Consider the following 453,187-nt stretch of genomic DNA (forward strand, 5'->3'; position numbering starts at 1 on the left):
GACCCCACACCGCACTAGCCGGAAGACCCCCAGTCACCCGCACCCCCGGTGTCACCAACCTCGCGGTATAGAACAGCTGGCGCTCGCTTGCTCAACCTCCGGCCTCGTATTGGCAGCTCGCTTGCTCGACCTCCGGCCGCGGGCGTTCGTCAACCTCCGTCGGTGGCTCCGACGTACTCGGCGAGGTGCTGGCCGGTGAGGGTGAAGGCGTCGGCGACGAGGTCGGCGGGGGTGCCCTCGAAGACCACCTGGCCGCCGTCGTGGCCGGCGCCGGGCCCGAGGTCGATGATCCAGTCGGCGTGGGCCATGACGGCCTGGTGGTGCTCGATCACGATCACCGACTTGCCGGCGTCCACGAGCCGGTCCAGGAGGCCGAGCAGGTTCTCGACGTCGGCGAGATGGAGGCCGGTGGTCGGCTCGTCGAGCACGTAGACCCCGCCCTTCTCCCCCATCCGGATCGCCAGCTTGAGTCGCTGCCGCTCGCCGCCAGAGAGCGTGTTGAGCGGCTGGCCCAGGCGCAGGTAGCCGAGGCCGACGTCCTCCATCCGACCGAGGATCGCGGCGGCGGCCGGCACCTTCCCCTCGCGCCCGTCGCTGCCGGAGAAGAAGGCATGGGCCTCGGTGACCGGCAGGTCGAGCACCTCGGCGATGTTGAGGCCGCCGAAGGTCAGCTCGAGCACCTCGGCCTGGAAGCGCTTGCCGCCGCACTCGTCGCACACGGTGGCGACGGTCTCCATGAAGCCGAGCTCGGTGTAGATCATCCCGTTGCCGTTGCAGCTCTCGCAGGCGCCCTCGGAGTTGGCGCTGAACAGCGCCGGCTTGACGCCGTTGGCCTTGGCGAAGGCCTTGCGGATCGGCTCGAGCAGGCCGGTGTAGGTCGCGGGGTTGCTGCGCCGCGAGCCCTTGATGCCGCTCTGGTCGATCACCACGACGTCGTCGTGGCCGGCGACCGAGCCGTGGATCAGCGAGCTCTTCCCGGAGCCCGCGACGCCGGTGACGACACACAGGACGCCGAGCGGCACGTCGACGTCGACGTCGCGCAGGTTGTGGCTCGCGGCGCCCCGGATCTCCAGGGCACCGGTGCGCTCGCGGACCTCGTCCTTGAGCCTCGCGCGGTAGCTGAGGTGCCGGCCGGTGAGGGTGTCGGAGGCCTCGAGACCCGCGACGTCGCCCTCGAAGCAGATCTCGCCGCCGCCGGTGCCGGCGCCCGGGCCGAGGTCGACGACGTGGTCGGCGATGCGGATGGTCTCGGGCTTGTGCTCCACCACGAGCACCGTGTTGCCCTTGTCGCGCAGGTCGCCGAGCAGGTTGTTCATCCGGGCGATGTCGTGCGGGTGCAGGCCGACGGTCGGCTCGTCGAAGACGTAGGTGACGTCGGTGAGGGCCGAGCCGAGGTGGCGGATCATCTTGGTGCGCTGGGCCTCGCCGCCCGACAGGGTGCCGGCGGGACGGTCGAGGGAGAGGTAGCCCAGGCCGATCTCGACGAAGGAGTCGAACAGGTGCAGCAGGCTCTTGAGCAGCGGCGCGACCGACTTGTCCTCGATGCCACGGACCCACTCGGCGGCGTCGGTGATCTGCATGGCGCAGACCTCTGCGATGCCCTTGCCGGCCACCTTGGCCGAGCGGGCGGCCTCGTTGAGGCGGGTGCCCTCGCACTCGGGGCAGGGCGCGAACACCGCGGCGCGCTCGACGAAGGCCTTGATGTGGGGCTGGAGGGAGTCGACGTCCTTGCTGAACATCGACTTGCGGATCTTGGGGATCAGGCCCTCGTAGGTGATGTTGATCTTGTCGACCTTCACCTTGCGCGGCTCGGCGTAGAGGAGGTCGGCGCGCTGCTCGTCGGTGGAGTCCTTGATCGGCACGTCGGGAGGCACGACCTCCTTGTAGGGCGCGACCATCCAGCCGTCGGCGGTGTAGCCGGGCACCAGGATCGCGCCCTCGACCAGTGACTTCGACTCGTCGATGATCTCGGCGAAGTCGAGCTCGGAGACGGTGCCGCGGCCCTCGCACTCGGCACACATGCCGCCGAGGTAGACCTCGTTGCGCGCGACCCGCTTCTCGCCGGTCACCGAGGTCATCACGCCGCTGGCCTTGCGGGTGGGCACGTTGAACGCGAACGCCGTCGGCGGCCCGACGAAGGGCTCGCCGATCCGGCTGAACAGCACCCGCAGCATCGCGTTGGCGTCGGTGGCGGTGCCGACCGTCGAGCGGGCATTGGCGCCCATCCGCTCCTGGTCGACGAGGATCGCGGTGGTGATGCCCTCGATGTGGTCGACGTCGGGACGCGCCATCGACGGCATGAACCCCTGCACGAAGGTGCTGTAGGTCTCGTTGATCATCCGCTGCGACTCCGCGGCGATCGTGGCGAAGACCAGCGAGCTCTTCCCGGACCCCGAGACCCCGGTGAACACCGAGAGCCGGCGCTTGGGGATCTCCACGCTGACGTCGCGCAGGTTGTTGACCCGCGCGCCCTCGACGCGGATCAGGTCGTGAGTGTCGGCGGCGTGCTGCTTGCTGGCCATGGCCTCCCTTTCGGGTCGCTCGGTGCGACGCGGGGCACAGCCTACGGATCGAGCCCGACAGGTCACAGCGACTGTTGACGGCGTCGGCACGGTCACTTCTAATGGCAACAGCCGCGAGCGAGGTGATCGGGCGATGGGGCAGGCACCGCAGCGCCGCTGTCGCGCGGCCGCGACCGGAATCGCCGCACTCGCCGCTTCGGTCGCGCTCCTGTCGGCTTGCTCCGGCGAGCCCGATCCTCCAGCCGCCACCCAACAGACCTCGACGACACCGTCTCCAGCGACTCCGACCTCGACGAGTCCGCCGCAGGTCGTGCCGGTCGACGACGCGATCGCCTTCGACTACGAGCGGACCTGCCGGCGCAAGGACCGCGCGCAGAGGTGGTGTCCACTCGGCGACGAGGGGCGGCGGCAGTGGGAGGCGATCGTCGCGGCCTTCGAGCACCACCTCACGCCGACGCGGCTGGTCGGCGGGCCCTCCGACGACGGCCACCGCAACTACAACTTCTCCGCCACGTTCGGGACGCCGTCGGGGCTGGTCGACGGGCCTCAGCTATGGGTCCTCGTCTACGTGCCGGCCCGCCCCGAGCGAACGAAACCCGGCATCGAGCAGATCGGGCAGATCGGGAGGAACCGGGACTACCGCTGGGGCTACGGCCACGTGGCGGTGACCCAGCGGGATGGGACCGTGCTGACGATCCGATTCTGGGGCGGGAGCCCGAACCGACCGGCCCCGGCGGGCACCCTGGACGAGAACGCGCTGTTCGCCCGAGCGGTCCGCACGTTGAAGCACACCGTCACGCCAGCAGCGCCACCACGATGAAGATCACCGGCACGCACCCGATCGTGCTCACGAAGATCGCGTCGCGCGCGAGCAGCTCGGCGCGGCGGTAGCGGTTGGCGATGATGAACACGTTCTGCGCGGTGGGGAGCGAGGCGATCACGGTGACCGCGAGCAGGGCGGCGTCGTCGAGGCCGAGAAGCCGGCCGACCAGGTAGGCCGTGACCGGCTGCACCACCAGCTTCAGGACGACGGCGAGCCCGAGCTCCCCGGGTGGGACGCCGCGGCCGGGCAGCGGACCGAGCCGCAGGCTCACGCCGTAGGCCAGCAGCATCGCCGGCACCGCCATCCCGGCGAGTACCTCCAGTGGCTCGGCGGCCAGCCGGGGCACCTCGATGCCGGCGAGCGCGACCGCCAGTCCGGCGGCGCTGGCCAGCGTGATCGGGTTGCGCACGGGCCGGCTGAGGATCCGGCGGCGCGACGGGCGCTGCTCGCTCACCGCGACGTCGAGGATCGTGAGCGCCAGCGACTGGAGCACGAGCAGCTGGAGCAGCAGGAGCGGTGCGATGAGGGCAGCGTCCCCGAGGACGTAGGCGGCGATCGGGAGGCCGAGGTTGCCGGCGTTCGCATAGGCCGCGCAGAGAGCGGCGATCACGCTCTCGCCGAGGTCCCGGCGGCGCGCGACGGCGATCGCCACCGTGACCGCGCCACTCACCAGCACCGCGGCGGTCAGCGCGATCAGGTTGCCCGAGAACAGCCCGTGGACGTCGCTGTCTTGGAGGACGGTGAACAGCAGCGCCGGGCTGGCCACGAAGAACGCCACCGCCGAGAGGGTGCGCTGGCCGGCGGCGTCGAGGATGCGCAGGTGCGCCAGCACGCTCCCGAACCCGATGAGGACCGCGACGGTGACGAAGCCCAGCACCACCCCTGACACCGGGCGACCCTATCCGCGCCGGCCGGCCCCACCGCCCACGAGGCCCGACTTGACGGGCAAAACCTGAACTTGTCGGCCGGGATATCGCCCGCCAAGTTCAGGTTTCCCCGGTCGACCGGGGAAATCCCGGCCCGGGCTCAGCCCGCCCGCTCCGCCTCGGACCGCAGCACGCACAGCTGGTTCCCCTCGGGATCGGCGAGGGTGACCCAGCCGGTGCCGGGGCCGTACTTGCCGCGGTGGTCGGCGACCTCGGTGGCGCCGAGGGCGAGGATGCGGGCGATCTCCTCGTCGCGGGTGCCCTCGCGGGGGACGACGTCGAAGTGGATCCGCTTGCCCGGCAGCTCGGTGGCCGCGTCGGCCTCCACCTCGATGAACAGCAGCCGATGCCCGGTGTCGGGATCGAGGATCAGGCACTCCTCGTGCCCGGGCTCGTTGGGGTCGCCGGCGAGGTCGACGTAGCCGAGCACCTGCTTCCACCACTCGGAGAGCTCGTAGGCGTTGCGGCAGTCGATGGTCGTGTGCGAGATGAACGAGGTCACCCGTGCGAGCCTTCCACGCGTCGCGAGGTGTCCGCGACCGAGTTGTCGCGCCGGCCCAACCGACTCAGACGCCGTTGGCCTCGATCCAGGCGAGGATCTTCTCCGCCAGCTCGGGACGGCACACGACCAGGTCGGGCAGGTAGACGTCGTCCTGGTTGTAGCGCAGCGGGCTGCCGTCGATGCGGCTGGTGAACAGGCCGGCGGCGCGCGCGACGGCGACCGGGGCGGCGCTGTCCCACTCGTACTGGCCGCCGGCGTGGACGTAGGCGTCGGTGATGTCGCGGGCGACCGAGAGCACCTTGACGCCGGCCGATCCCATCGCGACCAGCTGGGCGTCGAGCTCGGTGGCCAGGCCGTGCACGAACTCCGGCGGGCGGCTGCGAGAGACGGCGATGCGCGGGCTCTCGCTCGTGGCCCGTGGCACCACCGGCGGGTTGGCGGTGTTGAAGGTCTCCCCCAGCGCCGGCTGGGCGACCGCCCCGGCGGTGAGGTCGCCCTCGGAACCGGCGCCGCGCTCCCACAGCGCCACGTGCACGGCCCAGTCGTCGCGCGGCGGCTCGGAGAACTCGCGGGTGCCGTCGAGCGGGTCGACGATCCAGACCCGGTCGGCCTCCAGCCGCGCCTTGTCGTCCTTGCCCTCCTCCGACAGCACGGCATCCCCCGGGCGGTACTGCGCCAGCAGCTCCATGAGCAGCTCGTGCGCGGCACGGTCGCCGGCGTCCTTGAGCTCGCGGCCCTCCAGGCCCTCCTCGCGGACCTCGAGGAGCCGGCGTCCGGCCTCCTCGGCGAGCCAGGCGGCCAGGAGGTGGTCGTCGGCGACGATGTCGGCGGGCGCGGTACGGGGTTCGAAGGTCACCGGGGCAGCCTAGTGGCCTGTCGCCCTACCCGATGACCCACTCACACCCGGTTCGCCGCCTGTGTTGGGTAGGTTCTGCCGTTTCCCCGCGGGGACCCGTGCGCCGCTGATACTTTCCGCGCGTGGTCACCAAGAGCTCGGTTCTCGACCGCGGGCGAGTGCTGTCGCGCGTCGCGATGGGGCGAGCCCTGGACCTGGTCCCGCTGTCGGCCATCCGCGGTGCCCAACGCCGCGGCGTCCTCCGCTCGGTCCTTCGGCACCGCGACCTCTCCGGCATGGGCACCGTCACCGTCCCCGGCCCGCACGGGATCCGGCTGGCCGCCGTCGACTCGCGTCTGGTGCGGCTCCTGTACTGGTACGGCGAGGAGGCGATCGAGGGCCACGAGGTGCACTGGTGGCGCCACTTCTGCACTCACGCGACCGCGATCCTCGAGGTCGGCGCGAACATCGGCTACTACACCGTGCAAGGAGCGCTGGCCGCGCCGACGGTGCCCTACCGCGCCGTCGAGGCCCACCCGACGTCGGCGGCGACGGTGCGCCGCAACCTGGAGCTGAACCGGATCACCAATGTCGACCTCGTCGAGGCGGCCGCGGTCGGGTCCCCGGACATCACCAGTGTCGAGCTGGCCCTCCCTGAGCTCGAGCGGTACGCGACCCCGACCGGCGCGTTCGTCCGTGACGCCACCGAGGGCGTGGAGGCCCGGCGGCCGGCCTCCGGGAGCATCACCGTGCCGGCCGTGCCGGCTACCGAGCTCGCCGACGGCGTCGACCTGGTCAAGCTCGACATCGAGGGCTCCGAGCACCTCGTGCTCGAGCCCATCCTCGACCCACTGGTCGAGCGCCGCGCCACGATCCTCGTCGAGGTGCTGCGCGAGACGCCCAAGCTGCGCGCACTGCTGGCCGGGCTGGCCGAGCGGTCCTACCGCTTCTGGGTCGTCGCCGACGTCACGCTGATGGAGATCGACGCGACCGCGCTCCTGCGCGACGACCTGCTCACCGTGCACGGCAGCCGCGACATCGCGGTGATCCCCGCCGAGCGCGAGGACCTGCTCACCCTCGCCCCCGAGGACTGAGGACGCCGTGCGACTGGCCATGGTGGGCACGCGCGGCGTGCCTGCGCGCTACGGCGGATTCGAGACGGCGGTCGAGGAGATCGGCTCCCGGCTGGCGTCACGCGGTCACGCGGTCACCGTCTACTGTCGCGGCGCCGAGGACCCCACCATGCGTGAGTACCTGGGGATGCGGCTGGTCCACCTGCCCGCGGTGCCCCGGCGCTCCCTGGAGACGCTGAGCCATTCGGCCATCTCGTTGGGTCACGTGGTGGCCCGGCAGCGACCCGACGTCGCGTTCGTGTTCAACTCCGCCAACGCCCCGCTGCTGCCGCTGCTGCGGGCGCGGCGGATCCCCGTCGCGGTGCACGTCGACGGCCTGGAGTGGAAGCGCGGCAAGTGGAGCGGGTCGGGCCAGCAGTACTACCGGCGAGCCGAGTCGATCGCGGTCCGGCTCGGCGACCGGCTGATCTCCGATGCCCAGGGCATCGCCGACTACTACCGCGACGAGTTCGGGATCGAGACCGACGTGATCGCCTACGGCGCGCCGATCCTCGATGACCCTGGTACCGAGCTGCTGGCCTCCCTCGGCCTCGAGCGGCACGGCTACCACCTGGTGGTGGCCCGCTTCGAGCCGGAGAACCACGTCGCCGAGATCCTCGAGGGCTACCACGCCTCCTCGGCGCAGCAGCCCCTCGTCGTCGTCGGGAGCAATCCCTACGAAGGCGCCTACGACACGCGGATCCGGACGCTTGCCGAAGCCGACGAGAGGATCACGCTCACCGGCGGCCTGTGGGACCAGGCGCTCCTCAATGCGCTGTACGCCAACGCGCTCACCTACCTGCACGGTCACTCCGTCGGCGGCACCAATCCCTCCCTGTTGCGTGCCATGGGCGCTGCGGCACCGGTGCTCGCCTACGACGTGAACTTCAACCGCGAGGTGCTCGGCGAGACGGCCGGGTTCTTCACCACGACGGCGGACATCGCCCGCCTCGTGGAGAAGTCCGAGGCCGATGCCGAGGCCACCGTGTCCTCGGGGCAGGCCCTTCGCGAGCGCGCCCGCGAGCGTTACGACTGGGACCGGGTGACCGACGGCTACGAGAGCCTCGCGATCAGGCTGGCGGCGGGCGAGTCGACCCACGGCACCGCGTCGGGCCGAAGGCGCTCGGCCCGTACCGGGGGCGACCGACCCTGAGCCAACCAGCCACGATCGGCTCAGCGGTCGAGCAGCCCGGTGATCTCCGCACGGATCCGAGCCCGGTAGGCCGCCGTGCCGAAGCGCTCCTGGGCCGAACGACGACCGGCCGCGGCGAGCCGGACGGCGAGCGCGGGGTCGTCGAGCACCCGGCCGATCGCCGCGGCCAGCGCGGCGTCGTCCTCGGGCGGGACCACCAGCCCCGTCTCGCCGTCGGTGACGATCTCGGTGAGTCCCTGAACGCCGGCGACGACGACCGGGCGCCCGGCCAGCTGGGCCTCGACCGCGGTGTTGCCGAACGGCTCGAGCCGCGAGGGCACGACGACGACGGCGCCGGCCGCCAGCAGGTCCCAGACCGGGTTGAGATAGCCGTGGAAGACGACGCGACCGCGCAGGTCGTCGGCTGCAGCGCGGGTCCGCAGCTCCTCCTCGAACCACTCGTACCCGGGGAACGCGGTGCCGGCCAGGTCGAGCGCGACGTCGCGGCCCTCGCCGACCAGCCGCGCGAGCGCCGCCACGAGCACGTCGGTCCCCTTGCGGGGCGAGAGTCGACCGACCATCACGATGCGATCGGCCGGCGACCCCTGACCGGACCTCGCCTCGCTGCCTCCAGCCGGCTCGTCGGCCGGCTCGTCGGCCGGCGGGCCGCAGACGCCGTTGTAGACCACCGTCGCGTGGCGCACCGCCCGCGGCAGCGCGTCGGCGAGCGCCCGGCGCGAGGCCAGGCTGTTCACCAGGACCCGGTCCGCGAGCAGCAGCGGCGCGGCCAGGGCGGCCCGCAGCAGCCGGGGTCCGGCATCCTGTGCCTCGTGTACGTGGCAGAGCACCGGCCGTCGGGCGATCCTGGCCGCCACCAACCACAGCGGCACCGTCACGGTGTTGACGTAGACCGCCGCGGCGCGTTCGCGGCGCAGCAGCCGCACCATCGCGGGCAGCCGCCGCAGCATCTGCGCGGCCAGTCCGATCAGCCCGAACGGCGTCAGGGCGCTCTTGCGCAGCACCGGCACCTCGATGGTGCGGATCTCCGCCCCGCGCTCGCGCAGCAGCGGGGTCAGCGGGCCCTCGCCCGGGAGCGTCACCACGACACGGTGCCCGGCGTCGACCAGGGCGCTGACCGACTCCAGCAGCTGCAGGTCCGAGCCGTACACGTCGGGGGTGTGGTGCCCCATCACCACGGTGGATGTCGGTCTGGACATCGCGCTCGCTCCCTCGGCCGGTCGTGGGCCGGGTCCGGCCGTCGCGGCATTGATAGCACGTCGTGGGCGCCGATGGGCCCTCCAGGAGCAGCGCGATGAGGGCCACCGGCGCGCGGACGCCGCCCTCGCCGAGGGACCCCACCCTGGTCAAGCGGTTCCCCCCGAACGACAACGGCGTGCTCGTCTCGATGCGCGACCGGCGCAGCGCGGCGCTGGGCGTCTGCCTCTACACCGCCAGCTCGCCGCGCGCACTGGCGATCCAGCGCGCGGCGTACTGGGCGGTGCGGGCGGCCGGCGCCCGGGTACTGCCCGGATCGAGCAGCCCGCTGGATCTCCCCGGCGACGACGCCACCTGGAGCGAACTGTTGGAGCAGTGGCGCAGCGCCATCGGCCGGGTCGAGCACGTCGCGGTCTACCGTCGCCGGCAGCGGCACCGGGTGGGCCTGACCATGGTGGGGCTCGGTGCTGGGCGGCCACTCGCGGTGCTCAAGGTGCGCGACGAGCCCGCCGGGCTCGAACGCGAGCAGCAGGCGCTCGCCGTCCTGGCCGACCGGTCGCCGTCGACGTTCTCGGCACCCCGGCCGCTGGGCTTGGGTCATGCCGGGGACTGGTGGTGGTCGGCCCAGCAGTGCGTGTTCGAGCGCCCACACACCCCGGTCCTGCGTGCGCCGGAGGGTCTCTTCGAGGAGGTCGGGGCGCTGCTGGAGCCCTTGACGGTGCCGCTGGAGCCGCCCGGCCCGGGCGAGGCACCGGCCCATCATGATCTGACCCCGTGGAACCTGCGCCGCGACCACCGCGGGCGGGTCTGGCTCTTCGACTGGGAGGACTGGCGCACCGCTCCGGCCGGCGCCGACCAGACCTACTTCGCCGCATGCAGCCGCGCCGTCCGGGGCACGCCCCTTCCGGGTCCGCTGGCCCCGGCGGCGGTGGCGCACTACCGGCCGGTCGTCGAGGAGCGGATGCGGCAGGCCGAACCCGGCGACGTCCTCGACGCCGCCATCCTGGCCGCGTTCGACGAGTCCGCCCGATGAGCCGACCGCACTCCAGGGCGAGCCGCCTCGCAGGCGTGGGCCGGCGCGTCGCCGTCGTGGGCGGCGCCGTGGCCGCGCAGCTCTCACAGGCTCTGCTGAGCTTCGGGCTCCAGGCGATCGTGGCTCACACCCTCGGCGCCGGTGGGCTGGGGACCTACGCCCTGATCTACAGCGTGATCGTCACCAGCTCGGCGCTCACCGGGGGCCTGGTCGGTGACTCGCTGACCGTGCTGGACCGGAGCCAGCCGCCGATCCGGGCCGCGCTCCAGCACTGGGCGCTGTCCTCGACGACCGCGGCCAGCGTGCTCACCGCCGCGGCGCTGGTCGGGTTCGGCGTGGTCGATCTCGTCACCGGCGTGATCGTCGCCGCCGCCTCGGCGACATTCCTGCTCGAGGGGCTGCTCCGCAGGATCTTGATGGCAGAGCTGCGCTTCTGGTCGGTGGTCGTCGTCGACGGCGTCAGCCTGGTCGCCTCCCTGGCGACCCTGGGCGTCTGGGCCGCGGCCGCCACTCTCGACCTGGACGCGATGCTGGTCGCCCTGGTCGTCGGCCAGGTGGCCGGCACCCTCGCCGGGCTGCCGCTGCTCTCGGCCGAGGACCGGCGCTGGTCGTGGAGCCGCGCGGACCTGCGCGCGGTGTGGAGCTACGGCAGCCTGCGCGCGGTCCAGCAGACGATCCGGCCTCTGCTGCTCACCCTGGTGCGCGTGCTGGTGATCGTCGAGGCCGGGCGTGAGGCGTTCGGCCGGCTCGAGGCCGCGCGGATCTACGTCGCTCCGGGGATCTTGGTGATCCAGGGCCTGGGCACCTACCTGTTCGCCAGCTACGCCCGTGATCGCACCTCGCCGTTGTCGCGCCTGGTGCGACGGGCCGACCGGACCGCGGTCGCGATGGCGGTCGCCGCGCTCGCCGCTGGGGCACTGGCCTCGGCGCTCGCAGGTCCACTCGGCCCGGTGATCACCGGGTCCTCGTTCTCGATCGACCCGGTCGAGGCGCTGGCGTGGGCGGCGTTCGCGGCCGCGACCGCGGCCAACGCGCCCTATGCCTCGCTGGCCGCGGTGCGGGCGCGCCAGGCCGCGGTGATCCGCAACGCCGTGCTGGTGGCCGTCGCGACCCTCGCGGTCGCCGCCGGGCTGCTCCTCACCGGCGCACCGGTCGTGCTGGCTCCGCTGGTCATCGCCGGCGGGCTCGTCGTGCAGGCGCTGGTGCTGCGCAACCGGATCCTGCCGGGCTCCGAGCAGGCGGCTGCGACGCCATCGGGTACGGCCGCGGACGACGTCGCCGGCCGGTCGGAAGCCGGCCCGTGAGACCGGCGTCGACCAGTGGTTCCGTAGTGCGTCGATGCAGATGACCACTAGGCTAGGGGCCCCGCCGCTCCTGTCCGAGGTCCAATGACGCTGTCCGCCGCCGGCTCGATCGGCTCGTCGCCCGGCCCGTCCACCGGCTCGTCGAGCGAGCCGAGCACCTCCCCCGCCCGCGGCCGGCACCGGCGACTGACGGTGCTCTGGGTGCTGATCCTGCTCAGCGTGCTGCCCTGGCGCCAGGGCGCTTACTTCACCGGCGGGCTGGACCCGGTCGTGGTGGCCAAGTCGATGGTCGGCGTGCTCGCCTTCGCCGCGGCGTGGTTCACGTGGGGCGGTGCGCGCCGGCGCAGCGATCTCGGGATCACCACGCTGGTCCTGGTGGGCGGGTATCTCGCGGTGACGGTGATCGGTGGCTGGGCCGCCGGGGCGCTGGTCGCCTCGGCGATCGTCGCGGCGCGGGTGCTGCTGCTGATGGCCACGGTGATGCTGGTGATGACCTCGCACACCGTGGAGACGACGATGCGGGCCGCACGCAACGCGATCGTCCTCACCGGCGGCGTGATCGCCCTGACCGGCGCCGGGAGCCTGGCCACCGAGGGTCGGCTCCGCGGCGGCGTCCTGCCGCTCAACCCCAACGATCTCGCGATGATGTTCGGCTTCGCCGTCCTGGTGAACGTGTGGCTGCTCCTGGAGCGCCGGGCCACGCGCCTGGACAAGGCGGCGACATTGGTGCTCTTCGTCCTGGTCGCCCTCACCGGCTCACGCACCGGCCTGGTGGCCCTGCTCCTGGCCATCGGCCTGGCCGCGTTGACCTACCGCCGGCGTCCCGGCGGCGTGTTCGTGCTCGCCGCGGTCGCGCTGCCGGCGATGCTCTACCTGGCCGCCTCCTCGGGCATGGCCGCGGCCTACTTCAACCGCGGGGGCGACGCCAGCGTGCTGACGCTGAACTCGCGCACGATCGCCTGGACGGCCGCCTTCGACCAGCCGTACGAGTTCTGGCAGGCCTGGTTCGGCCGTGGCCTGAGCGCGAAGACGGTCGGCGTGTCCGGCACGTTCTGGGACACCCAGGTCCTCGACTCGAGCTGGGTCTCGGCCTATGTCCAAGGCGGCGCGATCGGGCTGGCCCTGCTCGCCCTGTGGTGCGTGCGGAACCTCCTGCGTGCGCTGCGCCTGGGCCATCCGCAACAGGCGCTGGTGCTGCCGGTGGTCGTCTTCGCGCTGATCTACAGCGTTACCGCGAGCGGGCTGATCGACGCCTACGTCCTCTTCCTGCTCATGCTGATGTGCTCGCTGTCGATCGATCTCACCCACGCGCCGGAGCTCGACCCCGGGCGGGCGGAGGGTCGCGGTGCCTGACCGCGGTCAGGTCCTGGTGGTGTGCCGCGCGAACGTGTGCCGCTCTCCCACCCTCGCACTCCTGCTGGGCCGATACCCCGGCCTGGACATCGAGGTTCGTACGGCGGGCTGGCGGGCCGACCCACGGCTCTCTTGGTGCGACCAGATCCGAGCGCTGGTGCCGCCCGGACCTGACGCCGACGATCTGGCCGCCACCCACCGACCGATCCCGTTGAGCCCACACCAGGTGGCCGAGGCAGACCTCGTGCTGGCCGCAGATCGGCGCACCCGTGCGGAGATCGCCCGGATGGCACCGGCCCTGACCGCGCGAACGTTCACCGCGATCGAAGCGGCTCACCTGCTGGCCGCCGTCGCGGCGCAGGCGTCCACCGCGGGGGTGCCCCTGACCGAGATCGCGACGCGACTCGACGACGTCCGCGGCCTGGTCGAGCTCCCCGCCGCTCGGGAGTCGCGCTGGCCGTGGCGCGTCCGGCCCGGCGTCGACCTGCTCGACCCCCACTCGACTGCGCACCGCGTCACCCACCGACAGCTCCTACCTCGGCTGGAACAGGTGGCGGCCTCGCTTGCGGCCGGCCTCGACCATTCCGCCGGACGCTGACCCGACGATTCGCTGACTTGACGATTCGCTAGGGAGAACGCCCTAGTCGCCGCGGCCGCGCCTGTTGCGTCTCTTGTGCAAGGGGTTCGACAGGTGGGAACCCGGAATGTGAACCAGCGCCTTGGCACTCGACGCCGGGCCCTGCCTCGCCTCGCGCCCGTCGGGCCGAGGCGCGGGCTCCCCACGATCGGCCTCGAGCGCCGGCTCCGGCTCGGGCTCGTCGTCCTGGTCAGCACCGGCTGCCCGATCGGCCGCGGGCTGGTCGTCGACGGGCCCAGCCTCGTCGCCATCGCCGTCGTCATTGCCGGCGCCGGCCTCGCTCACCGGACCGGGGCGGCCGTCGCGTTGAGCGGCTGCGGCGCGTAAGCGGTCGTCGGAGACCAGGCGGATCGCGTTCGCGGTGGACACCGCGTCGGCGTCACGAACCTCGTGGTCGCTGAGGACCGGCACGCCGTAGCCGTAGTCGCCGGTGGTCGGCGCGAAGGTGAGGACGGTCCCGACCAACCGGGCGCCGGCGGTGGCGAGCACCTCGATCGAGGAGGCCACCTGGTCGCGCCGCGACCGGCCCGACCGGATCACCAGCAGGGCGCCGTCGGCGGCGTCGGCCAGGACCGCGGCGTCACTGACGTGGATGATCGGCGGAGCGTCGATGATCACGTAGTCGAAGATCTTGCGCAGGTCGACCAGCAGGGACCGCATGTGCTCCGAGCCGAGCAGCGTCGGCGGGTCGGCAGGGATCGTCCCGGCCGGCAGGACGTGGAGCAGGCCGTCGTGCCACGAGGTGAGCGCATCCTTCAGCTCCGCCTCGTCGATGAGGACGTTGGTCAGCCCGACCGCACCCTCGATGCCCAGGTTGGTGGCGATGGTCGGGCGGCGTAGGTCGCCGTCGACCAGACACACCTTGATCCCGGACTGGGCCAGGGCGATGGCCAGGTTCTGGGCGGTGGTGCTCTTGCCCTCCGCGGAGAGCGCCGAGCACACGACCATGGTGCGCGGCGGGTTGTCGACGTGGGAGAACCGCAGGTTGCTGCGCAGGGTCCGGAACGACTCGAGCAGCGGACTGGTCGTGTCGAGGGCGAGGGGTCCGGTGCGTTTGGCGTCGGGGTCGACCGGGACTGCGGCGAGGGGCAGCTGCCCGGTCAGCGCGACGACGTCGTCGGTGGTCCGGACGGTGGTGTCGAGGTGCTCGCGGGCCATCGCGACGGTGACCCCGACCGCCAGTCCGATCAGCAGGCCGAGGGCGAGGTTGATGTTCCGATTCGGCGAGACCGGCGAGTTCGGGGAGGTCGCCGGAGTGGTGAGGGTGACCTGGACCGGGGAGGTACCACCGCTGGGCGGCGTCTCGAGGGTCTCGATCATGTCCGCCAGGTGGGTGCTGACGCTGTTGGCGATCGCCGCGGCCTGGGCCGGCTCGGAGTCCTCGGCCTGCACGGTCAAGATGGTGGTGTCCGGCGGATTGACCAGCGTCACATCCTTGGCCAGGCGCCGCGCGGTGGTGTCGAGACCGAGATCTTCGATGACGGCGTCGAGGATCTCGGGGCTGTCGATGAGCAGGGTGTAGGACTTCACCCGCTGGTTGGCGAACTGGCTGCTCTGGTAGACGGTCGAGGGGTCCTCGGCACTCGGCGTGATCGAGACGAACGACCGCGCCTCAGCCGCGTACCGCTTGGGCAGCGCCTCGGTCACGGCGAGAGCGCCGACCACGAAGATGACCGCCAGCAGCAGGACGCTCACCCACCGCTTGCGCAGCAGTTGGAGGAACCCGAGCAGAGTCACCGGTGTGCCCCCTGAATCAGCCTGGTCGAGGTCGCCCGATGTGGACGACCACAAGTTGCCCCGCTCGCAGCCACGGTGCGAGGCCGATCCGCCGGAGAAGTAAAGGCCTCGATCCGAGCGCCCGAACCTGCCTCGCAGAATACCACCGGGCGGCGGTCGCGGCGGCTCAACGGCCGGCTGGCTCGCGCACGCGCAGGTCGTCGAACTCCGCGCGTGAGGTCGCCCTGGCCGCCCCCGAGGTGGCGACGAGCAGGCCGACCGCGCCGGCCTTCTGCAGCTTGCCCGTGCGATCGGAGGCCGTGACCGACCAGGCACCCGGCTCGCGGCGGGTACTGGACCAGATCTTGGCCCGGATCGTGGTGGTGCCCGAGCCGCTGACCTGCAGCCGGATCCGCAGGGCTTTGGCCTTCCCGACCGGCATCTTCGCGGAGTCGAGCCGGACCGAGCGGGCACCGACGGTGCGGACGAGGTCGATGCGGACGGCCTTCCCGGAGAGGCGGGTCGCGATGACGCGGTAGTCGCCGGCTCCAGGGATGTGGCGGCCGAGGACTCCGACGCTCGTCCCGATCGCGGGCGTGGCCGCCCGGACGCCGGTGTCGGTGCGCGAGCTGCGGACCGCCGAGAGCCGGATCTGGGTCGTGGCGCGACGCGGCAGCCGGACCCGTGCGCGCCCGTCGCCGACCGAGAGCCGGGCCTTGGCGTTGGTGCTGCTCCAGCGGCCGCCGCGCTGGGCCTGGCCCCAGCCGCGACTCACCGCTCGGGTGAAGTCGTCGGAGGCGAGCAGCGCGTCGGTGTGGGTGCCCGGCTCGGTGGTCCCGGTCCCGGTCCCGGTGCCGGGGGGCGTGGTGCCGTCGTCCCCGTCGCCGGTTCCCGAGCCGGTGCCCGAGCCGTCGGTCGCGGTCACGTCGAGGACGCCGAGGGCGCGGGCGCCGGTGCGGACGCCGAGGAGTGCGGCCACCGCAGCCGGCACCGGTGCGCCGATCCGGTCGGCCTGCGCGGCGACGGCCGGGTCGAGCGCTCCGGTCCGGGGGTCGAGGATCGCGGCGCCGAGGTACTCCCGGCCGCCGCGCTCCTGGCCGGTCTGCTCGGTGAACGCGGCCAGCGTGGTGAAGACGGCCGGGTTCCCGGCGCCACGCGACCAGACGACCTCCCAGCTGGGGGCGGTCTTGGAGTTGCGGTGGTAGACGTTGCCGGGGGCGCTGATCCGCATCTGCTCGGCAGACTCCTTGAAGGAGTAGTCCTCGACGCAGAGCAGGCAGTTGCCGCGCGGGTCGGGCATCGTCATCACGTTGTTCGCCACCGTGATGTCCTGGACCTCCCAGGGCATCTCCGGCTGCGGCCACGGCTGCCGCTTGTCGACCATGCTGGCGTTCGGATTGGTGTTGCGGCGGGTGTCCTGCACCAGGTTGACCGGGCGGTCGCTGCCGCTGATCGTGTTGTTCCAGATCTGCACGTCGCTGGTGTTGTTGATCTTCATGCCGAACCGGCGGTTGCCGAGGAGCAGGTTGCCCGCGACGATCGCCTTGGCCGAGAGCTCCAGCGAGATGCCGTGCCCCTGGTTGTTGCTGAACTCGTTGTGCACCAGGTCGATGTCGTAGGTGGACTCGTCGGCCCAGAACCCCGGGCCCCAGTTCGACCGGAAGACCGAGTCGCGGATCGTGATGCCGCGCAGGTGGGTGACCTTCATCCCGCCGGAGACCGGCGCGCTGTTGAACCGCTCGCGGTTGTTGTCCTCGGAGAGCACGTCGCGCAGGTCCAGGCCATCGGCGAAGCGGGCGTGGATGCCGAGCATGCCGCTCTCCCGCACCGTCAGGCCGCGGACGGTGACCCCGGTGGCCAGGATGCTGATGCCGGTGGTGGCCGACTCCTCGATCACGACGTCCTCGAGGACGGCGTCAGGCTTCTCCACGGTGACCATGCCGATCATCGGGACCGAGGTCGCGAAGCGTCGCACCCCGATCCCCCGGACGACGGTGCCTGCCGCCTGGACGTTGAGGGCCCGGGCGAGGTTGGTGGCGCGCACGGTGCGACCGGTGGGGTCGCTGCCGATCACCAGGCGGGCGCCGGCGTCGTCGACGAAGAACGTGCCCGGGACCACCAGGTCGCGCGAGGCGACCTCGCGCAGGAAGCTGCCGTCGACCCAGACCTGGTCGGGGTGGGCGGCCATCGGGTAGTTGGCGCGGTCGACGAAGGTCCAGTCCTCGGTGGTGCCGTCCGCGGCGCCCTGGGTGTAGGTGGGGCTGGAGTCGAATCGGTAGGTCCAGCCGTCGCGGACCCAGTCACCGCCCTCGGCACGCCAGCCGGAGACCGGGATGCTGCCGTCGATCCAGGCCGCCTCGCCGGGGTAGTTCTGCAGGGTCAGCCGCTTGCTGACCACGACGCGCTCGTTGTACTCGCCGGCCCGCAGCACCACGGTGCCGCCGATCGGGGCGATCCACATGGCGCGCGCGATGGTGCGCACCGGCGCCTCCACGGTGCCCGGGGCTCCGTCGCTGCCGGACGGCGAGACGTAGACCGATCCGGCCGGCGCGTCGAAGCGCGCGGTCCCGACCGGTCGGCTGCCGGGCAGGTCGGCGGAGGCGGAGGCCGCGGCGGGCTCCTCGGCGGCGGCGGGGGCGCCGGCGAGCGCGGTCCCGAAGGCCGCGCCGACAAAGGCGAGGATCAGCGTCGCCGACAGCGCAGCGATCCCATGCCTTCTCTTCACATGGAGGAGGTTCGGTCCCGGCGGCGAGGGACTTGAGCCGCGGCGACCCTAGACGACGTGGGTCGTCGACGCGCTCACGACGTCCAGGGGAACCTCTGGTCGAGCAGAGCCTCGAGCTCGCGGTTGGGCGCGGCGAACTCGGACTCCAGCCGGGCCCGGACCTCGGGGGCGAGCGGTGCCCCGGGGGCCTGGTTGCGGATCGCCCCCGTCGTACTGGTGCGCGGCGGTACCCCGAGGAACTCGTCGATGCGACGCAGGACGTCGAGCGGGTCGGCGTAGTAGTCCTCACTGGCCGCCACCAGCACCCGGTCGCGTCCGTACCGTTCGAGCCAGGGCACCAACGCCTCGGCGTACCGGCTCTGCGTGGCGTAGCTCTGCTGCTCCCAGGCGTAGCTGCGGTAGGCCGGATCGGCCAGCAGCCGTTCGCGCTCCCCGGCCAGCCGGTCGGGCTCGGCGGCCAGGGCGGCGACGAAGTCGAGGTCCTCGGCCCCGGCGCGGCGGCGTTCCTTCCAGTGGCTGTAGGTGCGCTCGACCGGATCGCGCAGCAGCGCCACGATCTTCACCTCGGGGAGCATCGCGTGGGCGCGCTCTGCGGCGCACGGGTGGAACAGGTAGTACGGCGAGGCCTCCCCCACCACGCTCGGACCACGGAGTCGTCGCTCGTGGAGCGAACGGGTGACCCGGGTGGGCAGGTAGGAGCGGTACCAGCGCTCGCCCTCGGTGAAGTGGGAGTCGAAGAAGTGGACCCCCTTGGTCGCAATGCTCTTCAGCCCCGGCACCGGGGGCGGGTAGAGCCGCACGTAGGCCGGATGGGCCAGCAGGTCGAAGTAGAGACTGGTGCTGCCACCGCGCTTGGCGCCGATGACCAGGAAGTCGGGATCGGGCCGCAGCCCCGACGTGGCGACGCCGCCCGCGCGCACCACCCGCTTGAGGCCGCCTCGGAGGCGTCGGCCCGTCTGTTGCAGCGCCTGCACCGGCCGAATCTAGCAGAGCAGGACACCCCGACTTTGCGGGTTTGCCGACACTTGCCGTATCTTTCTGGCCGCTCCCTCGCTGTGATGAACCCCACCCCAGGACCGCTCCCCCCAGCGGCGATCACCACCGAGGATCCCCCACGATGCACCCTGCCCATCACGGGCCGGACACTGTCCGACCGAACCCGACCCGATCGGTGGCCGCCCTGGCCACCGCGCTGCTCTGCCTGGGCCTGCTGGCGGCTCCCACGGCGTCCGCCAGCCCACCTGCTCGAGCAGTCAGGCCGGCCGACTCCGGCGGCCACGCGTCCGGCACGCTCTATGTGTCGGTCCGCGGCAACGACCATGCTCGCGGCACCGCCTCCCACCCACTGCGCACCATCGGCGCCGCGGTGAGTTCGGCGCGCCCGGGCCAGCGGATCGTCGTGCGGCCCGGGCGCTACCACGAGTCGGTGGAGATCCCGAGCGACAAGCCCGGCCTCTCCCTGGTCGCGGCGAAGCGCGGCACCGTACTGCTCGACGGCGCGAGCCCGGTCACCGGATTCGTCCGCTCGGGCAGCACGTGGGTGCGCTCCGGCTGGACCACCGAGTTCGACCACAGCCCCACCTACACCTTCGGCGAGCCCGACAGTGCCGCGGAGTACTGGCAGTTCGTCAACCGCAAGCACCCGATGGCCGCCCACCCCGACCAGGTCTGGGTGGACGGACGGCGGTTGCGCCAGGTCGCCGGCCCTGCCCGGGTCCGGGCCGGCACCTTCTACGTCGACGACGGCGGCGACCGGCTGATCGTGGGGAGCGACCCCGGCGGTCACCGGGTCTCCGCCAGCCGACTGATCCGGGCCCTGGAGATCCGGGCCGACCACGTCACGATCGACGGGATCGACGTCTCCCGGTTCGCCCCGTCGGTGCCGCACATGGGGGCGGTCACCGCCGAGGCCGACGGCATCCGGATCCTGCATTCGCGGATCCGCGACAATGCCACCACCGGGCTGCACGTGATGGCCTCCGGGATCGTGCTTCGCGATGTGACGTTGAGCGGCAACGGCATGCTCGGCATGACCTCCAACGGCGCCCGCAACCTGCGCATCGTCGGCCTGCGCGCCGAACGCAACAACCACGAGCGGTTCAACTACTCCCCGGCCGCCGGCGGGGTGAAGCTCACCCGTTCGCGCGGGATCACCGTGACCCGCAGCACCTTCGCACGCAACTTCGGCACCGGCCTGTGGTTCGACGAGTCGGCCTACGACATCTCCGTCAGGCGCTCCCGGTTCGTCGGCAACCGGCACCACGGGCTGCGCTTCGAGATCTCCGGCACCGCGGTGGCCGCGCGCAACGTCGTGGCACGCAACGGCGAGGACGGCATCAACGTCAACAGCAGCGACCGGATCCGTCTGGTTCGCAACCGGATCACCGGCAACACGCGGCCGATCAACATCGTCCAGGACAGCCGCGACGTCGACCCAGCCGGCAGCTGGCGCGACCCGACCCTCCCGCTGACCTGGCGGATCCAGCACATCCAGGTCCGCAACAACCGGCTGACCGGCACCGGCGCGACCGGCTCCTGCCTGTTGTGCGTCGAGGACTACTCCCGTCGCTGGAGCGGACGCGAGCTGCACATCACCGCCGATGCGAACCTCTACCGACGCGGCAGCGACCGCGCATCCGACCTGGTCTACTGGCCCGGCCAGGACGGCAGGACGCTGACCTTCGCCCACCTGGCCGGCTTCCGGTCGAAGACCGGCCAGGAGGACGCGGGTCGCGTCGCGAGGTGAGCCGGGTCAGCCGGTCGGTCCCGCCCACAGATCGGCGTAGCTGACGACGATCGGCGCGTTCGTCGAGGTGCCGCTGAGGTAGGGGGCGAGCGCGATCGCGCCGGGCTGCTGCAGTGCGGCGGTGCTGTCGGCGGCGGTCAGCGTCCACGCGTCCGGCTCGGCGGTCCCGGCGAGCCACACCTTCGCGCGCAGCTGCGTGGGCCCGGTGCCGACGGCCCGGGCGCGAACCTGGAGGTAGTCTCCGACACCGGGTTGCACCCCGGCCAGGACGGTGTTGGCCAGCACGGTCGTGGCGCCTCCGACCCGGCGGATCAGGCTGACGTCGACGCGGCCGTCGGACAACCAGCGCACCTGGGTGGTGTACGCGTCGCCGGAGGGCGTGGTGCGGGTCTCGACGCTGCTGTAGGTGCCGTTCCCCGTGGCGGTCTTGTCGGCGGTGAACCTCACTCGCACCTCTGTGTCGGCGGAGGCGACGTCGGACAGGGTGACCCGCGGCCCGGAGCCGGCGTTGGCCAGCTTGATCGTGCCGGTGCCTCCGGAGACCGCGAAGTTCGTGGCCGTGCCCGTGCGGACCCACGCGCCGCCGGTGTCGGCGGTGCCCCATCCGCCGGTGACCACGCGGTTGAACGTGTCGAGCGCGAACGGCGCGATCACCGGTGCCGCGACGGTGACCTGGCTGGTCGTGGTCGCGGTGGCGCCGCGGTCGTCGGTGACCTTGAGCTGCACGGGGTAGGTGCCGTCCGCGGCATACGTGTGCGTCGGGTTGGCGCCCGTGCCGCTCTCGCCGTCGCCGAAGGTCCAGTCGTAGGAGACCAGCGATCCGTCGGGATCGTTCGAGCCTGCGGCGTCGAAGCTCGCCTGCAGGCCGGCGACCGTGGACGTGAAGGCGGCACTCGGCGCGGCGTTGGCGGCGCGCACCTCGACCGTGCGTGTGGTCGACGAGGTCGCCCCGCTGTTGTCGGTGACGGTGAGCGTGACGGTGTAGCTGCCGGCCGCGGCGTAGGTGTGCGAGGGGGTGGCGCCCGAGCCGGTCGAGCCGTCGCCGAAGTCCCACTGGTAGTCGGCGACGGTGCCGTCGACGTCGTAGGAGGCCGAGGCGTCCACGGTCGCGCTCAGGTCGGTGGTCGCGGTCGAGAAGGCGGCGATCGGCGCGAGGTTGGCGCCTGTCGCGGCCCGGTAGTGGTTGGTGACGTCGGCGGCGGTGAGTGGCCGGTGGTAGATCGAGACGTCGTCGATGCTGCCGCGGAAGTAGTAGCTCGACGGGCGACTCGGCCAGCTGGCCAGGTTGTCGTAGCCCACGCGCCAGTAGCCGGCATAGCCGGTGCGCGGGAACCAGACGTCGGCGCGCTGGGCCACGAGGCTGCCGTCGACGTACAGCTTCATCCCCTCGGTGCGCGACATGGTCGCGACCGCCTGGTGCCACTTGTTGTCGGTGTAGGTGGCGTTGCTCGTGACGACCTGGGCCGACCCGTTGTTGACGCCGAAGACCAGGCGACCGGAGCTGTTGAGGTACAGGTTGCGGTCCTCGGCCGACGACGAGCCCGTAGCCCGATCGCCGAAGCCGACGATCTTGCCACCGGCGCGATCGGTACGGAACCAGGCCTCGATGGAGAACTCCTGGGTCGGGTCGATCTTGGTGCGGGTGGAGGCGTAGCCGCTTAGACCGTTGAAGGTGATCGCGCGATCGGCGTCTCCGGCGATCGCACCTGCGACACCACGGGTCACCGTGCCGGACGTGGTCAACGGGTCGAAGCCGGAGGCGTCGGCGACCGTGCTGCCCGAGTTCTCCGAGAAGCGCCAGTAGTGGGACGGCTGGCTGTCGTAGACCGCGCGGCTGTAGGCGCTCTCGGTGCCGGCGCCGGTTCCGGTCGTGGGCGCGGTGAACGAGGTCCAGGGCGAGTAGGCGATGTTGCCGTCGGGGTCGGTGACCGAGACCCGGTACTGGTAGGTGGTGCCTGGGGTCAGGCCGGAGTCGGTGAAGCCCATCGTGTCCGGAGCCCAGTAGTCGGCGCGCCGCGACTTCTCGTAGCGAAGTCCGGCGCGGGTCAGGACATCGCGGTAGACCCGGTAGGTCAGGGACTCGTTGTCGAGGTCCTCGTTGGTGCGCCAGTTGATCCGCACCCGGCCGGAGCCGGTGGCGACCAGGTTGAGGGAGTTGTCCGCGCCGAAGATCCGCGGCCCCTGGGACTTCGGAGCCAGGGCGCGGCTGGCGAAGCGGACCAGCCCCTGCTGCGGCTTGTTGTTGACCAAGGTGAACTCACCGGCCATCACGACGTAGTCGTCGTTGCCGGTGACCGTCCAAGGCCCCTGCTTGAGCCCGGTGAAGGTGCCGGCGTTGAGGCGCGGGAACCAGGTCAGCAGCTCGGGCGCGGGCTGGCCCTCGAAGTTCTGGTAGCCCAGCCGCTCGCGGGTGACCCGGCGGGTGGCGGCCGCCGAGAAGGAGATCGCGCGCTGGTAGCTGGTCGGGGTGGTCTCGGGAAAGCCGTCGATGTTGCCGCAGTAGTGCGAGTGGCCGGTCCCGTACACGGCGCCTTGGCGCGGGTAGGCGGAGTACATGTCGCCGTGGCAGTCGGCGATCCAGGTGGTGGTGCCACCGTTGAAGGAGGCGGCGAACATGCCCTCGAGGGCGGTGCGGTTGCCCAGCGAGTAGGCGGAGCCGTAGAACCTGTCGCCGTCGCTGATCAGCGAGGTGATGGCGCTGTCGGTGCCGCCGTTGCGGACGATCGAGTTGATGGCGGTCGGCAGGACCGCTCCGGTGGTGGTGTCGACCAGGGCCAGGCTGTTGCCGGGGTTGGTCGAGCCGTTGAGGCTGGTGAAGAAGCCGCCGACGGCGATCTTGGTGGCGTCCGGGCTCAGCGCCAGGGCGCGGACCATCGCGTTTGCCTGCGGCGCCCAGTCCAGAAGTGCACCGTTGGTGGTGAAGGCGGCGAGGTAGCCGCGAGCGTTGGTGCCGACGCTTTGGAAGTTCCCCCCGACGAACACCTTGTCGTTGGTGGCGGCGATCGCGTAGACGTCGTAGTTGATGTTGGTCTGGAAGCCCGGGTCGAGGGTCCGGGTCGCCAGGTTGAAGGCCGCGACCCGGTTGCGGGTCTGGCCGTCGATGCTGGTGAAGGTGCCGCCGACGTAGAGCCTGGTCTTGTCGGGCGAGACCGTGAGCGCGCGGACCTGGCCGTTGAGCTGGGGCGCGAAGTCGGCCAGCAGCTCACCGGTGGTGATGTCGTAGGCGAGCAGGTAGCTGCGGTTGACCTCGGACGTCCCGGCCGCGGCACCCGCCGGACGGGCCTTGGTGAAGTCGCCGCCGACGAAGACCACGTTGCCCACCACCGCCTGGGCCCACGCGACACCGTTGATCTGCGCGGTCGGGAGCGCATCGGCGGTGACGGTGGTCGGGGTCGCGGGATCGCTCGGGTCGGCCGGCGCGGAGTCGGCGGTGGCCGGAGCGAGAGAGAGCAGGCTCAGCCCGGCGACGGCCAGGGCAGCGGCCAGGAGCAGCGCGAGAGGTCCGGATACGCGACGAGCGGATCGTGACGGTAGTGACGTCACCGTGGTTCTCCTTCAGCGGCGGTGGTTCTGACGGTGGGGGGAGGTGTTCCGTCGCCGAGTGGACCGGTCACAGCGTCTCGCTGAAGACGAGTGGTCGATTCCCCCCAGAGCTGACCAGCACGCTGAGCGCAGCATAGTCGGCGGGGACGGCGAACACATAGACAGCGCTGGCCCGGTCACCGGGTGCGAGAACGGCGGGCAGCGGGGTGGACTCGCCGGCGAACAAGGGCGCCGGCGTCTGGTCGGGGCCGTAGGACAACGCCACCACTGCGGCGAGGGTCGCCTCGGCGTCGGTGGCGTTGTCGGCGACCACCTCGACCTGGACCGCGGGGCCCGACACCTCCCCCGGCGCCGCAGCCTCGGCGTCGACGCGGGTGAGCGCGCCGAGCCGGACCCGCACCCCGGGCTGAACCGGGCCTGCCTGGCCCGATCCGACCTCCAGCGGTGGCTGCTGCTCCTCAGGTGGCACCGTCGTCCCGGTGCCCGGGGACGGCGCATCGACCTCGCCGGTGGCGGGGGGCGGCACACTGGCGCCGCCGGACCTGGTGTCGTCGGGAGTCGCGGCGGACGAGGCACCCGACGAGGCACCCGACGGTCCGGGCGAGCCGCCGGACTCCGGCGCGGGATCCTCGGGGTCGGACGAACAGCCGGCGGCCAGCACCGCCAGGACGACGGCCAGCACAGCGGCCCTCGTCGGCGTCCTCGGCGCTCGCTCAGCCACCGGGACGCACCGCGAGCTCGTCGTAGGAGACCACGATGGGCGCATTGGATACGGCGCCGGACAGGTAGGCCGACAGCCCGATGCTGGCCGAGGTCTGCAGGCCGGCACCGGCGTCGGTCGTCGTGGACAGCCACCCGGCCGGCTCCGGGGTTCCCGCCGGCCACAGCTTCACCCGCAGCGTCGTGGGGTTGGTGCCGGTCGCCTGGGCCCGCATGAGCAGCCGTTGGCCGGGGGCGTAGGTCAGGCCGGTCGGCACGGTCGCCAGGATCGAGTCGGTGGTCCCGACCTTGCGCCCCACGAGCACCTGGACCGCGCCGGTGGGCTGGACCCGGGCATCGAAGTGGTAGTTGTCGCCGCCGGCCGTGACGCGCGGCCGGACGATCGCCTGCACCGCGCCGCCGACGGGCAGCTTGTCGAGGCCGATCGAGACGGTGACGTCGGTGCTGGTGGAGTCGACGCCCGACAGCGTCGCCCACGGTCCCGAGGAGGGGGCCAGGCTGATCGTCGCCTGTCCCCCAGCGACGGCGAACCGGGAAGCGGTGCCGGTGCGCACCCAGGTGCCGCCGAGGTCGGCGTCGCCCCAGCCGTTGACGGTGGTCCGCCCGAAGTCGTCGCGGGCGAGGAACTGCACCGGAGCGACCGTGACGGGGTGGCTGACCGCATCGGTGCCACCGAGGTCGTCGGTGACGGTCAGCGTCACGGTGTAGGTGCCGGCCGCGGCGTAGGTGTGTGCGGCGGTGACGCCGGCAGCGGCGGGAGTGCCGTCGCCCCAGTCCCAGGCATAGGAGGCGATCGTGCCGTCAGGGTCCTTGGACGCCGTGGCGTCCACGGCCACCCCGAGGCCGGTGACCTGCTCGGAGAATGCGGCCTGCGGCGCGGTGTTCGTGACGGTGACCGGGTGCGAGACCTGCGCCTGGGCACCGCGATCGTCGGTGACGGTCAGGGTCACCGGATAGGTGCCGTCGGCGGCGTAGGTGTGCTCGGGCGCGACCCCGGTGCCTGTCTGGCCATCGCCGAAGTCCCAGGCGTAGCCGGCGATCGTGCCGTCCGGATCGGCGGACCCGGCGGCGTCCAGGTGCACCGTCCGAGCAGCCGACGTGCTGGTGAATGCGGCGTGGGGCGGCTGGTTCGGAAGGTGGCCGCCGCCGGCCTGGAAGTGCCGGCCGACGGTGGCCGCCGACAGGGCCTTGGGGTAGACCGCTACCTCGTCGATGGTGCCCTGGAAGTAGGTGCGACCGTTCCACGGGGAGTCGCCGCCGACCCGCCAGTACCCGGTGTAGTCCTGGGCGGCGGTCTGCGGGTTCGACCCGACCTGGATGCCGTCGACGTAGAGCCGCATCCCGTCGGCGCCCTGGGTGGCCACCACGTGGTGCCACTGACCGTCGTTATAGGCGTCCGCGGTGGTCGTGGTGTTCGTGGTACCGGTGTAGACGCCGAAGGTGAGCTGACCGGAGTCCTCCATGTAGACGTGCCGGTCGTAGTTGGAGCTGGTCCCGGACTGTCGGTCGCCGAAGCCGATCAGCTTCCCGCCCTGGGTGGTCGTGGTCTTGAACCACAGCTCCTCGGAGTAGGCCCGTGGATTGCTGGTGGTCTGGGTGGAGCCGATGGTGCCGGAGGCGCCGTTGAAGACCGCGGCGGTGTCGGTGGTGCCGGCCAGCGCACCCGGGGCGCCGAGGGTCACCCCGCCGCCGGGGAACACGCCGGGGTTCAGGTTGCCCGACGCGTCGGCGACCGACGTGGCTCCCGGAGCCTCGCCCAGTCGCCAGTAGAGCATCGGCTCATCGCCCACGACCTCGCGGCCGTAGTCGTCGGTCGGGGCTGGCGGGACGTCGAGGGTGCGGCCGCTGTCGGTGAAGTGGCGCTGGATCTGGGTGCGGCTGAGGCTGGTCGGGTAGATCGCGACGTCGTCGATCGCCCCGGCGAGGTAGTTGCTCGACGGTCCGTTCGGCCAGCCGCCGAGGTTGTCGCCGCCGATGCGCCAGCGACCCGAGAAGGGCTGGGCCGATCGGGTGGTCGGGTCGGCGGCGGCCCGCCGGCCGTCGACCCACAGGCTCAGCCCGTCGGCGGCGTCGAGGACCCCGACGACGTGGTGCCACTGTCCGTCGTTGAGGCCCGGACTGCTGGTGACGACGCGGGTGGCGCCGGTCCAGACCCCGAAGACGGCGCGGCCGTCGTTGGTCAGGTACAGATGCCGGTCGTAGCTCCCGCTGTCACCGGAGGCCGCCGAGCCGTAACCCACGATCTTCCCGCCCCGGTTGCTGGTCGTCTTGACCCACGCCTCCACCGTGAGGTTCGCCGTGGTCGTCATCGGCGGGCTCGCCGCGGTGCCGGCGCTGGTGCCGTCGAAGGTGGTGGCACGGTCGGTGGTGCCGCTGATCGCTCCGGCGGTCCCGCGCGACACCCCCGATCCGACGGCGGCGTCGTTGGCCCCGGCCCAGTCGTAGGCGACGGCGCCGGAGGGCTCCCCGAGACGCCAGTAGGCGGTCGCGCCGTCGGCCACCACGTCGTCGGCGTAGGTGCCCGGCGCCTCGCCCGCGGTGATCGTCACCGGAGCGGTCTGCGGGAAGGTGAGCCGGTTGCCGAACGGATCGCTGACCCGGACCTGGTAGCGGTACTGCACCCCCGGCTGGAGGCCCGAGTCGCGGAAGGCCATCATCGGCAGGTTCCAGAACCTCGACTTCGCCTTCGTGGTGTAGACCGGCGTGGCGCCGCCGTTGCGGAACACCTCGTAGGTCAGGTTCTCGTTGTCGATGTCCCACGGCGCCTGCCACGAGACCCGGATCGAGTTGCCGCCGAGCGCGAGGGCGTTGGCGGTGAGCAGTCCGTTCGGGCCGACTCGTGGTCCCTGCTTGTTGGGAGCCAGGTCGGGGGCGGCGAACCGCACCAGTCCCTGTTGGGCCACGCCGTTGACGCGCGGGAACTCTCCGCCCAGGACGACGTAGCGGCTGTCCGCGGAGATCGACCAGGCCGCCTGGGACTGGCCGCTGGCGCTGCCCAGCGCCAGCTCCGGGTACCACTGCAGCATCTCCGGAGCCGGGACGCCGTCGAAGTTCCAGCCGTACTCGTCGGGGCCGTGGTTCTGCCCGACCGGGAAGTTGGTGTAGGCCGAGGCGTGCTGCATGTTCACCCAGCGCGGGTTGGACTCGGGGAACCCGCCGTCGACCGCGTGGCAGTTGTGGACGTGCGAGACGTTGTAGAGCACCTGACCGACCGCGACGGCGTCGTAGGTGTCGCCGTGACAGTCGTTGAGGAAGTTGAGGTTCCCGGTGGCGGCATCGGCGGAGAAGGTGCCCTCGAAGTTGCCGGTCCCGAACGCCCATCCGGAGCCGTAGATGTTGGTGCCGTCGGTGCGCAGGTTGACGATCGCCGACTGGTTGCCGCCATTGCGGATCGTCGTGTTGGCGGCCCAGGGCCGGGGCTCTGCGCTCACGGCGTCGACTGCACCCATCCCGCTGGCCGGGGCGCCGCCCAGGTTGTTGAAGGAGCCGCCGACGACCACGGTGTCCCCTCCGGGCGCGAGCACCATGGTGTCGACGTCGGCGTCGGCGGCGGGGGCCCACGGCAACAGGCTGCCGTTGGTCGCTCGCACTGCGGCCAGGCGGGTGCGCGAGGAGCCGTTGACGTTGAAGAAGCTGCCGCCGATCCACACGGTGTCGTTGCTGGCGGTGATGCCACTGACCCGCGAGGACACGCTCGGCGCGAAGCTGCCGACCAGGCTGCCGTCTGCGGTGTTGAAGGCGGCGAGGTGGCCGCGGGCGATGCCGTCGACGGTGGTGAAGTCACCGCCGACGTAGACCCGTGATCCGTCCGGTGACGCGGTGATGAACTGGCCGACGCCGTTGAGGGTGTGGTTGAACGAGGTGATCCGGTTTCCGGTGCGCACGTCGAAGGCGAAGATGTTGCCCGCGGGCACCTCCCCGGCTCCGCCGACGGCGACCCCGGGCGGGCGCGCCTTGGTGAAGTTCCCAGTGGCATAGACGGTGTTGCCGACCAGCACCTGGTTCCACACGATCCCGTTGACCTGCCAGGTCGGCAGACCGTCGGCCGAGACGGTGGCAGGGCGGCCGGGATCGGGCGTGGTGTCGGCATGGGACGGGGCCGCGGCGAGGGTCACGCCGACCACTGCCGCGGCGAGGCCGGTCCCGACGGCTCCGGCGGTGGTGAGGATCATGGCCAGCACGGCCGAGACCGATCGGCGGGGACGGAGGTCACGCATGCTGGTTCTCCTCGGTTGGGAGTGACTCACGATTCGATGCTTCCGGTGAAGACGGCGGGCATCCGAGACCCGTCGAGGTCGACGTAGAGTCGGATCCGGTCGCGCGCGTCGGCGGGGATCGCGAAGGCGTACTTGGCGGTGCGGGTGGCACCGGGGCGCAGGGTGCCGGCGAGGTCGCCGACCGGGAGGTCGTACGACGGGTCCGCCACGAAGCCGGCTCCGGGGCCGTAGACCGCGGTGACCACCACCGAGCCGAGCTCGAGGGGGGACTCGGAGTCGTTGGCGACCGAGATCCGGAACATGGTGGCCGGGCCGCTCGTGGCGCCGGGGCCGAGCCCGTTCACGTGGCGGTTGGTGTGCCCGAGGATCCGTACCGAGACCCCGTCGGGATACGCGGCGGGCGCGCCGAACTCGGCCCCGGGGGCTCGGAGCAGCTGGTCCCGCGACGTGCGGGCCTCACCGGGTCGCTTCACCGGGCCGATGGCCCGTGGCGCGCGCGGATCGGGCTGGACCGCGGTCCCCTCCGACGTCGTGTCCTGGGAGGGCGTCGCGGAGTCCTGCGCGTCCGGCGGCGGTCCCGCCGACGCGTCGTCGCCGCGTCCGAGCGCCATCCAGAGCCCGGCGACCACGAGCGCCGCGAGGACGAGCGCTGCGACGAGGACCCGGCGACGGCCGGCCGCCCCGCTCTCAGAGAGCATCGGTGTCGAGCCGCTCTTGCCTGGCATCGCGTTCCCCACAACTACCGCTCCGGTCACTCGATCGCATGACCGGAACGGACCAGAAGGTCCCAGCGACGTAGCCGGAGTCTAGGTGCGACCCGGCGCCGCGCCCTAGCCGAGCCGAGGTTGAATCGGTGCTGGTCCAGACCGGTGCCAAAGCTGTCGCCCCCCATCGAACAGTCCCCATGGATCCAGGTCGACCGCCCCGCGGCTGCGCCCCGATGACGGGGCCGCCGTGACGCGGTGCCCGACGACCGTCTGGATCCTCCGAGTCATCCCGGCGACGTCGCACTCAACCTAGACCGGCGCCGAAGCCGATCTCCTACCTGAACTGGGGTAACTGCGTCCGGAGCCCGGCTGGCTCACCGCACGACCTGCGGCGTCAGCTCCCCGGGGTGGGCCTCGACCCACGACTCGACGTCGTCCTCGCGCACCGACTTCCACAGCCCCCGCCCGAGATCGTCGTCGAGGTAGACGACGCTGGCCGCACCCTCGGTGCCGAACCCGCTCACCGGCGCGGTGAGGTAGTCGATGCTGCCGCCGCGCAGCGAGCGCAGGGAGAACAGCAGGTCGCGCATCTGGCCGGTGCTCCACTCCTCGTCGACGCTGAGGTTCTTGGTGAGCACGTCGAGGAGCTCATAGATCGCGGCGGGGTTCTTGCTGCCCGCCCGGTTCAGGGTGCTGGTGGCCAGCGAGCGCAAGAAGGCCTGCTGACGCTGGACGCGATCGAGGTCGCCGCCGGGCAGCCCGTAGCGCTGGCGGGCGTAGAGCAGGGCCTGTTCACCGTCGAGGTGGTGCTCGCCGGCGGTCCAGGTGTAGTCACGGGCGCTGTCGTGGACCGTCTCGGGAATGGTCACCGTGACGCCGCCGAGCGCGTCGGTCAGGGCGGCGAAGCCGGCCCAGTCGACGACGGCGAGATGGTCGATCCGCACGTCGGTGAGCGTCTCGACCGTCTCGACGGCCAGCGCGGGCCCGCCGAGGGAGAAGGCGGCGTTGATCTTGTCGCGCCCGTGCCCGGGGACCTCGACCCAGGAGTCGCGCGGGATGGAGATCACCGAGGCACCACGCCGGTCGGCGTCGATGTGCAGGATCATCATCGTGTCGCTGCGCTGGGCACCGGGCTCCCACTCCGGCGACTCCGCGTTGTCTCCGGTGGTGGCGACCTCGGATCTCCGGTCGGTGCCGATCAGCAGGACGTTGAGCGCCTTCTCGGTGTCGCCGGTGGTGACCCGGGTCGGCCGGTTCTCCAGGCCGGCGAAGACGCCGGGGATCCGGTCGACCTGACCGCCGAGCCGGTGCTGGAGGTAGAGGAACCCTCCGACGCCGGCCACGCCCAGCACGACCACCAGCACCAGGAGCGTGGTGAGGATGCGGCGCGGCCACGACCAGCGCGAGTCGTCCTCGTCGGGCGCCTCGGCGTCGGTCGACCCGTCCGAGAGATGACCCTCGTCGTCGAGGAACGAGTCGTCGCCCTCGGGCTCGCCCATCGCCTGTCCCCCAGTCCCCGCCGGCTCCGGCCGGGTCGCACCGATCGTAATCGAGCGCCGGTGGCGGCGCGCTCAGCTGTTGTAGCGCTGCTGGGTCTTCTCCAGGCCGTCGGTGATCAGGCTCTCGACGGCGTCGGCGGCGGTGTCGACCTGGAAGGCCAGCTCCTTGCGCTCGGCTGCGGAGTAGTTCGACAGCACGAAGTCGGAGACCTCCTGGCGTCCGGGCGGCCGGCCGATCCCGGCGCGGACCCGGTAGAAGTCGCCGGTGCCGAAGGAGGAGCGCAGCGACTTCAGTCCGTTGTGGCCGTTGTCCCCGCCGCCGTTCTTGGTGCGCAGGGTGCCGAAGGGGATGTCGAGCTCGTCGTGGATGACCACGATCCGCTCCGGCGGCACCTTGTAGAAGCTCGCCAGTGCCTTGACCGGGCCGCCGACCTCGTTCATGTAGGAGCGCGGCCGGACCAGCACGACGCGCGGCGTGTCCGGTCCGGGCGGGCCGAGTCGTCCTTCGACGACCTCGGCCCGTCCCGACTTGTGCGCGCGGAACGGGCTGCCGAGCCGGCGCGCCAGCTCGTCGATCACCAGGTAGCCGACGTTGTGCCGGTGCCCCGCATAGCCGGGTCCGGGGTTGCCGAGGCCGACGACGAGCCATACATCGGACATGTCGTCGGCCTCCTCGGGCGCGTGCTTCTGGGGCGCGATCACACGGCCCAGGAACCACCGGAGCCGGGAGAGGATCACTCCTCGTCGGCCGCGGTCTCCTCGGCGGACTCGCCGTCGGCGGACTCGCCCTCGGCCTCGGCGGCCTCCTCGTCGGACTCCTCGCGCTCGATGCCGGCCTCGGCCTCGGCCTCCCCGAGCTCGGCCTCGAGGGCCTCGGCGCTGATCTGCTCGGTGACGTTGACCACCAGGGTCTCCTCGTCGACCAGCAGGGTGGTGCCCGAGGGCAGGGTGAGCTCGGCGGCGGTGATCTGGGTGCCGGCCGGCAGACCCTCGACGGAGACCTCGATGAACTCGGGGATGTTGGTGGCCTCGGCCTCGACCTGGACGGTGGCGTTCTCGGTGACGACCAGGGTGTCGGGGCCGGCCTCGCCGATCACGTGGACCGGGACGTCGACGGTGACCTTCTCGCCCTTGCGGACCGCGACGAAGTCGACGTGCTCGAGCGTGCGGCGGATCGGGTCGACCTGGACCTGCTTGGTGAGCGCGAGCTGGGTGTCGCCGTCGATCTCGAGCTCGAGGAGGGCGTTCGCGCCGCCGTGCTTGAGCGCCATCATCGTGGCGTGGCCCGGCAGGGTGATGTGGACGGGGTCGTTGCCGTGGCCGTAGATGACCGCGGGCACCTTGTGCTCGCGGCGGATCCGGCGCGCGGCGCCCTTGCCGAACTCGGTACGGCTCTCGGCCTTGATCTTCTCGGTCTCGGACATGCTGGCGTCTCCTGCGTGCTAGGTGATCTGGGGCGATCGACTGGTTCGAGGGGCCCCGGGCCGGTGCGGATCCGCTGGCCGCTCGACAGCGCGGCGGACTCGAGGGAGACTCGAGTGCAGCCGGCCCTGTCGATCACGGAGCGGTCCGCTCCCTCGCCGAGGCAACCCGAGAACCCTACGGGACTCCCCCGCTCCGGTCCCAATCGTGCGCGTGCCAGAGTCGGGGTCGTGAGCCTGAGTCTCGAGGAAGCCCGTGTCCGCGCCGCGATCGTCTCCGACGTCGCCTACGACCTCGACCTGGATCTCAGACTGGATCCCACCGATCCCGCGCACGGCGACTACGGCATGCGCGCGAAGGTGAGCTTCCGGGCGGCGGGACCCGAGACCTTCCTCGAGCTCACCGATGCCACGGATCTGGCGGTCGCCCTCGACGGCGTCCCGCTCGAACCCGACTACGACGGACGCCGGCTGTACCTGCACGGGCTGGGCGGCGCCCACGAGGTCGAGATCACCGCACGCGTGCCGCTGGTCACCGACGGCGACGGGATGCACGTCTTCACCGATCCCGCCGACGGCGAGACCTATGTGTCGGCCTACCTAGGAATGGACATCGCCCAGAAGGTGCTCCCCTGCTTCGACCAGAACGACCTCAAGGCCCCCGTGACGCTGACGGTGACGGCCGATCCGGCGTGGACGGTCGTGGCGAACGGCCGGGTCGTCGAGCACGACGCGGCCGCGGGGCGCTGGCGCTTTGCCACCACCCCGCCGCTCCCGCTGCCGATGTTCGTCGTCTGTGCCGGTCCCTGGCACTCCCACCGGTGGGAGCACGCGGGAATCCCGTTCGCCTGGCACGCCCGCGCCTCCCTGGCCGCCGAGCTGGACCGCGACATCGACGAGCTGCGCCGCACGACCGAGGCATGCTTCGACCACTACGCCGAACTGTTCACCGAGCCCATGCCCTTCGACTCCTACGAGCAGGCCTTCGTGCCTGGACAGAACTGGGGAGCACTGGAGACGCCGGGGTGCGTGACGTACCGCGACGAGTACCTGCCCCGCGGCCGGATCACCGACCGGATGCGCACCCAGCGCGCCACCACGATCGCCCACGAGATGGCGCACATGTGGTTCGGCGACCTGGTGACGATGACCTGGTGGGAGGACACCTGGCTCCAGGAGAGCTTCGCCGACTACATGGGCTACCGGGTCGCCGAGGCCGCAGCCGGCTACCCGCACCTGCTGGTGCGCTTCGAGACGATGCGGAAGGTCAACGCCTACCGCGACGACGCCCGCCGCTCCACCCATCCGGTGGCACCCGAGGCCGCCGATGTGCCCGACGTCGACGCTGCGGCCACGAACTTCGACATGATCAGCTACGCCAAGGGCAACGCCGCGCTGCGCCAGCTGGTCACCTGGCTGGGCGACGAGACCTTCCTGGCCGGCGTGAACCGCTACCTGTCCGAGCACGCCTTCGGCAACACGACGCTCGCCGACTTCGTGGCCGCCCTCGACGCCGCCTCCGAGCGGGACGCCGTCGCCTGGGCAGACGCCTGGCTGCGCACCAGCGGCTTCGACACGATCGTGGTGGAGCGGGACGCCGCCGACGTGCCGGTCCTGCGGCGGATCGGCAGCCGCCCGCACCGGTTCCAGGTGGCCGCCTACGACGACCAGCTGGCCCTCCTGGAGACGAGGATGGTCGACCTGGAGTCCGAGCCGGTCGCACTCGAGGGGTGGGAGGGTCGCGTCGTGCTGCCCAACGTGGGCAGCGAGACGTTCGCGCAGATCACCCTCGACGACCGCTCGATGGAGGCGTTCGCGACCGGCCTCGGCGCCCTGGCCGACCCGCTCGCCCGGGCCGTGGTGTGGGGGCAGTGGTTCGACGGCGTCCGCACGCACCGGATCGATCCGCTCACCTACCTCGGCGTGCTCACCCGGCACCTCCCGGCGGAGACCGACCCGATGATCGTCACGTCCGTGGCCAACCGCACCGTCATGTACATCCTTCCCGAGCGGGTGCCCTCCGGCGCGATCGGCGACGCCGTCGACGCACTCGCCGGCGCGTTCGCCGACGGACTGGCCCGCGCGGACACCGACGAGCTGCGGCTCACCTTCGCCGAGGGCCTGGCGGCCACGAGTCGCGACGCCGACCTGCTGGCCGGCTGGCTGGAGGCCGACGGCGTGACCGGCCCGCACGGCGTCCTCGGCTGGTACGCCGGGCTGCGGTGGCGGGTGATCGCCCGGCTCGCCCAGCTCGACGCGATCGACGCCGAGGGGGTCGAGGCCGAGCGCCGGCGCGACGGCACCGTCGACGGCGAGCTCGGGGCGGCCCGCGCGCTGGCGTCGCGCCCCACCCAGGAGGCGAAGGAGGAGGCGTGGGCGGCCGCCGTCGAGCCGGGGGTCTCCAACCGTCGCTTCGGCGCGCTCACCGCGGGCCTGTGGGACGTGGAGCAGGCCGAGCTGCTGGCGCCGTTCGTGGAGCGCTACCTGGAGCAGGCGCCCACCCTGGCCGAGCGCGGCCAGGCGTTCGCGCAGGCGGTGGGTCAGGCGTTCCCGCAGATCCCGCTCACCGCTGCCCAGCTCGAGGCGGTCGCCGCGGCGACCGACGGCCTCACGAACACGATCCTGCGGCGGGACTGGGAGGACGCTCTCGACGACCGGCGGTGACGACCGCCAGGCAGACGATCGCCAAACCGGCGGCTCCGGCCAGCGCCGCCGCTCCCCCGCCGAACGCACCCAGCACGTAGGGCGCGGCGAAGCCCAGATAGGTGAGGGCGTAGAACACCGCGATCGTGGCGCCGCGCTCGTCGGGGGCGGCGATCCGCTCGGTCTCGCGCAGGCCGGAGACGAGGATCATCCCGTAGCCGGCGCCGAGCACCGGACCGGCGGCCAGCAGCATCCAGCGGACGTCGACAGCGATGGTGGCCACGCCGATCAGGCAGCCCGCGGCGGCCAGCACCAGTCCGGCGTCCCCGGCCAGCAGCGGGCGGTGGTCGTCGAGGCGACGAGCGACGCCCTGGATGACGACCCCGGTGCCGAGGGTCAGGCCGGCCAGGATGCCGGCGAAGGCGAGCTCGCCGGGCCCGTGGCCGCCGATCGCGCTGGGCAGGAAGGCGATCGAGATCGCCGCGCAGCCGAACACCCACGGCGCCGCCGGCGCCACGACCAGCAGGAAGCGGCGACCGCGGGTGACCGCGGGCAGGCTGAGCAGCGGCCGCCTGGTCTCGCGCGGACCCGGGTCGACGAGGGTCTCGGGCACCACGCGCACCAAGATGATCGCGAGGACTCCAATCACCACATGGGGCAGGTAGGGCAGCACGAGGGGCGCCGGGGACCACTGCGCCACGAGCCCGGTCACCAGTGGCCCGACGCCGAACCCGGCGGACAGGGCGATCGCGGCCCGGCGCGCCGCCGTCCCCGGAGCCTCGTGGACCGAGAGCTCGGCCACCCAGGCGCTCGCGGCGCTGAACACCACGCCGGAGCAGACCCCCGCGAGCAGCCGGGCCGCGCACAGCCCGAGCGTGGAGTGCGACTCGACCATGAGCAGCAGGCTCGCCACCGGAGAGAGCACGACCGCGGGGACGACCAGCGTGCGGCGTCCCCACCGATCCGAGGCCGCGCCACCGGCGAGCAGCGCCGGCACCAGTCCCGCGGCGTAGACGCCGAACAGGAACGCCCGGGTCTGGGTCGACATCCCGAGCTCGTCGCGGTAGGCGAGCAGCATCGGGGTGAACTGGTTGGCACCCCAGCCGACCACGAACATCGCGAACGCGACCCGCTGCCAGGAGCGGGCGCCGTGCGCGAGGCGGTCGCTCAGGCCTGACCCTCGAACATCGAGGTGACCGACCCGTCCTCGAAGACCTCCCGGATCGCACGTGCCACCAGCGGTGCGATCGAGAGCACGGTGAGCTTGTCGAACTGCCGGTCGGCGGGGATCGGCAGGGTGTTGGTGACCACCACCTCCACCGCAGGCGAGTTCTTGAGCCGGTCGACCGCCGGGTCCGAGAGCAGCGCGTGGGTGGCGGCGATGACGACGCCGGCGGCGCCGTCCTTCATCAGCGCCTCGGCGGCGTTCACGATGGTGCCGCCGGTGTCGATCATGTCGTCGACCAGCACGCACATGCGGCCCTTGACGTCGCCGACGACGCGGTTGGCGACGGTCTCGTTGGGCCGGTCGGTGCGGCGCGACTTGTGGATGAAGGCCAGGGGGGCGCCGCCGAGGCGGGCCGACCAGCGCTCGGCCACCTTGATCCGCCCGGCGTCGGGAGAGACGACGGCCAGCGGCTGGTCGCCGTACTTCTCCTTGACGTAGTCGGTGAGCACCGGCAGCGCCATCAGGTGGTCGACGGGGCCGTCGAAGAAGCCCTGGATCTGGTCGGCGTGGAGGTCGACGGCGATCAGCCGGTCGGCGCCGGCGGTCTTGAACAGGTCGGCGATCAGGCGGGCCGAGATGGGCTCGCGGCCGCGGTGCTTCTTGTCCTGGCGGGCATAGCCGTAGAAGGGCATCACCACGGTGATCCGCTTGGCCGAGGCGCGCTTGAGCGCGTCGACCATGATCAGGTGCTCCATGATCCACTCGTTGATCGGCGCGGTGTGGCTCTGGATGACGAACGCGTCGCAGCCGCGCACCGACTCCTCGTAGCGCACGTAGATCTCGGAGTTGGCGAACTCGTAGGCCGACTGCGGCACCAGCGGGGTGCCGAGGATCTCGCTCACCTGCTCGGCGAGCTCGGGGTGGGCCCTGCCGCTGAAGACCATCAGGTTCTTCTCGGTGGTCTTCTGGATGCCGGTCACGTGCGCTCCTCGGGGGGTCGGAGATCCGTGGGATTCACTGGTCGTCGGAACCGTCGTCGACCGGATCGGATTCTGCCAGGGCCGCCTCGGCGGCCTCGGCCTGGGCGGTACCAGGACGCCGCCGCACGGTCCACCCGACGAGGTTGCGCTGGGGGCCGCTGCTGACCGCCAGGGCGCCCGGCGGCACGTCGCGGCGGACCACGGTCCCGGCGCCGGTGCCCGCGCCGTCACCCACCTCGACCGGCGCGACGAAGGTGTTGTTGCTGGCGGTCTTGGCGTGCCGGCCGATGCGGGTGCGGTGCTTGGCCACGCCGTCATAGTTGGCGAAGATCGTGCCGGCGCCGATGTTGGTGCCCTGGCCGATCTCGGCGTCTCCGACGTAGGACAGGTGCGGCACCTTGGCGCCGTCGCCGATGTCGGCGTTCTTGGTCTCCACGAACCCGCCGATCTTGCCGCCGACGCCGAGCCTGGTGCCGGGGCGCAGGTAGGAGTAGGGCCCGACGTTGGCAGCGTCGCCGATGACCGCGAGCTCGCCGTGGGTGCGCACCATCCGGGCGCCGACGCCGATCTCGCAGTCCTTGAGCGTGGTGTCGGGACCGATGACGGCGTCCTCGCCCACCACGGTGGCACCGAGCAGCTGGGTGCCCGGCAGGATCGTCACGTCGGGGGCGAGCACGACGTCGGCGTCGATCCAGGTGGTGGCGGGGTCCATCACGGTGACGCCGTCGCGCATCCACCGGGTGACGATGCGGCGGTTCAGCTCGCGGCCGAGGTCGGCGAGCTGGACCCGGTCGTTGGCGCCCTCGGTCTGCATCACGTCGTCGATCACCCAGGCGCCGACGGTGAGCCCTGCGTCACGGGCGATCTGGACGGTGTCGGTGAGGTAGTACTCGCCCTTGGCGTTGTCGTTGCCGATCCGGGGCAGGGCGTCGGCGAGGAAGCCGGCCTCGAAGGCGAGGATCCCCGAGTTGATCTCGTGGATCTCGCGCTGATCGACGGTGGCGTCCTTCTCCTCGACGATCGCGACGACGTCGCCGTCGTCGTCGCGGACCACCCGGCCGTACCCGAAGGGGTTGGCGAGCTCGCCGGACAGGATGCTCACCGCCCGCTCGGCGGCCTCGTGCTCGGCCACGAACGCGCGCAGCGAGTCGCCCTCGAGCAGCGGGGTGTCGCCGTAGGCGACCACGACGGTGCCCTCGACCGGACCCGACGTGCTCGCGACCAGTGCCTCGACCGCGACCCGGACCGCGTCCCCGGTGCCGCACTGCTCCTCCTGGACGGCGAGCAGGATGTCGGGCAGGAGCGCCTGGATGTGCGCGCCGACCTGCTCGCGCTGGTGACCCACGACCGCGACGACCCGGCGCGGCTCGGTGGCCTGCACCGCGGCCAGCACGTGGGCGATCATGCTGCGCCCGGCGACCGGGTGGAGCACCTTCATCGTCTTCGACTTCATGCGGGTGCCCCCGCCTGCGGCCAGGACGATCACGGTGAGGTTGCTCGGCACCCCGTCACTGTAGGTCACCGGCTCCCCGGTCGGCGGATCGGCGAGAGCGCCGGGATCGCCCGGATCAGGACTCGCCGGTGGTCCAGATCGGGTCGCGCAGGAGGTTCTCGATCTGCGGCACGGTGAGTGGCGGCAGCTCCGCCGATGCGGGCGAGTTCGGGTACCACTTCTCATCGACGGTGTTAGCGACCGAGCCGCTCACGATCCCGCCGTCCTCGGTGCGCAGCTCGACGGTGTGGTCGCGCAGCTGGCCGCCGGCCTCGCGGGCGTCGGTGGAGATGACGCGGCCCACCACCTCGCCGCCGGCGTCGGTGAGCTCGCGGCACTCGGCGTTGTAGAGGTCGCGCTCGGCCTTCGACCACGCCCAGGCGTAGGCCTCGCAGCGCATGTCGTTCGACCTCTCGCCGGGCGCGCTCAGCCGCAGCTCGATCGTGCCCCGGCCCACGGGGCTGTCGGTGCGCACCACCAGGACGCCGACCTGGTCGGCGAACTCCGGGTATGCGTCCTCGATCGTCATGTCCTCAGGCAGCCGCTCCTCCAGCACGGCGAACATCTGCCTGGCCGTCCGGTTCCACCAGCCGTGGGCCTCACCGGGTGCGGGCTCGCTGTACTGCGGGATGCCGGGCGTCGGCACGCCCGGGTCGCTGGTGGTGGCGCCAGGGACGCTGGCCTGACCCGGGTCGGGACTGGTCGCCCACCCGGTGGTGCCCTCGGGGCTGCCGACCGGGGTCGGGTCGTCGGCTCCGCCCGCGAGCGGCCAGACCACCGCGACCGCCAGGGCCGCGACGCCGAGCGTGCCGCCCGTGGCGGCCAGCCGACGGCGTCGGCGCGCGCGCCGTCCGGCGGTCAGGACGGCGCCGGGCAGGTCGCCGGGGACGGACAACCCGTCCAGGGAGCGACTCATCCGCTCGCGCAGGCTCCCTGCGTTCTCGTCGGACTGGTGGGTGTGTGGGCTCATCACTGGGCTCCGTTCAGGTGCGGGTCGTCGAGCCCGGCGCGCAGCACTCGCAGCGCACGCAGGCTCCGGTTCTTGACGGCGGCCTCGGAGAGACCGAGGGCCTCGGCGGTCTGCACGACGCTGAGGTCCTCCCAATGGCGCAGCACGACCACGGCCCGGTCCAGCGGGGCGAGCTCGCCGAGCGCCTCGAACAGTGCGATCCGGTCGGCGGGGTCCCCTGCGTCGGGGTCGGCCTGATCGAACTGCTCCCCCACCGGCACCTCGCCGCTGCTGCGCCGACGACGTTCGGAGAGGAAGGTCTTGTGCAGGATCCCGTGGCTGTAGGCCACGGGATCCTCGGCCCGGCGGACCTTGGCCCACGAGGCGTAGACCTTCACCAGGGTCGTCTGGACCAGATCCTCCGCATCGGCCCGGCGCAGCGTGAGCATCATCGCGCTGCGGAAGAGTCGATCGGCTCGGGCCGCCATGAACTCGGCGAACTCCGCGTCGTGTCGCGATCTGGATCGCACCGGTCCCCCTGGTGTCGTGGCTAATGGCTCCGTCACCAGACAAGACGCCGCGACCCGCCGAAACGGTCTCACGCGACTTCGTCCGAGTGTGCCGCGGACGAGCGTGGCTCCCCGGGTAGGAGTCGAACCTACGTCGCTAATCCTGATTCAAAGTCAGGCGGGCCCTGCCGGCAGACCAACCGGGGATCGATGAGCGGTAAGCCTAGTCGTCGGGCCGTCACAGGCGCGCGCGGTACTCCTCCAGTGCCCGGCGGACGCCGTCCTCGTCCCGGTCCGCGACCGGGAGCAGAAGCTCGGCCACGACGTCGGTGAGCTCGGCGACACGGCGGTGCAGCTGGCGGTTCTCCTGCACCTCCGCCTCCAGTGCGGCGAGCCGGGCCCGCACACCGACAGGTCGGCGTCGCAGCCGGCGGTAGCGCTCGCGGGCGACGGCGGTGGTGGCGCTCAGGCGGGTCATCAGGGTTCCTCTCGGTGCGACTGGTGCTGTCCGGACGGCCAGGAGACCCGCATCCGCACGACCGCGGGATCCGGCTGGTCCCACAGATCGGTGCCGGGACCACGCTCCTCGTACTCGACGACGCCGCCGTGCCGCTCGATCTCGCGGCGGATCGCGTCGGCGTCGAGTCGGCGGACCAGGCCGGTCGGTGCCGGGTCGGCGAGCGGCCGGTCGGGGTCGGCGGCGCTGAACTCGAGGAACAGGCGGCCCCCGCGACGCCCGGCCATCCGGGCCAACAGCCACAGGTTGGCGCGAGCGGCCTCGCCCAGACAGCCCAACAGCTGCCGGGCACACAGGTCGTGTCGCTCGCGGGCCAGCTCGGCGCCGGTGACCAGGACGGTCCGCAACTCGTCGAGGATCAGGATCCGCACGTCGAGCGGCAGTCCGTCGCGTGCCGCGCGGCGGGCGAGGCGTCCGCGCGCGGCGCGGGAGAAGTCGAAGGCGCGCACCGGGTGCCCGCGCTGGGCGAACCACACGGCGTCGCGGCCGGTCCCGGTGCCGAGGTCGGCGATCGGCGCGTCCTGGCGGACCTGCCCGGCGACCCAGCGCGCGAACGTGGAGCGGCGCCGCGGGACCCGCCGGCGTCCGGCGCCCTGGTGGAACTCGGTCCAGGCCGGCATCGTCGTGCGGAAGCCGCGCAGCCAGCCGTCGAGGCGACGGATGCCCGCTACCGGGTCGGCGTACTTGAACGAGGGGTCGGGCACTCGCCAGCCGGGTCCGTAGACGAAGGCGAGCATCTCCTCAGGACGCGCCGGCGCCGGGAACTCGACGCCGTGCAGGCTCACGGCGGACAGCGGGAGGATGGCCGACTCGGGGAGCCGCCCGCTGCGGTTGCCGAGCTGGTAGAAGACCCCGTCGACGCGGAAGGCCACGAACACGTCGATGTGGCACTGTCTCCCGTCACTGAGCGGGAGCAGCAGCTTGATGTCACCGCCGGACATGCGCAGCAGGGTCCAGCCGCGGTCCCGCATGACCCGCTCGATCCGGTAGGACTCCGAGATCACCTCCGCCGGCGACGCCTGCCCGCTGAGGTAGCACACGTCGGTGTCTGAGTCCTCGGCGATCATCGCGCCGTCGCGGACCGCGCCCAGGAGGGCGCCGTAGTTGAGGTAGGCGGCGACCCCGGCATGCTCCTGGAGGTCGGCGATCGCGCGCCGGGTGCCGGTGAGGATCTCGTCTCGCACGCTCTCGTCGGTGGCGGAGAAGGCGCGGCACAGGTGCCCCACCTTGTCGACGGCAAGCGGCAGTCCCTGCGGGTCGACCACGGCGATGCGGCGGTGGGCGTCGTCGGGGTCGCCGAGGCTCACCTCGGCGTCGAGCAGGACCTTCCTGCCGCCGGGATCGGCGACCTCGATCCGGGTGCTGCCACGCAGGAAGGGCAGCAGGACCCGCGGCCACGGCACGTGCACGCCCCCGCGCGCCGGGCGGCCGTCGCGGATCGGTGCGGTGGCGAAGATGTAGCGGCCGTCGAAGCTCACCACGAGCGCGGCGGCGGAGGTGTCGCGCACGAGCAGGCCGTCGTCGCCGACGTCGACGAGCGGTGGGGCGATCGAGCGGTCGAGCAGCCCGCTCACGAGGCCGACCGGGTGGCCGAGCCGATCGCCGCGCGCAACTGGGTGCTCGAGGTGTGCGCCGTGTAGGGGATGTAGACGACCTCCACGTCCAGCGGCGCCATCCGCGCCTCGAGGTCGATGCCGCGAGGGCTCCCCCGCCAGTCGTCGCCCTTGAACACGCGATGGAAGCCCACCTCGCGCCAGGCATCGGTGCGGTCGAGGGTGGTCTCGGCGTAGGTGGCGTCGACGATGCCGATGCTGTCGACGATCTCGATCCGCTCCTCGAGCGGGACGAAGGGACGGATGCCCTTGACCTGCTCGCACAGCTCGTCGGAGACCACCCCGGCGACCAGGACGTCGCACGCCGCTCGTGCCTGTCGCAGCACGTTGAGGTGCCCGACGTGGAAGAGATCGAACACACCCGGCACGTAGCCCACCCTGGGGCCGGTCGTCATGGCCAACGCTTCACCTTCTTTCTTGAGTTGATTACTCTACTTTATGAGACGGGCGGCGCCGGTACCGCCGCGCGATCCGGCGCGTCCGGCGGTCTAGGCTCACCACGTGGACCTGCCCGTGATGCCACCCGTGCAGCCGATGCTCGCCAAGGCCGTCAAGGGTGTGCCCGACCCGAGCAAGACGGTCGTCGGCGGCATCGCAGGGCTCAGCTTCGAGCCCAAGTGGGACGGCTTCCGCTGCCTGGTCTTCAAGGACGGCGACGAGGTCGAGCTCACCAGCCGCAACACCAAGCCGCTGACCCGCTACTTCCCCGAGCTCGTGACCGCGATCCGCGAACAGCTGCCCGAGCGGTGCGTCCTGGACGGCGAGGTGTTCGTGGCGCTCGACCGGCCCGACGGCGTGCGGCGCCTCGAGTTCGAGGTGCTCCAGGAGCGGATCCACCCCGCGGCGTCCCGGGTCACGATGCTCGCCGAGAAGACACCGGCGAGCTTCGTCGCCTTCGACCTCCTGGCCCTCGGCGACGACTCCTATCTCGATCGCCCCTTCGTCGAGCGGCGCGCTGCGCTCGTCGAGGCGCTCGGCGGGCTCAGCGGCGGCCCCTGCTACCTGACCCGCACCACCGACGACCCCGGCGTCGCCGAGGAGTGGTTCCACCAGTTCGAGGGGGCCGGGCTGGACGGCGTGGTGGCCAAGCCGCTCGGCGCGCCGTACACCGAGGGCGGGCGCACCATGCTCAAGATCAAGCACGAGCGCACCGCCGACGTCGTCGTGGCCGGCTACCGCGAGCACAAGACCAGCACGCCCGAGAAGCCGTTGCTCGGCAGTCTCCTGCTCGGCCTCTACACCGACGACGGGCTGCAGCACGTGGGCGTGAGTGCCAGCTTCACCGCCGCCCGGCGCGCGGAGCTGATCGAGGAGCTCCAGGAGCTGGTCTGCCCCATCGAGGAGCACCCGTGGGGCCGCTGGCAGGAGTTCCTCACCGCGAACCCCGACCGGGTGCCGGGCACCCAGAGTCGTTGGAGCCAGGGCAAGGACCTCTCGTTCACGCCGCTGCGCCCCGAGCGCGTGCTCGAGGTGAAGTACGACGCCATGGAGGGCCGCCGGTTCCGCCACACCGCCCACTTCAAGCGCTGGCGGCCCGACCGGGATCCCGAGTCGTGCGGCTACGACCAGCTCGAGCAGCCGGTGAGCTACGACCTGTCCAGTGTCCTGTCCGGAGGAGAATGAACTATGGCCGATCCCACCTACAACGTGGTCCTGCTGGTCGAGCAGGCCCTCACGCCGCTCGATGCCCGGCAGGTCCGCTCGCTGCACGAAGCACTCGACGAGCCGGTCGTCTACTACGTGCTGCTCCCCCTCGACGACGCCGCCGCGCGCGTGGAGGCCTCGCTGGGCACGCTGTCGGGCAGCGAGCTGCTGGCCGCCCCCGGTGTCCCGATGAACGACATCGACATCGACGCGGTGCGCGAGGAGTGCCGCGAACGCTCCGAGGCCGACCTGACCACCACCGTGACGGTGCTCAAGGAGGCCGGCGCGAACGTGGGCGGCAGCAAGCTGGTCACCGGGTCGCCCATCGACGAGCTGGCCGCGGAGGTCACCAAGGTCGACGCCCGCGAGACGATCGTGCTGACCCGCCCGCACGTGGTCGCCGAGCTGTTCCGCCAGGACTGGGCCTCCAAGGCGCGGCGCAAGCTCGGCGTCCCGGTCCTGCACCTGCTCGAGCACGAGACCTTCGACGAGCAGGCCGCGGGACCCGACGGCATCGGCGGGGCCTGACGGCGTCGGCACTACCCTCGTGCGCGTGAGGTTCCGTCGCCGCTCCGAGGCCAGCCCCGCCGACGACGAGAGGCCCGCGGCGGTCTTCGCGGGGATCCTCGACGGACGTCGTCTGTGGGTGGCGATCGAGTCGGCCTCCCCAGCGCCGTCGGACCGGATCGGCCTGCGCGACCCCGAGACCGGACGCCTCCTCGACGTGCCCGACGACGACCCCGGCGACCAGCCGGGCTACCTCTCCGCGCGCCTCGACCTGGCCGCCCTGCCCGAGCCGCCCCCCGCAGTGCTGGAGGTGGTCGTCGAGTCGTCCGGCGGATTGACGCCGGTCGCGACCCCGCCGCTGCCCCGTCATCGACCGGCACCCACGCCCGACGGCCGGACCAGGTTCCTGCTCGCCCGGGGGGACGACCACTCGCTGCGCGTCCGCAGCGAGCGGGTGGTGCCGGCCGCCACGCTCACCTCGGTACGGTCCGAGCCCGACCCGTCGGGTGGCGAGCAGGTCGCGCTCTGCCTGTCCGGACCCGGCGCGCGACTGCGCCTGGTCACCGACGACGACACCGAGCTGGCGAGCTGGCCGCTCACCGGCGACGTGGTGGCGCTCGGCGAGGACGACCTGGTCGCGCTCGCCTCCACGGCGCCGCAGGTCGCGCGGCTGCTGCTGGACGACCTCCCTGTACGACGGGCCGACAACGACCTCGACGACCCGGCCCGCGCCGTGCCGCTTCCCGCCCTCGGCCGGCTCCGTCTGCGCTGGTCGGGTCTCGGACTGCTCCAGGCGCGGCTCCTCGAGGACCCGGAGACCGCGCGATGAGGATCGGCTACCTGGTCTTCAACATCGACGGCATGGGCGGTACCAGTCGCTCCGCGATCACCCAGGCCAACGCTCTTGCCGGGGCACACGACGTCCGGATCCTCAGCGTCACCCGCACCGCCGAGGAACCGCACTACGCCATCGACCCCCGCATCGACGTCGAGCGACTCGTCGACCTTCGCGACCCCGACCGACCGGCCTACGGCGGACTGTCACCCGACCGCGCGGTCGCTCTGCACCGCCGGGAGTCGGCGTTGGTGCCGGCCAGGTGGGACGCTCAGTTCACCGCACTGTGCGACGTCGCTCTGGAGGAGTCACTCCCGGGCCTCGACGTCGACGTGCTCGTCACCGTGACCCCCGGCCTCCTGGCCGCCGGGGTCGAGCTCACCGCGCCGAAGATCGTCGTCGTGCACCAGGAGCACCGCTCCAGCAGCGCCCGCACCGGCGGCCTGGAACCGCTGCTCGCCTACGCCCCGCGCGCCGACGTCGTGTCGCTGCTGACCCCGGGGCTGGAGGCGTGGCTCGGCGAGCAGCTCGGCGGACTCACGCCGAAGACGGTGGTCGTGCCCAACCCGCTCCCGCTCGGGTTCACCCCCCGCTCCACGCTCGACTCCCAGCTCATCGTGACTGCGGGCAGGCTGGTGCAGGAGAAGCAGTTCGGCCGCCTGCTGGAGTCCTTCGCGCTCGTCGCCGACGACCTTCCCGGATGGCGGCTACGGATCTGCGGCGACGGGCCGCAGCGCGGCGACCTGCTGCGTCAGATCCGCAAGTGGAACCTGTGGGACCGCGTCGAGCTGCCCGGAAGCGTCCCCGACATGACCGCGCAGTGGGCCAAAGCGTCGCTAGTGGCGCTGTCCTCGAAGGCCGAGGGCTATCCGCTGGTCCTCCAGGAGGCGATGGCGGCCGGAGTACCCGCCGTCAGCTTCGACTGCCCCTCCGGGCCCCGCGAGATCATCGACCACGGCGTGAACGGGCTGCTGGTGGCCCCGCAGTCGGTGAACGGCCTGGCCAGCGCCATCCGACGGATCGCCGAGGACGACGGCCTCCGGCGGCGCCTGGGTCAGGGCGCGCTGGAGACCGCCCGCGCCTGGGACCCGGCCCGGATCGCCGACCGCTGGGAGGCGATCTTCACCGACGCGATCACGGCGCGCGCCGGCCGCGGCCGGCTGACCGCCCGGGCCGAGGCAACCCCGACAACGCCCAACACGTCCATCTCCTCGGCGCCGACCCCGGACCTCGGCGGACTCACACCGATCCGCGCTCGGAGCGAGGCGCTCGCCCTTGCGGTGGAGGCGGCCCGATCGGCGTCCGACGCGTGGTTGGTGATGCCCGCCCACGACCGGGCGACGCCCACCGTGATCGTGCCGATGGAGGCGCGGGCGGCGTTCTTCGAGGCACTCGGCCGATCGGACGCGCCCACGTATCTCAGCCTGCGCGACCCCGCCGAGCAGGGCTGGCCGGAGCGACGTGGCCCCGTCACCGAACTTGCCGCCGACCTGCGCCGCGGTCGCACGTCGTCGGCGGTGTTGGAGCCCTGGCCCGAGATCGAGGGTCGGGCCACGGTGATCTCGTCCGGCTGTGGCGTCGAGATCGAGTTCTGGGAGGCGGCACCGGACGGCTCCCTCGTCGCCCCACGCCGCAATCCCTACCTCGACCGGCTGCCCGCCCGGCCCGACACGGTCGAGATCGAGGTCGACGGCGTCCCGGCGCGCACGGTGCCGATGATGGCGGCGCCGACGGCGACGGAGGTGACCTTCCCGATCGACGCCGTCTATACGTGGGTCGACGGCAACGACCCGGCGTGGGAGCAGGCGCGGCGCAGCCGACTCACCGAGGTGACGGGGGTAGGACTGACCCGGGCGTCCAGCGGTCGGGCCCGGTACGTCGACCGCGGCGAGCTGCGCTTCTCGCTGCGCAGCCTGCACCTCTTCGCGCCCTGGGTGCGTCGGATCCACATCGTCACCGCCGGACAGTTGCCGACCTGGCTCGACGCGGACCATCCGCAGATCCAGGTCGTCGACCACCGCGACATCCTGCCGGCCGACGCCCTGCCGACCTTCAACTCACATGCCATCGAGTCGGCGCTCCATCGCATCGATGGGTTGGCCGAGCACTTCGTCTACTTCAACGACGACATGATGCTCGGACGGCCGGTGCGCCCAGAGGCGTTCTTCACCTCCTCCGGGCTGTCGGCGGTCTATCTCTCCAAGCTGGCGATCGGCCTCACCGACTCTCCCGACGCCGCCCCGTTCGTGCGGGCCGCGTGGAACAACCGGGCGCTGCTCGAGGCGGCCTTCGGCGTCGTGACCACCCATCACCTCTCGCACGCGCCGTATCCACACCGCGTGTCCGTGCTGCGCGAACTCGAGGCAAGGTTCCCCGACGCGTTCGCGGCGACGGCCAGGTCGCCGTTCCGAAGCGATAGCGATGTGTCGACTCTGAGCTCGCTGGCCCAGCACTACGGTCTGGTCACGGGCACCGCGTTCGTGGGTGACGCCGAGGCCCATCCGCTGAACTTCATCAACCTCAGCAACAGCGGCGCCGACCGCCTGCTTCGCCGTGCCCTCGACCGGCAGCAGGACTTCCTGTGCCTGGGTGACCATCACGACCACGCGCTCGACGCCGCCGCCCTCGATCGGGCTCTGGACCGCTTCTTCGCCGAGTACTACCCCGTCGCCGGCCCTTGGGAGCTTCCGGGCCGCTAGCCCGAGATCCGGCAGATTGCGGGGGTAGGAGGCCGACCCGGCCCCCGGCGTCAGCGGAACCAGCCGCGTCGCTTGGGCGCGTCCTCCCGCAGACGGCGGACAGTCTCCTCGAGCTCCGCGATCCGCTCCTCCTTCGCGGCCACCCGCTGCTTCAGCTTGCGGCGGGCTGCCGCAACTTGGGAGGTTGCCTCGTCCGAGGCGATCGCGGCCGAGGCGACGTAGAGCTCGTTGTACTCGGCGGCGAGACCGTCGAGGGTGGCCATCGCCGCGGTGTCGTCCGGCTCGGAGACGAGCACGTTGGCGGCCGACCAGGTCCGTTCGGCGAGGTCGCGGAGTGTGTCGGGAACGGTGAGCCCGTCCCAGGCATCGGAGGAGCGGTTGAGGGAGCTGGTCAGGAAGTCGTCGACGGGGTGCGGCGCAGTCAGGTCGCCCGGGTCGACACCGAGCTGCGCGCAGGCGCGGGTCATCGCGGCGCGCCAGTCGCCGATCAGGTCGTAGTACGGCACGAACGCACGTCGGTTCGCGCGAGTCGCCCGCTCGGTGACGAAGACCGAGTTCATCCAGGCGGCGACGTTCGTGGTCTCGCGTTGGAGGCGCGCCTCGTCCGACATCCCGGTGAGGTAGGCCGAGTCGCGCGAACGCACCACCTGGGTGGGGTGCCGGAGCATCGTCAGGCTGATCAGCTCTGCCCCCGTGGCGGCGACGACGCGCTGCCAGAGCGGATAGACCCAGTACGCACGGGTCTCCTTGATCACGACGACGTCGTCGTCGGGACGTCCGGCGAGCTCCTCGGCCAGCCATGACTGGAGCTCGTCCTCTCGCTCGGGCGTGAGGTCGTTCATCGCGATGTCGCCGGCGTGCGGCCGGCTGTCGATCGTCCGGACGGGGATGCCGTTGAGCCAGTACTTGTGGAAGTCGGCCACCCACAGCGGCTCGTAGTAGCCACGGGGGTTGCGCTCGTCGGCCTCGACCTCGGGCTGTGGCACGTGGAAGTCGAACCGCTTCAGGGTGCCCGCCACGCTGCTCGTGCCGCTGCGGCCCGAGCCGGTGACGATGAGGACCTTCTTCACCCGCGCGAGGTTACCGTTCGAGCGCTCGACGCGGCCTCTCGGGCGACACGTTGTCCACAGGCGGAGGTTTCGCGCAGTTCTCCACAGGCTCGGGTCCGGCGCGTGCGTGGTGCCGCGCTGGTTCCTAGGTTCGCGCCATGGCCGCCTCCCCGCCCGCAGTGCTCGCCGAATGGGCCCACGCCCTCGGCGAGCTCGGCGTCCCTGGAGACGACGTCGATGACGCCGCACGCGTCGATCAGCTCCGGTCCCTCGAGGCGCTCAAGGGGGCCGTTGATGCAGCACAGCACCGCGTAGCGCATGCCCTGGACGAGTCGCAACGCGCCGCGCAGCGAGCCGCCGGCGTCCCGGCCCGCCAGGTGGGCGAAGGAATCGCGCTGCAGGTCGCGCTCGCCACCCGACAGAGCCACCAGCGCGCCGCCCGGATGCTCGGGACGGCCCGCGTCCTGTGCACCGAGATGCCGCACACCCTCGATGCCCTGGCCACCGGCCGGATCGACGAATGGCGCGCCATCCTCCTGGTGCGCGAGACGGCATGCCTACGACTCGAGCACCGCCGCCTGATCGATGAGAAGGTGGCTGGCTCGGACGTCGTCGAAACCCTGAGCACCAAACAGGTCGTCGGCAAGGCCCACGAGCTCGCTGCCAGACTGGACAACGCCGGTGTCGCCGAGCGGCAGCGACTCGCCGAGCGGGACCGGCGCGTCACGATCCGTCCCGCCCCGGACACGATGACCTACGTGACGGCGCTGCTGCCGGTGGAGCACGGCGTGGCGATGTACGCCGCCCTCAAGCGCGCCGCCGACACTGCAATCGCCGAGGGCGAGGCCAAGGGCCGCGGCCAGATCATGGCCGACACCATGGTCGAGCTGGTGACCGGCCGCAGCGCGGCGACTCCGCCACCGGTCGAGGTGCACCTGGTGATGACCGACCGGGCGCTCCTGGAGAACAGTGCCGAACCTGCGCACCTCCCCGGATACGGGGTGGTACCCGCTGAGTGGGGGCGCGACCTGGTTGGACGATCGGCCTCTCGAGCCACAGCCTGGGTGCGCCGTCTCTACGTCGCACCCGGGGCTCGCGCCCTCATGGCCATGGACTCCCGCCGGCGCACCGTGCCCGCAGGCCTCGCCACGTTCATCCGCGATCGGGACCAGCTATGCCGCACACCGTGGTGTGGCGCCCCGGTGCGCCACGTCGACCACATCGAGCCGCACCGCGAGAGCGGTACGACGCAAGCCTGGGGCCTGCAGGGACTGTGCGAGCGGTGCAACCACGCGAAGGAGGCGCTGGGCTGGTCGAGCCGTCCGCGGGCCGGGCCCTCACACGTCACCGAGATCACCACGCCTACCGGGCACGTGTACCTCGCGTTCGCGCCACCGCCGCCCGGCGACGTCGCCTGAGGGCGGGGAGCGGATCAACCGTCGATTCGGTTGCCGTCCTCGTCCCAGTGCGCGGCGACCTTCTTGCTGGGCTGGACCCGCGGTGGCTCCCCCGGCATCTTCGGGTAGTCGGGGGGGTAGTTCAGCTCGACCGCGCCCTGCTCCTCCCAGAGGTCGAGCAGCGGTGTCAACGAGTAGGCGACGTCGTCGATGCCTGCCCACGGATCGCCGTCGGCGGCGAGGCGTTCGGGCACGGTGAACAGGTTGAACTCGCGGGGGTCATCGACCTCGGCGAGCTCGGCCCAGGTCATCGGTGTCGACACCGGCGCGCCCGGCTGGGGACGCAGCGAGTACGCCGAGGCGATCGTGCGGTCGCGGTTGTTCTGGTTGAAGTCGACGAAGATCCGCTCACCGCGCTCCTCCTTCCACCACTCGGTGGTCACGCCGTCCTCGCGGCGGGCCAACTCGCGGCCGAACGCGATCGCCGCGTGCCGCACGTCGACGAACTCCCACCGCGGCTCGATCCGCACATAGATATGCACGCCGCGGTTGCCGCTGGTCTTCGGGAATCCGACCAGGCCGAGCTCCCGCAGTAGCTCATCGGCGACGCCGGCGACCCGGACCGCGTCGCGGAACGTGGTGCCAGGTTGCGGGTCGAGGTCGATCCGAAGCTCGTCTGGGCGGTCGACGTCGGCACGCCGCACCGGCCAGGGGTGGAAGGTGAGGGTGCCCATCTGCGCACACCAGACCGGCACGGCGAGCTCCGTCGGACAGATCTCGTCGGCGGTCCGACCGCTGGGAAAGGTGATGCGGACCGTCTCGACGTAGTCCGGCGCACCCTTGGGCACCCGCTTCTGATAGAACGCGTCGGCGTTCTTGTCCTGGGGCCCGGTCGCCAGGCGCATGCCTTCGCGCACTCCGGCGGTCCAGCGCTCGAGGGCGGTGGGGCGGTCCCGCAGCGCACGCATCAGGCCGTCACCCACGCTCACGAAGTACTCGGCGACCATGAGCTTGGTGACCTCGGGCGTGCGGTCGGTGGCTTCATAGATCACCCGGTCCGGGCTCGAGATTCGCACGGCGCGACCGCCGGCATCGACCTCGACGGCTGCGGTCTTCGCCATGTCGAGCACCCTAGTCCGCCGCGTTCTCGACCGGTCGCCCGTACGCTGGACGCATGGCCTACGACGTGGAGAAGACCGACGAGGAGTGGCGCGCCCAACTCTCCCCCGAGGAGTACCAGGTGCTGCGGCAGGCGGGCACCGAGCGCGCCTTCACCGGGGAGTACACCGACACCGAGACCACCGGCGTCTATCGATGCAAGGCCTGCCAGGCCAAGCTGTTCGAGTCGGACACCAAGTTCCATTCCGGATGTGGGTGGCCGAGCTTCTACCAGCCGATCACCGACACCGTCGAGTACCTCGAGGACAACTCCCACGGCATGAAGCGCGTGGAGGTGCGATGCGCCAACTGCGGCTCGCACCTGGGACACGTCTTCCCCGACGGGTACGGCACGCCCACCGGCGACCGCTACTGCATCAACTCCGTCAGCCTCACCCTGGAGCCTGCCGATCAGCAGTAACCGGGTCACTCGTCAGACGGGCACCAGGGCGCTCGTCACGACGACGACGCCGGCGCCATGGTTCGCGTCGAGCGCATCCTGCAGGGTCCCGTCGTCGTAGACGACGTCGATCAGGACATGACCTTCGGCGTCGGCGCTGGCCGACAGTACGCCCGGCACCGTCCGACTCAGCTCCACGGCCAGGTCGTCCAGCTCCGCCTGGGAGTAGTCGCGTGCGGGCGTGGGTAGCGGCGGCGGCTCCTCGGAGGGCGGGTCGTAGAGGGCGGACGAGATCGCGCTCTTCACGGTGAAGCGCTTGCCGTTCCAACTGCCGGTCACCGCGAAGGTGCCCCATCGCGCCTCGCCCTGCTGCTCATACAGGCCGGGTCCATCCCAGTTCCAGCGCCGAACCGGCGGTCCCGAGCACTGCGGTGGGTAGGACTCGAGGACCGCACCCAGGCAGAGCATGGTGCCCTTGGCGGTGCCCATCACCGTCGCGGGCTCCCTGGTACGCACCATGCCGTCGGCGGCCGGAATCTCACTGGGCAACCCGTCCGCTGCCGAGGACGGCGTCTGACTCTGATCCGACGAGCCGCGGTCGACGGCCTCGTCGTTGGGATCGCCGTCCGCACCGCATGCCGTCAGTGCGAGGAGAAGGGCCCCTGCTGCGATCGACTGCCTCATCTGGGTAGGACGACCCCGAGGCTCACCAGGTTCCCGGATCAGGGCAGCCGGTCGAGCAGGTCGGGAACCGTCGTGAGCGAGCCGGTGTAGAACGGGATCTCCTCGCGCACGTGCCGCCGGGCGCGGCTGGCCCGCAGGTCCCGCATCAGGTCCACGATCCGGTACAGGTCATCGGCCTCGAAGGCGAGCATCCACTCGTAGTCGCCCAGCCCGAACGACGCCACCGTGTTGGCGCGCACGTCGGGATATGGCCGCGCCTGCATGCCGTGCTCCTTGAGCATGTCTCGGCGCTCCTCGTCGGGCAGCAGGTACCACTCATAGGACCTGACGAACGGGTAGACGCACACGTGGGCGCGCACCTCCTCGTCATCGAGAAACGCCGGGACGTGGCTCTTGTTGAACTCGGCCGGCCGGTGGATCGCCATCTGCGACCACACCGGCTCGAGACGACGGCCGAAGGCAGTCCGCCGGAACCGGTGGTAGGCCGACTGCAGGTCCTCCGAGCGAGGGGCGTGGGTCCACACCATCACGTCGGCGTCGGCACGCAGCCCGCTCACGTCGTAGACGCCACGTACGACGACGCCGTCCTCGGCCAGGTCGGCGAACAGCTTCTCGACCTCGGCGGCCTCGCCCGCCCTGTCGGCGCCGCCGGACTCGGGCTCACCGAGCAGGTCGGAGAGCCGGAAGACCGACCACATGGTGTAGCGGATCGAGTCGTTGATCTCGCGCAGGCGGGCGGCTTTCGACTGGGTCTCGCTCATGACGCCATTGTGCCGCGTGCGCCCACCACGTCGCGCGCCGCCCGATGGGCCGAGGCGATGCAGGCCGCGATCCCCACCCCGTCGTAGGCGGCGCCGCACACGGCGAGGCCGGGCACCTCGCCGATCGCGTCGCGAATCCGCCGGACGCGGTCGAGGTGGCCCGGACGGTACTGCGGCAGTCCGCCGCCCCACCGTTGCACGTGCGCGTCCAGCGGCGCTGCCGCGAGGCCGACGGCGTCGCGAAGGTCGGCCAGCGACGCGGCGACGAGCTCGTCGTCGGTTCGCTGGAGGGTTCGCTCCTCCCCCACCCGGCCGAGTGAGGTGCGCAGGTGGAGGACGTCGTGGCCGAGTCCCCACTTGGTCGTGGAGAACGTCGAGGCCTTGATCCGGCGGCCGTCGACCGGCGGGACGAGGAATCCGGACGCCTGGGCCACCGCGTCGGGTACCGCGGCGCGGTCGAAGGCCAGGGTCACCACGGCCACCGAGGCGTAGTCGATCGTCGCCACCTCGGCGGCCGCCGCCGGCGCCAATCCGCCGAGCAACCGGGCGGCCGGGGCGGCCGGCACGGCCACGATCACGCCGTCGGCCCGCTCGATCATGGGCGCGGGGCGGGGTCCCGTGACGAGGGTGAATCCCGGTCCGATCTCGCGGACGGTGGTTCCGGTGCGGACGTCGAGGGTGGCCGCCAGCCGTTCGACGAGCACGCCCATGCCGCCTTCGATCCCGGCGAAGACGGGGATCCCGGGGTCGGCGGGGAGCGTGAGAGGACCGTTGCGGAGCGCGAGGAGCTGGGGCGCGGCCGCCTGGGCCGAGATCTCGCGGGCGTGGCCTGCGTACACCCCGCCGAGCAGCGGTTCGACGAGACGGTCGACGACCTCGTCGCCGTACCGGCGCGCCACGAGATCACCGACGGACGGGTCCTCGGGGAGGCTGTCCAGCCCGCCGGGGTCCTGGCGGGCGCGAGAGAGACCCTCCTCCGAGATGATCCCGCTGGCCGCGAGCTGGTCGAGGTCCAACGGTGCGCCCAGCAGGGTGCGCGGGAGCGGCCGCAGCGCGCCGCGGGTCCAGATCCGGGAGGATGAGACCGCCGGATGCACGATCTCCAGTCCGAGCTCGCGGGCCAGGCCGATGCCCTCGGGGCGACGATTCACCATCGCCTCCGCACCGACGTCGACCGCCGCTCCAGCCACCTCGGCCCGGCGGATCTTGCCGCCGACGCGCTCGGCGGCTTCGAGGACGACGACCTCGTACCCCGCCGCTTGCAGGTCGTGGGCAGCGGTCAGGCCCGCGATCCCTGCACCGACGACGACGACCCGCACCCAGCGATGGTCTCAAATGCCGTCCGGCGTCCCGCGCGCGGTCGGCCGCCTCAGGGGCGTCAACCGGAGGAGTCGAGCCTCAGGTGGCCGCACCCGGGGTCGACCACCCGTCCGGTGCGGGCGAACTCGGCCCACACCCGGCGGACCGGCCGACCGGCCTCCTCGACCTCGGCCCAGGTGGCGCCGTCGATGATCGGCGACCCGGCCCAGCCGGCGCGATTCGGGAAGAGCAGCGCCAGATCGACGGTGTGAGCACCGGCCAGGCGGTTGCCGCGCGGCCCCCACGAGAGGGAGTACCTCGCGCCGCGGCCACCCGCCGCGCGATGACGTCGCAGGAACCGGGCGGCGTCGCGCCCGTAGATGCGCCACGACAGCGCCCGCACCAGCGGCTCGACCAGGATCCGACCCACGATCGGGAGGCGCGCCACGCGGTCGACCGCCGGCACCTCGGACACGAAGAAGCTGGTCTCGCGGCTGTTGGTGCCGATGAGGACGTCGACGTCGGGAGCCACGGCCGCCCAGGCCGCGTCCAGATCGTCCTCGGCGGGCACGGGCGCGTGACCGTACTGGACGCCGAACGGCATCGCGGCGCGCAGGCCGAAGGGCCGGGCGCGGTCGTTGACCCGCCGGTAGTGGCCGTTGACCTCCTCCGCGGCGAGATCGTGGGGGATCCCGGCCGCCTCCTCGACCATGGCCGCGGTCATCTCCGCGCGACCGCGGGTGATCCCCAGCGGCGCGCTCTGGACGATGGCCCGACCGAACAGGCCGCGCGCCTCCTCGGCCGCCATCAGGTGCAGGACGGCGTCGGCCCCGGCCGACTCGCCGAACGCGGTGACGTTGTCGGGGTCGCCGCCGAAGGCATGGATGTTGCGCCGCACCCACCGCAGGGCCTCGATCATGTCGAGGAGGCCGAGGTTGGCGGGCCGTTGCGGTGTGCCGCCGAGGAATCCGAACAGGCCGAGCCGGTAGGTCACCGACACCACGATCACCCGCTGCTCGCGCACCAGGGTCGCGGGGTCGTGCACCTCGACGTCGCCGGAGCCGCTGACATACGACCCGCCGTGCACGAAGACCATCACCGGGAGGTCGGAGTCGGCCCCCACGTCGAGGCCCTCCGGCACCGTCACCGACAGCCGCTGGCAGTGCTCGTCGAGCGTGTGACCGCCGAAGCCCGCCGGAAACATCCGATCCAGCAGGGGCGAGCCGACCTGCGGGCAGGCCGGGGACCACGAGGTGGCGTCGATCAGGTCCGCCGGCGGCTCGGCGACCGGCGCCTCGTACCGACCGGCCCGTGCGTAGCGGATGCCGGTGGCTCGCACCACCCCCGCGTCGCGCCAGCCCACGATCTCGCCGGCCGGCGCGGAGAACCGGGGCGGCGCGGTCTCAGTCGCGCGCACCGGCGGACTGCCGCTGGACGGGGTAGGACTGGACGAACTCGGTGAGCCGGGCCAGCTGGTCGGGATCGGTCGAGGGAAGGACGCCGTGGCCGAGGTTGAAGACGTGACCCTTCGCCGCGCTGCCGGCCGCGATCACCTCGGCGGCGCGCGCGGTCATCACCTCGGTGGGCGCGAAGACCAGCGTGGGGTCCAGGTTCCCCTGGACGCCGCGGTCGCCGACGACGCGGATCGCCGCCCCCAGCGGCGTGCGCCAGTCGACGCCGACGACGTCGGCTCCGGCCTCTCCCATCAGCGAGAGCAGGTTCGAGGTGCCGACCCCGAAGTGGATCCGGGGCACCCCGAGCGCGCCGGCGCGCTCGAGCACCCGCGCGGAGTAGGGCATCACGTGCTCGCGGTAGTCCTCCGGCGTCAGGGCGCCGGCCCAGGAGTCGAAGAGCTGGACCGCCGAGGCACCGGCATCGACCTGCACCTCGAGGTAGGCGGCGGCGATCTGGGCGATCTTGGTGAGCAGCGCGTCCCAGACCTCGGGCGCCCCGAACATCATCGCCTTCGTCTTGGCGTGGTCCTTGGACGGGCCGCCCTCGACCAGGTAGGAGGCCACGGTGAACGGTGCGCCCGCGAAGCCGATGAGCGGCGTCCCGCCGAGCTGGCCCACGAGCCCGCGCACGGCCTCGGTGATGAAGGGGACGTGCTCGGCGGTGAGCTCGGGGATGGCCGCGACGTCGTCCAGAGTGCGCACCGGGTTCTCCACCACGGGTCCCACCCCGGGCACGATGTCGAGGTCGACGCCCACCGCCTTGAGGGGAAGGACGATGTCGGAGAAGAAGATGGCCGCGTCGACGCCGTAGCGGCGGACCGGCTGCATGGTGATCTCGACGACGAGCTCGGGTCGCATGCACGACTCGAGCATCGCGACTCCCTCGCGTACCTTGAGGTACTCCGGCAACGAGCGCCCCGCCTGCCGCATGAACCACACCGGCGTGTGCGGCACCGGCTCGCCGCGCACGGCCTTGAGGAAGGCGCTCTCGGCCAGATCGGGATGGTCTTGACGCTGGGAGGGGGCGGACACGGGCCAAGCCTCGCATCCCGCCCCGCGTGTCCGGCGATCGGATGTCGCCGGGCGGACCTACTGTGGCCCTATGGTGGTGCGTCAGGAGTCGAATCTCGCGCCGGCCCGATTCCGGTCCGCGGTCGCGGCGATGCGCGCCGCGCCGCTGCGCCCGGAGGTCTTCTGCGAGGAGATGCCCGCCCCCCAGCGGATCGCCCCCTATGCCTCGGCCCTCTCCGCCGACGTCACGGTCGATGGCACCGACGTCGGCACGGGCCGCCTGATCCTGCTGCACGACCCCGACGGCAACGACGCCTGGGACGGCACCTTCCGCTGCGTGGCCTACTGCCGCGCCGAGGTGGAGCTCGAGCTGGTCGCCGACCCGATGCTGGCCCACGTGGGCTGGTCCTGGCTCACCGACGCCCTCGAGGCCCACGACGCCGCCCACACCGCCGCGTCGGGCACCGTCACCCGGGTGGTCACCGAGAGCTTCGGCACGATGGCCGACGACGGCGGCACCGCCCAGGTCGAGGTGCGCGCCTCCTGGACGCCTCTGGCCGACGAGGCCACCGGCGAGCTCGACATCACCCCGCACGTGGAGGCCTGGGGCGAGCTGCTGTGCGCTGCCGCGGGTCTCGAGCCGGTGCCCGAGGGGGTCGCCGTCCTGCCCAGTCGCCGCGGGCAGCGCGGCAGCCCCGGACGATGAGCGAGACCACCGAGCCGATCGAGCCGGCCGACGTCTCGGAGCCCGAGCCCGCCGAGCTGCTCACGCTCGCCGACGGACTGCCGGAGCTCATCGACACCCAGGCGGCGCTCGAGGAGTACGCCGCCAGGCTGGCTGCCGGCACCGGCCCGGTCGCGATCGACGCCGAGCGCGCCTCGGGCTACCGCTACTCCCAGCGCGCCTACCTCATCCAGCTGCGTCGCGCCGGCAGCGGAACCGGTCTGGTCGACCCCATCGCCTTCGACTCCCTCGCTCCCCTGGTCGAGGCGCTGGAAGGCACCGAGTGGATCCTGCACGCGGCCACCCAGGACCTCCCCTGCCTCACCGAGGTCGGGCTGCATCCCGACGAGCTCTTCGACACCGAGCTCGCCGGTCGACTGCTCGGCTATCCGAAGGTCGGCCTGGCCACGCTCGTCGAGACCCTGCTGGGGTTCCGGATGAAGAAGGAGCACTCGGCGGCCGACTGGTCGACCCGGCCGATGCCCGAGTCGTGGCTGGAGTACGCGGCGCTCGACGTCGAGGTCCTGGTGGAGCTGCGCGACCTCCTCGCCGCCGAGCTGGAGGAGTCCGGCAAGGCCGAGTGGGCGCGCCAGGAGTTCGACGCGCTGCGCAGCTTCACGCCCACCCCCCGCGTCGACGCGTGGCGTCGCACCTCCGGCCTGCACCGAGTCCGCGGACGCCGGGGGCTGGCCGCGGTGAAGGAGCTGTGGGAGACCCGCGACGAGCTCGCCGAGCGCCGCGACGTCACGCCCGGGCGGATCATCCCCGACTCCGCGATCGTCGCGGCGGCGGTCGCGATGCCCACCGACCGGGCCGCCCTGTCCGCGCTCAAGGGCTTCCACGGCCGTGGGGCCGACCGTTACGCCGCGCGCTGGGTGGAGGCCCTGGAACGGGCGGCCTCGCTCGAGGAGGACCAGCTGCCGACGCGGTCACCGCGCGGCGAGGGGCCTCCGGTCGCCCGGGCGTGGGCCGAGAAGGACCCGGTCGCGGCACGCCGGCTGCAGCTGGCCCGCGACGCCATGACCGCGCTGGCCGAGGAGCAGAACCTCCCGGTGGAGAACCTGCTCACCCCCGACGTGCTCCGGCGGACCCTGTGGGCGCCGCCGGCCACCCGCGACCCCGGTGACCTGCTGGACCGCGTCGTCGATCAGCTCTCCGCCCTCGGAGCCCGGCCGTGGCAGATCGCGCTCACCGCGCCGATCATCGTCACCGCGATCCTCGACGCCGACGACCCGGCTCACGACGGCGAGTCGGACGGCTCCGGCTCGTAGTCGGGATCCAACAGCGTCCGCGACAGGTCGTCGATCTCGTTGGTGAGCATCGGCAGGTCGGGATAGGTCCCGTTGAGCATCTCGTCGAGCAGCGGCGCCACGAGCTCCTCGAGCTCGGGACCGTCCTCGATCACCGGCAGCAGGACGACGTCGAGCACGCTGGCGTTGAACACTCCGGCGTGCTCGGGCATCTGGCCGGACTGCAAGAACGCCTCGGAGCGGGCCGCTGTCACGTTGGCCGGCACGATGTTCCCGGCCTCGGTCACGGTCGCGACGCTCTCGTCGGAGATCGCGTGCACCAGGAAGTCGGCGGCCTGCTGGACGTGGTCGCCGGGGCTCAGGCACAGGCCGCTGATGTCGGCGACCGTGGCCGGCGTGCCGAGGCTGGGCATCGGCATCACGTCGAAGTTCAGGCCCTCGATCCGCCGCAGCTCGGGGGTGAGGGAGCGGTAGCCCTCGATCATGCCGAGCTTGCCGCGCTCGAACCACTCCTGCGGTGAGGCCTCGGCGAGCTGCTCGGGGGTGAGGGTGATCGGCGAGCGCAGCAGCTCCAAGGTGGTGGTCAGCGCACCGGTGGTGGAGCTCGAGGAGAGGGCCAGAGACGTCGGCTTCGCGTCGTCGTCGAAGAGCTGGCCCCCACCGGAATACAGGAAGGGCGCCAGGCTGCGCAGCCGGGGCTCGACGCTGACGCCCTTGGTGGCACCGCGGCGGCGTGCCGCGAACTCGGCTGCCGCCCGGAACTCCTCGAAGGTCCACCCCTTGAGGCGATCGTCGGGGGCAGGCAGGCCCCGCTCGCGCATCCGGTCGAAGTCGATCAGGTCGGTGTTGTAGTAGATGACCATCGGCGAGACGGAGTACGGCATGCACTGCAGGTCGTCGTCGGAGGAGAACGCCTCGATCCCGGTCTGGGCGTAACCGTCGCCGTAGCTGATGTCCCGTGCTTCGAGCAGGTCGAACAGCGGTGCGTTCTGCCCGTCCGCCACGATGCCGGCGAGCTCTCGCCGGGTGGTCAGGAAGATGTCGGGCGGACTCTCGCCGTTGTCCAGGGAGGCGGCCAGCGAGGCGCTGTCGGGCCACGACTTCAGCTCGACCTCGGTGCTCTCCGCCGCGGCGTTGTAGGTGTCGACGACCCGCTGGTAGGCGGCGACCTCCTCCTGGGACCCGAAGACGCCGAACGTGAGCTGCACCTGGCCGGCCGGAGGCTCGTCGTCGTCCTGCTGGTCGCAGGCGGCGGTCAGCGAGAGCGCCAGGACCCCCACCAGGGCGAGCACGAGTCGACGGCTGCGTCGTCGTCGCATCAGGCTCCTCGAGATTCGGTGGGTCGGATCACCCTACCGAGGCAGGTGACGAGCACGCCGGACCGGGAGCGCCTCACGGCGCGTGGCCGCTCGTAGCGGCTTATGTTGGGACCCGGGGCTGCCGCAGCCCGGCGTGCTCGACTGAGCAACTCTACGCGCCGCTCCGGCATTCCCCCAGATCAGTGGTTCCCCAGACGACCGTCGAGCTCGAGGTGGGCCGCGGCTTCGAGCTGGTCGGCCAACACCGCGATCCGGCGGGTCTCGGCGTCGCCGGCCTCTCCCAGTGCGGCCCGGCCGGTCGCGATCACCCTGCCGAACGCCGCCGCGCGCAGCAGGACGTCGGCGAACTCGCTGCCGGCGATCCCGCGCAGGACGTCGTCGATCATGGCGCGCAGCTCGTCGGGGCCCGGCGGGTCGGCGACCCCGGCGACCACCTCGGCCACCTCGGCCCGGCCGCGGCCGGCGTCGAACTCGCGGGCGACGCGCAGCGGGTCGGCGTGCACCCACGACCGCAGCAGGTACAGGCGCCACAGGCAGCCGGCGAGGGAGTCCGCCGGAGACCCGGCCCAGACCTCTGCCACGGTCTCGATGCCCTCCGCGTCGGCGAGGTGGAGCAGCCGCTCGGTGACGGCGGCGTCGTCGGTCTCCCGGGCGCCGCGCACGAGCAGGGTCGCGGCGCGGTCGGCCGCCTCGCTCACCAGGGCCGGGTCGGCGCCGCCCTCGAACTCCTCGAAGTAGCCAGACCACCGCGCCAGCGGCCGCTGGTGGGCGCGGCGCGAGGGGCCTGGTTCGGATTCGGGCACCCCACCAGCCTACGCAGGCTCCACGCTCAGCCCAGCACCTTACGGATCCGCTGGTCGCTCACCGGGCCGTCGGTGCCGAGTTGCTGGGCCCACAGCGAGACCCGCCACTCCTCCAGCATCCAGCGCACCTGTCGCAGTCGCGCCTCGGGCGGCCGTCCCTCGGGCAGTGCGGCCACCCGGTGCAGGTAGGCCTCCTGCAGCGGGGTGACCTGGTCGAGGTGCTGCCGGTCGCGCACGACGCCGCCGCCCTCGTCCAGCCGCGTCCGGCGCAGCTGGAGGGCGCGGAGGTAGGTCGGGTAGCGGCGCAACCGCGAGGCGCCGGCCTCCCCGACGAAACCGGGGCCCACCAGCCGGCCGAGCTGGGCCTTCATGTCGGCCAGCGCCGGCAGCTGCGTCATGTCGGCCCGACCGCTGAGCGCCTTGTCGGCCTCGCGCCAGCCGTCGAGCACGCCGATGACGTCGCCCACGGTGGCGCGGACCGCCGCCTCGTGGTCGGGCGCCGCCGCGGCGAGGAGTGCGTTGAATGCCGCCTCGTCGCGCACCGGCGCACGCGCGTCGACGAGATCGGCGAGCACCGCGGTGCGCACGTCGGCGAGCAGGTCCGCGACGCTCGGATATGGCGAGCCGGCCAGGCCGAGCTTCTCGAGGTTGGTCAGCCCGCCGAGGACCTGCGCCGTCGGATCGGGCAGGGCCAGCGCGAGCAGCCGCCGGACACCGAGCCGGTGCCGCGCCTCGGCCTCCTCCGCCGAGCCGACCACGACCAGCCCGACCGTCTCCCCCTCGTCGACCAGGGCCGGGTGCGCGGTGACCTCATGGCCGGCCCGTCGCTCGGTGATCGCCTCCTCGACGGCGCCGAAGACCCACTCGGTCGCGCCGGTGCGGGCCAGCCCGCTGTCGTGGGCCACCTCGTCGAGCGCCGCGGCGAACTGCGGGCGCAGCGGGGCCTTGAGCGCCTCGAGGTCCTTGCCGCGGGCCTGCTCGGCGCCGGCGTCGTCGACGACGCGATAGGTCGGGCGCAGATGCTCGGCGACCTTGGTCCAGTCCCACGCATCGCGCGGGACGGCGACGCCGGTGGTCGCGCGCACCCAGCGTTCGAGCGCGTCGAGGAGCGGCTCCTCCCCCGCCGGCACCTCGGCGAGGAAGCGCCGGGCACGGTCGGGCGCGGGCACCAGCGAGACGCGGAGGTTCTTCGGCAGACTGCGGATCAGCGCGGTGACCAACTCTTCACGCAGGCCCGGCACGTTCCAGGAGAAGTCGTCGGCCTCCACCCGGTTGAGCGTGGCCACCGGCACCTCGATGGTGAGGCCGTCGTCGGCGGCTCCGGGCTCGAAGTGGTAGCTGATGGGGAAGGTCAGGCCGCTCCCCTCACCGGCCGCGCTCTGGCTGAGCCATGCGGTCGGGAAGTCGGCCTCGCGGACGGCGTCCGCGGTGTCGTGGGTGAGCATGTCGAGGTCGAAGGTGAGCAGCTCGGGCCGGCGCTGCCGCTCGCGCTTCCACCACGAGTCGAAGTGGGCGCCGCTGACGACGTCGGCCCCGACCCGGGCGTCGTAGAAGTCGAACAGGGTGTGTTCGTCGACGACGATGTCGCGGCGCCGCGCTCGGTGCTCGAGCTCGGTGGCCTCCTCCAGCAGCTCGCGGTTGCGGGTGAAGAACCGCTGCCGGGTCGACCACTCGCCGTAGACCAGGGCGTGCCGGATGAACAGCTCGCGTGCGACGGCGGGGTCGATGGAGCCGTACTGCACGAGTCGGTCGGCGACCAGCGGCACGCCGTAGAGCGTGACCCGTTCGTGGGCCATGACGGCCGCGCGCTTCTTCGACCAGTGCGGCTCGGAGTAGGTGCGCTTGACCAGGTGCGCGCCGAGCCGCTCGGCCCACTCCGGCTGGATCGCGGCGTTCTGCCGGGCCCACAGCCGTCCGGTCTCCACCAGCTCGCCGGCCATCAGGAACGGGGGGTTGCGGCGGGCGAGGCCGCTGCCGGGGAAGATCGCGAACCGGGCGCCCCGGGCGCCGAGGTACTCCCGCATCGGACGTCGCCCGGTCGGCTTCGCGCCGCGGTCGGGCTCGCGCTCCTCGAGCAGCCCGATGTGGCTGAGCAGGCCCGACAGCAGGGCCTGGTGGATGCCGTCGGCGTCGGGCACGTCGGCGGGCTGACCGAGGTGGAGGCCCATCTCCTTGCACACCCGGCGCAGCTGGGACTCGAAGTCCTGCCACTCGCGCACCCGCAGGTAGTTGAGGTACTCCCGCTTGCACATCCGGCGGAAGGCGCTGCTGCTGAGCTCGCGCTGCTGGGCTCTCAGATAGCGCCACAGCTCGAGCCAGCCGAGGAAGTCCGAGCCCTCGACCTTGAACCGGGCATGCTGCTGGTCGGCCTGCGCGCGCTGCTCGGCCGGGCGCTCGCGGGGGTCCTGCAGGCTCAGCGCGGCGACGATCACGATCACCTCGCGCAGGCAGCCGAGGCGCTCGGCCTCCAGGATCATCCGGGCCAGACGGGGGTCGATGGGCAGCCGCGCCAGACGGCGTCCGATCGCGGTCAGGCGGGGGCGGCCGTGCTTGTCGGGGCGACCCAGCGCGCCCAGCTCCTCGAGCAGCTGGACGCCGGCCTGCACGTTGCGGCGGTCGGGGGGCTCCACGAATGGGAACCGGCCCACCTCGCCGAGGCCCAGCGAGGTCATCTGGAGGATCACCGAGGCGAGGTTGGTGCGCAGGATCTCCGGCTCGGTGAACTCCGGGCGCGCCTCGAAGTCCTCCTCGGAGTAGAGCCGGATCGCGATGCCGGGGGCGACCCGGCCGCACCGGCCCGAGCGCTGGTTGGCCGAGGCCTGGCTGATCGGCTCGATCGGGAGGCGCTGCACCTTGGTGCGCACCGAGTACCGCGAGATCCGCGCGACGCCGGTGTCGATGACGTAGCGGATGCCGGGCACGGTCAGCGAGGTCTCGGCGACGTTGGTGGCCAGCACGATCCGGCGTCCGCTGTGCGGGGCGAACACGCGATGCTGCTCGGCGGCCGAGAGGCGGGAGTAGAGCGGCACGATCTCCGCCGACGAGGCGACGGCCCCCGCGAGCGCGTCGGCGGTGTCGCGGATCTCGCGCTCGCCGGGCAGGAACACCAGGATGTCGCCGGGCCCCTCGGCCGACAGCTCGCCGACGGCGGCGACGATGGCCTCGGTCTGGTCGCGGACGATCGGCTCGCCGTCCTCGTCGTCCTCGGGCAGGTCGACCAGCGGGCGGTAGCGAACCTCGACCGGATAGGTCCGGCCCGAGACCTCGACGATCGGCGCCGGCGTGCCGCTCCGGTCCTGGAAGTGCCGGGCGAACCGGTCGACGTCGATCGTCGCGGAGGTGATGATCACCTTCAGGTCGGGTCGCTTGGGCAGCAGCCGCTTGAGGTACCCGAGGAGGAAGTCGATGTTCAGGCTGCGCTCGTGGGCCTCGTCGATGATGATCGTGTCGTACTTGCGCAGCATCCGGTCGCGCTGCAGCTCGGCGAGCAGGATGCCGTCGGTCATCACCTTGACCCGGCTGGCGCGGGTGGTCCGGTCGGTGAAGCGCACCTGGTAGCCCACCGGACTGTCCTGGGCGCCGGCGTCGCCGATCGGCCGCCCCAGCTCGGCGGCGATCCGCTCGGCGACCGACCGGGCGGCGATCCGGCGCGGCTGGGTGTGGCCGATCAGTCCTCCGCGTCCGCCCGGGCCGCGGCCGAGCTCCAGGCAGATCTTCGGCAGCTGGGTGGTCTTGCCCGACCCGGTCTCGCCGGCCACGATCACGACCTGGTGGTCGCGGATGGCCGCGGCGATGTCGTCGCGGCGCTGGCTGACCGGCAGGTCGTCGGGGTAGGTGATGACGAGGTCGGGACCGGTGGGGTCCGGCGAGGAGGCCGATGAGGACGTGGCCGGGGAGGACATGGTGCCGCCATTGTGCCCGGCCCGGTGGATCGTCTGTCGAGCGGTTTCCCCAGCGGCGAGAACGGCGGTTGGGGCATCGTTGCCGTGGGTAGGTCGGCTACCGTCCACTGCGACCGGCGACTGGACCGGCCGGCACGAATGCGAGAGAGGGAACCCCCATGGGCCTGATGGATGCGATCCGCGGCGAGTTCATCGACATCATCGAGTTCCTCGACGACAGTCGCGACACGTTGGTGTGGCGGTTCCCGCGCCATGACAACGAGATCAAGAACGGCGCCAAGCTGATCGTGCGCGAGGGCCAGGTCGCGGTCTTCGTGAGCGAGGGCAAGATCGCCGACGTCTTCGAACCCGGCACCTACACCCTCGAGACCAAGAACCTGCCGATCCTCTCGACCATCCAGGGCTGGAAGTACGGCTTCGACTCGCCGTTCAAGGCGGAGGTCTACTTCGTCGGCACCCGCCAGTACACCGACTTCAAGTGGGGCACCCAGAACCCGGTGACGCTGCGCGACGCCGAGTTCGGCATGGTCCGGCTGCGCGCCTTCGGCACCTACTCGCTGCGCATCGTCGACGGCGGCAAGCTGCTCAAGGAGCTGGTCGGCACCGACCCGCAGTTCCGCACCGAGGAGGTCTCGGAGTACCTGCGGCAGAACATCGTGTCCCAGGTCGGCACGGCCCTGGCCAAGGCGAATGTGCCGATGCTCGACCTGGCGGCCAACCAGCAGGGCATCGCCGACCAGCTCGCGCTCACCCTCTCCGAGCAGCTCGAGCCGATGGGCATCACCATCCCGCGGTTCGTGATCGAGAACATCTCGATGCCCAAGGAGGTGGAGGAGGCCCTCGACAAGCGCACCTCGATGGGCGTGCTCGGGAACCTCGACCAGTACACCCGCTTCCAGACCGCCGAGGCGATCGGCGACGCCGCCAACAACCCCGGCGGCGCCGGTCAGGGCATGGGCCTCGGCATGGGGATGGCCATGGGACAGCAGATGGCGCAGTCGTTCCAGCAGCAGCAACAGCAGCAGCAGGCTCCCGCGCAGCCCGCGGCTGCGCCCGCACCGGCCTCGCCCCCGCCGCTGCCGACGTCGTCCTCGGCGTTCTTCGTGGCCATCGGCGGCCAGCAGGTCGGCCCGCTGGAGCGCGCGGAGCTGCAGGAGAAGATCACCTCCGGCGAGGTGACCCGCGAGACCCTCGCCTGGCGCGACGGGATGGCCAACTGGACGCCGGTCTCGGAGATCGCCGAGATCCGAGCGCTGTTCGGAGCCACGCCCCCGCCGCTGCCTCCGCAGGGCTGAGAGGAGTCACGCGATGTCTGGTGACGGAACGGTTCCGCCGCCGCTGCCCGGCGCCGAGCCCACGCCCCCGCCGCTGCCGGGGAGCACCCCGGCCGGTCCCCCCTCCGGCCCCCCGCCGGTTCCTGCTGCCGCGACCGAGCAGCACGCCGAGCAATCGGAGCCGGGCGAGCAGTCGGGCCAGTCGGGCCAGTCGGATGCCACCCCGGCTCCGGCTCGGCCGGCCGGCCGCGGCGAGCTGAGCGCCGTCTGCCCGAGCTGCGGCGCCCAGATCGCCTATGCCCCCGGCACCAGCACGCTCAAGTGCGGCTCGTGCGGAGCGGTCCAGGAGATCGAGGTCTCCGAGGCCAAGATCCGCGAGCACTCGCTGGATGCCTGGGTGGCCAAGCACGGCGGGGTGCGGGTGGCCAGCCTGGCCGCCGTCGAGCTCGAGTGCGGCAACTGCGGCGCCCGCTCCGAGAGCACCGACCTGGCCTCCCGCTGCCAGTTCTGCAGCGGAGCGCTGGTGGCCGTCGAGGCCCAGGAGGGCCTGGTGACACCCGAAGGGGTCATCCCCTTCCAGGTCGACGGCAAGGGCGCGCGGGAGAACTTCCGCGAGTGGGTCAGCTCGCGTCGCTTCGCGCCCAACTCGCTGAAGAGGGTGGGCTCCACCGAGGGCCTGCGCGGCACCTATCTGCCGTACTGGACCTACGACGCCCGGACCGAGACCGACTACGACGGCCAGCGCGGCGACTACTACTACGTCACCAAGACCCGCCAGGTCTCCGACGGCAAGGGCGGCACCAGGACCGAGACCTACCAGGAGCGTCGCACCAAGTGGCGCCCGGCATCGGGGCACGTCGGTCGCTCCTTCGACGACATCCTCGTGGTCGCCAGCCACCACATCGAGCGCGACAAGCTCGAGAAGATGGGGCCGTGGAACCTCCGCAAGGCGAAGGCCTATCAGCCCGAGTACCTCACCGGCTACTCCGCCGTGCGCTACGACGTCGACCCGCAGACCGGCTCGAACGAGGCGCGCGAACACATGCGCGAGGTGATCACGCGCGACGTCGAGCACGACATCGGCGGCGACGAGCAGCGGATCTCCGACATGGACGTCACCTACTCCAAGGCGATGTTCAAGCTCCTCCTGATGCCGCTGTGGATCGCCAGCTACGTCTACCAGGGCAAGACATACCAGGTGCTGGTCAACGCCAACTCCGGCAAGGTCATCGGCGAGCGCCCCTACAGCGCACTCAAGATCGCCGCGGCCGTGATCGCCGCGATCGTGGTGATCGCGGCGATCGTCGCCCTCGTGATGTACGGCAGGCGATAGCTCAGGACTGCTGATCCGGCGCCGTCGTCGTGCCCGGGGCCTGCGAGGCACCGGGGCCCTGCTCGTCGCCCGGTGGGGTCGCCGGCGGCAGCTCGCCGCCGGGGAACCCACCCGGCGGCGCGCCCCGGAACCGCTCGTCCGGTCCGTTCTGGCCCGATGGCCCGTCCCTGTGCATGCCCATCGGACCGCCGCGTCCCGGCCCGTCGTGCCGTCCGTCACCGGCGGCGACGGCGGCGATCGCCGCACCGCCGACGCCACCGAGGATCAGGCTCGCCACGGCCACCGCGGCCAGGCCTCGGATCCCGAAGGCACGGTCGCGCAGCCGGGTCTTCGGGGACTGCTGGGTCGTCTGGGCCGCGGACTCCGGCTCCCACTCCCCCGTGGGCTGGCCGGTGGACTGGCCGGCGGAGTGGCCCGCGGGCTGGCCGGTGGGCTCGGGTACGTCGACGGCGTCGGGTCGGTTGTTCTCTTCGCTCATGACACCAACCTCGCCGCGGAGGCTGTGCGCAGGCTGTGCGTGAGGCGTGCAGCGGCTACCAGTTGGCGGCGTCGGTGAGACAGAACGGGTGCCCGGCGGGGTCGAGGAGCACCCGCCAGGTCTCGCCGAACTGCGGCTCGGCCAGGGTGGCCCCCAACTCGATCGCCCGGGCCTCGGCGGCCGGGAGGTCCTCACACGCCAGGTCGAAGTGGAACTGCTTGGTGCCCTCGTTCGGCCAGGTCGGCGGCTGGTAGTCGGGCACGAGGCCGAAGCCCAGGATCGAGCCGGCCGGGCCGGCCAGCATCGCGTACTCGTCCTCGACGACCGTGACGTCCCAGCCGAGCAGCTGGGACCAGAACGCGGCCTCGGCGCGGACATCGGCGCAGTCGATCGTCGTCATCTTCAACACGGGCACAGCAGCTGACTCGGTAGCCGGATCACTCATGGCTCCATCCTCCCTAGGATCTGGGCGTGCCGACTAGGAGAAGTGCGACACCGGCGCCCACCTCGACAGGTGCCGGCATCCTGCGCCCCGGCGAGCTGGCACGGCACGCCACGGTCGAGCGGGTGGCCTGCGCTCCCGGGATCGCGCACTGGGTCGAGAACCACTGGGTGCTGCGGTGGGATCTCCCCGACGACGCCGTCTTCTCCAGCCAGACCCTGCCGCACCCGGCCTGCACCCTCAGTCTCGAGCTCGGTCAGCCGCGACGCGGCGTCGGCGCCGACCGCGTGGTCGTCACCGGCGTGGTGACGCGCCGGTTCGACGTCGAGCTGTCGCGCAGTGGCTGGGTGCTCGGAGTGAAGTTCCGGCCCGGCGGCCTGGCCACGCTCGCCGACGTCGACGCCGCGACCCTCGCCGACCGCACCGTCCCGGCCGGCGAGCTGCTGCCGGCCCACGTCGTCGACGTCCTGCGCGACATCCCGGCCGGCACCCCCGTCGCCGCTGCCGCGGAGGCGGCCGACGCCGCCGTCGCGGCGCTGGTCACCGACGCACCCGATGCCGACTACGACCTGGTGCTCGCGGTGGTGGCCGACATGCTCGCCGACCGCTCGCTGCTCCGGGTGAGCGACGTCGTCGAGCGCCACGCGATCCTCCGCCGGCGCTTGGAGCGGCTCTTCGCACGCTACGTCGGAGTGGCGCCCAAGTGGGTGCTCGCCCGGTACCGGATGCACGACGTCGTAGCGGCTCTCGACGACGGCTACGACGGCTCGCTGGCCGACCTCGCCGCCGCCCACGGCTGGTACGACCAGGCGCACTTCGGCCGCGACTTCACCGCCCTGGTGGGCCTGCCACCGAGTCGCTACCGCGCCGAGTCGGCGGCTCGGTGAGCAGACTCACCGGATCCTCACAGGGAACGCACAGGCGGCCCCAGCACAGTGGACTCGTGCCTACCACTCCCCCGGCCCAGCTGACCCGCCCCGACGGGACCCCGGTGCGCGTCCTCGTCGTCGACGACGAGGTGAACATCGCCGAGCTGATCTCGATGGCGCTGCGCTACGAGGGATGGGTGGTCGAGACCGCTCACACCGGCACCAAGGCGGTCGCCGCGGCCAGGACGCTCGCCCCGGACGCCGTCGTGCTCGACATGATGCTGCCCGACTTCGACGGACTCGAGGTCCTGCGGCGGATGCGGGCCAGCCACCCCGACGTCCCGGTGCTCTTCCTCACCGCCCGCGACGCGGTGGAGGACCGGATCGCCGGCCTCACCGCCGGCGGCGACGACTACGTCACCAAGCCCTTCTCGCTGGAGGAGGTCGTCGCGCGGCTGCGGGCGCTGATGCGCCGGGCGGGCGCCCAGCAGGCCGCGACCTCGTCGGTGCTCACCGTCGGCGACCTGACGCTGGACGAGGACAGTCACGAGGTGGTCCGCGCCGGCACCGAGATCACCCTCACCGCCACCGAGTTCGAGCTGCTGCGCTACCTGATGCGCAATCCCAGGCGGGTGCTGAGCAAGGCGCAGATCCTCGACCGGGTGTGGAACTACGACTTCGGTGGCCAGGCCAACGTCGTCGAGCTCTACATCTCCTACCTGCGCAAGAAGGTCGACGCCGGACGCGAGCCGATGATCCACACCATGCGCGGCGCCGGCTACGTCCTCAAGCCGGCGGCCGGCCCGTGAGGCGGCCCACGACGCTGACGGCCCGGTTGGTGCTGGTCGCCGTCACCCTCGTCGTCGTGGTCTCGGTCCTGGCCGGCGCGGCCACCGCCCTCACGATGCGCGCCTACCTGACCCACCAGCTCGACCGGGATCTCGTCTCCGCCGCGGACCGGGCCGGCGGACCGCGCGGCGACGGGCCCGACTTCGGCCATTCCGACGGTCGCGGCCCGGGGGCCTGGGCGGGCCAGGAGATCGGCACGGTCAGTGCGGAGTTCGTCGACGGGCAGGAGTCGCAGGCGCTCGTCCTCGAGGAGCGCTCGGGCGGATTCCTCGCCCAGGTGCGTCCCTCCGATGCCGTCATCACCGTGCTCGGCACGGTCCCCGACGACGGCCGGGTCCGTGGCGTCGACCTGCCCGGTCTGGGCTCGTATCGCGTCGTGGCCTCCACTGCTCCGGACGGCACCGTGGTGGTCACCGGACTGCCGTCGCACGAGGTCGACGAGGCAGTGGAGACGCTGCTGTGGGGCGAGGCCCTCCTGATCGTCCTCGGGGGGGCCCTGGCGGCGGCCGCCGGGTTCTGGCTGGTCCGCCGCCAGCTCCGCCCCCTCACCGAGGTGGCCTCGACCGCGCACAACGTCGCCGCCCTGCCGCTCGACTCCGGCGAGATCGGGGTGACCGAGCGGGTGCCCGCGCACCTGACCGACGAACACACCGAGGTCGGGCAGGTGGGCCTCGCCCTCAACACGCTGCTCGCGCACGTGGAGACCTCGCTGGATGCCCGGCACGCCAGCGAGCAGCGAGTGCGGCAGTTCGTGGCCGATGCCTCCCACGAGCTGCGCACCCCGCTGACCACGATCGCCGGCTACACCGAGCTGGCCCGTCGCCGCCCCGACGACCCCGCGGTGGCAGCCACCGCACTGGCCAAGGTGGAGGACGAGTCGCAGCGGATGACCGCGCTGGTCGAGGACCTGCTGCTCCTGGCGCGGCTCGACTCCGGCCGGCCGTTGGAGCGGGGGCCGGTCGACCTGACCCGGCTGCTGCTCGAGGCCGTGGCCGACGCGCGGGTGGTGGCGCCGCAGCACCGCTGGCGGCTCGAGCTGCCCGAGGAGGCGGTCGAGGTCACCGGCGACGAGCATCGCCTGCACCAGGTGCTGACCAACCTGCTCACCAACGCCCGCAAGTACACCCCCGCCGGCACCACGGTGACGCTCACCGCCCGGCCCGACGGGTTCACCGTCCACGACGACGGACCGGGCTTCCCACCAGAGCTCCTGCCGCATGCCTTCGAGCGCTTCGCCCGAGCCGACGCCGCCCGCCAGCGCGAGGGTGGGGTGGGGCTCGGCCTGGCGCTGGTCGACGCGATCGTGACCGCGCACGGCGGCACGGTGGCGCTCGCCAGCGTCCCGGGCGACACCCGCATCGACGTCCGGCTGGGGTGAGCCCGCGGACGTCGGGACCCGTCCTGCCCCGCCGCCACTCGGCTCGGCTCGGGGCAGGACGGGGGTCAGTGGTGCGTCACGAGATGACGCTCACCTTGCGCGCGTCGTAGTCCTTGCCGTCGACGGTGACCACGATCGGTGCCGCCTGGAGCGGGTCCCAGCCGTCCTGCCACGGACCCGAGACGACGAAGACGGTGATCCCGGGAAGGACGTCGGTGCTGCTCACGGTCGGCGCCTTGCTCGGGCCGCCGTCGAGCGAGACCGTCACGTCGCGCTCACCCGACGCGATGCCGAGCAGACGGTAGCCGGGGTCCTCCGGAGCGCTGATCGAGCGCCGGTCCTCCCCGCCCTGCATCCAGACGCCCTCGTCCTTGCCGACCTCCATCGGGTAGCTGACCTGCATGAGCTGGTCGCCGACCCGGATCGCGTCGGCGACGTAGGTCGTCGGCTGCTTGACGCCGGGGTTCTGCCGACGGGCGGCGTAGATCACCTCGTCGTAGCCGTTCCAGGTGCCGATCTTCACGACCTCACCGAGGATCTCGCCGTCCTCGATGACGACTGCGGCGTTGTCCCCGTTCGGCAGGGGCACGGTCGTCTCCTCCGGCCAGGACGGCTTCGTCGTTGCCGGGTCGGCAGGCGGCGTCGTCGGGTCGGTCGGCGGGCTCGACTGGTCGGTGGCGACCGGCGTGTGCGGGTCGGACTTGGGGTCGTCGCCCGACGTCGCGACGATCGTCGTGGGGATCACGACCGCCAACGCGGCGGCGGCCACCCCGGCACCGATCATCGTGCGGCGCCGGCGCACCAGGCGCTGCCCGCCCGCCCGGAGGGCGGCCAGGTCCGGCGGCGGCACATGGGCGTCGTCGGCCTCGACGAGAGCAAGGAGCTGGCGGTCTTCGGGGGTGTTCATCGGTTGTTCCTCTCGTGGTCGGCGCGCAGCCGAGCCAAGGCACGCGATGCGGTACTGCGGATGGTCCCGGGGGCGACGCCGAGACGTTCGGCGACCTCCTTCTCCGGGGTGTCGAGGTAGTAGCGAAGGACGAGGATCGACCGCTCCCGCGGCGTCAGCGGAGCCAGCAGCTCGACCAGCTCGCTGCGATCCTCGATGTCCGGATCGCTGCGAGTCCCGCGCTCGGGCACCTGCTCGACCGGCACCGGTCGCTTGCGCCGGGTGGAGTCGATGTAGGCGTTGACCAGGGCGCGGTGCACGTAGGCGTAGGCGCCCTCGCGCTGGACGCTCGACCAGCGCGCATAGCTGCGTGTCAGCGCGGTCTGGACCAGGTCCTCCGCGTCGTGGGTGTTGTGCGCCAACAGGTACGCCGCTCGCCGCAGCCGCGGCCAGGCGCCGAGGACGAACTCCTCGAACTCCTGGTCTCGACTGGACCGACTCCCCGATCTCCTGCCCGAACTCATGGTCGACCTCTCGCCTCGTGGCACTCTCTCACCCGATCTCTACGCGGCACCGTCCGGCGAGGTTGAGTGCATCGCGGCCCTGGCCGAGTTTGTTCGAGCAGGAATTGTCTGACAATCTTGGAACAAGCCCTTCCGGGGTGGAACCAGACGAGACGAGGCCGAACGATGAGTGCGTCCCTGACCGAGCAGACCGGTACCGCGCAGACCGGTACCAACGAGGCCGAGGTGACCCGCGCCGAGGCGCGGACCGCGCACAACTACCACCCGCTGCCGGTCGTGGTCGCCCATGCCGAGGGCGCCTGGATGACCGACGTCGACGGACGCCGCTACCTCGACCTGCTCGCCGGCTACTCCGCGCTCAACTTCGGCCACTCCCACCCGGTGCTGGTCGCGGCCGCCCACGAGCAGCTCGACCAGCTCACCCTCACCAGCCGGGCATTCGTGCACGACAGGTTCGCCGACTTCACCGCCAAGCTCGGCGACCTGTGCGGCAAGGAGCTGGTGCTGCCGATGAACACCGGCGCCGAGGCGGTCGAGACCGCCATCAAGGTCATGCGCAAGTGGGGCTACGAGGTCAAGGGCGTCCCCGCCGACAGCGCGGAGATCATCGTGGCCGCCGGCAACTTCCACGGCCGCACCACCACCATCGTCGGCTTCTCCGACGACTCCGATGCCCGCGACGGCTTCGGCCCGTTCACGCCGGGCTTCGTCACCGTCCCCTACGGCGATCTGACCGCCCTCGAGGCCGCGATCACGCCCCACACCGTGGGCGTCCTCATCGAGCCGATCCAGGGCGAGGGCGGCGTGGTGATCCCCCCTGACGGCTACCTGCGCGGCGTCCGCGAGATCACCGCCCGGGAGAACGTGCTCTTCGCCGCCGACGAGATCCAGGCCGGTCTCGGGCGCACCGGCCGCACCTTCGCCTGCGACCACGAGGACGTCGTCCCGGACCTCTACGTGCTCGGCAAGGCGCTCGGCGGCGGGCTCGTCCCGGTCTCGGCGGTGGTGGCCGACGCCAACGTGCTCGGCGTCCTCAAGCCCGGCCAGCACGGCTCGACCTTCGGCGGGAACCCGCTGGCCTGCGCGGTCGGCGCGACCGTGGTCGACCTGCTCGCCACCGGCGACTTCCAGCGCCGCGCCGCCGACCTCGAGGCGCTGCTTCGCGAGCGCCTGGAGGCGATGGTCGGCCACGGCGTCGTCGGCGTGCGCGTACGCGGCCTGTGGGCCGGCGTCGACATCGACCCGGCGGTCGGCACCGGGCGCGAGGTGTGCGAGGCGCTGATGGAGCGCGGCGTGCTGGCCAAGGACACCCACGGGTCCACCATCCGGCTCGCCCCGCCCCTGGTGATCTCCGAGGACGACCTCAACTGGGGGCTGGACCAGTTGGCCGACGTCGTCAGCCGCTGATCTCGAACCGCTGACGCAGTCTCAGCCGACGTACAGGCTGCGTCCATCGTGCGTTCAGCGAGGACGCGGATCGTGGTCGCATGGTCACGATCGTGCGGGACCGGGTGCCGACGACCGCGCAGCCCGACCCGCCGGCCCCCAGGCGCGAGTGGTCGCGCGAGCGCATGGCACTGCTCGTCCTCCTCGGGGGCACCGCGGCGCTCTATCTCGTCGACCTGGGCGCCTCGGGATGGGCGAACCCGTTCTACTCGGCGGCGGTACAGGCCGGGTCGCAGTCGTGGAAGGCGTTCTTGTTCGGCGCCTCGGACGCCGCCGGCTCGATCACCGTCGACAAGCCGCCGCTGGCGCTGTGGCCGATGGTCCTCTCGGTCCGGATCTTCGGTCTCTCTGCGTGGAGCATCCTGATCCCCCAGGCCCTGATGGGGGTCGCCTCGGTGGCGCTCCTGACGGCGTTCGTGCGGCGCGCCACCGGCAATGCGTGGGCGGGGCTGCTCGCCGGACTCGTCCTCGCGCTCACCCCGGTCGCGGTCTTGATGTTCCGGTACAACAACCCCGATGCCCTCCTGACCCTGCTGCTGACCGGCGCCGCGTACGCCGTCCTCCGCTCGCTCGAGGGGTCGGCCCGAGCACTGTGGTGGCTCACCCTCGCTGGCGCCCTTCTCGGTCTGGCCTTCCTGACCAAGACCCTCGAGGTCTTCGTCGTGCTGCCGGCCTTCGCGCTGACCTACGCCTGCTTCGCCGCCGGGACCTGGCGGCGGCGCGTCGCACATCTGCTGGCGGCGTTCGGCGCGATGGCGGTGGCCGGCGGCTGGTGGGTCGCACTGGTCGAGCTGTGGCCGGCCGACTCGCGCCCCTACATCGGCGGCTCCCAGAACAACGACTTCCTCGAGCTCACCTTCGGCTACAACGGCTTCGGCCGGCTCACCGGCGACGAGACCGGGTCGGTGAGCGCCGGCCATGGGTGGGGCGCCACGGGGGTGGTGCGGATGTTCGGCGCCAGGAACGGGGGCGAGGTCTCGTGGTTGCTGGTCGCCGGGCTGATCCTGGGGATCACCGCGCTGTGGCTGGGCGCGCGCACGGTGCGGATCGCGACCTCCGTGATGCTGGGGTGGCTGCTCGGCGCGGCGGTGACGTTCAGCCTGATGGCCGGGATCTACCACGCCTACTACACCGTGGCGATCGCCCCGGCGATCGCCGGCTGCGTGGGCCTGGGCGGGTGGCTGCTGTGGCAGCACCGTAGGACGGCCCGGGCACGGGTCGTCGGCTGGACCGTCCTCGTCGTCACCGTGATCTGGTCGGTCGCGCTGTTGAGCCGCACTCCGGACTGGCTCCCGTGGCTGCGGTGGACGATCCTGGCCGTCGGCGCCGTCGTGGTCGTCCTGGCCGGGTTCGAGATTCGCTCCAAGGTCGCGGGTCTGAGCCTCGCGGGACTGGCCCTCGCCGTCGTCCTCGCCGGACCGACGGCCTACGCCGTGGACACCGCCGCCACACCCCACGGAGGCGCCATCCCCACCTCGGGTCCGATCCCGCAGCGGGGTGCAGGTCCCCCGCTCCCCGCGTTCTCCGGCCTGTTCGGCCACAGCCGCGCAGTCGGCGGGCTGCTGTGGGGGTCCGAGCCGACACCCGCCCTGACGTCGCTTCTGAGGACAGACGCCCAGGACTACACCTGGGTCGCCGCGATCGTCGGGTCCAACTCCGCCGCCGGCTTCCAGCTGGCCACCGGATCGCCGGTCATGGCGATCGGCGGCTTCAACGGGACCGACCCCAGCCCGACGCTCGCGCAGTTCCAGGCCGACGTCGCCGCCCACCGGATCCACTACTTCATCGCCGACGGCGGTGGCTCCCACGCGACCTCCGCCGGCGACCTCGCCAGCCAGCGGGTCGAGATCACCTCGTGGGTCAGGTCCCACTTCTCGCCGACCGTCGTCGACGGTGTGACGCTGTACGACCTCTCCGGAGGTTGAGCACGCGGGACGAGCGAGGAACGAGCTCGACCGGCCCGATACCGTCGCCGGATGAGATCGCTGCGTGGGAAGGTCGTCGTCGTCACCGGAGCAGGGTCCGGCATCGGGCGGGCACTGGCGCTCACCTGCGCGGCCAGAGGCGCGCAGCTCGCGCTCTCCGACGTCGACGAGGCGGGCCTGGCCGAGACCGCCCGGCTGGTCACCGTCACCGGCGCCCCCACCCCTCGTACCGACGCACTCGACGTCGCCGATCGTGCGGCGGTCACCGACTACGCCGAGGCGGTGGTCACCCACTTCGGCCGGGTCAACGTGCTGGTCAACAACGCGGGCGTGTCGCTCACCGGCGACCTGGTCGACCTCGACTACGACGACATCGACTGGATCGTCGGGGTGAACCTGTGGGGCGTCATCCACGGCACCAAGGCGTTCCTCCCCCACCTCATCGCCAGCGGCGAGGGCCACGTGGTGAACCTGTCCTCGCTGTTCGGGCTGATCTCCATGCCGAGCCAGTCGATGTACAACGCCACCAAGTACGCCGTGCGCGGGCTCACCGAGGCGCTGCGCGAGGAGATGCTGGTCGCCGGCCACCCGGTCGGCGTCACCGCTGTGCATCCCGGTGGGATCAAGACCGCGATCGCGCGCAACGGAAGGTTCGCCGACCCCAGCGAACGCGACGAGAGCGTGGAGCGCTTCGACACCACGATGGCCCGGATGACGCCGGAGCGGGCCGCGGAGATCATCGTGCGCGGCATCGAGCGCAACCGTCCCCGGGTGCTGGTCGGCGCCGACGCCCACGCGCTGCACCACCTCGCCAAGTGGACCGGTGCCCGCTACCAGGACGTCGTCGCCCGCGCCGCACGGCGGGCCCGGCCGTGAGCCGACGTCCCGGCGACCGGGTCCGGATGCAGATGACCAAGTGGGGCGAGCGGCCGCACTGGGCGTTCGATGCGCGCTACCTCGGGTCCGACCCGCACGGGGAGTGGGTCGGCATCCCGGCAGGCACCGTGATGGTTCGGCCGGCGGCCCGCTTCGTCACGGTGACCGACCAGGTGACTCTGGTCCCGCCCGACCAGGCGTGGCTGGCGACCTTCCACGCGCCGGGCTGGAAGGTGGCGACCTACGTCGACATGACCACGGTGCCGTACTGGTCGGTCGCCGACGGTGTGGCCGTCTGCCACGCGGTCGACCTGGATCTCGACGTCGTCAAGGCCGCCGACGGCGAGGTGTTCGTCGACGACGAGGACGAGTTCGCCGAGCACCGGGTGCGCTTCGGCTATCCGCCGGAGATCATTTCCCTGGCCACGGAGGCCGCCGCCGCCGTACGTGCGGCGGTGAAGAGGCAGCAGCCTCCTTTCGACGATGACTCTTCTCGGCCGTGGTTCGCAGCGCTCGACTCCCTCGACGCGTCACCATCTTGACCGGACCGACCAGGCGCGGCCCCGAGAGCCGCCCTTCGACCCGTCGCGCCTCGCGGGTGAGCGGCTGGGCGAGGTACTCCCCCAAGATCACGCCGGCGGCGATCGCCAGCGCCACCGAGGCGGCGGCGATGAGCGCGACGAGGCCCTGCGAGGTGTCCTTGCGGGTGCCCTCCCCCAGCAGGGAGAGGCCGCGGTAGATCGAGATACCGGGGAGCATCGGCACCACGGCCGACACCACGACGATCAGCGGGGGCACCCGCAATCGGCGCGCGACCGCGTATCCGACCAGGCCGACGAAGAACGCGGCCGTGGCGACCGACCAGGTGCGGGTGATGCCCGGCTGCTGGATCGAGACCGCGATCGCCATCGCGATCGCCGCCACCACCGCGATCGGGCCGAGCACCCGGCGCGGCGAGTAGGAGGAGTAGGCGAACGCCGAGGCCGCGATCGCGGCGCCGAACGCCGAGAGGCCCAGTCCCTGGATGCCGGTCCGCCCAGGCTCGAGCACCGGGATGCTCACCCCGACCGCCGAGGCCAGGCTCAGCCCGCCGGTGACCCCGGCGATGATGCCGGCGGTGGAGAGCAGGGCCTCGGTGATCCGCGCGCCGGCGGTGATGTAGAAGCCGGTGAGGGCGTCTTGCAGGGCACCCATGAACCCGATGCCCGCCAGCAGCATCACGATGTTCGCGGTGACCATCAACGACACGTCGATGTCGAGATCGGCCGCGGCGGCGGCCACCGCCACCAGCGTCGCCAGTCCGCCGCCGGCCACCTGTTGGTAGAACTGCGGCAGCCGGCGCCGCGCGATCCGGATCTGGAGGCGGTCGATGAGCACCGCCGAGATCGAGGCGAGCAGGGCCACCATCGGATCCCCGCCGAGCTGCATGGCGACGCCGGCGCACATCACCCCCCACCCCGCGGTGACCGCCCAGCGGTGGCGGTCGTGCCCGGTGGAGATGATCTGTCGCAGCTCGGCCCGCGCCGCGGGCAGGTCGAGGTGCCCGGCCACGATGTCGCCGACGAGATGGTCGACCCGGGTGAGGTCCTGGTAGTCGATCGTGCGCCGCACGACCTGCCGGGTGGCGATGACCGCCGGCTCGTCGGGTCCCAGCGGATGGCTGATCGACAGCGAGGTGAAGGTGATGTCGACCGTCGCGTCGCGGGCGCCCAGGCTGCGGGCCACCGACAGGATCGTCGCGCTCACGTCGGCGACGCCCGCGCCGGAGGAGATCAGGACCTCGCCGATCCGCAAGGCGAGGTCGAGGATCGGCGCCAGTGCCCGGGCCGGGCTCTCGCTCTGGTCGTGCTGCTCACCCACCCGAGCATGGTCCCGCAGCGCGACCGCCGATCCCAACCCGCAGGCATTGCGACGTCCCTCACCCTCAGGACCGACGACTGGGCCGATCGGCGAGCCCTTCTCTAGGCTTGACTCGTGCGGATCGACTTCCAGGCGTCGCCGGAGTACACCCTCGGCGTCGAGTGGGAGCTCGCGCTGGTAGATCGCCGCACCCGCGACCTGCGCAACGACGCCTCCCACCTCTTCGCGCGGGCCCGTCCACGGCTCCCCCACCCCGACCGGCTGCACCAGGAGCTGTTGCGCAACACCATCGAGCTGGTCACCGGCGTGTGCCACACCACCGGTGAGGCGATGGGCGAGCTGCGCGCCGCCCTGGAAGGCGTCCTGCCGGCCTGCGACGACCTCGACCTGGACCTGTACGGCGCCGGCACCCATCCCTTCGCCTCCTGGTCCAGCCAGCAGCTCAGCGCGGGTCACCGGTACGAGGAGCTCATCAACCGGACCCAGTGGTGGGGGCGCCAGATGCTGATCTGGGGCGTGCACGTGCACGTCGGGCTGCCCGAGCGGTCGCGGGTGATGCCGGTGCTCTCGGCGCTGCTGCGCTACTTCCCCCACCTCCAGGCGCTCTCGGCGTCCTCGCCGATCTGGGGCGGCGTCGACACCGGCTACGCCTCGAACCGGGCCCTGATGTTCCAGCAGCTGCCGACCGCCGGGCTGCCCTTCCAGTTCTCGACGTGGGAGGAGTTCGAGGGCTTCGCCGCCGACCAGCTCACCACCGGCGTCATCGACGAGCTCTCCGAGATCCGCTGGGACCTGCGGCCCGCGGCACACCTGGGCACGCTCGAGAACCGGGTGTGCGACGGCGTCTCCAGGCTCTCGGACCTGTCGGCGCTCACCGCCCTCATGCACTGCTTGGTCGTCGACCTCGACACCCGTCTCGCCGCCGGTGAGACGCTGCCGACGATGCCGCCCTGGCACGTCCAGGAGAACAAGTGGCGGGCCGCGCGCTACGGCCTCGACGCGATCGTGATCCTCGACGACGAGTGCACCGAGCGGCTGGTCACCGACGACCTCGCCGATGAGCTCGAGCGGCTGGCCCCGACCGCCGAGCGTCTCGGGTGTGCCGAGGATCTGGCGGCCGTCGCCGAGCTGATGGCCGGCGGCGCCTCCTACCAGCGGCAGCGCGCGGTGGCTGCCGCCTCGGACGGCGATCTGGTCGCAGTGGTCGACTCGGTGGTCCGCGAGCTGACCGCGTCGTTGTGATCGCGGCCCCGCATCGACGTCAGCGCGGATAGCCTCCCTCGGGCTCGACCATCTCCAGCCGGACCCCGATCAACCGGACGGGGCGCTTGCGCTCGACCTTGGCGAGCAGCGCCACCACCGCATCGGCGAGGACCACCGGGTCACTGGTCGGCGCCGGCAGCTTGCGACTGCGGTTCACGGTCTGGAAAGCGCGGTCGCGCACCTTGAGCCCGACCCGCCATGCCGGGCGTCCCTCGGCGTCGATGTCGTCGACGACCCGCCCGGTGATCCGCCGCACCTGCGCCTCGATCTGGGCGTCGTCGTCGAGGTCGGCCTGGAAGGTCTCCTCGCGGCCGTGGGCACGCGCGACCCAGGGGGTCGGATCCACCGCACTGGTGTCGACACCCCGCCCGAGCCGGTGGTACCAGGGCCCCATCGTCGGCCCGAGGGCCTCGGCCAGCACCTGCACGTCGGCGGTGGCGAGCTGGGCGACGGTGTCGATGCCGAGCACGGCGAGGCGCCGCTCGATCTTCGTGCCCACGCCCCACAGGGCGCGGGTCGGGCGCTCGCCCATCTCGGCGAACCAGGTGTCGTCGGTGATCGCGTAGACCCCGCGCGGCTTGCCGAAGTCGGTGGCGATCTTGGCCTGGAGCTTGTTGTTGCCCACTCCCACCGAGCAGTGCAGCCGGGTCGCCGCGAGCACCTCGGCGTGGATCTGCCGGGCGAACGCCACCGGATCGCGAGCCACCTGCGCGGCGCCCGGCCGCAGCCCGACGAAGGCCTCGTCCCAGCCGAGCACCTCCACGTCGACCGGGTCGCCGTCCCACCTCAGCGCCTTCAGGGCGTCCATGACCGCGGTGGACTTCGCCTCGTAGACCGGGAAGTCGACCGGCAGGAACACCGCCTCGGGGCACTTCTTGCGTGCGGTGCGCAGCGGCATGCCGGACCGGATGCCGTGGGCTCGCGCCTCGTAGGAGGCGGTGGAGACCACGGCACGCTCCTCAGGATCCCCACGGCCGCCGACCACCACGGGCAGGCCGGCGAGCTCGGGACGGCGCAGGATCTCCACCGCGGCCAGGAACTGGTCGAGATCGACGTGGAGCACCCACCGCGGTGGGCCGCCCACGGCAGCGGTGGCTTCGCCGGACACCCTCCGATCGTCGCAGACCTCGCCGGGGCCTCATCGGTGCGACCGCACCCACGCCAGCGAGCGCTTGAGATCGGCGAGGTCGCGGTACCAGGTGTGCACCTCGGTCCGACAGCGCACCCGCTGCCGCATCGTGTCGTACTCCGAGCACTCGGCGCGCGACTCGGAGTCGGTCGGCGGGAAGTCCTGCGAGCCGTCGGAGTAGGTGATCGTGAAGCCGTTCGCGGCGTCACCCGCGACATCGACGATGACCGGCCGGCCCGCGCTCGCGTGCGCCACGAGACGGTCGTGGCCGGCCAGCGGCGTGGCCGCGACGGCGACCGCCAGACCGCCGGCGAGGCCGAGCGCGATCAGCACGAGCAGCGGCAGGATGAACAGTCTTCCCATGGGTCCCCCAGAGGTCGGCACCGGCTGGCCCGGCGCTGGTCCGAAGGACGCTAGGCGCGGCGGCGGCGTGGTGGTGGCCGCCTCGGAGTGCCTGTGGACAACTGACCGGAGGGTCGGCCTGTGGACAACTCTCCGGCGCGGCGGACTCGGAGAAGGACGCCGGCCCAGTCGCTGCCTGACGGCGCCGGAGCGCGCGGAGCTCTCCGCGTTCAGCCCACGGTCGTGACCGTGACGACGCGGCCGGAGCAACCGGCCGCCAGGGAGCGCATCGCCGTGCGCTCGGCCGAGTCGACGCTCAACCCCCAGCGGATCTTCACCGCGACGAACTCCACCAGGTAGCGGCAGCGCTGGCGCGGGGGCAGCCATTCGGCGACGTCCTGATCGCCCTTGGCGCGATTCTGCGCGGCCGTCACCGCGACGAGGGAGCGGGAGTCGCCCAGATCGTTGGCATAGGCCTGCCGACGCGCCGACGTCCAGGAGCGCGCCCCCGAGTCCCACGCCTCGGCGAGCGGCACCATGTGGTCGATGTCGAGCGCGGACGACGACGTCTGGGAGCCGCCCTCGTAGTAGGAGTACCAACGTCCGCCACTCAGCGAGCAGCCGCTCCCCACGCGTACCGGGTCGTCGGCCTCGGAGATGAGCACCTCGTCGCGGGTGTCGCAGCCGTCGCCATCGGCGTCGATCCAGTGCCGGAACAGGTCCCGGTCGTAGCCGGTGCGCCGCTCGGCGGCCACCGGGATCGAGTCGACCGCCTGCCCCACCGGCGCGGAGTAGCGCTCCGCATGCGCCGGGACCGGATGCGCGAACAGCATCGCCCCGGCCCCGAGGGCGGCTCCGAACAACGACAGCAGACGACGACGCATGGCGTTCTCCCCAAAGCGGAGGTGGCGGGTCGGCTCGACCCTGACTCCCGACCCTGCGCCACCGGCGCAGGACGAGGCAAGCCGTGCGCGACAGGACTAGGGAATCACTGATCAATGTGGGTGGATGCCAGCGTCGGTCGGGTGGTGGCCTGGCAAGGCGCCGGCGCGCAGGCAGACTGGGCGTCTTTCAAGCGTCCGGCAACGCCGCCAGGGTGCCGCCCGGGCGGCGCTGGCGCCGTCCCGGTATTGATCAGTGGTTCCCTAGGGACAACCCTCATCGAGGGAACTGCCCGCCGGCGGCGCGCGGCTCGGCACCTTGTGGTCGGCGTCATGGCAGGCGAGGATCCCCCCGAGGAAAGGGGGCCTCCGTGGCCACGCCGATCGACCCGACCGCTACCGCGTTCCTGCTCGCCGAGAACCGCAACATGCCCATGCACGTCGGCGGTCTCCAGCTGTTCAAGAAGCCCGAGGGGGCCGGGCGCGGCTACGTGCGCGAGCTGTTCGAGGCGATGAGCAGTCCCGAGGAGATCGCGCCGCTCTTCCTCAAGCGTCCCTATCGCTCGCTCCGCACCGGTGGCCAGCTCTTCTGGCGTCCCGACGAGCAGTTCGACATCGAGCACCACGTCCGACACAGCGCGCTGCCCAAGCCGGGGCGGGTGCGCGAACTGCTCGAGCTGTGCTCACGGCTGCACAGCACCCGCCTCGCCTGGGAGCGTCCGTTGTGGGAGGCGCACGTCATCGAGGGCCTGCGCGACGGCCGGGTCGCCATGTACACCAAGACCCATCACGCCCTCCTCGACGGCGTCTCGGCCATGCGGCTGCTGGCCAGCGTGCTGTCCACCGACCCCGACCAGCGCGACATGCCGCCGCCGTGGGGCGCGCGTCCGCGGCGAGGACGCGCCGAGAGCGCAGCCGACAAGGACGCCGCGGAGGTGTCGGTCTCCGCGCTGCGGACCGCTCTCGGTCTCACCGTCGAGGCGGCGGGGCTCCCGACCGCACTGGTCAAGACGATCACCAAGGGGCTGAGGAACCAGACCTCAGCGCTCTCGTTCTACGCCCCTCGCACGATCTTCAACCAGGACATCACCGGCTCGCGCCGCTTCGCCGCGCAGGACTGGCCGGTCGAGCGACTGCGGGCCATCGGGAAGGCCACCGGCACCACCATCAACGACGTCGTGATGGCGATGTGCTCGGGAGCGATGCGCACCTACCTCCAGGAGCTGGACGCGCTTCCCGATGCGCCGCTGGTGGCGATGGTGCCGGTCGGTCTCAACGCCAAGCAGTCCCAGATCGCCTCTGCCGAGGGCGGCAACGCCGTCGGCGCGGTGATGGTGCAGCTGGCCACCGACCTGGCCGACCCGGCGCGCCGGCTCGCGTCGATCCACCGCTCGATGAAGGACGGCAAGGAGGCCTTGTCGTCGATGACGCCGGTGCAGATCCTCGCCATGAGCGCGCTCGGCCAGGCTCCGGCGATCCTCACGCCGCTGCTGCGCATGCAGGGGATCGTGCGTCCCCCGTACAACCTGATCATCAGCAACGTGCCCGGCCCGCGCACCGCGCACTACTGGAACGGCGCGGAGATGCTCGGCACCTACCCGTTGTCGATCCCGATCAATGGCATGGCGCTCAACATCACCTGCACCTCCTACAACGGGCTCATGTGCTTCGGCCTCACCGGCTGCCGCCGCACCGTGCCGCGCCTCCAGCGGATGCTGGCCCACCTCGACGACGAGCTCACGGCACTGGAGCGGGCGGCGGGGGTGTGACGGGGGCGCGCGAGCCGGTCCGCTCGGCCCCGACGCCGGCAGCCACCACGAGCCCGACGCCGAGCACGGCAGGCCATCCGGGTACCTGGTGGAGCGCCACCAGCCCGATCAGCAGCGCGAGTGCGGGTTCGAGCGCCATCAGGGTGCCGAAGGCGGCCGTGGTCAGCTGACGCAGCGCGAGCAGCTCCAACGCGAAGGGGACCACCGGCAGCAGGATCGCCAGGCCGAGGCCGGCGAGCAGGATCTGGGGCGTGAGGCCGGTCAGCACGCCGGGGCCGGCCACGATCGTCGTGGCGACCGCAGCCACCGGGATCGAGACCGCCAGCGCGGTGAAGCCCTCGACCTGGTCCCCGGCGCGCTGGGTGAGCAGGATGTAGGCCGCCCAGCAGCAGGCGGCCCCCAGGGCGAAGGCCACACCGATCGGGTCGGCGCTCCCGCCCCACGGCTCGGTGAGCAGCAGGACGCCGGCGCCCGCGAGCACCGGCCACGCCAGGCGCGCGCCTCGCCCCCGGGCGATCGCGACACCGAGTGGCCCGAGGAACTCCAGGGCGCTGGCGGTGCCGAGGGGCAGCCGGGCCACGGCCTCCATGAAGAGCATCGTCATCGCGCCGGTGACCACGCCGAGCAGCACGCAGGAGCGCAACGCCGCGGCACTGAACTGGATGCGCCGCGGTCGCACGACCGCGAGCAGGATCAGCGCCGCCCAGGCCAGCCGCAACCACGCCGTCGCCTGCGGGCCGATCTGGTCGATGAGACCCACCGCGACCGCCACGCCGAGCTGCACGCACAGCATCGACACCAGGGCCAGCGAGGCGCCGGAGCGGCTCGCCGACCCGGCGACGGCGTCCGGGCTGGTCGTGGAGGCGGGGAGGGGCATGCGCCTACTGTCGGGGCTCGACAACGTTCGCGTCCACGCGAGATTGATGGACATACCGTTCACGATTCATTGACAATGCGGCCATGGACGTCCGCCGCCTCCGCCTGCTGCTGGAGCTCTCGCGACTCGGTTCCATGCGCGCGGTGGCCGACGAGTTCGGCCTGACGACCTCCACCGTCTCCCAGCAGATCGCCGCCCTGGCCCGCGAGGCGGGGACCGCGCTGCTCGAACCCGACGGACGACGGGTGCGGCTCACCGCGGCGGGCCGCCGACTGGCCGACCATGCCGTCGACATCCTGGCCGCCGTCGACGCCGCGCGACACGACCTCGACCCGGACGCAGAGCCGGCCGGCACCGTCCGGGTCGCCGGCTTCGCCAGCGCGATCCGGCGTTCCCTCCTCCCGGCGATCGCCGATCTCGCCGACACCCACCCGGACGTGCGGGTGCGGATCGAGGAGTTCGAGCCCCTGGAGGCCTTCGAGCGCCTCGCGCGCGACGACCTCGATCTCGCGCTGGTCTACGACTACTCCCTCGCACCCGCCGCCTGGCCGGTCGACGTCGAGCCGATGCCGCTCTGGACGGCGGAGTGGGGGCTGGGGGCCCCGGTCGGCGACCCGGCGCTGACCGGCACGGCCGTCGACGTCGTCGCCGCGCACGCCGAGCGGACGTGGATCACCAACTCCCGCAACACCGCGGACGAGGAGGCGGTGCGCGTCCTTGCCTCCATGGCCGGATTCACCCCGCACATCGAGCACCAGGTCGACAGCCTCGAGCTGGTCGAGTCGCTGATCGCGAACGGGCTGGGCGTCGGCCTGCTGCCGGCCGATCGCGATCGCCACCCCGGCGTGCGAGTGGTCCCGCTGACCGATCCGGCGGTGGAGCTTCGCGCCTACGCGGTCACGCGCCCCGGTCGGTCCAGGTGGTCTCCCCTGCGACTCCTGCTCGATCGGCTCCCCCGCGGCTGACTCCATCCGCTTCGGCTTCGCCGCGGCGACCGCCTACCTCCCACAAGGGTCCGAAGACGAGCCAGAGGCCGGCGACGATCCACACCCGCTCGACCCAGCCGATCCAGACGCCTCGGTCGCCGGCGTCGGTCACGAGGGCGAGCAGGCCGACGACGACGGTGGTGATCGCCGCCGCGAGGACGACGCGTGCCCACTCGGTCCACAGCGCCCTCATCCGAGCGGGCGTGCCCTTGGCCGGCTTGGGCGGCGGGGGCGGGCCGCCTGCGAAGCGGTGTGCGAACCGGACGTCGGCCCAGCGGATCAGCGGGTGCCCGAACGCCAGGCTGAAGCCGAGGTAGGCGGCTGCAAGCCCGTGCGCCGTCGTCGGCTCTGCCCCTCGGTGAAGGTCCACTGCCGTGGCGACGAGCAGGATGATGTCGACCAGTGGCACGCAGACGAGCACCGCCGCGCCGAGTCGCGGGCGGCGCAGCGGGTAGCGCAGGGCCAGCCCCAGGCCGAGTACGACCCAGAAGGCGACCTCGCAGGCAGCGATGAGGACGACGATCACGGCAGCTCCGTTGTTGGCACGAGTGTGTCGTCAAAGAAAGTAGCACGGTTGTACTACCATGGCCAGGTGCCCCGCCTCATCGACCACGACGCCCGACGCGCCGAGCTCGCCGAGGCCGTGTGGCGGGTGCTGGCCCGCGACGGCGTCGCGGCGGTCTCGGTGCGCAATGTCGCCGCCGAGGCCGGCGTGTCGGCCGGCTCGTTGCGCCACGTGCTGCCCACCAAGTCGCTGCTGCTGGCCGCGGCGATGGAGCTCGTCGTCGAACGCGCGACCGCGCGCTTCGGCACGCACCCCCGCGACCTGGAGACCCGCGCCGACGCCGTCGCCCTGCTCTCGGAGATGCTCCCGCTCGACGACGAGCGCCGCCTGGAGATGCGTACTCACCTCGCACTCTCGGCCGAGACCGCCAACGACCCCGCCCTGGCCGAGCTGCGCCGCGCACCCGACGACGGCGTCCGCACCGGCTGCCGCGTCGTGCTCGAGCTGGCCCGGGCCCAGGGCCGTCTCCGCCGCGGTCTCGACCTGGACGCCGAGACGCTCCGGCTGCACGTGCTGGTCGACGGCGTCGCCCTCCACCTGCTCGGTGGACTCCTCGACGCCGAGACCGCGCGCACGCTCCTAGAGGAGCACCTCGCCCGACTCTGGGTCCGCTCCGGTCCCCGTTCGTGAGGCGCCGCGGCCGGGCTGGCCGCCGAGGATCCGCTCCGCGACGGCACGGATCCGCGCGCGGGTGATGTCGGCGACGGTGGCGTAGCCGGCATTCGCCGCGTTCGATCCCGGTCGCGTCGGCTCGTCGAGCGTGATCGACAGACAGCTGCGGCGTCCACCGTCGGCGAGGTTGGCCAGGGCGACCGCGTGCGCGGTGGTGCCGCTGCCGGCGAACGGGTCGAGCACGCGGACGTCGTCCGGCATCGTCGCGAGGATCCTGCGGATGAGACCGGTCGGCTTGGGCGACTCGAAGACCGGCCCGATGAGGTCCTTGAGCTCGGCGACGGCGGTGTCGGTGGACCCGATCTCCTCGGAGAGCCAGATCGTCCGGAGCTTCTTGCGCCGCCCCTCGTGCAGCCAGTCGCGCTGGAACACATCGACCCGCTCCCCCGTCCGGCCGCGGATCACCCGGCACTCCAGGTCGTCGGGGCGCTGCTCGATCAGGCTCGGGCTCCAGCGCCACACGGCCGGCGCGCCGTCGCCGAAGACCGGCAGGACCTCGACGGCGTCCGCGAACGGCGTCGTGGCGACCCGGCCCGTGCGCGGGCAGCCCCACACCGAGAAGTGCAGGGTGGGCGCGGTCACCGGGTTGAACTTCTTGTTGGTGTTGCGCAGCGGGAGGTGGCGGAACCGGCGTCCGTCGTCGGTGGTGCGCGGGAAGTCGGCCGGATCGACGGTGTCGCTGGTCGAGGGGTCGAGCACGCAGCGCGCGGCGTCGCGGGCGTAGACGAGCACGTACTCGTGCGAGGTCGCGAACCCGCGGCCGAGCTGACGTCCCTTCGGGTTCAGGTTGACCACCACCTGGGCCAGGAACTGGGCCTCACCGAAGACCTCGTCCATCAGCAGCCGCAGGTGGGCCGCCTCGTTGTCGTCGATCGAGACGAACACGGCACCGGTGCCGGCCAGCACCCGGCGGATCTCGCTCAACCGCGGGCGCATCATCGCCACCCACGCGGCGTGGCGGCCCTGGCGTCGTCCGTCCTCACCGCGGACGTCGTCGGCGTAGGTGAACTCGCTCCCGGTGTTGTAGGGCGGGTCGGCGTAGACCAGATCGATGCTGCCGTCCCCGACGGTGGCGAGGACGTCGAGGTTGTCACCCTCGACGAACCGGTCCCAGCGCACTTCGCTCACCGCGTCATCATGGACGACATGGCGCGGCCCCGGGAGCGAGAGCGGACGATCACGGTCGTGTCGTTGGTGCTCACCCTGATCGCGGTCGGCGCCTACATCACCTTCGGCGACAGCCAGTTCAGCATGCGGGTCCGGTCGATCTTCGGCGTCGACGAGCGGGTGATGCCCGCCGTCGAGGCCGGCGCCACCGGCCCGCACCGGTTCCTCAACACCCAGCCTGGCAGCGACCAGCCCGTCGGGTTCAGCCCCTGCCGCACCATCGACTACGTCGTCAACCCCGAGCAGGCCCCGCGCGGGTGGCGACGCTACGTCGAGGATGCGATCGCGGAGGTGAGCGAGCGCACCGGCCTGCGCTTCGACGACGAGGGCACCACCGAGGACCGCGACTTCGAGCAGCGCATCGACCCGGTCCGCGGACCGAAGCCGGTGCTCATCGGCTGGGCCGACGAGGACGAGGTGGCCGACCTCGCCGACGACGTCGCCGGCCTCGGCGGCCCGACGATGACCGAGCTCGGCGGCCGCCGCGCCTACGTCACCGGCTCGGTCGTGCTCGACAGCGAGACCACCGACCGGCTCGAGCGTCAGCCCCGCGGCTCGGAGCTCCAGGTGGCGCTGCTGCTCCACGAGCTCGGCCATCTGGTCGGCCTCGACCACGTCGATGACCCCGAGCAGCTGATGTATCCCGACGGCATCACCCGCCCCGGCTACGGCCCCGGCGACGTCGAGGGCCTGGCCGCCCTCGGCGCCATCCCCTGCTCCTAGCTCTCCAAGAACGCCGAGTCGGCGCTTGTGCTAAACGTAAGTGCCGACTCGGCGTTCTAGGGTGGGCGGGTGCGTCTTCTCCCCACACGTCACTCCTGCCCCACGCTGGTGCTGGCCGGCCTGCTCGCTCTGGCCGGCCCGGCGGCGCTGTCGACGGCGGGCCCGGGTGCCGCGGCCGATCCCGATCCGCGTGACGGCAGGCGCGCCCAGACCAGCGACGGCGTCCGTGGCGAGCGGGCCCGCGACGTCCCGGACTGGCTGCGCGGCACCGTGCCGCGAGCCGTGCCGACCGAGTGGTGGGTGGCTCCCGGGGTGCGGGTCAGCGAGTGGGACGAGGACTCGGTGCGCGGGCCGGTGCGCGCGCAGCTGATCACCGTCAAGTGGCGCACCCCCGGGCTGGTCGTCGACTACGGGAACGCCGGGCCGGTACGCAGCACCGCGACGGTGCCGCAGATCCTGGGTCGGCGCAGCAACGTCGTCGGCGGCGTGAACGGCGACTTCTTCGACATCTCCGACACCGGCGCCCCGATCGGCGTCGGCGTCGAGCGCACCCGCGGGCTCCTGCACGGCCGGAAGGTCGGCTGGAACTCCGCGTTCGTCATCGCGGGCAACGGCCGCCCCGACATCGGCCGGGTCGAGGTCGTCTCGCGGATCCGGCAGCACCCCGACATCGACATCGCCACCCTCAACGCGCCGAACGTCCCCGAGGACAGCATCGGCCTCTACACCCCCGCATGGGGGAAGGCCGCCGGCACGCGGGTCACCGGCGACAGTCGCCGTGGCGGGGTGCGGGTGGTGCGCATCCAAGGCGGCCGGGTCGTGGGCAAGTCGACCAGGCTGCCGAAGGGCGCGCCGATCAAGGGCCGGATCCTCATCGGCCGCGGCAAGGGCGCCGACGCGCTGCGCGCGCTCAAGCTCGGCAGCCGGGCCACGATCACCTCCACGGTCCGTGGCGTCGCGGGTCCGACCGGCGTCCGCGGACGTCCGCGGGTGGCGATCACCGGCGATGCGTTCTTGATCCGCGACGGCGTCCTCGCCGATCTCGACGACGAGATCCTGCACCCGCGCACGGCGATCGGCATCGACTACGACACCCAGACCCTGCTGATGCTGGTCGTGGACGGGCGCCAGGACTTCAGCCGCGGCTACACGATGCGCGAGCTCGCCGAGGCGATGGCCGAGCTCGGCGCCGACGAGGCGCTCAACCTCGACGGCGGCGGCTCGAGCACCATGGTCGCCCGACGGCCCGGCTCGGGGCTGGTCACCGTCAACGAGCCCTCCGCAGGCTTCGCCCGCCGGGTCGCCAACGTCGTCGAGCTGCGCTACCGCAGGCCCCGCTGACCAGTGAGCCGCTCACCCGACGCCCAGCACGGCCACCGTCGTGACCGGCGCGAAGCACTCCGGGATCGGGTCGGCGACCTTGCCGAGCACCACTGCATACCCGCCGTCGGCGGTGGTCCGGGCCTCGACCGGCGGGACGTCGCAGCCGACCGAGGCGACCGCCACGTAGGTGTGGGCGGCGGTGCGCTGACTGCTCTCGACGGCGGTCCGGATCTGGGCGATGAAGTCGTCTTGGCGCAGCCCGGCGAGGAAGGCGTCGAGGGCGGCGGCGTCACCGACCTCGGTGAACACCTCGCTGGCCCGGCCGCCGGCCGCGGTGGCGTGCAGCACCTCGACCACCGGGTCGGCGGGGCTGGGGGTGTCGGGTCCGGGGTCGGTGATCGGCCCGGTGGGGCGACCGGTGCTCTCGCTCGTCGGGGTCTCGGTCGGTTCGCTGGAGGAGGCCGAGTCGGTGGCGCGGTCTCCCGGACCCGAGGCGTTCTCCTCCCCGCAGGCCGAGACGAGCGCCACCAGCAGCAGCGGCGCGAGCAGGAGTGCGATCCGGCGTCCCATGATGATCGGACGGTACGGCAGGCCAGCGGGTTCCGGGTACGTCCGGCACCCTGTACGCCATGGGATTCACCCGCGCCGAGCTCGAGTCGTTCCGCGACGCCGAGGTACCCGATCTGCTGCCGCCTCCCGGGACGCCGCTGCGGCTGCTCTTCGTGGGCATCAACCCCGGCCTGTGGACCGCGGCCACCCAGACGCACTTCGCGCACCCGGGCAACCGCTTCTACCCGGCCCTGCTGCGCGCCGGCATCATCGAGAAGCCGATCGATCCTGCCGCGGGGATGACCGAGACCGATCGCGCCGCGCTGCGCGACCGGGGCATCGGCATCACCAACCTGGTCCGGCGCGCCACCGCGAAGGCCTCCGAGCTCACCGCGACCGAACTGCGCGAGGGGGGCGCCGCGTTGGAGGCCCTCGTCCGGGATCGCAGGCCGCACGTCGTCGCGGTCGCGGGCATCACCGCCTATCGCACGGCGTTCGGCCGGCCCCGCGCCGTCCTCGGTGAGCAACCCGACGGCTTCGAGGGAGCGCTGCTGTGGGTGGTGCCGAATCCCAGCGGCCTCAACGCGCACGAGACGGTGGAGTCGCTGGCGCTGGCCTACGCGGCACCGGCGCGCGCCGCCGGCGTCATCGAGTAGTCACCGAGTAATCATCAGTAGCCACCGAGTAGTCGGAGACGACCGGCTGCCACCACCGGAGCCCGCGCGACCGCGAGGTCCACCAGAACACCCATGCCGTGGCTGCGATGGTCATCACCAGGTCCACGAGCAGCGCCGGCGTGGAGGAGTCCTCGGCGGTGGCAAGGCTCGGCGCGAGCGGGATCAGGAGGAACAGCGGCAGGTTGTTCACAGCGTGCAGCACGATGGCCACCTCCAGACCGCCGGTCTTCCACACGATCAGGCCCGCGCACACCGCGAACACTCCGACCGAGATCTGGCCCCGCAGGTCGTAGCCGTGGCCGAGCACGAACAGCGGTACCGGAAGCAGGATCCCCCAGGCCGGCGAGCGCAGCCAGGTCCCGAGCAGCCGCTGCGGCACCCCACGGAACAGGTACTCCTCGCCGGCACACTGCAGCGGCACGAGGAGCACGGTGATCGCGATCACCACGACCAGCCGGGTGTCGAGGTGCGGCAGGTGCGCGTCGCTGGGCGGGTCGAGGAGCCACAGCAGGGCGAATCCGATCAGATAGGCCGGCAGCAGCACCCGGGCTGCGCGCATCGCGAGACCCCAGCGGAACCGGCGCTCGACCGAGTGGATCGAACCGCGCGGGCGACCGATCCACCGGGCAGCCAGGACCGCGGCGGGCACCAGGGCGCCGATCAGAGCCAGATTGAGCGCGAGATCGACCGGTTTGGTGAAGTCGTCGAGGTCGTCGGTGAGGGTCGGTACGCCGCAGATCTCGGCGACCGCGAACAGCACCAGCACGAAGACGCCCCACAACACGATCGCCCCCGCGAGCTCGGCCGGCGGGCGCCACCACCGGGCGCGACGTCGGGCGGAGCCGGTGGGATCGGTGAGCGCGACGTACTCCATGCGGTGATAGGGCGTTCCTTGGGTCGACGCGCTGTGGTCGACGGCGGGCAGGGCGGGGGATGAAGTGCTCATGCAGCGATCCCATCGGGTTCCGGTGCCGCCCGGATCGGCCGACGGTCGCCGACTCGGCGACCCGCCTCAGCCGAAAGGTGGAGGCAGCATCCAGTACCCATGGCCGAGCCCGGCGTCGAGCGCGCTCTCTACGATCGAGGCCATGTCCACCGTGCCAGCGCCTCCCGCGCCTCCTGCGGCTCCCGCGTCTGGGAGCGGCCGGCGTGCGATCGCCGCCATGATCGCGACGTCGGCGGCCTGCGTACTCATCGGCGCCGTCGCGATGGGCATCCAGATCGAGGGCTACGAGGAGGTCCTCGGCCCGGACCTGTCCGAGGCCGCCAACTCCTGGCTCGCCGCGGAGCTCATCGTCGGGTTCCCGATCGCCTGCGCGATCGGGCCGCTGCGCCGCGCGCAGGGCTACTGGAACTGGCCGATCATCGCGACCATCGGCTGGTCCAACATGGCCGTGGCCGCGGCCGTCGTCGCGCTCGCCAGGATCGGACGACGCCGCGAGCTGGGCACCGACCTGCTCGCGCTGGCGCTGGTCGGCGCCAGCATGACCTCGGCCGAGCTCCTGCGGCAGCTGGTCGTCCTCGACAACGGGGGCAAGGACCTTCCATTGCTGCCGCTGATGATCGCGCTTGCGGCGCTACCGCTGCTCTGGGGCCGGATGCGCAGCACCCGGGCGGCGCTGGTGGAGTCCCTGCAGGTCCAAGCGGCGACGGCCGAACAGGCCCGCGCCGCGACCGAACGCGGACTCCACGACGAGCTCGCGCGAGTCCGGGAGGACGAGCGGCGCGCGATCGCCCGCGACATGCACGACAGCATCTCCCACCACCTGTCGATCATCGCGATGCACGCGGGTGCGCTGGCTCATCGCAGCGACCTCCCGGCCGAGGAGAGCCGCCAGGCGATGCGCGTCGTGCGCGACTCGGCCGCTGCCGCCAACACCGACCTGCGCTCGGCACTGCTCGCGCTCCGCACGCCGGGCAGCGCGGCGGACACCACGCCGCTGCTGCGCGAGGAGTGGCTGGCCGATCTCCTGGCCGAGAGCGAGTCGCACGACCAGTCGGTCCGGCTGGAATGGGACGGGCTCGACGAGACCGACCTGCACGGGGGCTCGGTGGCCTTGGTGACCTCGCTTCGCCGGATCGTCTCCGAGCTGCTCGTCAACGCCCGCAAGCACGCGCCCGGATGCCCGGTGCAGCTGACCCTGCGCCGCCGAGGTGACGACGTGGAGGTCCACGCCGTCAACGGGCTTCCCGACCACGGACGCGAACCGGCGGATCCGCGAGGCCCGTTGAGCACCGGGCACGGACTGGTCGGCGTCGCCGAGCGGGCCGAGATGCTCGGGGGCCGCTCGTGGCACGGGATCACCACGAGCGCGGCGGGCGTCCCGACCTACGAGGTGAGCGTGGTGGTCCCGTGGCTGTGACAGCAGGCGCGCCGGTCCGGGTCCTCCTCGCCGACGACGAGGCGCTGATGCGCTCCGGCCTTCGACTGATGCTCGGCGGCGAGGACGGCCTCGAGATCGTCGCGGAGGCCGCCGACGGCGCGGAGGCGGTCGAGCTCACGACCCGGCTGCGGCCCGACGTCGTCCTCATGGACATCCGGATGCCCGGCGTGGACGGGCTGGCGGCCACTCGGGCGATCGTCGAGGCCGGCCTCGATGCCCACATCGTGCTGCTCACCGCGTTCGACACCGACACCTACCTGCTGGAGGGACTGCGCGCCGGAGCAGTGTCGTTCCTGCTGAAGGACTCGCGCCCCGACGCCGTGATCGAGGCGGTCCGGCGAGCCGCGGCCGGCCAGTCCGACTTCTCCCCCGCGGTCCTCAAGCGGCTGATCCGGCTCGCCGACGCCCCCGCCACGGGCGAGTCGCGACGGCTGCCGGCGGTCGGTCCGGCCGGACTCACCGCCCGCGAGCGCGACGTCGGCGAGCTGGTCGCCCAGGGCCTGACGAACGCCGAGATCGCCGCGGGACTCGAGGTCAGCCTGGCGACGGTCAAGACCCACCTGGGCAACCTGTTCGACAAGCTGCACGTCACCAACCGGGTGCAGCTCGCGCTGCGCTTCCTGGAGAGGGATCAGACCGGGAACGGCTGATCCTTGCCGAGCACCGTGAGACCGTCCTCGACGACGAAGCCGCGCGCGGCGTCCATCTCGTGGTCGACGCCGACCTGCGCGCCCGGCGGGACGATCACGTTCTTGTCCAAGATGGCATTGCGGACCACCGCGCCCTCGCCGACGTGGACCCCGTTGAGCAGCACCGAGCCCTCGACCCGCGCACCGTCGAGCACCCGCACGTCGGGCGAGAGGACCGAGCGGGTGACGCTGCCGCCACTCACCACCACGCCGGGAGAGAGCACCGCTTCCTCAGTGAACGGCGGCGTGCCAGCGGCACCCTGGACGATCTTCGCCGGCGGCTGCGGACCGTAGGAGGTGTAGATCGGCCAGTCGAAGTTGTAGAGGTTGAAGACGGGGAGCGGCGAGACGACGTCCATGTGGGCGGCGTAGTAGGAGCCGAGGGTCCCGACGTCGCGCCAGTATCCGCGGTCGCGCTCGGTGGCGCCGGGCACCACGTTGTCCTGGTAGTCGTAGACGCCGGCCTGGTCGCGGCGCACGAACGCCGGCACGATGTCGCCGCCCATGTCGTGCTTGGAGCCTGCGGTGGTGGAGTCGCGGGTGACGGCCTCGACCAGCGCGTCGGCGTCGAAGACGTAGTTGCCCATGGAGGCCAGCACCTCGCCGGGGCTGCCGGGCAGGCCGACCGGGTCCTTCGGCTTCTCCAGGAACTCCCGGATCCGCGCCGGGTCCTCGGGCACGACGTCGATGACGCCGAACTGGTCGGCCAGCTCGATCGGCTGACGGATCGCCGCGACCGTGCAGGCCGCGCCGCTCTCGACGTGCTGGTCGACCATCTGGGAGAAGTCCATGCGGTAGACGTGGTCGGCGCCGACGACCACGACGATGTCGGGCTTCTCGTCCTTGATCAGGTTGAGGGACTGGAAGATCGCATCGGCGCTGCCGAGGTACCAGTGCTTGCCGACCCGCTGCTGTGCCGGGACCGGCGCGACGTAGTTGCCCAGCATCGTCGACATCCGCCAGGTCTGGGTGACGTGCCGGTCGAGGCTGTGGGACTTGTACTGGGTGAGCACCACGACCTGGAGGTAGCCGGAGTTCACCACGTTGGAGAGCGCATAGTCGATGAGGCGGTAGATCCCCGCGAACGGGACCGCGGGCTTGGCCCGGTCGGCGGTGAGCGGCATCAGTCGCTTGCCCTCGCCGCCGGCCAGCACGATGGCCAGGACCTTCTTCTTCCGCGCGCTCATGTCGGTCACCGTAACGTCCGATACCCCTCGCGTGGGCGTCCGTCCGGACGTCGTGTGGCGGAAGTCGGACGAAAGGTGGCCAGCGATGGCGACACGCCAGAGCCTCCTGCGCGGTCTCGCGGCCCTGTGCGTGTTCGGGCTGCTCACGATCCCCGCGGCGACGTCGCAGGCCGACCCCTCGACCGGGGCGAGATCCGACACCGCGAGCACGCCGGCAACGACCCAGCGCGACGACGACTTCGTCGGGGCCGGCGGCTACACCTACCCGCGCCCGACCAACGCCGCCAAGGTGTTCCGCTGGGGCACCGAGACCTGGCGCGACGAGTTCGAGAAGGGCACCCTGCGCGCCCAGTGGGCCGTCAACCGGCCTCGCAAGGTCGGGCAGCAGCAGGGTCAGATCACCCTGAACGCCGGACCGCGCACCGGCACCGTCACCGCGACGGCCACCGACACCAGTGCGGCCTACGGGCGCTGGGAGACCCGGGTCCGCGGCAAGCGCTACGACGCCGGCACGCCGTACCACTTCGTGTGGGAGCTGGTGCCGGTCGCCGCCACCGGCTGCGCGAGCAGGAGCGACAAGACGATCGTGATCGCCTCGTGGCAGCAGGACGACACCCAGGCGGTGGGGAGCGTCGGCGTCGACACCGCGACGGCGTTCACCTACGACCGCGACCTCGACCTGCGCATCGGCTACTTCCACACCTTCGCCATCGAGATCGCGCCCGACCACATCTCCTGGTTCGTCGACACCGAGGTCGTGCACACCGAGCGTCGTCCCGAGGCGCTCACCGGCACCGTCTACCGGCCTCGGCTGCGGATGCAGGCGGTGCCGGGCGCCAAGATGGCGCGCTCGCGGATGCAGGCCGACTGGGTGCGCTACTACTCCCTCGCCCGGCCCGGCGCCAAGCCGATCACCGCGCCCGAGATGACGCGGACCGACCTCTCCGGCGTCTGCTCCTGACCGATAGGTTCGATCCATGCGGGTCGACGTGCTGAGCAAGGAGTACCCCCCTTCGATCTACGGCGGCGCCGGGGTCCACGTGGCCGAGCTGGTGCGCGCGCTGCGCGCCATCCCCGGTCTCGACACCCGGGTGCACGCCTTCGGCGGCCCGCGCGAGGAGCCCGGGACGTCGTCGTACCCCGACCTGGCCGAGCTCGCCGGCGCGAACGCGGCGCTGCAGACGCTCGGGGTCGACCTCACGATCGCCGAGGCCTGCGCGGGCACGGACCTGGTGCACTCCCACACCTGGTACACCAACCTCGCCGGGCACCTCGCCGGCCTCCTCAACGACGTCCCGCACATCGTGACCGCGCACTCGCTAGAGCCGCTGCGGCCGTGGAAGGCCGAGCAGCTCGGCGGCGGGTACGCGGTGTCGTCGTGGGCCGAGCGGACGGCCTACGAGGCGGCGTCCGCGGTGATCGCGGTGTCGGCGGCGATGCGCGACGACGTCCTGTCGGCCTATCCGGCGATCGATCCGGCCAAGGTGCAGGTGGTGCACAACGGCATCGACACCGAGTTGTGGCGCCCGATCCATGCGCCGGACCGGGTCCGCGAGCTCGGCGTCGACCCCGACCGCCCGTCGGTGACCTTCGTCGGAAGGATCACCCGGCAGAAGGGCCTGCCGCTGTTCCTGCGCGCCGCGGCGGCGCTGCCGCCCGAGGTGCAGCTGGTCCTTTGCGCCGGCGCTCCCGACACCCCCGAGATCGAGGCGGAGGTCCGCGGCCTGGTCGACGAGCTCGCCCGTACCCGCACCGGAGTCGTCTGGATCCCCGAGATGCTCCCCCGCGCCGACGTCGTCGCGCTGCTCACCGCCGCCACCGTCTTCGCCTGCCCCTCGATCTACGAGCCGCTCGGCATCGTCAACCTCGAGGCGATGGCGTGCGAGACCGCCGTGGTCGCCACCGCCACCGGCGGGATCCCCGAGGTCGTCGTCCCCGGCGAGACCGGGCTGCTGGTGCCCATCGAGCAGGCCGACGACGGGACCGGCACCCCCCTGGACCCCGACCGCTACGTCGCCGACTTCGCCGCAGCCCTCAACGAGCTCGTGAGCGACCCCGAGCGGGCCGCCGCCTACGGGCGGGCCGGGCGCGCGCGGGCCATCGAGTCGTTCAGCTGGGATGCGATCGCCGAGCGCACCGTCGAGGTGTACCGCACGGTGGTGTGAGGGCAGCTGTCAGGGCCTGACGGTGCGGACCAGCGTGCCGTCGAGCTTGGTCGCGATGTAGGCCGACTCGCTGTAGTCGTTGCTGGCATAGGCGCTGATCCGGGCGCCGTCGTCGTCGAAGATGGTCGACTTGCCCTCGATGATCACGTACGTCGAGGTGGGGTCGTCGACGAGTTTCGCGACCCGGCGCAGCAGCTTCCCCAGCAGTGCGGGATCCACGGCGGCCAGGTCGATGCGTTCGTAGTCCGACGTGCTCTTGATGGTGGACTCCTCGAACGAGCCGTCGAGCGAGTCGTAGTGCCAGCCGTCGCTGCGTTGCGTCTTCGCGTCGGCCGGTAGGTCGATCGAGGCGTACTCGGGATAGAGGACGGCCCGGAAGACCTCCGTCGCGCCCGACTGGCCACGCAGCGTGTCCAACAGTGCCGCATAGCCCTCCGGAGAGTGCATGTCGGCGACCGCGGCAGCGCCGTCGTCCTCGCGCGGCTGGCCGCTCCTGCCCGGCACCTCGCCCAACTCGCCCGGCTCACTGGCGGCCGGGTCAGGCGCCGCGAGAGGCTCGCCGGCAGCCTGGCCAGCCTCGCCGCCATCGAGCGCGGAGGTCTCCTCGGCGGGCGGGTCGTCGGGCTGGACCAGCCACACGATCCCGGCGATGCCCAGCGCCAGCGCCGCGACGACCGCGGCGGCGGCGGCCACCAGCGTCCCGGTGCGTCGCCCCGGAGGCCCTGGTGGCGAGGGTGGAGGAGGCGGCCCGGGCCGCTCGACCGGTGGCGTCGGGCGCTGGAGGTGCGGTTGGGTCTCAGCGCCCCCTTGACCGCTGTGCACCTCCGGCTCACGGCCCCACGGGTTCTCACCCCCGTCGTAACGGGGCCAGGTGGGGTCGTCGTCGCTCACGGCCAGAGCGTAGGTGCTCGTGCCGGCTCCGGGAACGCCGTCTCGGGACGGGGCGGAGGTTTCCGGCCCGCGCAGGATCAGCCTGGATCCAGCTCAGGCCTTCTCGACCCAGGCGAAGGGCACGCGCAGCACGGCTCCCCCGGCGCGCAGGTGGTAGCTGGTGCGGCCGACCTTGGCGACCTTCCCGACCCTCCCCTCGTACTCGCCGGGGACGACGATCCGGGCGCGGGCGCCGGGGCGGAGCAGCCGAAGCCGCCGTCCGGAGCGCAGCCGGGCGAGCTCGGCGTCGTAGTTGGGGTGATGCTCGGCCGGGCGGCCGTGATGGGTCCAGGTGAGCAGGTGGGCCAGATCGAAGGTGCGCGAGCACTGCGCACAGGTCATCACGCGTTCGGGGCGGCGGTGCCGGCCGGTGGTGTGCCCCGCCGGACAGCTGCCGAGCCACGGCGTGACCGGGACCGCCGAGTCGGGCGAGACGCAACGCTCGCCACTGCTGCCGATGCGCTGAGCGATCTCGCGCCAGGTGGCGTCGTGACCGTGGCTGGGGCCGGCGAGGGCGTGCGCGATCTCGTGGAGGATCGTGTCGCGGACCTCATCGACGGTGTGCAGCACGGTGAGCGGGGCGCTGAGCCCGAGGACCCGAGGCCCGAACCGGCAGATGCCCGCCCGGCGCTTGGCGCCGTCGAAGGCCACCGTCCACTCGCCGAGGCCGTGATGCTGGAGCAGGTCCTCGGCCATCGCGAAGGCATCGCGCAGGTCCATGGTTCGAAACTAGTCCTCGCCGCGGACAGTTCTGTCGTCACTGCCGGTATCGATGCCGCCCGTGTCGGGCGCTTCGGCCAGACGCTCGTGCAGACGGGCCCGCACCTCGTCCGGCGTCAGCTGGGCGCGACGGCGTTGATCGCGGGCCACGACCACTCCGGTGGCCGCCACGCCGGCCAGGCCGGCCAGCCCCAGCCACTTCCACAACTTCATGCGTCAGACTCCCTCTCCATGAGCTCCCCCACCACGAGCCTCGATCTCGACGAGGCCGTCGAGGTCACCCGCACCGGGGATCTGTGGCTATTTCGCGGCCACTCCGCCGCGGATCACGCTATCCGGGTCCTCACCAACAGTCCGGTCAACCACGTCGGCATGGCGGTGGTGCTCGACGACCTTCCGCCGCTGATGTGGCATGCCGAGCTCGGCAAGGGACTCACCGACGTGTGGACCGGCACCAAGCACCGCGGCGTACAGCTGCACGACCTGCGCGAGGCTGTGGACCAGTGGTGCGGCCGCTATGAGCAGCGGGCCTGGCTACGCCAGTTGCACACCCGGCTCAGCGCCGAGCAGGAGGCCGCGGTCCTGCAGACGATCGCGCGCCTGGACGGGACGCCGTTCCCCTCCACCGCGGCGCTCGCCGGGCGGTGGATCCGCGGGCGGGCCCGGCGTCAGGCAGGCGTCGAGCTCACCTATTGCGCGGAGGTCGTGGCCGCGACCTACCAGGCGATGGGTCTGCTGGACCCCGGGCGTCCCACCAACTACTACGACCCGGGCCGGTTCTGGTCGGGCGACGATCTTGATCTGCTCGCCGGCGCCGCGCTCGGCGACGAGATCGCCGTGCGCACCAGGTAGCCCTCAGCGGTTGCCGGACCGCGCCCCGGCCTTTCCGGCCTTGCCCTTGGCGGGAGCACCGGCCTTGGCCGACTTCTTCGCGCCCACCGAGCTCTTGGCCTTGGTGCCCGGGGCCACCGGGTTGGTGTCGGCAGGAACCTTCGGCGCGACCATGTCGTAGATCCGGTCGGAGATCCAGGTCCGCGGACCGGGGATCACCAGGGCACCGAGCAGGAGGGCGGCCAGGATGCCGCCGAGCACGCGGGGCAGCACCCGGCGGCCGGCGCTCTGGGTACGGCTGGAGGAGCCGATCGGACGCGAGGAGCGGCGCTCGCGGTCGTTGCCGCGGCGGTCCTCCAGGCTCGGCAGGTCCGCGGAGGTCAGTCCGGTCTGGGGCAGCGGGGTCGGCTGCGAGATGGCGGCCGGCGCCGGCGTCGCCGCCGGGAGGACGGCGGTCGCCTGTGCCACCGGCTCGACCTGAGCTTGCTGGGCCTGGACCGGCTGGGCCTGCTGGACCGGCTGGGCCTGCTGGACCGGCTGGGCCTGCGGAGCCTGGGCGGATGCGGCGGACGCTCCCGCCTCGGCCATGAACGACGGCAGCGGCGGCAGCGGACCGAGCTCGATCTCGGGCAGCGGAGGCAGGGTGTCGGCACGCTCGGCGGCCGTCGGCGCGAGGCCGGAGAAGCTCGGGGCCTGGGGCAGCTCGTCGGCCTCGAGCGGCTGCAGGTCGAGCGGCTCGAGGACCAGTGAGCCGGGTGCTACCGGGGTGGTCGTCGGCAGCACCACGGGCTGGCTGACCACGGGCTGGCTCACGGGCTGGCTGACCACGGGCTGGCTCACGACGGGCTGGCTCACGACGGCCTGGCCCACAGGCTGGCTCACGACCGGCGCCGGCGCAACCGGCGGCGCGACTGACGGCGCGACCGGGGCGCTGGCCGCGGGAGCAGCGACGACACCGGGGACCACGACGGCCGGCGTCGCCGCGGCGGGAGTCACCACGGCGGGGGTCACCGCAGCCGGCGCGGCCGCGTCCGGAGCGACGACGGTGGGGGGCGAGACCGCGGGAGCGACGACGGTGGCGACGGCAGGGGTGGCGACCGCCGGGGTGGCGACGGCCGGGGTGGCGACAGCGGGGGTGGCGACCGCCGGCGCCGGCACGGCCGGAGCAACGGCAGCCGCGGGCTGCTGGACGGCCTGCGCCGAGGCGGGCACCTGCTCGGTGACGGCCTGGACCGCCTCGACCGGGGCGGGCTCGATCACTGGTTCGAGCACTGGCTCGACCACGGTCGCCGCCTCCACCGGGGCGGCGACCACGGGGGCGACGACGGGCGCGACCGCGCTGTCCTGGCTCGGCGCCGCGGCGATCAGCCGTGCGCGGACCTGCTCGCGGCGGTCGTCGCCCAGGGAGAGCCCGAAGGTCGACAGGGTGCGGACCACGTCGTCGATGGTCGTGACGACCACGCCGTCCACGACGCTGGGGCTCAGGTTCGCGTTGAGGCAGAGGATCGGGATCGCCGGGGTGCCGACGACGCCGGTGATGGCGCGGGCGGCGTCCTTGACGGCGGTCACGACGTCGTCACGTCGGCGCCCGTTGTGGCGCAGCGACTCCCCGGTGATGCTCGTGCGGCCGCTCCAGGAGATCGTGTCGACGACGAAGACGCCCGCGGGACCGATGACGACGCAGTCGATGAGCTGGTCCGAGCCTCCCGGCCAGGCAAGGTCGTGGTGCACCGACCAGCCGGAACCGAGACCGGCAAGGGCGTCGGCCGTGGCCTGCTGGCCGGCGATCTCACGGCTGCCGCTCCTGTGGTCGAGTCGTCCGCCCCGTTCGCGGGGTCGGGTCACCAAGGCTTCCGTCGACTCAACTGCCATGACTCGGGTATCGGCAGCCGCAGGACCCGGGTTGAGGAAAAGTTGAGGATCGAACCAGCTCGGTGCGTGACGTTTTCGTGGCAGCGGTATCAACCGTGGTCGGGCCGGCCTCTTGTCCAGCAGTCGCGAGCATCCGCTCGCCTACGAACAGGAGCCACCATGACCACACACGCGACCTCCCGAACCAGCCGGCGCCGCCGCCTCACCGCCGGAGGGCTCGGGCTCGCCTGCGGCGTCGCCGCGCTCACCGTCTCCCTCGGCGTGCCCAGCGAGGCCGCCCGACTCATCACCGGGAAGGACGTCAAGAACGGCTCGCTGACCGGGGTCGACATCAAGAACGACTCGCTCACCGGCGCCGACGTCAAGGAGAGCACGCTCAACGGCGTCCTCAAGAGCGGGCAGGTCGCCGCCTATGGCGCCGCCCAGTCGGCGTTCATCAACGACTTCACGACCGGTACCTTCACCCCGATCGTGTCGAAGACCTTCACCGCGCCGACCAACGGCGTCCTCTACATCACCGGCACCGTGTCGTCCGAGGACGACGTCACCATCCCCGGCATCGGCGGCCTGCAGTTCAACCTCAACCTGGACGGCACCCAGCTCAGCAACGGAACCCACGAGTACGCCTACGACGAGAGCAGCGCCGGCAACGGCGGTTCGGGCTCCATGACCGCGGTGGTCCCGGTGACCGCCGGCGGGCACACCGTCGACCTGACCGCACGCAACTTCGGCGGCGGGAGCTTCATCCTCGGCCGCGAGGTCTCGGTGCTGTTCGTGCCGAGCGGTTCGGGCTTCACCCCGCCCGCCAAGCCGGCCGCTCCGAAGAACCACCAGCAGTGACCTGCACTCGGGTCAGTACCCGAGGCTGCGCTGCCGGGCGATGATCCGCACCACGTCGAGCGGATGGTCGCGCCGCCAAGCCCTGAGCCGGGCTCGGTCGTGGCGCCGTTCGGCGGCCGGGGTCGCGCTGCGGTGGTGATGCCACCGCAGGGCGTCCTCGGCATAGGCGACCGCCGCGATCGGCCGCACCTCCCGGATCGCGGCGATCGCCGCCACCGGGTCGAGCCCCTGGGCCAGCAGCACGGCGTAGCCGAGGGACGGGCCGCGGTTGATGCCCATGTGACAGTGCGTGAGCACGACGGCGTCGGGGTCCGCCAGTGCCTCGAGGACCCACTCGACCGCCGCCTCGAACCAGGACGCGGGAACGCGCTGTCCGGCGTCGTCCATGCCGTGCCACAAGTAGTCGACCTGCGGCGCCCGCTGGGCCACGAACTCGCGGTCGTCGGCCTCGACCCGGGCATCGACGAGATGAGTGAGCCCGGCCTCGACCAGCTCGGCGAGCTGGGCCTCGGCGGTCTCGTCGTCGTGGTCGAGGTCTCCCCCGACCAGCAGCCGCGGCGTCACGAACACCGCGTTCGCGCGCACTAGCTCGGGTCGGGTGGACATGGGTCCACTGTGCACCCTGGCACCGACAAACCCCTCCGCGGCGTCGAGCGGCGGTCCCTTCCGTAGGGTTCGAGGTCGACCCCGACCCGAGGAGCAGATCGTGGAGTTCGCCGACCTCCAGGCCGCCGCCCGCGACGTCCGACGACGCTACGCGGAGGCCGAGCGCGAGAGCTATGGCCGCTCCTGGACGACCGAGGAGATCATGCTCGGCTTCCTGGGCGACGTCGGCGACCTGGCCAAGCTCGTGCAGGGGAAAGCCGGGGTGCGTCCCCGCGACGACCTCGACGAGGCGCTGGCCCACGAGCTCGCCGACTGCCTGTGGTGCGTGCTGACCCTGGCTGAGGCCTACGACGTCGATCTGGAGTCGGCGTTCCTCGCCTCGATGCGCTCGCTGGCCGCGCACCTGGAGCGCGACTCGTGAGCTTCGAGCCCGGAGCGAGCATCGAACGTCGCGAGGTCCTCCACGGGGAGCTCTGGCTCACCCACCCGGTCACCGTCGTCGACGACGACGGCGAGCACCTCGCCGTCCGTCTCGACCCGGGCTCGCCGTTCACCTTCCCGCGGCACCCGTTCGGCGTCCATCCCTGGGCGCAGCACCGGGCGTGGGGCGGCTCGATCGTGTTGCAGCTGTACCGCACCGGCGACCTGTACAGCGTGTGGAAGATGTTCGAGGCCGACGGCACGCTACGGCACTGGTACGTGAACTTCGAGGCGCCTGTGGTGCGCGGTCCGGCCCACATCGACACCGACGACTACGGCCTGGACCTCGTCGTCGGCTCGGACGGCCGCCGCAGCTGGAAGGACGTCACCGACCTCCACCACCAACGCACCGAGGGTCGTATCGACGAGCGCACCGTGCTCGACGTGCTCGCCGCCGCGGCCCGAGTCGAGGCCGACCTCGACGCCGGTCGGCTGTGGTGGGAACGCTGGCTGGACTGGACGCCGCGCGCCTGACGTCCTTGCCTCAGCAGCTCACGAGAGCACCGCTGCGCACATGCACGTGGAGCCATCACAGGCTGAGTAACGAGCGAGGCCCGCTGCCCTCCGGCGTGAACCGGAGCGCAGCGGGCCTGTTGCATCTCTGATGCGAATATGGCTCGCTCTCAGCTGCAGCCGCTGGTGCTGCCGCAGCCCTCGCAGACGTAGCAGGAGCCGGCGGGGCGCATCTTGGTGCCGCAGGTCATGCACAGCGGGGAGTCGACGGCGGTGCCGGTGAGCTGCTCGAGGAGCTCGGCGCTGGTGTGGGCGCCGCGGGTGTCGGACTTGGTGCCCTCGACCACGTCGGCGTCCTCGATGTCGTCGGTCTCGGCGTCCTCGAGGTCGGCCTCGACCACCGTGGCAGCGCGCGGGGAGTCGATGAGCTCGGAGGCGTTGCCGGTCTCCTCGGCGGGCAGCTCGTAGGAGCCGGTCTCGAGGTGGCGCTGGCGCTCCTCGGCGGAGTAGATGCCGAGCATCGAGCGTGCGTCGAAGTCGAGGTAGTCCAGCGCGAGGCGACGGAAGACGTAGTCCATGATCGACTGCGCCATCCGGACGTCGGGGTCGTCGGTGAGGCCGGCCGGCTCGAAGCGCAGGTTGGTGAACTTCGAGACGTAGGTCTCCAGCGGGACGCCGTACTGCAGGCCGATCGAGACCGCGATCGAGAAGGCGTCCATCACGCCGGCCAGGGTGGAGCCCTGCTTGCCGAGCTTGAGGAAGACCTCGCCGAGCTCGCCGTCGTCGTGGGCGCCGGAGGTCATGTAGCCCTCGGCGCCGCCGACGGTGAAGGACGTCGTGAGCGACTTGCGCGACTTCGGCAGCCGCTTGCGGGTGGGGGCGTAGACGACCTTCTCCACGACCTTCTCCACGACCTCGGCGGCGCCGTCGCTCGCCTCGGCGTCGGCCTTCTTGGCCTTCGCGTCGGCCAGCGGCTGGCCGACCTTGCAGTTGTCGCGGTAGACCGCGGTGGCCTTGAGGCCGAGCTTCCACGACTGCAGGTAGACGTCCTCGATCTCCTCGACCGTGGCCGTCTCGGGCAGGTTGACCGTCTTGGAGATCGCGCCGGACAGGAACGGCTGGGCGGCCGCCATCATCCGCACGTGGCCCATCGGCTTGAGGGCGCGCGCGCCCATCGCGGTGTCGAAGACCTCGTAGTGCTCGGTGCGCAGGCCGGGGGCGTCGATCACGTGGCCGTGCTCGGCGATGTAGGCGACGATCGCCTCGATCTGCTCGGGCTGGTAGCCGAGCTTCTTCAGGGCCCGCGGGATGGTCTGGTTGACGATCTGCATAGAGCCGCCGCCGACGAGCTTCTTGAACTTCACCAGGGAGAAGTCGGGCTCGATGCCGGTGGTGTCGCAGTCCATCATGAAGCCGATGGTGCCGGTGGGCGCGAGCACGGAGGCCTGCGCGTTGCGGAAGCCGTGCTCGGCACCGAGCCGCTGCACGTCTGCCCAGGCCTGGGTGGCCAGCTTGTGGACCTGGCCGTCGGCGATCGCGAGGGTGCGGATCGTGTCGTTGGCGGCCTGGTGCTTGCGCATCACGCGCTGGTGGGCGTCGGCGTTGCGGGCGTAGCCGGCGTAGGGGCCGACGACCTCGGCGAGCTCGGCCGAGCGCTTGTAGGACTGGCCGGTCATCAGCGAGGTGATCGTGGCCGCCATCGCGCGGCCGCCGTCGGAGTCGTAGCCCAGACCCATCGCCATCAGCAGCGCGCCGAGGTTGGCGTAGCCGATGCCGAGCTGGCGGTAGTTGCGGGTGGTCTCGCCGATCGGCTCGGTCGGGAAGTCGGCGAAGCAGATGGAGATGTCCATCGCGGTGATGATGAACTCCACGGCCTTGGCGAACAACGCGGCGTCGAAGGTGTCATCGTCCTTGAGGAACTTCAGCAGGTTCAACGAGGCCAGGTTGCACGAGGAGTTGTCGAGCGACATGTACTCCGAGCACGGGTTGGACGCGGTGATCCGACCGGTCTCGGGGTTGGTGTGCCAGTCGTTGATCGTGTCGTCGTACTGCAGACCGGGGTCGGCGCAGGCCCAGGCGGCCTCGCTGATCTTGCGGAACAGCTCGCGCGCGTCGACCCGCTCGATCTCCTCGCCGTTCTTGCGGCCGCGCAGGGCGAAGTCGGTGCCGTCCTCGACCGCGCGCATGAACTCATCGGAGACGCGCACGGAGTTGTTGGCGTTCTGGTACTGCACCGAGGTGATGTCGGCGCCGCCGAGGTCCATGTCGAAGCCGGCGTCGCGCAGGGCGCGGATCTTGTCCTCCTCCTTGGCCTTGGTCTCGACGAACTCCACGATGTCGGGGTGGTCGACGTCGAGGACGACCATCTTCGCCGCGCGGCGGGTGGCGCCACCGGACTTGATGGTGCCGGCCGAGGCGTCGGCACCGCGCATGAAGGAGACCGGGCCGGAGGCGGTGCCGCCGGAGGAGAGCAGCTCCTTGGAGGAGCGGATACGCGAGAGGTTGAGGCCGGCCCCGGAGCCGCCCTTGAAGATGAACCCCTCCTCCTTGTACCAGTTGAGGATCGAGTCCATCGAGTCGTCGACGGAGAGGATGAAGCACGCCGAGACCTGCTGCGGCGAGGCGGTGCCGACGTTGAACCACACCGGGGAGTTGAAGGAGAAGTACTGGTTGACCAGCAGCCAGGTGAGCTCGTGCTCGAAGATCTCGGCATCGGCGTCGGTGGCGAAGTAGCCGTGCTCGACGCCCGCGGCGGTGTAGGTCTTCACGATCCGGTCGATCAGCTGACGCAGGCTCTGCTCGCGCTGCTCGGTGCCCAGGGCGCCGCGGAAGTACTTGGTGGTGACGATCGTGGAGGCGTTGAGCGACCACGACGCCGGGAACTCGACACCGCGCTGCTCGAAGACGGTCTCGCCGGTCTTCCAGTTGGTCTGGACGACGTCGCGACGCTCCCAGGTGACCTCGTCGTAGGGGTGGACCCCGGGCGTGCTGAAGACGCGCTCGAGGGTGAGCCCCGTGCGCTCGGTGCCGGCGGGCCCGGTGGTGCCGGTGGTGCCCGTGGCTGCGCCGCTCGCGGTCTCGGTCATAGGGGTCGTCTCCTTCGTCGGTGCCGATTCGGTGCTGTTGATCGGTGCTGTTGATCTTGGTGCTGAGGGGTGCTGCGGGCTGCTTCAAGTCTGGCGCGGACCACCGACATTTCCCGGTCGGCGGTCCGGCGTTCTGGTCGAGTCCGCGCCGGCCGTGCCAGCGCAGCATGCGAGAGGGAGAAGGGTCGAGATGGTGCGCCCGGCAGGCAGCTTCCCCACTACCTGCCGGGCGGTCTGTGGTCAGCCGGTCGGGGCCGGATGAGGGGTGCGACTCGCCGCATCGGCGTGCATCGCCGCGATCTCCTCGATGAAGTCGTCGGCGGACTCGAAGGAGCGGTAGACGCTGGCGAATCGGAGGTAGGCGACCTCGTCGAGGACCTTCAGCGGACCGAGGATCGCCAACCCCACCTCGTGGGCGGGGACCTCTGCGGCTCCGGTGAGCCGGAGGGCGTCCTCGACCTCTTGGCCGAGGCAGGCCAGCTGCGCGTCGGTGACCGGGCGCCCCTTGCAGGCCTTGCGGACACCGGCGACGGCCTTGTCGCGTTGGAACGGCTCGGTCGCGCCCGAGCGCTTGAGGATCGAGAGCTGCATCAGCTCCACGGTGGTGAACCGGCGCTCGCATGAGGAGCACGTACGGCGACGCCGGATCGACGCCCCGTCCTCGGCGACCCGCGAGTCGAGTACCCGGGTGTCAGTGCCGCGGCAGTAGGGGCAGTGCATGGGAACTCCTCTCGGGCACGTCGAAGCGACCCCGCTGGGACCTCGGGACGGTTGTGGAAAACTCGGCTTCTCCTGGGGAGAACACCGCAGGCGATGTGGGTCTTCCGCATCTCGGTGTGAACTAGATGTGGATAACTACATCGTTGTAACTACTAGATGTGGTGTGAACCGTACGCGGGCTGAGCACCGGGCGCAACCTGTCGCGGAACCTTTTCACGGCCGGTCCGGACAGGTCGCCCACCGTCGCACCGAACGCGCAGGTCAGCGGGCCCTAGCCCGCAGCGAGCGGAGGCGAAGAATCGGTCTCGGTCGGCGTGTCGGCGCCCGCGGGCCCGGCGGAACCACTCGTCACGCACAATGTCGGTGTGGCACAGGGAAAGCGGGCGGGCGCGCGGGCGAAACGACGGTTCCGGCCCGCCCTGCTGGCTCTGGCCCTCGGCGTGACCGCCGCATTCGTCGCCTGGGGCTACCTGGTCTATGCCGCGATCGACTTCGGCACCACCGCCCGTGGCGGCGACGACACGGCCTGGTGGTTCCTAGCCCTCGCTGCTGCCGGAGCGGTGGCCTGCCTGTTCGTGGCGCTCATCCTCCTGGCCCGCATCGGCCGTTCGATCGGGCTCATCGCGCCCCACGAGCCCGCCGAGCAACCGACCGGGGACCCGGAGGCATCGGCTCCGCCGCGCGGCCCGGGTGGGCGCCGCGCCGCCCGCTGAGCCGCTGGAGGCGGATTCGGCGATTCGCATCACCCACGCCCGGTTCGGCTCCTAGGCTGGAGGGCCCACCGGCCCGACGACGAGTCGGCGAGCATCCCCTCCGGAGTGAGCGTGGCCAAGCACGAGGTCCAGGTGACGGGGGCCAGCGTGCTCGACGGCCTCTACCGCACCACCTGCGCGTGCTCGTGCGGGTGGACCGGGGAGTCGGAGGAGTCCGCAGAGGCCGGGGCGCTCGCCGCTGCGGCGAGGGTACGGCTCGAGCACCTGGTCGCCGCGCACCCGCGTCAGTCCCCCTCGTCGTTCTTCCGCCCGCGTGCCGCCGCGCGCTACTAGCATCCGCGTTCGATCAGCGCCGCCGCCCAGCGCGAGGGCAGGTGGGTTCGCTTCGCCGGCTGCGCCTGCGGCTGGACGACCGCGGTCGGCGGCCGTTCGGCGGCCGCGACCGCCAAGTCCGCGCGCGCCGAGCATCTGGAGCACGTGAACCTCCAGACCGGACGCAGCCCCTGGCGCGACTACGTGGTGCTCGCCGGCCTGGTACTGCTCGTGGTCGCGGTCGTACTGACCCTCGCCGCGCTCGCCATCAGCGCCGGAGGCGGAGACCCGACCGACCTGGGCTCGATCATCGGCGGGTGACCGAGCAGTCGGAGGTCGAGCAGACGCCGGCAGGCACGGGTGCCGGGCTTTCGTCGTCGCTCGCGGTACAGAACAGTTGGCGCTCGCTTGCTCAACCTCCGGCCGCAGGAACTGCGGCGAAGCCGCCGGAGGTTGAGCAAGCCGGGAGGGCGAGGAACGAGCCCGACCGGCGCAGACGAAACCTCGCGACCGACCTCGAAACGCCGGCAAGGTCGGTCCCGGGCACGTCGGAGGTGCCGAAAAAGAACGAACCGGAGGTGGAGCCGTCTTCCCGCGGCTCCACCTCCGGCCTCTTCCCCGTCCGCGTCCGCCGGGGTCGAAGCGGCGGACGACGTCTGGTTGGCCCGGGCCGCCTCAGCCGGCCGGGACGATCAGCTGCTGACCGGCGTCGAGAGTGACGTCGGGCAGGTCGTTGAGGTCGACGAGATAGCTCATCATCTCGCGGACGTCGTCACCCTCGGCCACGTCGGAGGCGATGCTCCACAGCGTCTCGCCCGGCGCCACGACGACGGTCTCGGTGGCCTGCGGCTCGGCGGTGGCCATGGAGTTGCTCGCGAACACCACGCCGATCGCGAGCAGGACCAGGAACGCCAGCGCGAACAGCACGAGGCGGCCGCGCCGCGTGAGCCGGTAGACCGGCACATACTCCTCGCGGACGTCGGCCCTGTCGAGGGTGTCGAAGGTGTCGAGGGTGGTGCTCATCTGGTGCCTCCTGGGGAAGTGGGTGCGAACCGATGTCTAATGGCGACCACCGACACTCGGGCCGCACGTCGCGGCGGCCAAACCGATGGTTCGATCAGACATTCGATCGAACACCTGAGCGAGACTAGATCAGGTGTTCGAACAATGCAAGGCCTCGCTCGAACACGCGTTCATCCCTCGCCGGTCGTGCACCCTCCGACACGCCGTTCGAACACCTGTTTGAACTCCGCCTCGATCGGTGGCACGCTGGCCGACATGCCTCGCACCCCCAAGAACTCGCCGGACAACCCGTCGAAGGTCGCCGAGCTTCCCGACGGTCCGGCCGACGCCACCGGCCTGACTCCGCGCCAGCAGCGCGTCCTGGCGACCATCAAGGACAGCATCGAGCGGCGCGGCTACCCACCGAGCATGCGCGAGATCGGGGAGTCCGTGGGGCTGCTGAGCACCTCGAGCGTCGCCCACCAGCTGCGCACCCTGGAGCAGAAGGGGTTCATCAAGCGCGACCCCAACCGTCCCCGCGCCCTGGAGGTCTTCCTTCCCGAGGTCATGGCTGCCCGACGTTCGCTCGGCGCGGCGGAGGAGAGCTCGTTCGACGAGACCGGGATCGGCGACGCGGCCACCCCGCCCACCCATGTTCCGCTGCTCGGCCGGATCGCGGCGGGTGGGCCGATCCTCGCCGAGGAGACCTACGACGACGTCTTCCCGCTCCCGCGCCAGCTCGTGGGTGACGGTCAGCTGTTCATGCTCGAGGTCTCGGGCGAGTCGATGATCGAGGCGGCGATCTGCGACGGCGACTACGTCGTGGTCCGCCAGGCACAGACCGCGGAGAACGGCGAGATCGTGGCCGCCCTCCTCGACGGAGAGGCCACGGTCAAGACCCTCCAGCGCAAGGACGGCGAGGTCTGGCTGCTCCCCCACAACCCGGCTTTCGAGCCGATCGACGGCAGTTCGGCGACCATCCTGGGCATCGTCACCGCCGTCCTGCGCAAGGTCTGAGACCTCCGGGGAGGATGCGGGTCCGGCTCGACGGCCGGGCGCGCGGCACGATGTCGGCACCGGGAGTTACGGTGTGGTCTCCCTATCTGATCGGAGCCCTGATGCGCGTGCGCATTCATCCCCTCCCCTTGACCCGGCTACGGGCTGTTCGCGGGCTGGTAGCCCTCGGCGCCGTCGGCGCCCTGGTTCTCGGCATGCTCGCGGCCTTCGCCGGCCCGAGCGCCTCGGCCCGCGTCGCCGATCCCGGCAAGGCGCCCGCCGCCGGCGGCGAGCGCCGGGCAGCGACCGACGCACTGCGCGAGGCGCAGGAGATCCGCACCGACGGCGCGGCCGGCCGCGACGCGACCATGGCGTTGCGCGATCTGTTCGCCACCCGCGACGCGCTCACCGGCGCCGAGCGCGAGGCGGCCGACCGGATCCTGGCCCGTCCCACCAGCCCGGGCGGCGACGGCTACCTCAACTACGGCAACGTCGATGAGGCCCCGCCGGTCTGCAACGCCACCTTGTGCGTCCATTACGTCACCGAAGGCGCCAACGCCTCCACGCCTGCCCAGGTCAACGAGACGCTGACCACGCTGTCCGACGTCCACAACAACTTCATCGCCTCGGGCTACCGCGCGCCGAAGGCCGACGGCAACCGTGGCGGCAACAGCAAGATCGACGTCTACCTCGGCAACATCGGGAACCTCGGCATCTACGGCTACTGCACCTCCGACGACCCGAACAAGAGCACCTCCCGCTACGACCGCTGGGCCTACTGCGCGCTCGACAACGACTTCAGTGCCGAGGAGTTCCCGACCAACACGCCGTTGGAGAACCGCCAGGTCACCGCGGCGCACGAGTACTTTCACGCGATCCAGTTCGCCTACGACGCCTACGAGGACGCCTGGCTGATGGAGGCCACCGCGGCCTGGGTCGAGGACGAGCTCTACGACAACGTCGACGACAACCTGCAGTACCTGCGCACCAGCCAGATGCGCAACCCCGGCATCCCGTTGGACACCTTCAACCCGAGCACCGGCTTCCACTACGGCACCTGGAGCTTCTTCCGGTTCCTCACCGAGAAGTACCGGGGCAAGAAGGGTGTGCTGCCGAAGCTGGTGCTCGACATCTGGAAGAAGGCTGACTCCACGCCAGGTGCGCCCGACATGTACTCCTGGCAGGCCGTCAACGCGGTGCTGAAGAAGAAGAAGACCACCGGCGCAGCGATGCTCGGCGCCTACGCCGTCGCGAACCGCCGTCCGGCCAAGGCCTACGACGAGGGCCGGGCCAACAAGTACCCGACCGCGCCCGCCAAGCGGATCAAGCTGGCCAAGGGCAAGACCCGCGGCCACCAGGCCACGCTCAACCACCTGACCACCCGCACGGTCGTCGTCCAGCCCAAGGGCAAGATGGGCAAGAAGGCCAAGGTCCGCCTGAAGTTCAACCTCAGCCGGAAGGCCACCGGCGCCTACGCGCTGGTCACCACGACGGCCAAGTCCGGCAAGGTCCGCACCGTCCGTGTCAAGCTGAACCGTCAGGGCGACGGAGTTCGCGTCGTGCCGTTCAACAACAAGGTCAAGAAGCTCGAGGTCACCCTCGTCAACGGCAGCGGCCGGTTCAAGTGCTGGCAGCGCACGGGCTTCTCCTGCCAGGGCACGCCGCTCGACAACCGTCTCGTCCAGCGGTTCACCGCCACCGCCCTGCGCCGCTGACCGAGGTCTCGCGCACGGCATCCCGGATGCCCGTCTCACCTCACAGAGGTGGGGCGGGCATCCGCCGCATTTCGGCCCGGTTCAGCCGGCGTCGGCCGCGAGTCGGGCCAGTGCCTTGCGGACGACGGCCGGGTCGGTCGTCGTCCACATGGGCGGCAGGCTCGCCTTGAGGAAGCTGCCGTAGCGGGCAGTCGCCAGTCGAGGGTCGAGGACGGCGACGACGCCGCGGTCGGTGGTGGTGCGGATCAACCGTCCCGCCCCCTGGGCGAGGAGCAGCGCGGCATGGGTGGCCGCCACCTGCATGAACCCGTTGCCGCCGGCCCGGTCGGCGGCCTTCTGCCTGGCGCTCATCAGCGGGTCGTCGGGCCGCGGGAACGGGATCCGGTCGATCAGCACGAGCTGACAGGTGTCGCCCGGGACGTCGAGGCCCTGCCACAGGCTCAGGGTGCCGAACAGGCAGGTGTGCGGATCGCCGACGAACTGGGCGGCCAGCTCGGGCAGCTGCGCCTCACCCTGCGCCAGGGTGGTCAGGTGGGGCAGGCGGGTGCGCACCTCCTCGGCGGCGGCCTCGGCCGCCCGACGGCTGGAGAACAGCCCGAGCGTGCGGCCCTCGGCGGCGTCGACGAGCTCGACGATCTCGTCGAACTGGACCTTGGTCAGCCCGTCGCGCCCCGGGGCGGGCAGGTGGCGGGCGACGTAGAGGATGGCTTGGCGGCCGTAGTCGAACGGGGAGCCTACGTCGAGGCCGACCCACGGCAGCACGTCCTCGGTGCGCTCGGGACCGCTCGCGGCCCGTTCGGAGCGTTCGGTGGGCTTGAGCCCGACGCTGGTGGCGACCGAGGAGAAGTCGCCGCCGAGCATGAGGGTCGCCGAGGTCATCACGACCGTCTTGTCGGTGAGCAGCTTGTCCCTCATCGGCGCCCACACCTCCAGCGGCGCGACGCACAGCCGCGGCGGCATCCGGTCCCCGCCCTCGGTGAGCCAGAGGACGTCGTCGGCGGACCCGGCGGCCATCCGCTCGGCGGTGACGAACACCTCCTGCACCGAGCCCCGCGCCTGGGTGAGGCCGGCGTCGGCGTCGTCACCCGGCTTGGTCTTGGGATAGGCCGACAGACAGGCGCGGGCGGCGTCACGGACCAGTGCGAGCGCGTCGGCGAGGTCCTCGGGCATCGCGTCGAACCGTCCCGGACGCGCCTCGCCCATGGCGTCGCGCAGGGCGTCGGCGGCGTCGGTGAGGTCGTCGGCCTCGGTGCCCTCGACGTGCCGCTGGGAGCGGCGGGCCGCCCGCTCGACGTCGGCGGCACCGAGCTCGTCGGTGGCGGCCTGGGTGACTCGCGCGACGAGCTCGTGCGCCTCGTCGATCACCGCGACGTCGTAGTCGGGGATCATCGGCACGCCTTCGATGGCGTCGATCGCGAGCAGCGAGTGGTTGGTGATGATCAGGTGCGAGCGGTGCGCCTTCTCCCGGGCCAGCTCGGCAAAGCACTCCTGCCCGAACGGACAACGCTGGGCGCCGAGGCAGTCGCGGTGGCCCACGCTGACCTGGCGCCACTCCCGGTCGGTGTGCCGCGGGGCGCTGTCGCGCTCCCCCGAGCCCTTGGACTCCGCCTGCTTCTCGGCCCACTCGCGTAGCTCGAGCACCTTGCTGGCCATCGAGCCCTGCGGGACGTCGACCAGCACGCCCTGGTCGTCGGGCACCCCCTCGCGGATGCGGTGCAGGCAGGCGTAGTTGGACCGGCCCTTGAGCACGGCGTAGGAGGTGTCGAGCCCGGCGACGTCGTCGACGGCTTCGACGAGCCGCGGCAGGTCGCGCTCGACGAGCTGGTGCTGGAGCGCGAGGGTCGCGGTGGCCACCACGACCCGCTTGTCGTGTACAAGTGCGGGCACGAGGTAGGCCAGCGACTTGCCGGTGCCGGTGCCGGCCTGCACGAGTAGGTGGCGCTCGTCGGCGAAGGCCGACGAGACCGCCTCGGCCATGACCACCTGGCCCTCGCGCTCCGCGCCGCCAAGGGCCTCGACCGCCACGCCGAGGACGTCGCGGACGGCAGGCTTCGTGGACACCAGAGCACCCTAACGACGTCGACGGCCCACCCGGCCCACCACCACCGCGCGCCTGTGGACAACCCGCATGACAGCCTGGTGGCGTGTCAGCGATCAGGGTGCGGGACTTCTGGCGCAGCGCCCACGCCGACTCCCACGCGGGCTTCCGGTTCGTCGTCGGCATGTGCGTCTTCTGGTTCGGGCCGCTGCTGTTCGGCGCGATGGGACTGATGACGCGGCCCCAGCGCTGGGCGATCGTGGCGTGGGCGGCCGTGGCGGCGCTCGGCTGGTTGGCGGCATGGGCCGTCATGCTCGGCCGGCACTTCCGGGCCCGTCCGGGCGAGGTCGTCGACCTCACACCGACCGCGCCGCTCCTGCTGCCGGCGGGCCTCATGGTCGGCGGGATCGTCGGCTGCCTGCTGTCGTTCTGAGCCGGTGGCCGGGCTGAGCGAACGGGCCCGCCGGTCAGACGGCGTAGGCGGCCAGCTCGTTCGCGAGGTCCGCGTTCGCCCGGCCTCGGACCCGGGTGCCCTCACCGGTGTGCTCGAGCTCCTCGATCTCCCCGTGCTGGTGCAGCCAGTTGACCAGGTCGCCGCGCTCGTAGGGCAGCAGCACGTCGAACTCGACGCCGGGCCTGGGCAGGTCGGCCTCGATGAGCGCGAGTGCCTCCTCGATCCCCTCGCCGGTGCGGGCGCTGACCACGACCGAGTGCGGCTCGTGCTGACGCAGGCGGGCGAGCACGAGCGGGTCGGCGGCGTCGGCCTTGTTGATGACGACGATCTCGGGGACGTCGGCGGCCTCGATGTCGGCGAGCACCCCGCGCACCGCGGACAGCTGGCCCTCGGGGTCGGGGTGCGACCCGTCGACGACGTGGACGATCAGGTCGGAGTCGGCCACCTCCTCCAGCGTCGAGCGGAACGCCTCGATGAGCTGGTGGGGAAGGTGCCGCACGAAGCCGACGGTGTCGCTCATCGTGTAGACGCGGCCGTCGGCGGTGGTGGTGCGCCGGGTGGTGGGGTCGAGGGTGGCGAACAGTGCGTCCTCGACCAGGACGCCGGCGCCGGTGAGCCGGTTGAGCAGCGAGGACTTGCCGGCGTTGGTGTAGCCGGCGATCGCGACGCTGGGGATCTGGTGGCGGTTGCGGTCGGCCCGCTTGGTGTCGCGGGTGCCCTTCATGTGCTTGAGCTCGCGACGCAGCTTGGCGATCTTGTCGTTGATCCGTCGCCGGTCGGTCTCGATCTTGGTCTCACCGGGGCCGCGACCGCCGATGCCGCCGCCGTCGGCGCCGACCCGGCCACCGGCCTGGCGCGACAGGTTGCCGCCCCAGCCGCGCAGCCGCTGCTTCATGTACTGCAGCTGGGCCAGCTCGACCTGCGCCTGGCCCTCGCGGGACTTGGCGTGCTGGGCGAAGATGTCGAGGATCAGGGCGGTGCGGTCGACGACCTTCACCTTGACCCGGTCCTCGAGGTTGCGCAGCTGGCTGGGCGCGAGCTCGCCGTCGCAGATCACGGTGTCGGCGCCGGTGGCCGCCACGATCTCGGCCAGCCCCTCGACCTTGCCGCGGCCGATGTAGGTGGCCGGGTCCGGCGTCTGACGGCGCTGGTAGATCGCCTCCAGCACCTCCGACCCGGCGGTCTCGGCGAGCAGGGCGAGCTCGGCCATGGAGTTCTCGGCGTCCTCGACGGTGCCGTCGGTCCACACGCCCACGAGCACGACGCGCTCCAGGCGGAGCTGGCGGTACTCGACCTCGGTGATGTCCTCGAGCTCGGTGCGCAGGCTCGCGACGCGCCGCAGCTGGTGGCGCTCGGCGAGCTCCATCGCCCCGACGGTGGGATCGTCCTCGGGGTCGGGCTGGTCGGCGTATCCCGAGACGAAGTCGTCGACGGGGGCTTGGTCGTCGCTCTCGAGCCGGTCGGCGTCGTCCCAGTCGGCGGTCTCGTCGAGCTCGGCGTCGAGGGTGAAGTCAGGTGCGTGGTTCGTCATATGTCCTTCAGCGTAGGTCAGCATCCTCACCCTCACTAACCAATTTCGGGCCCGCTCTCATCCCTGGTGGGGCTCCGGCGTCGGGATAGTCCCGGCCGTTTGGGTCCTTTTCCGGGGGCTCTGGCAACCCGTTCGGCCGGGACTATCGCAAAAGTCCGCAGCAACTCCGAACCCGCACTACTTGCGTATCCGCACTTACTGCGGCAATCTGGAGGGCATGACGAGACAGCGACGCGACTTCGCCGGCGTCTATGCCGCGCTCGACGAGGCGGTCGGGCTGCGGGCCGAGGAGGCGCTCCCCCACCTGCGGATGGCGGCCGAGCGACTGACCGAGCTCATCGACGAGACCATGGCCGCCGCCGTCGTCGAGGGCGGGACCTCGCTGCGGGCGGCCGGCCAGCGCGCCGGGCTCTCCGAGAACGCCGTCGGCCCGCGCCTGGCTCGCACCGCCGCGCTCGCGCCCTACGCCAACGACGAGGGCCGGGTCACCGCCGCGGCCGTCGAACGGGCTCGCTACGACGCCGAGACCGGCACCACTCCTCCGGCGAGGCCGGCCGCAGCACCCCTGCGGTTCAAGGCCCGCCGGCCCACGAAGGGAAGCACCTGATGACCGACCAGACCCTCACCCACGTCTACTTCCTGCTCGACCGCAGCGGGTCGATGCAGTCGATCAAGACCGACACCGAGGGCGGGTTCGCCGCCTTCCTCGACGAGCAGCGCGCGGCGCCGGGCAGCTGCCGGGTCACCCTGGCCCAGTTCGACAACGTCTACGAGGAGGTCTACCGCGACCTCGACGTCGCCGACGTCCCGCCGCTCGCGCTGGTCCCGCGCGGCAGCACCGCGCTGCTCGATGCGATCGGCCGTCTGGTCACCGACGCCGGCGCGCGCCTGGCCGCACTCCCCGAGGACCAGCGCCCCGGCACCGTCATCGTCGCGATCATGACCGACGGCCTGGAGAACGCCAGCCAGGAGTGGACCCACCCGGCGATCAAGGCGCTGGTCGAGCAGCAGTCGAACGACTACGCGTGGCAGTTCATGTACATGGGCGCCGACCAGGACGCCGTCGAGGTCGGCACGTCGCTCGGCGTCTCGGCCGACCACTCCCTCACCTACGGCCGCGGCCGCAGCCGCGAGGCGATGACGAAGAACGGCGAGAAGATCCGCGCGATGCGGGCGGCGCGGATGACCGACGCCTCCGCGCCGCTCCCGGCGTTCACCGCCGAGGAGCGCCGCGACCTGGCCGAGTGAGCGCCCCGACTACTCCCGACTACTTCGGTGGCATCCGGATGCCGCCGTCGAGTCGGACGGTCTCGCCGTTCATGTAGGAGTTGGTGAGGCACTCGACCACCATCGAGGCCAGCTCGTCGGGCACGCCGAGGCGCTTGGGGAACAGCACGCTCTCGCCCAGCTTGGCCTTGAACGCCTCGGCCTCCTCGCCCTCGCCGTAGATGGGGGTGTCGATGAGGCCGGGGGCCACGGTGTTGAGGCGGATGCCGGACGCCGACAGGTCGCGCGCCACCGGCAGCGTCATCCCGACGACGCCGCCCTTGGACGAGGCGTAGGCCGCCTGGCCGATCTGTCCGTCGAAGGCGGCCACGCTGGCCAGGTTGACGATCGCGCCTCGGCAGCCGTCGGCGTCGGGCTCGTTGCGGCTCATCACGGTGGCCGCCTGGCGCACCATGTCGAAGGTGCCGATCAGGTTGATCCCGACCACCTTGGCGAAGAAGTCGAGCGCGTGCGCCGACTCGATCTGGCCGTCGCGCCCGATGGTGCGCTGCGCGCCGCCGATGCCGGCGGAGTTGACCACCGCGCGCAGCGGTGCGATGTCGGCCGCCGCCTCGACCGCGGCGGTGATCTGCTCGGTCTGCGTGACGTCGACCAGCGCGAAGACGCCCTTGATCTCCTCGGCCAGCGCCTCCCCCTTCTCGGCCTGGACGTCGGCGACGACGACCGTGCACCCGAGGGCGGCGAGCTGGCGAGCGGCAGCGGCACCGATGCCCGAGGCCGCTCCCGTGACGATGGCAGAAGATCCGTTGAGGTCCATGTCCGGAGCATAGGACGACGGCGCCGCGTCACGACTCCTGGTTCAAAGAGCGGTGGCCCCACGCGCCACGAGAACCGCCGGGCCGGTCATGACGACGCGGCCCTCCGCCGTCCAGCGGACCGTGACGACGCCGCCGGGCTGCTCGACCGCCAGGTCGAGGTCCCGGTCGAGACCGAACGCCTCGGTGGCGGCCACGGCGACGGCGCAGGCCCCGGTGCCGCACGCCTGGGTCTCCCCCGACCCCCGCTCGTGCACGCGCATCGCGAGCTCGGCCGGACCGCGGCGCACCACGAACTCGACGTTGACGCCGCGGGGGTAGGTCCCCTCGTCGTGGACCGGGGGCTCCCGCAACGGCCCGGCCTCCGCGAGGTCGTCGACGAAGGCGACCGCGTGCGGGTTGCCCATGTCGACATGGGTGGCGCTCCACTCGTGCTCGCCGACGCGCACCGCGGTGGCGCCGAGTAGCTGCGGGACGCCCATGTCGACGCTGACCTCGCCATCGGGTCGCCCGTCCTCGAACCAGACGCGCTTGATGCCGGCGCGGGTGTCGACGTCGAGCGGGAGCGCGGGATCGATGAGGCCCTCGGTCGCCAGATACCGGGCGAAGACGCGGACGCCGTTGCCGCACATCTCGGCGATCGAGCCGTCGGCGTTGCGGTAGTCCATGAACCACAGGCCCGCCCCCGCGCCGGAGCCGTCGGGGCGCCGGACGACGCGCAGCACGCCGTCGCCGCCGATGCCGCCACGCCGGTCGCACAACGCGCGCAAGGTCTGCTCGGACAGGTCCGTGTGCCGGCTGCCGTCGTGATCGGGAAGCAGGACGAAGTCGTTGTGGGTGCCGTGCCCCTTGAGGAAGGGGTACTCGGGAGTCATGTCGTGTACAGGCGCTTCTCGTAGTTGCCCGGGTCGTAGTACTCGTCGAGCTCGGCGAGGTCGGCCCCGGCACGCTCGACCCGGGAGGCCACCACCGCGCGCCGCGGGACGCGGGCCTCGGGGTCCCACGTCTCGGGGTCCCACAGCTTCGAGCGGAGGAAGGCCTTGCCACAGTGGAAGAAGATCTCCTCGATCTCCACCACCAGCGCCAGGATCGGGCGATGGCCCTTGACGATCATCTCGTCGAAGAACGGCGCCTCGGTGACCAGCCGGGCGCGACCGTTGATCCGCAGCGTGTCGGTACGCCCCGGGATGAGGAAGTTGAGGCCGACGTGGGGGTTGACCACGACGTTGCGGTAGCCGTCGACCCGCCGGTTGCCGGGCCGCTCGGCGATCGCGATCGTGCGGTCGTCGATCACGTGCACCAGCGAGCCCGCGGGGTCGCCCTTGGGCGAGGCGTCGCACCGGCCCTCGGCGTCGGCGGTCGCGAGCACGCAGAACGGTGTGGCGGCGAGCCAGTCGCGGTCGACGTCGAGCAGCGCCGGGCGAACCTTGTCCTTGACCATCTGCGTCGGCTCGCCCACCAGCGCCGTGAGCTCGTCGAGGGTGTCGATCTCGGCCCATCCGGTGCGCGGCGCGTCAGTGGTGGTCACGCGCACACGGTACTCGGGCGGTGGCCCCCGGTTCCGGGGAGCGGTCAGGACAGGCCTGGGTGCTTGCGGCGCAGCACCGGGAGCAGCAGGGAGCGCGGGGTCACCTGGGCGAGCGCGGCTCCGACACGATTGGCGGCGCCTGGGATCACGACCAGGCGACCGCGGTCGAGCCCGTCGACGGCAGCCCGCGCCACGTCTGCGGCCGCGACCCAAAGGACCGCCGGGAGCGCGGCCTGGGCGTCGCCGTCCGCGAAGCCCGCGCGTTGCCCGAACTTCGTCTCGACGGGCCCCGGGCACAGCGCCGTGACCGTGACGCCGGACCCGGCCAGCTCGGCGGCCAGGCTCTGGGTGTAGCTGAGCACGAAGGCCTTCGCCGCGGCATAACCGGCCTGCCCGGGCAGCGGCTGGAAGGCCGCGGTGGAGGCGACGTTGAGGATGGCGCCCCTGCCGCGCTCGACCATCCCCGGGGCGAACCGGGAGCAGAGGTCGGCCACCGCGACGACGTCGAGCTCGAGCATCGAGACCTCGGCGTCCGGATCGGAGCCGGCGACCGGCCCCAGGGTGGAGAGGCCGGCGTTGTTGATGAGGATGTCGGGGTTCAGGCCCTTGCCCTCGACGGCGCCGAGCAGGCCCGCCCGGGTCTGGCGATCGGTGAGGTCGGCCGCGACGACGTCGGCCCGTACGCCGTCGGTGCGCAACTGCGCGGCGAGCTCCTCCAGCGGCGCGACCGAGCGCGCCACCAGCGTGACGTTGTGCCCGCGACGGGCCAGCTCGCGGGCGATCTGCGCCCCGATCCCTGAGGAGGCGCCGGTGACGACGGCGGTGCGATCCGGAGCCGGCGCGGGGAGAGTCATGGCGAGAGCCTATGGCGCTCCGGGGTAGGCATCGGGGAGGGTGTAGCCGTCAGTCGCACGTCACAACTCGGGAGGATTGCCCATGCGCGCTTCGAGAAGTCGCATCCGTTCACTCGCCGTCGCCGCCACCGCACTCGGTGTGGCCGCCGCGCTCACCGCCACCTCGATGCCGTCGGCGGGCTCGGCCACGGCGGCCCCGGTCGCGCACAAGCCCGCCAAGGCTCCGGTGATCGACAAGGACAGCACCAAGCTCCGGCAGCTGGTGAAGACCCAGACCATCCTCGATCACCTCGACCAGTTCCAGATCGTGGCCGACCGCTACGGCGACCGCGCGGCAGGCCACCAGGGCTACGCGGCGTCCTCGCGCTACGTCGAGCACGTGCTGCGCGAGGCCGGCTACACCCCGCGCCGCCAGTACTTCGACTTCACCTACACCCGGGTCCTGACCAACGACTTCACCGCCGGCGGCGAGGCGATCGAGAATCACGTGTTCTCGGGCTCGCCCGGCACGCCCGAGGGTGGCGTGAGCGCGGACCTGGTCGCGCCCGCAGACCCGCAGGGCTGCGCCGCCGCCACCTGGGACGGCATCGACGCCGCCGGCAAGATCGCCCTGGTCCACCGCGGCGGATGCAACTTCTCGGTCAAGTCCCGCGTGGCGAAGGCTGCGGGGGCCGACGCCGTCATCATCTGGAACAACGCGCCCGGCGCGCTGGTCGGCGGCTCGCTCGGCGACACGACCCCGGATCTGGCTCCGACGACCAGCATCTCCCAGGAGGACGGGCAGGCCCTGGTCGCGGCGATGGCGAGCGGCCCGGTTGCGGCGACCCTCGATCTCGACATCCTCGTCGAGCAGCGCCGCACCTGGAACGTGATCGCCGAGACCCGCAAGGGGCGCGCGGACAACGTGGTGATGGCCGGCGCCCACCTCGACGGCGTCCAGGACGGGCCCGGCATCAACGACAACGGCTCGGGCAGCGCGACGCTGCTGGAGGTCGCGGTCCAGCTGAAGAAGATGGAGGGCAAGCTGAAGAACCGCGTGCGCTTCGCCTGGTGGGGCGCCGAGGAGCTCGGCCTGCTCGGCTCGGCCCACTACGTCAACGACCTGGTGCTGAACCGGCCCGAGGCCCTCGACGACATCGCGACCTACCTCAACTACGACATGGTCGGCTCCCCCAACTACCGCATCGGCGTCTACGACGCCGACGAGTCGACCTACGAGGCCAGCGCACCCGTGCCCGCCGGCTCGATCGAGACCGAGCGCGCCTACCGCGCGTACTTCAAGGCCATCGGCCAGCCGGTCGTCGACACTGCCTTCTCCGGACGCTCCGACTACCAGGCCTTCATCGAGAACGGCGTCGCCGCGGGCGGCCTGTTCAGTGGCGGCGACGGCATCAAGACCGAGGAGGAGGCGCGCCTGTTCGGGGGCACCGCCGGGCTCGACTACGACCCGAACTACCACTCCCCCGAGGACGACATCTCCAACATCAACCGGCGCTCGGTCTCGATCATGTCCGACGCCATCGCCCACCTCACCATCACCCTGGGCAAGTCCACGGCCTCCATCGACGTGCCCGGTGGGCGCACCACGAAGCGCCTGGTGCACCCGCGCTCGCCGGAGCCGCGCCGCTGACCCTCACTCGTCGCTGACCCGTCGGCTATAGCTGACGGGTCAGCGTCGGGTTCGCGGTGACCCGTCGGCTATAGCGGACGGGTCAGCGCGACGGCGTAGCCACTCGATGGGATCGCCGTGGTCGGTCGGGTGCCCGGTCGCGCGCAGCATCATGCGGACCAGCTGACGCCGGTGGGCCGCGAAGGTCACGTTGTGGGCCAGCACGCTGGCGAGCTGGAAGCTCTCCGGCGGCTCGCACAAGGCGTCGATCAGGCGGTCGCCCCAGGCGCCGCGCCGATCGACGTCGCGCCACGCGGCGAGCCAGCGGGGCGCGACGCGGTCATGGCGCCTGCGGAGGGACGCCGGATCGTCGGCCCCTCGTTCCGGGACGTCGGCGCCGTCGATCGAGGCCAGCCACATCTCCTTGGTCCACACCATGTGCTCCAGCACCTCGGCGATCGAGGCCTCCTCGCCGTCCCAGGTCAAGACCGCGTGGCCCGGGAAGTGCCTGCGCCGGTAGTCGGCCTCGGGGAGGGCCACGGCCGCGTCGATCAGGGCCCGGGTGTCATCGAGGTCGTGCTCGACCAGCTGCTGGGTCATCGGGTTCGCCGTCTGCTCGTGCGCGTCGACCCACAGCGACGTCGGCGGATGGAAGTGGATGCCATTGGGGGCCGGGAGCCAGTGCCCGCGCGGCTGGGGCGACGTCGCGCTGGGCGGGTGTCCGTACGCCCTCGCGAAGGCACGCGAGAAGCCCTCGACCGACTCGTAGCCCGCGGCGAACGCGACGTCGGTGACCGAGGTGCCCTGCGCCAGCTGCCAGGCGGCTCGCTCCAAGATGACGCGCCGGCGCATCGCGACCGGCGGCTCGCCGGCGTCCCGACGCAACTGACGGCTGAAGTGGAAGGGCGAGGAGTACGCGCCGTCGGCCATCTCGTTCAGCGTGTCGTGCTCCTCGTCGAGGACGGCGTCGAGCAGCTCGCGCAGACGGTCACGGCCGGGCTCCACCACACCCCCATCCTCGCGCGCGAACGGAGGTCAGACCCGACCGATCTTGCGCACTGCCGCGACAGCGCGGTCGACCCGGTCCTCGGCGTCGAACGGGATCCACACGATGCGCGGGTCCTTGCGCCACCAGGCCAGCTGCCGGCGCGCGAACTGCCGGGTCGCGATCACGGTGCGCTCGCGCGCCTCGGCGAGAGTCAGGTCGCCGGCGAAGTGGGCGATCACCTGCTGGTAGCCGATGGCGCGCGCGGCGGTGCGGCCCTCGGCCAGCCCCTCGTCGAGGAGGCGCTCGACCTCGGCGACCAGGCCGGCGTCGTACATCTGGGCCACCCGGCGCTCGATGCGCGCGTCGAGGGTGGGGCGGTCGATCTCGACGCCGATCTGCACCGTGCGCGGGTCGAGATAGGTGAGCTCGGGCAGCGTCGCGGTGAACGAGCGGCCGGTGAGCTCGCCGACCTCGAGGGCGCGGACGATCCGGCGCGCGTTGTCGGGCCGGATCGCGGCGGCCGCGGCGGGGTCGGTCTCGGCGAGGCGGGCATGCAGCGCGGCGGCCCCGACGGCGTCCAGCTCGGCCTCCCAGCGCGCCCGGACGGCGTCGTCGGTGCCCGGGAACTCGAACCGGTCGAGGATCGCGCGGGTGTAGAGCGCCGACCCGCCGACGAGTACCGGGACCGACCCGCGCCCGCGGATCCCGCCGATCGCCGCGCGCGCCCATTCCTGGAACTGCGCGACGGTCGCGGGATCGCGGACCGTGAGGGTGTCGAGCAGGTGGTGCGGGATGCCTCGGCGCTCGGTGGGTGGGAGCTTCGCCGTCCCGATGTCCATGCCCCGGTAGACCTGCATGGCGTCGGTGTTGACGATCTCGCCACCCAGCCGCTCGGCGAGGTCGAGCGACAGGCCCGTCTTGCCGGCCGCGGTCGGACCCACCAACGCCACGATCGGGAGCTCGGTCTGCGGACTCGACATCGTGCTGTGGGTCATCTCCCTGGCTCGCGGTGGTCGGCCGGTCGGGCATGTTACTGACCAATGTGACCTGTGGCCTGCGCTTGTAAGCGCAGGTTAGAGGTCACAACGGTCGGTAACATGCCTCACCCCCCGGCCACCAGCACCACCGCCCACTACGCTGGAAACCCCGCGGCTCCGCGACGGAGCCGGCCTCAGACAGCAGGAGTGGTTCTCATGGGATTCCTCGACGACGCGAAGAACAAGGTGGCCGACGCCGTCGACCAGCACGGCGACAAGATCGAGTCCGGCATCGACAAGACGGCCGACTTCGTCGACGACAAGACCGGCGGCAAGTTCTCCGACAAGATCGAGACCGGCACCGCGAAGGCCAAGGACGCCCTCGACAGTCTCGACGGCAAGAACGACGACCTGAGGTAGGTCGTGGTCGACGGCTACACCGATCGCTACGCCGCCGCGCACGGCCGGTTCACGGTCGTACCGGCGGCGTACGTCTTCCTGCTGCGAGACGGCCAGCACAACCAGCACACCCAGCACGGCCCGGACAGTACGACCGGCGTCGAGGTGCTCCTCCAGCTCCGGCGCGGCACCGGCTACATGGACGAGCACTGGGCGGCGGCCGCCGCCGGTCACGTCGAGGCCGGGGAGACCGCGGTCGCTGCGGCCCACCGGGAGACCCGCGAGGAGATCGGGGTCACCGACGTCGAGCTGACCTTCCTCACCGCGATGCAGCGCACCCGCCACGACCAGGCGATCGACGAGCGGGTCGACTTCTTCTTCTCCGCGAGCTCGTGGGCCGGCGAGCCGCGGATCCTGGAGCCCACCAAGTGCGCCGAGCTGCGCTGGTGCGCGCTCGACGCCCTCGACGACCTGCCGCAGCCGGTGGTCCCGCACGAACGGGTGGTGCTCGATGCCCTGCGGGCGGGCACGATCGAGGGATACACCACGTTCGGGTTCTAGACCCGGCACGACCACTGGGAGGCGCCGATGAGCGGATCCGACGAGCACACCGACGACTTGGCCGAGCAGCCCGAGCCGCAGGCCGAGCCGAAGGAGCCCCCGCCGGGCGGGGTCGACTCCATCGACCACGACACCGGTCGCGAGCACGAGCCGGGCGGTCCGGTCGCGCACGACCTCGACCCCGACGACAACCCGGCAGTCGAGGACGCCCTGCCTGATGAGATGAAGCAGCTCGAGGACACCTCGACCCAGGCCACCGAGTCCGAGGATCCCGAGCTGGAGGAGGACGAGGAGGAGTCACCGGCATGAGCGAACGCCACGAGGACCGCGATCCGGCGAGCGGGCCGGAGAAGTACGACGTCACCGAGTCCGACCAGAGCACCGAGGGCGAGATGGGGGTCAGCAGCGAGCGGGAGGGCCCCACGGGCCCGGGCCAGCACGGCACGACCGGCGTCCGGCCCACCGGCGCCGCCGCGGACGCCGAGCACGACCACTCCGACGAGGAGCCACCGCCCGAGCAGTCGGCCGGCAGCCCCGAGACGAACCCCGAGGGGATCCCCCCGAAGGCCGGCTACCCCTCGCTCGACCCGCGCAGCAAGGACTCCTGATCAGCGCCTGACTACGAGCCGCACGCCGGGGCGTCGCTCACCGGCAGCGGCGCCGGGACGCCGACGCCCGGCATCCCGAGCGAGACACCGGCAGGCGTCGGCTCGGCGGTGCGGGCCTCCCATGCGTCGCCGGACCGGGTGCGGCGCGTCGACAGCACCCGGTCGGCGACCAGGTGGTGGGGAGCGGCGTAGGTGATCTCGACGGTTGCGCGGTCGCCGGGTCGCACCGGCTCCAGCGGAGACTCCGGCGCGCTGAAGTGGACCAGCCGGTTGTCGGGTCCGCGGCCCGACAGGCGCCGGGTGGCGGCGTCCTTGCGGCCCTCCCCCTCGGCGACCATCAGCTCGACGGTGCGCCCGACCAGCGCCTTGTTCTCGGTCCAGGCGACGTCGTTGACCAGCTCGACCAGCCGGTCGTAGCGGTCGCGGACGACGTCTGCGGGCACCTGGTCGGCCATCGTCGCGGCCGGCGTGCCCGGGCGCTTGGAGTACTGGAAGGTGAAGGCGCCGGCGAACCGGGCCTCGCGCACGACGTCCATCGTGGCCTGGTGGTCCTCCTCGGTCTCGCCGGGGAAGCCGACGATGATGTCGGTGGTGATCGCGGCCTCGGGCATCGCCGCACGCACCCGCTCGATGATGCCGAGGAAGCGCTCGCGGCGGTAGGAGCGGCGCATCGCCCGCAGCAGGCGGTCGGAGCCGGACTGCAGCGGCATGTGCAGCTGCGGCATCACGTTGGGGGTCTCGGCCATCGCCTCGATGACGTCGTCGGTGAACTCCGCCGGGTGCGGCGAGGTGAACCGGACCCGCTCGAGCTCCTCGATCGACCCGCACGAGCGCAGCAGCTTGGAGAAGGCCTGACGGTCGCCGAACTCCACGCCGTAGGCGTTGACGTTCTGGCCGAGCAGGGTGATCTCGCTGACGCCGTCGGCCACCAGCGCCTCGATCTCGGCGAGGATCTCGCCCGGGCGGCGGTCCTTCTCCTTGCCGCGCAGCGCGGGCACGATGCAGAACGTGCAGGTGTTGTTGCAGCCCACCGACACCGACACCCAGGCGGCGTAGGCGGAGTCGCGCTTGGTCGGCAGCGTGGAGGGGAAGACCTCCAACGACTCCAGGATCTCGACCTGCGCCTCCTCGGCGATCCGGGCCCGCTCCAGCAGCGCCGGGAGCGATCCGATGTTGTGGGTGCCGAACACGACGTCGACGTACGGCGCCCGCTCGGTGATCGTGGTGCGGTCCTTCTGCGCCAGGCAGCCGCCCACGGCGATCTGCATGCCGGGCCGCGCGGCCTTGATCGGCGCGAGGTGGCCGAGGTTGCCGTAGAGCCGGTTGTCGGCGTTCTCGCGGACCGCGCAGGTGTTGAACACCACGACGTCGGCCTGCTCGCCCTCGGGCGCGGCGGCATAGCCGGCCTCCTCCAGCAGCCCGGTGAGCCGCTCGGAGTCGTGGACGTTCATCTGGCACCCGTAGGTGCGGACCTCGTAGGTGCGTGCCCCTGAATCAATGCTGCTCATGACCGGTCCAGGGTACGGCGAGTCCGGGGGCTTCGAAGAACCCCGGACGGCGGGATCGGGGACGGCGGCGGCCGTCTGCGTCGAACCACCCGTTACCGGTAACAGTCTGGTCACATCAGGCGAGGCATAGCCCGTTGTGACTAGGTGGCACTAGGGTCTCCACGCATGACCGGCATCACGGGGCTGGAGAAGGGCGATCCTGAGCCCGGGGCGATCAGGGAGCCGCTCGTCGTGCTCGACGACGTCAACAAGTGGTTCGGCGAGCTCCACGTGCTCAAGGACATCGACCTGTCGGTCCGTCAGGGCGAGGTGGTCGTGGTGATCGGGCCCTCGGGGTCGGGCAAGTCCACCCTGTGCCGGACGATCAACCGACTCGAGACCATCGACGGCGGCACCATCACCCTCGACGGCAGGCCGCTGCCCCAGGAGGGCAAGGAGCTCGCTCATCTGCGCGCCGACGTCGGGATGGTGTTCCAGAGCTTCAACCTGTTCGCGCACAAGACGATCCTGGAGAACGTCACTCTCGGCCCGATCAAGGTGCGCAAGCAGCCGAAGGCCGAGGCCGAGGCACGCGCCAAGGAGCTGCTCGACCGGGTTGGAGTGGGCCACCAGGCCGCGAAGTACCCCGCGCAGCTCTCCGGCGGCCAGCAGCAGCGGGTCGCGATCGCCCGTGCCCTGGCCATGGATCCGAAGGTGATGCTCTTCGACGAGCCCACCTCGGCCCTCGACCCCGAGATGATCAAGGAGGTCCTCGACGTCATGGTCAGCCTCGCCCGAGGCGGCATGACGATGGTGGTGGTCACCCACGAGATGGGGTTCGCTCGCACCGCCGCCGATCGCGTCGTGTTCATGGCCGATGGCGCGATCGCCGAGGAGAGCGACCCCGAGTCGTTCTTCACCAACCCGCAGAGCGATCGAGCCAAGGACTTCCTCGGCAAGATCCTGAAGCACTGAATACCGAGCAACGAGCAACGAGCAACGAGCAACGAGCAACGAGCAACGAATCAGCACACCGGACCACACTCGGAATGGAGCATCGGATGAGATTCATCAAGTTCAAGGCGGTCTCGGCCGCGATCGTGCTGGCCGGGGCGCTCACCGCCTGCGGCGACGCCGGCTCGGACGACGGGGGCGACTCGGGCAACGACGCCAGCGCCCCGGAGATCAACGCCGCGGACGACTGCGACGGCAAGTTCGAGGAGGGCTCGCGGATGGCCGAGCTCGCCGATGCGGGCACGATCAACGTCGGCGTCCGGTTCGACCAGCCGGGGCTCGGCTTCAAGGGGGGTGCAGACAAGATCCCCGCCGGGTTCGACGTCGAGATGGCCAAGCTGCTGGTCGCCGATCTGTGCATCGACCCCGACGACACCGGCAAGGTCAACTACGAGGAGACCATCTCCGACAACCGCGAGCCGTACCTGGAGGCCGGACGTGTCGACCTCGTGGCAGCGTCGTACTCCATCACCGACGAGCGTCGGGAGAAGGTCGGACAGGCCGGCCCCTACTTCCTCACCGGGCAGCAGGTGCTGGTCAAGAGCGACAGCGACGTCGAGTCGATCGAGGACCTCCAGGGCGAGGAGGTCTGCGCTGCGTCCGGCTCGACGTCACTGGAGCACATCAACGAGGAGGGGGCCGTCGGCGTGCCCGCCGACACCTACAGCATCTGCGCTGAGCAGGTCTCGGACGGCTCGGTGCCCGCGATGTCGACCGACGGCTCGATCCTGCTGGGTCTCGCCGCGCAGTACGACGGCGAGCTGAAGGTCGTCGGGGACCCGTTCTCCGAGGAGCGGATCGGCATCGGGTACGGCAAGGACCACCCCGAGATGTGCCAGTGGATCAACGACGTGCTTCAGAAGGCCTACGACGACGGCACCTGGGCCCAGGCGTTCGAGTCGACTCTCGGCGCCTCCGGCGCCGAGACGCCGGAGCCGCCGGCGCTCGACTCCTGTAGCTGACGGGGAGGCGGGGCCGGGGCCGTCGACCTGACGGCTCCGGCCCCGCCGGCCTGAACAACGGCGCGCGCCGACCAAGACACGAGAGGAGCCGCACGAGCCGCATGGACGTCGTCGTGGACAACTATCAGATGATCGGCGTGGCCTTCGCGACCACACTGCTGCTGTTCGTCTTCTCCGCGATCGGCTCGCTGGCCCTCGGCACCGTGCTGGTATCGCTGCGGGTGGGGCCGGTCGCGATCATGCGCCGCACTGCTGCGGTCTATGTGACCTTGGTGCGCAACACGCCGCTCCTCCTGATCTTGCTGTTCCTGTCGCTGGCGGCCCCGAAGATCGGGATCAACTTCCAGTTCGTGAAGATCGTCATCCACACCGGCTGGGGCGACATCCGGATGACCAACGCCTTCGCGGGCGCCGTGGTCGGCCTGATCCTCTACACCTCGTGCTTCGTGTGCGAGGCCCTCCGCTCCGGCGTCAACGCCGTGCCGGTCGGGCAGGCCGAGGCTGCACGAGCGATCGGCCTCTCGTTCGGCGGCGTGATGCGCTTCGTCGTGCTGCCCCAGGCCATGCGGGCCGCACTTCCGCCCCTGGCCAGCACGCTGATCGCGCTGCTGAAGAACACCACCGTGGCGGTGAGCGTGCTGGTCCTCGAGGCCGCCTACGCCCTCAAGCAACTACTCGACGACACTCCCGGAACGTGGCCGAAGATGTGGCCGATCGGGGTCTTCGTGCTCGTCTTCGTGGTCCTGGTCGAGTTGCTGTCCTTCCTCAGCAATCGGCTCGAACGACGCTGGAGCGTGGCGCGATGAGCGAGAGCATCCTCTACGACGCACCCGGACCGAGGACGATCCGGCGGCACCGCGTCTATACCGTCCTGACGCTTGTCGTGATCGCCGCCGCGTTCGCGTTCGTGGTGCTCCGGCTGGCCGAGAAGGGCCAGTTCGAGGCCGACAAGTGGGAGGTGTTCACCACCCCGAGCTACCTGCGCTACATCCTGGTCGACGGCCTGCTCCAGACCCTCAAGTTGGCGGGCGCGAGCATCGTCGGCGCCGTGGTCCTCGGCCTCCTCCTCGGCATCGGGAAGCTCTCCGACCACGCGGTGGTGCGCGTCCCGTGCTGGGCGATCGTCGAGCTGTTCCGGGCCATCCCGGTGGTCATGTTGATGATCATCTTCTTCTACCTCTACGGCATCACCCGCGGCACGGTCGGCCCGTTCTGGTGCGTCGTCTTCGCGCTCACGCTCTACAACGGCGCGGTGCTCGCCGAGGTGTTCCGCGCGGGCGTGCTCGCGGTCCCGCGCGGACAGGCGGAGGCCGCCTACGCGATCGGGATGCGCAAGAGCCAGGTGATGTGGATCGTGCTCCTACCGCAGGCGATCAAGATCATGATCCCCGCGATCATCAGCCAGTGCGTGGTGACCTTGAAGGACACCAGTCTCGGCTACGTGATCGCGGCGCCCGGCCTCACCGCGGTCGGGAAGCCGCTCTACCTCGAGTTCCACAACCACGTGCCGGTCTACATCGTGATCGCTGCTCTCTACATCGTGGTGAACCTGCTGCTCACGCTGCTCGCCACCTGGATCCAGCGGCGCTTCGTCGGTGAGCAGAAGGTGCTCGCCGTCTCGGCCGTAGGCCACGCGGACCAGACCACCGTGTGAACCCGGCCAAGGGTGTGTAGCGACGGACTCGAGTCAACGCCGGCCCGGACGGACCAGGATCTTCACGTGCGCCTCCGGGTCCTTGAGGTCCTCGAACGCCCGGGCGACGCCGTCGAGTCCTACCTGGCCGGTGAGGAACAGGTCGGGGTCGATCTCACCGGCGGCCAGTCGCGCCAGCGTGCGGCCGTAGGGGTCGTCCACCGGACCGGAGCCGAAGTTGATGACGATCTGGTGCCATTGTGCGATCACCGGCACGAACGACTCCTCCGCGAACGGGGAGGCCACGACCTGGATCGCCGAGCCGAAGGGCAGGTTCTCGGCGAGGAAGCCGAGCGTGCCGGCTCGCCCGGAGCACTCGTAGGCGACGACCCGTCGGCCTTCGGCAAGGTCGGCGATCGCCGCGACCGGTCCCTGGGAGGGTGGCTCGACGACGACGTGGGCACCGAGGGTCTGCGCGAGCTCGCGACGTCGGGGCGACGGCTCGACCACGACGATGAGCGGGACCTCGCGAGCGGCAAGGGCGATCACGACGCCGAGACCGATCGTGCCGGCGCCGATCACGAGCGCGACGTCGTCGGCCCTGATCCCGGACTGCTGCACGTGGGTCTCCCCCACGTGCAGCGGCTCGGCCAGGGTGGCCGCCTCCAGGCTCAGGCCGTCGGGCACGTGGCGGGCGTAGCCAGCATCCACCGTGACCCGCTCGGCGTAGCCGCCCGGGTAGTCGTTGGAGTAGCCGATGATCGTCGGTACGCCGGTGCCCGGATCGGTGGCGACCCCGATCCCGGTGACCAGGTCGCCGACACCGAAGTCGGCGACGTCCGAACCGACCGCGACGACGGTCCCGGCATATTCGTGTCCGGGCACCACCGGCCGCGTCGGGTCGAAGGCGGCCAGCGGGAACCGTCCGCGCTCGGCCACGCGCACGAAGTTCTCGGCGTCCTTGACCAGGCTCAGGTCGCTGCCGCAGATGCCGCATGCGGCGACCTCGATCTGGAGCTGCCCGGCTGACGGCGCGGGCGGCTCGGGGACCTCGGTGACGACGATGTCCCCCTCGCGCAGGGCCGCGGCTCTCATCGGGTCGCGAGCTCGCCGTCGGACGGCGGCGTTGAGGTGTGGCCGTCGCTGCCGGGGACCTCGACGACGTCGTCGGCCACGGCGACGCCGTCGACGCGCCGCTCGCGCGGGACGAACAGCGCGATCACGAAGCCGAGGATGGCGATCGCCGCCGCGACCGAGAAGGCGAGGAACACGCCGTGCGAGCTGTAGATCGGGTAGCCGCCGACCACCCGGCTCACGTTCTCGTTGAGCAGCAGCCCGGCCACCTGAGCGGCCGCCGAGCTGATCACCGAGGCGGCGGCACCGAGCATCCCTGCCGACACGCCGCGGTGGGCGGCCGGGGACAGGGTCATCATCAGGTTCGGGCCGGCGGCGTAGACCATGGCGCCGATGCCCACCAGGCCGTACATCGCGATCGGCATCCACGACTCGGTGGTGAGGAGCGAGAGGCCCACCGAGCCGGCGGCGATCAGCAGCGAGCCGAGCATCAGGAACGACCGGAAGCCGTAGCGCCGCGAGAGCGCACCGACCGCCACTCCGCCCACGACGGTGAGGATGCCGGGGATGACGAGGTACTTGGCGACGCCGGTGGCGTCCAGACCGAAGCCGTAGTCGCCACCGAGCGCGCGGGGGGTCTGCAGGAAGGTCGGCAGGTAGCTGGCGATGACGGTGATCGCGCTGACCGCGAACCCGTGGGCGAAGATCACCGTGGCGAAGGGCCGCTGGCGCAGCAGACGCGTGTCGACGAACGGGTGCGCGATCCGCGACTCGTAGACCCACCAGCCCACCAGCACCGCGAGCGAGGCGCCGAGACACAGGAGCGTGCGGCCACTGGTCAGGCCCCAGTTCTGCACCTGGGAGATGCCCAGCAGCAGGCCGAGCATGCCGATCACCAGCACGACGGCGCCGGCGACGTCGATCGGCTCGCGGTTGCGCACGGGGCTCTCGGGCACCAGGGCGATCGTGCCGAGCGCACCCACCGTCGAGAGCGCGGCGGTGAACCAGAACACCGACTCCAAGGAGATGTTGTCGATCAGGAAGCCGGCCAGGAACGGCCCTGCGATCGTGACGACGCCGACGCCGTTGGTGGCGATGCTGATCGACATGTCGCGCCAGGTGGCGGGGAAGACGTCGCGGATGAGGGCATAGGTGATCGGCAGGAACGCCGCCGAGACGCCCATCAGGGCCCGCCCGACCAGCAGCACGCCGAAGCTCGGCGCCAGTGCGCAGATCACCGAGCCGACCAGCGAGACCGCCGCCGCGCCGAGGAGGACGCGGCGCTTGCCGTACCTGTCGCCGAGCCGGCCGACGACCGGCGTCATCACACCACCGACGAGGGTGAAGATGGTGATCACCCAGATGATCTGCGTGGTCTGGAACTCCGCCGCCAGGCCCCCGAGGGCCGGCGCGATGAGCTGGAACCCGAGCGCGGTCTGCTCGGTGAGGAGCACCAGGACGGCGATCGCGGCGATCCATCGGGAACGCTCACCCCCACGCACGGGGGCGCCGCCGGGCGCGAGCTTGTTGGCACGACCGTTCGTGGTCATGGGACCTCCGTGGAGTGTGGTTGTCGATGATGTCGTGGGAGTGCGGGGGCAGGAAGGGAAGAGGAACGGGGAAGCGCAGATTCAGCCGACCGGCTGCGGCACCGGTCGCTCGGTGGACACCAGGGCCCGGGCGCCGGCGAGGATCTCCTCGACCGACGGCAGGCAGTACTTCTCCAGATGGGCGTTCTGCGGGATGTGGGTGTCCTTGCCGCACACCCGCAGCACCGGCGCCTCGAGTCGGCCGAAGAGCTCGGCCTGGAGACGGGCGGCGATCTCCGCGCCCACGCCACCGGTGGTCACTGCCTCGTGGACCACCATCGCGCGGCCGGTGCGCTCGACCGAGGACAGCACGGCGTCCCAGTCGAGCGGCACGATCGTGCGCAGGTCGATGACCTCCACGTCGATGCCGTCGGCGGCGAGCTGGTCGGCGGCGTCCAGGACGAGCGGGACGCTGCCGCTGTAGGTGATGATCGTGGCCGCGTCGCCCTGGCGCGGCGTCGAGGCCACGCCGAGCGGGATCGTGAAGTCGTCGTCGAGTGGCACCTCGCCGCGGGTGAAGAAGAGTCCCTTGTTCGGCATGAAGATCACCGGGTCGGGGTCGCGGATCGCCGACTTCAACAGGCCCTTCACGTCGGCCGGGGTGGAGGGGACCGCCACCTTGAGCCCGGGGTTGTGCAGGAGGTGGGCCTCCAGGCTGGAGTTGTGCTCGGCCCCCGACCCGCCGAGCACGCCGGTGCCGGCGATGACCGTGACGGGCAGCTCGTTCGGGGTTCCGCCGTGCATGAAGCGCCACTTGGCGAGCTTGTTGAAGATCTCGTCGCCGGCGATGAACATGAAGTCGGAGAAGGTGATGTCGACCACCGGCACCGCGCCGCCGAGCGCCGCGCCGCAGGCCGCGCCGATCATGAACGTCTCGACGACGCCGGTGTCGCGGACCCGGTTCTCGGTGAAGGAGTCGATCAGGCCGCGGGAGAGTCCGAACTGGCCTCCGAGGCTGGTGAGGTCCTGCCCCATGGCGAAGACGCGCTCGTCGCGGCGCATCTCCTCCTCGATCGCCAGTCCGATCGCCTGCTGGTACCGGAGCTTCTTGGTGGTCCGGGGGGTGCGTGCTTCGGTCGTCTGCTGGGTCATCGGTTCACTCCGCGTAGAGGTGGTCGAAGATGATGTCGCCGTCGGGGATCGGTCCGGCAAGTGCGCGCTCGGCGGCGGCGGCCACCTCGGCGTCGGCGTCGGTTCGGATGCGTTCGACCACACTCGGGTCGAGCCGCGCGGCGAGCACATCGAGCGGGTCGCGGTAGCCGTCCATCTCCCCGTCGGGGCGGTAGTTGCCGACGTCGCCGAAGTAGTGGCCGCCGACGCGGTAGGTGACCGCCTCGACGAGCGCCGGTCCGTGGCCTGCGTCGATGTGCGCCCGGGCCCGCATCACCGCGGCGTGCACGGCGACGGGGTCCTGCCCGTCGACCCGCTCACCCGGGACGCCGTACGCCGCGGCCCGCTCGGCGATCGTGGCGGTCGGCGAGGAGTCGGCGAAGGAGGTGCCGACCGCCCAGCCGTTGTTCTCACAGAAGTACAGCAGCGGCAGCTTCCAGGCGGCGGCCTGGATGAGCGTCTCGTGGAAGGTGCCCCGCGACGCAGTGCCGTCGCCGAAGCCGGCGACCGCGATACCGGGCCTGCCGAGTACCTGCTTGGCCAGCGCGAGGCCGCCCCCCAGGACGTGCGCGGTGCCGAGCGTGCCGCCCGAGCCGATCAGGCCGAGGTCCCAGTCGACCCAGTGCGGTGCGCCGCCGCCCTTGCCGCCGGTGCTGCCGTTGGTGCGGCCGAGCAGGTCGGCGATGATCGGCTCGAGGGCCATGCCGCGGGCGATCGGCCAGTTGGCGCCGCGGTGGTACCACATGATCTGGTCGTCGGGGCCCAGCGCGGCCATCAACCCGACCGCACAGCCCTCCTGACCCCGACCGGGGTGCCACCAGCCCTGGAAGGTGTTGTCGGCTGCCCACCGTGCGAAGAGATCCTCGACGCCGCGGGCCAGGGCGGCGCGGTACATCATCGTCTCGAGCTGGTCGTTGTCGAGCGCCGGCGCCGTCTGGTCTGCCGCCTCGTCGAGTCGGTCGGGCTTGGTCGTGGTCATGCGTCACCTCTGGCATCGGAGTCGGCGGGGGTCAGGTAGTCGGCGAGGGACCAGCCCTCGACGCGGCGCCGCAGGGCATCGAGGAAGCGGACGGCCTCGGCGCCGTCGAGGACCCGGTGGTCGAAGGTGAGCGAGGGGCACACGACCGTGCGGATCTCCACCCGGTCGTTCCCGTCGGCATCGGCCACCACGACCGGGATCTTCTTCATTGCGGGCAGTCCGAGAAGGGCGACCTGGGGCGGGTTCAGCAAGGCCTCGGCGCGGAGCACCGGACCGACCGCGCCGGGGTTCGAGAGCGTGAAGGTGCCGCCGGCGAGGTCGTCCAGGCTCAGGTCGCCGTCGCGGGCGCGCTGAGCCAGCACGGCGATGCGGGCGCCGAGCTCGACGACGTCGAGCCGGTCGGCCTGACGCACCACCGGAACCACGAGGCCACCGGCGGAGTCGACCGCGACGCTGAGGTTGACCGGCGTCCAGCGCACGAGGGCCCGCTCGGTGTAGCTGGCGTTGAAGTCGGGGAACTCCGCCAGGGTGTCGACCGCGGCACGGGCGAGGAAGGCCATGACCGACAGCCGGCCGCCGGTGGACGCGGCGTCGTGATAGGCGGTGCGGGCCTCGAGGAGAGCGCCGAGGTCGATCTGCATGTCGGCGGTCAGGCACGGGATCCGGCCGGCGACCTCCATGCTCCGCGCGATCGCCCGGCGTCTGGCCTTGAGGCGCACGACCTCGCACGGCACGTCCGCGTAGCCGTCCGGGGCGGTCGGCTCGCCGAGGGTGGCGGTCATGACCCGGTGTACGCGGCGAGCGCGGCCGCGGCGTCCTCGTCGCTGGCGTCGGCCTGGACGAGCAGCACCACGACGGTGCCCACCGGCACCTCGTCGCCCTCCTCGTGCAGCAGCCGCAGCACCCGGCCGGCTGCCGGGGACTCCAGCTCGGTGTCGACCTTGTCGGTGCTCACGTCGGCCAGGACGTCGCCCTCGGCGACGACGGCGCCCGGAGCGACCAGCCACTCCCCGATCTCGACGTGCTCGACCGAGCCACTGTGCGGGATCTTCACCTCGGTCAGCGCTGTCATCACGACCCTCCTGGTCCTGTCCGGCTGGGGTGTCCCCGGCCTCTTCTGCCGCGGACTGTGATCCTGGACACTATGCCGATCAAGTGATTGGGTCAAGTGATTGGCGCGATTGATTTGTGCTAGTGATCGGTGAAGTCGATCCAGTCAGTCGATAGGCGCCGCCTAGACTGCGAGTGCCCGCCGACGAGGAAGGTCCCCCATGAGCGCACGACCCGACGTAGGCGGACGCGATCTCCTGATCGCCGCCGCCTTGCAGGCGTTCGCCGAGGAAGGCATCGACGCGGTCTCGATCCGTGCGGTCAACCGGGCCGCCGGCGTCGGCCCGGCGACCGTCCACTACCACTTCGGCACCAAGGACGGCCTGCTCGACGCCGTGCTTGCACACCACGGCGACGAGGTGGTCGCGGGCGTGATCGAGGAGGCCCGACGCCTGCTCGACCAGGGCTCGGCCACGCCGGCCGAGGTGGTGCGCTCACTCACCCATCCCTACGAGGAGATGCTGCGCGCGCACCGCGAGAGCGGGCTGCGGTGGGTGAAGGTGATCGACCAGCTCCTGCGGCGCGATCGCGACCGGGTCTCGGATCCGGAGACCACGCGGATCCGGTCGGAGGTGGCGCGGATGGCCTTCCCCTATGCCGACGAGGCCGACATCGACCGCGCCATCGTCACCTCGATGCAGCTGTTCGTGACCCAGGTGGCCCAGCTCCCCGCCGAGTCCGTGGCCACCACGCAGGCACTGGAGGACACCCTGGCCGACCTGGAGTTCCTCACCGACTTCCTCGCCGGCGGACTCCACGCGGCCCTCAGCCGAGGACCCGCGTTCTGAGGAGCGGCCGAGCCGCCCTGGGAACGCCTCTCAGTAGTAGCCGAAGCGAGCCAGCGGACCCAGCAGTTCCCGCTCCTCGTAGGCCAGGTGCGAGAGCAGGGTGTCCGAGAGGAGGTCGACGGCGTCCTCGACGCCGTCCAGAGCGGTGCCGTCCTCGTCGGCGACCAGCGCGACCAGCGCCCGGTCGAAACGGTCCAGGACGTCGTGGATCACGTGGTGCTCCTCGACCAGCCGGTCGAGCACCGGCGCGAGCCCGGGGTCGGCGTGCCGCAGGTGCGGGAAGACCGCGGTGTCCTCGAGCGTGTGATGGCCGGTGACCACGCGGCAGTAGGCCTCGCAGTAGGCGCCGAGGGTCCAGTTGTTCTGCCGCATCGTCATCGTGTTGATGGCCGATCGCGCCGAGCCGACGTCCATCGAGCCCGAGCGCACCTGGGCGAGGACGTCGCGGACCTGGGCGAGCTCGCCGCGCAGGTGGTCGTGGATGTCGACCAGGTGCTGGGCCGCGGCGCGCTGGTCGGGCCGGTAGTCCTGGCCGGCAGGCTCGGGTCGCGTGGGACGGGTGGACTCGTCCCAGACGCGTTCGCCGGAGAGACGGGTGCCGTCGTCGGGCGTGGCGGGCACCGGAAGGGAGGTGTCGGCGCCTGCGGCCGCCGGGACCTCGATCGGCTCGGTGGTCGGCGCGACGGGCTCGGCCGGCTGGTCGAGGGCCGCTCGCTCCCGCTCGACCTCGACCAGTTCGCGGACGGCGGGTGCGACCTCGGCGGCGAAGCGCTCGATCATCGAGGGGTCATCGGCAGCAAGCACGTAGGTGCTGAACCCGTGCTCGAGAGTGAGCCCGGCGAGCTGCTCGGCCCAGTCAGCCGGGCTGCCTTCGAGCAGCCCGCGGCCGGTCCCGAATCGCCCATGGATGTTGTACATCCGGCGGACGTCGGCCGGTGACCGGCCGGCGGCCAGCGCCGCCTCGTCGATGATCGCGGCCATCTCGGGGATCTGCTCGGGCGGCGCGAAGCCGAGGCTCGGCACCCACGCGTCGGCGAGCCGTCCGGTCAGCCGCAGCATCCGCGGCTTGAGTGCGCCGATCCAGATGGGGATCTGCCGGGTGGGAAGCGGACCGGCGCCGAGTCCGTGCGCGCCGTAGTAGGTGCCGTCGAAGTCGACCCGGCCCCCGGCCCAGAACGCGCGCATCAGCTCGATCGCCTCGGCCAGCGCATCGACGGCCTCGCCCGGCGTGCGACGCGGACCGCCGGCCGCGACGACGGCGTCCCAGAACGCACCCGCGCCGAGGCCGAGCTCGACCCGGCCGCCGGTGAGGACGTCGAGGCTGGCCGCTGCCTTCGCCAGGACGACGGGCGGGCGCAGCGGGAGGTTGGCGACGTTCGGGGAGAGCCGGATCGCCGAGGTACGCGCGCCGAGGAACGACAGCAGCGTCCAGGCGTCGAGGAAGGACTTCTGGTACGGGTGGTCCTGCACCGTCAGCAGGTCGTACCCGCTCACCTCGGCCAGTTGTGCCGAGGTGAGCAGGCCGTCGAACCCGTTCGCGTCGGGGGTGAGGAACACCCCGAACTCCAGCGTGTTCGCGTAGTCGGTCATGGTGGTTGAACTCGCAACGAGCGGCGCTTGTTCCGTCGCCCTCAGGGTGCGGCGAGCAGTTCGACGCGGTTGCCGTGGGGGTCGGTCGCGTGGAGCCTGAGATAGCCCGGGAAGGTGTCGCGCTGGGTGTGGTCGATGCCGAAGCCCGCCGCCTCGATCCGCGCGGCAGCGGAGTCGAGGTCGGCGACGGTGTCGAGCAGGAGCGCGGGGTGCGCCTTGCGGGCGGGAGCGAACGGCTCCTCGACGCCGACGTGGATCTCGGCGACGACGTCGCCGGCCCCGTCGAAGGCGCGGAACCATGCCCCACCGCGACCTCGCAGCGGCTCGGGCTTCTCGACCTCGGTGAGGCCGAGCGCGTCGGCGTAGAACCGCCGGGCCGCATCCTCGCCGCCCGGAGGGCAGGCCACCTGCACGTGGTGAAGTCTCATCGGCGGTCCCCCTCCGGCACCTGCGCCACGGCGAAGATCCGGCGGAACGGGAGCACCACGCCGCCGTCGGCGCGGACCGGATAGGCCAGGGCGAGTCGGCGGCGGAACTCGTCCTCGAAGGTTCCGCGGAGGTCGGCGGGAAGCGCCTGCAGTGTGGGCCGCGCGCCGGTCGCGCTGACCCAGGTGAAGACGGGGTCGGGGTCGTCCGTGCCGTCGAGCACGTGCAGGTAGGTGGTCTCCCAGGCGTTCACCTCGCAGCCGAGGCGGGTCAGGGCGTCGAGGTAGGCGGTCGGCTCGTGGCTCGAGGGGTGGGCGACTCCTTCGACGTGCGGGGCGTACGCGTCCTCGGCGGCCAGCTCGCGGCGGATCGTGTGGCTCGGCTCCTCGAAGTTGCCCGGCACCTGGAAGGCCAGCCAGCCGCCGGGGCGGACGGCGGCCACGAGGCCGGGCAGCAGGTCCAGATGCTCGGGCAGCCACTGGAGCGTGGCATTCGAGACGACGACGTCGACCGGGTCGCCCTGGGCTGTCCGGATCCATTCGCGCAGGTCCGCTTGCTCGTAGCGGACGTCGTCGGCGCGCGCTCGCGCGGTCGCGATCATCTCCGGGCTGGAATCGAGGCCGAGCACGTCGGCGTTCGGCCAGCGCGCGGCGAGCAGCGCGGTCAGGTTGCCGGGACCGCAGCCGAGGTCGACGACGGTCCGCGGACTCGTGGCGCGGATCTGCGCGATCAGGTCGACGAACGGCCTGCTGCGTTCGTCGGCGTAGGCGAGGTAGCGGTCGGGGTCCCAGGAGTGGGGCCTGTGGGTCTCGGGCTGCACACATCCTCCAAGATGTCTTGATGTCAAGATACTTCGATCCTGACGGCAGACTGTCTCGATGTCAAGATTCTCGACACCTGGGTATGCTGGGGGCATGCGCGACGAGGTGGACGAGCTGGTCGAGGCCTGGGCACGGGAGCGCGACGACCTCGACCTCGAGCCGGTGGCGGTCTTCTCCCGCATCACCCGCCTGTCCCGGCACCTCGACCTGGCCCGGCGCGAGGCGTTCAGCGCGCACGGGATCGAGTCGTGGGAGTTCGACGTCCTCGCGGCGCTGCGCCGGGCCGGGGCGCCCTACGAGCTCTCCCCCGGCAGGCTGCTGCGCGAGACCCTGGTGACCAGCGGCACCATGACCAACCGGGTCGACCGCCTCGCCGCCCGCGGGCTCGTCGAGCGCTACCCCGACCCCGAGGATCGGCGCGGCGTGATCGTGCGCCTCACCCCCGAGGGCAAGGCGGCCGTCGACGGCGCCTTCGAGGCCCTGCTCAACGCCGAGCGAGCCCTCCTGGCCGACCTCCCCCGCCCCGACCAGGCCCGCCTGGCCGACCTCCTGCGCACCCTGCTCGCCCCCTTCGGCAGCCCACCCCCGGCCTGATCATCCGGCGCCGTCCGAGCCCGGAGACCCGTGGGTCCGGTGGGGCTGGTGGTGCGTTCCCCGGGATACTTTGAGGCGTTATCAACCTGCGGAGGCCGGGCGGAGGTTGATAACGCCTCAAACTATCCCCGACCGGCCGGGGCACCACTGAGGCTCCTGGGGCTCCTGGGGTCGGTGGGGCTGATCACTCGAGGAGCTCGGCGGCCTCCAGCCACTCCATCTCGACCTCGTCCTTCTCGGCCAGCACGGCTTGGAGCTGGGTGGAGAGGTCGGTGAGGGCTTCGTGGTCGGGACTCGACGCGGACGACGCGGCGGTGAGGGCGTCGGTGAGCTCGGCCTCGCGGGTGGCAAGGCGCTCGAGCTGCTTGTCGAGGCGGGCCAGGGTCTTGCGGGCGGCGCGTTCGTCGGCCGACCCGGGCTTGGCCTTCGCCTGCGCAGGCGACGCTTCTGCCGCCGACGGGGCAGCCGACGCGACGGCGGCCGGCGCAGACGACGCGGCCGGCTCGGCACCCTGCCGCGCCCGGCGTTCGAGGTACTCATCCACCCCACGCGGCAGCATCGAGAGCCGGCCGTCCCCGAGGAGCGCCCACACCGAGTCGGTGACCCGCTCGAGGAAGTAGCGGTCGTGGGAGACGACGACGAGGGTGCCGGGCCAGCCGTCGAGGAAGTCCTCCAGGACGGTGAGGGTCTCGATGTCGAGGTCGTTGGTGGGCTCGTCGAGGAGCAGCACGTTGGGCTCGGCGAGCAGCAGCCGCAGCAGCTGGAAGCGCCGCCGCTCGCCCCCGGACAGGTCGCCGAGGCGGGCGGTGAGCCGGTCGCCGGTGAAGCCGAAGCGTTCCAGCAGCGAGGTCGCGGTGATCTCGCCGTCGGCGGTGCGGGTGACCCGCCGCTGACCCTCGATCGTCTCCAGCACGCGCGCCTCGGGGTCCTCGGGAGTCACGTCCTGGGTGAGGTGCTGCAGGGCGACCGTGCGGCCCAGCCGCACCCGCCCGGCACTGGGGGTGAGGCCGCCGGAGAGCAGGGAGAGCACCGAGGTCTTGCCGGCACCGTTGACGCCGACGATGCCGACCCGGTCGCCGGGCCCGAGCCGCCACGTGGCCTGGGACAGCAGTTGCCGCTCGCCGCGGAACAGGTCGACGTCCTCGACGTCGACGACGTCCTTGCCGAGCCGCTGGGTCGCGAAGCGCTGGAGCTCGAGCCGGTCGCGCGGCGGCGGGACGTCCTCGATGAGCAGGTTGGCGGCGTCGATGCGGAACTTCGGCTTCGAGGTGCGCGCCGGCGCCCCGCGGCGCAGCCAGGCCAGCTCCTTGCGCACCAGGTTCTGCCGGCGCACCTCGGACGCCGCGGCCTGCCGGGAGCGCTCGGCCTTGGCGAGCACGAACGCCGCGTAGCCGCCCTCGTAGACGTCGACCGCGCCGTCGTGGACCTCCCACGTGTACTGGCACACCTCGTCGAGGAACCAGCGGTCGTGGGTCACCACGACCAGCGCCGAGGACCGGCGCTTGAGGTGGTCGGCCAGCCAGGCGACCGCCTCGACGTCGAGGTGGTTGGTCGGCTCGTCGAGCACGATCAGCTCGTGGTCGCCGAGCAGCAGCGCGGCCAGGGCGCAGCGACGTCGCTCCCCACCGGAGAGGCCCGCCACCGACCGGTCGAGCTCGACGCCGGCGAGCAGCTCGGTCACGATGCCGCGCAAGGTGGCGTCGGCGGCCCACTCGTGGTCGGAGCGGCCGCCGAGCACGGCCTCGCGCACGGTGTGGGAGTCGACGAGCTCGTCGCCCTGGTGCAGGTAGCCCACCAGCAGGCCCCGGGAGCGGGAGACGCGGCCGGTGTCGGGCTCCTCCAGACCGGTCATCACCTCGAGCAGGGTGGTCTTGCCGTCGCCGTTGCGGCCCACGATGCCGACCCGCTCCCCCGCGCCGATCCCGAGCGACACCTCGCTGAGGAGCGGACGGACGCCGTAGGACTTGGAGACGCCCTCGAGGTTGAGGAGGTTAGACATGGCTTGGCACCACGTGTGCGCCGGCGACGGCGCCATTGGCGACCAGGACGACGTCCTGCCCGGTGCGCATGAGCGCGCCGGCGAGGTCGCGCGCGTGGTCGGCGGACTCGCACAGGAACACCACGCTCGGCCCGGAGCCCGACACCATGCCGCGCAGCGCCCCCTCGGCCTCGCCGAGGTCGATCAGGTCGCCGAGCTCGGGCCGCAGGTCGATGGCGGGCTCCTGAAGGTCGTTGTGCAGGGTGCGCGCCAGGCTCACCGGCTGGCCGGTGAGCAGGGCCGACAGCAGCTGGTCGGCGTCCGGCGGCTCGGGCGAGGCATTGGGGAACATCCGGTCGAAGTGACGGTAGACCTCCGGCGTGGACAGCCCGACCCGGCTGGGCACGATCACCCACCACCACGTGCCGACGTCGGCGACCGGCTCGACCAGCTCGCCCCGGCCGACGCCGAGGGCGGTGCCGCCCAGGAGCGCGAACGGGACGTCGCTGCCCAGCTCGGCGGCCAGGGCCAGGAGGGCGTCGTCGGAGGTGCCGAGGTCGTGCAGTCGGTCCAGCGCCACCAAGGCCGCGGCCGCGTCCGCGGAACCGCCCGCGAGACCGCCGGCCACCGGGATCGCCTTCTCCACCTCGAGGCGACCGGTGAGGTCGCGGTCGTGGTGCCGCCCGAGGAGCACGGCGGCGCGGTGGGCGAGGTTGGCGCCGTCGACCGGGATGGCGGCGGCGTCGACCCAGTCGGTCGTGGTCACCGAGACGGTGAGGTCGGCGTCGGGATGCGCGGTGACGTCGTCGCACAGCCCGACGGCCTGGTAGACGGTGGTGAGCGGGTGGAAGCCGTCCTCGCGCGGCGCGCCGACCCCGAGGTGGAGATTGATCTTGGCGGCGGCGCGCACGGTGACCGGTGCGGCGAACCGGTTCATCGCAGGCCCTCGGCGAGTGCGGCGAACTGTTCGATGCCCAGCGACTCGCCCCGCGCGAGCGGGTCGATGCCGGCCGCGGCGAGGGCCCGGTCGACCGTGGCGGCGTCGGCGAGTGAGCGCAGCGCCCCCCGCAGCGCCTTGCGGCGGTGTGCGAAGGCGGCGTCGACGACGGCGAACACCTCCTCGCGGGTGGCGGTGGTGGCCGGCGGCTCGCGGCGGGTCCACGCCACGAGTCCGGAGTCGACGTTGGGGGCCGGCCAGAACACGTTGCGGCCGATCGCGCCGGCGCGGCGCACGTCGGCGTACCAGGCGGCCTTGACCGACGGGACGCCGTATGTCTTCGAGCCGGGACGCGCGGCGAGCCGGTCGGCCACCTCGGCCTGCACCATCACCAGGCCGCGCTCCAGGCTCGGCAGCAGGGCCAGCAGGTGCAGCAGGACCGGCACCGAGACGTTGTAGGGCAGGTTCGCGACCAGGGCGGTCGGCGCCGGCCCGGGGATCGCCGCGACCCGCAGCGCGTCGTCGTGCACGAGCTCGAAGGCCGCGGCCTGCTCGGGAGCGAACTCGGCGATGGTCGCCTCGAGTGCCCCGGCGAGCCGGTCGTCGACCTCGATGGCGACCACCCGGTGCGCGACCTCGAGCAGCGCGAGGGTGAGCGAGCCTAGGCCCGGGCCGACCTCGAGGACGACGTCGCCGGCGGTGATGCCCGACTCGCGCACGATCCGCCGCACGGTGTTGGCGTCGATGACGAAGTTCTGGCCACGCTGCTTGGTGGGCCGCAGGTCGAGCTGATCGGCGAGCCGACGTACATCCGCCGCCCCGAGCAGGCGCGGGGCGGCGGATGTCATGGCGTGCAGGCTATCTGCGCGCGGGAGGCTGCCGGTCAGGTGGGCAGTCCGAGCTTGGCCGCGCAGCCGGGCCAGGAGCCGTAGCCGCCGGTGGCGGCCCGCACCTTCTCGGCGATCGCGATCTGCGCCTCGCGCGAGTTGTTGCTCGGCAGGCCGCTGCCGCCGTAGGCCTGCCAGGTGGGCAGGCTGAACTGGAGTCCGCCGTAGTAGCCGTTGCCGGTGTTGATGGCCCAGTTGCCGCCCGACTCGCACTGCGCGAGCTTGTCCCACACCGTGCTGCCGCCGGCGTAGTTGGGCGCGCTCGACGGCTCCGGCTCGGGCTCGGGCTCGGCGGTGCCGACGCGGACGACGGCGTCGACCGGCTTGCGGGTGACCTTGGCCGAGACGAGCTTGCGCTTCACGATCTCGCCGTTGCGGAAGACGACCCGGTACACGGCGTTGCGCGCGCCGGCGCGACCCTCGGTCTCGACCTCGGTCTCGCCCTGGGTGAGGGTGTCGTCGTCGCGGCGGACGGTCTCGTAGTCGATCTCCTCGCCCTTGACGCTCTTGCGGGCGACGCGGATGTCGGTGAAGACGATCTTGTCGCCGTCCTTGATCGAGGCGGTGCGGGCCGGGCGGGTCTGGTCGTGGCGATCGAGCTTGACGTCGACGCCGCGCAGGGCCTCGGCGACGGTCAGCGCGGTGACGGTGCGGGTCACCGGCTTCCCTCCGCGCAGGGCGAAGGTGAGCGTCTTGGGCGTGACGACGTCGAGCTCGGCGCCACCGCGGCCGATCTCGAGGCCGCGGCTGGCGGAGAGACGGGAGTTCTGGAACGGGGTGCCGATCTCGCCGAGCGCGGAGGCGACATCGGTCGAGGTGACCCAGTGGGTGGTGGAGACGCCGTCGACGGTCAGCTCGAGCTCGCGCCCGTACCGCACGTTGATCAGGGTGCCGTCCTCGACGTCGGTGTCGAGCGCGGGAGCGACCAGGTCGTGCTGGCCGACCTCGATGCCCTCGGACTCCAGGACGTCGCCGACGGTGCCGCCCATCGCGGTGACCTCACGCTGCTCGCCGTCGACCGAGACGGTGACCGTCTTGCGCATGGCGGTGTAGCCGACGGTGGTGCCGGCGACGGCGACCAGGACGATCGCGGCGAATGCCGCCAGGGCCGCCTTGCTGCGGATCAGCCGTCCGAAGAGGCCGGCACGAGCCGGCTCGGGGGTGGCAGCGAGGGAGGTGGCTTCGTGGGGGACCTGCTGGGGATCCTCGTGGGGCGGCATCGTGCTCCGAACTTCGTACTCCCCGGGCCTCGGGTTGCGGCGCCACCGGCACGGCACGGCCCCGATCGGGGGCCTGTCGTGGGGTGTCGGAGCCCTGTCGAGGTGCGCCTCGATCTGGGTCCGCCAGCGCCGGACGAGCTCATCCCGATCCCGGCCAACGCCGTCCAGAACAGCATTGATCCGGTCGAGAAATCAAAAGAACGCCCAACTTGGTGGCGTGGATCACGCCTCCCGGGGTCACACCAGTCACATGAGCCCCAGGGGCCACGCGGTCCGCGGCTACCAGATGCCGCCGAACGCCACCGAGGTACTGGAGTCGATGGCGCGGCACAGCTCCTCGACCTCCACGCCGCGGACCTCGGCCATCGCGCGGACGGTGAGCGGCACCAGGTAGGAGGCGTTGGGCCGGCCCCGGAACGGCGTAGGCGTGAGATAGGGCGCGTCGGTCTCGACGAGGATCCGGTCGGTCGGCGCGATCGCGAGCGCCTCGCGCAACCCGTCGGCGTTCTTGAACGTCACCGTACCCGCGAAGGAGAGGTAGGCCCCGCGGTCCAGGCACCGGCGAGCGAACTCGGCGTCGCCGGAGAAGCAGTGCATCACCCAACGCTGCGGAGCGCCCTCCTCGTCGATGATCCGCAGGACCTCGTCATGGGCATCGCGGTCGTGGATGACCAGGGTCTTGTCGAGCCGCTTCGCCAGGTCGATGTGCCGGCGGAACGACTCCACCTGCGCGGCACGGCCCTCCTCGCCGGTGCGGAAGTGGTCCAGGCCGGTCTCCCCCACCGCGCGCACCTTCGGATGAGCGCCGGCGAGCTCCTCGATCTCGGCCAGCGCCTCCTCCAGCCGTCCGGCCGCGGCCAGCCGCGGCGCCTCGTTGGGATGCAGGGCGACGCCGGCGACGAGCGCGTCATGGCTCGCCGCGGCCTCCACCGCCCAGCGGGCACCGGGTAGGTCGCAGCCGATCTGCACGATCCGGGCGACGCCGACCTCGGCGGCGGCCGCGATCGCGGACTCGGTGTCGAGCCAGTCGCCGTCGGCGATGTCGAGATGACAGTGGTTGTCGACGACCGGGTGCGGCAGCGGTTCGGGCGCCGGCGGGCGTGCTCGATCGCGTTTCGCTCCGCTGACCTCCTCGGTCGCCGCGCGGGATCGGGTCGGCCCGCTCACCGGCTCACCGCTCGCTCGAGGATCGACTCGGCCAGCGCCTCCGGCGCCTGCGTGGGGATCCAGTGGTTGACGGCGTCGAGCACCACGAGCTCGTACGGCGCGACGACGTGCCGTGGGGTGAGCTCGACGGCCGCGCGGGTGACGAAGGGATCCTCGGTGCTCCACACCATCGTGGTCGGCACGCGGACCGGCGCGTCGAGCAGGTGCCGGTCGGAGAACGGCAGCGCGCGGTACCAGCCGATGGCGCCGGGCAGGGCGCCGTACTCGACGATCTCGGTACGGAACCGCGCGACCTCGTCAGGCGACATGCCGCTGCGCGCCAGGGACCGATCGAACTCCCCACCCGGCTTCGCGGCCAGACGCTCCGGCAGCCACGGCAGCTGGAATCCGAGCATGTACCAGGAGTGCAGCGCCTGGGTGGAGCGCGTCAGGGACCGCACGAAGGCCTGCGGGTGCGGCACCGAGACCGAGGTGAGGGTGCGGGTCAGGTCGGGGCGCAGGGTCGCGGTGGCCCAGGCCGCGACCGCGCCCCAGTCGTGCCCGACGACGTGGGCCGAGCCGACCTCGGCCCGCTCGATCAGCGCCGCGACGTCGCCGGCGATCCGCGCGACGGTGTAGTCGCGCCGTCGCCGCGGACGAGCGCCGGGCGAGTAGCCGCGCTGGTCGGGAGCCAGGGTGCGGTAGCCGGCCGCGTGCAGCAGCGGAGCCACCCGACGCCAGCACGACGCCCGCTCGGGGAAGCCGTGCAGGAGCACGATGGCATCGCCGTCGAGCGGACCCTCGTCCAGCACGTCGAAACGCAGCCCGTCGTGGCGGTAGTCGGTCAGGCGGGCGCTCATCTGGCGTGCACCAGCTGATAGACCTCGCGCTTGGGAAGCCCGGCCAGCCGGGCCACCTCCGCGATCGCTTCCTTCCGCGGCATGCCGCGATCCTCTCGCGCGGCGACCGCGGCCAGCAGGTCGGCCTCGTCGTGGGAGATGGCCGGCGCCTCGGCCGCGCCCTCGACGACGATCGTCACCTCGCCGCGGACGCCGTCGGCGGCCCACTCGGCCAGCTCCCCGAGCGGTCCGCGGCGGACCTCCTCATGGGTCTTGGTGAGCTCGCGGCACACCGCGGCGGCGCGGTCGGCACCCCACGCCTCGGCCATGGCCGCGAGCGCGGCCTCCGTCCGGTGCGGCGCCTCGAAGAACACCATGGTGCGCTGCTCCTTGGCCAAGCCGGCGAGGCGGCGGGACCGCTCCCCCGCCTTGCGCGGCAAGAAGCCCTCGAAGCAGAAGCGGTCGACGGGCAGGCCGCTGACCGCCAGCGCGGTGAGGACCGCGCTCGGGCCGGGCACCGCCGTCACGTGGACGCCGGCCTCGACCGCGGCCGCGACGAGGCGGTAGCCGGGGTCGGACACGCTGGGCATGCCGGCGTCGGTGACCAGCAGCACCCGCTCCCCGTCGAGGAGCGAGTCGACCAACGCGGGGGTGCGCCGCTCCTCGTTGCCCTCGAAGTAGGAGACGATCCGGCCCGAGGGGGTCACGCCGAGCTCGGTGGTGAGCCGCTTGAGACGCCGGGTGTCCTCGGCGGCGATCACGTCGGCGTCGGCCAGCTCCTCGGCCAGCCGCGGCGGCGCATCGCCGACCCGGCCGATCGGGGTCGCGGCCAGGACGAGCACGCCGGGCTCCGCTTGGGTCACCGCACGATCATCGCAGGGCCGCCGCGCGTTCGTGGAGCCCGCGTGCGGGCGCGACGTAGAGTTCCGCGACGTGACCCTGCTGCACCCGCCCTCGGAGCCTGCTGCCGAGGACCCGCCGCGGGACGGCGGGGGGCCCACCGTCCCCTCGGCGTGGGAGCGGGCCCGCGGGCGGCTCGCGCGGGCCGAGGCACGCTTCGAGCACCGGCTCTATGCGTGGGGCGCCGCGCTGGCGGTCGCCCTGCTCGCCTTCGGCATGCGCGTCTGGCGCCTCGGCTCGCCGCATCGCTTCGCGTTCGACGAGACTTACTACGCCAAGGACGCGTGGGCGCTGCTCAACAACGGCTACGTGCGCGAGTACCAGTCGCAGATCGGCAACAAGTCGATCGACGACATCATCCTGGATGGCCGCACCACCAACATCTGGACCGACCGGCCCTCGATGGAGGTGCACCCCGAGGTCGGCAAGTGGATGATCGCCCTCGGCGAGAAGGCCTTCGGGATGGACCCCGTGGGCTGGCGGATCTCCGCGGCCGTCGCCGGCTCGCTCATGGTGCTGGTGATGTGCCGCCTCGCCCGGCGGCTCACCGGATCCACGCTGCTCGGCTGCGTGGCCGGCCTCCTGTTGGCCTTCGACGGCCTGCACTTCGTGCTCTCCCGGATCGCCCTGCTCGACATCTTCTTGGCGTTGTTCCTGCTGTGCGGCGTCGCGTGCGTGGTCAACGACCGCGACTGGCACCGGGCCAAGCTCGCCCGGCTCGTCGGCGACGAGCCGCTCACCAGAGCCCGCTGGGGGCCCGTGCGCGGACTGCTGTTCCGGCCCTGGCTCCTGGTGGGAGGAGTCTGCTTCGGGCTGGCGATCGGCACCAAGTGGACCGCGGCCTACCCGCTGGCGGCGTTCGGGCTCCTGGTCTGGATCTGGAGCGGCGGGGCCAGGCGATCCTTCGGCCTGCGCCAGGCCCGGGTGCGCGCGATGCTCGTCGACGGCGTCCCGGCGTTCTTGCAGCTGGTGCTGGTGGCCTTCGTCGTCTACGTCGCGTCGTGGACGGGCTGGCTGGTCCACGCCGACAAGTACGAGGAGTCGCTGTCGTCGACGACGTACACCGGATTCGTCTCCGAGGGCCCGTGCGTCAAGGACGACAAGGGCGAGCTCCAGACCAACAACAAGAGCGACGACAAGGCCACCTGGCCCACGGCGCCGACCGACGGCGAGCCACGTCCCGACGGGCTCGGCGGCGTCGTGCAGTCCCTGCGCTCACTCTGGTACTACCACCAGGACGTCTACACCTTCCACACCCACTACCTGAACTGCAGCAGTCACACCTACCAGTCGCAGCCCTCGGGCTGGCTCCTGATCAACCGCACGGTCGGGGTCGCCACCGACCTCGAGGTGCAACCGGGCGAGCAGGGCTGTAAGGCCGCGGCCGGCGACACCTGCTACCGCCAGGTGCTCCTGATCGGCACCCCGATCCTGTGGTGGGGCGGCTGCCTGGCGCTGATCGCGGCCGCGGTGCTGTGGGTGGGCAACCGTGACTGGCGCTACGGCGTCGCACTCACCGGCACGCTGTCGACGTGGCTGCCCTGGCTGATGTACGACGACCGACCCATCTTCTTCTTCTACGCCATCGCCTGCCTGCCGTTCATGGTGCTCGCGATCACCCTGGTGCTCGGCAAGCTGATCGGGCACTCGCGGGCGCCGTCGGGCAGACGCACCCTCGGCGTGGTCGTCGCCGGATCCTTCGTGGTGCTGGTCCTGCTCAACTTCGCCTACTTCTACCCGATCCTGTCCTACGAGGTGCTCACCCGCGACGCCTGGCTGAATCGGATGTGGTTCAGCCGCTGGATCTAGCGGACCCGCGCTCGGGAACCTTGGCAGGCACGGTTGCCGGGGTTTCGTCAGCGCTCGCTGGCGCTCGCTTGCTCAACCTCCGGCGGGGGGCTGGCCTCGGAGGTTGAGCAAGCCGGGAGGGCGAGGAACGAGCCCGACCGGCGCCGACGAAACCTCGCAACCGACCTCGGAAACGCTGTCAGGCGCGGTCGCCGGGGTTTCGTCAGCGCTCGCTGACGCTCGCTCGCTCAACCTCCGGCAGGGGCTGGCCTCGGAGGTTGAGCAAGCCGAGAGGGCGAGGAACGAGCCCGACCGGCGCCGACGAAACCTCCCACCCGACCTCGGAAACGCTGGCAGGCACGGTCGCCGGGGTTCGATCAATCAACGAGCGCTCGCTGTCGCTCGCTTGCTCAACCTCCGGCAGGGGGCTGGCCTCGGAGGTTGAGCAAGCCGACGAGTGAGGAACGAACTCGTCGGCGCCGACGAAACCTCGTGGTGCCTCGCCAACGTTGGCAGCGACGGTGGCCGGGGGCTCGTCAGCGCTCGCTGACGCTCGCTTGCTCAACCTCCGGCGCTGGCGAGGTCGGTCACCCCGTCCGGAGGTGGCGCCCGTTACGGTCGGAGCATGACCGCGTGGATACCCGGCTGGGACGACTTCCCCCCACGACTCCTCGAGTTCTGGACCGAGCGGCACCTCGACACGCTGACGACGCTGCGCCCCGACGGGCGACCGCACGTCGTCCCGGTGGGGGTCGCTCTCGACGTCGAGCAACGTTGTGCGTGGGTGATCACCCGCAGCGGGTCGCGCAAGGTGCGCAACCTGCTGGCCGCGGGGTCGGGCGGGGCGCCGGTGGCGGCCTGTCAGGTCGACGGCGGGCGGTGGTCGACGCTGGAGGGCAGCGCCGTCGTCGTCCACGATCCGGCGTCGGTGGCACGCGCATGCGAGCGGTACGCCGAGCGCTACCGCCCGCCGACACCGAACCCGAGCCGGGTGGCGCTGCGGATCACCGTGGAGCGGTTCGTGTCGTCGTCAGGGCTGCTTTAGGGAACCGCTGATCAGTGCTTCCCTAGGCAATCACTCGCCGCGCTTCTCGAGCGCCTCGGTGAGCAGCGCGACCAGTGCCTCGGTCTGGATGTCGGCGGAGGAGTCGACCTCCTCGTCGGACCCGTCGAGCGCCCGGGCGGCAAGACCCGCCTTGCTGTCGATGAGCTCGGCCACCTTCGTGTCGACCGTCTGGGCGGCGATGACCCGCCACGCGGTGACCGGCTGGTCCTGACCGATCCGGTGCACCCGGTCGATCGCCTGGGTCTGCTCGGCGTCGGTCCACGACAGCTCGGCCAGGACGACGTTCGAGGCGACCTGGAGGTTCAGGCCGACGCCGGCCGCGGTGAGCGAGCAGACCGCGACCGCGACGTCGGGGTCGTTGACGAAGGCGTCGATGTTCTGCTGGCGCACCTTGGGCGTCTGGTCGCCCCGCACCGAGGCGTAGCCGAGACCGCGCTTGGCGAACAGCTCCTCGGCGGCGTCCATCACGTCGACGTGCTTGGCGAAGAAGACGACCTTGCCGACGTTGCGGGCCAGCTGCGCGGCGTAGTCGGCGGCCAGTCCCGCCTTCGCCTGACCGATGCGGCGCATCATCGTGAAGACGTTCTCGCCGTCCTTGCTGCCCGAAGAGGTGGTGTCCTCGCGCTCCCACGTGGCGACCCGGCGCACCAGCTCGTGGTCGATGCCCTCGACCAGGACCCCCGAACGACGGGTGGCCAGCGCGGTGTCGTAGCGCTCGACCAGGCGGCGGGCCAGCTCGCGCTCGGCGGCGCGGATGGAGCGGCCGACCTCGCCCTCGAGCTCGACCGGCAGGTCGGCGATCCGGCGGGCCGGGATGTCGGAGGCGACGTCGACCTTGCGGCGGCGCACGATCCCCAGGTCGATGACGGCCGAGCGGGCGGCCGGGTAGAAGCTCGGGTCGATCGGGGTGAGGCCGGTGTCCTCGAGGCGGTCCATCAGATCGGCGAGCGGCTTCTTGTCGTCGATCCAGCCGAGGAACTGCCAGATCGCGCGGAAGTCGTCGATGTCGTTGATCAGCGGGGTGCCGGTGAGCGCGGTCATCAGCGGGCGGCCGGCGCGGGCCCGGATCCGCTCGGCGATGTTGAGCACGTGCTGGGAGCGCTGGGAGGACTTGTTCTTGATGAAGTGGGCCTCGTCGACGACCATCCCGCGGAAGCCGTGGTTGCTCATCCATCCGGCGTGGCGATCGAGGATCTCGTAGTTGACGATCACGATGTCGGCGAAGCCGTCGACGTCGGCGCCGTTGCCGTTGACCACGGTGGTGGTGCGGTGCGGCGTCCACAGCCCGGCCTCGCGGGCCCAGTTGGTCTTCACCACGCTGGGCACGACCACCAGCAGCGGATAGGCGTCGGCGGCCTGCGCGGCCAGCAGGGCCTGAGCGGTCTTGCCGAGACCGGGCTCGTCGGCGAGCAGGAAGGTGCGGTGCCCCATCGCAGCCGCCTCGACGACCTGGGCCTGGTGGTGCATGAGCTCGAGGCCGGCCGGCGCCTTGAACGAGAACTCGTCGCCCTCCGGCAGCGCCAGGCACGACGTCGCCCCGCCGGCGGCCCGCTCGAAGGACTCCAGCAGCGGCTCGATGAGCTCCCAGCCGGCCAGGCGTCGCGCGCGCGGCGGGCGGGCCACTCCGCTGAAGTCGGGCACGAGGAAGGGGTGGGCCATCTGGCTCGACATCACCGACGGTGGGATGACCTGGCGCTCGGACTCCGGCGTCGGCGTCGCCACCGCCTCGACGACGATCTCCTCCTCCTCGGGCACCTCGACGCCGCCGGCGGCCAGCATGTCGCGCTTGAGGTCGCGGCCGGCGTCGGAGAGGACGGCGTCCTCGGCGAGCAGCGCGAGCAGCGAGGTGTCGCGGGCGGTGGTCTTGGCGAGGATCGTGCCGATGCCGTCGAGTCGCTTGAGCTGCTCGGCGCGCTGGGCCTCGTTGATGTCCGGGTCGAGCTTGACCCGAGCACGCTCCTCGCGGGCGAGCTGGGCGACGACCTGGAACTTGGTGCGGCTGGTCGGCTTCACCTTGCCCCGCTGGGCCGCGCCCTCCACCTCGCGCACCGCGCGGGCGAGGATCGGGATGATCCCCTCGTTGTCGAGTTCGCGTCCGCGGCGGCGCGCACGGGAGTTGCCGTGGTAGCGCTGGCCTCCTCGAGCCAAGGAAGTCCCCCTTCGCAAGCCGCACGACCGCAGGCGGTCGTGCCTTGGTATTCAGGCAGGTAAGTCAGTCATGACGGGTGTGACGAGACCCGGCGAGCAGCGAGCTCACGCGGGTCGGGGGCACCGCGCTGAAGCGTCGCGTGGTCGATCGGGAGGATCGCCGATGCGATTCAGTACGCCGTGGAGACGGCCGACGCCGGTAGTGGCCGGCGCAGTGGCGTCATTCTAGCGCGCCCTGTCACCGGGGTACCCATTCCGGGTCGGTCCGGATGCGCGGGACCGGCTCGACGCAGGTGCTCGACAGGTGCCCAGCAGTCGGAGCGGACGTCCGGCGTCGGGGCGACGAGGATAGGTTCAGCCCTGCACCAGTACTCGCCCGCCGGGCCAGAGTCGAGAATGCGAGACCCACGATGACCCCGCACCCCACCGCCTCCGCCGAGGCCACGGTCGAGCATCGCCGGCGGGGCTTCACCCCGACCGACCTCGCCCTGGTGGCCTCCTTCGCCGCGCTGATCTCCGCACTCACCTACGCGGGAGCAATCCCGGTGGGTGGCGCCGGCGTCCCGATCACCCTGCAGACGCTCGGCGTCGCACTCGCCGCCTGCCTGCTGGGCCCGGTGCGCGGGACCGCCGCCGTGCTGCTGTACCTGCTCCTCGGCGTGATCGGGCTTCCGGTCTTCGCCGAACACTCCTCGGGCCCCGGCGTCTTCGCCCAGCCCTCGGCCGGCTACCTGATCTCCTTCCCCTTCGCGGCACTGCTGGCGGGCTTCTTGGTGGCCTACGTCGCGAAGGCCGCGCGTACCCGGGCGCTGGTGGTGTTCTTGTGCGCGATCACCGCAAGCATCCTGATCGTGCACCCCTTCGGGATCGCCGGACTGATGATCAACCTCGACCTCACCTTCGCCGAGGCCTTGAAGATCGATGCGCTCTACTGGGCCGGCGACCTGCTCAAGACGACCATCGTGGCGTTGGTGGCCTCCGAGGTGCACCGGGCGTTCCCCCGCCTGCTCGACCGCCGGTGACTCCCCGGACCCGGGTCGCGCCGGCATGGCGCTGATCGAGCTGCGCGAGGCCACGGTCTCGGTCGCCACTCCGGCCGGCGAGCGCGTGCTGCTGCACCCCACCACGCTGTCCCTGCCCGAGCGCCGGATCGCGGTTATCGGACCCAACGGCTCGGGCAAGTCCACCCTCGCCCGGCTGCTGAACGCGCTGGTCGTGCCTACCAGCGGGTCGGTCCATGTCGACGGCATCGACGTCGCCGGCCAGCCCGCCAAGGCCCGTCGGGCGGTGGGATTCTGCTTCACCGACCCGGCCGCACAGCTGGTGATGCCGACCTGCGTCGAGGACATCGAGCTCTCGCTGCGCCGCCACGAGAAGGACGCGAAGTCACGCCGGGCGCGGGCACTCGACGTCCTGGACGCGCACGGGCTGCGCGACCACGCCGACCTCAGCGTGCACACGCTCTCGGGCGGCCAGAAACAGCTGCTCGCGCTCGCCGGGGTACTCGCCGTCCGGCCCGCGGTGCTGGTGGCCGACGAGCCCACCACCCTGCTCGACCTCGCCCACACCCGGCGGGTGGGCGACCTGCTGTTCTCGCTCGAGCAGCAACTGGTCCTGGTCACCCACGACCTCTCCCTGGCGCGGCGCTGCGACCGGGCACTGGTGATCGACCAGGCTCGCGTCGTCTTCGACGGCGACGCCGGGGCCGCGGTGGATCACTACGTCTCGTCGGTCGCGGGAGAGGCGCCCGATGAGCGGTAGCGTCACCGTCGGCACCTACCAGCCGGGCCGGAGCGTCCTCCACCGGCTGCCGGCCGGGTTGAAGCTCGTCGGTCTGATGGCGCTCAGCATCGCGACCATCGCGCTGCGTGGGCCGATCCCCGTGGTGCTCGCCGCGGCGACGGCGCTGACCCTGGCCCTCGTCGCGAGGGTCCCGCTGCGGCTGGCCGCGCGATCCCTGCGGATCGTGCTGGTGGTCGCTCTGGTCGCGGCGGCGCTGCAGTGGTGGTGGTACGGCGGCGCGAAGGCGATCGAGACCCTCCTCGACCTCCTGGCGCTCGCCCTCTTCGCACTCACCCTGACCGTGACCACTCCGATCTCGGCGCTCCTCGACGCGGTCTTGTGGGCCCTGCGCCCGCTGCGTCGTCTCGGTGTGCGCACCGAGCGCATCGCCCTCGCCGTCTCGCTGGCGATCCGGGCGCTCCCCGGCACCGTCGACCTGGCGCGAGAGACCCGCGACGCCGCCCGCGCCCGCGGCCTCGAACGCCACCCGCGCGCCTACCTGACGCCGTTCGTGATCCGCGTGGTCGGCCACGCCCACCTCACCGGCGACGCTCTCGCCGCGCGCGGGCTCGGCGACGACGACCTCGGCTGACCCACCCATCTCGCGCTGACCCGTCAGCTATAGCGGACGGGTCGGCGAGGATTGCGCGGTGACCCGTCAGCCATAGCGGACGGGTCGGCGGGGACCCGCCTCGGGTGCGCAGGAGTCACGTACGCCACTCGGATCGATTTCAACCTCCCCCTCAAGCCCGGACGCACCCGGGCCGAAGAACTGAGCATCTGCCAGGCCACCCGGGCCCGGCATGTCATGGACGGGGAACCGAAGGTGAGTTCGGGATACGACGGCGCGCGCATTCTCCAGCGCCCGGTCACCATCCCCGAGGCACTGCGTGCCGCGGCCGAGCGCCAGGGCGAGGCCATCGCGTGGCGCATCGACGGCCCGACCGGACTGCGCACCCTCTCCTGGTCCGACCTGGCGCGCCTCTCCCACGAGGTCGCCGCCGGCCTCACCCGCTGGGACGTCCGCCTCGGCGACGTCGTCGCGGTGATGACCGAGCCCGGAGCCGACGCCCAGATCGCCGAGCTCGGCGTCCAGTGCGCGGCCGCCGTCGCACTGAGCATCCCCACCGACACCTCCGACGACGTCCTGGCCAAGGTGTGGGCCGACCATGCCCCGCGCGTCGCCCTCGCCGACGCCCCGAGCGCCGCGCGCCTGCGTTCGCTCGCCACCGGATCCGACACCCGGGTCGTCGAGCTCGGCTCGCCGGAGTGGCACTCCCTCACCCTGGCCGGCGCCGGCGCCCTCACCGAGGACGCCGAGCTGGTGGCGGGTCGTTCCGCGACCCTGGACGCCGCCTCCCCCGCGGTCATCGTCCTCGCCGAGGACGGCTCCACCAGGGTGCTGCACCACGGCTCGCAGACCTACCAGGGCTCGGCGCTGGTCGCGCTGGGCCACCTCGGGCCGGACGACGTCGTCCTGTTCGCGCCGGCGCCCACGATGCTCACCCGCACCGTGCTGGCCGCCCACCTCGACAGTGGCTGCGCCGCCGTCACGGTCTCGGCAGACTCCCTCGCCGCAGGGCCCGCCCTCGACGCACTCGCGGTCGCCGTCAAGGCCACCGCTCTCGTCATCGACGCCGCCCTCCTCGACGACGCCGCCGCCTCGCTCGCCGAGGAGCCCGGACTGCGGGTCTGCCTCACCGAAGGCCCCGTCGACACTCGCCCGGCCCGCCTCATCGCCGGCCGGGACGGCTTCGCGGTCACCCTGAGCAGCGCCGTCGGCGGTGGCGTGTGCGCGATCGCCATGGACTCCGACGAGCCCGAACGGATCGGCGAGCCCCTCCCCTACACGGCCCTCCGCGTCGACGACAAGGGCGACCTGCACGTCAAGGGCCCGGCCGTCGCCGCGATCGACGTCAACGCCGACGTCGCCGTCTCCTCGCTGGGCCCGGTCTGGCGCTCCCTGGGCCTCGAGGCGACCGAGGACAACCTCGGGCGCATCGTCCGGGTGATCGGCACCGCGATCCCGCAGTCCACGCCCGCCCAGCCCGAGGCCCCGGCCGAGGAGGCCGCGGCCGAGACGGACATCGACGACGACGCCGACCACGGTGCCGACGACGTCGCCGAGCACGTCGCCGAGACACCCGCTCCCGAGGACACCGTCGAGGTCGCCGAGGAGCCCACCGTGCTCGACGCCGAGCTGCTTCCCCCGGACCCGAGCCGGGCGGTGGCGGTTCCCGGCAGCAGCGAGATGGAGCGCGGCTTCATCCGGCTCTGCGCACCGGCCAGCAGGTTCGTCGTCATCGACGGAGGGGCGACCGGCCCGGTCGCCCTGGTCGGTCTCGGCGAGGAGTCCCTGCGTCGCTGGGCCGAGACCTACCTGGTCGGCGGAGACACCTTCGCCGAGCTCGCCGCTGCCGCCGAGACCCACGGCTACATCGCCGCCTGCGTGCAGGCCGCCAACGTGTGGGCACCCGGCGGCCAGCAGATCACGAACTTCGCCATCCTCGACCACCCCGTCGACGACCCGAGCACCACGGAGACCGAGCTTCTCTCCGAGCACGAGCAGCTCGTGCATCAGCTCATCGTCACCGCGGCGTGAGGGCTCGACGGACCAGCGAATCTCGGAATCCACCACCACCCCGGACGCGGACGACCCCGCATCCACAACCGAAAGTGACACCGAACATGTCCAACATCAACGTCATCCTCAAGGAAGCCATGACGATCGACGGCGCCATCGCCGTCGCGCTGGTCGACTACAACAGCGGCATGGCGCTGGGCACCGCCGGCGACACCGCCACGCTCGACCTGGACCTGGCCGCCGCGGGCAACACCGACGTCGTCCGCTCCAAGATCCGCACGATGGAGTCGCTCAACCTCGACGACCACATCGAGGACATCCTGATCACCCTCGGTCAGGGCTTCCACCTCATCCGCCTGCTGCAGTCGAGCGAGGGCCTGTTCCTCTACCTCGTGCTCGCCAAGGGCAAGGCCAACCTGGCGATGGCTCGCCACCAGCTCACCCAGCTGGAGAAGCAGATCGTCGTCTGATGCAGCTCGCGGGTGGGTGCTGAGCGACGCCTGGGACGAGTTCACTCGATCCCGGCTCGTCCAGCACTCACCTCCGCAGCCGGCGGCACTGCCCGCCATGTCCGTTCCGAACCACAGGAGTGCCAATGACCGTGGATGCCTATGAGATCCTGGGCGTCGACGAGACCGTCGACGAGCGCGAGCTGCGCAGCGCCTACCGCGCGCGGGCCCGCTTGGTCCACCCGGACGTGAACCCCGACCCGGCTGGTCAGCTTCACTTCGCCAAGCTCTCCGACGCCTACCGCCTGCTCGCCGACCCGACCAAGCGCTCGGAGATCGACGCCCAGCGCGCTCAGCGGACCCGGTTCCAGGCCGGACGCCCGGCGCCGGCGCAGCGGATCCGACGCGGCGGCGACGTCGTCGTCACCCTCGACTGGGACGACCACGCCCCGCTGATCGGCGAGGTGCACGAGGTCACCGTCTCGGCTCTGAACACGTGCGCGACCTGCGCCGGAGCCGGTAGCGCGCGCCCCCAGGCGACCACCGACTGCGCCGGCTGCACCGGCACCGGCTACATCCAGCACGTCCAGCACACGATGGAGAACGACATCTTCACCTGGCGGCCCTGCCGCGAGTGTGCGGCCACGGGAATCGTCCCGCTCGAGCCCTGCGCCGACTGCGCGGGCACCGGACGTCGTCGCGCCGAGCGATCCGTGAGCGTCTCGATCACCGCCGACACACTTCCCGGCTCGACCCTCGTCGTCCGCGGTGCCGGCCACGTCGGCCGCTGGGGCGGTCCGGCCGGCGACCTGCTTCTCGTCGTGGCCGACTGATCCCCCTCAATCCACTCTTCCCCCGACAGCTACATCCTCAGGAGCACGATCATGGGAGCCTTCGCTCGCTTCTCACGGCGCAATGCCGCCGGCAACGCCCGCGACGCCGGGCACCATGACCAGCCCAACGGCGGGCAGAACGGTGGGCCCGAAGGCGGAACCGCTGACCGGTCGGCCGACCCGCACGCCGGACAGCCCGGTGACGCGCAGCAGCCGACCACGATGCCTGTGGCGGCCGACGCCTTCCTTCCCCCTCCGCCGTCGTACGCACCCGGCGAGGAACCCGAGGGGGCACCGAACGCGTACGAGCAGTCCGGCCCCCAGATGCCGCCCGAGTCGTTCGGGGCGCACGTCGGCGAGCGCATCGCGCGCCATCTTGCTCCGCCCTCCGGCGAGCCCGACCCGACGCCGACCGATCGGCTCGAGCCGAGCGAGCCCACATCGGCGCCTCCCTCCGACGCGGCGGTGAGCGACCCGACCACGGACGGCGTCCTGGTGGGCGACCCGTCCCTGGAGACCCCCATCGGCTCCTCGATCGAGTTCGGCGACCACGGCGGTCCTGCCGAGGTGTCCGAGTCGCCTGCCGAGAGCGCCGACCACGCAGTCTGGGCCGATCGCATCGGCCAGATCGTGCGGCCCGACCTGCAGGCGGTCAAGGAGCGTGTCCTCACCCTGGCCTCGGCCATGATCACCACCCTCGACGGACGCCCGCTCGACACGATCGGACTGACCGACGACCAGGTCGCGCGGCTGTGTGCGATGTCCGGCTCGGTGCACGCGACCGCAGCCGCCGCCGTCCAGGCACTGGCCGCTGCCCAGGACGCCGAAGGCCCCGATGTCATCACGCTGCACCACGGACAGCAGCAGACCGTGGTCGTGACCGTGCCCAGCGACGCCGCCGGAACCCTCCTGTTGTGGCTCACCGCCGACGCGGCCTCGCTCGGCGTGCTGTTGATCCATGCCCGCAGCACCGCCGACGCGATCTCGGCCAAGCTCGGCGATGCCGCCCTGGGCGAGGCGACCCCGCAGGAGAGCGCCGTCGAGGGCGGCCACGAGAGCGAGCCGAGCCCTGTCGAGCCCGCCGTCGACCGTCCTGTCGATGGCGATCTGCCGGCGACCGCCGGCGTCTGAGACCACTACGAGAACCGGCACCGAAACCTACGGTCAGCCCTCAACTCGTAGCCCCTTGGTGCCGATCACCTACGCAGTACCAAGCGCAGCACCAGAAACACCAGAAACACCAGCTAGACCAGCACCCCCGCACCAGACAGTTCGGCGCAACCGGCGCCAGACCATCACCCACAGGAACACCAGGAAGTGAACATGATGACCAACCCCGACAAGTACGACGCAGTCCTCGAGACCATCGCCGACAACCTCACCGGCTTCATCGGCGCCTCGGTCGTCGACATGGAGACCGGCATGGCCCTCGCCACCCGCAGCCGCCGCCCCGACTTCGACCTCGACGTCGCCAGCGCCTACAACAGCGAGATGGTCAAGGCCAAGCTCAACACCATGCGCGTGCTGAACATCCACTCGGGCCTCGAGGACATGCTGCTCACCCTCGGTGACCAGCTCCACCTGATCAAGCTGCTCTCCGGCGGCACCTTCATCTACGTCGCCGTCGACAAGGCCGGCAGCAACCTCGCGCTGCTCCGCTCGATCGTCGTGCGCGAGACCACCGCGCTGGCCTGAGCCTGACAGGTTTCCGGACCGGTGATGGGGGGCGCCGTCGCGATCAGTGACGGCGCCCCGATCGGCCCGATCCGCTCAGGCTCACCGAGCACCGCACGACCAGCACCACCCGCACGACCAGCAGCACCCAGCCGGACTCCCTGAGAACGCCCCCCACGTACTCAGCCCGAGACCGGCGCAATCCCCCCACGAACCCCGCGAACCGCGCGCGGATCAGCCCGCGAACCCCGCAATACTCCAGGAGAAGGTCCAGAGATGGCACGGTCAGTCGGAATCGATCTCGGCACGACGAACTCGGTCCTCGCCGTCCTCGACGGTGGCGAGCCCACTGTCATCGTCAACGCCGAGGGCTCGCGCACCACGCCGTCGGTCGTGTCGTTCAAGACCTCCCGCGAGATGCTGGTCGGCGAGCTGGCCAAGCGGCACGCCGTCACCAACGACGAGCGCACGGTGCGCTCGGTCAAGCGGCACATGGGCTCGGCCTGGGAGATCGAGATCGACGAGGCCACCTTCACCGCCCAGCAGGTGAGCGCGTTCGTGCTCCAGAAGCTCAAGCGCGACGCCGAGGCCTACCTCGGCGAGGAGGTCACCGAGGCGGTCATCACCGTCCCGGCGTACTTCACCGACGCCCAGCGTCAGGCCACCAAGGAGGCCGGCAAGATCGCCGGCCTGACGGTGCGCCGCATCGTCAACGAGCCCACCGCCGCCGCGCTCGCCTACGGCCTGGGGTCGGAGGAGGAGCAGACCATCCTGGTCTTCGACCTCGGTGGTGGCACGCTCGACGTCTCCCTGCTCGATCTCGGAGAGGGCGTCGTGGAGGTCCGGGCGACGTCCGGCGACAACCACCTCGGTGGTGACGACTGGGACGATCGCGTCATCGACTGGATGGTCGACCGCTTCAAGGACGCCCACGGCGTCGACCTCAAGGCGGACTCGGTCGCGATGCCCCGCCTGCGCGAGGCCGCCGAGAAGGCCAAGATCGAGCTCTCCGGAGCCGGTGAGACCCACATCCTGCTCCCCTACCTCAGCCACGGCCCGGCCGGCCCGCTGCACTTCGAGGAGCGGCTGACCCGCGCGGAGTTCCAGAAGATGACCGCCGACCTGGTCGCCCGCTGCCGCCAGCCCTTCGCCTCGGTGCTGACCGACGCTGGCATCGCCATCGACGACATCGACCACGTGGTCCTCGTCGGCGGCTCCACCCGCATGCCGGCCATCGTGAACCTGGTGCGCGGCATGCTCGGCGGCAAGGAGCCCAACAAGGGCGTCAACCCCGACGAGGTCGTCGCGCTCGGCGCGGCCCTCCAGGCCGGCGTCCTCCAGGGCGAGGTCGAGAACGTGCTCCTGCTCGACGTCACCCCGCTCAGCCTCGGCGTCGAGACCCAGGGCGGCATCATGACCCGCCTGATCAAGCGCAACACCACCATTCCGGCCCGCGCCTCGCAGGTGTTCAGCACCTCGATCGACGACCAGGACTCCGTCGTGGTCAAGATCGCCCAGGGCGAGCGCGAGTTCTGGATCGAGAACACTCCCCTCGGCTCGCTCTCCCTCACCGGCCTGCCGCCGGCCCGTCGCGGCGACCCGCGGATCGAGGTGTCCTTCCTCATCGACGCCGACGGCATCCTCCAGGTCTCGGCCCGCGACCAGAACACCGGTCTCGAGCAGTCCACCAGCATCGAAGGCGGCTCGGCCCTCGCCCCCGAGGAGATCTCCCGGATGATCGCCGAGGCCGAGGCAGTCGCTGCCGATGACAGCCGTCGTCGTCAGGAGATCGAGAACCGCAACCGCGGCGAGCAGCTCATCCACGTGGTGACCGAGCTCCTCGCCAACCACAGCGAGATCGACGAGGAGCTGAGCGCCAAGGCGCGCAGCGCCATCGACCAGGTCCGCTTCCAGCTCGACCTCGACGCGCCCGACCCGGCCGCCATGACCTCCAGCCTCGACCACCTCACCGCCGTCGGCCTCGAGGTACGCGAGCTGGCCGTCGGCCCCTCCGACGACCCGCAGGCCGACCTGCTGTCCGAGGTGGCTGAGATCGAGGCATTCCTGCGAGGATCCTGGGCATGAGCGGCAGGCACGCCGGGGCGCATCGCGACCTCGGCGACCTGCTCGACCCCGTCGGTGACGAAGCCGAATCTCCTGCAACGACCGCGGGTGCGGGCGGGTCCACGACGCGTTCTGGCCACTCCGTGGTCGAGGTCTCGGGCGCCGAGCTGATCGACGTCACCCGACTGCTCGACCCCGAGCCCGAGCCCGACCTCGACACCCCGTCGTCGGTGACGCGCCCCGGCGGACGTCGACGACGCGTGCTTCCCGAGGACGAGGCCGGAGCAGCGCCAGCCTCCGCGGAACCCGCTACCGCGACCCCGTCGCCCACTTCGGAGACTCCGGCCGACTCGGCCGCTGAGTCTCCGATCGGCGTTGGGCCGGATGCGTCCGACGCGGCCGCGCAGGTCGATGCCCCCGTGGCACCCACCCCCTCGCTCGGCTGGAGCGCTCTGTCCGAGGCTGCCGCCGAGGCCGCCGCCGCGATCGAGGCCGCGGAAGCCGCCGAGGCCGAGCGCGTCCGCGAGGCCGAGCAGGAGCGTGAGGCCGCGGCAGCGGCCGCGGAGAAGGCCGCCGCCGAGGCTGCCAGGCACTCCGCCGCCGAGGACGAGATGAGCGCGATCCGGCGTTCGGCGGCCGAGCTCACCGCCGTCCGACTCCAGCTCGCCGAGCGCAACGTCGAGCTGCGCCGGCTGCGCGCCGAGTACGAGAACCACCGCCGCCGCACCGAGCGCGACCAGGAGCGGCTCACCCAGGAGGCGCTCTACTCCGCGATGGAGCCGGTCATCGACGCGCTCGACAGCATCGACCGCGCCCGCCAGCACGCCGAGCTCGACGAGGGCATGCGCATGGTCGCGGCCCAGCTGGAGCGCTCCGCGGAGGGCAAGGGGCTGGTCCGCTTCGGCGAGCCCGGCGACGTCTTCGACCCCGCACTCCACGAGGCCGTCCAGAACCTGGGCGCCCGGCCCGACGTCACCGAGCCGACCTGCGACGTCGTCCTGCGCTCGGGCTATCGCATCGGCGAGCGTGTGCTGCGCGCCGCCGAGGTGGTCGTCGTCGGACCCGAGACGCCCGCCGCCGAAGCCTCCTGAGCCATCTCCCGAGGCCGAGCCCGGGCGCCGATGGCGATATGTCGTTCGGGATAGTCCCGGCCGTTTGGGTCGTAAGTCGACGTCGAAAGCAACCCGAACGGCCGGGACTATCGCAAAAGTCCGCAGTAACTGCGGCGGCTCGGAGGGGTCAGGCGAGCAGCAGCCGCTCGACCCGGAGGACGTCGAGCTCGTGGTCGAGGTCGCCGCTCATGGCATGGGCGAGGCGCAGATGCGGAAGCGCTTCCGCCAGGCGGGACTGCCGCTCCAGGGTGCGGCCGAGGGCGTGCCGGACCCAGACGTCGGTCGGGTCGTCCTCGACGAGGGCGGTCAGCTCGCGCTCGGCCGGTCCGAGCTGGGCGCGCATGAAGTAGGCCCAGGCCCGCAGCACGCGCAGGCCCCGGTTGTCGGGCTCCTCCTCCAGCGCCGGCGCGAGGACGTCGAGCGCCTCACGCGGCGCGCGCCGCGACAGCAGGTCGTAGGCGACCCGGTGGGCCGACTCGACGGCCCGCTGCCCGGGGAAGACCACCGCCGGCACGGCCAGGTCGCCGGCGGTCTGGATGGGGGTCCCATTGATCGTCATGTCGTCCTAACGCCTCGACGCCGATCACGATTCCCGCACACACAGCAGGTAGGTTTCGCCGAGTGTCAGACAGCCGTCCCCGCCGTACCTTCGCGGTGATCAGCCACCCCGACGCCGGAAAGTCCACCCTCACCGAGGCGCTCGCTCTGCATGCGCGGGTGATCACCGAGGCCGGCGCCGTGCACGGCAAGGGCGGACGCCGCGCGACGGTGTCGGACTGGATGGAGATGGAGAAGGCGCGCGGGATCTCCATCACCTCCGCGGCCCTCCAGTTCACCTACCGCGACCACGTGATCAACCTGGTCGACACCCCCGGCCACAGCGACTTCTCCGAGGACACCTACCGCGTGCTCTCGGCGGTCGACTCCGCCGTCATGCTCGTCGACGCCGGCAAGGGGCTCGAGCCGCAGACGCTCAAGCTGTTCAAGGTCTGCGCGCTGCGGGGCATCCCGGTGATCACCGTCATCAACAAGTGGGACCGTCCGGGGCTGTCGGCGCTGGAGCTGATGGACCTCATCGAGCAGCAGATCAAGCTGCGCCCCACTCCCCTCACCTGGCCGGTCGGCGAGGCCGGCGACTTCCGCGGCGTGCTCGACCGGCGTACCGGCGAGTTCGTGCAGTACACCCGCACGGCCGGGGGCGCGACCCGCGCGCCGGAACGGCGGATGGCGGCCGAGGAGGTGGGCGCCGCCGAGGCCGACGTGTGGTCCGACGCCGTCGAGGAGCACGAGCTGCTCGAGGCCGACGGCGCCGACCACGACCAGGCCGAGTTCCTCGCCGGCCGGACGACGCCGGTGATGTTCGCCTCGGCGCTGCTCAACTTCGGTGTGGCGCAGCTCCTCGACCTGCTGCTGGACCTCGCCCCGGCGCCGCACGCGACCGAGGGCGTCGACGGGTCCGTGCGCGAGCCGGACGACGAGTTCAGTGCCTTCGTCTTCAAGGTGCAGTCGGGGATGAACGCCGCGCACCGCGACCGCCTCGCTTACGCGCGCGTCGTCTCCGGCACCTTCGAGCGCGGCATGGTGGTCACCCACGCGGCCACCGGCCGGCCGTTCGCGACCAAGTACGCGCAGGCGGTGTTCGGCCGCGAGCTGTCCTCGATCGAGGAGGCCTCGCCCGGCGACATCATCGGCCTGGTCAACGCCCAGGCCTTGCGCGTCGGCGACACCGTCTACGTGGGCGACGCGATCGAGTACCCGCCGGTGCCGTCGTTCGCGCCCGAGCACTTCATGACCGCGACCGCCGCCGACGTCGGGCGCTACAAGCAGTTCCGCAAGGGCATCGACCAGCTGGACCAGGAGGGCGTCGTCCAGGTGCTGCGCTCTGACCTGCGCGGCGACCAGAGCCCGGTGCTCGCGGCGGTCGGGCCGATGCAGTTCGAGGTCGTGCAGGAGCGGATGGAGAACGAGTTCAACTCCCCCATCCGGCTCTCCCGGCTCGACTACCAGGTCGCCCGGCGCACCGACGCCGCCGGGGCCGACGCGCTCGCGGGCATGCGCGGCGTCGAGGTGCTCCAACGCGCCGACGGCACCCACATGGCGATCTTCGTGGACAAGTGGCGCGCCGACGTCACCGCGCGCGACAACCCCGACATCCTGCTCGAGGCGCTTCCCGCCGGCGGCGGCTGAGCCGTTCGCGACGACCCGCCCATTCACGCTGACCCGTCCGCTATAGCTGACGGGTCAGCGTCTCGGCGGACCGGATTGGCGCTGACCCGTCCGCTATAGCTGACGGGTCAGCGTCTCGGCGGACCGGATCGGCCACAATGGCCCGGTGAGCGACGAGCAGAGCACTCGGGTCCATCGGGTCGTGCCCGGGGTCGACCCCGGCATCACGCGGGTGCGCACGAAGACGGGGTTCGACTACCTCGGCCCCGACGGCAAGCCGGTCGACAAGGCCGACCGGGCGCGCTGCGAGGCGCTGGTGCTGCCGCCGGCGTGGACCGAGGTGTGGATCAGCGTCGATCCCGACGGGCACATCCAGGCGGTCGGCACCGACGAGGCCGGACGCGAGCAGTACCGCTACCACGGCGAGTGGAAGCAGCATCGCGCGCACGTGAAGTTCGGGCGGATGCTGCAGCTGGCCAGCGCGCTGCCGCACGCGCGCGGACGGGTGACCCACGACCTGCACCACGGCGACCCGAAGTCGCAGGTGCTCGGGGTCGGATTCCGGATCCTCGACGAGGGCTCCCCGCGGGTGGGGTCGATCCAGTACCTGGAGAAGTACGGCAGCCGTGGACTGACCACGCTGCTGCGCAAGCATGCGACGGTCGAGGAGAAGGTCGTGACGCTCTCCTTCCCGGCCAAGGAGCACACCCACGACCTCATCCACCTGCACGACCACGAGCTCGCCGAGGTGATCGACGTCCTCGTCAAGGACGACCAGACCACCGAGGAGGACCGGCTGCTGAGCTACCTCACCGGGGCCGGCCACCGAGCGGGCCTGGACGCCGCGGAGATCAACCAGTACATCCGGCAGGTGACCGGCGGCCGGTTCACCGCGAAGGACTTCCGCACGATCCGCGGCACTCTCGCGGCGGCGACGAGCCTGGCCCACACCGGACCGGCCGCGAACGAGAAGGCGCTGAAGAAGGCGGAGGTCGAGGCCACCAAGGCCGCCTCCGACGCGCTGTGCAACACCCCGGCGGTCGCGCGATCGAGCTACATCGACCCGCGCGTCTTCGAGCAGTACGCCGACGGCAGGACGATCGCCCTAGGCGGCTCCCCGGACGCCGCCCTCCTCGACCTGGTCGGACTCTGACGCCGGCAGCCCGAGCAGCGCGACGTCGAGTGGCGCCAGTGCCCCCGCGCGACAGGCCGCTCGGCCGAGGAGGCGCTGCACCGCGGCGTTGAGCGGAGCGTCGAGACCGTGGCGGCGGGCCAGGAGCACCACCTCGCCGTTGAGGTAGTCCACCTCGCTCGACGCGCCACGGGCGAAGGACTGCCAGGTCGACAGCCGCCCACCCACGTGCCCCTCCACGGGACGGATCGTGAGCTCGACCCCCTGGGGGTCGAGCCGGCCACCGGCAGGGAGCGGCTCCCCCGCCGCGCGAAGCACGTCGGCCGCCTCGGCACGCAGCGAGCGTCGCGCCGAGGCGAGGTCGGCCTCGGCGCCGGTGAACAGGTCGATGCCGTTGGCGACGTTCGCCAGCAGCTTGGCGTTCTTCTGCTCGCGGACGTCGCCCACCGACCAGGCGGCGAAGCCGGCGGCGACCAGATCCGCCACGAGCTCCTCCTGGAGCGCGTCCGGCGCGGCGCCGTAGCGACCCAGCCAGATCAGTCCCACCGGCGCCGAGGACGGCGACACGATCTCGCCCGCGGTGAGGTAGCTGGCGGCGATGCCGACCGTCGCGCCGTAGACCCGCGCGAAGCGGCGCAGGGCGAGGTCCTCGGTGAGGACGCCGTTCTGGCAGGTCACCAACGGCAGGTCGGCGGCTACCAGCGCGGCCTCGTCGCCGCTCGCACCCCGCACCGGCCGCCAGGCCCACTGCGCCAGCGCGGCCTCGGCGTCCTGGGCCTTGGTCGCGAGCACGAGCACGTCGTCGGCCCGCAGGTCGACGTCGTCGGGACCCGAGGCGATCGCGACCGGGACGACGTCGACGCGGTCGGGACGACGCACCACGAGCCCGTGTTCGGCGAGGGCGCGGGCGTGGGCCCCGCGCGCCACGAGGACGACGTCGCGCCCGGCCGGCACGAGCTCGGCGGCCAACGCCCCGCCCACGGCACCCGCGCCGATGATCACGTAGCGGCGGGTCATTGCTCCCCCAGGATCCGCCGCCCGGCGGCGACCAGGGCCGAGTCCTCCTGGGGCGGGTGGATGCGCACGCACAAGACGTCGCGCAGGTGCCTCTCCAGCGGATTCGCGCGGGTGAGGGCGGGGTTGCCGAGGGCGGCGACGGCCGCATTGACCGCCGCGATCACAGATCGTCCGATCTGCACCTTCACCACCGACAGCTGTGCCTCCACCTCGCGGGGGTCCGCACCGTGCTCGAGCCGGAGCAGGCTGCCGTAGAGCAGGGTCTCGGCCTGAGCGATCTGCGCCTCGATCTCGCCGGCGACGCTCTGGATCCGCTCGGTGGTCGCGATCGGCCGGCCCAGCGCGGTGGGAACCCGCTGGCGCGCGTAGGCGGCGAAGGCGGTGCGCGCCGCGCGGGCGACTCCGAGGTAGAGCGCGGGGTGGCCGAAGCTCCACGGTCCTGCGGTGGCGGCCGGATCGCGGTAGGCCCCGTCGGTGAGCGGGATCTCGACGAAGTTGTCCCGCGGCACCAGCACGTCGTCGTAGACCACGTCATGGGTGTTGGAGGCCCGCAGGCCCAGGTGGTCCCACGTCTCGATCCAGGTGATGCCGGGGGCGTCGGCCGGCACCAGGAGGTGCCCCACTCGGGGCACCTCCTCGTCGGTCACGACCCACACCACGTGGTAGGCCAGTGCGGCACCGCCGGTGGCATAGGCCTTGTGGCCCGAGACCGACCAGCCCTCGGCGGTGCGGCGCGCGGTCGTCGTGGGCAGCCCGCCGCGGGCCGGAGCGCCGAGCTCCGGCTCGGCCCGGATCGAGTTGGCCAGCGCCGGACCGGCCGCCGAGTGACGCAGGAGGTCGTCGTAGGCGGCCTCCGGCCAGTGCCCGTTCACCGCCTGGGCGGCATGGACGGCGAGGTTGTTGGCGGCCAGCAGGGCCACCGACGGGTCGCCCTCGCCCAGTGCGACGAGGATCCGCGCGGTGTCGACCGGCCCGAGGCCGGGTCCGCCGTGGCGCGCACCGACGGTCGCGGTGAGCAGGCCGGCCCGGTGGGCGGCCTCCAGGCCGGCTCGCGGGACGGCGCCGGTGCGGTCGTACTCCGGTGCGGTCGCCGCGAGCTCGGCGGTGACCGACTCCAGTGCGCTGCGGGAGAGGTCGACGTCGGCGCGGATCGCCTCGGGGCGCGTGGGTGCCAGCGTCATCCGAGGTCTCCGCGGCCTGCGGTCGCGTAGGCACCGGGATGCTCGTGCTGGAGGGTGCCGCGGCGCCCGGTCGCCTCCCGGTGTGCGAGCTCCTGACGCACCAGGGGCAGCACGTGGCGGCCGTAGTCGATCGCGTCGTTGAGGGTGTCGTAGCCGCGGATCGAGATCAGGTCGGCGCCGAGGTCGACGTAGTCGAGGATCGCGGCCGCCACCGTCTCGGGGCTGCCCACGAGGGCGGTGGAGGCGCCACCGGCGTTTGTGACCGCGGCGGTGCGCATCCACAGTGCGCGGTCGTAGACGTCCTGCTGGGCCGCGAAGCCAAGCAGACGCTGGGATCCGACGTTCTCCGGCGTCGAGGTGCCGTGGTGGTACTTCTTGTGGAAGGTGCCGGCCTTGTGCGTGCGGCCGATCCGTTCGACGTAGTCGTGCGCCTTGGCCCAGGCCTGCTCGTCGGTGGGGGCCACGATCGGGCGGAAGGTCACCCAGATGCGCGGGCGCGGCCGCCCGGCGCCGTCGGCGATCGCGTGGACGCGCTCGATCTGGGCTCGGATGTCGGCCAACGGCTCGCCCCAGAAGCTGAAGATGTCACCGAGCCGGCCGCCGAGCTCGAAGGCCTCGTCGGAGGACCCGCCGATCGAGATCGGGATGGTGTCGCCGTACGGCGCGAAGCCGGGACCGAAGTCGTCGAACCGGTAGTAGCGCCCGTGGTGACTGAACGGCTCTGGCTCGTGCCAGCTGCGACGCAGCAGCTCGACGTACTCGGTGGAGCGGGCATAGCGCTCGTCCTTGGGCAGGTAGTCGCCCTGCCTGGCCTGCTCGGCGTCGCTTCCTCCCGAGATGATGTGGACGACGGCCCGGCCCTCGGAGAGCTGGTCGAGGGTGGCCAGCTTCTGCGCGCCGACCTGTGGCGGCGTGGTGTTGGGCCGCAGCGCCACGATCGGCCGCAGCCGCTCGGTGAGCTGGCTGACCGCCGCGGCCACGACGAACGAGTCGGCGGTCGAGGAGCCGTAGGGCAGCAACGTGTAGTCGTAGCCGCCGTCCTCCAGCGCGGCGGCATAGCGCCGCAGGAACGGCAGGTCGATGCCGCGGGTCGGGATCGGCTCGAGCTCGGTGGAGGGGTTGAGGTGCGACAGGCTGATGAACTGCACGGCACGCGCAGCCGTCTCGGGGACGGTGGCACCGGCATCGGGAGCGAGGGTCATAGGAGTCTCCTTGTCGGACGAGAACGCGTCAGAACGGCTCAGTTGAGCGGGATTGGCCACACCGGCGCGATGTGTCCACGCTAGGCACGGCGTCCGCCGGGGTCCAACACAGATCCGGGATCGGAATCGATAGCCGTGGGTGATGAGTGCTCAGGAAGGGCCGGTCGCCACACGGCGACCGAGGTTGCTCCACTGCGACCACGAGCCCGGATAGAGCGCCGCGTCGTACCCCGCAATCGAGAGAGCAGCGATCTCATGCGCCGCGGTCACCCCCGAACCGCAGTAGGCGGCAACCGGCCGGTCGGCGGACACACCGATCGACGCGAAGCGCTCCCTGAGCTGTGCGGCTGGCAGGAAGGTGCCGTCGGGTGCCAGGTTCTCCCCCGTGGGGGCGCTCACGGCGCCCGGCACATGCCCGGCGACGGGATCGATCGGCTCGGTCTCACCCCGGTACCGCTCGCCCGCGCGCGCGTCCAGCAGCGTGCCCGTGCGCGCGAAGCCCTCGACGTCGTCGACGTCGAGGACGGGCAGCGCGCCCGCGGCGAGCACCACGTCGCCCGGCTCGGGCACCACGTCGTCCTCGGCGACCGGATGGCCGGCAGCGATCCAGGCGGGCAGCGCGCCGTCGAGGATCCGGACGTCGGGCAGCCCGGCCCACCGCAGCAGCCACCAGGCGCGGGCCGCGGCCAGGTTGCCCTCACCGTCGTAGACCACCACCGAGCTGCCCGGGCCGATTCCCCAGCGCCTCGCGGCGCTCTCGAGGTCGGCGACCTCCGGTAGCGGGTGCCGTCCGTCGGTGGGGGCGCCGTGCGCGGCCAGCTCGGTCTCGAGGTCGACGAAGACCGCGCCCGGCACGTGGCCGGCCAGGTACTCGCCATGCCCGGGCGGCCCACCGAGCTTCCACCGCACGTCGAGGACGACGACGTCGCCCCCGGACTCGAGCAGGCCGGCCAGGCCGTCGGCGTCGATCAGCACGTCGCTCATCTCAGGCCCCCGTCGTACGGTCGAGCGAGGCGGGGACCAGGCGCAGGTGCGGCCGGCTGTCGAAGAAGCCGGCCGCGGACTCGACGGCGGCCTGCTCGATCGCCGGATCGAGCCCGCGGCGGCCGACGAGTCGCAGGCTCACCTCCCCCGCACGCGGGAGATCGTCGCGCGCCACCATGCCGTGTGGGCGACCGCCGGTGCTCGGAAGAAGCGCGACGCCCAAGCCGGCACGGACGCCGGCGGTCACACCCTCGAGCGTCGTGGACTGCGCGGTCACCGTGACACGGTAGCCCTCGGCGTCGAGAGCGGTCAGCGCACGCTGCCGCAGGCCGCAGGGCTCCTCGAAGGCGACCAGCGCAAGGGGCTCGGACGAGCCGGCCGGATCGACGGCGTCGGCCGGCGACCACCCGGGCGCCGAGTACCAGACGAGCGGGAGCCTGGCGACCTCGTGGCCGGCTCCGGCGGTGCCGCTGTCGAGCACGAACGCCACGTCGACCACACCCTTGCCGACGGCGTCGAGCAGCGACGTCGACCGGCCGATCTCGAATCGCGTGGTGGCACCGGGGAAGGCGGAGCTGAGGGCCTGGAGCATCTCGGGCAGCACGTGCTCGGCGGCGTGCTCGGTGGAGCCCACGACGATGGTGCGCTGCTGCGGTACCGCGAGCCGGTCGAGTGCGCTGTCGTGCGCGGCCAGGATGTGACGCGCCTCGGCGAGCACCGTCTCGCCGGCGTGCGTGAAGCGCATGACGCGTCCGTCGCGCTCGAAGAGCTTGCGCTTCAGGCCGCGTTCCAGGAGCCGCACGTGCTGGCTCAGCGCGGGCTGGCTGATGTGCCGGACGGCGGCCGCTCGACTGAAGCCACCGCACTCGGCGATCGCGACGAGTGTCCGTAGGTGATCAATGTCGAGTGAGTTAGTCATGTTTGTACTGTACGCCGCCGGTCGTCGACTTCCGCACTCGTCTCACTCCACGTGTCGTGGGACATCGATCACGATCGGCCATGGAAAGCGATCGACGACTGCTGTTGGACGCCACCTCCACGAACGATGCAGCCTCGTTGCCGTGACCACCACTCTTGCTCCCACCGTCCCATCCGATCGCCCGTCCGATCGCCCGGCATCCCCCACGGCGTGGAACGAGCCCGACGGCGTCGCACCGCGCGGCACGCTGATCCTGCTGACCGGTCGTGGCGAGAGCGCAGCCGCCTACGCGCGGTTCGGGCGACGGATCGCCGCCGACGCCTATCGGGTACGCGTCGTCGAGCTCGACCTCGACGACCCCGGTGCCACGGCTGACGACGTCGCGGCGCTGCTCGCCGACGACGACCTGCCGGCACCGCGCGTCCTGGCCGGAAGCGACGCGGGCGCCAGCTTCGCGGCGGTGCTCGTCCACGGGGGCATCGCGATCGACGGACTGGTCCTCGCCGGGCCCGCCACATCGCAGAGCCTGGCCGACTCCCCCGCGTCGCTGGAGACCGAGCTGGACGCGCGTTCGGCCTGCCCTGCCCACCGGCGCGTGCTCGCCGACGACGAGGCCTTCGAGCAGGGCGCGCTCGGCCGCCGCCTCCCGGACTCCTGGCAGCTGGACGAGGCCTCGGACCTGGCGGCCATCGCCGTCCCCACCCTGCTCGTCCACGGCAGCGACGACCCGGTCACCCCGGTCGCGGCCGCGCTCGAGTCGTTCGGCCGCGCCGCCGAGGTGCGGGTCGTGGAGGGCGGGCGCCACGACGTCCTCAACGACGTGAGTCACCGCTCGGTCGCCGCCCACGTCGTGCTCTTCCTCGAGCGCCTGCGCCTGGGCTCCGACCTCCCGGCGATCGTCCGCGAGCACCTGTGAGCCGGGACTTCCTCGAGGCGCTCCAGGCTGCGGGTCCCCAGGTCCTCACCGACCCGGACGCCGTGCGCAGCGCCGCGACCGACCGTTCGGGCACGCCCGTCGACACCCTGCCGCTCGCCGTCGTGCGGACGAGGTCGGTCGACGAGGTGCGGTCCGTGCTGCGGCTCGCGCACGAGCACCGGGTGCCGGTGGTGCCTCGCGGTGGCGGCAGCGGCGTCGCAGGTGGCGCGGTGGCGACTCCGGGCTGCCTCGTTCTCGACCTGGCACCGATGCGGCGGATCCTCGAGCTCGACCCGCTCGACGAGGTGGCCGTGGTCGAACCGGGTGTCATCACCGCCGACCTCGACGCCGCCGCGCGCGAGCACGGCCTGATGTATGCCCCGGATCCGGCGAGTGCGGCGATCTCGACGCTCGGCGGCAACATCGCCACCAATGCCGGAGGCATGCGGTGCGTGAAGTACGGAGTGACCCGCGAGGCGGTGCTCGGGCTCGACGTCGTCCTGGCTGACGGCCGGCTGCTGCGGACCGGTCGGCGCACGCTGAAGGGCGTCGCAGGCCTGGACCTCACCTCGCTGTTCGTCGGATCGGAAGGGACCCTCGGCGTGGTCGTGGGCGCCGCGGTGCGGTTGCGCCCGGTGCCGCGGGCGACGGTGACCGCGGCCGCCGCCTTCACCGACGTCCGCGACGCCGCGGCCGCGTGCGCCGCCATCGCGCGGGAACGACTCCAGCCGAGCCTGCTCGAGCTCCTCGACCGGCCGACCCTCGAGGTGATCGACCGGGCCCAGGGCACCGACCTCGCCGCGCGCGGCGGCGCACTCGTGATCGCCCAGGCCGACGGCGTCGCGGCCGTGGCCGAGATCGAGGAGATCGCCCAGGTGCTGGGCAAGGAGGCGTCCTGGGTCGAACATGCGGTGGACGACGCGTCGTCCGAGCGGCTTCTCGCTGCCCGCCGCATGGCCCTCCCGTCGATCGAGAGATTCGGTCGCGCGCTCATCGAGGACATCTGCGTCCCCCGCTCGCGCCTGGCCGAGGCGTTCGAGGGGATCGCCGCCATCGCGACGCGCACCGGCGTCGACATCTACTCCTTCGCCCACGCCGGCGACGGCAACCTCCACCCGATCATCTCCTTCGACGCCGCACAGGTGCCGGACGAGGTGGTCGAGGCCGCGGACGCGATCTTCGGCCTGGCCCTCGACCTCGGCGGCACCGTCACCGGCGAGCACGGCATCGGGCTCCTCAAACGCGAGTGGCTCGCTCGCGAGGCCGGAGCCGACTCGCTGGAGACGCAGGCCGCCCTCAAACGGGCCCTCGACCCGCACCACCTCCTCAACCCCGGAAAGGTCCTGTGATGGCGCAACCGATGAGCCTGGAGACCGAGTCGGACCACGTGCTGGGCGAGTCGTTCCGCAGCGCGATGGGCAATGTCGCCGGCCCGGTCGCGGTCGTGACGACCCACGCGGCCGGACGCCCCGCCGGCACCACGGTCTCGGCGTTCGTGTCGCTCTCGATGGAGCCGCCGATGCTCCTGGTCTCGCTGATGCGCGGCTCCTACCTGCTCTCACTGCTCTCTGTGGGGTCGACGCTCGGCGTCAACGTCCTCGGCGCGCACCAGGCCGACGTCGCCGCCCGCTTCGCGGGTCGCCACGAGGACCGGTTCCGCGATGTCTCGTGGGTGTTGCTCGACGGTGCTCCGGCGCTCGACGCCGCGCACGCCTGGGTCGCGCTCCGCGTCGCCCGACTCGTCCCCGCCGGAGACCATGTGCTGGTGCTCGGCGACGTCGTCAACGCCGCCTGCGCGCAAGGACCGGAGGGCACCGACAGCCCGTCGGCACCGCTGACCTACCACCGCCGGACCTTCGGCACGCACGCCGCGCACCCGCTCGGGGGCTGAGCGCAGCCTCTCTCGCGCCCGCTCAGTCCACGCCGGCCGCGCCCGCTCAGTCCGCGCCGGCCGCGAACACCGGCGGCTCGTGAGCCCGCACCGGCGGCAACGGGCCGTCGTAGCGCTCGACCCTGACCAGCACGTGTGCCCCACTCGTGGCCTGGGTGAGCGTCGAGGTCGGGTGGTCGGGGGTGAGCACGTTGACGTTGCCGTGGACGCACGAGGCGATCTCGGGAGCCGAGGGGTCGTACCAGGCGCCGGTGTGCATCTGGGCCACACCGTCGAGCAGCGCGTCGTTCACCACGACACCGGCCAGCAGGCTGCCCCAGGCACTGACCACCCGGACGACGTCGCCGTCGCGCAGCCCGCGGTTCTCGGTGTCGGCGGGGCTGAGCCGGATCGGCTCGCGTCCGGCGACCTTGGTCGAGCGGCTCGCGGCTCCCATGTCGAGCTGGCTGTGGAGTCGATGGCCGGGCTGGTTGCACAGCAGGTGCAGGTCGTACTCCGCGGTCTGGGGCGCCCGCCACCAGCGGGACGGCTCCCGCCACTCGGCGTGCGGCGCGACGTCGCCATGGCCTGCGTCCGCGATCGTCTGCGACCACAGCTCGATCAGCCCGCTCGGCGTCTGCAGGGGGTGCCCGACCGGATCGGCGCGGAACTCCGCGAACACCGGGTCCGGGTAGGCCTCGGCCGGCAGGTCGACGCCGCCGGCCGACCAGAACTCGGCGAACGGCGGCGCGTCGGGTGCGTCGGGACGCTCACGCCACGCCTCGTAGAGCCGCTCGAGCCAGGCGTGGGCATCGAGCCCGTGGTCGTGGTCGGCACCCAGCCGCTCCGCGAGCCGGCCGAAGATCCACAGCTCCTCGCGGGCCTGGGCGAAGGGCGCGGTCGCGCGGCGCGAGACCCGCAGCCGGGTGTCTCCTGGCCCGGCGGCGAGATCCTCGCGTTCGAGGCTGCTCGCGACCGGCAGCACGATGTCGGCGTGCTTGGCCGTCGGCGTCCAGTGGGTCTCGTTGACGACGAAGGTGTCGAGCCGCCCGAGCGCTCGGGTGAGCGACTGGAGGTCCTGGTGGTGGTGGAACGGATTACCGCCGGCCCAGTAGGCGAGCCGGATCTCGGGAAGCCGCAGCGTCCTCCCGTCGTAGGGCAGCTCGGTGCCGGGCTCCCTGAGCAGGTCGCCGATCCGCGCGCACGGGATGTAGTCGTCGACCGGGTCGACGCCCTGCTCGAACGTCGGGAGCGGCCCGCTGCGGCGTCCGAGTCCGTAGTCGCCCATGGAGCCGAGCCCGTGGGTGAAACCACCACCGGGCAGGCCGATCTGCCCGAGATGGGCCGCGAGCGTGAGGCCGCCGAAGACCGGCTGCTCGCCGCGCTCACCACGTTGCAGCGCATAGACCACGTTGACCAGGGTCCGCGCGGCCGCCATCTCGTGCGCGAGCGCCCGCACCCGCTCGGCCGGCGCCCGCGAGATCGCCTCGGCCCACTCCGGTGTCTTCGGGACGCCGTCGCGATGGCCCAGGACGTACTCGCGCACCCGCTCGGCGCCCGAGGTGTAGCGCTCGAGGAACGCCTCGTCGGCCAGGCCGTCGGCGATCAGCACCTGCACCAGTGCTAGCTGCACGGCGACGTCGGTGCCCGGCATGACCCCGATCCACTCGGCGGCGTCGTCGACGTCGTCGCGTTGCGCCGAGAGGGAGACCACCCGCGTCGTCCGGGAAGCGTGCGCGGCTCGCTCCAGCCCGTCGTGCCGCGACTGACCGCCCGGGACGGTCCAGGTGTTGGACCGCCGCAGGCCGCCGAAGGTGACCAGCAGCTCGGTGTGCTCGGCGATCTGTGGCCAGGACGCCGGGCGGGTGCGCAGCTCCGCGGCGGCCTGCGCGCCGACCAGGTGCGGGAGGAGGACCAGGCTCGCGCCGCGGCTGTAGTCGTTGACCGACCGCACGTACCCGCCGATGCCGTTGAGGAAGCCGTGCAGCTGGCTCTGGGCGTGGTGCAGGCGCCCCGCGCTCCCCCAGCCGTAGGAGCCGCCGTAGATCGCCTGGTTCCCATGATCGGTGCGTACCCGGTCGAGCTCCCTGGCGACCAGGTCGAGGGCGACCTCCCAGGAGACCTCGACGTAGGCCTGATCCGGAGCCCCGCGGTCGGGGTCCGGCCCAGGTCCCCGCTCCAACCACGCGCGACGCACCGCCGGTCGAGCCACGCGCGAGCGGTGCCGATGGGCGCCCACGACGTTGCCGGCCGCGGGAGCGACCTCGTCTCCGGCATGAGCCCGGACGCCGACCACCTGGCCGTCCTCGACGTCGACCAGGTAGGTGCCCCAGTGCGCGCTGGTCTCGACCGATCGCCTCACACCACCCACCGTAGGCGGCCACGGCGGCGCGCGGACGTCCCGCGTGATCCGGAACACGATCAGACTCGTGGATGGATTCTCATCGCCCACTGCTCTTGGACCGGCCACCGCCGCTCTGCCTAGGCTCGCCGGGAAATATGAGTAACTTGATCGAGTAACCAAAACTCAGGACTCGATCCCGAGCCTGTTCCCGAGGAGAATCCCATGAAGACCGACCGCACAGCGTTCCGCGCGCTCGCCGGCCGCCGACTCGGACGCGGCCTGCGCGCCGTCGCCGCCGTCACCGCGACCCTCGCCCTCGCCGCGGGCTGCGCCGCGTCGGGCGCCGGCAGCGAGCAGGGGAACGGCCAGAAGCAGGAGGGCGGTGACATCACCTTCGTCATCGACTCCCTCGGCGACTCCTGGATCCCCAACAACAGCGCGATCTCCAGCTTCCAGGGCCACATCTGGGGCCACGTCACCGACAAGCTCGTCTACGTCGACGAGAACGGCGAGGTGAGTCCCTGGATCGCCGAGAGCTGGGAGCAGAACGACGACGCCACCGAGTTCACGCTGCACCTCAAGGACGGCGTCACCTTCTCCGACGGCACCCCACTCGACGCCGAGGCGGTGGTCGCCAACCTCGACATCTGGGCCGACGGGCGCCCCGACGAGGGCATCAACCCGATCGGGCTGTTCCCGACGACCTACGACAAGGCGACCGCCGTCGACGACACCACCGTCAAGGTCGACTTCACCGCACCCACGCTCGGCTTCATCCCCACCCTCGGCTACCACGGATCGATCCTGATCTCCCCCAAGACCCTGGCCCTGCCGGCCGAGGAGCAGGCCGACCTCAGCAACGACATCGGCAGCGGCCCGTTCGTCGTGCGCGAGTGGAAGGAGGGCGACAACGTCGTCCTCGAGCGGCGCGACGACTACGACTGGGGCCCCGAGGCGCTGGACCACCAGGGCCCGGCCACGCTCGACTCGGTCACCTACAAGATCGTCGCCGAGCCGTCGGTCCGCACCTCGGCGGTGCAGTCCGGGCAGGCCGACGTCGCCTACAACCCCTCCCCGCAGGAGCTCGCACCGTTCAAGGAGCAGGGCTACACCGTGGCCGCGCCGCGCTACCTCGGGTTCGTCAACGGCTTCGCCCTCAACACCAAGGTCGCGCCCTTCGACGACCCCGCGGTCCGCAAGGCCGTGCAGAGCGGCATCGACCGCGAGGAGATCCTCTCCACCGTCTACACCGAGGACTGGTTCGCAGCCGAGTCGTTCATCCAGAGCAATGTGCCCGGCGCGACCGACCACAGCTCCGAGTTCGCCTTCGACCCCGAGGGCGCGGCCGCGCTGCTCGACGAGGCCGGCTGGAAGCCCGGTGCCGACGGCGTCCGCAGCAAGAACGGCACCCAGCTCCAGCTGACGCTCTACCCGAACCCCTACCTGGCGACGTCGAAGGCCGTCGACGAGCTCGTCGCCCAGCAGCTCGGCGACCTCGGGTTCAAGGTCGACATCAAGGCGCTCGACGTCGTCACCTACGGCGAGAAGGTCACCATCGGCGGCGACTCCGTGCCTGCCTACGAGATCACCCGCAGCTTCATCGACGCCGGCACCGTTGCGGGCATCCTCAACGACACCGACGGCGGCGAGGACTGGTTCAACCTCGGCCAGAGCGACACCAGGCTGAACGATCTCGCGAGCGAGGTCGCCGGCGCCGTCGACGTCGACGAGCGGGATCGGGCCCTCGACGAGCTCCAGGGCTACGTGCTCCAGCAGGGCTACTTCGTGCCGCTGACCCAGATCGTGCAGCGCCTCTACCTCCAGTCGCCCAAGCTGAAGGGCGTCTCCTACAACGGGGTGGCCTACGCGAACTTCTACACCGCCTACCTCGAGGGCTGAGCCTCGATGCCCCGGCGCGCCTACCTCGGCTACGCACTCCAGCGCATCGCGCAGGCGATCGCGGTGATCCTGCTGGCCTACGTGTTCACCTTCCTCGTCATCACCGTGCTGCCGGGCGACCCGGTGAGCAACACGCTGAACAACCCGGAGAACAACTTCACCGACGACGAGGTCGCCCGGATCATCGCCTACTACGGGCTCGACAAGCCGGTACTGGTGCAGCTGTGGGAGTCGCTGGGTCGCTTCCTCAGCTTCGACCTCGGCATCTCACTGCGCTCCAACCTGCCGGTGTCGCGGTTGATCGGCGACGTGCTGGGATCCACGCTCGTACTCGCGGCGAGCGCGCTCGCGGTTGCCGTCGTGCTCGCCTTCGCGATCGCCTACGGCACCCGCAACCTCCCGGCCCCGCTGGCTCGGCCGCTGCGGGCCTTCCCGTCGCTGTTCCTATCGGTGCCGAACTTCGTGATCGGGCTGCTGCTCATCAACATCTTCGCCTTCCAGCTCGGGGTGTTCCAGGTCATCGACTCCGAGGGGCCGGCGGCGACGCTGTTCGCCGCCATAGCTCTCGGCATCCCGGTGTCGGCGCAGCTGGCAGAGGTGCTGATCGCCAACCTCGACCGTGAGGCGCGCCAGGAGTACGCGACGTTCGCGACCTCCCGAGGGCTGAGCAGGTCGCGGCTGTTCTGGCGGCACCTGCTCAAGCCGTCGTCGCTGCCGGTGATCACCGTCCTCGCACTCACCATCGGCGAGCTGCTCGGCGGCGCGCTGATCACCGAGACGATCTTCGGCCGTACCGGCATCGGCAGCCTCGTGCAGCGCTCGGTCACGACCCAGGACCTCCCGGTCCTGCAGGCGGTGGTCGTGCTGGCCGCGGTGAGCTTCGTGGTGGTCAACCTCGTGGTCGACCTGCTGTACCCGCTGCTCGACCCCCGGGTCGACCTGCGCGGGGCGCCCAAGCGGGCCCGCGCCGTCGAGGAGTCCAGCAAGGACCGCGTGCTTGCGGAGGTGGCGCGATGAGCACCATCGAGACGACGTCGACCGGGTGGCGGCCCTCCGCGCTCCGTCAGGGACGCGATCGGGTCCGCAACCGCCCGCCGTTGAGCGTGATCCTCGCCTTCGCGATGCTGCTGCTGGTCATCGGATGGTCGGTGGCGCCGGGGCTGTTCACCAGCCAGGATCCCGCACGTGGAGTGCCCGCGGAGGCCTTCCAGGGGCCGAGTGCCGCGCACTGGTTCGGCACCGACCACCTCGGGCGGGACGAGTTCGCCCGCGTCGTCCACGGTTCGGCGTCCTCGGTCACCAGCGCCCTGGTGGCGGTCGCCATCGGTGTCGTGGTCGGCGGCCTCATGGGACTGCTCGGCGGCTTCCTCGGCGGCTGGGTCGACGCGACGCTGGCTCGCCTGGTCGACGTCCTGCTCGCGATCCCCAGCTTCCTGCTCGCCGTCGTGGTGGTGAGCGCGCTGGGCTTCGAGACCATCAACGCCGCGATCGCGACCGGCGTCTCGGCCGTGGCCGTCTTCGCCCGGGTGATGCGCTCGGAGGTGCTCAAGACCAGGCGCGCCGTCTTCGTCGAGGCCTCGCTGCTGCTCGGCGGATCGCGCTGGCACGTCCTGGTGCGCCACGTCCTCCCGAACGCCTCGCGCTCGGTCCTGAACCTCGCGGTCCTCCAGTTCGGCCTGTCGATCCTCGTGATCGCCGGGCTCGCCTTCCTCGGATACGGCGACCCGCCGCCGGCGTCCGACTGGGGCCTGCTGGTGTCCGCCGGGAAGGACTACCCCCTGGCCCCCTGGCTGGTGTACACGCCCGCTCTCGTCACGATCGCCACCGTCCTCTCTGCGAACAGGATCAGCCGATGGCTCCGCAAGACCGACTGAACTCCCCCAGCACGACCCTCGACCTGCCCGTCGTCGAGCCCGACCTGCTGCGCGTGCACGACCTCTCGGTGTCCTATGGCGGCGCCGAGGTGGTCTCCGGGGTCTCCTTCGCCCTGCCCCGCCGCCACAGCCTCGCCCTCATCGGCGAGTCGGGCTCGGGGAAGTCGACGATCGCCCGCGCCCTCCTCCGGCTGCTGCCCGCCGGCGTCGGACGGGCCCGCGGCCGCGTGGAGCTGAACGGCGAGGACGTGCTCGCCCTCCCCGAGCGGCACTTCCGCCCGCTGCGCGGACGCACGATCGGCTACGTGCCCCAGGATCCCGCCAACTCACTGAACCCGGTGCGCACCATCGGCGCGCAGGCCAAGGAGGCGGCCGCGCTGCTCCCCGACGAGCTGACGCGCCAGGAGCGCCATGCCCGCGTGGTCGACATCCTCGGCCGGGTCGGCCTCGACGACCCCGAACGCGTGCTGGCCTCCTACCCGCACCAGCTGTCCGGCGGCATGCTCCAGCGCGTGCTCATCGGGCTGGCGGTGCTGCCCCAGCCGGCGCTGCTGGTCGCCGACGAGCCGACGTCCGCCCTCGACGCGACGATCCAGAAGCGCATCCTCGACCTGCTGGTCGAGCTGCGCGACTCCCTCGATCTCGGCCTGTTGCTCATCACCCACGATCTCGCGATCGCGGCCGAGCGCACCGACTCGGTGGTCGTGCTCAAGGACGGCCGGATCCAGGAGTCCGGGGCGACGGCGGACGTGTCGGCCGCGCCGCGGTCGGACTACGCGCGGCGTCTGCACGCCGACGTCCCCTCGCTGCACCCGGACCGTTACGCCGACCTGCGTGACGTCGGCGCCGCCCGGCTGGCGCGCGCGGCGCAGTCGCAGCCGAAGATCGCCGTCCGCGGGGCCACCAAGACCTTCGACGTCGACGGGGATCGACTGACCGCCGTCGACGACCTGACCTTCCAGGTGCCTGCCGGTACCACCCACGCGATCGTCGGCGAGTCGGGCTCCGGCAAGACCACGACGATCCGGCTCCTGCTCGGTCTCGAGACTCCCGACGCCGGCGAGATCACCGTCGCCGGCGAGCGCATCGACGGCCGCTCGCACAAGCAGTTGCGGGCGGCGCGACGTCACCTGCAGTTCGTCTACCAGAATCCGTTCACCTCGCTGGACCCGACCTGGCGCGTCGAACGGCTGGTCCGCGAACCGCTCGATCGCTTCAAGATCGGGTCCCGCTCCGAGCGCGCCGACGCCGTGCGCGAGGCGCTGGACGCGGTCGGCCTCGACCACGGTCTCCTCCGACGACGTCCCGACGCCCTTTCCGGTGGACAACGACAACGCGTCGCGATCGCCCGAGCGCTCGTGCTCAAGCCCGACGTCATCGTCCTGGACGAGCCGACGTCGGCACTGGACGTGAGCGTGCAGGCCGACATCGTGCGGGTCCTGCTGCAGCTCCAAGCCGAGCTCGGGCTCACCTACGTGTTCGTGTCGCACGACCTGGCCCTGATCCGTCAGCTCGCGCACACCGTCAGCGTCGTCCGGCATGGTCGCGTGGTGGAGTCGGGCACCGTGGCACAGATCTTCGGGGCGCCACGCGACCCGTACACCAAGACCCTGCTCGGCTCGATCCCTCAGGCCGCCACCCGTCCGGATCCGGCCCGCGACCGGAACGAGTCGCCGGCGATCGGTCTGGCCGGCTGACTGCTCGGCGAGCGATCCGGCGGCGGCAGCGGTGCGGCAGCGGTGGGGGCGTGAACCGCTACCCCACCGTCGCCGGCTCGCGGAGCGGCGTCGGCGAGGCGCCGGACGGCGCGACCCCGCGTGACCGCAGGGTCACCATCGCGCGCAGCACCGCGAGCAGCGCGATGAGCGCCAGGCCGGCTTGTACGAGCCAGGCCAGATCGGGGGCCCAGAGCACCAGCTGGCCGAGGGTGACACCGGCGAACCCGGGCAGCAGGAGCAGTCCGGCGCCGAGGAGTGCGAGTGGGACGAGCCAGGCGACCAGCCCGAGGATCCGGCGCCGCAGGGTGCGCGGACGGCGCGACGGGCGGATGCAGCGCAGGAGCGTCCAGACGGCGAGAGCGGCAAGCACGATCACGAGCAGGCTCAGGGCGATCAGCGCGGCCGGGTAGGTGGGGTCAACGCCGTTGCTCGGCGGCTCGGCGCCGATCTCGATCGCGGCGATCCCCCAGGCGGTGTCGAGCAGCCGGCTCTCCTGGAACGGACCGTAGGCGTTCTGCAGCACCACGACGGCGAGGTTCCGCTCGGGCAGCAGCAGGATCGAGGACTGGTATCCGGGGGCTGCGCCGCCGTGCCAGGTCATCGGCTCGTCGGTCCCCGGCAGCTGCCAGGTCCGCCAGCCCAGGCCGTAGCCGGCGTCGTCGCCGGTGTCGACCGCGGAGGTGTGCAGCAGCGCGCGGTCGTCGTCGTCGAGCGGTCCGGAGGCGCCGTCGAGCTGGATCCGCGCGAACGCGGCGAGGTCGTCCAGCGTGCCGACCAGGTAGCCCGCGGGGATCGTCGCCGGGTCGATCCGGCTGTCGAACGGTGCCGCCCGTCCGGCGACATAGCGGTGTCCGGGCGGCAGTGCTTCCTCGGCGGCGCCCGCGTCGGCCCGCACCGAGGACATCCCGGCAGGCTCGAGCAGCCGCTCGCGCAGCACGTCTGCGAAGGGGCGGCCCGTCGCCCGCTCGATCATCGCGGCGAGCACGATGTAGTTGAGGCTGGAGTAGCTGTGCTCCGCGCCGGGTGCGGCCAGCGGGTCGAGGTCGTCGACCTGGTCGACCACCGAGGCGATGTCGCGTCCGTCGTCGTAGCGATCGGTGAGCTCGAGGCCCTCAGGAAGACCGCTGGTGTGGTCCAGGAGCTGTCGCACGGTCACCATCTCGTAGGACGGCACGAGGTCTCCGACGCGAGCGTCGAGGCCGAGGGTGCCGTCCCCGGCCAGCCGCACGGCCAGGGTCGCGGTGACCGGCTTGGACACCGAGCCCCACAGGAACGGCGTCGACGCGGTGACGGCGGCGCCGTCGCCGTCCTCACCGAGCGTCCCCTGGTGCTCGATGCCGTCGGGCCCCACGACGGCGTAGGCGGCACCCGGCACACCGGCGCGCTCGATCTGGTCGCGGACGTAGTCGTCGATCGAACCGGGCGAGGGATCCGACTCCGCCGCGGAGGCGGTAGCCGGGCCGAGCGCGGCAAGCACGAGCAGCGCCATGGAGAGGCACGTGACAAGCACCGAGAACTGCTTTTCCCATATGCTCATATGACATAGATACCATATGGCTGTATGTTTTACGAGTGCCCAAGATCGTCGACCATGATCAGCGCCGCGCCGACATCGCCCGCGCCTTCCAGCAGCAGGTGGCCGAGCACGGCTTCGCGGCCACCAGCTATGCCCGGGTCGCCGCGGCCGCCGGCATCTCGGTGGGTGCGATCCAGTACTACTTCGCCGATCGCCAGGCACTGGTCGCCCACGCCTTCGACGACCTGATCCGCACCCGAGACGCACGCGTCGACGATCGCGTGGAGGCCGGCGAGCGGGCCGGGCTGTCGATCCGCGGGATCCTCGACGACGCCCTGCTCGAGCACCTCCCCCTCGACGACGACCGCTGGCGTGAGCATCGCCTCGGCCAGCAGCTGCGCGTCGAAGCCGCCCAGGATCCCGACCTCGCGGCGCTGGCGACCGGCGCCTACGACGCGCTGCACCAGCGGGTGCGCGGCGCGGTGCTCAACGGCACCCGCTGCGGCGAGGTGGCCGCCGGCGTCGACCCCGACGCCGCCGCCATCCGCATCATCGGCGCCACCCACGGTGTCGCCGACATCCTCGCGCTGCGCTCACCCCACACCCTCGACCGCAGGGGCCGCGTGCGCATCTCGCACCACGACGTCCTCGACCCGGTGCTCGGCACGGTGTTCACCGGCGAGTGCACGCACCACCGGCCGAGGCCGACGAACGCGCGGCGGCGTCGTACGGTGCGATCCCCGATCAAGGCTCCCGGCACCACCACGAGCAGAGCTGACCAGCAGTCGACTTCCGCCGGGATCGCCGAACTGGACGGCCCAAGTCTGAACTTGTCGGCCGGGATATCGCCCGACAAGTTCAGGTTTCCCCGGTCGACCGGGGAAATCCCGGCGACGAACGGTGGACCACCGCGCACCGGCAAGCAGTACGACTCACCCTCACCACGCGTCCCACTGGGCGGCCCAACCCTGAACTTGTCGACCGGGATATCGCCCGACAAGTTCAGGTTTCCCCGGTCGACCGGGGAAATCCCGCCCCTCGGCGCCGGCGGTAGCCCTTGACTCCCCCCACGACCGGCGTAGCGTGAAATGCCCGAGAACCCGCCCGAAGGGGGCCACCCCCATGAACGACACCCTGTGGCTCGTCTGGTTCATCTCGACCGCCGTGGTCGTCACCTCGCTCATCACCTTCGCGATGCTGAGTGCCGCCGAGGTCCTACCCCGCCGACAGGCGGCGACAGCCAGGCAGGGACGTACGGCGCAGCGGCACCGGCATCGTCTCCACCTGCCGTTCACCGCGCATCACGCCTGAGCCGTCCGAGCCATCCGAGCCTCAGTGCGTCGATGAGCCACCGTGGCGTTCGCGCCGTCGGGCCAGCCAGATGACGGTCGCGCCCGTCGCGCCGTCGTCGTCACTGGATCCAGACGTCTCCCCGAGGCCGCGGGTGTCGATCGCCTCGAAGATGCGATGGGCGAACTCGCGGTGCATCGCGACCACGCGCAGGGTGTGGTCGTAGGCCCGGTCGACCGCGCCGAGGGGGTCGCCCACCAGGCGCTCGAGGAGGGCGAGGTTGGCGCGCCAGAGCCGGCCGAGGGGGCGCACCTGGTCGTCGCCGTCCCGGGCGAGTCGATCGGTGGAGGCGATCACGGCCGCCTGACTCCGTCTCGTCTGCTGGACCAGGAGCTGCTCGGCATGGTCGAACGCGCGGGAGAGCGCTTCCATCAGACCTCCACGATGTACGCGTCGTCGTTTTTGAACCGATCAGTTGACCGAATGATACGCCCCACCTAGCCTCCCACCAAGGGATCGGAGGCCCACCATGACTCAGTCAGTTGACCCCGGCGTCGCGGCAAGCGACGCCGTCGGAGCCGGCGAGGCAGCGCCCGCACCTACCCTTCGCGGACTCGCGGACGGCGTTGCGGCGACCCTGCTCCAAGGCAGCGCCATCGCCCGCGCCGGAACCACACTCGGCGCCGAGCTGACCAAGATCGGCCTCGGCCGGTCCGAGGTCGCACCCGCTCGAGGAGACTGGCGCTTCAAGGATCCGAGCTGGCAGGACAACCCGATCTACCGCCGGATCGCGCAGGCCTACCTCGCTTCGTGCGCGGCCGCCGACACCGTGCTCGAGGAGGTCGACCGGACCGCTGACTCCCACCGCGCGGCGCGGGCTCGGTTCGCGGTCGACATCGCCACCAGCGCGCTGGCGCCCACCAACTTCCTGCTGGGCAATCCGGGCGCCCTCAAGCGCACCTTCGAGACCGGCGGTGCGAACCTCGTCCGCGGGCTGGGCAACTGGGCCTCCGACGTGCGCCACAACGGCGGGATGCCGTCGATGACGAAGGAGGGTGTCCTCAAGATCGGAGAGGACCTGGCGCTGACCCCAGGGGCGGTGGTCCTCAAGAACGAGCAGTCCGAGGTCATCCAGTACGCACCGACGACCGAGCTGGTCTACGAGCGCCCCGTGCTCGTCGTCCCCCCGCCGATCGGGCGGTACTACTTCCTCGACCTGCGCCCGGGCCGCAGCTTCGTCGAGTACGCGGTCTCACGCGGCCTGCAGACGTTCATGATCTCGTGGCGCAATCCGTCGGCCAACGAGGCCGACTGGGACATCGACGCATATGCCGAGCGGGTCGCGGAGGCTGTCGCGGCCGTCCAGGAGATCACCGGGGCGCCCGATGTGAACGTGATCGGCTTCTGCGCCGGCGGGATCATCCAGAGCATGGTGCTGAACAAGCTCGCGGCGACCGGCGAGGAGCCGATCCACAGCGCCTCGTTCGCCGTGACCCTCCTCGACTTCGGTCAGTCGGCGCCGATCAACGCGTTCTCCTCCGCCAAGCTCCTCGACTTCGCGCGGCGGCGTGCGGGCCGGGCCGGCGTCACCAGCGCCCGGGCCATGGGAAGTGCCTTCACCTGGATGCGGCCCAACGACCTGGTGTGGAACTACTGGGTCAACAACTACCTCATGGGCGAGGATCCGCCGGTCTTCGACATCCTGGCTTGGAACGCCGACGGCACGAACCTGCCGGCGCGCCTGCACCAGCAGTTCCTAGACATCTTCCAGACGAACCCGATCCCCAAGGCCGGCGCGATGGAGTCGCTCGGGGTGCCGGTCGACCTGGCCAGCATCAAGGTCCCGACCTTCGTGGTCGGCGCCATCAACGACCACCTGACGCCGTGGAAGTCGACGTACCGGACCACGCAGCTCCTCTCGGGCGACACCACGTTCGTCCTGTCCAACGCCGGACACATCGCCAGCCTCGTCAACCCTCCCGGCAACCCCAAGGCCAGCTACTACACCGGTCCCCACGACCGGGCCGAGGGGCCGGAGGAGTGGCTCGAGACCGCTACGAAGCAGACCGGCTCGTGGTGGGAGCACTGGGCCGACTGGGCCATCGAGCACAGCGGTGAGGAGGTCCCCGCGCCCGAGTCGCTGGGGAGCGCGGAGTACCCGGTCCTCGGCGAGGCGCCGGGAACCTACGTCCGACAGCCCAACTGAGCCGATCCGGCGCGCGGGTTCAGACTGGGCTCAGGCTGTCGCCCGAGCCCGCGCGCCGAGGGTCGCGTCGAGTCCCGCCGCCAAGAACTCGATCAGGGTCTCGATGTCCACACCGGAGCGCCTGCGCCCCGACATCGTGGCGAGCTGCCCGATCAGCAGGATCAGGCACATCCGCAGCGCCCGCCGGACGTCGGCCGGCCGAGCTTCGGGGTAGGCGAGCGCAGCCGCACGGCGCACGGCCCGCATCGAGGGCCCTTCGAGCAGCCGATCGGGTGACTGCTGGAGCACCTGCGCCATCAGCCGGACCCAGGCCAGCCCCTCGTCGGCCCGGCTCGCCATCAGCTCGAGATACGGCTCGATCATCACCGTGACGAGTCCGTGGCCGTCGACGACGGCGCCGGACGCCGCGAGCTCCTTGGCGCGCTCGCGCACCCGCTCCACGACATCGCCGCCGTAGCGTTCGAGGACGGCCTCGACCAGAGCCTCCTTCGTCACGAAGTGGTAGTGCACCGCAGCCGGTCCGAGGCCCGCCTCTCGGGTGACCGCGCGGATCGACACCGCGTCCAGGCCATGTTCGGAGAACAGCTTCAAGCCCGCGGCCAGCAACAGCTCTCTGCCGTCGATGTCGGGTCGCCGTCCCATTCGACCTCCTGCATCCTGAAACTCGCACTGTTCGAAACGAGTGATCGGTAGATTATCCGTACCGCTGTCAGTTGCACACCGCGAGTCGCTAATATCCCTCCAAACGATCAACTGTTTCATTCATCGGAGGATCCATGAAGCTCGAGAACAAGACTGCCGTCGTCACCGGTTCGGGACGCGGCATCGGCCAGGCGATCGCACTCAAGCTCGCCTCGGAGGGCGCCCGCGTCGTGGTCAACGACCTCGACCCGGGGCCCGCGAAGGAGACCGTCGGGCTCATCGAGCAGGCCGGCGGGGAGGCGGTCGCAGTCTCGGGGAGCGTCACCGAGCTCGGCTTCACCGACGACCTGGTCAGCGCCGCGCTCGACACCTTCGGCAGCATGGACATCGTCGTCAACAACGCCGGCTACACCTGGGACTCGGTGATCCAGAAGACGACCGACGAGCAGTGGGAGGCCATGCTCGGCATCCACCTGACCGCCCCGTTCAGGATGCTGCGATCGGCTGCGCCGTACCTACGGGAGACGGCCAAGAAGGAGGCGGCCGCCGGCACGCCCGTGGTGCGCAAGGTCGTCAACATCTGCTCGATCGCCGGGACCGGCGGCAACATCGGGCAGGCCGGGTACTCGGCCGGCAAGGCCGGAGTCATCGGCCTCACCAAGACCCTCGCCAAGGAGTGGGGGCGCTCGCAGGTCACGGTGAATGCCGTCGCGTTCGGGCTGATCCGGACCCGGCTCACCGAGGCGGCCGCCGGGAGCGACGCCACGATCCGCATCGACGAGCGCGACATCAAGGTCGGCATCGGCGCCGAGCTGCTCGAGGCGCTGGAGACCGGAATCCCGCTGGGCCGCGCCGGCACCCCCGAGGACGCGGCCAATGCCGTCTACCTCCTCAGCATCCCCGAGTCCGACTACATCACCGGTCAGGTCCTCATCGCCGGCGGCGGGCTGGTCATCTGACCGATGGGTGATCAGGTGAGCGGCGGTACGACCCGGAGCGGACTGACCCCGGGCGGAGTGGCCTACTCCGTCCGGGGCTCGGGTCCGCCGGTGCTGTGGCTCTCGGGCTACGTGATCCCGGTGCTGGCGTTCGCGCCGGTCCTCAAGCCGCTCGCACGGTCCTTCACCGTCGTCGCCGTCGACCACCGCGGGACCGGTCGGTCGCGCACGCGTGCGCGGCCGACCACCGCAACCTCGATGGCCGCCGACGCGATCTCCGTCCTCGACCATCTCGGACTGTCGAGTGCCCACGTCGTGGGCACGTCGCTGGGTGGGATGGTCGCGCAGGAGATCGGGATCGGGTGGCGGCACCGGGTGCGCAGCCTCGCGCTCTGCTCGACCACCGCGGGTGGCTCGGGCTCCAAGACTCCCCCGGTGGGCGACCTGGGCCGCCTGCTCCACGACAACCGGGCTCGCATCCCCGGGGCCGCACAGGGACCCGAGGTCGCGGGGCTGGCCGGTCTCGTCTGGCTCTGGGGAGCCATGCACCAGGCCGCAGCGGCCGCCAGCCACGACACGACCCTGCGCCTGGGGCGCATCACCGCCCCCACCCTGGTGCTGCACGGCACCGCCGACGACCTCGCGCCGGTCGCCAACGGCGCCTGGCTGGCCCGCCACGTCGACGGCGCCCGCTGGCACCCGATCACCGGCGGCACCCACCTGCTGGCGTGGGAGTCCCGGGAGGCACGCGACGTCCTGACCGCATGGCTGGAGGAGCACCGCGACGCCGTCCCCCGCAGCGCCCCGCCCAGCCCGGCGGCACGGGTCGCTGCTGTGCTCGAGGCGCCGCTGCGGATGGCCTGGGGCCAGTCGGTGCCGACACGCCGGACGATCCGGGCGGCCAAGGCGCTGCTGCGCCCGTGACCCCGACCACCGCCGGAGGTGGAGCCAGCGAGCGCCGACGAAACCCCGGCAACGGTCCCTGCCAACGTTTCTCAGAGAGGCTCACGAGGTTTCGTCAGCGCCGGTCGGGCTCGTCCCTCGCCCTCACAGCTTGCTCAACCTCCGACGCTGGCGCTCCCGCCGGAGGTTGAGCAGCGAGCGCCAGCGAGCGCCGACGAAACCCCGGCAACCGTCCCTGCCAACGTTTCCCAGAGAGGCTCACGAGGTTTCGTCAGCGCCGGTCGGGCTCGTCCCTCGCCCTCACAGCTTGCTCAACCTCCCAGGACCGCTTACTTCCGCCCGGCCGGGATCGACGTCCTCGATGCGCAGATGATGCTTGAACATGGCGCCGGATAGGTTGCGGACGGCGTTGACCGCACCTCGATTCTCCTGCTCCGCTCGTGCCTCTCTAGGCGAGGAACCTCGAGACCCGCGGTCCGAGCACCTCGGCCAGGGTCATCAGGCCCAGATGGCCGTCGGCGTAGACGTCGAGCTCGGCGTGCGGGAGGAGTCGCGCCATGATCCGGGCGTTGATCAGCGGGATCAGCGGATCGTCGTTGCCGGCCAGGATCAGCACCCGCTGCCGGATCAGCGGAAGCACCGGCAGGCTCGACCAGCCCGCACCGGCCAGCAGCTGGAACAGGTAGCCGCGTCGGGAGCCCGCGCGGGCGCGGCCGTCGTGCAGCGCCGCGGTCAGGTCCGGCCGGTAGCGCACCTGACCGCCGTACAGCTCCGCGGCGACCGCGCGCCCGTACTCGGCGTCGCGGTAGCGCCGCGGGGTCAGCATCTTGTTCAACACGTTCCACTTCGCCGGGACCATCAGGCACCCGGTGGCCGTGGCGACCAGCACCAGGCGCCGGCAGCTCTTGCGGTGCTGGACGGCGATCTGCTGGGCCAGTCCCCCGCCCCACGAGATGCCGAGGACGTCGAACCGCTCATGGCCGAGCTCGCGCATCATCCGCACCGCCCCGAGTGCCAACAGCGGGTAGTTGTAGGGCCCGACCGGGTCGGGCGAGCCGCCCACGCCGGGCACGTCGAAGCGGATCACCTCGATCGCCGGGTCGACCTGGTCGACGAACGGCTGCAGCGCCTCCAGACTCGCGCCGATCCCGTTGCACAGCAGCAGCGGCAGTGCCGGCCGCTCCGCGCCGGGTGCCGGGACGGCCGGACGGATCGAGACCCGCACCTCCTGGCCCAGCACGGTGAGCGTTCGCAGCTCGCTCTTCATCTGCACGTCACTCTTCACACGAACGCTCCGACCCCGGTGACATTGCGCCCGACGATCAGGGTCTGGATCGTCTCGGTGCCCTCGTAGGTGTGCAGGGCCTCGATGTCGGCCATGTGCCGCATCACGTGGAAGTCCAGGAGGATGCCATTCCCACCGAGCAGGTCACGGGCTTCGGCGACCACCTGGCGCGCCTTGCGGGTGTTGTTCATCTTCGCGATGGCGGCGATGTCGTCGCTCAGGTTGTCCTCCTCGATCAGGCGGCCCAGCCGCAGGCAGTACAACTGCATCGAACAGACCTCGGCGAGCATCTTCACCAGCTTGTCCTGCACGATCTGGAAGCTCACCAGCGGCTTGCCGAACTGCTCCCGCTCGCGACAGTAGTCCAGCGCGATCTCGTACGCGGCGGTGGCATGCCCCAAGGCGCCCCACGCGACGGCGTTACGGGTCCCGGCCAGCACCCGCGCGGTGTCGCGGAAGCTCTCGGCGCCGGGCAGCCGGTTCGACTCGGGCACGCGGACGTCGGTGAGGGTGATCTCGGCCTGCCAGATCGAGCGCAGCGACACCTTGCCGTCGATGCGGGTGGCGTCGTAGCCGGGGCTGCCGCCCTCGACCAGGAAGCCCTTCACCTGGCCGTCGTCGGTGTCGCGGGCCCACACCACGACGACGTCGGCGACGGTGCCATTGCCGATCCACTTCTTGGCGCCGTTGATGACCCACTCGTCGCCGTCGCGCTGGGCGGTGGTCTCCAGGCTCACCGAGTCCGAGCCGTGGGTGGGCTCGGTGAGCGCGAACGCGCCGAGGAGGTCCACCTTCGCCATCCCGGGCAGCCAACGCTGCTTCTGCTCCTGCGAGCCGAGCATCGCGATCGACTTCATCGCCAGTCCGGCCTGGACGCCCAGGAACGTGCCGACGCTGCCATCGCCACGGTTCAGCTCGAGGTGGATCAGCCCGGTGGCGATCGGGCTCATCGGTGGGCAGCCATAGCCCTCGATCCCGTCGCCCACCAGGCCGAGCTCACCCAGTCGGCGCACCAGGTCGCGCGGGAACTCCGCACGCTCCCAGTAGTCGCCGATCACCGGCAGCACCTCGTCGTCGACGAAGTGTCGGGCCCGGTTCCAGTAGTCGCGCTCCTCGTCGGTGAGCTGGTCGGCGATCTTGAAGTAGTCGGTGCCGCGGGCACGACCGATTCCGTCGTACATGCTCAGGCTCCTTCGTCGATCACTTGTCGAAGACGTACGTGCCAGGTGCGTCGCCGAGCGGCGGGTACACCATCGAGCCGAGCTCCTTGGGGGCCGGCTTCTGCTCACCGCTGCGCGACCCGAGCCAGTGGTCCAGGTCGACCCACCAGCTGCCCTGCACGGTCTCGGCTTCCTTGAGCCAGTCCTGCGGGTCGGCCGGGTTGTCGCTGCCGTCGCCCGGAGCGACGCGGTAGGTCGCCTTGGCGTTGCCCGGCGGGTTCACCAGGGCGGCGACGTGACCGCTGCGCGACAGCACGAACCGGGTCGTGCCGCCGACGAGTCCGGCCGTGCGATAGCAGTTCTCCCACGGCGTGATGTGGTCGGAGATACCGGCGGCGATGTAGGTGTCGACGGTGATCTTGGCGAGGTCGATCGGGACGCCGAGCACCTCGATCGCGTCGTGCTGGGTGAGCGAGTTGTCCGCGGCCATGTCGATGAAGTCGCTGTGCAGCCCGGCGGTCATCCGCGTGGTGTCCGCGTTCCAGGCCAGGATGTCGAACGCCGGCGGCTGCTTGCCCAGCAGGTAGTTGTTGACCCAGTAGTTCCAGATCAGGTCGCCCGGTCGCAGCCAGGCGAACACCTCCGCCAGCGCCCGCCCGTCGAGGTAGCCCTTACGAGCCGAGCGGCGCTTGGCCACCTCGACCATCCGCGGGTCGGCCAGCGCCGAGACCGTGCCGGCGTTGTGGTTGTCGATCACGGTGACGGCGAAGCAGAGCGCCGCGAGGCGTTCCTGCTGGTCGGTGCGGGCCAGGTAGGCCGCGGTGATGCTGGCCAGGATTCCCCCCGAGCAGATGCCGGTGAGGACGGTCCGGTCGGTGCCGGTGATCTCCTCGACCGCCGCGAGTGCGGCCAGGATCGACTCGACGTAGGTGTCGAAGCCCCACTTCGCGTGCCGCACGTCGGGATTGCGCCACGAGATCACGAACATCTGGCGGCCCTCGTGGACGTTGTGCTCGACGAGGCTCCGCTCGGGCGCCAGGTCGATGACGTAGTACTTGTTGATCGTGGGCGGCACGATCAGCATCGGCACCTCGTCGACGAGCTCGGTCTGGGGTGCGTACTGGAGCAGCTCGAGGACGTCGTTGCGGAACACGACCGCGCCAGGCGTGGCCGCGATGTTGTCGCCGATCCGGAAGCCGCTGGCATCGACCATGTCCGGCACCCGCGGCGCCGAGGCGAGGTCCCTGACCAGGTGGGCGGCGCCGCGCACCAGGCTCAGGCCCGCCGTGTCGACCACCGCCTTCGCCGAGGCCGGATTGACCAGCGGGATGTTGCTCGGGGCGACCGCCTCCACGAGGTTGTCGACGAAGAACTGCACGCGCTCGCGGTCGCGGAAGTCGAGCTCGGCATCGGCTGCGAGCTGGTGGGCGGTCTGGCCGCCGGCCAGATAGACCTGCGCGAGCCGCCTGAGCAGCGGGTTGGCCGACCACGCGTCGTCGGCGAACCGACGATCGCGGCGGTCGGGGGCGACATTCGAGCTGCCAGCCACGATTCGTCCGGTCTCCGCGCCGAGAGCTCCCAGGCGCCGGGCGACGGTCCCGGGCGTGCGAGCCAGCGAGAGCGCCCACTTCGCGGTGGAGGCATCCGGAAGGAAGCGGCGCAGCGGCCCGTGCACGGCGTCGACCAGCAGGACGTCGAGCGGAGCTGCGGCCTGGGCGAGGTCGTCAGGTGTGTGGGTGCTCATCGGGTGACTCCTTCGGGGATGGCGATCTCGCGCTTGACGATCTTGCCGGTCGGGCCCTTGGGCAAGGCCGCGGTGAACCAGACGTGACGTGGATACTTGTACGGCGCGACCTGGGTCTTCACGTGGTCTCGCAATTCGGCCTCGGTGACCACCGCGCCGGGGCGCAGAGTGACCGCGGCACCGACCTCCTCGCCCAACTCGGCGTGCGGGAGTCCGATGACGGCGGCCTCGGCGACCGCAGGGTGCTCGTAGAGGACCTCCTCGATCTCGCGGGGGTAGATGTTGAAGCCGCCGCGGATGATGAGGTCCTTGAGCCGATCGACGATGGCGAAGTAGCCGTCGGCGTCGACGGTGCCCATGTCGCCGGTGCGGAACCAGCGGTCCTCCGACAGAACGGCCGCGGTCTCGGACGGCTTGTTCCAGTAGCCCTTCATCACGTTGTGGCCGCGGATCGCGATCTCGCCGACCTCGCCGACCCCGACCGGCGCGCCGTCCTTGTCGACGGTCCGCATCTCCACGCCGGTGATCGGGACGCCGATGGTTCCCGGTCGGGTGGCGCCAGGCCGGTTGAACGAGGCGACCGGAGAGGTCTCCGAGAGACCGTAGCCCTCGAGGATCTCGCACCCGAAGCGCGACTCGAAGCGGCGCAGCACCTCGACCGGGAGGGCCGCGCCGCCGGACACGCAGATGCGTAGGTCGGGCAGCTCGGGGGCGTCGTCGAGGCCCAGGATCGCGGCGTACATGGTGGGTACGCCGGCGAAGACGGTGGCCCGCTGGGTGGCGAGCTCCTCGACGGCCCTTCGGGCGTCGAAGCGCGGCAGGAGCAGCAGGCTGGCCCCGATCGACGTCGCGGTGTTCAGGGTGCAGGTCTGGCCGAAGGAGTGGAAGAGCGGCAGCCCACCGAAGACCACGTCGTCGGGGACGAGGCCGAGCAGGTCGTGCTGGGTCGCCTCCACGTTCGCCATCAGGTTGCCGTGGGTGAGCTCGGCGCCCTTGGGTTGGCCGGTGGTGCCGGAGGTGTAGAGGATCACCGCGGTGTCGAGGTCCTCTCGGCCGACGACGCCGGCGACCGACTTTTGCTCGCTCAGGCCGGCGACGAAGCCGTCGGGATCGACGGTCACGACAGTGACCGGGTGGTCGACGCGCTCGGCGCCGGCGCTGGCGTCCTGGACCGAGGCGGGCCAGGCGAGCAGCACCCTGGCACCGGAGTCGGCGAGGTAGTAGCTGATCTCGCGCGCCTTCAGCAGCGGGTTCATCGGCACCACCACGGCACCGGTCCGAAGCGCACCGAAGTAGACGACGGCGAACTCGGGGATGTTGGGGATCATCACCGCGACGCGGTCGCCCGGGCCAACGCCGTGGGCGGCCAGCAGGCCGGCGACGCGCTCGGTCGCGGTGGCGAGCTCGGCGTAGGTGGTGATGTCCTCACCGAGGCGGAGTGCCGGGTTCTCCGGCATCCTCTCGGCGGTGGTGGTTAGCAGTGTCGCGAGGTTCATCGGGCGTCCTTCTCGGCTGTCCTGGGTGCTACTGGCTGACCACTCCAGAGTCGCTGTGGCGGGCTGGTTCCCGCTTCGGCTCCGTGCACGGAGTTCTCCGGTCGGGGCCTGTGCATCGGCACAACCGGTGAGTAGGTTGTGGTAGGTGGGGGATCGTGACGTCGCACCGGAGGTGCGCCAGCTGAGTGCGACGCTGTTGGCCGACGCAGACGACATCGGCACCCGGATGGCGCACCGGATCTGCGCGGAGATCCCGTTCTACGCCGAAGGCACGATCGTCACCCTCGACACCCTCACCAGCTCCTGCATCGCGAACGCTCGGCACATCCTCGGCCAGCTCGCCGGCCACGACGACCTCGACGAACGCCCGTGGATCACCGGCACCGAACGGGCCGAGGAGGGCGTCCCCTACGACGCCGTGCTCAACGCCTTCCGGGTGGGCGCCCGGTTCCTCTGGGAGGAGCTCGTCGAGCGCGCCGACCCGGCCGCGCGCGACGTCCTGCTGCTCGCCGCTGCCGACGTGTGGGGAGTCAGCGACGACCTCGCCGCAGAGGTCACCGCCGCCTATCGCACCGCAGCCGCCGACCGTGCCCGCCGAGACAGCCAGCGCCGCTCGGTCGTCGTGGGTGCGCTCCTCGACGGCGATGCGACCGGCCCCGAGGACCTGTGGCGCACCGCCGACTCGCTGAACGTCGAGCGCAGCGGCGACTTCGTGGTCGTCGCGGCGGAGTGCGAGACCGCCGGAGCCGAGGCGATCCCCGATGCCGAGCGCGGACTGCGGAGCCTCAACCTCGCCTCCGCCTGGCGTCTCGACAGCGACCACCAGGAGGGCCTGGTCGTGCTGCGCCTGGGCTGCGACGTCGAGGAGCTGGGCACGGCGCTGGCGGAGGCGGCGTCTGGCCGGGTGGGCATGAGTCAGGTGTTCGGCAGTCTCGATCGGGCGCCGCTGGCCCGGCGTCAGGCGCGGCTCGCCGCACTCGCGGCGACGGCCGGGTCGCGCGAGGTGGTGCGCTTCGAGCAGCAGCCCCTCGCCGTCCTGCTCGCCAGCACGCCCGAGCGGGCCGAGGATCTGGTCCGCAGCGTGCTCGGCGCCGTCGTGGACCTGCCGCAGGAGGACCGCGACACGACCGTGCAGACCGTGCGCACCTGGCTGCGCACCGGCGGCTCGACCGGGGACACCGCCACCGAGCTCTTCTTGCACCGCAACACCGTGCGCTACCGGATGCGCCGCTTCGAGGAACTCACCGGACGCGACCTGACCCGGCCGGTCGACGCCGCCGAGGTCTACGTGGCCCTCGAATGCGCGCGGATCCTCGGCGTGGGCCTGTGATCTACCCGCCCTGCGCGTCGTAGCCTGCTCCGGTGGCGGTGAGACGGACCAAGCGGGCGCAGGCCGCCCGCCGACGTTCGCGCCGGATGGCCCTGGTGAGCAACGACCTCACCGACCCGCAGTGGTTCGCGATCCTCGAGGCCTGGGGCGGTTGCGCCTACTGCCGCGCCGTCGAGCCGGCGCTGCAGAAGGACTGCGTGCTGCCGATCTCGCGCGGCGGCCGCTACACCCTCGACAACGTCGTCCCGGCCTGCCGCTCGTGCAATGCCAGCAAGTGCAACGCCGAGGTCACCGGCTGGCTGCGCCGCAAGCGCCTCGACGAGGCCGCCTTCCTCGTCCGCCACGCCGAGATCCGCGGCCAGTTGCTCCTCGTCCACGGCCCACTCGGAGGTTGAGCAAGCTGGCCGGGCGAGGAACGAGCCCGACGCAGCCATGGAGGTTGAGCAAGCTGGAGGGCGAGGAACGAGCCCGCCAGCGCAGACGAAACCTCGCAACCCTCCCCGGGGACGTCGGCAACGCCGGTTGCCAGGGCCCCGGCAGACGCTCATCCACAGGCCGGCGCCGACGTCGTTGCGGGCACGTCCGATCACCGGCACGGTCACCGCATGCCCTGGACCTACCTTCTGCGGTGTGCCGACGACAGCTACTACGCCGGCAGCACCGTCCAACCGCTCGAGACCCGCGTCTCCCAACACAATCTCGGACTCGGCTCCAACTACACGCGCCGGCGAAGCCGGCTCCCCGTGGTCCTCGTCTGGTACACGGAGTTCGCTCGCATCGAGGACGCCTTCGCGTTCGAGAAGCGGATCCAGGGTTGGGGACGTGCCAAGCGCGAGGCATTGATCCGCGGCGACTACGACGCCCTGCCGGCCCTCGCCCGCGGCCGTCGTCGTCCACCTGCCGGAGGTTGAGCAAGCGGGCGAGTGAGGAACGAACTCGCCCGCGCCGACGAAACCTCGCAACCGACCCCGCCAACGCTGGCAGCGACGGCTGCCGGGGTTTCGTCGGCGCTCGCTGGCGCTCGCTTGCTCAACCTCCGGCCGCAGGAACTGCGACGAAGGAGCAGATCCGTCGCGGTCGGAGGTTGAGCGAGCCCCGCGGCTGAGGAACGAAGCCGCGACGGGCGAGACGAAACCCTCGCAACCGTCCTCGGGAACCTTCACAGCGACGGTCGCCGGGGTTTCGTCGGCGCTCGCTGGCGCTCGCCTGCTCAACCTCCGGCCGGGGTGGGCTGCCAGGGGGTGAGGTCGGGGCGCTTGGCGATGCGGTGGTCGCCGGAGGACTGGCCGCGCAGGCGGCGGCCGAGCCAGGGGGCGACGTACTGGCGGCACCAGGCGGCCTCGGTGCGCAGGGTGCGACGGGGCGGGAGGCCCGGTGGGGGTGCCAGCCACTCGAAGTCGGGCGGCGCGCCGAGGCTCGCGGCGGCGGCGTAGGCGAGTCGCTCGTGGCCGAGCGAGGTGAGGTGGAGGCGGTCCTCGTCCCAGGCGCGGGGGTCTTCGAAGATCGTGCCGGTGGTGTCAGTGACCGGCTCCATGCCGTGGTCCTGGGCGAGGTGCTCGTAGATCGCGTTGAGACGTCGGCGCCGGGAGTCGAGCAGTCCGCCGGCCGGGGATATGCCGGTGAGGTTCGGGATCGGCACGACCACCAGCCGGGCGCCGGCCCCGGTGAACGGGGCGACCAGGTCGATCAGGGTGGCGCGGAGCTCGGCGAAGTCGATCCGCGGCCGGAGGAGGTCGTTCATCCCCGCGGTCAGCGTGACGACGTCGGGGGCCATCTCGAGGGCCGCCGCCACCTGGGTGTCGCGGACCTGCGCCGCCTTGTAGCCGCGCACCGCCAGGTTCGCGTAGACCAGGCCGCGCTCGGCGTGCTGGACGGCGAGGAGGTCGGCCAGCCGGTCGGTCCATCCGCGCGGGGTGCCGTCGGGCCAGGGCGCGTCGCCGACCCCCTCGGACAAGCTGTCGCCGATCGCGACGTAGCGCAGCGGCGTCGATTCGGACTCCATCGGCCCGCAAACTACCCGACCGGCTGGCCGACCGGCTCGCGCAGGTGACGGGCGAGATAGGGGCCGGTGATCGAGGCCGGATGGTGGGCGATCTGCTCGGGACTGCCCACGGCGATGATCCGGCCCCCTTCCGCTCCCCCGCCGGGGCCGAGGTCGATGACGTGATCGGCGTTGGCGACGACGTCGAGGTCGTGCTCGATGACCACGACCGTGGCGCCGCGGTCGGTGAGCTGCCGGAGCACACCGAGCAGGGTGCGCACGTCGAGCGGGTGAAGGCCGACACTGGGCTCGTCGAGCACGAACAGCGAGTCGGTCTGGTCACGGCGCAGCTCGCTGACCAGCTTGAGTCGCTGCGCCTCACCGCCCGACAGCGCGGGCGTGGCCTCGCCCAGGGTGAGGTAGTCGAGTCCGAGCTCGGCCAGGTCGGCCAGTCGCCGGTGCACGCGCGGCAGCCCCTCGGTGCGGGTCAGCGCCTCGCGGACGGTGCAGCGCAGCAGCTCGGGCAGCGACACGTCGTCGCGGCGGTAGCGGTCGGCGGCCGCCGCGAACCGGCTGCCATCGCACTCGGGGCACACGATGTCGACGTCGGGCAGGAACTGGACGTCGAGGGTGATCTCGCCGGTGCCCTCACAGCGTGGACAGGCCAGCGAGCCGGTGTTGTAGGAGAAGTCGGAGGCGGTGAGCCCGTCGGCGCGAGCATCGTCTGTGGCGGCGTAGGCCTTGCGCAGCTCGTCCATGACGCCGGAGTAGGTGGCCACGGTGGACCGGACGTTGACGCCGATCGGCGTCGCGTCGACCACCTGGACCTTCAGGCCCTCCGGCGCCTCGACGGCGCGCACGTGGCCGGGCTGGGCCGCGGACCCCGATCGGGCTTGTAGTGCAGGTACGAGCGAGTCGAGGATGAGCGTGCTCTTGCCCGAGCCCGACACGCCGGTGATCGCGGTGAGGCGGCCGAGTGGGACGTCGACGTCGAGTGGGTGGACGGTGTGGATGGCGTCGGTCTCGAGGTGGATCGCGCCGCGGTCGAAGACCGTCGCGGGGTCCAGCGGCGGGCGCACGACGACCGGCTCATCGCCGGTGAGGAAGCCCGCGAGCAGTGAGTCTGCAGCGGCCGAGAGCTGCGACGGGGTGCCCTGGGCGATGATCCGGCCGCCGTCGACGCCGGAGCCCGGCCCGATCTCGATCAGCCAGTCGGCCTCGCCGAGGATCTGGACGTCGTGGTCGACGAACACCACGGAGTTGCCGTCGGCCAGCAGGTCGCGCATTACCCCGAGCAGACCGTCGACATTTGCCGGATGCAGGCCGATCGAGGGCTCGTCGAGCACGTAGAGCACACCGGTCGTCTGGTTCCGTACGGCGCGGGCCAGCTGAGCGCGCTGTCGCTCACCGGTGGAGAGGGTGGAGCCGGCGCGGTCGAGGGCGAGGTAGCCGAGGCCGAGCTCGACGAGGCGTCGGGCCATCTCGACGAACGTGTCGATCAGCACGTCGGCCATCTCGATCATGTCGGCGGGCAGGGTGGCGCGAATCCCGGGCACCCAAGCGAGCACGTCGTCGAGGGACAGCGCGGTGACCTCGGCGAGGTTGCGTCCCTCGATCGTGGGCGCGAGCGCCTCGGGGCTGAGACGGCTGCCGCCGCAGTCGGGGCAGGTCTCCTCTCGCAGGAAGCGGCTGACCCGGGCCAGCCGCTTGTCGGTGTCGGCGCGCTTGAGCTCCTCGGTGACGGTGAGCCGGGCGTTGCGGAAGGTGAAGTCGAGCTCGTGGACGCCCTTCTTGCTGGTGAGGACGATGTGCTTCTTCTCCTCCGGCCCGTCGAGCACGATCTCCCGCTCCTGGTCGGTGAGCTCGCTCCACGGCACGTCGGTGCGCACCCCGAACTCGCGGGCGATGTCGGGCTGCACGTTGAAGCCGAACATCTGCCAGGGCACCACGGCGCCGCCGTCGAGCGTCTTGGACGGATCGGGCACCAGCGCCGCGTCGTCAACCGTGCGCACGATCCCGATGCCCTCGCATCGCGGGCAGGCACCGGTGGAGTTGAACGACAGCGCCTCGGCGCCGGGCGCGCTCACCGGCGCCCCGCACTCGGGACAGGCGAAGGGCACCTCGGCGGCCACGTCGATCGTGGGTGGCACCCGGTGCCCGTGGGGGCACAGGTGCGAGGCCACCCGGGAGAAGATCAGGCGCAGCACGTTCAGCAGCTCGGTGGAGGTGCCGAACGTCGAGCGGACGCCGGGCACTCCGGGCCGCTGGCGCAGGGCGAGGGCCGCCGGGACGTGCTCGACGGAGTCGACCGCCGCGCGTGGCGCCTGCGCCATCCGGCGCCGGGTGTAGGTCGACAATGCCTCCAGGTAGCGCCGCGACCCTTCGGCGTAGAGCACGCCGAGGGCGAGCGAGGACTTGCCCGAGCCCGACACCCCGGCGATGCCGACGAGCCGGCGCAGCGGGACGTCGACGTCGACCGCGCGCAGGTTGTGCACCCGTGCGCCGCGCACCCGCACGACGTCGGGCTGGGCCTCGGCCATGGCGCTCCCCCTTCACCTCACCCTGGATCCACGCCGAACCTACTCGCCAGCACCGACAACGATCTCTAGGCTGACCGGAACCGAGGTGAACCCGTCCCGGGCAGTCCCGGCTGAAGGAGAAGACATGGCTTCCGTCGTTGCGTGCCCCTCGTGTGGCACGAAGAACCGGGTCCCGGTGTCATCGAGCGGCCGGCCGCGGTGCGCATCCTGCAAGACCGACCTGCCCTGGCTGGTCGACGCCGGCGATACCGACTTCGACGCCGCGGTGAAGACCGACCAGCTCGTCGTCGTCGACCTCTGGGCGCCCTGGTGTGGGCCGTGCCGCCAGATCGCCCCGGTGCTGGAGCAGCTCAGTCGCGAGCTGGTCGGCAAGGTGAAGGTGGTCAAGGTCAACGTCGACCACTCCCCCGCACTCTCGGCGCGTTTCCAGGCGCGCAGCATCCCGATGCTGGTCCTGCTCGACCACGGCGAGGTGATCGACACGATGGTCGGCGCGCACCCGCCGCCGGCGCTGCGCAAGTGGGTCACCGACGGGCTCGCCAAGCAGGCCTGAGCAGGCCTGAGCAGGCCTGGCCGCGCGCCGTTGTCGGTGGCGCCGGTTAGCGTGCGCGCCATGGACGATCAGGGCACGGAGGCGATCGACGCCCGGATCGATCGGATCGCCCGCTTCCCGTTCCGTGCCCAGTTCCACCTGCGCTCGCGCGAGATCCACTACGTGGCGATGCGCGGCCTCGACGTCGTCGGCGACCATGCGCGCGACTTCGTCACCCAGCGCGTGGCACCCGCCCGGCCGCCCAAGGACGGCAAGCAGACGCCGTGGGGTGGCCACCCGGTCTTCCGGGCCCAGCACGCCACCGGCACCTGTTGTCGCGGCTGCCTGGCGAAGAACCACGCGATCCCGCGCGGCCGCGACCTCAGCGAGGCTGAGATCGACTACGTCGTCGCGGTCATCCGCCGCTGGATCGAGCGCGACCTCGAGCGAGTGAGAGCGCCGCTCACGAGAGGAGCCGGGTGATCCCCTCGCGGTAGGTCGTCACCGCGAAATCCGGGAAGCGCGCGGCGAACTTCGCGGACTCGAAGACGTTGTCCTCGCGGTAGCGCGGGAGCAGTTCGGTGATCTCCTTGGCCTGCTGGTTCACCAGGCCGCCGAGCTTGAACATCCAGCCAGGAACGGTCGTGTAGCCGATGTCGCGGCCGGTGACCTCGGAGGCGATCTCGATCAGCCCGGCGTAGGTCGAACGCGCCGGGTCGACCGGCAGGTGCCAGGTCTGGCCGTAGGCGTCCGCGGCGTTGCCGATCACACCGAGCCCTCGGCTGGCGTCCGGCGTCCAGATCAACGTGCGGCGGGTGTGAGCGCTGATCGGCACCAGCGGCCGCTTGCCCTGCTTGATGCGGTCGAAGATCAGGGAGTTGGTCAGGCTCTTGGTCTTGTCCGGCCCATAGAACTCCGGCGCCCGGCCGATCACCGCCTCGACCCGGCCGTCCCGCATCGCCGTCAGGAGCATCTCGGCCGTCTCGGCGCGCACCGTGGCCTTGCGCCCGACCGGCTCGAACGCGGTGTCCTCGGTCTGCGGCGCGCTCGTGCGCGGATACATGTAGGTGTTGTCGAAGAACACCAGCTTGGCGCCGTGCTTCTCGCACGCGGCGATCGTGTTGGCCATCATCACCGGGAACTGCTGCTCCCACAGCGTCGAGTCGATGGGCAGCCCGACGGTGAGGTAGACGACGTCGCTTCCGGCCACAGCCGCAGACGTCGCCTCGGCGTCCATCAGGTCCGCGGCGACGAGGTCGTCGGTGGGGAACATCCGGCGCGGGTGCCGACTGACCAGCCGCAGGTCGGTGGTGACGTGGTCGTGGAGGTAGCGCGCGAGCTCCTCAGCGATCTGCCCGTTGGCCCCCAAGATGGTCTGCATGCGTGCCCCTATGATCGAATGTGTGCATTGCTAACATTAGCGTAGCGCAGGCAAGCGAGGGCCACCTGGACACCCGCGTCGACCAAGCCGCGGCAGTCGCCACACGCACGGATACACGTAAATGTCACGATTTACAGTAGACATTCATTCCCGCGGGCCTGAGGGTGTGTGCATGGCGCTCAGGACTCGGACCGGCGCGTCGGCGGCGGCGCGATGGGCGTGACCGAGTGAAGCTGCGGGACTACGTCGAGCGCTTGGTCAAGCATCAAGCAGGCTTGTTCGACCTCGAGGGGATGGAGGCCGGCAGAATCTGTTCGGACGCTGCGGGAGAGGCGGCTCATGTGGACGTCGGCGAGTCCGGCGAAGTCCCCGGCGGCAGTCTCTATCGAGGGAGCCCCCTCGCCTGCGATGGACAACGGCTCGACTCGACCCTCAGGGTGGAGCTGACGCATGGCGGCCGGGGCCGTGGGCGTCGTACATCTTCCCTTGGGTCCCGATGCCAGCGAATCGCTGACCGAGTTCGCGTCCCAGTTCCAGGATGTCGTGTCGATGCTCGACGGCCTCTGGGGCGTAGCGCTGCCGACCTGCCCCGATCACTCGGCCCATCCGTTGAGCCCGTTCGTCGTGGCGAGTCGTGGAGTATGGGCGTGCCCGGACACCATGGCCGTGATGGCAGACATCGAAGGAGCTCATCCCGACGCCGACGTCAGGAGCCGAGGGCCAGCCGGGCCTCCACCAGCTCCCCCGCCTCCGGCCCGAGGCGCCGGCTGACGTAGTCCACGAACGCCGCCCGATCGACGCCGCCGGGGTGGGTGCGGGGCCAGGCGCGCAGGGCGGCGTCGAAGTCGGCTCCGTAGCGGCGATGCAGGGCGTGCATCAGCAGGGCGCCGGTGGTGTAGGGGCCGGAGAGGCCGCAGATCCGGCGGCCCTTCCACGGACCGCAGAAGCCGGTCGTGCCGTAGCGGTCGCGGACCCAGGTGTCGGCGGCGCGCCACTGCCGCACGCTGGCGCGCATCGGCGTGATGCCGCGGCGCGCCTTCCAGACCCCTTCCAGGTAGGTGGCGATGCCCTCGCTGAGGAAGAGGTCGGGCCACGTGGTCGGCGTGGTGCGGTTGCCGGCCCACTCGTGGACGAACTCGTGCACGAGCGTGGCGAGGAAGACCTCGCGCGAGGGCCAGCCACCCTCCCCCATGCTGATCGCCGACTGGTGCTCCATGCCGGTGACCAGCGGAGTGAGGACGACGCCCGCCTGACCGAAGGGGTAGCGGCCAAGTCGTCGCTCCACCCACCGCAGCAGGCTCGGCGCGCGGCGCAGGTAGCGCTTCTCCGGCTGCGCGCCCGGACGGGACCAGACGACGATGGGGAGGCCGTGCGGGCCGCGCAGGGTCTGCGAGGTGTAGTCGCCGACAGCGAACTGCGCGGCGTACGACGACAGCGGGGCGCCCGGCCGGAAGCGGGTGCGCGTCGTCCCGCCCCAGCTCCGGCGCTCGACCAGTCGCCCGTTCGAGACGCCGACCAGTCCGCCGCGGGCGGTGATCGTGACGTCGTAGCGCGCCTTGTCGTACGGCCGGTCGTTGACCGGGAACCAGGTGTAGGAGCCCCACGGCTGGGAGCCGGTGCCGACGTTTCCGGCGCGATCGGTGACGACGCCGAGGGTGAGCGGATCCGGGCCGTCGATCGCGAGGGTGTCGGAGCGCAGCGGCCCGTGGTAGCGCAGCACGATCCGGCGGTGCGCGCCGCGATCCAGCGGGCCCATCGGCACGCGGACCCGGTCGCGAGGCCGGGTCACCGCGACCCGGCGTCCGGCCACGCGGGCGGAGTCGACGACCAGCCAGGAGGCCAGGTCGAGGACCACCGACGAGCGCGGCCGGGTGACCCGCAGGTCGATCACCGCGCGCCCGGAGAAGTCCCGCGTGCGCGGGTCCCACTTCAGGTGGAGCCGGTAGCGGAGGACGTCGAGGTAGGGGCGGGCGCCGATCGGGCGGTAGGGGTCGTCGACCGGCCGGTTCCGCACGCCGGCGTCGGACCGTCCAGCATCGGCCAGTCCGGCATCTGACCGTCCGGCATCGGGCGACGCGGCCGACGCCGGAGCGCCGGCGAGCGCCACCACCAGTACGAGCACCCATCCCCACCAGCGCCGAGACATGAGCGCCACCCTACGTCCGGCGGCGGCGTCCGGTCAGGACTCGTAGTGCGCCGCGATCCACTCACCGAGCCGCCCGATCAACGACTCCACCGTGCCGGCCGCGACCCCGCGCGGGTCCCACGACGCGACGAGCCGGATCCGCAGCGGCTGACCGGCGACGTCGATGCGCAGCGGCACCAGGTCGAAGCGCGGGTCGTCGGAGACGACGGCGATCCCGCGCCCGGCGGCGGCTAGCGCCTGGGCGATCGTGCCATTGGCCGCCTCGACCACGGTGGCGTAGGAGCCGCCGTCGACGGTGACCGCGGCGTCGACGGCCTCGCGCGCGGTGAAGGTCGTGGGCAGCAGGACCAGGGGTGCGGTGATCAGCTCCGCGATCCCGACGCGACCGCGCCCCGCCCACGGATGGTCGGGCCGCACGTAGGCCCACACCGGCAGGACGGCGAGCGGCCGGGCCGCGTAGGGCTCGGGGGGCCGCTGCGTGCCCAGGGCGAGGTCGGCGCCGGCCCGCAGCATCTGCGCGGGCTCGAGGCCGTCGCCGTCGCGCACGTCGACCACCGGATCCTCCGGCGACATGGTGGCCACGAACGGCGAGACGACGTCGGTGAGGGTCACCGTGGGCGCCGCGATCGTCATCCGGGCGAGCCGGCCGCTGCGGTGGAAGACGGCCGCGTCGCGCAGCGCGTCGGCGGCGTCGAGGAGCCGTCGGGCCTCGGGCAGCAGGGCGCGGCCGGTGTCGTTGAGGGTGAGCCGGCCGGCGCCCCGGTCGAACAGGGTGACGCCGAGGTCGCGCTCGAACTGACGCAACTGGCGCGAGAGGGCCGGCTGGGTGACGTGCACGGCCGCCGCCGCGCCACTGACGCTGCCGGCGTCCGCGGTGGCGACGAAGTAGCGCGCGTGGTGCAGCTGCACTATGCCTCTTGGTAATGGAATCGGGTCAGAACAGGTATTGGACAGCATAGTGCTGCGGTTCGACACTGGCGTCATGACGACGTTCGCCGACCCCGACAGCGCAGGCACCGCAGCCCCCGAGACCGACGTGGCGCAGGAGCGTCGTCTGGTCACCGAGATCCCCGGCCCGCGCTCGGTCGAGCTGATGGACCGCAAGACCGGAGCGGTCGCGGCCGGGGTGGGCACCACCATGCCCGTCTTCGCGACCCGGGCCGCCGGCGGGATCGTCGTCGACGTCGACGGCAACCACCTCGTCGACCTCGGCTCCGGCATCGCGGTCACCACAGTCGGCAACAGCGCGCGGCGCGTGGTCGAGGCGGTGCAGCGGCAGGTCGCCGAGTTCACCCACACCTGCTTCATGGTCACGCCCTACGAGGCCTACGTCGCGGTCGCCGAGGCGCTGAACCGGGTCACCCCCGGCGACCACGACAAGCGCACCGCACTGTTCAACTCCGGCGCCGAGGCGGTGGAGAACGCCGTCAAGATCGCGCGGGTGCACACCGGCCGGCAGGCCGTCGTCGTCTTCGACCACGCCTATCACGGCCGCACCAACCTCACGATGGCGATGACCGCGAAGAGCATGCCGTACAAGTCCGGGTTCGGGCCCTTCGCCTCGGAGGTCTACCGCGCTCCCCTCTCCTATCCCTTCCGCGACGGCGGCCTCGACGGCGCCGAGGCCGCGGCCCGCGCGATCGACGTCATCGACAAGCAGGTCGGCGCCGGCAACCTCGCCGCCGTCGTGATCGAGCCGATCCAGGGCGAGGGCGGCTTCATCGAGCCCGCCCCCGGCTTCCTGCCCGCGCTGGCGCAGTGGTGCCGCGAGAACGGCGTCGTGTTCGTCGCCGACGAGGTGCAGACCGGCTTCGCCCGCACCGGCGACCTGTTCGCCTGCGAGCGCGAGGGCGTCGTCCCCGACCTCATCGTCACCGCCAAAGGCATCGCCGGCGGGCTCCCGCTCTCCGCGGTCACCGGCCGCGCCGAGATCATGGACGCCACCCACACCGGCGGCCTCGGCGGCACCTACGGCGGCAACCCGCTGGCCTGCGCCGCCGCGCTCGCCGCGATCGAGACCATCGAGCAGGACGGTCTCGTCGGGCGCGCCCGCGAGATCGAGACGCTCATGCGCGAGCGCCTGGGCCGGATCGCCGAGCGCGACGGGCGCATCGGGCAGATCCGCGGCCGCGGCGCGATGATCGCCGTCGAGCTCGTCGAGGAGGGCACCGACGCCCCCAACCCCGACCTCGCCAAGGCCGTCGCCGCCGCGGCGCACCAGCAGGGAGTGATCGTGCTGACCTGCGGCACCTACGGCAACGTGCTGCGCTTCCTGCCGCCGCTCAGCATCTCCGACGACCTGCTCAACGACGGGCTCGACGTCCTCGACGCGGCCTTCGAGTCCGCCCGGTGAGCGCCGCCACGTTCGACGTCGAGGACCCCGCGACCCTCGACGTCGTCGGCCAGGTCCCCGACCTCGGCGTCGAGGACGCCACCGCCGCCGTCGACCGTGCTGCCGCGGCCTTCCCGGGCTGGGCGGCCACCGCGCCGCGGCACCGGTCCGACGTCCTGCGTCGCGCCTACGAGCTGATGCTGCGCGACCGCGACGAGCTCGCCGCGCTGATCGCCTCCGAGAACGGCAAGTCGCTCACCGACGCCGCCGCCGAGGTGGGCTATGCGGCCGAGTTCTTCCGCTGGTTCTCCGAGGAGGCCGTGCGCCCCGGCGGCGACTACGGCGTCGCCCCGGCCGGCGGCGTGCGCACTCTCGTCTCCGCGCGCCCGGTCGGCGTGGCCGCCCTGGTCACGCCGTGGAACTTCCCCGCCGCGATGGCCACCCGCAAGATCGGCCCGGCGCTGGCGGCCGGCTGCACCGTCGTCCTCAAGCCCGCCGCGGAGACGCCCCTCACGGCGCTCGCGATCGCGCGACTGCTGACCGAGGCCGGCGTGCCCGACGGCGTCGTGGAGGTCGTCACGACCACCGACGCGCCCGGAGTGGTGAGCACCTGGCTCGCCGATCCTCGCGTGCGCAAGGTGTCGTTCACCGGCTCGACCGGCGTCGGACGCACCCTGCTGCGCCAGGCGGCCGACCGCGTCGTCAACGCCTCCATGGAGCTGGGGGGCAACGCGCCGGTCGTCGTCACCGAGGACGCCGACCTCGACGCCGCCGTGGCCGGCACCCTGGTCGCCAAGTTCCGCAACGGCGGCCAGGCCTGCACCGCCGCCAACCGCATCTACGTGCACCGCGACGTGATGGCCGACTTCCTCGCCCGCTTCGGCGCCGCGGTGGAGAAGCTGCGCGTCGGCACCGCCGCCGACGGCGCAGAGATCGGCCCCCTGATCACCGCCGCGGCCGCCGACCGCGTGCGCCGGGTGATCGACCGCGCCGTCGAGGACGGCGCCCGGATCTCCCACCAGGCCGCCCTCCCCGAGGCGCCCGGCCACTTCGTCGCGCCGACCGTGCTCGCCGACGTCGCCCCCGAGGCCGCGATCCTGCGCGATGAGATCTTCGGCCCGGTCGCGCCGATCGTCGCCTGGGACGACGAGGAAGCCCTGCTCGACCTGGTCAACGACACCGAGTACGGGCTGGCCGCCTACGTCTTCGCCGGCGAGCTCGGCCGGGCGATCCGCCTGGGCGAGCGGATCGAGGCCGGCATGATCGGCCTCAACCGCGGCATCGTCTCCGACCCCTCCGCCCCCTTCGGCGGCGTCAAGCAGAGCGGCCTTGGCCGCGAGGGTGCCCGCGACGGGCTGCGCGAGTTCCAGGAGACGCAGTACCTCAGCGTCGACTGGCCCGAGGCCTAGGCGGCGCCGGGCCGGAGGTTGAGCAGGCGAGCGCCGACGAAATCCCGGGGGGTAGGACAGCTGCCCCCGGCCGGAGGTTGAGCAAGCGAGCGCCAGCGAGCGCCGACGAAACCCCGGCAACCGGCACTGCCAACGCTCCCGAGAGCGGTCACGAGGTTTCGTCCGCGCCGGTCGGGCTCGTACCTCGCCCCCGGCTTGCTCGACCTCCGAGTCCAGCCGGTCGATCGGGCTAGCCGGCGGCCGCGTCGCCGAGGACGTCGAACGCGGCCTCGAAGTCGGGACGGCGGGCGGTGGTGGCCATCTGGTCCAGGCTGAGGCGGGCGTAGGCGGCGTGGTCGAAGTCGAGGAAGTCGATGCCGTCGGCGAGTGCGGACCACAGTCCTTCGCGGAGCATGGCGATGAAGCGGTTCAGCCGGACCAGCGCCAGGCCACGCTCGACCGGCCCGAGGGGCGTGCCCTCGTAGGCGCGCACGAGCGTCTCCTCCTCCGCGGGGCTCATCTCGTAGCGGGCGGCGAAGTGCCCGAGGTCGAGGTAACCGTCGCCGGCGCCGACGTACTCCCAGTCGATGAGGATCATCCGGTCACGCTCCGGCGCCACGAACATGTTCACCTGGCTGGGGTCGGTGTGCACCTGGCAGACCTCGTAGGGGCCGCGCACGCTCTTGATCCGCGCGACGACGTCGAGGGCCCACCGGAACTCCTCGAGGAACTGCGGCGACTCCGCGGCCACCCGGCTCGCGAACCAGTCGATGCCCTCGAACGGGTCCGAGCACAGGCCGGGGGTGGCGTCGCCGCGCGTCGCGTCGTGCAGCCGGCGCAGCGCCCGGGCGCCGAGGGTGATCACGAGGTCGCGGTCGGCGAACTCGGCGGCCCGGTCGCCGTCGACGAAGTCGACCACCGTGACGCCGAGGTCGTCGAAGGACCCGAGGAGTGCGGGCGCGAGTCCGAGCTCGGTCATCTCCGGCCAGATCCGCCACTGGTTGCTGCGCCGGATGCCGACGGCGGCGGCGAGGTCCTCGGCGAGCTGCTCCTGGACGACGACGACGCGGGGCGTGTCGCCGGCGACACGCACGGTCACCTTGAAGTTGCGATTGGTCATGCCGTCCTCGATGGGCTCGGCGTCCCACGCGGCGTCCGGCCAGATCCGCTCCACGGCGGCGCCGACGAGGGCGTGCTGGTCGGTGGGGAGTTGCTGGGTCTGGCTCATGGGGTCGTCCTCACTCTGCCGCTCAGGCGTTGCTGGGCACGCGCGGGTAGTAGTTCTCGCACACCGACTGCGCCTGGCGCCGGGCGTCGTCCCAGTCCCAGCCGCGCGGCACGAACCGGTCGGGACTCATCGCGGCGACCTCCGGGGAGACGTCGCCCGAGAGGCTCTCAACGAGGTGGCGGCCCAGGTGCAGGGAGCCCTGGACGCCGTGGGCGTTGCAGCCGGCCGCCATGGCGAGGCCGGGCAGCGCGGAGACGGGGCCGATGAGGAACCGGCCGTCGGGAGTGAACCCGGGCCAGCCGGTGAAGACGGCGCGGACGCCGGAGCCGGCGACGCTCGGGGTCACGCGGGCCATGCCCTCGGCGAACTCGCCGAGGACCTCCCAGTCCTCGTGCCGGGCCAGCGTCGCGTCGACGTGGACGGCCCGGGGGTCGATGGAGGTGCCGGAGCTCTCGAAGCCACCGACGAGGACGCCGGAGCCCTCGCCGCGCGCGTAGACCTGCACCTCCGGGATCCGGATGCACGGGCTCGCGGAGGTCCACCCCTCGGTCTGCGCGGTGACGAAGTACTGCACCAGCACCGGCACGATCGGCAGGTCGATCCCGGCGGTGCGAGCAAGAGCGCCGGCCCAGGGGCCCGCGGCGTCGATGACGAGCTCGGTGGCGATCGGGCCGCGATCGGTGACCAGGCCGGTCACCCGCCCGCCGGCGACGACCAGATCGAGCACCCGGGTGTGCGGCACGAAGGTGACACCGGCCCGCTGGGCGCCCGCGATGTAGCCGTCCACGACGCTGTTGGGTTGCACGTAGCCGTCGGTGGGACACCAGAGGGCGAGCCGCACGTCGGCGACGTCCTCGAGGCCCGGGCACAGCTCCTGGGCCCGCTTCGCATCGACGATCTCGACCTCGAGCCCGGCCTCCTCGGCGACGTCGGCCATCGCGCGATACTCGGCGGCCGTCGTCTCCGACAGCGCGATCCGCAGGCTCCCGGTGGTCCGCCAGTCCGAGGATCTCCCGAGGTCGGACTCCATGGCGCGGTAGAAGGCGGCCGCCTCCATGCTGGCCCGGGTCGCGGCCACCGTCGAACGCGGCTGGCCGACCAGACCCGCGGCCTGCCCGGTCGTCGCGGCGGCCAGGTCACCTGCTTCGAGGACCTGCACGTCCCGGTAGCCCGCGGCGGCCAGGGCGTAGGCCGCGGCGGCGCCGAGTGCCCCTCCGCCGACGACGGTGACGGCACTGTCTCGCACGGTTGCCATGGGTCTCTCCTCCTCGACGAACGGCCGCGGCCGGCTCGGATCATCCGACGCTACGAGGACGGTGACGGCGCTCACCATAGGCAATCGCGATCCTCGGCGGCTAGGACCCCTCCCGCGTGCGCCGGGCTCACGCAGATCCGGGAGGGGTCCTAGCCCAGGAGCCGTCAAAGTCCCTATACACGCTCAGGTCTGGCGTTCCTACCGTGATGTGACTCGACCCACATTCCCCCGATCAATCCCGAGGAGCACCGTGAACGAGGATCTCGCAACCAGGCTGGTGGACTTCGACCAGCACCATCTCGGGGACCCCTTGGATCGAGCGACCTTCACCCTGCTGCTGGTCGCCTCTCTCATCCTTCCCGTCCTGGCCCTACTGGCCGGCTGGATGTGGCTGTGATGGACGACGTCGCCGCCGAGGCCAGCTTCCCGATCCACTCCTCCGAGCGGACCTGGGGCCCGCTCGCGGTGTTCGGCAACACCGCGTCGGCCGCCATCGCCACCTGGTGCTTCATCACCGGCGGCTTCGTGGCCTACTACGTCGATGCCGGCCCGGGGTCGATCGCGATCATCGCGGGCACGCTCATCGGCGTCTTCATCTCGCTCCTGGCGGCACTGCCTCCGGCGACGCGCTACGGCGTCGAGGCGGTGCGCTCGACCCGCCCCACGCTCGGCGTGCGCGGCTCCTGGCTGACGCTGGCACTGGTGCTGGTGATCCTCGTCGGGTGGAACTCGGTCCTGACGATCTTCCTCGGGCGCTCCGGTGCGGAGACCCTGCATGCGCTCGGCGTGGTCGACTCCCCCGACGGCAAGGCCCTGGTCGTCGCGATCGGGCTGCTGTCCTGCGCGGCCGTGATCGGCCTGCTGTGGAAGGGACCGAGCACGTTGCGCCTGGCCGGCCCCGCCATCGCGATCACCGTGATGGCGCTCGCCTTGGTGATGATGGTGTTCCTGCTCGCCGAGTTCGGATGGGACCGGATCTTCTCGGCCCCGGCCCTCGCGCCGCTGCCGGACAGGTCGACCAACTACATGATCGTCATCGAGCTGGGCATCGCCGGCGCGGTGGCCTGGTGGCCCTACATCGGCAGCCTGACCCGGCACTCGCGCAGCACCCGGACGGCGGTCGCTCCCTCGATCCTCGGCCTGGGTCTGCTGATGGGGATCGTGCTGAGCATCGGCCTGTTCGCCGCTGTCGTGGTGCCCGCCTCGGCCGGCAACCCGACCCTGTTCATGATCGAGGCAGGTGGCCCGGCCCTCGGCGTGGTGGCCCTGGGCTTCATGGTGCTGGCCAACGTCGGCACGACCATGGTCGGCGTCTACGCCTGCGCGCTCGCGCTCAAGCAGGTGCGCGGCATCGACCGCGCGATCTCGTGGCGTACGGCGTCGCTGGTGAGCATCCTCCCCGTGGTCGTGGTCCTGGTGCTCTTCGCCGACCCGTTCATGGACCACTACGGCACGTTCCTCGCCTTCGCCGGCGTCACCCTCGGCCCCGTGTGCGGCCTGCAGATCGTCGACTACTTCATCCTGCGCCGCCAGCGGCTGAGCATCCACGGACTCTACGACGACGACAACCCCACCTACCGGTACGTCGGCGGCTTCAACCCGGCCGGGTTCGTGGCACTCGCCGCGGGCATCGCGACGTACCTGCTCATGCTCGACCCGGTGAACTTCGTGCCCGGCACCCAGGCGTTCTCCTGGCTCAGCGCCACGGCTCCGGCCGCCGTCGCCTCGGGGCTGGTCTACTACGTCATCATGAGGGCGGCCCCCGGCCTCCTGCGCCCGAGCCTGGCGACCACGGCGAGCCCGGGCACTCCGGCCCCCGCCCGGGCCACCGACCCCGACCCGGACTCCGGTCCCCGGGTCGCCTCGCCGACCAGCTGACCGGACTCCATCCGCAGCGATGAGGGCCAGGGGCGTCCGCCCCTGGCCCTCGGTCGTCGGCGCTCACCACACGGGCGAACCCGCCCGTCCCTGCTCGTCCGGACGGCGACCCATGCTGTAGTCCTGCCAGATCGCGGCACCGGGCGGACCCCACACCACGATCATCGTCAGCGGCACCGCACCCGGATTCGCGACGTCATGGTCGACCCCGGTCTTCGCCAGGAACGCATCGCCCACGCCGAGACGCGACACCTCGCCGTCGAGGGTCACCTCGGCCTCACCGGCCACCACGATGTAGAGCTCCTCCAGTGGCCGGTCTTCGCGGTGGGAGTGGCTGCCTTCCGAGGCACCGGGTGGGATCGTCCAGGCCTGGACGGCCACCGGCAGGTCGCCGTCCTTGCGGAAGTACCACTGCACCGGGATCTCTCCCCCGGCGTAGACCCGCCAATCGAAGGCAGTGTCGTTGCCGCGCTCGATCATCGAGGAGCCGTCCTCACTCGGCGACGTAGTAGAGCCGCTTGTTGGTGAACTCGTCGACGCCGAGGGCGCCGAGCTCGCGACCGAAGCCGGAGGACTTGGTGCCGCCGAAGGGCATGTCGGCGGCCTCGGCGGAGAACGTGTTGACGTGGGTCATCCCGACGTCGAGACGCCCGGCCACCGCCTCCGCGCGAGAGCGGTCGGTACTGAAGACGGCGCCGCCGAGACCGAACCTGGTGTCGTTGGCCAGCCGCACGGCCTCTTCGTCGCCGTCGACGGAGTACACCACGGCGACGGGTCCGAAGACCTCCTCGTGGTAGATCCGCATCTCGGGGGTGATGCCGGTGAGCACGGCCGGCCGGAAGTACGAGCCGGGGCCGTCCACGATCGTGCCGCCGGCGTGCAGGATGGCACCCCGCTCGACGGCGTCGCCCACCTGGGCGGCGAGGAGATCGGCCGCCGCGCGCGAGGTGACCGGGGCGAACTCCCCCGCCCCCAGCGAGAGGGGGTTGCCGGGCTCGAGGCCCTCGGCCTCGGCGACCAGGGTCGCCACGAAGTCGTCGTGGAGCGTCGCGTCGACGATCATCCGCTTGTTGGAGTTGCATGCCTGGCCCATGTTCGACATCCGGGTGCGCCAGGCGGACCGCGCGGACGCGGCGACGTCGTCGGAGTCGAGCACGATGTAGGGATCCGAGCCGCCGAGCTCGAGGACGGCCTTCTTCAGGCTGCGCCCGGCCTGCTCCGCCACGGCCGCCCCGGCACGCTCGGAGCCGGTGACGGACACCCCCTGCACCCGCGGATCGGCGATCAGCGAGGCGACCTGGTCGAAGGTGGCGTAGAGGTTCGCGTAGGCGGCGGCCGGGACGCCGGCGCCGGCGAGCACGTCGGCGATCGCCGCCGACGACCACGGGCAGTTCTCGGCGTGCTTGATCAGCACCGTGTTGCCGACCAGCAGGTTCGGAGCGGCGAACCGCGCGACCTGGTAGTAGGGGTAGTTCCACGGCATGACTCCGAGCACCACACCGATCGGACGCCGCTGCACCATCGCGCGGTCGGCCCCCGGCGCCGCGATCTCGACGTCGGCCAGCAGCGCCGGCCCCTCGGTCCCGTAGTAGCGGAAGATCGCCGCCGCGAACTGCGCCTCGCCAACAGCCGAGCCGACCTTCTTGCCCATCTCCTTGGTCACCAGGGTGCCGAGCTCCTCGGCCCGCTTCTCGAAGGCGTCGGCGACGGCGAGCAGCACCGTCGCCCGGTCCTCGATCGGCCGGTCGGCCCACGCCGTCTGGCCGGTCACCGCGTCGGCGAGCGCCTTCTCCACCTCCTCGTCGGTGGCGAACGGGAAGGACTCGAGGACCTCGCCGTCGACGGGACTGGTCACCTGGTAGGCGGGCTGTGGGGACAAGGCGGGACCTCTCTCTAGCGGTGTGGATATGTGTGCGGTCAGGGCACGCCCTACCCGGGTGGAAGGACCGGTGCCAGCACCTTCACTCGGCGGGCGGTGCGTTGGGTCGTGTCCTCGTGCTGGTCGGCTCCGGTCAGCACGCGGACGATCGCGTTGGCCGCCAGGTAGCGCAGCGGCTCCGGCTCCCACCGACGACTGCGATGTCCGACCCACGGCGCGGTGCTGTAGTGGCTGCGCGTCTGGGTCGCGAGGTCGGCGAGGCCGCGGCCGGCCAGGTAGGCGGCGACGACGCCGTGGCCGGAGTACCCGCCGGCGGCACCGACGCGGTGGTCGCGATCCCAGGTGACGGCCATGCTCCAGTCGCGCGGGACGGCGAGCAGCCCTCCCCAGCGATGGGTGACGACGGCGTCCGCGGTCTGCGGGAAGTGCTCGTGGAGGGTCTGTTCGAGCCGCTCCCACACCGGGAGGTCCCGATCGCCGAACTCGGCGAAGGGGTTCCGCAGGCGGTACGGGGCTCCGCGTCCGCCGATGGCGATCCGGTCGTCGGCGGTGCGTTGGGCGTAGAAGAACAGATGACGACGATCGCGCACGGTCAGCCCGTGGGGCCAGCCGAGCTCGTCCCACACCGACGCGTCCAGCGGCTCGGTGGCGATCATCATCGAGGTGAGCGGCAGGTAGGGAGTACCGCCGGCGACCTGACTCGTCCACGCCTCGGTGGCGCGCAGGACGGAGGTGGCACGGACCGACCCGACCGTCGTCCGCACGACGCCGGGCTCGATCGACTCGACCGAGCTCTGCTCGTGGATCACCACTCCGCGCCGTTCGCACGCGTCGGCCAGGCCCCGCACGAGCCTGGCCGGATGGAGCCGGGCGCAGTGGGGGGTGTAGAGCCCGCCGAGGACGCGCGGGGTCTGCACCAGAGCGCGCACCTCGTCGGCGTCGAGCAGGACGGCGCCGGGCTCGGCGAGGCCCGTCTCGTTCGCAGCGCGATGCGCCTCGCGCATCCGCTGCCACTGCGGCGCGGTGGCGGCGACGGCGAGCGTGCCGCCCTTGACGAAGTCGGCTGCGATTGCCTCCTCGTCGATGAGAGCACCGATCTCATCGACGGCGCGCTCGGTGAGTCGAGCACCGGCCAGCGCGGCCTCCCAGCCGTGCCGGCGGGCGTACACCTTGGCATGGCCGGCCATTCCGGCGCCGGCCCAGCCACCGTTGCGGCCGGCGGCGCCGTATCCCACGACGTGTCGCTCGAGGACGACGACGCGTGCCTCCGGGCGGGCGCGCGCGAGGTGCAGCGCGGCCCACATGCCGGTGAACCCGCCACCCACCACGACGACGTCGGCATGCTGCTCGCCCACCAGGGGCGCGCGGGGGGTCAGCTCGCCGAGCTGGTCGAGCCAGAGCGAGCGCGAGCGGACGTCGGGGGCCTCGACGGCGGGCGTGCTGGTCATGGGATGTCGACGACGATACGGCCCGGAGCCGTGCCCTTGCCCATCGCATCGAATGCCTCGTTGAGGTCGGCGAGACCGACCCGTTCGCCGACCAGCCGGTCCAGCGGCAGCAGCCCGCGCTCGTGCATGTCGAGGATCCGCTGGAAGTCGACCGAGGGCCGGGCCGAGCCGTAGTTGCTGCCGGTGAGCGTGAGCTCGCGGCCCGACATCCGCATCGGGTCGATCGAGATCCGCTGGCCGGTGGCGACCTGGCCGACGACGACCGCGGTGCCTCCCGAGGCGAGTGCCTCGTAGCACTGCTCGACGCTCTCCGCGCGGCCGATCGCCTCGTAGGCGACCTCGACGCCTCGGCCGCCGGTGAGCTCGCGGACGGCCTCGACGACGTCGTGCTCGCGCGCGTCGATGGTGTGGGTGGCGCCGAGCTCGCGGGCCAGGGCCAGCTTGTCCTCGGCGATGTCGACGACGATGAGCTGGCCGGGCGACTGGAGCGCGGCGCCCATCACCACCGAGAGGCCGACGCCGCCGGCGCCGAACACCAGCACCGAGTCGCCCGGAGCCGCGGGGTGGGTGTTGATCGCGGCGCCGACACCGGTGGTGACGGCGCAGCCCACGAGGGCGGCGACTCCGGCGTCGACGTCGCCCTCGATCCTGATCGCCCCCTGGGCCGGGACGACGGCGTACTCGGCGAAGGAGCCGACAGACAGGTAGCCGTGGACGTCCTCGCCCTCGCTGCGGATCCGGGTCGTGCCGTCGGGCAGCAGGTTGTTGTAGGCGTTGACCGCGGCGACCTGGCACAGCTGCGGACGACCCGTGACGCAGTAGCGGCAGGCGCCGCACGACGGCGTCCACGACAGCACGACGTGGTCGCCGGGCGCTAGGTGCGTGACGCCGGCGCCCACCGACTCCACGACGCCCGCGCCCTCGTGGCCGAGGACGACGGGCGGCACCGAACCCCACTCGCCGACGAGCACGCGGTAGTCGCTGTGGCAGACGCCGGCGGCGCTGAGCTTGACCCGCACCTCGCCCGCGCGGGGCTCGGCGAGCTCGACCTCCTCGAGGGTGAGCGGCTCGTCGGGCGATCGGAAGAGCACGGCCTTCATCTGCATGGTGCGACGCTAGGTCGCCGTCGGTGCGCTCTCCATAGGCTCTTGGTCCGACCGCGCGCTAGGACCCCTCCCACCTCTTCGGGGTAGTCCCGGCCCGGCCCAGCCACCGCCCCGTGTCGGGCGCTCACAGCATGCGGACGGCCTGCGCGCGACTGGTCACGCCGAGCTTGCGGTAGATCGAGGTGAGGTGGTTCTGGAGGGTCTTGGGGGAGATGCCGAGCTCGGCGGCCAGCTCCCGGTTGGGGGTACCGAGCGTGAGCCCCTCGAGCACCCGGCGCTCCCGGTCGGTCAGCGACTGGACGGTGGGGCGGGTCAACCCGAGCGAGAGCAGCACCCGGACGCCGCGGCGTCCGGCGTCGTCGACGGCCGGCCGCAGCACCCCCTCCAGCCCGCGCGCCTGTGCGCCGACGTCGGCGGGCAGCTCGGCGAGGGTGTCGCCGCGGGGTGATCGGGGCCGGTCGTCGCACACCTCGATCCAGAACTCGTCGCCCTCGCCGCCGAGGTGGAGGACGACCTCGGTCTCGGCGGCCGTCGCCGCCGCCTGGACCAGGCCGTGCATGAGCAGGTACAGGCGGGTGGTGAGCTCCAGCGGCAGCGCGGGAGGCCACTGTCCGAGCACGAGGTCCACCTGCTTGCCCGAGTGGGTCGACCATCGCTCGGCGATCGCCTCACGGACCAGCGGCACCATGTCGACCCACTGCATCTCGGAGTCCAGGAGCTCGCGGGCAAGACGGCGGAGCCGATCGGCCGCCTCGGCGTTCTCGGCGGACCCGAGCGTGTCGGCCTCCTGCTCGAGTCGGCGGGCCAACTCGCGACGCTGGGTGTCGGCGGCGGTGAGCGCCTGCGTCGTCCACTGGCGCAGGACCTGGGCGCGTTCCTCCCGCAGGAAGCGCACCTCGTCGATCATCACCAGGCTCTCCACCACCGAGCTCACGAACGCCGCCACCAGCTCGAGCGACTCGACCTCCTCGACGCTGAAAGCGCGCGGCTCACGGTCGAAGACCTCGACGATCCCCAGGCGGCGCTGGCCGCGCAGGAGGGGCACGCAGACGTAGCCGCGCAGCCGCTCCTCCTGCACCACGCTGCGCGAGACCTCACGACTGGCACTGAGATCGGTCACGGTGAGCGGCTCGCGCAGTCCGAACGACTGCCCCGCCAACCCCTCGTGGAGCGACCAGGTGGTGATCCCCTTGACGTAGCTCTCCGAGAGACCTCGGTGGGCGGCGAGGATGTAGCGCTGGGTGTTCATGTCGGCATACGACAGCGCGCCGATGCTCGCTCCGGTCATCTCGAGCGCACAGTCGAGCGCCGACCCCAGCACCGGCCCGATGTCGCTGGCATAGCGAATCTCGTGGGCCAGCCGACGCAGCAGCCGGAAGTTGCGGTGTTGGTCAACCATGGTGAGTGCTGAGCGTAGTTGTCCCGTGGCCCGCACGCTCGGCGTTCAGCCCGTGACCATCTTTCGCAGGTCCGCGACCGTCACGCCTTCGAGCCCGTCGACGACGACGTCGCCGGTGCCTGCCTCCGCTGCCCCGTGCCCATCGGTGACCAGCACCGCGCACCCGGCGGCTCTGGCGCTCGCGACGCCGGTCCGGGAGTCCTCGATCGCCACACAGCGCTCGGGCCGGACGCCGAGGGCTGCGGCCGCGGCGAGGTAGGGCTCGGGATGCGGCTTGCCGTGGGCGACCGCGTCGCCGGTGACCACGGCGCCGAAGGTGCCGGGCGGCACGCGCTCCAGCATCGGCTCGACCAGTGTCCGGTAGGACATCGTGACCAGCGCGCACGGGATCCCCTCGGCGTGGACCGCCTCGAGCAGCGCGCGGGCCCCGGCGCGCCACGGGACCTCGACCCGGATGCGCTCGGCGACGCCGTCCACCATCTCGGAGACCAGCAGCTGCGGTGAGTCGTCGACTCCGAGGTGGTCACGGATGGCGCGCGCCGCGTCGGTCAGGTCCAAGCCCACCAGCGACTCGGTGTCCGCGTCGGTCCAGGTGCCGCCGCGCCGCGTCGCCATCTCGGCCCACGCCGCCGTCCAGTGACCGTGACTGTCGACCAGGGTCCCGTCGAAGTCCCACAGGACGGCGGCCGGTCGCGGCGCGGGTGAGGTCATGAGGTCAACCTAGAAGCGGCCGGGCCTGACTCCAATGGGAGGATGCCGGCCGGTGGCACTAGGACCCCTCCCGCCCGCGGCGCAGCAGGAACTCGGCTACCCGGGGGTCGTCGCTCAGCTCGGCGGCGCGGCGATAGGCCGCTGCGGCCTCGTCGGTGCGCCCGGCGCGCGCGAGGAGGTCGGCACGCGCGGCGTGCCAGGGCTGGAAGGTGGCGCCGTCGAGGTCAGCGAGGAGGGCAAGGCCCGCTTCGGGGCCGTCGGTGCGGCCGACGACGCTGGCGCGTGCCACCTGGGCGCCGAGGGTGGGCGCGACGATCACGAGTGCGTCGTAGAGCGTGCGGAGGGCGGCGAGGTCGAGGACGCCGGTGCGCCGGCGGGCGGCGTGCACGGCACCGATCGCAGCCTCGAGGGCGAACCGTCCGGGCGCCCGCGCCGAGGCGGTTCGCCGCAGGTAGGTCTCGGCCTCGGCGATCAGGTCGCCGTCCCAGTCGGCGGGGTCCTGCTCGTCGAGCGGGATGTAGGGCGCCTCCGCCGCGCGGGCTCGGGAGAGCGTGAAGGTCGTCAGGGCGGCCAGGCCCCAGGCCTCCGGCTCGTCGTGGAGGAGGGCGGCGAGCGTGACCGCGAGGTACTGAGCCTCGCCGGCGAGCGAGTCGACGGCGGCCGCGTCGTCGTCCCACTGGGCGGCCAGACAGCCGTAGACGGCCTCGAACACCGCGGGCAGTCGTTCGGCGAGGACCGATCGGTCCGGGATCGCGAACGGTACCCGGGCGGCGCGGATCCGCTTCTTGGCACGCACCAGCCGCTGCGCCATCGCGGAAGGCGCCACCGCGAAGACCCGCGCAATCCGGGCGGCGTCGATGCCGAGCACCGACTGGAGCATCAGCGGCGCCCGCACGGCCGGGTCGATCGCCGGGTGCGCGCACACCAGCATCAGCTCCAGGCGTCGATCGCCCACGGCGTCGAGGTCGAGGTCGCCGGGGTCGGTCGCCCCGGTCTCGACGGTGGGCACGTGCTCGGCCTGCTCCAAGGGCCGGCCCGTGCGGTGGGCCGAGGACTTCCACACGTCGCGTTGTCGGTTGCGGGCCACGGTGAGGATCCATCCCTCCGGGTTGTCGGGGACGCCGTCGCCGGGCCACCGGCGCAGCGCCTCCTCCAGTGCTCCGGACAGCGCGTCCTCGGCCAGCGCGAGATCGCCGGTGGAGGCGGCGAGGCGGGCGACCAGCCGGCCGTACGACGTCCTCGCCACATACTCGGCCGCCTGCTCGGCCGCCTGCTCGGCCGCCTGCTGGACGGCGTCCCGGGCGCTCAGGTGTTCGGGACCCACGCGCCGTCGGTGATGAAGGTCGCGCCCGGCCGGATCTCGACCGCGCCCCAACGCAGGGCCGGCACCTGCTCGGCCCAGTGCAGGGCGGCGTCGAGGTCGGGCACGTCGAGCACGAAGATGCCGCCGAGCTGCTCCTTGGTGTCGGCGAACGGGCCGTCCTGCACGGTCAGCGTGCCGTCGACCGTGGTGAGCGTGGTCGTGATCGCGGACGGCTGGAGCACCTCCCCCGCCACCAGCACGCCGGCTCGATGCAGCACGTCCGCGTAGGCGGAGAACTCCTGCTGGGCCTGGTCGATCGCCTCCTGGTCGAGCGTGCCGCCCTCGGGCTCCGCGTAGTGCAGCAGCAGCATGTAGTGCATCAGTCCCCCTGGCGGTCGACGGCGTACTCGGCGATGACCACGCCCGTGGTGGTCTGCACCGATCGTGTCAGATGGAGGTCGGCCCGCTCGCCGGCGTCGAAGAGCCGCGTGCCGGAGCCGAGTACGATCGGGTGCACCATCAAGGTGATGACGTCGATCAGCCCGGCGGCGTGCAGCGCCCGGACCAGCTCGCCGCTGCCCAGGATCGTCAACGGCGTGTCGTCCTCCGACCGCAGCCGACCGACCGTCTCGGTGGCCTCTCCGGTGAGCAGCGTGCTGTTGGCGAAGGTGAGCGGCTCCTCGCTGCGGGACACGACGTACTTGGGCGTGGCGAGCAGATGCGCGGTGAACGGGTTGTCCTCGCCCATGGCCGACCAGAAGCCGAGCAGGTCGTCGTAGGTGCGCCGGCCGAAGAGCATCGCGCCCTTCTGCGACATCCCCTCTCCGGCGAACTTCATCGAGACCTCGTCGGCGAACCCGTCGGCCCACCCGCCGTGCGCGAATCCGCCGCGGGTGTCCTCGTCGGCGCGCCCGGGCGCCTGCATGACGCCGTCCAGGGTGATGCTCTCGAACGCCTTGATCGTGCCCATCGTCTACCTCCTCCTCGGCGGCCCCCAGCGGGCCGGCTCTGGGCGGGTGACGAGTCAGTGAGACGCCGATCGACAGGTTCGGGAGACTTTTCTCGGATTCCTTTCCGCCGGTGGGTGCGAGGGGTCACCGTCGCGGACTGCTGCGGCTGCGCTCGGGGCGGTGCCCTCAGCTGAGCCGCTCGAGGACCATGGCCATGCCCATCCCGCCGCCTACGCACATGGACTCGACGCCGAACTGCTTGTCGTGCCACTGGAGCGAGTTGATGAGGGTGGCGGTGATCCGGGCGCCGGTCATGCCGAAGGGGTGACCGACGGCGATCGCGCCACCGTTGACGTTGAGCTTGTCCAGGGGGATCCCAAGCTGCTGTGCGGAGCCGAGCGACTGGACCGCGAACGCCTCGTTGATCTCGACCAGGTCGATGTCGGCCAAGGCGAGTCCGGCGTTGCGCAGTGCTGTCGGGATCGCCGCAACGGGACCAAGACCCATGATCTCCGGCGAGAGGGCGGTGACCGCCGTGGAGACGATCCGCGCCAGCGGAGTCAAACCGAGCTCCTTCGCCTTCGCCTCGCTCATCACCACCAAGGCGGCGGCACCGTCGTTGAGCGGACAGGAGTTGCCGGCCGTCACCGTGCCGTCGGGGCGGAAGACGGGCTTGAGCTCGCCGACGACCTCCAGCGTCGTGCCCGGTCGCGGGCCGTCGTCGGACGAGACGACGATGCCGTCGGGAAGTGTGACCGGCGTGATCTCCCGGGCCCAGAAGCCCTCCTCGATCCGTTGGCAGGCCAGGTTCTGACTTCGGACGGCGAACTCGTCCTGCTCCAGCCTGGGCATGCGCAGTACCTCCGCGACGTTCTCGGCCGTCTGACCCATCGCGATGTAGAGGTCCGGCAGGTCGCCGACGCTTCGGGGGTCCACCCAACCTGTCGCGCCTCCTCCCGCGCGCTCAACGGTGAGCGCCTGGGCGTCCACGAAGGCCGGGTTCGGTCTCTCGGCATTGTCGGCAATGCCGAATGCGTACCGACTCACGGTCTCGACGCCGGCGGAGATGTAGGCGTGCCCCTCGCCCGCCTTGATCGCGTGGAATGCCATCCGGGTTGTCTGCAGACTGCTCGAGCAGTACCGATTCACGGTGACCCCAGGAAGATGGTCCATCCCGCTCAGCACGGCTACTGCCCGGCCCAGGTTGTTGCCCGATTCCCCCGCCGGCTGACCCACGCCCAGCATCAGGTCGGTCAGCTCCGCAGGATCCAGCTGAGGCACCTTGGCCAGCGCCGCCTGAACCATCTGGGCTGCGAGGTCGTCGGGCCGCATGTCCTTCAACGACCCCTTGACGGCCCGACCGATCGGCGAGCGGGCGGTGGAGACGATCACGGCTTCGGGCACGGTGATCCTGCCTTTCCGGTGGTTGGTTGGTGAGCGCTTGCTCACGATTCGAGGGCATGACGATCGCGCCGTATCGCGCCGTACGTCGATCACCCGTGGGTGCCTCCACGAAGGCGGCACCCTCCGCGGCTCTCCACGGACATTCCGAGACAGCCGTATGGGGCGGCGTCCTCAGCGCGGCGCCCCGTGCCAGTGATCCCGTATTCGGGCGACATGGGCTCGCGCTGCCGCTTCTGCTGCATCGGGATCACGTGCCAGAAGCGCATCACAGATCAGTTGGTGGTCGACGATCGCGACCTCGCCACGCCCTCGACCTTCTTCGGTCGAGCGGCGTTCGGCGGATTGCCGAGTGGCCAATTGGACGACGTCGGAGATGCTGGAGAGCGCCTCGCTCAGCAGGTCGTTACCGGCTGACCGGTGGATCATCTCGTGGAACTCCAGATCGAGTACCACGTGACGATCCATGTCTCCTTCCGCAACGGCCTTCCGGTGCTCGCTCATGTGCTGCGAGAGAGCCTCGCGAAATCCCTCGTCGGCGACCTCGGCGGCCCGACGAGCAGCGAGCCCTTCGAGAACCTCGCGGACGTCGTATACCGGCATCAGCTCCTTGCCGGAGAGCTCGATCACGAAGCAGCCACGCCGCGGCAGGTCGACCGCCAGCCGGTCGGCCGTCAGTCGTTGCACGGCCTCGCGGACCGGGCTGCGGCTCACTCCGAGCCGGTCTGCCAGGGCGGGAACACTCAGCTTGGATCCTGGCTTGATCTGTCCAGCCAGGATCTCGTCGCGGATCCGGTCGAAGACCGCATCGGCCAATCGCGCGGGAGTGGCCAACGGATCCGCCGCGGAACCGGCAACCCCCTGGGCGTGTCCCTCCTGAGGCGACTCAGATGACACCACGATCTCGCAGTCCTCGAATCTCGTCGCCCGCCAATCCCAGCTCGTCGGTGAGCACAGCGTCTGTATGTGCGCCGAGCACCGGACCGAGCGAATGGACGCCTCCCGGCGTCTTCGACATTCTTGGAATGGGTGCGAGCATGGTCACATCGCCGTGCTCCTCGTCGGTCATAGTGAGCAGATTCCCCCTGGCTCTCATGTGGTCGTCATTGAAGATGTCCTCGACGTTGTTCACGGTGGACGCCGGGATCCCGGCCCTCACACACCTTTCCAGAATGACGTCCGCCGGTGCCGACGCGACCCACCGCGCGATGAGGTCGTAGAGTACGTCGGCGTTCCGCAGCCTTTCGGCTAGGCGCGCGAAGCGCTCGTCGGCGGCGAGTTCTGGTTGGTCCATCACCTGCGCCAGGCGTGGGAAGAGGCTGTCGGTGCCGGCATGTACCGAGACCCGCCGCCCGTCGGCAGCCGTGAAGTCGCTCGCCGGGACGATGTACGGGTTGCGGTTTCCGGTCCGCTCTCGGATCACCCGGTTGACCGAGTATTCGATCAGGCTGTCCTCGGCCGACCTGAGCGCGGGCTCGTACAGCGCAAGGTCGATGACTTGGCCTCCGCCGCCGTGGGCTTCGCGATGGTAGAGCGCCCCGGCGACTGCGAAGGATGCGGTGTATCCGGCCATGTAGTCGATCACCGAGTAGCCGGCGCGCACCGGTGGCGCGTCCGGCTCGCCGCTCACGTAGGTCAGTCCGGAGTACGCGCTGGCGATCCGATCGAACGCCCCCAGGCCACGGTTCGGGCCGGTCAGGCCGTAGGCGGTGAGGTAGACCAGGATCCCGGTCGGGTGCAACGTCTGCAGGTCCTCCGGTCCCAGCCCCCAGGCCTCGAGCGTCGGTGGGCGGAAGTTCGTAATGACGACGTCGAAACGCGGTATGAGCTTCCGCAGGATCTCGCGACCTTCCGGCGCGCGGAGGTCGAGCGCCACGGACTTCTTGTTGCGGCCCTCCTGCAACCACTGCAGGGAGCGGCCGCCGCGCTCCTTGGCTCGGGCGCGCGTGAAGTCTCCCCTGCCCGGTTCCTCGATCTTGACTACCTCTGCTCCGAAGTCACCCAGCATGGTCGCGGTGACGGGGCCGGCGAGCACCGTCGCCACGTCCAGCACCCGGATTCCGCTGAAGAGCCCTCGCTCGACCGATTGCGTCATGATGGTGCAGGTCCCCTCAGCGCCGAGCGAGGGTGGAGAGCATCTCGCGGCGGAGGTCGGCGAACTCCCGAGTCGACTTGGTGTCGAGCTGGTTGCGCACGGCCCCCAGATCCACCGTGAACTCGTGGGTGACCGTCGCAGGGGAAGATCCGAGGGTCACGACCCGGTCGGACAGGTACACGGCCTCGTCGATGTCGTGGGTGATCATGACGACCGAGAGGTCGTGCTCGCGCCGCACCTTGAGGACCAGGTCTTCGAGGTCGGAGCGGGTCTGTGCATCCACGGATGCGAAGGGCTCGTCCATGAGCAGCATGTCGGCCTCGACCGCCAGCGCGCGCGCGATCGCCACCCGCTGCTGCATCCCGCCGGACAACTGAGCCGGATGGAGCGCGGCTACGCCGGGGTCGAGCCCGACCTCGACCAGGGCCGTGATCGCCCGCGCTGTTCTCTCCGCCTTGCCGACACCGCGGCTCTTCAGGGGCAGCGCGACGTTCGATCCGACCGTCAGCCAGGGCATGAGCGAACGGCTGTAGTCCTGGAACACGACCGCCATCGCGGCGGGAGGCCCGTTGACGAGTCTTCCGGCGACCCGTACCTCCCCAGCGTCGACAGGCTGGAGACCGGCCAGGCAGCGCAGCAGAGTCGTCTTGCCGGTTCCTGAGGATCCGATGATGCACACGAACTCGCCGGGCGCGACCTCGAGCGAGACGTCGGCAAGCACCCGGCGGGTCCCACCGCGCGGGGCGGGGAAGGACTTGCTGAGTCCCTTGACCGCCAGGGCTGGAATCTGCTCCTGAGGAGCTGGATGGCTGTCGAGTTCGTCCGCGGTCGATAACATCGGGTCGATTTCCTTCATAGTCGGATCCTTATTTGTCGCCAGGCGACGATCAGTTCGTTTCGGGATGCCAGCGGAGCAGCACCCAGCACAACCAGCGGTACACGACCGTGACGACGTAGCCGAGAGAGCCGATGACGATCGTCCCGAACCACATGTCACGAACCTCGAAAGTCTGTTGGGCACGCAGAATGGCGTGACCCAACCCTTCGGTCGAGCCGACCATCTCCGCGATGACCACGACTCCCACGGCGAGAGGGAGGCTGACCGCGACCCCCGACAGGATGCGTGGGAGGGCTGCCGGGATCTCGATCCGAGTCACCCGATCCCAGCGACTGAGTCGGTAGCTCCGTGCCACATCGTCCATCTGGCTTCCGGCGGACCGGAAGCCTTCGATCGAGTTCAGGAGGACAGGCCATACGGCCGCGTACGCGATTGCCGCCACCTGCATCGATCGGCCCTGGCCGAGCACCAGCAACATCACGGGCAGCAGCACCACGGCCGGCATCGATCGCGCGAACTCGAGGACCGGAAACAGCGCCTGATGGACTCCCCGGTACCGGCCGAGGACGAAGCCCGCCCCGATTCCGGCGATCAGGATGATGCACAGTGCGATCACCCAATTGCCTGCACTGGCACCGAGGTTGCGCTGCAGTTCGCCGGTGCGCCACTGCTCGGCGCCGGCTTCGACGATCTCCCGTAGCGGCGGAAAGTAGAAGCTCGTCGAGTCCGCGCTCAGGAGCCACCACGCGCCGATGATCAGCGCCGGCAGTCCAGTCGCGGTCACGACCGCCACAACGATACTCCCCACTCGCTTCATCACGGGCGTGCCTGCTGTGCGGGGTGCCACGACAGCAGCGATCGTTCAGCACGGGCGAGGCCGGTGTTGACACCCAGGCCGAGCAGCCCGACGACGATGATCGTCGCGTACATGACCGGCGTGTCTCCCGAGATCTGCGCCAGCATGACCTGTTTCCCCAGACCGGGCGAGCCGGCGATCACCTCGGAAGAGAGCGTCACCAGGAGACCGACGACGGCTCCAAGACGCAGCCCGGTGACTATCGAGGGCGCACTCGCACCCAGGAACACGTACCACAGCCGGTCCATCAAGGTCAGGCGATATGTCTTCGCCGTGTCGAGCACTGTAGCCGGCGTGGACTGGGCTCCGTGGATGGTCTGCACGAGGATGATCCAGAATGCCGCGAAGGACGACAGCGCCACCGACAGCCGCCACGAGGGCCCCACCGTCAAGATCAGCAACGGAATGAGGGTCACCGGCGGCACCGTTCGCAGGAAGTCGACCGGAAGGTTGACCACGCGCCCGAGCCACCGGAGCCGGCCGGCCGCCAGGCCCGTCGGCACGGCGAGCACCGTGGCGATCGCCACGCCAGCGACCCACGCACTGAGCGTATGTCCCAGGTTGCGCCACAGTTCGGGCGTACGGACCTCGTCGAGGAGCGCAGCCGCAGTGCTCGGGACCGTCGGCAACGTCGAGCGGTCCACGAGACCCCACCACGCCACTGCTGCCTGCCACAGGAGGATCATGGTGGCGACAGCCCCGACCTGGGCCGCCATGACCAGGTGCCGGCGGTTCCCGGAGATCAACTCGACGCCCAGATGAGGGAGTCGTAGTCGAGCGGCTGCTCGATGTTCCCGACCTGGAGGGCGAAGTCACCGACGACGGCAAGCTGCTGGCTGGTGATGGCGGCGTCGAATCGCGGAAAGCGAACGGCCTGTGCCAACGCCGGATCCAACTCGAGGTGCTTCGCTGCGAGATCCGGCGCGAGGTCGGCATCGGCGGCCAAGTCCTCGGTTGCGCGACCAAGAGCCTCCTTGAAGGACTCCAACGCCTTCGCGTTCTGCTCGGCGTACTCCGACGTCGCGACGTACAGGGTCTGGCTGGCATCGGGCTGGGTCGCGAGCAACGGATCGCCGATCGTCTTGAGGCCCGACTGTGCGCCCAGCGTGAGGAATGGCTCTAGTACTGCAATCGCATCGACGCGCTTGGCCTCGAGCGCGGCGATCATGTTCGGAATGGGCACGACCGTCGTGTTCACCGCCTCGCCATCGCCCCCGGCCGCGTCGACCGACGCGCGGATGGCCGGTTCCATGCCGACACCGAGTGCATTGACGGCCACCGTCTTGCCGGCCAGGTCTGCGAACGAGCTGATCGAACTGTCACCGGCGACCATGACGCCGACCGTCGAGGCCTCCTCGGTCTGGTCCGTCAGGCTGGCCCCGGCGACCACCCGGAGCGGCAGACCCTTACCGACTGCGATGAGCGCCGCCTCGGTCCCCGTGAAACCGATGTCGCCGCTGCCGCCCATGACCGCGTTGATGATGTCCGGTCCACTCTGGAGAGTGGTGACCTCGACGTTGATTCCGGCGTCGGTGAAGTAGTCCTGGTCGAGCGCCCGATAAACGGGAAGGGTCGCAGAGGCGGGCCCCAGGACCACCTTCACAGTCGGCGTATCACCGCCACTTGACTTCGCGTCGCTTTCCGAGCAGGACGCCATCGACGCGCCCGCCAGGGCCAGGCAGACGAGAAGAACGATGCGCTTCATAATGTTGATGCCTTTCGCTTAACACTCGGCCTCGACCGAGGGATCAGTAGAACAAACTGAGGTTCTTCACGAGGATGGTCGCCATGTCGAAGATCACCGTCCGACGGGCGATCTTGAATTCACCGGGCCCGACCTCGCGAAGAATGTCTTCGCGAGTTCCGACCACCTGGTCCATGTCACGCTCGCTCCTCGTCCGGTAGACGAGGAAATTCGACCGACACAGAATCTCGGCAGGATCGGCAGTCGGTTCGACCCGGATATTGGTGACCAGGTGACGGGTGCGCGAAGGCGGCTCCTCAGCCCACGCCATGTGGGTCGCAAGGCGATCGACCCGCTCGCGCAACTGGTCCAGCGACTCGTCGAAGTGCGCCGACTCGCCGGGCATGGAGATCGACCTCGACCTCTCACGCCACATCCGGTTGGTACGCACAGGGGCCCAGTACCGCAGGTCCTCGGTCATCAACTCGAGCCATTCCTCGAACTGCCAGGCGTCGAGCAACTCGGCTTCACGGTGCAGCAACCGCTGGGCGCGCAACTCGCGCAGCGACGCCGGGTCGCAGCCGCACACTGACATCGATTCGGTGTCGGGGCTCACTTCGCGGCCTCCCTCTGGAGCTTCATCTCGACCGCCTCGGCCCACGTGTGCGACGACATGAGGTCGGCGTAATGGCGATACAGGCCCAGTGCCGCGACATCCGAGTAGTTGGCCGGCACCACGTAACCGGGGAACTCGCTCGCGCCACTCGGCAACGGGTCGTGGACCATCTCGTAGCTCAATCGGACTCCCCGGGCGACCTTGCCGCGCAAGATCCGCTGGATCTCGGCCCAGTTCTCGGCGTCGTCCTGTTCGAACATTCCACTCGGCGAGAACGTCCGCGTCAGGCTCCGGGCGTAGTTCTCCTTGACCGGCTCGGGCGCCTCGGCCGGAACCATGGTCCACGCCCAGATCTCCATCTCGTTGGGCCCTCGAGGGTGGACGACCCGGAAAGTGCCGTTCAAGAGAAAGTGGAAGTTCGGGAAGATCGTGGCGTGGCCGCGCGCGGTGTCGGCGCGGAGGGCACCTAGTCGGGACGCCACGTTCTCGCGTTGCTCGTTCTCCCAGTTCGCGACTACCGGGTCCGGATGGAGGCTGCCCGGTACATCGAACCAACCGGTCCCATGCCCGTAGGGGCTCGCGAACTGGTGCCCCGTCGCGTTCACCGCCCGAACAGCGTGATTGGTCTCGGCGGTCTCGGTTCCTTTCGGCGTCATCACCTGGATCGCGGACGCGTGCGAGATCTCAGCGTGGAGCGCGTCCGAGGCGAACTGTTCGGCTTTCAGTTTCCAGTTGGCCGGGATGATCCAGCGATGATTCGCAATGGCCTCCAATCCGCCGGAGTAACGGTCGATGTAGGCGTCGAAATACCATGCCATGTCACCGAGATACTCCAGAAGACTCGGCGCATCCTCGGCCCAGGTCCCGAAGTGGAAGCCTTTGTAGCTCTCCACCCTCGTCACCTTGCGCGGTCCGCGAGTGCTCTTGTCGAACGTGTTCGGTCGGTAGACAGTCTTCTCGTGGGGGACGCCGGTCAGATTTCCGGCCGTGTCGTAGGTCCAGCCGTGGAAAGAGCACATGAACGAGCGCGCATTGCCCTCGTCGGCGCGACAGATTCGCATACCGCGGTGGATACATTGGTTGAGGAAGGCCCGCACGCTGCCGTCCTTCTGGCGCGCCACGACGATGGGGTCCTCGCCGATGTAGGTCTGCAGGAAGTCACCCGCTCGGGGGATCATCGAGTCGTGGGCGAGGAACACCCAGGATCGGCCGAATACGCGTTCCAGTTCGAGCTTGTAGACGTCCTCGTCGACGAAGATCTCGGCGCACACCATGCCGGCGTCGAAGTCGAAGAGACCGTCGATGTCGACGTTCATGCGGTTGCGTCCACCCGTGAGCCGAGTACGAAGCCCGCGACCAGTCGGTTGAACTCACCTGCGTGCTCGAGTTGGGTCCAGTGTCCGCAGCGGTTTATCAGGACCAACCTGGAGTCGGGGATGAGGCTGTTGATCTGGAGACTGTTCTCGAAGTGCACCACGCGGTCGTCTCGGCCGTGGATCAGCATCGTCGGCACGGTCACGCTTCGAAGCGCCTCGATCTGTGCCCGCTTGTGCCGGGCGCCGAAGCCGTCGAGAAAATGACGGGCGTGGTCTGGACGAGCGAGGAGCGTGTCCAGCCGTTCTCGGACGATGTCGTCCGCGTTTTCGGGGGTCTGGAAGGTCATGATGTCGACCAGCCGGCGCATCGACTCCTCGGTCTGTTCGACGTACGCCTCGCGCAGGATCTTGAGGCCCTCCGTGGGTCCGTCGCCCGGCGCGAAGGACAGGTAGCCCCCCTGCCCGACACCGCTGCCCATGGTGACCAGGTGCGACATCCGCTCGGGGTGGAGGGTCGCCATGCGCAGGAGGGTCGCGCCCCCCATCGAGTTGCCGGCGAACGCGGCGCGCGCGATGCCGAGCTCGTCGAGGAAGCCGACGAGGGAGGCGACATGATCACGCTCCTGAGCGGCTACCGAGTCCGAGTCCCCCCATCCGGGCATGTCCGGGAGGATCACGCGGAACCGCCGGGAGAGCTCGGCGATGTTGGGGCTGAAGTTGCTCAGCCCGGTCGCCCCCGGCCCGCTGCCGTGCAGCATCACCAGCGGATAGCCGCGCCCTGCCTCGACGTAGTGGATCTTGTGCGGATCGGTCTGGACGGAGCCTTCGCTCACGTCGTTCTGGTTCAGCACGGTGCTGCCTCTCGATCAGTTCTCATGGCCGGGTGGGCCAGGGGCGATGTCGGTGCTAGGCGGTTCGGTTCTGCCGAGAACGCCGGCGCCTTGATCGACGGGGACCACCAGCCCCGTCACGGCGCCGCTGACCAGGGGGTCGGCCAGGTACAGATAGGTCGGCGTGTAGTCGTCGGCACTGGGGACGAGGCCGAGCGGCAGCCGTGCGGCCGCGGCGTCGGCGGACCAGGTGTCCGTGATCCGCGCCTGGTCCAACCGCAGCGCGGCCGGTCCGCTCAGCGAGGTGGCCATTCCGGCCGGAGCAACTGCGTTCACGCGAACGTCGGGGGCGAACTCCTTGGCGAGCTGGCGGACGACACCGACCCCTGCATGCTTCGACGCCGTATAGAGTGCGCCACCGCCACCGGGACCGAGCGCGGCGACAGAGAGGGTCAGGATGAGACTGCCCCTCGAGGCTCGCAAGTGCGAGAGCGCAGCGCGGGCCGTGAGCAGGTAGCCCTTGACGTTGATGGCGAACAGCTCGTCGAACCCGCGATCGAGCTCCTCCATCGACATGGACTCCAGTGACCTGGAGAAGTCCCAGACCGCCGCGTTCGCGATCACCGTGTCGAGGCGCCCGAAGGCGGCGATCACCCGCTCCACCGCTCCGGTGTTGGAGGCCGGCGAGGTGACGTCACCGTGGATATAGCGCACGTCGTTCCAACACGAGTGCCGAGCGGTCAGCTCGGGCATCGTGACGACAGGGTCTGCGCGGTCGAGGACGGCGACGCGATAGCCGGCGTCGGCGAAGCTCTCCACGAGCGCAGCGCCCAGGCCCGATGCCCCGCCGGTGATGAGCACCACCGGCGGGACGGTCGCCGACGTGGGTACCCGCAGGATCATCCGATCGCCTCCAGCACGGCTTCCGCCGTCTGCCCCGAGACCGCCGCGCGTTCGAGGTCGACCCGAGCCGCTCGCCGGGTAGCGGCTCGCGCCTTGCGAGCGAATCTGGTGGCGTCGAAGGTCGTCACCCCGAGCAACTCACCCTCCTGACCGAGGTGCAGGTCGACCAGGCCGCCTTCATTCGACCTGAGGGTGTGGCTGGACCTCGCCGCACGCGGACTTCCGAGGATCTCGATCCGATGATCGAAGACGTCGCTCCAGACCCATGGGAGATGATCGAAAGGGATCTCGGCCCCCGCGATCACCGCCCCGCAGTGCGATCCATGCTCCTGCGCGGTCCGCCAATGCTCGTGCCGCGTGCGCCCCCACCGTCCAGGGCACGACGCCACGTCTCCGATCGCATACAGGCCTGGGACGCTGGTCCGGAAGGCGGCGTCGACGAGAACGCCATCGCCGATGGCAGCGCCTACCTGGCGCGCGAGAGCATCGTTGGGCACCCCGCCGACCCCTACGAGGATCTCGTCAGCCTCCACCTGCGATCCGTCGGACAGCTGAACCAGGTAGGGTCCAGCGCCCTCGACGCTCGTCACGGTCGTGGCCGGCCGGCCGTCGAGGCCGCGCTCGGCGAACATGGCAGCCACATGGTCGCCGATTCGTGGTCCGAGGCCGGGGAACAGGCGCGATCGCGCCTCGACGGCGACGACCTGCCAGCCTCGCGACATGGCGGCTGCGGCGACCTCCATGCCGACGAACCCGCTGCCCACCACCAGCAGGCGGCCGGCTCGCCGGGCGAGCGCACTCCTCAGCGAAGCCGCGTCCAGCCAGGATCTCAAGTGGTGCAGCCCCTCGGCCTGCGTCGCGAGATGTCGCGAGCGCAAGCCCGTCGCGAGCACGACGACCTCGGCCTCGGCCAGCAGCACCCCCTCCGTCCTGAGCTGGAAGACCTCGGTCCGGTCGAGAGCGTCGATGCGAGTCCCGGCCCGTAGATCGATGCCCAGATCGCGGCACTCCTGCTCGCTCAGCAAGACTCGCGGCACGGTGTCCGCCGGTCCACTGAGGACCTCCTTGGACAGTTGCGGACGGTCGTACGGCGGGAGCGACTCCTCGCCGAAGACCGTGATGGACGCCCGATGCCCGTGATCGCGCAGCGACCGCGCGGCGGCGATGCCGGCCGCTCCGGCGCCGATCACCGCGACGCGGGCAGCGTTCTCGGCGCTCACGGCTGCGCCCCCGTCTCGACGCTCACCGATTCCGGGGCCACGAGGACCTCGATCACGCCGTCCGCCTCTCGGGCTGGGTACACGCCGAGCGCCTGCGTAGCCGGCAGACACATCGCCCGCCCCGTGCGGACGCAGAATCGCGCCATGTGGAGCAGGCACTCGATCTCGCCGTCCTCGAAGTAGCCCTCGGAGAGTGAGGACTCTGCGTGAGTGCAGGTGTCGTCGGTCGCGAACACGGCGCCCTCGTAGCGGTAGACGGCGACCGGCGGCGTCACTGCCGCGCTCTGCCGCACCCCGCCTTCGACGAGGTCCGTCGACGCGAGGACCGGCACCCACACGCGATGGTCAGTCACAAGGACTCCTGGTTTTACATGTTGCATGTAACTCGGAACGCGCATACCGTAACGGGCATCACACCGTGGCGCAAGATCCGAATCTCGCCGCCCTGCGTACACATGCAGCTCCCAGCACGACCACGCCACCGAGAGGACTTCGATGAGACCAGTGCGCGCACTCAGCTATGCGGTAGCCGAGACCACCCGGATCGAGGAGTGGGCCAGCTTCGCGACCGACCTGCTTGGCATGCAGCTCGCCTCGCGCACCGACGACCAGTTGCGGCTCCGCATCGATCACAAGTCGTACCGACTGCTCGTGACCCGCGGCGAGCGCGACCAGGTCACGGCCCTCGGCTGGGAGGTCCGCGGCCCCCAGGCCCTGCGCGACCTGCGCCAACGCCTCGCCGATGCCGGCCACGTCGTCGGCGCGATCGATCCGGACCTGGCTCGCGAGCGGTGTGTCAGCGAGGTCTTCACGGTGGTCGACCCCGCTGGGACGACGCTAGAGCTCCACTGGGGCCACGAGTCGTCCCTCGAGCCGTTCGTCTCCCCGACCGGTGCGCGCTTCGTGACCGGGGCCGGCGGAATGGGACATGCCTTCTCGTTCATGCCCGACAACCAGAGCTGCGCCGATCTGTACCTCGACATCTTCGGCTTCGGCCTCAGCGACATTGTCGAGTTCGCACAGGGAGAGGGCTGGTTCACGCACTGCAACCCGCGGCACCACTCCTACGCCTGGGCCCAGTTCAGTGGCGCCCCGCCGGGCGTCGCCCACCTGATGCTCGAGGTCACCGACCTCGACACCGTGGGTCGGGCGTGGGACCGAGTGCTCCTCGAACGCGTCGCACCGGTCGCCGCGACGCTCGGCAAGCACTCCAACGACGAGATGGTGTCGTTCTACGTCAACAGCCCTTCAGGGTTCGAGATCGAGTTCGGCACCGGCGGCCTCGAGGTCGATCCTGACGACCATGCCCCGACCCGATTCACCGGTGCCAACTTCTGGGGCCACCACCGCTCCAACCCGGACGACCCCGACATCTGAGTTGCGGCCCATCGGTCCTGAACAAAGCTGATGCACTGCCTCGCGGTTGTGCGCGATGCTCTCACCTCCGCATGCGATGAGCAGCGAGATCAGGTTCGTCGAAGAGGCCGCTTGGTCGGCGAGCCCGAAGTGTCGTGATACCTGGTCGGAGGAACCCATGCCTGGCGAGCGGGAGGGTTGGTACGCGCCCCCGGGCGAACCCCGACGAACGCCGGCAACCAGCCCGGCATAGCCTCGGCCGACCTCGGCCGGGGCAGAGGAACGGCCCGCACCTGCGTTTCCGCTGGCTACGGGCCGAATGTGCGCCGAATGTGCATGGTGGAGCTGAGGGGATTCGAACCCCTGACCTTCTCATTGCGAACGAGACGCGCTACCAACTGCGCCACAGCCCCATGCGTCCGAGGACGCTGGGAAACGTTAGCACCGCGCGCGCGGCGCTCCGAATCGGCCCGAGTTCGGCGAGGTGCCGAACGGTCAGTCGCCGGAGGCGCGGCGCTCGGTGGAGCGGTCGGCGCTGGAGCTGCTGCGGGCCTGGTCGGCCTCGCGGGCCAGGGCGGCGTCCTGGACGGTGCGGCCGGAGGTCCAGACGCCGGTGGAGTCGAGGTCGATGGTGCGGACGGTGCGGCGGACGGCCGGCTCCTTGGCGACGTAGGTGGGCAGCGTGACCGGGACCGGGTCCCAGCCCTTCGACGCCGGCGCCTCGCGCTCAGCCTCCGGCTGCGGCTCGGGCTCGGGTGCGACCTCGTCGGCGACGACGGCGGAGATCTCCTCGGTCGACGGGCCATCCGGGCCATCCTCGACGACGTCGACCTCCACCTCGACCTCGACCACCTCGACGGCGTCCTCCGCCTCGGGCTTCTCCTCGGCAGGCGCGTGCGGCAGCCGGGCACGCGGGGCGACCGGGACGGCGCGCTCACGGCGGACCATCAGGCGGCAGGCCACCAGCCACGCCACCAGGACGCCGCCGGGGATCGCCAGGTAGGCCCACGCGAGGTGGCCGAGACCCGCCAGGACGCCGACGACGACGCCGGAGAGCAGGATCGCCACGACGACGCGCAGCCGGCGGCGCGCGGCCCGCTGGGCGGCGGCGCGCCGGGCGGCCGGGCTCGGCAGCGGCCGAGACGGCGTCGCCTCGGCCTCCTCGGCGGCGGCGGTCGCAACGGCCGTGGAGCCGGTGGCGGCGGTCTTGGTCCTGGTCTCCACGACCAGCCGGGAGGTGCGCGAGTCGACCGGCTCGCGCCGGGCGAGCACCCGGAGGCGTTCGGAGAACCCTTCGACCGAGCGCGTCGAGGCGCTCTCCTCGTGATGGCGCAGCGCCTTGGGGATCAGGTAGACGGCCCAGGCCACAGCCAGGGCGACGAAGATCAGCGCGCTCAGGTCCACGACGCCGAGCGTAGGAGTGCTAGCGCACAGTGAGTCGGATGTCCACCCGTGTGTCGCAAATTGCTGATGTGACTCGTGTGATCAGGACTGCTCCAGCCTCGCCACGACCCCGCCGGGCGCCTCCTCCTGGGTGATCCCGTAGAGACGATGGTCGCGCCACGCGCCGTCGATGTGGAGGTAGCGCGGGGCGTAGCCGACCTCGCGGATGCCGAGCTTCTCCACCACCCGCAGCGAGTTGGAGTTCTCCGGGCGGATCGCGATCTCGATCCGGTGCAGCCCGACGGGTCCGAAGCAGTGGTCGATCGCCATCGCCACCGCACGGGGCATCACGCCGCGCCCCGCGAAGTCGCGGTCGATCCAGTAGCCGATCGAGGCGAACTGAGCCGAGCCGCGCACGATGTTGTTGACCGTGAGCTGCCCGGCGAAGCGCCCGTCGACGTCGATCGCGAACGGAAGCGTGGTGCCCTGGGCCGCCGAGCGGCGCAGCCTGCGCACCAGCGCCCGGAAGCTCACCGGCTTGGACGGCGAGCCCGGCGGCGCGGTGGCATCCCACGGCGTGAGCCAGGCGGCGCTGCGCCGTCGGGCCTCGCGCCACGCGCCGATGTCGGAGACCTCCATCGGCCGGAGGGTGACCACCGGATCGGTCCCCGACGAGAGCGTGGCCGGCCAGCCGGGCGCGCCCTCGCGGCCGAACCAGCCGCTCAGTGGTCGCTCCCGGCGATCTGCTCCACCGCGTGCACCACGATCGGGGCGAGCAGCTCCAGCCCGTCGCGGACGCCGCCGCGCGAGCCGGGCAGATTGACGACCAGGCAGTCGCCCGCCATGCCGGCCAAGCCGCGCGAGAGGAGAGCGGTCGGCACGCCGAGGTCGTATCCACCGGAACGGAGCGCCTCGGCGATGCCGGGGATCTCGCGATCGAGCAGCGGACGGGTCTGCTCGGGTGTGCGGTCGGTCGGGGTGAGCCCGGTGCCGCCGGTGGTGAGCACGACCCGCGCGCCGTCGTCGATCGCGGCGCGGATCGCGGCACCCACCGGGTCGCCGTCGGGGACGACGGCCGCCTCGCCGACCTCGAAGCCCCACTCGCGCAGCGCGGCCACGATGAGCGGTCCGGTCTCGTCGGTGTAGACGCCCGCGGCGGCCCGGTTCGACGCCACCACGACCGCGCCCGGCAGGCCCTTCACACTCCCGCTCATCGGCTGAAGTCCCCGCTCTTGCCGCCGGTCTTCGTCTCGATCCGGATGTCGGTGATGACCGCGGCCTTGTCGACGGCCTTGACCATGTCGACGACGGTGAGCGCCGCGACCGCCACCGCGGTGAGCGCCTCCATCTCCACGCCGGTGCGGTCGGTGGTGCGCACCGCGGCGGTCACCTCGACGGCGTCGGCGGCCACGACGAGATCGACGCTCACCGATGACAGCGCGAGCGGGTGGCACAGCGGGATGAGGGTCGAGGTCTGCTTGGCGCCCATGATCCCGGCGAGGCGAGCGACCGCGAGGGCATCGCCCTTCGGGACGCCCTCCCCGGCTAGCAGCTCGATGACCGCCGGTGAGACCAGCACCCGGCCCGACGCCGTCGCCGTGCGCGCGGTGACGTCCTTGCCCGACACGTCGACCATCCGGGCGGCGCCGCGCTCGTCGAGGTGGGTGAGTCGCTCCTCCACGTCGGTTCTCCTCAGTCCTGGTCGAGCCGGATCACGGTGACCCGCTCCCCCGCCCCGACGGCGGTGGTGTCCTCGGGGACGACGATCAGCGCGTCGGACGCCGCGAGGTCGCCCACCAGGTGCGAGCCCGAGCCGCCCACCGGCTGCACCTCGGTCACCGACGTGCCGTCGGGCCCGAGCGTGAGCACGCCGCGCAGGAACTGGCGCCGCCCCGGCGGCGAGGTGACCGCGTGGGTCAGCCGGGCGGTGATCGGTCGCCGCGAGTACGGCGCGCGCCCCATCATCGCCCGCAGGGCCGGCCGCACGAACATCTCGAAGGAGAGGTAGGACGAGACCGGGTTGCCCGGCAGCGCGAAGAACGGCACCCGGCGCTGGGGATCGGCGGTGGTCCAGACGCGACCGAAGCCCTGCGGCTTGCCGGGCTGCATCGCCAGGCCGCCGAACCAGACGTCGCCCGCGAGGGGGCCGTCGGACGCGCCGCCGCCGGAGAGGGCCGCCTTCACCACGTCGAAGTCGCCCATCGAGATGCCGCCGGAGGTGACGACGACGTCGACACCCTCGGCGCCGTCGAGATGGTCGGCCACGACCTGCAGGAACGCCTCGGTGCTGTCGGCGACCCGGCCGGCACGGACCGCGACCGCGCCCGCGCGCTGCACGGCACCGGCCAGGAGGATCGAGTTGCCGTCGTAGATCGAGTCGTCCTCGAGCGGTTCGCCGGGATCGCGGAGCTCGGAGCCGGTGGAGACGACGAGCACCCGCGGGCGGCGGCGCGCGCGCACGGTCGGCAGCCCCACCGAGGCGAGCAGGCCGAGCTGGCGCGGGCCGAGCGCGGTCCCGGCGGGAAGGATCAGCGCCCCCTCCGCGACGTCCTCGCCGGCGTAGCGCACGTGCTGGCCCGGCAGGGCACCGCGCCGGACGACGACCTGCTGGGCGCCGCGGTCGGTGGACTCGTAAGGCACCACGCTGTCGGCGCCGGGCGGCAGCGGAGCCCCGGTCATGATCTTGGCCGCCGAGCCGGGCGGCACGGCGGTGACGGCGCCGGGGCGACCGGCGCCGATCGCGCCCACCACGGGCAGGGTCACCGGCGCGGCGTCGGTGACCGCGGCGACGTCCTCGCTGCGCACGGCGTAGCCGTCCATCGCGGAGTTGTCGAAGCGCGGCAGCCGGATCGGCGCGACGACGTCGTCGCTGGCCGCCAGGTCGAGCGCGTCGAGCAGCGCCACCTCGGTGGCGGGCAGCGGCTCGGTGGCGGCGAGGATCCCGTCGAGGTGCTCCTCGACCGAGCGCAGCTCAGGCATCCGACCCGAGCACGGCGTCCGGCTCGATGCGGTCCGCGCCTTTGGCGGTGAGCTCGGCGTCGCCGACGATCCGGACGCCGCGGCCGAAGGTGAGGTCGCCGTCGACCCGCAGCGACGTGGCCTCGGCCAGCGACGGCGCTCCCTCGGGGAAGCGCTTGTCGAACTCGCCGACGAGCTTGTAGACGTCGGCGTCGAGGTCGATGAACGGCACCTCGCCGGCCACCTGGTCGAGCACGAAGTCGGTGCCGATGTCGTAGACGTCGGAGCGCAGCACCAGCAGGTCGTTGGTGGTCTTGACGGGCACGAAGCGGTCGCGGCCGACCTCGATCAGCTGGGAGTCGTCGAAGACCTCGATCGCGGCGCCCATGGCGGTCTCGGCCTGGATGACCTTCGGCGTGCTCGAGTCGCCGGGGTCGACGGTCTTCACGTTGCGGATCAGCGGCAGCCCGAGGATCCCCTGCCGCACGTCGAGGGCCTGCTTCATCGCGGCCAGGTCGAACCAGAGGTTGTTGGTGGAGCAGAACCGGTGCCGGTCGAGGTCGGCGAGCGCGTCGCGGTCCTGGTCGGGGGTCTGCGCGGTCTCGCGCAGCACGATCCGGCCGTCGCTGCGACGTCGGGCGAAATGGCCGCCCTTGCGATCCGACGGCGTGCGGCGCACGGCCTCGATCGCGAACGGCGCACCGGTGGCGGCGAACCAGCCGGCGACCCGGGCGGCCGGGACCGCGCCGAGGTTGTCGGAGTTCGAGACGAACACGTAGCGGTAGCCGTGCTCGAGGAGCAGGTCGATCAGACCGGTGCCGCGCATGGCGGTGTAGAGATCGCCGTGGCCGGGCGGGCACCACTCGAGCTCGGGGTCGCTCGGCCAGCTCACCGGGCTCAGGTCGGCCTCCAGCAGCTTGGGCACCTTGTTCTGGAGGAACTCCAGGGGCAGGCCGTCGACCGGCAGGTCGGCGTAGCGCTCGAGCGCGGCCATGGTGTCGGCGGAGGTGCGGAAGGAGTTCATGAAGATCAGCGGGAGCGTGGCGCCGTACTCCGAGCGCAGGTGCAGCACCTGCCGCGCGATGATGTCGAGGAACGACAGGCCACGCCGCACGCACAGCAGCGACTTGGCGCGGTCCATACCCATCGAGGTGCCGAGCCCGCCGTTGAGCTTGATCACGGCGGTGTGGCGGATCGCCTCGGCGGCGACGTCGTCATCGACGTCGACCTCGTCGATCGAGGGCATGTCGACCGGGTCGATGCTCTCCTCGGGGATCATCCCCGTCTCGCCGTGCTCCAGGAGCCGGAAGTAGTGGGAGAAGGTGTCGATGGCGACCTCGTCGACCCCGGCGTCGGCCATCTTGGCGCGCGCCCGCTTCAGTGCAGGACTACCCATACCGCGGGAGCCTAGGCTGCTCACGTGGCGCCCGCACATCGGCCCGAGCCGAGCCTTGCCAAGCTCGCCCTGCGCGACCGGCTCACCACCGCCCGCAACCGACGCGACCTCGCCGACATCGGGGACGCCGCGCGGTCGATCGCCGGCCGGCTACTCGACGCCCCGGAGGTGCGCCGAGCCGGCACCGTCGCGGCCTACGTCTCGATCGGCGTCGAGCCCGGGACCACGCTGCTGCTGGAGTCCCTGCTCGCCGCCCGGGTCAGGGTGTTGCTGCCCGTCCTGCTCCCCGACGGCGACCTCGACTGGGCCGTGCACACCGACGCCCCCGGCAGCCTCGCCCGCGCCCGGCTCGGGCTGCTCGAGCCGACGTCGGAGCGGCTCGGCGTCGACGCCGTCGCCATGGCCGACGCCGTCGTCGTGCCCGGACTGGCGGTCTCGCCGTCCGGCCTGCGGATGGGTCGCGGCGGCGGCTCCTACGACCGAGCGCTGGCCCGGGTCCCGGCCGGCACCTTCACCTGCGTCGCCCTCTACGACGACGAGGTCGGCCTCGACGTCCCGGCCGAGCCGCACGACCGCCCCGTCACCGCCGCCGTCTCCCCCGCCGGACTCGTCCGGTTCTGAGGGCGGGCTGTTCGCGCGTCCGGCCGGGCGGGATTTCCCCGGTCGACCGGGGAAGTCTGAACTTGTCGGGCGATATCCCGGTCGACAAGTTCAGGGATGGGCCGTCCAGTGGGACGCGTGGTGAGGGTGAGTCGGACTGCTTGTCGGCGCGGGTCGGTGCACCGTTCGTCGCCGGGATTTCCCCGGTCGACCGGGGAAATCTGAACTTGTCGGGCGATATCCCGGCCGACAAGTTCAGGGATCGGCCGCCCAGTCACCACATGGGAGCCGGGTGACTCACCCCTCGTCGTCGGGCGGCACCAACCGGAGGACGTCCTCGCCGGCGTCGGCGACGGCGTCGCGGCTGAACGGCCAGGCGAGCGTGCGTCCCTCGACGAACAGGTCGGTCTGGTCGGTGTAGTGGGGGTGGAAGGCGTGGCCGGAGACCCCGGTGAGGTTGATCCAGCGGGAGGCGTCGAGGTCGTCGAGGTCGACGACCATCCGCATCGACGGCGCGGTGAGCACCTCGAAGCCCTCGCGGGCGTCCCAGCCGGTCGCGTTGACGATCGCCGACCCGCCCGGCGCCTTCCAGCCCGACCGGTTGAACAGCCTCTCCACAACGCCGATGCCCGACTCGCCGAGGGTCGCCGAGCGCAGCTCGAGGCGGTGCAGCATGCCCCAGCGCCACTCCTCGGGGTTCGGGCCGATCATCGAGGTGAGGTCGTCGCGCGCCTTCAGCATCGCCGCGCGCAGGACGTCGTCGCGACCCTCGACGACGTCGTCGGTGGTGACGTCGTCCCACCAGGGGTTCCCCGGGTCCTCCAGGAGGTTCGCGACCACGGCCATCCACCGATCGCCGCCGTCGGGCCACTGCTCCTCGGGCAGCTCGTCGTGGAAGGTCGCGGCGAGCAGGTTGCGCCACACGGCGTTGTAGTAGGCCGCCGCGGCGCTGTCGGCGGGCTGGGTGAAGTCCCAGGTCCGCAGCAGTCGTTGGCCGTCACTGGGGTAGCCGCGTTCCAGTCGCGCGTCGAGGAGGTAGGGGGTGAGCACCGGCGCCATCGGGTTGCGGTCGTCGAGCTGGAGGTCGAGCAGGTCGTCGCGCGAGACGACGCCGTCGCCGTCGCCACCGAAGGCGTCCTCGAGCACGTGGCGGATCCGCTCGGAGCGGTAGCCCTTGTCCCAGTCGGCGCCGAGGAAGTACGGATACTGCGTGCCGATGACGGCCTGGTTGGCGGTGACGACGAACCCCTCCTCAGGGTCCAGCACGCTCGGCAGGCCGTCGTAGGGCACGTACTCGCCCGACCAGTCGTTCGCCGGACGCCAGCCGGCCGAGGGCATCAGGCCGTCGTTGCCCGAGATGCGGATCGGGACCCTCCCGGGCGCCTGGTAGCCGATGTGGCCGTCTCGGTCGGCGTAGACGATGTTCTGCGCCGGGACGGCGAAGTCGGCGACCGCGGCACGGAAGGAGCTCCAGTCCGTGGCGCGGTTCAGCCCGAGCAGGGCGTCGGCCGTGGGAGCCGGGGTGAGCGCCGTCCAGGCCAGGGAGACCGCGTAACGGGTGTCGGCGGGGGCGCGCCGGGGCACGTCGGCGAGGTCCGCGACGTCGGCGAGCTGCTCGTCGACGTCGGAGAGGATCGGGCCGTGGTCGGTCGAGCGGACCTCCAAGGTGACGTCGTCGCCGCCGGCCACCTCGATCTTCTCGGTCCGGGTCTCCAGCGGCCGCCACTCGCGGCCGTGACGCCACGTGTCGTCGGAGACCTGCTCGACGTAGAGGTCGGTGACGTCGGGGCCGAGGTTGGTGAACCCCCAGGCGATGTCGGCGTTGTGGCCGATGACCACGCCCGGCAAGCCGGAGAAGGAGAACCCGGCGACGTCGTAGGGGCAGGCCGGACCCACGCTGCGGCAGTGCAGGCCGACCTGCATCCACACCCCCGGCAGCGAGACGCCAAGATGCGGGTCGTTGGCCAGCAGCGGCGAGCCGGTGTCGGTGAGGCGACCGGAGACGACCCAGGAGTTGCTGCCGACGCCGTCCCCCTTGCCGAGCCAGGCGGGCATCCGGTCCAGCCCGGCCGAGAGCCGCCCGAAGGTGTCGGCGACCCGCTCGAACGGCGGGGGCCGGACCGGGTTGCGGGTGCCGCCGGTGACGGCGTCCTGCTCGAAGACGCCGTCGACGACGGCCCCCTGCTTCACGATCGGGTCGTGCTCGGCGTACGGGTAGGACGGGAAGAGCTCGGCCGCCCGGTCGGGACCGACCGCCGCGGCGGACAGGGCGCGGTCGATCTCCTCGGTCATGTTGCCGCGCAGGTCCCACGCCATGGCCTTGAGCCAGGCCAGCGAGTCGACCGAGGTCCAGGGCTCGGGCTCGTAGTCGAGACCGCCGGCGCCGAGGACCGTGTACTCCAGGGCCAGGCTCGTCGGCGAGCGGTCGGCGAGGTAGGCGTTCACCCCGGCGGAGTAGGCGTCGAGAGCCACCCGGGTGCTCGGGTCGAGCAAGGGCAGCTCGGCCTCGGCGACCCGCCGCCAGCCCATCGTGCGCACATACGCGTCGGTCTCCACGGCGTCCTCGCCGAAGAGCTCGGCGAGCCGGCCGGCGGTGGCGTGGCGCCGCACGTCCATCTCGAAGAAGCGCTCCTGGGCGTGCACGAAGCCCTGGGCACGCATCAGATCCTCGGTGGTGTCGGCGTAGATCTGCGGGATGCCGTGCTCGTCGCGGATCACCTCGACGTCGCCGCTGAGCCCCGGCACGGCGATCTCGCCCTCGGTCTGCGGGAACGAGCGGCGCACCAGCACCACGCCGGTGAGCAGGGTCGCGACCAGCACGAGCGCGAGCGCGACGACGCCGTAGGTCGGCAGGCGCAGCAGCCTGGGCAGGAGCTGGAAGCGCCGCCACCACAGCGGCGGCCAGCGGCGGGGCCGGTCGGGGCTCTTCGGACCCACTGGCGCAGCGGGTACGTCGGACCCGGAGTCGGACGCAGAGGAGGTGGCCGTCATCGTGCGGAACATTGTGCCGTGGCGTAGTGTTGGCACTCGTGAGGGCAGAGTGCCAGTTCCTCGCCCCACTCCAGACCTGAGGAGACCCCGTGCCGACCTACCAGTACGCCTGCACCGAGTGCCCGCACAACTTCGAGCAGGTCCAGAAGTTCAGCGACGACGCACTCACCGAGTGCCCGCAGTGCCACGGCAAGCTCCGCAAGGTCTACAACGCCGTCGGCGTGGTGTTCAAGGGCTCGGGCTTCTACCGCAACGACAGCCGTGCGGCCGACGGCAAGGGCTCGTCCTCCTCGACCTCGTCGTCGTCCTCGGCGTCGGAGAAGAAGTCGGAGAAGAAGTCCGAGAGCACGTCGTCGAGCACCTCGAGCAGCTCCTCGTCCAGCTCGTCCAGCACCCCGGCGAGCACGGCCTCCTGAGGTTCGGCGGGCGCCCTGTGGAGAGCGCCCGCGCGCGCGGCGTGATTCGCCTACCGTCGCCGGATGCGCGCTGACCCTGATGCCACCGGTCCCTCCGGCCTCGCCCGTGGTGCGCGCCTCACCCGCCCCAGGCGCACCTGGGAGTCGCTGCGCCGCGCGATCCTGCGCCGACGTCGCCTCCTCGCGGCGGTGCTCGTGGCGGTCGCGGTGATGGCGGGCCTGAGCGCGACCCGCAGCCACCCGGACCCCACCGTGGGCGTGCCGGTCGCCGCCCGCGACCTGCCGGCCGGCGAGGTCGTGGGGCCCGACGACCTCGTCGTCGCCGAGCTGCCTCCCGGCGCGGTGCCCGTCGGCCTGGCCGAGTCCCCGGAGGGCCGCACGCTGGCTGCGCCGCTGCGCCGCGGCGAGCCTGTCACCGACGTCCGCCTGGTCGGCGCGTCGATGACGGCAGGACGACCGGAGCTCACCGCGCTGCCGGTCCGGCTTCCCGACGCCGGCATGGCGGCGTTGCTGCAGGTCGGTGATCGCATCGACCTGGTCGCCGCCGACCCACAGGCCGGGGTCGCCGAGGTCGTCGCCCGCGCCGCCACGGTGCTCGCGCTGCCGGCCGCCGACGACGTCACGGGGCCGTCGGGGCTGCCCGGGAGGCTGGTCGTGATCGGCGTGTCGCGCGCCGAGGTCACCGATGTGGCCGACGCCACCGCGCGCGCAATGGTGACGTTCTCCTGGACGAACGACTAGGTTTCTCCACTGAATCCCCCCAAGTCATCCCATTCGCTCTAGAAGGGCACTCGGAAATGAACGGCTTCAAGAACTTCCTGTTCCGCGGCAACCTGGTCGACCTGGCCGTCGCGGTCATCATCGGTACCGCTTTCGGCGCCGTCGTCACCACCTTCACCAACTGGCTCACCGCCCAGATGCCCGACTCGGCCTCGGAGATCTTCTCCAACACCCCGAACAGCTTCGGCGCGTTCCTCAACGCCGTGGTCTCGTTCGTGATCCTGGCCGCGGTGGTCTACTTCCTGGTCGTCACGCCGTACGTGAAGGCCAAGGAGCGGTTCTTCCCCTCCCCCGCCCCGGGCACGCCCGAGGACATCGAGCTGCTCCGCGAGATCCGCGACGAGCTGCGCGGCGGTGCCCACAAGGCCTGAGCGCCTCCTCAGCACCCTTCGCGAGTGCCGTCTCACCCGTGGTGAGGCGGCACTTGTGATTTCAGCCAGGCGTCCGCGGCCGAGTCCTGCGACGGCTCGCGCTCGTCGCGCTCGTCACTGGTGGTGTCGGGCAGCACGTCGCCGAAGATCCGCGCCAGCCGGCGGCGGCGTTGCTCGCGGGTCTCGGGCTCGTCGGTCATCGGAGGCGCCTCGACCGGCTCAGGTGCACAGCCCGGCGGACTCGCGTGCCGCGGCCTGGTCGTCGGCAGTGCCGCCGATGCCGCCGCCGTCTCCGGCACCGGTGCTCGATCCTGCGTCGTTCCCGGTGTTCGCGCCCGCGCCGGACCCGCTGTTCGAGCCGTTCGAGCCGCTGACGTCGTCGGCGGCGGTGATCACGTCGGGGGTCAGGCGCGCCGGGAGCGGCTCGTCGTTGATGACGCGCTTCCACAGCGCGTCGGCCTCGGGCAGCCAGGCGACCCGGTTGGGGTCCTCGGGCGAGTACTGCCAGGGCACGGTGACGAAGCGGATCTGGTCGGCGCCGATCCCCTTGAAGGAGTTGCCGACCTTCGCGATCTGGGTGACCGACTTGAAGTCGGTCTGCAGCGAGGACGTGGCGGCGTCGAGGAAGCCCACGACCCGGTCGACGCGGGTGAGCGTGCCGGCCGAGAGGAGCTTGCTGGCCATGGCGGCGATGAACGCCTGCTGGCGCTTGATCCGGCCCAGGTCGGAGCCGTCGCCGAGGGTGTAGCGGGCGCGCACGTAGTTGAGCGCCTCCTTGCCGCGCACCTCGCGGGTGCCGGCCGGGATGGAGATGCCGTGCGCCGGGTCCTCGACGGCCTCGGGGAGGCACACCTCGACGCCGTCGATGGCGTCGACCATGTCGCGGAAGCCGTTGAAGTCGACCTTCACATAGTTGTCGAGCCGGATGCCGGTCAGCTGCTCGAACTGCTGCATGGTGCAGGCGGGGCCGCCGACGGCGAAGGCCTCGTTCCACATCACGTTGTCGGCGCCGGGGATCGTCTTGCCGTCCTCGTCGGTGCACTCGGGCCGGTCGACGAGGCTGTCGCGCGGGATGCTGATGCCGTAGGCGGTGCTGCGGTCGGCGGAGAGGTGGAACAGGATCGTGGTGTCGGATCGCTCGCCGTCGCCGGTGAGGCCGTCGATGTTGTTGCCCTCGCCGTCGCGGGTGTCGGAGCCCATCACCAGGATGTTCATCGGCTCCTGGGGGCCTGCGACGTCCTTCTTCGCGGGCCGGTTGTTCAGCTGGTCGCTGTAGTTCTGGTAGTCGATGTTGTCGTTGAGATGACGGTAGAAGTACGTCGCCCCGAGACCCGCGACCAGGCCGAGCGTGACGACGCACGCGGTGACCACCGTGAGCACCTTGTAGCGCTTCTTGCCGCGCCCACGCCGCTTGCCCGCGCGCTCGCCGGAAGTGGCTGGACTGTCTGCGGGGTCGTCGTCGGAGATCGTGTCGCGTGCGGAGAGGTCGTCGGACATGATCACCTTGCGTCGGTTCGGGCCAGCCTCCCCATTCTGCGGGGTGGGTGGTCACGACCCCAACTCGTCGCGGTGTGGGCTTGGTCTATAGTCCGCGCCCCGTCGTGGCCCGCCGGCTGCGATAGTCCCGGCCGTTTGGGCCCCTTCGACCGCTGTTCCGGGGCCCGAACGGCCGGGACTATCGCACCATGAGCCGACGCCCTGGCTTCGTCACGGCGGGCGACGGCTGACAAGATGCGACTACCGGGTGCGACGCCGTCCGCCCGGCTCGCCCCAGTAGCTCAGCGGATAGAGCAGCCGCCTCCTAAGCGAAAGGTCGCAGGTTCGACTCCTGCCTGGGGCACCACGAGACGTCGCCGGTCAGCGAGCTGGACCGCGTCGCCATTGCGCGGTCGCCTCGGTCAGGATCCACGCGTACGACCCGCCGTCGGCGTCACAGCGTCACCGACGCACCCATCGGAAGCTCGCCGATAGCGCGGGCCTGCGCCTGGTCGATCAGGCCGCGCTCGTGCAGTCGGGCGATGGCGCGGGCGCGGCTGCGGGTCAGCTCCTCGAGCTGCTGGGGCGGCAGCTCGGCGACCAGTCGCGCAGCGCGCGCCGGATCGGAGCGGCCCAGGGTCCGGAAGTGCCCGGGTCCGCGGAGTGCGAGCACCAGGAACGTCACCAGCATCGCCGCGGCGACCAGCGTCGCCAGCCAGACCACGATGGCCTGAGGGGAGTCGAGCAGCCCGGCGTCGCGGCCTGCGGTCATGGCCAGGGCCGTCCCGCCGCCGATCAGGGCACACCAGCATGCGGCCCAGGCGACGACGTCCGCCCGGCGGCGTCCGGCGCTCCACCAGCACCCGGCGATCGTCAGGAGCGCCACCAGGACCACGCCGAAGCACACCTGCGCGATTGTCAGGGCGGTCCCGGTCGCGAATCCGTCGAACTCCAGGTCCGCGCGCTGCTGACTCCTGAGCGAACCACCGAATGCGGTGCCGCCCACGATCGCGGCGATCACGGCGACCAGGGCCGCCGCCGTGCCGACGCGACTCGGGTCGCCGCCGCGGCGCTCGACGCGCTCGAACCCCATCTCACGCAGGATCTCGGGCTGGCTCTTGAACAGGTACGCGTCGAGGTCGGCAGCACGGAAGTCGCGCCGCGAGACCGTGTTCGACCACTTGCGGACGCCGGGAACCGGCTTGCTCATCGCGGGCGGCTCTCCAGCAACGAGCGCGCCGCGGCCAGGCTCAGTTCGGCGCCGCGAGCGCCCGGCCCGGTGACGGCGACCGCAGCGGCAGCCACCGCGAGCCGGGCCGCCTCGGCCAGCGGGTGACCCCAGGCCAGGCCGACGGCCAGGGCCGCGGTGAAGGCGTCCCCGGCGCCGATGGTGTCGACGACGTCGACCTCGAACGCCGCGATCCGCGCCGGCCCGGCGCCCGCCTCGCCCGCATGGACGTCGACGCCGTCGGCGCCGCGGGTCACCACGACCGCATCGACACCGGCCGCGAGCAGCGCGGCCGGCGAGGACGGCCCGAGGCCGGTCGCCTCCTCGGCGTTCGGGGTCAGCACGGTGACCAGCGCCAGCAGCTCCGGCGTGAGCGACCGCGCGGGCGCGGGGTTGAGCACGAACGGCCAGCCGCGCTCAGCGCAGGCCCGGGCGGCGGCGAGCACGGCGTCGTCGGGGATCTCCAGGTTCGACACCACCACGACCTCGCCGTCGGGGATCGCGGCAAGAGAGCTCTCCACGTGGCCGGGATCGACCAGAGCGTTCGCGCCGGGCACGACCACGATCAGGTTCTCCCCGGCCGCATCGCGCAGCACGTGGGCGCTCCCGGTCGGCTCACCGACCCGAGCCACCGCCGAGGTGTCCACCCCGACCCGCTCCAGTGCGACCAGCGCCTCCTCACCCACCTCGTCGCGGCCCACGGCGCCGACGAAGCGGGTGCGCGCGCCGAGTCGCGCCGCAGCCGCCGCCTGGTTGGCGCCCTTGCCTCCCCAGGCGCGGCCGGCCCGCAACGCGGTGACCGTCTCCCCCGGACCGGGCAGCCGCTCGACGTCGAGAAGCAGGTCGGCGTTCAGGGATCCGACCACGATCACCGTGGGCTCTGCGGGCATGCCCCATCCTCTCTCGTGCCTCTCGGCGGGCGAGCCGGATTCCGTCGCGGCTCGACATCGGCAAGGATGCCCAGATGAGCGACGACCAGACCACCATCGACGGCGACACCAAGCAGCGCGTCTTCGCCGCGCTGCTCGAGCAGGCCCGCGGCGGCGCCGGCGCGGTCGGCGCCACCGCCGGTGCGGAGCATGACGCGGCCGAGGCGATCACCGACACCACGACCAGCGTCGACGACATCTCGCAGTCCTACGAGGCCGGCGACCTGCGCGCGCTGTACCAGGAGTCCGAGGCCCACGAGCAGGACCACCTCGCCCAGATCGAGGCCCTCGACACCAGCCCGGCCGACCACGTACGACCCGGTGCGATCGTCGGCTTCGGCGGCGCACGCTACGTCGTCGGCGTCGTGGCCGAGGCCTTCGACAGCGACGGCGTCACCTACGAGGGCATCTCGGCCGACTCGCCGGTCTACGCCAAGATCGACGGCCTCCAGCTGGGCGACACGTTCGAGGCGCCCGACGGCGAGCACCGCATCGACCTGCTGGGCTGATCCGCACCGTGGGTCCCGAGCCGCCCGACGGGCGTCTGGTCGACACGCCACCGCCGACGTCGCCGCCGGTCTACCCGCACGTCCCGCGCAAGGTGTCGCGGTTCTGGCACTGGCCGGTCCAGGAGCTGGTCGACGGCGCGTTCTTCGTGGTCGGCACCCTGCTGGTGCTGTGGCTGGGCTGGCTGGTGCTCGACCGCGGGCTCTCCTTCTCGCCGATCGACGTGCTCTACGTCGTGGTGTTCTGGCTGCTGCTCGCCTACGTCGGGCTCCCACGGCTCCAGGAGATGCTCGCCCGCATCTATGTGCCCGACTACTTCATCGGCCGCACCCTCACCAACGTCGGCGTGCTCGGCGACCCGATCACGATGGCCTTCGACGGCACCGAGGACCAGATCGACGCGGTCATGGTGAACGCCGGCTGGACCCGCGCCGACGAGATCACGCTGCGCTCCTCGTGGGGCATCATCGTCTCGGCCGTGTTCCGGCGCAGCTACCCCTCGGCGCCGGTCTCGCCGCTGTTCCTCTTCGGCCGCCAGCAGGCCTTCGCCTACGAGCAGCAGGTGGACGGCAACGCCTCCCAGCGCCACCACATCCGCTTCTGGCCGGTGCCCGACGGCTGGCTGCTGCCGGGCGGCTACCGGGTCGGCTGGATCGCGGCAAGCACCTATGACCGAGCGGTCGGCCTCTCGACGTTCACCCTCCAGGTCACCCACAAGGTCGACGCCGACATCGACGCCGAGCGTGACTACGTGATCGGCACGATCCGCTACACCTCGCCCGAGGTGGAGCTGCGGATGATCGACAACTTCTCCACCGCGTTCCACTCCCGCAACGGCGGCGGCGACCTGGTGCACACCGACGGCAACCTGCCGATCGTGGTGCTCGGGCCGTCGGCGGCCCAGCAGACGCCACCTCCGGAGCACCACACCGACCATGAGCCGACGTCGCCGCGGCTCCCGCCACCGATGCTGCTGGCGGGTGGCCTGCTGAGCATCGCGAAGACGGCCGCGACCCTGTTCGGGCTGCTCGCGCTGGCGTTCGGTGCCTCGCGCGCCGACCTCTTCCCCGAGGTCGGCAACGGTCAGCTGGTCGGCACGGGTATCGGTGCGGCGGCGACCCTCGTGCTGTGGGTGCTCACGCTCCGCCGGCACCGGTGGGCCCGCACCCTGCTGATGGCGGTGTGCACCGCCGAAGCCATCACCCAGCTGTCGGTGCTCAGCGCCGCCTCGAGCGTGAGCCTCCTGCTGATCGGCACCACGAGCATCTCGGTGCTGATCCTGATCGCGGTCAGCTCGACCGGAGCCCGGCGGTGGGTCGACAGCCGCCGCCCGCAGGCGTCCTAGTCGTCGACGACCTCGAACCGGATGCCGCGCATCTGAAGGCGCTCGAGCAGTCGGTCACCCATCGCCTCGGCGGTGGTGACGCATCCGGCAGTGGGCGGGTTGTCGTCGAAGGCCAGGCACAGCGCGGACTCCGCGAGCATCTTCGCGGTCTCGGTGTAGCCGGGATCGCCGCCGGAGACGCGGGTGTGCAGGGTGCGCTCATCGGTCTCGGCGACGAAGTCGACGGTGAACCACGACCGCTCCCGCTTGGCCTCGTCGGGCCCGGAGCCCTGCGGCACCTTGCGCAGCAGGAAGTCGCGCAACGGCGGTACCTGAGCGGCCACGCCGATCGCGCCGACTCCGAGCATCGCCCCCGCAGCGTTGTGGAGCTTCTTCATCCCGGCGAAGTGCGAGTAGCGGAAGTCCGGCCCGTAGACCGGGAGCGAGGCACCTGAGCGGACGACGATCTGCGGGTCGATGGTCGGCAGCGGCACGAGCCAGCGGTCGAGCACCTTGTCGTGGTGGGGCTTGGCGCCGACCGGCTTGGACGTGCGGCCGTCGGCCGGCTTGCCCTGGACGCGGCGGCGCTCCTTGGCGGTGGCGCTCATCTGCTTGGCCCGCGAGAACGCGCCCATGGCGGAGTGGAAGGTGCCGCCGGAAAACGTGCCGGAGGCCCGGACGACGCCGCGCATCCGCACCGGGCCGGTGGGCGCGAGCTCCTTGACGGTGAAGTAGGCGCCGAGGTCGTGCGGGATGGAGTCGAAGCCGCACGCGTGCACGATCCGGGCGCCGGTACGCACCGCGGTCTCGTGGTGGTCGAGGTAGGTGCGGTCGACGAACTCGGGCTCGCCGGTGAGGTCGACGTAGTCGGTACCGGTCTCGGCGCACGCGGCCACCACGGGGCCGCCGAGCTGCTGGTAGGGACCGACGGTGGTGATCACGACCCGGGCGCGGCGCACGACGTCCTCCAGCGCGGCCTGGTCGCCGGCGTCGACGACGATCAGCTCGAGGCCGGCGGCGTCCGGGCCGAGCCGGTCGCGGACCCGCTCCAGCTTCTCCAGGTTGCGTCCGGCCAGCGCCCAGCGCAGCCCGTCGGGCCCGTGGCCGGCGAGATACTCGGCGGTGAGTCCGCCGGTGAACCCGGTGGCGCCGAAGAGCAGGAGGTCGAGGTCGCGGTCATCGCGCGGGCCGGTCATAGACGTCATCGTGGAGCCTCGACCAGATTTTCGCGAACCGACGGAACCCCGCCGGTTCGACGACCCGTCTAATCGACGAATCCCCCCGCACCTGCCTGGCACGAGGAACCAACAGCCATGGACCACGACTTCGACGACTACGCCCGCGAGGCGTGGCCGACGCTCGTGCGCGCTGCGGTGTTCCTCGGCTGCGGCCTGCACGAGGCCGAGGACTTGGCCCAGACCACGCTGGTGCGCTGCTACACCTCCTGGCCGAAGGTGGCCGCGGCCGACAACCGCACCGCCTACGTCTACCGGATGCTGCTCAACGTCGTGCGCGACAGCAGACGACGGCGCTGGCGCGGGGAGCACCCGACCGATCGCCTCCCCGAGCGGGGCGAGTCGGACCGGACCGCCGGCGTCGACACCGCCGACGCCGTGCACCGGGCGATGGCGGGCCTCAGCAAGCCGAACCGCGACGTCGTCGTCCTGCGCTACTTCGTCGGGCTCACCGAGCACGAGACCGCCGAGGTGCTCCGCATCCCGGCCGGCACCGTGAAGAGCCGGCTCTCCCGGTCGCTGGCGCGCCTGGCCGCCGACGACCACCTGCGCGACCTGGACCCGGCCGCGCCCTCCGATCTCACCCGCGATGCCAGTGAGGAGACCACCTCATGACCGATCTCGAACGCGCCTGGGACGACCTACCGGTCGGTCCCGCGCCCGTTGACGCCATCGTCCGCGAAGCCCGGCGCGAGGCCGCAGCCAGCGCCCGGCGGCGTCCTGCCGTCCGTCTGAAGCGATCCCTGACCGGGATCGCCGCGCTCGGCGGGTTGGCGGCGGCGTTCGTCGCCGGCTCGCTCGTGGCCAACCCCTCGGGCTCGGGGTCCGGAGGTGGCACCACCGGCGGAGCGGACGGCGCGGCCGGCAGCGACGTCACGCCCGCGGCGTTCCACGGAGAGCTCCAGGAACCGGGCTCGTGCGACGACCTGCTCCAGCATTACGTCGACCGCGGCGTCGACCGGGTGACCCCCTGGGGGTGGGACGACCCGATGATGGAGTGGTACTACGACGCGTCCCCGATACCGGCACCGGGGAGCGAGGCTCGCACGGGGCGCGACCTCGCCTCGGCCGATCCGAGCGCCACCGGCACCAACGTGCAGGAGGCCGAGGTCGACGAGCCCGACCACGTGAAGACCGACGGCTCGATCCTGGTCCGGCTGCGCGGCGCCGTTCTCACCACCTACGACGTCACCGGGTCCGAGGTCACCCGGCTCGGCAGCCTCGACCTCGGCGACTTCCACGACGGCGAGATCCTGCTCACCGGCGACCGGGTGCTCGCGATCGGCAACGACGGCACCCCGCCTCGCTTCGGCCGCTCCTATCTCGGCCCCGTCGGATCCTCGCCGCAGACCCGGGTGCTCACGATCGACCTCGCCGACCCGGCGGCCCCCGCGCTGGAGCAGACGGTCGACTACGACGCCGAGCTGATCGCCGCGCGCCAGCACGGCGACGACGTCCGGCTGGTGCTGTCGAAGGGACTGCCCGACCTGGACTTCCAGCGTGGGCGGGGTCGCCTCGCCGACAACCGCGAGGTCGTGCGCCAGAGCACCCTGGACGACTGGCTGCCTCACATCTCGGTCGACGGCGGCGAGCCCACGGCCCTGCTCGACTGCGACCGGGTCGCGCTCCCCCGCGCCGAGCTCGGCCTGGCCACGATGGCGGTGGTCGGCTTCGGGTCGGCGGCGGCCGGCGACGTCGAGGCCCTCGGGCTCGCCGGCGACGCCCCACTTACCTACGAGTCGGCCGACCACCTCTACCTCGCCTCCAGCGGGAGCGGCGACGGCTGGGGCCAGTGCTGGGACCGCTGCCTCCCGACGAGCTTGCGCAGCAGCTCCGAGGGAACCACCCATGTCTACGACTTCGCGCTCGACGGCACCGGGGCGAGCTACCTCGGCGCCGGCGAGGTCGAGGGATACGTCCGCGACCGCTGGTCGATGGACGAGGCCGACGGCGTCCTGCGACTCGCAGTCGGCTCCTCCTCAGAGACGGGCGACTGGAACTCGATCGTCACCCTGCGCGCCGAGGACGACGCACTGGTCGAGGTCGGCCGGATCGACCGGCTCGGCGTCGGCGAGGACATCAAGGCCGTGCGCTGGTTCGACGACCTCGCGATCCTGGTGACCTTCCGCCAGATCGACCCGTTCTACGTCGTCGACCTCGCCGACGACGCCGCTCCCACCCTCCTCGGCGAGCTCAAGATCCCCGGCTACTCCGGCTACCTGCACCCGCTCGGCCCGCGCCGCCTGATCGGCATCGGCCTCAGCGGCACCTCGCAGGCGCAGGCGGGTCTGTTCGACGTCACCGACCTGACCGACCCCCGGCGTCTCGACACCGCGACCCTCGGCCACAACGCCTGGCCCCTCGCCCCCGAGGACCCCCGCCAGTTCACCTGGATGCGCGACCAGCGCATCGCCTTGACGGTGGTGGTCGGCCGCCGGGGCGAGGCCCACGTCGCCGAGCTCCGGCTCGGCGGCGGCCGGATCCACGAGAGCCTGACCAGCGTCGAGCACGGCCGCGACGCCAGCGCGGTGCGACTCGTGCCCCTCGCCTCCGGCCCGTCGGCCGGCAAGGTCGTCCTGGTCACCGGCGAGGACGCCTCCTTCTACGACCTGGACTGAGTCGGCCAAGGGCGACCTCCCCGGAGGTTGAGCAAGCGGGACGAGTGAGGAACGAACTCGTCCCGCGCCGACGAAACCTCCCAACCCTCCTCGTCAACGCCGGTTTCCGGGGTTTCGTCGGCGCTCGCTGGCGCTCGCTTGCTCAACCTCCGGCAGCACGAGCCCTCGGAGGTTGAGCAAGCCGGGAGGGCGAGGAACGAGCCCGACCGGCGCAGACGAAACCTCCCAACCGACCTCGGAAACGCTGGCAACGACGGTCGCCGGGGTTTCGTCGGCGCTCGCTGGCGCTCGCTTGCTCAACCTCCGGCAGTTGGCAGCGACGGTCGCCGGGGTTCTATCAATCAACGAGCGCTCGCTGGCGCTCGCTTGCTCAACCTCCGGCAGCAGCGGGCCTCGATGGCGGGGCTCGAGGAGCCGTCGAGTCGTAGCCTGGGCACATGTGCCGCAACATCCGCCCGCTGAACAACTTCGAGCCCCCCGCGACGCACGACGAGGTGCACGCCGCGGCGCTGCAGTACGTCCGCAAGGTGGCCGGCACCACCAAGCCGTCGGCGGCCAACCAGGCCGCGTTCGACCGGGCTGTCGCCGAGATCGCCCACATCACCGGGCACCTGCTCGACGAGCTGGTCACCAGCGCACCCCCGAAGAACCGCGAGGTCGAAGCGGAGAAGGCGCGGGCCCGGGCCCGGCTGCGCTACGGCGCCTGACGTCGTCCGCGGGTGATCGCGAAGCCGAACGCCGTGGCCAGCACGTACATGGCGATGCTGTAGACGGCGCTGGGGATCGCCACCTCGGTGCTGTCGAGCACGCTGAGGGCGATGGTGAGGGCCACGGTCGTGTTGTGGATGCCGATCTCCATGGCGCAGGCGATCGCCGCGCGCTCCTCGAGGCGGAAGACCCGCGCTCCGAGGTAGCCGAGGGTCAGGCTGGCCAGGCAGAACAGGGTGGTGACGATCCCGACCTGCTGCACGTAGTCGGCGAGATTCTCCCGCTCCCCCAGCAGCGCCCCGACCGCCACGACGACGAGCACCACGATCGAGAAGACCCGCACCGGCTTGTCGGCGCGCTCCGCGACGTCAGGGTTCCGGCTGCGCACGACCATTCCGATCGCCACCGGCACCAGCACGATCGCGATCACCTGGACGACCTTGGCGAACTGGAGCCCCAGGTCGCCGTCGGCGTCGAAGTGGCCGATCGCGAAGTTGGTGATGACGGGGATCGTGAAGGCGGCCAGCACCGAATTGATCGCGGTGAGGCTGACGTTGAGCGCCACGTCGCCGTGGAAGAGGTGGCTGAAGAGGTTCGCCGTGGTTCCGCCCGGTGAGGCCGCGAGCAGCATGACGCCGACGGCCAGGAGCGGGTCGAGGTCGAAGGCCTTGACCAGACCGAAGGCGATCGCCGGCAGCACCAGGATCTGCAACACCAGGGCGACGATCACCGCGCGCGGGGACCTCGCCACCCGCCGGAAGTCCTCGACGGTCAGCGACAGCCCGAGACCGAGCATCACGATCGCCAGGGCGATCGGCAGGCCGACGGTGATCAATGCGGAGTCGTTCATGGCAGGCTCCTGACACGGGCCGGCATCGAGGTCGGTCACCCGCCGGATCGGCATATCCAAGCCGACTCCCTCGACCGGCGCCACTGTCGGCGTCGATTCGCGCCATCGACCACACTGGGGACATGACGGTCCAGGCCCGCGCCGACGCCGGCGCCCACGCCGCGCTCGAACTGCTCGCCGCGCGGCCACTGGTCGTGCTCACCGGCGCCGGCCTCTCCACCGACTCCGGCATCCCCGACTACCGGGGTCCCGGAGCGCCCGCACGCCGCCCGATGACCTACCAGGAGTTCGTCTCGGGTCCCGAGGCGCGGCAGCGGTACTGGGCGCGCTCGCACCTGGGCTGGGGCCGGATGCGCCGCGCCGAACCGAACGACGGACACCGCGCGCTCGCCGCACTCGACCCCGAGCTCCTCATCACCCAGAACGTCGACGGGCTGCACGAGGCGGCCGGGTCGCGGCGGCTGGTGGCGCTGCACGGGCGGATCGCCGACGTCGTGTGCCTCGGCTGCCGGGCCACCTCCGCGCGGCAGGCGCTGCACGCCCGGCTCGACGCAGCCAACCCCGGATGGACCGCGCGCCACACCGAGCTGGAGACCAGGCCGGACGGCGACGTCGAGCTGGAGGACGCCGCGGCGATCGCGGAGTTCACGGTGCCGGGGTGTGCCGCCTGCGGCGGCGTGCTCAAACCCGACGTCGTGTTCTTCGGGGAGAACGTGCCCAAGACACGGGTCGAACGCTGCTACGCCGCGGTGGAGGCCCTGACCGACGGGGACGGCGCGCTACTGGTGGCCGGGTCGTCCCTCACGGTCATGAGCGGGCTGCGCTTCGTCAAGCGCGCCGCCCAGCGCGGCACGCCGATCGTGCTGGTCAACCGCGGCGAGACCCGGGGCGACCCGCTGGTCACCCACAAGGTCGATGCCGGGTGCTCGGAGTTCCTCCGCGCCCTCGCCGCCCTTAGAGCCGCTTGACGAAGATGTGCTCGGCCGCCTCGGGCATGATCTCGGCGGTCTCGCCGCCCGAGCCGACCAGGACGCCGTCGTCGGTGGCCACGATCGTCACCGTCTTCTCCGGCAGCGCGCCGACGCGGCGCATCGCGCTCATCAGCACCTCGTCCTTCTGCATCTCCTCGGAGATCCGGCGCACCAGCACCCGGCCCTCGACGTCGGAGGCGGCCTCGCCCAGCGGCTCGACGTCGTCCATGAACGACTCGGCGACCTCGCTCTGGCCGAGCTCGTCGAGTCCCGGGATCGGGTTGCCATAGGGCGAGGAGGTGGGCTGCCCGAGCAGCTCGATGAGCCGCCGCTCGACCGTCTCGGAGATGACGTGCTCCCAGCGGCAGGCCTCTTCGTGCACCAGCTCCCACTCCAGGCCGATGACGTCGGTGAGGAGGCGCTCGGCCAGCCGGTGCTTGCGCATCACGCGGGTGGCCAGGCGCAGTCCCTGCTCGGTGAGCTCGAGGTGCCGGTCGCCCTCGACGGTCACCAGGCCGTCGCGCTCCATGCGGGCCACGGTCTGGGACACCGTCGGGCCGCTCTGGTGCAGCCGCTCCGCGATCCGCGCGCGCAGCGGGACGATGCCCTCCTCGACCAGTTCGTAGATGGTCCGCAGATACATCTCGGTGGTGTCGATGAGGTCGCTCACGTGGGCCATTGTTGCTCATCGTCGGCGGGCGCGCCCGCCGCCTCGGCTCGGCGCCTGTCCGGGTGCCGCCGGGGTGCCTGGCACAGTGCATGGAGTGGACCCCCAAGCAACGTCGGTGATGTGGTTCCGGCGCGACCTGCGAACCTTCGACAACCCGGCCCTCCTGGCCGCCCTGGCCGAAGGACCCACCCTCGGGTTGTTCGTCCTCGACCCGGTGTTGTGGGACCCGGCGGGCCCCTCCCGCCGTCACCAGCTCGTCGCCAGCCTGCGGGCCCTGGGTGCCGACGTACCGCTCGCCGTCCGCGCCGGCGACCCGGTGCGGGAGGTCGTCGCCGCCGCGCGCGAGGTCGGAGCCACCCACGTCCATGTCGCCGCCGACTACGGTCCGTACGGCGCGGCGCGCGACGAGGCGGTCGAGGAGGCCCTGGCCGACGCCGGGATCGCGTTGGTCCGCACCGGCTCGCCGTACGCCGTGGCGCCGGGGCGGGTGCGCAACGGCAGTGGCGACCCGTATCAGGTGTTCACGCCGTTCTCCCGGGCGTGGAGCGAACACGGCTGGCGTGGACCCGCCGGCCCGATCCCCGACGACGCCCTGTGGCTCTCGCTGGAGGAGACCGCACCGCTCCCCGAGGTCGACCTGCCCGAGGGGCTCGACCTGCCCGAGCCCGGAGAGGCCGCGGCGCACCGGGCCTGGGAGGCCTTCTTGGAGCAGGTCGACGACTACGCCGAGGACCGCGACCGCCCCGACCTCGAGGGCACCTCCCGGCTCAGCCACCACCTCAAGCTCGGCGAGATCCACCCGCGCACCCTGCTGGCCGACCTGGCCGGCCGCGAGGGCGACGGCGCCGCCACGTTCCGTACCGAGCTCGCCTGGCGCGAGTTCTACGCCGACGTCCTCCACCGGCGCCCAGACAGCGCGCGCGACTACCTGCGACCGCAGCTGGCCGCGATGCGCTACGACGAGCCCGGGCCCGACTTCGACGCGTGGCGCGAGGGCCGCACCGGGTTCCCGATCGTCGATGCCGGGATGCGGCAGCTGCGCGCCACCGGCTGGATGCACAACCGGCTGCGGATGATCACCGCCAGCTTCCTGGTCAAGGACCTGCACGTGGAGTGGCAGCACGGCGCCCGGCACTTCCTGCACTGGCTGGTCGACGGCGACCTCGCCTCCAACAGCCACGGCTGGCAGTGGACCGCCGGCTGCGGCACCGACGCCGCGCCGTACTTCCGCGTCTTCAACCCGACCACGCAGGGACGCCGGTTCGACCCGGACGGCGTCTACATCCGTACCTGGGTGCCCGAGCTCGCCGACGTCGCCGACCCGCACGACCCGAGCCCCGACGATCGGGACCTGGTCGGCTACCCGGAGCCGATCGTCGATCACCGCGCGGAGCGGCTCGAGGCCCTCGATCGCTACGGCGAGGTCCGTGATGCCGCCGCCGGCCGATGATCGGCTTGTAGCCTGGCAGCCGTGTCCGAGTACGAAGCCCTGACCGTCCCCGCCCGATTCAACGGTCCCACCTCCTCCGGCAACGGCGGCTGGACCGCCGGTGCGATCGCGAGCCGGCTCGCGCCGGGCCCGGCGCGGGTGATGTTGCGCGTCCCGCCGCCCCTCGACGTCGAGCTCGACGTGGTCGCCGGCGACCTCGCCGGATCGGTCGAGGCACGCCGGGGCGACACCGTCGTCGGCATCGCGGCCCCGGCCGAGGCCCCGGCTCCGGTCGAGCCGGTCGCCGCCGACGTCGCCCGGGAGGCCGAACGCCGTTACTCCGGTCTCACCTCGCACCCGTTCCCGATGTGCTTCGCGTGCGGCACCGGGCGGGCCCAGGGCGACGGCCTGCGGATCTTCCCCGGCCGCGTCGACGACGACGGCGAGGGGCGGGTCCGCGTCGCGGCCACCTGGACTCCCGACGCGAGCCTGGCCGACCCGGAGTCACCCGACGTCACGACCCTGCCGGTCGCGTGGGCCGCGCTCGACTGCATCGGCGGCTGGGCCGGCGATCTGGAGGAGCGGCTGATGGTGCTCGGGTCGATGACCGCCGAGGTCTCCGAGCTGCCCCGGGTCGGCGAGGAGTACGTCGTGGTCGGCGGCTCGCGCGGCGACGACGGTCGCAAGACCTTCACCGCGTCCTCGCTCTACACTGCCGACGGCCGCCTCCTGGCCAGCGCCGAGCACGTGTGGTTCGCCGTGGACCCGAAGGACTTCCTGTGAGCAGCGCTCCAGACGCCGCGCGGCAGCAGTCGCCCTGGTGGCGCGAGGCCGTCATCTACCAGGTCTATGCCCGCAGCTTCGCCTCCTCCGGCACCCGTGCCGGGGGCCCGGACGTCGGCGACCTGCCGGGCATCACCGCGCGACTCCCCTACCTGCGCGACCTCGGCGTCGACGCCGTGTGGATCACGCCGTTCTACACCTCGCCGCAGCACGACCACGGCTACGACGTCGCCGACTACCTCGACGTCGATCCGCTGTTCGGCACGCTCGCCGACGCCGACGACCTCATCGCCGCCGCACACGATCTCGGCCTCAGGGTGATCGTCGACCTGGTGCCCAACCACACCTCCGACGAGCACGAGTGGTTCCAAGCCGCGCTGGCCGCCCCTCCCGGAGGCCCCGAGCGGGCGCGCTACCTCTTCCGCGACGGCAAGGGGCCCGACGGGGACGAGCCACCCAACAACTGGCAGTCGGTCTTCGGCGGCCCCGCCTGGACCCGCGTCGAGGACGACGGGCGCCCCGGCCAGTGGTACCTCCACCTCTTCGACTCCACCCAGCCCGATCTCGACTGGCGCAACCCCGAGGTCGGCGACATGTTCGAGCAGGTGCTGCGGTTCTGGCTCGACCGTGGCGCCGACGGGTTCCGCGTCGACGTCGCCCACGGGCTGCTCAAGGAGGCCGGGCTGCGCGACCAGATCCTGTCGCCCGGATCCGAGGGCCGCGACCTGAACCAGGTGCGCGAGGAGGCGATGATCGCCCGCACCGACTTCGACGAGCCGATGTGGGACCAGCCCGAGGTGCACGACGTCTACCGCCGCTGGCGTCGGGTGCTGGAGGAGTACCCGGGCGACCGGATGGACGTCGCCGAGGCCTGGGCCAAGTCGCTGGACTCGGTGGCGCTCTATGTCCGCCCCGACGAGATGCACCAGGCCTTCAACTTCCTGTGGCTGCTGGCCGACTGGTCGGCGGCCGAGTTCGCCGACGTCGTCACCGACACGTTCGCGGCACTCGATCCGGTGGGCGCGACGCCCACGTGGGTGCTCAGCAACCACGACGTCGTCCGGCACGCCACGCGCTACGGCGGCGGCGAGCGCGGACTCGCGCGGGCGCGGGCCGCCACGTTGACGATGCTCGGGCTGCCCGGCTCGGCCTACCTGTACCAGGGCGAGGAGCTCGGGCTCGAACAGGTCGACGTCGCACCCGAGGACCGCCAGGACCCGTCGTGGTTCCGCACCGGCGAGGTCGGCCGCGACGGGTGCCGGGTGCCGATGCCCTGGTCGGGATCCGCCGCGCCGTACGGCTTCTCGCCCGACGGCGAGGGCCAGCCGTGGATCCCGCAGCCCGACGACTGGGCCGCGCTCACCGTCGAGGCACAGACCGGCGACCCGGACTCGACGCTGGAGTTCTACCGCCGGGCGCTTGCGCTGCGGCGCACGTTGCCCGACGTCCGCGGCGTGACGGTTGAGGTCGACGGCGACCTCCTGCTGATCACCCGCGGCGAGGTGCTGATCGCGCTGAACTGCGGGTCCGAGGCAGTGGCCCTGCCCGCGGGCGAGGTGCTGATCTCCAGCCGAGCGGTGGAAGGTGACCGGCTGCCTGCCGACACCGCGGCGTGGATCAGGACAGCCCGGCCGAGCTGAGCGCCTCCGCCTCGGGGTGCGGGGCGAGCTCGAGCGCCCGGTTGTAGCGGCCCAGCTCGCCGGCGAAGGAGGCCAGCTCGTCGTCGGTCCAGTCGGCCAGCCGCTCGCTGAGGCCCTTGTGCCGGTGCGCGGCGACGTCGGCCATGCGCGTGCGGGCCTCGGGGGTGACCGAGATCAGCACGGCGCGGGCGTCGGTGGGATCCTTCTCGACCTCGATCAGGCCGAGCGAGACCAGGTGCTTGACCTGTCGGCTCACCGCGCCCTTGTCGAGGTCGAACTGCTCGGCGATCACCGAGGCGCGTACCGGTCCCTCGCGCTCGATGCTGCCGAGGATGAGGTATCCGGACGGCTGGAGGTCCTCGTGGACCGCACGGGCCCTGACCCAGAGGACCCGGCGGATCCGCCGCACGAGGATGCCGACCTCCGACTCGAGGTCGCGCAGTGACTGGGCCCGGTTCTCGCCCATCACGCCTCCTTGGCCGGCACGGGAACGGTGGCTCCCGGCTCGGCGCTCACCGTGTTGTCGACGGTGGTGCGCAGCGGGACCTCCTTGATGAAGAGGACGCAGACCAGCGCGAGGACGGCGAACGGCACGGCGATCATGAAGATGTGGCCGATCGAGGTCCCGAAGGCGTGCTCGTAGAGATCGCGGAAGGGCGCCGGGAGGGAGTGGAGGTCGGGGATCGAGCTGGTCTTGTGCTCCTGCGCAGGGAGCGCGACTCCTTGCTTGGCAAGCTCGACCGCTCCGGACTTCACCTCGGCGGTGACCTGGTGCGAGAGCACCGCTCCGAGCACCGAGACGCCGATCGATCCGCCGAGGGAGCGGAAGAAGGCGACCACGGAGCTGGCAGCGCCCATGTCGGAGAGCTGGACGACGTTCTGCACCGAGAGCACGAGGTTCTGCATGGTGGCGCCGAGGCCGACGCCGACCAGCGCCATGTACACCCCGACGAGGACGAGGGAGGTGTCGGCGTCGATGGTCCCGAGGAGGGCGAACCCGGCGATCACGAGCACGAGGCCGCCGACGAGCCAGTTCTTCCAGTAGCCGGTGGCGCTGATGATCCGGCCGCTGACGATGCTGGAGACCAGGAGCCCGCCGACCATCGCGATCGACATCAGGCCCGCCTCGGTCGGCGTCATGCCGCGGGCGAGCTGGAAGTACTGGCTCAGGTACACGGTCGCACCGAACATGGCGACGCCGATCATCACCGAGGCGGCGGTGGCCAGCGCGATGGTGCGGTCGCGGAACAGGCGCAGCGGGATCACCGGCTCCTTGGCGATCCGGCCCTCGACGTAGATGGCCGCGGCGATCACGGCCAGGCCGCCGACGACCAGCAGGGCGCTGGTGGTGGAGAGCCAGTCGAAGGACGATCCGGCGAGCGAGACCCAGATGAGGAGCAGGCTGACGCCGCCCACGATCAGGGTGGCGCCGAGGTAGTCGATGGAGACCTCGCGGCGCACCACCGGCAGGTGCAGGGTGCGCTGGAGGACGACGAACGCGGCCAGCGCGAAGGGCAGCCCGACGAAGAAGCAACCGCGCCAGCCGAGGGGGCTGTCGACGACGAGTCCGCCGATGAGCGGGCCGCTCACGGTGGCCGTGGCGAAGACCGCGCCGATGTAGCCGGCGTAGCGGCCACGCTCGCGCGGGGAGACCATCGAGGCGATGACCACCTGCACCAGCGCGGTGAGGCCGCCGACACCGAGGCCCTGGACCACGCGACCGCCGATGAGGACACCCATGCTGGGCGCGAACGCGGCGATCAGGGAGCCGATCGTGTAGATGACCAGCGCGCCCTGCACCAGCAGCTTCTTGCTGAACAGGTCGGCCAGCTTGCCCCAGATCGGGGTGGTCGCGGTCATCGCCAGTAGCGTCGCGACGACCACCCAGGTATAGCCGGACTGGGTGCCGTCGAGGTCGGTGACGATGCGCGGGAGCGCGTTGGTGACCACGGTGCTCGACAGCATCGCGACGAACATCGCCAGGAGCAGACCGCTCAACGCCTCGAGCACCTCGCGGTGCGTCATCGGGGCCGGCGACTCGCTGATCGACTGGACTGAGGATGTGCTGGCCGGCGGGGTGTGTTCGGTACTGCTCACGCGGGTGGACTCCATGCGGGTTAGAAGGTTGCCGCGTGCAACCATATTCCCGGATCGTTGACATGGACAACCAACGTGACACGGTTCACGCCGTCGAGGGCACCTTGCCGACACTACGGCGGGCTCGGCCGAACCCCCGTGGGTCCGACACCGACGCGACCGCTCGGATCACTCCACCAGCCTCGTCGTCGTGGAACGTGGCCGTGAACGATTCGCCGCTGGGATCCCCCGCCACCTCACAGCGCAGGTGCGCCGCCGGCCGGCCAAGGACCTGGAGCCGCAGCCCGTACTGGTCCGACCACACGTAGTCGAGATCGACGGACTGCTCCGATGACGGCAACCCGAGCAGGGTCCGCGCGGCGACACCGGCCTGCCGCAGCGCCGCGGTCCAATGCTGCCTCCTCCGGTGCGCGCCGTCGGCATCGCGCCAAGCGGAGCAATCCCCCACCGCGACCACTCCTGCCCGGACCAGCCCCGAGTCGTCGCACAGTACGCCGTCGGCCACCGGCAGGCCGGAGTCGGCGAGCCACTCGACGTTCGGCCGACTACCCACCCCCACGAGCACGACATCAGCCGGCAGGACCCGACCATCGAGGAGGCGCACCCCGGACACGCGTGTGGAGCCCTGAAGCTCACCGACCGCGCTCCCGGTGACGATGCCGACGCCGTGCCGCTCATGATGGACTGTCAGCACGCCGGAGAGCAGCGGCCCGAGCTGCTGCTCGAGCAGGACGGGCTGAGTCTCGACGATCGTGACGTCCAGTCCGAGTCCAGCCGCGGTCGCGGCGACCTCGGTGCCGATGAAGCCACCGCCCACGACGACGAGGCGGGATCCCGCGACGAGGTCGGCCCGCAGCGCGTGCGCATCGCGAAGCGACCGCAGGACGTGGACACCCTGCTCCGGGCCGAACGGCGAGTCGAGTCTGCGCGCCCGTGCGCCGGTCGCCACCACCACGGCGTCGGCCCGGAGGCGCTCACCGGCCGAGGTGAGCACCTCCCGCGTCTCGGGGACGAGACGCACTGCGCGAGTCCCGGTGCGCAGCACCACGCCGTCGACCGGCATGTCGAGTGCAACCTGCTCGAGGCCGAGGGTGCCGTCGAGGAAGCCCTTCGACAGTGGAGGCCGGTCGTACGGCGCGTGCGGCTCTTCGCCGAGCACCGTGATCGCACCGTCGAAGCCCTCGGTGCGCAGCGCACGCACGGTCTCGACACCGGCCAGCGAGGCACCGACCACCAGCACCGAACGGGGCGAGGCGCTCACGAAACGCCCCCGTCGGCAGGTACGGGGAGCTCGACGAAGAGCTCGCCGTCCTCGTCCACGACCGGGTAGGTCGCGACGGCTCGCGTCGCGGGCGGCCCACTCGGCTCGCCGGTGCGTAGGTCGAAGAAGCTGGCATGCAGCGGGCACTCGATGAGGCAACCTTCGAGGAAGCCGTCGGACAGGGCGGCATCTTGGTGGGTACAGCGGTCATCGACGCCGAACACACCCTCCTCGGTGTGGAACACCGCGATGCGGCGTCCGCGCGCCTCGACCACCGCGACCTCATCGAGCCGAAGGTCGGCGAGCAGGCCCACGCGGACCCGCTCGGCGACCCCGGCATCACCAGCGGCGGTGTCCATCAGGACTCACGCGCCATCAGGTCGCGGTACCAGTCGTACCAGAGACTGATCTGGAGCTTCTCGGCCGGCGCCAGCACTCCGCCGTCGCGATAGACGCGCGAGGACATGTTGGGCTGGCACCACTCGGCAGCATCGAAGTCCTGCTTGTTGACCGCGTCGAAGAGCGCTACGGCATCGGACAGGTCGTGGTCCTCCGACGCCGCGACCTCGGCCGGGACCAGCCAGTCGCACACCGCGCGAGTCCGGGTCGCGGAGATCGGCTCGAACTTGTGGGTGATGACGTGGTCGGGGGTCAGCGACAAGAACGCATTCGACCGTAGGGTCATGCCGAAGTACTTCAGGTCGTCGTCCTCACGTAGGCCGGGCAGACGCGGCAGCGAGCGCTTCCCGGAGAGGGTGAACCCCTCACGCCCCTCGGCGAAGTAGTAGCCGTCGGTGTCGTAGCCGTTGGCTGAGGTGTCGCTGGCCTGGAAGGCCGGGATCGCCTCAACGAGCTCGGGGTGGATCGTGCCGCAGTGGTAGCACTCCTGGAAGTTCTCGAAGATCAGCTTCCAGTTCGCCTCGACCTCGTAGACGACCCGCTTGCCGACGACGAGGTTGGCGATGTCGTAGCGCTCCAGCACCTCGAGGTTGTCGCCGAGTCGATGCGCGACCTGGGGCTGGAGATAGTCGGCCAACGGGCCCGCGTCGTCGTCGAGGTTGACCCAGACCATCCCGTTCCACACCTCGGTGCGTACCTCGACCAGGCTCCGTTCGGCCTTGTCGATGCTCGCCATCGCCTCCCAGTTGGGCGCGGTGATCAGGCCGCCGTCGAGCCGGTAGGACCAGGCGTGGTACGGGCAGCGAATCGCGTTGCCGGCATTGCCACGCTGCTCCAAGCACAGGCGGGCGCCACGGTGTCGGCAGACGTTGAGGAAGCCACGGATCTGCTCGTCCCGACCGCGCACCACGATGACGCTCTCGCGACCGACGTCGGCGCGGAGGAAGTCGCCCTTCCGCGCGATCTCCTCGGCGCGGCCGACGTAGACCCACTCGCGTTCGAAGATCCGGACGAGCTCCTGCTCGAAGATGTCCTGGCTGGTGTATGCCTCCCCCGCGAGCGTCGGGGCGAACACGTCGTCGGTCGGGCTCGACGAGCCTGCCTGGTCGGAGGCGAACTCCCGGGGCTCGATGGTCTGCGTCACGATGACTCCTCGGAATTCTTGTAACGTTCGTTTCAGGAACTCGAATGTAACGCGCGTTACACTTACTCGTCAAGAGATTCCCCACCGCCTGGAAAGGGGCGCGACCGTGCCTCGACCCGTCGATCCGCTCCGTCGCGAGCAGGTGCTGGAAGGCGCGATCATCTTCCTCGCCGAGCACGGTCTCGCCGGGCTCAGCCTGCGTCGACTGGCCGCTCACCTGGGCGTCAGTACGAACGTGATCTCCTATCAGTTCGGGTCGAAGGAAGGACTGGTCGACGCCGCGCTCGCCCGCGCTCGGTCGGCGAGCACCGAGATGCTGATGGCCACCCGCACCGAGGACCCCGACGTCACGGTCGCCGACGCGGTCCGCCGCACTTGGGCCTGGTGGCGTGCGGCGCCCGAACGCTTCGCCTATCCGCGGCTCAACGTCGAGGCGATGATGACCTCCGACGCATCGGCCTTCGAGCAGGGCCGCCGCCCAGAGCTCGTCAACTTCTGGATCGACTTCTTCATCGACTGGTTCGTAAGCGAGGGTCGGTCCCGCGCACATGCCGAGGAGCTCAGCACGTTGCTCAGCGCCACCCTGAGCGGGCTGATGATCGACACTCTGTGCACCGGGAGCATCGACCGCGTCGATCGCTCCCTAGAACGTCTCGCACTGATGATCGAGCCGTAGCCGGATTATTCTCAGCCCGCCAGCACATCGTGCACGAGGGCGAGTGCCATGACTACCTCCGTGAAGCTCGTGCTCAGCGGAGACATCCCAGCACGCAGACCCCGCGGCCGACGGAAGTCGGGGATGACTCCCCTTCGCCAGAGCTCGGCGACCACCTGCTCCATCGAGGGGTGCTCCAGGGTGACATGCCCCCCGCGCACTGCCGGGTCGCGCGGCGAGGCAACCTCGACATCCAGCGGCGCCAGCGCCTCGTCGGCGATGCGCACCACGAGCTCTGTCAGCTGCACCGACTTCGCGCGGATCGCGGCCATTCCGGTTCTCTCGATCAGGGTGACCATGTCCTCGACCGGCAGCATCGCGAGGATCGGTGGCGTGCCGCTGATCAGGCGACGGATGCCCGGCGCGGCGGCATAGGACTCGCCCATGGCGAAGGGCTCGGCGTGTCCCATCCAGCCCGTGATCGGCTGCTCCAGCCGATCGTGCAGACGCGTATTGACGTAGGCGAATGCCGGAGCGCCGGGTCCGCCGTTGAGGTACTTGTAAGTGCAGCCCACCGCGAGATCGACCTCGGCGTCGTCCAACCCGACCTCGACGGCGCCGGCGGAGTGGCACAGATCCCACAGCACGAGAGCTCCGACGCCGTGCGCCGCGGCAGTGATCGCGGGGAGGTCGGCGATGAAGGCCGACTTGTAGGCGATGTGGCTCAGGACGACGAGAGCAGTGCTCTCGTTAACCACGGCAACGACGTCGGCGACGCGGACGCCGGTCGCCGGGTCCGGGCGGATCCAGCGCACGGTGAGGCCGAGTTCGCGTGCGGCGGACTCCACGATGTAGCGGTCGGTCGGGAAGTTCTCCGTGTCGGCGACGATCTCATTCCGCCCGGGCTGCGCCGCCAGACCAGCCCGAACGAGCTTGTACAGGAGGACCGTGGTCGAGTCGGCGACCACGGTCTGCCCGGGTCCGGCACCCAGTACGGCGCGGCCGATCAGGTCTCCGAGCTCGAGGGGACGCGCCATCCAGCGTTCGTCCCACGATCGGATCAGCCGCTCGCCCCATTCCCCGTCCATGAACTCGACGAGGCGGCGCCGCGTGACGTGCAGAGGACGTCCGAGCGAGTTGCCGTCGAGGTAGGCGACCACGCTCTCGGGAGTCACGAACTCGCCACGACGGGCGCCCAGCGGGTCGGTACGGTCGAGGTCGATGGCCTCCTGCACGAGGTGGTGTGGAAGCCGGTGGAGGACGTCAGTCGACATCGGCGTCTCCACCCCGATCTCGGTCCGTGGCACCGATGCCGGTGCGCACGGAGTAGAGCTCGGGGAAGAAGGTCAGGTCGAGGGCCCGCCGCAGGAAGTCGACGCCGGAACTCCCCCCGGTACCGGTCTTGAAGCCGATCGTCCTCTGAACGGTGCGAAGATGCCTGAAGCGCCACAGCTGGAACGCATCCTCTAGGTCGACGAGGTCCTCGCACATGGCGTACTCGACCCAGTACGCACCGGTGTCGTTGTAGATGCTCAGGAAGACCGCGATCAGTTCGGGCTCCTCCACCCAGGCGCGTCGCACGTCGCGCCCGAGCACTCCCTGCGGCACATCGTGGCCGCGCCGGGCGAGGAAGCGGAGGAAGGCGTCGTAGACCGTGGGAGTGTCGAGCAAGTGACGCAGTTCCGAATGAACCTCGGGCTTGGCCTCGAAGACCGTGAGCATGCCTTCGTTCTTGTTTCCAAGAATGAACTCCACCGACCGGTACTGGTAGGACTGGAACCCCGAGGAGGAGCCCAGAGAGCTCCGGAACTCGCCATATTCGCTAGGTGTCAGCGTCGCGAGTACCGACCACTGCTCGGCCAAGGTGCGGAAGATGTGCTTGACACGGGCAAGGGCCTTGCCGGCCCGGCTGACGTCATCGACCTCCAGGTAGTCGCGGACGGCGTTGAGCTCGTGCAGCACGAGCTTGAACCAGAGCTCGGTCGTCTGGTGCTGGATGATGAAGAGCAGCTCGTCGGGGTGGACGGGGTCGCTCACCGGATGCTGGGCACCCAGCAACCGATCGAGGTCGAGGTAGGACCCGTAGTCCATCCTGTTCCGGAAGTCGGTGCGGATCCCCTCCTCGATCGGCCGCTCGCCCTCACTAGCCGACATCGCATCCGCCGTGATCGATGCCGTCACAGGCCGAACACGGGGACGAAGCCGGGGTCAGTGAGACCGGGACGATCGACGCCGAAGGCGTCGATGCGATAGGAGGAGCGCTCCTCGACCACCAGCTCAGAGAGGATCTCCCCCAGCAGACCGGCGAACTTGGCCGCATGGCCAGCTCCATTGCCGACGATGACCCGTGGGTGGCCCGGCATGGTGTCGAGGATGAAGTCGCGGTCCGGTGGCATGTCGTAGATGCAGGTCTTGCTCAACAGCTCGAAGCCGGCCGCGTCGGGCAGGCGCTGTTCGAGGAAGTCCATGAGCATCGCCGTCTCCTCCTGAACGGGCTCGAAAGACCGGGTCTCGGTGGTGACGAACCGACCCGACATGTCGCGAGCGAGCTTGATCGCCACCTCGCCGTAGACGGGGAAGCCGTAGAGCAGCTGCGGTCCGTACCAACCCCATACCGCGAATCGGTCGGGAGTGAACGCACGCAGGTCGCGGGGGACGACGTAGGCGACCTGCTCCTGGGAGACCGTGGTCGTCCAGGTCTGTCCGAGCGGGCCGAGCAGCTCGTCAGCCCAGGCTCCGGCGCTCACGACGACCTTCTGCGCGGTGAGCGTCTCGCCGTCTGCCAGGTGCACCCGGACGCCGTCGGGCAGGCTCTCCAGCGCGGTAACCTTCGCGTTGCCTCGCAAGGTAGCGCCGCCGGCTGCGGCGAGCGCGCGGTGCACCTGGCCGGCCTTGCCGATGTCGACGAACCCCATGTCGGGTTGGTGGGTGATCAACGCCGGCTCTGGCACCGACCACTGCGGGAACCGCTCGGCGAGCTCGGCGTTGCGCCAGGCCTCATAGGGGTGTCCATTGTCCTCGAGGATCTTGCGATAACGATGGATCGTGTCCTCGCCCGAGGTTCCCTCCAGTCCGATCTCGACTCCCCCCGTGCGGACGAGCACGGGTACCCCGCTCTCGGCGACCAGCCGGTCCCAGTTGGCGAAGGCAGCCGCGGTGAGACGGCCGTACTTGTTGTCGTGGTAGCTGTGCCGAATGGCGCGATGATGGTCCACCGAGGCGCCGCGTCCGTGGCCAAGGTCGTACTGATCGAGCAGGAGCACATCGGCCTGGCCCCGCTCGGTCAGCCAGTAGGCCGTCGCGCTGCCGAGTGCGCCGGCGCCGATCACGATCGTCTGGAGATCCGTCGTCATGCGCCGACGCTAGTGCCACCGATGTGAGCCACGACTCGGTCGGACGTTGGGACCTCCGTCCCCCGCACTCCTACATCTGCCGAATCGTGGGGCGATCGTCGGTGGGCTAGGGAAGCACTGATCAATGTGGGTGGATGCCAGCGCCCGGGCGGCGCTGGCGCCATCCCGGCATTGATCAGTGGTTCCCTAGGAGTGACGCGCGGTCGCGGAGCGCGGTGCGGCGAGGTCGCCCTCGGCCCTCTTGACCACGAGGTCGCTCAGCTTGAGCGCCAGGTGCAGGCGTAGCCGGTCCTCGCCGTTGGCGAGCACGACGTCGAGGAGACGCTCGATGTTGGCGAGTCGCCAATACAGCGTCGTGCGATGGATGTGGAGCGTGGCAGCCGCCTTCTGCGCATTGCCGCCCTCGGCGAGATAGACGCGGACCGTCTCCTCGTACATCTCATTGCCGGGCTCCCACAGCACGGCACTACCCGGGCACAGCCGTTCGAGCCCGGCAGCACTTCGCTCGACCGACTGGAACACCGCATACGGTCCGAGCTGGCTCCAGTCGGCGACGCCGCCGAAACGGTCGACGCACGCGGCGACCTCGGCGGCATAGCGCGCATCCGGAATCGCGTCGCGGACATCGAGCAATGCTTCAACCGCCCGCATCCCGAGGACATAGGTCGGGGCCACTGAGGCGAACGCGCCGAGGAGTACGTCGCGACGGCTCTGGGTGGCCAACACGACCAGCTCTCCCATCCGCGGGATTCCGCAGAGCGCGACGCGACGGCCTGCGCGGCTGCGCAGATCGCTCGCAACCCGCCGCAGCTCGGCGTCGGCCTCTTCGAGACCGACCGCCTCGATGCGGTCTTCGCGGGAGTGCACCACACAGGCCAGGTACGGCGCCCGCCCCTCCAACAGATCGCTGTCGCGCAGCATCTCCGCAGCGGCGTCGCGCACCGGATGTTCGGCGCGCACGAGGTTGTCGACCAGCCGGCGCCCCGCCTCGGATGCCTCCGCCTGACGCGCGAAGCGTTCACTGAGCACCTGACCGATCTCTACCGACCGGGCCTCGGCTTCGGCGATCTGCTCCGGGGTAAGCGTGGGATCGTCGATGAGCCAGAGGTAGCCGTGGTGGTAGCCCTCGTCCAGGATCGGGATGACCAGTCGGGGCAAGGTGCCGAGGTCGGCGTTCGGTGGGATCCGCACCGGCCCCTGAGACTGCTGCACCCGGCAGTCGGTGATCATCTGCCTGATCGGCGCCAGCGTGCGGCGTTGCAGGATGTAGTCGATCCGCGACTGGTCGACCGCCCCCAGCTGGGTGCTGATCGCCAGGGGCCGGAACGCCGAGTCGTCGAGGATCACCGAGCGCCCAAGATGCTCAGCGAGCCGTTCTGCGATGACCTGAAGACGATCCTCGAGCATCGGACTCCTCCCCCTGCACCTACCGGTGGCGACGAGCCATTGTGCCTCGATCCGCGAAGTCAGCCCATGACGGTGCCGGAGCTGCCCGAGTTCGGTACGCGACGGCGGGAGAAGACCCCCAGATCGATCTCGGCGCCGGTATGCGGGGCGCGGAACTGCACCGGCTTGTCGTCATGACTCACCCCGTTCTCGACCTGGTCGATGATCGCGGTAAGGAACTGACCGATGATCGGCGCGTTCTTGAACTGGTTGCCGCTGGTGCCGACGGCCACGTAGAAGCCCTCGATATCGGTCTGGTCGTAGATCGGGGTCCAGTCGCTGGCGACGTCGTAGACCCCCACCACGCCCTGGGGCCGACTCGGCACCCGCAGGTCGGTGAGACGTCGCGCCGCTCGCATCACCTGGGACTCGAAGACCGACGCCGTCGGGTTGGGCGCCACATCGTCGGGGTCCTCGACCCATTGCATCGGATCGCATTCAGGCTCGGTGCCGCCGACGAGGAGATGGCCGGTGCCCTCCGGTCGCACATAGGTGCCCAGGTCCATGTCTGCGAAGCAGATCGGGCTCGCACGCAGCGCGCTCGGCGCCTCGACCTGGTGGACTTCTTGGCGCATCGGCCGCAGGCCGACGGTGAAGTCGCCTCCAGCGCCGGCCAGCTCGTTGACCCTGCTCGACCAGGGACCCGCGGCGTTGACGACCACGCGGCACGAGATCCGCCCCTCACCCTCGAGCCGGACGCCGGTGACGCGACCGCCCACGCGATCGATGCCGACGACCCGACGGTTCAACACGAATCGCGCACCCCGCTGGGCGGCCGCGGTCGCCAGGTTCTGCGCTGCCAGCTGCGGGTCGTTCACGTAGCCCCCGTCCGGGGTGTAGACCGCGCCCAGGGTGCTGCTGGAGTCGGCCCAGAACGCGTCGTCGGCGACGCGTTTGGGCGGCCAGTATCGCCCGACGTCGATGCCCGGCACCCTGGAGGCGAGGGTGGCGGCATCCCACTCCTCGAAGGGGATCTCGAGCTCGGCGAAATGCGGCAGAAACGTGCTACGCGGCGCCACGTCGACATCGAGCATGGCAAGCCCGCTGCGGACGTAGCGAGCCAGGGAACCCTCCTCGGCGGAAAGCCCGAGGTGATCCTCCCAGGTCTGCCAGCATGCGTACGACTCCCAGGCTGCGGCGACTCCAGCGCGAGTCGAGAAATTGAACCGGACCACGGCGCTCGATGCGCCGGTGGAGCCGTGCCCGACGCCGGCCGCCTTATCCGCCACCAGGACGTCGTAGCCGATGCGCGAGAGCTCCAGGGCGATCGATGAGCCGACGACACCGGCACCGATGATGACGACGTCGGCGCCTGCCGACGATGTCGTGCGTGGGGCGCTCATGAGCCGTTGAGCGTGGTGTCGTCGTCCTGGCTCCAGTTGACCAGGATCTCCTGCGCGGTACCGTCCTCGCGCAGTTCGGCGATGTCGGCGTTGAGCGCGTCGCCGAAGGCCGTGTTGTCCTTCGGATAGGGCATGTTGGTGCCATAGACGTCTGCCAGGGTGTCCGCCTTGGGGCTCTCCTCGATCCGGACCGCCTCCAGGTCGCCGTAGTCGCCCTGGTCGAGTTGGTAGAAGGCTTCGCCGGAGGCGGTCACGCCGGCGTCGATCCGTCCACTCTGGAGGTCGGCGAGGATCTCCTGGGTGGTGGGGTACTCCTTGATGTCACCGAGTGCCTTGCGCAACGGGTCGACGTACAGCGAACCGCCGACGACGCCGACGGACTTGCCTTCGAGATCCTCGACCGTGGCGAGGCCGTCGTTCGAGACAATGGTGGTGAACTGGTAGTAGAGCGGGTCTGTCTGGCCGACGACCTCGCCGCGCTCAGGCGTGATGAATGCGCCGGCGGAGAGCAGGTCGATCTGGCCGTCCTGGATCTTCTGGATGGCGTCTTGTCCCGGCACCTCGGAGGCCTCGATCCTCAGGCACTCCTTCTCGGCGATCGCCTTGGCCCACTCGGCGTCCATGCCGGTCCATTCCTTGCTGATCGGGTCGAGTGTCGAGTACGGCGCCGAGGTGACCACACCGATCGTGAGCACGCCCTCCTTGGCGGTCTGGAAGTCGTGGGCGGGCTGGCAATCAGGGTCCACGGTGTCGGCCGAGCTGTCATCGGAGCCGCAGGCGCCGAGAGAGAGCACGAGTGCGAATGCGCCGAGGACGGCGGCTGAGGAGGAGCAAGGCATGGCGGAACTCGCTTTCGGCTATGCGGATGGGTGAGGCGATTGGTCAGGCAGGAGTCACTGCGCTCGGGCCGGCGGCCCGACGCAAGGAGCGGGCCAGCCCGCGGATCCCGCTGCCGCCGCCGCGACGGCGCTCGAGCCGGGCCGCGAGAGCAAGGAAGGGGATGCTGATAGCGGCGTACACGCCGGCGGCGACGGCGAGGTGATAGAGGTAGCGGTAGTCCTGCGCACCTTGGCTCTTGGCCATGGCGAACAGATCGGAGGTGCCGACCCACCCCGCGAGCGAGGTGCCCTGAAAGAGGATGACCGTCCAGGAGATCAGCGGTGGCAGCGCCGCCCTGAGGGCCTGAGGCAGGACGATCCGGAGCGTGATGGTCGTCCGGCCCAGGCCGAGCGCCTCGCCGGCCTCCACGTGGGCGGCTGGCACCATGGCGATCGCGGCGGCGATGATCGGCGCGGTATAGGCGACGAACGTCAACGCGAAGGCCAGGCAGGCCGACCAGGTCGCGCTCAGCACGATGCCCTGCTCGGGCAGCCCGTAGTAGACGAAGTAGAGGGTGAGCAACGCCGGCATCCCGCGGAGGATCTCGATGGCGACCACCAGCGGCGCCGTGATCAGTTTGTGCTTGCTCTGGAAGGCAATGGCGACGAGCACGGCCAGCGGAAACCCGAGCACGAAGGACAGCACTGTGAGCCACAGTGTCGTAACGATGCCGGGACCGAGCTCCTGGAGGTCGTGCAGAAGGTCGCTCATGCGGCTCTCCTGCGGAGGATCCTGCGTTCGAGGTGCCGCGCTGGAACGGCGACTGCGACCGAGAGCCCCACGTAGAAGACCGCGATCACAGCGAAGGCGAGGATCGGCTCGTTGTAGTAGCGCCGATAGACGTCGGCTCGTCCGGTCAGCTCCATCACGCCGATCAGTGAGGCCAGAGCGCTGTCTTTGAGCAAGGCGATGACGTAGGAAGCGGTCGAGGCGGCCAGCAGGCCGGCGGTGCTGGGGATCATCACCAGGCGGTACTTGTCCCACCGGCTCATTGCAAGCGCGTCGGCGGCGTCGACCTGACCGGCCGGAACCGCCTCCAAGGCGGCCCGATAGATCTCGGCCATGTAACCGCTCCCGGCAATCCCGAGGGCGATGATCGCGGCCGGCACGGGCTCCAGCGGGAGATGGTCCTGGAGTCCGAAGAAGACGAGGAACAGCCAGGCCACCGGCGGGACGCCGCGCACCAGGGCGACGTAGGCGCCGCCAAGCCAACGTAGAAAGGCGAAGGGGCAACGGCGGATGCCGGCCACGATGGCGCCGAGGAGAGCGGCAATCACGAACGCTCCGAAGGTGACCTGCACCGTGGTGCCGATCCCTTGGGCCAGGAACTCGATCATGACGCCGACTTCTCGACCGGCGGGGTGTCTGCCCCGAGATCGCCGGCGACGGCGGCCACGAAGGCGCGCACGCGTTCGTGCTTCGGACGGTCGAGCACCTCACGCGGGCTGTCGCACTCGAGGATCTGACCGCCGTCGAAGAAGACGACCCGGTCGGCGACCTACCGGGCGAAGCCCAGCTCGTGGGTCACCACGATCATGGTCATCCCGGAATCGGCCAGCTTCCGCATCACGCGCAGCACCTCGATCCGCAACTCGGGGTCGATGGCCGAGGTGGGCTCGTCGAAGAGCATGACCTCGGGGTCGAGGGCGACCGCCCTCGCGATGGCCACGCGTTGCTGCTGTCCGCCCGAGAGTGAGCCGGGCTTGGCCTCGGCCTTGTGGGCGAGCCCGACCTTCTCCAACAGGTCCTTGGCGCGGGTAGTCGCCTCGACGCGGCTGCGGCCCAGGCTGCGCACCTGGGGCATCACGATGTTGTCGAGTGCGGTCATCGTGGGGAACAGGTGGAAGCCCTGGAACACCATCCCTACCCGTCGACGCAGGTCCCGCAGAGCACGGCTGTTCGGCTCCTGCTCGGCCCGAGATCCGGGGGCGCTGAAGACGAGGTCGTCATCGACCCAGATCCGGCCGCTGTCGGGCCGCTCGAGCAGGTTGATGCAGCGCAGTGTGGTGCTCTTGCCGGAGCCGCTGGGCCCGATCATCGCGATGACCTCGCCGCGGCGCACCTCGAGATCCACACCGCGCAGCACGGGTACGCGGCCGTGATAGGAGGTCTGGAAGGTCTTCTCCAGACCCTCGAGTCGCAGGACGACGTCGACCGCCGAGCTCACCGCCACGACCCCTGAACGTGCTGCACGTGCGTGATGGCCTGCATGAGGACCTCCCTCGTCGGCCACGAGCCGACGCTCGGATCGAGCGTCCCGGTCGTGGTGGGCAGCGATCGTGGCATCGCTGCGGGAGTGGGCGCGTCACGCCGATGTCGGAATGTCCCGACACCGTCGTTCGACATGTGTAGGAGAGCCCGCGCAGACGGTCGACGGCCGGGCGCGGTAGCCGAAAAATGGACGACCCGCAGGCGTGGCCGGAAGGGCCGCTCCCAGGGACGTGGTCCGGGATCGCCTGCGGGTCGGGTCGCTGCTTGGTATTCGCCAGCAGCTCGTCGAGTGGTTCCACCCGACGTGATGCTGGGCTGCTAGCGGGCAGCCACCTCACGCGTCCTATAAGAAATCATTCTTCGGACCACCTCCTTTCCCGTGTGCCACGAGCCTAGGGCGGGTCGTGGTCGGGCTCAAGGGATTAATGCGGGATCAATGCCGGGCTCGTCGTCCTCCAGCTCCTGGACGGCGGCGGCGAACTGCGACTGGTAGAGCCGCGCGTAGGCGCCGTCGGCCGCGAGCAGCGCGGCATGGGTGCCCTGCTCGACGATCGCGCCGTCCTCCATGACCAGGATCAGGTCGGCGTCGCGGATCGTGGAGAGCCGGTGGGCGATCACGAACGACGTGCGATCGCTGCGCAGCGCCGCCATCGCGTGCTGGAGGAGCAGCTCGGTGCGGGTGTCGACCGAGCTGGTGGCCTCGTCGAGGATGAGCAGCGCCGGGTCGGTGAGGAACGCGCGCGCGATCGTGACCAGCTGCCGCTCCCCCGCCGACAGGTTGGAGCCGCCCTCGTCGAGCACGGTGTCGTAGCCGTCCGGCAGCGAGTGCACGAACCGGTCGACGAAGGTCGCACGCGCGGCTTCGAGCACCTCCTCCTCGCTGGCTCCCGGCCGGCCGTAGGCGATGTTGTCGCGGATCGTGCCCTCGAACAGCCAGGTGTCCTGCAGCACCATTCCGATCCGCCCGCGCAGGCTCGCGCGCGGCAGATCGGTGATGTCGACGCCGTCGATGGTGATCCGGCCGCCATCGAGCTCGTAGAACCGCATGATGAGGTTCACCAGCGTGGTCTTGCCGGCTCCGGTCGGTCCGACGATCGCGACGGTCTGGCCCGGGCGCGCCACCAGCGACAGGTCGGTGATCAGCGGCCGGTCGTGGTCGTAGGAGAACGTCACGTCCTCGAAGGCGACCTCGCCGCGGGTGGCGCCCTTCTCGAGGACGACGCCGGTCGCGGTGACGGCGTCCGGCACCTCCTCGTCGGCGTCGAGGAGCTCGAAGACGCGCTCGGCGGAGGCGACGCCCGACTGCAGCAGGTTGGCCATCGAGGCCACCTGGGTCAGCGGCTGGGTGAACTGCCGCGTGTACTGCACGAACGCCTGCACCTCGCCGAGGGTGAGCGACCCGCTCGCCACGCGCAGCGCCCCGATGACGGCGACGGCGACGTAGTTGAGGTTCCCGATGAACATCATCGACGGCATGATCAGTCCGCTGATGAACTGGGCTTTGAAGCTCACCTCGTAGAGCTCCTCGTTCTGGCGCGCGAACTCCTCCTCGGCCTCACGCTGCCGGCCGAACACCTTGACCAGGTCGTGCCCGCTGAAGGTCTCCTCGATGTGGGCGTTGAGGGTGCCGGTGCGGCGCCACTGGGCGACGAACTGCCCCTGCGAGCGCGACATCACCGCGCGGGTGACCAGCAGCGAGATCGGCACGCTCACCAGTGCGACCAGTGCGAGCAGCGGCGAGATCCACACCATCATCGCCAGCACCGCCACCACCGTGGTGAGCGAGGTGAGCAGCTGGCTCATCGTCTGCTGGAGGGTGGTGGAGATGTTGTCGATGTCGTTGGTGACCCGCGAGAGCAGCTCGCCGCGCGGCGAGCGGTCGAAGTAGCCGAGCGGGAGCCGGTTGATCTTGTCCTCGACGTCCTGGCGCATCGTGCGCACCGTGCGCTGGACGACGCCGTTGAGGACGTAGCCGGCCAGCCAGCCGAGCAGCGCGGCGCCGGCGTAGATCGCCAGCACCCACAGCAGCACCCGGCCGACGGCGGTGAAGTCGATGCCCTGGCCCGGCACCACCCCCTGGCCGCGGACGACGGCCGGCAGGTCGGCGTCCGGGGTGCCGGGCGGGAGGTCGCGGCCGATGAAGCCGTTGAACACCAGGTCGGTGGCATGGCCGAGGATGCGCGGGCCGATCGACATCAGCACGACCGAGGCGACGGTGAGGACCAGCACGGTGAGGGTGGCCAGCCGCTCCGGCAGCAGCCGGGCGATCAGGCGCTTGGCCGAGGGCCCAAAGTCGAGCGCCTTCTGGCCGACCATGCCACCGCCCATCGGGCCCCGGCCGGGACCGCCGGCCGGCCCCTCGATGCGCTCGGTGGCCTTGAACCCGGTGACCTTCTTGGCGGGCGTGGGCTCGCTCATCGCACGCTCACCTCCTCCTCGTCGGCCGAGAGCTGCGAGGCGACGATCTCCCGATACGTCTCGCAGCCCTCGAGCAGCTGGTCGTGGGTTCCTCGCCCGACGACCCGCCCGTCCTCGAGGACGACGATCTCGTCGGCGTCCCTGATGGTCGAGACGCGCTGAGCGACCACGAGCACCGTCGCGTCGGTGGTGACCGGCGCGAGCGCGGCGCGCAGCCGGGCGTCGGTGGCGAGGTCGAGGGCGGAGAACGAGTCGTCGAACAGGTAGATCCCCGGGCGACGTACGACGGCGCGGGCGATCGCGAGACGCTGCCGCTGGCCGCCGGAGAAGTTCGTGCCGCCCTGCGCGACCGGGGCGTCGAGGCCCTCGGGCAGGGCCTCGACGAAGTCGCGCGCCTGGGCGACCTCCAGGGCGGCCCAGATCTCGGCGTCGGTGGCGTCGTCCTTGCCGTGCAGGAGGTTCGAGCGCACGGTGCCCGAGAACAGGTAGCCCTTCTGGGGCACCAGTCCGAGCTGGCTCCACAGCACCTCGGGGTCGAGGTCGCGGACGTCGACCCCGCCGACCCGGACGGCGCCTGCGGTGGTGTCGAACAGCCGCGGGATGAGATTGACCAGCGTGGTCTTGCCCGCGCCGGTCGACCCGATCACCGCGATCGTCTGGCCGGGGCGACCGGAGAGGGACACCTCGGCCAGCACCGGCTCGTCGGCGCCCGGGTAGGCGAAGGTGACGGCGTCCAGGTCGAGCTCGCCGCGGCGGGCGGGGTCCGGGGCCACCGGCGTCGTCGGCGGCACCACCGAGGAGTCGGTGTCGAGCACCTCCATGATGCGGTCGGCGCACACCGCCGAGCGCGGCACCTGCATCAGCATGAACGTGGCCATCATGATCGACATCAGGATCTGCATCAGATAGCTGAGGAACGCCGTGAGCGCGCCGACGCCCATCTGCCCGTCGTTGACCCGGTGCCCGCCGAACCAGATGACGCCGACGCTGGCGACGTTCACGATGAGCATCACCAGCGGGAACATCGTGGCCAGCCACCGGCCGGCGCGGATCGCGACGTCGGTGAGGTCGTCGTTGGCGCGGCCGAACCGCTCGGCCTCGTACGGCTCGCGGACGAAGGCACGAACCACGCGGATGCCGGTGATCTGCTCGCGCAGCACGCGGTTGACCTCGTCGATGCGGCCCTGCATGAGCCGGAAGCTCGGCACCATGCGCGAGATGACGAAGGCGACCGCGAGCACCAGCGCGGGCACGGCGACCGCGAGGATCCAGCCGAGCCCGACGTCCTCGCGCAGCGCCATGATGATCCCGCCGACCATCATGATCGGCGCGGATGCCGCGATCAGGCAGGCCATCAGCACGAGCATCTGGACCTGGGTGACGTCGTTGGTGCCGCGGGTGATGAGCGAGGGAGCACCGAACTGCTGCACCTCGCGGGTCGAGAACGTGCCGACCCTGGCGAACAGGGCGGCGCGCACGTCGCGGCCGAATGCCATCGCGGTGCGGGCGCCGAACCACGCCGCGCCGACCGACCCGACGATCTGGACCAGGGACACCGCGAGCATCAGCCCGCCCAGGCGCCAGATCGCGTCGGTGTCGCCGAGGGCGATGCCCTCGTCGATGATGCGGGCGTTCAGGCTCGGCAGGTACAGCATCGCCAGGACGCTGAGGAACTGCAGGACGACGACCGCGGCCAGCCAGCCGCGGTACTTCGGCAGTCGCTCCCGCAGGAGTCGGATCAGCATGCGTCGTCGTCCTTCCCGAGGCCGTCGAGGACGACCTCCACGATCTGCTCGGGGGTGAGGAGGCTGCCGTCGGCGATCTGGTCGTGGCTGCCGGCGAAGCTGACCAGCCGGAACACGTGCGCGACGTACGGCGCGGGCGCGCGGAACTGCCCGGGATCGCCCAGGACGCCGAGGATCAGCTCCTCCGCACGCGCCCGCCACGCCTGGGCCTTCACGCCGTCGTGGTCGGGCGGGCGCATGAAGCCCACCTTGGTCATCAGCGCGAACGTCGCCCGGTGCCGCTGCTGGATGATCGAGGCCAGCCGCACCAGCCGCTCACGCAGCGGGAGGCCGGGGTCGATCTCGAGGATCCGCGCCTCGACGTCCCCGGGCTCGAAGGCGCGCGCGATCGCGGCGTCGACCAGCTCGTCCTTGGAGTCGACGACCCGGAAGATCGTCCCCTCCGCGACCCCGGCCGCCTCCGCGATCTGCCGCGTCGTCACCGCCCGCCCATGCTCACGCAGCAACCGCAACGTCACATCGACCAGCACCTCACGCCGTTCCTCCGGCGCCATCGCCCTCGCTCTCGGACTCACCCGCCCGACTGTAAATGAGTGAGCACTCACTCACAAATGGTTTTCGGGTTCCTTTCGGGATAGTCCCGGGACTTTGGGTTGCCGAGAGCAGCCGATAGCAACCCAAAGTCCAGGGACTACCCACCATCCGGCGGTCCTGTGGATGACCAACCTCGACGACCGCGGATCCCGGAATAGTTGCCCCATGGCCGAGTTCGTCTCCTATCCGGTATCGCGAACCGGGCTCACTCGCCCGAGTCGCGTGAGCCGAACGGGTGGGACGCCCACGCCCATGCAGGCGAGGGGCGCCGCCTGGCGGCGCAGCTCGCGGGGCTACTACGTCCGAGCAGAGGTCGACGGCGAACGCCCCGAGCAGCGCATCGTGGAGGCAGCCGCGGCGCTCCGCAACGGACTCGCGATCACCGGGTGGGCCGCCCTGCGCTGGAGGGGCGGGCGCTGGTTCGACGGCCTGACCGGTTCGGGTGAGCGTCGGCCGATCACGCTCTTGATCGGCACTCACGACGTCCTGCCACAGCCAGCGCACGCGATCCGGGTCTGCGGCGAGAGCGTCGCACCACACATGTTCGACGTCATAGACGGCGTCCCTGTCGCTCGCGCGACCTGGGCGGTGTCCTTCGAGATGCGGTACGCGCGGTCGGAGTACACAGCGGCCAAGATTCTGAGCCTCGCCGCCTACGACGACTTGGTATCGATCGAAGAGATGCGCGAGTTCTTCATCGACCAGAGTTCGTGGACCGGCATTCCGCAGGCCCGCAAGGCACTCACGTGGGCCGAGGAGAACATCTGGTCTCCGAGCGAGTTCGACCTCGGACTTCAGCTCTACGTCGAGCGTCACCACGACCGTCCACTCTTCAACCGCCCCGTCTTCGACCTCACCGGCAGGCATCTGTTCACACCGGACCTCATCGACCCGATCGCCGGCGTCGTCCTCGAACACAACGGCCCCACCCACAGGGAGTCGACGGCCTACGGGGCGGACCTACAGCGCTGGGGACATTACGCCGAACACGGGCTCGAGGCGGTCGCATCCAGCAGCTTCGACCTTCGCGACCCCCGTCTCCTCAGCCAACGACTTCGCGACGCCTACCGTCGAGCCGAACGACGCCGGGACCACCAGCGAAGCTGGACGATCGACCCGCCAGACTGGTGGACGCCCACCCATACCGTCGCATTGCGTCGTTCCCTGTCGCGAGACCAGGCCGCTCGACTGCTGAGGTACCGCGCGAGCTGAGTCTCGTCCCAGGGATAGTCCCGGGACTTTGGGTTGCTTTCGCGCGTCCAGAGCAACCCAAAGTCCCGGGACTACCCCCAACCGGACCCCCTCAGGGGGCGAGGCGATGGGTGGTCCAGGCGTCGGGGGTGCGGGTGTAGACGAGGCGGTCGTGCATGCGGCCGGGGCGGCCCTGCCAGAACTCGACGACGTCGGGGCGGACGAGGTAGCCGCCCCACTCGTCGGGAGGACCCAGCTCGTCGTCCGGGACGTCGGCGAAGCGGTCCTCGACCGCCGCGTAGGCGCCAGAGAGCTCCTCGCGTCCGGCGACCACCTGCGACTGGTGCGAGGCCCACGCACCGAGGCGGGAGCCGCGCGGGCGCACCGCGAAGTAGGCCTCGACGTCGGCGCGGGACAGCGCAGTCGCGACGCCTTCGACTCGCACCTGCCGCTCGAGGGGATGCCAGGGGAACAGCAGGGCGCAGCGGGGGTTCTCGGCGAGGTCGGCGCCCTTGCGCGACGCGAGGTTGGTGAAGAACCGGAAGCCGTCGGGGCCGACGCCCTTGAGCAGCACGAAGCGCGAGGAGGGCTGACCCGACGGCGACACCGTGGCCACCACCATCGCGTTCGGCTCGTGGACGCCGGCCGCGCGCGCCTCGGCGAACCACCGCTCGAACATCGCGATGGGGTCGGGCAGCAGGTCGGACTCCTCCAGCCCGCCGGCGGCGTACTCCTCGCGGAGCCCGGCCAGGTCCACCTGCGGTCGGTCGTCGTGCGGATCACCCATGACACCGACGGTAGTGGCGGTGGGGCAGAATGCGGAGAATCTTCGTGATGGGAGCCAGCCGATGACCGAGGTACACCACGGACTGGAGGGCGTCGTCGCCTTCGAGACCGAGATCGCCGAACCCGACAAGGAAGGCTCGGCGCTGCGATATCGCGGCGTCGACATCGAGGACATCGTGGGTCGGGTCCCGTTCGAGAACGTGTGGGGGCTGCTCATCGACGGCAGCTACAGCCCCGGGCTCGCCCCGGCCGAGCCCTACAACCTGCCGGTCCACACCGGCGACGTCCGCGTCGACGTCCAGGCCGCGGTCGCGATGCTCGCACCGGCCTTCGGCTTCGGCCAGACCTACGACATCAGCGACGAGCAGGCCCGCGAGGACCTCGGCCGGGTCGCGGTCATGGTGCTCTCCTACGCCGCCCAGTCCGCCCGCGGACTGCAGCAGCCGGTGGTCCCGCAGCGCATCGTCGACGACGGCTCGACCCTCGCGGAGAAGTTCCTCATCCGCTGGAAGGGCGAGGCCGACCCGTCCCACGTCAAGGCCATCGACGCCTACTGGAGCAGCGCCGCCGAGCACGGCATGAACGCCTCCACCTTCACCGCGCGGGTGATCACCTCCACCGGCGCCGACGTCGCCGCGGCGTTCTCCGGCGCCATCGGCGCGATGAGCGGCCCGCTGCACGGCGGCGCGCCGAGCCGGGTCCTCGGCATGATCGAGGACGTCGAACGCACCGGCGACGCCGACGCCTACGTCAAGGGCCTCCTCGACTCCGGGGAGCGCCTGATGGGCTTCGGGCACCGCGTCTACCGCGCCGAGGACCCCCGCGCCCGCGTGCTCCGGCGCACCGCGCGCGAGCTGAACGCGCCTCGGTACGAGGTCGCCGAGGCGCTGGAGAAGGCCGCGCTGAAGGAGCTGCGCGAGCGCCGTCCCGACCGGGTCCTGGAGACGAACGTGGAGTTCTGGGCCGCGATCGTCCTCGACTTCGCCGAGGTGCCGGCCAACATGTTCACCTCGATGTTCACTTGTGCCCGCACCGGTGGCTGGTCGGCCCACATCCTGGAGCAGAAGCGCACGGGCCGCCTCATCCGCCCCTCGGCGATCTACACCGGCCCGCCGGCGCGCAAGGCCGACGAGGTCGAGGGCTGGAAGACGGAGTGGGCGAGCTGAGCCGTCCGACCCTCACCACCGAACGGATCGTCCTCGAGCCGCTCACGGTCGCTCACACCGACCTGCTCGTCGAGCTCGACAGCGATCCCGAGGTGTTGCGCCACATCTTCGGGCGTGCGCTCTCGCGCGAGGAGGTGGTCGAACGCTGGATGCCCAAGCGCACCCGCCCGGACGCCGACGCGCGCGGCCTCGGCTACTGGGTCGGCCACCACGACGACCGGTTCCTGGGCTGGTGGTGCCTCGGTGTCGACGACGCCGACCCGACCACCGCCGAGCTGGGCTACCGACTCCGCCGCGACGCGTGGGGCGCCGGCTATGCCACCGAAGGGTCGAGAGCACTGCTCACCCACGCCTTCGAGACGGTCGGCCTGGACTCGGTGTGGGCCGAGACGATGGCGGTCAACACCGGATCACGCGGCGTGATGTCCAAGCTGGGCCTGCAACACGTGGCCACCGAGGTCCGCGAGTGGGACGACCCGCTACCCGGGTGGGAGCAGGGCGAGGTCCGCTACGAGATCACCCGCCGAGCGGCCGCCGATCAGCTATCGCGCTGAGCACGGCTGGTCAGAGCCAGATAGGCGGCGCCGCGGGGCGAGATCTCGTAGCCGACACGGTGGCTGATCGTCAGCCCGAGATTCTTCAGCTTGCGGACGTCGATCTTGAACGGCGCGGTCTCCCGGCCGACCGACGCCGCCAGGTCCGGCGCGCGGACCTGTGGCCGCTCGACGATCATCCGCAGGTAGGCGAGCGTCCACGGGCCGTGCGAGGCCGCCCGGTCGAGGCGCTCGAGCCGCGTGTCGAGCTCAGCGACGTCGGCAGGCGAGAGATCGGTGCTCTCACGCAGCGCGATCCGCGGGTCCTCCCCCACCCAGGCCAGGCTGATCCGGTACGTCGCCCAGTCGTCGTCGCCGGCGAGCCGGGCGCGCAGCCGGTCGGCGTCGCCCCACCCGGCGGCGACCGCCTCCTCGTCAGTGATCTGGGCGGGGTCGACCACGACGACGTCCTCGACGCGCACCATCCCGGCCACGGTCGCGAACATACGGCCGGGCTCGACGTCCTGCTTGCGCCAGCGCCGGAACGCCAGCCGCACCGAGCCGTCGCGGACGCCGTGGGCCACCTTCATCGGGAGCAGCACCGCAGATCCTTCCCATAGCAGCGGTTCAGGGGCGAGTGCCGATAGTGGCCGAACGGCTCGATGGCCGTGTAGCCGGACGACTCGTACAAGGCGATCGCCTCGGGTTGCGCGACACCGGTCTCGAGCACCATCACCACCGCACCCGACGACGCCGCGGTCGACTCGAGGTGCGCCAGGACGGCGCGGGCCAGACCGCGTCCTCGCGCGTCCGGGACGACGTACATCCGCTTGATCTCGGCGGTGACGGCCGAGCCGAACGCCACGACGTCGTCGCGGCGACGCCAGGCGCCGGTGGCGAGCGGCGTCGAGTCGGCGTAGGCGACGAAGAACGAGCCGACCGGCGGGTCGAACATGGCGGGATCCAGCGGCGTCCGGTCGGGGCCGCCGTAGCGGCGGACGTACTCCTCCTGCACCTGCGCGATCAACGCCAGCGCGTCCGGGTCGCCGTACTCGACCCGCGCGATCCGGGGTGCGCCGGCCTCCACGCGGACCTCGGTCTCAGCCACGTGCCGCCTCCCTCTGCCTGTCGTACGCACTGTCAGAATAGGCAGGTGAGCGACGACCTGCGGATCCCGTCCGACCTGCTTCCGGCCGATGGACGATTCGGCGCCGGTCCCTCGAAGATCCAGCCCGAGCATCTGTCGGCGCTCGCGGCCACCGGTGTCTCCCTGATGGGCACCTCCCACCGTCAGGCGCCGGTGCGCGACCTGGTGGGCCGGGTCAGAGACGGCCTGGCCGATCTGTTCGCCCTGCCCGAGGGCTACCAGGTGGTGCTCGGCAACGGAGGCGCGACTGCCTTCTGGGACGTCGCCACGTACGGCCTGATCGAGCAGCGCAGCCAGCACCTGAGCTTCGGGGAGTTCTCCGCGAAGTTCGCCTCGGCGGCGGCCGCCGCGCCGTGGCTCCAGGAGCCGAGCGTGATCTCCGCGGCCCCCGGATCGCGCCCGGTCGCGGTGGCCGAGGACGGCGTCGACGCCTATGCCTGGGCACACAACGAGACCTCGACAGGCGTGATGGCTCCGGTCCGGCGACCCGAGGGCGGCGGCGATGCGCTGGTGCTGATCGACGCGACGTCGGGGGCCGGCGGGCTGCCGGTCGACATCGCCGAGACCGACGTCTACTACTTCGCCCCGCAGAAGTCCTTCGCCTCCGACGGCGGGCTCTGGCTGGCGCTGATGTCGCCGGCCGCGCTCGAGCGGGCCGCGAGGATCGCCGCGAGCGATCGTCACATCCCGGCGTTCTTCGACCTGCCGACCGCGATCGACAACTCCGCGAAGAACCAGACCTACAACACCCCGTCGATCGCCACCCTCTTCCTGATGGCCGAGCAGCTGGACTGGATGAACGGCGCCGGCGGACTCCCCGGCATGGTCGAGCGCACCACCGCCTCGTCCGATGCGTTGTACGGCTGGGCGGAGAAGTCGTCGTACGCGGTCCCCTACGTAGCGGACCCCGCTCATCGCTCGCTGGTGATCGGCACGATCAACTTCGACGATGCGGTCGACGCCGCCGCGGTCGCCGCGACCCTGCGCGCCAACAGGATCGTCGACACCGAGCCCTACCGCAAGCTCGGCCAGAACCAGCTGCGGATCGCGATGTACCCGGCTGTCGACCCGGCCGACGTCGAGGCCCTCACCCACTGCATCGACTGGGTGGTCGAGCGCCTGAGCTGAGGCAGCCCGCTCGGGACAGTCCCCGGGACTATCCCGAGATGCGGCCGGCCACCAGGTCGTGGGTGGGCTCGTCGAAGGCGACGATGCGGGCCTCGGTGACGTCGGAGGCGGTGTCGCGGAGCGTGTCGACGGCGGCGGCGATCGCGTCGTCGAGGGGCCAGCCGTAGACGCCGGCGCTGACCAGCGGAAACGCCACCGTGCGGGCGCCGAGCTCGTCGGCGACGGCGAGGGCCCGGGCGTAGCAGGAGACCAGCAGCCCGCGGTCGGTCTCACCGGCGCGGTGGTTCGGGCCGACCACGTGGATCACCCACTTCGCCGGCAGATCGCCGGCCGTGGTCCAGCCCGCGTCGCCGGTGGCCAGGCCCGAGGGGAACCGCCGGACGCAGTCCTCGAGCACCGCCGGGCCGCCCGCGCGATGGATGGCGCCGTCGACGCCACCGCCCCCGCGCATCCCCCGGTTCGCGGCGTTGACCACCGCGTCGACGTCCTGGACGGTGATGTCGCCCTGCACGACCGTGACTCGATCCGACATCCCTCGATCCTAGGCGGATGCTCAGCGAGGGCGCATGGAGCGCAGGAGCACCACGATGACGGCCAGGCCCGCGACGCCGCCCAGCAGCCACGGCCACACCGGTCTGTCGTCGGCCTCGGTCGCGGTCTCGGAGCCGGATCCGGCGTCGGGGGTCGGCTCGCCGGCATCGGCCGTCGGTTCGCCGGTCGCGGACGTGCCGTCCGTGGGCGTAGGGGCCGGCTCGGGCGCCATCGCCCGCGCGATCCGGGCCGGCAGCCGCACGCGGAGCACGTCGGAGCGGACCCCTTCGGTGCTGAGGAAGACCGCGCCGTCCTCGTCGACCGCGATCCCCTCCCCCTGCTCCTGGCCGGGCAGGTCGAAGCGCCCGACCTCCTCCAGCGCCGGCCAGGTGTAGACATTGGCCGAGCCGTATCCGCGGACGATCAGGTGCCGGCCGTCGGGGAAGAACGCGCCGTCGGTGGCGATCGAGCGCACGACGCCGACACTCCGCATCCGGTTGGGCCGGTCGGCATCGAGCTCGCGTGGCCCCAGGAGGACCTCGCCACCGAAGATCCCCTTGCCGAGCACGACCAGCCGCCCGGTCACCGGATCGGCGAGCAGCGACTCGGCGTCCTGCGCCGGATAGGTCAGCTCGTACTCGGTGACGTCGACGGCCCGGTCACCCCGACCCACCGGGACCTTGACGACGCTCACCCGGTCGCGGCTGCCGAGGTTGTCGCCGATGTCGCCGACCCAGACCTGGCCGTCCCCGGCCGGAGCCAGGGCCTCGATGTCTGCGGGTCCGTCCTCGTCCGGGGACCACGTCGTGACGCCGACCGTGTCGCCGCTGTCGGGGTCGACGGTGAAGACCCGCGCGCGGTCGCCGGAGTCGTTGACGGTGGTGAACAGGCCGTCCTGCGCCACCAATCCGCTGGACTCCACGATCGCCGGATCGCGGAAGGTGAACGCGACGTCACCCTCCGGGCCGGCCGCCGACGCGCACACGCCGACCACGAAGGGCAGTGCCACGACGAGTCCGACACCGATTCGACCGAGCCGAGTCACGAGTCGACCGACTCCAGCAGGGTCGCCAGCCGCGGTCGGAGACTCCAGTCGCCGACCAGCGCGTCGTACTCCTCGCGGACGCCGTCGGGCACCGCGCCGGTGCGCACGGCCCGCAGCATCGTGTTGCGCGGGGTGTGCTGGCTCTCCACGAACTGCACCACGTCGACGCGATAGCCCTGTTGCCGCAGGAGCGAGGCGCGCACGGCGTCGGTGAGGGTGTCGGCCAGCCGCTCGCGCAGGATGCCGTGCCGGGTCAACTCGCCGTACGGAGCCGGCGTGGGCGTGCGTCGCAGCTGGGCGGCGATGTCGTGGTGGCAGCACGGCGCGGCCAGGACGACCGGTGCCTGCCACTCGACCGCCCGGGCGAGGGCTTCGTCGGTCGCGGTGTCGCACGCGTGCAGGGCGAGCACCACTTCGGGGTCGCGCTCGAGGACGGCGTCGGCGATGGTGCCGACGACGAAGCGCGAGTCCAGGCCGAGCCGCTGCGCCACCTCGGTGTTGTGGTCGCGCGACTGCTGCTTGACGTCGACGCCGGTCACCTCCACCGGCAGCCCCCGCACCGTCCCGAGGAAGCGCTGGGCGGCGAAGGTGAGGTAGGCGTTGCCGCACCCGAGGTCGACGATGCGCAGCGGATCCTGGGCGGTCGGGCGGCGCAGGTGACCGCCGGCGCGCGCCTCGGCGACCGTCGCATCGAGCAGGCGCAGGAACTCCTCGACCTGGCGGTACTTCGCCATCCGGCTCGGCTTGATCCGGCCGTCGGCACCGGCGAGTCCGAGGGCCCGGAAGATCGGGTCGTCGGGCGGGAGCAGTCGCTGCTTCTCCCGATCGTGGTCGCGTTCGACGGCGACCGGCTCGGCCCGTCGCGCGGTGTGCATCAGCACCTCGCCGCGCTTGGTGACGCGCACCTGGTGGGTCTCCTCGGCGGCGTCGAGGTGCCAGGTGGCGAAGCCTTCGGCCAGCAGCGCGTCGACGGCGTCGGCAGACCCGGCGCCGACCGGGTGGTTGGCGGTGTGGGCCTGGGTGGCGTCGTAGGAGGTGACCTGGAGGTGCCGCCCGGACTTCAGGTCGACGTAGCGCGCCTCGATCCGGCGCCAACGGGGCTGGGTGCCCTTGCGTCTCCCGGACGCGACCGCCCGGACCAGGGTGGCGTCGTCCAGGAGCGCGGCGCGAAGCCGGTCGCCGCCGTCGACCGGCGCCGTCACAGGATCGCCGCCACGAGGACGATGACGAGCAGGACCGCGAGCGCCACCGGGATCACGAGACGACGGTGGCGCGGGTTCACCCGCTCAGCCTACGGTCCCGTCCTGCTCGGGATCGGGGCGGTAGCGGGTGGTCATCGCCCAGGCCGACCAACCAGCGACGAACACCAGATACAGCCCGAGCGCCACCCAGGCGCCCGCACCCAGCCCCACGTCGTCGCGGGCGGCGCGGCCCACCATGGCCACGACCACGGTGAGCAGCAGGAGGGTGGCGATCGCGAGGACGTCGATGTCGGTCGCCACACGGCCGCGCAGGACGGCCTCCCGCTCGGGCGTGGCGGTCCACCACCGCTTGTGCGGCACGTTGAACCACTGCAACGAGGCGCGCCTGACCGCCCAGGCGCAGGTCGCGAACACCGCGAGGACCAGGATGCCCGTGCCGACGAACACCAGCACCGCCTCCGTGCGCGAGCCGTAGCGGTCGGCGCTCCCCGATCCGTCGAAGTGCAGGGGAACCCGGTCGGGCAGAGCGAGCGAGACCACCAGCACCACCCCGGCGTAGGCCAGGATCGCGCCGAGGTAGAGCCCGCGCAGGGCGAGCTGACCCATCAGAGGGCGCCCTCCTGGATCACCAGTGCTCCATCGACCCGCGGAACACCCCTGCGAGGTCGTCGGGCGTGACCTCCTTCGGAGCGGTGGCAAGGAGCCGCTGCTGCTTGAGGGAGCCCTCGACGAGGTCGTCGACGTCGGCGTCGCCGAAGCCGATCTCGGCCAGGCCGTTGGGGATGCCGATGTCGCGCATCAACCGGCTCAGCACTCCGGGCAGGACGTCGGGACCGTCGCCCTCCGCGGCCGGGTCGAGCAGCCGGGCCGCACGCAGGTGCCGCTCCGGGTTGGCGTCGAAGGTGAACCGGAACGCCTCGGGCGCCGTGAGCGAGACCGCCATGCCGTGCGGGACGATGGCCTCGTCGTCGGGGTAGCCGTCGGGGCGATAGCCGCGCACCCGTCCGGCGATCGGGTAGGCGTTGGCGTGCGGCACGTGCACTCCGGCATTGCCGAAGCCGAGGCCGGCGAACGTCGCGGCGAGCGCCATGTCGCCGCGCGCGTCGACGTCGTCGCCGTCGGCGACCGCGCGGCGGAACGAGCCCGCCAGGAGCGACATCGCCTTCTCCGACCACATGTCGGCCACCGGGTTGGCACCGCAGTAGGGCACCCGCTGCTCGGGCTGCTTGGCCTCGAAGTCGCCGAACCAGCGCGCGGTGTAGCTCTCCAGCGCGTGGCTGAGGATGTCCATCCCCGAGGCGGCGGTGACCATCGTCGGCTGGGTGAGGGTGAGCGCGGGGTCGACGACGGCCAGGCGAGGTCGCAGGGCGACGTGGCTGATGCCGGTCTTCACCTTCAGCGACAGCACGTCGAGCACGCAGATCGTCGTGCTCTCACTGCCGGTGCCGGTGGTGGTGGGGACGGCGATCAGCGGGAGCAGCGGCTTGCTCGGCGCCAGCGCCTTCCCGACCGGCGCGTTGATGTAGTCCATCAGCTCGCCCGGATTGGTGGTGAGCAGGTTGACGGCCTTGCCCGTGTCGATCGAGGAGCCGCCACCGACGGCGACGATGGCGTCGAACGGTCCGGCGTCGCGCGCGAAGTCGATCGCCTCCTGGAGGGACTCGTCGGTCGGCTCGACGTGGGCGCCGTCGAAGACGGTCACCTCGATGCCCTGGGCCCGGATCTGGTCGGCGATCCGGTCCGGATGCCCCGTGGCGGCGACACCGGGATCGGTGACGAGCAGGGCGCGGCGGGCCCCGAAGGTCGCGAGGTCGTGACCGACCTCTGCGGAGGCGCCGGCCCCGAACTTCAGCGCCGGTGCGGCATAGGTGAACACCGTTTCGGTCATGCCGTCCACAGTAGCGCCGACGGGGGTCAGCGGGCCGCGAGCGCCGATCGGACGACGTCGAGCACGGGCCGTGTCCCCGACTCGATCTCCGAGACCGGCACCCAGGCGACGGCGTCGGTCGTGCCGTCGGCCTCCACGACCCGCGGCTCGCCGTCCTCCACGTCGGCGGCGAAGACCAGGTGCACGCCGTGGAAGTCCTCGTCGCGCCCGGTGGGACCGCTGCCTCGCACCACGACGTCGTCGACGGCGACGACCGGTCCGACCGTGCACGTCAGGCCGCACTCCTCTGCGACCTCGCGCGCCAGCGCGTCCTGTGGCGACTCGCCGTGGTCGACGCCGCCGCCGGGCAGGGTCCACCAGCCGACGTGGTAGCCGCGTGCCGAGATCCGGGTGAGGAGGACCGCATCGACAGGGTCGGTGCGGCGCACCAGCGCATAGGCGGCCACCCGCTGCACGGTGCGCGGCGCGTAGGCGGCCAGCGCCTGCTGCACCAGGGACACGGTGGGGATCGTGCCGTCCAGGACCTCGGAGATCGGCTTCCAGGCGGCGTCGACGGTGGAGCCGTCGACCTCGACGACCCGCGGCTTCGGCGAGTCGAGCGGCACCCAGCCGTCGTAGACGATGCGCAGGGAGTGGGCATCGACGCGGCGGCCTCGCCGCCAGGTGTCCGGCAGGTGCAGGGAGTAGGTGCGGGCGGTCTCGCCGATGCTCACCGACAGCCCGGTCTCCTCGTAGACCTCGCGCACGACGGCGTCGCGCGGGTCCTCCCCGTGGTCGAGTCCGCCGCCGGGAAGCGTCCACAGCTCCGAGCGCGAGACCCGGGGCGCGAGGCGGCTCAACAAGATCTGGTCGTCGCGCACGATGATCGCGTAGGCCGCGACGCGCTGCACCTGCTCGACCATGCGCTCCACCCTAGACGGGCGCCCGAATCGGGCCGCCGGAGGTTGAGCAACCGAGCACCGGCCCCCGCCGGAGCTCGAGCGAACCGACACCGGGCCCCGCCGGAGCTCGAGCGAACCGAGCACCGGCCCCCGCCGGAGGTTGAGCAAGCGAGCACCGGCCCCCGCCGGAGGTTGAGCAAGCGAGCGACAGCCAGCGAGCGCCGACGAAACCCCGGCAACCGAACCTGCCAACGTTCCCGAGGAGCTTGCGAGGTTTCGTCGGCGCCGGTCAGGCTCGTTCCTCGCCTTCCCGGCTTGCTCAACCTCCGAGGAATCGCACCCCCGGCAACCGCCTAGCTGAACGGCGGACGCTCGTCCCGCGCGAGCGAGCGGCGTCCGGCCCAGCGCCAGACGCGGGCGGCGCGGTCGCGGTCCTCGTCGGTGACCAGGTTGCCCATCCAGCGCAGCGCGAGGGTCATCAGCCAGTCCGAGCGCATGCCGGCCGGGCCGAGCGTCGGCAGCAGGCGCGGCACGGTGACCAGGCCGGCCAGCCGGCGGGCGATCGAGAAGGCCTCGCCGTAGTGCTCACGGAGCAGAGCGGGCCACACGACCGAGAGGTCGCCGTCGGGGCCGGCGTCGTCGAACACGTCGAAGAGCACCCGGCCGGTCTCGAGGCCGTAGTCGATGCCCTCGCCGTTGAGTGGGTTGACGCAGCCCGCGGCGTCACCGATCAGCGCCCAGTTGCGCCCGGCGACGTTGCTGACCGCTCCGCCCATCGGGAGCAGCGCGGAGGTCTTGGCCCGCAGCTCGCCGTCGAGCTCGAACTCATCACGGCGCTCGTCGGCGTAGAAGTCCATCAGCGGCTTGATCGCCAGGTCGGCCGGGCGCTTGGCCGTGGCGAGGGTGCCGACGCCGAGGTTCACCTCGCCATTGCCCAGCGGGAAGATCCAGCCGTAGCCCGAGAGGATCTTGCCGTCTTGTCCGCGCAACTCGAGATGGCTGCTGATCCACGGGTCGTCGGACTTCGCCGAGGCGACGTAGGACCGGCCCGCGACCCCGTAGACGGTGTCGCGGTGCCACTCGCGGCCCAGCACCTTGCCCAGCGGCGAGCGGACGCCGTCGGCCACGACTAGCCGTCGGCACGCGATCTCGAAGGTCTCGCCGCCCTGCTTGAACACCACGGCAGCGACCCGGTCGCCGTCGCGCCGGACGTCGACCGCGCGGGCGCCGTCGATGCCCGAGGCGCCGGACTTCAGGGCCGTGGTGCGCAGGTGGTCGTCGAGCTCGGTGCGCGCCACCGCGCTGCCCCAGTCGGGCAGCGTGCCGCCGGGCCAGGGCAGGTGCAGGCGCTGGCCGAAGCCGTGTGCGCGCAGCCCGTGGTTGACGGTGTGGGCCCGCAGCCAGTCCTCCAGGCCCAGGCGCTGCAGCTCGCCGATCGCGCGCGGGGTGAGGCCGTCCCCGCAGGTCTTGTCGCGAGGGAACACCGCCGCGTCGGCCAGGACGACGTCGAGCCCGGCCCGCGCCGCCCACGCCGCGGCTGCGGATCCTGCCGGGCCGGCGCCGACGACGAGGACGTCGGTCTCGGTGGGGTGCGCGCTCACGCCGCGATTGTCTCAGGGACCCCCGGCGAACTCCGAGTCGGCGCTCGCCCGGCCACTGGCGCGGTGGGCTGGTTCGGAGGTTGAGCAAGCTAGAAGGCGAGGAACGAGCCCGACAGCGCCGACGAAACCTCGCAAGCAACCTCGGGAACCTTGGCAGCCACGGTCGCCGGGGTTTCGTCAGCGCTCGCTGGCGCTCGCTTGCTCAACCTCCGGCGGTGGGCCGGGTCGGCTTCCCCGCGTTCCGTCGCCGCTCGCTTGCTCAACCTTCGGCGGTGGGCCGGGTCGGCTTCCCCGCGTTCCGTCGCCGCTCGCTAGCTCAACCTCCGGCGGCAGATCTGACTTGCCCGCGCGTCGCGTCGGCGCTCGCTTGCTCCGGCTCCGGCTGCGGGGTCGCGGCGGTGGGGGTGAAGCGGATCGGGAAACGCAGCGCGCCGGTGTTGCCCGAGACCGGCAGCCACTCCCCCGATCCGTCGGGGACGGCGTCGGGCATCCGCTGGGCCAGCAGCGGCAGGGCGGCGGACATGTCGGTGCGGGCGACGAAGTGGCCCAGGCAGTGGTGCACGCCGCCGCCGAAGCCGAGGTGCATCGGATGGGTCTCGGTGATGTCGAAGGCGGGCTCGGGCATCGCGGCGGGGTCGGTGCCGGCGGCATGCGAGAGCACCTGGACGATGCCGCCGGCGGGGATGTGCAGGCCGTGGAGATCGACGTCCTCGATCGCCTCCCGGGTGATCCAGGTGACCGTCGGGTTGACCCGCATCACCTCCTCGACGGCGTTCGCGCCGAGCTCGGGGCGCCCGGCCAGCAGGCGCCACTGGTCGGGGTGCTTCAAGAGCGTCTGGAGGGCGAGGCCGAGCTGGTTGCGGGTGGTCTCCATGCCTGCGAACGCGAGGAACACCAGGGCCACCGAGAGCTCGCGGCGGGACAGGGCGTCGTCGTCCTCGTGCGCGGCGATGAGGGTGCTCACCAGGTCCTCGCGCGGCGCGACCAGCCGGTCGGCGATCACCTCCTCGACGTAGCCGGTCAGTCCCTCGAGTGCGGCCTCGATGCGTGGGAGGTCGGACTTGATGGCGATGCCGAACGACTTGCCGAGGTCGTCGGCCCAGTGCGCGACCCGCTCCCAGTGGGAGTCGGGCAGCCCGAGCAGCAGGCACAGGATGCGCGAGGCGTACGGCTCGGCGAACTCGGAGATGAACTCCACCTCGCCGCGCGGGGCGAAGCCGTCGATCAGCTCGTTCGCCAGCGCCTGGAACGTCGGCCGCATCGCCTCGATCGTCTTGTTGCGGAAGGCCGGGTTCAGCAGGCGGCGCAGCCGCAGGTGGTCCTGCCCCTCCAGGCTGAGCAGGGTCTCCTTCCACCAGTCGGAGAAGAGACCGGAGTGGATGCCGTTCTGGGCCGGCCACTTGGCGTTGCCCTGCTGGAAGCGGCGGTCCTTCAGCAGGGCCGAGGCCTCGGCATAGCGCAGCACCGCATGGCCGTAGCTGGTCTCCACGTACCAGTGGTCCTCCCGCGCGGCATGCACCACCGCCGAGGTCACGTCGAACGACGGATCGGCCAGGTCGAAGTACGGCACCGACATGGCCGCATGCTAGTAGCGCCTACCCGGCCTTGCGGTAGGGCTTGTGACCGAGCAGGTGCACATCGGTGTTCGCGCATCCGACCGTGCGGTGCTTGACGAACTGCGAGACGGTCTCGTTCGGGATGTAGACCCGGAACCCGTCGACGGCGCGGGGGCGGCAGGTGCGGCGCGGGTAGTTGTTGGCGTCGACGGCGTCGACGAGACTCACCGCCCGCTGCCCGGGCTGGAGCACGATCGTGCGCACCTTGCCCTTGTCGCGGTCGGCGGCAGCGCCGATCTGGGTGCCGTCGCCCCCTCCGACGTAGGAGAGGCCGCCGTAGCCGCCCGTGGTGCAGGCGTGGTCCGACACGTTGCGCAACCGGATCACTCCGTACTGGTGGCCGGCTCCGGCGTCACGGGCGCGGTAGGAGGCCTTGAGGTCGGCGTTCACGCACGCCGGGGTCACCGCCGCCGAGGCGGTGGAGTCGGCCGGCGTGGACGCGCCGGACGGGACGACGGTCGCCACGGTTCCGCCCGCGGCGAGGGCGGCCGTCGCGGCCAGGGTCAGGGCGAGCTTCCTCATCATGATCATCTCCTTCGGATGCCCCGGTCTGGGGCTGCAGGTGTGACGTCCGAGGCGGCCGCGCGGTTGTGGCCGCACGGGTGAGATTCTGCTGAGAAGCCGGGGTCGTGTCAGAACAGCTGGCGCCAGTTCGCGCGCGCCAGGTCGAGCAGCTCGTCGCCGCGCCCCGACATCACCGTACGCAGGGCGTAGAGCGTGAAGCCCTTGACCTGCTCGGCCGAGATCGACGGCGGCATCGAGAGCTCCTGACGCTCGGTGACGACGTCGAGGAGCGCCGGTCCGTCGTAGGCCAGCACGTCGCGGACGGCGTCCTCCAGCTCCGAGGACTTCTCGACCCGGCGGGCGTGGATGCCGAGCGAGTTGGCCAGCGCGGCGAAGTCGGGGTTGGCCAGGTCGGTGCCGTAGGTGACGAAGCCGGCCGCCTTCATCTCCAGCTCCACGAAGTTGAGCGAGGAGTTGTTGAACACCACCGTCTTCACCGGGAGCTTGTTCTGGGTCAGCGTGATCAGCTCGCCGAGCATCATCGTGAGACCGCCGTCGCCGGACATCGAGACCACCTGCCGCTTCGGAAGCGCGATCTGCGCGCCGATCCCGTGCAGCAGGGCGTTGGCCATCGAGCCGTGGTTGAACGAGCCGATCAGCCGGCGCCGCCCGTTCATCCGCACGTAGCGGGCCGCCCACACCACCGGCGAGCCGACGTCGGCGGTGAAGATCGCGTCGTCGGTGGCGTGCTGGTCGAGCAGCCTGGCGAGGTACTGCGGGTGGATCGGGCGACCGTCCTTGGCCGGGACGGCGAGCTCGTCGAGCTTCTCCCGGGTCTTGCGGTAGTGCTTCAACGCGTCGTCGAGATGCTCGCGGTCGGTCTTGCGCTCGACCCTCGGCAGCACGCCGCCGGCGAAGGCACCGACGTCGCCGACCAGGCCGAGGTCCAGGGGTGCGCGCCGACCGAGCTGGGCGCCGCGCAGATCGACCTGGATGGTGGTGGCCTTCGGCGGATAGAACTGCTGGTAGGGGAAGTCGGCACCGAGCAGCAGCAGGGTGTCGGCCGACTCCATCGCCCGGTAGCCGGAGGCGAAGCCGAGCAGGCCGGTCATCCCGACGTCGAAGGGGTTGTCGCCCTCGATCCACTCCTTGCCGCGCAGCGTGTGCACGATCGGGGCGGCCAAGGCGTCGGCCAGCGCGACGACCTCGTCGTGGGCGCCCTCCACGCCGGCGCCGGCCATGATCGTGACCCGCTTGCCGCGGTTGAGGAGCTCCGCCGCGCGATCGAGCTCGGACGGCGCCGGCGTGACGATCGGTGCGGTGCGCTCGATCCGGGTGACCCGGGTGTCCTTCGCCTCGGCGAGGGCCACGTCCCCGGGGATCACCACCACCGCGACGCCGCGCTCCTCGATCGCGGTGCGCATGGCGATCTCGAGCACCCGCGGCATCTGGGTGGGCGAGGCGACGTACTCGGCGTAGACGCTGCACTCGCGGAACAGCTCCTGAGGATGGGTCTCTTGGAAGTAGGTGCTGCCGATCTCCTCGGTCGGGATCTGGGCGGCGATCGCCAGGACCGGGACCCGCGTGCGCTGGGCGTCGAAGAGCCCGTTGATCAGGTGCAGGTTGCCCGGACCGCAGGATCCGGCCACGACCGCGAGATCGCCGCTCACCGAGGCGTCCGCCGCGGCCGCGAAGGCCGCGGCCTCCTCGTGCCGGACGTGCACCCAGCGGATCGAGCCGTCCTTGCGCAGCGCGTCGGTGAAGCCGTTCAGTGAGTCGCCGGGGATCCCGTAGACGCGTTCGATGCCGTTCGCCTTCAAGACGGCCACCATGTTCTCGGCGATCGTGGTCATGGAAGTACCTCCCGAGTGGGTGCGATCCGGTCCATCGGCAGTCTGGCACCGCGGACGCCGCCCGTACGCAGCGGGTGGGCTCAACGAAGTGCTCGGCGCAGCTTCGCGACGGTGTCCAGGTCTTGGACGAACGCGGCGGCGTCCGGCGCGAAGACGAAGTCGAGCCGGCCGGAGGGGTCGACGGTGGCGACCGAGCGGGGCGGGTCGGGAAGCACCCGAGCGCCGCCGTGCCACTCGGGTCCGGTCGGGGTCGCCCACGACAGGATGAGAACGCGGCCCAGTTCCTCCAGACAGCGACCGACCTCCTGCGCGTCCTCGCCGGTGTCCGAGTTGCCCATCAGGGTCCAGTCCACGACGACCGACCCCACCGCATCGCCGAGCAGCGTCTGCTCGGCCTGGACAGTCGCCTCGAGGTCGCGCCAGTCGGCCGCCGGGTCGTCGAAGTCGACGACCCTCGAGCTCGGAGCGCCCTCGGTCGGAGCCTCACCGGTCTCGTCGAAGCCCCGGCCGGCTCGCGTGGTGATCGTGCCGACCACCACGCTGTCCACCGTCCGGCCTCCCGCCACCATCTGGGCGAGGGTCTCGTAGGGCCGGTAGACGGCGCCCGCGTCGGGCTGCTGCACGTTGTGGCGAAGGACGTCCGCGCAGTCCTGGACGTTGTCGCTCGGCTCACTCGGGGTGGCCTCGGGGCGGGACGACGACTGGCCCTCGTCGGTCGCGTCACCGCAACCGCTCAACGCCAGCAGCGCCAGCGCCGCGGCGGTCGCCCACAGTCCGTGTCTGGTCCTCATGCCCGGCCCCCGTCTCACTTGTGGTGACCCTAGGACGGACTGCCGCCCCGAGTCGGTTCCCTCCGGTCACGATTCCGCCACGACGTTGGCATCGCTGGTCGCAGCCGGCCCTCGGGATCGCCGAGTCGGCGCCTGTCCAGAGGATGCAGCAGGGCCCCGCCCCGCAGCGCCGCTACGCGGCACAGCGGGACGGGGCCCTGCGTGCGATCAGTTCTGATACGACCCGAAGTCGAAGTCGTCCAGGGCGACAGCCTGACCCGAGCCGGTGCCGCTGAACTCGTAGTCGTAGTTGTCGTAGCCGGTGACGGAGTACGCCGCCGCGCGGGCCTCCTCGGTGGGCTCGACCCGGATGTTGCGGTAGCGCTCCAGACCGGTACCGGCCGGGATGAGCTTGCCGATGATCACGTTCTCCTTCAGGCCGCGCAGGCTGTCGGAGCGGCCGTGGATCGCGGCGTCGGTGAGCACCCGGGTGGTCTCCTGGAAGGAGGCCGCCGAGAGCCACGACTCGGTCGCGAGCGAGGCCTTGGTGATGCCCATGAGCACCGGACGACCCGAGGCCGGCTTGCCGCCCTCGGAGACCACACGCCGGTTCTCCTCCTCGAACAGCACCCGGTCGACCAGGTCGGACGGGAGCAGGTTCGTGTCACCGGACTCGATGACGGTGACCCGGCGCAGCATCTGCCGCACGATGATCTCGATGTGCTTGTCGTGGATCGACACACCCTGCGAGCGGTACACGTTCTGCACCTCGTCGACCAGGTGCTCCTGGGCGCGACGGACGCCAAGGATCCGCAGGACGTCCTGCGGCGACTCGGTGCCGACGACCAGCTTCTGGCCGACCTCGATGTGGTCGCCGTCCTGGACCAGCAGGCGCGAGCGCTTCGAGACCGGGTACTCCTGGACCTCCGAGCCGTCGTCGGGGGTCACGAGCACCTTGCGGGCCTTGTCGGTCTCGTCGATCTCGACGCGGCCGGCGGCCTCCGAGATCGGGGACAGACCCTTGGGCACCCGGGCCTCGAACAGCTCGACGACGCGGGGCAGACCCTGGGTGATGTCGTCGGCCGAGGCCGAGCCACCGGTGTGGAAGGTCCGCATCGTCAGCTGCGTGCCGGGCTCACCGATCGACTGGGCGGCGATGATGCCGACCGCCTCGCCGATGTCGACGAGCTTGCCGGTGGCCAGCGAACGGCCGTAGCACTTGGCACAGGTGCCGGTACGGGCGTCGCAGGTGAGCACCGAGCGCACCTTGACCGTCTCGATGCCGGCCGCGATCAGCTCGCCGATCTTGACGTCGCCGAGGTCGCCGCCGGCCTCGACCAGCACCTCGCCGGTCTCGGGGTGGACGATCTCGACGGCCGCGGAGCGGGCGTAGGCGGCGGTCTCGGCGTTGTCGTCCTTGCGGACCACACCGTCCTCGCCCCGCACGCCGATCACCTTCGGCAGACCGCGCTCGGTGCCACAGTCGTCCTCACGGATGATGACGTCCTGCGACACGTCGACCAGACGACGCGTCAGGTAACCCGAGTCGGCCGTCCGCAGCGCCGTGTCGGCCAGACCCTTGCGGGCACCGTGCGTGGCGATGAAGTACTCCAGGACCGTGAGGCCCTCGCGGAAGTTCGACTTGATCGGGCGCGGGATGATCTCGCCCTTCGGGTTGGCCACCAGGCCACGCATGGCCGCGACCTGCCGGATCTGGTTCATGTTTCCAGAAGCACCGGAGTTGACCATCACGAAGATGGGGTTGGTCCGGTTGTGCTCCTCGAAGTTGTCCTCCATGGCCTTGCCGACCATGTTGGAGGCCTCGGTCCAGATCTCGATGAGCTCCTGACGACGCTCCTCGTCGGTGACCAGACCACGCTCGAACTGCTTCTGGATCTTGGCGGCCTTGGCCTCGAACTCGGCCAGGATCTCGGCCTTGTCGTCGGGGGTGACGACGTCGTCGATCGAGACCGTGACACCCGAGTGGGTGGCCCAGTAGAAGCCGGTGTCCTTGAGCGCGTCGAGCGAGGCGGCGACCTCGACCTTGGTGTAGCGCTCGGCGAGGTCGTTGACGATCGCGCCGAGGGCCTTCTTGCCCACCTCGTAGTTCACGAAGGGGTAGTCGGCCGGCAGGGTCTCGTTGAACAGCGCGCGACCCAGCGTGGTCTCGAGCGTGACCGTCGTCGGCTCCCCGGTGAAGTCGGGGTGGTCCAGCGGCGGGACGACGTCGTCGAGACGCACCTTGATCTGGCTCTGCAGCGCGAGCTCGCCACGGTCGAAGGCCATGATCGCCTCGGCCACCGAGGAGAACGCCCGGCCCTCTCCCTCGCCGCCGGGGCGGTCGGAGGTCATGAAGAACAGGCCGATGATCATGTCCTGGGTAGGCATGGTCACCGGACGTCCGTCCGAGGGCTTGAGGATGTTGTTGGTCGAGAGCATCAGGATCCGCGCCTCGGCCTGAGCCTCGGCCGACAGCGGCAGGTGCACCGCCATCTGGTCGCCGTCGAAGTCGGCGTTGAACGCCGTGCACACGAGCGGGTGGATCTGGATGGCCTTGCCCTCGATCAGCTGCGGCTCGAAGGCCTGGATGCCGAGGCGGTGCAGCGTGGGCGCCCGGTTGAGCAGCACCGGGTGCTCGGTGATGACCTCCTCGAGCACGTCCCAGACCTCGGGACGCACGGCGCGCTCGACCATCCGCTTGGCGGACTTGATGTTCTGCGCGTGGGAGAGGTCGACCAGCCGCTTCATCACGAACGGCTTGAACAGCTCGATCGCCATGTTCTTCGGCAGACCGCACTGGTGCAGCTTGAGCTGCGGACCCGACACGATGACCGAACGACCCGAGTAGTCGACGCGCTTGCCGAGCAGGTTCTGCCGGAAGCGGCCCTGCTTGCCCTTGAGCATGTCGGACAGCGACTTCAGCGGCCGGTTGCCCGGGCCGGTGACCGGACGACCGCGACGGCCGTTGTCGAACAGCGAGTCGACGGCCTCCTGCAGCATCCGCTTCTCGTTGTTGACGATGATCTCGGGCGCGCCGAGGTCGAGCAGCCGCTTGAGGCGGTTGTTGCGGTTGATGACGCGGCGGTACAGGTCGTTGAGGTCGGAGGTGGCGAACCGGCCACCGTCGAGCTGCACCATCGGACGCAGGTCCGGCGGGATGACCGGGACGGCGTCGAGCACCATGCCGCGCGGCTCGTTGCCGGTCTTGCGGAAGGCGTCGACGACCTTGAGGCGCTTGAGGGCGCGGACCTTCTTCTGGCCCTTGCCGGTGGCGATGGTCTCGCGCAGCGACTCGACCTCGGCGTCGATGTCGAAGTTCTCCAGGCGCTTCTGGATCGCCTGGGCGCCCATGTGGCCCTCGAAGTACTTGCCGAACCAGTTCTTCATCTCGCGGTAGAGCAGCTCGTCGCCCATGAGGTCTTGGACCTTGAGGTTCTTGAAGGTGTTCCACACCTCCTCGAGACGGTCGAGCTCGCGCTGGGAGCGGTCGCGGATCTGCTTCATCTCGCGCTCGGCACCGTCGCGCACCTTGCGGCGCTGGTCGGCCTTGGCACCCTCGGCCTCGAGGGCCGCGAGGTCCTCCTCGAGCTTCTTGGTGCGGTCCTCGATCGCGGTGTCGCGACGCCGCTCGAGCATCTCGCGCTGCTGGACGACCTTGGCCTCGAGCGAGGAGAGGTCGCGGTGGCGCGCCTCCTCGTCGACCGAGGTGATCATGTAGGCGGCGAAGTAGATGACCTTCTCGAGGTCCTTCGGGGCGAGGTCGAGCAGGTAGCCCAGCCGCGACGGCACACCCTTGAAGTACCAGATGTGGGTGACCGGGGCGGCGAGCTCGATGTGGCCCATCCGCTCACGGCGCACCTTGGAACGGGTCACCTCGACGCCGCAGCGCTCGCAGATGATGCCCTTGAAGCGGACTCGCTTGTACTTGCCGCAGTAGCACTCCCAGTCCCGGGTGGGACCGAAGATCTTCTCGCAGAAAAGGCCGTCACGCTCGGGCTTGAGCGTGCGGTAGTTGATGGTCTCCGGCTTCTTGACCTCGCCGTGGCTCCAGGTGCGGATGTCGTCCGCGGTGGCCAGGCCGATCTTCAGCTGATCGAAGAAGTTAACGTCGAGCACGTGGCTGCAACCCTTCGGTAGTTCTGAGAAAGAAAGTTGGTGGGGTTGGGGGCGGAGCCCGGTGCCCTACGCGTCCGCGGTGCGGTTCGCGCGGGGCACCGGGGCCTCACACCTCTTCGACCGAGCTGGGCTCGCGGCGGGACAGGTCGATGCCGAGCTCCTCGGCGGCGCGGAAGACGTCCTCCTCCGCGTCACGCAGCTCGATCTGCGTGCCGTCCTGGCTGAGCACCTCGACGTTCAGGCACAGCGACTGCATCTCCTTGACGAGCACCTTGAACGACTCGGGGATACCGGAGTCGGGGATGTTCTCGCCCTTGACGATGGCCTCGTAGACCTTCACGCGTCCGGGGACGTCGTCGGACTTGATCGTCAGCAGCTCCTGGAGGGCGTAGGCGGCGCCGTAGGCCTCCATCGCCCAGACCTCCATCTCACCGAAGCGCTGGCCACCGAACTGGGCCTTACCGCCGAGCGGCTGCTGGGTGATCATGGAGTACGGGCCGGTCGAGCGAGCGTGGATCTTGTCGTCGACGAGGTGGTGGAGCTTGAGGATGTACATGTAGCCCACCGACACCGGGTCGTGGAAGGGCTCACCGGAGCGACCGTCGAACAGGTGCGCCTTGCCGGTCTCGTCGATCATCCGGACGCCGTCGCGGTTGGGGATCGTCGAGCCGAGCAGGCCGGTGATCTCGTCCTCGCGGGCGCCGTCGAAGACCGGGGTCGCGACCTTGGTGTTGGGCGCGGCCTTGTCGGCGTGGATGTCGATGAGGCGCTGCTTCCAGTCGCTGTCGGACTTGTCCTCGGACAGGTCGAGGTCCCAGCCCTGCTTGGCCAGCCAGCCGAGGTGGAGCTCGAGGATCTGCCCGATGTTCATCCGGCGCGGCACGCCGAGCGGGTTGAGCACGACGTCGACCGGGGTGCCGTCCTCCATGAACGGCATGTCCTCGATCGGCAGGATCTTGGCGATGACGCCCTTGTTGCCGTGGCGCCCGGCGAGCTTGTCGCCGACCGAGATCTTGCGCTTCTGGGCCACGTAGACGCGGACCAGCTGGTTGACGCCGGGCGGCAGCTCGTCGCCGTCCTCGCGGTCGAAGACGCGGACGCCGATGACCGTGCCGGACTCACCGTGCGGCACCTTCATCGAGGTGTCGCGCACCTCGCGCGCCTTCTCGCCGAAGATCGCGCGCAGCAGCCGCTCCTCCGGGGTGAGCTCGGTCTCGCCCTTGGGCGTGACCTTGCCGACCAGGATGTCGCCGGTGGTGACCTCGGCGCCGATGCGGATGATGCCGCGCTCGTCGAGGTCGGCCAGCATCTCCTCGGAGACGTTGGGGATGTCGCGGGTGATCTCCTCGGGGCCCAGCTTGGTGTCGCGGGCGTCGACCTCGTGCTCCTCGATGTGGATCGAGGTGAGGATGTCCTCCTGCACCAGGCGCTGGCTGAGGATGATCGCGTCCTCGTAGTTGTGACCCTGCCAGGGCATGAAGGCGACCAGCAGGTTGGTGCCCAGCGCCATCTCGGCGTCGTCGGTGCACGGACCGTCGGCGATCGGCGAGCCCACCTCGACCCGGTCGCCCTCGGCGACCAGCGGACGCTGGTTGATGCAGGTGCCCTGGTTGGAGCGCCGGAACTTGGCCAGCTTGTAGGTGGTGTAGGTGCCGTCGTCGTTCATGGTCTCGACCAGGTCGGCCGAGACCTCCTTGACGACGCCGGCGTGCTCGGCGACCACGACGTCACCGGCGTCGACGGCTGCGCGGTACTCGATGCCGGTGCCGACCAGCGGGGAGTCGCTGGTGATCAGCGGCACCGCCTGACGCTGCATGTTGGCGCCCATGAGGGCGCGGTTGGCGTCGTCGTGCTCGAGGAACGGGATGAGCGCGGTGGCGACCGAGACCATCTGCCGCGGCGAGACGTCCATGTAGTCGACCTCGTCGGCCAGGATCTCGGAGACCTCGCCGTCGCGCTGACGGACCAGCACCCGCTCCTCGACGAACTTGCCCTCGGCGTCGAGCACCTGGTTGGCCTGGGCGATGACGAAACGGTCCTCGTCGTCGGCGGTGAGGTAGTCGATCTGGTCGGTGACCTGACCGTGCTCGACCTTGCGGTAGGGCGTCTCGACGAAGCCGAACGGGTTGATCCGGCCGTAGGAGGCCAGCGACCCGATCAGACCGATGTTGGGACCCTCAGGGGTCTCGATCGGGCACATGCGGCCGTAGTGCGAGGGGTGGACGTCGCGGACCTCCATGCCCGCGCGGTCGCGGGAGAGACCACCGGGACCGAGCGCGGAGAGCCGGCGCTTGTGCGTCAGGCCCGCGATCGGGTTGGTCTGGTCCATGAACTGCGAGAGCTGCGAGGTGCCGAAGAACTCCTTCAGCGCCGCGACGACCGGGCGGATGTTGATCAGGGACTGCGGCGTGATGGCCTCGACGTCCTGGGTGGTCATCCGCTCGCGCACGACGCGCTCCATGCGAGCCAGACCGGTGCGGAGCTGGTTCTGGATGAGCTCGCCGACGGTGCGCATGCGGCGGTTGCCGAAGTGGTCGATGTCGTCGGGGCCGACCTCGATCGGACCGGCCGGCGCCTCGACCTCCTCGCGACCGTCGTGCAGCGCGACGATGTACTTGATCGCGTTGACGATGTCGGAGATGGTCAGCGTCTGCTGGTCGAAGGCCTCGGTCAGGCCGAGCTTCTTGTTGATCTTGTAGCGACCGACCTTGGCCAGGTCGTAGCGCTTGGGGTTGAAGTAGTAGTTCTTCAGCAGCGTGAGGGCGGCCTCACGCGTGGGCGGCTCGCCCGGGCGCAGCTTGCGGTAGATGTCGAGCAGCGCGTCGTCAGGACCCTGGGTGTGGTCCTTCTCCTCGGTGAGCTGGATCGACTCATACTGGCGCAGGTCGGCCATGACGGCCTCGTAGTCGTAGTCCTCGCCGGTGTCCTCGGCGATGGCCTGCAGCGCCTTGAGCAGGACGGTGACGTTCTGCTTGCGCTTGCGGTCGAGGCGGACGCCGACCAGGTCGCGCTTGTCGATCTCGAACTCCAGCCAGGCCCCGCGCGAGGGGATCAGCCGCGCGGTGTAGATGTCCTTGTCGGAGGTCTTGTCGGCCGAGCGCTCGAAGTAGACGCCGGGGCTGCGGACCAGCTGGGAGACGACGACGCGCTCGGTGCCGTTGATGACGAAGGTGCCCTTGGGGGTCATCAGGGGGAAGTCGCCCATGAAGACCGTCTGGCCCTTGATCTCACCGGTGTCGTTGTTGGTGAACTCGGCCGAGACGTAGAGCGGCGCGGAGTAGGTGAAGTCCTTCTCCTTGCACTCGTCGACGGAGTACTTGGGGTCGTAGAAGACCGGGTTCTCGAACGAGAGCGACATCGTCTCGGAGAAGTCCTCGATCGGCGAGATCTCCTCGAAGATCTCGGTCAGACCGGACTTGCTGGAGACGTCCTCGCCCTCGGCGAGGCGGCGCTCGACGACGGCGTTCCACTTCTCGTTGCCGACCAGCCAGTCGAAGCTGTCGGTCTGAAGGGCGAGGAGCTGCGGAACCTCGAGCGGCTCGGTGATCTTCGCGAATGAGATCCGGCGGGGATCGCCGGTGTTCGGGTGGTTCGAGTTGGAGCTGGTGGTGCTGGCAGAGGAGCTGCGCGCGGCCAAGAGAGATCCTTCGTCAGACGCGTGGGAGAGCGCCGGACCACCACAGCATCGCCACCGGGCAGGCAGATGAGTATTTGAGGGCAGGCGCAATGCGCCACACTACACCATCTGAAGGCGCGCCACAATAGCAGCCTGCGCCATTTTTCTCAGCGGATCGACGAGCGTGTCCCGACTATGACCCGCCGGGGGCTTCGGGTCAAGCACTTCGGCCCAAAACCGCTCGTTGCGGCCCGGGTCCCCGGTGACGGCCCGGAACGCCGCGAGGCGGCCACCCCGAAGGGTGACCGCCTCGCGGTCGACGCCTCCCGACCGGGAAGCGTCGGCGTCAGGTGCCGTAGGTCACTTGAGGGTGACGGTGGCGCCGGCGCCCTCGAGGGCCTCCTTGGCCTTCTCGGCGGCGTCCTTGTCGGCCTTCTCCAAGACGGCCTTGGGCGCGGACTCGACCAGCTCCTTGGCCTCCTTGAGACCGAGCGAGGTGAGGGCGCGCACCTCCTTGATGACGTTGATCTTCTTGTCGCCGGCAGCCTCGAGGATGACGTCGAACTCGTCCTGGGCCGCAGCGTCGTCGCCGCCGGCAGCGGCGCCACCGGCGGCACCGGGGGCAGCGGCCACGGCGACCGGGGCGGCGGCGGTGACGCCGAAGGTCTCCTCGAACTGCTTCACGAACTCGGAGAGCTCGATCAGGGTCATCTCCTTGAAGGCGTCAAGGAGCTCGTCGGTGCTGAGCTTCGCCATGATGGCGTTCCTTCCATTCGGTGGCTCCGCCGCGATGGGCGTCGGGGCCGGGTTTCAGGTGGTGGGGTGATGCCTGGATCAGGCGTCGGTGGTCTCGGCGTCGTCGGCAGCGGCGTCGGCGGCCTCCGCGGCGGGAGCGTCGTCGGACGCCTCCTGCGCGGGGGTCTCCTCGGCAGCGTCCTCCTGCGCCGGGGCCTCCTCGGCGGCGGCGGGCGTGCCCGCACCACCTGCGAGGATCGAGGGGTCCTCCTCGGCCTTGGCCTGCAGCGCACCCGCGAGACGGGCGGCCTGGGCCAGCGGCGCGTTGAGGAGGTAGACGGCCTGGGAGAGCGAGGCGAGCATCGCGCCCGCCAGCTTGCCCAGCAGCACCTCGCGCGACTCGAGATCGGCCAGCTTGGCGATCTCGGAAGCGTCGAGGATGGCGCCGTCGAGAACTCCACCCTTGATGACAAGGGCGGGGTTCGCCTTGGCAAAGTCACGCAGACCCTTGGCCGCCTCGACGACGTCGCCATTGATGAAGGCGATCGCGGTCGGGCCGACCAGGAGGTCGTCGAAGCCGCTGATCCCCGCCTCGTTGGCGGCGATCTTGGCCAGCGTGTTCTTGACCACGGCGTAGTCGGCGTTCTCACCGAGGGAGCGGCGCAGGTCCTGCAGCTCCTTGACGGTGAGGCCGCGGTATTCGGTCAGGACGGCACCGGCGGCGTCGTTGAATGACTCAACGATCTCCGCGACGGCGGCCTGCTTGTCTGCCCGCGCCATGGGTCTCCTTCCGGACGGAGAGACCACCCCCGGACACCGGTGGAGAATGACGAACGCCCCGAGCACAGGGCTCAGGGCGTGGACTCCATCGCTGGAGCGTTGACTCTGAATCCTGCGCTGGCCGTCCGCATCTTTCGCGGCACCTTCGGTCGGACTGCATGCACAGCCCGGCAACCGGCGGTCTCTGGTTTCGAGTCCAGACTGTACGCGGTGCTGGTGCGAGGTGGCCAATCGGTGGCGGGGTGGGCCGGCGTGGGCGTGCCCTCGTCGTCCGGGATTTCCCCGGTCGACCGGGGAAGTATGAACTGGGCGGCCGATATTTCGCCCGTCAAGTTCAGGTTTCCCCGGTCGACCGGGGAAGTATGAACCTGGCGGGCAAAGTATGAACTTGTCAGGCAAAGCATGAACTTGTCGACCGGGATATCGGCCGCCAAGTTCAGGGATCCCCGGTCGACCGGGGAAATCCCGCGACGCCGGAGTCGGGCCCCGCCGACTACCCCCGCCGCCGGCGGATCTCGGCGTTGATGGCCGGGACGACTTCGTGCAGGTCGCCGATGACGGCGTGGGTGGCCTTGGTGACCATGGGGGCGTCGGCGTCGGTGTTGATGGCCAGGATCGCCTTCGCGCTGCTGCAGCCGGCCCAGTGCTGGATGGCGCCGCTGATGCCGCAGGGGATGTAGAGGTCGGGCGAGATCCGGCTGCCGGTCTGGCCAACCTGCTCGTGGTGGGGTCGCCAGCCGAGGGAGGTGACGACGCGGGACACGCCCAGGGGCGCCTGGAGCAGGTCGGCGAGCTCGAGCAGGTCGCCGAAGCCGTCCTGGCTGCCGGCGCCACGGCCGGCGCCCACCACGACGCGCGCCGACTTCAGCGAGCCGGACAGGTCGGGCTCGGGCTCCTCGGTGGAGACGACGCGGGCCACGAGGTCGGCGGCGGGCACCTCCGGGGTGTGCTCGACGACGTTCGCAGGGCCGGGCTGCGGGGCCGGTGCCGACTCCACCGCGTGCCCGGCGACGGTGAAGATCGTCGGGCGCACCGAGAAGCGCATCTCCTCGACCGCCTGGCCGCCGACCACCTGCCGCCGCACCACGAAGGGCGAGAGTCCGTCGAAGGCGACGACGTTCGCGGCCATGGGCAGGCCGCCGCGCGCGGCCAGGTGCGCGAGGACCTCGCCCCCGCGCGGGGTGCCGGCGGCGGTGACGACCACCGACGACGTGGCGGCCAGCACGGTCTCGAGGCCGAAGGCCCAGGCCGCGCCGGAGAAGGCGTCGAAGCCGGGGCCGGTGAGGCGGTGCACGTCGCGGACGCCGTAGGCCGCGAGGAGGCCCCGCGCGTCCTCGGACAGATCGCCGACCACGACGGCGTCGATCGGCACCCCTCCCCCGGCCTCGGACAGCGAGCGGGCGAAGGTGAGGGTCTCCAAGGAGACCTCCGCGAGCTCGCCGGAGGGGCTCTGCTCCAGCAGGACCAGGATCATCGCGACAGCACTCCCAACTGCTCGAACAGGTCGACGACGGCCGAGGCGGCCTCCGGGCCCTTGCCGAGCACCACGACCTCGCTGGGCGCGGCCGGCGGCAGCGTCCAGCGCACCCGGTCGGGGCCGGCCGGCTCCTGGGTCGGCTCGCGCTCCTCGATCGGCACCTTCTTGGCCTTCATCCGTCCTGGGACGGTGGGATAGCGGGGCTCGACGCCGCCTTCCAGCACGGTGACGACGGCGGGCAGCGGGACGCGGTAGGTCTCGTGGCCGTCGGGCCCGTCTCCGGACGCCGTGACGACCTCGGCGCCGTCGACCTCCCCCACCTCCACGGTGGTGACGCCGTTGACGACCGGGCGGCCCAGCTCGTAGGCGAGCCGGATGCCGACCTGGAAGTCGCCGGTGTCGGCGGCGTCGTTGCCCAGCAGCACCAGCTGCGTGGGGCGTCCGGCCGCCTCGTGGTCGCGGACCACCGCGGCGATCTCGCGGGCGACGTCGGCGGGGCCGAACCGCTGGGCGTCGGCGACGACGTGCGTCGCGGAGGTGCAACCGACGGCGAGGGCGGCGCGCAGCTGCTCGACGGCGTCGGCGTCGCCGAGGGTGAGGACGCCGGCCTCTCCCCCGGTCGCGGCCGCGACCCGCACGGCGAGCTCGACGGCGCACTGCTCGTGCTGGCTCATGGTGAAGCCGGCCAGCCTGCCGTCGACGGCCTGGCCGTCGTCGGTGAGCACGATCTCGCTGGTGGAGTCGGGTACGCGCTTGACGCACACCAGGACGTTCACAGGACCGACTGCACTCACTGCACTCACCGCAGCCGCTCGTTGTCGGGGTCGAGCAGGGGCGTGGCGTCGATCGAGCCGACCGTCACCGGATAGCTCTCCTCCATGTAGGAGACCGTGAGCCTGGTGCCGACGGTGGCCTGCTCGGGCGGCAGGTAGGCCATCAGCACGTGCTTCCCGAGGGACGGCGCCGACCCCGCCGACGTGACGTAGGGGTGGTGGCCGTGACCGTCGGTGAGGGTCTCGCCGTCGGGGCCGAGGATCGGCTCGCCGCCGAGCATGTAGCGCTTGGTACCGCTGGCCGAGGTGTGGTCGTCGACGGTGAGCGTGCACAGCACGGCCGCCGGCACCTCGGCGCGCTGAGCGAGGTAGGCCTGCTTGCCCACGAAGTCGGCCTGCTTGACCTTCGGGCGCTGCATGCCCGCCTCGATGATCGAGCGCTCGCTGTCGAGCTCGGTCCCGTAGGCGCGGTAGCCCTTCTCGATCCGGCCGGTGGTGCCGTAGACGCCGATGCCCGCAGGCCGGGCGCCGTAGGGAGCGCCCGCCTCGAGCAGCGCGTCCCAGACGCCGGCGGCGGCGTCCATCGGCACGTAGAGCTCCCAGCCCAGGTCGCCGACGTAGGAGATCCGCGAGGCGAGGACGGGCGTCCCGGCGACGTCGATCTCGCGGCAGGTGAGGAACTTGAAGCCCTCGTCGGAGACGTCGGCGGAGGTCAGCGAGCCGAGGATGTCGCGGGCCTTCGGGCCCCAGATGCCGATCGTCGAGACGTCGTCGGTGAGGTCGGTCAGAGTGGTGGACGGGTCGTCGGGCAGGTGCGCGGCGAACCAGGCGCGGTCGACCATGCCGTGCGCGCCGCCGGTGACCACCCGGAAGTGGTCCTCGCCCAGCCGCATCACGGTCAGGTCGGAGCGGAAGCCGCCCTTGGCGTCGAGCACCGGCGTGTAGACGACCTTGCCGACCGGCACGTCGCACTGCGCGACGCAGGTCGTCTGGACGACGTCGAGCGCGCCGGGGCCCTCGATGTCGAAGAGGCAGAACGCCGAGAGGTCGATGACCGCGGCCGCCTCGCGCATGCGCAGGTGCTCGGCGTTGATGATCGGGCTCCACCAGCGCGCGTCCCACTCGTGCTCGCGGGGCATGACGGCGTCGCCGTAGACCTCGAGGAGGTCGGCGTTCGACTCATACCAGTGCGGCCGCTCCCAGCCGGCGGTCTCGAAGAACACCGCGCCGAGCTTCTGCTGGGAGGCGTTCATCGGCGAGAGCCGGCGGTCGCGGTCGGACTCGTACTGCTCGGCCGGGTGCACGATGCCGTAGGTCTTGATGAACGACTCGGTGGTGCGCAGCCGGGTGTGCTCGCGGGGCAGCTGGTGCTCGTGGAAGCGGGCGATGTCGCTGTGGTGCAGGTCGATCTCGCTGTGCCCGTGGGTCATCCACTCAGCGACCGCGCGACCGACGCCCGGGCCCTCCTTGATCCACACCGCCGAGGCGGTCCACAGCCCGGCGACGTCGCTCTCGCCCAGGATCGGGGCGCCGTCGCAGGTGAGCGAGAGCAGCCCGTTGATCGCATAGCGCATCTCCGCGCCCTCGGCGCCGAGGAGCTCGGGCATCAGCTCGTAGGCCTGCTCGAGCTGGGGGTCGAAGTCGTCGGAGGTGAACGGCATCTCGGTCGGCGAGAGCTTGGCCTGCTCGATCGAGGGGATGTCCTCGGGCTCGTGCAGGATCGCGCGGTGGGCGTAGGAGCCGACCTCCATGTCGGCGCCGTGCTGGCGCTCGTAGCAGAAGGTGTCCATGTCGCGGATGATCGGGAACTGGATCTCGCCGGTGCCTCCCTTCAGCTGAGGGCACGGGCCGACGCTGATCATCTGGTGCACCGCCGGGGTGAGCGGGATGCTGATGCCGGCCATGTCGCCGAGCTTGGGGCTCCACACGCCGGCGGCGATCACGACCGTCCCGGCCTCGATGTCGCCGCCGGTGGTGCGCACGCGGGTGATGCGACGTCGTCCGTGCGGGCCCTCCTCGGTGTCGAGGCCGGTGACCTCCACCGTGGGCACGACCGTCAGCTCGCCGGTGGCCAGCGCCTGCTCACGCATGATCGTGCCGGCGCGCAGGGAGTCGACCACGCCGACGCTCGGCGTCCAGAAGGCGCCGATGAACTGGTCCTCCTCGATGAAGGGGACCTTCTCCTTCACGAACGCCGGGTCGACGAGCTCGGCCTCGATGCCCCACGCCTTGGCGCTGGACATGCGGCGGCGCAGTTCCTCCATGCGCTCCTCGGTCCGCGCGATCTCGAAGCCGCCGGACTGCGTGAAGACGCCCATCTCCTGGTACTGGCGCACCGAGTCGAGGGTGAGATCGGTGATCTCGCGGGAGTGGTCGACCGGGAAGATGAAGTTGGACGCATGCCCTGTGGAGCCGCCCGGATTGGGCAGGGCTCCCTTGTCGATCTGGACCACGTTGCGCCACCCCAGGCGGGTCAGATGGTGGACCAGGCTGTTGCCCACGATCCCTGCCCCGATGACCACGACGTCGGCGGTTGCCGGCACCTCTGCCACGACGATCCTCCGTTGCTTAATGCGCAACATGTTGCGCTATGTGCACCGCCAGAAATGTACGTCGCGCGCCCCGACCCGTGTCAAGGTCTCCAGACGCCGACTCGGCGCGGACCTGGTGATCACGGGGTGATCACCGCCGGTCCGCGCCGAGTCGGTGGCGTGCGGTCGAGGCGTCAGTCGCTCAGGACGGCCGATCGCCCTTCCGGAGGGTGACCTCGTCGGTGACGATCACCTCGTCGACCTCCTCGGCGTTCTCCGGCCCATCGGGAGCGACGTCGGCGCCGAGGCTGGCCAGGGCGACCGTCTGGTGCTCGACGAGGTCGTACTTCTGGGCGTGCAGCACGGCCCGCCTGACCCGCGGCGGCAGCGTCGACTCGTACGGCTCGTCGCGCAGCGACTTCATCAGGGAGAAGCACATCGCCACGATGATCAACATGAATGGCCCCGCCACGATGATCACCAGTGTCTGTAGCGCACCTAGGCCGCCCGAGGCGAGCAGGATCGCGGCGATGACGCCCTGGGCGACGCCCCAGAAGATGACCAGCCAGCGCATCGGCTCCTCCTTGCCGTTCTGGCTGAGCATCCCCATCACGATCGAGGCCGAGTCGGCGCCGGTGATGAAGAAGATCGCGATCAGGAAGACGGCGAGGACGACGGTGATCGAGGAGAGCGGATACTCGCGGAGCATGGAGAACAGCACGCTCTCCTTGCCCTTGTCGGCCAGCTCTGCGCCGAGGTCCTTGGTGTCGCTGAACTGGAGGTCGAAGGCGGAGCCCGCCAGGATCGAGAACCAGATGAACGAGACGAGGCTCGGCACCAAGATCACGTAGACCACGAACTGGCGGATCGTTCGCCCCTTGGAGATGCGGGCGATGAACATGCCGACGAAGGGGGTCCAGGAGATCCACCAGGCCCAGTAGAAGATGGTCCAGGTGTCGAGGAACGCGCCCTCGCCGAAGGCGCCGGTGCGGAACGACATCGCCGGCAGGTGGGTGAGGTAGCCACCCAGCGACTCGGTGAACGTGCTCATGATGAACACCGTCGGGCCGACCACGAACAAGAAGAACACCAGCAGGACCGCGGCGACCGCGTTGGCGTTGGAGAGGAACTGCACGCCCTTCTCGATCCCGGTGACGGCCGAGAGGACGAAGCACAGGGTCAGGACGCCGATCACCACGGTGGTGAGCAGCTTGCTGTTGCCCGATCCGAAGACGTCGTCGAGGCCGCCGGTGATCTGGAGGGCGCCGAGTCCGAGCGAGGTCGCGGAGCCGAAGAGGGTGGCGAAGATCGCGATCACGTCGATCGCCTTGCCCGGCCCCTGAGTGGCCCGCTTGCCCAGCAGCGGTCCGAAGGCGCCGGAGACCAGGTTGCCATTGCCCTTGCGGTAGGCGAAGTAGCCGATGGCGAGGCCGATGACCGCATACATCGCCCAGGGGTGCATGCCCCAGTGGAAGAAGGAGTACTCCATCGCCGTCTGCGCGGCGGCGGGCGTGCCGGCCTCGGCCCGGCCCGGCGGGATGCTGTCGGGCGTGGTGGCGGTCAGATAGGTGAGCGGCTCGGCGACGCCCCAGAACATCAGGCCGATGCCCATCCCGGTGGCGAACATCATCGAGACCCAGGAGAACGTCGAGAACTCGGGCTTGGAGTCGTCGGGACCGAGCTTGATGTTGCCGTAGCGGGTGAAGGCCAAGAAGCCGGAGAAGATCAGGAAGCCGGCACTGACCAGCACGAACAGCCAGCCGAAGTTTCCGGTCACCCATGCCAGCGCGTCGGCCGTGGTCGTGGTCATGCCGTCAGGCGCGAGCCACCCCCACAGCGCGAACGCGATGACCAACGCCGCCGCGATCCCGAAGGTGACCTTGTCGAGAGGAAAGTGCGTTCGAGTGGGGATCCCGCCGTCGGGCGGGGCCTGCGAGGCGGGGGTGTTGTCGGCATCTACTGCCATCGTGTGCTCCTCGTTCCCTCTGCCGGACGAGCGGCACCGAGGACCGGAACCGCACCCGCACCGGACATTCCGCTCGCACCCTACACGAGCGTTGTTGCGTATCGCGCAATCAAGTTCTCGCCGCGCAACCCGCTGGACCCACTGAGGATGCTGCGAGGAGTCCGTCCCGTCAAGAGCAGGTCACTGGAAACGGGTGAATCCTCTCAGCGGTGTCCCCAACCCAGGCGATGGGAGGCCTCCATCGCGGCGTCCCTGACCAGGCGGATCGCCTCCTCGACGCGGGCGGCGGTCAGGCGGAACGACGGGCCGGACACGCTGATCGAGGCGACGACGTCGCCTTGGGTGTTGCGGATCGGCGCGGCGATCGCCGTCAGGCCGATCTCGAGCTCGTCGATGGCCAGCGCGTAGCCCTGCTCGCGCACCTGCGCCACCTCGGCGCGCAACGCGGAGCGCTCGGTGATCGTGTGCGGGGTATAGGTGGTCAGCGAGTCGAGGAACTCCTCCAGCGCGGTGTCGCTCAGGCCGGCCAGCAGCACCTTCCCGTTGCTCGTGGCGTGCAGCGGGATGTGCTGCCCCACCCAGTTGTGTGGCTGGAGAGCCGAGGAGCCCGCGATCTGGTCGAGGTAGAGCGCCGAGCGCTCCGAGAGGACCGCGAGGTTCACCGTCTCCCCCGTGGCCTCGGCGAGCTGGCGCCCGATCGGGCGAGCCTCCTGGACGACGTCGAGTCGCGCCGTCGTGGCGCCCGCGAGCCGCAGGATGCCGACGCCGAGGCGATAGCGCCCGCGCTCGACCGTCTGCTCGACGAGCCGGTGCGCCTCCAAGGTGACCATCAGCCGGAAGGCCGTGCTCTTGTGGACGTCGAGCTCGGCGGCGATCTCGGTGACGCCGGCCTCGCCGCGGCGGGCCAGCACCTCGAGGATGGCCAGCGCCCGGTCGACCGACTGCACGCCCTGCCCGGTGAGTGCGGCCGGTGCGCTCGCGGTCTCGTCCGGGACCTCGGCTGTGTTCCCCGAGGCGACCGAGGCATCGACCGGCGTGGTCATGTCGGGCAGACTAGCGCACACGCTGTTGCGTATCGCAGAATCCGTTCCGCCACCCGCAACGTCACGCTGACCCGTCCGCTATAGCCGACGGGTCGGTGCAGATTCGACGCTGACCCGTCCGCTATAGCTGACGGGTCGGCGTTCGGCGGAGCGAGTCACCCAGGCCAGTCAGCACGCGAGGAGCACCATCATGGTCCAGGCACCCACCACCACGCCGCCCGCGGGCGAGTTCGTGCTCACCCTGTCCTGCCCCGACCGCCCCGGCATCGTGTACGCGACGTCGGGATTCCTCGTCGAGCACGGCGGCAACATCTTGGAGAGCCAGCAGTTCGACGACCAGCTGCACGACCGGTTCTTCATGCGCATCGACTTCACCGTCGACGGCGAGACCACCGCCGAGGAGCTCCGAGCCGACTTCGCCGTGGTGGCCGACCAGTTCGAGATGGACTTCGAGATCTGGCGGGCCGATGCGCCGTACCGCACGATCATCATGGTCTCCAAGCACCTGCACTGCCTCAACGACCTGCTCTTCCGCGCCAGCACCGGTGCGCTGCAGATCGAGATCCCGGCCGTCGTCTCCAACCACCCCGACGCCGGCGCGTTGGTCCGCTCCTACGGGCTGGACTTCCACCACATCCCGGTCACCCCCGACACCAAGCCGCAGGCCGAGCAGCAGCTGCTGGACCTGGTGGAGGAGACCGGCACCCACCTGGTGGTGCTCGCGCGCTATATGCAGGTGCTGTCGGACAACCTGTGCCGCGAGCTGTCCGGGCGTGCGATCAACATCCATCACTCGTTCCTGCCGAGCTTCAAGGGCGCCAAGCCCTACCACCAGGCCTTCGACCGCGGGGTGAAGTTGGTCGGCGCCACCGCCCACTACGTGACCGCCGACCTCGACGAGGGCCCGATCATCGAGCAGGACGTCGTCCGGGTCGACCACACCTATCAGCAGGACCAGCTGGTCACCGCCGGCCGCGACGTCGAGGCGCAGGTGCTCTCCCGCGCGGTCCGCTGGCACGCCCAGTCGCGGGTCCTGCTCAACGGCGACCGCACCGTCGTCTTCCGCTGACCGGAGCCGGTCAGTCGCCGAGCTCGGCGCGACGACGGATGACGTAGGCCTGGAGCTCCTCGCGGATGGCGGGGTCCAGGGGCGGCTCCTCGTAGTCGGCGAGGGTCTTCTGGTAGATCTCGGCTGCCCGGTCGTTGGCGTCGCGGCCGCCGTTGCGCATCCACCGCTCGTAGTTCTCCGACGACGACAGCAGCGGTCGGTAGAAGCAGGTGCGGAAGCGCTCCATGGTGTGCATCGCGCCGAGGAAGTGGCCGCCGTGGCCGACCTCCTCGTGGGCGTCGAAGGCCATCGACGCCTCGTCGATCTCCAGCGGCGTGAACTCGTGCTGGAGCATCTGCAGCAGCTCGACGTCGACGATGAACTTCTCATAGCCCGCGACCAGTCCCCCTTCCAGCCAGCCGGCCGAGTGCATCACCCAGTTCGCGCCGGCGAGGAAGGTCGGGAGGAGCGTCATCAGCGCCTCGTAGCCGGCCTGCGCGTCGGCGACCTGGGACGACGTGAGGCCGCCGCCGGTCCGGAAGGGCAGCCCGAAGTGCCGTGCGATCTGTCCGGTGCACAGCAGCCCGAGCCCGGACTCGGGCGTCCCGAACGTCGGTGAGCCGGACTGCATGTCGATGTTGGAGAGGAACGACCCGAAGATCACCGGCGTGCCGGGGCGGATCAGCTGCGAGAGCGTGATCCCCGAGAGCGCCTCGACGATCTGCTGCACCAGCGCCGCCGGGATCGTGACCGGCGACATCGCGCCCATCAGGATGAACGGCGTGAGCACGACCGGCTGCCCGGCGCCGGAGTACTCGAACTGCGCCTCGAGCATCCGGTCGTCCCAGCGCAGCGGCGAGTTGCAGTTGATCAGCGAGATGGTGGCCGGAGTCTGCTCGATCGCCTCGCGCGAGCCGAACAGGATCGACGTCATTGCGATCGTGTCGGCGGCGTTGACGCCCGAGACGACGTTGCCCATGTAGACCTTGTCGGTCAGCGTCTGCAGCGCGTAGGTCATGTCGAGGTGGCGGCTGTCGAGCGGGGTGTCGTTGGGCTCGCAGATGACGCCGCCGGCCGAGTCGAGGACCGAGAAGGACTGGGCGAGCTTGGTGAAGTTGGTGAAGTCGTTCATGGTCGCGTCGCGCCGCACCTCGCCCTCGCGCACGAACGGCGGCCCGTAGACCGAGCCGAAGGCCATGGAGTCGCCGCCGATGTGCAGGTCGTGGTCGTGGTTGCGGGCCTGGACGTCGAACTCGCGCGGCGCCTTGGCGACCTGCTCGAGCACGAAGTCGGGGTCGAGGAAGACGGTGTTCTCCTCCACCCGCTGGCCGGCCTTGCGGAACAACTCGAGCGCGCGGTCGTCCATGAACTCGACGCCGATCTCGGTCATCAGCCGTCGCCAGCCCACCTCGAGCGTGGCCATGGCCTCCTCGGAGAGCACCTCATAGCGCGGCATCGTGTTGCGGAACATCGCTCCTCCTGACCCCGCCCGCCCCTTGACCGCGGGACCGGGCGGCTCCTAACCTCATGACGTGGAACACAGTTCCACATCATGGAACCTGTTGGGAACCCCGAGACTTGGAGTCGTCCGTGTCCGAGACCAGTGGCAGCGGCACCCGCGCGGTCGACCGCGCCGCCGATCTGGTCGCCACCGTCGTCCAGGCCGACGAGCCGCTGAGCTTCGCCGACCTCCAGGACGCCAGCGGTCTGGCCAAGTCGACGACGTCGCGGATGCTCGCCGCGCTCGAACGCTCCGGCCTCCTCGAGCGCGACGCCTCCGGGGGCTACGTCGCCGGACGGATCTTCTGGCTCTACGCCGCCCGGCACGACCCGTGGGAGGAGCTGGTCCGCCTCGCCCGCCCGGCGATGGAGGCGATCGGCGAGGCCACCGGCGAGACCGTGCACCTCTCGATCACCCGCGAGGACCGCGTCGCCCAGGTCGCCCAGGTCGACTCCACCTTCCTGCTGGGCACCCGCGACTGGACCGAGATCGACGTCCCGGCGCACTGCTCGGCCCTCGGCAAGGTGTTCTTCGCCTGGGGGCGGCTCGCCCTCCCCGACGGTGAGCTCGAGGCGGCCACCGAGGCGACGCTCACGACGCCGGCCCAGCTGCGGCGCGACGCCGTCCGGACCCGTGAGCGCGGCTGGGCGATCACCGTCGACGAGCTCGAGGTCGGGCTCACCGGACTCGCCGCGCCGGTGCGCGGATCGCACGACGAGGTGATCGCCGCGATCGGGATCTCCGGGCCGAGCCAGCGCCTCGAAGGCCGGCTCGACGAGCTCGGCGAGGAGCTGGTCGAGCACGCCGCCGAGCTCTCCACCCTGTTCCGCCCGGCTCCCGGCGGACCGCACACGTCACCAGCACAGAAAGAGGAGGTGGTCGCATGACTCCGGAGGAGATCCTGCAGGGCCTGTACGACGAGACCCTGGTGGGCAACGGCCCCCGGGTCCTGGAACTCACCGAGGAGGGCCTCGCGAGCGACATGGAGCCGCAGACCCTGCTCTTCGACGCCCTGATCCCCTCACTGGAGGAGGTCGGTGCCCGGTTCGAGCGCGGCGACTTCTTCGTCCCGGAGATGCTCATCGCCGGACGCGCGATGGCCGGCGCGATGGAGCGGCTGCGCCCGCTGCTGGCCGAGACCGGCGTGCAGACGATCGGCAAGTTCCTGATGGGCACGGTCAAGGGCGACGTGCACGACATCGGCAAGAACCTGGTCAACATCATGCTCGAGGGAGCGGGCTTCGAGGTGATCGACCTCGGCGTGCAGGTGGCGCCGGAGAAGTTCGTGTCCGCCATCGAGGAGCACCAGCCCGACATCGTCGGGTTCTCCGCCTTCCTCACCACCACGATGCCGATGTTCAAGGCGAACATGAACGCCCTGGAGAAGGCCGGCATCCGCAACGACGTGATCGTCATGGTCGGCGGCGCGCCGGTCACCCAGGAGTACGCCGACGCCGTGGGCGCCGACGGGTACGCCGCCGACGCCTCCCAGACCGTCAAGCGCGCCAAGCTCCTGCTCGACGAGAAGCGCACCAAGGTCCCGGCATGAGCACCCCACCGACTTCTGCACAGGGCTCGCTGCGCTCGCGCGCGGCACAACTCGTCGGGGACCCCGCATGAGCACCCCCATGACCAGCAGCACCGCGTACGCCGTCGAGGCGGCGCCGCGCCTGGAGACCGTGCTCCGCTCGGCCACCCAGCAGGTCACCATCGGGCACGACACCCGGTTCTGCCTGATCGGCGAGCGGATCAACCCGACCGGGCGCCGGATCTTCCAGGAGCAGTTGCGCCAAGGAGACCTCTCGGCGATCGAGCGCGACGTGAAGGCGCAGGTGGAGGGCGGCGCCGACGTCCTCGACGTCAACATGGGCGTGCCGCTGACCGACGAGGCCGACCTGCTCGGCCGCGCGATCACGATGGTGCAGGAGCTCACCGACAAGCCGATCTGCATCGACTCCTCGGTCGTGGGGGCGCTCGAGGCCGGGCTGTCGGTCTACCAGGGCCGGGCGCTGGTGAACTCGGTGACCGCCGAGGACGAACGACTCGAGCAGATCCTGCCGCTGGTCAAGAAGTACGACGCCGCCATCATCGCGCTGCCCAACGACGCCGACGAGATCCCGATGGAGGTCGAGAAGCGGATCGTGCTGACCCGCAAGATCATCGAGGTCGCCACCACCGAGTACGGCATCGCGGCCGCCGACATCGTCATCGATCCGCTCGCGATGCCGATCGGCGCCGACCAGGAGGTCGTCAACACCACGCTGGAGACGATGCGTCGCATCCGGCACGAGTTCGGCGTCAACATGACCTGCGGTGCCTCCAACGTGTCCTTCGGGATGCCGTCGCGGCACAGCCTGGGCGCGGCGTTCCTGCCGATGGCGATGACCGCCGGACTCACCTCGGCGATCATGGACGCCCGCACGCCGCAGATCGTCGAGGCCGTCAAGGCCGCCGACCTTCTCCTCGGGCACGACGAGTGGGGCGGGAACTGGATCGCCGAGCACCGCGCCCGCCAGGCGCGCGAGCAGGCCGGGGAAGTGGCAGCCGCCACGTGACCGACGACGCGGCCCAAGGGCCCGGCTTCTCCCTTGCCGACGTCGCGCGCGAGGGGCTGATCGAGCCGTCCGGGACCGGGCAGGTCGCCCACGACGGGTCCGGGCGGGTCGACCTCTCCTTCACCGTGCACTCCCTGGCCGAGGACGGCGCCGAGGTGCCACCTGCCCAACGCGGCGTGCGGGTGCCGCCCGGCGTCACGGTGTTCGACGCCGCCTCGTGGAATGGCATCGCCATCGACTCCACCTGCGGCGGTCACGGCACCTGCCACAAGTGCCGGATCCGGATCGACTCCGACGGACCCGAGGTGCCGATCACCCGGCACGACGTCAAGACGTTCAGCAGCGAGCAGCTCGCCGACGGCTGGCGCCTCGGATGTCTGGTGCAGGCGACCCGCAACCTCGCGGTCGAGGTGCCGCCGCTGACCACGCGACCCAAGGCCGCGACGGTCGGGATCGGCCGCCAGGTCATCCTGCGTCCGGCGCTCCAGAAACGCTACGTCGAGCTGTCCGAGGCGACCCTCGCCGACCAGCGCACCGACCTGGTGCGGCTCACCGACGCCATCGACGACCTCGAGCTCACCGCCGACCTGCACGTCCTGCGGCGCCTCTCGACGGTGCTGCGCGAGGCCGACTTCAAGGTGACCGCGGTGATCCTCGACGAGGCGCTCGTCGACGTCGAGCCGGGCGACACGACCGCCGCCCGCTATGCGATCGCCTTCGATCTGGGCACCACCACCGTCGTGGGCACCCTGATCGACGTCGGCACCGGCACTCCGCTGGCGGTGGCGTCCTCGCTGAACCAGCAGCAGCCCTTCGGTGGCGACGTCATCACCCGCATCAGCGCCACCATGATGGACGACGAGGCGCTCGGGCGGCTGCAGGCCGCCGCCGGTGCGACCCTGGCCGACCTGGCGCAGCGGGTGTGCCGGGAGGCCGGCGTCGACCCGGCGCACGTCTACGAGGTCGCGGTTGCCGGCAATGCCACGATGACCGCGCTCGCCCTCGGCATCGACCCCGAGCCGCTCGGCGTGGCGCCGTTCGTCATGACCGCCGCCCAGCCGCCATCGGTGCTCGCCGGCGACATCGGGCTCGACCTCCACCCGCGCGCCCGCGCCTTCTTCTTCCCCGCGCTCGGCGCCTACGTCGGCGGCGACATCGTCTCGGGCATGCTGGCCTCCGGCATGGACCGCGACAAGCGGACCCGCCTGTTCATCGACGTCGGCACCAACTGCGAGATCGTGCTCAGCGACGGCGAGACGATCCTGTCCACCGCGGCGCCGGCCGGGCCGGCGTTCGAGGGCGGTGCGATCCGCTGCGGGATGCGCGCGGCCGATGGCGCGATCGAGACCATCAAGCTCGACGCCCACGCCGAGGGCGAGGATCCGGCGGTCACGCTCGGGGTCATCGGCGACGTCGAGGCGAAGGGCCTGTGTGGCTCCGGCCTGGTCGACGCCGTGGCCGAGCTGGTCCGAGTCGGCCTGCTCGACGACACCGGCCGCCTGATCCCCGAGGACGCCGCCAAGGAGGTCGCGCCCGCGCTGGCCGACCGGCTCGCCAAGGTGGGCGAGGAGCGGGTCTTCGTGCTGCACCGGCCGTCCCCGACGTCTGAGCCCGCCGAGTGCGTCTACCTCTCCCAGCGCGACGTGCGCGAGCTCCAGTTCGCCAAGGCCGCCATCTCCACCGGCTGGTCGCTCCTGCTGGAGGAGCTCGGCCTCGAGCAGCGCGACGTGCAGCAGGTGCTGCTGGCCGGGTCGTTCGGCAGCTACCTCTCCCCCGCCTCGGCGGTGCGGATCGGCCTGGTGCCGAAGGTGTCGGTGCTGCGGATCGTCGCTGCCGGCAATGTCGCCGGGGAGGGCGCCAAGATGGCGCTGCTCTCGGTGCGGGAGCGGGCCGGCGCGCTGGCCCTGCTCGAGGAGGTGAGCTATGTCGAACTCTCCGACCGCGCCGACTTCAACGACACCTTCGTCGAGCAGCTCTCGTTCTGATCTGGCTGACCGGGCTGATCGGGCTGACCGGGCTGATCGGGTCGCGCTGATCGCGTGCGGCGCGATCGCGCAGCCCGCGGCCGAGATCGCCGCCCGACGCGACTGGCCGCTCGACGTCCACCCGCTGCCGCCGCTGCTGCACAACCACCCCGAGAAGATCGCCGGCGAGGTGGGCGAGCTCGCGGTGCGGTTGGCGCCGTCGTACCGGAAGGTGGTCGTCGGGTATGCCGACTGCGGCACCTACGGCGCCCTCGACGAGGTGTGCGTCTCCCTGGGGCTCGAACGCCTGCCGGGGTTGCACTGCTACGACCTGTATGCCGGGGAGTCGCGGATCCGGGAGTTCTTCGAGAACCAGCCCGGCACCTACCTGCTCACCGACTTCCTGGTCCGCTCCTTCGACCGCACCGTGATCCGCGAGCTCGGCCTGGACCGCTACCCCGACCTGCGCGACACCTACTTCGAGCACTACACCCGCATGGTGTGGCTGGCCCAGGAGCCCGACGCCGAGCTGCGCGTCTTGGCCGAGCGGGCGGCCGAGCGGATCGGGCTCCCGTTGACCGTCGTCGAGACCGGGCACGGTGGACTCCAACGGGCGCTCGCCGACCTCGTCGCCGGAGGTTGAGCAAGCGAGCGCAGCGAGCGCCGACGAAACCCCGGCACCACCGCCGTTTCTGCCCTAACCTCGGCCGCGAAGGAGGTGGGTGCGATCGATCCTGCGGACGCCGAGGAGAACGCCCGGTACGAGCGCGCGATCCTGAGCACCCTGCTGGTGGCGGCGATACTCGCCGCGTGGGGCTGGTTGGTCACCTTCGCACTCGCCTGGTTCGACCCCAGCCAGGCTGCCGGCGACCTTGCCTTTCTCGTCCTCGGGCTGGCCCCGGTGAGCGCCGCGCTGGCGGCCGGGATCTGGCTGGCCTGGCGAGGAAGACGCCGGTCACTCGGCGGATCGCTCATCGTGGGGTCGCTCCTCGGCCCGATCCTCTTCGTCCTCAGCTTCTATGCGGTGCTCGACTTCCTCTTCGCAGGTAGCTGAGCCCAGAGTCGTCACCCCGCCCCTGAGTAGGGGCGCGTCGATCAGTGCCGCAGGCGGGTGAGCAGGTCTGTCCGCCAGGCTTCGGTCTCGGCGATCTGGTTGAAGGTGAAGACGTGCAGGCCCTCGACCAAGGCGCCGGGCTCGCCGAGTGCGGGAGCGCACTTCTCCAGGAAGCTCTCACCGGTGAATCCGCCGGGCGCGGCCAGCCGGGCGAAGAGCCCCTTGTTCTTGGCGAGGAACTTCGTCGACTCCCCCACCCCGATCTTGGTGGCCATGCCGAGCAGCTTGGCGCGCTCGACCGGCCCGGGGATGCCGAGCAGGAGCGGCATCGTGACACCGCGGGCGCGCAGCCGGCGCAGCCAGTCGCGCACCACCGTGGCGTCGAAGGTGAGGTTGCTGACGATGTGGGTGGCGTAGTGCCGCTTGTCCCACATCGACTGCACCGTCAGGTCGTCGTGGATGGAGGGATGCGACTCCGGATAGCCGGTGATCCCGACCTGCGCCAATGACGCGTCGAGCTCGGCGAGGTCGCGCAGCAACGAGAGCGCGTCGAGGTAGTCGCCGGCCGGCTCGGCGTCACCACCAGGCACGAACACCTTGGTGATCGAGGCCTTCTCGAGGCGCTCGACGATCTCGGTGAGCTCGGTGCGTCCGCTCACCATCCGCGCGGCGATGTGAGGGACGACGTCGTAGCCCTGGCCGGCCAGTCGCTCGGCTAGGTCGAAGGTCGCATCGAGACCCTTGCTCGGCGAGGCCGTCACCGTGATCGTGCGATCGGGCGGCAGGTGCTCGAGGATCTTGGCCTCGGTGGACGCCGTCGGCAGCACCTCATAGCGGGCGTGCTCCAGGAGCCGGACGAGGGTCGCCGTCGTGGCGGTTTTGTTGCGCATAATGCAACTCGTTTCGGGATGCGCATCGAACGGGTTCACTCTACGGGTCGCTTCGTCCCGCGGTACAGACCCGTGGTGACCCAATCCGCGCAATTGCGCCAGTTGGGTCACCCCCCAGCCCTCCCCACTGCACCATTCCGCGCAATTGCGCCGGTTGGGTCACCCCGAGCTCTCCCCACTGCACCATTCCGCGCAATTGCGCCGGTTGGGTCACCCCCAGCCCTCCCCACTGCACCATTCCGCGCAATTGCGCCGCATGGGTCGAAGCGCCTGGGCGCAGCAACCCGAGTCCGGTGGACGATGCCGTCGCGTTCGACTATCACGGCGTCTGCAACGCGAAGGACCGAGACCGGGAAGGCCGCTCACTCGCTGTCGGGTGACGCCGTGCGGCCGAGGCCCCGGCCTCGACTCGCTGGATCGTCAGTCGCTCCGGGAGTGCCGCGAGCAGGTCCGCACGACGAAGCCCGGCCACTCCAGCGGGAGTGACCGGGCTTCGGCTGCTGGGGAGGTGCGGGAGGCTCAGGCCTCGGTCTCGCCCTCGACCGCCACGTTGCGGGTGCGGTTGGGGTCGACCTGGACGCCGGGGCCCATGGTCGTGGAGACGGTGACCTTCTTCAGGTAGCGGCCCTTGGAGCTGGCCGGCTTGAGACGGAGCACCTCCTCGAGGGCGGCGGCGTAGTTCTCGGCCAGTGCGGCCTCGGAGAAGGACGCCTTGCCGATGATGAAGTGCAGGTTGGCGTGCCGGTCGACGCGGAACTCGATCTTGCCGCCCTTGATGTCGGTGACGGCCTTGGCCGGGTCCGGGGTGACGGTTCCGGTCTTGGGGTTCGGCATCAGGCCACGGGGGCCGAGGACGCGGCCGAGGCGGCCGACCTTGCCCATCATGTCGGGGGTGGCCACGACGGCGTCGAAGTCGAGCCAGCCGCCGCCGACCTTCTCGATCAGGTCGTCACCGCCGACGATGTCGGCGCCGGCCTCACGAGCGGCCTCGGCCTTGTCGCCGTTGGCGAAGACGAGGACGCGGGCGGTCTTGCCGGTGCCGTGGGGCAGGTTGACGGTGCCGCGGACCATCTGGTCGGCCTTGCGGGGGTCGACGCCGAGTCGCATGACGACGTCGACGGTCTCGTCGAACTTCTTCTTGGAGGCGGCCTTGGCGATCTTGATCGCGGTCAGCGGGGCGTAGAGCTCGTCCTTGTCGAACGTCTCGGCCGCCGCGCGGTAGGTCTTGCTGCGCTGCATGGTGGGTCTTCTCTCTGCGGGTGGCGCCCGATCCGGGCGCTGGAAGGATGTGGTGAAGCGGGCCAGCGCGGCCCTGCCACGTGTTACTCGGTGGTGACGCCCATCGACCGGGCGGTGCCCTCGACGATCTTCATCGCGGCGTCGATGTCGTTGGCGTTGAGGTCGGGGAGCTTGGTCGTCGCGATCTCGCGGACCTGGTCCTTGGTGAGCTTGCCGACCTTGTCCTTGTGCGGGACGCCGGAGCCCTTCTGCAGGCCGGCGGCCTTCTTGATCAGCTCGGCGGCCGGCGGGGTCTTGGTGATGAAGGTGAACGTCCGGTCCTCGAAGATCGTGATCTCGACGGGGATGACGTTGCCGCGCATGGACTCGGTCTGGGCGTTGTAGGCCTTGCAGAAGTCCATGATGTTGACGCCGTGCGGACCGAGGGCGGTACCGACCGGCGGGGCCGGCGTCGCGGCACCGGCCTGGAGCTGCACCTTGACCAGTGCGGCGATCTTCTTCTTGGGAGGCATGTTCTCTTCCTGTTCTCTGTGGTCATGACGAGGGCGTGCGCCCCCTGCCACGGGTGTTGCGTATCGATTGTCCTACGCGCAGGGTCCACGGGCGAAATCCGCCGGTGGACCCTGTGGGCGCGGAGCCGAGCCGGCCGCCGCGCATGCTCTGCCTGGGCTCAGACCCGCTGGATCTGGTTGAAGCTCAGCTCGACCGGGGTCTCCCGACCGAAGATCTCCACGAGAGCCTTGACCCGCTGAGCCTCGGCGTTGATCTCGGTGATCGTGGCGTGCAGCGTGGCGAACGGGCCGTCGACGACCATGACGGAGTCGGAGATGGCGAAGTCGGCGACCTCGACCGGCTTCTTCGCGGTGGTGGTCGAGCCCGCGGCCTGGGTGGCACCGGACGCCGCCGCGGCGACCTCGGCGGCGGCCTGGACGGCGGGGGCGAGCATGTTCTCGACCTCGTCCATGCTCAGCGGCACCGGCTGGTGGCTGTTGCCGACGAACCCGGTGACCGACGGCGTGTGGCGCACGGCCGACCAGGACTCGTCGGTGAGGTCCATGCGGACCAGGACGTAGCCGGGCAGGGCCGGCTTCTTGCGGGTGCGGCGCTGGCCGTTCTTGATCTCGACGATGTCCTCGATGGGGACCACGATCTCGTGGATGTAGTCCTCCATGTTGAGCGAGACGATCCGGTTCTCCAGGTTCGACTTCACCCGGTTCTCCATGCCGGAGTAGGTGTGCACGACGAACCAGTCGCCCGGCTTGGCCCACAGCTCGCGGCGGAACGCCTCCAGCGGGTCCTCGTCGATCTCCTCGGCCTCGACCTCGGCGGCCTCCTCGGCGTCGACGGCCTCGTCGATCAGCTCGGCGGCCGCCTCGTCGGCGACCTCCTCCTCGGCCTCGATCAGGTCCTCGGCCGGCTCCTCGCCGGACTCGACGTCGATGACGTCGGCGAGGTCGTCGTCGTTGGCCTCGGCCTCGGGGCTGGTGCCCTCGGCCTCGCCCTCCTCGGCGAGGACCTCCTCGGTCGACTCGTCGATGACCTCGTCGACCTCGTCGACCTCGACGTCGAGCGCCTCGTCGGCGACGTCGTCGGTGGTCTCGGCGCTCACCTCGTCGGTGAACTCCAGCGACTCGGCCGCTTCGGTCTCGTCGTACTGCTCAGACACGGAATGCTCCATTGCTTGATTCGGGGATCTCGGCGCTCGACGCCGAGCGCGGCCTCAGCCGGTGAAGATCGCGAAGGCGAGCTTGCCGAAGGCCAGGTCGAGCGCGGAGACGATCGCGATCATCACGAGCACGAAGACCATCACCACGATGAAGTAGGTGATGAGCTGCTCGCGGGTGGGCCAGACCACCTTGCGCAGCTCGGCGACGACCTGGCGGTAGAACGTCGGGATGCTGGTGCGCTTGTGCGCGTCGGACTTGTCCCCGCGGGGACCGCGGACCGCCCTGCTGTCCGACACGCCACTCACCTCTCGCCGTTCTTCCTGTGATCCTGCTGGGTCTTGCTGCTGTGCTGCTGGTCTTGCAGGGCACGAGGGACTTGAACCCCCAACCTTCGGTTTTGGAGACCGATGCTCTGCCAGTTGAGCTAGTGCCCTCCGTCGATCTGTCCCGCCTGCGATCGCCGGCCCGTACCCGGGCACGGCAAAGCATCGGGGAGATCCACCGTCGAGCAGTCTAGGGCCCCGGGGGTAGCGGCGTCCAAACAACCCCACTCGACGCGGGCCGGGCGGGGGTGCGCCCTACGATGAGTTCATGACCTCCAGCCCCCGTGACAAGCGAGTCTCCGAGCGCCTGGCCGCCATCGCCGAGTCGGCCACACTCAAGGTCGATGCCAAGGCCAAGGCGCTCAAGGCCGAGGGGCGTCCGGTCATCGGGTTCGGCGCGGGAGAGCCCGACTTCGCCACGCCCGACTACATCGTCGAGGCCGCCGTCGAGGCCTGCCGCGACCCGAAGAACCACCGCTACTCCCCCGCCGGCGGGCTGCCGGAGCTGAAGAAGGCGATCGTCGAGAAGACCAAGCGCGACAGCGGCCTGGACATCGAGCCCAGCCAGGTGCTGATCACCAACGGCGGCAAGCAGGCCATCTACGCCGCCTTCGCCGCGATGCTCGACCCGGGCGACGAGGTCATCGTCCCCGCGCCCTACTGGACCACCTACCCCGAGGCGATCGCTCTGGCCGGCGGCGTGCCGGTCGAGGTGCTGGCCGACGAGACCCAGGACTACAAGGTCACCGTCGAGCAGCTCGAGGCCGCCCGCACCGACAAGACCAAGGTGCTGCTGTTCGTCTCGCCGTCCAACCCCACCGGCGCCGTCTACACCGCCGACGAGATCCGCGCGATCGGCCGCTGGGTCGAGGACCACGACCTGTGGGTGCTCACCGACGAGATCTACGAGCACCTCATCTACCCCGGCGAGGACGGCGAGGTGCTCGACACCGGCTCGATGCCGGCGCTGTGCCCCTTCCTCCAGGACAACTGCGTCATCGTCAACGGCGTGGCCAAGACCTACGCGATGACGGGGTGGCGGGTCGGCTGGATGATCGGCCCGAAGGACCTGGTCAAGGCCGCCACCAACCTGCAGTCGCACGCCACCTCCAACGTCGCCAACGTGGCCCAGCGTGCCGCGATCGCGGCCGTCGAAGGCGACCTGGCCGCCGTGGAGGAGATGAAGACCGCCTTCGACCGGCGCCGCAAGAAGATCGTGTCGATGCTCAACGAGATCGACGGCGTGGTGTGCCCCATGCCTGGCGGCGCGTTCTACGCCTACCCCTCGGTCAAGGGGCTGCTCGGCAAGGACTACGACGGCGTGCGGATCGACACCTCCGCCGAGCTAGCCGAGTACCTGCTCGACAAGGCCGAGGTCGCCGCCGTGCCCGGTGAGGCGTTCGGCTCGCCGGGCTACCTGCGCTTCTCCTACGCCCTCGGCGACGACGACCTGGTCGAGGGGATCGGCCGGCTCCAGAAGCTGCTGGCTTGAGGGTCGACGGCTCCGAACCGGCTCGCGAGGGAGCCCCGCGCAGTCTGGACACGCTGCCCAAGGCCCACCTGCACCTGCACTTCACCGGGTCGATGCGGCACGAGACGCTGCTCGAGCTGGCCGAACGCGACGGCATCGCACTGCCCGACTCGCTGGTCTCGGAGTGGCCGCCGCAGTTGAGCGCCGCCGACGAGAAGGGCTGGTTCCGGTTCCAGCGGCTCTACGACGTCGCTCGGTCGGTGCTGCGCACCGAGGACGACGTGCGCCGGCTGGTCCTCGAGGCCGCCGAGGACGACGTCCGCGACGGCGGCCGGTGGCTGGAGATCCAGGTCGACCCGAGCGGCTACGCGGCCCGGTTCGGCGGGATCACCCGGTTCACCGACCTGGTCCTCGACGCCGCCCGCGACGCCACCGAGCGCACCGGGCTCGACATGGCCGTCATCATCGCCGCGAACCGCACCCGGCATCCGCTCGACGCCCGCACCCTGGCCCGCCTCGCCGCCCAGTACGCCGGACGCGGCGTCGTGGGGTTCGGGCTCTCCAACGACGAGCGCCGCGGGTCGACGTCGGACTTCGCCGGCGCCTTCGCGATCGCCGAGCGGGCCGGCCTGCTGCTCGCGCCGCACGGGGGCGAGCTGCGCGGCCCCGACCACGTGCGGCTCTGTCTCGACGACCTGCACGCCGACCGGCTCGGTCACGGCGTCCGCGCCAGTGAGGACCCCGCGCTCCTCGACCGGATCGTCCAGTCCGGCGTCGCGCTGGAGGTGTGTCCCACCTCCAACGTCGCCCTCGGCGTCTACACCGACCTCACCTCGGTGCCGCTCCCGACACTGCTCGAGGCCGGCGCCACGGTCGCCCTCGGTGCCGACGACCCGCTGCTGTTCGGGTCCCGACTGGCCGGCCAGTACGCCACGATGCGTGCCGCCCACGACCTGTCCGACGAGACCCTGGCCGAGCTGGCCCGGATGTCGGTGCGGGCCTCGCGAGCGCCGTCCGACGTCCGCGACAAGACGCTCGCCGACATCGACCTCTGGCTCGAATGAGCCGCCCCGACGCGCGGCGGACGCGTTTCGTCGGACGCATCGCGGGACTCGGCTCGACCAGCGGCGTGCGCGTGGTGATCGGCCGCTGGGACTCCTCCCCCTGGGGACCGTTCGCCGACCTGATGGTCGAGGACGCCGACGGGCACCGCGTGCTGGTCGCCCCCGACGAGCGCGTGCGCGACTTCGTGTCGGCCACCTACAACTTCGACGAGCAGGTCATCGCGCCGGTCCAGGTCGGTGGAGACGCGGTGTGGCAGGTCACGAGCCCGCTGCTCGAGCTGCGCCTCACCGTCGGCGGGGTGACGCCGCTGGGTCGCGCCCTGCGGGCGATCCCGGCTCGGCTGGCCACCAGCCCGGCCTGGTGCGCCGCCACCGATCCGGTCGCCCGGGTGGCGCTGCGCGGGGTCCGCACCCGCGGCACCGCCGGCGGGGGTCGCCGCGAGTGGTACGGCGCGACGTCGATGTCGGCCGTCATCGCAGCCGAAGGCCGCTGGCGCGGCACCGACCTCGGCACGCTGGCACCGGTGGACCCGCCGTGCCGGTTCGGGTTCTCCTCCACGCCACGGCGCCCGTCGGTGACCTCGGTGGTTACGACCATCGATATCCCTCCCCATGGCAGGATCGGGGCGTGAGTGAGCAGTCCGGCGAGCCCGAGCCGACCCACCCGTACCTGGCCAAGCCCATCTCGCCGTCCGGCGACGCCGCGTCCTCGCCACCCCCTCCCCCGCCGACCGCGCCGCTTCCCGAGGTCGCGCCGTACCAGGAGTACCAGCAGTACCAGCCCTACGCCGGCCCTACCGCTGGCCCTCCCGCCGGTCCTTTCGCCGGTCCTCCCGCCGGCCCCGCAGGTCAGGGCTACTACCCCTACGCCTTCCAGCAGGTGCACTCCGGCGCCAACACCTCCATGTGGCTGGGCATCGCCAGCGTCGTGTGCGCGGTGGCCGCCCTGGCCCTCTGCGTGACCCTCCCCGGCGTGCTCCTCGGCCCCTTCGCGGTGGCGCTGGGCCTACGCGCCCAGTCCCAGATGCGCCAGCAGCCGGGCCGCTACTCCAACGAGTCCGCCGCCACGACCGGCCTGATCACCGGCGCCATCGGCAGTGTCGTCGGCCTCATCGTCATCGGCCTGATCGTCTTCGTCATCGGCGCGTTCTGGTCGATCGGCACCTGGGGCTAGGCGCAGCCGGGCGGGGCCGACGGGGCGGGATTTCCCCGGTCGACCGGGGAAATATGAACTTGGGGGCCGATATCCCGGTCGACAAGTTCAGGTTTCGGCCGCCCAGTGTGGGCGGTTCCTACAGCGCGCAGCCCACCAGCACCGGCTCCGGCACCAGCGTCAGGCCATAGGCCGCCTGGACGCCGTCGCGGATCTCGCGGGCCAGGGCGAGCAGGTCGGCGGTGCTGGCCTCGCCACGGTTGGTGAGGGCGAGGGTGTGCTTGGTGGACAGCCGGGCCGGGCCGGTTCCGTAGCCCCGGCCGAAGCCGGCGTGCTCGATGAGCCAGGCGGCCGACGTCTTGGCCAGGCCGTCGCCGGCTGGCCACGCGGGCGCGCCGTCGGGCACGTCGGCGGCGGGCACGATCGGGTTGGTGAAGAACGAGCCGGCGCTCCAGGTGTCGTGATCGGCGGCGTCGAGCACCATCCCCTTGCCCGCGCGCAGCCCCAGCACCGCCGCGCGGACGTCGGCGAGGGGGGCGCGCTGTCCCTGCTCGACGCCGAGCGTGCGCGCCAGCTCGGCGTAGGCGATCGGCGCGCTCATCGTGCCGAGCGGGAGCTGGAAGGTGACGTCGAGGACGACGTGGCGGCCGCCTGCGGCGTCGTAGCGGTCGGCCTTGAACCGGGAGGCGCGGTAGCCGAAGCCGCAGTCGGGGCCGGCGAAGGTGCGGATGCCGCCCGACGAACGGTCGTAGACCCGGACCCGGGCGATCGTCTGGGCGACCTCCTGGCCGTAGGCGCCGACGTTCTGGATCGGCGTGGATCCGACGGCGCCGGGGATGCCCGAGAGCGCCTCCACCCCGACCCACCCGCGCTGGACGGCGTGGGCGACGAACCCGTCCCAGTCCTCGCCCGCAGCCACGGTGACCATCGCGCCACCGCACGCGGAGTCAACGTCGTCGGGCAGGTCGCTGGTGATGCCGGTCGTGGCGACGCGGACGACGGTGCCCGCGAAGCCCTCGTCGTCGACCACGAGGTTGCTGCCGCCGCCGAGCACGAGCACCGGCTCACCTGCCTCGTCGGCTGCGCGCACCGCCTCGACCAGGTCGGCCTCGGTGGTGGCGGTGACGAGGCGGCGCGCGGGACCGCCCAGACGGAGCGTGGTGTGGTCGCGCAGCAGGACGGACTCGCTCACGGAGCGGAGGGGTGCAGCGTGACCTGGCAGCGACCCAGCACCGAGACGTCGTCGCACTTGGCCGTCACGGTGATCGTGCCGTTCTCGGCGGCGACGCCGCTGAAGGTCACCTCGGTGCCCTCGGCGGGCACCACCACGGGCTTGGTGAACTTCGCCCCGATCGAGGCGATCCGGCCGGGCTCGCCCACGAACTCGTCGACGTAGCGGGCGGCCAGGGCCAGGGTGTACATGCCGTGGGCGATCACGCCGGGGAGGCCGACCGCGACCGCGATCTCCTCGTCCTGGTGGATCGGGTTGTGGTCGCCGCTCGCGGCGGCGTAGGCGACCAGGTCGTCGCGGGTGACCCGGTAGGTGCGGGCAGGCAGTTCGGCCGGGGTGTTCACGATTCGCCTCCGCGGTGCACGAGGGTGGCGGTGCCGGTGCAGACGAGCTGGCCGTCGGCGTCGGTGACGGCACTGGTGGTGCCGATGATGTCGTTGCCGCCGATCTGGCGCAGGGAGGCCACGCTCAGCTCGACGGTGAGGACGTCGCCGGGCACCACCGGACGCTCGTAGGCGAAGCGCTGCTCGCCGTGCACGATGCGCGACAGGTCGAGTCCCTCGGCCTGGAGGAAGCCCATCATGGCGTCGAAGGCCGGCACGATCGGGTAGGTCGCGGGTGCGGGGCCCCCGGCGTAGGTCGCCCCGGTGGCCGCGACGAAGGCACCGACGGAGGCGTCGGTGACCTCGTGGGGCGGGGCTGGCGGATAGCTGCGTCCGACGATGCTGGAGTCCACACCGCGACGGTAGTGCAACCGGCCGCGATGCTGAGAATGGTGAGAATGCGACGAGCCCACCTCCTGGACGGAGGCGGGCTCGTGGGCTGCCGGTCGGGCCGGCGGAGGGATCGTGGAGATCCGTCGCTGGGTCAGCGGGTCTCGCGGTGCGCGGTGTGCTTGCGGCAACGCGGGCAGAACTTCGCGAGCTCGAGCCGGTCGGGGTCGTTGCGACGGTTCTTCTTGGTGATGTAGTTGCGCTCCTTGCAGTCCACGCACGCGAGCGTGATCTTGGGGCGAACGTCGGAGCTCTTGCTGGCCACGATGGATCCTTCGTCGAGGGGCTTTCGGGTACTACGGGTGCTGCGGTCGTACTGGTAGCGGGGGCGGGACTCGAACCCGCGACACCACGATTATGAGCCGTGTGCTCTAACCACCTGAGCTACCCCGCCTGGTTGAGAGCCCCTTTACGGAATCGAACCGTAGACCTTCTCCTTACCATGGAGACGCTCTGCCGACTGAGCTAAAGGGGCAACGACGCAGAACGATACACACCGTCGGGGGCAAGCACGAAATCGGTTCGCCCTGGGCGGAACGAGACCCCGATCACCCCCCGACCGGAGCGCCGATCCGGGCGAACGGGCGGGCCTCCTCCAGCTCGTAGGCCAGCTCCAGCAGCACCCCTTCGCGGCCCGCGGCGGCCGCGAACATCATGCCTGCCGGGAGGCCGGTCGAGGTGCTCTGGAGCGGCAGCGAGATCGCCGGATCGCCGGTGACGTTCTGCAGCGGGGTGAACGACACCCACGACGTGAGCCGGTCGATCAGCAGGTCGTAGGACTGGCTCGGATCGAGATAGCCGACCAGGGGCGTGCTGTGCGCGAGCGTGGGCGTGAGGGCTACGTCGTAGCGCTCGTAGAACGCTGCGCTGTCGGCGCTCGCGCGGCGCAGTCGCCGGATCGCGCCGGGCAGTCGGTGGAGCCTGCGGCCGGCGTGCCGGGCGAGGCCGTGGGTGAGGTGATCGAGCCGGGTCGGGTCCCAGGTGCGGCCGTGCGTACGGCGTCCGGTGCGCATGACGACCAGCGCGAGGAAGCCCCAGTAGAGGAGGAAGTCGTCGGCGAGCTGCTCGCTGACCTGCGGCTCGACCTCCTCGACGTGATGCCCGAGCTCCTCCAGCAGGACGGCGGTCTTGAGGGTCAGCTCGCGCAGCTGAGCACTCGCCGGGGAGCCACCGGTGGTACTGAGCCCGACCCGCAGCCGGTTGCGGCCCGGGCGGGTGAGGTCCCCGATCGGCGGCAGCGAGAGCGGCCGGTAGACCCGTTCGGCCTCCCGGTAGAAGGCGGCGGTGTCGCGGACCGAGCGGGTCAGGACGCCGTCGGACACGATCGGCACCGGCATCTCGCGGGTCAGCCTGGCCTGCGCGAGTCGGCCTCGGGTGGGCTTGAGCCCGACCAGCCCGTTGATCGAGGCGGGGATGCGGATCGATCCGCCGCCGTCGTTGCCGTGCGCGATCGGGAGCGCCCCGGAGGCGACGAGGGCGGCGGCGCCCGCGGAGGAGCCGCCGGCGACGTGGCTGGGCGACCACGGCGAGCGGACGGCGCCCAGGCGCGGGTGCTCCGCCGCTGCGGAGAAGCCGTACTCCGAGAGCTGGCTCTTGCCGAGCGGGATCAGGCCGGTGGCCAGATACATCCGGGCGAAGTCGCCGTCGACGGCGGCCGGACGCCCGATCCACGCGTCGGCGCCCTCCCGGGTGGGCATGCCCGCGACGTCGACGTTGTCCTTGACGACGGTCGGCACCCCGGCGAAGAAGCCGCCCCGCGGATCGCGGGACTCGACCCGAGCCCGGTCGAAGGCGCGGTAGGCCATCGCCCCGAGATCGGGGTCGACCCGCTCGATGCGCGCGATCGCCGCCTCCACCACCTCGCGCACACCCACGTGGCCCGCGTGGAGCTCCTCGACGAGGCCGATGGTGTCGTGCTCGCCGAGGGCGTCGTCGGTGAATGCGGAGACCCGGTCCATGCCTCGAATCTAGTGTCGGCGTCTCGTGGCCCGCGCGGGGCTAGCGGGGGTGTCGTCAGTCCTCGCGGCGGTGGCAGCCGACCAGGTGCGGGTCGAACACGCCGATTGCCTCCATCAGCGCATACATCGTGGTGGGCCCGACGAAGGCGAAGCCCCGCTTCTTCAAGGCCTTCGACAAGGCCACCGACTCCGCCGAGGTGGTCGCCATCGACTCGGTGTCCTCGGGCGCCGGGGGGCCCGCCGGGGCGAAGGAGAGCACGAACGCCTCCAACCCGACGTCGTCGCGCAGGTCCACCGTGGCGCGGGCGTTGGTGACGGCGGCCTCGATCTTGAGCCGGTTGCGCACGATCCGCGCGTCGTCCATCAGACGGACCCGGTCGGCGTCGTCGAAGCCGGCGACCCGGTCGGCGTCGAAGCCGCAGAACACCTCACGGAAGGCCTCCCGCTTGCGCAGGATCGTCGCCCACGACAGCCCCGACTGGAACGCCTCCAAGGTCAGCCGCTCGAAGTAGGCGGCCTCCCCCGCGACCCGCCGCCCCCACTCCCGATCGTGGTAGTCGCGCATCAGGCTCGCCTCGGCTCCCGCCCACGGACAGCGCGCCACCCCGTCGTCGCCGATCAGTGGTCCCATGCGGCGGCATGTTACTGACCGTTGTGAGTACTGACCTGCGCTTGTAAGCGCAGGCCAGAGGTCACAACGGTCAGTAACAAGTCGCAACGGTCAGTAACAAGCCAACGCCAACAGGCCAACAAGCCGGCCCGGTCAGGGCGAAGGAGGCGGCAGGAGCCGCGCCAGCAGACCGTCGAGTCCGGACCGGACGGCGTCGGGGACGCCGGCGCCACGCAGGTCCCGGGCGAGCTGCTCGTTCAGCCCTCCCGGCGTCGAGTGAGCGCCGGCCAACACCGAGAAGTCGACGTCGGAACCACGCAGCTCGGGTCCGAGCTCCTCGAAGCGTGCCGCGACGTAGCGCCGGGCGGCGGCCTCCTCCACACCATGGTCGACGAGCCAGCCGGCGATGGCGGCCAGGTAGTCGTAGTAGGCCGCCACCGTGGCCGAGGCGGCGGAGAGCGCCTCGAAGGCGGACTCCTCGGCGACCGGGAGCGTGCCGCCGAGCCGGCCGAACAGCTCGCTCCCTGAGTCGGTGGCCGGGTGGACGGGCGTCTGGCTCGCGCCGCGGGCGACGGCCGGCACCGGGATGCTTCGGGAGATCTCGCGGGCCGGACCCACCAGATCGCGAAGCCGGGCCATCGACAGGTTCGCGATCGCGCTCACCACGGCCTGATCGGTGCGGAACCTCAGTCCGGAGAGGACGTCGTCGGCCTGTGCGGGCAGCACGGACACGACCACGACGTCTGCGACCTCGAGCACCTCCTGGTTGTCGCTCGCGACTTCGACGGTGGGGAAGCGCGCGGCGAGCCGGGCTGCCCGCTCTGCGTTCCGCGGCGACAGCACAACGTCGGGAGCCTCCGATGCCGAGCACAGACCGATCACGATCGACTCGGCGATCGAGCCGACGCCGAGGACGCCGAAGGTGGTCATCGGCGCTCGCGCAGCCGGGCGTTCGGCAGCTCCGGCGCCGGGATGGGCGGACGGACGTCGCCGGCGGGGACACCGAACCGGCCGTCGCTCAACGCCTCCCCCTCCCCCACCTGCTGCTGCCAGGCGCGGCGGAACTCGACGATCTCCTCGTGGGTGCGGCCCACGAAGTTCCACCACATGACGATCGACTCGCCGAACGGCGGGCCGCCGAGCAGCAGGAGACGAACGGGCTCGGCCCCCGCGGTCAGCTCGAGGCTCGCGGCACCCGGCGGAAGGTAGACGAGGTCGTGCGGTTCGGCCGGCTGCCCGGCCACGGTGAGCGAGCCCGCGTCGATCAGGACGCCGTGCTCGAACGCCGGGTCGACGTCGAGGCCCACCTCGGCGCCCGGCTCGAGGAGAAGCTCGGCGCCGAGCAGCGGGGTGGCGGTGGGGACCGGCGAGGAGTCGCCGAGCAGCGAGCCGAGGAAGACCCGCGCCTCCAGCCCGGTCTGGTGGACCGGCGACGGGACGTGGTGGACGAAGCCCGGCTCGCCGTCGCGGGCAGCGTCGGGAAGGGCGACCCAGAGCTGGGCGCCGTGCAGCGTGGTGGTGGCGTCGGTGGAGATCTCCGAATGGCTGATCCCGTGTCCGGCGGTCATCAGGTTCACCTCGCCGGGCCGCACGAAGGCGTGATGACCGGCGCTGTCGCGGTGCTCGATCTCCCCGGTGAACAGCCAGCTCACCGTCTGCAGGCCCGTGTGGGGATGCGGCGGCACGACCATGCCGCCGGATCGTGCGACGTCGTCGGGGCCGTAGTGGTCGATGAAGCACCACGCGCCGATGAGGCTGCGTTCGCGGGAGGGCAGCGTGCGGCGCACCCGCATCGCGCGTGGGCCGCCGAGCGGCACCTCGCGCGGCGTCAGCACCTCGATGCCGGTCGTCGAGCCGGCCTGACAGGTGCGCTCCGTGGGGTCGCGGTCGAGTGCGCTCATGGCGCCATTCTCGTCGCCGACGTCCACCGTGCGCGAAGGGTCATGACGGAATCGCCTCAGACGGGTTAGTTTTCACCCGGTCCGATGTCGGTCCAATGTCGCGGTCGCTCGTGTGCCCGACGCACTTCACCCCGTAGGAGCACCACATGTCGCAGTCGCCGCCGCCCCCACCGCCCCCGGGCGGATACGGCACGCCCCCGCCGCCGCCATCGGACGGCTATGGCGGTTACGGCGGTCAGCAGCCCTTCGGGAACGCCGGCTGGAGCGTCGGGAACGCCATCAACTACGGGTGGACGAAGTTCCAGCAGAACATCGTCCAGATCCTCATCGCCGGGGTCATCGTGGTGGTCGCGGTCGCGGTCTTCCAGGGACTCGGCTGGGTTATCCGCGGGGCCCTCGTCGAGGAGCGTCAGTGCACGGGCACCTCGTTGAGCAACCTGCGCTGCGACGAGGGCAGCGGCTTCTTCATCACGCTGCTCGTCTCGGCGATCTCCAGCTTCCTGTTCTTCGCCGTCTACCAGATCATCGGCGCCGGCATCATCCGCGGCGCGCTGGCGATCACCGAGGGGCGGCCCTTCGAGTACACCGAGCTGTTCAAGACCGAGCGGATCGGCTCGGTCATCGTGACCTCCATCCTCTCCAGCATCATCGTCTTCATCGGCTTCCTGCTCTGCTTCCTGCCGGGCATCATCGCCGCGCTGATGCTCACCTACGCGAACTTCTACGTCATCGACAAGGGCTACTCGCCCACCGAGGCGATCGCCGCGAGCTTCAGGTTCGTCGCCGGCGACGGCAAGGCGCTGGTGTGGGTCCTGGTCACGCTCGGCCTCTACATCGTCGGCGCGCTGCTGTGCGGCATCGGCCTGATCGTCGCGCTCCCGGTCGCGATCATCGGCACCGCCTACACCTACAAGCTCCTCAACGGCCAGCAGGTCGCCGCCTGACCTGACCGGCAGCGCCCCCGGCGCCCGGGCCCGCGCGGGTCCGGGCGCCGTCGCGTAACCCGGGGACCGTTAGATTTGCTCGATGGACGCTGAGCCGTGGGCCGGGTTCCTCGACGCACCGGTGGTCACCGACCACCCGTACGTCGGCGCCCTGCGTCTGCCGGACACCGCACTGCCCGAGGCTCCTCAGGACGCCCCTCTGCGAGCGGTCGTGTCGGGCGGAGCCGCGCAGCTGAGCGGCCCCGTCGAGCTGTCGCGGCGACGCGGACTGGACCTCACCGCGATCGAGACCGCCCTCCGCGACCTTGCCGATCCAGCGGGTAACGCCCGCAGGGTCGCCGCGGCGGCCGACGCCGCGGGCCTGGGCGGCGAGGAGCCACCGACGCTCTACGTCGCCGTCGCCGGCGAGCCCACGGCCTCGTGGCTGGCCGCGCTCGACGAGGTGGCCGCCGCCGAGCACGCCCTCACCCTCGACCTCGACGGACCCGCCCTCGAGTCGTGGATCGACGCCGCCCTCGACCGGGAGCTCCGGTTCTCCCTCGTCGGCGGCTCGCCGAGCGCCGCGGTGGAGGCGGTCCGGATCACCGCCCGCCTGTGGGGCGATCCCGGCGACCTCGCCGCGGGTCGGCGTTGGTGCCGGTCGTGGGCCTGCACCGACGTCGGAAAGGCCGTGACCGTCCTGGACGAGGCTCAGTAGCCGGGCAGGACCGGGGGCGCCGGGCGCATCGAGTCAGCGGCGAGCACGTCCTTGTGGAACCGCGTGTGGACGTACATCGGCTCGCCGAGGGTCTCGCACTTCCACCACAGACCGTGGGCCGGACCGATCACGGTGGCCCGCGGCGCCTCCCACATCACGCCCTGGACCTTCGTGAGGCTCATCTTCCCGGTGCGCAGGACGAGGATGCGCCGGTCGGTGACCACCACGATGCGGTACTCGTTGGCGAACAGGAGGATCAGCACCGACAGCAGCACCCACCATTGGTTCAGCTTCTGTGCACTGAACACCGCCTGGACCTGCTCGTCGGGTGCCAGGTACGGCCGTGCGGACTGGACCAGCTTGTCTCGGATCGCCACAGATCGGGCTCCTTCTTCATCACAGCGGGGGGCGTGGACCAGTTCCACTCTCCCCGCGAGCACCGGAGGACTAACCTGCGCCCGTGCAACTCGGTCAGTACCCGCCCCCACGACACACGATCGCGCATCTGAGCGACCCCCATCTGTTGGCCGCCGGAGCCCTGCAGTACGACGTCGTCGACCCCGAGACGGGACTGCGCCTGGCCCTGGACCGGCTCCGCCGCATCGAGCCGGCCCCTCAGGTACTGCTCTTCACCGGCGACCTCGCCGACAAGGGTCAGCCGGCGGCGTACGCCCGGCTACGCGAGCTCGTCGAGCCGGTGGCGGCCGACCTCGTCGCCGAGGTCGTGTGGACGATGGGCAACCACGACGACCGCGGCGCTTACGCCGAGGGGTTGTACGGCGATGCGCCCGGACCGGAGACGGGTGCCTCCCAGGACCGGGTGTTCGAGATCGACGGTCTGCGCATCGTCTCGCTCGACACCAGCGTGCCCGGCTATCACCACGGCGCCCTCGAGCCCACACAGTTGGGCTGGCTGGCCGATGTGCTGGCGACGCCGGCACCGCATGGCACGGTGCTCGCGATGCACCATCCCCCGATCCCCACGCCGATGCTGCCCGCCGCGGAGGTCATCGAGCTCGAGGACCAGCCGGCCCTCGCCGAGGTGCTCACCGGCACCGACGTCCGAGTGATCCTGGCCGGACATCTGCACTTCACCACCCACTCGACCTTCGCGGGCATCCCGGTCTCGGTGGCCTCGGCGTCGTGCTACACCAGCGATCCCGCCCCGAGGGATCGCTTCGTGTCCGGCGTCGACGGCCACCAGGCGATCAGCCTGGTGCACCTCTACGACGACCGTGTGGTCCACACGGTCGTGCCGCTGGCGGCGGCCCCGGAGGTCACCGGGTTCCCCGCCGACGTCGTCGAGGCATTGGAGTCGCTGAGCCCCGACGAGCGCCGCGAGCTCCTCTCCCGCAAGGACTCCGACTTCAACATCGAGCTAGAGGGTCCCTTCGACGACGAACCCGGAGGTTGAGGGACGAAGCCGCGAACGCTGGCAGCGCCGGCTGCCGGGGTTTCGTCGGCGCTCGCTGACGCTCGCTTGCTCAACCTCCGGCAGCGGGCCCGACCTCGGAGGTCGAGCACGCCGACGAGTGAGGAACGAACTCATCGGCGCAGACGAAACCTCGCACCCGACCTCGTAATCCCTGGCAAGGACAGTCGCCGGGGTTCGATCAATCAACGAGCGCTCGCTTGCTCAACCTCAGGCGGTGGAACCGCCGGTCAGTCGGCCGAGGTCGCGCTACGGCGGACCAGCCAGAAGCCGACGCCGATCGCGGCGGCACACAGCAGGCCGAGCATCGCGACGTCCATCAGGAAGTGACCGGCGCCGGGCAGGGCGATCCAGTCCTCCTTGTCACGATCCTGCTGCCCGCGGGTGAGGCCCATGGCCGACGCGCACGCCGCATAGGCCCACCGCGACGGCGAGAGCCAGGAGATCTGCTCGAGGACCGGCCGGTTGATCGCGAACAACGAGCCCGAGAGCACCAGCTGCACCATGATCATGCCGACCAACGCCGGCATCGTCTGCTCGCTGCTGGTGACCAGGGCCGACAGGCACAGTCCGATGACCGCCATCGTGAACGACAGTGCGCCGATGACCAGGGCGATGCGGAACGTCCCGGCATCGCCGTCGGCACCGGGCAGCCCGACGACCGCGATGAAGGTGACCAGGAGGCCCTGCACGAAGGCGGCCGAGCCGAGCACGATGATCTTGCTGGCGAAGTAGACCCCGGGCGAGAGCCCCACGGCGTACTCACGCCGGAAGATCGGCCGTTCGGCCACGAGCTCTCGGATCGCTATCGCGGTGCCCATCAGACAGGCCGCCACGATCAGCACGATGAGGCGCTGGGAGGCCTCCGCGGGCGAGTAGATCTTGTCGACGAGGTCGCCGAACGGCACGCCGTTCTGCATCGGCTGACACTTCATCGGACCGACCGACTCGGCGTCGCCGGGGCAGTTGAGCGTGTCGGAGAGGGACAGCCCGGAGCTCCCGGGGACGATCCGGCTCAACGCGCCCAGGATGAGCGGGAGCGCGATCAGCATCGTCAGGAGCAGCCGGTCGGCCATCACGACGGCGGCGTTGCGACGCACCATCGTGGAGAGCTGCCGCGCGAACGACTGCCGCGGCGGCGCGGGCACCGGGGCTGCGGGCGCCGGCAGCCGACCGGTGTCGGCGGACGGCGGCGGCTGGGCGATCCGGGACCACAGGTCCGGCTCGTCGAGGAGGTCGAAGACCTCGGGGTAGTTCTTCACCCCGAAGTGGTTCAGCACCCCGGCCGGCGGGCCGAAGTAGGCGATCCGGCCGCCGGGCGCGAGCACCATGACGTTGTCGCACACGTCGAGGGCCAGCACCGAGTGCGTGACCACGACGACCACCCGGCCGTCGTCGGCGAGGGTGCGCAGCTGCTTCATGACCTCGAGGTCCAGCCCGGGATCGAGTCCCGACGTCGGCTCGTCGAGGAAGAGGAGCGGCGGCGCGGTGAGCAGCTCGGTGGCGATCGAGACCCGCTTCTTCTGACCACCCGAGAGCTGGGTGCCGATCCGGTTCTCCAACCGCTCACGCAGCTGCAGCTGACCGGCGACGGTGTGGACGCGCTGAGCGCGCTCCTCGGGCTGGGTGTCGGGCGGCAGGCGCAGTTCGGCGGCGTAGCCGAGAGCCTGGCGCACCTTGAGCTGCGGGTGCTGGATGTCTTGTTGCGGCACCAGGCCGATCTGGAAACGCAGCTGGTCGTAGTGGGTGTAGAGGTCGTGCCCCTGCCAGATGACGCGACCGTGGGTGGCCGGCCGCAGACCCGTCAGCGCGCCGAGAAGGGTCGACTTGCCGGCGCCGGACGGTCCGATGACAGCGGTGAGCGAGGAGGGCTCCAAGGTGAAGGAGATGTTCTCCAGCAGCCGCTTGCCGCCGTCGACGACGACGGTGAGGCCGTCGGCGTACAGCGTGAACTCGTGCTGGGTGGCCGAGGTGACCAGCTGCGCGCCGTCCCACCGGAAGGTGAGATTGCCGAGGATGACCTCCGAGCCGGGCTCCAGCACCGCTCCCCCGGCCACCCGCGAGCCGTTGACGAAGATGCCATTGAAGCTGCCGAGGTCGTGGATCACGGTCGGCGCGGTCTGGTGGCCGAGGTCCAGACGGGCGTGGAAGCGGGACACGAGCGGGTCGTCGAGCACGATGTCGTTGGACCGGTCACGGCCGATGGTCACCGACCGGCCACCGGCCAGCTGCGGGGACAGCATCGACTGCCCGTGTGCGATCTGGCCCGGAGGCAGGTTGGCCTGGGCCACCATCGGGATCGACCCCGGCGTCGGCGGCGACGGCGGTACGTACGGAGCCTGGTACTGCGGCTGGTACTGAGGCTGCGCGGGCTGCTGGAACGAGGCCGGCGGAGGGAACGGGCCTTGGGACAGGGGCCGCTCGGTCATCGGCGGCTGGTACGGCGGCGGCTGGAACGCCTGCGGGGCGCTCCCGACCTGCCACACCGTGAGCACCTCGCCCTGCAGGTCTCCCAGCGCCAGCGTGATGGCCGTGGTCCCGAGCTGCTGAGTGGCGATCCGCTGACCGTCGAGGTAGGTGCCGCCCGAACTGGAGTCGGCGACATACCAGACCCCGCCCTGGCGCTCGAAGCTCAGGTGATGACGGGAGACGCGCGGGTCGTTGATCACGATGTCGCAGTACTGGTCGCGCCCGACGGCGACGCGGTCCTGGTCGAACTCGCGCTGTCCGTGGGGCGTCTGCACGACGAGACGTGCGCGGCTGTGGTCGATCATGTCGTGCCACACCTTAGTCGCCAGGAACCGGAAGTCTCCGCCCCGTCGGCTGCAGACGCGCCGGGCCTGACCCGCCTAGCGTGTGTCCACGCCGAGCGTGGGACGCGGCGCTGGACCGAAGGTGGAGGAGGGGCCGTGACCGGACTGGTCGGCGCCGACGTCGAGGGCCTGGAGCGCCTGGCCGCGGAGTTCGAGAGCGGCGCCCGCGAGCTGCGGGACCTGAGCTCGATGCTGTCGGGCTCGATCGACGCCGCCCGCGACTGGCAGGGTCCCGACGCCGACCGGTGCAAGCAGGAGTGGGGCACGCTCGCGCTGCAGCAGATGACCGGCGTCTCCGACGCCCTGGAGACGGCCGGACGGCTGCTGTCGGAGAACGCCCAGGAGCAGGAGCGGGCCAGTGGCGCCGAGCGCGGCGCGGCGGCCGGCTACGGCGTCCTGGCCATCTTCAGCGACCTCAAGGCGCTGGTGCAGTACCTCAAGACACCGGCCGGCCCCCTCAGCAAGGCCAAGGCGCTCTTCGACTTCCTCCGTCTGCTCCGAGCCGGCAACCTGGGCCGGATCGTCGCCTCGGCGCAACTGATCGAGGCGCTGCAGGTGTTCATGGGCGGCACGCGCACCGGCGGCATCCTCGGCAAGCTCGGACTGCCGGCACTCGGCAAACTGCTCGGGAAGGTGTTCTTGCCGGTGACCGCCATCACCGGCGCGATCGACATCGTCACCGGCGGCGGCTACGACGGCTGGCGCGGCTGGGCGACCCGCGGATTCGCCGTGGCCGGGACGGCGGGAGCGCTCACGCTGCTGGTCGGCGGCGCGGCCCTGGTCGCGAGCGCTCCCATCACCGCGACCGTCGCCGCCGTCGGCGTCGCCGCCTATGGCCTCTGGTCGGCCGGCAACTACCTCGTCGACCACTGGGACTCGGTCAAGTCCGCCGGCACCCGACTGGGCTCGGCGGTCTACCGCGCCTCCACCGAGGCCTGGCAGGGCGTCGTCAACGGCTACCAGGAGGCGCTCGGCTGGGCGCGTGGCCTCCTCGGCGGCACCCGACCCGTAGGAGCAGGAGCATGACCGCGACCGAACTCGACTACGACGCCACCAAGGCCGATCCGTCCGGCCGCACCGACGAGGTGTCGACGATCCCCCTGGAGACCCTCACCGACGAGGAGCTCTCGGTGCTCGCGCCCGACCAGGGCGTGGTGGTGATGCCCGTCCTGACCGAGCTGCCGCCGGGCGAGCTCGACGCCGTGCGTCGCACCGCGTTCCGCGGTCTGGTGGCGCGCGGCATCGTCGACCCGCCGGAGGCCGAGAGCCTGGCCGCAGCGCAGGAGGGGGCGGCCTCGGGCGACGTCGCGCTCGAGCTGCGGGTCCGCAACGACGTCCTCTCCGCGCTGACCCTGCGCCAGAGCGCGTCCGCGGTGATCGCGGCCGGCCGGACCACCTCGACCGGGCAGGACTTCTGGTACGCACACCTCGTCGAGGACGTGGTGCTGCTCGAGGAGGTCAGCCTCGACGGCCTGCACCACTTCGCCCTGGGTCGCGCCCGCGACCTGGGCACGCTGCTGGAGGGCGCTGTGCTGCACCCGGAGGCCACCGACGGCGAAGGGCTCGACGTCGAGCTGGCGGTCGCCCCGGACTCCGACGCGCCGGCCGAGCTGCTCGAGGTCCTCGGTAGGGCCTACCTGCGCGCCGACGTCCTGGTGGTGCGGCGCGAGGGCTCCGAGACTCCCCTGCCCGACCTCACCGGCCTGTTCACCGGCCCGCAGGGCTCCTGGTCGGTGTTGGCCCGGCCCGGCTCGCAACGTGCGTGGGCGACCCCGGAGACCGTCGCGGAGCTCCGTACCAGGGTGCGGGCCATGGCGAGCCTGGCGAGCGCGGCCACCGCCCCCGGACGCCAGGGGCCGACGTCATGATGCACGGGATGGACACCGAGAGTGTCCAGGCGCTGGCGAGCCGGATGGCGGAGGTGGCCGACCGGGTGCGTGCGCTGGAGTCCCGCCTCACCTCGAACCTCGCCCACACCGAGTGGGTCGGCGCGGACCGGTCCCGCTTCGAGTCGGAATGGTCGGCCCAGCACGTCGTCGCCCTCCGCCATGCCGCCGAAGCCCTCGACGACGCCTCCCGCGTCGCCCTGCAGAACGTCCGCGAACAGGACTGGGCGTCGGGCTGATCGCCATCCGCACGGTGCGAGTCGACGCGTCGGTCAGTCGCCGCCGTAGGGGACGCCGAGGGCCTCGAGGCGGGCGCGGCCGCCGTCGAGGGCGGTGAGGACCCAGGCGCCGTCGGGGGTGAGGGTGAAGGTGTGCTCGTAGTGGGCGGCCCAGGAGCCGTCGGTGGTGACGACGGTCCACTCGTCCTCGAGGACGTCGACGTCCGGTGAGCCGACGGTGATCATCGGCTCGACGGCGAGGGCGAGACCGCGCACGAGCTTGGGGCCGCGGCCGGGCCGGCCGTAGTTGGGGACGTCGGGGGGCTGGTGCATCTGGGAGCCGATGCCGTGGCCGGTGTAGTCCTCGAGGATGCCGTAGTCCCCCTGGGAGGCGACATAGCTCTCGACGGCGTGGGAGATGTCGCTGACCCGGCCGCCGAGGCGGGCGGCGCCGATGCCGCGCCACAGCGACTCCTCGGTGACCGTCATCAGCGCGCGGATCTCGTCGGACACCTCGCCGAGCGCGATCGTGGTGGCCGCGTCGCCGTGCCAGCCGTCGACGATCGCGCCACAGTCGATCGAGACCAGGTCGCCGTCGGCGAGCACGCGGCTGCCGGGGATGCCGTGCACCACCTCGTCGTTCACCGAGACGCAGAGCGAGCCGGTGAAGCCGTGGTAGCCCAGGAACGACGGCGTCGCGCCCAGCCCGCGGATGTGCGACTCGGCGGCGGCGTCGAGCTCCCCGGTGGTCAGGCCCGGCCGGGCCAGGTCGGTGACCAGCTCGAGGGTCCGGGCGACGACGAGGCCGGCGGCCCGCATGCCCTCGATCTGCTCGGGCGTCTTGATCTCGACGCCGCGGTCGCGCCAGCCCATGCTCGGCTCAGGGCCGATCAGGACTCGGGGATGATGTCGAGCGCCGCGAAGACCCGCGTGGTGACCTCGACGACCTCGCCCATGCCGTCGACCTCGACCAGGATTCCGCGCTCGCGGTAGATCCCGATGAGCGGCTCGGTCTCGGCGGCATAGACCTCCTGCCGCTTGCGGATGACGTCCTCGGTGTCGTCGGCGCGGCCGTCGGTGAGCGCCCGCTTGAGCAGGCGCGCGACGAGCTCCTCGGAGTCGACGGTGAGGCAGACGGCGGCGTCGAGGCGGTGCCCGGTGGCCACGATCATCGCGTCGAGCTCGGTGACCTGCGCCGTGGTGCGCGGGTAGCCGTCGAGCAGGAAGCCGGGCTCGGCGTCGGGCTCGTTGATGCGATTGCGCACCATCTCGTTGGTGACCTCGTCGGGGACGTACTCCCCGGCGTCCATGTACTGCTTGGCGGTGACCCCCAGCTCGGTGCCCGCGGAGACGTTCGCGCGGAAGATGTCACCGGTGGAGATCGCCGGGATGCCGAAGTGCTCGGCGACCGAGGTGGCCTGGGTGCCTTTGCCGGCCCCGGGCGGGCCCATCAAGATCAAACGCATCAGCGGAGGAATCCTTCGTAGTTGCGCTGCTGGAGCTGGCTCTCGATCTGCTTGACCGTGTCGAGGGCGACCCCAACCATGATCAGGATCGAGGTCCCGCCGAACGGGAAGTTCTGGTTGGCGTCGATGAGCACCAGAGCGATCAGCGGGATCAGCGAGATGAGACCGAGGTAGATGGCTCCCGGCAGCGTGATGCGGGACAGGACGTAGGACAGGTAGTCCTCGGTCGGCTTGCCCGCCCGGATCCCGGGGATGAAGCCGCCGTACTTCTTCATGTTGTCGGCCACCTCTTGGGGGTTGAAGGTGATCGAGACATAGAAGTAGGTGAAGAAGATGATCAGGGCGAAGTAGACCGCCATGTAGAGCGGGTGGTCGCCCTTGACGAAGTGGTCGTTGATCCAGCCGACCCAGCTGGGCGGGTTCGGGTTGTTCTGGTTGAACTGGACCGCCATCGCCGGCAGGTAGAGCAGCGAGGAGGCGAAGATGACCGGGATGATGCCGGCCTGGTTGACCTTGAGCGGGATGTAGGTCGAGGAGCCGCCGAACATCTTGCGCCCGACCATCCGCCGGGCGTACTGCACCGGGATGCGGCGCTGGGCCTGCTCGATGAAGATGACCGCGGCCACCACGATCATGCCGACCACGATGACGATGCCGAAGGTCCACCAGCCCTGGGTCTTGCCGACGGCCCACAGGGCGGCCGGGAAGGTGGCCACGACCTGGGTGAAGATCAGGATCGACATGCCATTGCCGATGCCGCGCTCGGTGATGAGCTCGCCGAGCCACATGATGACGGCGGTGCCGGCGGTCATCGTGACGACCATGACGATGAACGTCGAGAGGTTGTCGCTGTGCAGCAGCGGCTCGCTGCAGTTCTGCAGCAGGTTGCCCGAGCGCGCCAGCGCGACGATGCCGGTGGCCTGCAGGACGGCGAGGCCGAGGGTCAGGTAGCGGGTGTACTGGGTGATCTTGGTCTGCCCGGCCTGGCCCTCCTTCTTCAGCGCTTCGAGCCGTGGGATCACCACGACGAGCAGCTGGAGGATGATGCTGGCGGTGATGTAGGGCATGATCCCCAGCGCGAACACCGTCAGCTGGAGCAGCGCTCCGCCGGAGAACAGGTTGATCAGGGTGTAGACGCCCTCGCTGTTGGCGTCGTCGCCGAGGCACTGCTGGACGTTGGCCATGTTGACCCCGGGCGCGGGGATCTGCGAGCCGGCCCGGAAGATGACGATGATCGCCAGGACGAACAGCAGCTTCTTGCGCAGATCCGGGGTACGGAAGGCGTTGACGAACGCGGCGAGCACGTTTCCTCTTTCTCCAGCAGATGAGACCCGGACCCGGCTGCTCCGGTGACAGAGCGCGTCCGCAGGGCCCGGGGAAGCCTAACAGGCACGACAGGGGCGCCCCTACTCAAGGGACGCCCCTGACAGTGTGCCCCGATGCTCCCGGGGTTGTCGTCGATTCGGTTCAGGCGAGGGTGACCGAGCCGCCGGCGGCCTCGATCTTCTCCTTGGCCGAGGCCGAGAAGGCGTCCGCGGTGACGTCGACCTTCACGGTGAGGTCGCCCTGGCCGAGCACCTTGACCGGCTGACCCTTGCGGACCGCGCCACGCTCGACGAGGGAGGCGACGGTGATCTCGCCGCCCTCGGGGTAGAGCGCGTTGATCCGGTCGAGGTTGACGACCTGGAACTCGACCTTGAAGGGGTTCTTGAAGCCCTTCAGCTTGGGCAGGCGCATGTGGATGGGCATCTGGCCACCCTCGAACGCCACCGGCACCTGGTACCGGGCCTTGGTGCCCTTGGTACCGCGGCCGGCGGTCTTGCCCTTGGAGGCCTCACCGCGACCGACGCGGGTCTTGGCCTTCTTCGCGCCCGGCGCGGGGCGCAGGTGGTGCAGCTTGAGCGTCATGTCACTCGACCTCCTCGACCGTCACCAGGTGACGGACGGTGTGGACCATGCCCCGGATCTCCGGACGGTCCTCCTTGACGACCACGTCACCGATGCGCTTGAGGCCCAGCGAGCGAACGGTCTCGCGCTGGTTGGCCTTGCACCCGATGGTGGACTTCTTCTGCTGGATCTTCAGCTGTGCCATCAGGAGTTCACCCCCGCGGCGGCCTCGGCCGCCTCGACCTTGCCCTCGGCCTGCGCCTTGAGCAGAGCCGCCGGCGCGACGTCCTCGACCGGGAGGCCGCGACGCGAGGCGACGGCCTCGGGCTGCTCGAGCATGCGCAGCGCCTCGACGGTCGCGTGCACGATGTTGATCTGGTTCGACGAGCCGAGCGACTTGCTCAGGACGTCGTGGATGCCCGCGCACTCCAGGACGGCGCGCACCGGGCCACCGGCGATGACGCCGGTACCGGGCGAGGCCGGGCGCAGGAAGACGACACCGGCCGCCTTCTCACCCTGCACCGGGTGCGGGATGGTGCCCTGGATCCGGGGAACCCGGAAGAAGGCCTTCTTGGCCTCCTCGACACCCTTGGCGATCGCCGCGGGCACCTCCTTGGCCTTGCCGTAGCCGACGCCGACCATCCCGTCGCCGTCACCGACGACGACGAGGGCGGTGAAGCTGAAGCGCCGACCACCCTTGACGACCTTGGCGACACGGTTGATGGCGACGACGCGCTCGAGGTACTGGCTCTTCTCGGCACCCTGGCCGCGACCACCGTCGCGTCCGCGGCCCTGCCGGTCGCCGCGCTGTCCGCGCTGCGGTCCACTCATGAGTCTCTACTCCCTGTTCTGGTCGGACTGGCTTAGAAGGTCAGCCCGCCGGAGCGGGCCCCGTCTGCCAGGGCCGCGATCCGGCCGTGGTACTTGTTGCCGGCGCGGTCGAAGACCACGGCGTCGACGCCCTGGGCCTTGGCGCGCTCGGCCACGAGCTCACCCACCCGGGTCGCCTTGGCGGTCTTGTCGCCGTCGAGGGACCGCAGGTCCGGCTCCATGCTGGAGGCCGAGACCAGGGTCTTGCCGACCAGGTCGTCGACGACCTGGACGGTGATGTGCTTGCTGGAGCGCGTCACGACCAGGCGCGGGCGCTCGGCGGTGCCGCTGAGCTTCTTGCGGCCGCGGACCTGACGCTTCAGGCGCGAGGCAAGCCGCTTCGAGGCGTGCTTCTGCTGCTTGATCTTGATGGCCATGGACTACTTACCAGCCTTTCCGACCTTGCGGCGGATGTGCTCGCCGGCGTACCGGACGCCCTTGCCCTTGTACGGCTCGGGCTTGCGGAGCTTGCGGATGTTGGCGGCGACCTCACCGACAAGCTGCTTGTCGATGCCGGCGACGCCGAGCTTGGTCGGACCCTCGACGGTGAAGGTGATGCCCTCGGGCGCGTCGAAGATGATCGGGTGCGAGTACCCGAGCTGGAACTCCAGCTGGGTGGGGCCCTTGGACAGAACGCGGTAACCGACGCCCACGATCTCGAGCTTCTTCTCGTAGCCCTCGGTGACGCCGACGACCATGTTGTTGACCAGGGTGCGGGTCAGGCCGTGGAGGGCCTTGCTGTTGCGCTCGTCGTCGGGACGCTTGACGTCGAGGACGCCGTCGCCCTTCTCGACCACGATCGGGGCGGCGACCTGGTGCGACAGGGTGCCCTTGGGGCCCTTGACGGTCACCAGCGCGCCGTCGATCGCGACGTCGACACCGGACGGGACCGCGACGGGGAGCTTGCCAATGCGCGACATGCTGTGTTTCTCCTATCTCGGTCTCAGGTCACCAGACGTAGGCGAGGACTTCGCCGCCCACGCCCTTCTGGTTCGCCTGGCGGTCGGTGAGCAGGCCCTGGCTGGTCGAGATGATCGCGACGCCGAGGCCGCCGAGGACCTTGGGCAGGCCGGTGTGCTTGGCGTAGACGCGCAGACCGGGCTTGCTGATGCGGCGCACGCCGGCGAGCGAACGCTCACGGTTGCGGCCGTACTTCAGCGTGATGGTGAGCGTCTGGCCGGGGCCCTCGTTGTCGGCCACGTCGAAGGCCGCGATGTAGCCCTCCTGCTTGAGGATCTCCGCGACGCCCTGCTTGAGCTTGCTGTAGGGCATCGAGACCTCGTCGTGGTACGCCTGGTTGGCGTTGCGCAGACGAGTCAGCATGTCTGCGATCGGGTCAGTCATGGTCATGGGTTGGTTGTTCTCTCTCTTCTGTGGTTTCCCGCGCTCACAAGGAGGGGGGACCTTCAGCGGTTGGTGTGGCTGGTTGTCACCAGGAGGACTTGGTCACGCCGGGCAGCTCGCCGCGGTGGGCCATCTCGCGCAGGCAGATCCGGCACAGGCCGAACTTGCGGTAGACGGCCTTCGGGCGGCCGCAGCGCTGGCAGCGGGTGTAGCCGCGCACGGCGAACTTGGGCTTGCGTGCGGCCTTGACCTTGAGCGCGGTCTTCGCCATGACTCAGTTCTCCTTGAACGGGAAGCCGAGCTGCTTGAGCAGCGCGCGCCCCTGGTCGTTGGTGGTGGCGGTGGTGACGATGGTGATGTCCATGCCCCGCTGCCGGTCGACCTTGTCCTGGTCGATCTCGTGGAACATGACCTGCTCGGTCAGGCCGAAGGTGTAGTTGCCGTTGCCGTCGAACTGGCCCGGGTTGAGTCCGCGGAAGTCGCGGATGCGCGGGAGGGCGATCGACAGCAGGCGGTCGAGGAACTCCCACATGCGGTCGCCACGCAGGGTGACGTGGGCGCCGATCGGCATGCCCTCGCGCAGCTTGAACTGGGCGATGGACTTGCGCGCCCGGGTGACGGCCGGCTTCTGGCCGGTGATCGCGGTCAGGTCGCGGATCGCGCCCTCGATCAGCTTCGAGTCGCGGGCGGCCTCGCCGACACCCATGTTGACGACGATCTTGACCAGGCCGGGGACCTGCATGACGTTGGCGATGTCGAACTCCGACTTGAGCGCCGGGACGATCTCCTCGCGGTAGCGCGTCTTGAGACGCGGGGTGACCTTCTCGGCCACGGCTGCCTCGCTCATGCTCAGATCTCCTTGCCGGTCTTGCGCGAGATGCGCACGCTGCGCTCGCCGAGGTAGGTCGAGCCGTCGGGACGACGCTTGGTGACCTCCTCGCGGCGGAAGCCGATCCGGGTGACGCCGTCACCCTCGACGAGCATCACGTTCGAGACGTGGATCGGGGCCTCGACGGTGATGATGCCGCCGGTGTTGCCCGCGCGACCGCCCTGGTTGACGGCCTTGGTGTGCCGCTTGACGCGGTTGACGCCCTCGACGATGACCCGCTCGTCCTCACGGAGCACGCGGATGACCTTGCCCTCGGCGCCCTTGTCCTTGCCCGCGATCACCTTGACGGTGTCGCCCTTCTTGATGTTGACCTTCGACTGCTTGCCAGCCATCACAGCACCTCCGGGGCGAGCGAGATGATCTTCATGAAGCGCTTCTCGCGCAGCTCGCGACCGACGGGGCCGAAGATGCGCGTGCCGCGCGGCTCACCGTCGGACTTGAGGATGACCGCGGCGTTCTCGTCGAAGCGGATGTAGGACCCGTCGGCACGACGGCGCTCCTTGACGGTGCGCACGATGACGGCCTTGACGACGTCACCCTTCTTCACGTTGCCGCCGGGGATCGCGTCCTTGACAGTGGCGACGATGACGTCGCCGATGCCGGCGTAGCGACGACCGGAGCCGCCGAGCACGCGGATGCAGAGGATCTCCTTGGCACCCGTGTTGTCGGCGACCTTGAGTCGCGACTCCTGCTGAATCACTGTTTCTCTCCTTGTCGAGCCGGTTCTCGCTCCGTCCCGCAGCTGCGGGAGCGGTCCGAGCCTGGCCGAACGTTGTTGTGAGGGCTTACTTGGCCTTCTCGAGGATCTTGACGAGGCGCCAGCGCTTGGTGGCCGACAGCGGACGGGTCTCCATGATCAGGACCCGGTCGCCGGGGCCGCACTCGTTGTTCTCGTCGTGCGCCTTGAGCCGGCTGGTGCGCCGCATGACCTTGCCGTAGAGCGCGTGCTTGACGCGGTCCTCGACCTCGACCACGACGGTCTTGTCCATCTTGTCGCTGACGACCAGGCCCTCGCGGGTCTTGCGCGCGTTGCGCTGCGGGGCGTCGGTGGTGGTGTTGTCGCTCATGCGGTTGCCTCGTCCTTCGTGCCCGGAGCGGTCCGGATGCCGAGCTCGCGCTCACGCACGACCGTGTAGATGCGAGCGATGTCCTTCTTGACCGTGCGCAGCCGGCCGTGGCTCTCCAACTGGCCGGTGGCGGCCTGGAAGCGGAGGTTGAACAGCTCCTCCTTGGCCTCGCGCAACTTCGACTCGAGGTCGACGTCGTTGAGCTCGTCGAGCTCGTGGGCCTTGGTGTCGCGGCTCATCAGAACTCACCGGCCTCTCGGGTGATGAAGCGGCACTTCATGGGGAGCTTGTGGATCGCGCGGCGCATGGCCTCACGGGCCACGTCCTCGTCGACGCCGGACAGCTCGAACATGACACGGCCGGGCTTGACGTTGGCCACCCACCACTCGGGCGAGCCCTTACCGGAGCCCATGCGGGTCTCGGCGGGCTTCTTGGTGAGCGGGCGGTCGGGATAGATGTTGATCCAGACCTTGCCGCCACGCTTGATGTGGCGGGTCATGGCGATACGGGCCGACTCGATCTGCCGGTTGGTCACGTAGTGACCCTCGACCGCCTGGATGCCGAAGTCACCGAAGGCCAGCGAGGTGCCACCCTTGGCCGCGCCGCGGCGCTTGGGGTGGTGCTGCTTGCGGTGCTTGACGCGTCGAGGCATCAACATGGTCAGGCCTCCGTTCCGGAAGTCGTCGGCGCGGCAGCGGCCTCGGCGGGAGCCGAGGACTCGGCGGCCGGGGCGGCGTCGCGGTCGGCGCGCGAGGGGCGCGAGCCACGGCTGGGCCGGTCGCCGCCGCGCTGCTGGCGGTTGCCGCCGCGGCCGGGAACACCGGCGCGCGCAGCGGCCTGGGCCTGACGCTCGGCACGGGTGCCGGCGACCTCGCCCTTGTAGATCCACACCTTGACGCCGATGCGACCGAAGGTGGTCTTGGCCTCGTAGAAGCCGTAGTCGATGTCGGCGCGCAGGGTGTGCAGCGGGACGCGGCCCTCGCGGTAGAACTCGGTGCGCGACATCTCGGCGCCGTTGAGGCGGCCCGAGCACTGGATCCGGATGCCCTTGGCACCCGAACGCATCGTGGTCTGCATCGCCTTGCGCATCGCCCGGCGGAACTGCACCCGGCCGGCGAGCTGCTCGGCGACGCCCTGCGCGACGAGCTGGGCGTCGAGCTCGGGGGCCTTGACCTCGAGGATGTTCAGCTGGACCTGCTTGCCGGTCAGCTTCTCGAGCTCGCCGCGGATCCGGTCGGCCTCGGCGCCGCGGCGACCGATGACGATGCCGGGACGCGCGGTGTGGATGTCGACGCGGACCCGGTCACGGGTGCGCTCGATCTCGACCTTGGCGATGCCGGCCCGCTCCATGCCCTTGGAGAGCAGCTTGCGGATGGCGACGTCCTCGCCGACGTAGGCCTTGTAGAGCTTGTCGGCATACCACCGCGACTTGTGGTCGGTGCTGATGCCGAGGCGGAAGCCGTTCGGGTTGATCTTCTGGCCCATCAGGCACCCTTCCTCTTGGTGGTGGAGCCGCCCTCGAGGACGGACGCGGGCTGGACGACGAGGGTGATGTGGCTGGTGCGCTTGTTGATGCGGGTCGCTCGACCCTGCGCACGCGGCCGCCACCGCTTCATCGTGGGGCCCTCGTCGACCATGGCGACGGTGATGACCAGGTCGCCGGCGTCGAGACCCTCGGTGGTCTCGGCGTTGGAGATGGCGCTCTCGAGGACCTTGTAGACGGTCTCGGAGGCGGCCTGCGGCGCGAACTGGAGCAGCGACAGGGCCTCGTCGACCGGGAGACCGCGGACCATGTCGACGACACGGCGGGCCTTCATCGGAGTGATCCGCTGGAAGCGGGCGCTCGCGAAGGCACCCGGCTGGTCGCCCAGCAGGGAGTCGCGGCGCGCGCTGATGCGGTAGCGCTCGGTGGTAGACATCAGCGACGACGCCCCTTCCGGTCTTCCTTGACGTGCCCGCGGTAGGTGCGGGTGGGCGCGAACTCGCCCAGCTTGTGACCGACCATCGAGTCGGTGATGAAGACCGGGACGTGCTTGCGACCGTCGTGGACGGCGATCGTGTGGCCGATCATGTCCGGGATGATCATGGAGCGGCGCGACCAGGTCTTGATGACGTTGTGGCTGCCCTTCTCGTTCTCGGCGTCGACCTTCTTCTGAAGGTGGCCGTCGACGAAGGGGCCCTTCTTGAGACTGCGAGGCATCTGCTTTCCCTACTCTTCCTGGCCCGGTCAGCGCTTGTTCTTGCCGGACTTGCGGCGTCGGATGATCTGGGAGTCGCTGGCCTTGCGCTTGCGCGTGCGGCCCTCGGGCTTGCCCCACGGGGACACCGGGTGACGACCACCCGAGGTCTTGCCCTCGCCACCACCGTGCGGGTGGTCGACGGGGTTCATCACGACACCGCGGACGGTGGGGCGCTTGCCCTTCCAGCGCATCCGGCCGGCCTTGCCCCAGTTGATGTTCGACTGCTCGGCGTTGCCGACCTCGCCGACCGTGGCGCGGCAGCGGACGTCGACGTAGCGCATCTCGCCCGAGGGCATGCGCAGCGTGGCGCGCGAGCCCTCACGGGCGACCAGCTGGGCGCTGATGCCGGCGGAGCGGGCGATCTTCGCGCCGCCGCCGGGACGCAGCTCCACGCAGTGGATGGTGGTACCGACCGGGATGTTGCGCAGCGGCAGGTTGTTGCCCGGCTTGATGTCGGCGGTGGGGCCGGACTCCACGCGGGTGCCCTGGGTGAGGTCCTTGGGCGCGATGATGTAGCGCTTCTCGCCGTCGACGTAGTGCAGCAGGGCGATACGGGCGGTGCGGTTGGGGTCGTACTCGATGTGAGCGACCTTGGCCGGCACGCCGTCCTTGTCGTAGCGACGGAAGTCGATGATCCGGTAGGCGCGCTTGTGGCCACCGCCCTGGTGACGGGTGGTGATCCGGCCCTGGTTGTTGCGACCGCCCTTCTTGGGCAGCGGACGCGTCAGGGACTTCTCCGGCGTCGTACGGGTGATCTCGACGAAGTCGGCGACCGACGAGCCGCGACGGCCCGGGGTGGTCGGCTTGTACTTGCGGATTGCCATGGGTCTGTAGTCCTCTCGCCGCTCAGGCCTGGCCGGCGAAGATGTCGATGCGGTGGCCCTCGGCCAGGCTGACGATCGCGCGCTTGGTGTCCTTGCGCTTGCCCAGGCCGTTGCGCGTGCGACGCGTCTTGCCGGGGCGGTTCAGCGTGTTCACCGAGGTGACCTTGACGTCGAAGATCTTCTCGACGGCGATCTTGATCTCGGTCTTGTTGGCGTCGGGGTGCACCAGGAACGTGTACTTGTTGGCGTCGAGGAGGCCGTAGCTCTTCTCGGAGACCACGGGTGCGATCAGGACGTCGCGGTGGTCCTTGTGCAGGGTGCTCACTTCTCGTCCTCCTCGTGGCTCTGCGCGATGGACTCCTTGGAGCCGGCCTCGACGAAGCCGGCCGCCTCGGCGTCGGCCGGGGTCTTGAACCAGACCTCGGCGACGGTCGCGTCGTACCACTGGCCACCGGGGGCGTGGTACTTCATGGAGTCCTTGTTGCCCTTGATGTCGTAGCCCTCGGGAGCCTCGCCGTCGGGGCCCGGCTGAGCGCCGCCCTCGATGTCGGCGTCGGCGACCGCGGCGAAGCCCTTGATGGCGGGAGCCTCGTCGGCAGCGGCCTCGTCGGCGGCGGCCTTGGTCGCGGGGGCCTTGGCGGCGGGCGCCTTGGCCGCGGGGGACTTGGCCGCGCCGGCGTCGGTGGCACCGGAGACGAACGCCTCGTAGGCGCCCTGGGTGAAGACCACGTCGTCGGCGGCGAGCACGTCGTAGGTGTTGAGCTGGTCGACGGCGACGATGTGGACCTCGACGGCGTTGCGCAGCGAGAGCCAGGTGAGAGCGTCGGAGCGCTCGAGCACGACGAGGAAGCGACCCCGCGGGCTCAGCCCGGTCAGCGCCGCGAGCGCGGCCTTGGTGGAGGGCACCTCACCGGTGATGAGCGACTCCACGACGTGGATCCGCTCGTGGCGGGCCCGGTCGCTGAGGGCACCGCGCAGGGCGGCGGCCTTCATCTTCTTGGGGGTGCGCTGGCTGTAGTCGCGCGGCTGCGGGCCGTGGACGGTGCCACCGCCGGCGAACTGCGGCGCGCGCGTCGAGCCCTGGCGGGCGCGGCCGGTGCCCTTCTGCTTGTAGGGCTTGCGGCCACCGCCGCGGACCTCGCCGCGGGTCTTGGTGGCGTGGGTGCCCTGGCGGGCAGCGGCCTGCTGCGCGACGACGACCTGGTGGATCAACGGGACGTTGACCTCGACGTCGAAGATCGCGGCGGGCAGGTCGACGGCGACGGTCTTGGCCGTGTCGTTCTTGGCAGCCATGCTCAGGCCTCCTGCTTCTTCGCGGCCGAGCGGAGCATGATGAGGCCGCCCTTGGGGCCGGGAACGGCACCCTTGAGCAGGATCAGGCCCTTGTCGGCGTCGACGGCGTGCACGGTGACGTTCTGGGTGGTGACGGTGTCGGTACCCATGTGGCCGGCCATGCGGACGCCCTTGAACACGCGGCCGGGGGTGGCGCAGGCGCCGATCGAGCCCGGCTTGCGGTGGTTGCGGTGCGCACCGTGGGAGGCGCCCACGCCGGAGAAGCCGTGGCGCTTCATGGTGCCGGCGAAGCCCTTGCCCTTGCTGGTGCCGGTGACGTCGAGGACGTCGCCCGCGGCGAAGGTGTCGACCGGGAGCTCCTGGCCCACGGTGTAGGTGGAGGCGTCGGCGGTGCGGATCTCGACCACGTGACGACGCGGGGTCGTGCCGGCCTTCTCGAAGTGCCCGGCCTGCGGCTTGGAGACCTTGCGGCCCTCGATCTCGCCGTAGCCGACCTGGATGGCGTTGTAGCCGTCGGGCTCGGGCAGGCGGACCTGGGTGACCACGTTGGTGTTGGCCGCGATCACGGTGACCGGGATGACCTTGTTGTTCTCGTCCCAGAGCTGGGTCATGCCGAGCTTGGTGCCCAGCAGGCCCTTCACGTTGCGTTCGGTAGTCATGGCGATCCTCAGAGCTTGATCTCGATGTCGACGCCGGCCGGCAGGTCGAGGCGCATCAGCGAGTCGACGGTCTTCGGGGTGGGGTCGATGATGTCGATCAGTCGCTTGTGGGTGCGCATCTCGAAGTGCTCGCGCGAGTCCTTGTACTTGTGGGGCGAGCGGATGACGCAGTACACGTTCTTCTCGGTCGGCAACGGCACGGGGCCGGCGACCTTCGCACCCGTGCGGGTGACGGTGTCCACGATCTTGCGCGCCGAGGTGTCGATCACCTCGTGGTCATAGGCCTTGAGCCTGATGCGGATCTTCTGTCCCGCCATAGGTAGCTCGTCCTTCTCGCTCGTCCTGCGTGCTTGCTTGGGTCCTGGGGCTGCTCGCCTCCCACCCCCGCGGTCGGGCGTGTCGCCTGCGTGGAACATGGAACAGGGCGTTACGCATCGATCGCTGTGTGGAGCGGCATCGAGGCTGTCGGCTGATCGGGTCTCCTGGTGCGGTGCGGCCGTCGGTCGAGGCCCTCACCACGTCACACATGAGGCAGCCCGCCGAGGCGGAGCCGGGAGACGCGATTCAGGAGTCAAGACATGCCGCACCCCGGCAACCCGCCGGAGCAACCTGGATATCTTGGCAGAGATCGACAGAGGCGCCAAATCCGAATGGCATCCCGCCCGTTCTCACCGCCCACCTGAGAGCATAGGCCGCCCGGGGACCGCCCGGAGCAGCCTGCCGTCCCCGCTCAGGAGCCACGCCGAAGCCATGTCTGATCAACCCCCCTCACCCGATCAGCCGGCCTATCCCCCTCCGGGCTCGCCCCCTCCCCCGGCCTCGCCACCCCCGCCCGGGGCGCCGCCGCAGGACTCCCCGCCGCCGGGTGCCGAGCCGTCCGGGTCCCAGTGGTCGGCCGGACCGCAGTGGGCGCCCGTCTCTCCTCCAGGCCAGCCCGGTCAGCTCCCCGGCCAGTTCCCGGGCCAGTTCGCCGGCCAGGCGCCGGCTTGGACACCGGCCCGCGGGATGCTGGGTGCCGCGCACAAGCCGGGCGCGATGCCGCTGCAGCCGCTGAGCCTCGGCGCGATCTACGACGCCGCGTTCCGGATCATCCGGTTCAACCCGAAGGCGACCGTCGGCTCGGCGGTGCTGGTGGCCGCGGTGGCGATGGTCATCCCGGTGCTGCTCACCGCGGTGCTCACCTTCACCGTCGGGATCACCCTCGACACGACGTCCAGCGGCGACATCGACGACAGCGACCTGCTCGGCGCACTGCTCGCCTACGGCTCGCTCGGCCTGGGCGCGATCCTCCAGAGCCTCGGGTTGATCTTCGTCACCGGCATGGTGGCGCACGTGACCCATGCGGCCGCGGTCGGGCGCCGGCTCACCCTGGGCGAGGCGTGGGCCGCCACGGCCGGCTCGCGCTGGCGCCTGGTCGGGCTGGCGGTCGTGCTGGGTCTGGCCACCACGCTGCTGATCGCGATCTACGTCGCGTTCTGGGTGCTGCTCGTCGTCGCTTCCGGCGCCACGCTGGTCGCGGTCCTGGTCGGGCTGGCGACGGTGCCGGTGTTCCTCGCCGTGCTCGGGTGGTTCTGGATCCGCGTCTACTACCTTCCCGTGCCCGCCCTGATGCTCGAACGGCTCGGCATCTGGGAGAGCATCGCGCGCGGCTACCGGCTCACGCTCGGCCAGTTCTGGCGCACCCTCGGCATCGCGCTGCTCACCGTCCTCATCGCCTCGACCGCCGGGCAGATGCTGTCGTTCCCGTTCGCCCTGATCGCCCAGGTCGGCGCCGTAACCGCCGGCAAGTACGGCGCCCTGGTGCTCATCGTCGGAACCGCGCTCGCCCAGGTGACCTCGACGGCCTTCGTCGCGCCGTTCAGCTCGGCGGTCACCTCCGTGCAGTACCTCGACCTGCGGATGCGCAAGGAGGCCTACGACATCGAGCTGATGCGTGAGGCCGGGGTCCTGGACGCGTGAGCGCCGCGCATCCGGTGACCCTCGCGGCCGTCGATCCACCGCTGGATCCTTCGGCCGACGAGGCGCGCCGGCTGCTCCAGGTCGAGTTGAGCAAGCCCGACTACCACGACGACGACCTCCTCCAGAGACTGCTGGACTGGATCCAGCGTCAGATCGACGGCACCGTCGACGGCGCGAGCTCGATCCCGCCGCTCACCTGGTTCGCGATCACGTTCCTCGTCGTCGCGTTGATGGTCGCCGCGGCGTTCCTCATCTCGCGGGCGCGAGGCACCGCCCGGCGCAAGGGCGTCGAGCAGCGTGCGGTGCTCTCCGACGAGATCGTCACCGCGGCCGAGCTGCGCGCCCGCGCCGAGCGAGCACTGGCCGAGGGCCGCAACGCCGAGGCGGTCATCGACGGCTTCCGAGCGCTCGCGCGCCGCCAGATCGAACGGGGTCGCCTCGACGACGTCGCCTCGATCACCGCCCACGAGGTCGCTGCCGCGCTGGCCACCGAGTACCCCGAGCGGCGCGAGCGCACCGCCGCGGGGGCAGACCTGTTCGACGCCGTCATGTACGGCGAGCGACCCGCCACCCGCGAGCAGGCACTCGCCGTCCTCCAGCTCGACCAGGATCTGGCGGCGGCTCGATGAGCACGACCACCGCTCCTGCCTCGTCGGCTCCTGCAGCCGGCCGTTGGCGCCGCCACCGGAGCAGTCTGCTGATCGTGGCCGCCCTGGTCCTTGCCGTGGCGCTGGTGATCTTCCTCGGCACCGGCGGGGAGGATCGCCAGGCGCGCCTCGACCCCGCCAACTCCCGGGCCGCCGGCGCACAAGCCGTGGCGAAGGTGCTCGCGGCGCAGGGCGTCGAGGTCGACGTCGTCCGTTCCGCGGACGAGCTCGACGACGCCGCGGTCGGCGCGGATACGACGGTGGTGGTCACCTCGGCCGACTCCCTCGGCGAGAGCACGGTGACGCGGCTGCGCGAGCAGACCACCGATGCCCGCCTCGTCGTGGTGGATCCGCGACCCGGGCTGTTGGGCCTCCTGGGGGTCGACGGTCCGGTCGACGACCTCGACACCACCGACCCGATCGCCGCCGGCTGCTCCGACCCGCGCTACGCCGACCTCTCGATCGACGTCGACTACGCCACGGGGCTGCCGGGCACGATCACCTGCTTCGGCGGCGCCCTCGCGATCTCGTCGGTCCCGGGCGCACCGGACGCCGAGCTGGTGCTCCTCGGCGCCGGCGACCTGCTCACCAACGACCAGATCACCCGCGCCGGCAATGCCGCGCTCGCACTGCGCCTTCTCGGCGAGGACGATCGCCTCGTCTGGTACATCCCCGACCTGAGCGATCTCGACGGCGGCGACGGCGTCTCGTTGCGCTCCCTGGCCCCCGACTGGATCGGACCGGGGATCGGCCTGGTCGCGGTAAGCGTGATCGCCCTCATGTTCTGGCGCGGACGCCGGCTCGGGCCGCTGTCCACCGAGCCGCTGCCGGTCGCCGTGAAGGCCATCGAGACCACCCGCAGCCGGGGCCGCCTCTATCGCCGCGCCGGCGACCGGGAGCACGCGGCCGCCGCGCTGCGCGCCGCGACGCGCAGCCGAGCCCGCGAGCGCCTCGGGCTCGGCGCCGGCACCGATGAGGCCACGCTCATCCGCGACCTGGCCCGACACCTGGGCCGCCCGGAGGCCGCCGTCGCCGACGTCGTCGGATCCTTCGGGCGACCGCCCGCCACAGACCGTGAACTGATCGTCCTCGCGGCCGATCTGAACGCACTCGAGGAAGAGGTACGCCGCACATGACCGACCTGTCGTTGGACAAGCCGGACGACTCCGCCCGCCCGGAGCGGACGGACACACCGAGCGCCGAGGAGGCGCGCGCGCGGCTCGGCGCCGTCCGGCAGGAGGTGGCCAAGGCCGTCGTCGGCCAGGACGCCGCCGTGTCCGGACTGCTCGTCGCCATGCTGGGTGGCGGCCATGTGCTGATGGAGGGTGTGCCGGGCACGGCCAAGACCCTCCTGGTGCGCACGCTCGCGGCCTCGCTGGACGTCGAGACCCGGCGGGTGCAGTTCACCCCCGATCTGATGCCTGGCGACATCACCGGCTCGATGGTCATCGACTCCCACGCCGGCGAGCTGTCCTTCCGCGGCGGCCCGGTGTTCACCAACCTGCTGCTCGCCGACGAGATCAACCGGACGCCGCCCAAGACCCAGTCGGCGCTGCTGGAGGCGATGGAGGAGGGCCAGGTCTCCGTCGACGGCGTCACGCACGCGCTGCCCAAGCCGTTCCTGGTGGCCGCCACCCAGAACCCGGTGGAGTACGAGGGCACCTATCCGCTGCCCGAGGCGCAGCTGGACCGCTTCCTGCTCAAGGTGGTGCTGCCGGTGCCCGAACGGGCGGCGGAGATCGAGATCCTCACCCGGCACGCGGGCGGCTTCGACCCGCGGGACGTCGCCGCGGCCGGCGTCCGCGCCGTGGCGGGCGCGGCCGACATCGAGGCCGGTCAGCGCGCCGTCCGCGGGGTGCAGGTGAGTCCCGAGGTCGCCGCCTACATCGTCGACATCGCGCGGGCCACGCGCGAGTCGCCGTCGCTCTCGCTCGGCGTGAGCCCGCGTGGTGCCACCGCTCTGCTGCGGGCCGCGCGGGCCTGGGCCTGGCTCACCGGACGTGACTTCGTGACGCCCGACGACGTCAAGTCGCTGGCCCACGCCACCTTGGTGCACCGGCTCGGGCTGCGCCCGGAGGCCGAGCTGGAGGGTGTCGACGTCGGCCAGGTGCTGGCCTCGGCGCTCGGCTCGGTCCCGGTGCCGCGGTAGCGACGTCGACGATGGCGATCACCGGCCGTGTGCCGCTCCTGCTCATCGTGGGCCTGGTCCCGGTGGTGCTGCGCCCTGCCGTCAGCACGGTGTGGCTGTGGGTGCTGCTGGTCGCGGTGCTGTGCCTGATCGACTGGCTGCTCGCGCCGCGGCCCGCTTCGCTTGCGTTCGTGCGGCGCCCCACGCCGTCGGTGCGGATGGGCCATCCCGCCCAGACCCGGCTCGTGGTGACCAACGACTCCACGCGCACCGTGCGCGGCGTGGTGCGCGATGCCTGGCAGCCGACCGCCGGGGCTACCGACGACCGGCACCGCATCCGCCTCTCCCCCGGCGACCGGGCCGTGCTCGACACGCCGCTGCTGCCCCGACGGCGCGGCGACCTGCGCGCGTTCGGAGTCACGGTCCGGCTCCCGGGTCCGCTCGGCCTGGTGGCTCGGCAGCGCACGCTGCAGGTGCCGGGCACCGTGCGCTCGCTGCCGCCGTTCGAGTCCCGCAAGCACCTGCCCTCGCGGCTGGCCCGGCTGCGCGACCTCGACGGTCGCTCGGCGGTGCGGGTGCGCGGCCAGGGCACGGAGTTCGACTCGCTGCGCGAGTACGTGCGCGGCGACGACGTCCGCTCGATCGACTGGCGCGCCTCGGCCCGCACTCCGAACGTCGTGGTGCGCACCTGGCAGCCCGAGCGCGACCGCCGGGTGGTGCTCGTGCTCGACACCTCGCGCACCTCGGCGGGCCGGGTCGACGACGTCCCGCGCCTGGACTCGGCGATGGACGCCGCCCTCCTCCTCGGGGCCCTCGCCGCTCGCGCCGGCGACCGGGTCGACTTCGTGGCCGGCGACCTGAAGATCCGCTCGCGGCTGCGTTCGGCCGGTGCCCGCGAGGTCGCCGCACGCCTCCAGGACGCGATGGCCGACCTCGAGCCGGTGATCGCCGAGGCCGACTGGGACGGCCTGGCCGGCGCCGTCCAGGGTTTCGGGAAGCAGCGCGCCCTCGTCGTCCTGCTCACGCCGTTGGAGCCCTCGGCGATCGAAGAGGGCCTGCTCGCGGTGCTACCTGCGCTCACCCGCCACCACCGCGTCGTGATCGCCTCCGTCCGCGACCCCGAGCTCGACCGGCTCACCTCCACGCGCGACACCATCGACGAGGTCTACGACGCCGCAGCCGCCGAGCAGGCCGCCCAGCGCCGCACCCGCACCGCCCAGCTCCTCACGCGTCTCGGCGTCGACGTCGTCGATGCCGACGCCGAGCACCTCCCCCCTGCCCTGGCCGACCACTACCTCGAGCTCAAGGCGCGCGGGCTGCTCTGAGCACTTCCGGCGTCAGGTACGCATCGGATGGGCTTGTCCGGTGGCGTGGAGTTGGTGGTGGTGGAACGGACAGTGGAGTCGGGCGTCCTTGGTGTTGGTGTCGCCTCCGTCTTGCCACGAGTGGGCGTGGTGGACGTGACAGAAGGCGGCGGGGGTGTCGCAGCCGGGGGTTTGGCAGTGCTGTTGTTCGAGGGCGATCGCGTGGCGTTGGGCTGGGGTGTGGAAGCGCCTTGTGCGGCCGAGGTCGAGGACCTCGCTGCGGGTGCCGAGGACGGCGGGGATGACCCCTGCCTCGCAGGCGAGCCGTCGGGCAAGTCCTGGTGAGATGGCCGTGCCGGTGTCGAGGTGGGCTGCCTTCAGGCCGCCGAGCAGGGTTTCCAGTTGAATGGTGACGATGACGGTGGCGTTGAGCCCGCCGGCCTTGGGGAGCTTCTCGGTGGGGAACCGCTCCACGTACTCGGCGAACGCCAGGCCCAGTCTCTGCGGGGTGGGCTTCTCGTGGTCATAAGCCCCGGCGCCGTCGGTGGCTCTGACGTGTTTGGGTGCGGCGAGCGCGGCGAGGGCTTTGCGGAGCATCGAGCCCTGCGCGGCGGGGAGGGTGAACCGACCATGAGTGAGGCCTTGGTCGTCGTCGTACATCGCGAACGACGTGTGCTTCCGGGCCCGTGCTTCCTCGGCCTCCAAGTGTCGGGCTTCGTGCTCGTCGGCGCGGGCGGGGTCGATGACTTCCAGGATGCGGCGGCCGAGGATCTTCAAGGCTTTCGCGTCGTGGTAGGCCGCTTCTGCGATCAGGTGCTTCTCGGCGAGGTCGCGGTGTTCGGGGTCGAGCTCGTCGACCGCCGCGACGATCACCGCCGCTTGGTCCGGCAGCACCCGTCCCTCCGCCGCAGCGATCCGGGTTTGTTCGTGGGTCGCCAGCTCCCGGGCGAGGCGGGTGGTGCGGTGCGCGTGGCCGGGGGTGATCGGGACCAGCCGGCGCAGCCAGGCACTGGTCGACCGGGCGCCGATCGTGCCGGGCAGGTCCAGGGCCTCCGCCTGGGTGAGGGTGCGGGCCTCGAGCTCGGCGAGGCTGGCGGCGACTTCGGCCAGGTCGACCAACAAGGCAGCGGTGTCGTCGGCGTCCAGGCTCCACAGCGGGGTGTCGACGTGGCCGGCGAGGTCCTTCTTGAACCGCGCCACCAACGCCGCGAGCGGGTGCCCGGTTCCGGTGTCGGTGGTGGCGGCCATGTCTGATTCTACCTCGCCGGGCGCGTATTCGCTAGCGTGTTCTAACACGGTCTTGGGGTGCCGGGGTTTCGTCGGCGCTCGCTGGCGCTCGCTTGCTCAACCTCCGGCCGGGGGGCGATTCTTCGGAGGTTGAGCAAGCGGTGCGCGTGAGGAACGAGCGCGGACCGCGCCGACGAAACCTGGCAACCGACCCCGGAAACGCGAGCCGGGCGGCCCGGGCGCGGACCAATCAGCGACGGCGGACCGAGCAGGGGTGGCCGCGCAGGCGGCGGCGCGGGCGGAGCCCGTGCCGGCAGCGCGCCGGATGAGTCGACCGACCGGGACCCGCAGTCAAGGACGGACGAAGTCCGCCGCGAAGCGGACGCCGCAGGCGATCCTTGACGGCGGGTGTCGGTCGACTACGCGCGCGGCCACCCCACCACCCAGGTCAGCCGATCGACCGAGCACAGCACGAACCCATCACAATCTCGCAGTCCGCCGCCGGGGTTTCGTCAGCGCTCGCTGGCGCTCGCTTGCTCAAACTCCGGCCCGGGGGGCGACTCTTCGGAGGTTGAGCAAGCGGGACGCGTGAGGAACGAGCGCGGACCGCGCCGACGAAACCTCGCAACCGACCCCGGAAACGCGAGCGGCGTGAGTCGGGACCGAGCGAGTCGGCGTACTCGGACCGAGAGGGGTGGCCGCGCAGGCGGCGGCGCGGGCGGAGCCCGTGCCGGCAGCGCGCCGGATGAGTCGACCGACCGGGACCCGCAGTCAAGGACGGACGAAGTCCGCCGCGAAGCGGACGCCGCAGGCGATCCTTGACAGCGGGTGTCGGTCGACTACGCGCGCGGCCACCCCACCACCCAGGCCAGTCGATGCACCGAGGCAACAAGAGCCCGCCACAGTCGCGCAGGCGGTCGCCGGGGTTTCGTCAGCGCTCGCTGGCTGTTCGCTTGCTCAACCTCCGGCGGCGGCGCTCGCTTGCTCAACCTCCGGCGGTCAGCGCCAGCGTCACTCGATGACGCGGATCAGCTTCTTGTTCACGAACTCCTCCATGCCGTAGCGGCCGAGCTCGCGGCCGAAGCCGGAGCGCTTCACGCCGCCGAAGGGCAGCTCCACGCCGTCGGCGTCGACGCCGTTGATGAAGACCATGCCGACGTCGAGCTGGTCGGCGACGCGCTCGGCCTGCGCGACGTCGGGGGTGAAGACGTACGAGCCGAGACCAAAGGGGGTGTCGTTGGCGAGCGCCACGGCCTCCTCCTCGGAGGCGACCTTGAAGATCATCGCGACCGGGCCGAACAGCTCGTCGTAGAACGCGGGGTTGTCGGGGGCGACGTCGGTGAGGAAGCCGCTGGGCGAGAACGCGCCCTCGGCGTCACCGGAGAGCTCGGGTCGCGCGCCGTTCGAGACCGCCTGTGCGATCTGCTCGCCGAGACGGTCGGCGGCGGCCTGCGAGGACAGCGGGGAGTCGATCGCGGCCTCGGCGAGCTTGGCCTGGTAGGCGGCCACGAAGTCGTCGTACAGCGAGTCGATCACGATGATCCGCTTGCCGGCGTTGCAGGCCTGACCGGTGTTGCCGTTGCGCGCCGCGACCGCTGCCTCGGCGGTGGCCGCCAGGTCGTTCGAGCCGAGCACGACGAACGGGTCGGAGCCGCCGAGCTCGAGGACGACCTTCTTCAGGTTGCGTCCGGCTATCTCGGCGACGGCGGCACCGGCACGCTCGGAGCCGGTGAGCGAGACACCCTGGACTCGGGGGTCGGCGATCATGTCGGCCACCTGGTCGTTGGTGGCGTAGACGTTGACGTAGGTCCCCACGGGGAAGCCCGCGTCGGCGAAGATCTCGTGCAGCGCCGCGGCCGACTCCGGGCACTGCGGCGCGTGCTTGAGGATGATCGTGTTGCCGGTTGCCAGGTTGGGGGCGGCGAACCGAGCCACCTGGTAGGCCGGGAAGTTCCACGGCATGATCCCGACCAGGACGCCGATCGGGCACCGCCGGATCACCGCGCTGCCCGTGCCGGCCAGCAGGTCGATCGGCTCGTCGGCGAGGAACTTCGCGGCGTTGTCGGCGTAGTAGCGGTAGATCGCCCCGCTGAACTCGACCTCGCCGCGGGCCTCCGCGAGCGGCTTGCCCATCTCGCGCACGATGATGTCGGCGAGCTGGTCGACCCGCTCGTCGTGCAGGTCGGCGACCTTGTGCAGCAGACGGGCGCGGTCCTCGACCGACGCCGTGCGGCTCCAGTCGACGTAGGCGGCCTGCGCCTGGGTGAGCGCGGTCTGGATGTCGGCGTCGCTCGCCGTCGGATACTCACGGATGAGCTCCCCGGTCCTCGGGTCGCGGACGTAGTACTCGCTCATGTGGCTGGTTCCTTCCGGCCGATCGGGTGCTGCTTCGATGTTGTAGAGAGTCTCAGCCTGGAGTCAGGCCTGCGTGGCCACCCTGTCCTCGAGCAGGTCCGCGGCCAGGTCGCCGGTCTCCCCCTCGAGCACTGCGCGGCGGCCGAGGGTGAAGACGTAGAGGAGGAAGACGAGCAACGCGGCGAAGCCGATGGAGATCCGTGCCCAGGTGGGCAGCGGCGACGGCGTCACGAACGCCTCGATGACGCCGCTGACGAACAGCACGACGATCAGTCCGAGGGCGACCGTGATGCCGGTGCGCCCCTCCTTGGCCATCGACTGCGCACGAGTGAGTCCTCCGGGCTCGACGAAGGACCAGAACAGCCGCAGTCCGAAGCCGGCTGCGACGAACACCGCGGTGAGCTCGAGCAGTCCGTGCGGGAGGATCAGCCCGAAGAACAGGTCTCCACGGTCGTGCCGGATCATGATCGAGCCGATGACGGCGACGTTGAGCAGGTTGTTGAAGAGCAGGACGATGACCGGCACCCCGAGGACGCCGAACGCGATGCACAGCGCGGCGACCCAGGCGTTGTTGATCCACACCCGCGCCGCGAAGCTCTGCGCCGGGTTCTCGCTGTAGTAGCTCTCGAAGTCGGTGTTGACCAGCTGGTCGACCTGCTCGGGGCTCAGCAGGCTCTGCTCGACCACCGGGTTGTCCAGCAGCCACAGCATCATCACCGCCATCACCACGACGTTGGCCAGCCAGGTCGAGATCCACCACCAGCGCAACCGGTAGAGCGCGGCCGGGAACCGATGGGTGAAGAACCGGCCGAAGCGCGCCCAGCTGGACACCCGTGTGCCGACCAGCCGGATGCGGGCGCGGGCCAGCAGGGAGGACAGATAGGCGATCAGCTGGCTGTCGGGCGCGGAGGTCCGCACGACGGAGAGGTGGGTCGCCACCTGCTGATAGCGCTCGACGAGCTCGTCGCTCTGGACCCCGTTCAACCGGCCCGACGAGAGAAGCTCCTCGAGCCGGCGCCACTCGTGCGAGTGCGCGAGCACGTAGGCGTCCAGATCCACACCGAGACCCTATCCATCGGCCGATCGGCGGCGTCCGCGCACAGGCCGCTGGCCCGCCTGGGAGACTGAGCGCGATGACCGCTCCGCAGGCAGGCACTCCGCCTGAGTTCACGATGCTCACCAGTGACGACCTCGTCACCGGGGAGGCCGTCGCGCTCGACCTGCCGCCCGCCTCGCTCGGGTCGCGGATCGCCTCCGGACTCATCGACGTCGTGGCGACGGTGGTTCTGCTGATCCTGGTCAGCCTCGTGGTCGGCATCGCCGCGCTCAGCTTCGACCCGGCGCTCGCCGACGCCGTCTTCATCGCCGCGATCGTCGTGGTCTTCGTGGGCGCGCCCACCGCCCTGGAGACGTTCACCCGCGGCCGCTCGCTCGGCAAGCTGGCCCTCGGGCTGCGCACCGTGCGCGACGACGCCGGACCGATCTCGTTCCAGCACGCCCTGATCCGCTCGCTGGTCGGCTTCGTCGAGATCTACGCGCTGGGAGGCGTGCCGGCCTTCCTCTCAGCACTCGTGAGCGGGCGGGGCAAGCGGCTGGGCGACTTCGCCGCCGGCACGTACGTCGTGCGCTCCCGGGTCGCGCTGAACCTGCGACCTCCGATGCCCATCCCTCATCATCTGGCGGCCTGGGCCGCCCAGGCCGACATCGCCGCGCTCCCCACCGGGCTCGCCCTGGCGGTGCGGCAGTACCTCGCGCGGCTCCCGAACCTCGATCCCGCCTCGAGGGCGCGCGTCGGCGTCCGCTTGGCCGAGCAGGTGAGCGAGTACGTCGCTCCGCTCCCTGCACGCGGGACGGCTCCCGAGGACTTCCTGGCCGCAGTCATCGGTGCGCGGCGCGACCGCGACCTGGCCCGGCTGCGCCGTCAGGACGACTTCCGGCGGCGGCTGACCTCGCGGGCCAACTGAGGACCACCGACCCGACCGGGGGTCAGCGGGGTCGGCCCGGCTCACCCTGCGAGGGGTGGGTTGGGGCATCCTAGTGAGGATGTCGATCCGGGGTGGTGTCTGGCTGGCGCTGGCCCTCGTCGTCCTGGGCGTCCTCGCGATCTTGCTGACAGGGCGCGGAGCGTTGCACGACGCGCCGATAGCGGTGGTCGCCCCCGACGTCGTCGCCGTACCACTGGCCGAGGACGTGACCACGGCCACCGACGGCACCTTGTCGGTGATCGGCATGGCCGACCGCGCGAAGGCCGACCAGCTGCTCGAGGACGGCGACGTCGCGGCCGTCCTGGTTCTCGACCTCGGCGGGACCGACGACGAGCTGCTGCTCGCCTCGGGCAGCAGCGAACGGGCACGCACTGCGCTCGTCGAGCAGATCGGCGAGGTGTCGAAGAGCTACGGCCGCACCGTCTCGGTGTCGGCCCCGCCCTCCTCGGGATGGTCCTCGGCGAGCCTGGGGATGCTGGCCGCGCTTCTCGGCTGGCTGACCGTGATCGTGATCTCCGTGGTGCGCGGCCCCTATGCCGCCACGCTGCGCGAGGGCGTCGCGCGGCTCGCCGTCGTGGTCGCGGTCGCCGCGTCAGCGGGAGGTGCGGCCGGCCTGCTGGCCGGTGGCCCACTGGTCGCGCTGACCATCGCCCTGGCCGTGACCGGCGCCGGCGTCACCACGCTGGCTGCCGAGGCGCTCATCGGCCTTCCCGGCCTGGCCGTGGCCGCCGGACTCCTGATCGTCACCGGGATCCCGGTGGTCACTGCGACCGACACGCTGCTCATGCCCCGGCCGGCACGCCTCGTGGTGGATGGCACGGTCACCGGCGCGGTCGTCGAGGCGCTCCATCACCAGGCGCACTCCTGGCCCAGCGGCTGGCCGGCGGTGACGTTGGGGGGCTGGATCGTCCTCCCGCTCCTCGTCCTGATCGTGAGTCGCGCCGTCCGTGCGGAGGGCGAGCCGATCCCACCGCGACGCTGGCGCGTCTCGATGCTGGCCGGCCTGGTCCTCGTCACCGCGGCGGCTGGTGCCACCCGAGCCGCCACCAGCGGCGACCCGGCTCCGCCCGCATCGGTCAGAGGTCTGGCCACCGACACCGCATGCCTTGACACCGGGACGGTCAGCGGCGTCGACGATCTCAATCGGGTCGCCCGGCTACGCGGGAACAACCAGTTCCAGGGCGGCGACGTCGGCGTGGAGGCCAAGCTCCAGGACGGCCGCATCATCTGGCTCTTCGGCGACACGCTCCGCTCCCCCGACGGTGCTACGGAGGAGTTCGTCCGCAACTCCATGCTCGTGGTGGAGCCGGGGTGCCTGCGGGTGCTTCGCCCGGTGGGCGGCGGGGCGGTGCTGCCCGACCGCAACGACAAGATCGGCTACTGGCCAATGTCGGTGACCGTCCAGCACCGCCACAACTACGACGTGGTCACGGTCTTCGCGCAGCGGGTTCAGTCGCGCGGCTCCGATGTGTTCGACTTCGAGACGCTGGGTCCCTCGGCGGCCGTGTTCGTCGTCCCTCGCGGCCGAACACCGCAGCTGCTCACCTTGCGAGACCTCGGGGCCGACGACAGCGACGTCGAGCGGCCGATGTGGGGGGCGGCGTCGATGATCGACGACGGCTGGCTGTACGTGTACGGGACGGCGCGGCCGGCCGATGACTCCTCGTTCGGCTACTCGCTCTCGGTGGCCCGGGTGAGGCCCGACCAGGTCCTCCAACAACGCCGGTGGAGCTACTGGGACGGCACCGGGTGGACATCTCACGCCGGGCAGGCGGCTGCGCTCATCGAGCCGGTCCAGGGGGTCTCACAGACGCTCAGTGTGTTCCGCAAGGGGGACACCTACTATGCGTTCTCCAAGCGCGACGACTTCCTGGGTCAGGACCTGGTGTTCTGGACCTCTCCCAGCCCGACCGGGCCGTTCACCGCGCAGCCCCCGGTCGCCGACCTCCCTTCCGACCTCGCCGACGGGCAGTTGCGGTACATGCCACTGGCGCACCCCGACCTGTTTCCTGCCGAGGACTCGGTGGTCGTGTCTTACAGCCGCAATAGCACCGATCTCGGCGCCGTCATCGAGGATCCGCTCCTGTATCGCCCGGGATTCCTGCGCCTCCCGCTTCCCCGAGGTGGGTCCTGAGGGCCGCGCCTCGAACTCGCCGTGGAGCGCGGCTCAGCGCTCGGCGGCGTCCGGGCCGGCTGTGCGTGGGATCGCGAGGACCGCGAAGGCGGCAGCGACACACAGAGCGCCCGCGGTGAGCCAGGCCAGCAGGTAGTCGCCGGTGCCTTGCCGGATCAGGCCCGCGAAGCTGGCCGCCACCCCGGCGCCGACCATGTGCGCCGCGAACACCCACCCGAAGACGACGCCGGCGCGGACCGCACCGAAGTGTGCCCGGCACAGCATCACCGTCGGCGGCACGGTGGCGACCCAGTCGAGGCCGTAGAACACGATGAACACGAACAGACTCGGGTGCACGACGTCGGCCAGCAGGTACGGCACCGCGAGCAGCGAGAGCCCCCGGAACAGGTAGTAGACGAACAGCAGGTAGCGGCTGTCGACGCGATCGGTGAGCCACCCGCTGGCGATCGTGCCGACGATGTCGAAGACGCCGATCAGGGCCAGCAGGCCGGCCGCCGTCGTCTGCGGGAGGCCGTGGTCGTGCGAGGCGGCGATGAAGTGGGTGCCGATCAGGCCGTTGGTCGACCAGCCGCAGATCCAGAACGTGCCGAACAGGATCCAGAAGACCTTCGAGCGTGCCGACTCCCGCAACGTCGTCAGCGCCACCCGCGCCGCGCTGCGGCCGGGCGTCGGGGCTGGCTCGGGCGGCGCCTCCGGGTCGGCGCCGTAGGCGGTGGTGCCGACGGCGGCCGGCGAGTCGGCGAGCAGCAGCAGCACGAGGGGCACCAGCAGCAGGGCGAACCCGGCGATCAGACCGGCCGCCCAGCGCCAGCCCGGGCCGTCGGCGAGCGCCGCGATCGAGGGCAGGAAGATCAGCTGGCCGGTCGAGCTGGCCGCCGAGAACACCCCGACGACGACGCCTCGGTGCCGCACGAACCACCGGTTCGCGACGATGGCGCCGAACACCAGGGCCAGCGAGCCGGTCCCGATCCCGATGGCGAACCCCCACAGCACCCACAGCTGCCACGCGGCGTCCATCACCAGGGTGAGCCCTGCGCCGATGGCGACCAGGGTGAGCGAGACCGCGACCACGCGGCGCAGTCCGAACCGCTCCATCAAGGCTGCGGCGAACGGCGCGGTGAGTCCGTAGACGATGAGGTTCAGGCTGACCGCGCCGCTGGTGACCCCGCGCGACCACCCGAACTCCTCCTCCAGCGGCTCGAGCAGGGCCCCGGTGGAGGAGCGGAAGCCGGCCGCCGCCATGAGCGCACACAGCGTGATCGCCGCGACCCACCAGGCGCGGTGAATGCGCGGGCGCGTGCGGCGGGGCTCGACCGAGACGCTCACCGCGGCAGGCTAGTTCAGATGCGTCGATCGCGGCGGTGGCGTCCGAGCGGGCCCGACACGCGGTCCAGGCGCGACCTAGTGACCTATTGATTGCGGCGATCACCCCGTTCGGTACGAGTGCTGTCACCTTGTGGACTTGTTCGCCCGCGCCCTTGACGTCGCGCCGCACGTGACCTTCAGTGTGATGTGAAGCACCCCGACGACGTCGGCCAACGCTTCCTCGCACCACGCTAAGCACGCTCGGCGCCGTCGTCTGAGTCGATCCGACCGGGGATGGGTCGTCGCCGGAGCACGAGCGCGCCTACTTCCGCCCCTTCACGGGGCACTTCCGCATGCCCTTCGGCTCCGCCGACGGGTGGTGAAAGGAATCTCGGATGCACTCTCGCAACTCTCAGCGCGCCGTCTCCAGACGCTGGCTGGCCAGACTGATCGCCGCTACCGTGACGCTCGGCCTGGCCGTCGTGCTGGCACCGGCGTCCCCGTCCAACGGCGACGACCCCTCGCCGAGCACCACGAGCAGCAAGGGGGGCGTTCGCCCCTACAAGGGGCCGATCCTCGACCGGAAGCTCGTCGGGCGCGCCGCGCCCGACGAGTGCTTCAGTGAGTTGACCGTGACCCCCACGCCGATCCGCGCCGACGGCACCTGCCCGGCCGGCTCCAAGCCCAAGGTCAACCAGACCTATATCTGGTCGGGCGCCCGGACCGGGCGCTTCATCACCTTCGGTACCGGCGCGAACGTCCCGTGTGTCTCCCGGCTCTACATGCAGTTCCAGCCGTTCGTGAACCGCGACACGACCTGCCAGCTCCAGTACGGTGCGGCCGCCGACCGGATGGGAGCCAACTCCGGCGACCTCACGCCGTCGCGGGTCTACCGGGTCGACTCTCGCACCGACAAGATGACCGAGATCACCCCCGACGACCCGCTGCTCGGCCGCATCGCCGGCCTCCGCGGGGGCGCCGGCAACAACGACGTCGCACTCCTAGTGGGTCAGGCCCTCAAGGGCGACGGGACGCCGACCGTGGTGGGCGCCGCGGTCTTCGCGTTCGAGGGGAGCACCGGTCGTTACCTGGGCTCGAAGGTCCTGCCCGAGATCGGCGCTCTGCGCAATGGTGTGGTCGCCAGCGACGGCAACCTCTACTTCGGAGCCCGCAACAACCCGGCGGTGGGCGGCTCGATCTACAAGTGGACCGGCAACAAGGCGAACCCGTTCCAGTTCGAGAAGGTCGGCAACATCGGCAACGAGGCCGGCTACATCACCGAGCACAACGGTCGCCTGGTCGCCTCCGGCTGGACCACCGCCGTCCCGTTCACCGCGGAGCACCCGGGCGCACCGAGCACCGCCGGGGGTCCCGCCCAGGTCTGGATGGGTCCCAAGCTCCGCCCCGGCGGCCTGACCGAGGATGACGCGGACGACTGGGAGTCGATCTTCAGCTACGCCGACTACGAAGCCGATCCCCTGGTCGCCCAGTCGAACTGGATGGGGGCGGTGCAGTCGTGGCGCGGCAGGCTCTACGTCGGCAGCTACGAGTACCCGTTCACCAACCTCGGGACGGTCTGGAAGGAGTACGGACGCCCCAACACGCAGGTGGGGCGCGTTGCCGACTACCTCGGGGCGGAGCGGGCGACGTCGATCTTCGAGATCAGCAGACCGGGCAAGCGCGCCCAGAAGGTCCGGCTCCTGTACGGCTACAAGCGGATGCCGGTGCGCCTGGAGTCGGGTGCGTGGGTGTTGCGCAAGAACCTGCTCGGCCAGACGCCGAAGTTCGGGCCCGCCGGGTTCGGGAACCGGTTCAACTACTACTCGTGGACCTGGACGGTGCTCAAGGACCGCCTGTACATGAGCACGTTCGACGGATCCGGCGACGTGCGCGCCGCACGCGACATCGCCGCCGGGGTGCTCGGCGTCAGCAATCCCGAACTGCTGGAGCAGGTGGCGCCGGCCCTGCGATTCACCACCGGCGGCTACGACCTGTGGCGGATGGACAATCCGAACCGGCCCGCCGTCGCCGAGACGCTCAACGGCGGTGGCAACAGGTCGCAGTACGGCATCCGGGTGATGCTGCCGTTCGAGGACAAGGGCTTCTTCTACGCCGGCACCGCGGGTGCGAGCAACCTGCGCGTCGGCGTCGAGGACCCCGGGGGCTTCGAGCTGTGGCGGATGACGCCGCGACACTGATGCTCCGGTGATCACGGGTGGGCGACCGGCAGGTCGCCCCACCTGTGCGCGCGGCCGGCGGAGAACTCGAAGGAGACGACATGAGGGACCGGAGGAGCCTCGCGGCCCTGGCCGCCGTCGCCCTGGTCGCGACGACCGGTTGTGCCGGCACGTCAGACCCGCCTCCGCCGTCCCCCACCGCGGAGGGCACGACCGGTCCGGAGCTGACCACCCCGGAAGCCGCGCTCGACGCGGCGCTGCACTGCCCCGCCGCGCTCTCCCACCCCGAGCGTGACCCGGTGCTCCTGGTGCACGGGACGGGCGTGACCGCCGCGGAGACCTGGGAGTGGGGGATGCAGGAAGGCCTGAGCGCCGCGGGCCTCGATGTGTGCACCGTCGACCTTCCCTCACGGTCGCTGGTCGACATCCAGGAGTCCACCGAGTACGTCGTCGGTGCGGTCGAGACGATGCACGCCCTCTCGGGCCGCAAGGTCGACCTGATCGGGCACAGCCAGGGAAATCTCCAGATCCGGTGGGCGCTGCGTTGGTGGCCGGAGATGCGGGCCGCGACCGACGACGCCGTCCTGCTGGCCAGCCCCTCGCACGGCGTCGAGACTGCCGCGGCCACCTGTCCGACCGACTCGTGCAACGCCGCCGGCTGGCAGATGTCACCCGGCTCGGAGTTCCTCCGCGTACTCAACGACGGCGACGAGACACCGGGCACGGTCTCCTACACCTCGATCTACTCGGCCACCGACCCGCTCGTCGTGCCGACCACGACCGCGGCCCTGGAGGGGGCACAGAACATCGAGCTCCAGGAGGTGTGCCCGCTACGACCGGTCACCCACGCCGGGATCCTCTACGACGCCGTCACCTTCGACCTCGTCCTCGATGCCCTCTCCCACGACGGCCCGGCCGACCCGGCTTCCGTCTCCCCCGCGCAGTGCCTGGCCACTCTCGCGCCCGGAGTGAGCGCCGCAGACGTGTCGCGGCTCAACGCCGAGGCACTCACGAAGGCCTTCGGCCGGATCGCCACCGCGGAGCGCGTCTCGGCCGAGCCGCCGCTGCGGGACTACGCGCGGGACTGAGCGGACGCAGACCCGGGGGTGCGGCGCAACGTATCGGAGCGTGTCTTCCACAGCGCTGCCACGTGGCGCGCCGAGGTGCCGCAGCAGCCGCCGATGATCTCCAGGTTCGGGAAGGCCGGTTCGAGGCTTCGGTGGTCGGCCGCAAGGTCCTCGGGGTCCTCGGCGTGAAGCTCGGTAGCGCAGTCGAGCTCGTCGTGGCTGAGTCGCGAGGCGTTGACCCGCAGGCCCCGCACCCGGGCCCGCCAGCCGCCGTCGGGGTCGTCGGTGTCGTCGGCGCCGTTGCTGGCGTCCGGCTCCAGACCGGCGGCGATGTGGACGGGGTGGGCGCAGTTGAGCAGGTAGTGGTCCGGGGCAGCCGCCGCGTCGACCTCGGCAATCGCGTCGGGCAGTGTCGTCCCGCCCGGTAGCCGCCCATCGGTCTCGACGGTGAAGCCGACCGCGATCGGCAGCCCGACCTCTCGCGCAGCGGTCACGACACCGATCGCCTCACCCGGGTCGGTGAGGGTGTAGACGGCGGCGCCGTCGGCACCGGCCTCGGCGAAGGCGGTCAGCTGTGGCCGGTGGTAGGAGGCCGCCTCGCCGGGGTCTATCCGCGAGCCGGGACGGTAGCCGTCCCCGCGCGGCCCGAGGGTGCCGAGAACCCGGACGGTGGCCACCCGCGCAGCCGAGGTCGCCGCGAGATCGGCAAGGAAGTCGATCGCGTCGCGGTTCGCGGCATCGAGGTCTTCCTGCCGGTACCCGAGAGCGGTGCCCCAGTCCGGGTTGCAGCGCCACGTCGGGCTCTCCAGGAGCAGTCCTGCGCCGACGTCCGCGGCGATGGCGGCGAAGGCTGCGTAGTAATCGGCCAGCGCGGCGCGACCCGCCTCGGCGGCCAGGAGCGGGAAGGCCGCGAATCCGGGCAGGTCCCATCCTCGCTCGAAGATCAGCTCGGTCTCCAGTCCAGCATCGGTCACGAACACCGCACACCTCCATAACAGACTATTTAGTCTGTTTTGTACCAGACCATCCAGTCTGGTACAAGAGTGGTCATGCCCAAGAACGGTGCCCCGACCCGCACCCGGATCCTCGACGCAGCCGAGGCCCTGGTGATCGACCACGGCTATGCCGCGACGAGCGTCGATGACGTGATCGCCGCCTCGGCCAGCTCGAAGGGTGCGTTCTTCCACCACTTCGCCTCCAAGCAGGCGCTCGCCGATGCGCTGGTGGAGCGCTACGTCGCGGCCGACCTCGAGATGCTCGACTCCGGACTGGCCGCCGCACGGGCAGCCGGCCCGGATCCCGCCGTCCGAGCCGTGGCGTTCCTCGATCACTTCGTGGGGCTGGCCGACGGCCTGATGGGCGAGCAGTCCGGCTGCCTGTACGCCGCCGTCCTCACCGAGCGTCAGCTCCTCACATCGCAGACGAGTGCCCCGATCGCGACAGCGATCCGCGCTTGGCGCGATGGATTCGCCGCCCTGTTGCGCGAGGCACTACCGGCCGGCTCGCCGATCGACGTCGACGACCTCGCCGACCACGTCTTCGTCACCTTCGAGGGCGCGTTCCTGCTGGCCCGCAGCACCGAGGACCCGTCCCACCTGCGCCGCCAGCTGGGAGTCCTGCGGGCGCTGGTCGAGACCGCGCTGGCCGCCGGCCCTCAGGAGGAGCGGCGGTAGGTCAGGTCGACGATCTCGCGGCCCTTGGCCAGGCCCTTGCGCTCGAACTTGGTCAGCGGGCGCTCGGCCCAGCGCTCCACGATGCCGCCGTCCAGCCCCGGCTCGGCGTCGAGCACCTCGACCATCTGCTCGGCATAGTCGGCCCAGTCGGTGGCCAGGCGCCAGGCGGCGCCGGGGGCCAGCCGGTCGGCGACGACGTGCGCGAAACCGGGAGTGACCAGGCGGCGCTTGTGGTGGCGGGCCTTGTGCCAGGGGTCGGGGAAGAAGGTCCACAGCTCGGCGAGCGAGGCGGGCGCGAAGCGGTGCTCGAGGAGCCAGACCGCGTCGATGGCGCACAGGCGGACGTTCTCCAGCCCCGCCTCGGCCACGCGTCCCATCGTCTCGGCCAGACCCGGCCGCCACACCTCGAGTGCGAGCACGTTGGCGTCGGGACGGGTGGCGGCGAGCGCGGCGGTCGCCTCGCCGACCCCCGCTCCGATCTCGACGACGAGCGGCGCCTCGCGCCCGAACGCCGCGTCCCACGACCAGCCCGGGTCGGCGACGTCCTCGTCGGCGAGCAGCCAGGCCTCGTGGTGGGCCTCCCAGGCCGCGGCCTGGCGAGGGGTGAAGCGACTGCCGCGGCGGGAGTAGCTCACGACCTCCCGGACCCGGCGGCCCTCGGGGGTGAAGCGGTGGTGCGGCCGGGCCGGCGGCGTGCCCGGGGTGTCCTGCTCCTGCACGAGACTCCAGTCGTTGGGGTGGGGGAGTTCCGGCGGTCTAGCCGGAGGCGTAGAAGCGTGCCACAACGGGAAGGAGGGCGGCATCGGCCGGTCCCGGATCGGCTCGGTGACCGGCACCGACGCGCGCCGCACGGCGTCGCGGGCCTACGATCGTGTGCATTCCACCACCAACCAGATGAGGTCTCATGTCGAATCCCTACGGCCAGCCCGGACAGCCCGGTCAGCCGGGCCAGCCCGGTCAGCCCGGCCAGCCCGGTCAGCACGGGCAGCCGCAGTACGGTCAGCCCGGCCAGCCGCCGTACGGCGCCCCGAACCCCTACGGCCAGCCCGGCCAGCAGCAGCCGCCTCAGTACGGGCAGCCCGGCCAGCAGCCTGGCCAGTACGGGCAGCCCGGCCAGCAGCAGCCACCTCAGTACGGCCAGCCCGGCCAGTACGGACAGCCCGGCCAGCAGCAGCCGCCCCAGTACGGCCAGCCCGGCCAGTACGGACAGCAGCCTGGCCAGTACGGCCAGCCCGGTCAGTACGGCCACCCGGGCCAGCACGGCCAGTACGGTCAGCCCCAGCAGTACGGCCAACAGCAGTACGGCCAGCAGCAGTTCGGCCAGTACCCGGGTGTCCCCGGCTATGGCGGCACGCACTCGCTGACCAGCACCTCCTCCATCCTCGGTTGGGCGATGGTCGGATGCGGCGTGCTGCTGTTCATCGCCGCCCTGCTCCCCTGGGTGAGCGTCGACAGCAGCTACGGGGGTGACAGCGAGAACGGATTCAACGATGGGCTCAGCGGTGTCTTCACCTTCCTGCTCGGCCTGATCGGCATCGCTGCCGGTGTCGCGCGCGCGGTGATCGGCAAGAAGGTCCCGCAGATGCCTCTGGCCACGGCCATCGCCGCGATCGCTGCGGGAGCGCTGGTCACCCTGCTCGCCATCCTCGACGTCTTCGACGTCACCGGTGACGACGCCGATGCCGCCAAGGCCCTCGGCGTGGATGTCAGCGTCGGCTTCGGTCTCTGGCTCACCCTGCTGCTCGGCATCGGTCTCGCCGGCGTCGGCGTGGCCGCCCTGCTGACCAACAAGAAGTCCTGACGTCGGCTCCGTCCGGCTCACAAGCGGCCCCGCACCCACCCCGGGTGCGGGGCCGCTTGCGTCTGCCCGCCCTGCTGACTCCCCCATCTCGCTGACCCGTCAGCTATAGCGGACGGGTCAGCGCAACATCGACGGTGACCCGTCAGCCATAGCGGACGGGTCAGCGCAACATCGACGGTGACCCGTCAGCTATAGCGGACGGGTCAGCGAAATGGACAGCGGCCCCGCACCCTGGTGGGTGCGGGGCCGCTGCGTGAAGCAGGTGCTACCTGTGGATCACAGTGGGATCACTTGGTGATCTTGGTGACCCGGCCGGCGCCGACGGTGCGGCCACCCTCGCGGATGGCGAAGCGCAGGCCCTCGTCCATGGCGATCGGCTGGATGAGCTCGACCGACATCTCGGTGTTGTCGCCCGGCATGACCATCTCGGTGCCCTCGGGGAGGGTCACGACGCCGGTCACGTCGGTGGTCCGGAAGTAGAACTGCGGACGGTAGTTGTTGAAGAACGGCGTGTGGCGGCCGCCCTCCTCCTTCGACAGGATGTAGACGCTGGCGTCGAAGTTGGTGTGCGGGGTCGTGGTGCCCGGCTTGATGACGACCATGCCGCGCTCGACGTCCTCGCGCTTGGTACCGCGCAGGAGCAGACCGACGTTCTCGCCCGCCTGGCCCTCGTCGAGGAGCTTGCGGAACATCTCGACACCGGTGACGGTGGTCTTCTGCGAGCCCTCGCGGATGCCGACGATCTCGACCTCCTCGTTGACCTTCACGATGCCGCGCTCGATACGGCCGGTGATGACCGTGCCGCGACCGGTGATGGTGAAGACGTCCTCGACGGGCATGAGGAACGGCTTGTCCGTCTCACGCTCGGGGGTCGGGATGGCCTCGTCGACGGCGCCCATGAGCTCCATGATCGACTCGCCCCACTTCTCGTCGCCCTGGAGCGCCGGGAAGGCGGCCACGCGCACGACCGGGATGTCGTCGCCCGGGAACTCGTACTCGTTGAGGAGCTCGCGCACCTCCATCTCGACGAGCTCGATGAGCTCCTCGTCGTCGACCATGTCGCACTTGTTGAGCGCCACGACCAGGGCCGGCACGCCGACCTGGCGGGCGAGCAGCACGTGCTCGCGGGTCTGCGGCATGGGGCCGTCGGTCGCCGCGACCACCAGGATCGCGCCGTCCATCTGCGCGGCACCGGTGATCATGTTCTTGATGTAGTCGGCGTGACCGGGGCAGTCGACGTGGGCGTAGTGACGCGCCTCGGTCTGGTACTCGACGTGCGCGATCGAGATCGTGATGCCGCGCTGACGCTCCTCGGGAGCCTTGTCGATCTCGTCGAACGCCGAGGCGGCGTTGAGGTCGGGGTGCTTGTCGTGCAGGACCTTGGTGATCGCCGCGGTCAGGGTGGTCTTGCCGTGGTCGATGTGACCGATCGTGCCGATGTTCACGTGCGGCTTGGTCCGCTCGAACTTCGCCTTAGCCACTGTGGGCTCCTCCTGGTGTGGTTGGTACTTGACTCGTACTGATGTGATGTTGCGACCGAGGGTCCCGGACGCGTAGGTCTCTCGTGAGAGAGGTGGCTACTCGCCCCGCACCTTCTTGATGATCTCGTCGGCGATGTTCGTGGGAACCTCGGCGTACGAGTCGAACTCCATCGAGTACGAAGCCTGGCCGGAGGTCTTGGACCTCAGGTCGCCAACGTACCCGAACATCTCGGACAGGGGCACAAGGGCGTCGATGACCATGTCACCGTGACGCTCCTCCTGAGCCCGGATCTGGCCCCGCCGGCTGTTGATGTCGCCGATGACCGTGCCGAGGAAGCTCTCCGGCGTGGTCACCTCCACGGCGAACATCGGCTCGAGCAGGACCGGCTTCGCCTGACGGGCGGCCTCCTTGAAGGCCTGGTTGCCGGCGATCTTGAACGCAAGCTCGGACGAGTCGACGTCGTGGTAGGCGCCGTCCTCGAGGCTGAACTTGACGTCGACCATGGGGTAGCCGGCGAGCACGCCGAACTCCATGGCCTCCTGGCCACCCTGGTCGACCGAAGGGATGTACTCCTTCGGCACGCGACCACCGGTGACGTTGTTGACGAACTCGTACCCAGCGCCGACACCGGTCTCGGGGTCGATGTTGGGGCCGAGCGAGACGACGACCTTCGCGAACTGACCCGAACCACCGGTCTGCTTCTTGTGGGTGTAGCTGTGGTTCGAGACGTCCTTGCGCAGGGTCTCGCGGTAGGCGACCTGCGGCTTGCCGACCGTGGCCTCGACGCGGAACTCGCGACGCATCCGGTCGACGAGGATCTCCAGGTGGAGCTCGCCCATGCCGGCGATGATCGTCTGGCCGGTCTCCTCGTCGGACTTGACCGTGAAGGTCGGGTCCTCGTCGGAGAGCCGCTGGATCGCGGTGCCCAGCTTCTCCTGGTCGCTCTTGGTCTTGGGCTCGATCGCGACCTCGATCACCGGGGCCGGGAACGTCATCGACTCCAGGACGACCTGGTTGTTGGGGTCGCTGAGCGTGTGACCGGTCTTGGTGTCCTTCAGACCCATCACGGCCACGATCTGGCCGGCGCCGACCGAGGCGATCTCCTCACGCTTGTTGGCGTGCATCTGGTAGACCTTGCCGATCCGCTCCTTGCGGCCGTTGACCGAGTTGACCACGGTCGATCCGGCCTCGAGCTTGCCGGAGTAGACCCGGACGTAGATCAGCTTGCCGAGGTGCGGGTCGCTGGCGATCTTGTAGGCCAGGCCGGAGAAGGGCTCCTCGTCGGCCGGCTTGCGGCTGATCGCCTTCTCCTCGTCGCGCGGGTCGTGTCCGACGATCGCGTCGATGTCGAGCGGGCTCGGGAGGTACTTGACGACGGCGTCGAGCAGGGGCTGGACGCCCTTGTTCTTGAACGCCGTGCCGAGCATGACCGGGTTGAGCTTGTCGGCCAGGGTGGCGCGACGGATCGCCTCGTCGAGTTCCTCGGGGGTGAACACGTCACCCTCCTCGAGGTAGCGCTCCATGATGTCGTCGTCGGCCTCGGCGAGGGTCTCGACGAGCTTCTCGCGGTACTCCGCGGCCTGCTCGGCGAGCTCGGCCGGGATCTCCTCGACCTCGTAGTCCTCACCGATCTTGGTCTCGCCGCGCCAGGTGAGGGCGCGCATGCCGACCAGGTCGACGACGCCGAGGAAGTCCTGCTCGGCGCCGATCGGGAGCTGCAGCACCAGCGGGGTGGAGTTGAGACGGTCGACCATCATGTCGACGCAGTTGAAGAAGTCGGCGCCGGTGCGGTCCATCTTGTTGACGAAGCACATACGCGGCACGGCGTACTTGTTGGCCTGGCGCCACACGGTCATCGTCTGCGGCTCCACGCCGGCCACACCGTCGAACACCGCGACCGCGCCGTCGAGGACGCGCAGCGAGCGCTCGACCTCGGCGGTGAAGTCGACGTGCCCGGGGGTGTCGATGATGTTGATCTGGTGGCCCTTCCACCAGCAGGTGGTGGCGGCGGAGGTGATGGTGATCCCCCGCTCCTGCTCCTGCTCCATCCAGTCCATGGTCGCCGACCCCTCGTGGGTGTCGCCGATCTTGTAGTTGATCCCGGTGTAGAACAGGATCCGCTCGGTGGTGGTGGTCTTGCCGGCGTCGATGTGCGCCATGATGCCGATGTTGCGGACCTTGGTGAGGTCCGTGGTGATGTCGACAGCCACTGAGATGTGTTCCTTAAGTCGAAGGTGTGTGTGGTGGGCGGGAGCGCCCTGACGCGCTAGAGATGCCGAGTCACGCCGCTCCCGCGCGCGTCACCAGCGGTAGTGGGCGAAGGCCTTGTTCGACTCGGCCATCTTGTGGGTGTCCTCGCGCTTCTTCACCGCGGCACCGAGGCCGTTGGAGGCGTCGAGGATCTCGTTCATCAGCCGCTCGTGCATGGTCTTCTCGCGGCGGTCCTGGGCGTAGCCGACGAGCCAGCGCAGCGCGAGCGTGGTGCCGCGGGTGCCCTTGACCTCGATCGGGACCTGGTAGGTCGCGCCACCGACGCGGCGGGACTTGACCTCGATGGCCGGCTTCACGTTCTCCAGCGCACGCTTGAGCGTGACGACCGGGTCGGTGCCGTTCTTCTCGCGGCAGCCCTCGAGCGCGGTGTAGACGATGCGCTGCGCGACCTGCTTCTTGCCGTCCTGGAGGACCTTGGAGACGAGCTGGGAGACCAGCTGGGACCCGTAGACCGGGTCGATGTCGATCGGCCGCTTCGGGGCCGGACCCTTGCGCGGCATGTCAGCTCTTCTCCTTCTTCGCGCCGTAACGGCTGCGAGCCTGCTTGCGGTTCTTCACGCCCTGGGTGTCGAGCGAGCCGCGGATGATCTTGTAGCGCACGCCGGGGAGGTCCTTGACCCGGCCGCCGCGCACGAGCACGATCGAGTGCTCCTGGAGGTTGTGGCCCACGCCCGGGATGTAAGCGGTGACCTCGACGCCGCTGGACAGGCGCACACGGGCGACCTTGCGCAGAGCGGAGTTCGGCTTCTTCGGGGTGGTGGTGTAGACGCGGGTGCAGACACCGCGTCGCTGGGGCGAACCCTTGAGGGCAGGCGTCTTGTTCTTCGACACCTTGTCCTGGCGGCCCTTGCGGACCAACTGCTGAATGGTGGGCACCTGGTGGTTCCCTTTCGGTCTACTCTCAGTGCTCGGCGATCTGCCGGGCACGATGGTGAAGCGGTCGAGCCTGTGCCGTCTCGTGTCCACGGGCGCGGCGGGAACCGGCCCCCGGGAGACTGATCCGGGCTGTGGGCACGCGAGAGGGTCTGGAACACCAGACACCAAGGGTCAAGGTTACTGTCCGCCGCCAAGCAGGACAAATCTTCACGTGCTGGCCTGAGCCGCCTCGGGAACCGCGTCCGCGACCGGACGGTGCTCATCGCGCCGGACCTCGGCGAGCAGGCCCCGCCAGCCGCCGGTGAGGCGGGCGAAGACAGCCACCGCGAGGGCTACCCCGACCAGCGTGAGCAGGCCGCCGGCGGCGAAGGTCCACCGCGCCCCGAACTGCTGGCCGATCCAGCCGATGATGGGCGAGCCGATCGGCGTCCCGCCCATCACGATGGTCATGTAGAGCGCCATCACCCGGCCCCGCAGGGCGGGCGCCGCGCTGAGCTGCATCATCGCGTTGGCGGAGTTGAGCATGGTGAGGGTGAAGAAGCCGATCACCGGCACGAACACCGCGAAGGCGGTGTAGGTGGGGAGCATCGCCGCGACGATCAGCGCGACGCCGAACGCCGCGGCCGCGCCGACGATCAGCCGCAGGCGGATCCGCACCCGGCGCGCAGCCATCAGCGCCCCGGTCAGCGAGCCCACGGCCACCGCCGAGCCGAGGATCCCGAACTCGCCGGCCCCCTTGCCGAAGGTCTCGGTGGCCATCAGCGCCGAGGTGACCTGGAAGTTCATGCCGAAGGTGCCGGCGAAGAACACCACGATCAGCACCAGGATCATGCGTGGCTGACTGCGCACGTAGCGCACGCCCTCCATCAGTGCGCCGGGCCGGCGGCCGGTCGGGCGTGGCGAGTGGAGCTGCTTGAGGTCCATCCGCTCGAGCTGGGCGATGATCGCGACGTAGGAGACGGCGTTGATCAAGATCACCCAGCCGGTGGCCGAGACGCCGTCGCCGAGCGCGTGGATGAGCAGTCCCGCCAGAGCCGGCCCGAGGATGCGGGCGAGGTTGAAGGAGGCCGAGTTCAGGCCCACCGCGTTGGTGAGCTCGTCCGGCTCGACCATCTCGGAGACGAACGACTGGCGCGCGGGCGCGTCGAAGGCCGAGCCCACACCGAACGCGAAGGCGATGGCGTAGACCTGCCAGATCTCGGCGGTCCCGGTGACGGCCAGGACGCCGAGCACGAGGCTCGCCAGGGCCATCGTGGCCTGGGTGACCTGGAGCAGCCGGCGCTTGGGGAAGCGGTCGGCGATCACCCCGGCATAGGGCGAGAGCAGCAGGACCGGGAGGAACTGGAGACCGGTGGTGATGCCCAGCGCCGCGCCGCCGCCGCCGAGGCTCAGCACGAGCCAGTCCTGGGCGATGCGCTGCATCCAGGTGCCGGTGTTGGAGATCAGGGTGCCCGCGACGTACAGGCGGTAGTTGTGGTTGTGGAGGGCGCGGAAGGTGGGACTCATGCAGATGCCAGTCGGTCGAGGATGGGCGCGGCCGCCCGCAGGACGGCCCGCTCGTCGGGGGTGAGCTCGCGCAGCCGCTGGGCGAGCCAGGCGTCGCGACGGCGTCGGTCGGCGAGCACGGTGTCTCGGCCGAGCTCGGTGATCGAGACCACGACCTGACGCCGGTCGCTCTCGTGCCCGCGACGGGTCACGTAGCCGTCGCGCTCGAGGCAGTTGACCGTGCGGGTCATGCTCGGCGGCTGCACGCGCTCGTGAGTGGCGAGCTCGCCGACGGCGAGGTCGCCCTTCACGTACAGGGCGCCGAGCACCGCCATCGCGTTCATGCCGAGCTCGTTGTCGGGGTGCCGCTCGTTCGCCAGCCGCCGACGCAGGCGCATCACGGAGATGCGGAGCTCGGAGGCGAGCCCCGCATCGGTGCGGCTGGTACGAGCGACGGAAGACATATCGTGAGCATAAGTCATTACCTTCGCTAAGTATTCCTCCACGATCGATACCGGGGCGTGGACGGCTGCCAGTTCGTCGGCGCTCGCTGGCGCTCGCTTGCTCAACCTCCGGCAGCCCGGGACAGCCACCACCCATCACATCCACCCAACCCGAGGGCGAGGAGGGCCAGTGGCCCGCGGCGTCCGGCCGGGCGAGCAACCCCTCGGTGGGTCGTCGTCGCCAGGGGTCCGGGCCGGCGGAGCGTCGTGCGGGCAAGCGCTCAAGGATGGCGTGGCGCGCAAACAACGACGCGACCACACACCAGAAGTAAGGCGCGACACGGCATCCCCGCTGCCGCACGATGCTCTGTCCGGACCGGACCCCTCACCAGCCACGACGACCCACCACCCAGCGAGCCCGACCGGACCAAGCGAACCACCCCGACGAGCCCCCCACCGGACTCCCACCCGCCGCAGGCGGAACCGCGTTTGAACAGTCAGGCTCCGCGGGGGGCGCGCTCTGCTCAGGTCAGCAGCTCGGTGATCGGGTTGATCGCGAAGTAGGCCAGGAACATCGCCGAGACGACCCACATGATCGGACTGACCTCGGCGGCCTTGCCCTTGACGATCTTGATCAGGACGAAAGCGAGGAAGCCGGCGCCGATGCCGACGGTGATGGAGTAGGTGAAGGGCATCAAGACGATGGTCAGGAAGGCAGGGATCGCGACCTCGAGGTCGCGCCAGTCGACCTCGGTGACCTGCTGCATCATCAAGAAGCCCACCAGGATGAGTGCCGGGACGGCAGCCTCGGAGGGGATGACCGCGACCAGGGGCGAGAGGAAGATCGTCAGCAGGAAGCAGATGCCGGTGACCACCGACGCCAGACCGGTGCGGGCCCCCTCCCCCACGCCGGAGGCCGACTCGATGTAGGAGGTGTTCGACGAGACGCCGCCCATTCCGCCCGCGGCCGCGGCGATCGAGTCGACCACCAGGATCCGCTCGGTGTTCGGCGGCATCATCTCCTCGTCCAGGAGACCCGCCTCGGCGCCGACCGCGGTCATCGTGCCGAGGGTGTCGAAGAAGTCGGCCAGCAGCAGGGTGAAGACGAGCAGCAGCGCGACGACCACACCGGCCCGGTCGAACCCACCGAGCAGGTTGAACTCGCCGAGCGTGCCGAAGCTCGGGCCGGTCCACTCCTCGAAGGCGGGGACGGTGAGCATCCAGCCGTCCGCGGCCTCGTTGCCGATGGAGCCGATCGCCTCGACGATCACCGCGACGAGGGTCGTGACGAAGATCGTGATCAGGATCGCCGCAGGCACCTTGCGCACCCACAAGGCGATGAGGAGCACCAGCCCGACGGCGAAGACCAGGACGGGCCACCCGTGGAGCTGGCCGGTCGACCCGAGCTGTACGGGAACCGTCGTCTTCGCAACGTCGGGGATGCGCTGGACGAAGCCGGCGTCGACGAAGCCGATGAGGGCGATGAACAGCCCGATCCCGACCGAGATCGCGACCTTCAACGGCGCCGGGACGGCATGGAAGACCGCGGTCCGGAACCCGGTGAGGACGAGGACGAGGATGATGATGCCCTCGATGACGACCAGGCCCATCGCGTCGGCCCAGGTCATCTGGCTGGCCACCGCGACCGCGAGGAAGGCGTTGAGGCCCAGGCCGGTCGCCAGGGCCAGCGGGAAGTTCGCCACGACGCCCATCAGGATCGTCATCACCCCGGCGACCAGCGCGGTGCCCGCGGCGATCGCGGCGAGGTTGGGTTCGGCACCGCCGCCCAGGAACCGCCCGTCGGCGTCCTTGGCGTAGCCGAGGATCAGCGGGTTGAGCACCACGATGTAGGCCATGGTGAAGAACGTGACCAGCCCGCCCCGCACCTCCCGGCCGATCGTCGAGTCCCGAGCACTGATCTTGAAGTAGCGGTCCACGAACCCGGACGTGTCGCTGCGTGACAAGGTCATGGCCCGCATGATGGCAGTGATCGAGCAGCCACGGCGCCGCTGCCCATGAGAAGGGCACAGCGGTACGGTGGGGCGGTGGAGCTCCGCGACGATCAGCCGATGCAGCACGAGATCGGCAGCCGGACCTACCTGCTCGCCGACGTCGAGCCGATCGACCCCGACGGCGTGCGGAGCGTCACCGCCGGCACCGCGCTGTTCTTCATCGCGTTCCTCGCCCTCTTGCCGTTCTACGGCCGCCTGGAGCGCGATGGCCACCAGTGGTGGCTGTGGATGTGCCTGGTCGGCATGGGCCTCGGCCTGCTCGGCCTCGAGTACTGCCGGCATCGTCGCCGGGCCCGCGCCGAGCGCGACGCCGGCCTCGACCGACAGCCCTGAGCCTGACCAGGCTGAGCCTCAGAAGCTCTCGAACTCGTCGCGCGACATCGTGTCGAGGACGTGGTCGGGCAGCGGCTGCGGCTCGTGCCGCTTGGCCAGGCGCACCTCGGAGTGGGCGCCGCAGCCGTGCTGCAGGGACACGACCCTGCCGTCGTCGTTGGCGTCACCGTTGGCGCACACCCCGAACACGGCCGACAGCGGGCCGGCGAGCCGGAGCAGGAAGCCGCAGCTCGAGCAGGGCTGTGGTGCCGACTGTGCGATCGGCGAGTCGGGGCCGCCGTCGCCGTCGTACCACCGCTGGGCTGCGAGGTCGCGGCCCTCGACCGAGAGGGTGCGCACCCGGCCGAGCCCGAGGTCCTTGGCGACCTCGCGGATCTGGGCCTTCTCGTCGGCGTCGAGGGGGTCGTCGCCGAAGGAGTAGGTGGGCACCAGTCGCGGGTCGTCGTCGTCGACCGGGAGCAGGTCGCCCGGCGACAGGTCTCCGGGTCGGATCCGCTCGCGATAGGGCACCCATTCCGGGGCCGTGATCGCGCTGGTGCCCGGAAGCAGGACGACCTCGGTGACCGTGACCAGCTTCTGCCGGTAGGCGCGTACGACGGTGACCGCCCAGCGCCAGCCGGAATAGCCGGCGCGACGGCACTCGAACAGGTGGGTGACGGTCCGCTCGGCCTCGATCTCGGCCTCGGCGCCGAGGTGCTCGCCGACCTCGGCGACGGGCACCTCCTCGACCAGTGCGGCGCGCGCGACGTCGACGGCCTTGGCCGCGACGCTGTCGGGCTGCGGGGTCGCCAGGGTGGTGGGTGTCACGGAGCAAGTGTGACCGATCAGAGATGCCGATGTCAGGTCGGGGCGGGTCTCTCGCCCACAGCGGCCCAGCAACGGGCAGGATGTCCCGCATGACCACCGGTCCCTCGGGCCCCTCGGACGACGGGGGCGACCACGCGCACCCCGATCGCGGCCGCACGGTCGCCCAGGGAATCGGCACCGGCGCCAAGGGGGCGGCCCGCGGCGTCCGCGCGACCGCCCGAGTGGGCGGCCGCTTCGGGCGGTTCGCCGTCGGGCAGGCCAAGCGGGCCGCGGGAGCGCAGGGCGCCGAGCAGTCCGGGCTGAACCGGCTCATCTACCTGCACGCCACCAACGCCGCGGGGGACGCCGCCGTCGCGATCTCGCTCGCCACCACCGTGTTCTTCGCCGGCGCCACCAGCGAGGCTCGCGGCCAGGTCGCACTCTTCCTGGGCCTGACGATGCTGCCCTTCGCGATCGTCGCGCCGCTCATCGGGCCGTTCCTCGACCGGTTCAGCCACGGCCGCCGCTGGGCGATCGGAGCGACGTTCGCGATCCGCGCCTTCTTGTGCTGGGTCCTCGCCGGCGCCGTCGCCGACGAGTCGGCGCTGCTCTATCCGGCCGCGCTCGGCGTCCTGGTCTCGTCCAAGGCCTATGGCGTCACCCGCGCGGCCGCCGTCCCGCGCCTGCTCCCCGAGGGGTTCACCCTGGTCAAGGCCAATGGGCGGGTGTCGCTGGCCGGGCTGGTCGGGGGTGCCATCTCGGCGCCGCTGGCCGGGCTGGCCGCGTGGTTCGGCGCCGAGTGGTGCCTGCGCTATGCCTTCGTGGTCTTCGTGCTCGGCACGATCGCGGCGATCCTGCTGCCGGCGAAGGTCGACTCCAGCGAGGGCGAGCAGTCGGTCTCGCTCCGCAAGCGGGAAGGGGCCCGCCGCGGCACCCAGATCCCGCCCCAGGTCGCCTACGCGCTGCGCGCCAACCTCGGACCGCGCTGGGTCTCGGGGTTCCTCACGATGTACATGGCCTTCCTGCTGCGCGACAAGCCGCTGGAGGGCTGGGAGGACCGCCAGACGCTGCTGCTCGGCATCGTCATCGGCGGGGCCGCCGCCGGCAACGCGATCGGCATCTTCCTCGCCTCGGTCCTCAAACGGATCAACCCGGCCATCACGGTCACCTTCGCGCTGGTGGCCGACGCCGCCATGCTGCTCGCCGGAGCGATGTTCTACGGACTGCTCACCCTCGCCGGACTCGGCCTCGTGGCCGGGCTATCGCAGGCCCTGGCGAAGGTCTCGCTGGACTCCACGATCCAAAGCGGAGTGCCGGTGCACGTCCAGGCCAGCGCCTTCGCCCGCAGCGACACGACCCTGCAGCTGGCCTGGGTCTTCGGCGGGTTCGTGGGCATCGCACTCCCCCAGATCCCTCGCCTCGGGCTCACCGTCGGGTTCGTGGTGCTGCTCGCGTGGACGCTGTTCGTGCTGTCGCCGACGCCGCGACGCCGTCGGCCCCAGCCGCCGACCGCGCCTCCCGTGCGTCGCGACGACCCGGGCGCGCCGTCCCTGCGCAAGGAGTAGGGACTCAGGCCTCCAGCTCGGAGGCCAGCGCCCGCAGCAGCTTGGCGACCGGCCGGGCCGCCTTGGCGTCGGGGTGCCGGCCGTGGCGGTAGCCCTCGCCGATCCCGTCGAGCACCCGGATCAGGTCCTCGACGATCGGGACCATCTCCTCGGGCGGCTTGCGGCGGGCCTGGGCCTTGTTGCGCGCCACCGACGGCGGCTGCTCGAGCAGGCGCACCTGCAGGGCCTGGTCGCCCTTGCGTCCCTGAGCGATGCCGAACTCGACGCGGGTGCCCGGCTTGATGGAGTCCATCCCGTCGGGTAGCGCGTCGGCGTGGACGTAGACGTCGGGTCCGCCCTCCTGCGACAAGAACCCGAAGCCCTTGTCGGCGTCGAACCACTTCACCTTGCCGTTCGGCACTGCTCTCGCCTTCTCTTTCCTGCACGTCGCACGCATCGGTCCGCGGTCTGCCCGCGGGCGAGCGTCACCCTATGCCACGCGCGTGCTCAGCCACGACGGGAAATCCCCGAGGCTGTCGAGGACCGCGTGGGTGCCCGCGGCCCGCAGCTCGGCGGCGGTGCATCCGCCGGTCGTCACCGAGACGCTGGTGATCCGCGCCGCGAGCGCTCCCTCGACGTCGTGGACGTGGTCGCCGACGTAGACCGAGGCTCCCTCGCGACGCAGCGCCGCGGCCTTGCCCGCGCCCCACACCGACCCCTCGAGCACGTCGACCTCGACGCCGAGATGCTCCAGGTGCAGACGCGCGTTGGGCGCGAACTTGCCGGTGACCACCATGACCCGGCCACCCCGGTCACGCACCGCCGCCAGGGCCTCGCGCGCACCGGGCAGGAGGGCGACCGACTCGACGCCGTACGCGGGATACAGCGCCCGGAAGCGATCACCGGCGGCAGCGACCTCGTCCGGCGGCAGGAACGGAGCGAGGATCGTCTCCAGGGGCGGCCCGAGGACCGCGGTCATCGCCTCGACCGGGAAGTCGACGCCCAACTCCTCCCCCAACGCCCGCAGCACCGCGCGGAAGCCCGGCACGGTGTCGATGAGCGTCATGTCGAGGTCGAAGCCGACGACGAGGTCGGGCGGGACAGAGGCGGAGCCGGACACCGCTCCAGGGTAGGGATGGCCCGCGCCCCACCGGTCGCGGCCCAGTGCCACGGGCCGGATGCGCCGGATGGGGCCGGTGGGTCACAATGGTCGATTGCGGTACTTCACGAGCACGCACGAGAGCGGGTGGAACGGTGGGACGGCGGCATCACAGCGGACGCACCCGAGTGCGCGCTGCCCTACTGGGCGGCACGGTGCTTGCCGGGCTGCTGGCCCCGGTGGCTGCGCTCCCCGCGGACGCCGACTCCGGGGTCCCATCCGGCGCGGCCGCGGCACGGGAGTCCAGCGCCCTGTACCTGGTGACGCTGCGCGACGGCGCGGACGCGGCCGGAATCGTGGCGGCGCTCGACCTCCCGACCCCCATGTATCGCTGGTCGACCGCGTTGAACGGCTTCGCGGTCCGGCTCGATCCCGAGCAGGTCGCCGCCGTCGATGCCCGACCCGAGGTCGACACCGTCGAACCGGACGAGGTGCGCCCACTCGCCGCCGCCGCTCCGATGGCCGACGCCCGGCGAGCCGGACACCTCGGATCCGGGAACACCCGCGGCGGGGCAGGTGTCGTCGTCGGGCTGATCGACAGTGGCCTCGCCACCGCGAACCCCCTGTTCGCCCAGCGCTCACTGGCCGGCCCGCCCGCCTCGTTCACCGGTGCCTGCGAGACCGCGAGCGACTGGGTCGCGGCGGAGTGCAATGGCAAGGTCGTGGGGGCCCGGTGGTACGTCGACGGATTCGGCGCCGACCGCCTCCGCGCGACCAGCGCCCTCTCCCCGCGCGACACCGACGGGCACGGCACCGAGGGCGCCTCGGTGGCGGTCGGAAACTCCGAGATCCCGGTGCGGATCGGCGAGGAGCGGCTGGGCCGGTTCGGCGGGATGGCGCCCGACGCGGCGCTGGCGATCTACAAGGCATGCTGGAGTGCACCCGACCCGGACGACGACGGCTGCTCCACCGCCGACGTCGTCACCGCCATCGACGACGCCACTCGCGACGGCGTCGACGTCTTGTCGCTCTCCCTGGGCGGGCCCGCCACGATCGACACCGTGGATCGGGCGCTGCTCGGCGCGACCGAGGCCGGCGTCGTCGTCGTCGCGGCCGCCGGGAACGACCCGCGTGCCGCCGCCGCGCACCCGGCCCCCTGGATCACCACGGTGGGAGGCAGCACCGGCGCGACCCGTCGAGGGCAGGTCCTCCTGCGGGGAGAGGACCCACTCGACGGTGCGATGCTCTCGGGGAGCGCGGTCGGTCCGGCGCGGGTCGTGCGTGCCGCGGATGTCGCCGCCCCCGGGGCGACCCGCGCGACCGCACGGTTCTGCGTCCCCGGCAGCCTCGACGCGACCCGGGTGAAGCGCGCGATCGTCGTCTGCGAGCGCGGCCACGTCGGGCGCATTGACAAGTCGCGGGCGGTGTCGCTGTCCGACGGCACCGGGATGATCCTGCTCAACCGTCGTCCCGCCTCGGTCGACGCCGACGTCCACAGCGTGCCGACCGTGCACCTGCCGGTACGCAACGCGAGGGTCCTCGACGAGTGGCTCGAAGCGCATCCCCGCGGACGGGTGACCCTGCGCCCGCAAGGCCTGACCCATCGGCCCGCTCGCGTCGCCGACTTCTCCTCCGCCGGCGCCCGGGGCATGGTCAAGCCCGACGTCGTCGCCCCGGCCACCGGCGTCCTCGCCGCCGTCCCGGGCTCGCCGGGCTGGACCGTCACCTCCGGCACGTCGATCGCCACCGCCCACACCGCCGGCGTCGCCGCCGTGCTGCTGGCCGAGGGTCGATCCCCCGAACTCGTGCGTTCGGCCCTGGTCACGACCGCGTGGCCGGTCGAGGGGAACCGCGGCGGCGCCGGCCTGGTCCGTCCGGCCGCAGCGCACGGTGCGTCCCTCGCGGTCACCGTCGAGCCCGCTGACTACCGCGGCTGGCTGGAGGGACGGCGCACGCACCTCAACACCCCCACGGTCTCGGTCTCGCCGGACACGCGCCGGGTGCGCCGCACGATCACGAACGTGTCCGGACGCCGCCTCTACTTCTCCTCCACGACAGACGGCCTCGGCCGGCACGTGAGCGTGCGGCCGGCCGCCGTCCGGCTGGGGCCGGGCGAGAGCGCGTCGTTCACGATCCGGATCGACGCGCGTGGTGGCCGCGCCGCCTCGAACAGCGGCTACGTCGTGTGGCGCGGGGCCGACCACTCGGTCACCAGGCTCCCGCTTACGCTCACCCGATGAGCACCGCGCCCGAGCTGCCGATCCGCACCGAGCGGCTGATCCTGCGCGTCGCGGTCGACGACGACGTCGCCGCGGTGCACGGCTACCGCGCCGACCCCGAGGTCTGTCGCTATCTGCCGTTCTCCCCGCAGAGCCTCGACGACGTCCGCGCCAAGATGGCGATCTGGCGCGCGAACCTCGCCGTCGACCCCGACAGCGATCCCGACGCAGACTGGGCCATCACCCTGCTCGCCGAGCACGACGGCGTCGTCGTCGGCGACGTGATGCTCCGGCTCCGGGGCGGCTCGAAGCGCTCGATCGCCGAGATCGGCTACGTCTTCGACCCTGCGCACGGCGGGAAGGGCCTGGCGACCGAGGCGGCACGCGCGATGGTCGACCTGGGCTTCGACCACTTCGGCTGCCACCGGGTCTATGCCCACCTCGACCCGCGCAACACCGCCTCGGCCCGCGTGTGCCAGCGCCTCGGGATGACCCAGGAGGCGCACCTGCGCCGAGACTGGTGGGACAGCCGCACCGACGAGTTCACCGACAGCGCGGTCTACGGGCTGCTGCGAGAGGACCGGGACGCGGGCGCCCTCGGAGGTTGAGCAAGCCGGGAGGGCGAGGGACGAGCCCGACCGGCGCCGACGAAACCTCACAACCGACCCCACGAACGCTGGCAGCGACGGTCGCCGGGGTTTCGTCGGCGCTCGCTGGCGCTCGCTTGCTCAACCTCCGGCCGCAGGAGCTGCGACGCAGGAGCAGATCCGTCGCGGCTGGAGGTTGAGCAAGCCCCGCGGCTGAGGAACGAAGCCGCGACGGGCGAGACGAAACCCTCGCAACCGATCTCGCCAACGCTGGCAGCGCCGGTCGCCGCGCTTGCTCAACCTCCGGCGGAGGTGCTCAGGCCGAGCTCGGCCGCGGAGCGCTGCCGCATCTCGACCTTGCGGATCTTGCCGGTCACCGTCATCGGGAACTCCTCGACGACGAGCACGTAGCGCGGGATCTTGTAGTGGGCCAGCTTGCCGGAGGCGTAGGCCTTCACGGCCTCGGCGTCGAGGGGGTCGGCGCCGGCGCGCATCCGGATCCAGGCGCACAGCTCCTCGCCGTAGCGCTCGTCGGGGACCCCGACGACCTGGACGTCCTCGATGTCGGGATGCTGGTAGAGGAACTCCTCGATCTCGCGGGGGTAGATGTTCTCACCGCCGCGGATCACCATGTCCTTGATCCGGCCCACGATCACGCAGTAGCCGTCCTCACGCATCACCGCGAGGTCGCCGGTGTGCATCCAGCCGTCGGCGTCGACGGCCTCGGCGGTCTTCTCGGGGTCGTCCCAGTAGCCGAGCATCACCGAGTAGCCGCGGGTGCAGAACTCGCCGGTCGTGCCGCGCTCTACGGTCTCGCCGCTCGCCGGGTCGATCACCTTGATCTCGACGTGCGGGTGGACCCGGCCGATGGTCTCGGTGCGACGCTCCAGGTCGTCGTCGGCGCGGGTCTGGCACGAGACGGGCGAGGTCTCGGTCATGCCGTAGGCGATGGAGAAGCCGGCCATGTGCATCTCGTCGATGCAGCGGCGCATCACCTCGACCGGGCAGATCGAGCCGGCCATGATCCCGCTGCGCAGCGAGGAGAGGTCGCGCTCGGCGAAGCTCGGGTCGCTCTGCATCGCGATGAACATCGTCGGGACGCCGTAGAGGACCGTGCACCGCTCGTCCTCGACCGCCCGCAGGGTGACCGCCGGGTCGAACGCCGGCCCGGGGATCACCATCGTCGCGCCGTGACTGGTGCAGCCGAGGTTGGCCATCACCATGCCGAAGCAGTGGTAGAAGGGCACCGGGATGCAGAGCCGGTCGGCGTCGGTGAGGCCGATCGTCTCGGTGGTGAAGAAGCCGTTGTTGAGGATGTTGCGGTGGCTGAGCGTCGCGCCCTTCGGATAGCCCGTCGTGCCCGAGGTGTACTGGATGTTGATCGGGTCCTCGGGCGATAGCGCGGCCCGTCGTTCGTCCAGGGCGGCGTCGGTGACGTCGGCGCCGGCGGCGACCAGGTCGGCCCAGTCGTCGGTGTCGAGGAAGACCGTGCGCTCCAGGGCCGGGCAGTCGGGACGCACCTCGGCCACCATCGCGCGGTAGTCGCTGGTCTTGAAGATGCTGGCCGCGATCAGCAGCCGAAGACCGCTCTGGTTGACCGCATAGGCGAGCTCGTGGGTGCGGTACGCCGGGTTGACGTTCACCAGGATCACGCCCGCCTCGGCGCAGGCGTACTGCGCGATGGTCCACTCCGCGCAGTTCGGCGCCCAGACCCCGACGCGATCGCCGGCCTGGATACCGGAGCCGATGAGCCCCTTGGCGAGCGCCGCGACGTCGCGCGCGAGCTCGGCCCAGGTCCAACGCCGCCCGGTGGCCACCTCGACGAGGGCCTCCTGGCCCGGCCGCGCGGCGACGGTGCGGGCGAGGTTGGCCCCGATCGTCTCCTCGAGCAGCGCGACGTCGGTCTCACCTCGGGCGTAGGACTCCATGGCGTCGAACCTAACGCCCTTCGTCAGCGCTTTGGGTCCGCTGGCGTAGATTCCTCGTCGTGCCAGATGATGACGAGCCGCGCCGGCCCAGTCTCGAGAAGCGCGAGCACTCTGATGCTGACACCGGCTCCGAGCCCACAGCCGACGACGACTCGACCGACGCCGCCATGACTGAGACCGACGCCGACGCGAGCGCCGAGCAGTCCAGGAAGCGCAAGCGCCGAGCGCCGCTGTGGCTCGAGACGATCGTGCTGCTCGTCGTCGCCTTGGTGATGGCCCTCATCATCAAGACGTTCTTCGTGCAGGCCTTCTACATCCCCTCGGCCTCGATGGAGCCGGGGCTGGTCAAGAACGACCGGATCCTGGTGCAGAAGGTTTCCTACTGGTTCGGCGGCTCGCCGTCGCGTGGCGACGTGATCGTGTTCGAGGACCCCGGCGGCTGGCTCCTCGGACCCGAGCCCGGACCCACGACGCTGCTCTCGAAGGGGTTGGCGAAGGTCGGGCTCTACCCCACCGGCGGGCACCTGGTGAAGCGGGTGATCGGCGTCCCCGGCGACCACATCGTGTGCTGCGACGACAACGGCGAGCTGGAGATCAACGGGGTCGCGATCGACGAGGACTCCTTCATCCGCGATCAGGTCGCCTGCGACGGCCCGATGCCCTTCGACCAGCGCGGTTGCCAGACCGGCTGGGAGGTCACCGTCCCCGACGACAGACTGTTCGTGATGGGTGACAACCGCGCCGCGTCGGCCGACTCCTCGGACCGGTTGTGCCGGCCCCGAGCCACCGGATGCGACATCGACCGCGCGTTCGTGCCGATCGACAACGTCGTCGGCAAGGTCTTCTCGCTGGTCTGGCCGCTCGACCACGCCCGGTTCATCGGCACCCCCGACGTCTTCGACTCGGTACCGGACCCGAAATAGTTCGAGGCCCCCGGCCGACTCAGGCGTCCTTGGCGACAGTCATGGTGCGGTCACCGAAGCGGACCGTGTCGCCCTCGAGGAGGGTGGCCGGCCGACCGGCGGTGAGCGACTTCGAGACGCCCTGACGCACGACGACCGATCCGTTGGTCGAGCCGCGATCCATCACCACGAGCGCACCGTCGGGCACCACCTGGAACTGCGCGTGGGTCTTCGACAGCGACATGTCCGAGGAGCGCAGCGGCACCAGATGGGTGACCACCTCGTTCGCGCGGGGCTCCGGACGCCGTCCCACCAGGGCCAGGCCCTCGACGACGAAGGTCTCCCCGGTGTCGAAGCTGACCCGCCAGACAGGCGCCGGGGCTTGCTCGGCGGCCTCGGGACGACGCACGGTCGCCGAGTCTCCTCCGGGCGTCGCTCCCGGGCCACCCGGGATCAGCGTGGGCTGTTCGGAGGGCACCGCGGCGTGGGCGCCGGGGGCCGGGACCGGTCGGTCGAGCGGCTGGGCCGGTTGCGCCGGCGACAGCGGGCGCACGGGCGCCGGCGCGGACGCCGCGGGCGGCTGGGGAGCCGACGGCGTCTGCCGTTGCGGGAGGGCCTGCGGAGCCGGTGCCTGCTGGACGTAGGGCGCCTCGTAGGACGCCCCCGAGGGCGCAGGACCCGACGGCGCGGAAGGAGAGGGGGGACGCTCGACCCGGGCCGGCATCTGTAGGACCTCGGCGGGCGGGGCGGGCATGAGCCGCATCGCGGTGAGGTTGACGATCGCGCGGGGCCGGTCGTCGGCGACCTCGGCGACCTCCATCGGACGGACGTCGACGACCACCGCGCCGCTCATCCGGTCGTGGCCGCCACGGCGCCGGCCGCTGGGATCCATCACCGCCGTCCAGGCAAGGGTGGCGAGACCGAGACCGAGGGTGGGCAGGGTGAAGATGCCCAGGACGCCGGTACGCAGCAGGGCGTTGGGCAACCCGATCGGTCGCCCGTCCTCGGCGCCGACCACGCGCAGGCCGACCAACGCCTTGCCCGGGGAGATGCCGGCCATGCCGAGCAGAACGGCGTAGACCAGCGAGACGAGCACCACCGTGCCGACGATCACGCCGACCCCGGCACCGACGTTGTCGTCGTCGAAGAAGTAGCGCCACGCCAGATAGCCCGCACCGGCGAACAGCCCCCACGCGATCAGCCGGTCGATCGCGAAGGCATAGAACCGTCGGTCGAGCTCGGCGGCGGGGTAGCTGACCGCCTCCGGGGAGGGAGCGGGGTGGCTCATCTGTCCTCTCGGTACGTCGTCGACCGGTTCGACCGGGTCGACCTGGGGGGTCTCAGGGGTGGGTGACCTGGATGGTCACGCCGTCGCCGAGGTTGACGATCGCGCCCGGCAGCACCTGGACGGAGATCCCGGGCTTCAGCTCCTCGGCCGACAGCCCCGGCTGGACCAGCACGGTGCCATTGGTGGAGCCCATGTCGGTGACGACCGCACTGCCGTGGTCGGCGCCGGACCCGGGCCGGAACTCGACGTGGGTGGAGGAGATCTCGTGCAGTGGGCTCGGGACGGTGACGAGCAGTGGCTGGTCGGTCGAGGTGAACCGGCGCGCCTCGGGGGCGCGACCGATCAGCACGACGCGGTCGACGTCGACGGTCTCGCCGTTGCTGATCACCAGCTTCGCGACCGACGGCCCCACACTCGGCGCCATCTGCTGGCCGGGGATCCCCGGCTGCGGGCGGGCGAACTCGCCGACGTCGACGCCGGCCTGCGTCATGCCGTCGTTGTCGGTGCCGTGTCCGCCCGGCTCGTCGTGGTCGCCGAACTCGTCGTGCTCGGGAGGCACCCCGCCGATCTCGGTAGGCGGAGCACCGGGCGGCGCGTACGGCGGTGGCGGGGGCAGCGGGGAGCCGCCCGGCCACGCGGGCGGGCTCGGCGGCGAGGGCGGCACCGGCATCGGCGGCGCCGGGGCGAACGGGCTCGCGGCCGAGGCCTGATCGGAGCCGGCGTCCGCCTCGGGAGTCATCGAGCCGGTGTCGGGCTCGTCGTCGAGCGGCGAGGACTCCTCGTCCATGGGATCGGCGGACTCAGGCGACTCGGACGACTCGGGTGAGTCGCCCATCATGGCGCCCAGTGGGTCGTCGTCCCAGTGGTTCGACTCGGCGGCCGCCTCCGCATCGCTCGCGGCGTCGGGGGTCTCGGCCGGCGCGGCTGCCGACTCCTGTGCTGGCTCGTCGGCCTGCTTCTCCAGCGAGAATGCCGGCTCGGGGATGATCGTGTCCGGCTCGGGGAGCGCGTCGGCCTCCGGCGACCACGCGGACGGCGGTGAGGCCGGCGGGGGTGAGCTCGGCGGCGGCGAGGTCGGTGGTGGCCCGAGAGGGGCCGCCGCTGCCGGAGCCGGCTCCTCCGCGGGCGTCTCGGGGGCGTCTGCGGACTGCTCGCCGTAGCCGCCTGCCAGGGAGGAGTCCGGCATGGCCGTCGACGCCGGCTCCGCGGACGACGGTGCGTAGGGCGGCAGGTCGATCCGGCCGACCCGTACCAGGCCGTCGTGGATCGGCAGGTCCTCCGTGCCCGGTGTGCCGCCGCCCTCGCCTGCGGTCTGGCCGGCGTCGTCACCGTCGACGACGACCGAGAGAGCGGTGACCTCGGGGAACATCCGCTCGACCCAGGTCGTGACCGTCGAGCCGTCCAGCTCGGAGGTCTCCTCGCCCACGGTGACAGTGGCGCGGACGGTGGCGCCACGGACCAGGATCTTGGTCGGGCCCTCACCGGTGCTCACGAGCACGAACCCGGAGAGCACGCCGAGCCCGGACTGGACGAGGGCGTCGAGGATGTCGTCGAACCCGGCGCCGTCGTCGATGCGCGACCACAGGTCGCCCACGCGCGGCTTCTCGCTGGCCGGCAGCAAGAGGGTCGTGGCGGCGCCGAAGACGCCGAACCACGACCCCGGACGGTAGGACCAGGTTCCGGGCTGCTCACTCATGGCAAGGCCCCCAACTTCTGCTCGAGACTCTCTCGCTGGGCGTGGGAGTCGTACGGTCGTTCATCGGCCAATCCCACCACATCGACCACAACGGCCGTCGCGTTGTCGCGCCCGCCGGCCGCCACGGCGGCTGCGACCACCCGGTCCGCGGCGTCGCGCGGGTCGGAGGTGGAGGTCAGGATCTCGGCGATCCGGCCGTCCCCGATCATGCCGCTGACGCCGTCGGAGCACAGCAGCAGACGCTCGGCCCCGGACAGGGGAAGCACGAAGTAGTCGGCCTCCACGCTGCCGCGGCCACCGAGGGCGCGGGTGATGATGTGGCGCTCGGGGTGGACGGCGGCGTCGTCGGGCGTGATGACCCCGGCCTCGACGAGCTCCTGCACGACGCTGTGGTCGACGCTGACCTGCTCCAGCGCCCCGTTGTGGACGCGGTAGATCCGCGAGTCGCCGAGGTTGGCCAACAGCCACTTGGTCTCGGTGGACTGCTCGATGAGCAGCGCGACGACCGCGGTGGTGCCGGCCGCGAAGTCGCGGGCGCCCGCGGCGCGTTGCTCGTCGTCGTAGACGCCGATGCGGTGCTGGGCCTCTCGCAGCGTCTCGGCGACCACCTCGGGACCACGCTCGGGGTCGTAGCCGGTGTCGGCGAGCCGGGCGAACTCCTCGACGACGATCCGGCTCGCGACGTCGCCGCGGTCGTGGCCACCCATGCCGTCGGCCACCACGAAGATCGGCGGCGCGACGAGGAACGAGTCCTCGTTGATCTCGCGGACCCGGCCCACGTCGGTGGCGGCGCCGTGGTGCAGTTCGACGCCGCTCATGGCTCCCCGCCGCTCGACGCAGCTCGGATCAGTAGCGTAGGCGTGATGGCTACCGGGGACGACGCGGGATTCCGCACTCTCGCCGACCAGTTGCGCAGCTGGTCCGACGAGCGACTGGCGCGCTTGCTCACCGCCCGACCCGATCTGATCACACCCGCCCCTCACGACTTCGGACAACTCGCGTCGCGTGCCGCGGTCCGTGCCTCGATCTCACGTGCCCTCGACACCCTCACTCGGCTCGAGTTGTCTGTCCTTGATGCCCACGTCGTCGCCGGCCAAACCACAGCCGACGACGTGCGCAGCATCATCCTCGCTCAACCAGCCGCTGTCGATGCGACTCTCGGGCGTCTCATCGATCTCGGCCTGGTGTGGGAGGCGCGCGGCGGCGAGCTGCGCGTGCTCTCGGGCGTCTCCGACGCGATGGGCGGTGGCCCGGGCAGCAGCGGGCTGCGCGCGCGATCGGCCGACGCGCCGGCCCCCGGCGACGTCGAGAAGCGGTTGGCCGAGCTCTCACCACAGGCTCGCGCGATGCTCGAGCACGTCGTGGAGTCAGGCGGCGAGGCGACCGGCGGCTCGGCACGGCTCACCGTCCTGCCTGAGGACGCCCGGACCCCCGCCGAGGAGCTCATCTCCCGGCGCCTGCTCCTCCCCCGCGCCGGCGGTGACCTGCTCGTCGCACCCGGGGAGGTGGGGCTGGCCCTGCGCGGCGGTCACACCACGACCGAGCCGGTCGACGTCCTGCCGCCACTGGCGACGGCCGAGCGCCCGACCACGTTGATCGACCGGACCGCCGCCGGGGCGGCGTTCGAGTTCGTGCGCCAGGTCGAGCTGCTCCTCGACCATTGGGGCAGCCACCCGCCCGCCGTGCTGCGCAGCGGTGGGCTCGGGGTCCGCGACCTCAAGGCGGCCACGACGCTGCTGGCGGTCGAGGAGGCGCGCGCGGCCCTGGTCGTCGAGGTCGCAGCCGTCGCGGGCCTGCTGTCGAGCCGCGCCGACGCCGAGGGCGCCACGGTGTGGGTGCCCACCGACGCCTTCGACTCCTGGGTGGCCGAGCCTCCCGCCCAGCGATGGCTGACCCTGACGCGGGCCTGGCTCGAGAGCCGGCGCCTTCCTGCTCTGGTCGGGAGCCGCGACGCGGCGGGCAAGACGTGGAACGCGCTGGCCCCCGAGCTGACCTCCGCCGCCATCCCCGAGGCGAGATCCGGCACCCTCGCCGCCCTGGCCACGCTCGCGCCGGGCCAGGCGCTGGCCGCCGGGACCGGACTGCCCTCGCTGGTGGAGCAGGTTGCCTGGCATCGGCCGCGCCGTCCCCGCTCGCGCACCGACCACGTCGCCTGGACGGTCTCCGAGGCAGCCGCACTGGGCGTCATCGGCCTCGACGCGATCTCGTCCTACGGCCGGGCCCTCGTCGACGGCGAGGACCCCGTCCCCCTGCTCGCCGACCTGCTGCCCGACCCGGTCGACCACGTGCTGATCCAGGCCGACCTCACCGCGGTCGCGCCCGGACCACTCGCCTCGGGACTGGCCGGGCAGCTCCAGCTCGTCGCCGACGTCGAGTCGCGCGGCGGGGCGACCGTGTACCGGTTCACCGCCGGTTCGGTCCGCCGCGCCCTGGACGCCGGCTGGAGCGCGGCCGAGATCCACCGATTCCTCGAGTCGGTGTCGCGCACCCCGATCCCGCAGCCACTCACCTACCTGGTCGACGACACCGTCCGCACCTTCGGCACCGTCCGGGTCGGGCATGCCGAGGCGTTCCTTCGCGCCGACGACGAGTCCGCGCTCAGCGCCCTGGTGCACCTCCCCCAGGCCCACTCCCTGGGGCTGCGCCAGATCGCCCCGACCGTGCTGGTGAGCAGCGTGCCGGTCGACGTGCTGCTTCCTCGGCTGCGCGAGCTCGGGGTGGCTCCGGTCGTGGAGGGGGTCGACGGCACCGTGCAGATCCTGCGCCCCGACGTCCTGCGCGCCCGCACGCCACGCGAGCGTGGTGCCTCGGTGCGCTCGGCGCACGGTGCGGCACGGGTCGCGTCGGTGGTCACCGCTATCCGGGCCGGCGACCGGGCGGCGGCGGCGCGCCCGGCGTCCCCGACGACGCCGCTCTCGCCGTCCGGAGCACTGGCGGCGCTGCGCGAGGCGGTGGAGGCGCGAGCGACCGTCCTCGTCGGCTACGTCGACAACCAGGGGGTGTCGTCGGAGCGGGTGGTCGACCCGCGTTCGCTGGAGGGCGGCTCACTGATCGCCTACGACCACCGGGCCGACGACGTCCGGTCCTTCGCGGTCCACCGGATCACGACCGTGCGACCGCTCCCAGACGACTCACCCGCCGCTCCGTAGACTCGTCCGGTGAGTTCGGGCCCCCTCATCGTCCAGTCGGACAAGACGCTCCTCCTCGAGATCGACCACGAGCAGGCCGCCGAGTGCCGCAAGGCGATCGCGCCGTTCGCCGAGCTCGAGCGCTCCCCCGAGCACGTGCACACCTACCGGCTGACCCCGCTCGGCCTCTGGAACGCCCGGGCCGCCGGCCACGACGCCGAGCAGGTGGTCGACACGCTGCTCACCTACAGCCGCTACGCGGTCCCGCACTCGCTCCTGGTCGACGTCGCCGAGACCATGGCCCGCTACGGCCGGTTGCGCCTGGAGAAGCACCCCGTGCACGGCCTGGTGCTGGTGAGCAGCGACCGTCCGGTGCTCGAGGAGGTGCTGCGCGCCAAGAAAGTCGCCGGAATGCTCGGCACGCGCATCGACGACGACACGGTCGCCGTCCACGGGTCCGAGCGTGGCAACCTCAAGCAGGCCCTGCTCAAGCTGGGCTGGCCGGCCGAGGACTTCGCGGGCTACGTCGACGGCGAGGCCCACCCGATCGCGCTCGATGAGTCCGAGTGGTCGCTGCGCGACTACCAGCGCGACGCCGCCGAGTCGTTCTGGCACGGGGGGTCCGGCGTCGTCGTCCTCCCCTGCGGCGCGGGCAAGACCCTGGTGGGAGCCGCGGCGATGGCGCATGCGCAGGCCACCACGCTGATCCTGGTGACCAACACCGTGAGCGCCCGTCAGTGGAAGGACGAGCTGCTGCGCCGCACGTCGCTGACCGAGGACGAGATCGGGGAGTACTCCGGGTCGGTCAAGGAGATCCGCCCGGTCACTATCGCCACCTACCAGGTGATGACCACCAAGCGCGGCGGGGTCTACCGGCACCTGGAGCTGCTCGACGCCCGCGACTGGGGCCTCATCGTCTACGACGAGGTGCACCTGCTGCCCGCGCCGATCTTCCGGATCACCGCCGACCTCCAGGCCCGGCGCCGGATCGGCCTCACCGCCACGCTGGTGCGCGAGGACGGCCGCGAGGGCGACGTGTTCTCCCTCATCGGCCCCAAGCGCTACGACGCGCCGTGGAAGGACATCGAGTCGCAGGGCTGGATAGCCCCGGCCGACTGCGTCGAGGTGCGGGTCACGCTGCCGACCTCGGAGCGGCTGGCGTACGCGACCTCCGAACCGGAGGAGCGCTACCGGCTGGCGTCGTGCACCCACGAGAAGGTCCAGGTGGTGCGCGACCTGGTGGCCCGGCACGCCGACCAGCCGACGCTGGTGATCGGGCAGTACCTCGACCAGCTCGACGAGCTCGCCGAGCAGCTGGACGCCCCGATGATCACCGGCGAGACGCCGGTCAAGGAGCGGCAGCGCCTCTTCGACGCCTTCCGCTCCGGGGAGATCGGCCTGCTGGTCGTCTCCAAGGTCGCCAACTTCTCCATCGACCTCCCCTCCGCCGAGGTCGCGATCCAGGTGTCCGGCTCGTTCGGCTCCCGCCAGGAGGAGGCCCAGCGCCTGGGCCGGCTGCTGCGGCCCAAGGACGACGGCAAGACCGCGCACTTCTACACGATCGTGTCCCGCGACACCGTCGACGCAGACTTCGCCCAGAACCGGCAGCGCTTCCTCGCCGAGCAGGGCTACGCCTACCGGATCATCGACGCCGACGACCTGACGGCTCAAGACTGAGGATCGCCTCGGCGCTGGCGCGCGTCGCCTGGTCGATCACCGGCGGGACCGGAGCACCGACGTAGGGGCGGACCAGACCGTAGGGAGCGATCCTGGTCGCGAGCAGGACCAGCTCGACGTGGGCAGCGCTCGCGCTGCCGTAGTGCGCGCGGGTGAGTCGACGGGCGAGGCGGTCGATCCCGTCGTTGAGCGAGGCGACGTCGTCGCGTACGCCCTCCGGTGCCGAGGCGAGCAGTACGGGCTGCCGGAAGAGGCTCAGGGCGCGCGCCCGGTCGGGGTGCTCGCGACAGTAGCGGGGCACGTGCAGCGCAGAGTCCACGAGGATCCGCTCCGGGTCGCCCTCGTAGGTCTCGGCCAGGGCGAACAGGCCCGCTTGGAAGTCGCGGACGGTCCGGATCCAGAGCCGAGCAAGCAGCTCGTCCCGGGAGGCGAAGCGATGGTAGATCGAGCCGACCGGGCCGCCGAGCCGCGCCGCGACGTCTGCCATCGTGACGCCGGCGCCGTCGTCGGAGACGCAGGAGAGGGCGGCGTCGAGCACCTCCTCGTCGGTGAACTTCGCGGGGCGTGGCATCGATCGAGAAGAATACGCATCAACGTTCTAGAACCGAGATTCATTTACGTCTAGGATCATGATCATGGTCGCCACGCTCCCCGAAGCCCTCCCCCGCGCCGAGTTCAGCGAGTCGCACACGCGCCTGATCCAGGCTCCGCCGGAACGGGTGTGGGAGGCACTCTGGGAGACCAACTGGTCGGATCTCGGCCCGACCCGCCTCTTCATGGCCGTGCGCGGCCTCGGGCTGCGACGCGACGCCCGTGCGATGCGCGGCGGCGTGCTCGCCCACGGGCCGGTGCGTCTCGTCCGGGCCGAACCACCGCACTATGCCGCGGGCGTGCGGGTCGCACGGCCCTGGCAGCCCCGACCGACCCCTGGCCCCGACCTGGAGTCGCTCGACGACCTGCGGGACTACTCCGAGCCCGGCTGGCTCAAGTTCGGGATGGACTTCTGGCTCGTACCCACCCCCGAGGGCGACACGCTGCTGACCACTCGCACCCTTTGCGAGCCGACCGACGCCGGCGCCGGACGCCGCTTCCGGCCCTACTGGCTCGTGGTACGCCCGTTCAGCGGTCTGATCCGACGTGACCTGCTCCGCACGCTCGCCCGCCGCGCCATGCAGACGCGGCGGGCGAGCGGGTGAGTCAGCGGTCGCGGACCGCGACCGTCACCTTGCCGCGGGCCTTGCGGGTCAAGCCGGGGTCGTAGCGGAAGGTGACGCGCTCGACGCCCTCGCGACGCCGATCCGCTCGCGTCGGAATGGTGAACCGCACCACCTTCCGGCCGGCCTTCATCATCGCGTAGTCGCCGACGCCGCACTTGACCAGTGGCAGCTTCTGGCAGCCCTTGCTGGCGCCGACACGCTTGAGCCACCGCTTGCCGACATCGTTGCCGCGCAGATACGGCCGTGGCCCACGGGTGATGCCGAGATTGACGTAGGCGTCGTAGCCGAGGGCCGCCGAGTAGCGCAGCGTGACCCGGATCGCCTTGCCCTCACGTACCGACCGGGTGGCCTCGACCTTCACGGTGGGCATCGGGTCGTCGTCGATCACGTTGAGCCGCCCGAGGTAGGCGTCGGTGGCGATGCGTCGGATCGGCCAGGCGGTCACCATCTGCGGCAGCGGCTGATCGAAGACCCGGTCGGCCTCGTAGGAGACCGGGATCGTGCCGGAGGTCTGGCCAGGAGCCAGGTCGACGGTGAGGCGCTGCTTCGCGCCGGCACCTCGAGCGCTCGCCACGAGCACGCCGAAGCGCGCGGGCCTGGTGATCTCGCCGGTGACCGTGAACGGGATCTCTGCGGTGCGCGTGACCGGCTGGGACCCCGGCGGGTCGCCCTCCTCGACCCGCAGCGAGCCGAGGTTGATCTGTGGGGCGCGGGTCGTGGGCACGTCGGCGAGGGTGGCCGGGGCGGCGGCTGCGTCTGCCACCCAGATGCGGCCCTTGGCGGAGCGGCCGATCAGCTCGATCGAGCGGATGTCGGCGAGGTCGATGCCGGTGGCGCCGGTGGCGTCGACGATGAGCGACTGGGCCCACAGCTTGGTCGCGTAGCCGGCGTTCAGGAGCGGGGCGAGCCGCTGGCCACCCACCGGATCGATCGTGACCTGGGCACCCGAGCCGTCGGTGAGCCGCACCGACAGGTCCACCGGCCCGGCCGGGTCGACGATCGTGCGCAGCTCGAGCCGGTCGGCGGACAGGTCGAGCGACTTCTTGAGGGCCAACCCTCCGACGGCGCCCGCCTTCGACCACGACATCTGGAAGAACTTGCGCGTGGTGGTGGCCTCACCGACGTACGGCCAGTGCGGCACGATCGCCTGGAAGCCGTTGCCGCAGAGCTTGTCGGAGCGGGCTCGATAGGTCGCGCGTCCGCTGCACATGCTGGCCAGCGCGCCTCCCGTCGCGGCGGTGAGGGTCGCGTCGACGCCGGGCCGGCGGATGTCGCGGCCGCCGCCGATGGCGTGGGTGCGCACGTCGGCGTCGCCGACCGAGGGCACGGTGGTGGCGGTGCCGTCGAAGAGCGGGAGGTAGGCGTCGTCACCGGTGAACAGCTTCACGGCGCCGGCGACGTAGGCCTTCCCGACGTCGCGCTGCTCGGCCTTGGTGAGCCGCTCGGGGGTGCGGCGTCCACACGGCTCGGTGGCCTTGCCGCCCCAGTCGTCGAAAGCCGGGGCGACCGCCGTGCCCGGCGTCCACTCGGTGTTGAAGTAGTTGTGGTTGGCGCCCATCACGAGCACCGAGCTCTTGAGCGAGTTGTCGTCGGCGGCGACATCACGGTTGGTGTCGGTGAAGCGCTGACCCTGGATGTCGGACACGTCGCCGTCGCAGTAGGGCAGCACGGTGGCGGTCGGGATGTAGGGCGCGCTGTGGTTGGCGAAGTCGGTGGGAGCGAGCAGCACCTGGCCGGCGATCCGGTAGGGCGCGGAGAGCGGGATCTCGGCCGAGGCATGGTCGACGCCCTCGCCGCCACGACTGTGCCCGACGAGCACGACGCGGTCGAGGTCGACCTGGTGGCCGGCGGCCAGCGTCGTCCAGTGGTCCAGGTGCTTGCGCACGATCTGGGCGCGGGCGTCGGCACCGCCGTCGTCGAGGCGATAGTCCTGGGCGTTGATGCCGTTGACCCGGATCGAGACGGTGGCATACCCCTGGGAGGCGAGCACCTTCTGGATGTAGTCGTAGCCGAGCTGGCTGGGGACCTCCTTGAAGCGACCGCGGCAGGGCCACACATCGGTGTAGGCATCGGGGTTGTTCGGGTCGTAGCAGGACCCGTGGCGGCCGTGCAGGAACAGGACCAGTGGCCGCGGCCCGGTCTGGGCCGATGCGGCGGGCTCGACCACGTGCCCGACCATCTCGATCGGCTCCTTCATGCCCGGCAGCTTGACGCCGGGCAGGTCGTAGTCGCTCGTGGTCGTCGCGTACGGGCCGGCCTTACCGGGATCTGGCGCGTCGAGCGGTGTGGTGCGGGGCGGGCTGGCGGGTCGTTGCGTGGACGGCGCGCCGGCGGTGAGGTCGTCGCCCGCCTCGTCGAGGCGGTCACCGGAGAGGACGACGTCGAGGTCGTCCGGCTCGGGCGCCTGGGCCGCGGCGACGACGGCGGACACCGTCCGGCCGTCGGCGGCCAGCGTCGTCGCATTGACCAGGAGATCGTCGCCGCCGACGATCGTCGGCCGGTCGGAGTTCAGCGGGAGCGGGTCGGGCGAGGTCCACGAGACCTCGTAGCGACCGTCGTCGAGCGCCCGGACCGACCAGTCCCCGACACCTGCGGTGTTCTGGTCCGGCCGCGCCGCGGCCGCGATCTGTTGGACCGCAGTGTTCGCGGTCGCGGCGCGGGCCGGCGTCTGGGGTGCGGCGGCACCGGCGTCGGGAAGTGCGGTGAGGGAGAGGGCAAGAGCCGTACAGACGACGGCGAGGGCAGGTCGACGCATGCCCCGAACATAGGACGTCACATCCCTAGGGACGCCCCACGGCGCGGAAAGGTTGTCGAGGAGGCCGAAGTTCTTCAAATCCGAGCGCGCGCACCGCCGGAGGTTGAGCAAGCGAGCGCCAGCGAGCGCCGACGAGACCCCGGCGAACTCGAGACCGGCCCGGCCGGAGGTTGAGCAAGCGAGCGCCAGCGAGCGCCGACGAAACCCCGGCGGCGGACTGCGCGACTGTGGTCGGTGCGTCGGCGCGCAGGTGTGCCAACTCGGCGCGGTGGTGGGGTGGCCGCGCGCGTAGCCGATCGAGTCTCGCCGTCAAGGACGCTCGCTGCGCTCGCGCCACTGCGTGGCGGACTTCGTCCGTCCTTGACCGCGAGCCTCGCTCGATCGGCTAGGCAGCGCGCTAACGGCACGGGCTCCGCCCGCGCCGCCGCCTGCGCGGCCACCCCTGCTCGCTCCGCCGTCGCTGATTCGTCCGCGCCTGATTCGCGCGGCTCGCGTTTCCGGGGTCGGTCGGGAGGTTTCGTCGGCGCTGGTTGGGCTCGTTCCTCGCCCTCCCCGCTTGCTCAACCTCCGAAGAGTCGCCCCCCGCCGGAGGTTGAGCAAGCGAGCGCCAGCGAGCGCCGACGAAACCCCGGCACCCTAAGACTTACTAGAACACACTAGCGAATATCCGTCGGACGAGGTAGAATCGAGCATGGCCGCCACCACCGACACCGAACCCGGGCACCCGCTCGCCGTGTTGGTGGCGCGGTTCAAGAAAGACCTCGCCGGCCACGTCGACACCCCGCTCTGGAGCTTGGACGCCGACGACACCGCTGCCTTGTTGGTCGACCTGGCCGAGGTCACCGCCAGCGTGGCCGAGCTCGAGGCCCGAGCGGTGACCCAGGCCGAAGCGTTGGACCTGCCCGGCTCGATCGGCGCCCGGTCGACCAGCGCGTGGCTGCGGCGGCTGGTCCCGATCACCCCCGGCCAGGCGCACCGCACCGCGCGGCTCGGCCACGAGCTCGCGACCCACGAACAAACCCGACAAGCTGCCGCCGAGGGAAGGGTCCTTCCGGACCAGGCGCAGGTGATCGTCGCGGCGGTCGACGAACTCGACCCCGAACACCGCGACCTCGCCGAGAAGCACCTCATCGCAGAAGCGCAGCATCACGACGCGAAAGCCTTGAAGATCCTCGGCCGCCGCATCCTGGAAGTCATCGACCCCGCCCGCGCCGACGAGCACGAAGCCCGACTACTCGAAGCCGAAGAAGCCCGCGCGCGGAAACACACGACGTTCTCGATGTACGACGACGACCAAGGCCTCACCCACGGCCGCTTCACGCTCCCCGCCGCCCAAGGCTCGATGCTCCGCAAAGCCCTCACCGCACTCGCCGCACCCAAACACGTCAGAGCCACCGACGGCGCCGGCACCTACGACCACGCCAAGCCCACTCCACAAAGACTCGGGCAGGCCTTCGCCGAATACGTCGAACGGTTCCCCACCGACCGACTCCCCAAGACCGGCGGACTCAACGCCACCGTCATCGTCACCATGACCCTCGACACCCTCCTCGGCGGACTCGAAGCCGCGCACCTCGACACCGGGGTAGACCTCTCACCCGGTCAGGCACGCCGGCTGGCGTGTGAGGCCGGGATCATCCCCGCGGTCCTCGGCAGCAACAGCGAGGTCCTCGACCTCGGCCGCACCCGCCGCTTCCACACCCCCGCCCAACGCCACGCGATCGGCCTCGAACAACAGCACTGCCAAACCCCCGGCTGCGACACCCCCGCCGCCTACTGCCACGTCCACCACGCCCACTCGTGGCAAGACGGAGGCGACACCAACACCAAAGACGCCCGACTCCACTGCCCCTTCCACCACCACCAGCTCCACGCCACCGGCGAGGCGCATCCGATGCGCAGGTGAGTCTTCATCGGCCCGGACCGGCCGCTCGGTACGCCTCCACCCAGTCACCGCTTCGAAGATCACGAGGAAGAGCAGCTCGCTTGGACCCTCGCCGCCGGTTCGCGATCTCCCGTGCGACGCGACGCGGCACGCCCTGTCGCGCCAAGACGTCGGTGAGGCCGCGACCGCGGCCGGCGAAGACGCGGGAGACCCAGTCCTGGTAGCGATCGCGTTCGAGTGGATCCAGCAGCGGCTCCGGGCGGCGCTCGATGACGAGAAGGCCCGCGTCGACCGAAGGCTGGGGACGGAAGGCCGCGGCGGGGACGCGCCTGTCGAGGGAGAAGCTGTGCCAGGGCCACCACTGCGCGGTCAGCTGGGTGGCACCACCCACCCCGGCGCGCTTGCGTGCGACCTCCCACTGGGTGATGAGGACCGCTGAGCTCCAAGCGGTGGAGTGCAGGAGGTGGCGCAGGATCGGGGTGGTCAGATGGAACGGGATGTTCGACACGATCACGGCGCCCGCCGGTGGAGCGTGGCGCAGGATGTCGCCCTTCTCGATGCACACGTGCGGCCCCGTACGCCGATCGAGGTCGCGGGCGCGCCGGCCGTCGATCTCCAGGCCGTAGAGCGGGCGGCCGAGTTCGGCGAGGCCGTGGGTGAGGGCTCCGTTGCCGGTGCCCCACTCGACGATGGGTCCGCGGCGTTGTGCGACGAGGTCGACCACGCGCGCGGTGACGGACGGATCGGTCAGGAAGTTCTGTCCCAGCTCGTGCGTGCCGGGTCGGCGAGATGCCATGAGGGTGCTCCTGTCGAGGTGACGTGACTGGAGCCGGGCAGCACGAAGCGCCGCCCGGCGAGATGCCGGATGGCGGCGCGAATGCGTGTGAGGAGAGGGATCCGCGCCGCTAGCGGCGGCGGGTCCGAGTGGTCGTGAAGTTGCCCATGACGGCGATGCTAGAGACCGGCCCGGGCGGGCACCACTCGATTCGCCCGCGCGGTGGCGACCGGGCGGTCAGCCGCCGGGCTGATCCACGTCCAGGATCTCCACCTCGAACCAGGTGTTCGGCCAGCGCTCGGACTCGGGCCGGCGTGCGGCGCCGAGGGGTTGGAGGGAGACGACGATGCCGGTGGCGTGGTCGAGGCCGACGAGGTACCGATCGGGGTAGACGACGCCGGGATCGCTCTCGCGCATGGTGGGACCGCCGATCTCGGCCTCGTCGAGCTCGGAGATCTCCGACCACAGCAGCGGGCAGCAGCCGCAGCGTGGCTCATAGCCGGGGGCGGCGGCGACCTCGGCCCACCAGGTGCGCCGGCCGTTGCGGTCGGACTCGGTGACCTCGGCGATCTCCACGTGATGACTGAGCTCCACCGGGTCGAGCATCGCGACCCAGGCGTAGTCGCCGTACATCGGGTCGTCCCACAAGATGAACGGATCCTCCGGCCGGCGGGCGACGAGTCCGTCGGCACGCCGCTCGGGGACGACGTCGGCCGGAAGCCGCTCCACCATCTCGACCGTCTCGACGGGGACCGTCGGCCCGTCGGAGTACGACTCGGGCACCGAGACGGTCATCACCGAAGTGGCGTAGGGCACGCCGGTCTCGATGGTCTCGCGTCCGTCGGGGCCGGCCACGCGCAGGCGACCCGGCCGCTCCAGCCAGGCCTCGACGTCGCCGTGCCGGTCGCGCTTGCGGAAGTGCAGCGCGGAGAAACGCCACGGCGAGCTGCGTGCCAGGGCGGCGAAGTCCTCGGCGTTCGGCATGGGGACACACTAGGCACCTGTCCACGCACGGATGCCCCGCGGCGGAGCGCAGACCGCGGACCGTAGCCTTGATCCGTGAAGGCGCTGCTGCTCGAGAACATCCATCCGGTCGCGGTCGAGTCCCTGGAGAGCCGGGGATTCGAGGTCGACCTGCGCTCGGCCGCGATGTCGGAGGACGAGCTCGTCGCGGCGCTTCCGGGCGTCCAGCTGCTCGGCATCCGGTCGAACACGACCATCACCGAGCGGGTCCTCGACGCGGCGCCCGACCTGCTCGCGATCGGCTGCTTCTGCATCGGCACCAACCAGGTCGACCTCGCCGCCGCCGCCGACCGCGGCATCGTGGTCTTCAACGCCCCCTACTCCAACACCCGCAGCGTCGTGGAGCTGGTGATCGGCGAGATCATCGCTCTGGCCCGGCGCCTGCCGGAGAAGACCTCGCGCATGCACGACGGCGTGTGGGACAAGTCGGCCAAGGGCAGCCACGAGGTGCGCGGCCGCACCCTCGGGATCGTCGGGTACGGCAACATCGGCACCCAGCTGTCGAACCTCGCCGAGGCGATGGGGATGCGGGTCGTCTTCTTCGACACCGCCGACCGGCTCGCGCACGGGAACGCCCGCCGGATGACCAGCCTGGACGCCCTGCTCGCCGAGGCGGACGTCGTCTCGCTGCACGTCGACGGCCGCCCCGGCAACGCCGGCTTCTTCGGCGCCGACCAGTTCGCCAAGATGAAGCCGCGCGCCCTGTTCATCAACGCCGCCCGCGGCATGGTCGTCGACGACGTCGCCTTGCGCGAGCACATCCTCTCCGGGCACCTCGCCGGCGCCGCCCTCGACGTGTTCCCGGTGGAGCCGAAGGCCCAGGGCGACGAGTTCCGCTCGGTGCTGCGCGGGCTCGACAACGTCATCCTCACCCCGCACGTGGGCGGATCGACCCAGGAGGCGCAGGAGGAGATCGGCTGGTTCGTGGCCGGAAAGCTCGCCGGATTCGCGCTGGAGGGTCGCACCGAGCTCTCGGTCAACCTGCCCAGCGTGCTCGCCCCCCAGCTCCAGTCGGGCTCGCGGGTCGGATTCCTGCACGTCAACGTGCCGGGAGTCCTGGCCGACCTGAACTCCCGCCTGGCCGACCAGGGCCTCAACATCACCGCCCAGTACCTCGCCACCCGCGGCGAGCAGGGCTACGTCGTCTCCGACGTCGAGGGGCCGGTCACCGAGGAGACCCTCAAGGCCGTCGGCGACTCCGAGCAGACCGTGTGGGTCCGCTCCTGGCAGGCCTGACTCACCGGCCGCTGAGGAACCCCAAGGCCGCTGCCACCTCGCCGGTCTCCTCGCACACCCACACCGGATCGGGTCCGCCCAGGTCGGGCTGGATGTAGAGCGAGTGCGCGGGACCCTCGGCGCAGTCCAGGCACAACGGCCACCGCCCGGCCGACTCGAAGAGCGCGTCCTGCACGTCCTGGGCCACCAGGCCCGCGACGTAGACCGTGCCCTCCGGCCACTGCTCGGCCCACCAGTGCCGTGCCGAGCAGGCGTCCTCGAGCGCCGAGACGGCGGCCGCGGTGGCCTGCTGCCGAGCCGTGAGATCGGCCAGCACGCGGGCTCTGGCATCGAGCATCAGGCGGTCATCCACAACTCCATTGTGCTCGCGTTTCAAGGGCGGGCCACGCGGGGCACTTCCCGGGCCCCGGCGCCGACCCCGGCCGCCGAGCACACCGAGCCGAAGGAGCCACCGATGAGCAGCCCCGAGATCGACGTCGACCAGTGGGCCGACCTCGACCATCTCCCCCACGTCCTCGACGACGTCGGGCGCCAGCTCGACGACACGACCGACTACGCCGTGACCTGGATGTGTCGCCGCGACGGCTTCGCGACCAGCCCGGCCTGCGTGCTCACCCCGCTGGCCGAGGTGATGGACCTGCTCGCGGCCGCCTTCGAGGGCGCCGGGCGCCGCTACCACGACGACTGGCAGCGGCGCCGCGACGACGTCGTCGCCGCGACGGCCGAGCTGCGCGCCAGTGACGGGCGCGCCCAGGTCCGCGCCGACGCGGTCCTGGAGCGCGTCCTGGACCCGGCGGTGGCGTGATGGGCCTCGAGCTGCGCGAACCCGACCTGGCGCCGCCGCCGGAGGGCGAGGACGAGCTGCGCCACGACGTCACGTTCGAGGCCTGGGATGCGAAGGTCTGCGGACTGCGCGACCTGGCCAACCGTGGCATCGACGTCCTCAACCGCGTCGGCGCCGGGCTCGACCGGCTACCCGAGGGGAGCCTGCGCGAGCTGCTGGTCGAGCCGCTCACCGGCGATGCCGGCGCGATCCGGCAGAACGCCCAGGCCTGCCATGGCGTGCGCGAGGCGCTCACCGTGATCGCCGGGAACCAGCTCCGACTGATCACCTGGGTGGAGCCGCGGTGGGGCGGACGAGCGGGAGCGGCGTACGCGCTCGATCTCGGTGGCCGCGCCCTGGCCACCCGCGGGCTGGCCGAGCTGATCGACGTCGCGGCGCCGGTCTTCGACGACATCGCCCTGTTCTGCGAGCGGCTCACCGTCGAGGTCGAAGGCCTGGTCGTCGAGTGCGGCGAGGTGCTCGGCCGCCTGGTGCGGCGCATCCTGAGCCGGGTCTCCGGTCCGTTGGGCTGGGGCTGCTTCGCGATCGAGGTGGCCACGCAGGGCATGGACGCGATCACCGACCTCATCGACGACGCCCGCCGGGTCCTGGAGATCATCGAGACGCTTCTGGCCCTCCAGGACTCGGTGCTCGAGTGGGCCCGGGAGAAGCGCGACCGGCTCGAGACCCTGCTCGACCTGCCGGAACTGCTCCGCGTGATCGCCTGAGCGGTTCACTACGGTGGAGGCGTGACGACGATCCTCGAGGTGGCGGTACAGCACGCGCGCGACGTGCCGGGGTGCCTCGAGGGCGGCGCCGACCGGCTCGCGCTCGACGTCGACGGCCGCTCCCCCGATGTCGCGACGGCCTCGGCCGTGCTCCGCGCCAGCGACCGTCCGGTGCGCGTGCGGCTCCGTCTCGCGGACACCTACACGACCACCGGCGCCGACCTCACCACGATGGTGCAGCTGGCCGGCGAGTACCTCGCCCTCGGCGCGGAGGGCGTGAGCTTCGGCTTCCTCGACGCCGACCTCGAGGTCGACGTCGAGACCACCCTCGCGCTCGCCGAGTCCCTGCCCGGCGTCCCGTGGACCTTCCACCGCGCGATCGACGCGACCCTGGACCCCCGTCGCTCGTGGCGACGGCTCGTGGGACTGCCCGGCCTGACCGCGGTACACAGCGGCGGCTCCCCGCAGGGCCTCGAGCACGGCTACGACGAGCTCGTCGCCCTCGCCGCCGCCGATCCACGCATCGCCCGGCTGCTCCAGCCCACCGGCGGACTGCTCGCCGAGCAGGTGCCGTGGTTCCTGCGCGCCGGCGTGCGCCAGTTCGGCGTCGGCACCGAGGTCCGCCCGGGCGGCTCGCTGCGCGCCTACGTCGACGCCGCGATGGTCCGCTCATGGCGCACGCTCCTCGACGACCTCGACCAGACCGAGGCCCACGACCGACGGGTCGAGCCGTGATCCTCATCGATCCGCCGGCGGTCGAGCGCTACGACCGGGTCTGGTCGCACCTGGCCAGCGACACCTCCTACGAGGAGCTGCACGCCTTCGCGCGTGCGGTCGGGATCCCCGAGCGCGGCTTCGACCGCGACCACTACGACGTGCCCTCGCAGTGGTACGACGCCGTGGTCGCCGCGGGAGCGGTGCCGGTCAGCTCGCGTGAGCTGGTCTCGCGGCTGGTGACGGCCGGCCTCCGACGTCGCCGCGGGGTCGCGCCGTCCACCGGGCCCTCAGTCGACTGACTCCTGCGTCAGGCGCGCCAGCTCGGCGCTCGCGTTCGCCCGCGCCCGCTCCTCCCAGTGCGCGAAGGCGTAGTCGGTGTGGAAGAGGCGGGGCTTGGCGAGCAGGTCGGTCAGCACGGCGCGGCGGCCGGCGGTGAACGTCTCGTCGTCGAGGTGGGCGTACTCGGCACGCACGTCGGCGACGTAGGCGTCGTAGCGCTCACGGGGTGCGGCGAGGATGGCGAGGTCGGCGTCGGAGAGGGCCCAGCCGTTCGGGTCGTCGGCGCCGGGGCGATGGGTCTCGGTGAGCCGGATCAGCCGGACGACCTCGCTCACGGTGGCCTCGTCGGTGAGGCCCGGCAGCGCGTCCTCGGCCCACGCGGCCGATCGCTCCTCGGCGTCGCGCTCGCCGTCGTAGATGCTGTCGTGGAACCAGGCCGCGAGCAGCACCGCGGTCCGGTCGAACTCGACGCCGGCCGCGGCGAGCTCCTCGACCCGCGCCACCACCTCGCCGAGGTGTGTCGTGTCGTGGTAGCCCCGGCTGGGGTCGGCGTAGGCCTCCCACAGCTCGTCGCGCACGTCGTCGCCGCCGCTCAGCGGCCAGGCGGGAGACTCGGGATCGGCGGCTTCGACAGGCGGAGGCACCCACCCATTGAAACCCACGACCCGCCTCGATGCACGGGGCGGTCTCGGTCGCGGAAGGCTCAGCCGTCGGAGCCGAGCTGGATCCACATCGTGAAGCGATCCGCGCGATAGACCGAGCGCGACACGTTGACGATCGATTCGCCGACCATGCCCCTGCGCGAATGGCGCAGCACCACGGTTCCCGACTCGATGTCGAGGAGGGCGGCCTCCTCGTCGCTCGCGGTGTCGGCGGAGATCGAGTCCTCGGCCCAGGTCGGCCGCAGCCGGCGGCGTTCGAGAGCGCGGTACAGGCTCGGCGGCAGGCCCGCCTGCAGGAACCCGGGCAGCAGCCGCTCGTTGAGGTAGTTGTCCTCGATGCAGACGGGTGCGCCGTCGCCGCGGCGCAGCCGGCGCCAGTGGATGATCGGGTCGCCCGGCGTCAGGCCGAGGGCTCGCGCCACACCGGGTCCGGCCTGCTCACGGCGGGCCAGCAGCGTCTCCGAGGCCGGCAGCAGGCCGCGGCGGGCCAGCTCCTCGGTGTAGCTCATGATGCGGGTCGCCTCACGACGGGGGCGCGCGACGAAGGTGCCGCGGCCGGGAACGCGCTCGAGCAGGCCGTCGGCCACCAGCGCGTCGAGGGCCTGCCGGACCGTCATCCGAGCCACGCCGAAGCGCTGCACGAGCTCGCGCTCGGACGGCGCGGGCGACCCAGGGGCCTGCCCGCTCACCAGGGAGCGGACGTACTCGCGCACGACGACGTGCTTGAGCGCGCGTCCGTCTCGCGTTAGCACGTTCTCCACGCGGTGAACAGTAGGGAGAGCAGATCGTTTCCGCAGCGGAATCAAAGAGTTGGCCGTGCGTGATGGGTCACTCCGACGGGTGACCCTCCGATCACCCGATCGCTACTCGGTCGCGATGGCCTCCAGCACATCCAGCCGGGCCGCGCGCCGCGCGGGCAGGATCGCGGCCAGCACGCCGACGACCACGGCGAGCAGCATGAAGATCGCCAGCTGGTCGAAGGGGACGCTGATCACCTCCAGGCCCTGGTCGCGCACCGCCTGCATCAGGGCCAACCCGAAGCCGATGCCGAGGAGCACGCCGAGCACGGCCCCGAGCACCGCGATGATCACCGACTCCAACGTGATCATCCGGCGCAGCTGGGGGCGGGTGACCCCGATGGCCCGCAGCAGCCCGACCTCGCGGGTGCGCTCGATCACCGAGAGCGCCAGCGTGTTCACGATCCCGAGGACGGCGATCAGCAGGGCCAGCCCGAGCAGCGCATAGATGATCAGCACGAACTGGTCGATCGGCTCGCGCTGTTCGGCGGCGAAGGCGACCTGGTCCTTGGCGGTGACCGTCGGCTGGTCGGCCAGCACGTCGTCCAGCCGCGCCTGGAGGTCGCTCGCGCCGCTGTCGGCGTAGATGACGAGGAGAGTGTCCTCGGCGGGATAGCCGGCCGCCTCGAAAGTCTCGACCGAGACCACCATGCCCCCTTGCAGCAGGGCGTTGCTCTTGAAGGTGGCCGCAAGCGTCCAGGTGGCCTCGCCGCCGGGGGTGCTCACCGTGAACCGGTCGCCCACGCTCCACCCGCGGTCCGCGGCTTCGGCCTCGGTGACCATCGCGGCACCGGGCGCGGCGAGATCCTCGGCCGTGCCCTGCTCGAAGGTGACGCCGAGTCGGCTCAACGACGACGGGTCGGTGGCGATGACCCAGGTCGCCGAGCCGTCGACGTCGGCGAACCCGGATCGCTGGCGCACGACGTCCTGGATGCCGTCGAGCTTGTTGATCCGGTCGGCCACCGAGGACGAGAACGGCGCGCCGAGCACGCTGTTGACCACGAAGTCGCCGGTGAAGCTGTCCTCGACCGACTTGTCGACCGAGGCCTTCGCCGAGCCGCCGACGATCGCCATCGTCCCGGCCAGCGCCAGCCCGATCATCAGCGCCGACGCGGTGGCGGCGGTGCGCCGCGGATTGCGCAGCGCGTTCTGGCCGGCGAGGTTCCCGACCGAGCCGAACAGCCTGGCGTAGACCGCTCTGGCCGCCCGCAGGAAGGGCTTGGCCAGCACCGGTGCCATCGCCGTCACGCCGAGCAGGATCGCCAGCACGCCGGCGCCGGTGAACCAGCCCTCGCGGGAGTCGATGTAGTCGCCCAGGCCGATCGTGAGCAGTCCGCCCCCTAGGAGCGCGAGCACGAGGCCGAGGCGGAAGCGGGTCCGCATCGACTCCTCCGGCAGCGCGATGTCGTCGCGCAGTGCCTGGACCGGCGCGATCCGCGAGGTCCGCCGGGCGGGCAGGTACGCCGCGGCCATCGTCACCACGATCCCGACGACGTAGGCGGCGATGAAGGCGCGCGGCCGGTAGACGAGGGGCTGGCCGGACAGGTCGAGGCCGAAGGTGGCGAACAGCGCGCGCAGCCCGAGGGCGAGCACGATGCCCAGGGCTGCGCCGAGGGTGGCTCCCAGCAGGCCGAGCACGAACGCCTCGAGCTGCACCGAGCGCACGACCTGACGCTTCGAGGCGCCGAGGGCGCGCAGCAGCGCGAGCTCGCGGCTGCGCTGGGCCACGAGGATAGAGAAGGTGTTGACGATGATGAACGAGCCGACGACCAGCGCGATCCCCGCGAAGATGAGCAGGAACGTGGTCAGGAACGAGATCGCCTTGAGGAGCTCGCTGGCCGACTCGTCGGCGGCGTCGTCGCCGGTGACCGCCTCGAGGTCGCTCGGCAGTGCTTGCTGCACCTCGTCGCGCAGCTGGTCCTGGCTGACGCCGTCGGCCGCGGTGACCCAGACGCTGTCGAACTCGTCCTTGCCGTCGTGGAAGAGCCGTTGGGCCTCGGCGGTGTCGAAGGCGACGTAGGTCGCTCCGTTGAGGGAGCCGCCCTCGGCGAAGTCGGCCACGCCGACCAGCGTGGGCTCGAGGTTGGCGGCCTCCCCGGTGGTGGTCAGCGGGACCCGGTCTCCGACGTCGTAGCCGGACTTCTCGGCGGTCGTCGCATCGAGGACCACCTCGCCGGGCCCCTGGGGCGCCTCTCCCTCGACGATCCGCAGACCCTCGAGACCGTTCCCGGCCGGCGCGTCGGTCCAGTTGGCGCCGATGGCGGGGGTGCCGAAGCTGCCGATGGGCTTGCCCTTGTCGTCGATGACGTAGACGCCGAACGCGGTGACCATGCCGTCGGCGCGCGCGGCCCCGGGCACCTGCGCCAGCTCGTCGACCAGGGTGCCGGGGATGGCGCGGGTCGTGGCGGTGCCGAAGTTCTCGCTGCTGCCGTCGGGCCGCACCACGACGTCGCCGACGGTCGAGGCGAACAGGGAGGTGAAGCTGCGGTTGAGGGTGTCGGAGAAGATCAGGGTGCCGACCACGAAGGCCACGCCGAGCACGATGGCGAACGTGCTCATCACCAGGCGCAGCTTGCGCCCGAGGAGGCTCTTGAGGGCCGCGCGGATCATCAGGCGACGTCCGACATGCGCGCCATGATCTCCAGGACCTGGTCGCGGTCGGGGTCACGCATCTCCTCGACGATCCTGCCGTCGGCGAGGAAGAGCACCCGGTCGGTGTAGGCCGCGGCGACGGGATCGTGGGTGACCATCACGACGGTCTGGCCGTGATCGTCGACGCTGGACCGCAACAGCTCGAGCACCTCGGCTCCGGAGCGGGAGTCGAGGTTGCCGGTGGGCTCGTCGGCGAAGACGATGCGTGGCCGGCTCACCAGCGCTCTCGCGACGGCGACGCGCTGCTGCTGGCCGCCGGAGAGCTGGTTGGGCTTGTGGTCGAGCCGGTCGCCGAGTCCCACGGTGGCGATGACGGAGTCGAACCACGCCCGGTCCGGCTTGCGCCCGGCGATCGCCAGCGGAAGCAGGATGTTCTCCTCCGCGCTCAAGGTCGGGACGAGGTTGAAGGACTGGAAGACGAAGCCGATCTCCTCGCGCCGGAGCAGCGTGAGCGCCTTGTCGCCCAGCCTGCCGATCTCCCGGTCCCCGATGAGCACCTCGCCGGAGGTCGCGGAGTCCAGGGCCGCGCAGACGTGCATGAGGGTCGACTTGCCCGACCCGCTGGGGCCCATCACGGCGGTGAACTCCCCGGCGTACAGGTCGACGGTGACGTCGTCGAGCGCGCGGACGACGGCCTCCCCGGTGCCATAGGTCTTCGACAGGCCGATCGCGCGGGCGGCCACCTCGCGCGCGGGTGAGGAGATCGTCATGGCGCAAGCCTCGCCGGTCAGGCGGCGGCGCGCTACCGGGGGCCACCCCGAGAGCACCCTGAGCGCCGCCTCGCCTCGCGGCACCGGAGCGTCCGGAGAGGTCAAGGGTGATCCCTCATCCGATGCCGCGCCGACCGCGTGAGGCTGGGAGGACCCACCCATCGAGGAGAGTCCCATGTCCGGTCGTCTGTGGGTGCTGTTGTGCGGCAGCGCCCTTGCCTTCGCCCTCGCCGTGACCGCGCTGGTCGCGACGCCGAGTCCGGCGCACGCCGCCGACTTCCCGACGTACGGGTCGGGGGTGCGCGTGCGAGCCGATGCCACCACGGCGTCCGGGATCGTGGCGACGCTGGCCGCCGGCGAGGTCATCTCGGTCGACTGCCAAAAGCGCGGCGAGCGCATCACCACCCCTGACGGCGCCTCCAGCGAGTGGTGGGCCCACGTGCCGGCGCGCGGCGGCTACGTGACCGTGGCCTACGTCGACATCGTCGAGAGCCAGCTGCCGGGCGTGCCCGAGTGCGGCTCGCCCGAGCCGCCCGACCCCGGCGGCGCGATCACCTATGACGCGCTGGCGGCGATGTTCCCCGGCGAGGTGGGCGATCGGGCCACCGTCGAGACCGGGCTGCCCAGCCTGAACGCCGAGATGGTCAACGCCGGCATCACCACCGCACCGCGGCAGGCGGCGTTCCTGGCCACCCTCGTCAACGAGAGCCGGTTCGAGTACAACATCGTGCAGGCCGGCGGACGGACCTACACCGGACGCGGCTACATCCAGCTGACCGGCGACTTCAACTACTCCGCAGCCGGCCAGTACCTCGGCATCGACCTGCTCGGCAACCCCGACCTGGCCGCCTCGCTCGACTACAGCGCTCCGATCGCGCGGTGGTACTGGACCGTCGCCCGAGACATCAACCCACTGGCCGACGCCCTCGACATGGGTGCGGTGGACGCCGCGATCGGCTACGCGCACGACCCCGCCGAGGACGTCGAGCGCTGCGACGACTTCAAGGCGGCGCTGGCCTACCTCACCGGATCGGTGCCCGCCGGGATCAACTGCGTGCGCCCCGCGGTCGCCGGCGACCGGGGCCCGAACGGCACCCAGGACCTGGGGCCCGCACAGTTCGCCGAGGAGATGGACTCGTTGCTGCGGGGCGCCGGGCGCTAGGGAATCACTGATCCCCTGGGACACGCACGCGGGGATCGAACATGCGTTCGATCCCCGCGCTATCCTGGCGTCGTGGACTTCCAGACGACGCTCTTCGAGGCCCCCGAGGCCGCCGAGACCTCCCTGGTCGCCGGTCTGGCCGGCCTGGAACGCCGGGTCCTCGGCCACGGCGCGTGGCTCGACGTCCAGCGCTCGTGGCTGCCGGCGCCCGACGACGTCTTCGAGACCCTGGTGCGCGAGGTGCCGTGGCGGGCGGAGCGACGTCAGATGTACGACCGCGTCGTCGACGTGCCCCGCCTGCTGCACACCTACATGATCGGTGAGCCGCTCCCCCACCCGATGCTCACCGAGGCGCGCGAGGCCCTCTCGGCCCACTACGCCGACGAGCTCGGCGAGCCGTTCCGCACCGCCGGATGCTGCTACTACCGCGACGGCCGCGACTCGGTGGCCTGGCACGGCGACACCATCGGGCGCGGCTCCACCCACGACACGATGGTCGCCATCGTGTCGCTCGGCGACCCACGCCGGCTGCACCTGCGGCCGCGCTCGGGCGGCGAGGCAGTGGTGGTCGAGATGGGGCACGGCGACATCGTGGTGATGGGCGGCTCGTGCCAGCGCACCTGGGAGCACGCCGTCCCGAAGGTCGCTCACGCCGGTCCGCGGATCTCGGTGCAGTACCGCCCGCTCAACGTGTTCTGAGCCGCCGGGCGGACGGCGGGGTGACAGCGGCCGGTCGGGCGCGGTTGAGTGAGGCCATGAGCACCTCATCGAGCACTGAGCCGACCACCGGGCCGACCACCGGACGGGCGAAGGCCACCATCGGACTCACCGGGCTGGCGGTGATGGGCAGCAACCTGGCGCGCAACATCGCCAGGCACGGACACACGATCGCCGTGCACAACCGCACCCAGGCCAAGACCGATGCGCTCATCGAGGAGCACGGCGACGAGGGCGACTTCATCCCCGCCTCGTCGGTCAAGGAGTTCGTCGAGTCGATCGAGCGACCCCGCGTGATCATGATCATGGTGAAGGCGGGAGCGCCCACCGACGCCGTGATCGAGGAGCTGGTGCCCTATCTCGACAAGGGCGACATCATCGTCGACGGCGGCAACGCGCACTTCACCGACACCATCCGGCGCACCGAGGAGCTGGCCGAGAAGGGCATCGAGTTCGTCGGCACCGGCGTGTCCGGCGGCGAGGAGGGGGCCCTGAACGGTCCCTCGATCATGGTCGGCGGCAGCGACCAGGCCTATGAGCGGGTCGGGCCGATCATGGAGTCGATCGCCGCGCGCGCCGGCGACGGCGAGGCGTGCAGCGCTCACGTCGGGACCGGCGGCGCCGGCCACTTCGTGAAGATGGTCCACAACGGCATCGAGTACGCCGACATGCAGTTGATCGCGGAGTCCTACGACCTGCTCCGCTCGGTCGGGGGCCTGGAGCCGGCCCAGATCGCCGACGTCTTCGCCGAGTGGAACACCGGCGAGCTCGAGTCGTTCCTCATCGAGATGACCGCCGACGTTCTCAAGCACGTCGACGCCGACACCGGCAAGCCGTTCGTCGACGTCGTGAAGGACGCCGCCGAGCAGAAGGGCACCGGCCGCTGGACGGTGCAGTCGGCCCTCGACCTCGGCGTGCCGGTCACCGGGATCGCCGAGGCGACCTTCGCGCGCAGCCTCTCCGGGCACACCGACCAGCGCAAGGCGGTCCGAGAGGCCTTCCCCACCGACCCCGACGCGAAGCCGGTATCGGTGGACCCCGAGGTCTTCGTCGACCAGGTCCGCGACGCGCTCTACGCCTCGAAGGTGGTGGCCTACGCACAGGGCTTCGACCAGATCGCCGCCGGCGCCGACGAGCACGGCTGGCAGATCGACCTCGGCGAGGTCGCGAAGATCTGGCGCGCCGGCTGCATCATCCGGGCCCGCTTCCTGAACCGGATCACCGAGGCCTACGCCGCCGACCCCCACCTGACCACGCTGCTCACCACGCCGTTCTTCGCCGACGCCGTCAAGCAGAGCGTGCCCGCCTGGCGCGAGGTGGTCGCGACGTCGGCACTGTCCGGCGTCCCGGCGCCGGCGTTCGCCTCGTCGCTGGCCTACTTCGACGCCCTGCGCCGCGACCGCCTCCCCGCCGCGCTCATCCAGGCCCTGCGCGACAACTTCGGCGCCCACACCTACGAGCGCGTCGACCGTCCCGGCACCTTCCACACCCGCTGGTCGGGCGACCGGTCGGAGTCCGAGCAGGGGTGAGCCTGATCGCGCGGGGTGGGGTCCTGGGCGCCACCGCCCGGCTTGTTACTGACCGTTGTGAGTACTGACCTGCGCTTGCAAGAGCAGGTCAGAGGTCACAACGGTCAGTAACAAGCCGCAACGGTCAGTAACAAGCAGCCTGGCGAGCTGCCTGCCGAACGGGCGGCGCACCGGACCCGAACAGCCCCGAAAGCCTCAGGCGAGGGTCAGCTCGGGCTCGGTCTTCTCGCGCACCTCGTCCTCGGTGACGCCGGGGGCGAGCTCGACCAGGACCAGGCCGTCGGGCGTCACGTCGATGACGGCGAGGTCGGTGATAATCCGCTCGACGACGCCCTTGCCGGTGTAGGGCAGGGAGCACTCCTCGACGATCTTGTACGACCCGTCGCGCGCGACGTGCTCCATCAAGACGATGACCCGCTTGGCGCCGTGGACCAGGTCCATCGCACCGCCCATCCCCTTGACCATCTTGCCGGGGATCATCCAGTTGGCGATGTCGCCGGCGACGCTGACCTGCATCGCGCCGAGGATGGCGGCATCGATCTTGCCGCCGCGGATCATGCCGAAGCTGGTGGCGGAGTCGAAGAACGAGGCGCCGGGGCGCAGCGTGACGGTCTCCTTGCCGGCGTTGATGAGGTCGGGGTCCTCCTCGCCGTCGAACGGGTAGGCGCCGGTGCCGAGGACGCCGTTCTCGGACTGGAGCACCAGCTCGACGTCGTCGGCGACGTAGTTGGGCACGAGCGTGGGCAGCCCGATGCCGAGGTTGACGTAGGAGCCGTCGGTCAGCTCCGAGGCGGCGCGGGCGGCCATCTCCTCACGGGTCCAGCTCACTTCGACTCCTCCCGCTTGCGCACGGTGCGCTTCTCGATCGGCTTGTCGGCCGCCTGCTCCGGGGTGAGCGCGACGACGCGCTGCACGTAGACGCCCGGGGTGTGGATGCTGTCGGGGTCGAGCTCGCCCGGCTCGACGAGGTGCTCGACCTCGGCGATGGTCACCCGGCCGCACATCGCGGCGAGCGGGTTGAAGTTGCGCGCCGACGCGCGGTAGACGAGGTTGCCGTGCCGGTCGCCCTTCCAGGCGCGCACGAGGCCGAAGTCGGCGGCGATGCCCTCCTCGAGCACGTACTCGCGCTCGACGCCGTCGACGGTGAAGGTCCGCGTCTCCTTGGGCGGCGAGGACAACACGACGTTGCCGTCGGAGTCGTAGCGCCACGGGAGCCCGCCCTCGGCGACCTGGGTGCCGCCGCCGGTCGCGGTGAAGAAGGCCGGGATGCCGCTGCCGCCTGCGCGCATCCGCTCGGCGAGGGTGCCCTGCGGGGTCAGCTCCACCTCGAGCTCCCCGGAGAGGTACTGCCGCGCGAACTCCTTGTTCTCCCCGACATAGGAGGCCACCATCCGGCGCAGCCGTCCGGCGCCGAGCAGGCGACCCAGGCCGACGTCGTCGACGCCTGCGTTGTTGGAGAACGCCTCGAGGTCGTCGACCCCGGAGGCCAGCACGGCATCGATGAGGACGGCGGGGATCCCGCACAGTCCGAACCCTCCGACCGCCAGCGACGCACCCGACTCGATGTCGGCCACCGCCTCGGCGGCCGATCCCACCACTTTGTCCATGCCCCGACCTCACCGGAGCGCGCCGCCCACGTCAACCGTGGTTGCCGATCGCCGGCCGGATCACTCGCCTGGCGAACCCGAGTGGACGGTAGCGTTCGCTGAGTGGACACCCCGGTGAGCGTCGTGGCGCGGGTCGGAGCGACCCTGCGCGCCGTCGCCGCCCACGAGCCGGACGGCGCCACGACGTCCACCCTGGCCCGCGCGACCGGCCTCGCGCGGCCGACGTCCCACCGACTGCTGGGCTCCCTGCTCGAGGAGGGCCTTGTCGATCGCGACGCAGACACCGGACGCTGGCGCCTGGGCCCCGAGCTCTACCTGCTCGGCGGCGCGGCGCGCTCGCGCTACGACGTCACCGCGATCGCGCGCCCTGTCGTGCGGAGGCTCTCGGTGGCCACCGGCGAGAGTGCGTTCTTCTCCGCCAGGCGCGGCGAGGAGACCGTGTGCCTGGTGCGGGAGGACGGCAGCTTCCCGATCCGCTCCCACGTGCTGCACGAGGGCATCCGCTTCCCCCTCGGCGTCGCCTCGGCCGGCCTGGCGGTGCTCGCCCACCTCCCCGATGCGGAGGTCCGCGCCTACCTGGCCCGCGCCGACCTCGTCACCGACTACGGCCCGCAACACTCCGCGCGCCGCCTGCGCGAGCGGATCGCCGCGGTCCGCGAGGTGGGCTACGCCGTCAACCCCGGCCTGCTCGTCGAGGGCAGCTGGGGCATGGGCGCCGCGGTCTTCGACGACGCCGAGCGACCCCAGTGGGCGTTGAGCCTGACCGGCATCGAGCAGCGCTTCGGCGCGGCCCGGCAACGCGAGCTGGGCGAGCTGCTGCTGCGCGCCGCTCACGAGCTCACGCGCACCCTCGCGGGCCGCTGATCCGCCTGACTCGTTGCGATCGCCGGTTCCTCGGCACCGAGGCGGCACCCGACCTAGAGTCTGCGACGTGACCGCGGTCGACGACATCAAGGCCCGCTTCGAGGCGGCCGACCTCGACGGGCTGGATCGGGTCCTCGACTCCCTCGGCGACGACGACCGGAGCGCGGTCGCCGCCTGGCTCGGCGGGTCGAAGCGGTGGTGCCGCGACCTTCGCACCCGCCTCTACGGGGCCGAGGACCACTCCGCCGCCGAGCGGGAGTGGATCTACCACCGGATGGACTGGATGGTGGCGATCACCGCCGTCGCGGCGATGGCACCGGTCGCCGCCGCCGAACGGATCGGGTGGCCCGACCTCTACGACTTCTCAGACTCCGGCGTGATCGAGAGACTGCACGCGCGGTTGCGCGCTCGCGACGCCGCCTGGGTGGCGGCCTTCGCCGAGCGGGCCAGCTGGGCCCGCGACGTCGGGTGGAGCGGCGAGTTCTACTCCGCGGTGCTGCACCAGGCGCTGCTGCACCACGACCTGCCGTGTCCGAGCGGAGGCACGTTCGCGCAGACCCGGATGCACCACGACGTCGACGAGCTGGCCGCCGAGCCACTCATGCCCGACGTGCTCTACGCCTGGCTGGACGCCGGGCTCGGCGGCGACTTCACCGGCCGTCCCGACCAGATCGCGACCTTGGTCGAGCGGGACATCGTGGCGCGCGAACGCGTACTGGACATCGCCTTGGAGACCCTCACCCGGGCCACGCCGGTCTCCCATCAGCGCTCGGTCGCCAAGACCTTCACCAGGCTCTGCCTGACCACCGACGACGTGCCCGGCGGCCTCCCCTATCTGCTCGGCGTCATCTCCACCTGCACGGGAGCCGTGGGCGCGGCCCTCCTGCCGCTGGCCTTCGAGCTCGCCACCGAGACCCACGACGTCGATGAGATCGTCTCGATCGTCGCCGCGCGCACCGAGCGCAAGCAGAAGCAGATGACGCTGACGTGGCTGGCACACGACGCCGCCGCCCTCGGCGTCGAGACCGCTGTCGATGCGATCCGCCGGCTTGTCGAGAGCGACGACGACGCGAGCTTCGTGGCCAAGGCCGACAAGGTGATCGGCGGAATCGCGCCCGGGACGGCATCCTCTGCGCCCACACAGCCGATGCGGATCGGCCTGTGGGACCTGGCCCCGGCACCCGCCGCCGGCATGGACCAATGGGAGTGGTGGCAGCGCAAGTCCGGTGACACCGCCTGGCTGGACTTCTTGTCCAACCGCTCCACCACGACCAACATCGATGCCGGAGTCGAGTCACTGAAGGTCACCAAGACACTCCACGACATGTCCAGTGGAACGTTCAGCGTCGACACCTTCCAGACCGCTGGTCTCCACCTCGTTGCCGACGGGACGATGCATGTCCCCCGCCTGACGCGGCTGCTCGAGAGCTGGTTCGCCGGTGGTGCCCTGTCGCTCACCTGGGACGCCGCCCTGACGGTGTCCGAAGCGGCCGCCGCTCGCCGGCTCACCGGGCTGTCCGGGCTCCTGCGGATGCTGTGCACCTACGCTCACGAGTGCCCCCCTCGTCCGACGCCGCCCAAGATCGCGGCGCTGGCCGCCAGCGGCGAGCGAACCAAGGCCGCGACCGAGGCACGTCGGCTGGCCGAAGGACTGGGCGGACTGACGCACCCCGACGAGGCACCGGTCCTCCGGAACCTCTGGCGCCCACCGAGTGATCCGGTGCGAGTCACCGAGAGGTTCAGGTGGCAGATGCTGAAGCGACCAGTCGAGGCAGCCACGGTCGAGCATCTGCGCTGCCTGACCGGGCAGACCTGGCTCGGCACCACGCCGACCCCGTACGAGTGGATACGACCCGCCTACATCCTCCAACTGGTGCTGCATGCAGCGCACGACAGCGGCGTCGCAGCCACACGCGCGGCGGCGATCGCATCGATCACCCATCGCTGCCGTGAGCTGCACGGGATGCTGTTCGACCCGCTCGAGATGGCGGTGGACGTGTGGGCCTCAGGACTGCTGGACTCAGAGAGTCTGCACCTCATCGCGAGGGCGCCCTTCTCCGAAGCCGACGACGCTTGGAGCAGGAAGTACCCGAACCTCCCCTCCGAGCTCGTCGCCCAGGTCGAGTCCGGAAGCGTCACCCTTCCGCCGAACCTGGGAATCGCGGGCAAGCTTCATCTTCTCCACGCGCTGGAGTGCCTGCTGCTCGCCCCGGAGCAGGACCGTCCGCTCAGCACGCCGACGCGATCGGACGGCTCCCTCGGGCTCGGCGCGCTACTCGACCGGCTGGAGGAGCCGGGCCCCGTAGGGCCGATCGACCTCGTCTTGGCGCTGAACCGGCTCGCCGACGTCGAGCCTGACGGCTCGACGCTCGCAGCTCGCCTCGACCGATGGGATCCCGATCGCAGCACGGAGCCGGCTGTCTCGGGAGGAGCTCCGCTCCCGGTCGCCGCCACGGTGCGACGGTGGCTAGACGGCGGCGGCCTTGGCTCGCTGTCCCCGCGGATCGCGTCAGATCACCCGCGGCGGTGGGCCCACGAGGGCGCTCGACCGGTGGTCTGGACAGAGATCGCCCTGGCTCCGCTGGGGCTCGACGAGCTCGCGACTCGCGACCGCCATCCCTCCTTTCACCTCGACTTCTGGCTGCGGATCACGCCGGGGTGGCCCGACAGCGTCCGGACCGGCGCCCAGGAGCGGGCCTACCCCGACGCGCTGCTCGGCCAGTTGGGCTTGCGGGGCCACGGTCGCCCCACCGCCGACTGGCTCGTCGGCGGCCTGATGGCGCAACCGGAGGCCGGCCACTATCACGGGGCGGCTCGGCAACCGGAGCAGTCCCTGACCACGCTGGCCTCCACCAGGATGGCCCAGGGCTGGCTGAGCCAGGACCTCCTGACCGAGAGCGTGCTGCGCGCCTTCATCGAGGACGACGTCACCCTCACCCGGGCCTCCCAGGTCTTCGAGACCCTCTTCCTCGCCGGCGGCATGGTGCATTGGTGGCACCCGGCGCTCGCGCTGGCTGGACACGCCTGCGCGATGTCTCCGGCACCCGCGGGGTTGGACCGCCTCCTGACGGTGTTGGCCGACTACGTCCACGAAGTGCCGGCGCCGGTAGCGATCCCCGACGGCATCCGGGCATGGGCGGCGGCAACCGGAGACTCGCGGTCGACGCAGGAGGCACGTCGGATCGTGGCGGGAGCGGAGAGCTGATGAGCGACCTCCTCCACGTCGGCTACTCCGGCGCCTCGGTTCTGCGGCCGGTCGACGGCGGACAGGAGCTCTCGCTCGCGACGGCTCTGGGCGCGACGCCCACCGGCCTCGTCGAGCGCCCGTTCTTCTTCCAGGGCTTCCTCGCCCGCCCCGACGTGGCTGCGGCCGGGCTGCTCGCCGTCGCCGACGTCGCCGCGACCAAGTACGTCGACCTCGGCGAACTCCAGCGGACCGCCAATCTCGACCCCGTGGTGACCGCCGGTGGCGACCGGCTGCGCTTCGAGTCGTTCTCGGGCTGCAACGGTGTCCACGCCCGCTTCGACCTGCTGCCCGAGGGGCTGGGCAGCGCCGAGGTCGGCTGGGGCACCACCAACGTCGATGTGAACCAGCCGCTGCGAAGCGCGCTGGCGAAGGTGGGCAGGACCGAGGCGCTGCACCTCAGCGTCGGTCGCGAAGAGCTGCGGGCCGCGACGCTGGAGGCGACCCATGTCGAGCGCAGGGTCCGGCTCCCCGAGCGGTGGGTCCGCGGGCTGGCCGAGGTCTCGGTCATCGGCGCGGCCATGACTCCTGCCCTCACCCTCACCGGCGCCGCCGCGCGCCACCTGCTCGGCACGTTGTCGCGGGTGAAGCCGCCCGGCCCCGATGTGCATCTGCTGCCGACCCCGCGAGGCGTGCGCCAGACGGCGTCGGCCGGACCGGCGACGGTCCCGCTGCAGGGTTCGGCACGGATCCGCGGCGCCGATCGGCTCGCCCGTTTCGTCACCGCGCTCGCCGTCCATCGCCATCCCAGCGGCGCGACAGCCTGGCTGATCGAGGTGCCCGGCGCACGACTCACCCTACTCCTCAGCGCCACCCCGTACCGCGGCTTCTCCGGCGAGGGCGGTCTCCTGTCGCTCCTGTGCACGCCCGACGTCGCGCGCATCGGCACGCGGCTGCACGAGCATCTGGCGTGGAGTCCGACCGTCGACGCCGCGGCGCTCGGCGAGACGACCGGCCTGACGCCCGCCGAGGTCGAGGCCGGCCTGGCCTGGCTGGCGGCGTCCGGGCGCCTGGGCTACGACCTGGTCGACCAGGCCTGGTTCCACCGGGAGCTCCCCGTCGACGCCGACGCGGTGCTGCGCCGCAACCCACGTCTGCGCAAGGCGCAGCGGCTCGCCGACGACGGCTCGGTCGTCGCGTCTGGTGACGGTGGCTGGCTGGTCGCCGGAAGCGAGGAGTCCTATCGCCTCGACCGCGACGCCACCACCTGCACCTGCCGCTGGACCGAGGAGAGCCCCGACCGCGGCCCCTGCTCCCATCGGCTCGCGGTGCTGCTCCACCGGACGTCGTCGGAGTAGCGGGCGGGTTCGTCCCGGGACTATCGCAGCGCCTGGGCGAGCATCACGATGATGCCGCTGGGGCCGCGGACGTAGGTGAGCAGGTAGGTGTCCTGGTAGTTGCCGACGCCGCGCAACGGGTGATACCCGTGCCGCGCGGCGACGGCCAGGGCGGCGTCGAGGTCGTCGACGGAGAACGCGATGCGATGCATCCCGATCTGGTTCGGCAAGGTGGGCTCGGTCTCGATCGCCTCGGGGTGGAGGTACTCGAAGAGCTCCAGGTGGCCGGCGCCGTCCGGCGTCTGGAGCATGGCGATCCTGGCGTGGTTGCCGTCAAGGCCGACCGCGGTGTCGGTCCACTCCCCGCTCACCTCGTCGCGCCCGATCACCTCGAGCCCGAGGTCGGTGAAGAAGGCGATCGTCGCATCGAGGTCGCGGACCGCGATGGCGACGTTCTCTAGCCGGATGGGCATGCCCGCCACGCTACGCCGAACCGCCCGCCGGGATAGTCCCGGCCGTTTGGGCCCCTCTTCGGGCGGATCGAGGGCCCAAACGGCCGGGACTATCGCGAGCTCAGACCGAGACGCCGAACTCCAGCGCGATCCCGTGGAGTCCGGAGGCGTAGCCCTGGCCGACGGCACGGAACTTCCACTCGCTGTCGCGGCGGTAGACCTCGCCGAAGATCATGGCGGTCTCGACCGAGGCGTCCTCGGAGAGGTCGTAGCGGGCGATCTCGCGGTGGTCGGCGGCGTTGACGAGCCGGATGAAGGCGTTGTCGACCTGGCCGAAGCTCTGCCGCCGGGCCTGGGCGTCGTAGATCGAGACGGCGAAGACGATGCGCTGGACCTCCGGCGACATCCGGGCCAGGTCGATCTCGATCACCTCGTCGTCGCCGTCGCCCTCGCCGGTGAGGTTGTCGCCGGTGTGGCGGACGGTGCCGTCGGGCGAGACGAGGTTGTTGAAGAACACGAAGTGCTGGTCGGTGAGCACCTTGCCCGACGCCCCGACCATGATCGCCGAGGCGTCGAGGTCGTAGGCGGGCCCGGAGCCCTCGGCGACATCCCAGCCGATGCCGACCGTGATCCGCTCCAGTCCGGCGACCTCCTTGGTGAGCGACACGTTGCCGCCCTTGCGCAGGGTCACCACACCGCCGCCGCTGCCGCCGCTGCCGGACGTCGGCGCCGCGGCCGGGGGCGCCACCGGCGGCAGGATCGCCACGACGTCGGCCCCCTCGACGACGTCGAGCACCGGCGAGCCCTCGAAGTCCGAGCGCACCGCCCCGCCGACCAGGGGTGCCCACCGGGCCTGGGCGGGGTTGCTGAACTGCTGACCGCGGTTGATCGCGGCCATCATCGCGTGCGACTCGCGGTTGAGGGCCTCGGTGACCCGAGCGGTGCCGGCCGGGGTGTCGGCCCACACGCTGAGCCCCGCACCGCCGGGTCCGGCGACGGCGGTGAGCCGCAGGGCGCCGTCCTTGGTAACGACCCCGCCGCCGTGCGGGGTGGGGGCCAGGTCGCCGCGCTGGAGGTCGAGCAGTCCGAGGACGTGGTCGATCAACGCCGGCGCGGAGGCCTGGGTGGTGAACCAGGTGATGTTGTCGGCCTGGAGGTCTGCGCGGTAGGCACCGCGGGGATCGGTCGCACCACTCATGGCTGGACCCTATCCAGGTTCGGCAATCACGAACCGGCCCGCTCGCCCGAAGCCGCGGTCAGCGGCGCAGCCACCGCCGCAGCAGCCAGACCACGACCAGGGCGCCGAGCGCCTGCTTCCAGTAGGTGCGGGCGAGGACCGGGAGGACGGCGGCGCCGAGGTCGAGCGCATCGTCCTCGGGGGGAGGGGACGATGCCGCGCCGGACGGCGCCGCCGCCGGCTTGGGGGTGGTCGAGCCGACCGAGGCCGAGGAGCCGACCGCGGCCGGCGCCTCGCGCACCGACGCCGCCGCCGCGTCGGCCAGGGGCGTCGACTCGCGCGGCTCGGGTGTCGGCGCCGGCTCCGGCTCGGGCTCCGGCTCGGCGAACCGCTGCTCGAGGCAGGCGACGAACTGGCCGAGCAGCTTGTCGGAGACGTCCTGCATGACGCCCCGGCCGAACTGCGCCGGCTTGCCGGTGATCGCCAGGTCGGTGATCACCTCGACGTCGGTGGCCGGACCGTCGGGCCCCGAGGTCTCGCTCATCGTGAGCGTGACCTTGGCCCCGGCGGTGCCGTTGCCGCGCTTGTCCTTGCCCTTGGCGTCGACGAGGAACCGGTGCGCGGCGGCGTCCTTCTCCACGAACGTGCCCGAGCCGTTGTAGACCAGCGCGATCGGGCCGAGCTTCACCTTCACCGACCCGCTGAACGAGTCGCCGTCGGCCTCGGTCACCTGGGCACCGGGGAAGCACTCGGCGAGCGAGGCGATGTCCTGGAAGGCGGCCCAGGTCTCCTCGACGCCCACGGGAACGGTGAACTTGTGGGTCAGATCCATCAGGTCACGCTCCTGCCGCGGCGAGCACCGCCCGCCTGGTCAACACAGTGGACAGGTGTCGACGATAGTCGGCGTCGCCGTTGAGGTCGGAGGGCGGGTTGGCCCCGTCGGCCGCCAACGCGGCGGCGGACCGGACGACGTCCGCCGTCGCCGCCTGTCCCACCAGCGCCTCCTCGACCGCCTTCGCCCGCAACGGCGTGGAGTCCATGTTGGTCAGGCCGATGCGGGCCTCGGCGATCGTGTCGCCGTCGGTCCGGACGGTCGCCGCCACCGCGACGATTGGCCACTGGTGGGCGACCCGCACGAACTTCTCGTAATGGGCACCCCAGCCGGTGTGCTTGGGGATGCGCACCTCGGTGAGGATCTCGTCCTCGCCGATCGCGGTCTCGAAGAGATCGACGAAGAACTCCTCGGCCGGCACCGTACGGGTGCCACCCGGGCCGGCGATCACGAACTCCGCGCCGAGGGCGAGCGCCGGAGCGCCGAGGTCGCCGGCCGGGTCGGCGTGCGCCAATGCGCCGCCGAAGGTGCCGCGGTGGCGCACCTGGGCGTCGGCGAGGTGCTCGACGGCGCGGGTGATGAGGGCTGCGTGCTCGGCGACCAGCGGGTCGGTGCCCACGACCGAGTGCGGCGTCATCGCGCCGATGACGATCGCGTCGCCGTCGTCGCGGATGCCGCGCAGTGACTCGATCCGGCCGAGGTCGATGACGACCTCGGGGGCGTTGAGCCGCATCCGCAGCACCGGCAGCAGGCTCTGCCCGCCCGCGATGAGCTTGGCGTCGTCTCCGTGCTCGGCGAGCGCGGCGAGCGCCTCCTCGACCGTGGTCGGGGCCAGGTAGTCGAACGGCGCGGGGATCATGCGCCTGCTCCTTCCGTGCTCGCGGTGCCGGGTTGCTCCTGGTTGCCGGCGACGCCGTCGCCCTCGAAGTGGGGCATCGCCGCGCCCTGCGTGTCCGGGCCGCCGTCCCCGGCGCCCTGGATCGCCTTCCACACCCGCTCGGGCGTGCACGGCATCTGGATGTCGTTCACCCCGAGATGGCGCACGGCGTCGACGACGGCGTTGACGACCGCCGGCGTGGAGGCGATCGTGCCCGCCTCGCCGACGCCCTTGGTGCCCAGCGAGTTCGTGAGCGCCGGGGTGGTGGTGTGGTCGACCTCGAAGCTCACCGTGTCGGCGGCGGTGGGCACCAGGTAGTCGACGAACGATCCGGAGACCAGCGTGCCGCTCTCGTCGTAGACCGCCTCCTCCCACAGCGCCTGCGCGATGCCCTGGACCAGCCCGCCGTGCACCTGCCCGGCCACGATGAGCGGGTTGATGACGTTGCCGATGTCGTCGCAGCACACGTACTTGCGCATCTTGATCGCGCCGGTCTCGGTGTCGACCTCCACCGCGCACAGGTGGGTGCCGTGCGGGTAGTTGAAGTTCACGGGGTCGTAGGTGGCCTCGGCGTCGATCGAGGGCTCCGCCCCGTCGGGCAGGTTGTGGGCGGTGAACGCCGCCGCCGCGACCTCGGTGAGGCCGATGCCCTGGTCGGTGCCGGCCACCTGGAAGCGGCCGTCGCTGAAGGTCAGGTCGTCCTCGCTGGCCTCGAGCAGGTGGGCCGCGAAGGGCTTGGCCCGCTCGATCACCTTGTCGGCTGCGCGCACCAGCGCCTCACCACCGACCACCAGCGAGCGCGAGCCGTAGGTGTCGAGCCCACGGTGGGCGACCTGGGTGTCTCCGTGCAGCACCTCCACGCTCTCGAACGGGACGCCGAGGCGGTCGGCCACGATCTGGCTGAACGCCGTCTCGTGGCCCTGCCCGTGAGCGCTCGCACCGGTGACCACCTCGACCGTGCCGGTGGCCAGCATCCGCACGCTGGCGTGCTCCCAGCCGCCGGCGCCGTAGTCGAGCGAGCCGAGCACGCGGCTCGGCGCGAGCCCGCACATCTCGGTGAAGGTCGAGACGCCGATGCCGAGCTGGACCGGATCGTTCTCCTCGCGTCGTCGCTTCTGCTCGGCGCGCAGCTCGTCGTAGCCGAACATCTCCATCGCCCGCGCCGTGGCGGCCTCGTAGTTGCCCGAGTCGTACTCCAGCCCGGCCACGGTGGTGAACGGGAACTCCTCGTGCTTGATCCAGTTCCGCTCGCGGACCTCGAGCGGATCGACACCGAGCTCGGCGGCCAGCTCGTCCATCATCCGCTCGATCCCGAACGTCGCCTCGGGACGGCCGGCGCCCCGGTAGGCATCGGTCCAGGTGGTGTTCGTGAGCACGGTCTGGCAGTTGAACTGGTAGGCGGGGAACTTGTAGATCGCGTTGAACATGAACGCGCCGAGCACCGGCACCCCGCCGCCGACGATCGCGACGTAGGCGCCGAGGTCGGCCAGCAGCTCGACCTTGAGCCCGGTGACGTTGCCCTCCTTGTCGGCGGCCAGGGTGAGGGTCTGCCACTGGTCGCGACCGTGGTGGGCGCTCATCAGGCTCTCGCTGCGGGTCTCGGTGTACTTGACCGGCTTGCCGAGGCGACGCGCCACCGCGAAGGCGATCATCTCCTCCGGCGTCTGCTGGAGCTTGCCGCCGAAGCCGCCGCCGACGTCGGGGGCGATCACGCGGATCTTCGACTCCGGCACGCCGGTCGTGGCCGCGAGCGCGAACCGCAGGATGTGCGGGATCTGGGTGGCCGACCACACCGTGATCTGCTCGCCGGTGGGATCGACGACCACCGAGCGCGGCTCCATGAACGCCGGGATCAGCCGCTGCTGGCGGAACTCCCGCTCCACGACGATGCCGTCCTCGCGCGCCTTCGCGATCGCCTCGTCGACGTCGCCGCCGGTGCCCGCCTCGGCGGAGTCGAAGCGCCAGAACGCCGACTTGTTGGTGCCGAGGTCGGGGTGCGCGAGCACCTCGTCGGTCACCGCCGCCTTGAGGCCGATCGCGGCGGGCAGGTCCTCGTAGTCGACGTCGACCAGCTCGGCGGCGTCGCGGGCCTCGGCCGCGCTGCGCGCCACGACCACCGCGACGATCTCGCCGGCGAAGGCGACCCGGTCGGTCGGGATCGGAAGGTGGGTCGGGGTCACCTGCTCCGGGGTGATCGGCCAGGCGTTGATGCACACGCCCTGGCTGTCGGCGAGGTCGGCGCCGGTGAGCACGGCGACGACGTTGGGTGCCTCGGCGGCCTCGGTGGTGTCGATGCTGTTGATCCGGGCGTGGGCGAAGGGGCTGCGCACCATCGCCAGGTGCAGCATTCCCGGCAGGTTGAGGTTGTCGGTCCACCGGGTGCGCCCGGTGATCAGCCGGCCGTCCTCCTTGCGGCGCCGGGCGCGACCGATCTCCTTCTCGGCGCCCTCGGGGGCGTCCTGTACCGCGGTCATGCCTGCGCCCCCGCGTCCTGCTCGGAGCCCGAGCGCTGGCCGGCGGCGTGCTGCACGGCCTTGACGATGTTGTGGTAGCCCGTGCAGCGGCACAGGTTGCCCTCCAGGCCGAGGCGGATCTCCTCCTCGGTCGGGTTCGGGTTCTCCTCCAGCAGCGCGGTGCTCTGCATGATCATGCCGGGTGTGCAGAAGCCGCACTGGAGGCCGTGGCACTCACGGAACGCCTCCTGCACCGGATGCAGCTCGCCGCCGTCGTAGGTGGCCGCGAGGCCCTCGATGGTGACCACGACCCCGCCGTCGGCCTGTACGGCCAAGACATTGCACGACTTCACGCTCGTGCCGTCCAGGTGCACGGTGCAGGCACCGCAGTTGCTCGTGTCGCACCCGATGACGGTGCCGGTCTTGCCGAGCCGCTCGCGCAGGTACTGCACCAGCAGCATCCGCGGCTCGACGTCGTCGGCCACCTTCGCGCCGTCGACGGTGAGGTTGATCCGGGTCATGACTCTCCCTTGCAACGGGCTTCCGGCGCGCCGGCTGGACGCGGGCGCGCGTGACCTGGATCACGCTACGACGCGCAGGTTGGTGCCGGGTTGGACCGGCGGCGGGGCCGGTCAGCGGGCGGCCGCGAGGCGCGCTCTCAGCAGCGGCCGCGCGGGGTGGGCTCGCTCGCCGAGCACCGCCAGGCAGCGCTCGACCACCGCGGTGTCGTACGGCGCCCGCTCGGCGTAGCGCAGCACGGCGTCGGGGTCGGGGGTCTCGAGGAGCGCCTCGCGCACGGCGACGGCGACGTACTCCCCCAGCTCGGTGAGCGCCGGGGAGTTGGTGCCGGGCAGCAGGTCGCCGCCGTAGCACTCCACCGCCTCGGCAACCCGACCGCGGCGGAGCAGGGCGAGCAGATGCTCGACGTCGGTCTCGATCGGCATAAGCAGCCGGTAGGGGCGCGAGGAGAGCTGGCCGCCCAGAGCCGAGCGCAGGTGGGACACCTCCGCCTTGAGCGTGGAGAAGGTGACCGCCTGATCGCCGTACAGCAGGGCGTGGAGCTGCTCCAGGCTCAGGCCCTCCGGGTGGAGCGCCAGCAGCGCGAGCACCTCGGTCTGCCGGCGGTTGAGCACCAGGCGGCGGCCGTCGAGACGGGCCTCGGCGGTGCCGAGCAGCGTGAACACCAGACCGGGGTCCCCGGTGTCGTCGGGGTCGGAGGTGGGGCCTGCGGCGGTGGGATGGTGCCGCGAGTGCGGCAGGGCGTTCTCGATCAGCCGCGCCATCATCCGAGCCGTGGCCAGCCCGATCGGGTGCGAGCGGTCCCAGGTGGTCGACAGGTCGATGACGCCGAGCTGCTGTCCGGTGGCGGGATCGTGCACGGGCGCGGCCCAGCAGACCCAGTTGTGCACCATCGGTGCGTAGTGCTCGGCGCTGAACACCATCGCCGGACCGTCGGTGCGGTTGGCGAGGTCGAGCGCGTTGGTGCCGGCCGACTCGTCGTCCCAGTGGGCGCCGGCCACGAAGTTCACCGTCTCGGCCTTGCGGCGCATGATCCGGCCGCCGTAGGTCCACAGGATCCGGGTGTCCGGGTCGGTGACCGCGAGCACGAGGTCGCCGTCCTGGGCGGTACGGCGCAGGTCGGACTCGACCCGCTCGACGGCGATCTGGAGCGGCGAGCCGCGCCAGCGGGCGCTGGCCTCGGCCTCGTCCCCCAATGGCGCCGCGGCGAGCTCGGTGTCGATCGTCCGCCCGGAGCGGGTCCAGCTCGACAGGATCTCCGGGCGCACCAGGGACGCCGCGAGATCGCCGTGCTCGACGAACGTGGTCCAGGCCTGGTGGCAGGCCTGCTTGCGCGCGTCGAGCTCGGCCTGGAGGGAGGTCATCGCGGGCACCTCGCGGGCGCGGCAGACAACGCGGTCGGCATGTGGTGCACGGTACCCCGCCGGGTGTGGCCCGGGTCACCCTTCGGGGCGGGCTCTCACTCCTGCTCGTGGTGGATGCGACCGGCGGTCCGAGCCAGCGACTGCCCGGTCCCGCCCCAGCGGCCGGCGATGATCTCCGCGGCGATGCTGATCGCGGTCTCCTCCGGGGTGCGTGCGCCGAGGTCGAGCCCGATCGGGCTGGCCAGCCGGGCCAGATCGTCGTCGCTCAGGCCCGCTTCGCGCAGCCGCGCGGTGCGGTCGTCGTGGGTGCGTCGCGAGCCCATCGCGCCGACGTAGGCGACCTCGGGCAGCCGCAACGCGGTCTCCAGCAGCGGGATGTCGAACTTCGGGTCGTGGGTGAGCACCGTGATGACCGTGCGCCCGTCGATCCGCCCGGCCTCCTGCTCGGCCGCGAGATAACGGTGCGGCCAGTCGACGACGACCCGGTCGGCGTCGGGGAAGCGACTGGTCGTGGCGAACACCGGCCGGGCGTCGCACACCGTGACGTCGTAGCCCAGGAACGACCCCACCCTGGCCACCGCCGCGGCGAAGTCGATGGCGCCGAACACCAGCATCCGGGGCCGGGGCGCGAACGCCCACACGAAGACCCGCATCCCCTCGCCGCGGCGTTCGCCGTCGGGGCCGTAGGTGAGGGTCGCGTTCGCCCCCTGCGCCAGCAGCCCCAGCGCGTCGTCGGTGACGGCGTCGGTGGCCCGCTCGGACCACAGGTGGGCGCCGTCCGGGTGGGATAGTCCCGGGCGATCGGGTTGTTTCTCGGTGTTATTCCCAACCGTTTCGCCCGGGACTATCGCGCCCGAGGAGTCGGGGCGGACGACGAGACGCGCTCCGACGCGGGTGGGGTCCGGGTGGTCGATGACGGTGGCGACGGCGACCGGGCGGCCGGCCTCGACGTCGGCGGCGACGTCGGCAAGCTCGGGGAAGGTCTCGCGGGAGACCCGTTCGACGAACACGTCGAGGATGCCGCCGCAGGTGAGGCCGACGGCGAAGGCGTCGTCGTCGGAGACGCCGTAGCGCTCCAGCACCGGCTCGCCGGAAGCGACCACCGACTGCGCGAGGTCGTAGACCGCCCCCTCCACGCAGCCGCCCGAGACCGAACCGACCGCCGAGCCGTCGGGCCCGACGAGCATCGAGGCACCCGGAGGCCGCGGGGCCGAGCGGAACGTCGCCACCACGGTGCCGACGCCGGTCGTCTCGCCGGCCTCCCACCACTCCAGCAGCTCGGGCAGCACCTCACGCACGGGACAGCACCTCGGTCAGTTCCTCGTAGGTCGCCATCGTATGTCCGGCGAGCAGGTCGTCGATGTGCGGCAGGACGGCGCGGATCCCCTGTTGCACCGGGGCGTACCCGGCCTTCCCGCGGTGCGGGTTCACCCAGACGACCCGGTGCGCGATCCGGGCCAGTCGCCGCGCCTGCTCCCCCAGCAGCGCGGGATCGCCGCGCTCCCAGCCGTCGCTGAAGATCACCACGACGGCGCCGCGAGCCAGGCCGCGACGTCCCCACCGGTCGATGAAGACGCCGAGAGTCTCGCCCAGCCGCGTGCCGCCGGACCAGTCGGGCACCGCGTCACCGGCAGCGACGAGCGCTCGCTCGACGTCGCGGACACGCATGGCTCTGGTGAGGTGGGTCAGCCGGGTACCGACGGTGAAGGTCTCGGTGCGACCACCCTGGGCGGCGTAGGAGCGAGTCAGCGTGTGGGCGAGGCGCAGGAGGGCGTCGGCATACCCGCTCATCGAGCCCGACACGTCGATCAGCAGCACCACGCGGCGCGGGCGGAGCCGGCGTTGCCGCCAGTGGATCGGCGCCGGCTCGCCGTGCAGGCGCAGGCTCGCCCGGATCGTGGCCGCCGCGTCGACCCGTCCCCGGCGGAACCGCTCGTCCCGGATCGTGCGCCGCATCGGCGGTCGCGGTCGCAACCGCGCGAACAGCCGGGCCAGCCGGAACCGCTCCACCGCGCTGAGATCGGCGACGTCACGATGCCGCAGCACCTCGAGATCACTGGCCAGGGCCTTGACCACCTCTTCGTCGCCGTCGGCGTCCGCCCCGTCGCCGTCGTCGAGAGCCAGCTCGGCGACGACCGGCGGGTCCTCCCGCTGAGAGCGCCGCTCTCTCGGCAGTCCGGTGCGGGGATCGAAGAACGCCTCGAAGACCTGGTCGTAGCGCACGAGGTCGTCGGGGGACGAGCACAGCGTGGCTCGCCCCGCGCGGTAGGTGGCCCGCGGATCGCCGAGACCCACGATGGCGGCCGCGGCCAGGAATCCGGCCGCCCGGTCGTGGGTGACCGCCACCCCCGCGGCGCGCAGTGCACGGGTGAAGGCGAGCAGCACCTCGTCGGGGCCGTGCCCCGCGCCGGTCATGCCCGGAGCACCTGGTCGAGAGCGTGCCGGACCTTCTCGGCGTCCTCCCGGTACTTCACCAGCGCGCCGAGGGTCCGCGCAGCCGACTCCAGGTCGAGGTCGGTGGCGCCGAGATGCTGGAGGGCGCGCGCCCAGTCGAGGGTCTCGGCGACGCCGGGCGGCTTCTCCAGGCCGTCGATGCGGCGCAGCTCCTGGACGGCGCCGACCACCTGCTCGGCCAGCGCGGCCGACACCTCGGGAGCGCGGGCGCGGACGATCGCGGTCTCGCGGGCCAGGCCGGGGTGGTCGATCCAGTGGTAGAGGCAGCGGCGCTTGAGGGCGTCGTGCAGCTCGCGGGTGCGGTTCGAGGTGAGCACGACGATCGGGGGCGTGGCCGCGCGCACGGTGCCGAGCTCGGGGATGCTCACCTGGTAGGTCGAGAGCACCTCGAGCAGGAAGGCCTCGAACTCGTCGTCGGCGCGATCGATCTCGTCGACCAGCAGCACCGCCGGGCTCTCCTGGAGTGCGGTGAGGATCGGCCGGGCGAGGAGGAAGCGCTCGGTGTAGAGCGAGCTCTCGGCGTCCTCGACACTGCGTGAGGCCTCGCGACCCATCGCCTCGATCGCACGCAGGTGCAGGACCTGGCGCGGGAAGTCCCAGTCGTAGAGCGCCTGGTGGACGTCGATGCCCTCATAGCACTGCAGCCGCACCAGCGGCACGTCGAGCGCCTGGGCCAGCGCCTCGGCCAACGCGGTCTTGCCGGTGCCGGGCTCGCCCTCGAGGAGCAGCGGGCGCTGCATGGCGAGCGCGAGATAGGAGACGGTGGCGAGCTCGTCGTCGCACAGGTAGCCCGTCTCGGCAAGCCGGTCGGCGATCTCGGTGGTCGAGGACGGCGTCACGCATTCAGGCTAGTGGGCCGCCGTTGGCCGGTGGCTGGTCGACGTCGCGACCCCGCGCCAGGTCGCCGCACTCGATGCCCTCGACGTCGTGCGCGGCCAGGTAGGGACGAGCCCCGGAGTCCCCCACGGCCAGCTCGGCGACGGCGGCCCAGTGCGCGCGCCCGAGCACCACCGGATGGCCGGGCACCCCGTCGTAGGCCGCCCGGGCGAGCGCGGAGCGGCCGGCGCCGGACGCCGACCGGGCGACCCGGTCGATGACGTCGGCGCCGACGTCGGGCAGGTCGACCAGATGGACCACGACGGCGTCGGCCGCCGTGGCCTCCGCCGCGCTCAGGCCGGCTCGCAGCGAGGCAGCCATCCCGGTGGCCCAGTCGTCGGCGAGCACCACCTCCACGCCGTCCGGCACCAGCGACCGCGCCTGGTCGGCGCCGGCGCCGAGGACGACGATCACCGGCTCGCAGCCGCCGTCGCGCAGCACCTCGATGGAGCGGTGGAGCCAGGAGTTGCCGTCCTCGTCGCGTACGAGCGCCTTCGGACGCCCCATCCGCGTCCCCGCGCCGGCGGCGAGCAGGAGCCCGGCCGGCTTCGCCACGGTGCTCAGTCGCCGAACGCGTCGGCGTAGAGGCCGGCGAGCTTGTCGGTGTACTCGGAGCTGAACCCGCACAAGGTGACCTGGCCGTCGGTGGCGGAGACGAGGTATCGCCCGCCCTCCTCGAACCTCACCGCGTCGAGAAGGTCGGTGAGTCCGCCGCCGGGGGCGGTGACGGTGACCAGGTCGGTCTCCTCGCCGGTGTAGAACTGCGTGGGCTCCAAGGTGACCTTGTCGCCGCTGATCGAGGTGACGACGCCGTCGAAGGCGAGGTTCTGGCCTGCGAGCACCTGCGGGGCGGCCTCGGGTGCCATGCAACGCGCCGGGGCGGGGACCGCCTCGAGCTGGGTCACGCTCGGCGCGTCCGGCGAGCCCGACTGGGAGCTCGACTGCGAGGTCGGCTCGGAGGTGGGGTCGTCGCCCGCGACAGGGGCGTTGTCGTCGTCGTCGCCCACGGTCACGAACCAGGCGCCGGCGGCGATGAGCACGACGGCGGCGGCGGCCACCAGCCAGGTGAGGCGGCTGCGGTTTCGGACGCCGTCGGTGCGGGACTCGTCGATCTGCTCGTCGGTCATGGTGTCCTCCAGGAGTCGGGCCACCCACGCGGGATCGGCCGGCGACAGGGAGGAGGCCGGGTCGTTCGCGGCCAGCAGGGCCCGCAGGTCTGCGTGCTCGTCGGTCGGCTCGTCCGGCCGCGTGTCGTCGCGGTCGTCGGTCATGGCTTCCTCCCTTCCGTCGACCCTTCATGTCCGGTTGCGATGCCGATCTTTCGCAGTTCCTCGCGCAACTTCTCACGGGCCCGGTGCAGGCGGATGCTCGCGGCATTGGCGGTGACGTCGAGCACGACGGCGATCTCGGCCGGGGTGAGCTGCTCCCAGGCCCACAGCCGGAGCAGTTCGGCATCGGCGGCTGGCAGCGCGGCCATCGCCTCGCCGACGGCGTCGTCGGCGGCGCCCGGCGCGGGGGTGCGGTCTCGCGGCGGGTCCAGGGTGGCGACCTTGCCCGCGACCCGTCGCTGACGGCGCGCGCTGCGTTCGCGGTTCGCCAGGCAGTTGCGGGCGACGCCGTAGGCCCACGGCAGCGGCTCGTCGGGGATCTCGTCGATGCGCCGCCAGCACACCAGGAGGGTGTCGGCCAGGACGTCGTCGGCGGTGTCGGCGTCGGTCCGCCGCGCCAGGAAGCGTCGGAGCGGCTCGACTATCTCTGCCGCCACAGCCTCCAGACGGTCGCGGCGGGCCTCCGAGGTCACGGGGTCCAGCGTTTCACACCCCGGACCCACCCTCGTCCCGGCGCTCGGTGACGTGCGTGGGCGTGCCGGCGGGAGGTAGGTTGCGGGCACTCATACCCTCAGCAGACCTCAGTAGCCCTCAGTGGCGTCGAAGGAGTCACCGTGGCCCGCTTCCCCTCCGTGGGTGAGGACTTCGGCGCGTACCGAATCACCCGTCAGCTCGGTCGTGGCGGCATGGGCGTCGTGTTCGCCGCCGAGCAGCGTGGCCTGGGCCGGACGGTGGCCCTGAAGGTCCTCTCCCCCGAGTTCGCCGAGCAGTCCGACTACCGGGCCCGGTTCAGCCGCGAGGCGACGGTCCTGGCACGCCTGGACTCCCCCCACGTGATCCAGGTCTTCGATCACGGTGAGCACGACGGCTGCCTTTTCATCGCGACCCAGTTCGTCGGCGGCGGCGACCTCAGCCACGCCATCCGCTCCTCGGGGCCGCTTCCCGCCGCCCGGGCGGCGCGGATCGCCGAGCAGGTGGCGTGGGCGCTGCACGACTCCCACGCCGCCGGCGTCATCCACCGCGACCTCAAGCCCAGCAACGTGCTGCTGCGCGAGCAGAGCGCCGAGACCTTCGCCTATCTGTGCGACTTCGGCATCGCCCAGGACCGCGCTCCGGGCCTGACCGCCCCCGGCTCGGTGGCCGGCACCTTCGCCTACCTCGCCCCCGAGCGGCTGCGCGGCCAGCCGGCGACCGCCGCGGCCGACGTCTATGCGCTCGGCTGCGTGCTGTGGACCATGGTGCTCGGCAAGGCGCCGTACGCCGGCAGCGACGTCGAGATCGGGATGGCCCACCTCAACGAGCCCGTGCCGGAGCTCGTCGAGGACTCCGCGGTCGCCGTCGCGACCAATCGGATCCTGCGCAAGGCCCTCGCCAAGGACCCGGCGCAGCGCTATGCCGACGCCGGTGCGATGCGCACCGATCTCCAGCAGCTCGCGACGCTCGCCGGCTCGACCTCGCACCCGCCGCTGCGGCCACGCACCAGCGCACCCGCTCCCGACCTGACCAAGAGGACCGGAGCCCTCGCCGCGAGCGCGGGCGTCGGTTCCGGCTCCGGCGGCTCCGGCGGCGGGGGCGGCGGCTGGGGCGAGGCTCCCCCCAGCTCGCCGAGCCACCCCAGCGGCGCCGGATATCCCCTCGGCGGCACGGGGACGCCGATCGGGCCTCCCCCGAGCGGACCGCCCGGTGGATCGTCCGGCCCGTTCGGCGGCCCTCCGAGCGGGCCTCCCCCCGGCGCACCCTTCGGCGCCCCACCCAGCGGCGGTGGAGGCGACCCCAAGAAGCGACGCACCGCGATCATCGTCGCTGCGGTGGCGGCGGTCGTGCTGGCAATCGGCGGTGGGGTCACCGCGGCCGTCCTCGCCAGCGGCTCCGACGACGACAAGGCCGGCGAGGAGTCCTCGACCTCGATCACCGACTCCACGACGTCCGAGCCGACCAGCCCGACGACCACCACCACCTCGACCGCCCCGGTCCCACCGACGACGTCGAGTCCGGCCGCTCCGCCGCCGTCGGACCCGCCGAGCCGCCGACCGGAGCCGGAGCCGTTCTATCCCGACGTCCCGCCCAGCACCGGCATCAAGATCGAGCTGGGTCAGGCCTCGCTGCGCGCCCCGCAGGGGTGGGGCCGCATCGACGCCGGCATCGTGCAGGGCGGCGTCGGCGCCCGTGACTACAGCGACTACGAGGGCTACTACTCCTCGGTGTTCATCCGGCGCAGCGAGCCGGTGATCCCGATCACCTCGATCGACCTGCTGAAGGTCGCGGCCGAGGCCGCGGTGAAGAACCTGGACGAGAACGACGACACGATCGAGCTGCGCTACAGCAAGCTGATGCCGACCGCCTGGCTCGACGGGCAGCGCGCCGTCCGGATCCGCGCGTCCTACTACTCCACCAAGGACAATCTCTCCTTCACCGAGGAGACCTGGTTCGCCCAGCGCGGCAAGTGGCTCTACCGCGTGACCTTCCAGCACAGTCGCTCGGACTCCCAGGAGGATCGCCGCGGCCAGATCGACCCGATGGTCGTGTCGTTCCGCTGGAGCTGATCCGGCGCAGCACCGCTCGGCACGCGCCGTCGGCTCAGGTGCTCGCTCAGTGCTCGGCCTCGACGAGATCCTCGCGCGCCGACACCCCGCGGAGCATGACGCGGGCGAAGATCGACACTCCGACGAGGAGCACCGCGGCGATCCCGCCGGTCCAGGCGAGCGCGTCGGTGAACGCCTCCGTCGCGGCCGTCGAGAGCGCGGCTCCGAGCGCCCCGGGCAGCTCCTGAGCGTGCAGCAGCGCCGCCGCAAGCGTCTCCTTCGCAGACTCCAGGACTCCAGCGGGCATGCCCTGCGGCGCGTTGTCGGCGAGCCCGGAACGGTAGAAGCCGAGGAGCAGTGAGCCCAAGATGGCGGTGCCGAAGGCCGTGCCGAGCTCGTAAGCCGTCTCGCTGATCGCCGCGGCCTGACCCGACTGCTCCGGGCGCACCGAGCTCATGATCAGGTCGTTGGTGAGCGTGAGCCCCACCCCGGCGCCGAGGCCCACCAGACTCAGGGTCACCGCGATCACCCAGGGGTCGGTCTCGGGGCTGAGCGTGAGCAGCATCGCGAACCCGACCGCGGTGATCAGCACCCCGGAGGCCACGATGAGCGAGGTCTCGAAGCGCTTGACGAGGGCCGCGGCGACGAATCCGGCGAGTGCGGAGACGGCGGCCTGCGGCAGCATCCACAGCGCCGACTCGATGACGCTGAGACCCACGACGAGCTGCAGGAACTGGGTGAGGGCGAACATCGCTCCGACCAGCGAGAAGATCGAGAGCAGATCGGTGAGCACCGCGCCGGTGAAGGCACGCACCCGGAAGAGCCGGACGTTGATCATCGGC

At 71.3% G+C, this 453,187-nt stretch carries 425 protein-coding genes, 6 tRNA genes and 1 pseudogene (1 of these 432 cut by a window edge); 164 read left to right on the top strand and 268 right to left on the bottom strand.

Going from position 1 to position 453,187, the window contains the following annotated elements; genetic code table 11:
- Positions 1–149 precede the first annotated feature (149 nt).
- The gene (locus WMR31_RS00005; protein ID WP_340536678.1) at positions 150–2,522 is read right to left on the bottom strand and encodes an ATP-binding cassette domain-containing protein; all 2,373 of its coding nucleotides are present in this window, start codon (positions 2,520–2,522) and stop codon (positions 150–152) included.
- 133 nt (positions 2,523–2,655) lie between these two features.
- Here WMR31_RS00005 and WMR31_RS00010 point away from each other — a divergent pair, with 133 nt between their 5' ends.
- Entirely contained in the window at positions 2,656–3,342 is a 687-nt protein-coding gene (locus WMR31_RS00010; protein WP_340536679.1) for a hypothetical protein, read from the top strand.
- Here WMR31_RS00010 and WMR31_RS00015 read toward each other — a convergent pair.
- The 3 genes from WMR31_RS00015 to WMR31_RS00025 all read right to left on the bottom strand — a co-directional run bounded on the left by WMR31_RS00015 (position 3,317) and on the right by WMR31_RS00025 (position 5,629).
- A complete protein-coding gene (locus tag WMR31_RS00015) occupies positions 3,317–4,234 on the bottom strand; it encodes an AEC family transporter (protein ID WP_340536680.1) in 918 nt (305 codons plus the stop codon). The genes WMR31_RS00010 and WMR31_RS00015 overlap by 26 nt on opposite strands.
- Positions 4,235–4,371: 137 nt before the next feature.
- Entirely contained in the window at positions 4,372–4,773 is a 402-nt protein-coding gene (locus WMR31_RS00020; protein WP_340536681.1) for a VOC family protein, read from the bottom strand.
- Between the two features lie 64 nt (positions 4,774–4,837).
- Entirely contained in the window at positions 4,838–5,629 is a 792-nt protein-coding gene (locus WMR31_RS00025; protein ID WP_340536683.1) for a 3'(2'),5'-bisphosphate nucleotidase CysQ, read from the bottom strand.
- Between the two features lie 122 nt (positions 5,630–5,751).
- On the opposite strand from WMR31_RS00025, the gene WMR31_RS00030 reads away from it, so the two are divergent.
- Both WMR31_RS00030 and WMR31_RS00035 read left to right on the top strand, forming a co-directional pair.
- Positions 5,752–6,702: an FkbM family methyltransferase gene (locus tag WMR31_RS00030; protein ID WP_340536684.1), complete on the top strand. Its 951-nt coding sequence runs from the start codon at positions 5,752–5,754 to the stop codon at positions 6,700–6,702.
- Between the two features lie 7 nt (positions 6,703–6,709).
- Positions 6,710–7,873: a DUF1972 domain-containing protein gene (locus WMR31_RS00035; RefSeq protein WP_340536685.1), complete on the top strand. Its 1,164-nt coding sequence runs from the start codon at positions 6,710–6,712 to the stop codon at positions 7,871–7,873.
- 20 nt (positions 7,874–7,893) lie between these two features.
- Here WMR31_RS00035 and WMR31_RS00040 read toward each other — a convergent pair whose 3' ends face one another.
- Positions 7,894–9,069 carry a glycosyltransferase family 4 protein gene (locus tag WMR31_RS00040; protein WP_340536686.1) on the bottom strand — a complete coding sequence of 392 codons (1,176 nt, stop codon included), beginning with the start codon at positions 9,067–9,069 and terminating at the stop codon, positions 7,894–7,896.
- 95 nt (positions 9,070–9,164) lie between these two features.
- Between WMR31_RS00040 and WMR31_RS00045 the strand changes: the two genes are divergently transcribed.
- The 4 genes from WMR31_RS00045 (at position 9,165) to WMR31_RS00060 (ending at position 13,355) form a co-directional block, all read left to right on the top strand.
- Entirely contained in the window at positions 9,165–10,100 is a 936-nt protein-coding gene (locus WMR31_RS00045) for a hypothetical protein (RefSeq protein WP_340536687.1), read from the top strand.
- Positions 10,097–11,404, top strand: a complete 1,308-nt coding sequence (locus tag WMR31_RS00050) for a hypothetical protein (protein WP_340536689.1) — start codon at positions 10,097–10,099, stop codon at positions 11,402–11,404. Before WMR31_RS00045 ends, WMR31_RS00050 begins: the two co-directional genes overlap by 4 nt.
- 84 nt (positions 11,405–11,488) lie before the next feature.
- A complete protein-coding gene (locus WMR31_RS00055; RefSeq protein WP_340536690.1) occupies positions 11,489–12,757 on the top strand; it encodes an O-antigen ligase family protein in 1,269 nt (422 codons plus the stop codon).
- On the top strand, positions 12,750–13,355 hold the full coding sequence (locus WMR31_RS00060; protein ID WP_340536691.1) for an arsenate reductase/protein-tyrosine-phosphatase family protein: 606 nt from the start codon (positions 12,750–12,752) through the stop codon (positions 13,353–13,355). The genes WMR31_RS00055 and WMR31_RS00060 overlap by 8 nt, the downstream gene beginning before the upstream one ends.
- A gap of 42 nt (positions 13,356–13,397) precedes the next feature.
- Here the strand turns inward: WMR31_RS00060 and WMR31_RS00065 are convergent, their stop codons facing one another.
- The 3 genes from WMR31_RS00065 to WMR31_RS00075 form a co-directional block, all read right to left on the bottom strand.
- Positions 13,398–15,131, bottom strand: coding sequence for a tyrosine-protein kinase domain-containing protein (locus WMR31_RS00065; protein WP_340536693.1), 1,734 nt, complete (start codon positions 15,129–15,131; stop codon positions 13,398–13,400).
- 166 nt (positions 15,132–15,297) lie between these two features.
- Positions 15,298–17,835, bottom strand: a complete 2,538-nt coding sequence (locus WMR31_RS00070; RefSeq protein ID WP_340536694.1) for a right-handed parallel beta-helix repeat-containing protein — start codon at positions 17,833–17,835, stop codon at positions 15,298–15,300.
- A gap of 74 nt (positions 17,836–17,909) precedes the next feature.
- Complete coding sequence (locus WMR31_RS00075) at positions 17,910–18,809, bottom strand: sulfotransferase (RefSeq protein WP_340536695.1); 900 nt, start codon at positions 18,807–18,809, stop codon at positions 17,910–17,912.
- Positions 18,810–18,952: 143 nt separating this feature from the next.
- Between WMR31_RS00075 and WMR31_RS00080 the strand changes: the two genes are divergently transcribed.
- Positions 18,953–20,581, top strand: coding sequence for a right-handed parallel beta-helix repeat-containing protein (locus WMR31_RS00080; protein ID WP_340536696.1), 1,629 nt, complete (start codon positions 18,953–18,955; stop codon positions 20,579–20,581).
- 6 nt (positions 20,582–20,587) lie between these two features.
- On the opposite strand, the gene WMR31_RS00085 is transcribed toward WMR31_RS00080, so the two are convergent.
- From WMR31_RS00085 to WMR31_RS00115, 7 genes are all read right to left on the bottom strand, one after another.
- Positions 20,588–24,124: a PKD domain-containing protein gene (locus WMR31_RS00085; RefSeq protein ID WP_340536697.1), complete on the bottom strand. Its 3,537-nt coding sequence runs from the start codon at positions 24,122–24,124 to the stop codon at positions 20,588–20,590.
- 67 nt (positions 24,125–24,191) lie between these two features.
- Positions 24,192–24,806, bottom strand: coding sequence for a hypothetical protein (locus tag WMR31_RS00090; protein ID WP_340536698.1), 615 nt, complete (start codon positions 24,804–24,806; stop codon positions 24,192–24,194).
- Positions 24,807–24,837: 31 nt separating this feature from the next.
- A complete protein-coding gene (locus WMR31_RS00095) occupies positions 24,838–29,061 on the bottom strand; it encodes a LamG-like jellyroll fold domain-containing protein (RefSeq protein ID WP_340536699.1) in 4,224 nt (1,407 codons plus the stop codon).
- Positions 29,062–29,087: 26 nt separating this feature from the next.
- Positions 29,088–29,786, bottom strand: a complete 699-nt coding sequence (locus WMR31_RS00100; protein WP_340536700.1) for a hypothetical protein — start codon at positions 29,784–29,786, stop codon at positions 29,088–29,090.
- Between the two features lie 356 nt (positions 29,787–30,142).
- The gene (locus WMR31_RS00105) at positions 30,143–31,267 is read right to left on the bottom strand and encodes an LCP family protein (protein ID WP_340536702.1); all 1,125 of its coding nucleotides are present in this window, start codon (positions 31,265–31,267) and stop codon (positions 30,143–30,145) included.
- A gap of 72 nt (positions 31,268–31,339) precedes the next feature.
- Positions 31,340–31,927, bottom strand: a complete 588-nt coding sequence (gene pth, locus WMR31_RS00110) for an aminoacyl-tRNA hydrolase (protein WP_340536703.1) — start codon at positions 31,925–31,927, stop codon at positions 31,340–31,342.
- Between the two features lie 74 nt (positions 31,928–32,001).
- Positions 32,002–32,691: a 50S ribosomal protein L25/general stress protein Ctc gene (locus WMR31_RS00115; RefSeq protein ID WP_340536704.1), complete on the bottom strand. Its 690-nt coding sequence runs from the start codon at positions 32,689–32,691 to the stop codon at positions 32,002–32,004.
- 228 nt (positions 32,692–32,919) lie between these two features.
- On the opposite strand from WMR31_RS00115, the gene pepN reads away from it, so the two are divergent.
- Positions 32,920–35,352 (top strand): aminopeptidase N, encoded by a 2,433-nt coding sequence (gene pepN, locus WMR31_RS00120; protein ID WP_340536705.1) that lies wholly within the window; start codon positions 32,920–32,922, stop codon positions 35,350–35,352.
- Here pepN and WMR31_RS00125 read toward each other — a convergent pair.
- The 9 genes from WMR31_RS00125 to WMR31_RS00165 form a co-directional block, all read right to left on the bottom strand.
- Positions 35,297–36,448: an MFS transporter gene (locus tag WMR31_RS00125; RefSeq protein ID WP_340536707.1), complete on the bottom strand. Its 1,152-nt coding sequence runs from the start codon at positions 36,446–36,448 to the stop codon at positions 35,297–35,299. The two genes, pepN and WMR31_RS00125, sit on opposite strands and share 56 nt — an antisense overlap.
- A gap of 50 nt (positions 36,449–36,498) precedes the next feature.
- The gene (locus WMR31_RS00130) at positions 36,499–37,479 is read right to left on the bottom strand and encodes a ribose-phosphate diphosphokinase (protein ID WP_340536709.1); all 981 of its coding nucleotides are present in this window, start codon (positions 37,477–37,479) and stop codon (positions 36,499–36,501) included.
- Between the two features lie 34 nt (positions 37,480–37,513).
- Positions 37,514–38,983, bottom strand: coding sequence for a bifunctional UDP-N-acetylglucosamine diphosphorylase/glucosamine-1-phosphate N-acetyltransferase GlmU (gene glmU / locus WMR31_RS00135; RefSeq protein WP_340536710.1), 1,470 nt, complete (start codon positions 38,981–38,983; stop codon positions 37,514–37,516).
- Between the two features lie 64 nt (positions 38,984–39,047).
- Positions 39,048–39,941 (bottom strand): hypothetical protein, encoded by an 894-nt coding sequence (locus WMR31_RS00140; protein ID WP_340536711.1) that lies wholly within the window; start codon positions 39,939–39,941, stop codon positions 39,048–39,050.
- Positions 39,941–40,450 (bottom strand): SigE family RNA polymerase sigma factor, encoded by a 510-nt coding sequence (locus tag WMR31_RS00145; RefSeq protein ID WP_340536712.1) that lies wholly within the window; start codon positions 40,448–40,450, stop codon positions 39,941–39,943. The genes WMR31_RS00140 and WMR31_RS00145 overlap by 1 nt, the downstream gene beginning before the upstream one ends.
- Positions 40,451–40,554: 104 nt before the next feature.
- Positions 40,555–40,636, bottom strand: a tRNA-Gln gene (locus WMR31_RS00150).
- 31 nt (positions 40,637–40,667) lie between these two features.
- Positions 40,668–40,907, bottom strand: coding sequence for a DUF6752 domain-containing protein (locus WMR31_RS00155; protein WP_340536713.1), 240 nt, complete (start codon positions 40,905–40,907; stop codon positions 40,668–40,670).
- A complete protein-coding gene (locus WMR31_RS00160; RefSeq protein WP_340536714.1) occupies positions 40,907–42,520 on the bottom strand; it encodes a LicD family protein in 1,614 nt (537 codons plus the stop codon). Before WMR31_RS00160 ends, WMR31_RS00155 begins: the two co-directional genes overlap by 1 nt.
- Positions 42,517–42,954, bottom strand: a complete 438-nt coding sequence (locus WMR31_RS00165; RefSeq protein WP_340536716.1) for an FAD synthase family protein — start codon at positions 42,952–42,954, stop codon at positions 42,517–42,519. Before WMR31_RS00165 ends, WMR31_RS00160 begins: the two co-directional genes overlap by 4 nt.
- Positions 42,955–43,060: 106 nt before the next feature.
- Here WMR31_RS00165 and WMR31_RS00170 point away from each other — a divergent pair, with 106 nt between their 5' ends.
- From WMR31_RS00170 to WMR31_RS00185, 4 genes are read left to right on the top strand one after another with little or no spacing between them, the layout of a single operon-like run.
- On the top strand, positions 43,061–44,182 hold the full coding sequence (locus WMR31_RS00170; protein WP_340536717.1) for an ATP-dependent DNA ligase: 1,122 nt from the start codon (positions 43,061–43,063) through the stop codon (positions 44,180–44,182).
- 3 nt (positions 44,183–44,185) lie between these two features.
- Positions 44,186–44,731 (top strand): putative universal stress family protein, encoded by a 546-nt coding sequence (locus tag WMR31_RS00175; RefSeq protein WP_340536719.1) that lies wholly within the window; start codon positions 44,186–44,188, stop codon positions 44,729–44,731.
- Between the two features lie 25 nt (positions 44,732–44,756).
- On the top strand, positions 44,757–45,539 hold the full coding sequence (locus WMR31_RS00180; RefSeq protein WP_340536721.1) for a hypothetical protein: 783 nt from the start codon (positions 44,757–44,759) through the stop codon (positions 45,537–45,539).
- Positions 45,536–48,244 (top strand): stealth family protein, encoded by a 2,709-nt coding sequence (locus WMR31_RS00185; RefSeq protein WP_340536723.1) that lies wholly within the window; start codon positions 45,536–45,538, stop codon positions 48,242–48,244. The genes WMR31_RS00180 and WMR31_RS00185 overlap by 4 nt, the downstream gene beginning before the upstream one ends.
- Before the next feature lie 50 nt (positions 48,245–48,294).
- Here the strand turns inward: WMR31_RS00185 and WMR31_RS00190 are convergent, their stop codons facing one another.
- A complete protein-coding gene (locus WMR31_RS00190; RefSeq protein WP_340536724.1) occupies positions 48,295–49,314 on the bottom strand; it encodes a hypothetical protein in 1,020 nt (339 codons plus the stop codon).
- Between the two features lie 137 nt (positions 49,315–49,451).
- Between WMR31_RS00190 and WMR31_RS00195 the strand changes: the two genes are divergently transcribed.
- Entirely contained in the window at positions 49,452–50,711 is a 1,260-nt protein-coding gene (locus WMR31_RS00195; RefSeq protein ID WP_340536725.1) for an HNH endonuclease, read from the top strand.
- Between the two features lie 14 nt (positions 50,712–50,725).
- Here the strand turns inward: WMR31_RS00195 and WMR31_RS00200 are convergent, their stop codons facing one another.
- A complete protein-coding gene (locus WMR31_RS00200; RefSeq protein WP_340536726.1) occupies positions 50,726–51,811 on the bottom strand; it encodes a DNA polymerase domain-containing protein in 1,086 nt (361 codons plus the stop codon).
- 53 nt (positions 51,812–51,864) lie between these two features.
- Here WMR31_RS00200 and msrB point away from each other — a divergent pair, with 53 nt between their 5' ends.
- On the top strand, positions 51,865–52,269 hold the full coding sequence (msrB, locus tag WMR31_RS00205; RefSeq protein ID WP_340536727.1) for a peptide-methionine (R)-S-oxide reductase MsrB: 405 nt from the start codon (positions 51,865–51,867) through the stop codon (positions 52,267–52,269).
- Positions 52,270–52,281: 12 nt separating this feature from the next.
- Here msrB and WMR31_RS00210 read toward each other — a convergent pair whose 3' ends face one another.
- From WMR31_RS00210 to hemE, 5 genes are read right to left on the bottom strand one after another with little or no spacing between them, the layout of a single operon-like run.
- Positions 52,282–52,932: a hypothetical protein gene (locus WMR31_RS00210; RefSeq protein WP_340536729.1), complete on the bottom strand. Its 651-nt coding sequence runs from the start codon at positions 52,930–52,932 to the stop codon at positions 52,282–52,284.
- Positions 52,933–52,970: 38 nt separating this feature from the next.
- Positions 52,971–53,693, bottom strand: coding sequence for a hydrogen peroxide-dependent heme synthase (gene hemQ / locus WMR31_RS00215; RefSeq protein ID WP_340536731.1), 723 nt, complete (start codon positions 53,691–53,693; stop codon positions 52,971–52,973).
- A complete protein-coding gene (locus WMR31_RS00220) occupies positions 53,690–55,012 on the bottom strand; it encodes a protoporphyrinogen/coproporphyrinogen oxidase (RefSeq protein ID WP_340536732.1) in 1,323 nt (440 codons plus the stop codon). The genes hemQ and WMR31_RS00220 overlap by 4 nt, the downstream gene beginning before the upstream one ends.
- Before the next feature lie 59 nt (positions 55,013–55,071).
- Positions 55,072–56,409 carry a carboxylesterase family protein gene (locus WMR31_RS00225; RefSeq protein ID WP_340536734.1) on the bottom strand — a complete coding sequence of 446 codons (1,338 nt, stop codon included), beginning with the start codon at positions 56,407–56,409 and terminating at the stop codon, positions 55,072–55,074.
- Positions 56,396–57,478, bottom strand: a complete 1,083-nt coding sequence (gene hemE, locus WMR31_RS00230; RefSeq protein ID WP_340536735.1) for a uroporphyrinogen decarboxylase — start codon at positions 57,476–57,478, stop codon at positions 56,396–56,398. The genes WMR31_RS00225 and hemE overlap by 14 nt, the downstream gene beginning before the upstream one ends.
- A 70-nt stretch (positions 57,479–57,548) precedes the next feature.
- Here hemE and WMR31_RS00235 point away from each other — a divergent pair, with 70 nt between their 5' ends.
- Positions 57,549–58,163, top strand: a complete 615-nt coding sequence (locus WMR31_RS00235; protein WP_340536737.1) for a DUF3000 domain-containing protein — start codon at positions 57,549–57,551, stop codon at positions 58,161–58,163.
- Positions 58,160–59,452 carry a ribonuclease D gene (locus tag WMR31_RS00240; protein ID WP_340536738.1) on the top strand — a complete coding sequence of 431 codons (1,293 nt, stop codon included), beginning with the start codon at positions 58,160–58,162 and terminating at the stop codon, positions 59,450–59,452. The genes WMR31_RS00235 and WMR31_RS00240 overlap by 4 nt, the downstream gene beginning before the upstream one ends.
- Here the strand turns inward: WMR31_RS00240 and WMR31_RS00245 are convergent.
- From WMR31_RS00245 to hrpA, 3 genes are all read right to left on the bottom strand, one after another.
- Positions 59,419–60,750: an ABC transporter substrate-binding protein gene (locus tag WMR31_RS00245; RefSeq protein ID WP_340536739.1), complete on the bottom strand. Its 1,332-nt coding sequence runs from the start codon at positions 60,748–60,750 to the stop codon at positions 59,419–59,421. The genes WMR31_RS00240 and WMR31_RS00245 overlap by 34 nt on opposite strands.
- Positions 60,751–60,929: 179 nt before the next feature.
- Complete coding sequence (locus WMR31_RS00250; protein WP_340536741.1) at positions 60,930–61,553, bottom strand: hypothetical protein; 624 nt, start codon at positions 61,551–61,553, stop codon at positions 60,930–60,932.
- 26 nt (positions 61,554–61,579) lie between these two features.
- Positions 61,580–65,455, bottom strand: coding sequence for an ATP-dependent RNA helicase HrpA (hrpA, locus tag WMR31_RS00255; protein ID WP_340536742.1), 3,876 nt, complete (start codon positions 65,453–65,455; stop codon positions 61,580–61,582).
- A gap of 158 nt (positions 65,456–65,613) precedes the next feature.
- On the opposite strand from hrpA, the gene WMR31_RS00260 reads away from it, so the two are divergent.
- Together WMR31_RS00260 and WMR31_RS00265 are read left to right on the top strand one after the other, a co-directional pair.
- Entirely contained in the window at positions 65,614–66,750 is a 1,137-nt protein-coding gene (locus tag WMR31_RS00260; protein WP_340536743.1) for an SPFH domain-containing protein, read from the top strand.
- 13 nt (positions 66,751–66,763) lie between these two features.
- Entirely contained in the window at positions 66,764–68,062 is a 1,299-nt protein-coding gene (locus WMR31_RS00265; protein ID WP_340536744.1) for a hypothetical protein, read from the top strand.
- Between the two features lies 1 nt (position 68,063).
- On the opposite strand, the gene WMR31_RS00270 is transcribed toward WMR31_RS00265, so the two are convergent.
- Positions 68,064–68,540, bottom strand: a complete 477-nt coding sequence (locus WMR31_RS00270; protein WP_340536745.1) for a hypothetical protein — start codon at positions 68,538–68,540, stop codon at positions 68,064–68,066.
- Between the two features lie 55 nt (positions 68,541–68,595).
- The gene (locus WMR31_RS00275) at positions 68,596–68,985 is read right to left on the bottom strand and encodes a VOC family protein (RefSeq protein ID WP_340536746.1); all 390 of its coding nucleotides are present in this window, start codon (positions 68,983–68,985) and stop codon (positions 68,596–68,598) included.
- 26 nt (positions 68,986–69,011) lie between these two features.
- Here WMR31_RS00275 and WMR31_RS00280 point away from each other — a divergent pair, with 26 nt between their 5' ends.
- Genes WMR31_RS00280 through WMR31_RS00290 form a run of 3 tightly spaced genes read left to right on the top strand, consistent with a single transcriptional unit; the run spans position 69,012 to position 72,078 of the window.
- On the top strand, positions 69,012–69,869 hold the full coding sequence (locus WMR31_RS00280; protein WP_340536747.1) for a helix-turn-helix domain-containing protein: 858 nt from the start codon (positions 69,012–69,014) through the stop codon (positions 69,867–69,869).
- Positions 69,870–69,925: 56 nt separating this feature from the next.
- Positions 69,926–70,660: a response regulator transcription factor gene (locus WMR31_RS00285; RefSeq protein ID WP_340536748.1), complete on the top strand. Its 735-nt coding sequence runs from the start codon at positions 69,926–69,928 to the stop codon at positions 70,658–70,660.
- Entirely contained in the window at positions 70,657–72,078 is a 1,422-nt protein-coding gene (locus WMR31_RS00290) for a sensor histidine kinase (protein ID WP_340536749.1), read from the top strand. The genes WMR31_RS00285 and WMR31_RS00290 overlap by 4 nt, the downstream gene beginning before the upstream one ends.
- A gap of 76 nt (positions 72,079–72,154) precedes the next feature.
- Here WMR31_RS00290 and WMR31_RS00295 read toward each other — a convergent pair whose 3' ends face one another.
- Positions 72,155–72,985, bottom strand: coding sequence for a hypothetical protein (locus WMR31_RS00295; protein WP_340536751.1), 831 nt, complete (start codon positions 72,983–72,985; stop codon positions 72,155–72,157).
- A complete protein-coding gene (locus WMR31_RS00300; RefSeq protein WP_340536752.1) occupies positions 72,982–73,488 on the bottom strand; it encodes a SigE family RNA polymerase sigma factor in 507 nt (168 codons plus the stop codon). Before WMR31_RS00300 ends, WMR31_RS00295 begins: the two co-directional genes overlap by 4 nt.
- A 165-nt stretch (positions 73,489–73,653) precedes the next feature.
- Here WMR31_RS00300 and rocD point away from each other — a divergent pair, with 165 nt between their 5' ends.
- From rocD to WMR31_RS00320, 4 genes and pseudogenes are all read left to right on the top strand, one after another.
- Positions 73,654–74,895: an ornithine--oxo-acid transaminase gene (gene rocD / locus WMR31_RS00305; protein WP_340536753.1), complete on the top strand. Its 1,242-nt coding sequence runs from the start codon at positions 73,654–73,656 to the stop codon at positions 74,893–74,895.
- An 80-nt stretch (positions 74,896–74,975) separates the two neighbouring features.
- Positions 74,976–76,859 (top strand): mannosyltransferase YkcB-related protein, encoded by a 1,884-nt coding sequence (locus tag WMR31_RS00310; protein WP_340536755.1) that lies wholly within the window; start codon positions 74,976–74,978, stop codon positions 76,857–76,859.
- A gap of 51 nt (positions 76,860–76,910) precedes the next feature.
- Positions 76,911–77,735, top strand: a complete 825-nt coding sequence (locus WMR31_RS00315; RefSeq protein ID WP_340536756.1) for an SDR family NAD(P)-dependent oxidoreductase — start codon at positions 76,911–76,913, stop codon at positions 77,733–77,735.
- Between the two features lie 131 nt (positions 77,736–77,866).
- Positions 77,867–78,142 (top strand): annotated as a pseudogene (locus WMR31_RS00320) (DUF402 domain-containing protein); the annotation flags it as partial.
- Positions 78,143–78,146: 4 nt separating this feature from the next.
- Here WMR31_RS00320 and WMR31_RS00325 read toward each other — a convergent pair.
- A complete protein-coding gene (locus WMR31_RS00325; protein ID WP_340536758.1) occupies positions 78,147–79,595 on the bottom strand; it encodes a threonine/serine exporter family protein in 1,449 nt (482 codons plus the stop codon).
- 114 nt (positions 79,596–79,709) lie between these two features.
- On the opposite strand from WMR31_RS00325, the gene WMR31_RS00330 reads away from it, so the two are divergent.
- On the top strand, positions 79,710–80,837 hold the full coding sequence (locus WMR31_RS00330; RefSeq protein ID WP_340536759.1) for a glutamate--cysteine ligase: 1,128 nt from the start codon (positions 79,710–79,712) through the stop codon (positions 80,835–80,837).
- Between the two features lie 19 nt (positions 80,838–80,856).
- On the opposite strand, the gene WMR31_RS00335 is transcribed toward WMR31_RS00330, so the two are convergent.
- The 3 genes from WMR31_RS00335 to WMR31_RS00345 form a co-directional block, all read right to left on the bottom strand.
- Positions 80,857–81,966 (bottom strand): DNA polymerase IV, encoded by a 1,110-nt coding sequence (locus WMR31_RS00335; protein ID WP_340536760.1) that lies wholly within the window; start codon positions 81,964–81,966, stop codon positions 80,857–80,859.
- Between the two features lie 30 nt (positions 81,967–81,996).
- Positions 81,997–82,350 carry a hypothetical protein gene (locus tag WMR31_RS00340; protein WP_340536763.1) on the bottom strand — a complete coding sequence of 118 codons (354 nt, stop codon included), beginning with the start codon at positions 82,348–82,350 and terminating at the stop codon, positions 81,997–81,999.
- A 209-nt stretch (positions 82,351–82,559) separates the two neighbouring features.
- A complete protein-coding gene (locus WMR31_RS00345) occupies positions 82,560–83,213 on the bottom strand; it encodes an HNH endonuclease family protein (protein ID WP_340536764.1) in 654 nt (217 codons plus the stop codon).
- Between the two features lie 368 nt (positions 83,214–83,581).
- Here WMR31_RS00345 and WMR31_RS00350 point away from each other — a divergent pair, with 368 nt between their 5' ends.
- The gene (locus WMR31_RS00350; RefSeq protein ID WP_340536766.1) at positions 83,582–84,979 is read left to right on the top strand and encodes a WS/DGAT/MGAT family O-acyltransferase; all 1,398 of its coding nucleotides are present in this window, start codon (positions 83,582–83,584) and stop codon (positions 84,977–84,979) included.
- Here the strand turns inward: WMR31_RS00350 and WMR31_RS00355 are convergent.
- Complete coding sequence (locus tag WMR31_RS00355; RefSeq protein WP_340536768.1) at positions 84,948–85,856, bottom strand: EamA family transporter; 909 nt, start codon at positions 85,854–85,856, stop codon at positions 84,948–84,950. The two genes, WMR31_RS00350 and WMR31_RS00355, sit on opposite strands and share 32 nt — an antisense overlap.
- A gap of 83 nt (positions 85,857–85,939) precedes the next feature.
- Between WMR31_RS00355 and WMR31_RS00360 the strand changes: the two genes are divergently transcribed.
- The gene (locus WMR31_RS00360; RefSeq protein ID WP_340536770.1) at positions 85,940–86,821 is read left to right on the top strand and encodes a LysR family transcriptional regulator; all 882 of its coding nucleotides are present in this window, start codon (positions 85,940–85,942) and stop codon (positions 86,819–86,821) included.
- On the opposite strand, the gene WMR31_RS00365 is transcribed toward WMR31_RS00360, so the two are convergent.
- Entirely contained in the window at positions 86,754–87,368 is a 615-nt protein-coding gene (locus WMR31_RS00365) for a hypothetical protein (protein WP_340536772.1), read from the bottom strand. The two genes, WMR31_RS00360 and WMR31_RS00365, sit on opposite strands and share 68 nt — an antisense overlap.
- A gap of 66 nt (positions 87,369–87,434) precedes the next feature.
- Here WMR31_RS00365 and WMR31_RS00370 point away from each other — a divergent pair, with 66 nt between their 5' ends.
- Positions 87,435–88,037 carry a TetR/AcrR family transcriptional regulator gene (locus WMR31_RS00370; RefSeq protein ID WP_340536774.1) on the top strand — a complete coding sequence of 201 codons (603 nt, stop codon included), beginning with the start codon at positions 87,435–87,437 and terminating at the stop codon, positions 88,035–88,037.
- On the opposite strand, the gene WMR31_RS00375 is transcribed toward WMR31_RS00370, so the two are convergent.
- A complete protein-coding gene (locus tag WMR31_RS00375; RefSeq protein ID WP_340536776.1) occupies positions 87,987–89,207 on the bottom strand; it encodes a site-specific DNA-methyltransferase in 1,221 nt (406 codons plus the stop codon). The genes WMR31_RS00370 and WMR31_RS00375 overlap by 51 nt on opposite strands.
- A gap of 18 nt (positions 89,208–89,225) precedes the next feature.
- Between WMR31_RS00375 and WMR31_RS00380 the strand changes: the two genes are divergently transcribed.
- Positions 89,226–89,969, top strand: a complete 744-nt coding sequence (locus WMR31_RS00380) for a matrixin family metalloprotease (protein WP_340536777.1) — start codon at positions 89,226–89,228, stop codon at positions 89,967–89,969.
- A 69-nt stretch (positions 89,970–90,038) separates the two neighbouring features.
- On the top strand, positions 90,039–91,310 hold the full coding sequence (locus tag WMR31_RS00385) for a phosphodiester glycosidase family protein (protein WP_340536779.1): 1,272 nt from the start codon (positions 90,039–90,041) through the stop codon (positions 91,308–91,310).
- Positions 91,311–91,322: 12 nt separating this feature from the next.
- On the opposite strand, the gene WMR31_RS00390 is transcribed toward WMR31_RS00385, so the two are convergent.
- A complete protein-coding gene (locus WMR31_RS00390; RefSeq protein WP_340536781.1) occupies positions 91,323–91,862 on the bottom strand; it encodes a hypothetical protein in 540 nt (179 codons plus the stop codon).
- Positions 91,863–91,921: 59 nt separating this feature from the next.
- Between WMR31_RS00390 and WMR31_RS00395 the strand changes: the two genes are divergently transcribed.
- Complete coding sequence (locus tag WMR31_RS00395; RefSeq protein WP_340536783.1) at positions 91,922–92,497, top strand: mismatch-specific DNA-glycosylase; 576 nt, start codon at positions 91,922–91,924, stop codon at positions 92,495–92,497.
- Here WMR31_RS00395 and WMR31_RS00400 read toward each other — a convergent pair.
- Positions 92,487–93,464: a CPBP family intramembrane glutamic endopeptidase gene (locus WMR31_RS00400; RefSeq protein WP_340536784.1), complete on the bottom strand. Its 978-nt coding sequence runs from the start codon at positions 93,462–93,464 to the stop codon at positions 92,487–92,489. The two genes, WMR31_RS00395 and WMR31_RS00400, sit on opposite strands and share 11 nt — an antisense overlap.
- 142 nt (positions 93,465–93,606) lie before the next feature.
- Here WMR31_RS00400 and WMR31_RS00405 point away from each other — a divergent pair, with 142 nt between their 5' ends.
- Positions 93,607–94,881 (top strand): sensor histidine kinase, encoded by a 1,275-nt coding sequence (locus tag WMR31_RS00405; RefSeq protein WP_340536785.1) that lies wholly within the window; start codon positions 93,607–93,609, stop codon positions 94,879–94,881.
- Positions 94,872–95,552 carry a response regulator gene (locus WMR31_RS00410; RefSeq protein WP_340536786.1) on the top strand — a complete coding sequence of 227 codons (681 nt, stop codon included), beginning with the start codon at positions 94,872–94,874 and terminating at the stop codon, positions 95,550–95,552. The genes WMR31_RS00405 and WMR31_RS00410 overlap by 10 nt, the downstream gene beginning before the upstream one ends.
- Here WMR31_RS00410 and WMR31_RS00415 read toward each other — a convergent pair.
- Entirely contained in the window at positions 95,534–96,778 is a 1,245-nt protein-coding gene (locus WMR31_RS00415) for a glucose-1-phosphate adenylyltransferase (RefSeq protein WP_340536787.1), read from the bottom strand. The genes WMR31_RS00410 and WMR31_RS00415 overlap by 19 nt on opposite strands.
- 85 nt (positions 96,779–96,863) lie before the next feature.
- Here WMR31_RS00415 and WMR31_RS00420 point away from each other — a divergent pair, with 85 nt between their 5' ends.
- Both WMR31_RS00420 and glgA read left to right on the top strand, forming a co-directional pair.
- Entirely contained in the window at positions 96,864–97,739 is an 876-nt protein-coding gene (locus WMR31_RS00420; RefSeq protein ID WP_340536788.1) for a family 16 glycosylhydrolase, read from the top strand.
- Positions 97,740–97,755: 16 nt separating this feature from the next.
- The gene (gene glgA, locus WMR31_RS00425) at positions 97,756–98,943 is read left to right on the top strand and encodes a glycogen synthase (RefSeq protein WP_340536789.1); all 1,188 of its coding nucleotides are present in this window, start codon (positions 97,756–97,758) and stop codon (positions 98,941–98,943) included.
- Positions 98,944–98,952: 9 nt separating this feature from the next.
- Here the strand turns inward: glgA and WMR31_RS00430 are convergent, their stop codons facing one another.
- The 3 genes from WMR31_RS00430 to WMR31_RS00440 form a co-directional block, all read right to left on the bottom strand.
- A complete protein-coding gene (locus WMR31_RS00430; RefSeq protein ID WP_340536790.1) occupies positions 98,953–99,834 on the bottom strand; it encodes a hypothetical protein in 882 nt (293 codons plus the stop codon).
- Between the two features lie 93 nt (positions 99,835–99,927).
- Positions 99,928–100,593 (bottom strand): SprT-like domain-containing protein, encoded by a 666-nt coding sequence (locus WMR31_RS00435; RefSeq protein WP_340536791.1) that lies wholly within the window; start codon positions 100,591–100,593, stop codon positions 99,928–99,930.
- Positions 100,594–100,602: 9 nt separating this feature from the next.
- On the bottom strand, positions 100,603–100,806 hold the full coding sequence (locus tag WMR31_RS00440; RefSeq protein ID WP_340536792.1) for a hypothetical protein: 204 nt from the start codon (positions 100,804–100,806) through the stop codon (positions 100,603–100,605).
- A gap of 18 nt (positions 100,807–100,824) precedes the next feature.
- On the opposite strand from WMR31_RS00440, the gene WMR31_RS00445 reads away from it, so the two are divergent.
- Positions 100,825–101,445: a C40 family peptidase gene (locus tag WMR31_RS00445; RefSeq protein ID WP_340536793.1), complete on the top strand. Its 621-nt coding sequence runs from the start codon at positions 100,825–100,827 to the stop codon at positions 101,443–101,445.
- Positions 101,446–101,448: 3 nt separating this feature from the next.
- Here the strand turns inward: WMR31_RS00445 and WMR31_RS00450 are convergent, their stop codons facing one another.
- Positions 101,449–103,269 carry a nuclease-related domain-containing protein gene (locus WMR31_RS00450; protein ID WP_340536794.1) on the bottom strand — a complete coding sequence of 607 codons (1,821 nt, stop codon included), beginning with the start codon at positions 103,267–103,269 and terminating at the stop codon, positions 101,449–101,451.
- 186 nt (positions 103,270–103,455) lie between these two features.
- Between WMR31_RS00450 and WMR31_RS00455 the strand changes: the two genes are divergently transcribed.
- Complete coding sequence (locus WMR31_RS00455; RefSeq protein WP_340536795.1) at positions 103,456–104,136, top strand: hypothetical protein; 681 nt, start codon at positions 103,456–103,458, stop codon at positions 104,134–104,136.
- A gap of 12 nt (positions 104,137–104,148) precedes the next feature.
- Here the strand turns inward: WMR31_RS00455 and WMR31_RS00460 are convergent, their stop codons facing one another.
- On the bottom strand, positions 104,149–104,742 hold the full coding sequence (locus WMR31_RS00460; protein ID WP_340536796.1) for a protein-tyrosine phosphatase family protein: 594 nt from the start codon (positions 104,740–104,742) through the stop codon (positions 104,149–104,151).
- A 100-nt stretch (positions 104,743–104,842) separates the two neighbouring features.
- Between WMR31_RS00460 and WMR31_RS00465 the strand changes: the two genes are divergently transcribed.
- Both WMR31_RS00465 and WMR31_RS00470 read left to right on the top strand, forming a co-directional pair.
- Entirely contained in the window at positions 104,843–105,163 is a 321-nt protein-coding gene (locus tag WMR31_RS00465; protein WP_340536797.1) for a MazG nucleotide pyrophosphohydrolase domain-containing protein, read from the top strand.
- Positions 105,160–105,696 (top strand): ribonuclease FAU-1 family protein, encoded by a 537-nt coding sequence (locus WMR31_RS00470; RefSeq protein WP_340536798.1) that lies wholly within the window; start codon positions 105,160–105,162, stop codon positions 105,694–105,696. The genes WMR31_RS00465 and WMR31_RS00470 overlap by 4 nt, the downstream gene beginning before the upstream one ends.
- Before the next feature lie 149 nt (positions 105,697–105,845).
- Here WMR31_RS00470 and WMR31_RS00475 read toward each other — a convergent pair whose 3' ends face one another.
- A complete protein-coding gene (locus WMR31_RS00475; protein ID WP_340536799.1) occupies positions 105,846–108,761 on the bottom strand; it encodes a vitamin B12-dependent ribonucleotide reductase in 2,916 nt (971 codons plus the stop codon).
- 240 nt (positions 108,762–109,001) lie between these two features.
- Positions 109,002–109,481, bottom strand: coding sequence for a transcriptional regulator NrdR (gene nrdR / locus WMR31_RS00480; RefSeq protein ID WP_340536800.1), 480 nt, complete (start codon positions 109,479–109,481; stop codon positions 109,002–109,004).
- A 365-nt stretch (positions 109,482–109,846) separates the two neighbouring features.
- On the opposite strand from nrdR, the gene WMR31_RS00485 reads away from it, so the two are divergent.
- From WMR31_RS00485 to WMR31_RS00495, 3 genes are all read left to right on the top strand, one after another.
- Positions 109,847–110,194 carry a hypothetical protein gene (locus WMR31_RS00485; protein WP_340536801.1) on the top strand — a complete coding sequence of 116 codons (348 nt, stop codon included), beginning with the start codon at positions 109,847–109,849 and terminating at the stop codon, positions 110,192–110,194.
- A gap of 111 nt (positions 110,195–110,305) precedes the next feature.
- Complete coding sequence (locus WMR31_RS00490) at positions 110,306–110,527, top strand: hypothetical protein (protein WP_340536802.1); 222 nt, start codon at positions 110,306–110,308, stop codon at positions 110,525–110,527.
- Between the two features lie 144 nt (positions 110,528–110,671).
- The gene (locus WMR31_RS00495; RefSeq protein ID WP_340536803.1) at positions 110,672–110,827 is read left to right on the top strand and encodes a hypothetical protein; all 156 of its coding nucleotides are present in this window, start codon (positions 110,672–110,674) and stop codon (positions 110,825–110,827) included.
- A gap of 354 nt (positions 110,828–111,181) precedes the next feature.
- On the opposite strand, the gene WMR31_RS00500 is transcribed toward WMR31_RS00495, so the two are convergent.
- Positions 111,182–111,529, bottom strand: coding sequence for a LysM peptidoglycan-binding domain-containing protein (locus WMR31_RS00500; protein ID WP_340536804.1), 348 nt, complete (start codon positions 111,527–111,529; stop codon positions 111,182–111,184).
- A 255-nt stretch (positions 111,530–111,784) separates the two neighbouring features.
- Here WMR31_RS00500 and lexA point away from each other — a divergent pair, with 255 nt between their 5' ends.
- Positions 111,785–112,525, top strand: coding sequence for a transcriptional repressor LexA (lexA, locus tag WMR31_RS00505; protein WP_340536805.1), 741 nt, complete (start codon positions 111,785–111,787; stop codon positions 112,523–112,525).
- 101 nt (positions 112,526–112,626) lie between these two features.
- A complete protein-coding gene (locus tag WMR31_RS00510) occupies positions 112,627–114,219 on the top strand; it encodes an MXAN_6640 family putative metalloprotease (protein ID WP_340536806.1) in 1,593 nt (530 codons plus the stop codon).
- Between the two features lie 81 nt (positions 114,220–114,300).
- Here WMR31_RS00510 and WMR31_RS00515 read toward each other — a convergent pair whose 3' ends face one another.
- Entirely contained in the window at positions 114,301–116,280 is a 1,980-nt protein-coding gene (locus tag WMR31_RS00515) for an ATP-dependent DNA helicase (protein ID WP_340536807.1), read from the bottom strand.
- Positions 116,281–116,363: 83 nt separating this feature from the next.
- Here WMR31_RS00515 and WMR31_RS00520 point away from each other — a divergent pair, with 83 nt between their 5' ends.
- Positions 116,364–116,690: a hypothetical protein gene (locus WMR31_RS00520; RefSeq protein ID WP_340536808.1), complete on the top strand. Its 327-nt coding sequence runs from the start codon at positions 116,364–116,366 to the stop codon at positions 116,688–116,690.
- A 34-nt stretch (positions 116,691–116,724) separates the two neighbouring features.
- On the opposite strand, the gene hflX is transcribed toward WMR31_RS00520, so the two are convergent.
- Positions 116,725–118,242 carry a GTPase HflX gene (gene hflX, locus WMR31_RS00525; RefSeq protein ID WP_340536809.1) on the bottom strand — a complete coding sequence of 506 codons (1,518 nt, stop codon included), beginning with the start codon at positions 118,240–118,242 and terminating at the stop codon, positions 116,725–116,727.
- Positions 118,243–118,459: 217 nt separating this feature from the next.
- Here hflX and WMR31_RS00530 point away from each other — a divergent pair, with 217 nt between their 5' ends.
- Both WMR31_RS00530 and WMR31_RS00535 read left to right on the top strand, forming a co-directional pair.
- Entirely contained in the window at positions 118,460–118,849 is a 390-nt protein-coding gene (locus WMR31_RS00530) for a hypothetical protein (protein WP_340536810.1), read from the top strand.
- Positions 118,849–119,490, top strand: coding sequence for a vWA domain-containing protein (locus tag WMR31_RS00535; protein ID WP_340536811.1), 642 nt, complete (start codon positions 118,849–118,851; stop codon positions 119,488–119,490). Before WMR31_RS00530 ends, WMR31_RS00535 begins: the two co-directional genes overlap by 1 nt.
- 19 nt (positions 119,491–119,509) lie before the next feature.
- Here the strand turns inward: WMR31_RS00535 and WMR31_RS00540 are convergent, their stop codons facing one another.
- Genes WMR31_RS00540 through WMR31_RS00555 form a run of 4 tightly spaced genes read right to left on the bottom strand, consistent with a single transcriptional unit; the run spans position 119,510 to position 122,666 of the window.
- Positions 119,510–120,286: an SDR family NAD(P)-dependent oxidoreductase gene (locus WMR31_RS00540; protein WP_340536812.1), complete on the bottom strand. Its 777-nt coding sequence runs from the start codon at positions 120,284–120,286 to the stop codon at positions 119,510–119,512.
- Positions 120,287–120,328: 42 nt separating this feature from the next.
- Positions 120,329–121,159, bottom strand: coding sequence for a diaminopimelate epimerase (gene dapF / locus WMR31_RS00545; RefSeq protein WP_340536813.1), 831 nt, complete (start codon positions 121,157–121,159; stop codon positions 120,329–120,331).
- Entirely contained in the window at positions 121,156–121,812 is a 657-nt protein-coding gene (locus tag WMR31_RS00550) for a pyridoxamine 5'-phosphate oxidase family protein (RefSeq protein WP_340536814.1), read from the bottom strand. Before WMR31_RS00550 ends, dapF begins: the two co-directional genes overlap by 4 nt.
- 44 nt (positions 121,813–121,856) lie before the next feature.
- The gene (locus tag WMR31_RS00555) at positions 121,857–122,666 is read right to left on the bottom strand and encodes an SDR family NAD(P)-dependent oxidoreductase (protein WP_340536815.1); all 810 of its coding nucleotides are present in this window, start codon (positions 122,664–122,666) and stop codon (positions 121,857–121,859) included.
- Between the two features lie 82 nt (positions 122,667–122,748).
- On the opposite strand from WMR31_RS00555, the gene WMR31_RS00560 reads away from it, so the two are divergent.
- On the top strand, positions 122,749–124,296 hold the full coding sequence (locus tag WMR31_RS00560; protein WP_340536816.1) for a M20/M25/M40 family metallo-hydrolase: 1,548 nt from the start codon (positions 122,749–122,751) through the stop codon (positions 124,294–124,296).
- A gap of 39 nt (positions 124,297–124,335) precedes the next feature.
- Here the strand turns inward: WMR31_RS00560 and WMR31_RS00565 are convergent, their stop codons facing one another.
- Positions 124,336–125,283: a helix-turn-helix domain-containing protein gene (locus WMR31_RS00565; RefSeq protein WP_340536817.1), complete on the bottom strand. Its 948-nt coding sequence runs from the start codon at positions 125,281–125,283 to the stop codon at positions 124,336–124,338.
- 27 nt (positions 125,284–125,310) lie between these two features.
- On the bottom strand, positions 125,311–126,243 hold the full coding sequence (gene miaA, locus WMR31_RS00570; RefSeq protein ID WP_340536818.1) for a tRNA (adenosine(37)-N6)-dimethylallyltransferase MiaA: 933 nt from the start codon (positions 126,241–126,243) through the stop codon (positions 125,311–125,313).
- Between the two features lie 213 nt (positions 126,244–126,456).
- On the opposite strand from miaA, the gene WMR31_RS00575 reads away from it, so the two are divergent.
- The 4 genes from WMR31_RS00575 to WMR31_RS00590 are packed head-to-tail and all read left to right on the top strand — an operon-like array spanning position 126,457 to position 127,808.
- On the top strand, positions 126,457–126,660 hold the full coding sequence (locus WMR31_RS00575) for an antitoxin (RefSeq protein ID WP_340536819.1): 204 nt from the start codon (positions 126,457–126,459) through the stop codon (positions 126,658–126,660).
- 3 nt (positions 126,661–126,663) lie between these two features.
- Positions 126,664–127,200 (top strand): NUDIX domain-containing protein, encoded by a 537-nt coding sequence (locus WMR31_RS00580; RefSeq protein WP_340536820.1) that lies wholly within the window; start codon positions 126,664–126,666, stop codon positions 127,198–127,200.
- 27 nt (positions 127,201–127,227) lie between these two features.
- Complete coding sequence (locus tag WMR31_RS00585) at positions 127,228–127,509, top strand: hypothetical protein (protein ID WP_340536821.1); 282 nt, start codon at positions 127,228–127,230, stop codon at positions 127,507–127,509.
- On the top strand, positions 127,506–127,808 hold the full coding sequence (locus WMR31_RS00590) for a hypothetical protein (RefSeq protein WP_340536822.1): 303 nt from the start codon (positions 127,506–127,508) through the stop codon (positions 127,806–127,808). The genes WMR31_RS00585 and WMR31_RS00590 overlap by 4 nt, the downstream gene beginning before the upstream one ends.
- An 11-nt stretch (positions 127,809–127,819) precedes the next feature.
- On the opposite strand, the gene miaB is transcribed toward WMR31_RS00590, so the two are convergent.
- Entirely contained in the window at positions 127,820–129,316 is a 1,497-nt protein-coding gene (gene miaB, locus WMR31_RS00595) for a tRNA (N6-isopentenyl adenosine(37)-C2)-methylthiotransferase MiaB (protein WP_340536823.1), read from the bottom strand.
- Between the two features lie 165 nt (positions 129,317–129,481).
- Between miaB and WMR31_RS00600 the strand changes: the two genes are divergently transcribed.
- The 4 genes from WMR31_RS00600 (at position 129,482) to WMR31_RS00615 (ending at position 132,925) form a co-directional block, all read left to right on the top strand.
- Positions 129,482–130,270 (top strand): amino acid ABC transporter ATP-binding protein, encoded by a 789-nt coding sequence (locus WMR31_RS00600; protein ID WP_340536824.1) that lies wholly within the window; start codon positions 129,482–129,484, stop codon positions 130,268–130,270.
- A gap of 86 nt (positions 130,271–130,356) precedes the next feature.
- Positions 130,357–131,271 (top strand): glutamate ABC transporter substrate-binding protein, encoded by a 915-nt coding sequence (locus WMR31_RS00605; protein WP_340536825.1) that lies wholly within the window; start codon positions 130,357–130,359, stop codon positions 131,269–131,271.
- A 101-nt stretch (positions 131,272–131,372) separates the two neighbouring features.
- Positions 131,373–132,077: an amino acid ABC transporter permease gene (locus WMR31_RS00610; RefSeq protein ID WP_340536826.1), complete on the top strand. Its 705-nt coding sequence runs from the start codon at positions 131,373–131,375 to the stop codon at positions 132,075–132,077.
- On the top strand, positions 132,074–132,925 hold the full coding sequence (locus tag WMR31_RS00615) for an amino acid ABC transporter permease (RefSeq protein ID WP_340536827.1): 852 nt from the start codon (positions 132,074–132,076) through the stop codon (positions 132,923–132,925). The genes WMR31_RS00610 and WMR31_RS00615 overlap by 4 nt, the downstream gene beginning before the upstream one ends.
- Before the next feature lie 33 nt (positions 132,926–132,958).
- Here the strand turns inward: WMR31_RS00615 and WMR31_RS00620 are convergent, their stop codons facing one another.
- From WMR31_RS00620 to WMR31_RS00645, 6 genes are all read right to left on the bottom strand, one after another.
- Positions 132,959–133,999 carry an alcohol dehydrogenase catalytic domain-containing protein gene (locus WMR31_RS00620; protein ID WP_340536828.1) on the bottom strand — a complete coding sequence of 347 codons (1,041 nt, stop codon included), beginning with the start codon at positions 133,997–133,999 and terminating at the stop codon, positions 132,959–132,961.
- The gene (locus tag WMR31_RS00625; protein ID WP_340536829.1) at positions 133,996–135,528 is read right to left on the bottom strand and encodes an MFS transporter; all 1,533 of its coding nucleotides are present in this window, start codon (positions 135,526–135,528) and stop codon (positions 133,996–133,998) included. The genes WMR31_RS00620 and WMR31_RS00625 overlap by 4 nt, the downstream gene beginning before the upstream one ends.
- An 81-nt stretch (positions 135,529–135,609) precedes the next feature.
- Positions 135,610–136,659: an alpha-ketoacid dehydrogenase subunit beta gene (locus WMR31_RS00630; RefSeq protein ID WP_340536830.1), complete on the bottom strand. Its 1,050-nt coding sequence runs from the start codon at positions 136,657–136,659 to the stop codon at positions 135,610–135,612.
- 4 nt (positions 136,660–136,663) lie between these two features.
- Positions 136,664–137,656 (bottom strand): thiamine pyrophosphate-dependent dehydrogenase E1 component subunit alpha, encoded by a 993-nt coding sequence (locus WMR31_RS00635; protein WP_340536831.1) that lies wholly within the window; start codon positions 137,654–137,656, stop codon positions 136,664–136,666.
- Positions 137,653–138,438 carry a 2-oxo acid dehydrogenase subunit E2 gene (locus WMR31_RS00640; protein ID WP_340536832.1) on the bottom strand — a complete coding sequence of 262 codons (786 nt, stop codon included), beginning with the start codon at positions 138,436–138,438 and terminating at the stop codon, positions 137,653–137,655. The genes WMR31_RS00635 and WMR31_RS00640 overlap by 4 nt, the downstream gene beginning before the upstream one ends.
- Positions 138,435–138,728 (bottom strand): lipoyl domain-containing protein, encoded by a 294-nt coding sequence (locus WMR31_RS00645; protein ID WP_340536833.1) that lies wholly within the window; start codon positions 138,726–138,728, stop codon positions 138,435–138,437. The genes WMR31_RS00640 and WMR31_RS00645 overlap by 4 nt, the downstream gene beginning before the upstream one ends.
- 199 nt (positions 138,729–138,927) lie before the next feature.
- Between WMR31_RS00645 and WMR31_RS00650 the strand changes: the two genes are divergently transcribed.
- Positions 138,928–139,554: a TetR/AcrR family transcriptional regulator gene (locus tag WMR31_RS00650; protein ID WP_340536834.1), complete on the top strand. Its 627-nt coding sequence runs from the start codon at positions 138,928–138,930 to the stop codon at positions 139,552–139,554.
- Positions 139,555–139,584: 30 nt separating this feature from the next.
- On the opposite strand, the gene WMR31_RS00655 is transcribed toward WMR31_RS00650, so the two are convergent.
- From WMR31_RS00655 to WMR31_RS00665, 3 genes are read right to left on the bottom strand one after another with little or no spacing between them, the layout of a single operon-like run.
- Positions 139,585–141,144 carry an LLM class flavin-dependent oxidoreductase gene (locus WMR31_RS00655; RefSeq protein ID WP_340536835.1) on the bottom strand — a complete coding sequence of 520 codons (1,560 nt, stop codon included), beginning with the start codon at positions 141,142–141,144 and terminating at the stop codon, positions 139,585–139,587.
- 41 nt (positions 141,145–141,185) lie between these two features.
- Positions 141,186–141,572: a VOC family protein gene (locus WMR31_RS00660; protein WP_340536836.1), complete on the bottom strand. Its 387-nt coding sequence runs from the start codon at positions 141,570–141,572 to the stop codon at positions 141,186–141,188.
- Positions 141,569–142,390: a methyltransferase domain-containing protein gene (locus tag WMR31_RS00665; RefSeq protein ID WP_340536837.1), complete on the bottom strand. Its 822-nt coding sequence runs from the start codon at positions 142,388–142,390 to the stop codon at positions 141,569–141,571. Before WMR31_RS00665 ends, WMR31_RS00660 begins: the two co-directional genes overlap by 4 nt.
- A gap of 94 nt (positions 142,391–142,484) precedes the next feature.
- Here WMR31_RS00665 and WMR31_RS00670 point away from each other — a divergent pair, with 94 nt between their 5' ends.
- Positions 142,485–142,985, top strand: coding sequence for a MarR family winged helix-turn-helix transcriptional regulator (locus tag WMR31_RS00670; RefSeq protein ID WP_340536838.1), 501 nt, complete (start codon positions 142,485–142,487; stop codon positions 142,983–142,985).
- A 184-nt stretch (positions 142,986–143,169) separates the two neighbouring features.
- Here the strand turns inward: WMR31_RS00670 and WMR31_RS00675 are convergent, their stop codons facing one another.
- The 7 genes from WMR31_RS00675 to rsmI form a co-directional block, all read right to left on the bottom strand.
- Positions 143,170–144,984 (bottom strand): ABC-F family ATP-binding cassette domain-containing protein, encoded by a 1,815-nt coding sequence (locus tag WMR31_RS00675; RefSeq protein ID WP_340536839.1) that lies wholly within the window; start codon positions 144,982–144,984, stop codon positions 143,170–143,172.
- Positions 144,977–145,900 carry a 4-(cytidine 5'-diphospho)-2-C-methyl-D-erythritol kinase gene (locus WMR31_RS00680; protein WP_340536840.1) on the bottom strand — a complete coding sequence of 308 codons (924 nt, stop codon included), beginning with the start codon at positions 145,898–145,900 and terminating at the stop codon, positions 144,977–144,979. The genes WMR31_RS00675 and WMR31_RS00680 overlap by 8 nt, the downstream gene beginning before the upstream one ends.
- On the bottom strand, positions 145,897–146,748 hold the full coding sequence (rsmA, locus tag WMR31_RS00685) for a 16S rRNA (adenine(1518)-N(6)/adenine(1519)-N(6))-dimethyltransferase RsmA (RefSeq protein ID WP_340536841.1): 852 nt from the start codon (positions 146,746–146,748) through the stop codon (positions 145,897–145,899). The genes WMR31_RS00680 and rsmA overlap by 4 nt, the downstream gene beginning before the upstream one ends.
- A 35-nt stretch (positions 146,749–146,783) precedes the next feature.
- Positions 146,784–148,007, bottom strand: coding sequence for a resuscitation-promoting factor (locus WMR31_RS00690; protein WP_340536842.1), 1,224 nt, complete (start codon positions 148,005–148,007; stop codon positions 146,784–146,786).
- Positions 148,008–148,286: 279 nt separating this feature from the next.
- Positions 148,287–149,174: a TatD family hydrolase gene (locus WMR31_RS00695; protein WP_340536843.1), complete on the bottom strand. Its 888-nt coding sequence runs from the start codon at positions 149,172–149,174 to the stop codon at positions 148,287–148,289.
- A complete protein-coding gene (locus WMR31_RS00700) occupies positions 149,171–150,013 on the bottom strand; it encodes an alpha/beta fold hydrolase (protein ID WP_340536844.1) in 843 nt (280 codons plus the stop codon). Before WMR31_RS00700 ends, WMR31_RS00695 begins: the two co-directional genes overlap by 4 nt.
- Entirely contained in the window at positions 150,010–150,855 is an 846-nt protein-coding gene (rsmI, locus tag WMR31_RS00705) for a 16S rRNA (cytidine(1402)-2'-O)-methyltransferase (protein WP_340536845.1), read from the bottom strand. Before rsmI ends, WMR31_RS00700 begins: the two co-directional genes overlap by 4 nt.
- 70 nt (positions 150,856–150,925) lie before the next feature.
- On the opposite strand from rsmI, the gene WMR31_RS00710 reads away from it, so the two are divergent.
- Positions 150,926–152,701: a dolichyl-phosphate-mannose--protein mannosyltransferase gene (locus WMR31_RS00710; RefSeq protein WP_340536846.1), complete on the top strand. Its 1,776-nt coding sequence runs from the start codon at positions 150,926–150,928 to the stop codon at positions 152,699–152,701.
- 604 nt (positions 152,702–153,305) lie between these two features.
- On the top strand, positions 153,306–153,725 hold the full coding sequence (locus WMR31_RS00715; protein ID WP_340536847.1) for a pyridoxamine 5'-phosphate oxidase family protein: 420 nt from the start codon (positions 153,306–153,308) through the stop codon (positions 153,723–153,725).
- A 30-nt stretch (positions 153,726–153,755) separates the two neighbouring features.
- Here the strand turns inward: WMR31_RS00715 and WMR31_RS00720 are convergent, their stop codons facing one another.
- Positions 153,756–155,894 carry a DEAD/DEAH box helicase gene (locus WMR31_RS00720; RefSeq protein WP_340536848.1) on the bottom strand — a complete coding sequence of 713 codons (2,139 nt, stop codon included), beginning with the start codon at positions 155,892–155,894 and terminating at the stop codon, positions 153,756–153,758.
- A gap of 410 nt (positions 155,895–156,304) precedes the next feature.
- Between WMR31_RS00720 and WMR31_RS00725 the strand changes: the two genes are divergently transcribed.
- The 10 genes from WMR31_RS00725 to WMR31_RS00770 all read left to right on the top strand — a co-directional run bounded on the left by WMR31_RS00725 (position 156,305) and on the right by WMR31_RS00770 (position 166,371).
- Entirely contained in the window at positions 156,305–156,916 is a 612-nt protein-coding gene (locus tag WMR31_RS00725) for a biotin transporter BioY (RefSeq protein WP_340536849.1), read from the top strand.
- Between the two features lie 25 nt (positions 156,917–156,941).
- A complete protein-coding gene (locus tag WMR31_RS00730; protein ID WP_340536850.1) occupies positions 156,942–157,655 on the top strand; it encodes an energy-coupling factor ABC transporter ATP-binding protein in 714 nt (237 codons plus the stop codon).
- On the top strand, positions 157,645–158,268 hold the full coding sequence (locus WMR31_RS00735) for a CbiQ family ECF transporter T component (RefSeq protein WP_340536851.1): 624 nt from the start codon (positions 157,645–157,647) through the stop codon (positions 158,266–158,268). Before WMR31_RS00730 ends, WMR31_RS00735 begins: the two co-directional genes overlap by 11 nt.
- 234 nt (positions 158,269–158,502) lie before the next feature.
- A complete protein-coding gene (locus WMR31_RS00740) occupies positions 158,503–160,278 on the top strand; it encodes an AMP-binding protein (protein ID WP_340536852.1) in 1,776 nt (591 codons plus the stop codon).
- A gap of 86 nt (positions 160,279–160,364) precedes the next feature.
- A complete protein-coding gene (locus WMR31_RS00745; protein ID WP_340536853.1) occupies positions 160,365–160,730 on the top strand; it encodes a hypothetical protein in 366 nt (121 codons plus the stop codon).
- Between the two features lie 125 nt (positions 160,731–160,855).
- Positions 160,856–161,542 carry a DnaJ domain-containing protein gene (locus WMR31_RS00750; protein ID WP_340536854.1) on the top strand — a complete coding sequence of 229 codons (687 nt, stop codon included), beginning with the start codon at positions 160,856–160,858 and terminating at the stop codon, positions 161,540–161,542.
- A gap of 51 nt (positions 161,543–161,593) precedes the next feature.
- Positions 161,594–162,673, top strand: a complete 1,080-nt coding sequence (locus WMR31_RS00755; RefSeq protein ID WP_340536855.1) for a hypothetical protein — start codon at positions 161,594–161,596, stop codon at positions 162,671–162,673.
- 192 nt (positions 162,674–162,865) lie between these two features.
- Positions 162,866–163,237 (top strand): hypothetical protein, encoded by a 372-nt coding sequence (locus tag WMR31_RS00760; RefSeq protein WP_340536856.1) that lies wholly within the window; start codon positions 162,866–162,868, stop codon positions 163,235–163,237.
- A gap of 255 nt (positions 163,238–163,492) precedes the next feature.
- On the top strand, positions 163,493–165,301 hold the full coding sequence (gene dnaK, locus WMR31_RS00765) for a molecular chaperone DnaK (protein WP_340536857.1): 1,809 nt from the start codon (positions 163,493–163,495) through the stop codon (positions 165,299–165,301).
- A complete protein-coding gene (locus tag WMR31_RS00770) occupies positions 165,298–166,371 on the top strand; it encodes a nucleotide exchange factor GrpE (protein ID WP_340536858.1) in 1,074 nt (357 codons plus the stop codon). The genes dnaK and WMR31_RS00770 overlap by 4 nt, the downstream gene beginning before the upstream one ends.
- Before the next feature lie 148 nt (positions 166,372–166,519).
- Here the strand turns inward: WMR31_RS00770 and WMR31_RS00775 are convergent, their stop codons facing one another.
- A complete protein-coding gene (locus WMR31_RS00775) occupies positions 166,520–166,951 on the bottom strand; it encodes a tetratricopeptide repeat protein (protein WP_340536859.1) in 432 nt (143 codons plus the stop codon).
- Between the two features lie 62 nt (positions 166,952–167,013).
- Between WMR31_RS00775 and WMR31_RS00780 the strand changes: the two genes are divergently transcribed.
- Together WMR31_RS00780 and WMR31_RS00785 are read left to right on the top strand one after the other, a co-directional pair.
- Positions 167,014–168,579, top strand: a complete 1,566-nt coding sequence (locus tag WMR31_RS00780; protein WP_340536860.1) for a peptide chain release factor 3 — start codon at positions 167,014–167,016, stop codon at positions 168,577–168,579.
- A 145-nt stretch (positions 168,580–168,724) separates the two neighbouring features.
- Positions 168,725–169,711 (top strand): DNA topoisomerase IB, encoded by a 987-nt coding sequence (locus WMR31_RS00785; protein WP_340536861.1) that lies wholly within the window; start codon positions 168,725–168,727, stop codon positions 169,709–169,711.
- Here WMR31_RS00785 and WMR31_RS00790 read toward each other — a convergent pair.
- The 5 genes from WMR31_RS00790 to WMR31_RS00810 all read right to left on the bottom strand — a co-directional run bounded on the left by WMR31_RS00790 (position 169,664) and on the right by WMR31_RS00810 (position 174,993).
- Positions 169,664–170,707, bottom strand: a complete 1,044-nt coding sequence (locus tag WMR31_RS00790) for a ketopantoate reductase family protein (protein ID WP_340536862.1) — start codon at positions 170,705–170,707, stop codon at positions 169,664–169,666. The genes WMR31_RS00785 and WMR31_RS00790 overlap by 48 nt on opposite strands.
- Positions 170,704–171,888 (bottom strand): acyl-CoA dehydrogenase family protein, encoded by a 1,185-nt coding sequence (locus tag WMR31_RS00795; RefSeq protein WP_340536863.1) that lies wholly within the window; start codon positions 171,886–171,888, stop codon positions 170,704–170,706. Before WMR31_RS00795 ends, WMR31_RS00790 begins: the two co-directional genes overlap by 4 nt.
- Positions 171,885–173,090, bottom strand: a complete 1,206-nt coding sequence (locus WMR31_RS00800; RefSeq protein WP_340536864.1) for an LLM class flavin-dependent oxidoreductase — start codon at positions 173,088–173,090, stop codon at positions 171,885–171,887. Before WMR31_RS00800 ends, WMR31_RS00795 begins: the two co-directional genes overlap by 4 nt.
- A gap of 150 nt (positions 173,091–173,240) precedes the next feature.
- Positions 173,241–174,074, bottom strand: coding sequence for a sulfurtransferase (locus tag WMR31_RS00805; protein WP_340536865.1), 834 nt, complete (start codon positions 174,072–174,074; stop codon positions 173,241–173,243).
- Position 174,075: 1 nt separating this feature from the next.
- The gene (locus tag WMR31_RS00810) at positions 174,076–174,993 is read right to left on the bottom strand and encodes a LysR family transcriptional regulator (protein ID WP_340536866.1); all 918 of its coding nucleotides are present in this window, start codon (positions 174,991–174,993) and stop codon (positions 174,076–174,078) included.
- Positions 174,994–175,135: 142 nt separating this feature from the next.
- Here WMR31_RS00810 and WMR31_RS00815 point away from each other — a divergent pair, with 142 nt between their 5' ends.
- Genes WMR31_RS00815 through WMR31_RS00825 form a run of 3 tightly spaced genes read left to right on the top strand, consistent with a single transcriptional unit; the run spans position 175,136 to position 177,800 of the window.
- A complete protein-coding gene (locus WMR31_RS00815) occupies positions 175,136–175,909 on the top strand; it encodes an alpha/beta hydrolase (protein WP_340536867.1) in 774 nt (257 codons plus the stop codon).
- Complete coding sequence (locus WMR31_RS00820; protein WP_340536868.1) at positions 175,906–177,258, top strand: FAD-binding oxidoreductase; 1,353 nt, start codon at positions 175,906–175,908, stop codon at positions 177,256–177,258. The genes WMR31_RS00815 and WMR31_RS00820 overlap by 4 nt, the downstream gene beginning before the upstream one ends.
- An 11-nt stretch (positions 177,259–177,269) precedes the next feature.
- A complete protein-coding gene (locus WMR31_RS00825) occupies positions 177,270–177,800 on the top strand; it encodes a flavin reductase family protein (RefSeq protein WP_340536869.1) in 531 nt (176 codons plus the stop codon).
- A gap of 46 nt (positions 177,801–177,846) precedes the next feature.
- Here the strand turns inward: WMR31_RS00825 and WMR31_RS00830 are convergent, their stop codons facing one another.
- Positions 177,847–180,141, bottom strand: coding sequence for a molybdopterin-dependent oxidoreductase (locus WMR31_RS00830; RefSeq protein WP_340536870.1), 2,295 nt, complete (start codon positions 180,139–180,141; stop codon positions 177,847–177,849).
- A 204-nt stretch (positions 180,142–180,345) separates the two neighbouring features.
- Here WMR31_RS00830 and WMR31_RS00835 point away from each other — a divergent pair, with 204 nt between their 5' ends.
- Genes WMR31_RS00835 through WMR31_RS00850 form a run of 4 tightly spaced genes read left to right on the top strand, consistent with a single transcriptional unit; the run spans position 180,346 to position 185,593 of the window.
- Positions 180,346–182,022, top strand: a complete 1,677-nt coding sequence (locus WMR31_RS00835) for an ABC transporter substrate-binding protein (RefSeq protein ID WP_340536871.1) — start codon at positions 180,346–180,348, stop codon at positions 182,020–182,022.
- A 6-nt stretch (positions 182,023–182,028) separates the two neighbouring features.
- Positions 182,029–183,039: an ABC transporter permease gene (locus WMR31_RS00840; protein WP_340536872.1), complete on the top strand. Its 1,011-nt coding sequence runs from the start codon at positions 182,029–182,031 to the stop codon at positions 183,037–183,039.
- The gene (locus WMR31_RS00845) at positions 183,036–183,896 is read left to right on the top strand and encodes an ABC transporter permease (protein WP_340536873.1); all 861 of its coding nucleotides are present in this window, start codon (positions 183,036–183,038) and stop codon (positions 183,894–183,896) included. Before WMR31_RS00840 ends, WMR31_RS00845 begins: the two co-directional genes overlap by 4 nt.
- The gene (locus WMR31_RS00850) at positions 183,875–185,593 is read left to right on the top strand and encodes a dipeptide ABC transporter ATP-binding protein (protein ID WP_340536874.1); all 1,719 of its coding nucleotides are present in this window, start codon (positions 183,875–183,877) and stop codon (positions 185,591–185,593) included. The genes WMR31_RS00845 and WMR31_RS00850 overlap by 22 nt, the downstream gene beginning before the upstream one ends.
- Positions 185,594–185,651: 58 nt before the next feature.
- Here WMR31_RS00850 and WMR31_RS00855 read toward each other — a convergent pair whose 3' ends face one another.
- Positions 185,652–187,151 carry a serine hydrolase domain-containing protein gene (locus WMR31_RS00855; RefSeq protein ID WP_340536875.1) on the bottom strand — a complete coding sequence of 500 codons (1,500 nt, stop codon included), beginning with the start codon at positions 187,149–187,151 and terminating at the stop codon, positions 185,652–185,654.
- Between the two features lie 35 nt (positions 187,152–187,186).
- Here WMR31_RS00855 and WMR31_RS00860 point away from each other — a divergent pair, with 35 nt between their 5' ends.
- Positions 187,187–188,191, top strand: a complete 1,005-nt coding sequence (locus tag WMR31_RS00860) for a TetR/AcrR family transcriptional regulator (protein WP_340536876.1) — start codon at positions 187,187–187,189, stop codon at positions 188,189–188,191.
- A gap of 61 nt (positions 188,192–188,252) precedes the next feature.
- A complete protein-coding gene (locus WMR31_RS00865) occupies positions 188,253–188,441 on the top strand; it encodes a hypothetical protein (protein ID WP_340536877.1) in 189 nt (62 codons plus the stop codon).
- A gap of 21 nt (positions 188,442–188,462) precedes the next feature.
- Here WMR31_RS00865 and WMR31_RS00870 read toward each other — a convergent pair whose 3' ends face one another.
- Entirely contained in the window at positions 188,463–188,852 is a 390-nt protein-coding gene (locus tag WMR31_RS00870; protein ID WP_340536878.1) for a hypothetical protein, read from the bottom strand.
- A 97-nt stretch (positions 188,853–188,949) separates the two neighbouring features.
- On the opposite strand from WMR31_RS00870, the gene WMR31_RS00875 reads away from it, so the two are divergent.
- Positions 188,950–190,626 (top strand): PHA/PHB synthase family protein, encoded by a 1,677-nt coding sequence (locus WMR31_RS00875; protein WP_340536879.1) that lies wholly within the window; start codon positions 188,950–188,952, stop codon positions 190,624–190,626.
- A 30-nt stretch (positions 190,627–190,656) separates the two neighbouring features.
- On the opposite strand, the gene WMR31_RS00880 is transcribed toward WMR31_RS00875, so the two are convergent.
- On the bottom strand, positions 190,657–191,268 hold the full coding sequence (locus tag WMR31_RS00880) for a TetR/AcrR family transcriptional regulator (RefSeq protein WP_340536880.1): 612 nt from the start codon (positions 191,266–191,268) through the stop codon (positions 190,657–190,659).
- A gap of 134 nt (positions 191,269–191,402) precedes the next feature.
- Between WMR31_RS00880 and WMR31_RS00885 the strand changes: the two genes are divergently transcribed.
- Both WMR31_RS00885 and WMR31_RS00890 read left to right on the top strand, forming a co-directional pair.
- Positions 191,403–192,227, top strand: coding sequence for an SDR family NAD(P)-dependent oxidoreductase (locus WMR31_RS00885; protein ID WP_340536881.1), 825 nt, complete (start codon positions 191,403–191,405; stop codon positions 192,225–192,227).
- Between the two features lie 15 nt (positions 192,228–192,242).
- Positions 192,243–193,130, top strand: coding sequence for an alpha/beta fold hydrolase (locus tag WMR31_RS00890; RefSeq protein WP_340536882.1), 888 nt, complete (start codon positions 192,243–192,245; stop codon positions 193,128–193,130).
- Between the two features lie 427 nt (positions 193,131–193,557).
- Here WMR31_RS00890 and phaZ read toward each other — a convergent pair whose 3' ends face one another.
- The 4 genes from phaZ to WMR31_RS00910 are packed head-to-tail and all read right to left on the bottom strand — an operon-like array spanning position 193,558 to position 198,794.
- Complete coding sequence (phaZ, locus tag WMR31_RS00895) at positions 193,558–194,394, bottom strand: poly(3-hydroxyalkanoate) depolymerase (RefSeq protein WP_340536883.1); 837 nt, start codon at positions 194,392–194,394, stop codon at positions 193,558–193,560.
- Positions 194,391–195,575: an acyl-CoA dehydrogenase family protein gene (locus WMR31_RS00900; RefSeq protein ID WP_340536884.1), complete on the bottom strand. Its 1,185-nt coding sequence runs from the start codon at positions 195,573–195,575 to the stop codon at positions 194,391–194,393. The genes phaZ and WMR31_RS00900 overlap by 4 nt, the downstream gene beginning before the upstream one ends.
- A 19-nt stretch (positions 195,576–195,594) precedes the next feature.
- Entirely contained in the window at positions 195,595–197,298 is a 1,704-nt protein-coding gene (locus tag WMR31_RS00905) for a PHA/PHB synthase family protein (RefSeq protein WP_340536885.1), read from the bottom strand.
- Complete coding sequence (locus WMR31_RS00910) at positions 197,295–198,794, bottom strand: long-chain-fatty-acid--CoA ligase (RefSeq protein WP_340536886.1); 1,500 nt, start codon at positions 198,792–198,794, stop codon at positions 197,295–197,297. The genes WMR31_RS00905 and WMR31_RS00910 overlap by 4 nt, the downstream gene beginning before the upstream one ends.
- Positions 198,795–198,939: 145 nt before the next feature.
- On the opposite strand from WMR31_RS00910, the gene WMR31_RS00915 reads away from it, so the two are divergent.
- The 3 genes from WMR31_RS00915 to WMR31_RS00925 all read left to right on the top strand — a co-directional run bounded on the left by WMR31_RS00915 (position 198,940) and on the right by WMR31_RS00925 (position 201,035).
- Positions 198,940–200,124 carry a PucR family transcriptional regulator gene (locus tag WMR31_RS00915; RefSeq protein WP_340536887.1) on the top strand — a complete coding sequence of 395 codons (1,185 nt, stop codon included), beginning with the start codon at positions 198,940–198,942 and terminating at the stop codon, positions 200,122–200,124.
- A 32-nt stretch (positions 200,125–200,156) separates the two neighbouring features.
- Positions 200,157–200,519, top strand: coding sequence for an HNH endonuclease (locus WMR31_RS00920; protein WP_340536888.1), 363 nt, complete (start codon positions 200,157–200,159; stop codon positions 200,517–200,519).
- Between the two features lie 210 nt (positions 200,520–200,729).
- Positions 200,730–201,035 carry a GIY-YIG nuclease family protein gene (locus WMR31_RS00925; protein WP_340536889.1) on the top strand — a complete coding sequence of 102 codons (306 nt, stop codon included), beginning with the start codon at positions 200,730–200,732 and terminating at the stop codon, positions 201,033–201,035.
- A 299-nt stretch (positions 201,036–201,334) separates the two neighbouring features.
- Here the strand turns inward: WMR31_RS00925 and WMR31_RS00930 are convergent, their stop codons facing one another.
- Together WMR31_RS00930 and WMR31_RS00935 are read right to left on the bottom strand one after the other, a co-directional pair.
- Positions 201,335–202,126, bottom strand: a complete 792-nt coding sequence (locus WMR31_RS00930; protein ID WP_340536890.1) for an SGNH/GDSL hydrolase family protein — start codon at positions 202,124–202,126, stop codon at positions 201,335–201,337.
- An 11-nt stretch (positions 202,127–202,137) separates the two neighbouring features.
- Complete coding sequence (locus WMR31_RS00935; protein WP_340536891.1) at positions 202,138–204,645, bottom strand: excinuclease ABC subunit UvrA; 2,508 nt, start codon at positions 204,643–204,645, stop codon at positions 202,138–202,140.
- A gap of 124 nt (positions 204,646–204,769) precedes the next feature.
- Between WMR31_RS00935 and trxA the strand changes: the two genes are divergently transcribed.
- Both trxA and WMR31_RS00945 read left to right on the top strand, forming a co-directional pair.
- On the top strand, positions 204,770–205,198 hold the full coding sequence (gene trxA / locus WMR31_RS00940) for a thioredoxin (protein WP_340536892.1): 429 nt from the start codon (positions 204,770–204,772) through the stop codon (positions 205,196–205,198).
- A 60-nt stretch (positions 205,199–205,258) separates the two neighbouring features.
- Positions 205,259–205,660, top strand: a complete 402-nt coding sequence (locus WMR31_RS00945) for a DUF4186 domain-containing protein (RefSeq protein WP_340536893.1) — start codon at positions 205,259–205,261, stop codon at positions 205,658–205,660.
- Here the strand turns inward: WMR31_RS00945 and WMR31_RS00950 are convergent.
- The 3 genes from WMR31_RS00950 to WMR31_RS00960 all read right to left on the bottom strand — a co-directional run bounded on the left by WMR31_RS00950 (position 205,641) and on the right by WMR31_RS00960 (position 209,613).
- Positions 205,641–206,558: an NAD-dependent epimerase/dehydratase family protein gene (locus tag WMR31_RS00950; RefSeq protein ID WP_340536894.1), complete on the bottom strand. Its 918-nt coding sequence runs from the start codon at positions 206,556–206,558 to the stop codon at positions 205,641–205,643. The genes WMR31_RS00945 and WMR31_RS00950 overlap by 20 nt on opposite strands.
- A gap of 706 nt (positions 206,559–207,264) precedes the next feature.
- Positions 207,265–208,704, bottom strand: coding sequence for a M1 family aminopeptidase (locus WMR31_RS00955; protein WP_340536895.1), 1,440 nt, complete (start codon positions 208,702–208,704; stop codon positions 207,265–207,267).
- 33 nt (positions 208,705–208,737) lie between these two features.
- Positions 208,738–209,613, bottom strand: a complete 876-nt coding sequence (locus tag WMR31_RS00960; protein WP_340536896.1) for a LysR family transcriptional regulator — start codon at positions 209,611–209,613, stop codon at positions 208,738–208,740.
- A gap of 73 nt (positions 209,614–209,686) precedes the next feature.
- On the opposite strand from WMR31_RS00960, the gene gabT reads away from it, so the two are divergent.
- Together gabT and WMR31_RS00970 are read left to right on the top strand one after the other, a co-directional pair.
- Positions 209,687–211,057: a 4-aminobutyrate--2-oxoglutarate transaminase gene (gene gabT, locus WMR31_RS00965; protein WP_340536897.1), complete on the top strand. Its 1,371-nt coding sequence runs from the start codon at positions 209,687–209,689 to the stop codon at positions 211,055–211,057.
- A complete protein-coding gene (locus WMR31_RS00970; protein WP_340536898.1) occupies positions 211,054–212,445 on the top strand; it encodes an NAD-dependent succinate-semialdehyde dehydrogenase in 1,392 nt (463 codons plus the stop codon). Before gabT ends, WMR31_RS00970 begins: the two co-directional genes overlap by 4 nt.
- Before the next feature lie 229 nt (positions 212,446–212,674).
- On the opposite strand, the gene WMR31_RS00975 is transcribed toward WMR31_RS00970, so the two are convergent.
- Positions 212,675–213,652: a phosphotransferase gene (locus WMR31_RS00975; RefSeq protein ID WP_340536899.1), complete on the bottom strand. Its 978-nt coding sequence runs from the start codon at positions 213,650–213,652 to the stop codon at positions 212,675–212,677.
- 22 nt (positions 213,653–213,674) lie between these two features.
- Complete coding sequence (locus tag WMR31_RS00980) at positions 213,675–214,907, bottom strand: NAD(P)/FAD-dependent oxidoreductase (protein WP_340536900.1); 1,233 nt, start codon at positions 214,905–214,907, stop codon at positions 213,675–213,677.
- Between the two features lie 250 nt (positions 214,908–215,157).
- On the opposite strand from WMR31_RS00980, the gene WMR31_RS00985 reads away from it, so the two are divergent.
- A complete protein-coding gene (locus WMR31_RS00985; protein ID WP_340536901.1) occupies positions 215,158–215,304 on the top strand; it encodes a hypothetical protein in 147 nt (48 codons plus the stop codon).
- A complete protein-coding gene (locus WMR31_RS00990; RefSeq protein ID WP_340536902.1) occupies positions 215,304–216,785 on the top strand; it encodes a purine-cytosine permease family protein in 1,482 nt (493 codons plus the stop codon). The genes WMR31_RS00985 and WMR31_RS00990 overlap by 1 nt, the downstream gene beginning before the upstream one ends.
- Positions 216,786–216,848: 63 nt before the next feature.
- On the opposite strand, the gene WMR31_RS00995 is transcribed toward WMR31_RS00990, so the two are convergent.
- The 22 genes from WMR31_RS00995 to WMR31_RS01100 form a co-directional block, all read right to left on the bottom strand.
- Entirely contained in the window at positions 216,849–217,265 is a 417-nt protein-coding gene (locus WMR31_RS00995) for a cupin domain-containing protein (RefSeq protein ID WP_340536903.1), read from the bottom strand.
- A gap of 13 nt (positions 217,266–217,278) precedes the next feature.
- Positions 217,279–218,664 carry an aldehyde dehydrogenase family protein gene (locus tag WMR31_RS01000; RefSeq protein WP_340536904.1) on the bottom strand — a complete coding sequence of 462 codons (1,386 nt, stop codon included), beginning with the start codon at positions 218,662–218,664 and terminating at the stop codon, positions 217,279–217,281.
- Between the two features lie 50 nt (positions 218,665–218,714).
- A complete protein-coding gene (locus WMR31_RS01005) occupies positions 218,715–220,112 on the bottom strand; it encodes an NAD(P)/FAD-dependent oxidoreductase (protein ID WP_340536905.1) in 1,398 nt (465 codons plus the stop codon).
- The gene (locus WMR31_RS01010; RefSeq protein ID WP_340536906.1) at positions 220,109–221,218 is read right to left on the bottom strand and encodes an alcohol dehydrogenase catalytic domain-containing protein; all 1,110 of its coding nucleotides are present in this window, start codon (positions 221,216–221,218) and stop codon (positions 220,109–220,111) included. Before WMR31_RS01010 ends, WMR31_RS01005 begins: the two co-directional genes overlap by 4 nt.
- A 124-nt stretch (positions 221,219–221,342) precedes the next feature.
- A complete protein-coding gene (locus WMR31_RS01015) occupies positions 221,343–222,617 on the bottom strand; it encodes a LuxR C-terminal-related transcriptional regulator (RefSeq protein WP_340536907.1) in 1,275 nt (424 codons plus the stop codon).
- A 45-nt stretch (positions 222,618–222,662) separates the two neighbouring features.
- Complete coding sequence (locus WMR31_RS01020) at positions 222,663–223,328, bottom strand: HAD family hydrolase (protein WP_340536908.1); 666 nt, start codon at positions 223,326–223,328, stop codon at positions 222,663–222,665.
- 58 nt (positions 223,329–223,386) lie between these two features.
- The gene (locus WMR31_RS01025) at positions 223,387–224,652 is read right to left on the bottom strand and encodes an RNA polymerase sigma factor (RefSeq protein ID WP_340536909.1); all 1,266 of its coding nucleotides are present in this window, start codon (positions 224,650–224,652) and stop codon (positions 223,387–223,389) included.
- Positions 224,634–225,011 (bottom strand): YciI family protein, encoded by a 378-nt coding sequence (locus tag WMR31_RS01030; RefSeq protein WP_340536910.1) that lies wholly within the window; start codon positions 225,009–225,011, stop codon positions 224,634–224,636. Before WMR31_RS01030 ends, WMR31_RS01025 begins: the two co-directional genes overlap by 19 nt.
- Positions 225,011–225,601 (bottom strand): dihydrofolate reductase family protein, encoded by a 591-nt coding sequence (locus WMR31_RS01035; protein WP_340536911.1) that lies wholly within the window; start codon positions 225,599–225,601, stop codon positions 225,011–225,013. Before WMR31_RS01035 ends, WMR31_RS01030 begins: the two co-directional genes overlap by 1 nt.
- 166 nt (positions 225,602–225,767) lie before the next feature.
- Positions 225,768–226,985, bottom strand: coding sequence for an acetyl-CoA C-acetyltransferase (locus WMR31_RS01040; RefSeq protein WP_340536912.1), 1,218 nt, complete (start codon positions 226,983–226,985; stop codon positions 225,768–225,770).
- Between the two features lie 171 nt (positions 226,986–227,156).
- Positions 227,157–227,816 (bottom strand): GntR family transcriptional regulator, encoded by a 660-nt coding sequence (locus WMR31_RS01045; protein WP_340536913.1) that lies wholly within the window; start codon positions 227,814–227,816, stop codon positions 227,157–227,159.
- Between the two features lie 52 nt (positions 227,817–227,868).
- Positions 227,869–229,077, bottom strand: coding sequence for a CaiB/BaiF CoA transferase family protein (locus WMR31_RS01050; RefSeq protein ID WP_340536914.1), 1,209 nt, complete (start codon positions 229,075–229,077; stop codon positions 227,869–227,871).
- Positions 229,078–229,093: 16 nt separating this feature from the next.
- Positions 229,094–229,933: an ABC transporter ATP-binding protein gene (locus WMR31_RS01055; protein WP_340536915.1), complete on the bottom strand. Its 840-nt coding sequence runs from the start codon at positions 229,931–229,933 to the stop codon at positions 229,094–229,096.
- A 31-nt stretch (positions 229,934–229,964) separates the two neighbouring features.
- Positions 229,965–230,699, bottom strand: coding sequence for an ABC transporter permease (locus WMR31_RS01060; RefSeq protein ID WP_340536916.1), 735 nt, complete (start codon positions 230,697–230,699; stop codon positions 229,965–229,967).
- A gap of 32 nt (positions 230,700–230,731) precedes the next feature.
- On the bottom strand, positions 230,732–231,487 hold the full coding sequence (locus WMR31_RS01065; RefSeq protein WP_340536917.1) for an ABC transporter permease: 756 nt from the start codon (positions 231,485–231,487) through the stop codon (positions 230,732–230,734).
- A 26-nt stretch (positions 231,488–231,513) separates the two neighbouring features.
- Positions 231,514–232,476, bottom strand: coding sequence for an ABC transporter substrate-binding protein (locus WMR31_RS01070; protein ID WP_340536918.1), 963 nt, complete (start codon positions 232,474–232,476; stop codon positions 231,514–231,516).
- 43 nt (positions 232,477–232,519) lie between these two features.
- Positions 232,520–233,071 carry a 3-phenylpropionate/cinnamic acid dioxygenase subunit beta gene (locus WMR31_RS01075; protein ID WP_340536919.1) on the bottom strand — a complete coding sequence of 184 codons (552 nt, stop codon included), beginning with the start codon at positions 233,069–233,071 and terminating at the stop codon, positions 232,520–232,522.
- On the bottom strand, positions 233,068–234,387 hold the full coding sequence (locus WMR31_RS01080) for an aromatic ring-hydroxylating oxygenase subunit alpha (RefSeq protein ID WP_340536920.1): 1,320 nt from the start codon (positions 234,385–234,387) through the stop codon (positions 233,068–233,070). Before WMR31_RS01080 ends, WMR31_RS01075 begins: the two co-directional genes overlap by 4 nt.
- Positions 234,384–235,220, bottom strand: coding sequence for an alpha/beta fold hydrolase (locus WMR31_RS01085; RefSeq protein WP_340536921.1), 837 nt, complete (start codon positions 235,218–235,220; stop codon positions 234,384–234,386). Before WMR31_RS01085 ends, WMR31_RS01080 begins: the two co-directional genes overlap by 4 nt.
- 33 nt (positions 235,221–235,253) lie before the next feature.
- Positions 235,254–236,120 (bottom strand): SDR family NAD(P)-dependent oxidoreductase, encoded by an 867-nt coding sequence (locus tag WMR31_RS01090; RefSeq protein ID WP_340536922.1) that lies wholly within the window; start codon positions 236,118–236,120, stop codon positions 235,254–235,256.
- Positions 236,117–237,340, bottom strand: a complete 1,224-nt coding sequence (locus WMR31_RS01095; RefSeq protein WP_340536923.1) for an NAD(P)/FAD-dependent oxidoreductase — start codon at positions 237,338–237,340, stop codon at positions 236,117–236,119. The genes WMR31_RS01090 and WMR31_RS01095 overlap by 4 nt, the downstream gene beginning before the upstream one ends.
- Positions 237,337–237,693: a non-heme iron oxygenase ferredoxin subunit gene (locus WMR31_RS01100; protein WP_340536924.1), complete on the bottom strand. Its 357-nt coding sequence runs from the start codon at positions 237,691–237,693 to the stop codon at positions 237,337–237,339. The genes WMR31_RS01095 and WMR31_RS01100 overlap by 4 nt, the downstream gene beginning before the upstream one ends.
- 142 nt (positions 237,694–237,835) lie before the next feature.
- Between WMR31_RS01100 and WMR31_RS01105 the strand changes: the two genes are divergently transcribed.
- Positions 237,836–238,717 (top strand): VOC family protein, encoded by an 882-nt coding sequence (locus WMR31_RS01105; RefSeq protein WP_340536925.1) that lies wholly within the window; start codon positions 237,836–237,838, stop codon positions 238,715–238,717.
- Between the two features lie 316 nt (positions 238,718–239,033).
- Here WMR31_RS01105 and WMR31_RS01110 read toward each other — a convergent pair.
- The 7 genes from WMR31_RS01110 to WMR31_RS01140 form a co-directional block, all read right to left on the bottom strand.
- A tRNA-Ala gene (locus tag WMR31_RS01110) sits at positions 239,034–239,109 on the bottom strand.
- A gap of 82 nt (positions 239,110–239,191) precedes the next feature.
- Positions 239,192–240,100 (bottom strand): divisome protein SepX/GlpR, encoded by a 909-nt coding sequence (gene sepX, locus WMR31_RS01115; protein ID WP_340536926.1) that lies wholly within the window; start codon positions 240,098–240,100, stop codon positions 239,192–239,194.
- An 81-nt stretch (positions 240,101–240,181) separates the two neighbouring features.
- Complete coding sequence (locus WMR31_RS01120; protein ID WP_340537369.1) at positions 240,182–240,805, bottom strand: GNAT family N-acetyltransferase; 624 nt, start codon at positions 240,803–240,805, stop codon at positions 240,182–240,184.
- The gene (locus WMR31_RS01125; RefSeq protein ID WP_340536927.1) at positions 240,802–241,293 is read right to left on the bottom strand and encodes a MogA/MoaB family molybdenum cofactor biosynthesis protein; all 492 of its coding nucleotides are present in this window, start codon (positions 241,291–241,293) and stop codon (positions 240,802–240,804) included. Before WMR31_RS01125 ends, WMR31_RS01120 begins: the two co-directional genes overlap by 4 nt.
- Positions 241,290–241,760 carry a cyclic pyranopterin monophosphate synthase MoaC gene (gene moaC, locus WMR31_RS01130; RefSeq protein WP_340536928.1) on the bottom strand — a complete coding sequence of 157 codons (471 nt, stop codon included), beginning with the start codon at positions 241,758–241,760 and terminating at the stop codon, positions 241,290–241,292. Before moaC ends, WMR31_RS01125 begins: the two co-directional genes overlap by 4 nt.
- Positions 241,761–241,771: 11 nt before the next feature.
- Entirely contained in the window at positions 241,772–243,058 is a 1,287-nt protein-coding gene (gene glp, locus WMR31_RS01135) for a molybdotransferase-like divisome protein Glp (RefSeq protein WP_340536929.1), read from the bottom strand.
- The gene (locus WMR31_RS01140) at positions 243,051–244,433 is read right to left on the bottom strand and encodes a UTP--glucose-1-phosphate uridylyltransferase (protein WP_340536930.1); all 1,383 of its coding nucleotides are present in this window, start codon (positions 244,431–244,433) and stop codon (positions 243,051–243,053) included. The genes glp and WMR31_RS01140 overlap by 8 nt, the downstream gene beginning before the upstream one ends.
- A 24-nt stretch (positions 244,434–244,457) precedes the next feature.
- On the opposite strand from WMR31_RS01140, the gene WMR31_RS01145 reads away from it, so the two are divergent.
- Positions 244,458–245,054, top strand: coding sequence for a 5-formyltetrahydrofolate cyclo-ligase (locus tag WMR31_RS01145; protein WP_340536931.1), 597 nt, complete (start codon positions 244,458–244,460; stop codon positions 245,052–245,054).
- Positions 245,055–245,330: 276 nt separating this feature from the next.
- On the opposite strand, the gene WMR31_RS01150 is transcribed toward WMR31_RS01145, so the two are convergent.
- Positions 245,331–247,970, bottom strand: coding sequence for a penicillin acylase family protein (locus WMR31_RS01150; protein ID WP_340536932.1), 2,640 nt, complete (start codon positions 247,968–247,970; stop codon positions 245,331–245,333).
- A gap of 143 nt (positions 247,971–248,113) precedes the next feature.
- Here WMR31_RS01150 and WMR31_RS01155 point away from each other — a divergent pair, with 143 nt between their 5' ends.
- The 3 genes from WMR31_RS01155 (at position 248,114) to WMR31_RS01165 (ending at position 249,591) form a co-directional block, all read left to right on the top strand.
- Positions 248,114–248,440, top strand: coding sequence for an FmdB family zinc ribbon protein (locus WMR31_RS01155; protein ID WP_340536933.1), 327 nt, complete (start codon positions 248,114–248,116; stop codon positions 248,438–248,440).
- 63 nt (positions 248,441–248,503) lie between these two features.
- Complete coding sequence (locus WMR31_RS01160; protein ID WP_340536934.1) at positions 248,504–249,181, top strand: SAF domain-containing protein; 678 nt, start codon at positions 248,504–248,506, stop codon at positions 249,179–249,181.
- A gap of 56 nt (positions 249,182–249,237) precedes the next feature.
- Positions 249,238–249,591 carry an MscL family protein gene (locus tag WMR31_RS01165; RefSeq protein WP_340536935.1) on the top strand — a complete coding sequence of 118 codons (354 nt, stop codon included), beginning with the start codon at positions 249,238–249,240 and terminating at the stop codon, positions 249,589–249,591.
- A gap of 32 nt (positions 249,592–249,623) precedes the next feature.
- Here the strand turns inward: WMR31_RS01165 and WMR31_RS01170 are convergent, their stop codons facing one another.
- A complete protein-coding gene (locus WMR31_RS01170) occupies positions 249,624–249,791 on the bottom strand; it encodes a hypothetical protein (RefSeq protein WP_340536936.1) in 168 nt (55 codons plus the stop codon).
- 19 nt (positions 249,792–249,810) lie between these two features.
- Entirely contained in the window at positions 249,811–251,088 is a 1,278-nt protein-coding gene (locus tag WMR31_RS01175; protein WP_340536937.1) for an LCP family protein, read from the bottom strand.
- 270 nt (positions 251,089–251,358) lie between these two features.
- Here WMR31_RS01175 and WMR31_RS01180 point away from each other — a divergent pair.
- Positions 251,359–251,434: transfer RNA gene (locus WMR31_RS01180), tRNA-Arg, on the top strand.
- Positions 251,435–251,521: 87 nt separating this feature from the next.
- On the opposite strand, the gene WMR31_RS01185 is transcribed toward WMR31_RS01180, so the two are convergent.
- Together WMR31_RS01185 and WMR31_RS01190 are read right to left on the bottom strand one after the other, a co-directional pair.
- Complete coding sequence (locus tag WMR31_RS01185) at positions 251,522–252,277, bottom strand: hypothetical protein (RefSeq protein ID WP_340536938.1); 756 nt, start codon at positions 252,275–252,277, stop codon at positions 251,522–251,524.
- Positions 252,274–253,185, bottom strand: a complete 912-nt coding sequence (locus WMR31_RS01190) for a ribokinase (protein WP_340536939.1) — start codon at positions 253,183–253,185, stop codon at positions 252,274–252,276. Before WMR31_RS01190 ends, WMR31_RS01185 begins: the two co-directional genes overlap by 4 nt.
- Before the next feature lie 74 nt (positions 253,186–253,259).
- On the opposite strand from WMR31_RS01190, the gene WMR31_RS01195 reads away from it, so the two are divergent.
- On the top strand, positions 253,260–253,733 hold the full coding sequence (locus WMR31_RS01195; RefSeq protein ID WP_340536940.1) for a hypothetical protein: 474 nt from the start codon (positions 253,260–253,262) through the stop codon (positions 253,731–253,733).
- 8 nt (positions 253,734–253,741) lie between these two features.
- A complete protein-coding gene (locus WMR31_RS01200; protein ID WP_340536941.1) occupies positions 253,742–255,076 on the top strand; it encodes an LssY C-terminal domain-containing protein in 1,335 nt (444 codons plus the stop codon).
- On the opposite strand, the gene WMR31_RS01205 is transcribed toward WMR31_RS01200, so the two are convergent.
- Positions 255,073–256,251: a saccharopine dehydrogenase family protein gene (locus WMR31_RS01205; protein ID WP_340536942.1), complete on the bottom strand. Its 1,179-nt coding sequence runs from the start codon at positions 256,249–256,251 to the stop codon at positions 255,073–255,075. The two genes, WMR31_RS01200 and WMR31_RS01205, sit on opposite strands and share 4 nt — an antisense overlap.
- Before the next feature lie 117 nt (positions 256,252–256,368).
- Between WMR31_RS01205 and WMR31_RS01210 the strand changes: the two genes are divergently transcribed.
- The 3 genes from WMR31_RS01210 (at position 256,369) to WMR31_RS01220 (ending at position 259,615) form a co-directional block, all read left to right on the top strand.
- On the top strand, positions 256,369–256,905 hold the full coding sequence (locus tag WMR31_RS01210; protein WP_340536943.1) for a SigE family RNA polymerase sigma factor: 537 nt from the start codon (positions 256,369–256,371) through the stop codon (positions 256,903–256,905).
- On the top strand, positions 256,902–258,908 hold the full coding sequence (locus WMR31_RS01215; RefSeq protein WP_340536944.1) for a beta-propeller domain-containing protein: 2,007 nt from the start codon (positions 256,902–256,904) through the stop codon (positions 258,906–258,908). Before WMR31_RS01210 ends, WMR31_RS01215 begins: the two co-directional genes overlap by 4 nt.
- Before the next feature lie 437 nt (positions 258,909–259,345).
- The gene (locus tag WMR31_RS01220; RefSeq protein WP_340536945.1) at positions 259,346–259,615 is read left to right on the top strand and encodes a DUF2277 domain-containing protein; all 270 of its coding nucleotides are present in this window, start codon (positions 259,346–259,348) and stop codon (positions 259,613–259,615) included.
- Here the strand turns inward: WMR31_RS01220 and WMR31_RS01225 are convergent.
- Positions 259,603–260,466: a bile acid:sodium symporter family protein gene (locus tag WMR31_RS01225; protein ID WP_340536946.1), complete on the bottom strand. Its 864-nt coding sequence runs from the start codon at positions 260,464–260,466 to the stop codon at positions 259,603–259,605. The two genes, WMR31_RS01220 and WMR31_RS01225, sit on opposite strands and share 13 nt — an antisense overlap.
- 122 nt (positions 260,467–260,588) lie before the next feature.
- Here WMR31_RS01225 and WMR31_RS01230 point away from each other — a divergent pair, with 122 nt between their 5' ends.
- Positions 260,589–261,434, top strand: coding sequence for an NAD-dependent protein deacetylase (locus tag WMR31_RS01230; RefSeq protein ID WP_340536947.1), 846 nt, complete (start codon positions 260,589–260,591; stop codon positions 261,432–261,434).
- Here the strand turns inward: WMR31_RS01230 and WMR31_RS01235 are convergent.
- Positions 261,421–262,107, bottom strand: a complete 687-nt coding sequence (locus tag WMR31_RS01235) for an iron-dependent transcriptional repressor DtxR (RefSeq protein ID WP_340536948.1) — start codon at positions 262,105–262,107, stop codon at positions 261,421–261,423. The genes WMR31_RS01230 and WMR31_RS01235 overlap by 14 nt on opposite strands.
- 94 nt (positions 262,108–262,201) lie before the next feature.
- Here WMR31_RS01235 and WMR31_RS01240 point away from each other — a divergent pair, with 94 nt between their 5' ends.
- From WMR31_RS01240 to WMR31_RS01250, 3 genes are read left to right on the top strand one after another with little or no spacing between them, the layout of a single operon-like run.
- The gene (locus WMR31_RS01240) at positions 262,202–263,557 is read left to right on the top strand and encodes a cryptochrome/photolyase family protein (RefSeq protein ID WP_340536949.1); all 1,356 of its coding nucleotides are present in this window, start codon (positions 262,202–262,204) and stop codon (positions 263,555–263,557) included.
- 21 nt (positions 263,558–263,578) lie between these two features.
- Entirely contained in the window at positions 263,579–264,319 is a 741-nt protein-coding gene (locus tag WMR31_RS01245) for a hypothetical protein (protein ID WP_340536950.1), read from the top strand.
- A complete protein-coding gene (locus WMR31_RS01250) occupies positions 264,316–265,959 on the top strand; it encodes a glycoside hydrolase family 13 protein (RefSeq protein WP_340536951.1) in 1,644 nt (547 codons plus the stop codon). Before WMR31_RS01245 ends, WMR31_RS01250 begins: the two co-directional genes overlap by 4 nt.
- On the opposite strand, the gene WMR31_RS01255 is transcribed toward WMR31_RS01250, so the two are convergent.
- The 5 genes from WMR31_RS01255 to WMR31_RS01275 form a co-directional block, all read right to left on the bottom strand.
- Complete coding sequence (locus tag WMR31_RS01255) at positions 265,937–266,425, bottom strand: MarR family winged helix-turn-helix transcriptional regulator (RefSeq protein ID WP_340536952.1); 489 nt, start codon at positions 266,423–266,425, stop codon at positions 265,937–265,939. The two genes, WMR31_RS01250 and WMR31_RS01255, sit on opposite strands and share 23 nt — an antisense overlap.
- Entirely contained in the window at positions 266,425–268,056 is a 1,632-nt protein-coding gene (locus tag WMR31_RS01260) for an MDR family MFS transporter (RefSeq protein ID WP_340536953.1), read from the bottom strand. The genes WMR31_RS01255 and WMR31_RS01260 overlap by 1 nt, the downstream gene beginning before the upstream one ends.
- An 85-nt stretch (positions 268,057–268,141) precedes the next feature.
- Positions 268,142–269,317 carry an NAD(P)/FAD-dependent oxidoreductase gene (locus WMR31_RS01265; RefSeq protein WP_340536954.1) on the bottom strand — a complete coding sequence of 392 codons (1,176 nt, stop codon included), beginning with the start codon at positions 269,315–269,317 and terminating at the stop codon, positions 268,142–268,144.
- Positions 269,314–269,676 carry a bifunctional 3-phenylpropionate/cinnamic acid dioxygenase ferredoxin subunit gene (locus tag WMR31_RS01270; RefSeq protein ID WP_340536955.1) on the bottom strand — a complete coding sequence of 121 codons (363 nt, stop codon included), beginning with the start codon at positions 269,674–269,676 and terminating at the stop codon, positions 269,314–269,316. Before WMR31_RS01270 ends, WMR31_RS01265 begins: the two co-directional genes overlap by 4 nt.
- A complete protein-coding gene (locus tag WMR31_RS01275) occupies positions 269,676–270,860 on the bottom strand; it encodes an aromatic ring-hydroxylating oxygenase subunit alpha (RefSeq protein WP_340536956.1) in 1,185 nt (394 codons plus the stop codon). The genes WMR31_RS01270 and WMR31_RS01275 overlap by 1 nt, the downstream gene beginning before the upstream one ends.
- Before the next feature lie 106 nt (positions 270,861–270,966).
- Here WMR31_RS01275 and WMR31_RS01280 point away from each other — a divergent pair, with 106 nt between their 5' ends.
- Positions 270,967–271,536 carry a TetR/AcrR family transcriptional regulator gene (locus WMR31_RS01280; protein WP_340536957.1) on the top strand — a complete coding sequence of 190 codons (570 nt, stop codon included), beginning with the start codon at positions 270,967–270,969 and terminating at the stop codon, positions 271,534–271,536.
- Between the two features lie 11 nt (positions 271,537–271,547).
- Here the strand turns inward: WMR31_RS01280 and kynU are convergent, their stop codons facing one another.
- From kynU to WMR31_RS01340, 12 genes are all read right to left on the bottom strand, one after another.
- The gene (gene kynU, locus WMR31_RS01285) at positions 271,548–272,789 is read right to left on the bottom strand and encodes a kynureninase (protein ID WP_340536958.1); all 1,242 of its coding nucleotides are present in this window, start codon (positions 272,787–272,789) and stop codon (positions 271,548–271,550) included.
- Positions 272,779–273,669 carry a tryptophan 2,3-dioxygenase gene (locus WMR31_RS01290; RefSeq protein WP_340536959.1) on the bottom strand — a complete coding sequence of 297 codons (891 nt, stop codon included), beginning with the start codon at positions 273,667–273,669 and terminating at the stop codon, positions 272,779–272,781. The genes kynU and WMR31_RS01290 overlap by 11 nt, the downstream gene beginning before the upstream one ends.
- 23 nt (positions 273,670–273,692) lie before the next feature.
- A complete protein-coding gene (locus WMR31_RS01295) occupies positions 273,693–274,868 on the bottom strand; it encodes an FAD-dependent oxidoreductase (RefSeq protein ID WP_340536960.1) in 1,176 nt (391 codons plus the stop codon).
- 186 nt (positions 274,869–275,054) lie between these two features.
- Positions 275,055–276,275 carry a PucR family transcriptional regulator gene (locus WMR31_RS01300; protein WP_340536961.1) on the bottom strand — a complete coding sequence of 407 codons (1,221 nt, stop codon included), beginning with the start codon at positions 276,273–276,275 and terminating at the stop codon, positions 275,055–275,057.
- A gap of 59 nt (positions 276,276–276,334) precedes the next feature.
- Positions 276,335–277,657 carry an NAD(P)/FAD-dependent oxidoreductase gene (locus WMR31_RS01305; RefSeq protein ID WP_340536962.1) on the bottom strand — a complete coding sequence of 441 codons (1,323 nt, stop codon included), beginning with the start codon at positions 277,655–277,657 and terminating at the stop codon, positions 276,335–276,337.
- A complete protein-coding gene (locus tag WMR31_RS01310) occupies positions 277,654–278,496 on the bottom strand; it encodes a substrate-binding periplasmic protein (protein ID WP_340536963.1) in 843 nt (280 codons plus the stop codon). The genes WMR31_RS01305 and WMR31_RS01310 overlap by 4 nt, the downstream gene beginning before the upstream one ends.
- Positions 278,497–278,539: 43 nt before the next feature.
- On the bottom strand, positions 278,540–279,247 hold the full coding sequence (locus WMR31_RS01315) for an amino acid ABC transporter permease (protein ID WP_340536964.1): 708 nt from the start codon (positions 279,245–279,247) through the stop codon (positions 278,540–278,542).
- The gene (locus WMR31_RS01320) at positions 279,244–279,873 is read right to left on the bottom strand and encodes an amino acid ABC transporter permease (protein ID WP_340536965.1); all 630 of its coding nucleotides are present in this window, start codon (positions 279,871–279,873) and stop codon (positions 279,244–279,246) included. The genes WMR31_RS01315 and WMR31_RS01320 overlap by 4 nt, the downstream gene beginning before the upstream one ends.
- Before the next feature lie 161 nt (positions 279,874–280,034).
- Positions 280,035–280,703: an amino acid ABC transporter ATP-binding protein gene (locus WMR31_RS01325; RefSeq protein ID WP_445321586.1), complete on the bottom strand. Its 669-nt coding sequence runs from the start codon at positions 280,701–280,703 to the stop codon at positions 280,035–280,037.
- Positions 280,704–281,161: 458 nt separating this feature from the next.
- On the bottom strand, positions 281,162–283,165 hold the full coding sequence (locus WMR31_RS01330; protein WP_340536966.1) for an ABC transporter ATP-binding protein: 2,004 nt from the start codon (positions 283,163–283,165) through the stop codon (positions 281,162–281,164).
- Positions 283,162–284,910, bottom strand: coding sequence for an ABC transporter ATP-binding protein (locus WMR31_RS01335; protein ID WP_340536967.1), 1,749 nt, complete (start codon positions 284,908–284,910; stop codon positions 283,162–283,164). The genes WMR31_RS01330 and WMR31_RS01335 overlap by 4 nt, the downstream gene beginning before the upstream one ends.
- The gene (locus tag WMR31_RS01340; protein WP_340536968.1) at positions 284,904–285,485 is read right to left on the bottom strand and encodes a TetR/AcrR family transcriptional regulator; all 582 of its coding nucleotides are present in this window, start codon (positions 285,483–285,485) and stop codon (positions 284,904–284,906) included. The genes WMR31_RS01335 and WMR31_RS01340 overlap by 7 nt, the downstream gene beginning before the upstream one ends.
- 271 nt (positions 285,486–285,756) lie before the next feature.
- Between WMR31_RS01340 and WMR31_RS01345 the strand changes: the two genes are divergently transcribed.
- Positions 285,757–286,716 (top strand): hypothetical protein, encoded by a 960-nt coding sequence (locus WMR31_RS01345; protein ID WP_340536969.1) that lies wholly within the window; start codon positions 285,757–285,759, stop codon positions 286,714–286,716.
- Positions 286,717–286,807: 91 nt separating this feature from the next.
- On the opposite strand, the gene pdxH is transcribed toward WMR31_RS01345, so the two are convergent.
- The gene (gene pdxH / locus WMR31_RS01350) at positions 286,808–287,482 is read right to left on the bottom strand and encodes a pyridoxamine 5'-phosphate oxidase (RefSeq protein WP_340536970.1); all 675 of its coding nucleotides are present in this window, start codon (positions 287,480–287,482) and stop codon (positions 286,808–286,810) included.
- A gap of 61 nt (positions 287,483–287,543) precedes the next feature.
- Here pdxH and WMR31_RS01355 point away from each other — a divergent pair, with 61 nt between their 5' ends.
- Together WMR31_RS01355 and WMR31_RS01360 are read left to right on the top strand one after the other, a co-directional pair.
- Entirely contained in the window at positions 287,544–288,647 is a 1,104-nt protein-coding gene (locus tag WMR31_RS01355; RefSeq protein ID WP_340536971.1) for a citrate synthase 2, read from the top strand.
- The gene (locus WMR31_RS01360) at positions 288,635–289,201 is read left to right on the top strand and encodes a GNAT family N-acetyltransferase (protein ID WP_340536972.1); all 567 of its coding nucleotides are present in this window, start codon (positions 288,635–288,637) and stop codon (positions 289,199–289,201) included. Before WMR31_RS01355 ends, WMR31_RS01360 begins: the two co-directional genes overlap by 13 nt.
- Here WMR31_RS01360 and WMR31_RS01365 read toward each other — a convergent pair.
- Together WMR31_RS01365 and WMR31_RS01370 are read right to left on the bottom strand one after the other, a co-directional pair.
- Positions 289,186–289,782, bottom strand: coding sequence for a hypothetical protein (locus WMR31_RS01365; RefSeq protein ID WP_340536973.1), 597 nt, complete (start codon positions 289,780–289,782; stop codon positions 289,186–289,188). The genes WMR31_RS01360 and WMR31_RS01365 overlap by 16 nt on opposite strands.
- Positions 289,767–290,288 carry a GNAT family N-acetyltransferase gene (locus WMR31_RS01370; protein WP_340536974.1) on the bottom strand — a complete coding sequence of 174 codons (522 nt, stop codon included), beginning with the start codon at positions 290,286–290,288 and terminating at the stop codon, positions 289,767–289,769. The genes WMR31_RS01365 and WMR31_RS01370 overlap by 16 nt, the downstream gene beginning before the upstream one ends.
- A 45-nt stretch (positions 290,289–290,333) precedes the next feature.
- On the opposite strand from WMR31_RS01370, the gene serC reads away from it, so the two are divergent.
- Positions 290,334–291,455, top strand: coding sequence for a phosphoserine transaminase (serC, locus tag WMR31_RS01375; RefSeq protein ID WP_340536975.1), 1,122 nt, complete (start codon positions 290,334–290,336; stop codon positions 291,453–291,455).
- 28 nt (positions 291,456–291,483) lie between these two features.
- Here the strand turns inward: serC and WMR31_RS01380 are convergent, their stop codons facing one another.
- From WMR31_RS01380 to WMR31_RS01475, 20 genes are all read right to left on the bottom strand, one after another.
- Positions 291,484–291,987, bottom strand: a complete 504-nt coding sequence (locus WMR31_RS01380) for an O-acetyl-ADP-ribose deacetylase (protein ID WP_340536976.1) — start codon at positions 291,985–291,987, stop codon at positions 291,484–291,486.
- Positions 291,988–292,008: 21 nt separating this feature from the next.
- On the bottom strand, positions 292,009–292,995 hold the full coding sequence (locus WMR31_RS01385; protein WP_340536977.1) for a YjiK family protein: 987 nt from the start codon (positions 292,993–292,995) through the stop codon (positions 292,009–292,011).
- A gap of 32 nt (positions 292,996–293,027) precedes the next feature.
- Positions 293,028–294,233, bottom strand: coding sequence for a class I SAM-dependent methyltransferase (locus WMR31_RS01390; protein ID WP_340536978.1), 1,206 nt, complete (start codon positions 294,231–294,233; stop codon positions 293,028–293,030).
- 84 nt (positions 294,234–294,317) lie between these two features.
- Positions 294,318–294,839: a DUF1648 domain-containing protein gene (locus tag WMR31_RS01395; protein WP_340536979.1), complete on the bottom strand. Its 522-nt coding sequence runs from the start codon at positions 294,837–294,839 to the stop codon at positions 294,318–294,320.
- A 19-nt stretch (positions 294,840–294,858) separates the two neighbouring features.
- Positions 294,859–296,121 (bottom strand): hydroxyacid-oxoacid transhydrogenase, encoded by a 1,263-nt coding sequence (locus WMR31_RS01400; protein ID WP_340536980.1) that lies wholly within the window; start codon positions 296,119–296,121, stop codon positions 294,859–294,861.
- 26 nt (positions 296,122–296,147) lie between these two features.
- Positions 296,148–297,023, bottom strand: coding sequence for an NUDIX domain-containing protein (locus tag WMR31_RS01405; RefSeq protein ID WP_340536981.1), 876 nt, complete (start codon positions 297,021–297,023; stop codon positions 296,148–296,150).
- 332 nt (positions 297,024–297,355) lie between these two features.
- The gene (locus WMR31_RS01410) at positions 297,356–298,603 is read right to left on the bottom strand and encodes a geranylgeranyl reductase family protein (RefSeq protein ID WP_340536982.1); all 1,248 of its coding nucleotides are present in this window, start codon (positions 298,601–298,603) and stop codon (positions 297,356–297,358) included.
- 316 nt (positions 298,604–298,919) lie between these two features.
- The gene (locus WMR31_RS01415) at positions 298,920–300,179 is read right to left on the bottom strand and encodes a cytochrome P450 (protein WP_340536983.1); all 1,260 of its coding nucleotides are present in this window, start codon (positions 300,177–300,179) and stop codon (positions 298,920–298,922) included.
- Between the two features lie 19 nt (positions 300,180–300,198).
- Positions 300,199–300,744, bottom strand: coding sequence for a DUF4232 domain-containing protein (locus WMR31_RS01420; protein ID WP_340536984.1), 546 nt, complete (start codon positions 300,742–300,744; stop codon positions 300,199–300,201).
- 107 nt (positions 300,745–300,851) lie between these two features.
- Positions 300,852–302,576: a ubiquinone-dependent pyruvate dehydrogenase gene (gene poxB, locus WMR31_RS01425; protein WP_340536985.1), complete on the bottom strand. Its 1,725-nt coding sequence runs from the start codon at positions 302,574–302,576 to the stop codon at positions 300,852–300,854.
- Between the two features lie 80 nt (positions 302,577–302,656).
- The gene (locus tag WMR31_RS01430) at positions 302,657–303,367 is read right to left on the bottom strand and encodes a hypothetical protein (protein ID WP_340536986.1); all 711 of its coding nucleotides are present in this window, start codon (positions 303,365–303,367) and stop codon (positions 302,657–302,659) included.
- Between the two features lie 207 nt (positions 303,368–303,574).
- On the bottom strand, positions 303,575–307,462 hold the full coding sequence (locus tag WMR31_RS01435; RefSeq protein WP_340536987.1) for a DNA-directed RNA polymerase subunit beta': 3,888 nt from the start codon (positions 307,460–307,462) through the stop codon (positions 303,575–303,577).
- A 106-nt stretch (positions 307,463–307,568) separates the two neighbouring features.
- Positions 307,569–311,024 (bottom strand): DNA-directed RNA polymerase subunit beta, encoded by a 3,456-nt coding sequence (rpoB, locus tag WMR31_RS01440; protein WP_445321589.1) that lies wholly within the window; start codon positions 311,022–311,024, stop codon positions 307,569–307,571.
- A gap of 414 nt (positions 311,025–311,438) precedes the next feature.
- Positions 311,439–311,834, bottom strand: coding sequence for a 50S ribosomal protein L7/L12 (gene rplL, locus WMR31_RS01445; protein WP_340536989.1), 396 nt, complete (start codon positions 311,832–311,834; stop codon positions 311,439–311,441).
- Positions 311,835–311,912: 78 nt separating this feature from the next.
- A complete protein-coding gene (gene rplJ / locus WMR31_RS01450; RefSeq protein ID WP_340536990.1) occupies positions 311,913–312,593 on the bottom strand; it encodes a 50S ribosomal protein L10 in 681 nt (226 codons plus the stop codon).
- A 493-nt stretch (positions 312,594–313,086) separates the two neighbouring features.
- Positions 313,087–314,067 (bottom strand): electron transfer flavoprotein subunit alpha/FixB family protein, encoded by a 981-nt coding sequence (locus tag WMR31_RS01455; RefSeq protein ID WP_340536991.1) that lies wholly within the window; start codon positions 314,065–314,067, stop codon positions 313,087–313,089.
- Entirely contained in the window at positions 314,064–314,846 is a 783-nt protein-coding gene (locus WMR31_RS01460) for an electron transfer flavoprotein subunit beta/FixA family protein (protein ID WP_340536992.1), read from the bottom strand. The genes WMR31_RS01455 and WMR31_RS01460 overlap by 4 nt, the downstream gene beginning before the upstream one ends.
- Before the next feature lie 23 nt (positions 314,847–314,869).
- The gene (locus WMR31_RS01465; RefSeq protein WP_340536993.1) at positions 314,870–317,395 is read right to left on the bottom strand and encodes a GcvT family protein; all 2,526 of its coding nucleotides are present in this window, start codon (positions 317,393–317,395) and stop codon (positions 314,870–314,872) included.
- Positions 317,396–317,576: 181 nt separating this feature from the next.
- The gene (locus WMR31_RS01470; RefSeq protein WP_340536994.1) at positions 317,577–319,340 is read right to left on the bottom strand and encodes a BCCT family transporter; all 1,764 of its coding nucleotides are present in this window, start codon (positions 319,338–319,340) and stop codon (positions 317,577–317,579) included.
- 203 nt (positions 319,341–319,543) lie between these two features.
- Positions 319,544–320,383: an IclR family transcriptional regulator gene (locus WMR31_RS01475; protein ID WP_340536995.1), complete on the bottom strand. Its 840-nt coding sequence runs from the start codon at positions 320,381–320,383 to the stop codon at positions 319,544–319,546.
- Between the two features lie 190 nt (positions 320,384–320,573).
- Here WMR31_RS01475 and purU point away from each other — a divergent pair, with 190 nt between their 5' ends.
- On the top strand, positions 320,574–321,452 hold the full coding sequence (gene purU / locus WMR31_RS01480; protein WP_340536996.1) for a formyltetrahydrofolate deformylase: 879 nt from the start codon (positions 320,574–320,576) through the stop codon (positions 321,450–321,452).
- Between the two features lie 10 nt (positions 321,453–321,462).
- Here purU and WMR31_RS01485 read toward each other — a convergent pair whose 3' ends face one another.
- Complete coding sequence (locus tag WMR31_RS01485; protein ID WP_340536997.1) at positions 321,463–322,902, bottom strand: trimethylamine methyltransferase family protein; 1,440 nt, start codon at positions 322,900–322,902, stop codon at positions 321,463–321,465.
- Between the two features lie 119 nt (positions 322,903–323,021).
- Here WMR31_RS01485 and WMR31_RS01490 point away from each other — a divergent pair, with 119 nt between their 5' ends.
- The 6 genes from WMR31_RS01490 to WMR31_RS01515 all read left to right on the top strand — a co-directional run bounded on the left by WMR31_RS01490 (position 323,022) and on the right by WMR31_RS01515 (position 328,505).
- Positions 323,022–323,819 carry an IclR family transcriptional regulator gene (locus WMR31_RS01490; protein ID WP_340536998.1) on the top strand — a complete coding sequence of 266 codons (798 nt, stop codon included), beginning with the start codon at positions 323,022–323,024 and terminating at the stop codon, positions 323,817–323,819.
- Positions 323,816–324,481 carry a cobalamin B12-binding domain-containing protein gene (locus tag WMR31_RS01495; RefSeq protein ID WP_340536999.1) on the top strand — a complete coding sequence of 222 codons (666 nt, stop codon included), beginning with the start codon at positions 323,816–323,818 and terminating at the stop codon, positions 324,479–324,481. Before WMR31_RS01490 ends, WMR31_RS01495 begins: the two co-directional genes overlap by 4 nt.
- A 67-nt stretch (positions 324,482–324,548) precedes the next feature.
- A complete protein-coding gene (locus tag WMR31_RS01500) occupies positions 324,549–325,487 on the top strand; it encodes a dihydropteroate synthase (protein ID WP_340537000.1) in 939 nt (312 codons plus the stop codon).
- Complete coding sequence (locus WMR31_RS01505; RefSeq protein ID WP_340537001.1) at positions 325,484–327,472, top strand: ASKHA domain-containing protein; 1,989 nt, start codon at positions 325,484–325,486, stop codon at positions 327,470–327,472. The genes WMR31_RS01500 and WMR31_RS01505 overlap by 4 nt, the downstream gene beginning before the upstream one ends.
- Positions 327,411–328,094, top strand: coding sequence for a DUF1638 domain-containing protein (locus WMR31_RS01510; protein WP_340537002.1), 684 nt, complete (start codon positions 327,411–327,413; stop codon positions 328,092–328,094). The genes WMR31_RS01505 and WMR31_RS01510 overlap by 62 nt, the downstream gene beginning before the upstream one ends.
- A gap of 75 nt (positions 328,095–328,169) precedes the next feature.
- Positions 328,170–328,505: a hypothetical protein gene (locus WMR31_RS01515; protein ID WP_340537003.1), complete on the top strand. Its 336-nt coding sequence runs from the start codon at positions 328,170–328,172 to the stop codon at positions 328,503–328,505.
- A 41-nt stretch (positions 328,506–328,546) separates the two neighbouring features.
- Here WMR31_RS01515 and WMR31_RS01520 read toward each other — a convergent pair whose 3' ends face one another.
- The 6 genes from WMR31_RS01520 to WMR31_RS01545 all read right to left on the bottom strand — a co-directional run bounded on the left by WMR31_RS01520 (position 328,547) and on the right by WMR31_RS01545 (position 332,735).
- Complete coding sequence (locus tag WMR31_RS01520; protein ID WP_340537004.1) at positions 328,547–329,395, bottom strand: methylenetetrahydrofolate reductase; 849 nt, start codon at positions 329,393–329,395, stop codon at positions 328,547–328,549.
- A gap of 519 nt (positions 329,396–329,914) precedes the next feature.
- Positions 329,915–330,634: a 50S ribosomal protein L1 gene (rplA, locus tag WMR31_RS01525; protein WP_340537005.1), complete on the bottom strand. Its 720-nt coding sequence runs from the start codon at positions 330,632–330,634 to the stop codon at positions 329,915–329,917.
- An 83-nt stretch (positions 330,635–330,717) separates the two neighbouring features.
- Positions 330,718–331,146: a 50S ribosomal protein L11 gene (gene rplK, locus WMR31_RS01530; RefSeq protein WP_340537006.1), complete on the bottom strand. Its 429-nt coding sequence runs from the start codon at positions 331,144–331,146 to the stop codon at positions 330,718–330,720.
- Between the two features lie 158 nt (positions 331,147–331,304).
- Positions 331,305–332,261: a transcription termination/antitermination protein NusG gene (gene nusG / locus WMR31_RS01535; protein WP_445321590.1), complete on the bottom strand. Its 957-nt coding sequence runs from the start codon at positions 332,259–332,261 to the stop codon at positions 331,305–331,307.
- Positions 332,262–332,354: 93 nt separating this feature from the next.
- Positions 332,355–332,597, bottom strand: a complete 243-nt coding sequence (gene secE, locus WMR31_RS01540; RefSeq protein WP_340537008.1) for a preprotein translocase subunit SecE — start codon at positions 332,595–332,597, stop codon at positions 332,355–332,357.
- A 65-nt stretch (positions 332,598–332,662) separates the two neighbouring features.
- Positions 332,663–332,735: transfer RNA gene (locus tag WMR31_RS01545), tRNA-Trp, on the bottom strand.
- 157 nt (positions 332,736–332,892) lie between these two features.
- Here WMR31_RS01545 and WMR31_RS01550 point away from each other — a divergent pair.
- Genes WMR31_RS01550 through WMR31_RS01565 form a run of 4 tightly spaced genes read left to right on the top strand, consistent with a single transcriptional unit; the run spans position 332,893 to position 336,333 of the window.
- On the top strand, positions 332,893–334,116 hold the full coding sequence (locus WMR31_RS01550; RefSeq protein ID WP_340537009.1) for a pyridoxal phosphate-dependent aminotransferase: 1,224 nt from the start codon (positions 332,893–332,895) through the stop codon (positions 334,114–334,116).
- Complete coding sequence (locus tag WMR31_RS01555) at positions 334,113–335,159, top strand: adenosine deaminase (RefSeq protein WP_340537010.1); 1,047 nt, start codon at positions 334,113–334,115, stop codon at positions 335,157–335,159. Before WMR31_RS01550 ends, WMR31_RS01555 begins: the two co-directional genes overlap by 4 nt.
- The gene (locus tag WMR31_RS01560) at positions 335,156–335,791 is read left to right on the top strand and encodes a hypothetical protein (RefSeq protein WP_340537011.1); all 636 of its coding nucleotides are present in this window, start codon (positions 335,156–335,158) and stop codon (positions 335,789–335,791) included. Before WMR31_RS01555 ends, WMR31_RS01560 begins: the two co-directional genes overlap by 4 nt.
- Entirely contained in the window at positions 335,788–336,333 is a 546-nt protein-coding gene (locus WMR31_RS01565) for a DUF4190 domain-containing protein (protein ID WP_340537012.1), read from the top strand. Before WMR31_RS01560 ends, WMR31_RS01565 begins: the two co-directional genes overlap by 4 nt.
- Before the next feature lie 118 nt (positions 336,334–336,451).
- Here the strand turns inward: WMR31_RS01565 and WMR31_RS01570 are convergent, their stop codons facing one another.
- The 10 genes from WMR31_RS01570 to WMR31_RS01615 all read right to left on the bottom strand — a co-directional run bounded on the left by WMR31_RS01570 (position 336,452) and on the right by WMR31_RS01615 (position 342,785).
- Positions 336,452–337,534 carry a UDP-N-acetylmuramate dehydrogenase gene (locus tag WMR31_RS01570; RefSeq protein ID WP_445321591.1) on the bottom strand — a complete coding sequence of 361 codons (1,083 nt, stop codon included), beginning with the start codon at positions 337,532–337,534 and terminating at the stop codon, positions 336,452–336,454.
- Positions 337,501–337,887: a MaoC/PaaZ C-terminal domain-containing protein gene (locus tag WMR31_RS01575; protein WP_340537014.1), complete on the bottom strand. Its 387-nt coding sequence runs from the start codon at positions 337,885–337,887 to the stop codon at positions 337,501–337,503. Before WMR31_RS01575 ends, WMR31_RS01570 begins: the two co-directional genes overlap by 34 nt.
- The gene (locus WMR31_RS01580; protein WP_340537015.1) at positions 337,884–338,279 is read right to left on the bottom strand and encodes an FAS1-like dehydratase domain-containing protein; all 396 of its coding nucleotides are present in this window, start codon (positions 338,277–338,279) and stop codon (positions 337,884–337,886) included. The genes WMR31_RS01575 and WMR31_RS01580 overlap by 4 nt, the downstream gene beginning before the upstream one ends.
- Before the next feature lie 131 nt (positions 338,280–338,410).
- The gene (gene rpmG, locus WMR31_RS01585) at positions 338,411–338,581 is read right to left on the bottom strand and encodes a 50S ribosomal protein L33 (RefSeq protein WP_121804265.1); all 171 of its coding nucleotides are present in this window, start codon (positions 338,579–338,581) and stop codon (positions 338,411–338,413) included.
- A gap of 52 nt (positions 338,582–338,633) precedes the next feature.
- Positions 338,634–338,710 (bottom strand) — tRNA-Met (locus WMR31_RS01590).
- 8 nt (positions 338,711–338,718) lie between these two features.
- Positions 338,719–338,791: transfer RNA gene (locus WMR31_RS01595), tRNA-Thr, on the bottom strand.
- A 73-nt stretch (positions 338,792–338,864) separates the two neighbouring features.
- Complete coding sequence (locus WMR31_RS01600) at positions 338,865–340,274, bottom strand: amidase (RefSeq protein WP_340537016.1); 1,410 nt, start codon at positions 340,272–340,274, stop codon at positions 338,865–338,867.
- Positions 340,275–340,329: 55 nt separating this feature from the next.
- Positions 340,330–340,905, bottom strand: a complete 576-nt coding sequence (locus WMR31_RS01605; protein ID WP_340537017.1) for a DNA-3-methyladenine glycosylase I — start codon at positions 340,903–340,905, stop codon at positions 340,330–340,332.
- A gap of 132 nt (positions 340,906–341,037) precedes the next feature.
- Complete coding sequence (locus WMR31_RS01610) at positions 341,038–341,814, bottom strand: NAD(P)-binding domain-containing protein (protein ID WP_340537018.1); 777 nt, start codon at positions 341,812–341,814, stop codon at positions 341,038–341,040.
- Positions 341,811–342,785: a pirin family protein gene (locus WMR31_RS01615; RefSeq protein WP_340537019.1), complete on the bottom strand. Its 975-nt coding sequence runs from the start codon at positions 342,783–342,785 to the stop codon at positions 341,811–341,813. Before WMR31_RS01615 ends, WMR31_RS01610 begins: the two co-directional genes overlap by 4 nt.
- Positions 342,786–342,931: 146 nt before the next feature.
- Here WMR31_RS01615 and WMR31_RS01620 point away from each other — a divergent pair, with 146 nt between their 5' ends.
- On the top strand, positions 342,932–343,729 hold the full coding sequence (locus tag WMR31_RS01620) for a hypothetical protein (RefSeq protein ID WP_340537020.1): 798 nt from the start codon (positions 342,932–342,934) through the stop codon (positions 343,727–343,729).
- A gap of 82 nt (positions 343,730–343,811) precedes the next feature.
- Positions 343,812–344,426 (top strand): hypothetical protein, encoded by a 615-nt coding sequence (locus WMR31_RS01625; protein WP_340537021.1) that lies wholly within the window; start codon positions 343,812–343,814, stop codon positions 344,424–344,426.
- Here the strand turns inward: WMR31_RS01625 and WMR31_RS01630 are convergent.
- Positions 344,420–344,803 (bottom strand): hypothetical protein, encoded by a 384-nt coding sequence (locus WMR31_RS01630; protein WP_340537022.1) that lies wholly within the window; start codon positions 344,801–344,803, stop codon positions 344,420–344,422. The genes WMR31_RS01625 and WMR31_RS01630 overlap by 7 nt on opposite strands.
- 83 nt (positions 344,804–344,886) lie before the next feature.
- On the opposite strand from WMR31_RS01630, the gene WMR31_RS01635 reads away from it, so the two are divergent.
- Positions 344,887–345,840, top strand: coding sequence for a metallophosphoesterase (locus WMR31_RS01635; RefSeq protein ID WP_340537023.1), 954 nt, complete (start codon positions 344,887–344,889; stop codon positions 345,838–345,840).
- Between the two features lie 248 nt (positions 345,841–346,088).
- Here the strand turns inward: WMR31_RS01635 and WMR31_RS01640 are convergent, their stop codons facing one another.
- Complete coding sequence (locus tag WMR31_RS01640) at positions 346,089–348,632, bottom strand: FHA domain-containing protein (RefSeq protein ID WP_340537024.1); 2,544 nt, start codon at positions 348,630–348,632, stop codon at positions 346,089–346,091.
- Between the two features lie 135 nt (positions 348,633–348,767).
- On the opposite strand from WMR31_RS01640, the gene WMR31_RS01645 reads away from it, so the two are divergent.
- Genes WMR31_RS01645 through WMR31_RS01655 form a run of 3 tightly spaced genes read left to right on the top strand, consistent with a single transcriptional unit; the run spans position 348,768 to position 350,796 of the window.
- A complete protein-coding gene (locus WMR31_RS01645) occupies positions 348,768–349,697 on the top strand; it encodes a hypothetical protein (RefSeq protein ID WP_340537025.1) in 930 nt (309 codons plus the stop codon).
- Positions 349,694–350,539, top strand: a complete 846-nt coding sequence (locus tag WMR31_RS01650) for a hypothetical protein (RefSeq protein WP_340537026.1) — start codon at positions 349,694–349,696, stop codon at positions 350,537–350,539. Before WMR31_RS01645 ends, WMR31_RS01650 begins: the two co-directional genes overlap by 4 nt.
- An 8-nt stretch (positions 350,540–350,547) precedes the next feature.
- Positions 350,548–350,796 (top strand): hypothetical protein, encoded by a 249-nt coding sequence (locus WMR31_RS01655; protein ID WP_340537027.1) that lies wholly within the window; start codon positions 350,548–350,550, stop codon positions 350,794–350,796.
- A gap of 33 nt (positions 350,797–350,829) precedes the next feature.
- Here WMR31_RS01655 and map read toward each other — a convergent pair whose 3' ends face one another.
- The 24 genes from map to rpsJ all read right to left on the bottom strand — a co-directional run bounded on the left by map (position 350,830) and on the right by rpsJ (position 363,631).
- Positions 350,830–351,648 (bottom strand): type I methionyl aminopeptidase, encoded by an 819-nt coding sequence (gene map / locus WMR31_RS01660; RefSeq protein ID WP_340537028.1) that lies wholly within the window; start codon positions 351,646–351,648, stop codon positions 350,830–350,832.
- Between the two features lie 17 nt (positions 351,649–351,665).
- The gene (locus tag WMR31_RS01665) at positions 351,666–352,241 is read right to left on the bottom strand and encodes an adenylate kinase (protein WP_340537029.1); all 576 of its coding nucleotides are present in this window, start codon (positions 352,239–352,241) and stop codon (positions 351,666–351,668) included.
- Positions 352,241–353,545: a preprotein translocase subunit SecY gene (gene secY, locus WMR31_RS01670; RefSeq protein ID WP_340537030.1), complete on the bottom strand. Its 1,305-nt coding sequence runs from the start codon at positions 353,543–353,545 to the stop codon at positions 352,241–352,243. The genes WMR31_RS01665 and secY overlap by 1 nt, the downstream gene beginning before the upstream one ends.
- A gap of 163 nt (positions 353,546–353,708) precedes the next feature.
- Positions 353,709–354,149 (bottom strand): 50S ribosomal protein L15, encoded by a 441-nt coding sequence (gene rplO, locus WMR31_RS01675; protein ID WP_340537031.1) that lies wholly within the window; start codon positions 354,147–354,149, stop codon positions 353,709–353,711.
- A 1-nt stretch (position 354,150) separates the two neighbouring features.
- A complete protein-coding gene (gene rpmD, locus WMR31_RS01680; RefSeq protein WP_340537032.1) occupies positions 354,151–354,333 on the bottom strand; it encodes a 50S ribosomal protein L30 in 183 nt (60 codons plus the stop codon).
- Positions 354,333–354,959, bottom strand: a complete 627-nt coding sequence (gene rpsE / locus WMR31_RS01685; RefSeq protein WP_340537033.1) for a 30S ribosomal protein S5 — start codon at positions 354,957–354,959, stop codon at positions 354,333–354,335. The genes rpmD and rpsE overlap by 1 nt, the downstream gene beginning before the upstream one ends.
- Positions 354,960–354,991: 32 nt before the next feature.
- A complete protein-coding gene (gene rplR, locus WMR31_RS01690; RefSeq protein WP_340537034.1) occupies positions 354,992–355,375 on the bottom strand; it encodes a 50S ribosomal protein L18 in 384 nt (127 codons plus the stop codon).
- A gap of 3 nt (positions 355,376–355,378) precedes the next feature.
- Entirely contained in the window at positions 355,379–355,918 is a 540-nt protein-coding gene (gene rplF, locus WMR31_RS01695) for a 50S ribosomal protein L6 (RefSeq protein ID WP_340537035.1), read from the bottom strand.
- A gap of 28 nt (positions 355,919–355,946) precedes the next feature.
- Entirely contained in the window at positions 355,947–356,348 is a 402-nt protein-coding gene (rpsH, locus tag WMR31_RS01700; protein WP_340537036.1) for a 30S ribosomal protein S8, read from the bottom strand.
- A 79-nt stretch (positions 356,349–356,427) separates the two neighbouring features.
- Positions 356,428–356,613: a type Z 30S ribosomal protein S14 gene (locus WMR31_RS01705; protein ID WP_011757321.1), complete on the bottom strand. Its 186-nt coding sequence runs from the start codon at positions 356,611–356,613 to the stop codon at positions 356,428–356,430.
- A 3-nt stretch (positions 356,614–356,616) separates the two neighbouring features.
- On the bottom strand, positions 356,617–357,189 hold the full coding sequence (gene rplE, locus WMR31_RS01710; RefSeq protein ID WP_340537037.1) for a 50S ribosomal protein L5: 573 nt from the start codon (positions 357,187–357,189) through the stop codon (positions 356,617–356,619).
- A 2-nt stretch (positions 357,190–357,191) separates the two neighbouring features.
- Positions 357,192–357,563, bottom strand: coding sequence for a 50S ribosomal protein L24 (gene rplX / locus WMR31_RS01715; protein WP_340537038.1), 372 nt, complete (start codon positions 357,561–357,563; stop codon positions 357,192–357,194).
- On the bottom strand, positions 357,563–357,931 hold the full coding sequence (rplN, locus tag WMR31_RS01720) for a 50S ribosomal protein L14 (RefSeq protein WP_135266712.1): 369 nt from the start codon (positions 357,929–357,931) through the stop codon (positions 357,563–357,565). The genes rplX and rplN overlap by 1 nt, the downstream gene beginning before the upstream one ends.
- 85 nt (positions 357,932–358,016) lie before the next feature.
- Positions 358,017–358,298, bottom strand: a complete 282-nt coding sequence (gene rpsQ / locus WMR31_RS01725; RefSeq protein ID WP_340537039.1) for a 30S ribosomal protein S17 — start codon at positions 358,296–358,298, stop codon at positions 358,017–358,019.
- Positions 358,295–358,537, bottom strand: coding sequence for a 50S ribosomal protein L29 (gene rpmC, locus WMR31_RS01730; protein ID WP_340537040.1), 243 nt, complete (start codon positions 358,535–358,537; stop codon positions 358,295–358,297). The genes rpsQ and rpmC overlap by 4 nt, the downstream gene beginning before the upstream one ends.
- Complete coding sequence (gene rplP / locus WMR31_RS01735) at positions 358,537–358,956, bottom strand: 50S ribosomal protein L16 (protein WP_340537041.1); 420 nt, start codon at positions 358,954–358,956, stop codon at positions 358,537–358,539. Before rplP ends, rpmC begins: the two co-directional genes overlap by 1 nt.
- 2 nt (positions 358,957–358,958) lie before the next feature.
- Complete coding sequence (gene rpsC / locus WMR31_RS01740; RefSeq protein WP_340537042.1) at positions 358,959–359,783, bottom strand: 30S ribosomal protein S3; 825 nt, start codon at positions 359,781–359,783, stop codon at positions 358,959–358,961.
- Positions 359,783–360,217, bottom strand: coding sequence for a 50S ribosomal protein L22 (gene rplV, locus WMR31_RS01745; protein WP_340537043.1), 435 nt, complete (start codon positions 360,215–360,217; stop codon positions 359,783–359,785). The genes rpsC and rplV overlap by 1 nt, the downstream gene beginning before the upstream one ends.
- The gene (gene rpsS, locus WMR31_RS01750; protein WP_340537044.1) at positions 360,217–360,498 is read right to left on the bottom strand and encodes a 30S ribosomal protein S19; all 282 of its coding nucleotides are present in this window, start codon (positions 360,496–360,498) and stop codon (positions 360,217–360,219) included. Before rpsS ends, rplV begins: the two co-directional genes overlap by 1 nt.
- A gap of 27 nt (positions 360,499–360,525) precedes the next feature.
- Complete coding sequence (gene rplB, locus WMR31_RS01755) at positions 360,526–361,362, bottom strand: 50S ribosomal protein L2 (protein WP_340537045.1); 837 nt, start codon at positions 361,360–361,362, stop codon at positions 360,526–360,528.
- Positions 361,363–361,384: 22 nt separating this feature from the next.
- Entirely contained in the window at positions 361,385–361,687 is a 303-nt protein-coding gene (gene rplW / locus WMR31_RS01760) for a 50S ribosomal protein L23 (RefSeq protein WP_340537046.1), read from the bottom strand.
- Entirely contained in the window at positions 361,684–362,655 is a 972-nt protein-coding gene (gene rplD / locus WMR31_RS01765; protein WP_340537047.1) for a 50S ribosomal protein L4, sunset domain variant, read from the bottom strand. Before rplD ends, rplW begins: the two co-directional genes overlap by 4 nt.
- Positions 362,656–362,657: 2 nt before the next feature.
- Positions 362,658–363,314, bottom strand: coding sequence for a 50S ribosomal protein L3 (gene rplC, locus WMR31_RS01770; RefSeq protein WP_340537048.1), 657 nt, complete (start codon positions 363,312–363,314; stop codon positions 362,658–362,660).
- A gap of 8 nt (positions 363,315–363,322) precedes the next feature.
- On the bottom strand, positions 363,323–363,631 hold the full coding sequence (gene rpsJ, locus WMR31_RS01775) for a 30S ribosomal protein S10 (protein WP_008360994.1): 309 nt from the start codon (positions 363,629–363,631) through the stop codon (positions 363,323–363,325).
- A gap of 433 nt (positions 363,632–364,064) precedes the next feature.
- Here rpsJ and WMR31_RS01780 point away from each other — a divergent pair, with 433 nt between their 5' ends.
- The 5 genes from WMR31_RS01780 (at position 364,065) to WMR31_RS01800 (ending at position 369,373) form a co-directional block, all read left to right on the top strand.
- Positions 364,065–365,273 carry a hypothetical protein gene (locus WMR31_RS01780; RefSeq protein ID WP_340537049.1) on the top strand — a complete coding sequence of 403 codons (1,209 nt, stop codon included), beginning with the start codon at positions 364,065–364,067 and terminating at the stop codon, positions 365,271–365,273.
- Positions 365,270–365,902: a DUF4129 domain-containing protein gene (locus WMR31_RS01785; protein WP_340537050.1), complete on the top strand. Its 633-nt coding sequence runs from the start codon at positions 365,270–365,272 to the stop codon at positions 365,900–365,902. The genes WMR31_RS01780 and WMR31_RS01785 overlap by 4 nt, the downstream gene beginning before the upstream one ends.
- Positions 365,903–365,976: 74 nt before the next feature.
- Positions 365,977–367,056, top strand: coding sequence for a DUF4350 domain-containing protein (locus WMR31_RS01790; protein WP_340537051.1), 1,080 nt, complete (start codon positions 365,977–365,979; stop codon positions 367,054–367,056).
- Entirely contained in the window at positions 367,053–368,069 is a 1,017-nt protein-coding gene (locus WMR31_RS01795) for an AAA family ATPase (RefSeq protein WP_340537052.1), read from the top strand. The genes WMR31_RS01790 and WMR31_RS01795 overlap by 4 nt, the downstream gene beginning before the upstream one ends.
- 11 nt (positions 368,070–368,080) lie before the next feature.
- Complete coding sequence (locus WMR31_RS01800; RefSeq protein WP_340537053.1) at positions 368,081–369,373, top strand: DUF58 domain-containing protein; 1,293 nt, start codon at positions 368,081–368,083, stop codon at positions 369,371–369,373.
- Positions 369,374–369,385: 12 nt separating this feature from the next.
- Here WMR31_RS01800 and WMR31_RS01805 read toward each other — a convergent pair whose 3' ends face one another.
- The 3 genes from WMR31_RS01805 to WMR31_RS01815 form a co-directional block, all read right to left on the bottom strand.
- On the bottom strand, positions 369,386–370,600 hold the full coding sequence (locus WMR31_RS01805; RefSeq protein WP_340537054.1) for an HNH endonuclease signature motif containing protein: 1,215 nt from the start codon (positions 370,598–370,600) through the stop codon (positions 369,386–369,388).
- Positions 370,601–371,590: 990 nt separating this feature from the next.
- Entirely contained in the window at positions 371,591–372,934 is a 1,344-nt protein-coding gene (locus WMR31_RS01810; protein WP_340537055.1) for an NAD-dependent succinate-semialdehyde dehydrogenase, read from the bottom strand.
- Between the two features lie 63 nt (positions 372,935–372,997).
- Positions 372,998–373,993: a stage II sporulation protein M gene (locus WMR31_RS01815; RefSeq protein WP_340537056.1), complete on the bottom strand. Its 996-nt coding sequence runs from the start codon at positions 373,991–373,993 to the stop codon at positions 372,998–373,000.
- Positions 373,994–374,067: 74 nt separating this feature from the next.
- On the opposite strand from WMR31_RS01815, the gene WMR31_RS01820 reads away from it, so the two are divergent.
- Together WMR31_RS01820 and WMR31_RS01825 are read left to right on the top strand one after the other, a co-directional pair.
- Entirely contained in the window at positions 374,068–374,898 is an 831-nt protein-coding gene (locus WMR31_RS01820; protein WP_340537057.1) for an RDD family protein, read from the top strand.
- Positions 374,899–374,977: 79 nt separating this feature from the next.
- Positions 374,978–377,053, top strand: coding sequence for a DUF5005 domain-containing protein (locus tag WMR31_RS01825; protein ID WP_340537058.1), 2,076 nt, complete (start codon positions 374,978–374,980; stop codon positions 377,051–377,053).
- 33 nt (positions 377,054–377,086) lie between these two features.
- On the opposite strand, the gene WMR31_RS01830 is transcribed toward WMR31_RS01825, so the two are convergent.
- The gene (locus WMR31_RS01830; protein WP_340537059.1) at positions 377,087–378,379 is read right to left on the bottom strand and encodes an MFS transporter; all 1,293 of its coding nucleotides are present in this window, start codon (positions 378,377–378,379) and stop codon (positions 377,087–377,089) included.
- Between the two features lie 374 nt (positions 378,380–378,753).
- Here WMR31_RS01830 and WMR31_RS01835 point away from each other — a divergent pair, with 374 nt between their 5' ends.
- Together WMR31_RS01835 and WMR31_RS01840 are read left to right on the top strand one after the other, a co-directional pair.
- On the top strand, positions 378,754–380,556 hold the full coding sequence (locus WMR31_RS01835) for a hypothetical protein (protein ID WP_340537060.1): 1,803 nt from the start codon (positions 378,754–378,756) through the stop codon (positions 380,554–380,556).
- A gap of 80 nt (positions 380,557–380,636) precedes the next feature.
- Complete coding sequence (locus WMR31_RS01840) at positions 380,637–381,623, top strand: esterase/lipase family protein (RefSeq protein WP_340537061.1); 987 nt, start codon at positions 380,637–380,639, stop codon at positions 381,621–381,623.
- Here WMR31_RS01840 and WMR31_RS01845 read toward each other — a convergent pair.
- On the bottom strand, positions 381,608–382,576 hold the full coding sequence (locus WMR31_RS01845) for a homocysteine S-methyltransferase family protein (RefSeq protein WP_340537062.1): 969 nt from the start codon (positions 382,574–382,576) through the stop codon (positions 381,608–381,610). The two genes, WMR31_RS01840 and WMR31_RS01845, sit on opposite strands and share 16 nt — an antisense overlap.
- A 75-nt stretch (positions 382,577–382,651) precedes the next feature.
- Between WMR31_RS01845 and WMR31_RS01850 the strand changes: the two genes are divergently transcribed.
- A complete protein-coding gene (locus tag WMR31_RS01850) occupies positions 382,652–383,275 on the top strand; it encodes a TetR/AcrR family transcriptional regulator (protein WP_340537063.1) in 624 nt (207 codons plus the stop codon).
- Here the strand turns inward: WMR31_RS01850 and trmB are convergent.
- A complete protein-coding gene (trmB, locus tag WMR31_RS01855; RefSeq protein ID WP_340537064.1) occupies positions 383,257–383,994 on the bottom strand; it encodes a tRNA (guanosine(46)-N7)-methyltransferase TrmB in 738 nt (245 codons plus the stop codon). The two genes, WMR31_RS01850 and trmB, sit on opposite strands and share 19 nt — an antisense overlap.
- 185 nt (positions 383,995–384,179) lie before the next feature.
- Here trmB and WMR31_RS01860 point away from each other — a divergent pair, with 185 nt between their 5' ends.
- Complete coding sequence (locus tag WMR31_RS01860; RefSeq protein WP_340537065.1) at positions 384,180–385,076, top strand: hypothetical protein; 897 nt, start codon at positions 384,180–384,182, stop codon at positions 385,074–385,076.
- A 287-nt stretch (positions 385,077–385,363) separates the two neighbouring features.
- Here WMR31_RS01860 and tuf read toward each other — a convergent pair whose 3' ends face one another.
- The 7 genes from tuf to WMR31_RS01895 all read right to left on the bottom strand — a co-directional run bounded on the left by tuf (position 385,364) and on the right by WMR31_RS01895 (position 393,603).
- Positions 385,364–386,557 (bottom strand): elongation factor Tu, encoded by a 1,194-nt coding sequence (tuf, locus tag WMR31_RS01865; protein WP_340537066.1) that lies wholly within the window; start codon positions 386,555–386,557, stop codon positions 385,364–385,366.
- A gap of 96 nt (positions 386,558–386,653) precedes the next feature.
- Positions 386,654–388,768 (bottom strand): elongation factor G, encoded by a 2,115-nt coding sequence (gene fusA, locus WMR31_RS01870; RefSeq protein WP_340537067.1) that lies wholly within the window; start codon positions 388,766–388,768, stop codon positions 386,654–386,656.
- Positions 388,769–388,858: 90 nt separating this feature from the next.
- Positions 388,859–389,329, bottom strand: coding sequence for a 30S ribosomal protein S7 (gene rpsG / locus WMR31_RS01875; protein ID WP_340537068.1), 471 nt, complete (start codon positions 389,327–389,329; stop codon positions 388,859–388,861).
- Between the two features lies 1 nt (position 389,330).
- Positions 389,331–389,705, bottom strand: a complete 375-nt coding sequence (gene rpsL, locus WMR31_RS01880) for a 30S ribosomal protein S12 (RefSeq protein WP_056681807.1) — start codon at positions 389,703–389,705, stop codon at positions 389,331–389,333.
- A 207-nt stretch (positions 389,706–389,912) separates the two neighbouring features.
- Positions 389,913–391,211, bottom strand: coding sequence for an MFS transporter (locus tag WMR31_RS01885; RefSeq protein WP_340537069.1), 1,299 nt, complete (start codon positions 391,209–391,211; stop codon positions 389,913–389,915).
- Positions 391,208–391,654, bottom strand: a complete 447-nt coding sequence (locus WMR31_RS01890; protein ID WP_340537070.1) for a MarR family winged helix-turn-helix transcriptional regulator — start codon at positions 391,652–391,654, stop codon at positions 391,208–391,210. Before WMR31_RS01890 ends, WMR31_RS01885 begins: the two co-directional genes overlap by 4 nt.
- 503 nt (positions 391,655–392,157) lie before the next feature.
- Positions 392,158–393,603: an NCS2 family permease gene (locus WMR31_RS01895; protein WP_340537071.1), complete on the bottom strand. Its 1,446-nt coding sequence runs from the start codon at positions 393,601–393,603 to the stop codon at positions 392,158–392,160.
- 75 nt (positions 393,604–393,678) lie between these two features.
- Between WMR31_RS01895 and WMR31_RS01900 the strand changes: the two genes are divergently transcribed.
- Positions 393,679–393,978, top strand: coding sequence for a DUF2530 domain-containing protein (locus WMR31_RS01900; protein WP_340537072.1), 300 nt, complete (start codon positions 393,679–393,681; stop codon positions 393,976–393,978).
- An 18-nt stretch (positions 393,979–393,996) separates the two neighbouring features.
- Here WMR31_RS01900 and WMR31_RS01905 read toward each other — a convergent pair whose 3' ends face one another.
- Positions 393,997–394,785, bottom strand: a complete 789-nt coding sequence (locus WMR31_RS01905) for a DUF3027 domain-containing protein (protein ID WP_340537073.1) — start codon at positions 394,783–394,785, stop codon at positions 393,997–393,999.
- An 89-nt stretch (positions 394,786–394,874) separates the two neighbouring features.
- Here WMR31_RS01905 and WMR31_RS01910 point away from each other — a divergent pair, with 89 nt between their 5' ends.
- Positions 394,875–396,329, top strand: a complete 1,455-nt coding sequence (locus WMR31_RS01910) for an MFS transporter (protein ID WP_340537074.1) — start codon at positions 394,875–394,877, stop codon at positions 396,327–396,329.
- A gap of 4 nt (positions 396,330–396,333) precedes the next feature.
- On the opposite strand, the gene WMR31_RS01915 is transcribed toward WMR31_RS01910, so the two are convergent.
- Both WMR31_RS01915 and WMR31_RS01920 read right to left on the bottom strand, forming a co-directional pair.
- Positions 396,334–396,729, bottom strand: a complete 396-nt coding sequence (locus WMR31_RS01915; RefSeq protein ID WP_340537075.1) for a cold-shock protein — start codon at positions 396,727–396,729, stop codon at positions 396,334–396,336.
- 69 nt (positions 396,730–396,798) lie between these two features.
- Positions 396,799–397,428 carry an HAD family hydrolase gene (locus WMR31_RS01920; RefSeq protein WP_340537076.1) on the bottom strand — a complete coding sequence of 210 codons (630 nt, stop codon included), beginning with the start codon at positions 397,426–397,428 and terminating at the stop codon, positions 396,799–396,801.
- A gap of 134 nt (positions 397,429–397,562) precedes the next feature.
- Here WMR31_RS01920 and WMR31_RS01925 point away from each other — a divergent pair, with 134 nt between their 5' ends.
- Complete coding sequence (locus WMR31_RS01925; RefSeq protein WP_340537077.1) at positions 397,563–399,647, top strand: S8 family serine peptidase; 2,085 nt, start codon at positions 397,563–397,565, stop codon at positions 399,645–399,647.
- The gene (locus WMR31_RS01930) at positions 399,644–400,234 is read left to right on the top strand and encodes a GNAT family N-acetyltransferase (RefSeq protein WP_340537078.1); all 591 of its coding nucleotides are present in this window, start codon (positions 399,644–399,646) and stop codon (positions 400,232–400,234) included. The genes WMR31_RS01925 and WMR31_RS01930 overlap by 4 nt, the downstream gene beginning before the upstream one ends.
- A 275-nt stretch (positions 400,235–400,509) precedes the next feature.
- On the opposite strand, the gene WMR31_RS01935 is transcribed toward WMR31_RS01930, so the two are convergent.
- The gene (locus WMR31_RS01935; protein WP_340537079.1) at positions 400,510–402,141 is read right to left on the bottom strand and encodes an AMP-binding protein; all 1,632 of its coding nucleotides are present in this window, start codon (positions 402,139–402,141) and stop codon (positions 400,510–400,512) included.
- 59 nt (positions 402,142–402,200) lie between these two features.
- Here WMR31_RS01935 and lepB point away from each other — a divergent pair, with 59 nt between their 5' ends.
- Complete coding sequence (gene lepB, locus WMR31_RS01940) at positions 402,201–403,064, top strand: signal peptidase I (protein WP_340537080.1); 864 nt, start codon at positions 402,201–402,203, stop codon at positions 403,062–403,064.
- 19 nt (positions 403,065–403,083) lie between these two features.
- Here lepB and WMR31_RS01945 read toward each other — a convergent pair whose 3' ends face one another.
- The 3 genes from WMR31_RS01945 to WMR31_RS01955 are packed head-to-tail and all read right to left on the bottom strand — an operon-like array spanning position 403,084 to position 406,845.
- Positions 403,084–404,331 (bottom strand): RDD family protein, encoded by a 1,248-nt coding sequence (locus WMR31_RS01945; RefSeq protein ID WP_340537081.1) that lies wholly within the window; start codon positions 404,329–404,331, stop codon positions 403,084–403,086.
- Between the two features lie 52 nt (positions 404,332–404,383).
- Positions 404,384–406,027: an FHA domain-containing protein gene (locus WMR31_RS01950; RefSeq protein ID WP_340537082.1), complete on the bottom strand. Its 1,644-nt coding sequence runs from the start codon at positions 406,025–406,027 to the stop codon at positions 404,384–404,386.
- Positions 406,024–406,845 (bottom strand): PP2C family protein-serine/threonine phosphatase, encoded by an 822-nt coding sequence (locus WMR31_RS01955; RefSeq protein ID WP_340537083.1) that lies wholly within the window; start codon positions 406,843–406,845, stop codon positions 406,024–406,026. The genes WMR31_RS01950 and WMR31_RS01955 overlap by 4 nt, the downstream gene beginning before the upstream one ends.
- A 45-nt stretch (positions 406,846–406,890) precedes the next feature.
- Here WMR31_RS01955 and WMR31_RS01960 point away from each other — a divergent pair, with 45 nt between their 5' ends.
- Positions 406,891–409,176, top strand: a complete 2,286-nt coding sequence (locus WMR31_RS01960; protein ID WP_340537084.1) for a helicase-associated domain-containing protein — start codon at positions 406,891–406,893, stop codon at positions 409,174–409,176.
- 9 nt (positions 409,177–409,185) lie between these two features.
- Positions 409,186–410,832, top strand: a complete 1,647-nt coding sequence (locus tag WMR31_RS01965; protein ID WP_340537085.1) for a DNA repair helicase XPB — start codon at positions 409,186–409,188, stop codon at positions 410,830–410,832.
- On the opposite strand, the gene WMR31_RS01970 is transcribed toward WMR31_RS01965, so the two are convergent.
- Complete coding sequence (locus WMR31_RS01970) at positions 410,798–411,403, bottom strand: TetR/AcrR family transcriptional regulator (protein ID WP_340537086.1); 606 nt, start codon at positions 411,401–411,403, stop codon at positions 410,798–410,800. The genes WMR31_RS01965 and WMR31_RS01970 overlap by 35 nt on opposite strands.
- Before the next feature lie 64 nt (positions 411,404–411,467).
- On the opposite strand from WMR31_RS01970, the gene WMR31_RS01975 reads away from it, so the two are divergent.
- Positions 411,468–412,028 carry an SRPBCC family protein gene (locus WMR31_RS01975; RefSeq protein WP_340537087.1) on the top strand — a complete coding sequence of 187 codons (561 nt, stop codon included), beginning with the start codon at positions 411,468–411,470 and terminating at the stop codon, positions 412,026–412,028.
- Position 412,029: 1 nt separating this feature from the next.
- Here WMR31_RS01975 and WMR31_RS01980 read toward each other — a convergent pair whose 3' ends face one another.
- Positions 412,030–414,804 carry an alpha/beta hydrolase gene (locus WMR31_RS01980; RefSeq protein WP_340537088.1) on the bottom strand — a complete coding sequence of 925 codons (2,775 nt, stop codon included), beginning with the start codon at positions 414,802–414,804 and terminating at the stop codon, positions 412,030–412,032.
- A gap of 691 nt (positions 414,805–415,495) precedes the next feature.
- Here WMR31_RS01980 and WMR31_RS01985 point away from each other — a divergent pair.
- Positions 415,496–416,710, top strand: a complete 1,215-nt coding sequence (locus WMR31_RS01985; protein ID WP_340537089.1) for an HNH endonuclease signature motif containing protein — start codon at positions 415,496–415,498, stop codon at positions 416,708–416,710.
- Between the two features lie 4 nt (positions 416,711–416,714).
- On the opposite strand, the gene erm is transcribed toward WMR31_RS01985, so the two are convergent.
- Together erm and WMR31_RS01995 are read right to left on the bottom strand one after the other, a co-directional pair.
- Positions 416,715–417,485, bottom strand: coding sequence for a 23S ribosomal RNA methyltransferase Erm (gene erm, locus WMR31_RS01990; RefSeq protein ID WP_340537090.1), 771 nt, complete (start codon positions 417,483–417,485; stop codon positions 416,715–416,717).
- Between the two features lie 216 nt (positions 417,486–417,701).
- The gene (locus WMR31_RS01995) at positions 417,702–418,448 is read right to left on the bottom strand and encodes a hypothetical protein (RefSeq protein ID WP_340537091.1); all 747 of its coding nucleotides are present in this window, start codon (positions 418,446–418,448) and stop codon (positions 417,702–417,704) included.
- A gap of 75 nt (positions 418,449–418,523) precedes the next feature.
- On the opposite strand from WMR31_RS01995, the gene serA reads away from it, so the two are divergent.
- Positions 418,524–419,723, top strand: a complete 1,200-nt coding sequence (serA, locus tag WMR31_RS02000) for a phosphoglycerate dehydrogenase (RefSeq protein WP_340537092.1) — start codon at positions 418,524–418,526, stop codon at positions 419,721–419,723.
- A gap of 1 nt (position 419,724) precedes the next feature.
- On the opposite strand, the gene WMR31_RS02005 is transcribed toward serA, so the two are convergent.
- On the bottom strand, positions 419,725–420,075 hold the full coding sequence (locus tag WMR31_RS02005; protein WP_340537093.1) for a DUF8819 family protein: 351 nt from the start codon (positions 420,073–420,075) through the stop codon (positions 419,725–419,727).
- A gap of 102 nt (positions 420,076–420,177) precedes the next feature.
- On the opposite strand from WMR31_RS02005, the gene WMR31_RS02010 reads away from it, so the two are divergent.
- Genes WMR31_RS02010 through WMR31_RS02025 form a run of 4 tightly spaced genes read left to right on the top strand, consistent with a single transcriptional unit; the run spans position 420,178 to position 422,290 of the window.
- Entirely contained in the window at positions 420,178–420,528 is a 351-nt protein-coding gene (locus WMR31_RS02010) for a single stranded DNA-binding domain-containing protein (RefSeq protein ID WP_340537094.1), read from the top strand.
- Positions 420,528–421,274 (top strand): hypothetical protein, encoded by a 747-nt coding sequence (locus WMR31_RS02015; protein ID WP_340537095.1) that lies wholly within the window; start codon positions 420,528–420,530, stop codon positions 421,272–421,274. Before WMR31_RS02010 ends, WMR31_RS02015 begins: the two co-directional genes overlap by 1 nt.
- Before the next feature lie 21 nt (positions 421,275–421,295).
- Entirely contained in the window at positions 421,296–422,009 is a 714-nt protein-coding gene (locus WMR31_RS02020; RefSeq protein ID WP_340537096.1) for a copper homeostasis protein CutC, read from the top strand.
- Positions 422,006–422,290 carry a DUF4031 domain-containing protein gene (locus WMR31_RS02025; RefSeq protein ID WP_340537097.1) on the top strand — a complete coding sequence of 95 codons (285 nt, stop codon included), beginning with the start codon at positions 422,006–422,008 and terminating at the stop codon, positions 422,288–422,290. Before WMR31_RS02020 ends, WMR31_RS02025 begins: the two co-directional genes overlap by 4 nt.
- Here the strand turns inward: WMR31_RS02025 and WMR31_RS02030 are convergent.
- The 4 genes from WMR31_RS02030 to WMR31_RS02045 form a co-directional block, all read right to left on the bottom strand.
- Positions 422,279–422,914 carry an HD domain-containing protein gene (locus WMR31_RS02030; RefSeq protein ID WP_340537098.1) on the bottom strand — a complete coding sequence of 212 codons (636 nt, stop codon included), beginning with the start codon at positions 422,912–422,914 and terminating at the stop codon, positions 422,279–422,281. The two genes, WMR31_RS02025 and WMR31_RS02030, sit on opposite strands and share 12 nt — an antisense overlap.
- Positions 422,915–422,973: 59 nt before the next feature.
- Entirely contained in the window at positions 422,974–423,693 is a 720-nt protein-coding gene (locus WMR31_RS02035) for a GntR family transcriptional regulator (RefSeq protein WP_340537099.1), read from the bottom strand.
- 102 nt (positions 423,694–423,795) lie between these two features.
- Positions 423,796–426,339 (bottom strand): ABC transporter permease, encoded by a 2,544-nt coding sequence (locus WMR31_RS02040; RefSeq protein WP_340537100.1) that lies wholly within the window; start codon positions 426,337–426,339, stop codon positions 423,796–423,798.
- A complete protein-coding gene (locus WMR31_RS02045) occupies positions 426,339–427,091 on the bottom strand; it encodes an ABC transporter ATP-binding protein (protein ID WP_340537101.1) in 753 nt (250 codons plus the stop codon). The genes WMR31_RS02040 and WMR31_RS02045 overlap by 1 nt, the downstream gene beginning before the upstream one ends.
- A 175-nt stretch (positions 427,092–427,266) precedes the next feature.
- Here WMR31_RS02045 and WMR31_RS02050 point away from each other — a divergent pair, with 175 nt between their 5' ends.
- From WMR31_RS02050 to gnd, 3 genes are all read left to right on the top strand, one after another.
- Positions 427,267–428,253 carry a glycoside hydrolase family 19 protein gene (locus WMR31_RS02050; RefSeq protein WP_340537102.1) on the top strand — a complete coding sequence of 329 codons (987 nt, stop codon included), beginning with the start codon at positions 427,267–427,269 and terminating at the stop codon, positions 428,251–428,253.
- 72 nt (positions 428,254–428,325) lie between these two features.
- Positions 428,326–428,952, top strand: a complete 627-nt coding sequence (locus WMR31_RS02055; RefSeq protein ID WP_340537103.1) for an alpha-ketoglutarate-dependent dioxygenase AlkB — start codon at positions 428,326–428,328, stop codon at positions 428,950–428,952.
- Positions 428,953–429,008: 56 nt separating this feature from the next.
- Positions 429,009–430,499, top strand: coding sequence for an NADP-dependent phosphogluconate dehydrogenase (gene gnd, locus WMR31_RS02060; RefSeq protein WP_340537104.1), 1,491 nt, complete (start codon positions 429,009–429,011; stop codon positions 430,497–430,499).
- A 195-nt stretch (positions 430,500–430,694) separates the two neighbouring features.
- Here gnd and WMR31_RS02065 read toward each other — a convergent pair whose 3' ends face one another.
- Together WMR31_RS02065 and WMR31_RS02070 are read right to left on the bottom strand one after the other, a co-directional pair.
- Positions 430,695–431,327 (bottom strand): CoA transferase subunit B, encoded by a 633-nt coding sequence (locus WMR31_RS02065; RefSeq protein WP_340537105.1) that lies wholly within the window; start codon positions 431,325–431,327, stop codon positions 430,695–430,697.
- A complete protein-coding gene (locus WMR31_RS02070; RefSeq protein ID WP_340537106.1) occupies positions 431,324–432,106 on the bottom strand; it encodes a CoA transferase subunit A in 783 nt (260 codons plus the stop codon). The genes WMR31_RS02065 and WMR31_RS02070 overlap by 4 nt, the downstream gene beginning before the upstream one ends.
- A 102-nt stretch (positions 432,107–432,208) precedes the next feature.
- On the opposite strand from WMR31_RS02070, the gene WMR31_RS02075 reads away from it, so the two are divergent.
- The 3 genes from WMR31_RS02075 (at position 432,209) to WMR31_RS02085 (ending at position 437,512) form a co-directional block, all read left to right on the top strand.
- Positions 432,209–432,970 carry an IclR family transcriptional regulator gene (locus WMR31_RS02075; protein WP_340537107.1) on the top strand — a complete coding sequence of 254 codons (762 nt, stop codon included), beginning with the start codon at positions 432,209–432,211 and terminating at the stop codon, positions 432,968–432,970.
- 67 nt (positions 432,971–433,037) lie between these two features.
- On the top strand, positions 433,038–436,175 hold the full coding sequence (locus WMR31_RS02080) for a hypothetical protein (protein ID WP_340537108.1): 3,138 nt from the start codon (positions 433,038–433,040) through the stop codon (positions 436,173–436,175).
- Complete coding sequence (locus tag WMR31_RS02085; protein ID WP_340537109.1) at positions 436,175–437,512, top strand: SWIM zinc finger family protein; 1,338 nt, start codon at positions 436,175–436,177, stop codon at positions 437,510–437,512. Before WMR31_RS02080 ends, WMR31_RS02085 begins: the two co-directional genes overlap by 1 nt.
- Before the next feature lie 20 nt (positions 437,513–437,532).
- Here the strand turns inward: WMR31_RS02085 and WMR31_RS02090 are convergent, their stop codons facing one another.
- The 13 genes from WMR31_RS02090 to WMR31_RS02150 form a co-directional block, all read right to left on the bottom strand.
- Positions 437,533–437,964 carry a VOC family protein gene (locus WMR31_RS02090; RefSeq protein WP_340537110.1) on the bottom strand — a complete coding sequence of 144 codons (432 nt, stop codon included), beginning with the start codon at positions 437,962–437,964 and terminating at the stop codon, positions 437,533–437,535.
- A 100-nt stretch (positions 437,965–438,064) separates the two neighbouring features.
- Positions 438,065–439,141, bottom strand: a complete 1,077-nt coding sequence (locus WMR31_RS02095; RefSeq protein ID WP_340537111.1) for a TerD family protein — start codon at positions 439,139–439,141, stop codon at positions 438,065–438,067.
- Positions 439,142–439,199: 58 nt separating this feature from the next.
- A complete protein-coding gene (locus tag WMR31_RS02100; protein WP_340537112.1) occupies positions 439,200–439,952 on the bottom strand; it encodes an SRPBCC family protein in 753 nt (250 codons plus the stop codon).
- Positions 439,953–439,956: 4 nt separating this feature from the next.
- A complete protein-coding gene (locus tag WMR31_RS02105; RefSeq protein ID WP_340537113.1) occupies positions 439,957–440,811 on the bottom strand; it encodes an FAD binding domain-containing protein in 855 nt (284 codons plus the stop codon).
- Positions 440,808–443,303, bottom strand: a complete 2,496-nt coding sequence (locus WMR31_RS02110; protein WP_340537114.1) for a xanthine dehydrogenase family protein molybdopterin-binding subunit — start codon at positions 443,301–443,303, stop codon at positions 440,808–440,810. The genes WMR31_RS02105 and WMR31_RS02110 overlap by 4 nt, the downstream gene beginning before the upstream one ends.
- Positions 443,300–443,803 (bottom strand): (2Fe-2S)-binding protein, encoded by a 504-nt coding sequence (locus tag WMR31_RS02115; protein ID WP_340537115.1) that lies wholly within the window; start codon positions 443,801–443,803, stop codon positions 443,300–443,302. The genes WMR31_RS02110 and WMR31_RS02115 overlap by 4 nt, the downstream gene beginning before the upstream one ends.
- Positions 443,804–443,914: 111 nt before the next feature.
- Positions 443,915–445,165 (bottom strand): transcriptional regulator, encoded by a 1,251-nt coding sequence (locus tag WMR31_RS02120; RefSeq protein ID WP_340537116.1) that lies wholly within the window; start codon positions 445,163–445,165, stop codon positions 443,915–443,917.
- 95 nt (positions 445,166–445,260) lie between these two features.
- The gene (locus WMR31_RS02125; RefSeq protein WP_340537117.1) at positions 445,261–446,463 is read right to left on the bottom strand and encodes an XdhC family protein; all 1,203 of its coding nucleotides are present in this window, start codon (positions 446,461–446,463) and stop codon (positions 445,261–445,263) included.
- Positions 446,456–447,580 carry a vWA domain-containing protein gene (locus tag WMR31_RS02130; protein WP_340537118.1) on the bottom strand — a complete coding sequence of 375 codons (1,125 nt, stop codon included), beginning with the start codon at positions 447,578–447,580 and terminating at the stop codon, positions 446,456–446,458. Before WMR31_RS02130 ends, WMR31_RS02125 begins: the two co-directional genes overlap by 8 nt.
- On the bottom strand, positions 447,577–448,458 hold the full coding sequence (locus WMR31_RS02135) for an AAA family ATPase (protein WP_340537119.1): 882 nt from the start codon (positions 448,456–448,458) through the stop codon (positions 447,577–447,579). Before WMR31_RS02135 ends, WMR31_RS02130 begins: the two co-directional genes overlap by 4 nt.
- Positions 448,459–448,462: 4 nt before the next feature.
- Positions 448,463–449,050 (bottom strand): nucleotidyltransferase family protein, encoded by a 588-nt coding sequence (locus WMR31_RS02140; protein WP_340537120.1) that lies wholly within the window; start codon positions 449,048–449,050, stop codon positions 448,463–448,465.
- 5 nt (positions 449,051–449,055) lie between these two features.
- Positions 449,056–449,766, bottom strand: coding sequence for a hypothetical protein (locus tag WMR31_RS02145; protein ID WP_340537121.1), 711 nt, complete (start codon positions 449,764–449,766; stop codon positions 449,056–449,058).
- A complete protein-coding gene (locus tag WMR31_RS02150; protein WP_340537122.1) occupies positions 449,763–450,296 on the bottom strand; it encodes an RNA polymerase sigma factor in 534 nt (177 codons plus the stop codon). Before WMR31_RS02150 ends, WMR31_RS02145 begins: the two co-directional genes overlap by 4 nt.
- 141 nt (positions 450,297–450,437) lie before the next feature.
- On the opposite strand from WMR31_RS02150, the gene WMR31_RS02155 reads away from it, so the two are divergent.
- On the top strand, positions 450,438–452,366 hold the full coding sequence (locus tag WMR31_RS02155; RefSeq protein WP_340537123.1) for a serine/threonine-protein kinase: 1,929 nt from the start codon (positions 450,438–450,440) through the stop codon (positions 452,364–452,366).
- A 46-nt stretch (positions 452,367–452,412) separates the two neighbouring features.
- On the opposite strand, the gene WMR31_RS02160 is transcribed toward WMR31_RS02155, so the two are convergent.
- On the bottom strand, positions 452,413–453,187 hold the 3' portion of the coding sequence (locus WMR31_RS02160; protein ID WP_340537124.1) for an MFS transporter. The gene runs 764 nt beyond the window's last position; the window shows 775 of its 1,539 coding nt (coding positions 765–1,539); the start codon falls outside the window, past its right edge; the stop codon is at positions 452,413–452,415.

Origin of the sequence: Nocardioides epinepheli, from assembly GCF_037936805.1 — a bacterium.
Lineage (GTDB): Bacteria > Actinomycetota > Actinomycetes > Propionibacteriales > Nocardioidaceae > Nocardioides.

What these genes read in the sequence shown, in the direction of transcription:
- WMR31_RS01780 (WP_340537049.1), top strand. Translation starts at nt 364,065, where the DNA reads ATGTCTGATCAACCCCCCTCACCCGATCAGCCGGCCTATCCCCCTCCG.
- WMR31_RS00460 (WP_340536796.1), bottom strand. Translation starts at nt 104,742, where the DNA reads ATGTCCACCCGACCCGAGCTAGTGCGCGCGAACGCGGTGTTCGTGACG.
- WMR31_RS01205 (WP_340536942.1), bottom strand. Translation starts at nt 256,251, where the DNA reads ATGACCGGCCCGCGCGATGACCGCGACCTCGACCTCCTGCTCTTCGGC.
- rplB (WP_340537045.1), bottom strand. Translation starts at nt 361,362, where the DNA reads ATGGCAATCCGCAAGTACAAGCCGACCACCCCGGGCCGTCGCGGCTCG.
- WMR31_RS01090 (WP_340536922.1), bottom strand. Translation starts at nt 236,120, where the DNA reads ATGATCCTGCGGGTACCCACGTCGGCGACCGTCCCGCCGGTGGTGCTC.
- WMR31_RS00650 (WP_340536834.1), top strand. Translation starts at nt 138,928, where the DNA reads ATGAGCGCACGACCCGACGTAGGCGGACGCGATCTCCTGATCGCCGCC.
- WMR31_RS01105 (WP_340536925.1), top strand. Translation starts at nt 237,836, where the DNA reads ATGAGACCAGTGCGCGCACTCAGCTATGCGGTAGCCGAGACCACCCGG.
- WMR31_RS01345 (WP_340536969.1), top strand. Translation starts at nt 285,757, where the DNA reads ATGCAGGCGAGGGGCGCCGCCTGGCGGCGCAGCTCGCGGGGCTACTAC.
- hemQ (WP_340536731.1), bottom strand. Translation starts at nt 53,693, where the DNA reads ATGAGCGAGACCCAGTCGAAAGCCGCCCGCCTGCGCGAGATCAACGAC.
- WMR31_RS00605 (WP_340536825.1), top strand. Translation starts at nt 130,357, where the DNA reads ATGAGATTCATCAAGTTCAAGGCGGTCTCGGCCGCGATCGTGCTGGCC.
- WMR31_RS00660 (WP_340536836.1), bottom strand. Translation starts at nt 141,572, where the DNA reads ATGAGACTTCACCACGTGCAGGTGGCCTGCCCTCCGGGCGGCGAGGAT.
- WMR31_RS01820 (WP_340537057.1), top strand. Translation starts at nt 374,068, where the DNA reads ATGACCGCTCCGCAGGCAGGCACTCCGCCTGAGTTCACGATGCTCACC.
- WMR31_RS01810 (WP_340537055.1), bottom strand. Translation starts at nt 372,934, where the DNA reads ATGAGCGAGTACTACGTCCGCGACCCGAGGACCGGGGAGCTCATCCGT.
- WMR31_RS00095 (WP_340536699.1), bottom strand. Translation starts at nt 29,061, where the DNA reads ATGCGTGACCTCCGTCCCCGCCGATCGGTCTCGGCCGTGCTGGCCATG.
- rpsC (WP_340537042.1), bottom strand. Translation starts at nt 359,783, where the DNA reads ATGGGCCAGAAGATCAACCCGAACGGCTTCCGCCTCGGCATCAGCACC.
- WMR31_RS00590 (WP_340536822.1), top strand. Translation starts at nt 127,506, where the DNA reads ATGAGCGAACGCCACGAGGACCGCGATCCGGCGAGCGGGCCGGAGAAG.
- rsmA (WP_340536841.1), bottom strand. Translation starts at nt 146,748, where the DNA reads ATGACATCCGCCGCCCCGCGCCTGCTCGGGGCGGCGGATGTACGTCGG.
- rpmC (WP_340537040.1), bottom strand. Translation starts at nt 358,537, where the DNA reads ATGAGCCGCGACACCAAGGCCCACGAGCTCGACGAGCTCAACGACGTC.
- WMR31_RS01980 (WP_340537088.1), bottom strand. Translation starts at nt 414,804, where the DNA reads ATGCGTCGACCTGCCCTCGCCGTCGTCTGTACGGCTCTTGCCCTCTCC.
- WMR31_RS00615 (WP_340536827.1), top strand. Translation starts at nt 132,074, where the DNA reads ATGAGCGAGAGCATCCTCTACGACGCACCCGGACCGAGGACGATCCGG.
- WMR31_RS00760 (WP_340536856.1), top strand. Translation starts at nt 162,866, where the DNA reads ATGATGACCAACCCCGACAAGTACGACGCAGTCCTCGAGACCATCGCC.
- WMR31_RS00185 (WP_340536723.1), top strand. Translation starts at nt 45,536, where the DNA reads ATGAGGATCGGCTACCTGGTCTTCAACATCGACGGCATGGGCGGTACC.
- WMR31_RS01185 (WP_340536938.1), bottom strand. Translation starts at nt 252,277, where the DNA reads ATGAGCAAGCCGGTTCCCGGCGTCCGCAAGTGGTCGAACACGGTCTCG.
- WMR31_RS00585 (WP_340536821.1), top strand. Translation starts at nt 127,228, where the DNA reads ATGAGCGGATCCGACGAGCACACCGACGACTTGGCCGAGCAGCCCGAG.
- rpsJ (WP_008360994.1), bottom strand. Translation starts at nt 363,631, where the DNA reads ATGGCGGGACAGAAGATCCGCATCAGGCTCAAGGCCTATGACCACGAG.
- WMR31_RS00635 (WP_340536831.1), bottom strand. Translation starts at nt 137,656, where the DNA reads ATGACCACGACCAAGCCCGACCGACTCGACGAGGCGGCAGACCAGACG.
- WMR31_RS00310 (WP_340536755.1), top strand. Translation starts at nt 74,976, where the DNA reads ATGGTCACGATCGTGCGGGACCGGGTGCCGACGACCGCGCAGCCCGAC.
- WMR31_RS00950 (WP_340536894.1), bottom strand. Translation starts at nt 206,558, where the DNA reads ATGCAGACCATCTTGGGGGCCAACGGGCAGATCGCTGAGGAGCTCGCG.
- WMR31_RS00140 (WP_340536711.1), bottom strand. Translation starts at nt 39,941, where the DNA reads ATGAGCCCACACACCCACCAGTCCGACGAGAACGCAGGGAGCCTGCGC.
- WMR31_RS01475 (WP_340536995.1), bottom strand. Translation starts at nt 320,383, where the DNA reads ATGACCACGCCGGTCGATGCCTCGGTCGCCTCGGGGAACACAGCCGAG.
- WMR31_RS00730 (WP_340536850.1), top strand. Translation starts at nt 156,942, where the DNA reads ATGGCGCTGATCGAGCTGCGCGAGGCCACGGTCTCGGTCGCCACTCCG.
- WMR31_RS00240 (WP_340536738.1), top strand. Translation starts at nt 58,160, where the DNA reads ATGAGCGAGACCACCGAGCCGATCGAGCCGGCCGACGTCTCGGAGCCC.
- WMR31_RS00265 (WP_340536744.1), top strand. Translation starts at nt 66,764, where the DNA reads ATGTCTGGTGACGGAACGGTTCCGCCGCCGCTGCCCGGCGCCGAGCCC.
- WMR31_RS01190 (WP_340536939.1), bottom strand. Translation starts at nt 253,185, where the DNA reads ATGCCCGCAGAGCCCACGGTGATCGTGGTCGGATCCCTGAACGCCGAC.
- WMR31_RS02115 (WP_340537115.1), bottom strand. Translation starts at nt 443,803, where the DNA reads ATGACCCGGATCAACCTCACCGTCGACGGCGCGAAGGTGGCCGACGAC.
- WMR31_RS01520 (WP_340537004.1), bottom strand. Translation starts at nt 329,395, where the DNA reads ATGCGCAACAAAACCGCCACGACGGCGACCCTCGTCCGGCTCCTGGAG.
- WMR31_RS00210 (WP_340536729.1), bottom strand. Translation starts at nt 52,932, where the DNA reads ATGAGGCAGTCGATCGCAGCAGGGGCCCTTCTCCTCGCACTGACGGCA.
- WMR31_RS00360 (WP_340536770.1), top strand. Translation starts at nt 85,940, where the DNA reads ATGGACGTCCGCCGCCTCCGCCTGCTGCTGGAGCTCTCGCGACTCGGT.
- WMR31_RS01415 (WP_340536983.1), bottom strand. Translation starts at nt 300,179, where the DNA reads ATGTCGGTGCCGTACTTCGACCTGGCCGATCCGTCGTTCGACGTGACC.
- WMR31_RS00345 (WP_340536764.1), bottom strand. Translation starts at nt 83,213, where the DNA reads ATGCGTCGTCGTCTGCTGTCGTTGTTCGGAGCCGCCCTCGGGGCCGGG.
- WMR31_RS00555 (WP_340536815.1), bottom strand. Translation starts at nt 122,666, where the DNA reads ATGACTCTCCCCGCGCCGGCTCCGGATCGCACCGCCGTCGTCACCGGC.
- WMR31_RS01485 (WP_340536997.1), bottom strand. Translation starts at nt 322,902, where the DNA reads ATGTTCCGCAACACGATGCCGCGCTATGAGGTGCTCTCCGAGGAGGCC.
- WMR31_RS02130 (WP_340537118.1), bottom strand. Translation starts at nt 447,580, where the DNA reads ATGACCGGCGCGGGGCACGGCCCCGACGAGGTGCTGCTCGCCTTCACC.
- hflX (WP_340536809.1), bottom strand. Translation starts at nt 118,242, where the DNA reads ATGACGAACCACGCACCTGACTTCACCCTCGACGCCGAGCTCGACGAG.
- WMR31_RS00575 (WP_340536819.1), top strand. Translation starts at nt 126,457, where the DNA reads ATGGGATTCCTCGACGACGCGAAGAACAAGGTGGCCGACGCCGTCGAC.
- WMR31_RS01470 (WP_340536994.1), bottom strand. Translation starts at nt 319,340, where the DNA reads ATGGCAGTAGATGCCGACAACACCCCCGCCTCGCAGGCCCCGCCCGAC.
- WMR31_RS00735 (WP_340536851.1), top strand. Translation starts at nt 157,645, where the DNA reads ATGAGCGGTAGCGTCACCGTCGGCACCTACCAGCCGGGCCGGAGCGTC.
- WMR31_RS01230 (WP_340536947.1), top strand. Translation starts at nt 260,589, where the DNA reads ATGACGGTCCAGGCCCGCGCCGACGCCGGCGCCCACGCCGCGCTCGAA.
- WMR31_RS00620 (WP_340536828.1), bottom strand. Translation starts at nt 133,999, where the DNA reads ATGAGAGCCGCGGCCCTGCGCGAGGGGGACATCGTCGTCACCGAGGTC.
- hrpA (WP_340536742.1), bottom strand. Translation starts at nt 65,455, where the DNA reads ATGTCCTCCCCGGCCACGTCCTCATCGGCCTCCTCGCCGGACCCCACC.
- WMR31_RS00400 (WP_340536784.1), bottom strand. Translation starts at nt 93,464, where the DNA reads ATGAGCACTTCATCCCCCGCCCTGCCCGCCGTCGACCACAGCGCGTCG.
- WMR31_RS01970 (WP_340537086.1), bottom strand. Translation starts at nt 411,403, where the DNA reads ATGCCACGCCCCGCGAAGTTCACCGACGAGGAGGTGCTCGACGCCGCC.
- WMR31_RS00420 (WP_340536788.1), top strand. Translation starts at nt 96,864, where the DNA reads ATGGCGACACGCCAGAGCCTCCTGCGCGGTCTCGCGGCCCTGTGCGTG.
- rplR (WP_340537034.1), bottom strand. Translation starts at nt 355,375, where the DNA reads ATGGCCATCAAGATCAAGCAGCAGAAGCACGCCTCGAAGCGGCTTGCC.
- WMR31_RS01550 (WP_340537009.1), top strand. Translation starts at nt 332,893, where the DNA reads ATGACCTCCAGCCCCCGTGACAAGCGAGTCTCCGAGCGCCTGGCCGCC.
- WMR31_RS02095 (WP_340537111.1), bottom strand. Translation starts at nt 439,141, where the DNA reads ATGAGTGGTGCGACCGATCCCCGCGGTGCCTACCGCGCAGACCTCCAG.
- WMR31_RS00810 (WP_340536866.1), bottom strand. Translation starts at nt 174,993, where the DNA reads ATGACTAACTCACTCGACATTGATCACCTACGGACACTCGTCGCGATC.
- WMR31_RS01290 (WP_340536959.1), bottom strand. Translation starts at nt 273,669, where the DNA reads ATGTCGGCTAGTGAGGGCGAGCGGCCGATCGAGGAGGGGATCCGCACC.
- WMR31_RS00670 (WP_340536838.1), top strand. Translation starts at nt 142,485, where the DNA reads ATGCGCGACGAGGTGGACGAGCTGGTCGAGGCCTGGGCACGGGAGCGC.
- WMR31_RS00275 (WP_340536746.1), bottom strand. Translation starts at nt 68,985, where the DNA reads ATGAGTGATCCGGCTACCGAGTCAGCTGCTGTGCCCGTGTTGAAGATG.
- glgA (WP_340536789.1), top strand. Translation starts at nt 97,756, where the DNA reads ATGCGGGTCGACGTGCTGAGCAAGGAGTACCCCCCTTCGATCTACGGC.
- WMR31_RS00865 (WP_340536877.1), top strand. Translation starts at nt 188,253, where the DNA reads ATGAACGACACCCTGTGGCTCGTCTGGTTCATCTCGACCGCCGTGGTC.
- WMR31_RS01885 (WP_340537069.1), bottom strand. Translation starts at nt 391,211, where the DNA reads ATGAGTCCCACCTTCCGCGCCCTCCACAACCACAACTACCGCCTGTAC.
- WMR31_RS00510 (WP_340536806.1), top strand. Translation starts at nt 112,627, where the DNA reads ATGCGCGTGCGCATTCATCCCCTCCCCTTGACCCGGCTACGGGCTGTT.
- WMR31_RS00945 (WP_340536893.1), top strand. Translation starts at nt 205,259, where the DNA reads ATGGACGATCAGGGCACGGAGGCGATCGACGCCCGGATCGATCGGATC.
- WMR31_RS02045 (WP_340537101.1), bottom strand. Translation starts at nt 427,091, where the DNA reads ATGACGATCTCCTCACCCGCGCGCGAGGTGGCCGCCCGCGCGATCGGC.
- miaA (WP_340536818.1), bottom strand. Translation starts at nt 126,243, where the DNA reads ATGTCGAGTCCGCAGACCGAGCTCCCGATCGTGGCGTTGGTGGGTCCG.
- WMR31_RS01860 (WP_340537065.1), top strand. Translation starts at nt 384,180, where the DNA reads ATGTCGAATCCCTACGGCCAGCCCGGACAGCCCGGTCAGCCGGGCCAG.
- WMR31_RS00560 (WP_340536816.1), top strand. Translation starts at nt 122,749, where the DNA reads ATGCGCGCTTCGAGAAGTCGCATCCGTTCACTCGCCGTCGCCGCCACC.
- WMR31_RS01890 (WP_340537070.1), bottom strand. Translation starts at nt 391,654, where the DNA reads ATGTCTTCCGTCGCTCGTACCAGCCGCACCGATGCGGGGCTCGCCTCC.
- WMR31_RS01910 (WP_340537074.1), top strand. Translation starts at nt 394,875, where the DNA reads ATGACCACCGGTCCCTCGGGCCCCTCGGACGACGGGGGCGACCACGCG.
- WMR31_RS02145 (WP_340537121.1), bottom strand. Translation starts at nt 449,766, where the DNA reads ATGACCGACGACCGCGACGACACGCGGCCGGACGAGCCGACCGACGAG.
- WMR31_RS01620 (WP_340537020.1), top strand. Translation starts at nt 342,932, where the DNA reads ATGTCGCAGTCGCCGCCGCCCCCACCGCCCCCGGGCGGATACGGCACG.
- WMR31_RS01935 (WP_340537079.1), bottom strand. Translation starts at nt 402,141, where the DNA reads ATGGAGTCCTACGCCCGAGGTGAGACCGACGTCGCGCTGCTCGAGGAG.
- WMR31_RS02040 (WP_340537100.1), bottom strand. Translation starts at nt 426,339, where the DNA reads ATGATCCGCGCGGCCCTCAAGAGCCTCCTCGGGCGCAAGCTGCGCCTG.
- WMR31_RS00235 (WP_340536737.1), top strand. Translation starts at nt 57,549, where the DNA reads ATGGTGGTGCGTCAGGAGTCGAATCTCGCGCCGGCCCGATTCCGGTCC.
- lexA (WP_340536805.1), top strand. Translation starts at nt 111,785, where the DNA reads ATGCCTCGCACCCCCAAGAACTCGCCGGACAACCCGTCGAAGGTCGCC.
- WMR31_RS01430 (WP_340536986.1), bottom strand. Translation starts at nt 303,367, where the DNA reads ATGAGGACCAGACACGGACTGTGGGCGACCGCCGCGGCGCTGGCGCTG.
- WMR31_RS00835 (WP_340536871.1), top strand. Translation starts at nt 180,346, where the DNA reads ATGAAGACCGACCGCACAGCGTTCCGCGCGCTCGCCGGCCGCCGACTC.
- WMR31_RS00845 (WP_340536873.1), top strand. Translation starts at nt 183,036, where the DNA reads ATGAGCACCATCGAGACGACGTCGACCGGGTGGCGGCCCTCCGCGCTC.
- WMR31_RS00770 (WP_340536858.1), top strand. Translation starts at nt 165,298, where the DNA reads ATGAGCGGCAGGCACGCCGGGGCGCATCGCGACCTCGGCGACCTGCTC.
- rplO (WP_340537031.1), bottom strand. Translation starts at nt 354,149, where the DNA reads ATGACGCTCAAGCTGCACCACCTGCGCCCCGCGCCGGGCGCGAAGAAG.
- WMR31_RS00750 (WP_340536854.1), top strand. Translation starts at nt 160,856, where the DNA reads ATGACCGTGGATGCCTATGAGATCCTGGGCGTCGACGAGACCGTCGAC.
- WMR31_RS01665 (WP_340537029.1), bottom strand. Translation starts at nt 352,241, where the DNA reads ATGCGTTTGATCTTGATGGGCCCGCCCGGGGCCGGCAAAGGCACCCAG.
- WMR31_RS01395 (WP_340536979.1), bottom strand. Translation starts at nt 294,839, where the DNA reads ATGGGTCAGCTCGCCCTGCGCGGGCTCTACCTCGGCGCGATCCTGGCC.
- WMR31_RS00005 (WP_340536678.1), bottom strand. Translation starts at nt 2,522, where the DNA reads ATGGCCAGCAAGCAGCACGCCGCCGACACTCACGACCTGATCCGCGTC.
- WMR31_RS00725 (WP_340536849.1), top strand. Translation starts at nt 156,305, where the DNA reads ATGACCCCGCACCCCACCGCCTCCGCCGAGGCCACGGTCGAGCATCGC.
- WMR31_RS01400 (WP_340536980.1), bottom strand. Translation starts at nt 296,121, where the DNA reads ATGACCGAAACGGTGTTCACCTATGCCGCACCGGCGCTGAAGTTCGGG.
- WMR31_RS01825 (WP_340537058.1), top strand. Translation starts at nt 374,978, where the DNA reads ATGTCGATCCGGGGTGGTGTCTGGCTGGCGCTGGCCCTCGTCGTCCTG.
- WMR31_RS00905 (WP_340536885.1), bottom strand. Translation starts at nt 197,298, where the DNA reads ATGAGCACCCACACACCTGACGACCTCGCCCAGGCCGCAGCTCCGCTC.
- gnd (WP_340537104.1), top strand. Translation starts at nt 429,009, where the DNA reads ATGAGCACCTCATCGAGCACTGAGCCGACCACCGGGCCGACCACCGGA.
- WMR31_RS01625 (WP_340537021.1), top strand. Translation starts at nt 343,812, where the DNA reads ATGGACGCTGAGCCGTGGGCCGGGTTCCTCGACGCACCGGTGGTCACC.
- WMR31_RS00165 (WP_340536716.1), bottom strand. Translation starts at nt 42,954, where the DNA reads ATGACGACCGGCCCCAGGGTGGGCTACGTGCCGGGTGTGTTCGATCTC.
- WMR31_RS01495 (WP_340536999.1), top strand. Translation starts at nt 323,816, where the DNA reads ATGACTCCGGAGGAGATCCTGCAGGGCCTGTACGACGAGACCCTGGTG.
- WMR31_RS01015 (WP_340536907.1), bottom strand. Translation starts at nt 222,617, where the DNA reads ATGGTTGACCAACACCGCAACTTCCGGCTGCTGCGTCGGCTGGCCCAC.
- WMR31_RS02105 (WP_340537113.1), bottom strand. Translation starts at nt 440,811, where the DNA reads ATGATCCCCGCGCCGTTCGACTACCTGGCCCCGACCACGGTCGAGGAG.
- WMR31_RS00980 (WP_340536900.1), bottom strand. Translation starts at nt 214,907, where the DNA reads ATGGCAACCGTGCGAGACAGTGCCGTCACCGTCGTCGGCGGAGGGGCA.
- WMR31_RS01005 (WP_340536905.1), bottom strand. Translation starts at nt 220,112, where the DNA reads ATGACCAGCACGCCCGCCGTCGAGGCCCCCGACGTCCGCTCGCGCTCG.
- map (WP_340537028.1), bottom strand. Translation starts at nt 351,648, where the DNA reads ATGGGCTGGCGCGACCGCGGCGTCGAGATCAAGACGCCCGAGCAGATC.
- WMR31_RS01405 (WP_340536981.1), bottom strand. Translation starts at nt 297,023, where the DNA reads ATGGTCGAGCAGGTGCAGCGCGTCGCGGCCTACGCGATCATCGTGCGC.
- rpmD (WP_340537032.1), bottom strand. Translation starts at nt 354,333, where the DNA reads ATGGCACAGCTGAAGATCCAGCAGAAGAAGTCCACCATCGGGTGCAAG.
- WMR31_RS01835 (WP_340537060.1), top strand. Translation starts at nt 378,754, where the DNA reads ATGCACTCTCGCAACTCTCAGCGCGCCGTCTCCAGACGCTGGCTGGCC.
- WMR31_RS00315 (WP_340536756.1), top strand. Translation starts at nt 76,911, where the DNA reads ATGAGATCGCTGCGTGGGAAGGTCGTCGTCGTCACCGGAGCAGGGTCC.
- rpsG (WP_340537068.1), bottom strand. Translation starts at nt 389,329, where the DNA reads ATGCCGCGCAAGGGTCCGGCCCCGAAGCGGCCGATCGACATCGACCCG.
- pth (WP_340536703.1), bottom strand. Translation starts at nt 31,927, where the DNA reads ATGTCCGATGTATGGCTCGTCGTCGGCCTCGGCAACCCCGGACCCGGC.
- rplP (WP_340537041.1), bottom strand. Translation starts at nt 358,956, where the DNA reads ATGTTGATGCCTCGACGCGTCAAGCACCGCAAGCAGCACCACCCCAAG.
- WMR31_RS01795 (WP_340537052.1), top strand. Translation starts at nt 367,053, where the DNA reads ATGACCGACCTGTCGTTGGACAAGCCGGACGACTCCGCCCGCCCGGAG.
- WMR31_RS01930 (WP_340537078.1), top strand. Translation starts at nt 399,644, where the DNA reads ATGAGCACCGCGCCCGAGCTGCCGATCCGCACCGAGCGGCTGATCCTG.
- WMR31_RS01500 (WP_340537000.1), top strand. Translation starts at nt 324,549, where the DNA reads ATGAGCACCCCCATGACCAGCAGCACCGCGTACGCCGTCGAGGCGGCG.
- WMR31_RS00155 (WP_340536713.1), bottom strand. Translation starts at nt 40,907, where the DNA reads ATGACCCGCCTGAGCGCCACCACCGCCGTCGCCCGCGAGCGCTACCGC.
- WMR31_RS00745 (WP_340536853.1), top strand. Translation starts at nt 160,365, where the DNA reads ATGTCCAACATCAACGTCATCCTCAAGGAAGCCATGACGATCGACGGC.
- WMR31_RS01210 (WP_340536943.1), top strand. Translation starts at nt 256,369, where the DNA reads ATGGACCACGACTTCGACGACTACGCCCGCGAGGCGTGGCCGACGCTC.
- dapF (WP_340536813.1), bottom strand. Translation starts at nt 121,159, where the DNA reads ATGACTCCCGAGTACCCCTTCCTCAAGGGGCACGGCACCCACAACGAC.
- rplA (WP_340537005.1), bottom strand. Translation starts at nt 330,634, where the DNA reads ATGCAGCGCAGCAAGACCTACCGCGCGGCGGCCGAGACGTTCGACAAG.
- WMR31_RS01070 (WP_340536918.1), bottom strand. Translation starts at nt 232,476, where the DNA reads ATGAAGCGCATCGTTCTTCTCGTCTGCCTGGCCCTGGCGGGCGCGTCG.
- rpsQ (WP_340537039.1), bottom strand. Translation starts at nt 358,298, where the DNA reads ATGAGCGACAACACCACCACCGACGCCCCGCAGCGCAACGCGCGCAAG.
- WMR31_RS01650 (WP_340537026.1), top strand. Translation starts at nt 349,694, where the DNA reads ATGACCGCGACCGAACTCGACTACGACGCCACCAAGGCCGATCCGTCC.
- WMR31_RS00455 (WP_340536795.1), top strand. Translation starts at nt 103,456, where the DNA reads ATGACCACACACGCGACCTCCCGAACCAGCCGGCGCCGCCGCCTCACC.
- glp (WP_340536929.1), bottom strand. Translation starts at nt 243,058, where the DNA reads ATGCCTGAGCTGCGCTCGGTCGAGGAGCACCTCGACGGGATCCTCGCC.
- rpsE (WP_340537033.1), bottom strand. Translation starts at nt 354,959, where the DNA reads ATGAGTGGACCGCAGCGCGGACAGCGCGGCGACCGGCAGGGCCGCGGA.
- WMR31_RS01945 (WP_340537081.1), bottom strand. Translation starts at nt 404,331, where the DNA reads ATGAGCCACCCCGCTCCCTCCCCGGAGGCGGTCAGCTACCCCGCCGCC.
- WMR31_RS00870 (WP_340536878.1), bottom strand. Translation starts at nt 188,852, where the DNA reads ATGGAAGCGCTCTCCCGCGCGTTCGACCATGCCGAGCAGCTCCTGGTC.
- WMR31_RS01170 (WP_340536936.1), bottom strand. Translation starts at nt 249,791, where the DNA reads ATGACCGACGAGCCCGAGACCCGCGAGCAACGCCGCCGCCGGCTGGCG.
- WMR31_RS01960 (WP_340537084.1), top strand. Translation starts at nt 406,891, where the DNA reads ATGGCTACCGGGGACGACGCGGGATTCCGCACTCTCGCCGACCAGTTG.
- WMR31_RS00655 (WP_340536835.1), bottom strand. Translation starts at nt 141,144, where the DNA reads ATGACCGACTACGCGAACACGCTGGAGTTCGGGGTGTTCCTCACCCCC.
- WMR31_RS00975 (WP_340536899.1), bottom strand. Translation starts at nt 213,652, where the DNA reads ATGAGCCAGACCCAGCAACTCCCCACCGACCAGCACGCCCTCGTCGGC.
- WMR31_RS00790 (WP_340536862.1), bottom strand. Translation starts at nt 170,707, where the DNA reads ATGACCCGCCGCTACGTGATCATCGGCGCGGGTGCCGTGGGCGGGGCG.
- WMR31_RS00340 (WP_340536763.1), bottom strand. Translation starts at nt 82,350, where the DNA reads ATGGGAAGACTGTTCATCCTGCCGCTGCTCGTGCTGATCGCGCTCGGC.
- WMR31_RS00405 (WP_340536785.1), top strand. Translation starts at nt 93,607, where the DNA reads ATGTCCACCGTGCCAGCGCCTCCCGCGCCTCCTGCGGCTCCCGCGTCT.
- purU (WP_340536996.1), top strand. Translation starts at nt 320,574, where the DNA reads ATGGTCCAGGCACCCACCACCACGCCGCCCGCGGGCGAGTTCGTGCTC.
- rpsH (WP_340537036.1), bottom strand. Translation starts at nt 356,348, where the DNA reads ATGACCATGACTGACCCGATCGCAGACATGCTGACTCGTCTGCGCAAC.
- WMR31_RS00125 (WP_340536707.1), bottom strand. Translation starts at nt 36,448, where the DNA reads ATGTTCGTGGTCGGCTGGGGTGCCAACCAGTTCACCCCGATGCTGCTC.
- WMR31_RS00245 (WP_340536739.1), bottom strand. Translation starts at nt 60,750, where the DNA reads ATGCGACGACGACGCAGCCGTCGACTCGTGCTCGCCCTGGTGGGGGTC.
- WMR31_RS01510 (WP_340537002.1), top strand. Translation starts at nt 327,411, where the DNA reads ATGTCGAACTCTCCGACCGCGCCGACTTCAACGACACCTTCGTCGAGC.
- WMR31_RS01840 (WP_340537061.1), top strand. Translation starts at nt 380,637, where the DNA reads ATGAGGGACCGGAGGAGCCTCGCGGCCCTGGCCGCCGTCGCCCTGGTC.
- WMR31_RS00010 (WP_340536679.1), top strand. Translation starts at nt 2,656, where the DNA reads ATGGGGCAGGCACCGCAGCGCCGCTGTCGCGCGGCCGCGACCGGAATC.
- rplE (WP_340537037.1), bottom strand. Translation starts at nt 357,189, where the DNA reads ATGAGCGAGGCAGCCGTGGCCGAGAAGGTCACCCCGCGTCTCAAGACG.
- WMR31_RS01055 (WP_340536915.1), bottom strand. Translation starts at nt 229,933, where the DNA reads ATGAAGGAAATCGACCCGATGTTATCGACCGCGGACGAACTCGACAGC.
- WMR31_RS01300 (WP_340536961.1), bottom strand. Translation starts at nt 276,275, where the DNA reads ATGCTCGAGGATCGTCTTCAGGTCATCGCAGAACGGCTCGCTGAGCAT.
- rplJ (WP_340536990.1), bottom strand. Translation starts at nt 312,593, where the DNA reads ATGGCGCGGGCAGACAAGCAGGCCGCCGTCGCGGAGATCGTTGAGTCA.
- WMR31_RS00535 (WP_340536811.1), top strand. Translation starts at nt 118,849, where the DNA reads ATGACCGACCAGACCCTCACCCACGTCTACTTCCTGCTCGACCGCAGC.
- WMR31_RS01800 (WP_340537053.1), top strand. Translation starts at nt 368,081, where the DNA reads ATGGCGATCACCGGCCGTGTGCCGCTCCTGCTCATCGTGGGCCTGGTC.
- WMR31_RS01420 (WP_340536984.1), bottom strand. Translation starts at nt 300,744, where the DNA reads ATGATGAGGAAGCTCGCCCTGACCCTGGCCGCGACGGCCGCCCTCGCC.
- WMR31_RS00050 (WP_340536689.1), top strand. Translation starts at nt 10,097, where the DNA reads ATGAGCCGACCGCACTCCAGGGCGAGCCGCCTCGCAGGCGTGGGCCGG.
- WMR31_RS00840 (WP_340536872.1), top strand. Translation starts at nt 182,029, where the DNA reads ATGCCCCGGCGCGCCTACCTCGGCTACGCACTCCAGCGCATCGCGCAG.
- WMR31_RS01220 (WP_340536945.1), top strand. Translation starts at nt 259,346, where the DNA reads ATGTGCCGCAACATCCGCCCGCTGAACAACTTCGAGCCCCCCGCGACG.
- WMR31_RS00995 (WP_340536903.1), bottom strand. Translation starts at nt 217,265, where the DNA reads ATGATCGAGCGCGGCAACGACACTGCCTTCGATTGGCGGGTCTACGCC.
- WMR31_RS00715 (WP_340536847.1), top strand. Translation starts at nt 153,306, where the DNA reads ATGACCGCGTGGATACCCGGCTGGGACGACTTCCCCCCACGACTCCTC.
- WMR31_RS02010 (WP_340537094.1), top strand. Translation starts at nt 420,178, where the DNA reads ATGAGCAGCCCCGAGATCGACGTCGACCAGTGGGCCGACCTCGACCAT.
- WMR31_RS00805 (WP_340536865.1), bottom strand. Translation starts at nt 174,074, where the DNA reads ATGAGCGACGTGCTGATCGACGCCGACGGCCTGGCCGGCCTGCTCGAG.
- WMR31_RS02120 (WP_340537116.1), bottom strand. Translation starts at nt 445,165, where the DNA reads ATGACCTCCCTCCAGGCCGAGCTCGACGCGCGCAAGCAGGCCTGCCAC.
- WMR31_RS00775 (WP_340536859.1), bottom strand. Translation starts at nt 166,951, where the DNA reads ATGACGATCAATGGGACCCCCATCCAGACCGCCGGCGACCTGGCCGTG.
- WMR31_RS00175 (WP_340536719.1), top strand. Translation starts at nt 44,186, where the DNA reads ATGGCCGATCCCACCTACAACGTGGTCCTGCTGGTCGAGCAGGCCCTC.
- msrB (WP_340536727.1), top strand. Translation starts at nt 51,865, where the DNA reads ATGGCCTACGACGTGGAGAAGACCGACGAGGAGTGGCGCGCCCAACTC.
- pdxH (WP_340536970.1), bottom strand. Translation starts at nt 287,482, where the DNA reads ATGGGTGATCCGCACGACGACCGACCGCAGGTGGACCTGGCCGGGCTC.
- WMR31_RS00475 (WP_340536799.1), bottom strand. Translation starts at nt 108,761, where the DNA reads ATGACCGAGACCGCGAGCGGCGCAGCCACGGGCACCACCGGCACCACC.
- WMR31_RS00080 (WP_340536696.1), top strand. Translation starts at nt 18,953, where the DNA reads ATGCACCCTGCCCATCACGGGCCGGACACTGTCCGACCGAACCCGACC.
- WMR31_RS00700 (WP_340536844.1), bottom strand. Translation starts at nt 150,013, where the DNA reads ATGAGCGCCCGCCTGACCGACTACCGCCACGACGGGCTGCGTTTCGAC.
- rplD (WP_340537047.1), bottom strand. Translation starts at nt 362,655, where the DNA reads ATGGCTGCCAAGAACGACACGGCCAAGACCGTCGCCGTCGACCTGCCC.
- WMR31_RS00395 (WP_340536783.1), top strand. Translation starts at nt 91,922, where the DNA reads ATGGGATTCACCCGCGCCGAGCTCGAGTCGTTCCGCGACGCCGAGGTA.
- WMR31_RS02085 (WP_340537109.1), top strand. Translation starts at nt 436,175, where the DNA reads ATGAGCGACCTCCTCCACGTCGGCTACTCCGGCGCCTCGGTTCTGCGG.
- WMR31_RS00045 (WP_340536687.1), top strand. Translation starts at nt 9,165, where the DNA reads ATGAGGGCCACCGGCGCGCGGACGCCGCCCTCGCCGAGGGACCCCACC.
- WMR31_RS00040 (WP_340536686.1), bottom strand. Translation starts at nt 9,069, where the DNA reads ATGTCCAGACCGACATCCACCGTGGTGATGGGGCACCACACCCCCGAC.
- WMR31_RS00640 (WP_340536832.1), bottom strand. Translation starts at nt 138,438, where the DNA reads ATGACCGCCACCCTCGGCGAGCCGACCGCCCCGGACGGCTACGCGGAC.
- WMR31_RS00500 (WP_340536804.1), bottom strand. Translation starts at nt 111,529, where the DNA reads ATGAGCACCACCCTCGACACCTTCGACACCCTCGACAGGGCCGACGTC.
- dnaK (WP_340536857.1), top strand. Translation starts at nt 163,493, where the DNA reads ATGGCACGGTCAGTCGGAATCGATCTCGGCACGACGAACTCGGTCCTC.
- WMR31_RS00955 (WP_340536895.1), bottom strand. Translation starts at nt 208,704, where the DNA reads ATGTCTCGGCGCTGGTGGGGATGGGTGCTCGTACTGGTGGTGGCGCTC.
- WMR31_RS00850 (WP_340536874.1), top strand. Translation starts at nt 183,875, where the DNA reads ATGGCTCCGCAAGACCGACTGAACTCCCCCAGCACGACCCTCGACCTG.
- WMR31_RS01605 (WP_340537017.1), bottom strand. Translation starts at nt 340,905, where the DNA reads ATGGGACCACTGATCGGCGACGACGGGGTGGCGCGCTGTCCGTGGGCG.
- WMR31_RS00625 (WP_340536829.1), bottom strand. Translation starts at nt 135,528, where the DNA reads ATGACCACGAACGGTCGTGCCAACAAGCTCGCGCCCGGCGGCGCCCCC.
- WMR31_RS00690 (WP_340536842.1), bottom strand. Translation starts at nt 148,007, where the DNA reads ATGCCGCCCCACGAGGATCCCCAGCAGGTCCCCCACGAAGCCACCTCC.
- rocD (WP_340536753.1), top strand. Translation starts at nt 73,654, where the DNA reads ATGAGTGCGTCCCTGACCGAGCAGACCGGTACCGCGCAGACCGGTACC.
- WMR31_RS01270 (WP_340536955.1), bottom strand. Translation starts at nt 269,676, where the DNA reads ATGGACACCGCCGCTGGTGATGCCGGGGTCGCCGAGCGGGTCCGCGTG.
- WMR31_RS01030 (WP_340536910.1), bottom strand. Translation starts at nt 225,011, where the DNA reads ATGCACTACATGCTGCTGCTGCACTACGCGGAGCCCGAGGGCGGCACG.
- WMR31_RS01065 (WP_340536917.1), bottom strand. Translation starts at nt 231,487, where the DNA reads ATGGCGGCCCAGGTCGGGGCTGTCGCCACCATGATCCTCCTGTGGCAG.
- WMR31_RS01140 (WP_340536930.1), bottom strand. Translation starts at nt 244,433, where the DNA reads ATGGGTAGTCCTGCACTGAAGCGGGCGCGCGCCAAGATGGCCGACGCC.
- WMR31_RS00795 (WP_340536863.1), bottom strand. Translation starts at nt 171,888, where the DNA reads ATGACGCTGGCACCCACGCGCCCCGAGGCGATCCGCGCCGACGTCGAC.
- WMR31_RS01640 (WP_340537024.1), bottom strand. Translation starts at nt 348,632, where the DNA reads ATGATCGACCACAGCCGCGCACGTCTCGTCGTGCAGACGCCCCACGGA.
- WMR31_RS01950 (WP_340537082.1), bottom strand. Translation starts at nt 406,027, where the DNA reads ATGAGTGAGCAGCCCGGAACCTGGTCCTACCGTCCGGGGTCGTGGTTC.
- WMR31_RS00295 (WP_340536751.1), bottom strand. Translation starts at nt 72,985, where the DNA reads ATGAACACCCCCGAAGACCGCCAGCTCCTTGCTCTCGTCGAGGCCGAC.
- WMR31_RS02090 (WP_340537110.1), bottom strand. Translation starts at nt 437,964, where the DNA reads ATGCCCATCCGGCTAGAGAACGTCGCCATCGCGGTCCGCGACCTCGAT.
- kynU (WP_340536958.1), bottom strand. Translation starts at nt 272,789, where the DNA reads ATGTCGACTGACGTCCTCCACCGGCTTCCACACCACCTCGTGCAGGAG.
- WMR31_RS01600 (WP_340537016.1), bottom strand. Translation starts at nt 340,274, where the DNA reads ATGGACCGGGTCTCCGCATTCACCGACGACGCCCTCGGCGAGCACGAC.
- WMR31_RS02070 (WP_340537106.1), bottom strand. Translation starts at nt 432,106, where the DNA reads ATGGACAAAGTGGTGGGATCGGCCGCCGAGGCGGTGGCCGACATCGAG.
- WMR31_RS01225 (WP_340536946.1), bottom strand. Translation starts at nt 260,466, where the DNA reads ATGAACGACTCCGCATTGATCACCGTCGGCCTGCCGATCGCCCTGGCG.
- WMR31_RS01455 (WP_340536991.1), bottom strand. Translation starts at nt 314,067, where the DNA reads ATGATCCTGGTCCTGCTGGAGCAGAGCCCCTCCGGCGAGCTCGCGGAG.
- WMR31_RS02110 (WP_340537114.1), bottom strand. Translation starts at nt 443,303, where the DNA reads ATGACCGCGGTACAGGACGCCCCCGAGGGCGCCGAGAAGGAGATCGGT.
- WMR31_RS00675 (WP_340536839.1), bottom strand. Translation starts at nt 144,984, where the DNA reads ATGTCTAACCTCCTCAACCTCGAGGGCGTCTCCAAGTCCTACGGCGTC.
- WMR31_RS00270 (WP_340536745.1), bottom strand. Translation starts at nt 68,540, where the DNA reads ATGAGCGAAGAGAACAACCGACCCGACGCCGTCGACGTACCCGAGCCC.
- WMR31_RS01850 (WP_340537063.1), top strand. Translation starts at nt 382,652, where the DNA reads ATGCCCAAGAACGGTGCCCCGACCCGCACCCGGATCCTCGACGCAGCC.
- trxA (WP_340536892.1), top strand. Translation starts at nt 204,770, where the DNA reads ATGGCTTCCGTCGTTGCGTGCCCCTCGTGTGGCACGAAGAACCGGGTC.
- WMR31_RS01125 (WP_340536927.1), bottom strand. Translation starts at nt 241,293, where the DNA reads ATGAGCGGGAGTGTGAAGGGCCTGCCGGGCGCGGTCGTGGTGGCGTCG.
- WMR31_RS00755 (WP_340536855.1), top strand. Translation starts at nt 161,594, where the DNA reads ATGGGAGCCTTCGCTCGCTTCTCACGGCGCAATGCCGCCGGCAACGCC.
- rpsS (WP_340537044.1), bottom strand. Translation starts at nt 360,498, where the DNA reads ATGCCTCGCAGTCTCAAGAAGGGCCCCTTCGTCGACGGCCACCTTCAG.
- WMR31_RS00930 (WP_340536890.1), bottom strand. Translation starts at nt 202,126, where the DNA reads ATGGAGTCCGAATCGACGCCGCTGCGCTACGTCGCGATCGGCGACAGC.
- WMR31_RS01655 (WP_340537027.1), top strand. Translation starts at nt 350,548, where the DNA reads ATGGACACCGAGAGTGTCCAGGCGCTGGCGAGCCGGATGGCGGAGGTG.
- WMR31_RS01295 (WP_340536960.1), bottom strand. Translation starts at nt 274,868, where the DNA reads ATGACGACGGATCTCCAGACGATCGTGATCGGCGCCGGCGCACTCGGC.
- WMR31_RS00885 (WP_340536881.1), top strand. Translation starts at nt 191,403, where the DNA reads ATGAAGCTCGAGAACAAGACTGCCGTCGTCACCGGTTCGGGACGCGGC.
- WMR31_RS01355 (WP_340536971.1), top strand. Translation starts at nt 287,544, where the DNA reads ATGACCGAGGTACACCACGGACTGGAGGGCGTCGTCGCCTTCGAGACC.
- WMR31_RS01955 (WP_340537083.1), bottom strand. Translation starts at nt 406,845, where the DNA reads ATGAGCGGCGTCGAACTGCACCACGGCGCCGCCACCGACGTGGGCCGG.
- WMR31_RS01160 (WP_340536934.1), top strand. Translation starts at nt 248,504, where the DNA reads ATGCGCGCTGACCCTGATGCCACCGGTCCCTCCGGCCTCGCCCGTGGT.
- WMR31_RS01305 (WP_340536962.1), bottom strand. Translation starts at nt 277,657, where the DNA reads ATGAGCGCCCCACGCACGACATCGTCGGCAGGCGCCGACGTCGTCATC.
- nrdR (WP_340536800.1), bottom strand. Translation starts at nt 109,481, where the DNA reads ATGCACTGCCCCTACTGCCGCGGCACTGACACCCGGGTACTCGACTCG.
- rplV (WP_340537043.1), bottom strand. Translation starts at nt 360,217, where the DNA reads ATGTCTACCACCGAGCGCTACCGCATCAGCGCGCGCCGCGACTCCCTG.
- WMR31_RS02050 (WP_340537102.1), top strand. Translation starts at nt 427,267, where the DNA reads ATGTCCGGTCGTCTGTGGGTGCTGTTGTGCGGCAGCGCCCTTGCCTTC.
- WMR31_RS01020 (WP_340536908.1), bottom strand. Translation starts at nt 223,328, where the DNA reads ATGACCTCACCCGCGCCGCGACCGGCCGCCGTCCTGTGGGACTTCGAC.
- WMR31_RS00880 (WP_340536880.1), bottom strand. Translation starts at nt 191,268, where the DNA reads ATGGGACGGCGACCCGACATCGACGGCAGAGAGCTGTTGCTGGCCGCG.
- erm (WP_340537090.1), bottom strand. Translation starts at nt 417,485, where the DNA reads ATGGCATCTCGCCGACCCGGCACGCACGAGCTGGGACAGAACTTCCTG.
- WMR31_RS00390 (WP_340536781.1), bottom strand. Translation starts at nt 91,862, where the DNA reads ATGGGACGCCGGATCGCACTCCTGCTCGCGCCGCTGCTGCTGGTGGCG.
- WMR31_RS01975 (WP_340537087.1), top strand. Translation starts at nt 411,468, where the DNA reads ATGGTCGCCACGCTCCCCGAAGCCCTCCCCCGCGCCGAGTTCAGCGAG.
- WMR31_RS00445 (WP_340536793.1), top strand. Translation starts at nt 100,825, where the DNA reads ATGAGCTCCCCCACCACGAGCCTCGATCTCGACGAGGCCGTCGAGGTC.
- rplL (WP_340536989.1), bottom strand. Translation starts at nt 311,834, where the DNA reads ATGGCGAAGCTCAGCACCGACGAGCTCCTTGACGCCTTCAAGGAGATG.
- WMR31_RS01805 (WP_340537054.1), bottom strand. Translation starts at nt 370,600, where the DNA reads ATGGCCGCCACCACCGACACCGGAACCGGGCACCCGCTCGCGGCGTTG.
- WMR31_RS01010 (WP_340536906.1), bottom strand. Translation starts at nt 221,218, where the DNA reads ATGCAGATGAAGGCCGTGCTCTTCCGATCGCCCGACGAGCCGCTCACC.
- WMR31_RS00910 (WP_340536886.1), bottom strand. Translation starts at nt 198,794, where the DNA reads ATGAACCTCGCGACACTGCTAACCACCACCGCCGAGAGGATGCCGGAG.
- WMR31_RS01705 (WP_011757321.1), bottom strand. Translation starts at nt 356,613, where the DNA reads ATGGCGAAGACCGCGCTCAAGGTCAAGGCCGCACGCAAGCCCAAGTTC.
- WMR31_RS01335 (WP_340536967.1), bottom strand. Translation starts at nt 284,910, where the DNA reads ATGCTGATCCGACTCCTGCGGGAGCGACTGCCGAAGTACCGCGGCTGG.
- WMR31_RS01080 (WP_340536920.1), bottom strand. Translation starts at nt 234,387, where the DNA reads ATGAACGTCGACATCGACGGTCTCTTCGACTTCGACGCCGGCATGGTG.
- WMR31_RS00100 (WP_340536700.1), bottom strand. Translation starts at nt 29,786, where the DNA reads ATGCCAGGCAAGAGCGGCTCGACACCGATGCTCTCTGAGAGCGGGGCG.
- WMR31_RS01050 (WP_340536914.1), bottom strand. Translation starts at nt 229,077, where the DNA reads ATGACGCAATCGGTCGAGCGAGGGCTCTTCAGCGGAATCCGGGTGCTG.
- rplX (WP_340537038.1), bottom strand. Translation starts at nt 357,563, where the DNA reads ATGGCTGGCAAGCAGTCGAAGGTCAACATCAAGAAGGGCGACACCGTC.
- WMR31_RS00540 (WP_340536812.1), bottom strand. Translation starts at nt 120,286, where the DNA reads ATGGACCTCAACGGATCTTCTGCCATCGTCACGGGAGCGGCCTCGGGC.
- WMR31_RS01315 (WP_340536964.1), bottom strand. Translation starts at nt 279,247, where the DNA reads ATGAGCGACCTTCTGCACGACCTCCAGGAGCTCGGTCCCGGCATCGTT.
- WMR31_RS00610 (WP_340536826.1), top strand. Translation starts at nt 131,373, where the DNA reads ATGGACGTCGTCGTGGACAACTATCAGATGATCGGCGTGGCCTTCGCG.
- WMR31_RS00825 (WP_340536869.1), top strand. Translation starts at nt 177,270, where the DNA reads ATGAGCCTGGAGACCGAGTCGGACCACGTGCTGGGCGAGTCGTTCCGC.
- WMR31_RS02100 (WP_340537112.1), bottom strand. Translation starts at nt 439,952, where the DNA reads ATGGATCTGACCCACAAGTTCACCGTTCCCGTGGGCGTCGAGGAGACC.
- WMR31_RS01175 (WP_340536937.1), bottom strand. Translation starts at nt 251,088, where the DNA reads ATGTCCGACGACCTCTCCGCACGCGACACGATCTCCGACGACGACCCC.
- WMR31_RS01035 (WP_340536911.1), bottom strand. Translation starts at nt 225,601, where the DNA reads ATGGGCACGATCAAGGCGTTCGAGAGCATCACCCTGGACGGCGTCATG.
- WMR31_RS01895 (WP_340537071.1), bottom strand. Translation starts at nt 393,603, where the DNA reads ATGACCTTGTCACGCAGCGACACGTCCGGGTTCGTGGACCGCTACTTC.
- WMR31_RS02015 (WP_340537095.1), top strand. Translation starts at nt 420,528, where the DNA reads ATGGGCCTCGAGCTGCGCGAACCCGACCTGGCGCCGCCGCCGGAGGGC.
- WMR31_RS00115 (WP_340536704.1), bottom strand. Translation starts at nt 32,691, where the DNA reads ATGTCCGAGACCGAGAAGATCAAGGCCGAGAGCCGTACCGAGTTCGGC.
- rplF (WP_340537035.1), bottom strand. Translation starts at nt 355,918, where the DNA reads ATGTCGCGCATTGGCAAGCTCCCCGTCGCGGTCCCGTCCGGTGTCGAC.
- WMR31_RS00645 (WP_340536833.1), bottom strand. Translation starts at nt 138,728, where the DNA reads ATGACAGCGCTGACCGAGGTGAAGATCCCGCACAGTGGCTCGGTCGAG.
- WMR31_RS01310 (WP_340536963.1), bottom strand. Translation starts at nt 278,496, where the DNA reads ATGCCTTGCTCCTCCTCAGCCGCCGTCCTCGGCGCATTCGCACTCGTG.
- WMR31_RS00200 (WP_340536726.1), bottom strand. Translation starts at nt 51,811, where the DNA reads ATGGCGAAGACCGCAGCCGTCGAGGTCGATGCCGGCGGTCGCGCCGTG.
- WMR31_RS00355 (WP_340536768.1), bottom strand. Translation starts at nt 85,856, where the DNA reads ATGCCCCTCCCCGCCTCCACGACCAGCCCGGACGCCGTCGCCGGGTCG.
- WMR31_RS00435 (WP_340536791.1), bottom strand. Translation starts at nt 100,593, where the DNA reads ATGGACCTGCGCGATGCCTTCGCGATGGCCGAGGACCTGCTCCAGCAT.
- WMR31_RS00415 (WP_340536787.1), bottom strand. Translation starts at nt 96,778, where the DNA reads ATGAGCGCGCGGAAGAAGAAGGTCCTGGCCATCGTGCTGGCCGGCGGC.
- WMR31_RS00800 (WP_340536864.1), bottom strand. Translation starts at nt 173,090, where the DNA reads ATGACCCTCGCTCCCGATGCCGGTGCCACCGTCCCCGAGACGGCTGCG.
- WMR31_RS01195 (WP_340536940.1), top strand. Translation starts at nt 253,260, where the DNA reads ATGAGCGACGACCAGACCACCATCGACGGCGACACCAAGCAGCGCGTC.
- WMR31_RS00925 (WP_340536889.1), top strand. Translation starts at nt 200,730, where the DNA reads ATGCCCTGGACCTACCTTCTGCGGTGTGCCGACGACAGCTACTACGCC.
- WMR31_RS01560 (WP_340537011.1), top strand. Translation starts at nt 335,156, where the DNA reads ATGAGCCGCCCCGACGCGCGGCGGACGCGTTTCGTCGGACGCATCGCG.
- gabT (WP_340536897.1), top strand. Translation starts at nt 209,687, where the DNA reads ATGACGACGTTCGCCGACCCCGACAGCGCAGGCACCGCAGCCCCCGAG.
- WMR31_RS00055 (WP_340536690.1), top strand. Translation starts at nt 11,489, where the DNA reads ATGACGCTGTCCGCCGCCGGCTCGATCGGCTCGTCGCCCGGCCCGTCC.
- WMR31_RS00300 (WP_340536752.1), bottom strand. Translation starts at nt 73,488, where the DNA reads ATGAGTTCGGGCAGGAGATCGGGGAGTCGGTCCAGTCGAGACCAGGAG.
- WMR31_RS01380 (WP_340536976.1), bottom strand. Translation starts at nt 291,987, where the DNA reads ATGTCGGATCGAGTCACGGTCGTGCAGGGCGACATCACCGTCCAGGAC.
- WMR31_RS00875 (WP_340536879.1), top strand. Translation starts at nt 188,950, where the DNA reads ATGACTCAGTCAGTTGACCCCGGCGTCGCGGCAAGCGACGCCGTCGGA.
- WMR31_RS00380 (WP_340536777.1), top strand. Translation starts at nt 89,226, where the DNA reads ATGGCGCGGCCCCGGGAGCGAGAGCGGACGATCACGGTCGTGTCGTTG.
- WMR31_RS00260 (WP_340536743.1), top strand. Translation starts at nt 65,614, where the DNA reads ATGGGCCTGATGGATGCGATCCGCGGCGAGTTCATCGACATCATCGAG.
- miaB (WP_340536823.1), bottom strand. Translation starts at nt 129,316, where the DNA reads ATGAGCAGCATTGATTCAGGGGCACGCACCTACGAGGTCCGCACCTAC.
- WMR31_RS00990 (WP_340536902.1), top strand. Translation starts at nt 215,304, where the DNA reads ATGGACGACGTCGCCGCCGAGGCCAGCTTCCCGATCCACTCCTCCGAG.
- poxB (WP_340536985.1), bottom strand. Translation starts at nt 302,576, where the DNA reads ATGACCACGATCGCCGAGAACATGGTGGCCGTCTTGAAGGCGAACGGC.
- WMR31_RS01165 (WP_340536935.1), top strand. Translation starts at nt 249,238, where the DNA reads ATGAACGGCTTCAAGAACTTCCTGTTCCGCGGCAACCTGGTCGACCTG.
- WMR31_RS01995 (WP_340537091.1), bottom strand. Translation starts at nt 418,448, where the DNA reads ATGCCGAACGCCGAGGACTTCGCCGCCCTGGCACGCAGCTCGCCGTGG.
- WMR31_RS00630 (WP_340536830.1), bottom strand. Translation starts at nt 136,659, where the DNA reads ATGACCCAGCAGACGACCGAAGCACGCACCCCCCGGACCACCAAGAAG.
- WMR31_RS01615 (WP_340537019.1), bottom strand. Translation starts at nt 342,785, where the DNA reads ATGAGCGCACTCGACCGCGACCCCACGGAGCGCACCTGTCAGGCCGGC.
- WMR31_RS01215 (WP_340536944.1), top strand. Translation starts at nt 256,902, where the DNA reads ATGACCGATCTCGAACGCGCCTGGGACGACCTACCGGTCGGTCCCGCG.
- WMR31_RS01610 (WP_340537018.1), bottom strand. Translation starts at nt 341,814, where the DNA reads ATGACCACCTTCGGCGTCCTCGGCGTCGGCTCGATCGCCGAGTCGATC.
- WMR31_RS01985 (WP_340537089.1), top strand. Translation starts at nt 415,496, where the DNA reads ATGGCCGCCACCACCGACACCGAACCCGGGCACCCGCTCGCCGTGTTG.
- WMR31_RS00900 (WP_340536884.1), bottom strand. Translation starts at nt 195,575, where the DNA reads ATGTACGACGGAATCGGTCGTGCCCGCGGCACCGACTACTTCAAGATC.
- WMR31_RS00855 (WP_340536875.1), bottom strand. Translation starts at nt 187,151, where the DNA reads ATGAGCATATGGGAAAAGCAGTTCTCGGTGCTTGTCACGTGCCTCTCC.
- WMR31_RS00935 (WP_340536891.1), bottom strand. Translation starts at nt 204,645, where the DNA reads ATGGCCGAGGCCCAGCCCGACGTCGTGCGGGTGCGCGGCGCACGGGTG.
- WMR31_RS00440 (WP_340536792.1), bottom strand. Translation starts at nt 100,806, where the DNA reads ATGAAGTTGTGGAAGTGGCTGGGGCTGGCCGGCCTGGCCGGCGTGGCG.
- WMR31_RS01255 (WP_340536952.1), bottom strand. Translation starts at nt 266,425, where the DNA reads ATGGGCGAGAACCGGGCCCAGTCACTGCGCGACCTCGAGTCGGAGGTC.
- WMR31_RS00105 (WP_340536702.1), bottom strand. Translation starts at nt 31,267, where the DNA reads ATGGGCGAGCCCGAGGGCGACGACTCGTTCCTCGACGACGAGGGTCAT.
- WMR31_RS00195 (WP_340536725.1), top strand. Translation starts at nt 49,452, where the DNA reads ATGGCCGCCTCCCCGCCCGCAGTGCTCGCCGAATGGGCCCACGCCCTC.
- rplK (WP_340537006.1), bottom strand. Translation starts at nt 331,146, where the DNA reads ATGCCTCCCAAGAAGAAGATCGCCGCACTGGTCAAGGTGCAGCTCCAG.
- WMR31_RS01330 (WP_340536966.1), bottom strand. Translation starts at nt 283,165, where the DNA reads ATGAGCGAGCCCACGCCCGCCAAGAAGGTCACCGGGTTCAAGGCCACC.
- WMR31_RS00600 (WP_340536824.1), top strand. Translation starts at nt 129,482, where the DNA reads ATGACCGGCATCACGGGGCTGGAGAAGGGCGATCCTGAGCCCGGGGCG.
- WMR31_RS01320 (WP_340536965.1), bottom strand. Translation starts at nt 279,873, where the DNA reads ATGATCGAGTTCCTGGCCCAAGGGATCGGCACCACGGTGCAGGTCACC.
- rplC (WP_340537048.1), bottom strand. Translation starts at nt 363,314, where the DNA reads ATGACTACCGAACGCAACGTGAAGGGCCTGCTGGGCACCAAGCTCGGC.
- WMR31_RS00530 (WP_340536810.1), top strand. Translation starts at nt 118,460, where the DNA reads ATGACGAGACAGCGACGCGACTTCGCCGGCGTCTATGCCGCGCTCGAC.
- WMR31_RS00680 (WP_340536840.1), bottom strand. Translation starts at nt 145,900, where the DNA reads ATGAACCGGTTCGCCGCACCGGTCACCGTGCGCGCCGCCGCCAAGATC.